This window comes from Nostoc sp. DSM 114167 (assembly GCF_052692655.1).
Genome location: NZ_CP195116.1, coordinates 1 through 461373, shown reverse-complemented (window position 1 = coordinate 461373; position 461373 = coordinate 1). Strand labels below are relative to the sequence as shown.

At 41.6% G+C, this 461373-nt stretch carries 383 protein-coding genes, 3 tRNA genes, 8 pseudogenes and 1 other annotated feature (1 of these 395 only partly in view); of the genes and pseudogenes, 217 read left to right on the top strand and 177 right to left on the bottom strand.

All coding sequences use genetic code 11. The features are described 5' to 3' along the window. From psbA to NSTC731_RS01960, 3 genes are all read left to right on the top strand, one after another. Window positions 1-961 carry the 3' portion of a photosystem II q(b) protein gene (psbA, locus tag NSTC731_RS01970; protein WP_445629385.1) on the top strand. Its footprint begins 122 nt before the window's first position, so 961 of the gene's 1083 nt are visible here — the last part of the coding sequence; its start codon lies off the left edge, out of view; it ends in the stop codon at window positions 959-961. Window positions 962-1453: 492 nt separating this feature from the next. Further along, window positions 1454-1963 (top strand): hypothetical protein, encoded by a 510-nt coding sequence (locus NSTC731_RS01965; RefSeq protein WP_445629384.1) that lies wholly within the window; start codon window positions 1454-1456, stop codon window positions 1961-1963. Window positions 1964-2011: 48 nt separating this feature from the next. After that, entirely contained in the window at window positions 2012-2899 is an 888-nt protein-coding gene (locus NSTC731_RS01960) for a hypothetical protein (RefSeq protein ID WP_322685843.1), read from the top strand. Between the two features lie 45 nt (window positions 2900-2944). Here the strand turns inward: NSTC731_RS01960 and NSTC731_RS01955 are convergent, their stop codons facing one another. From NSTC731_RS01955 to NSTC731_RS01935, 5 genes are all read right to left on the bottom strand, one after another. Beyond that, complete coding sequence (locus NSTC731_RS01955) at window positions 2945-3667, bottom strand: hypothetical protein (RefSeq protein ID WP_445629383.1); 723 nt, start codon at window positions 3665-3667, stop codon at window positions 2945-2947. A gap of 433 nt (window positions 3668-4100) precedes the next feature. Next, entirely contained in the window at window positions 4101-4439 is a 339-nt protein-coding gene (locus tag NSTC731_RS01950; protein WP_445629382.1) for a hypothetical protein, read from the bottom strand. Between the two features lie 601 nt (window positions 4440-5040). Beyond that, complete coding sequence (locus NSTC731_RS01945; RefSeq protein WP_445629381.1) at window positions 5041-5202, bottom strand: hypothetical protein; 162 nt, start codon at window positions 5200-5202, stop codon at window positions 5041-5043. Between the two features lie 409 nt (window positions 5203-5611). Next, the gene (locus NSTC731_RS01940; protein WP_099101269.1) at window positions 5612-5977 is read right to left on the bottom strand and encodes a Lin0512 family protein; all 366 of its coding nucleotides are present in this window, start codon (window positions 5975-5977) and stop codon (window positions 5612-5614) included. 104 nt (window positions 5978-6081) lie between these two features. After that, window positions 6082-6450 (bottom strand): Crp/Fnr family transcriptional regulator, encoded by a 369-nt coding sequence (locus NSTC731_RS01935; protein ID WP_445629380.1) that lies wholly within the window; start codon window positions 6448-6450, stop codon window positions 6082-6084. 317 nt (window positions 6451-6767) lie between these two features. Between NSTC731_RS01935 and ileS the strand changes: the two genes are divergently transcribed. Both ileS and NSTC731_RS01925 read left to right on the top strand, forming a co-directional pair. Beyond that, a complete protein-coding gene (ileS, locus tag NSTC731_RS01930) occupies window positions 6768-9650 on the top strand; it encodes an isoleucine--tRNA ligase (RefSeq protein WP_445629379.1) in 2883 nt (960 codons plus the stop codon). Between the two features lie 615 nt (window positions 9651-10265). After that, the gene (locus NSTC731_RS01925; protein ID WP_445629378.1) at window positions 10266-11417 is read left to right on the top strand and encodes a histidine decarboxylase; all 1152 of its coding nucleotides are present in this window, start codon (window positions 10266-10268) and stop codon (window positions 11415-11417) included. A 74-nt stretch (window positions 11418-11491) separates the two neighbouring features. On the opposite strand, the gene NSTC731_RS01920 is transcribed toward NSTC731_RS01925, so the two are convergent. Together NSTC731_RS01920 and NSTC731_RS01915 are read right to left on the bottom strand one after the other, a co-directional pair. Then, complete coding sequence (locus NSTC731_RS01920; protein WP_445629377.1) at window positions 11492-14875, bottom strand: amino acid permease; 3384 nt, start codon at window positions 14873-14875, stop codon at window positions 11492-11494. A 422-nt stretch (window positions 14876-15297) separates the two neighbouring features. Continuing rightward, window positions 15298-16182: a ParA family protein gene (locus NSTC731_RS01915; protein ID WP_445629376.1), complete on the bottom strand. Its 885-nt coding sequence runs from the start codon at window positions 16180-16182 to the stop codon at window positions 15298-15300. Between the two features lie 538 nt (window positions 16183-16720). Here NSTC731_RS01915 and NSTC731_RS01910 point away from each other — a divergent pair. The 3 genes from NSTC731_RS01910 to NSTC731_RS01900 all read left to right on the top strand — a co-directional run bounded on the left by NSTC731_RS01910 (window position 16721) and on the right by NSTC731_RS01900 (window position 18353). Then, a complete protein-coding gene (locus tag NSTC731_RS01910; RefSeq protein ID WP_445629375.1) occupies window positions 16721-17131 on the top strand; it encodes a 2TM domain-containing protein in 411 nt (136 codons plus the stop codon). Window positions 17132-17429: 298 nt separating this feature from the next. Then, the gene (locus NSTC731_RS01905; RefSeq protein WP_094352173.1) at window positions 17430-17753 is read left to right on the top strand and encodes a phasin family protein; all 324 of its coding nucleotides are present in this window, start codon (window positions 17430-17432) and stop codon (window positions 17751-17753) included. Window positions 17754-17831: 78 nt separating this feature from the next. Then, window positions 17832-18353, top strand: coding sequence for an FKBP-type peptidyl-prolyl cis-trans isomerase (locus NSTC731_RS01900; protein ID WP_445629374.1), 522 nt, complete (start codon window positions 17832-17834; stop codon window positions 18351-18353). 84 nt (window positions 18354-18437) lie between these two features. Here the strand turns inward: NSTC731_RS01900 and dnaB are convergent, their stop codons facing one another. The 3 genes from dnaB to gloB form a co-directional block, all read right to left on the bottom strand. Beyond that, window positions 18438-21035 (bottom strand): replicative DNA helicase, encoded by a 2598-nt coding sequence (gene dnaB / locus NSTC731_RS01895; protein ID WP_445629373.1) that lies wholly within the window; start codon window positions 21033-21035, stop codon window positions 18438-18440. A 157-nt stretch (window positions 21036-21192) separates the two neighbouring features. Next, complete coding sequence (rplI, locus tag NSTC731_RS01890; RefSeq protein WP_322694429.1) at window positions 21193-21651, bottom strand: 50S ribosomal protein L9; 459 nt, start codon at window positions 21649-21651, stop codon at window positions 21193-21195. A 417-nt stretch (window positions 21652-22068) separates the two neighbouring features. Beyond that, window positions 22069-22842, bottom strand: coding sequence for a hydroxyacylglutathione hydrolase (gene gloB, locus NSTC731_RS01885; protein WP_445629372.1), 774 nt, complete (start codon window positions 22840-22842; stop codon window positions 22069-22071). Between the two features lie 419 nt (window positions 22843-23261). On the opposite strand from gloB, the gene NSTC731_RS01880 reads away from it, so the two are divergent. The 9 genes and pseudogenes from NSTC731_RS01880 to NSTC731_RS01840 all read left to right on the top strand — a co-directional run bounded on the left by NSTC731_RS01880 (window position 23262) and on the right by NSTC731_RS01840 (window position 33749). Further along, window positions 23262-24626 (top strand): glycosyltransferase, encoded by a 1365-nt coding sequence (locus NSTC731_RS01880; RefSeq protein WP_445629371.1) that lies wholly within the window; start codon window positions 23262-23264, stop codon window positions 24624-24626. A 121-nt stretch (window positions 24627-24747) separates the two neighbouring features. Continuing rightward, window positions 24748-25911 (top strand): glycosyltransferase family 4 protein, encoded by a 1164-nt coding sequence (locus tag NSTC731_RS01875; protein WP_445629370.1) that lies wholly within the window; start codon window positions 24748-24750, stop codon window positions 25909-25911. A 41-nt stretch (window positions 25912-25952) separates the two neighbouring features. Further along, window positions 25953-28194 (top strand): annotated as a pseudogene (locus tag NSTC731_RS01870) (ATP-binding cassette domain-containing protein). A 68-nt stretch (window positions 28195-28262) separates the two neighbouring features. Further along, a complete protein-coding gene (locus NSTC731_RS01865) occupies window positions 28263-29480 on the top strand; it encodes a glycosyltransferase family 4 protein (protein ID WP_445629369.1) in 1218 nt (405 codons plus the stop codon). A gap of 43 nt (window positions 29481-29523) precedes the next feature. Further along, window positions 29524-30483, top strand: coding sequence for a glycosyltransferase family 10 domain-containing protein (locus NSTC731_RS01860; RefSeq protein WP_445629368.1), 960 nt, complete (start codon window positions 29524-29526; stop codon window positions 30481-30483). Between the two features lie 3 nt (window positions 30484-30486). Then, window positions 30487-31467 carry an Npun_R2821/Npun_R2822 family protein gene (locus tag NSTC731_RS01855; RefSeq protein ID WP_445629367.1) on the top strand — a complete coding sequence of 327 codons (981 nt, stop codon included), beginning with the start codon at window positions 30487-30489 and terminating at the stop codon, window positions 31465-31467. A gap of 3 nt (window positions 31468-31470) precedes the next feature. Next, complete coding sequence (locus NSTC731_RS01850; RefSeq protein WP_445629366.1) at window positions 31471-32361, top strand: Npun_R2821/Npun_R2822 family protein; 891 nt, start codon at window positions 31471-31473, stop codon at window positions 32359-32361. A gap of 15 nt (window positions 32362-32376) precedes the next feature. Beyond that, window positions 32377-33411: an Npun_R2821/Npun_R2822 family protein gene (locus NSTC731_RS01845; protein ID WP_445629365.1), complete on the top strand. Its 1035-nt coding sequence runs from the start codon at window positions 32377-32379 to the stop codon at window positions 33409-33411. Window positions 33412-33578: 167 nt separating this feature from the next. Beyond that, window positions 33579-33749: a hypothetical protein gene (locus NSTC731_RS01840; protein WP_445629364.1), complete on the top strand. Its 171-nt coding sequence runs from the start codon at window positions 33579-33581 to the stop codon at window positions 33747-33749. On the opposite strand, the gene NSTC731_RS01835 is transcribed toward NSTC731_RS01840, so the two are convergent. The 5 genes from NSTC731_RS01835 to NSTC731_RS01815 form a co-directional block, all read right to left on the bottom strand. Further along, window positions 33746-34120, bottom strand: a complete 375-nt coding sequence (locus NSTC731_RS01835) for a hypothetical protein (protein ID WP_335180112.1) — start codon at window positions 34118-34120, stop codon at window positions 33746-33748. The two genes, NSTC731_RS01840 and NSTC731_RS01835, sit on opposite strands and share 4 nt — an antisense overlap. Window positions 34121-34149: 29 nt before the next feature. Continuing rightward, entirely contained in the window at window positions 34150-35877 is a 1728-nt protein-coding gene (locus tag NSTC731_RS01830) for an ABC1 kinase family protein (RefSeq protein ID WP_445629363.1), read from the bottom strand. Window positions 35878-36357: 480 nt separating this feature from the next. Further along, window positions 36358-36999: a GNAT family N-acetyltransferase gene (locus tag NSTC731_RS01825; protein WP_445629362.1), complete on the bottom strand. Its 642-nt coding sequence runs from the start codon at window positions 36997-36999 to the stop codon at window positions 36358-36360. A gap of 43 nt (window positions 37000-37042) precedes the next feature. Next, complete coding sequence (locus NSTC731_RS01820; RefSeq protein ID WP_445629361.1) at window positions 37043-39685, bottom strand: M1 family aminopeptidase; 2643 nt, start codon at window positions 39683-39685, stop codon at window positions 37043-37045. A gap of 466 nt (window positions 39686-40151) precedes the next feature. After that, window positions 40152-40376, bottom strand: coding sequence for a hypothetical protein (locus NSTC731_RS01815; protein WP_445629360.1), 225 nt, complete (start codon window positions 40374-40376; stop codon window positions 40152-40154). 411 nt (window positions 40377-40787) lie between these two features. Here NSTC731_RS01815 and NSTC731_RS01810 point away from each other — a divergent pair, with 411 nt between their 5' ends. Then, window positions 40788-42464, top strand: a complete 1677-nt coding sequence (locus tag NSTC731_RS01810) for a DUF3352 domain-containing protein (RefSeq protein ID WP_445629359.1) — start codon at window positions 40788-40790, stop codon at window positions 42462-42464. 187 nt (window positions 42465-42651) lie between these two features. Here NSTC731_RS01810 and mscL read toward each other — a convergent pair whose 3' ends face one another. Beyond that, entirely contained in the window at window positions 42652-43083 is a 432-nt protein-coding gene (gene mscL / locus NSTC731_RS01805; RefSeq protein ID WP_445629358.1) for a large conductance mechanosensitive channel protein MscL, read from the bottom strand. 434 nt (window positions 43084-43517) lie between these two features. Between mscL and NSTC731_RS01800 the strand changes: the two genes are divergently transcribed. The 3 genes and pseudogenes from NSTC731_RS01800 to NSTC731_RS01790 all read left to right on the top strand — a co-directional run bounded on the left by NSTC731_RS01800 (window position 43518) and on the right by NSTC731_RS01790 (window position 46014). Next, on the top strand, window positions 43518-44441 hold the full coding sequence (locus tag NSTC731_RS01800; RefSeq protein ID WP_445629357.1) for a class I SAM-dependent methyltransferase: 924 nt from the start codon (window positions 43518-43520) through the stop codon (window positions 44439-44441). Further along, a complete protein-coding gene (locus NSTC731_RS01795) occupies window positions 44434-45402 on the top strand; it encodes a PrsW family intramembrane metalloprotease (RefSeq protein ID WP_445629356.1) in 969 nt (322 codons plus the stop codon). Before NSTC731_RS01800 ends, NSTC731_RS01795 begins: the two co-directional genes overlap by 8 nt. Before the next feature lie 33 nt (window positions 45403-45435). After that, window positions 45436-46014: pseudogene (locus NSTC731_RS01790) on the top strand (Uma2 family endonuclease). Between the two features lie 60 nt (window positions 46015-46074). On the opposite strand, the gene NSTC731_RS01785 reads toward NSTC731_RS01790, so the two are convergent. From NSTC731_RS01785 to psbD, 7 genes are all read right to left on the bottom strand, one after another. After that, the gene (locus NSTC731_RS01785; RefSeq protein WP_445629355.1) at window positions 46075-46947 is read right to left on the bottom strand and encodes a 6-carboxytetrahydropterin synthase; all 873 of its coding nucleotides are present in this window, start codon (window positions 46945-46947) and stop codon (window positions 46075-46077) included. A gap of 345 nt (window positions 46948-47292) precedes the next feature. Then, window positions 47293-47994, bottom strand: coding sequence for a J domain-containing protein (locus tag NSTC731_RS01780; protein WP_445629354.1), 702 nt, complete (start codon window positions 47992-47994; stop codon window positions 47293-47295). 15 nt (window positions 47995-48009) lie between these two features. Further along, a complete protein-coding gene (gene cysK / locus NSTC731_RS01775; RefSeq protein ID WP_445629353.1) occupies window positions 48010-48972 on the bottom strand; it encodes a cysteine synthase A in 963 nt (320 codons plus the stop codon). A gap of 175 nt (window positions 48973-49147) precedes the next feature. After that, on the bottom strand, window positions 49148-49585 hold the full coding sequence (locus NSTC731_RS01770; RefSeq protein WP_445629352.1) for an RrF2 family transcriptional regulator: 438 nt from the start codon (window positions 49583-49585) through the stop codon (window positions 49148-49150). A gap of 373 nt (window positions 49586-49958) precedes the next feature. Continuing rightward, window positions 49959-51689, bottom strand: a complete 1731-nt coding sequence (locus NSTC731_RS01765; protein ID WP_445629351.1) for an iron uptake porin — start codon at window positions 51687-51689, stop codon at window positions 49959-49961. 488 nt (window positions 51690-52177) lie between these two features. Continuing rightward, window positions 52178-52459, bottom strand: coding sequence for a 4a-hydroxytetrahydrobiopterin dehydratase (locus NSTC731_RS01760; RefSeq protein ID WP_445629350.1), 282 nt, complete (start codon window positions 52457-52459; stop codon window positions 52178-52180). A 789-nt stretch (window positions 52460-53248) separates the two neighbouring features. Then, window positions 53249-54304, bottom strand: coding sequence for a photosystem II D2 protein (photosystem q(a) protein) (gene psbD / locus NSTC731_RS01755; protein ID WP_322694081.1), 1056 nt, complete (start codon window positions 54302-54304; stop codon window positions 53249-53251). A 526-nt stretch (window positions 54305-54830) separates the two neighbouring features. Here psbD and NSTC731_RS01750 point away from each other — a divergent pair. From NSTC731_RS01750 to NSTC731_RS01725, 6 genes are all read left to right on the top strand, one after another. Continuing rightward, complete coding sequence (locus NSTC731_RS01750; RefSeq protein WP_012410874.1) at window positions 54831-55103, top strand: hypothetical protein; 273 nt, start codon at window positions 54831-54833, stop codon at window positions 55101-55103. 13 nt (window positions 55104-55116) lie between these two features. Beyond that, entirely contained in the window at window positions 55117-55794 is a 678-nt protein-coding gene (locus NSTC731_RS01745) for an ABC transporter ATP-binding protein (RefSeq protein ID WP_094352150.1), read from the top strand. Between the two features lie 481 nt (window positions 55795-56275). Continuing rightward, entirely contained in the window at window positions 56276-56824 is a 549-nt protein-coding gene (locus NSTC731_RS01740; protein WP_445629349.1) for an NYN domain-containing protein, read from the top strand. 147 nt (window positions 56825-56971) lie between these two features. Beyond that, a tRNA-Asn gene (locus NSTC731_RS01735) sits at window positions 56972-57043 on the top strand. A 25-nt stretch (window positions 57044-57068) separates the two neighbouring features. Further along, entirely contained in the window at window positions 57069-57353 is a 285-nt protein-coding gene (locus NSTC731_RS01730) for a hypothetical protein (protein ID WP_445629348.1), read from the top strand. A 153-nt stretch (window positions 57354-57506) separates the two neighbouring features. Then, the gene (locus NSTC731_RS01725) at window positions 57507-57695 is read left to right on the top strand and encodes a hypothetical protein (RefSeq protein ID WP_445629347.1); all 189 of its coding nucleotides are present in this window, start codon (window positions 57507-57509) and stop codon (window positions 57693-57695) included. Here NSTC731_RS01725 and NSTC731_RS01720 read toward each other — a convergent pair. Next, on the bottom strand, window positions 57692-58531 hold the full coding sequence (locus tag NSTC731_RS01720) for a M56 family metallopeptidase (protein WP_445632256.1): 840 nt from the start codon (window positions 58529-58531) through the stop codon (window positions 57692-57694). The genes NSTC731_RS01725 and NSTC731_RS01720 overlap by 4 nt on opposite strands. After that, window positions 58531-58950, bottom strand: a complete 420-nt coding sequence (locus NSTC731_RS01715; protein ID WP_292721488.1) for a BlaI/MecI/CopY family transcriptional regulator — start codon at window positions 58948-58950, stop codon at window positions 58531-58533. Before NSTC731_RS01715 ends, NSTC731_RS01720 begins: the two co-directional genes overlap by 1 nt. A gap of 329 nt (window positions 58951-59279) precedes the next feature. On the opposite strand from NSTC731_RS01715, the gene NSTC731_RS01710 reads away from it, so the two are divergent. Continuing rightward, complete coding sequence (locus NSTC731_RS01710) at window positions 59280-60020, top strand: 2-phosphosulfolactate phosphatase family protein (protein WP_445629346.1); 741 nt, start codon at window positions 59280-59282, stop codon at window positions 60018-60020. A 45-nt stretch (window positions 60021-60065) separates the two neighbouring features. Here the strand turns inward: NSTC731_RS01710 and rfbD are convergent, their stop codons facing one another. From rfbD to NSTC731_RS01640, 14 genes are all read right to left on the bottom strand, one after another. After that, entirely contained in the window at window positions 60066-60950 is an 885-nt protein-coding gene (gene rfbD, locus NSTC731_RS01705) for a dTDP-4-dehydrorhamnose reductase (RefSeq protein ID WP_445629345.1), read from the bottom strand. A gap of 332 nt (window positions 60951-61282) precedes the next feature. After that, window positions 61283-61828, bottom strand: coding sequence for a dTDP-4-dehydrorhamnose 3,5-epimerase (gene rfbC / locus NSTC731_RS01700; protein WP_445629344.1), 546 nt, complete (start codon window positions 61826-61828; stop codon window positions 61283-61285). A 113-nt stretch (window positions 61829-61941) separates the two neighbouring features. After that, window positions 61942-63018: a glucose-1-phosphate thymidylyltransferase gene (locus NSTC731_RS01695; RefSeq protein ID WP_445629343.1), complete on the bottom strand. Its 1077-nt coding sequence runs from the start codon at window positions 63016-63018 to the stop codon at window positions 61942-61944. Window positions 63019-63127: 109 nt separating this feature from the next. After that, window positions 63128-64222, bottom strand: coding sequence for a glycosyltransferase family 4 protein (locus NSTC731_RS01690; RefSeq protein ID WP_445629342.1), 1095 nt, complete (start codon window positions 64220-64222; stop codon window positions 63128-63130). Continuing rightward, complete coding sequence (locus NSTC731_RS01685; protein WP_445629341.1) at window positions 64222-65382, bottom strand: glycosyltransferase family 4 protein; 1161 nt, start codon at window positions 65380-65382, stop codon at window positions 64222-64224. Before NSTC731_RS01685 ends, NSTC731_RS01690 begins: the two co-directional genes overlap by 1 nt. 8 nt (window positions 65383-65390) lie before the next feature. Continuing rightward, window positions 65391-66362 (bottom strand): GDP-mannose 4,6-dehydratase, encoded by a 972-nt coding sequence (locus NSTC731_RS01680; RefSeq protein ID WP_445629340.1) that lies wholly within the window; start codon window positions 66360-66362, stop codon window positions 65391-65393. A 264-nt stretch (window positions 66363-66626) separates the two neighbouring features. Further along, on the bottom strand, window positions 66627-67802 hold the full coding sequence (locus NSTC731_RS01675) for a glycosyltransferase family 4 protein (protein ID WP_445629339.1): 1176 nt from the start codon (window positions 67800-67802) through the stop codon (window positions 66627-66629). Then, entirely contained in the window at window positions 67799-68722 is a 924-nt protein-coding gene (locus tag NSTC731_RS01670; RefSeq protein ID WP_445629338.1) for a glycosyltransferase family 2 protein, read from the bottom strand. The genes NSTC731_RS01675 and NSTC731_RS01670 overlap by 4 nt, the downstream gene beginning before the upstream one ends. A gap of 32 nt (window positions 68723-68754) precedes the next feature. Then, a complete protein-coding gene (locus NSTC731_RS01665) occupies window positions 68755-70335 on the bottom strand; it encodes a glycosyltransferase family 4 protein (protein WP_445629337.1) in 1581 nt (526 codons plus the stop codon). 29 nt (window positions 70336-70364) lie between these two features. Then, window positions 70365-72080 (bottom strand): methyltransferase domain-containing protein, encoded by a 1716-nt coding sequence (locus NSTC731_RS01660; RefSeq protein WP_445629336.1) that lies wholly within the window; start codon window positions 72078-72080, stop codon window positions 70365-70367. A 35-nt stretch (window positions 72081-72115) separates the two neighbouring features. Further along, on the bottom strand, window positions 72116-72625 hold the full coding sequence (locus NSTC731_RS01655) for an acyltransferase (RefSeq protein WP_445629335.1): 510 nt from the start codon (window positions 72623-72625) through the stop codon (window positions 72116-72118). After that, window positions 72613-73965, bottom strand: coding sequence for an ABC transporter ATP-binding protein (locus NSTC731_RS01650; RefSeq protein ID WP_445629334.1), 1353 nt, complete (start codon window positions 73963-73965; stop codon window positions 72613-72615). The genes NSTC731_RS01655 and NSTC731_RS01650 overlap by 13 nt, the downstream gene beginning before the upstream one ends. A 172-nt stretch (window positions 73966-74137) precedes the next feature. Beyond that, entirely contained in the window at window positions 74138-74986 is an 849-nt protein-coding gene (locus NSTC731_RS01645) for an ABC transporter permease (protein WP_445632255.1), read from the bottom strand. A 365-nt stretch (window positions 74987-75351) separates the two neighbouring features. After that, window positions 75352-76212, bottom strand: coding sequence for a Uma2 family endonuclease (locus NSTC731_RS01640; RefSeq protein WP_445632254.1), 861 nt, complete (start codon window positions 76210-76212; stop codon window positions 75352-75354). Between the two features lie 231 nt (window positions 76213-76443). Between NSTC731_RS01640 and petP the strand changes: the two genes are divergently transcribed. The 4 genes from petP to NSTC731_RS01620 all read left to right on the top strand — a co-directional run bounded on the left by petP (window position 76444) and on the right by NSTC731_RS01620 (window position 79387). Continuing rightward, window positions 76444-76635 carry a cytochrome b6f subunit PetP gene (gene petP, locus NSTC731_RS01635; RefSeq protein ID WP_445629333.1) on the top strand — a complete coding sequence of 64 codons (192 nt, stop codon included), beginning with the start codon at window positions 76444-76446 and terminating at the stop codon, window positions 76633-76635. A gap of 120 nt (window positions 76636-76755) precedes the next feature. Continuing rightward, window positions 76756-77856 (top strand): Get3/ArsA fold putative tail anchor-mediating ATPase NosAFP, encoded by a 1101-nt coding sequence (locus tag NSTC731_RS01630; RefSeq protein ID WP_445629332.1) that lies wholly within the window; start codon window positions 76756-76758, stop codon window positions 77854-77856. 118 nt (window positions 77857-77974) lie between these two features. Then, window positions 77975-79021 carry a chlorophyll synthase ChlG gene (gene chlG, locus NSTC731_RS01625; RefSeq protein WP_445629331.1) on the top strand — a complete coding sequence of 349 codons (1047 nt, stop codon included), beginning with the start codon at window positions 77975-77977 and terminating at the stop codon, window positions 79019-79021. A gap of 78 nt (window positions 79022-79099) precedes the next feature. Beyond that, window positions 79100-79387, top strand: a complete 288-nt coding sequence (locus NSTC731_RS01620; protein ID WP_445629330.1) for a hypothetical protein — start codon at window positions 79100-79102, stop codon at window positions 79385-79387. 53 nt (window positions 79388-79440) lie between these two features. On the opposite strand, the gene NSTC731_RS01615 is transcribed toward NSTC731_RS01620, so the two are convergent. The 4 genes from NSTC731_RS01615 to NSTC731_RS01600 all read right to left on the bottom strand — a co-directional run bounded on the left by NSTC731_RS01615 (window position 79441) and on the right by NSTC731_RS01600 (window position 83692). Continuing rightward, entirely contained in the window at window positions 79441-80397 is a 957-nt protein-coding gene (locus NSTC731_RS01615) for an MDR/zinc-dependent alcohol dehydrogenase-like family protein (RefSeq protein ID WP_445629329.1), read from the bottom strand. A gap of 95 nt (window positions 80398-80492) precedes the next feature. After that, window positions 80493-81065: a hypothetical protein gene (locus NSTC731_RS01610; RefSeq protein ID WP_445629328.1), complete on the bottom strand. Its 573-nt coding sequence runs from the start codon at window positions 81063-81065 to the stop codon at window positions 80493-80495. A 225-nt stretch (window positions 81066-81290) separates the two neighbouring features. Continuing rightward, on the bottom strand, window positions 81291-82097 hold the full coding sequence (locus NSTC731_RS01605) for an inositol monophosphatase family protein (protein WP_445629327.1): 807 nt from the start codon (window positions 82095-82097) through the stop codon (window positions 81291-81293). A 161-nt stretch (window positions 82098-82258) separates the two neighbouring features. After that, a complete protein-coding gene (locus NSTC731_RS01600) occupies window positions 82259-83692 on the bottom strand; it encodes a BCD family MFS transporter (protein WP_445629326.1) in 1434 nt (477 codons plus the stop codon). Between the two features lie 334 nt (window positions 83693-84026). Between NSTC731_RS01600 and NSTC731_RS01595 the strand changes: the two genes are divergently transcribed. From NSTC731_RS01595 to NSTC731_RS01560, 8 genes are all read left to right on the top strand, one after another. Further along, window positions 84027-85991 carry a hypothetical protein gene (locus NSTC731_RS01595; RefSeq protein ID WP_445629325.1) on the top strand — a complete coding sequence of 655 codons (1965 nt, stop codon included), beginning with the start codon at window positions 84027-84029 and terminating at the stop codon, window positions 85989-85991. Then, a complete protein-coding gene (locus NSTC731_RS01590; RefSeq protein ID WP_445629324.1) occupies window positions 85964-87472 on the top strand; it encodes a hypothetical protein in 1509 nt (502 codons plus the stop codon). Before NSTC731_RS01595 ends, NSTC731_RS01590 begins: the two co-directional genes overlap by 28 nt. Beyond that, entirely contained in the window at window positions 87469-89625 is a 2157-nt protein-coding gene (locus tag NSTC731_RS01585; RefSeq protein ID WP_445629323.1) for a hypothetical protein, read from the top strand. The genes NSTC731_RS01590 and NSTC731_RS01585 overlap by 4 nt, the downstream gene beginning before the upstream one ends. A 291-nt stretch (window positions 89626-89916) precedes the next feature. Then, the gene (locus NSTC731_RS01580; protein ID WP_289798718.1) at window positions 89917-90141 is read left to right on the top strand and encodes a hypothetical protein; all 225 of its coding nucleotides are present in this window, start codon (window positions 89917-89919) and stop codon (window positions 90139-90141) included. Between the two features lie 245 nt (window positions 90142-90386). Further along, window positions 90387-90602 (top strand): hypothetical protein, encoded by a 216-nt coding sequence (locus tag NSTC731_RS01575; RefSeq protein WP_445629322.1) that lies wholly within the window; start codon window positions 90387-90389, stop codon window positions 90600-90602. A 69-nt stretch (window positions 90603-90671) separates the two neighbouring features. Continuing rightward, window positions 90672-91082, top strand: coding sequence for a type II toxin-antitoxin system VapC family toxin (locus NSTC731_RS01570; protein ID WP_445629321.1), 411 nt, complete (start codon window positions 90672-90674; stop codon window positions 91080-91082). A gap of 122 nt (window positions 91083-91204) precedes the next feature. Then, complete coding sequence (locus NSTC731_RS01565; RefSeq protein WP_445629320.1) at window positions 91205-92152, top strand: aldo/keto reductase; 948 nt, start codon at window positions 91205-91207, stop codon at window positions 92150-92152. Between the two features lie 77 nt (window positions 92153-92229). Beyond that, window positions 92230-93107 (top strand): IS630 family transposase gene (locus tag NSTC731_RS01560; RefSeq protein WP_445626187.1). Its coding sequence is split into 2 segments (ribosomal slippage): window positions 92230-92559 and window positions 92562-93107, totalling 876 coding nucleotides; the frame shifts between segments, so codons are not numbered across the junction. A 166-nt stretch (window positions 93108-93273) separates the two neighbouring features. Here the strand turns inward: NSTC731_RS01560 and NSTC731_RS01555 are convergent. Together NSTC731_RS01555 and rimO are read right to left on the bottom strand one after the other, a co-directional pair. Beyond that, window positions 93274-94803 carry a DEAD/DEAH box helicase gene (locus tag NSTC731_RS01555; protein WP_445629319.1) on the bottom strand — a complete coding sequence of 510 codons (1530 nt, stop codon included), beginning with the start codon at window positions 94801-94803 and terminating at the stop codon, window positions 93274-93276. A gap of 282 nt (window positions 94804-95085) precedes the next feature. Continuing rightward, window positions 95086-96405, bottom strand: a complete 1320-nt coding sequence (rimO, locus tag NSTC731_RS01550) for a 30S ribosomal protein S12 methylthiotransferase RimO (protein WP_445629318.1) — start codon at window positions 96403-96405, stop codon at window positions 95086-95088. Between the two features lie 756 nt (window positions 96406-97161). Here rimO and btpA point away from each other — a divergent pair. The 3 genes from btpA to NSTC731_RS01535 all read left to right on the top strand — a co-directional run bounded on the left by btpA (window position 97162) and on the right by NSTC731_RS01535 (window position 101813). After that, window positions 97162-98010: a photosystem I biogenesis protein BtpA gene (gene btpA / locus NSTC731_RS01545; RefSeq protein WP_445629317.1), complete on the top strand. Its 849-nt coding sequence runs from the start codon at window positions 97162-97164 to the stop codon at window positions 98008-98010. 155 nt (window positions 98011-98165) lie between these two features. After that, window positions 98166-99149: a vitamin K epoxide reductase family protein gene (locus tag NSTC731_RS01540; RefSeq protein WP_445629316.1), complete on the top strand. Its 984-nt coding sequence runs from the start codon at window positions 98166-98168 to the stop codon at window positions 99147-99149. 459 nt (window positions 99150-99608) lie between these two features. After that, window positions 99609-101813, top strand: a complete 2205-nt coding sequence (locus NSTC731_RS01535) for a CHASE2 domain-containing protein (RefSeq protein WP_445629315.1) — start codon at window positions 99609-99611, stop codon at window positions 101811-101813. A gap of 1129 nt (window positions 101814-102942) precedes the next feature. Here the strand turns inward: NSTC731_RS01535 and nadB are convergent. Further along, window positions 102943-104619, bottom strand: a complete 1677-nt coding sequence (nadB, locus tag NSTC731_RS01530; RefSeq protein ID WP_445629314.1) for an L-aspartate oxidase — start codon at window positions 104617-104619, stop codon at window positions 102943-102945. A gap of 201 nt (window positions 104620-104820) precedes the next feature. After that, complete coding sequence (gene psbU / locus NSTC731_RS01525) at window positions 104821-105249, bottom strand: photosystem II complex extrinsic protein PsbU (RefSeq protein ID WP_445632253.1); 429 nt, start codon at window positions 105247-105249, stop codon at window positions 104821-104823. Between the two features lie 257 nt (window positions 105250-105506). Here psbU and NSTC731_RS01520 point away from each other — a divergent pair, with 257 nt between their 5' ends. Then, window positions 105507-105683, top strand: coding sequence for a hypothetical protein (locus NSTC731_RS01520; protein WP_445629313.1), 177 nt, complete (start codon window positions 105507-105509; stop codon window positions 105681-105683). A gap of 106 nt (window positions 105684-105789) precedes the next feature. On the opposite strand, the gene NSTC731_RS01515 is transcribed toward NSTC731_RS01520, so the two are convergent. Then, the gene (locus NSTC731_RS01515; protein ID WP_445629312.1) at window positions 105790-106569 is read right to left on the bottom strand and encodes a DUF3120 domain-containing protein; all 780 of its coding nucleotides are present in this window, start codon (window positions 106567-106569) and stop codon (window positions 105790-105792) included. 437 nt (window positions 106570-107006) lie between these two features. Here NSTC731_RS01515 and NSTC731_RS01510 point away from each other — a divergent pair, with 437 nt between their 5' ends. The 7 genes from NSTC731_RS01510 to NSTC731_RS01480 all read left to right on the top strand — a co-directional run bounded on the left by NSTC731_RS01510 (window position 107007) and on the right by NSTC731_RS01480 (window position 117905). Further along, window positions 107007-107831 carry an undecaprenyl-diphosphate phosphatase gene (locus NSTC731_RS01510; protein WP_445629311.1) on the top strand — a complete coding sequence of 275 codons (825 nt, stop codon included), beginning with the start codon at window positions 107007-107009 and terminating at the stop codon, window positions 107829-107831. A 232-nt stretch (window positions 107832-108063) separates the two neighbouring features. Further along, window positions 108064-109389, top strand: a complete 1326-nt coding sequence (locus NSTC731_RS01505; RefSeq protein ID WP_445629310.1) for a TIGR03279 family radical SAM protein — start codon at window positions 108064-108066, stop codon at window positions 109387-109389. A 575-nt stretch (window positions 109390-109964) separates the two neighbouring features. Further along, window positions 109965-112841, top strand: a complete 2877-nt coding sequence (locus NSTC731_RS01500; RefSeq protein ID WP_445632252.1) for a family 10 glycosylhydrolase — start codon at window positions 109965-109967, stop codon at window positions 112839-112841. A gap of 734 nt (window positions 112842-113575) precedes the next feature. Beyond that, window positions 113576-114319, top strand: a complete 744-nt coding sequence (locus NSTC731_RS01495; protein WP_445629309.1) for a hypothetical protein — start codon at window positions 113576-113578, stop codon at window positions 114317-114319. Between the two features lie 54 nt (window positions 114320-114373). Beyond that, window positions 114374-115585 carry an EAL domain-containing response regulator gene (locus tag NSTC731_RS01490; RefSeq protein ID WP_445629308.1) on the top strand — a complete coding sequence of 404 codons (1212 nt, stop codon included), beginning with the start codon at window positions 114374-114376 and terminating at the stop codon, window positions 115583-115585. A gap of 394 nt (window positions 115586-115979) precedes the next feature. After that, the gene (locus NSTC731_RS01485) at window positions 115980-117323 is read left to right on the top strand and encodes a PQQ-dependent sugar dehydrogenase (RefSeq protein ID WP_445632251.1); all 1344 of its coding nucleotides are present in this window, start codon (window positions 115980-115982) and stop codon (window positions 117321-117323) included. 174 nt (window positions 117324-117497) lie between these two features. Then, entirely contained in the window at window positions 117498-117905 is a 408-nt protein-coding gene (locus tag NSTC731_RS01480; RefSeq protein ID WP_445629307.1) for a phosphomannose isomerase type II C-terminal cupin domain, read from the top strand. Between the two features lie 144 nt (window positions 117906-118049). On the opposite strand, the gene NSTC731_RS01475 is transcribed toward NSTC731_RS01480, so the two are convergent. The 12 genes from NSTC731_RS01475 to dndC all read right to left on the bottom strand — a co-directional run bounded on the left by NSTC731_RS01475 (window position 118050) and on the right by dndC (window position 129040). After that, window positions 118050-118808, bottom strand: coding sequence for a HEAT repeat domain-containing protein (locus NSTC731_RS01475; protein WP_322680417.1), 759 nt, complete (start codon window positions 118806-118808; stop codon window positions 118050-118052). A 186-nt stretch (window positions 118809-118994) separates the two neighbouring features. Beyond that, window positions 118995-119528 (bottom strand): GNAT family N-acetyltransferase, encoded by a 534-nt coding sequence (locus NSTC731_RS01470; protein ID WP_445629306.1) that lies wholly within the window; start codon window positions 119526-119528, stop codon window positions 118995-118997. A 31-nt stretch (window positions 119529-119559) separates the two neighbouring features. Continuing rightward, window positions 119560-119748 (bottom strand): hypothetical protein, encoded by a 189-nt coding sequence (locus NSTC731_RS01465; RefSeq protein WP_322710173.1) that lies wholly within the window; start codon window positions 119746-119748, stop codon window positions 119560-119562. Window positions 119749-119971: 223 nt separating this feature from the next. Then, entirely contained in the window at window positions 119972-120394 is a 423-nt protein-coding gene (locus tag NSTC731_RS01460) for an ABC transporter permease (protein ID WP_445629305.1), read from the bottom strand. Beyond that, window positions 120379-121680, bottom strand: coding sequence for an AmpG family muropeptide MFS transporter (locus NSTC731_RS01455; protein ID WP_445629304.1), 1302 nt, complete (start codon window positions 121678-121680; stop codon window positions 120379-120381). Before NSTC731_RS01455 ends, NSTC731_RS01460 begins: the two co-directional genes overlap by 16 nt. A 143-nt stretch (window positions 121681-121823) precedes the next feature. Further along, window positions 121824-123281, bottom strand: a complete 1458-nt coding sequence (locus tag NSTC731_RS01450; RefSeq protein WP_445629303.1) for a DNA phosphorothioation-associated putative methyltransferase — start codon at window positions 123279-123281, stop codon at window positions 121824-121826. A 63-nt stretch (window positions 123282-123344) separates the two neighbouring features. Next, window positions 123345-123731, bottom strand: coding sequence for a DNA sulfur modification protein DndE (dndE, locus tag NSTC731_RS01445; protein WP_445629302.1), 387 nt, complete (start codon window positions 123729-123731; stop codon window positions 123345-123347). 30 nt (window positions 123732-123761) lie between these two features. Continuing rightward, on the bottom strand, window positions 123762-124109 hold the full coding sequence (locus NSTC731_RS01440; RefSeq protein ID WP_445629301.1) for a type II toxin-antitoxin system PemK/MazF family toxin: 348 nt from the start codon (window positions 124107-124109) through the stop codon (window positions 123762-123764). Then, window positions 124106-124357: a hypothetical protein gene (locus NSTC731_RS01435; protein WP_445629300.1), complete on the bottom strand. Its 252-nt coding sequence runs from the start codon at window positions 124355-124357 to the stop codon at window positions 124106-124108. The genes NSTC731_RS01440 and NSTC731_RS01435 overlap by 4 nt, the downstream gene beginning before the upstream one ends. A gap of 93 nt (window positions 124358-124450) precedes the next feature. Beyond that, window positions 124451-126436 carry a DNA sulfur modification protein DndD gene (gene dndD / locus NSTC731_RS01430; protein ID WP_445629299.1) on the bottom strand — a complete coding sequence of 662 codons (1986 nt, stop codon included), beginning with the start codon at window positions 126434-126436 and terminating at the stop codon, window positions 124451-124453. A gap of 193 nt (window positions 126437-126629) precedes the next feature. Then, complete coding sequence (locus NSTC731_RS01425) at window positions 126630-127250, bottom strand: Uma2 family endonuclease (protein ID WP_445629298.1); 621 nt, start codon at window positions 127248-127250, stop codon at window positions 126630-126632. Between the two features lie 80 nt (window positions 127251-127330). Continuing rightward, window positions 127331-129040 carry a DNA phosphorothioation system sulfurtransferase DndC gene (gene dndC, locus NSTC731_RS01420; RefSeq protein ID WP_445629297.1) on the bottom strand — a complete coding sequence of 570 codons (1710 nt, stop codon included), beginning with the start codon at window positions 129038-129040 and terminating at the stop codon, window positions 127331-127333. Between the two features lie 218 nt (window positions 129041-129258). Here dndC and NSTC731_RS01415 point away from each other — a divergent pair, with 218 nt between their 5' ends. After that, complete coding sequence (locus NSTC731_RS01415; protein ID WP_445629296.1) at window positions 129259-130857, top strand: DGQHR domain-containing protein; 1599 nt, start codon at window positions 129259-129261, stop codon at window positions 130855-130857. On the opposite strand, the gene NSTC731_RS01410 is transcribed toward NSTC731_RS01415, so the two are convergent. The 11 genes and pseudogenes from NSTC731_RS01410 to NSTC731_RS01360 all read right to left on the bottom strand — a co-directional run bounded on the left by NSTC731_RS01410 (window position 130858) and on the right by NSTC731_RS01360 (window position 139813). Then, window positions 130858-131799: an HNH endonuclease gene (locus tag NSTC731_RS01410; protein WP_445629295.1), complete on the bottom strand. Its 942-nt coding sequence runs from the start codon at window positions 131797-131799 to the stop codon at window positions 130858-130860. 32 nt (window positions 131800-131831) lie between these two features. Continuing rightward, window positions 131832-132302, bottom strand: coding sequence for a DNA phosphorothioation-associated protein 4 (locus tag NSTC731_RS01405; RefSeq protein ID WP_445629294.1), 471 nt, complete (start codon window positions 132300-132302; stop codon window positions 131832-131834). 220 nt (window positions 132303-132522) lie between these two features. Beyond that, window positions 132523-133074: a Uma2 family endonuclease gene (locus NSTC731_RS01400; RefSeq protein WP_445629293.1), complete on the bottom strand. Its 552-nt coding sequence runs from the start codon at window positions 133072-133074 to the stop codon at window positions 132523-132525. Window positions 133075-133109: 35 nt separating this feature from the next. Then, window positions 133110-133679: a Uma2 family endonuclease gene (locus NSTC731_RS01395; protein WP_445629292.1), complete on the bottom strand. Its 570-nt coding sequence runs from the start codon at window positions 133677-133679 to the stop codon at window positions 133110-133112. Window positions 133680-133690: 11 nt separating this feature from the next. Continuing rightward, window positions 133691-135763: an AAA family ATPase gene (locus NSTC731_RS01390; RefSeq protein WP_445629291.1), complete on the bottom strand. Its 2073-nt coding sequence runs from the start codon at window positions 135761-135763 to the stop codon at window positions 133691-133693. After that, window positions 135760-135933: a hypothetical protein gene (locus NSTC731_RS01385; protein WP_167306198.1), complete on the bottom strand. Its 174-nt coding sequence runs from the start codon at window positions 135931-135933 to the stop codon at window positions 135760-135762. The genes NSTC731_RS01390 and NSTC731_RS01385 overlap by 4 nt, the downstream gene beginning before the upstream one ends. Before the next feature lie 327 nt (window positions 135934-136260). Further along, window positions 136261-136443: pseudogene (locus NSTC731_RS01380) on the bottom strand (helicase); the annotation flags it as partial. A 67-nt stretch (window positions 136444-136510) separates the two neighbouring features. Beyond that, a complete protein-coding gene (locus NSTC731_RS01375; RefSeq protein ID WP_445629290.1) occupies window positions 136511-137701 on the bottom strand; it encodes a tyrosine-type recombinase/integrase in 1191 nt (396 codons plus the stop codon). 3 nt (window positions 137702-137704) lie between these two features. After that, window positions 137705-137929, bottom strand: coding sequence for a hypothetical protein (locus tag NSTC731_RS01370; RefSeq protein WP_445629289.1), 225 nt, complete (start codon window positions 137927-137929; stop codon window positions 137705-137707). A gap of 274 nt (window positions 137930-138203) precedes the next feature. Next, the gene (locus tag NSTC731_RS01365; protein WP_445629288.1) at window positions 138204-139454 is read right to left on the bottom strand and encodes a hypothetical protein; all 1251 of its coding nucleotides are present in this window, start codon (window positions 139452-139454) and stop codon (window positions 138204-138206) included. Then, entirely contained in the window at window positions 139451-139813 is a 363-nt protein-coding gene (locus tag NSTC731_RS01360; protein WP_445629287.1) for a hypothetical protein, read from the bottom strand. The genes NSTC731_RS01365 and NSTC731_RS01360 overlap by 4 nt, the downstream gene beginning before the upstream one ends. Before the next feature lie 267 nt (window positions 139814-140080). On the opposite strand from NSTC731_RS01360, the gene NSTC731_RS01355 reads away from it, so the two are divergent. Then, window positions 140081-140236: a hypothetical protein gene (locus NSTC731_RS01355; RefSeq protein WP_445629286.1), complete on the top strand. Its 156-nt coding sequence runs from the start codon at window positions 140081-140083 to the stop codon at window positions 140234-140236. On the opposite strand, the gene NSTC731_RS01350 is transcribed toward NSTC731_RS01355, so the two are convergent. Both NSTC731_RS01350 and NSTC731_RS01345 read right to left on the bottom strand, forming a co-directional pair. Continuing rightward, window positions 140211-140579 carry a hypothetical protein gene (locus NSTC731_RS01350; RefSeq protein ID WP_445626444.1) on the bottom strand — a complete coding sequence of 123 codons (369 nt, stop codon included), beginning with the start codon at window positions 140577-140579 and terminating at the stop codon, window positions 140211-140213. The genes NSTC731_RS01355 and NSTC731_RS01350 overlap by 26 nt on opposite strands. A 109-nt stretch (window positions 140580-140688) precedes the next feature. Next, a complete protein-coding gene (locus NSTC731_RS01345; protein ID WP_445629285.1) occupies window positions 140689-140979 on the bottom strand; it encodes a hypothetical protein in 291 nt (96 codons plus the stop codon). Between the two features lie 468 nt (window positions 140980-141447). On the opposite strand from NSTC731_RS01345, the gene NSTC731_RS01340 reads away from it, so the two are divergent. The 22 genes from NSTC731_RS01340 to NSTC731_RS01235 all read left to right on the top strand — a co-directional run bounded on the left by NSTC731_RS01340 (window position 141448) and on the right by NSTC731_RS01235 (window position 154230). Then, window positions 141448-141699, top strand: coding sequence for a helix-turn-helix domain-containing protein (locus NSTC731_RS01340; protein WP_445629284.1), 252 nt, complete (start codon window positions 141448-141450; stop codon window positions 141697-141699). Window positions 141700-141984: 285 nt separating this feature from the next. Beyond that, window positions 141985-142206, top strand: a complete 222-nt coding sequence (locus NSTC731_RS01335) for a hypothetical protein (protein ID WP_445629283.1) — start codon at window positions 141985-141987, stop codon at window positions 142204-142206. 90 nt (window positions 142207-142296) lie between these two features. Next, the gene (locus NSTC731_RS01330; protein ID WP_445629282.1) at window positions 142297-142524 is read left to right on the top strand and encodes a hypothetical protein; all 228 of its coding nucleotides are present in this window, start codon (window positions 142297-142299) and stop codon (window positions 142522-142524) included. 22 nt (window positions 142525-142546) lie between these two features. Continuing rightward, window positions 142547-142822, top strand: a complete 276-nt coding sequence (locus NSTC731_RS01325) for a hypothetical protein (protein ID WP_445629281.1) — start codon at window positions 142547-142549, stop codon at window positions 142820-142822. Further along, window positions 142803-143009 carry a hypothetical protein gene (locus NSTC731_RS01320; protein ID WP_445629280.1) on the top strand — a complete coding sequence of 69 codons (207 nt, stop codon included), beginning with the start codon at window positions 142803-142805 and terminating at the stop codon, window positions 143007-143009. The genes NSTC731_RS01325 and NSTC731_RS01320 overlap by 20 nt, the downstream gene beginning before the upstream one ends. Window positions 143010-143051: 42 nt before the next feature. Further along, window positions 143052-143432 carry a hypothetical protein gene (locus NSTC731_RS01315; RefSeq protein ID WP_445629279.1) on the top strand — a complete coding sequence of 127 codons (381 nt, stop codon included), beginning with the start codon at window positions 143052-143054 and terminating at the stop codon, window positions 143430-143432. Further along, complete coding sequence (locus tag NSTC731_RS01310) at window positions 143433-143624, top strand: hypothetical protein (protein ID WP_445629278.1); 192 nt, start codon at window positions 143433-143435, stop codon at window positions 143622-143624. Further along, the gene (locus NSTC731_RS01305) at window positions 143617-143874 is read left to right on the top strand and encodes a hypothetical protein (protein WP_445626454.1); all 258 of its coding nucleotides are present in this window, start codon (window positions 143617-143619) and stop codon (window positions 143872-143874) included. Before NSTC731_RS01310 ends, NSTC731_RS01305 begins: the two co-directional genes overlap by 8 nt. Before the next feature lie 192 nt (window positions 143875-144066). Continuing rightward, a complete protein-coding gene (locus NSTC731_RS01300) occupies window positions 144067-146472 on the top strand; it encodes a DnaB-like helicase N-terminal domain-containing protein (protein WP_445629277.1) in 2406 nt (801 codons plus the stop codon). Continuing rightward, on the top strand, window positions 146472-146600 hold the full coding sequence (locus NSTC731_RS01295; RefSeq protein ID WP_445629276.1) for a hypothetical protein: 129 nt from the start codon (window positions 146472-146474) through the stop codon (window positions 146598-146600). The genes NSTC731_RS01300 and NSTC731_RS01295 overlap by 1 nt, the downstream gene beginning before the upstream one ends. 337 nt (window positions 146601-146937) lie before the next feature. Further along, window positions 146938-147243 carry a glucose-6-phosphate dehydrogenase gene (locus NSTC731_RS01290; protein ID WP_445629275.1) on the top strand — a complete coding sequence of 102 codons (306 nt, stop codon included), beginning with the start codon at window positions 146938-146940 and terminating at the stop codon, window positions 147241-147243. An 8-nt stretch (window positions 147244-147251) separates the two neighbouring features. Then, on the top strand, window positions 147252-149981 hold the full coding sequence (locus NSTC731_RS01285; protein ID WP_445629274.1) for a hypothetical protein: 2730 nt from the start codon (window positions 147252-147254) through the stop codon (window positions 149979-149981). Further along, window positions 149981-150802, top strand: a complete 822-nt coding sequence (locus tag NSTC731_RS01280; protein ID WP_445629273.1) for a hypothetical protein — start codon at window positions 149981-149983, stop codon at window positions 150800-150802. The genes NSTC731_RS01285 and NSTC731_RS01280 overlap by 1 nt, the downstream gene beginning before the upstream one ends. A 116-nt stretch (window positions 150803-150918) precedes the next feature. Next, entirely contained in the window at window positions 150919-151461 is a 543-nt protein-coding gene (locus NSTC731_RS01275) for a hypothetical protein (protein WP_445629272.1), read from the top strand. After that, on the top strand, window positions 151461-151676 hold the full coding sequence (locus tag NSTC731_RS01270) for a hypothetical protein (RefSeq protein ID WP_445629271.1): 216 nt from the start codon (window positions 151461-151463) through the stop codon (window positions 151674-151676). Before NSTC731_RS01275 ends, NSTC731_RS01270 begins: the two co-directional genes overlap by 1 nt. Continuing rightward, complete coding sequence (locus NSTC731_RS01265; RefSeq protein WP_445629270.1) at window positions 151660-152163, top strand: hypothetical protein; 504 nt, start codon at window positions 151660-151662, stop codon at window positions 152161-152163. The genes NSTC731_RS01270 and NSTC731_RS01265 overlap by 17 nt, the downstream gene beginning before the upstream one ends. Further along, on the top strand, window positions 152160-152504 hold the full coding sequence (locus NSTC731_RS01260; protein ID WP_445629269.1) for a hypothetical protein: 345 nt from the start codon (window positions 152160-152162) through the stop codon (window positions 152502-152504). Before NSTC731_RS01265 ends, NSTC731_RS01260 begins: the two co-directional genes overlap by 4 nt. A gap of 2 nt (window positions 152505-152506) precedes the next feature. After that, window positions 152507-152824, top strand: coding sequence for a hypothetical protein (locus tag NSTC731_RS01255; protein WP_445629268.1), 318 nt, complete (start codon window positions 152507-152509; stop codon window positions 152822-152824). Then, window positions 152824-153135: a hypothetical protein gene (locus NSTC731_RS01250; RefSeq protein WP_445629267.1), complete on the top strand. Its 312-nt coding sequence runs from the start codon at window positions 152824-152826 to the stop codon at window positions 153133-153135. Before NSTC731_RS01255 ends, NSTC731_RS01250 begins: the two co-directional genes overlap by 1 nt. Beyond that, window positions 153135-153587 carry a hypothetical protein gene (locus NSTC731_RS01245; RefSeq protein WP_445629266.1) on the top strand — a complete coding sequence of 151 codons (453 nt, stop codon included), beginning with the start codon at window positions 153135-153137 and terminating at the stop codon, window positions 153585-153587. Before NSTC731_RS01250 ends, NSTC731_RS01245 begins: the two co-directional genes overlap by 1 nt. Before the next feature lie 14 nt (window positions 153588-153601). After that, window positions 153602-154027: a hypothetical protein gene (locus tag NSTC731_RS01240; protein ID WP_445629265.1), complete on the top strand. Its 426-nt coding sequence runs from the start codon at window positions 153602-153604 to the stop codon at window positions 154025-154027. Window positions 154028-154032: 5 nt separating this feature from the next. Further along, on the top strand, window positions 154033-154230 hold the full coding sequence (locus tag NSTC731_RS01235; RefSeq protein ID WP_445629264.1) for a hypothetical protein: 198 nt from the start codon (window positions 154033-154035) through the stop codon (window positions 154228-154230). A gap of 832 nt (window positions 154231-155062) precedes the next feature. Here NSTC731_RS01235 and NSTC731_RS01230 read toward each other — a convergent pair. The 3 genes from NSTC731_RS01230 to argF form a co-directional block, all read right to left on the bottom strand. Further along, complete coding sequence (locus NSTC731_RS01230; protein ID WP_445629263.1) at window positions 155063-156535, bottom strand: DNA phosphorothioation system restriction enzyme; 1473 nt, start codon at window positions 156533-156535, stop codon at window positions 155063-155065. A 118-nt stretch (window positions 156536-156653) separates the two neighbouring features. Beyond that, window positions 156654-157259, bottom strand: coding sequence for a transcriptional repressor LexA (gene lexA, locus NSTC731_RS01225; RefSeq protein ID WP_445629262.1), 606 nt, complete (start codon window positions 157257-157259; stop codon window positions 156654-156656). Between the two features lie 209 nt (window positions 157260-157468). After that, window positions 157469-158389, bottom strand: coding sequence for an ornithine carbamoyltransferase (argF, locus tag NSTC731_RS01220; protein ID WP_445629261.1), 921 nt, complete (start codon window positions 158387-158389; stop codon window positions 157469-157471). A gap of 372 nt (window positions 158390-158761) precedes the next feature. On the opposite strand from argF, the gene NSTC731_RS01215 reads away from it, so the two are divergent. After that, window positions 158762-158833, top strand: a tRNA-Thr gene (locus NSTC731_RS01215). A 359-nt stretch (window positions 158834-159192) separates the two neighbouring features. Here NSTC731_RS01215 and NSTC731_RS01210 read toward each other — a convergent pair. The 3 genes from NSTC731_RS01210 to priA all read right to left on the bottom strand — a co-directional run bounded on the left by NSTC731_RS01210 (window position 159193) and on the right by priA (window position 165085). Beyond that, a complete protein-coding gene (locus tag NSTC731_RS01210; protein ID WP_445629260.1) occupies window positions 159193-161391 on the bottom strand; it encodes an Ig-like domain-containing protein in 2199 nt (732 codons plus the stop codon). 560 nt (window positions 161392-161951) lie between these two features. Beyond that, window positions 161952-162086 (bottom strand): hypothetical protein, encoded by a 135-nt coding sequence (locus NSTC731_RS01205; RefSeq protein WP_445629259.1) that lies wholly within the window; start codon window positions 162084-162086, stop codon window positions 161952-161954. 287 nt (window positions 162087-162373) lie between these two features. Further along, window positions 162374-165085, bottom strand: coding sequence for a primosomal protein N' (gene priA / locus NSTC731_RS01200; protein ID WP_445629258.1), 2712 nt, complete (start codon window positions 165083-165085; stop codon window positions 162374-162376). 808 nt (window positions 165086-165893) lie between these two features. Here priA and NSTC731_RS01195 point away from each other — a divergent pair. Further along, the gene (locus NSTC731_RS01195) at window positions 165894-167063 is read left to right on the top strand and encodes an RpoD/SigA family RNA polymerase sigma factor (RefSeq protein WP_445629257.1); all 1170 of its coding nucleotides are present in this window, start codon (window positions 165894-165896) and stop codon (window positions 167061-167063) included. A gap of 163 nt (window positions 167064-167226) precedes the next feature. Continuing rightward, window positions 167227-167751, top strand: coding sequence for a GNAT family N-acetyltransferase (locus NSTC731_RS01190; protein WP_445629256.1), 525 nt, complete (start codon window positions 167227-167229; stop codon window positions 167749-167751). A 378-nt stretch (window positions 167752-168129) separates the two neighbouring features. Here NSTC731_RS01190 and NSTC731_RS01185 read toward each other — a convergent pair whose 3' ends face one another. Further along, entirely contained in the window at window positions 168130-173745 is a 5616-nt protein-coding gene (locus NSTC731_RS01185; RefSeq protein WP_445629255.1) for a trifunctional serine/threonine-protein kinase/ATP-binding protein/sensor histidine kinase, read from the bottom strand. Between the two features lie 872 nt (window positions 173746-174617). Here NSTC731_RS01185 and petJ point away from each other — a divergent pair. After that, on the top strand, window positions 174618-174953 hold the full coding sequence (gene petJ, locus NSTC731_RS01180) for a cytochrome c6 PetJ (protein ID WP_445632250.1): 336 nt from the start codon (window positions 174618-174620) through the stop codon (window positions 174951-174953). A 176-nt stretch (window positions 174954-175129) separates the two neighbouring features. Further along, window positions 175130-176053 carry a tetratricopeptide repeat protein gene (locus tag NSTC731_RS01175; protein ID WP_445629254.1) on the top strand — a complete coding sequence of 308 codons (924 nt, stop codon included), beginning with the start codon at window positions 175130-175132 and terminating at the stop codon, window positions 176051-176053. A gap of 11 nt (window positions 176054-176064) precedes the next feature. Here NSTC731_RS01175 and NSTC731_RS01170 read toward each other — a convergent pair whose 3' ends face one another. Further along, on the bottom strand, window positions 176065-176691 hold the full coding sequence (locus tag NSTC731_RS01170; RefSeq protein ID WP_445629253.1) for a Uma2 family endonuclease: 627 nt from the start codon (window positions 176689-176691) through the stop codon (window positions 176065-176067). 326 nt (window positions 176692-177017) lie between these two features. Here NSTC731_RS01170 and NSTC731_RS01165 point away from each other — a divergent pair, with 326 nt between their 5' ends. Together NSTC731_RS01165 and NSTC731_RS01160 are read left to right on the top strand one after the other, a co-directional pair. Beyond that, on the top strand, window positions 177018-177914 hold the full coding sequence (locus tag NSTC731_RS01165; protein WP_445629252.1) for a hypothetical protein: 897 nt from the start codon (window positions 177018-177020) through the stop codon (window positions 177912-177914). Window positions 177915-177926: 12 nt separating this feature from the next. Continuing rightward, the gene (locus tag NSTC731_RS01160) at window positions 177927-178481 is read left to right on the top strand and encodes a hypothetical protein (RefSeq protein ID WP_445629251.1); all 555 of its coding nucleotides are present in this window, start codon (window positions 177927-177929) and stop codon (window positions 178479-178481) included. Between the two features lie 77 nt (window positions 178482-178558). On the opposite strand, the gene glgX is transcribed toward NSTC731_RS01160, so the two are convergent. Beyond that, window positions 178559-180685 (bottom strand): glycogen debranching protein GlgX, encoded by a 2127-nt coding sequence (gene glgX / locus NSTC731_RS01155; RefSeq protein WP_445629250.1) that lies wholly within the window; start codon window positions 180683-180685, stop codon window positions 178559-178561. 538 nt (window positions 180686-181223) lie between these two features. Between glgX and NSTC731_RS01150 the strand changes: the two genes are divergently transcribed. After that, window positions 181224-183320, top strand: a complete 2097-nt coding sequence (locus NSTC731_RS01150) for a TonB-dependent receptor plug domain-containing protein (protein WP_445629249.1) — start codon at window positions 181224-181226, stop codon at window positions 183318-183320. A 53-nt stretch (window positions 183321-183373) separates the two neighbouring features. Here the strand turns inward: NSTC731_RS01150 and NSTC731_RS01145 are convergent, their stop codons facing one another. Further along, entirely contained in the window at window positions 183374-183781 is a 408-nt protein-coding gene (locus NSTC731_RS01145) for a hypothetical protein (protein WP_445629248.1), read from the bottom strand. Between the two features lie 168 nt (window positions 183782-183949). Between NSTC731_RS01145 and NSTC731_RS01140 the strand changes: the two genes are divergently transcribed. Next, entirely contained in the window at window positions 183950-184246 is a 297-nt protein-coding gene (locus tag NSTC731_RS01140) for a hypothetical protein (RefSeq protein ID WP_322669940.1), read from the top strand. Window positions 184247-184449: 203 nt separating this feature from the next. Here NSTC731_RS01140 and NSTC731_RS01135 read toward each other — a convergent pair whose 3' ends face one another. Beyond that, window positions 184450-185433 (bottom strand): AraC family transcriptional regulator, encoded by a 984-nt coding sequence (locus tag NSTC731_RS01135; protein WP_445629247.1) that lies wholly within the window; start codon window positions 185431-185433, stop codon window positions 184450-184452. 302 nt (window positions 185434-185735) lie between these two features. On the opposite strand from NSTC731_RS01135, the gene NSTC731_RS01130 reads away from it, so the two are divergent. From NSTC731_RS01130 to NSTC731_RS01115, 4 genes are all read left to right on the top strand, one after another. Next, a complete protein-coding gene (locus tag NSTC731_RS01130; RefSeq protein ID WP_445629246.1) occupies window positions 185736-186131 on the top strand; it encodes a (R)-mandelonitrile lyase in 396 nt (131 codons plus the stop codon). A 118-nt stretch (window positions 186132-186249) separates the two neighbouring features. Then, window positions 186250-187026, top strand: a complete 777-nt coding sequence (locus NSTC731_RS01125; RefSeq protein ID WP_445629245.1) for an SDR family oxidoreductase — start codon at window positions 186250-186252, stop codon at window positions 187024-187026. 192 nt (window positions 187027-187218) lie between these two features. Next, on the top strand, window positions 187219-188277 hold the full coding sequence (locus tag NSTC731_RS01120) for an NAD(P)-dependent alcohol dehydrogenase (protein ID WP_445629244.1): 1059 nt from the start codon (window positions 187219-187221) through the stop codon (window positions 188275-188277). Between the two features lie 92 nt (window positions 188278-188369). Further along, the gene (locus tag NSTC731_RS01115; RefSeq protein ID WP_445629243.1) at window positions 188370-189377 is read left to right on the top strand and encodes an aldo/keto reductase; all 1008 of its coding nucleotides are present in this window, start codon (window positions 188370-188372) and stop codon (window positions 189375-189377) included. Window positions 189378-189672: 295 nt separating this feature from the next. On the opposite strand, the gene rsgA is transcribed toward NSTC731_RS01115, so the two are convergent. Then, entirely contained in the window at window positions 189673-190734 is a 1062-nt protein-coding gene (gene rsgA, locus NSTC731_RS01110; RefSeq protein ID WP_445629242.1) for a ribosome small subunit-dependent GTPase A, read from the bottom strand. Between the two features lie 478 nt (window positions 190735-191212). Between rsgA and NSTC731_RS01105 the strand changes: the two genes are divergently transcribed. Next, complete coding sequence (locus NSTC731_RS01105) at window positions 191213-193594, top strand: glycoside hydrolase family 31 protein (protein ID WP_445629241.1); 2382 nt, start codon at window positions 191213-191215, stop codon at window positions 193592-193594. Window positions 193595-193770: 176 nt separating this feature from the next. Continuing rightward, window positions 193771-197814 carry a PAS domain S-box protein gene (locus NSTC731_RS01100; RefSeq protein ID WP_445629240.1) on the top strand — a complete coding sequence of 1348 codons (4044 nt, stop codon included), beginning with the start codon at window positions 193771-193773 and terminating at the stop codon, window positions 197812-197814. Between the two features lie 358 nt (window positions 197815-198172). Here NSTC731_RS01100 and NSTC731_RS01095 read toward each other — a convergent pair whose 3' ends face one another. The 3 genes from NSTC731_RS01095 to holA form a co-directional block, all read right to left on the bottom strand. Further along, the gene (locus NSTC731_RS01095) at window positions 198173-199084 is read right to left on the bottom strand and encodes an IS982 family transposase (protein WP_445628360.1); all 912 of its coding nucleotides are present in this window, start codon (window positions 199082-199084) and stop codon (window positions 198173-198175) included. A 329-nt stretch (window positions 199085-199413) separates the two neighbouring features. After that, window positions 199414-199896, bottom strand: coding sequence for a DUF4168 domain-containing protein (locus NSTC731_RS01090; protein WP_445629239.1), 483 nt, complete (start codon window positions 199894-199896; stop codon window positions 199414-199416). Window positions 199897-200005: 109 nt separating this feature from the next. Beyond that, complete coding sequence (holA, locus tag NSTC731_RS01085; RefSeq protein ID WP_445629238.1) at window positions 200006-200995, bottom strand: DNA polymerase III subunit delta; 990 nt, start codon at window positions 200993-200995, stop codon at window positions 200006-200008. 222 nt (window positions 200996-201217) lie between these two features. Here holA and NSTC731_RS01080 point away from each other — a divergent pair, with 222 nt between their 5' ends. Then, window positions 201218-202006, top strand: coding sequence for a DUF1868 domain-containing protein (locus NSTC731_RS01080; RefSeq protein ID WP_445629237.1), 789 nt, complete (start codon window positions 201218-201220; stop codon window positions 202004-202006). Window positions 202007-202195: 189 nt separating this feature from the next. On the opposite strand, the gene NSTC731_RS01075 is transcribed toward NSTC731_RS01080, so the two are convergent. Then, entirely contained in the window at window positions 202196-202981 is a 786-nt protein-coding gene (locus tag NSTC731_RS01075) for an RDD family protein (RefSeq protein WP_445629236.1), read from the bottom strand. Between the two features lie 45 nt (window positions 202982-203026). Continuing rightward, window positions 203027-203872 carry a hypothetical protein gene (locus tag NSTC731_RS01070; RefSeq protein ID WP_445629235.1) on the bottom strand — a complete coding sequence of 282 codons (846 nt, stop codon included), beginning with the start codon at window positions 203870-203872 and terminating at the stop codon, window positions 203027-203029. Window positions 203873-203952: 80 nt separating this feature from the next. On the opposite strand from NSTC731_RS01070, the gene NSTC731_RS01065 reads away from it, so the two are divergent. Continuing rightward, window positions 203953-204906, top strand: a complete 954-nt coding sequence (locus tag NSTC731_RS01065) for a stage II sporulation protein M (RefSeq protein WP_445629234.1) — start codon at window positions 203953-203955, stop codon at window positions 204904-204906. 54 nt (window positions 204907-204960) lie between these two features. Here the strand turns inward: NSTC731_RS01065 and NSTC731_RS01060 are convergent, their stop codons facing one another. Beyond that, on the bottom strand, window positions 204961-205362 hold the full coding sequence (locus tag NSTC731_RS01060; protein WP_445629233.1) for a pentapeptide repeat-containing protein: 402 nt from the start codon (window positions 205360-205362) through the stop codon (window positions 204961-204963). A 159-nt stretch (window positions 205363-205521) separates the two neighbouring features. On the opposite strand from NSTC731_RS01060, the gene pstS reads away from it, so the two are divergent. The 9 genes from pstS to NSTC731_RS01015 all read left to right on the top strand — a co-directional run bounded on the left by pstS (window position 205522) and on the right by NSTC731_RS01015 (window position 215091). Further along, the gene (pstS, locus tag NSTC731_RS01055) at window positions 205522-206565 is read left to right on the top strand and encodes a phosphate ABC transporter substrate-binding protein PstS (protein WP_445629232.1); all 1044 of its coding nucleotides are present in this window, start codon (window positions 205522-205524) and stop codon (window positions 206563-206565) included. A 227-nt stretch (window positions 206566-206792) separates the two neighbouring features. Continuing rightward, window positions 206793-207770 carry a phosphate ABC transporter permease subunit PstC gene (pstC, locus tag NSTC731_RS01050; RefSeq protein ID WP_445629231.1) on the top strand — a complete coding sequence of 326 codons (978 nt, stop codon included), beginning with the start codon at window positions 206793-206795 and terminating at the stop codon, window positions 207768-207770. Between the two features lie 71 nt (window positions 207771-207841). Continuing rightward, window positions 207842-208723: a phosphate ABC transporter permease PstA gene (gene pstA, locus NSTC731_RS01045; RefSeq protein ID WP_445629230.1), complete on the top strand. Its 882-nt coding sequence runs from the start codon at window positions 207842-207844 to the stop codon at window positions 208721-208723. A 171-nt stretch (window positions 208724-208894) separates the two neighbouring features. Further along, on the top strand, window positions 208895-209674 hold the full coding sequence (pstB, locus tag NSTC731_RS01040; protein WP_322669961.1) for a phosphate ABC transporter ATP-binding protein PstB: 780 nt from the start codon (window positions 208895-208897) through the stop codon (window positions 209672-209674). Window positions 209675-210091: 417 nt separating this feature from the next. Beyond that, window positions 210092-210871 carry a phosphate ABC transporter ATP-binding protein PstB gene (gene pstB / locus NSTC731_RS01035; protein WP_445629229.1) on the top strand — a complete coding sequence of 260 codons (780 nt, stop codon included), beginning with the start codon at window positions 210092-210094 and terminating at the stop codon, window positions 210869-210871. Window positions 210872-211057: 186 nt separating this feature from the next. After that, window positions 211058-212332 carry an IS1/IS1595 family N-terminal zinc-binding domain-containing protein gene (locus tag NSTC731_RS01030; protein WP_445629228.1) on the top strand — a complete coding sequence of 425 codons (1275 nt, stop codon included), beginning with the start codon at window positions 211058-211060 and terminating at the stop codon, window positions 212330-212332. 81 nt (window positions 212333-212413) lie between these two features. After that, on the top strand, window positions 212414-213118 hold the full coding sequence (locus NSTC731_RS01025; protein WP_445629227.1) for an SDR family oxidoreductase: 705 nt from the start codon (window positions 212414-212416) through the stop codon (window positions 213116-213118). A gap of 106 nt (window positions 213119-213224) precedes the next feature. After that, window positions 213225-214280, top strand: a complete 1056-nt coding sequence (hppD, locus tag NSTC731_RS01020; RefSeq protein WP_445629226.1) for a 4-hydroxyphenylpyruvate dioxygenase — start codon at window positions 213225-213227, stop codon at window positions 214278-214280. A gap of 118 nt (window positions 214281-214398) precedes the next feature. Next, the gene (locus NSTC731_RS01015; RefSeq protein ID WP_445629225.1) at window positions 214399-215091 is read left to right on the top strand and encodes an HAD family hydrolase; all 693 of its coding nucleotides are present in this window, start codon (window positions 214399-214401) and stop codon (window positions 215089-215091) included. Window positions 215092-215244: 153 nt separating this feature from the next. Here the strand turns inward: NSTC731_RS01015 and NSTC731_RS01010 are convergent, their stop codons facing one another. Next, complete coding sequence (locus NSTC731_RS01010; protein WP_445629224.1) at window positions 215245-215871, bottom strand: CPP1-like family protein; 627 nt, start codon at window positions 215869-215871, stop codon at window positions 215245-215247. Window positions 215872-216521: 650 nt separating this feature from the next. Here NSTC731_RS01010 and NSTC731_RS01005 point away from each other — a divergent pair. Next, window positions 216522-217241, top strand: a complete 720-nt coding sequence (locus NSTC731_RS01005; RefSeq protein WP_445629223.1) for a response regulator transcription factor — start codon at window positions 216522-216524, stop codon at window positions 217239-217241. Window positions 217242-217893: 652 nt separating this feature from the next. Here the strand turns inward: NSTC731_RS01005 and NSTC731_RS01000 are convergent. Continuing rightward, a pseudogene (locus NSTC731_RS01000) lies at window positions 217894-218085 on the bottom strand (DUF2811 domain-containing protein); the annotation flags it as partial. Between the two features lie 486 nt (window positions 218086-218571). Between NSTC731_RS01000 and NSTC731_RS00995 the strand changes: the two are divergent. Continuing rightward, complete coding sequence (locus NSTC731_RS00995) at window positions 218572-219831, top strand: MDR family MFS transporter (RefSeq protein WP_445629222.1); 1260 nt, start codon at window positions 218572-218574, stop codon at window positions 219829-219831. Window positions 219832-219849: 18 nt separating this feature from the next. Here the strand turns inward: NSTC731_RS00995 and hisE are convergent. Continuing rightward, window positions 219850-220068 (bottom strand): annotated as a pseudogene (gene hisE, locus NSTC731_RS00990) (phosphoribosyl-ATP diphosphatase); the annotation flags it as partial. Window positions 220069-220245: 177 nt separating this feature from the next. Here hisE and NSTC731_RS00985 point away from each other — a divergent pair. After that, complete coding sequence (locus NSTC731_RS00985) at window positions 220246-220824, top strand: pentapeptide repeat-containing protein (RefSeq protein WP_445629221.1); 579 nt, start codon at window positions 220246-220248, stop codon at window positions 220822-220824. A 64-nt stretch (window positions 220825-220888) separates the two neighbouring features. Here the strand turns inward: NSTC731_RS00985 and hisIE are convergent, their stop codons facing one another. Next, window positions 220889-221539, bottom strand: a complete 651-nt coding sequence (gene hisIE / locus NSTC731_RS00980; protein ID WP_445629220.1) for a bifunctional phosphoribosyl-AMP cyclohydrolase/phosphoribosyl-ATP diphosphatase HisIE — start codon at window positions 221537-221539, stop codon at window positions 220889-220891. 229 nt (window positions 221540-221768) lie between these two features. Here hisIE and hemL point away from each other — a divergent pair, with 229 nt between their 5' ends. Both hemL and NSTC731_RS00970 read left to right on the top strand, forming a co-directional pair. Next, window positions 221769-223067 carry a glutamate-1-semialdehyde 2,1-aminomutase gene (hemL, locus tag NSTC731_RS00975; RefSeq protein ID WP_445629219.1) on the top strand — a complete coding sequence of 433 codons (1299 nt, stop codon included), beginning with the start codon at window positions 221769-221771 and terminating at the stop codon, window positions 223065-223067. 722 nt (window positions 223068-223789) lie between these two features. Beyond that, complete coding sequence (locus tag NSTC731_RS00970) at window positions 223790-224710, top strand: polysaccharide deacetylase family protein (RefSeq protein WP_445629218.1); 921 nt, start codon at window positions 223790-223792, stop codon at window positions 224708-224710. A gap of 76 nt (window positions 224711-224786) precedes the next feature. On the opposite strand, the gene NSTC731_RS00965 is transcribed toward NSTC731_RS00970, so the two are convergent. Continuing rightward, window positions 224787-225623: a fasciclin domain-containing protein gene (locus tag NSTC731_RS00965; protein ID WP_445629217.1), complete on the bottom strand. Its 837-nt coding sequence runs from the start codon at window positions 225621-225623 to the stop codon at window positions 224787-224789. A gap of 856 nt (window positions 225624-226479) precedes the next feature. On the opposite strand from NSTC731_RS00965, the gene NSTC731_RS00960 reads away from it, so the two are divergent. The 3 genes from NSTC731_RS00960 (at window position 226480) to NSTC731_RS00950 (ending at window position 231024) form a co-directional block, all read left to right on the top strand. Beyond that, a complete protein-coding gene (locus NSTC731_RS00960) occupies window positions 226480-227274 on the top strand; it encodes a glutathione S-transferase family protein (RefSeq protein WP_445629216.1) in 795 nt (264 codons plus the stop codon). Window positions 227275-227498: 224 nt separating this feature from the next. Beyond that, window positions 227499-229229 carry an ATP-binding protein gene (locus NSTC731_RS00955; RefSeq protein ID WP_322693142.1) on the top strand — a complete coding sequence of 577 codons (1731 nt, stop codon included), beginning with the start codon at window positions 227499-227501 and terminating at the stop codon, window positions 229227-229229. 811 nt (window positions 229230-230040) lie between these two features. Beyond that, window positions 230041-231024: an RNA polymerase sigma factor, RpoD/SigA family gene (locus tag NSTC731_RS00950; protein ID WP_445629215.1), complete on the top strand. Its 984-nt coding sequence runs from the start codon at window positions 230041-230043 to the stop codon at window positions 231022-231024. A gap of 230 nt (window positions 231025-231254) precedes the next feature. Here the strand turns inward: NSTC731_RS00950 and NSTC731_RS00945 are convergent, their stop codons facing one another. Further along, window positions 231255-231701: a hypothetical protein gene (locus NSTC731_RS00945; protein ID WP_445629214.1), complete on the bottom strand. Its 447-nt coding sequence runs from the start codon at window positions 231699-231701 to the stop codon at window positions 231255-231257. A gap of 307 nt (window positions 231702-232008) precedes the next feature. On the opposite strand from NSTC731_RS00945, the gene NSTC731_RS00940 reads away from it, so the two are divergent. Together NSTC731_RS00940 and NSTC731_RS00935 are read left to right on the top strand one after the other, a co-directional pair. Next, entirely contained in the window at window positions 232009-233640 is a 1632-nt protein-coding gene (locus tag NSTC731_RS00940) for an NB-ARC domain-containing protein (RefSeq protein ID WP_445629213.1), read from the top strand. 230 nt (window positions 233641-233870) lie between these two features. Beyond that, window positions 233871-234770: pseudogene (locus NSTC731_RS00935) on the top strand (IS982 family transposase). 74 nt (window positions 234771-234844) lie between these two features. Here NSTC731_RS00935 and NSTC731_RS00930 read toward each other — a convergent pair. Continuing rightward, window positions 234845-237052: a CHASE2 domain-containing protein gene (locus tag NSTC731_RS00930; protein WP_445629212.1), complete on the bottom strand. Its 2208-nt coding sequence runs from the start codon at window positions 237050-237052 to the stop codon at window positions 234845-234847. A 191-nt stretch (window positions 237053-237243) separates the two neighbouring features. Beyond that, window positions 237244-237528, bottom strand: a complete 285-nt coding sequence (locus tag NSTC731_RS00925; protein WP_445629211.1) for a hypothetical protein — start codon at window positions 237526-237528, stop codon at window positions 237244-237246. A gap of 372 nt (window positions 237529-237900) precedes the next feature. Between NSTC731_RS00925 and NSTC731_RS00920 the strand changes: the two genes are divergently transcribed. The 3 genes from NSTC731_RS00920 (at window position 237901) to NSTC731_RS00910 (ending at window position 242777) form a co-directional block, all read left to right on the top strand. Then, window positions 237901-238257, top strand: a complete 357-nt coding sequence (locus NSTC731_RS00920) for a hypothetical protein (protein WP_445629210.1) — start codon at window positions 237901-237903, stop codon at window positions 238255-238257. A 335-nt stretch (window positions 238258-238592) separates the two neighbouring features. Next, complete coding sequence (locus NSTC731_RS00915) at window positions 238593-238808, top strand: hypothetical protein (RefSeq protein ID WP_445629209.1); 216 nt, start codon at window positions 238593-238595, stop codon at window positions 238806-238808. 144 nt (window positions 238809-238952) lie between these two features. Next, window positions 238953-242777 (top strand): PAS domain S-box protein, encoded by a 3825-nt coding sequence (locus NSTC731_RS00910; RefSeq protein WP_445629208.1) that lies wholly within the window; start codon window positions 238953-238955, stop codon window positions 242775-242777. 243 nt (window positions 242778-243020) lie between these two features. On the opposite strand, the gene NSTC731_RS00905 is transcribed toward NSTC731_RS00910, so the two are convergent. The 15 genes from NSTC731_RS00905 to NSTC731_RS00835 all read right to left on the bottom strand — a co-directional run bounded on the left by NSTC731_RS00905 (window position 243021) and on the right by NSTC731_RS00835 (window position 262088). Then, complete coding sequence (locus NSTC731_RS00905; RefSeq protein ID WP_445629207.1) at window positions 243021-244064, bottom strand: aliphatic sulfonate ABC transporter substrate-binding protein; 1044 nt, start codon at window positions 244062-244064, stop codon at window positions 243021-243023. Window positions 244065-244272: 208 nt separating this feature from the next. Beyond that, the gene (locus tag NSTC731_RS00900) at window positions 244273-245358 is read right to left on the bottom strand and encodes a sulfonate ABC transporter substrate-binding protein (RefSeq protein ID WP_445629206.1); all 1086 of its coding nucleotides are present in this window, start codon (window positions 245356-245358) and stop codon (window positions 244273-244275) included. 251 nt (window positions 245359-245609) lie between these two features. Beyond that, window positions 245610-246797, bottom strand: coding sequence for an aliphatic sulfonate ABC transporter substrate-binding protein (locus tag NSTC731_RS00895; protein ID WP_445629205.1), 1188 nt, complete (start codon window positions 246795-246797; stop codon window positions 245610-245612). 276 nt (window positions 246798-247073) lie between these two features. Continuing rightward, window positions 247074-247937, bottom strand: a complete 864-nt coding sequence (locus tag NSTC731_RS00890) for a TauD/TfdA dioxygenase family protein (protein WP_445629204.1) — start codon at window positions 247935-247937, stop codon at window positions 247074-247076. A 37-nt stretch (window positions 247938-247974) separates the two neighbouring features. Then, a complete protein-coding gene (locus NSTC731_RS00885) occupies window positions 247975-249081 on the bottom strand; it encodes an aliphatic sulfonate ABC transporter substrate-binding protein (RefSeq protein ID WP_445629203.1) in 1107 nt (368 codons plus the stop codon). Window positions 249082-249757: 676 nt separating this feature from the next. After that, the gene (locus NSTC731_RS00880; RefSeq protein WP_445629202.1) at window positions 249758-250579 is read right to left on the bottom strand and encodes a class I SAM-dependent methyltransferase; all 822 of its coding nucleotides are present in this window, start codon (window positions 250577-250579) and stop codon (window positions 249758-249760) included. 96 nt (window positions 250580-250675) lie between these two features. Continuing rightward, the gene (locus NSTC731_RS00875; RefSeq protein WP_445629201.1) at window positions 250676-251857 is read right to left on the bottom strand and encodes an acyl-CoA dehydrogenase family protein; all 1182 of its coding nucleotides are present in this window, start codon (window positions 251855-251857) and stop codon (window positions 250676-250678) included. A 193-nt stretch (window positions 251858-252050) separates the two neighbouring features. Further along, window positions 252051-253532 (bottom strand): amidohydrolase family protein, encoded by a 1482-nt coding sequence (locus tag NSTC731_RS00870; RefSeq protein WP_445629200.1) that lies wholly within the window; start codon window positions 253530-253532, stop codon window positions 252051-252053. Window positions 253533-253789: 257 nt separating this feature from the next. Then, entirely contained in the window at window positions 253790-255271 is a 1482-nt protein-coding gene (locus NSTC731_RS00865) for an amidohydrolase family protein (RefSeq protein ID WP_445629199.1), read from the bottom strand. A 57-nt stretch (window positions 255272-255328) separates the two neighbouring features. Further along, entirely contained in the window at window positions 255329-255484 is a 156-nt protein-coding gene (locus tag NSTC731_RS00860; RefSeq protein ID WP_445629198.1) for a hypothetical protein, read from the bottom strand. Between the two features lie 56 nt (window positions 255485-255540). Continuing rightward, on the bottom strand, window positions 255541-256596 hold the full coding sequence (locus NSTC731_RS00855; RefSeq protein ID WP_445629197.1) for an ABC transporter substrate-binding protein: 1056 nt from the start codon (window positions 256594-256596) through the stop codon (window positions 255541-255543). 19 nt (window positions 256597-256615) lie between these two features. Continuing rightward, on the bottom strand, window positions 256616-256945 hold the full coding sequence (locus tag NSTC731_RS00850) for a 4Fe-4S dicluster domain-containing protein (protein ID WP_104905538.1): 330 nt from the start codon (window positions 256943-256945) through the stop codon (window positions 256616-256618). Further along, window positions 256942-258609 carry an FAD-dependent oxidoreductase gene (locus NSTC731_RS00845; RefSeq protein WP_445629196.1) on the bottom strand — a complete coding sequence of 556 codons (1668 nt, stop codon included), beginning with the start codon at window positions 258607-258609 and terminating at the stop codon, window positions 256942-256944. Before NSTC731_RS00845 ends, NSTC731_RS00850 begins: the two co-directional genes overlap by 4 nt. A gap of 511 nt (window positions 258610-259120) precedes the next feature. Further along, entirely contained in the window at window positions 259121-260935 is a 1815-nt protein-coding gene (locus NSTC731_RS00840) for an iron uptake porin (protein ID WP_445629195.1), read from the bottom strand. Between the two features lie 943 nt (window positions 260936-261878). Beyond that, window positions 261879-262088, bottom strand: coding sequence for a hypothetical protein (locus NSTC731_RS00835; RefSeq protein WP_445629194.1), 210 nt, complete (start codon window positions 262086-262088; stop codon window positions 261879-261881). A gap of 214 nt (window positions 262089-262302) precedes the next feature. Between NSTC731_RS00835 and ssuD the strand changes: the two genes are divergently transcribed. From ssuD to NSTC731_RS00805, 6 genes are all read left to right on the top strand, one after another. Continuing rightward, window positions 262303-263451 (top strand): FMNH2-dependent alkanesulfonate monooxygenase, encoded by a 1149-nt coding sequence (ssuD, locus tag NSTC731_RS00830; protein WP_445629193.1) that lies wholly within the window; start codon window positions 262303-262305, stop codon window positions 263449-263451. 101 nt (window positions 263452-263552) lie between these two features. Continuing rightward, window positions 263553-264380 carry an aliphatic sulfonate ABC transporter permease SsuC gene (ssuC, locus tag NSTC731_RS00825; RefSeq protein WP_445629192.1) on the top strand — a complete coding sequence of 276 codons (828 nt, stop codon included), beginning with the start codon at window positions 263553-263555 and terminating at the stop codon, window positions 264378-264380. Between the two features lie 116 nt (window positions 264381-264496). Continuing rightward, window positions 264497-265267, top strand: coding sequence for an ATP-binding cassette domain-containing protein (locus NSTC731_RS00820; RefSeq protein WP_445629191.1), 771 nt, complete (start codon window positions 264497-264499; stop codon window positions 265265-265267). 249 nt (window positions 265268-265516) lie between these two features. After that, window positions 265517-266020: a GNAT family N-acetyltransferase gene (locus NSTC731_RS00815; RefSeq protein WP_445629190.1), complete on the top strand. Its 504-nt coding sequence runs from the start codon at window positions 265517-265519 to the stop codon at window positions 266018-266020. Between the two features lie 120 nt (window positions 266021-266140). Continuing rightward, entirely contained in the window at window positions 266141-267088 is a 948-nt protein-coding gene (locus NSTC731_RS00810; RefSeq protein ID WP_445629189.1) for a D-2-hydroxyacid dehydrogenase, read from the top strand. A gap of 93 nt (window positions 267089-267181) precedes the next feature. Continuing rightward, window positions 267182-268132: a D-2-hydroxyacid dehydrogenase gene (locus tag NSTC731_RS00805; protein ID WP_445629188.1), complete on the top strand. Its 951-nt coding sequence runs from the start codon at window positions 267182-267184 to the stop codon at window positions 268130-268132. Window positions 268133-268335: 203 nt separating this feature from the next. On the opposite strand, the gene NSTC731_RS00800 is transcribed toward NSTC731_RS00805, so the two are convergent. Further along, window positions 268336-269535 (bottom strand): acyl-CoA dehydrogenase family protein, encoded by a 1200-nt coding sequence (locus NSTC731_RS00800; protein WP_445629187.1) that lies wholly within the window; start codon window positions 269533-269535, stop codon window positions 268336-268338. 2360 nt (window positions 269536-271895) lie between these two features. Between NSTC731_RS00800 and NSTC731_RS00795 the strand changes: the two genes are divergently transcribed. The 30 genes from NSTC731_RS00795 (at window position 271896) to NSTC731_RS00650 (ending at window position 320772) form a co-directional block, all read left to right on the top strand. Continuing rightward, window positions 271896-275006, top strand: coding sequence for a peptidase domain-containing ABC transporter (locus tag NSTC731_RS00795; RefSeq protein WP_445629186.1), 3111 nt, complete (start codon window positions 271896-271898; stop codon window positions 275004-275006). 156 nt (window positions 275007-275162) lie between these two features. Next, window positions 275163-276707, top strand: coding sequence for an HlyD family efflux transporter periplasmic adaptor subunit (locus NSTC731_RS00790; RefSeq protein ID WP_445629185.1), 1545 nt, complete (start codon window positions 275163-275165; stop codon window positions 276705-276707). Window positions 276708-276882: 175 nt separating this feature from the next. Beyond that, window positions 276883-277671: a peptidylprolyl isomerase gene (locus NSTC731_RS00785; protein WP_445629184.1), complete on the top strand. Its 789-nt coding sequence runs from the start codon at window positions 276883-276885 to the stop codon at window positions 277669-277671. 435 nt (window positions 277672-278106) lie between these two features. Beyond that, window positions 278107-278358: a hypothetical protein gene (locus NSTC731_RS00780; RefSeq protein ID WP_445629183.1), complete on the top strand. Its 252-nt coding sequence runs from the start codon at window positions 278107-278109 to the stop codon at window positions 278356-278358. A 539-nt stretch (window positions 278359-278897) separates the two neighbouring features. Continuing rightward, window positions 278898-281990 (top strand): tetratricopeptide repeat protein, encoded by a 3093-nt coding sequence (locus NSTC731_RS00775; RefSeq protein WP_445629182.1) that lies wholly within the window; start codon window positions 278898-278900, stop codon window positions 281988-281990. 71 nt (window positions 281991-282061) lie between these two features. After that, complete coding sequence (locus NSTC731_RS00770) at window positions 282062-282475, top strand: Nif11-like leader peptide family RiPP precursor (RefSeq protein ID WP_445629181.1); 414 nt, start codon at window positions 282062-282064, stop codon at window positions 282473-282475. 243 nt (window positions 282476-282718) lie between these two features. Continuing rightward, entirely contained in the window at window positions 282719-283981 is a 1263-nt protein-coding gene (locus NSTC731_RS00765; RefSeq protein ID WP_445629180.1) for a nif11-class peptide radical SAM maturase 3, read from the top strand. A gap of 6 nt (window positions 283982-283987) precedes the next feature. After that, window positions 283988-284158, top strand: a complete 171-nt coding sequence (locus NSTC731_RS00760) for a hypothetical protein (RefSeq protein ID WP_445629179.1) — start codon at window positions 283988-283990, stop codon at window positions 284156-284158. A 109-nt stretch (window positions 284159-284267) separates the two neighbouring features. Then, on the top strand, window positions 284268-285548 hold the full coding sequence (locus NSTC731_RS00755) for a calcium-binding protein (protein WP_445629178.1): 1281 nt from the start codon (window positions 284268-284270) through the stop codon (window positions 285546-285548). Window positions 285549-285934: 386 nt separating this feature from the next. Next, window positions 285935-287935: a tetratricopeptide repeat protein gene (locus tag NSTC731_RS00750; RefSeq protein WP_445629177.1), complete on the top strand. Its 2001-nt coding sequence runs from the start codon at window positions 285935-285937 to the stop codon at window positions 287933-287935. Window positions 287936-287985: 50 nt separating this feature from the next. After that, the gene (locus tag NSTC731_RS00745) at window positions 287986-290529 is read left to right on the top strand and encodes a glycosyltransferase (protein ID WP_445629176.1); all 2544 of its coding nucleotides are present in this window, start codon (window positions 287986-287988) and stop codon (window positions 290527-290529) included. A gap of 3 nt (window positions 290530-290532) precedes the next feature. Further along, window positions 290533-291561 carry an NAD-dependent epimerase/dehydratase family protein gene (locus NSTC731_RS00740; protein WP_445629175.1) on the top strand — a complete coding sequence of 343 codons (1029 nt, stop codon included), beginning with the start codon at window positions 290533-290535 and terminating at the stop codon, window positions 291559-291561. A gap of 19 nt (window positions 291562-291580) precedes the next feature. After that, window positions 291581-292846 carry a methyltransferase domain-containing protein gene (locus NSTC731_RS00735; RefSeq protein ID WP_445629174.1) on the top strand — a complete coding sequence of 422 codons (1266 nt, stop codon included), beginning with the start codon at window positions 291581-291583 and terminating at the stop codon, window positions 292844-292846. A 39-nt stretch (window positions 292847-292885) separates the two neighbouring features. Further along, complete coding sequence (locus NSTC731_RS00730) at window positions 292886-293683, top strand: sugar phosphate nucleotidyltransferase (RefSeq protein ID WP_445629173.1); 798 nt, start codon at window positions 292886-292888, stop codon at window positions 293681-293683. Between the two features lie 11 nt (window positions 293684-293694). Continuing rightward, window positions 293695-294333, top strand: a complete 639-nt coding sequence (locus NSTC731_RS00725; protein ID WP_445629172.1) for a PIG-L deacetylase family protein — start codon at window positions 293695-293697, stop codon at window positions 294331-294333. Window positions 294334-294378: 45 nt separating this feature from the next. After that, entirely contained in the window at window positions 294379-294936 is a 558-nt protein-coding gene (rfbC, locus tag NSTC731_RS00720; RefSeq protein ID WP_445629171.1) for a dTDP-4-dehydrorhamnose 3,5-epimerase, read from the top strand. A 158-nt stretch (window positions 294937-295094) separates the two neighbouring features. Next, window positions 295095-295979, top strand: a complete 885-nt coding sequence (locus NSTC731_RS00715) for a hypothetical protein (protein WP_445629170.1) — start codon at window positions 295095-295097, stop codon at window positions 295977-295979. A gap of 40 nt (window positions 295980-296019) precedes the next feature. Beyond that, window positions 296020-296937, top strand: coding sequence for an NAD-dependent epimerase/dehydratase family protein (locus NSTC731_RS00710; protein ID WP_445629169.1), 918 nt, complete (start codon window positions 296020-296022; stop codon window positions 296935-296937). 199 nt (window positions 296938-297136) lie between these two features. Continuing rightward, complete coding sequence (locus NSTC731_RS00705) at window positions 297137-298486, top strand: DUF4910 domain-containing protein (protein ID WP_445629168.1); 1350 nt, start codon at window positions 297137-297139, stop codon at window positions 298484-298486. Between the two features lie 396 nt (window positions 298487-298882). Beyond that, on the top strand, window positions 298883-299050 hold the full coding sequence (locus tag NSTC731_RS00700; RefSeq protein ID WP_322662451.1) for a CopG family transcriptional regulator: 168 nt from the start codon (window positions 298883-298885) through the stop codon (window positions 299048-299050). Between the two features lie 541 nt (window positions 299051-299591). Continuing rightward, entirely contained in the window at window positions 299592-301373 is a 1782-nt protein-coding gene (locus NSTC731_RS00695; RefSeq protein ID WP_445629167.1) for a ShlB/FhaC/HecB family hemolysin secretion/activation protein, read from the top strand. A 209-nt stretch (window positions 301374-301582) separates the two neighbouring features. Beyond that, window positions 301583-302200 (top strand): Uma2 family endonuclease, encoded by a 618-nt coding sequence (locus tag NSTC731_RS00690; protein ID WP_445629166.1) that lies wholly within the window; start codon window positions 301583-301585, stop codon window positions 302198-302200. Window positions 302201-302248: 48 nt separating this feature from the next. Further along, window positions 302249-304780 carry a two-partner secretion domain-containing protein gene (locus NSTC731_RS00685; protein ID WP_445629165.1) on the top strand — a complete coding sequence of 844 codons (2532 nt, stop codon included), beginning with the start codon at window positions 302249-302251 and terminating at the stop codon, window positions 304778-304780. A gap of 68 nt (window positions 304781-304848) precedes the next feature. Continuing rightward, a complete protein-coding gene (locus NSTC731_RS00680; RefSeq protein ID WP_445629164.1) occupies window positions 304849-307344 on the top strand; it encodes a two-partner secretion domain-containing protein in 2496 nt (831 codons plus the stop codon). A 64-nt stretch (window positions 307345-307408) separates the two neighbouring features. Beyond that, on the top strand, window positions 307409-309868 hold the full coding sequence (locus NSTC731_RS00675) for a two-partner secretion domain-containing protein (protein WP_445629163.1): 2460 nt from the start codon (window positions 307409-307411) through the stop codon (window positions 309866-309868). A gap of 106 nt (window positions 309869-309974) precedes the next feature. Beyond that, window positions 309975-312629, top strand: coding sequence for a two-partner secretion domain-containing protein (locus NSTC731_RS00670; protein WP_445629162.1), 2655 nt, complete (start codon window positions 309975-309977; stop codon window positions 312627-312629). 87 nt (window positions 312630-312716) lie between these two features. After that, a complete protein-coding gene (locus NSTC731_RS00665) occupies window positions 312717-315275 on the top strand; it encodes a CHAT domain-containing protein (protein ID WP_445629161.1) in 2559 nt (852 codons plus the stop codon). A gap of 193 nt (window positions 315276-315468) precedes the next feature. Next, the gene (locus NSTC731_RS00660) at window positions 315469-316455 is read left to right on the top strand and encodes a DUF928 domain-containing protein (RefSeq protein WP_445629160.1); all 987 of its coding nucleotides are present in this window, start codon (window positions 315469-315471) and stop codon (window positions 316453-316455) included. 187 nt (window positions 316456-316642) lie between these two features. Further along, entirely contained in the window at window positions 316643-319474 is a 2832-nt protein-coding gene (locus tag NSTC731_RS00655; protein WP_445629159.1) for a CHASE2 domain-containing protein, read from the top strand. Further along, window positions 319471-320772, top strand: a complete 1302-nt coding sequence (locus tag NSTC731_RS00650; RefSeq protein ID WP_445629158.1) for a hybrid sensor histidine kinase/response regulator — start codon at window positions 319471-319473, stop codon at window positions 320770-320772. Before NSTC731_RS00655 ends, NSTC731_RS00650 begins: the two co-directional genes overlap by 4 nt. Here the strand turns inward: NSTC731_RS00650 and NSTC731_RS00645 are convergent. Both NSTC731_RS00645 and NSTC731_RS00640 read right to left on the bottom strand, forming a co-directional pair. Next, window positions 320756-321760 (bottom strand): HNH endonuclease, encoded by a 1005-nt coding sequence (locus NSTC731_RS00645; protein ID WP_445629157.1) that lies wholly within the window; start codon window positions 321758-321760, stop codon window positions 320756-320758. The two genes, NSTC731_RS00650 and NSTC731_RS00645, sit on opposite strands and share 17 nt — an antisense overlap. Before the next feature lie 436 nt (window positions 321761-322196). Then, window positions 322197-323873, bottom strand: a complete 1677-nt coding sequence (locus NSTC731_RS00640; protein ID WP_445629156.1) for a mechanosensitive ion channel — start codon at window positions 323871-323873, stop codon at window positions 322197-322199. Window positions 323874-324160: 287 nt separating this feature from the next. Between NSTC731_RS00640 and NSTC731_RS00635 the strand changes: the two genes are divergently transcribed. Then, complete coding sequence (locus tag NSTC731_RS00635) at window positions 324161-324604, top strand: SRPBCC family protein (protein WP_445629155.1); 444 nt, start codon at window positions 324161-324163, stop codon at window positions 324602-324604. A 126-nt stretch (window positions 324605-324730) separates the two neighbouring features. On the opposite strand, the gene NSTC731_RS00630 is transcribed toward NSTC731_RS00635, so the two are convergent. Next, a complete protein-coding gene (locus NSTC731_RS00630; RefSeq protein ID WP_445629154.1) occupies window positions 324731-325555 on the bottom strand; it encodes a SirB1 family protein in 825 nt (274 codons plus the stop codon). 568 nt (window positions 325556-326123) lie between these two features. On the opposite strand from NSTC731_RS00630, the gene atpD reads away from it, so the two are divergent. The 4 genes from atpD to NSTC731_RS00610 all read left to right on the top strand — a co-directional run bounded on the left by atpD (window position 326124) and on the right by NSTC731_RS00610 (window position 332505). Beyond that, complete coding sequence (atpD, locus tag NSTC731_RS00625) at window positions 326124-327572, top strand: F0F1 ATP synthase subunit beta (protein WP_322710336.1); 1449 nt, start codon at window positions 326124-326126, stop codon at window positions 327570-327572. Window positions 327573-327752: 180 nt separating this feature from the next. Then, the gene (atpC, locus tag NSTC731_RS00620; RefSeq protein WP_322696958.1) at window positions 327753-328166 is read left to right on the top strand and encodes an ATP synthase F1 subunit epsilon; all 414 of its coding nucleotides are present in this window, start codon (window positions 327753-327755) and stop codon (window positions 328164-328166) included. 259 nt (window positions 328167-328425) lie between these two features. Beyond that, window positions 328426-330543: an SPFH domain-containing protein gene (locus NSTC731_RS00615; protein WP_445629153.1), complete on the top strand. Its 2118-nt coding sequence runs from the start codon at window positions 328426-328428 to the stop codon at window positions 330541-330543. 183 nt (window positions 330544-330726) lie between these two features. Beyond that, window positions 330727-332505 (top strand): protein kinase domain-containing protein, encoded by a 1779-nt coding sequence (locus NSTC731_RS00610; RefSeq protein WP_445632249.1) that lies wholly within the window; start codon window positions 330727-330729, stop codon window positions 332503-332505. A gap of 10 nt (window positions 332506-332515) precedes the next feature. Here NSTC731_RS00610 and NSTC731_RS00605 read toward each other — a convergent pair whose 3' ends face one another. Next, the gene (locus NSTC731_RS00605; protein ID WP_013190996.1) at window positions 332516-332815 is read right to left on the bottom strand and encodes a 30S ribosomal protein PSRP-3; all 300 of its coding nucleotides are present in this window, start codon (window positions 332813-332815) and stop codon (window positions 332516-332518) included. A gap of 131 nt (window positions 332816-332946) precedes the next feature. Here NSTC731_RS00605 and NSTC731_RS00600 point away from each other — a divergent pair, with 131 nt between their 5' ends. The 4 genes from NSTC731_RS00600 to NSTC731_RS00585 all read left to right on the top strand — a co-directional run bounded on the left by NSTC731_RS00600 (window position 332947) and on the right by NSTC731_RS00585 (window position 336276). Then, window positions 332947-333417: a DUF29 domain-containing protein gene (locus NSTC731_RS00600; protein WP_445629152.1), complete on the top strand. Its 471-nt coding sequence runs from the start codon at window positions 332947-332949 to the stop codon at window positions 333415-333417. A 62-nt stretch (window positions 333418-333479) separates the two neighbouring features. Further along, window positions 333480-333950: a DUF29 domain-containing protein gene (locus NSTC731_RS00595; RefSeq protein WP_445629151.1), complete on the top strand. Its 471-nt coding sequence runs from the start codon at window positions 333480-333482 to the stop codon at window positions 333948-333950. Between the two features lie 41 nt (window positions 333951-333991). Further along, complete coding sequence (locus NSTC731_RS00590) at window positions 333992-334795, top strand: TIGR01548 family HAD-type hydrolase (protein ID WP_445629150.1); 804 nt, start codon at window positions 333992-333994, stop codon at window positions 334793-334795. Window positions 334796-334881: 86 nt separating this feature from the next. After that, window positions 334882-336276, top strand: a complete 1395-nt coding sequence (locus tag NSTC731_RS00585) for a cytochrome P450 (RefSeq protein WP_445629149.1) — start codon at window positions 334882-334884, stop codon at window positions 336274-336276. 67 nt (window positions 336277-336343) lie between these two features. Here the strand turns inward: NSTC731_RS00585 and NSTC731_RS00580 are convergent, their stop codons facing one another. From NSTC731_RS00580 to ruvB, 4 genes are all read right to left on the bottom strand, one after another. After that, window positions 336344-337456, bottom strand: a complete 1113-nt coding sequence (locus NSTC731_RS00580) for a glycosyltransferase family 4 protein (RefSeq protein WP_445629148.1) — start codon at window positions 337454-337456, stop codon at window positions 336344-336346. Window positions 337457-337485: 29 nt separating this feature from the next. Beyond that, entirely contained in the window at window positions 337486-338760 is a 1275-nt protein-coding gene (locus NSTC731_RS00575; RefSeq protein WP_445629147.1) for a glycosyltransferase, read from the bottom strand. Between the two features lie 11 nt (window positions 338761-338771). Beyond that, window positions 338772-339575 (bottom strand): tetratricopeptide repeat protein, encoded by an 804-nt coding sequence (locus NSTC731_RS00570; protein ID WP_445629146.1) that lies wholly within the window; start codon window positions 339573-339575, stop codon window positions 338772-338774. Window positions 339576-339779: 204 nt separating this feature from the next. After that, window positions 339780-340880 (bottom strand): Holliday junction branch migration DNA helicase RuvB, encoded by a 1101-nt coding sequence (gene ruvB / locus NSTC731_RS00565; protein ID WP_445629145.1) that lies wholly within the window; start codon window positions 340878-340880, stop codon window positions 339780-339782. Between the two features lie 233 nt (window positions 340881-341113). Here ruvB and hisF point away from each other — a divergent pair, with 233 nt between their 5' ends. Then, window positions 341114-341887 (top strand): imidazole glycerol phosphate synthase subunit HisF, encoded by a 774-nt coding sequence (gene hisF, locus NSTC731_RS00560; protein ID WP_445629144.1) that lies wholly within the window; start codon window positions 341114-341116, stop codon window positions 341885-341887. A 99-nt stretch (window positions 341888-341986) separates the two neighbouring features. Next, window positions 341987-342178, top strand: coding sequence for a hypothetical protein (locus tag NSTC731_RS00555; protein ID WP_094348875.1), 192 nt, complete (start codon window positions 341987-341989; stop codon window positions 342176-342178). Between the two features lie 189 nt (window positions 342179-342367). Here NSTC731_RS00555 and NSTC731_RS00550 read toward each other — a convergent pair whose 3' ends face one another. Further along, a complete protein-coding gene (locus NSTC731_RS00550; RefSeq protein ID WP_445629143.1) occupies window positions 342368-343849 on the bottom strand; it encodes a GTP-binding protein in 1482 nt (493 codons plus the stop codon). Between the two features lie 292 nt (window positions 343850-344141). On the opposite strand from NSTC731_RS00550, the gene tpiA reads away from it, so the two are divergent. The 3 genes from tpiA to NSTC731_RS00535 all read left to right on the top strand — a co-directional run bounded on the left by tpiA (window position 344142) and on the right by NSTC731_RS00535 (window position 346486). Continuing rightward, window positions 344142-344873 (top strand): triose-phosphate isomerase, encoded by a 732-nt coding sequence (gene tpiA / locus NSTC731_RS00545; protein WP_445632248.1) that lies wholly within the window; start codon window positions 344142-344144, stop codon window positions 344871-344873. 250 nt (window positions 344874-345123) lie between these two features. Next, on the top strand, window positions 345124-345729 hold the full coding sequence (locus NSTC731_RS00540) for a CDP-alcohol phosphatidyltransferase family protein (protein WP_445629142.1): 606 nt from the start codon (window positions 345124-345126) through the stop codon (window positions 345727-345729). A gap of 43 nt (window positions 345730-345772) precedes the next feature. Further along, window positions 345773-346486 (top strand): 2OG-Fe(II) oxygenase, encoded by a 714-nt coding sequence (locus NSTC731_RS00535; RefSeq protein WP_445629141.1) that lies wholly within the window; start codon window positions 345773-345775, stop codon window positions 346484-346486. Between the two features lie 19 nt (window positions 346487-346505). Here the strand turns inward: NSTC731_RS00535 and NSTC731_RS00530 are convergent, their stop codons facing one another. Beyond that, window positions 346506-346850, bottom strand: coding sequence for a hypothetical protein (locus tag NSTC731_RS00530; protein WP_445629140.1), 345 nt, complete (start codon window positions 346848-346850; stop codon window positions 346506-346508). A 108-nt stretch (window positions 346851-346958) separates the two neighbouring features. On the opposite strand from NSTC731_RS00530, the gene NSTC731_RS00525 reads away from it, so the two are divergent. The 6 genes from NSTC731_RS00525 (at window position 346959) to NSTC731_RS00500 (ending at window position 356609) form a co-directional block, all read left to right on the top strand. Next, the gene (locus NSTC731_RS00525) at window positions 346959-347714 is read left to right on the top strand and encodes a phosphocholine cytidylyltransferase family protein (protein ID WP_445629139.1); all 756 of its coding nucleotides are present in this window, start codon (window positions 346959-346961) and stop codon (window positions 347712-347714) included. Window positions 347715-347904: 190 nt separating this feature from the next. Next, window positions 347905-349560, top strand: coding sequence for a phosphoenolpyruvate mutase (gene aepX / locus NSTC731_RS00520; protein ID WP_445629138.1), 1656 nt, complete (start codon window positions 347905-347907; stop codon window positions 349558-349560). A 233-nt stretch (window positions 349561-349793) separates the two neighbouring features. Continuing rightward, complete coding sequence (gene aepY / locus NSTC731_RS00515) at window positions 349794-350978, top strand: phosphonopyruvate decarboxylase (RefSeq protein ID WP_445629137.1); 1185 nt, start codon at window positions 349794-349796, stop codon at window positions 350976-350978. Window positions 350979-350986: 8 nt separating this feature from the next. Next, window positions 350987-352057, top strand: a complete 1071-nt coding sequence (locus NSTC731_RS00510) for a 2-aminoethylphosphonate aminotransferase (protein WP_445629136.1) — start codon at window positions 350987-350989, stop codon at window positions 352055-352057. A 398-nt stretch (window positions 352058-352455) separates the two neighbouring features. Further along, window positions 352456-352932, top strand: coding sequence for a hypothetical protein (locus NSTC731_RS00505; protein WP_335008547.1), 477 nt, complete (start codon window positions 352456-352458; stop codon window positions 352930-352932). Window positions 352933-353399: 467 nt separating this feature from the next. Beyond that, window positions 353400-356609, top strand: coding sequence for a HEAT repeat domain-containing protein (locus NSTC731_RS00500; RefSeq protein ID WP_445629135.1), 3210 nt, complete (start codon window positions 353400-353402; stop codon window positions 356607-356609). Between the two features lie 370 nt (window positions 356610-356979). On the opposite strand, the gene NSTC731_RS00495 is transcribed toward NSTC731_RS00500, so the two are convergent. Together NSTC731_RS00495 and NSTC731_RS00490 are read right to left on the bottom strand one after the other, a co-directional pair. Then, the gene (locus NSTC731_RS00495; protein ID WP_194042486.1) at window positions 356980-357435 is read right to left on the bottom strand and encodes a cupin domain-containing protein; all 456 of its coding nucleotides are present in this window, start codon (window positions 357433-357435) and stop codon (window positions 356980-356982) included. A 130-nt stretch (window positions 357436-357565) separates the two neighbouring features. Beyond that, on the bottom strand, window positions 357566-358345 hold the full coding sequence (locus NSTC731_RS00490; protein WP_445629134.1) for a cysteine hydrolase family protein: 780 nt from the start codon (window positions 358343-358345) through the stop codon (window positions 357566-357568). 448 nt (window positions 358346-358793) lie between these two features. Between NSTC731_RS00490 and NSTC731_RS00485 the strand changes: the two genes are divergently transcribed. Further along, complete coding sequence (locus NSTC731_RS00485; protein WP_445629133.1) at window positions 358794-359510, top strand: hypothetical protein; 717 nt, start codon at window positions 358794-358796, stop codon at window positions 359508-359510. A gap of 181 nt (window positions 359511-359691) precedes the next feature. On the opposite strand, the gene NSTC731_RS00480 is transcribed toward NSTC731_RS00485, so the two are convergent. Continuing rightward, window positions 359692-365151: a trifunctional serine/threonine-protein kinase/ATP-binding protein/sensor histidine kinase gene (locus NSTC731_RS00480; RefSeq protein WP_445629132.1), complete on the bottom strand. Its 5460-nt coding sequence runs from the start codon at window positions 365149-365151 to the stop codon at window positions 359692-359694. A gap of 254 nt (window positions 365152-365405) precedes the next feature. On the opposite strand from NSTC731_RS00480, the gene NSTC731_RS00475 reads away from it, so the two are divergent. Next, complete coding sequence (locus NSTC731_RS00475) at window positions 365406-366614, top strand: NupC/NupG family nucleoside CNT transporter (protein WP_445632247.1); 1209 nt, start codon at window positions 365406-365408, stop codon at window positions 366612-366614. A 272-nt stretch (window positions 366615-366886) separates the two neighbouring features. On the opposite strand, the gene NSTC731_RS00470 is transcribed toward NSTC731_RS00475, so the two are convergent. The 4 genes from NSTC731_RS00470 to NSTC731_RS00455 form a co-directional block, all read right to left on the bottom strand. Continuing rightward, window positions 366887-368623: an ABC transporter ATP-binding protein gene (locus NSTC731_RS00470; RefSeq protein WP_445629131.1), complete on the bottom strand. Its 1737-nt coding sequence runs from the start codon at window positions 368621-368623 to the stop codon at window positions 366887-366889. Window positions 368624-368726: 103 nt separating this feature from the next. Next, entirely contained in the window at window positions 368727-369941 is a 1215-nt protein-coding gene (locus NSTC731_RS00465; RefSeq protein ID WP_445629130.1) for a lipid-A-disaccharide synthase-related protein, read from the bottom strand. Window positions 369942-370663: 722 nt separating this feature from the next. Further along, window positions 370664-371209, bottom strand: coding sequence for an RNA 2'-phosphotransferase (locus NSTC731_RS00460; protein WP_445629129.1), 546 nt, complete (start codon window positions 371207-371209; stop codon window positions 370664-370666). A gap of 131 nt (window positions 371210-371340) precedes the next feature. After that, window positions 371341-372648: an amino acid permease gene (locus NSTC731_RS00455; RefSeq protein ID WP_445629128.1), complete on the bottom strand. Its 1308-nt coding sequence runs from the start codon at window positions 372646-372648 to the stop codon at window positions 371341-371343. A 483-nt stretch (window positions 372649-373131) separates the two neighbouring features. Here NSTC731_RS00455 and NSTC731_RS00450 point away from each other — a divergent pair, with 483 nt between their 5' ends. The 3 genes from NSTC731_RS00450 (at window position 373132) to NSTC731_RS00440 (ending at window position 374107) form a co-directional block, all read left to right on the top strand. Continuing rightward, window positions 373132-373302 carry a hypothetical protein gene (locus NSTC731_RS00450; RefSeq protein WP_445629127.1) on the top strand — a complete coding sequence of 57 codons (171 nt, stop codon included), beginning with the start codon at window positions 373132-373134 and terminating at the stop codon, window positions 373300-373302. A gap of 157 nt (window positions 373303-373459) precedes the next feature. After that, window positions 373460-373882 carry a putative toxin-antitoxin system toxin component, PIN family gene (locus NSTC731_RS00445; protein ID WP_445629126.1) on the top strand — a complete coding sequence of 141 codons (423 nt, stop codon included), beginning with the start codon at window positions 373460-373462 and terminating at the stop codon, window positions 373880-373882. A gap of 6 nt (window positions 373883-373888) precedes the next feature. Further along, window positions 373889-374107, top strand: coding sequence for a toxin-antitoxin system HicB family antitoxin (locus NSTC731_RS00440; protein WP_100897403.1), 219 nt, complete (start codon window positions 373889-373891; stop codon window positions 374105-374107). Between the two features lie 156 nt (window positions 374108-374263). Here the strand turns inward: NSTC731_RS00440 and NSTC731_RS00435 are convergent, their stop codons facing one another. Further along, window positions 374264-375241: a threo-3-hydroxy-L-aspartate ammonia-lyase gene (locus NSTC731_RS00435; RefSeq protein ID WP_445629125.1), complete on the bottom strand. Its 978-nt coding sequence runs from the start codon at window positions 375239-375241 to the stop codon at window positions 374264-374266. A gap of 542 nt (window positions 375242-375783) precedes the next feature. On the opposite strand from NSTC731_RS00435, the gene NSTC731_RS00430 reads away from it, so the two are divergent. Beyond that, the gene (locus tag NSTC731_RS00430; protein WP_445629124.1) at window positions 375784-376596 is read left to right on the top strand and encodes an SDR family NAD(P)-dependent oxidoreductase; all 813 of its coding nucleotides are present in this window, start codon (window positions 375784-375786) and stop codon (window positions 376594-376596) included. Between the two features lie 292 nt (window positions 376597-376888). On the opposite strand, the gene NSTC731_RS00425 is transcribed toward NSTC731_RS00430, so the two are convergent. Both NSTC731_RS00425 and aroF read right to left on the bottom strand, forming a co-directional pair. After that, window positions 376889-378229: an alkaline phosphatase PhoX gene (locus NSTC731_RS00425; RefSeq protein ID WP_445629123.1), complete on the bottom strand. Its 1341-nt coding sequence runs from the start codon at window positions 378227-378229 to the stop codon at window positions 376889-376891. Between the two features lie 442 nt (window positions 378230-378671). Next, window positions 378672-379742, bottom strand: a complete 1071-nt coding sequence (gene aroF / locus NSTC731_RS00420; protein WP_445629122.1) for a 3-deoxy-7-phosphoheptulonate synthase — start codon at window positions 379740-379742, stop codon at window positions 378672-378674. A 73-nt stretch (window positions 379743-379815) separates the two neighbouring features. On the opposite strand from aroF, the gene NSTC731_RS00415 reads away from it, so the two are divergent. Continuing rightward, a complete protein-coding gene (locus tag NSTC731_RS00415) occupies window positions 379816-380049 on the top strand; it encodes a hypothetical protein (protein WP_445629121.1) in 234 nt (77 codons plus the stop codon). Window positions 380050-380101: 52 nt separating this feature from the next. On the opposite strand, the gene trpD is transcribed toward NSTC731_RS00415, so the two are convergent. From trpD to scyA, 16 genes are all read right to left on the bottom strand, one after another. Next, the gene (gene trpD, locus NSTC731_RS00410; protein WP_445629120.1) at window positions 380102-381199 is read right to left on the bottom strand and encodes an anthranilate phosphoribosyltransferase; all 1098 of its coding nucleotides are present in this window, start codon (window positions 381197-381199) and stop codon (window positions 380102-380104) included. A gap of 36 nt (window positions 381200-381235) precedes the next feature. Then, on the bottom strand, window positions 381236-382465 hold the full coding sequence (gene trpB / locus NSTC731_RS00405) for a tryptophan synthase subunit beta (RefSeq protein WP_445629119.1): 1230 nt from the start codon (window positions 382463-382465) through the stop codon (window positions 381236-381238). 156 nt (window positions 382466-382621) lie between these two features. Beyond that, on the bottom strand, window positions 382622-383851 hold the full coding sequence (locus tag NSTC731_RS00400; RefSeq protein WP_445629118.1) for a tyrosinase family protein: 1230 nt from the start codon (window positions 383849-383851) through the stop codon (window positions 382622-382624). A gap of 222 nt (window positions 383852-384073) precedes the next feature. Next, window positions 384074-384907, bottom strand: coding sequence for a tryptophan synthase subunit alpha (gene trpA, locus NSTC731_RS00395; RefSeq protein ID WP_445629117.1), 834 nt, complete (start codon window positions 384905-384907; stop codon window positions 384074-384076). Between the two features lie 370 nt (window positions 384908-385277). Continuing rightward, window positions 385278-386108 carry an indole-3-glycerol phosphate synthase TrpC gene (trpC, locus tag NSTC731_RS00390; protein ID WP_445629116.1) on the bottom strand — a complete coding sequence of 277 codons (831 nt, stop codon included), beginning with the start codon at window positions 386106-386108 and terminating at the stop codon, window positions 385278-385280. Window positions 386109-386315: 207 nt separating this feature from the next. Beyond that, window positions 386316-388520, bottom strand: coding sequence for an anthranilate synthase (locus NSTC731_RS00385; protein WP_445629115.1), 2205 nt, complete (start codon window positions 388518-388520; stop codon window positions 386316-386318). Between the two features lie 421 nt (window positions 388521-388941). Further along, window positions 388942-390138, bottom strand: a complete 1197-nt coding sequence (locus NSTC731_RS00380) for a 3-dehydroquinate synthase (protein ID WP_445629114.1) — start codon at window positions 390136-390138, stop codon at window positions 388942-388944. After that, window positions 390135-390779 (bottom strand): DsbA family oxidoreductase, encoded by a 645-nt coding sequence (locus NSTC731_RS00375; protein WP_445629113.1) that lies wholly within the window; start codon window positions 390777-390779, stop codon window positions 390135-390137. The genes NSTC731_RS00380 and NSTC731_RS00375 overlap by 4 nt, the downstream gene beginning before the upstream one ends. A 12-nt stretch (window positions 390780-390791) precedes the next feature. Beyond that, window positions 390792-391871, bottom strand: coding sequence for a bifunctional chorismate mutase/prephenate dehydrogenase (gene tyrA / locus NSTC731_RS00370; RefSeq protein ID WP_445629112.1), 1080 nt, complete (start codon window positions 391869-391871; stop codon window positions 390792-390794). Window positions 391872-391960: 89 nt separating this feature from the next. Then, complete coding sequence (locus tag NSTC731_RS00365; protein WP_445629111.1) at window positions 391961-393313, bottom strand: glycosyltransferase family 4 protein; 1353 nt, start codon at window positions 393311-393313, stop codon at window positions 391961-391963. 220 nt (window positions 393314-393533) lie between these two features. Further along, the gene (gene scyF / locus NSTC731_RS00360; RefSeq protein WP_445629110.1) at window positions 393534-394730 is read right to left on the bottom strand and encodes a scytonemin biosynthesis PEP-CTERM protein ScyF; all 1197 of its coding nucleotides are present in this window, start codon (window positions 394728-394730) and stop codon (window positions 393534-393536) included. A gap of 171 nt (window positions 394731-394901) precedes the next feature. Continuing rightward, on the bottom strand, window positions 394902-396281 hold the full coding sequence (locus NSTC731_RS00355; RefSeq protein ID WP_445629109.1) for a ScyD/ScyE family protein: 1380 nt from the start codon (window positions 396279-396281) through the stop codon (window positions 394902-394904). 127 nt (window positions 396282-396408) lie between these two features. Then, complete coding sequence (locus tag NSTC731_RS00350; RefSeq protein ID WP_445629108.1) at window positions 396409-397668, bottom strand: ScyD/ScyE family protein; 1260 nt, start codon at window positions 397666-397668, stop codon at window positions 396409-396411. 56 nt (window positions 397669-397724) lie between these two features. Next, window positions 397725-398696 carry a scytonemin biosynthesis cyclase/decarboxylase ScyC gene (scyC, locus tag NSTC731_RS00345; RefSeq protein WP_445629107.1) on the bottom strand — a complete coding sequence of 324 codons (972 nt, stop codon included), beginning with the start codon at window positions 398694-398696 and terminating at the stop codon, window positions 397725-397727. A gap of 25 nt (window positions 398697-398721) precedes the next feature. Next, window positions 398722-399783 carry a tryptophan dehydrogenase ScyB gene (gene scyB / locus NSTC731_RS00340; RefSeq protein WP_445629106.1) on the bottom strand — a complete coding sequence of 354 codons (1062 nt, stop codon included), beginning with the start codon at window positions 399781-399783 and terminating at the stop codon, window positions 398722-398724. Window positions 399784-400092: 309 nt separating this feature from the next. Further along, the gene (gene scyA / locus NSTC731_RS00335) at window positions 400093-401970 is read right to left on the bottom strand and encodes a scytonemin biosynthesis protein ScyA (protein WP_445629105.1); all 1878 of its coding nucleotides are present in this window, start codon (window positions 401968-401970) and stop codon (window positions 400093-400095) included. Between the two features lie 1682 nt (window positions 401971-403652). On the opposite strand from scyA, the gene NSTC731_RS00330 reads away from it, so the two are divergent. Together NSTC731_RS00330 and NSTC731_RS00325 are read left to right on the top strand one after the other, a co-directional pair. Continuing rightward, window positions 403653-405632 (top strand): scytonemin biosynthesis sensor histidine kinase, encoded by a 1980-nt coding sequence (locus NSTC731_RS00330; RefSeq protein WP_445629104.1) that lies wholly within the window; start codon window positions 403653-403655, stop codon window positions 405630-405632. Between the two features lie 124 nt (window positions 405633-405756). Further along, the gene (locus tag NSTC731_RS00325; protein WP_445629103.1) at window positions 405757-406626 is read left to right on the top strand and encodes a response regulator transcription factor; all 870 of its coding nucleotides are present in this window, start codon (window positions 405757-405759) and stop codon (window positions 406624-406626) included. A gap of 9 nt (window positions 406627-406635) precedes the next feature. Here the strand turns inward: NSTC731_RS00325 and NSTC731_RS00320 are convergent, their stop codons facing one another. Continuing rightward, window positions 406636-407838 carry an AAA family ATPase gene (locus NSTC731_RS00320; RefSeq protein WP_445629102.1) on the bottom strand — a complete coding sequence of 401 codons (1203 nt, stop codon included), beginning with the start codon at window positions 407836-407838 and terminating at the stop codon, window positions 406636-406638. Between the two features lie 387 nt (window positions 407839-408225). Continuing rightward, on the bottom strand, window positions 408226-409452 hold the full coding sequence (locus NSTC731_RS00315; protein ID WP_445629101.1) for an ATP-binding protein: 1227 nt from the start codon (window positions 409450-409452) through the stop codon (window positions 408226-408228). Window positions 409453-409621: 169 nt separating this feature from the next. Here NSTC731_RS00315 and NSTC731_RS00310 point away from each other — a divergent pair, with 169 nt between their 5' ends. Continuing rightward, window positions 409622-410185, top strand: a complete 564-nt coding sequence (locus NSTC731_RS00310) for a Uma2 family endonuclease (RefSeq protein WP_445629100.1) — start codon at window positions 409622-409624, stop codon at window positions 410183-410185. Between the two features lie 20 nt (window positions 410186-410205). On the opposite strand, the gene NSTC731_RS00305 is transcribed toward NSTC731_RS00310, so the two are convergent. From NSTC731_RS00305 to NSTC731_RS00295, 3 genes are all read right to left on the bottom strand, one after another. Next, window positions 410206-411168, bottom strand: a complete 963-nt coding sequence (locus NSTC731_RS00305; RefSeq protein ID WP_445629099.1) for a WD40 repeat domain-containing protein — start codon at window positions 411166-411168, stop codon at window positions 410206-410208. A gap of 63 nt (window positions 411169-411231) precedes the next feature. Next, entirely contained in the window at window positions 411232-412476 is a 1245-nt protein-coding gene (locus NSTC731_RS00300) for a WD40 repeat domain-containing protein (protein WP_445629098.1), read from the bottom strand. Window positions 412477-412478: 2 nt separating this feature from the next. Beyond that, window positions 412479-414044: a P-loop NTPase fold protein gene (locus tag NSTC731_RS00295; protein WP_445629097.1), complete on the bottom strand. Its 1566-nt coding sequence runs from the start codon at window positions 414042-414044 to the stop codon at window positions 412479-412481. 628 nt (window positions 414045-414672) lie between these two features. Here NSTC731_RS00295 and NSTC731_RS00290 point away from each other — a divergent pair. From NSTC731_RS00290 to NSTC731_RS00265, 6 genes are all read left to right on the top strand, one after another. Then, window positions 414673-415440, top strand: coding sequence for a GDSL-type esterase/lipase family protein (locus NSTC731_RS00290; protein WP_445629096.1), 768 nt, complete (start codon window positions 414673-414675; stop codon window positions 415438-415440). Window positions 415441-415658: 218 nt separating this feature from the next. Next, window positions 415659-416093, top strand: coding sequence for a hypothetical protein (locus tag NSTC731_RS00285; protein ID WP_445629095.1), 435 nt, complete (start codon window positions 415659-415661; stop codon window positions 416091-416093). A gap of 409 nt (window positions 416094-416502) precedes the next feature. Further along, window positions 416503-417789: a cation:proton antiporter gene (locus NSTC731_RS00280; protein WP_445629094.1), complete on the top strand. Its 1287-nt coding sequence runs from the start codon at window positions 416503-416505 to the stop codon at window positions 417787-417789. 269 nt (window positions 417790-418058) lie between these two features. Then, a complete protein-coding gene (locus tag NSTC731_RS00275; RefSeq protein WP_445629093.1) occupies window positions 418059-420248 on the top strand; it encodes a cation:proton antiporter in 2190 nt (729 codons plus the stop codon). A gap of 4 nt (window positions 420249-420252) precedes the next feature. Continuing rightward, complete coding sequence (locus NSTC731_RS00270; RefSeq protein ID WP_445629092.1) at window positions 420253-420735, top strand: hypothetical protein; 483 nt, start codon at window positions 420253-420255, stop codon at window positions 420733-420735. A gap of 124 nt (window positions 420736-420859) precedes the next feature. Then, window positions 420860-421729 carry an AMIN domain-containing protein gene (locus NSTC731_RS00265; RefSeq protein ID WP_445629091.1) on the top strand — a complete coding sequence of 290 codons (870 nt, stop codon included), beginning with the start codon at window positions 420860-420862 and terminating at the stop codon, window positions 421727-421729. A gap of 313 nt (window positions 421730-422042) precedes the next feature. Here NSTC731_RS00265 and NSTC731_RS00260 read toward each other — a convergent pair whose 3' ends face one another. Then, a complete protein-coding gene (locus tag NSTC731_RS00260; protein ID WP_445629090.1) occupies window positions 422043-422633 on the bottom strand; it encodes a pentapeptide repeat-containing protein in 591 nt (196 codons plus the stop codon). Window positions 422634-423095: 462 nt separating this feature from the next. After that, the gene (locus NSTC731_RS00255) at window positions 423096-425006 is read right to left on the bottom strand and encodes a transketolase C-terminal domain-containing protein (protein ID WP_445629089.1); all 1911 of its coding nucleotides are present in this window, start codon (window positions 425004-425006) and stop codon (window positions 423096-423098) included. A 304-nt stretch (window positions 425007-425310) separates the two neighbouring features. Between NSTC731_RS00255 and NSTC731_RS00250 the strand changes: the two genes are divergently transcribed. After that, window positions 425311-426075, top strand: coding sequence for a DeoR/GlpR family DNA-binding transcription regulator (locus NSTC731_RS00250; protein ID WP_322671085.1), 765 nt, complete (start codon window positions 425311-425313; stop codon window positions 426073-426075). Continuing rightward, on the top strand, window positions 426059-426301 hold the full coding sequence (locus tag NSTC731_RS00245; RefSeq protein WP_445629088.1) for a hypothetical protein: 243 nt from the start codon (window positions 426059-426061) through the stop codon (window positions 426299-426301). Before NSTC731_RS00250 ends, NSTC731_RS00245 begins: the two co-directional genes overlap by 17 nt. On the opposite strand, the gene NSTC731_RS00240 is transcribed toward NSTC731_RS00245, so the two are convergent. Further along, window positions 426298-426837 carry a DUF3172 domain-containing protein gene (locus NSTC731_RS00240; RefSeq protein ID WP_322695423.1) on the bottom strand — a complete coding sequence of 180 codons (540 nt, stop codon included), beginning with the start codon at window positions 426835-426837 and terminating at the stop codon, window positions 426298-426300. The two genes, NSTC731_RS00245 and NSTC731_RS00240, sit on opposite strands and share 4 nt — an antisense overlap. Before the next feature lie 484 nt (window positions 426838-427321). On the opposite strand from NSTC731_RS00240, the gene NSTC731_RS00235 reads away from it, so the two are divergent. Both NSTC731_RS00235 and NSTC731_RS00230 read left to right on the top strand, forming a co-directional pair. Continuing rightward, on the top strand, window positions 427322-428146 hold the full coding sequence (locus NSTC731_RS00235; RefSeq protein WP_445629087.1) for an ABC transporter permease: 825 nt from the start codon (window positions 427322-427324) through the stop codon (window positions 428144-428146). A 427-nt stretch (window positions 428147-428573) separates the two neighbouring features. Next, window positions 428574-429230 carry a hypothetical protein gene (locus NSTC731_RS00230; RefSeq protein WP_445629086.1) on the top strand — a complete coding sequence of 219 codons (657 nt, stop codon included), beginning with the start codon at window positions 428574-428576 and terminating at the stop codon, window positions 429228-429230. A gap of 192 nt (window positions 429231-429422) precedes the next feature. Here the strand turns inward: NSTC731_RS00230 and NSTC731_RS00225 are convergent, their stop codons facing one another. Next, a complete protein-coding gene (locus tag NSTC731_RS00225) occupies window positions 429423-430481 on the bottom strand; it encodes a glycosyltransferase family 4 protein (protein ID WP_445629085.1) in 1059 nt (352 codons plus the stop codon). Window positions 430482-430881: 400 nt separating this feature from the next. After that, window positions 430882-431940, bottom strand: a complete 1059-nt coding sequence (locus NSTC731_RS00220; RefSeq protein WP_445629084.1) for a glycosyltransferase family 2 protein — start codon at window positions 431938-431940, stop codon at window positions 430882-430884. A 152-nt stretch (window positions 431941-432092) separates the two neighbouring features. Here NSTC731_RS00220 and rplS point away from each other — a divergent pair, with 152 nt between their 5' ends. The 8 genes from rplS to rplL all read left to right on the top strand — a co-directional run bounded on the left by rplS (window position 432093) and on the right by rplL (window position 436371). Next, window positions 432093-432455, top strand: a complete 363-nt coding sequence (gene rplS, locus NSTC731_RS00215) for a 50S ribosomal protein L19 (RefSeq protein ID WP_322671078.1) — start codon at window positions 432093-432095, stop codon at window positions 432453-432455. A gap of 152 nt (window positions 432456-432607) precedes the next feature. Continuing rightward, a tRNA-Trp gene (locus NSTC731_RS00210) sits at window positions 432608-432680 on the top strand. A gap of 188 nt (window positions 432681-432868) precedes the next feature. Then, the gene (gene secE, locus NSTC731_RS00205; RefSeq protein WP_292734334.1) at window positions 432869-433090 is read left to right on the top strand and encodes a preprotein translocase subunit SecE; all 222 of its coding nucleotides are present in this window, start codon (window positions 432869-432871) and stop codon (window positions 433088-433090) included. Further along, window positions 433090-433731: a transcription termination/antitermination protein NusG gene (gene nusG, locus NSTC731_RS00200; RefSeq protein ID WP_445629083.1), complete on the top strand. Its 642-nt coding sequence runs from the start codon at window positions 433090-433092 to the stop codon at window positions 433729-433731. The genes secE and nusG overlap by 1 nt, the downstream gene beginning before the upstream one ends. 6 nt (window positions 433732-433737) lie before the next feature. Then, window positions 433738-434163: a 50S ribosomal protein L11 gene (gene rplK, locus NSTC731_RS00195; protein ID WP_094348918.1), complete on the top strand. Its 426-nt coding sequence runs from the start codon at window positions 433738-433740 to the stop codon at window positions 434161-434163. A gap of 116 nt (window positions 434164-434279) precedes the next feature. Continuing rightward, entirely contained in the window at window positions 434280-434993 is a 714-nt protein-coding gene (gene rplA / locus NSTC731_RS00190) for a 50S ribosomal protein L1 (RefSeq protein WP_445629082.1), read from the top strand. A 77-nt stretch (window positions 434994-435070) separates the two neighbouring features. Then, window positions 435071-435237: a sequence feature (ribosomal protein L10 leader region), on the top strand. A gap of 63 nt (window positions 435238-435300) precedes the next feature. After that, window positions 435301-435885 (top strand): 50S ribosomal protein L10, encoded by a 585-nt coding sequence (gene rplJ, locus NSTC731_RS00185; protein ID WP_445629081.1) that lies wholly within the window; start codon window positions 435301-435303, stop codon window positions 435883-435885. Window positions 435886-435978: 93 nt separating this feature from the next. Continuing rightward, complete coding sequence (rplL, locus tag NSTC731_RS00180) at window positions 435979-436371, top strand: 50S ribosomal protein L7/L12 (RefSeq protein ID WP_445629080.1); 393 nt, start codon at window positions 435979-435981, stop codon at window positions 436369-436371. Window positions 436372-436633: 262 nt separating this feature from the next. On the opposite strand, the gene NSTC731_RS00175 is transcribed toward rplL, so the two are convergent. Beyond that, window positions 436634-437284, bottom strand: a complete 651-nt coding sequence (locus NSTC731_RS00175; RefSeq protein ID WP_445629079.1) for a Uma2 family endonuclease — start codon at window positions 437282-437284, stop codon at window positions 436634-436636. A gap of 404 nt (window positions 437285-437688) precedes the next feature. On the opposite strand from NSTC731_RS00175, the gene NSTC731_RS00170 reads away from it, so the two are divergent. Beyond that, window positions 437689-437943, top strand: coding sequence for a hypothetical protein (locus tag NSTC731_RS00170; RefSeq protein WP_445629078.1), 255 nt, complete (start codon window positions 437689-437691; stop codon window positions 437941-437943). Window positions 437944-438166: 223 nt separating this feature from the next. Here NSTC731_RS00170 and NSTC731_RS00165 read toward each other — a convergent pair whose 3' ends face one another. Both NSTC731_RS00165 and NSTC731_RS00160 read right to left on the bottom strand, forming a co-directional pair. Further along, entirely contained in the window at window positions 438167-439063 is an 897-nt protein-coding gene (locus tag NSTC731_RS00165; protein ID WP_445629077.1) for an SPFH domain-containing protein, read from the bottom strand. 342 nt (window positions 439064-439405) lie between these two features. After that, window positions 439406-441454, bottom strand: a complete 2049-nt coding sequence (locus NSTC731_RS00160; RefSeq protein ID WP_445629076.1) for an elongation factor G — start codon at window positions 441452-441454, stop codon at window positions 439406-439408. Window positions 441455-441863: 409 nt separating this feature from the next. Between NSTC731_RS00160 and NSTC731_RS00155 the strand changes: the two genes are divergently transcribed. The 3 genes from NSTC731_RS00155 to NSTC731_RS00145 all read left to right on the top strand — a co-directional run bounded on the left by NSTC731_RS00155 (window position 441864) and on the right by NSTC731_RS00145 (window position 444034). Continuing rightward, a complete protein-coding gene (locus NSTC731_RS00155) occupies window positions 441864-442784 on the top strand; it encodes a tetratricopeptide repeat protein (protein ID WP_445629075.1) in 921 nt (306 codons plus the stop codon). 81 nt (window positions 442785-442865) lie between these two features. Further along, window positions 442866-443420 carry a phosphate-starvation-inducible PsiE family protein gene (locus tag NSTC731_RS00150; protein WP_322686257.1) on the top strand — a complete coding sequence of 185 codons (555 nt, stop codon included), beginning with the start codon at window positions 442866-442868 and terminating at the stop codon, window positions 443418-443420. Window positions 443421-443788: 368 nt separating this feature from the next. Beyond that, complete coding sequence (locus NSTC731_RS00145; protein WP_322686256.1) at window positions 443789-444034, top strand: hypothetical protein; 246 nt, start codon at window positions 443789-443791, stop codon at window positions 444032-444034. 228 nt (window positions 444035-444262) lie between these two features. Here the strand turns inward: NSTC731_RS00145 and NSTC731_RS00140 are convergent. The 11 genes and pseudogenes from NSTC731_RS00140 to NSTC731_RS00090 form a co-directional block, all read right to left on the bottom strand. Further along, a pseudogene (locus tag NSTC731_RS00140) lies at window positions 444263-444910 on the bottom strand (Rpn family recombination-promoting nuclease/putative transposase); the annotation flags it as partial. A gap of 206 nt (window positions 444911-445116) precedes the next feature. Further along, window positions 445117-446324, bottom strand: a pseudogene (locus tag NSTC731_RS00135) (IS110 family transposase). A 326-nt stretch (window positions 446325-446650) separates the two neighbouring features. Further along, window positions 446651-446842, bottom strand: a complete 192-nt coding sequence (locus tag NSTC731_RS00130; protein WP_445629074.1) for a hypothetical protein — start codon at window positions 446840-446842, stop codon at window positions 446651-446653. After that, a complete protein-coding gene (locus tag NSTC731_RS00125; RefSeq protein ID WP_445629073.1) occupies window positions 446842-447252 on the bottom strand; it encodes a hypothetical protein in 411 nt (136 codons plus the stop codon). Before NSTC731_RS00125 ends, NSTC731_RS00130 begins: the two co-directional genes overlap by 1 nt. 73 nt (window positions 447253-447325) lie before the next feature. Then, on the bottom strand, window positions 447326-447658 hold the full coding sequence (locus NSTC731_RS00120) for a hypothetical protein (RefSeq protein WP_445629072.1): 333 nt from the start codon (window positions 447656-447658) through the stop codon (window positions 447326-447328). Then, complete coding sequence (locus NSTC731_RS00115; protein ID WP_445629071.1) at window positions 447648-448187, bottom strand: hypothetical protein; 540 nt, start codon at window positions 448185-448187, stop codon at window positions 447648-447650. The genes NSTC731_RS00120 and NSTC731_RS00115 overlap by 11 nt, the downstream gene beginning before the upstream one ends. Then, on the bottom strand, window positions 448169-448441 hold the full coding sequence (locus NSTC731_RS00110; protein ID WP_445629070.1) for a hypothetical protein: 273 nt from the start codon (window positions 448439-448441) through the stop codon (window positions 448169-448171). The genes NSTC731_RS00115 and NSTC731_RS00110 overlap by 19 nt, the downstream gene beginning before the upstream one ends. After that, a complete protein-coding gene (locus NSTC731_RS00105; protein ID WP_445629069.1) occupies window positions 448441-448953 on the bottom strand; it encodes a hypothetical protein in 513 nt (170 codons plus the stop codon). The genes NSTC731_RS00110 and NSTC731_RS00105 overlap by 1 nt, the downstream gene beginning before the upstream one ends. A gap of 9 nt (window positions 448954-448962) precedes the next feature. Next, window positions 448963-449214 (bottom strand): hypothetical protein, encoded by a 252-nt coding sequence (locus NSTC731_RS00100; protein WP_445629068.1) that lies wholly within the window; start codon window positions 449212-449214, stop codon window positions 448963-448965. Next, window positions 449201-449674, bottom strand: a complete 474-nt coding sequence (locus NSTC731_RS00095; protein ID WP_445629067.1) for a hypothetical protein — start codon at window positions 449672-449674, stop codon at window positions 449201-449203. The genes NSTC731_RS00100 and NSTC731_RS00095 overlap by 14 nt, the downstream gene beginning before the upstream one ends. 119 nt (window positions 449675-449793) lie before the next feature. Next, window positions 449794-450087: a hypothetical protein gene (locus tag NSTC731_RS00090; RefSeq protein ID WP_445629066.1), complete on the bottom strand. Its 294-nt coding sequence runs from the start codon at window positions 450085-450087 to the stop codon at window positions 449794-449796. Window positions 450088-450366: 279 nt separating this feature from the next. Here NSTC731_RS00090 and NSTC731_RS00085 point away from each other — a divergent pair, with 279 nt between their 5' ends. The 6 genes from NSTC731_RS00085 to NSTC731_RS00060 all read left to right on the top strand — a co-directional run bounded on the left by NSTC731_RS00085 (window position 450367) and on the right by NSTC731_RS00060 (window position 453481). Then, window positions 450367-450696: a hypothetical protein gene (locus NSTC731_RS00085; RefSeq protein ID WP_445629065.1), complete on the top strand. Its 330-nt coding sequence runs from the start codon at window positions 450367-450369 to the stop codon at window positions 450694-450696. Window positions 450697-450938: 242 nt separating this feature from the next. Further along, the gene (locus NSTC731_RS00080) at window positions 450939-451514 is read left to right on the top strand and encodes a hypothetical protein (protein WP_445629064.1); all 576 of its coding nucleotides are present in this window, start codon (window positions 450939-450941) and stop codon (window positions 451512-451514) included. Window positions 451515-451583: 69 nt separating this feature from the next. After that, window positions 451584-451763 (top strand): hypothetical protein, encoded by a 180-nt coding sequence (locus NSTC731_RS00075; protein WP_445629063.1) that lies wholly within the window; start codon window positions 451584-451586, stop codon window positions 451761-451763. Between the two features lie 10 nt (window positions 451764-451773). Beyond that, window positions 451774-452013, top strand: a complete 240-nt coding sequence (locus tag NSTC731_RS00070; protein WP_445629062.1) for a hypothetical protein — start codon at window positions 451774-451776, stop codon at window positions 452011-452013. 72 nt (window positions 452014-452085) lie between these two features. After that, window positions 452086-452781, top strand: a complete 696-nt coding sequence (locus NSTC731_RS00065) for a hypothetical protein (RefSeq protein WP_445629061.1) — start codon at window positions 452086-452088, stop codon at window positions 452779-452781. Window positions 452782-452842: 61 nt separating this feature from the next. Then, a complete protein-coding gene (locus NSTC731_RS00060; protein ID WP_445629060.1) occupies window positions 452843-453481 on the top strand; it encodes a DUF4102 domain-containing protein in 639 nt (212 codons plus the stop codon). Window positions 453482-453552: 71 nt separating this feature from the next. On the opposite strand, the gene NSTC731_RS00055 is transcribed toward NSTC731_RS00060, so the two are convergent. Beyond that, entirely contained in the window at window positions 453553-453894 is a 342-nt protein-coding gene (locus tag NSTC731_RS00055; RefSeq protein ID WP_445629059.1) for a hypothetical protein, read from the bottom strand. A 60-nt stretch (window positions 453895-453954) separates the two neighbouring features. On the opposite strand from NSTC731_RS00055, the gene NSTC731_RS00050 reads away from it, so the two are divergent. Further along, on the top strand, window positions 453955-454188 hold the full coding sequence (locus NSTC731_RS00050; RefSeq protein ID WP_445629058.1) for a hypothetical protein: 234 nt from the start codon (window positions 453955-453957) through the stop codon (window positions 454186-454188). Window positions 454189-454576: 388 nt separating this feature from the next. Here the strand turns inward: NSTC731_RS00050 and NSTC731_RS00045 are convergent, their stop codons facing one another. Then, a complete protein-coding gene (locus NSTC731_RS00045) occupies window positions 454577-455161 on the bottom strand; it encodes a tyrosine-type recombinase/integrase (RefSeq protein ID WP_445629057.1) in 585 nt (194 codons plus the stop codon). 223 nt (window positions 455162-455384) lie between these two features. On the opposite strand from NSTC731_RS00045, the gene NSTC731_RS00040 reads away from it, so the two are divergent. The 8 genes from NSTC731_RS00040 to NSTC731_RS00005 all read left to right on the top strand — a co-directional run bounded on the left by NSTC731_RS00040 (window position 455385) and on the right by NSTC731_RS00005 (window position 461373). Beyond that, a complete protein-coding gene (locus tag NSTC731_RS00040) occupies window positions 455385-455738 on the top strand; it encodes a hypothetical protein (RefSeq protein WP_445626457.1) in 354 nt (117 codons plus the stop codon). After that, window positions 455738-456226 carry a hypothetical protein gene (locus NSTC731_RS00035; protein WP_445629056.1) on the top strand — a complete coding sequence of 163 codons (489 nt, stop codon included), beginning with the start codon at window positions 455738-455740 and terminating at the stop codon, window positions 456224-456226. The genes NSTC731_RS00040 and NSTC731_RS00035 overlap by 1 nt, the downstream gene beginning before the upstream one ends. A 2-nt stretch (window positions 456227-456228) precedes the next feature. Continuing rightward, a complete protein-coding gene (locus NSTC731_RS00030; RefSeq protein WP_445629055.1) occupies window positions 456229-458724 on the top strand; it encodes a hypothetical protein in 2496 nt (831 codons plus the stop codon). A 2-nt stretch (window positions 458725-458726) separates the two neighbouring features. Next, window positions 458727-459575 (top strand): hypothetical protein, encoded by an 849-nt coding sequence (locus NSTC731_RS00025; RefSeq protein WP_445629054.1) that lies wholly within the window; start codon window positions 458727-458729, stop codon window positions 459573-459575. A gap of 130 nt (window positions 459576-459705) precedes the next feature. Beyond that, a complete protein-coding gene (locus tag NSTC731_RS00020; RefSeq protein WP_445629053.1) occupies window positions 459706-460287 on the top strand; it encodes a hypothetical protein in 582 nt (193 codons plus the stop codon). Next, window positions 460287-460550 carry a hypothetical protein gene (locus NSTC731_RS00015; protein ID WP_445629052.1) on the top strand — a complete coding sequence of 88 codons (264 nt, stop codon included), beginning with the start codon at window positions 460287-460289 and terminating at the stop codon, window positions 460548-460550. The genes NSTC731_RS00020 and NSTC731_RS00015 overlap by 1 nt, the downstream gene beginning before the upstream one ends. Before the next feature lie 3 nt (window positions 460551-460553). After that, complete coding sequence (locus tag NSTC731_RS00010) at window positions 460554-461006, top strand: hypothetical protein (RefSeq protein WP_445629051.1); 453 nt, start codon at window positions 460554-460556, stop codon at window positions 461004-461006. A 1-nt stretch (window position 461007) separates the two neighbouring features. Continuing rightward, window positions 461008-461373 carry a hypothetical protein gene (locus NSTC731_RS00005; protein ID WP_445629050.1) on the top strand — a complete coding sequence of 122 codons (366 nt, stop codon included), beginning with the start codon at window positions 461008-461010 and terminating at the stop codon, window positions 461371-461373.

The following is a 461373-nucleotide window of genomic DNA, read 5'->3' as shown; positions in this document are numbered from 1 at the left end:
GCTAGCCGCCACCGCTTGCTTCGTAATCGCCTTCATCGCTGCTCCTCCAGTAGACATCGATGGAATCCGCGAACCAGTAGCAGGTTCCTTGATTTACGGAAACAACATCATCTCTGGTGCAGTAGTACCTTCCTCCAACGCCATCGGTTTGCACTTCTACCCCATTTGGGAAGCAGCTTCCTTAGATGAGTGGTTGTACAACGGTGGTCCTTACCAATTGGTAATTTTCCACTTCCTGATTGGCGTATTCTGCTACATGGGTCGTGAATGGGAACTATCCTACCGCTTAGGAATGCGTCCTTGGATTGCTATTGCCTACTCAGCACCTGTTGCAGCAGCAAGTGCAGTATTCTTGGTATACCCGATCGGACAAGGTTCTTTTAGCGATGGTATGCCCTTGGGTATAAGTGGAACCTTCAACTTCATGATCGTCTTCCAAGCAGAACACAATATCTTGATGCACCCCTTCCACCAATTAGGTGTAGCAGGTGTATTCGGCGGCAGCTTGTTCTCTGCGATGCACGGTTCTCTTGTAACTTCTTCCTTGGTTCGTGAAACCACCGAAACCGAATCTCAAAACTACGGTTACAAATTCGGTCAAGAAGAAGAAACCTACAACATCGTTGCAGCTCACGGCTACTTCGGTCGGTTAATCTTCCAATACGCTTCCTTCAACAACAGCCGTTCCCTGCACTTCTTCTTAGCAGCATGGCCTGTAATCGGAATCTGGTTCACCGCCTTGGGTGTAAGCACAATGGCGTTCAACTTGAACGGTTTCAACTTCAACCAATCAGTAATTGACTCTGAAGGTCGTGTGATTTCAACTTGGGCTGATGTAATCAACCGCGCTAACTTGGGTATGGAAGTTATGCACGAGCGTAACGCTCACAACTTCCCTCTGGATTTGGCTGCTGGTGATTCCGCTCCTGTTGCTCTGACTGCTCCTGCGATCAACGGTTAATTATAATCTGAGATACGCTCTTCACGATTCTCTATAAATAAAAGACGCTCTCCCGAAAGGGGGGGCGTTTTTGCATTGGGTTCATTGCTGCGTTACAGCTATTTTCAGGTAAATAGACGTGAGTTCGACGGCTCTAAAAACCCCTCTCCAAACCTCTCCCCCACAGGGAGAGAGGCTTTGAAACCCTAATTTTTTCGTTGTCAACTAAGAATTTCTGCCCCTCTCCGCGTCGGAGAGGGGTTGGGGAGAGGTTCATCGAACTCACGTTAAATAGACAACGCGATAAGGGCGCAAGGCGTTGCGCCCCTACAACATATATGGTTCAAATACATGAAAACTTTTTTGAAGTGCAAAAATGACTTTTATCGGTGAGAACTTTGGAAATAATTATCAAAAAGTAAATTTTACAGTCAATAACGGTTCAGAACGGGTAATAATTGCTAGCAGCGCAAATAATTGCCTTAAAGCTCAAATATCAAGGAGAAGCCAAGAATGATTTTACACCGTGGGCGTAGGGTAGTAGCCGCTTTGTTGCTGTCGGTGGTACTACTGACAACAGCCTGTAGCCCAAAAACACCTGGACGTTTTGACCAGGCACAAAAAGAAAGCACTCAACAAAAAAGCGGTCAATCGGTAGCTAAAACCGCAACTCAGGGTAGCGAATTTAATAAACTTTTCCCAAAAGCTGGTGATGGCTACCAACGCGTCTATACCCAAGAGAAAAAAGGCTTTGCGGAAGCTAAGTTGAAAAAAGGCGGTAAAGATATAGCGTTGCTGTCTATTTCTGATACCACCAGCACACCCAGTGCAGCAGCAAAGTTCTCGAAAAGCACTAAAAAAATTGGCGGTTATCCCGCAATAGAAGTTGGTAAAACGCAAACTGCAATTTTGGTAGGCAAATACCAAGTAAAAGCACTTTCTCGCGATCCGTCATTTACAGCTAGCGATCGCGAAGATTGGCTAGAAAAGTTTAATCTTAATGGTCTAGCTAGACTGAAATGATTTGCACTACTAACATTCAGATCGTAAAACCTAAAAAAGGAGATTTTTGTGAGCAAATCGATTGTTGAGTTAGTCGATCAATTGCCAACTGGCGGCTTGACTGTTTCTATGTTGAAGTCCCTCGATTTTGTTGCTCCTGGAGAGTGGCAAAATACCGTTGGCTTTGTCAACACTATTAAGAAAGTCACTGGCGAAGACGACGAAGATTTAATTCAGCAAATTGGCGAAAGAGCGATTTATCTATTTAATGATAAATCCCAAGGATACCAAACAGCCTTGTGGTTATATCAAACTGTTGATAATACAGATAAAGCCCTTGGTGCAGCAGCTTTAGCTAACAAAGTCGGCGAAAAAATTCCTTTGTTGGGTTTTTTAAACTCTGTCACTCCCAAACCTGATAAAGCCCAAACCATTGATTTGACGTTAAAATTAGTGGCTGAGTTAGTAGCCTTCTGTCAAATTAACGGCATTCCCGGAGACAGTATTGGGGATTTTGTCGCCTCTTTAGGAGAGTACAGTGGTGAGTCGCTGATCCGCATGGTGGCATTAGTTTGCGTTGATGGTTTGATACCTTTAGGCCCAGATTTTATCAGCAAAGCGATATCTGGGCTGAATCAAACAAATCCACAGGAGTTAGAACAAAACTCGACTTTCCAAAATATCAAAGATGTGATTCCTGGGAACAATGCCGGCAGTAAACTCAACTTTATCGGCGAAAGCTTTGACTCAGTTAAAGGTTGGATGAGTGGGTTAGTTAGCGCCAATAATTTAACGCCGCAAAAGGTTGTCCACAACTTGCAAAGTTTTACCGATATTGCTGATGACAAGTTGGACTACCTTGCAGCATTCCTGGATGTAGCAACAAATTATTATGAGCACACTGGCACGCAAACTTTAGCACATCGCTTGATTGAACGCGCGGTAGCTGAGATTTAGGTTGATGGGAAGTGGAGACTGGGAAGATTTCCCAATCTCCAATTCCTATTGGGGTAAATGCAAATCTGCGGCGATCGCATACAAGTAAGGTTGAAAAATAGCCAAGTTTTCTAGTTTATCAAACTTACCTGTTTGCGTACCTGTGTCAAATGCAGTAGTAATTACGTAAAGTTTAGTGCCATCAAAGGCAACATGACCGATATGTTGCTCTTGTACTTCACCTTGCTGCTTAAGTCCGACGAACCCATAGCGAATTCCCTGAAGCTTACCAATGGTTACTGGTTGCGGTGGGTAGGCTGAGAAAGTAATTTGTTTTCCATACTTACCCTGTCGATCTTTGGCAAACGCAGCATAATGCTCTACAACCCAAGTCTTAAGTACTGGTAATAACTGGGTTTGGTACTTGGGACTTTGGTAGTCTACTAGAGAAGCAGTTGGGATACCAGCTGCTAAGAGTTTCTTTCGGAAATCCTCATTGTTTGCTAGTGGGTAAATGTTAATCTCAACTGTACCCAAACGTTTTCCTTTGGAGGAGACACACAACAAAGGTGCATTTCCTTCACAGGGAGCAACTTGCCAGTTAGTTGGAGCAGCAGCACTTCCCAGAATTTTCTGCCAAATATTTCCTTGATTAGAGTTGGGAAGTTTGGCAACGGTAGGAGGTTTTACTACTTTGGGTGAAGAAAATTGCGGTAAAAAAAATTTGGCTCCCACCGGTATTGACACCAGCAAAATAGAACCTAGTAATAAATGATAAAGTCGTAACATTTTTTTAAAATCCAGAGCCAGGGATTGCAGACTAACGATATCTACAATACTTTATGGATCGATACGGTTTACCAAGCTGATGAGCGATATAAAATTTTGGAACTATACACCAATGGCACTAAGAAAATATGAAGCCTTTGCCAGGACAAGGTGTTGGGTGTAGTAAAAAATTAATAAAAGTAGAAAATAGAAACAAGTACTGACTAAGCCCCGTTGGGGTGGGTTGTAGGGTGTGGGGTGTAGTACAAGTCTCTACCAATGCCGTCTTCCCTACCCCTACCCCCTACACCCTGTTTTTGACAATGATGTATCTCTAAGAACATCAATCAAGTTGTTCTTAAATTACATCTTATGGTTTATTGCCTAAATTGACATATTAAGCAATGCTGTTACTCCTAGAAATAATTTGTATTGCTTTCAATGATTCAGGCGTTTAATCTTCGTCAAGGGCTGGGAAAGCTTCTTCAAGCTGCCACAACCGATCTTTATTTTCAACGAACCAAATACGAGTTTCTGGAGTTAATTTACTCCAAATGTCTTCAATCGGGATGTGAGGAGATGCATACTGATAATGCTGACCAAGTGATTTGAGATTGTCCGCTACATCACGGGGAATTCCAAATTGTTCCCAGTCAACTATTATATGTTTTCCCGAAACTCCGGCTGTGGGGTCAAAAACCAATTGTGCCGATCTGATTAAATCAGCAAAGTGTTTCGGTTTGAGTTTGGTGATCTCCTGAATTTGGAGTGATTCGTTATGCTCTTGAGACATGATCGCCGCAGTAGTAAAGATTAGTGATTCAGTTGAATTTACTGCCAGAGATTTTTATCCCAATATTTTTACTTTAGCGCAGAGCCACTAACTCGATCGCGACTTAACCACACAAAGGGTTTAAGCAAATCGTTTCGGGTGAGCAAATTTACCACACATCTATCAGTACAATATCTCAGCTAGTAATGAAAAGTTTGTAGTAAGCACTTTAGGGACTTCCAAAGAAAAAAACATTCAATTTTTCTTGTGGGGTGGGCGTCTCGCCATTAGTGTCAACTTAACTTGAAACCGAACGTCCGCCAGCCAGGGATTAAAATCCCTGTCTGATAGCAAAAGTCCTCACTCAGAGGACTGAAGATTACAGTCCATTTTAATGGACTTGGGTTATTAGACCGCCGTTTTAACGGTGGGCGGACGCACAACACCCAACGAGTACGCTAGGGCTTGCTGAAGTTGACACCACTGGCGTCTCGCCCGCCCAATGGTTAGGGCGGACAAGATGTCCACCCCACAAGATTGAATAATTTATTTCTTGGTAATCCCTTAGTGCTTAGAAAATAAGGACTAAAGTCCTTACTACGAACTGTTCCTAGTACCTATTTTAGTGACGAGTGTAGGAATGCTCAAAGTCAGTTTTGAGTGTATGAGCCATAAGAGCAATTTCTGCTTGTTGTCTTGCAATCAGAGGCAAATCCTGCTCCAATATTTTATTCGTATTCGAGTGAGCGAGCCAGCGCGGCCTCAACTTGACTCCCCAAGTCATGAAACAAACAGGGGTTTGAGTAAGTCAAAGGTGATTTTGCTTGCGGAAAACACCCAAATGAGAAAGCATTCAAGCATTTTGAGTAAGTCAAAGGTGATTTTGCTTGCTGAAAATACCGAAATGAGAAAGCATTTAAGCATTTTGAGTAAGTCAAAGGTGATTTTGCTTGCTGAAAATACCGAAATGAGAAAGCATTCAAGCATTTTGAGTAAGTCAAATGCCATTTTGAGAAAGCATTTAAGTATTTTGAGCAAGTAAACAGGTCTTTTTATAAAGAAATAAGGCTTTTTGAGCGAGTAATCAGCAAATATACTTAACGATTAAAAATCGCGTTTGCACAAATGAATTCGGCAATCAAATAATTTAATAACTTTTCTATAAGTTTCTCTTTCTAGAAGGATTGCCTCAGCTACTCATCTTCGATTAGAACTGTAACAGCAGCGATCGCAATCAACATTTCGTCATTTTTATCGTTGAGTTCGGGAATCGCCCGCCCTTGAACGATCATCCCTCCAGATTCTACGGTGAGGGTTTTTCGCCCAAATGGTAATACAGCGAGTACTTCTTCTTCTCTAACTTGTTCGGGGTATGGCACTGCCACCTGAACCTCTATAATCATTTGATTGGGGTGACTTAAACCTGCGACTTCCCAAACACCAGGTAAGGCATTGTGAGCGATCGCATTCCGTACTGCCCTAGATGCTGCTACTGTTGGTTCTTGTCCGTGTTGATCGATTCCCATCCCCATTTCGATAATCAAGCGTTTACGCGCCATTGCTAACTCCGATAAATCTTGCATCTTGACAATAAAAAAGGCAGAAGTTAGAGAAGCTACTTGGCAAAAGACCTTGCTACTTACTGCATCCTCCTGCCTCTGCCTCACACCATACGTTGTAAGCGACTCAGACGCTCTGAGTAACTTTTCATTACCTGTAGAGCAAACACAGGTGTTTCTTGAACGGCAAAGAGAAACCCTTGCTCATCAAGGAAACCCAGCTTGGTATCCACCTTGGCAATAGCTGCGTAAGTTCTACTTTTTACTCCTACAAGTACCCCTGCACCAAAAACTTCGCCTGTTTCAATGGTTTCTACAATTTTGCCATTGACTAATATATCTACCTCTCCTTCGATAATTCCATACATTTCATCACCAGATTGTCCTTCTTCAAAGATGACTTGACCTGCTGAAAATACTTTAGGGTCGGGTTGTTTTTGAAATATACTGACTGTAACTACAGGATTTAGCATTAGAGCAACCCCAAAATTCTTAGTTTTTAGACGAAATCTTTAGATAGCTTTGGGCGAACCCAGAAAAGTATACTACTTTCTGTTGGTTAACTCTTAATCTCCCCAAAATTCCTGATTAGTTGCCTGGTTGACTTTTATTAGGATCGGACAAGGGAACATGAAAACCAACCTTGGTAGAGAATGGCGTAAATCAACATACCATTTCAAATACTGCTTCCTAACTCCTGCCTTTTTGGTAAATAAAATAGCGAATTTTGGATTTCAGGCTATCTTCTATAATTAGTAAAACCTGCACACCTAATTTTAGGCATGAGACTGTGACCGAATCAGGAAGTTACAAAGATACTGTAAACCTACCCAAGACTAATTTTGATATGCGGGCAAACGCCATCAAGCGTGAGCCTGAAATCCAAAAATTTTGGGAAGAAAATAAGATTTACGATCGCCTCTTTGAAAATAACCCCGGCGAATTATTTATACTGCACGATGGGCCTCCCTACGCTAATGGCTCACTCCATATTGGTCATGCCTTAAATAAAATTCTCAAAGATATTATTAACCGCTACCAAATGTTACGAGGGCGTAAAGTTCGCTACGTTCCTGGTTGGGATTGTCACGGATTGCCGATTGAGTTAAAAGTTTTGCAGAATATGAAGTCAGCAGAACGGCAAAACTTAACATCTTTACAACTGCGGCAAAAAGCGAAAGAATTTGCTCTAACTACGGTAAACGACCAGCGCCAAAATTTTCAACGCTACGGTATTTGGGGTGATTGGAACCACCCTTATCTAACTCTCAAGCCGGCTTATGAAGCGGCTCAAATTGGCGTGTTTGGTCAGATGTTCTTAAAAGGCTATATCTATCGCGGTTTAAAGCCGGTTCACTGGAGTCCTAGTTCTCATACCGCTTTGGCTGAAGCTGAGTTGGAATATCCTGAAGGTCACGTTTCTCGTAGTATCTATGCAGCTTTTCCAGTTATAAGTTTGGCGGAAACTGTAAAACCACTGTTGGCTCAATATCAGTCAGATTTAGGTGTGGCTATCTGGACGACTACACCTTGGACAATTCCGGGGAATTTGGCTGTGGCGGTGAATGCAGATTTAAATTATGCAGTGGTGGAAGTTTCCCACCCAGAGAAAGAAGCGCAAAATAATTTCAAATACCTCATCGTTGCTGCTGATTTAGTCGAACGTTTATCTTCAACCTTGGGAGTTGAGTTAACTGTAAAAGCCACCTTCAAGGGGAATGATTTAGAACATACTACTTATCGTCATCCTCTATATGACCGCGAAAGTCCAATTATCGTCGGCGGTGATTACATCACTACTGAATCGGGTACTGGGTTGGTACATACTGCTCCCGGTCATGGTCAAGAAGACTACATTGTTGGTCAACGCTACGGTTTGCCCATCCTTGCACCAGTAGATGACAATGGCAACTTTACCGAAGAAGCGGGAGAATTTGCAGGGTTGAATGTGCTGGGTGATGGGAATCAAGCGGTAATTGATGCAATGGCTGCGGCTGGTTCTTTGTTGAAAGAAGAACCATATCCCCACAAGTATCCTTATGATTGGCGGACGAAGAAGCCGACAATTTTCCGCGCCACTGAACAATGGTTTGCTTCCGTGGAAGGATTTCGAGAAGAAGCGTTAGAGGCGATCGCCACGGTAGAATGGATTCCAGCCCAAGGTAAAAATCGCATCACACCAATGGTAGCGGAACGTTCTGATTGGTGTATCTCTCGTCAACGCGTTTGGGGTGTACCCATTCCCGTTTTCTACGATGAAGCCACGGGAGAACCACTGCTGAATGAGGAAATTATCAACCACGTCCAGGGAATCATTGCAGAAAAAGGTTCCGATGCTTGGTGGGAACTTTCAGTTGAGGAGTTATTACCCGAATCCTATCGCCAAAATGGCAAGTCTTACCGCCGGGGTACAGACACAATGGATGTATGGTTTGATTCTGGCTCATCTTGGGCGGCTGTCGTCCAACAGCGTCCAGAGTTACACTATCCTGCTGATATATATTTAGAAGGTTCTGACCAACATCGCGGTTGGTTTCAATCCAGCTTGCTTACCAGCGTAGCGGTAAATGACATTGCGCCTTACAAAACTGTACTAACTCACGGCTTCACTTTGGACGAACAAGGCCGAAAGATGAGTAAGTCAGAAGGAAATACGATCGATCCAAATACAATCATTGAAGGCGGAAAAAATCAAAAAGTAGAACCGCCTTACGGTGCAGATGTATTGCGATTGTGGGTATCATCGGTTGACTACTCCGGCGATGTCCGCATTGGCAAAAACATCATTAAGCAAATGAATGATGTCAGGGGGAAAATTCGCAATACGGCGCGGTTTTTGTTGGGTAGCTTGGATGATTTTGACCCGGAAAAAGATGCAGTTCCCTTCGAGGAATTGCCAGAACTTGACCGTTATATGCTGCACCGCATCACCGAAGTATTTGAAGAAGTTACCGAAGCCTTTGAGAGTTTCCAATTCTTCCGCTTTTTCCAAACAGTGCAGAATTTCTGCGTGGTGGATTTATCCAACTTTTATTTAGATGTGGCCAAAGATAGATTGTACATCAGTGCAAAAGATGCTATACGCCGTCGCAGTTGTCAAACGGTGCTGAAAATAGCTTTAGATAATTTAGCACGAGCGATCGCACCAGTGTTATCTCACACTGCCGAAGATATCTGGCAATATCTCCCATACAAAACACCTTACAAATCGGTGTTTGAAGCCGGTTGGGTGCAGGTTGAGGAAAAATGGCGTAATCCAGAGTTAGCACAATTTTGGGAAACACTGCGACAACTCCGCACCGATGTAAATAAAGTGTTGGAACAAGCCAGGATAGAAAAACTCATTGGTTCTTCTCTGGAGGCGAAAGCTTTGATTCACATACCTGACAAACAATTAGGTGATGCTATCAAAGCCTTTAACCCAGTTAAGGGTAACGGGATTGACGAACTGCGATATTTATTACTGACTTCCCAAGTGGAATTATTAGATTCTGCTCAAGGGTTGCAAGGATTGAAATATACAGCGCAGACGGAAGATTGGGGAATTGGGGTAACGAATGCAGACGGGCAAAAATGCGATCGCTGTTGGAACTACTCTATTCATGTCGGAGAATCAGCAGAACACCCTTTAATTTGCGAACGGTGTGTTGCAGCCTTAGCTGGAGAGTTTTAAAAGCAAAAATTCTACGGCACTAGCAAACTACAAATGGCTAAATGCACTGACAGCAATTTTCTTTAAGATGAAGTACAAAACTACAAGATTTGAGGCAAAAGACAGAAACAAGGAAGTAGAAACTCTTGATGTTTTATGCATTAGTCCTGCATTTTGTACCTCATTTACTGGAAGCTGCAAGAATATAGAGACGAGCATTGCTAAGTCTCTATTAGGGTTGTGTATAACAGATATTTAATTTCTGGAAATCTCTTTTTAACATGATGAAGTCCGCTTATGCGGACTTTGTTGTATAGCTTAGTCATTCCCAGAAATTACGCAATTGGCACAAAGTTAAATATATGATTAAATCAGGTTGCAGTCAGCGACTAAAAAATATTTTATGTAACACGCATTCTGATTATTTCGTATTATGCATAAGTTATAAATGTATTATATTTTTCTAGAAAAAAATTGAGTATTATTACTGAATACTTATCAGTATTTTCACTGTATTGTTTTCTATTAAAGAGCCGAATAGATTGATTATTAAGACAATCTAAAGGTATGGATTAATACGTAAAATCTCGTTTAAAACATCCATTAACTCAATCAAAATTTAAGAGATAGAGAGATATGTCAAATAAAGTTGCTAAAGAATTGGCTGATTTTCTGCTGCAAATAGAACAGCGATCGCAGCTTCATGCAGGCTATCCATATAATTTAAGTTGTGATTACAGTGCGATCGGCAAATTTTTCAATTTTCTATTAAATAATGCTGGAGATCCATATATTGAACCAGATTTTGGTCTCCATTCTCGTAAGTTTGAGCAAGAAGTATTATCTTTTTTTGCCCAACTTTATAAAATTCCAGAAAATCAGTTTTGGGGTTATGTTACTGCTGGCGGAACTGAAGGTAATTTCTATGGAATGTTCTTAGCAAGAGAAATCTATCCTAATGGCATTCTTTACTCATCACAAGACTCTCATTACTCCATACCAAAAGCGGCAAAATTATTACGCATTCAACACAATGTTGTTAACTCACAAATTAATGGAGAGATGAATTATGAGCATTTTGAACAACTTATTAAAGAAAATCGCAATTATCCAGCGCTCATAAATTTGAATATTGGGACTACTGTCAAAGGCGCAATTGATAACTTAGACAAAGTTCTCGAAATTTTAGAGCGCAATCAAATTAAAGATTACTACATTCATTGTGATGCTGCCCTTTCAGGATTAATATTACCCTTTTTAGATGGCGCTCCCCAAGTTAACTTTCAAAAACCCATAGATAGTATAGCTATTTCTGCTAAATTCATTGGTTCGCCCTTGCCTTGCGGTGTAGTTTTAACCAAGAAAAAATGGGTAGAAAAAGTTGAAACAGCAATTGAATATATTGGTTCATCAGATACAACCATTCTAGGTTCTAGGAACGGTCATACCCCTCTCATTCTCTGGTATGCAATGAAAACAAGAGGTTATGATGGATTAGCCAAAGAAGCAAAAACTTGTATAGATAATGCTCAATATCTTTTCCAACAACTTAAAATCAGAGAATATCCATGTATGCTCAATAAATTTTCCAACACCGTAGTGTTTCAAAAACCTTCTCAAAAATTAATTAAAAAGTGGCAGCTAGCGATTTATGAAAATTGGGTACACATTATAGTCATGCAAAATATCGATCGGCACAAAATAGATACTTTTGTTAACGAACTTTTGTTAGAAGAAGGGTTAGTCGATCAAATAGAGAATTTCCAACGACAATCAGCGCTACACTAAAAATAGATTGTCAAGTGAAATTGAACGCCGAGTTTGAGAAGATAGTTTTCTAAAAAGAATTTGCTCTCAAGATTTCATCTTTTTAAAAAGTTTTTTCCGCACAAATTAGCAGCAAGGAGTATTTCTACTTCTGCCCGTTCCATAGGTGGTAAGAAAAAATACCCTTGCCCATAATCACATTCTAAAGCCTTCAATTGTGCTAATTGGTCTACAGTTTCTATGCCTTCTGCTGTTACAGACATATTTAAATTATGGGCTAATGTCACAATCGCTCGAATAATTTCTAAATTTTCTCCTCGACTACCTATACTGCTGACAAAAGAGCGGTCAATCTTAATGGTTTTGATTGGTAGGCGATGTAGATAACTCAAGGATGAATAGCCAGTTCCAAAATCATCCATGTGCATTTCAACATTCAGTGCTGTTAATTGAGAAAGCACAGTGGTTGCTAATTCAAAATTATCCATCAACAAGCTTTCAGTAATTTCTAATTTTAAATAGCATGGCTCCAGTCCAGTTTGCTGCAAAATATGTTTAACTTGTTTAAACACATCAGGTTGTGTGATTTGTTTACCAGAAAAATTTACGCTCATCGTCAAAGATTGTGAAGTAGGAAATTGTTTATGCCATTTGTGCATTTGGTGACAGGCTTCATAAAGCACCCATTGCCCGATACTCACAATCATTCCAGTTTCCTCAGCCAAGGGAATAAAATCTTGAGGGGAAATAAGTCCTCGTTCTGGATGATACCAACGTATTAGCGCCTCAAATCCAATAATTTTGCCAGTTGTCAGTGAAACAATTGGCTGGTAATTAAGGCGAAATTCTTCTTGCTTGAGCAGCGCATTTCGCAGAGCAGTTTCTAACTCTAAGAGTAAAGCTGCACCCTCGTGCATCTTTGGATCGAAAACCTCATAACGTGCCTTACCAAGCGATTTGGCACAATACATTGCCACATCGGCATCGCGTAAAATCTGCGCTGCTTGCTCATAATCTGCTCTGTTCAAAGCAATGCCAATACTAACATTAGTAAACACCCGATGCTCATTTAATTGAAATGGCAAAGCTAGCACCTTTTTAATTCGCTCGGCGACCTGTATCGCTGTGTTGATATCCTCAATTTCCTCAATTAAGATTGTGAACTCATCTCCGCCAAAACGAGCTACTATGTCTTCGCCTCGCAGAACTGACTTGAGCCGATGAGAAATTGCAATCAAAAGTTGATTTCCTAGTAGATGTCCAAGGCTGTCATTAACAACTTTAAAGCGATCTAAGTCTAAGAAGAGTACGGCAAATAAATAATTATTTTGCTGTTTAGACTGTTCTATTGCTTGCTGCACCCGCTCCATAAATAACCGTTGATTAGGTAATCCAGTTAGCCCATCATGAAGACTATTGTGCAGTAATTGTTCTTGTGCTTCTTGACGTTTAACAATGTCTTGTTGAAGTTGTTGATTAACCCTAATAAGTTCAATGGTGCGTTCTAGCACCAACTGCTCAAGTTGATAACGATACTGGACTAATTCTTCTTCTGCTAGCTTCCGCTTAGTGATGTCACGGACAATAACAATATACTCACGTAGCAGAGAATTAAATGGCTGGGAAATCGTTGATTCAACAATTCGCAAACCTTGGTTAATTTTCAAGCTTTGCTCACTTCTAGTAGACCATTGCTCCGGTTTGCCGCGATAGCATATTAGAAGTTGATTCAAGTTTTGCCCAAGCAACTGCTGAATACTTGTTTGAAATAATTCTTCAGCAGCGGCATTTGTCTGAGAAATTGTCCCGTCTTCATCTAATACTAAAACAGTATCTGGAACCGTATCGAGAGTCGTGATAAATAGGTTTCTTGCTTGTTTGCGTGCTTCATCAATAGCAATGATTTGTGGTAAGGTTGTCCAACAAGCGATCGCAACCCCTGTAAAAGAAAGCGTCACTAATAAAATCGCTAGAAATGAATTTTGAGGATGATTAGAAAATCTATCTAAAAAATCGCGAATAATCCAACTGATTGTGGCAGTAATACAAATCAATGATACTAAAACAATCACTTGTAATACTACAAAATCTGGATTATTTCTACTAGGCTTAGTATCGTAACGCTGTGTCCACCAATTTGGGTGTAATGGCGCAAATCTTAATCGCCTTAGAACTAAATCTCCAATTGTCAAAATAATGGGTAATAATAATCCCACTAAGAAATCTCTCCAGTTCCAAGCTAAACCTCCCACTATTAGAACTATCGCTTCGACCAAGAAAAAACCAAGTGACCACCAAGGCCATAACACGTGTGGTTTGCCACGACACATCCATAACCCCAGATGTAGACCCATAATAGACATGAGATAACAAGTGCCTGCTACTGTGACAAGTTGAGATATATTTCCCAAATTTAGACACAGCAAACTGAGTAGAAAGGTAACTAAAATAGCAGGAACAAGGATACCTTGACGGGAAACTAATGCAAATATAGGAGAAAGCTGTCTGTCTAAGGCAAGCTGGTATAATATCCGAGGAGAGTTAGAAACTGCTGTAGCAGAACTTAGAAGGCAAGATATAGTAATCAAAAGTGTTACTAGAAAGGGTGCAGATTCACCCCAAAAAGGCTTAGAAGCCGCTACCAGATTTAAGAATGCATCCTCACCTATTGTTGAATTTGGAGCAGTACACATTAATACCCAAGAACCACCTAGAAACACCGGAGGAATTAACCAAGCAGCTACAGTTAAAAACTTTAAAGTTTTATATGGGTGGCGGCTATCAGCAACAAAAGAAGAAGTGGTTTCACAAGCATAAATTGAATAGCTAGCTAGAAAAAACCATTTTGCCCATTCTTGAAAGCTCAGGCTATGCGTGCTAGTTGGGAGAAAATTCAAATTAGCAGATGAGAAGGCTAACCATAATACGCCTTGAACACAAAACAATAACAGTAATAAAATCGCTGGGAATACAAAAAATAAATGTAGAAGCGCCAAAGCACGGGTGCCACTGAACGCTAAAATAAATGGAATCGCTGTAAATAAAACTTTTAACAAAGTTTCTGGACAAGAAATACCTAATGTTTCAAAATTGACTTTAATTAGGTTGGTGAGAATAATTGCATACAGTGCAGGTGCTGCTGCCCAGCTAAAAAAGTATCCTAATGCTACGTAACGGCCTAAGCCAGGAAACTTCTTTAATAGCCTTGTGGTATAGTTTGGTGTTCCTCCGGCAATATCTGACCAATGCCTACCTAGACTTTGTACCTGCAAGTTAAGCAAAAAGGAGATAATCGTGCCAAAAAACCAAACTAAGATAGCTTTCGGCCCTAACGCTGCATGAATAATAGGGGCAGTACCAATCCATCCAACATGACCAGTTAACCCAAAGCCCCAGGTTTCGAGATAACTTAGAGTCCGTGGTAGGCGCATTAGCAAGTGCTGATTGTTCCCCGCCTGTGCAGAATCGTTACTAACCATTGTTTCTTAGTGAGATTTACTGACCTTTTCACTCAATAGCTGAATCTCACCAATTATAGCTTCCGTATAACTGCTGAACTTTCAGAAAGGATAACTTATTTGTTACTCAATTGGGGATTTTGGATTTTAGATTAACCTCATGCCTAAAGAGTTTTCTTGAATAGAGAATTTTAAATTGGTTATTTGAGATTTATTCCATATAGCTTGTTTCTCACTGAGTAAGTATAAATTCTCTTTCTTTAGATTGTTATAAAAATTGAAAGGTTCAGATTTGTGACCTACTTAATAGACATAGACATCTCCAAAAATAAATTATTCATTACCTGAAACCCTTGTAAAGACGTAGTAATGCTACGTCTTTACATTGATATCTCTAATTTAATCAATCGGAAATCGTGTTGTTCATCAATAATTAACTAGAGCTATAGCTTTTGCAACAATTCCTGGGTTAATTGCAAGAAAGCTTTTGAACCTGCTGATTGGGGAGCAATTAAAACAGCTGGCATAAAACTATCAACAGCCTTGGCAACATTGACATCAACAGGTATTTGTACCTTACAAATTTTTTCGACACCAAAATCTTCGACAACGCGATGCATTACTTGTTTATAGTATCTGCCAGTGAGCAGGTTAGCACTGGACATACTAAATACAATTCCCAACATTTTTATATCTATCTTGGTTTCATGTCCGTGACTATCTTTTAATTGGGCAATCCGTCTTTCTAAGAGTTGAATACCCACTACAGATAATGGTTCTGGTTTTGCAGGAAGTATGTAGAAATCACTGGCAGCTAAAGCACTACGAGTCAAGAGATTATAGCCAGGGGCACAATCGAGAAGAATAAAATCATATTCTTGATGTACTGGTTTTAAGATATTCTTAATTAAGACCCTTTCAAAGCGATTCCAAATCGTTTCAAAGTCCTGTTCGCCCAAAGCAGTTGCTTGCTGATGCAGCATTTCTGAAACAACAAATTCATCATATAAATCAATGTCTCCCGGCAATAAATCTAGTCCGGGAAGATTACAAACCTGGGATTGAATTATATCCTGAATTTTAAATTTTGCTTGGGGGTCTGGATTGATAACTTCGTCTATCAGATACCTAAATGTCTTACTTTGTTTACGAAGCTTGGCAAAATCTAAAGGCGACATCAAACTGAGTGTGGCACTAATTTGGCTGTCTAAATCAAGAACCAGCACCCGCTTGCCATGATTTTTAGCTAAACAGGTAGCTAAGTTGACGGTGAGGGTGGTTTTACCAACACCACCTTTCATATTGGCAGTAGCAATTACATATCCCATTGATTGAATCCTCTATTGACGCATTCCCACAGTGGTCTGTCCCATTAAATATTATGGGTTTGTAGTAAGCACAAAGCGTGCTTAAAAATCTAGGACTAAAGTCCTTACTACGAACTTATTCACCCCTCGTAACTAATGGGACAGACTACTAGGTAGCGTACACCTCTGCTGATATTTTAAATCCTCCATTAAACTTAATATTTTCGGAAATTCAAAAGAGTGATTTCAGCGATTTTTACTCATAAAGGCAGTAACATGTAGTTGGCTCTTTACCTGGAATCGAGCTACCAGCCTACTTTACTCCATAATGACAATAGTTTGGCTTAATCCCGTAACAGCTTGCTTTCACAAAGCAATTATAGAGGTATTGACAAATACAGTAGCCCTAAATCAATTGTGAGAAAATAATAGTGTTGTGAATATCACTAAGTATTGGGTGCAAAATGTGGATGCATTTGCTAATTGAATTGAACGAAGCCAATCGATAATTTCGTGAAATCAAAGGCGCATTTACACACAAACTTATAAGGTAATTAAAATGACTTACGATTCCAAAGATGTAGAACAAATCCTGCAAAAAGCACTCACTCGTAAACAGGAAGGTGAATTTTCACGAGAACAGCTTTTAGAAATGGCATCTGAGTTAGGTATTTCTTCTAATATTTTGGCAGCAACAGAACAAAAGTGGTTGGCTCAACAAGAAGAGGAACGTTCGCGACACACATTTAATACTTTCCGACGCAGAGCCTTTTGGACACACTTTGTTTCTTTCCTAGCGGTGAATTTATTCCTCATTCTTTTAAATTTAATCACTAGTCCTAGTTATTTTTGGGCTATTTTCCCAGTATTAGGATGGGGGTTAGGATTATTTTTTCATTGGTGGAGTGTTTATCAGAGTAAATCAGAGGATGACGAGATCGCTTTTCAGAAATGGCGTACACAAGTTTAACTTTCAATCTCAGATATTCAGCATTGTCTAAATAAAATTTTCCCATGAAATACTCACACTCACTCTTTGCGATGAGTGTGAGTATTGTAATTTATAGGTAAATCTCCTCTAACATCGCAAAAATAGGTAAATTTGAGCAATCTTAAACTTGAGGAGTTATATAATCACCTCCTTTGATCTTTGTGCTTGCCAATTTGCCAAAATAGAGCTGTAGGCTAGAATAACTACGCTTTAAGAAGCTTGATTGCCTACACTCAGCAGCAAGGGTCGGTTGGTTAATAAGTAAGAGGAAGGGAGTATGGACAACAACAACTGGTTGCAACAGCTAATGATGGTCGGTCTTGGCACAACGTCTATAGTCGCAGAAAAATTGCGGCAAGTCAGCGATGATTTAGTCAAAGACGGTAAGCTCAATCCCGAACAAGCCAAGGCGGTAATAGATGATATTGCCCAGCAGTTAAAGTCGGAGCAGGGAAACTTCGATGTCCAAATGCAACGGCAAATGCGAAATATGATGCAGGATTTGGGGGTGGCTCGCCAGTCAGAAGTGGACGAGCTGAGGGGTAGAATTGACCGTTTAGAGCGTCAATTACGCGATTTAGAAAATAAGCTTTGGCGTTAGAATGTCCTTTGTGATTTAAACTAATTGTGTCCTATTGGTAATCTTTTAGCCAGGATACCTAAGTAAGGAGAACTGATTTTGAAACCAATTTTCCTCAGCGTGGCGTTCATGCTGGTGTGTGTTGTGCTTTTGGTTGTGGGGCAAATAAGCAGTAAACAAAATACTGCCATTGCTGCCGAGTTAACCCAAACGCCGCCAGCTGCCACAACTGTAACTGAAAACAATATCTTAATTGCGAGTAATACTATGTCTGATGCTAATGCCGTAACCACTCCCTCTGGATTAAAGTATGTGGAGTTAAAAGAGGGGACTGGGGCGACTCCTAAACCTGGACAAACGGTTGAAGTTCACTATGTCGGCACTCTAGAAGATGGTACTCAGTTTGATAGTTCGCGCGATCGCGGCCAACCCTTCAGCTTTAAAATTGGTGCTGGACAGGTAATCAAAGGTTGGGATGAAGGACTTAGCACTATGAAAGTAGGCGGTAAACGTCGGTTAATCATCCCCTCTGAGTTAGGTTATGGCGCTCGTGGTGCTGGTGGCGTGATTCCACCCAATGCAACTCTAATTTTTGAAGTGGAATTGCTGGGAGTTAAGTAGAAAGTAGGGCATTGGGCATTGGGATAAGTAAAGAATTTAACTTTTAATCTTCTACTCCCCAGTTCCCAGTCCCCAATTCAATAGCTAAATTTTTAAATTTTGAAACTTGGTAAATTGTGGATTAAACAAAAGTTTCGCAGTACCTGTAGGCCCGTTGCGATGTTTAGCTATAATTACTTCTGCAATGCCGCGATCGGGAGTATCTGGAGAGTAATATTCATCGCGATACAACATGATTACTAAATCCGCATCTTGTTCAATACTTCCACTTTCTCTCAAATCAGATAACATTGGACGCTTGTTAGTACGCGCTTCTACCCCTCGACTCAACTGAGATAAAGCAATTACTGGTACAGATAATTCCCGCGCTAAACCTTTGAGTTGTCGCGTAATTTTTGATAATTCTTGTACGCGATTATCACCTGCTCCTTCCATCAATTGCAGGTAATCTATTACAATTAATCCTAATTCTGTGCCAACTTCTGCTTGCAGTCTTCTTGATTGACTACGCATTTGTGTAACTGTAATATTCGGCGTGTCGTCAATATAAATTGGCATCTCAGAAAGGATACCAATAGCACGGCTTAAAGGTTCCCACTGTGTTTGACTCAGGCGACCAGTTCGCAGATAACTACTTTCAATTTGCGCTTCACTAGCTAATAAACGTTGCGTAAGTTGCTCTTTAGACATTTCCAAGCTGAAAAAAGCAACTGGTAATTTATAAGAAGCGGCGATATTATGAGCAAGGTTTAAGCAAAATGCTGTATTGTGTACACAGATATCATTAGCAACAAAATTGTGTGTTTCTGGGATTGTTAAGTCATAAACTTGTTTGCATCCCATCGATTCAATGGAAACTATTTCATCCCAGTACACATCACTTGTTGCTAACTGTTGAAGTGGCAAATTTTCTAAAGTACTTGCTAATATCCAAAGCCTTTCTCGTGTTAAAGCACGTTTACCAACATGGATATTTGAATACCCTTGAATTCCGGCACGTTGAGCTAAAAGAGTCCAAGGTTCATTACCTTTAGCTGTTGTTATCTGTTCCCAAATTTCTATTGGAATGAGGTCACGATTTGTTTGATATCTCTTTTTAGCTATTGCATCTGCGACCTTAGTTAATGCCTCTTCTTTGCCAAAAATACCAATTTCTGAGATAAAATTTTTGATGCTCTGGGCATCAGTAATATCTAATTGCCAAGCTGGTCTGCGAGTGTCTTTATATTTCACAGAGCGTTTTTTTAGACTGGCAATAATTCCAAATCGCAACAACAAATGTTGTATTTGTCTAGCTAATTTTTCGCTGACAGTACAGTAGCCTAACTGCGATTGACCGCTTGTAAGTAATGTAGCCCATCCATCGGTTGCAAACAAACGATTGAGGAATAAGGAAACTTGCGATCGCTCCAATTTAAAAATAACTTGCGGAATGATTTTGGCATCAGCTTTTTTGCCCCATAGCCCTATGTTTTCCAACCATGTTGTTAAAGGATTCTTTTGCCCTTGAGACATAGTTGCATAGAGTATTGGGGTGCGTTCACTCCTAATTTCTATCCTAACTTTCAACTTGGGTGAAAAGCTGGTAACAGCGTATGTGAAATCATTTTGGATGCGAGAGTTAATATTAGTAAATTCTGGTGTTGAGTCTGTTAAGCACCCATCACCTATGAAATATGCCAATAATTTAACTTCACACTCGCGGATAGTTTCTGTACCAAATACATTAAGTTTACGAGCTACAGCAATTTTATCGCCTACTCTTAATTCTGAAAGTTGTCGCCATCCATTGAGGGTTAAATAAGGATGGGTGATAGTACTTTCAATATATCGTCCTAAGCGAGTAGTAACACTAAAAACTGGTTTAATGCCGTCATTAACAAAGGCTGAAGCTTGAGTTAAATGAAACTTCCAATCATTTCCTAAAGTTATTAACTCAGCTTGCCGACGATAGTATATTTCTTTAATAGTTGAGATACTTCCGTCACTCAAAAGTATTTCCGCATTTTCATGCAAGCATTTCCCCATTGATGGGCGACCCGCGACAATAATCAAATCAGAGCGCTGAAAGCCACTGGTCATGGCATCTAAATCGTAAAATCCGCAGGGAATCCCAGGTAAAGCAATGCCTTGATTTCGATCCTCAATATCCTGGAAATTATTAATTAGAGTATCAGAGATATGAACTAAACCCGATTGGGGACGTTCTTGAGTAACGCCGAATACTTTCTGTTCTGCCTGATCTAAAACAATTGGTAACTCGGTTTCTGTTTCATAACCAAGATGTACAATTTCATTGCCAGCTTTAATTAACTGTCGCCGCAGGTATTTTTCCATCACCAACCCTGCGAGGGCATCGATGTTAACTGCTGAAACTGTACGGTCTACCAGAGTTGCAAGTTTATTTCTGCCGCCTATGCGAGTAAGCAAATCATGGTCAGTCAGCCAACTTGTGACTGAGAGCAAATCTGTGGGTTTACCTTGGGTGTGGAGCCTCACAGCTGCTTGATAAATATCTTTATGGGCGCTAATGTAAAAAGCTTCGGGAAGGAGGCGATCGCTAACTCGACTAATCGCTTCTGGATCTAGCAAAATACCCCCTAAAATCGCTTCTTCCGCCTCAATATTTTGTGGTGGGATGCGATCGCTACCTAGCCCTTGAAAACTTAATTCTTCAGCCATAAACGATTTTAGTTTTGAGATAAAAGCTAGTCGAGAGTATGGGAGTTGGGAGTTAGGAGTTGGGAGTTAGGAGTTAGGAGTTATTATTCACTTTTACTTCCCTTGCTCCCTCATCTTCATCCTCCTCATCTTTGCGTCCCTTTATCCCTCTCCTGAGTTAGCTAGCGACTACTTGAATATCGACTTGCGCCGCTACTTCCGAATGCAGCTTGATTTCGGCTTGATAAGTACCAAGGTGGTTAATATCGGGAATAGTAATGCCACGCCGATCGATTTCTTGACCGGTGGCTGCCTTAATTGCATCTACAACATCTTGGGTGGTGATAGTACCGAAAATTGCTTCGTTTTCACCAACTTGTTTAGCAATTGTCAAGCTGCCAATTTTTTCTAAAGATTCTTTTTGTTCAAGAGCTTGTTGTCTGAGTTCTAATTGCCGTTGACGCTCTTGCTCGCGACGGCGTTCTACTTGCTTGAGAATACCAGGAGTGGCATTGGTTGCCAATTTCTGGGGAATCAGATAGTTACGAGCGTAGCCAGGAGCTACTTCCACTAAGTCGCCAGATTTTCCCAGCTTGCTGATATCCTGATTTAAAACTAACTGCACGCGTTTCGCCATCGTTTTTCGTTTTTCCGGTAAAATATGATTAATTTGGGTGGGTTTGAGCAGCATAGCTCACTAAAACAGTGCTGTTAGCTGTAGCAGGGCCTTGAGCCAGTGCTGAGTAAACAGTCCTAAATAACGAGTGTTTTTTCAGAACTTAGAACTCCTGAAATGAGTATATTGTCCCAAGTAGCTTTGCCCATACCCTAAAGCTTACAGATCCTAGCGAAAGGAAGGGTGCGATCGCAACTATTAGCGCTAGAAAGTTGGAGGAATGGGGGTTGGGGAGCAGAGGAGCAGGGGAGCAGGGGAGCAGAAGGCAGGGAGCAGGGGGCAGGGAGCAGGGGGCAGGGGAAGAAAAACTATTGATTATTAGCCCATTCCCAATGCCCAATGCCCAATGCCCAATGCCCAATGCCCAATGCCCAATATCTAAAAGTTATTTTTCATTTCCCTTATCCGCGCAAAGGTTTGCACTCCATCACTACCTTTAACGGTTGATTGTAATGATGGTTGATCCCAACGTAAAAAGGGATTGGTTCGCTTCTCCATTCCCAGCAGCGAGGGTATGGTAGCTTCTCCTCGACTACGGTAAGTTTTCACTTCATTGAAGCGTTTTTGCAAGTCGGCATTGTCGCCATCCACAGTTAGGGCAAATTGCAAATTTCCTAAAGTGTATTCGTGGGCACACCAGATACGCGTATCATCTGGTAAAGAGCGCAGTTTGCTTAAAGAGTCTACCATTTGGGTTGGTGTTCCTTCAAACAAGCGACCGCAACCGCCAGAAAATAAGGTATCGCCGCAAAATAAATCGCCTGTCTCACCAGCTTTTTCGGGGGGAAAGTAGTAAGCGATGTGAGCGCGGGTATGTCCGGGAACAAAAATAACTTCAGCTGTGCGATCTGCAAACTGAACGCGATCGCCTTGTTGCAAAAATACCTGCTGTCCCGGAATTCGCCCGCGATCTTCGACGCCACCGTAGACTGTTACTTGCGGGAAGTGTTGTATTAATTGCTGATTGCCACCTACATGGTCATTGTGGTGGTGTGTGTTGAAAATCGCTACCAACTCAGCTTTTAACTGTGCAAGTTGCTTTAGCACTGGTTCAGCCTCTGCTGGATCGACAACCGCAGCAATTTGTTTCTGGCGATCCACCAGCAAAAATATGTAGTTATCCGAGAGTGCCTCAAGCCTGATTACTTGCATTACTTAATATCTCCCTTTGAAGTAAATACTTTGGAATTTATCAGCAATCTTAAATATCTCAGTGAGAAAAGGTTGAGAAAGCTCATGAATACTATGATAGTATACACCCGTAATAATACTTAAAATACACTAAGTAACTATAAATTACGATCTGACCATATCAGTAAAATTTCTCTGGGAGGAAGTGTAAAAGCTAAGTTAGATTTATTCTGTTCTTTTTGTCCTAAATTGTCTTTTTTACTCAAAAACACAAAATCAGCTATCAATTTTTTTTATTTGTACATACTAATTATTAATACGGAATCTTATAGATTCACTTTGGATTCTTTATAAAAGATAGATGTTAATAACGACAAATATAGCAATCAATCATGGTAAAAAAAGATGAGCTTTCCAATTTTTTCTTTGCAGGTTCATAAATGAAGCTAATCCATACAACTAGCTGGTATTTTCCTGATACATCAGCCGGTGCTGAAGTATACTTAGATTCACTACTGCATGGCTTACAAGTACATGGACTAGAAAGTATTGTTGCTGCTCCTAAACAAGGTACAGAAGAAGATACCTACGAATACAATGGCATCTTAGTTTATCGTTATCCTGTTTTTCCCAACCCCAGCAAGATAGAGGTACACAAGCAGCTACCCCACGGCGGCTTTAAAAATTTTGCTAATTGGTTAGAAAACAATCGAGCCGATGTCTACCATCAACATTCATGGCGATTTGACTGTGGTTTACATCATCTTGCTCTCGCCCGCCAGTTAGGGATGGCTACTGTAGTTACTGTCCACATACCTGAGCCTATATGTCTGCGTGGTACGATGATGCGCTGGGGTGAAGAACCTTGCAATGGGGTGATTGACTCTGTTAATTGTAGTCAATGTTTGGGAGTAGCAAAGCAAGCACCACCTTGGATGCTTAAGGCTTTTAGTCAAGTTCCCTTGGATGTTGGCATAGCGGCAGAAACAAAATTACTTACCTCTAAAAATTTCAAGCTACGCCTGCTTGGTAAAACTCTTGGTATTCCTACTCTTGTGTCTCAACATAGACGCAATTTGATGCAACTAGCAAAACTAGCCGATCGCATTGTTGTAACGAGTAATTGGCAATACAATGCTTTTGTTGCAAACAACGTTCCTCCCGAAAAACTTACTGTCTCTCGGCAAGGTGTTGCTAGCACTTTTAAACGTGAAGTAACACCAAACAAACCACAAAACTCCACATTAAAAATCGGCTTTTTGGGTCGCTGGCAAGAAACTAAAGGGGTACAAGTTTTAGTAGAAGCAGTACATAGTCTACCGAATGATGTACCTGTAGAGTTAATTCTTCATGCTACTCATCCGGGAAAATACGGTGCTGCCAATCGTGAAAAAGTTATGGCGATCGCATCTCGCGATCGCCGAATTCGGATTGCGGAACCACTTTCACGCGAAGCAGTACCAGAGGCATTAGCAGGTTTCGATATACTAGCAATACCGTCGCAATGGTTAGAAACTGGCCCCATAGTTGCTTTAGAAGCCCAAGCTATGGGCGTTCCCGTACTAGGCTCAAATTTAGGAGGGATTGCTGAGTTAGTCCGTCACGGCATCGATGGTTGGTTAGTTCCAGCCAAAGATGTCCAAGCATGGGCAGAAGCGATCGCAACTTTAGCCAAAGACGGCGATTTACTAGCTAAATTACGTCAAGGTATTCAGCCAGTACGTACAATGGATACTGTTGCCTTAGAGATGTTAGAACTTTACCATGAAATATTAAAAATTCCTCAGAAAAATTTTGTATCTTGATGGATTGACAACTAATTTCTTTAGTTGCTCCGATTCCTACAAAACAAATTAAATTAATATTCGCAGATTTAGCAACATCTGACAAATACTGGAAAAATTAAATAAAAAAAGTATAAAAATAGTGAGAAAATTTTCTAAAATATCCTTGTTGGTTTCAGATTTATCAAGTGCAGCGATTCTGCGTGCATACTTGATAGGAAAAGCTCTCAATCAGTTAGGATACGAAGTTGAAATTATGGGGTTTTTATTTGGAAATAACTTCTATTTAAAATTACCATCAGAATTCAACGTTTATAACTTACCAGGCAAAGACTTTCCAGAGTTTTTTGGAGAAATCCAAAAATTTTTACCAAAAATCAATGGCGATATAATTTATGCTATCAAACCCCAAATAGCAAGTTTTGGAGTTGGACTATTAAGGAAAATATTCACTAGAAAGCCATTAATTTTAGACATAGATGATTGGGAACTCAGTTGGCATGGCGGTGATAACTGGCATTATCATCCTACACCCAAAGAATTAGCTAGGGACTTATTGAAACCACAAGGCGCACTCAAAAATCCTCATCATACTTTATATGTGAAATGGATGGAAGGTTTGGTAAGTCACGCTGACGCTGTGACAGTGCATACTAAATTTTTGCAGCAGCGTTTTGGTGGTACATTTGTTCCGAATGGTAAAGATATTTCCTTATTCGATCCCACTCAATACGATCCTGAATCCAGTAGGGATCGTTATGGTTTATCTGAATATCGGATTTTAATGTTTCCGGGTGCGCCAAGACCTTATAAAGGTTTAGAAGATGTTCTCATCGCGCTCGATAAACTTAATCAACCAGACTTGAGACTAGTAATTGTAGGTGGTAGTCCTTATGATGATTATGATAAACAACTTCAACAAAAGTGGGGACGTTGGATTATCAAATTACCCAAGTATCCAGCCGACGTTATGCCTGACTTGGTAGCAGCTGCTCACATTGTAGTTGTTCCCCAGCGAGATACTCCAGAAACTCGCGCTCAATTTCCCTTGAAGTTGACAGATGGGATGGCAATGGCTAAACCTGTATTATCAACGCGTGTTGGAGATATTCCCCAACTTTTAGGTGATACTGGTTATTTAGTCGAGCCTGGTTGTCCTGAGCAAATTGCTGAACAAATTCAATTGATTTTTCAGGATTTAGAGTCAGCAAACCAGAAAGGGATCGAGGCAAGAAAAAGATGTGTGGAACACTATAGCATAGAGGCTATGGCTTCTACGCTCAAGTCAGTAATTGCTCAGTTGTGAATAATATTAATAATTAAGTTAAATTGGCATAAAAATACCCAATGTCTACCAGAAAACTAATACTAAGATTCGCCAAACCCTATCCAGGTTTAATTATCCTAACAATGCTGTTGGGATTTTCTGGTGCTTTATTTAATGGTGTCGGTGTAACTTTGATTGTGCCAGTAATTTTGAGAATTGTCGGACAACCAGTAGATTTAACTGGTTTTCCTCCGATTCTGAAAGCTGTGATGTTTCCATTTGATAATCTTCCCGAAAATTATCGGAATTTGGGAATGGCTGGAACAATTATATTTATAATTTTATTAAAAAACTTATCTAGTTATTTTAGTATTTTAACATCGAGTGTTTTCACTCGGAGATTAAATGCCGATATTCGTGAAGCTAGCTTAGAGTTATTGCTAGATATTGATATAGACTATTATTCAAAAACGAAAGTAGGCGATATTATTAATCGCCTTGGTTCGGAAACTGCCCGTACTTCTAGCGCTATCGGGAGTATTATCAATTTAATTATTTTAATAATTACGATTTTAGTTTTTGTTGGTTTATTATTAGCAATTTCTTGGCAGCTAACAATTGCAGCCACAGTTTTGTTGGGTTTTATAACATTAATCAATCAATACACAATTAGTAGAGCGAAAAAATTTGGTCAACAACTATCAGAAATGTCTACATCTTATTCCATCAGTGTTTTAGAAACATTGAATGGAATTCGTTTGGTAAAGTCAACCGCTAATGAAGACAGAGAATATCAAAAGATTACCAAATTAATCCGCGATCGCGAAAAAGCAGATTTTCAATCTCAGGTAAACTCACAAGCGATCGGGCCGATAAGTGAGGTAATGGGAGTAGTAGCTTTACTTCTAATTGTATTCTTAAGTAAAACTTTTTTTGCCAACCAGGTTTCTTTCATTTCAACGGTACTACTGACATATTTATTAGTATTACTGCGACTGCTACCTTTAGTCTCTCAGTTAAATAGTCTTCGTAGTAGCTTTGCCAATAGTGCTAGTAGCGTAGAAATAGTGAGTGAGTTTTTAAGTCGCGATCGCAAGCCGTTTATGAAAAACGGTAATGTAATCTACACAGAATTAAAAAAAGGAATAGGTTTTAATTCACTTTCCTTTGCCTACCCTAGTCATGAAAAGTTAGTACTCAAAGATGTAAATTTATTTTTACCCCGTGCGACAACTCTCGCTTTGGTAGGTGGTTCTGGTGCAGGTAAGTCAACCTTGGCTGACCTCTTACCCAGATTTTACGATCCGACATCTGGCAGTATCTCTATCGATGGCACAGACCTGCGTGATTTTGATATCAAATCTCTCAGAACACACATGGGAATTGTCAGTCAAGATACATTTCTATTTAATGACTCGGTGCGAAATAACATTGCTTATGGAAGACCGGAAGCTACAGAAGATGAAATTATCTCAGCAGCCAAACGAGCAAATGCTTATGAATTTATTAATAAATTACCTCAAGGATTCGACAGTCAAATTGGCGATCGCGGTGTGATGTTGTCTGGTGGACAAAGGCAAAGATTAGCGATCGCTCGGGCCCTGCTGCAAAATCCAGAAATTTTGATTTTAGATGAAGCCACCAGCGCTTTAGATACCGTTTCCGAACGTTTAGTACAAGCTGCACTCGACGACTTAAGTCGCGAATCGGACAACCCTGGTAATTGCTCACCGCCTTTCCACAGTCCAAAAAGCCGATCAAATTGCCGTATTAGATCGAGGACAGGTGGTAGAAGTAGGAACCCATGAAGCACTTTTACAAAAAGGGGGTTACTACTCACGCTTATATTCAATGCAATTTGCCGATCGGGCTGAAGTTTCCACCAAAACTAATCCTAGCTTTAATCGCGTTTCTCACGAACTGCGTACAAGGCTTAATTCAATGATTGGTTTCCTCGGACTATTAGTTGACGATCTAGTAGACAATTCTCAAGAACGCCAGGAATTAATTGACCAATCATACAACTCAGCTTTAAGAGTTCTCAACGCCATCGATCTCTTCAGCGATGTAGTTAACCTGAAAATTAACTGGCAGTCATCGTCAGATATAGACCAAAATCAAGATGAACATAACCAATATCAAAACTTTAGTCATATCTCGGATGAGTTTCGCAAGTGTCTCTATCCTATAATTAGCTCTCTACGCTTGCTAGCCGATAAATTAGAATCCGAACCCCAAAAACAAAATCTATTAATTACAGAATCTTATCAATCTGCTATTTACCTATTAGATGTCTTAAAACTTTTTGAAAATCAAATTTAATTTTAGTTAATGTCAGGAACAAAAGTACTTACACCACAATCTTAAAAAACTTATCATCCCTAAAAAAAATGGTAAATTCTTCCAAGAAAAATCAATATATTTTTTACACCGGAGAGCTATCATTCAAGCCAGACACAGCACACGAAATTCATGATGTTCTTTGTGCCAACGCCGCAGCTAACTTAGGCTACTCCTCAGTTTTAATTTATCCAGATAAAAAAAATTCTTCTATTAATCTACTATCGTTAATTTATCCTTATAAGCCCAAAAGACCCGGAAAAGAATTTATCGAATTTTACGATGTGCAAGAAAAGCTCAAAATTGCAGCATTGCCAATGCCTTGGCCTATCGATAAAATCGGTGGTAAATTTACTAACTCTAGTACAGTCGTAACTAAATATTATTTACCAGTTCATATTCTACCTTATACAAAAGTTGTCCATACGCGAGATTGGAACTTTGTCAAAGCCGCAGTCAAAAGTAAAGTTCCGACAATTTATGAACGTCACTACTTTCAAGACCGAAAATTTGAGCAAGAAATTGTCCACAGTCCCTATTTTCAAATAGCCATAACTCAGTCAGAACCCATCCGGCAAAGCTTAATAGAAAATGGAATGCCACCGGAAAAAGTAGTTTGGCTACATAACGGATTCAATCAATCATTTTCAATCAGACAGCCCGAATCAGCCGAAAAGTGGCGGCAAGAATTGCTTATAAATGGACGTAAACATTTAGTTGTCTATTCAGGCGCTTTGTATCCTTTTAAAGGAGTCGATCTCTTAATTGATTCCGCCAAAGAATTACCAGAAATTCAGTTTATCATCACCGGAGGAACAGAAGCACAAGTACAAGCATATCAACAAATAGCCAGAGATAAAAATGTCGAAAACGTTAAATTCTTAGGCTGGATACTTCCACGAGAACGATTAGTCAGCTTGTTTCAAGCAGCTGATATTTTGGTTCATCCTCACTGCGCTGGAAAATCAGCAGATTTCACGAATCCAGTTAAGTTTTTTCAGTACATGGCTGCTGGCACTCCTATCGTTGCAACTGAGATTCCACCTTTAATGGAATTCAAAACATCACCTTTGATTGCCAGTTGGTGTACACCAGATAACCCGCATAAACTTGCCCAATCTATTCAACATACTTTAGAAACTTATCCCAGAAAATTAGAGGGTTATGCAGCTAGTATAGATTTTGCCCAGCAATTTTCTTGGGAGAATAGAATTACCAAAATATTAAGCTACGTAGAAGAAGAGCGGCGTCCACCAATTTTAAGGTAACGGTACAAAAATTAACTGAAAAATAACCGAATAAATACGATTTATGACTATAAAAACTGTTGGCATGATTAGCAGCTATTCAGGCCTTGCTAAAAATAAAGATTGGTTATGGCAACAAACTCCGCACTACTTTGGTGTTTGGAAGAATATCCAAATGTTGAAAATGGCAGAAAAGCCAGACTTTATGTTGCTATATCAATTTGACTTTCCCCAAGCACCGCCACAAAAATCTTGGTTAGATAGTTTTCGCAAACAGCAGCAAAAACCAGTAGTAAATATTGAATCTCTACTGCGTGGCGTTAACAAAGAGCGAATTATTTATTTGCTTAGAGAACCGCCTTTAGATGAAGTTCTAAAAATAACTAATCATAATTATCAAGAAGCCCAGAAGTATTGTGGCTACGTTTCTGGACCCGATGATTTTGCTCCCATTCCTGACTATATGCCTGCTATTTGGTATCACTCAAATTCATTTCAAGATTTAAATGAAATGCCACCGCCTCCAAAAGTTGCCCCATGTAGTTGGATTACTTCGGGAATTAGCCGCACAGCCAATCATCGCCAGCGTTTAGATTTTTTACAATCTTTGCAATCTAGTGGCATGAAATTTGATTTATATGGGCGTAACTTACCAGAATGGGCGAATAGTTCGGGAGAACTAGGTAACAAATGGTATGGCATGGCACCATACTATTACAATCTGGCAATTGAAAATTATGCTGATAATAATTGGTATGTGAGTGAGAAACTTTGGGATAGTTTACTTGCTTGGTGTTTACCAATTTACTATGGTGGCCCGGCTGCTGATAAGTTATTGCCGCCGGGTAGTTTTTTGCGGTTGCCCAGTTTAGATGAAAAAGGCATTGCCTACATCCAAGAAGTGACAGCTACACCTGATGCTTGGTATGCTGCCAAAGATGCGATCGCAGAAGCACGTCAAATCATTTTACACAAATTAAACCTGCTTAACTGGTTATCAAACTTTGTCGATCAACACTCATAAATTATGAATGGTATTTGTACCCTTGGCAATGATTATGTTTTCGATCAACTGGTGGCTTTGCTCAACAGTATTGATGTTATCTTAGGCCCCGAAACTCCTGTTTGTATCTATCCTTTTGACGACCGGACACAACGAATTGCTGATGAAATAGCGAAACGCCCAAATGTATTTCTTTACGATGACCAAGAATCGATCGATCGCTGGGATCAATTTATGCTCGCAGCAGCCCCAGAACGATTGAATCGGAGTAAATCCCGTCTTTATGGCGCTCATCGTCGTTTCTGCGCTTTTGATGGCCCATTTGAGAAGTTTATCTATTTAGATGCAGACACCTTGGTAATGAAGTCACTTGCAGCAGTGTTTGAAAAGCTAGATAGTTATGATTTTGTAGTCTACGATTTTCAATTTACAGACGTTAGTAAAATATATAATGTTAATTCTCCCAAATTACTAAAAGTTTTTGAGCAAAAACGCATTGATTCCGAAATATTTTGCTCAGGCTTTTATGGCGCAAAACAAGGGCTATTTGACTCAGAAAAAAGAGATTGGCTAATATCACATTTACAAAATGGCGAGTCAGAAATTTTGTATGGTGGTGCTGGCGAACAACCATTAATCAACTACATGGTAATGAGGTCTAATCTTTCTATTTATAACTTTGCTCGCCAATTGCCAGATAATGAAAAAACAGGATGTTCTGCTAGCTCCAAACACTTTGAAGAACGAGAACATATTCTTTACGATCGCGGGAATCAACTAACTTATCTCCATTACATTGGGATTCCTCCTAATATCAATCAAGCAGTCTGTGCGGGAGAAAATATTCAGTTTCCCTATCGAGAGTTATTTCTCTATTATCGTTACTTACACGAACCAGAAAAGCGTCCAGTATTTACCAGTCCTCCTAAAAATTATAATGACACTCAAGCACCAAATTTACTTACCAGAGCTTTGCAAAAATTTAAGTTAATTAAACAAGGATAATTTATGAGTAGGGGTATTTATATAGTTGCTAATGACCGCGTTATCGATAATGCTATTGCTCTCCTTAATAGCATTCGTTACTATGATCCAGAAGTTACCATTTATCTCATACCTTTTAATGACAATTATCACAAGGTAGCAGAACAGCTTGCTACCTTACACAACGTCCAAATTTTTCCAGACTTAGAACTTATTGATAGTTTTACCAAACGCATCGGCGAAATTTTTGACCGAGATTTCCTTGCCTTACCGAACAAAATGCGTAAATTGGTGGCGTGGTTTGGTCCTTTAGATGAATTTATTTATATTGATACGGATATTGTCGTTTTTGAAAAAATTGCCGACAATTTAGACAAACTTTCAGAAGTCGATTTCTTCTGCTGTGATTACCATCATGCTAATGAAAAGCTGCGAAATATTTTTTCCCCATTTGTGAAAGAGCAGCAAATTTTTTCCGATGCCCAACTTCAAGATGTTTTCAACAGCGGTTTTTGGGCTTCGAGAAAAGGAGTTATTACCGAACAACAAATGGATGAAGCTTTGCGCGAGTGTGCCGCACATCGCGAATATTTCGATTTTTCTCAAGGAGTTACAGACCAACCAATTCTAAATTATCTTGTTCTCAAACTAATTTCTAAACGTGGAAATCTCGTTAAAATTCCTGGGGGAGGACCTGGTAGTTGGGCCGGTTCGCGAAATTTCCAACAGCAAGATTATGCCTTGTATGACCGAGGACAACGACTCAAATATCTCCACTGGGCTGGTACGCGGATGAAAACTGGTAGTCCCTATTGGCAATTGTGGGAACACTATCGTTATCTGCATGAGGGTAAATTTGCCTTTATTCCCAAACTGACTCGCCGTTTATTTCCCTTTGTTTCTGCGCGTACTTAATATTAGGAGTATCCAATGATTGATGGTATTTATATCCTAGCCAATGATGTTGTCTATGACCAATTAGTGGCGTTGCTCAACAGTATAGAGGCTAATGCTGGTAGAGAAATTCCTATTTGTATAATTCCATATAATGAGCAGTTAGACAAAGTAAAGGCAGAGATTGCATCTAGAGATAATGTCACTTTATTTGAAGATTCTGATTCTATAGCTTACTGGGATAACTTTGCAACCCAGGTCTGGCAAAATCACTCAAGGGCACAAAAAACTTGGCGAAAATGGGGGCTTCCAGAACTTTATCGTCTACCGATGCATCGTAAGCTTTGTGGTTTAGATGGTTCCTTTGATAAATTTATTTATTTTGATGCAGATACGCTCCTTATGGGGCCTATAGACTATATATATGAAAAATTAGATAAATATGATTGGGTAACAAATGATTTTCAATATAAATCTGAATTGAAATATATTTTTGATGGTCCACCAGAACTTATACAGCAAGTTTTTGACCAAGAAAAATTGCATTCTCATATATTTTGTGCCGGTTGGTTTGCAACTAAAAAAGATATTTTTTCTAAAGCTACGTTAGCAAACCTACTCGACAAATTACAGGTTAGTGAAGCTGATGTCATGGCTCTTGGAGGTCCTGACCAATCTTTATTTAACTACATGGTATTGAAAAGTGGAATTTCCTATTATAACTTTGCTTTTCATGACTGCGAACACGCAACTGGCAACCATTGGCGTTCTCAATTTGATGTGGTAGATAACATCCTTTACGACCAAGGACGGCGGCTGACATATCTGCACTATATGAGTATAACTTCACCACACTTTACTCAACTTTGCGCTGGTGAAGATATCGATATTCCATATCGAGATATATTTTTGCATTATAGATATTTAAACTCACCAGAACAAAGACCCAAAAGTTTTAGGCGTCAGAGTCCGCTAATGCGTCTGCAAAAGACTACTACAAGTTTTTTCAATCGAAAAGTCAACAATATTAAGCTTAACTATCGTAATTTCAAGGATAAAATGACTAAGTAATTAAGTAAAATTAGACTAAAATGTTGTTTAATTTATAGCTTATCTATTGCCCGTTTATCAGTAATAAAAGTAATTTGAACGCGATTAAATATTAGAATGATTAAATTTCAGCAAAAAATAATTATTCACCACTAAATAACGATCTCATTTTTAATAGAGCATCATTGTTGGCGGTGAGTATTTACGGTAATTTAGATATTTGTGAGGCTTCTTACTATTTAACCCTCTTTCAAGAAACAAGGCAGGAGGCAGAAGGCAGAAGGCAGAAGGGAAGAGGATTTGACTTGTTTCTTCCATTCATAGCGGGTGGCGATCGCCGCCAGTGGGTCTGCTTCTAAGAAAAAGAATCTAAATCTAAAGATTGCATACCTTCACGTTGTATGAAGGTCATCATACTTCCTAACTGCAACCAAACTAGCAAACAAGTAAATAGACTAATTGGTAGACCGACTCCTAAAGCCAAGGATGAGGGAAAGCCAAATATCTCTAAGCCTGAAGACATAAATAGACAAGTACCGCCTGTTATGCCGATAAATGGTACAAGTAATTGTTTCAGTGAGGAACGTGGCTGAGTATTTTCTGCTCGTTCGCTTGACCAGTTCTGCACAATTACTTTCAAAGTGCCAGATAATGCCAAACCAGATGTTAATGCTATCAAAAAGCCAACAAGTAAGAGAAAGTAAGGCGGTTGCTCAGGAAAATAATACATGAAAACTCCTAATTTCTATTAAAAATTTTTTACTTTTTATTATTTGTTGACTGGTTCTCAGCAAAAGACCCAAGTAATGTCGCTTTTGGCAGAATAGCGGCTGCCCCTTCTCTGGATAATTCTGTTAAAATCCCGATCGCTACATTTAATAAACGATCCGGTTTTAAGTCATCTTTAACCAGATTCCACAGGCGTTGGACATCTTCGGTGTGCAAGCGGTCATCTTCGGTGAGAGCAAGCACCAACTGTCGCCTTAGAAACTTGCCTTCTGCCGACATTAAGTATTGGAACCCCATTTGCGCTGTGGGCAATACATCAAAGTTGTTATCGGTACGAGCGATCGCAATCAAATTCTCTAACCGCTGCCACTGAAATTTACCATCTTTGAACAACACATTCAATAATCGTCGTCTTAATTCCGGCGATTCCCCTGTCAGCAACCGCCGCGCTATATAGGGATAACCCACTTCCACAATTTTGAAATTGGGGTTAAGGCTAAGGGCAATACCTTCTTGAGTAACTAGAGAACGAATAATCAAGGCAAACTTTGCCGGAACTCGGAAAGGATATTCATACATCAGTTCCGAAAATTCATCGGTAATAGTTTTGAAGTTAAAATCCTTGACATTTTTACCAATAGCGTTTCCTAGCACCGCTTCTAATGCTGGCACTATCGGGCAAATATTCGTGTCTGGAGTCAGAAACCCTAATTTTACAAAGTCTTCGGCTAAGTCGGTATAGTCTTTATTCACCAAATGCACTAGTGCATCGACCAGCGTTTCTTTGGTGCTTTCTTCCAACTGATCCATCATGCCGAAGTCAATATAAGCCATACGACCATCGGGTACAGCAAATAAATTGCCAGGATGAGGGTCAGCATGGAAGAAGCCATATTCTAAAAGCTGTTGCAATCCTGATGTCACGCCAATTTGGATGATCGCTTCTGGGTCTAAACCTGCTTCGCGGATGTGTTGAGTATCCGTTAGCTTGAAGCCGTTAATCCATTCCAAGGTTAAAACGTGGGTATTGGTATAACGCCAATAAATTCCTGGAACTTTTACTTGTGGGTCATTGTGGAAGTTGCTAGCAAATTTTTCGGCGTTGCGGCCTTCATTAATATAGTCAATTTCCTCAAATAATTTCGTGCCAAACTCATCCACAATTAAAGTTAGGTCATGACCGAGATTTAAAGGCAACCAAGGAGCTAGCCAACCTGCTGCCCAACGCATTAGATATAAGTCGCGTGTAATTACCGGGTGTAAGTTGGGGCGTTGCACCTTCACGGCGACTTCTTCGCCGCTAACCAGACGACCTCGGTATACTTGACCCAAGCTAGCAGCAGCTATTGGGTTAGGTGACAGTTCGCTAAAACTTTCGTGAATTGGACGACCTAGTTCTGTTTCGATAATCTGGTAAGCGATCGCATTATCGAAAGGTGGTAACTGGTCTTGTAACTTGATCAGTTCTTCTAAGAAATCTTTGCGTATCAGGTCAGGTCTAGTGGAGAGGGCTTGACCAACTTTAATAAAAGTCGGACCGAGGCGGGTGAGCAGTTGTCGCAACTGGATAGCTCGTTTACCCTTGTTATGCTCAACTTTATCTTGCCACTCGTCCCACTTCAGACCGAATATAAATCCTGCAAAAGAGGAGATAATTCTCAGCAGTCGCCCCCAAGCTAACCAGGGACGGTAACTATAGTAGCGAGCGATCGCATCTGGATTATAGAGTTTTAGTTGAGCAGGTTGATACTGACCCACGCCTTTTTTTGCCTCTTCAACTGAAAAATTTACAATTATTCTTTTTCTCCTGACTTACAAGTTAGTTGTAAGTTGCAGGATAGCGGTAGTCTTCTGTCTAAAATAACTAGAACTCTACCCTTTGGGGTAGCGATCGAGGCGATTTTAGCGTTTGTTACTGCCTAGATTTGTTTATCTTTTTCTTAATTATACTTTATAAAACTACAACTACTTATCCATATTTCAGATGATTTTATCTTTTCTTAACCATTATTTATAAAAATATAAATATTTACCTGTGTCTAATGTATACAAATTTAAATAAAGTCTGATAGTTAAGTAGCTTTATTTACTTACATTTATATTGATCGGTAGTACTATTACTGTCTTGGACTTTATCACCACAGGTGAGTACGGTAACTGGAATTACAGACCATTCTGAAGTTATTCCTAACAAAAAGAGACTTTTCTTGACTAACCAGGGCAAGCTCAAGCAGCATACTACTGGAGTTTAGACATGTTATATCCTTTCCGTATATTAGTTTCAACGAAGCCAAAACGCGCATAAAACGAGCGTAAGTCAGGCGGTGCATTCAGGTATATTGGTAGTGCATCTCCCTGCAAAATATACTCGACTAGATGATTACCCACTCCTCTACGACGATGGCTAGGTGCGACGTACAATCCCAGCAGAACTGAATAATTTCCTCGAAAAGCCATCAGTGCCGAACCAATTACTTGTTCTCGATGTAATGCGATGACAAGTCGTCTTTCGTTTTCTAGAAACAAATTATATAGAAAACTAAGCTGATAGAAACTAAAAGATACAAAAACACTTAATACCGAAATGAGAAGTATGTAGAACCAATTGTCTAATGGGAATACAAAGCCTATAAATAAAAGAATGATAACTAATAATGTAAGCAGAGTAACGGTATAAGGATTCAATACTACTGTCACTAATTTCGAGCGAAAAGGTTCCTCCTCACGTTCCAAAACCAGCAATCTATAAACTGCCCATATTTCTGTTCGGTTTCTGGCAGGACGAATTGTATAGTTAGGTGGAAGAATTAACCCGTGACTCATAACATAATCATTATTTATGACTACTATATACTTGGTAATTGGTAGTGGTTTTTCCACAATTACCAATTACCAATTAGCTACTTTTAATGATTATGTAATGTTATTTAGATTTAGCCTCCAAGTTTTCTAAACGGCTTCTCAATTCCTGATTTTGTTGTTTGAGTTGGTCGAAATCTTCACGCAGTTGACGCAGGGTTTTTTCTGAACCAATGTTCTTTTGCACCTTGGAAATTTCTTCCTCAGCAGAGCGACGTACACGCCCGTCAGCTGTTTGTTCGGCTAGCGATCGCAAAATCCCCACGGCTTTAGGTGTTTCCATTTGTCCTAATGCTGCTGCTACCGACACTTGTGTTAAAAAGAAGCTTTCTTTAGCGAGTTCTGTTAATTTGTCTAAAATCCGTTCCAAATTAGCCGGACTTTGACCTACAGAAATCTTTCCTAAAGCGCGAATTGTAGCTAAACGTAAAGGTTGTGGCACACCGAGTTTGGTGTATTCTAGCAGCAGATTTAAAGCTGCTTCCGAAGTTTTGAATTCAGCTAAACCGGCGATCGCACCACTTCGCACGACTTCATTCCAACCTGCCTTTTCTTCTAAAACGGATTTCAGCAGCTTTAATACCTTGTCTTCCTTGGGTTTTTCTTCCAAGTTTGATGAGCCGATCGCCCCGATTACGCGAGAAGCTGCTGCTTCCACGTAGTAGCTGGGATCGCCTTTTTGCAACAGCCCTCTGACAACTTTATAGCTTTCAGCAGTTTTGAATTGAGTAAGTGCTTCCACTACAGCCCGTCGCACATAAGCATTTTTATCTTTTAACCCAGGAATTAAGCCATCAAAGGCTTGATCTAAATTGATTTGGGCTAGTTGTTTTGCCACTTCCACACGCACACCCCACAATGGGTCATTTTTTAGCGATGCAGACAGTGCAACGATCGCTTCTAACCCACCTTTTTTCGCCAAAGCTGCTGCTGCATAACTACGCGAAATCGGGTCGGGATCGAATTCTAACTGTGCTTTTAACTCTGTGATTGGATATTCTAAAGCTACTGTTTTTAGGTAATTATTTCCAACATCAAAGCTAATAAATTGGGGCTTATTTTCTAGGGGAAAGTAGAAGCTTTGTTCGTGTTCATTCACCCGGACAGTAAAAATTTTGAGTTGTGAGTTAGGAGTTATGAGTTTGGAATTATTTTTAACTCCTAACTCTTTACTCATCACTTCTTCTTGTTGCGTATAGCCAAAACCAATAGGTATTTTTAAATCAAACAAATCCTTACTACCATTTTTACCTTCATCAGCTTGGGTTTGAGTGACTGTAATTTTTGCTAAATGAGCATCTCCATCCCAAGAGTAAGCTACTTTAAAATCGGGATGACCACCACGATAAACGTATTGGTCAAACAGAAACAAAAGATTACGTCCGGTTGCCTTTTCAATCGCCCTGAGTAAGTCTACTGTTTCTACGGTTTTGTGGGCATTATCTTGGACAAATGTTTGAATTGCCTGCCAAAACAACTCATCTCCCAATTGGGCCCGAATCATGTGATAGACACAAGATCCTTTTTCGTAGATGTGGCGATCGTAAAGTTCAATAGCTTCTCGGTAAACGTGCGTTACCATTGGACGGCGATAACGACTGCTATCTTCGCTTAGGTAACGACGAGCTTCCAATAAACGATAGTAAGCTGCTTCTTCTAAACTATATTCTTGTTCTGTCCACATCACCTCAGAGTAAGAAGCCATCCCTTCTTTAATCCAAGCATGAGACCAATGCTTAATCACTACCAAATCACCAAACCACTGGTGTGCGAGTTCGTGGACGACTAAACTTTCAGTGTTGCGATTATCTAAGGCGGCGCGTTCATCCAGCAAACATCTGTCTGTTAACAGTGTTGTGGAAGTGTTTTCCATGCCGCCAAAGATAAAATCATCAACGCAAACTTGGGCGTATTTTGGAAAAGGATATGGATAACCATACTTTTGGCTCAAAAATTCGATCATTCGGGGAGTTTTTTCCATGCTGCGTTTAGCATCTTCCTCCCGTCCCTTTTCTACATAGTAGGTGACAGCTTTACCGTTCCACTCATCTCGAATTTCAGCAAAATCACCTACTGCTAAAGTCATCAAGTAGGTAGGATGAACTTGTTGCTGTAACCAATGATAGACTTTGTAATCACCATCTTCTATGGTGTCAATTAATTCGCCATTGGAAATCGCCACGAGAGGGTTGGGAACGCGAACGCGAATTTCCGAAGTAGACAGTTGTCCTGGATAGTCAAAGCAGGGGAACCAAAAGCGAGAGTCTTCGTCTTCACCTTGAGTCCAGACTTGAGTAGGCTTGTTTGGGTAGTGCTTATCTGGTTGAATAAAATAAATACCGCGTTGCGGTTTTGCCACTGAGTAAGCGATCGCAATCAGCAAGCGTTTACCAATCTGGGTTACCTGAGAAAGTTGAATAGAAAGCTGTTCCCCGTCATAGTCAAAAGTTTGTGGCACTTCGTCCACTTGCACAGACTCGATATTTAGATTGACAGCATCCAAAGTCAAACGATCGATCCCATTACGGATTGGCAAGAGGCGAATGCTACAACTGCCCTGATAGCAAAGCTTTGGAATATCCAAGCTGAGATCGAGAAAAATATGCTCTACCTGTCCGGGGCGATCGGGGTTGTAGTGTGGTCTTGCTCCCGGTAACTCAAAAGGTTTGTGTCCGTTATTATCTGTATCAAAATAAGACTGCGACATTGATGCTTACTGACCTTGTAATCCTGAAAAGTCTGGCTTGGTTGGATGTAGTTAAGTAAAATAGCGGTATCTGATGTATTTCCCTCAACAGAGCATTATGAAGGTGACTTCTCACCTTGGGATTGGGAGATTGAAATTAATCTCACCCAAACTTCCAAAGATCGGCTACCGATCCTGGGATTTTTTCCATGTCCCTGCTGCATTTACTTTTGCTGATGTTTTGCACTTTTTGGGCATTGAGTCAAGAGTCTTTTGTGCCTCTATAGATTTTCATTAAGTACAAATACTCCTAATTATTTTTATAACTTAGGATAGCTTGCTGCTGAACACGCTACTTTGTTTAAAATGAACAGCATATCATTTGCAAATTCGCTCCTCATCTGATTGAAGTATTTTTGAGAGTAATTTTAGACCGCTAATTTATAGGATTACTAATTTTATCAGTAAATACCAACTGGAGTTGAAACTAAATGCAGGGTACTAGTTGTGTAAGAGTAAAATAATCGATTTCTGTCTCCGTAAAAACTCCCATACTGGCGAGTACCTGTAAAAGTCGCTCAGAGGGAACGCTTGTAGATTGATTTTGCGCTTCCCAAATCTTCTTAACCTCTTTAGCAAATCGGCGTAGGCGTAGCCCATCGTCAACATCGCTAGCTTGTTTGCTGGATAGAAGATGGACTGTAAGATCCAAGTGCTATCGCAATCTGAAATCATTCGTAAACAATTGAGATTCTCAACTTCATAAGAGTTGTCGGGAATCTAACCCTTGCAATTTTTACAAATCAGATAGGATTGCTATGTATTTAATTTGCAAAAACCCATTTGTAGTGAAAAATCACTTTGAAGTTGGATGTTTGCTGATTGAGATGTCACGTTTAATTGAGAATCTTTATGATTAATATCCGATTAATAATAGATGTCAAAAGCAATAATTGTCTGCAAGTAGAAGGTAGATGTGCAGCTTGCCAATCAGCGTGCTGCTGAATCCTTTTGTCATGGGTTAGTCTAGCGATGGATTAGCGGAAATTATTATAAATCCGAAAACTCTACAGTGACACTTGTATAAATCTCGGTGACAATCTGAGCAAAAGAGGATAACAAAATGCCTGAAAGTAAATCAAAATTTCTCATTCCTGCTGTTGGTGCTGCCGTCGTTGTCGTCGGAAGTATAGCGGCTTATACGTACTTTAAAGGCTCACCAGTAGGTACATCAGACGCTCTAGGCAGTGCAAAAGTAGTACCTTCAACAGCACTGATGGCAACTTATATTACTACTGACTCTGGAGCCTGGGCAAAATTACAGCAGTTTGGCACTCCAGAAGCACAAAAGTTAGTGGCAAAAAGTCTGGAAGATTTCAATCAGCAAATATTCCGTGACAGTAACGTTTCTTATGAACAAGACATAAAGCCTTGGGCTGGTGGTGTGATGATTGCTGTATTGCCACCAAATCCCGTCAAACCAGCACAGTTAAAGGTACCCTCTGGGGCACCTAATGTACCAACAAATTTACAGCAGGAATCAAATATCCTGATAGTGGTGGGAATCAAGGACAAACTCAGCGCCTTGAATTTTGCTAACAAATTGAAGTCACAAAAAGGAGTGAAATTACAGGAATCTGACTATCAAGGTCAAAAAATTGTCGAAACTACACAAAATGGCAAGCCGACGTATAGCGTAGTTTTAAATGATAGTCAGTTGGTATTAGCCCCTGAAAAGCAAGCTGTAGAAAAAGCAATTGATACGTTTAAGGGGCAGTCTTCTTTTGCCAGTAAAGAAGGTGCTAGCAGCATTCTTAAAGGAGTGGATGTTAAAAACAGCCTCGCCCAAATTTATGTCCCAGACTATGCCGAGATGATACAGCAATTAACTGCTGGAAATCCGCAGGCAAAGCAGTTACCGCCACAAACCCTGACGCAATTGAAGCAGATAAAATCTGTGGTAGCAGGTGTTGGTGTTGATGATGCGGGAGTGCGGTTAAAAGCGATCGCTAATTTAGATCCGCAATTAAATAAATTTCAGTATCAATCAAGTCCTGGGAATATAGTCGGGCAATTTCCTGCCGATACCTTTGCTCTGATTAGCGGAAATGGTATCAGCCGTGGTTGGGAAGCGCTAGTAGAGCAATCAAAAGATTATCCAGAAATGAAGCAAGCTTTAGAACAAGCACGAGGACAACTGAAAATTGCCAATCTAGACCTAGATAAGGATATTTTTGGCTGGATGAATGGAGAATTTGCCTTTGGTGCGATTCCATCAAATCAAGGAGTATTGGCGAGTGTTGGTTTTGGAGGTGCTTTAGTATTTGATACTAGCGATCGCAAAACTGCCGAAGCCACCTTAACAAAATTGGATACCCTTGCCAAAACTCAACAAATCAACGTCGCCAACAGAAACATCGGTGGTAAAGACGTAACTGAATGGCAAATTCCCCGACAAGGAGCTTTATTGGCACATGGTTGGCTAGACCAAGATACTGTATTTGTAGCTCTTGGTGGCCCAATTGCTGAGGTTGTTAGCGATCGCAAAAATCCATCTCTCGACACTAGCGATGCTTTCAAAGCCGTGACTGGTTCTTTGCAAAAGCCCAACGGTGGCTATTTCTACCTAGATATGGATAAAACTAAAACTGTGCCGCTGATCAATAGTTTTGTATCATCTAACGCCGATACCATCACCATTTTGAATTCCATTCGTGGTATTGGTTTTACCGCTATTAGCCCTGATAAATCGACCAGTGAATTAGAGATGTTGTTAGCTCTCAAGCCTACTGCAAAGTAGGGTATTGGCCATTGGAAAAGAGGAGGCAGGAGGCTCAGTTGGCAGAAGGCAGAAGTTCTAAAATGTTTGAATTTTGAATACTTCGGCTCCCTTCGACTTCGCTCAGGGCAAGACGCTCAGTACAAGTTTTGAATTTTGAATTGATTTCTCCTCTGCTCCCCTGCTCCTTCATCCCCTTACTCTCCATTTACAAAACTTGATTATTCCGAGTTTCCAAGGTTTGGTTGAGTCTATCCAACGCGCCAGTCAATCTTTCTTGGGCTACAAGGTTAGGATCTGGCAAGGGTTCATCGGTTACTTCTTCTTGTCTCTTAAATTTTTGTAAGGCTCGAATTGCCACAAATAAAACTAAGGCAATGATTACAAAGTCAACTATTGCGCCAAGAAAGTGACCAATCTTAATTCCCGGGCCAATGGCGATTGTTCTCCAGTCTTTGCCAGCAAAACTAACCAAGGGATTAATCAATGGCATGATCGCATCTTCAACAAGAGAAGTGACAATCTTACCAAAAGCACCACCAATGATGACAGCGATCGCCAAGTCAACTACATTGCCTTTAAGGGCAAACTCTTGAAAATCTTTTAAAAAGCCACTTGCTCTTCTTCTTGCTCTGGCCATACTTGACTCTCAATAAGCTTAACTTACTGTAATTTTCTTTAGAAAAGGCACTCAGCTTTTTGCCATCCCTGTTGAGATAGATATTGCTAAGTATCAAAATTTTACCAATCTTGAATAAAATTCTCTGATAAAGAAATATAAATTGGAAACCAGCATAATTCACATTTTCTCAGAACTTTGCTGTTCTCCAAATATCAACCTTCTATAATATTTGTTGCTTAGAGCAAGCCAAAGGAGGCAGACTGCCGTTATACAATTCGATTCATTTCATTTCTATAGCAGTCCTAAATGAGTTGCTTTCCACATCTATTCCCTATTCCCCATTCCCTATTCCTTGCCTCCACGAGTAGTTTGTAAATCAAATAGGATTGCTATAGACTGCCGTCCAGCAAGTATGTCATAAGTAGAAAAGGCTGTTAAATGCAAACTGATTTATGACCGCTGCTGTAAACAATAATCCTGGTTTAGCTTCCCGTTTGGTAAATGGCATACTGGCAATCCAGCCTTTAGCTAACCTAGCCAAGCATCAAGCTAGACAAATGATGATTAAACGTGCTGAGAGAATTGGTGTGCCTTGGACGCAAGAAGTCGAAACACTACAAGCGCTTGATTGGAAGGATGATTTAGCTCAAGTACAAAATCCTCAGCTTTCCTACCCTAATTACTACGTCACCTCATTCCATGCCTACGAAACCGGAAATCTGAGTTGGCAAGCCGCTTTTGAGGTAGAACCTGCTGCTTACGCTGTCCACGCTAAGATTTGGCAGAGTGCTGAAGAAGCGCAAGGCGATGCTATGCTCCGCCAAAGTTACCACAATATCCTGAAAAGTCAAATCCCCAATGAGCTGCAAGACATCTTAGATGTAGGGTGTAGTGTGGGCTTGAGTACTTTTGCCCTACAAGCTGTTTATCCCCATACCAAAATTACAGGCTTAGACTTATCTCCCTACTTCTTAGCCGTAGCTAATTACCGCGCTGGGCAACGCCAAGCTAAAATTAACTGGCTTCATGCCCAAGCTGAATCTACCGGGCTACCTGATGCCTCTTTTGATTTAGTTTCTATTTTCCTGATGTGCCACGAATTACCCCAATCAGCAACCCGACAAATTTTAGCTGAAATGCGGCGCGTGTTGCGTCCGGGTGGCTACTTGGCAATCATGGATATGAATCCCAAATCTGAAGTTTACAAGAAAATGCCAGCCTACATTTTGACTTTGCTCAAAAGTACTGAACCGTATTTAGATGAATATTTTGCTTTAGACATTGAGCAGGCTATTGTTGAGGCGGGTTTCCAAACTCCCACTATTACCAACAATACCCACCGTCACCGTACAGTAATTGCTCAGGTGAGTGGTTGATTTATCTCTACTGTTGTGGGCAGTAATACCACCCTTGCTGCTGCTTGGCTACTACTACTGTCGAGTGCCATTTGCCCCACCTTTGTTAAAGTTACTGATGTTCTTTATCATTGGGGCAATATCTGGTATCCTAGCCCTTAGCCTGGAATGGGTTTTTGAAACTGTAGCGAACTATTTTGTAGACTGGCAACAACTCAAACGTTGGCTTCCTGGTATAGCCTTGCGGCAGCTTGTGGAAGTAGGCACAATTGAAGAAGGCTGCAAGTTAGCTGCGGTTTTTATCCCAACCTACTATCTGCAACGCAAATATCGATTACTTCACTCGACGGTTTTCCTCTTCACCATCGCCGTTGCCCTTGGATTTACTGCCGAAGAAAACTGGATTTACCTTTTCCACGATACCGCATCAATTCTTGACCGGACTATTGGCACACCAGTCCACGCTATGTTTTCTGCTCCTTGGGGATATGCTTTAGGAATTTATATTTCCTCCAATACTCGGTTAAATCGAGACAAGAAGTTTATTTTTAGGGCTTGGCTAAATTCTGTAATCTGCCATGCTCTAATTAATGTCCTATCTAGTGCTTGGCGTTACTCACTACCCCTACGTTTGCTGAGTTATGGTTTATTTCCGTTTCTGTTGTGGATGTTTTGGCGACTAGAACAATTACTGCGAAAAGTACAAGGTAAACCTGTAATTACCCTAATTTCAGACCGTATACGCCAGCGCCGTTACTGGCAGAGGAGTTTAGTGCTGTTTGCCCTCGTACTGGGTGGAAATGCTATTTTTGGGCTGTTTCTCTTAGTCAGGAAAATTAGTCCTTTGAGTCCGTCGAAGCTTTTTGACATTTATATTTTGTGGTTTATATTTAGTCGCTTTTTACTAAATCTCTTTTTTGGAGTTTTAGCGTGGGGCATTTATCGCTATTTGCGACATTCTGCCCGCCGTCGGTATTTTTAAAATATGATTTAGGAAAAGGCTAGGGGGTTTCTCATGCAAACAACTCCAGTGCGTTGGACGACTGCTGACCTAGAGCTATTTGCTGGCGATCGCAGAAATCGCTATGAGATTATTGATGGAGAACTATTTGTGACTAAAGCGCCTAACTGGGATCATCAGACAAGCTGCGGCAGGATTGTTACAGTTCTTAACAATTGGTCAGATGAAACTGGTCTGGGTAAAGCTGCGTAGGCGTAGCCCGTCGTAGACATCGCACCTGGAATTATTTTCTCAGATTCTGACAATGTGATCCCTGATGTGGTATGGGCAAGTCATGAACGTTTAAAAAATTTACTAGATGAAGCTGGACATCTCACGGGCGCACCGGAGTTAATTGTAGAAGTTTTATCACCCAACGAAAAAAGCGAGAAACGCGACAAAGAAACAAAGCTAAAACTGTACTCGGTGCAAGGAGTTCAAGAATATTGGATTTGCGATTCTATACAGAAGAAAGTTGAGGTTTATCGACGCGAACAGGCTGTATTAAAGTTAGCAGCTACTTTATTTAGTCAAGATGAATTGACAAGTCCTCTGCTACCTGGTTTTAACTGCTTAGTAAGTAAACTTTTTTAGGTGGGCATGGGCATGGGGACGATCTAAATTCCCTATGTCCTATGCCTAATTTGCAATTAGCTAAACTTGTGCTAATACTGGTTGATTCACGGATGCGTTGACTGAATCTGATTCAGACTCAGTGCAGTAGATTTCACAGGAGTTATTCGGACTTTCAATCAGTTTTACTTTGTAAAGTTTAGCTCCCAATTCTTGAATAGGCGATCGCAGTAAATTACTAATGTAAAGCGCGATATTTTCAGCAGTCGGCACAACTTCGGCAAAGTAGGGAATATCTTTGTTTAAAAAGGTGTGATCGAATGGCTCCACCACATAATCTTCTACCACTTTATTCAGGGCACCTAAATCAACAATCATGCCAGTGCGTGGGTCAATTTCCCCTTTCACGGTAACTTCTAGATGATAATTGTGTCCGTGGCCGTTCGGACGAGCGCATTTCCCATAAATTTCAGTGTTTTCTTCATTACTGAGTTTAGGATGAGCTAGCCGATGGGCGGCGCTAAAGTGAGTACTGATGGTGAGGTAGGCTTCCATTGCGTTTCCCATATAATCTGCCCAAAGTTCAGGATGTTCAAATAACTGCACGCGGACTAGAGGTAAGTGCGGTGCTAGTCGCTGCCAGATAATCCGTGCAATATTCTCAGTAGTAGGCAGAGTTTGTTGAAATTCTGCCCACACATCATTGAGATAAGAGAAGTCCAATTGACTGGTAACTTCCCGTTTAATTACGTGTTTCACATCAGACAAGTTCAGCACCATGCCATATTCATCCAATTCCCCCGCTAGAGAGATGAATAAGACATAGTTATGTCCGTGTCCCGGAAATCTAGTACCAACACCAAATTTCTCAATATTCTCGGCTTCACTCAGTTCTGGCAACCAATAACGATGACTTGCAGAAAACTGGGCGCGGCGATTAACAATGCATTGCATGAGCACACTATAAGCAGAATTTAAAATTTCTTAATCTTTTTCTGCTTCCAGCATAAACTAATTCCTAAGTTATGTGTCATTTGTCATTTGTCACTTGTACTGAGTTTCGACTGCGCTCAACTACCGCGAAGTCGTTGGCGTGGTCACTGAGCGTAGTCGAAGTGCAGCCTCTCTAAGAGTTGTATTTGTCATTTGTCCAAGAGAAGCCACGCCCACTCTTTAAAGTGGTTTGAATTAGTCCGATGAAAGATAAAGCTTTTCCGCCCACCATAAAAGTAAGCTTAGGTTATCACAAGAGACGGGGTATGTACCAATGACCAATGACCAATGACCAATGACCAATGATTATGTAACAGAAGCTTGTGCTTCACAGTGCAATCTCGAAGCTATACGGAATAGTTCGTGACCTGTGTGTAAATAACGCTCATCGTAGTTCAAAGGAAAATAACCTAATTCATCGAGTCCATCTGCTACTTGATCCAGACTGTAGTAAAGGTGAGCCGCCGTTCTTGCGAGACTAGGGGGATTTGGTAGGGAGCGAAAAGTAGTTTGTGCCTGCTTGAGGTCATCTCGACAGGTTTTTAAGTATTCCTGGAATTCATCTAACAGCTCATCATCAAAGGGATCGGCAGCTAATTGATCCATTTGTTCTTCTAAGGAATAAAGAATGGTACAAAGCAAGCGATTTACTGGTTGGTAAACTTGGCGTAGCCATTCTTCAACTTGCTCGTCAGCATCCCGTCCGGTTTTTCGTGTGGTCTGGTAATGCTGTTGAGCTGATGCTGTACGCTGTTGGCGATCGCTATTTAATTTTTGGGAGTCATCTTGCAGTTCTTGGTCATAATTGCGGCGATTTTGGTTGTCGCCTAAGACCTCATAAGCTGCATTGATGCGGATAATTTGCTCGCGATCGGCTGTTTCCTGATTACTGTCAGGATGAAACAACTTAACCAAGCGGCGATAAGCTTGCTTAATCTCCGCAAGGCTAGCACTTGGACTAACTTTGAGAGTTTCGTAATGGTTAGAAACGTGCTTAGAATTGACCATTAATTCAATGTATCGTTAACTGACGCTAGTGGCTAACCTTGCCTCCAGGTCTTGGAACAACGGTGTACTCAAATACCTCTCACCAAAGCTAGGCTGAATCATCACAATTAAACGTCCCTGATTTTCTTGACGTTGGGCAACGCGAATTGCTGCACATAAAGCTGCTCCACTGGAAATACCAGATAGTAGCCCTTCTTCTTTTGCCAAACGCCGACTATAAGCGATCGCATCTTCATCGGTGACGGTAATAACTTCATCAATTAATTTTATCTTGAGTACTTGGGGAATAAACCCAGCACCTATTCCCTGAATTTTGTGAGGGCCTGGTCGTCCTCCAGATAAAACTGGGCTATTGGCTGGTTCAACTGCGATCGCCTTGGAATTAGGCTTGCGTGCTTTAATCACTTCTGCTACACCAGTGATCGTACCACCTGTACCCACTCCCGCCACAATGATATCAACTTGTCCATCGGTATCTTCCCAGATTTCAAGCGCCGTAGTTTCCCGATGCACTTTTGCATTGGCTGGATTGCGGAACTGCTGCAACATATAGGTATTTGGTGTAGTATTAACTATTTGCTGCGCTCGTTGAATTGCCCCACTCATGCCTTCCATTCCTGGTGTTAGTTCGAGTTCTGCTCCATAAGCTCGCAACATTGCCCGACGCTCTCCACTCATCGTCTCTGGCATTGTCAAAATTAATCGATAACCCTTTGCTGCTGCTGCCATTGCTAGGGCAATACCAGTGTTTCCAGAAGTAGGTTCTACCAATACTGTCTTCCCAGGAGTAATTAGCCCCTCCTCTTGGGCAGCGTTAATCATGCTTACCCCAATCCGGTCTTTAACTGATGCCGATGGGTTCATACTTTCCAGTTTCACCACAATTTCTGCAACACATCCTTCTGTTTGAGGAATGTGGTTCAACTGGACTAGGGGTGTACGACCGACAAGTTCTGTAATGTTACGAGCTATTCGCATAAATTAATCCTTAATTATTAATTATTTGTTATTGGTCATTAATCATCAACAAATGACAAATACTTCTCTACGAGAGGCTGCACTTCGACTACGCTCAGTGACCACGCCAACGACTTCGCGGTAGTTGAGCGCAGTCGAAACTCAGTACAAGTGACTAATGACAAATGACTCTTGACTAAATGTAGTACATGATATCTAATTGCCGCCGCGAATCTCGTTTTTCACAAAGATCCTGGAGCGTGTATTTTTGGAAGACGGAATTTGCCGCGTGACTTGCTTCTTGCCAAATTTCTTCTATAACTGAACTGTCTATGCTTTTGGAATTAACGTTTTCTTCACCAGCCCGCGCCTCCAAGCCTTCTAAACATTCCAAAATTTCAAAAAGGATGATTTTTCGGGGTTCTCGCGTTAACAGATAGCCTCCTTTTGACCCACGTTGACTTTTAACTATACCGCCACGCCTCAAGGTTGCTAGTAGCTGTTCCAAATAGCGATCGGGTATCTTTTGTTGTGCTGCAATTTGTCGAATTTGCAGCGGTTCGCCGCTTTCGTAATGAGCGGCCATCTCTAATAAGGCGAGAATTGCGTATTCTGATTTACAGGATAGTTCCACAAGCAGCAATAAGTTAGGGGTAAAAATTAGAAGTTAGAAGTTAGGAGTTAGGAGTCATTCAATTTGGACTTTAGATTTTTCCTTAAATCTAAAATCCAAAATTCAAAATCTAAAATTGCCAGTGTTGAGATATTATGCATTCTCAATTGTATGGAATACAGACTACTCGTAAGGGCACAGCATGTATTACATCTAAACGATAACTGTCAAATTCATATAAAACCCGCCATAACTTTTAACTCACAACTCCTAACTTTTCTAGTATACTCCGGTTAACTACTGGGGTTTATCCATTATTATTACCGAAAACAAAAAACCCCGCCTAATGGCGGGGATAAATAGAGTTCAAATTTGTCAGCAGATAATCAACACTCTAGAAGGTGAAAGTAGTTCTGAGCGTACCGATAATAGCATCATCGTTAGCGCTGTTTTGACCAGGAGAGGTCAACCAGATTACACCAGGAGTTACAGAGATGTTATCCGATACACGATACTTGTAGAAGCCTTCAAAGTGGTAGGGTACATCATTGTTGCCACCAAAACCTGGGCGGTTAAAGGAATAGGGTTCTGCACCAGCAAAAATACCTAAAACGTTACCTTTTTTACCGAAATCAGGTAAGGCTACCCCTAAACCGTAGCTCCAAGCTTGATAATCATCACCTGCACCTGCACCTGTAACATCATGGTAAGAGACGAATCCACTAACGGACAGTTTGTCGCTAGGCCTAAACGCAGCCGACACACCGTAGGAGTTGCTGCTAGATCGGGTTATACCCGCTGCATTACCTAAAAAGTTAGCTTGTCCAGTACCTACATCAAAAGCTCCAGTTACTCCGTCTGTACCAGAGTCGAATAAAGCACCACTGGCACTATATCCGTGGACGTAGGTAGCAGCTAAAGCCAAGCGATCGCCAACACTAAAGTTCAACTGTCCAAGAGCTGCATAATCACCGTTGGTCAGACCTGTACTAAGACCAGGATTATTAGCTTGGGATGCCAAGTAACCCGCAGTGATTGAGCTATTTCCTAGGATACCGCCACCTTTACCAAGGGGTACATTGAGTGCTATACCAGCACCGCCACCAATTCGATAGATGGGACTTTCAGAAGCAAAGGTAGATAAAGCGCCGTTACCACCATCGTCAGTGTTGTCAAAAAAGTAAGGATTGTTGACAGCAGCATACTGGCTATGCCGTCCGCCACTAGCTGCGAGGTAAACTTGGGCTGGGCCTATGGGAGCTTCATAAGTCAAGCGGTCTATTCTAACACTGTTGTTACCATTGCCTATACCAACTTGATATGTTTGTGTACCTTCAGCAGTATTGATAACACCACCAGCGTTATCCACTATTGAAAAGGGATTTGAATTACCCGCTGCTAGGCGTGTGTGTAAAACGTCTCTACCAGTGAAGCTAGTTTGTAAGTCTAAACGTACTCTATCTTGGAAGACGGTATTGTTAGCGTCACCAGTGTTACCACCAAATGCATCACTGACGGCAAAAACAGCTTCACCAACCAGTTTTGTGGTTGTGGAGAACTGATTAGCTTCTAATTCAGCAGTCCGCGCTTCTAAGGAATCTACGCGACCGCGTAGGGTTGCCAATTCTGCGGAAAATTCTTCTTGTAACCGTTGTAAGGTAGCTAAATCTTGTTTAGTTACCAAGTCCGCTGTTGCTGTGGCAATCAATTCGTTAACCCGATCCAAACAGGCATTCAAACCAGCGGCAAATTCATAACGGGTCAAAGCACGATTACCGCGATATGTCGAATTCGGATAACCTGCAATACAACCATAGCGCTCAACCAAGGACTGCAATGCTTGGAATGCCCAGTCAGTAGGTTGTACATCGGAAAATTGAGAAACCGATGTTACTTGAGACTGAGAATTACCTTGGTTGCCTTCGTTGCTGTAGCGATTAACTTGATCTATGGTTGTTTGAGCCAGTATTTCTGGCTGTTGGGCAACTTGAGTTACACCTAGTTGTTTGGCTGGTGATACTTCAGTGGTTGTGCTTGGGGCCGCCATTGCTGTTGCCGAAACTAACAATGTTGCTCCCAAAACTGCTGGGCTAACCACTAAGGATTTCCATAAGAGATTAGACATTTTTCCTTTACTCCTCACACCTTGTTTAGATATTGGTTTCCTTACACCTAAGTCTCGAAAATGCGACATCTCATTGAAACCTATGGATGAGGCATAGTTGTCTCTACTACAATTCTAGTTTTTGCAAAGCTAATAAACGATTAACTTTGGGTTAAAAACTGATGTGATTAACTTATGCAAAAACATATCTTTATATCATAACATTATAAAACATCCGATCTAGATGGCAATATTGGAGCGATCGCCTTAATAACTGTCACACATACTTATCTAAATATCTAAGCTGGGAGTAGAGTTTGGGTCATTCGCTCTCTACACAGGCTAAATTACTGAGGCTTTAGACACTTAGGTTTGCCATCAAAAATCGCTTCTTTCACTTAACCCTAGTATAAATCTCACGCCAGTTAGAAGACATTGGCTCGGGGATATAAACCCTATATCGTAGTGAGTTCCTATAATTTGGTGCAAGAGATTTTCAAAGAAATCACTTACTCAATCTGGGAAATCACCCGTGCTACATCAAAATCTGGCTGCGTCAATCCGCCTGCATCATATGTTGTAAGTGTAATCTTCACTTTATTATAGGAAATCTCTATATCTGGATGATGTCCGGCTGACTCAGCCGGTTCAACCAGCTTATTGACAAACTCAATTGCTTCAATAAAATCTTTGAATGTGCGGGTAATTTGCAACTTGGAATCTTGAATAGTCCAATCTGACAGAACCTTTGCCTGTTCTTGAATTTCCGCTTCGGTGAGTAGTTGTGCCATATCAAGAAACTGCTACTTCTATAGTTAATATATTTATTTATTACATTTTGCATCTGACAAAGGCAAACCCCTTTTATTCTCCACACAGAAAGCATGGGAGGATAAATTCAGCCACAATGTATATGTCTAGATTTAAATCAGACTTGGCAGATAGACGCTATTTCTCATATTTGGTCAAACTCCAAGGTTTAACGCAAGATAATTATGCTTTTTAAGATAACTTAGATAGGTTGGCTTTGTTCGTGGCAGCCATCGCTATCTCTCTTTTAAAAGTAAGCATTGATAAAACAAAAATCATTTATAAAAAACTATCCGCCCTGATTTAGATCGGATGATCTAAGTCAGAGCGGTCTAGCGGGTCTTCAGGTTGCAACCAGACTGCCGGAAGGAACTCCGAGCTTGCCTAGCTAATTGAGCTAACTTAGTATCTCAAAGATAACTAAGGCTAACTTTTAGAGAACAGCCCCGGCGCGCAGCCGGCTAACTGCAACCTGATGACCCATGCATTTACTACTTTCTATCATGGGCATCACCTCCTTGTTGCCTAAGCGGTCTTAGTTTCAAAAGGGCAGAGGATTTACTCTGGGTTCTTAACCTTCATCTAACATAACACATAAATTTAGAGATATTAACGAATATATAAAAAATCTCCCACCTTTTAGATGGGAGATTACTTCAGATAGTGAAAAATGACACTTTATCGGCTGATTACAGGGAGATTATTTTATCTGGGTGTGTCAATTTTCGCCAACCACAACCCTAATTCAAGTCATGGTCAAATTTGAATTCTTAGAGAGCGTTACCGCGAGGTAGAACTTCTTCAGGGAATACAAATTGTTCGTGGGGTTGATCTTGAGGAGCCATCCAAGCGCGGATACCCTCGTTGAGCAAAATGTTTTTGGTATAGAAGGTTTCAAACTCTGGGTCTTCCGCCGCCCGCAATTCTTGGGAGACGAAATCATAAGCCCGCAGGTTGAGTGCTAAACCGACAATGCCGACGGCACTCATCCACAAGCCTGTGACTGGCACGAACAACATAAAGAAGTGCAACCAGCGTTTGTTGGAGAAAGCAATCCCGAAAATCTGTGACCAGAAACGGTTTGCCGTCACCATTGAGTAGGTTTCTTCCGACTGGGTGGGATTGAAGGCGCGGAAGGTGTTAGCACCATCACCATCTTCAAACAAGGTATTTTCGACTGTGGCACCGTGAATCGCGCACAGTAGCGCACCACCCAATACACCCGCAACACCCATCATGTGGAAGGGGTTGAGTGTCCAGTTGTGGAACCCTTGCAGGAATAACAGGAACCGGAAGATAGCCGCGACGCCAAAGCTGGGTGCAAAGAACCAGCTTGATTGTCCCAAGGGGTACATCAGGAATACGCTGACGAATACCGCAATCGGAGCTGAGAAGGCGAGAGCGTTGTAAGGGCGGATACCTACTAGACGAGCAATTTCAAATTGCCGTAACATGAAGCCAATCAAACCGAAGGCTCCGTGTAGGGCAACGAACGGCCACAAGCCACCCAGTTGGAACCAACGGGTGAGGTCGCCTTGGGCTTCTGGTCCCCACAACAGCAATAGGGAATGTCCCATGCTGTCGGCGGGAGTTGATACTGCCACTGTCAGGAAGTTACAGCCTTCTAGGTAGGAAGAGGCTAATCCGTGGGTGTACCAAGAGGTGACGAAGGTGGTGCCGGTCAGCCAACCGCCTAGTGCTAGGAAGGCGCAGGGGAATAATAATATCCCTGACCAACCTACGAATACGAAGCGATCGCGCTTGAGCCAGTCGTCGAGAACGTCAAACCACCCTCTACTGGGGGCGCGTCCAACTGCGATGGTCATTAGAGCAAATCTCCAAATTTTATAAGTACAGGTTGTATCTGTATTATAGACGGCTATAAATAAAGCCTTCTACAAGCAGAAAATTTACCGGGTTGTTAACCTAGTTTACAATTTTTTACACACCTTTAATTATATTAGGTGTAAATTGCTAATTTTTCTAGGGGTTTTCTCATAAAATTTATTTTTTGATTTAGATGAGGTGATAAATGGGGAGTAGGGAATCAGAAGCAGAGAGGCTGAGGAGCAGGGGAGCAGGGAGCAGGGAGCAAGGGAGGAGAGTTTTCCCCTTTGCGCCCCGCACCCTGTGCCCCCCTCTGCCTCTTTCCCATACCCAATGACGGCAGTTGCTCCACTTGGGGAGACCCCAGACGCTCGCGGACTCGCTAACGCTACGCTATGCGCTAAAGCGTCTCCCCTTGGGAGAAGACCGCACTGCCTCCCCAATGCCCCATGCCCAATCTCCATTTCCCTAGAATCACTCAGCTGACGCTAAAATGAGTCCACAGTTAAATTTGATTATTGCTAAATGTTTACCATCGATTTAAGCATCAGAAACACTGCTTTCCCGATCTCCGTACAACGTAAGTCAGCAGAGGATGCTGAGGCTGTCTATCAGCTAATTTTGGCAGCAATCCGTTCTGGGAACCCTGACATTGTAGAACTCAAGTGCGAAGGCAAGACAGAGAAAAAAATTGCTGTCCGCGCTAGTGAAATTTCTGGGGTGCAGATTGTTCAGAAAGATGGTACAACCCCTGGTGGCGGCAGACCACCTGGCTTTTTCGCTGTAGCTGCTGAGTAACCAAGGTTGACAAATGGCTCAAGTGGGCATTGAGGTCAAAGATTTAAATTTCAGTTGGCCAAATGGAGAGAAAGTTATCAAATCTTGCTCTTTAGAAGTACCCAAGGGTGAGTTTTGGATGCTCTTGGGTACAAATGGCAGCGGAAAATCTACTTTACTGAGACTGCTAGCGGGGTTGTTAGCTCCTGAATCTGGCGAAATTCGGGTTTTGCAACCCGTTGGCTTTGTCTTCCAAAATCCAGATCATCAACTGGTGATGCCAACTGTTGGTGCTGATGTGGCTTTTGGATTGGTGGAAGAAAAGTTGCCACCTGCTGCTACCAGAGCAAGAGTTGAGGAGGCGCTTGGGGCAGTGAATTTGCTTACGTTGCAACGACGCCCTATTTATGCACTTTCTGGGGGACAAAAACAGCGAGTCGCGATCGCAGGTGCGATCGCCCGTCGCTGTGAAGTCTTATTATTAGATGAACCCACTGCCTTATTAGATCCAGATAGCCAGTTGGATTTAGTTGCTGGTGTCCGCCGCCTTGTCAAAAGTCGAGGTATTACAGCCCTATGGGTAACACATCGATTAGATGAGTTGAATTATTGTGACGGCGCTTTCTTGCTAGAAAAAGGCTCTCTGGTAGATAGTGGTGAAGCCGAACGTCTCAAACAACGCCTGATGGAGGTACACAGCGAAGCTTCTTAATTAAATACTGTTAGCGATAGCGGGGCGTTTAGCCCGTGCTGAGTACCGAGTGCTAAGTGCTGAGTAAAATTCATTGCATTTAGCATTCCTGAATAATACTAAGCTAATGCGCCTACATATTGCACAAACTCCGTTAAGACCGTCATTAGTCATTAGTCACTTGTACTGAGTTTCGACTGCGCTCAACTACCGCGAAGCCGAAGTATTAGTCATTTGTGTTTACCAAGGACAAATGACAATTGACTTAGGACAACCTTCACCAGTTGATGTGCTTTTCTTTTTGCGTAACAGCTTAACAAGAACTGTAACGCGTCTTTAATTTAAAAGGCGCGTTTTAAGTTGGTGCGTCTATCTGAAGTTTGAGTTTTGTGAGGCTGCCGTATTTTTTATTCTGTGTAACATAGTGTTACAGACTACGCATCAATTATTATAAAACTTATGAATGAATTTTGTTAACTCTAGAAAATTGTGATTAAAAACCATGCCCCGTTCCTTACTCCAAGCCGTTTTGTTAGTGGACGGCTACAATATAATAGGCGCTTGGCCTTGCCTTAAAAAAACGCGTGATAGCGTTGGATTAGAGGCAGCACGGGGCGAACTTGTGGAAGCAATGACTGGTTATAGTGCGTTTCAAGGTTACACAACTCAGATAGTTTTTGATGCCCAATATCAAAACACCTCTAGTAATAAAGAAATTATTACTGAGCTTTTATCTGTTTATTACACTGATTTTGGGCAAACCGCAGATACTTATATTGAAAAATCCTGCGCTTCTTTTCGCCACCAAATAGCCCAATCTTTGATTTCTCGTGTGATTGTTGCTACATCAGATCGGGCACAGCAGTTGATGATACAAGGCTATGGGGCTGAATGGTTGTCAGCACAACAACTCTGTGGGGAAGTGGAAGCCACTGTCTGCCGGATGCGACAAAAGTATCATACGCGCAAGCAATCTAAGAGTCGGTTTTTAGCTAATGCCATTGATGCTAAGGCGCGGCAGCGTCTGGCTGAATTACGAATGGGATTGTAGTAGATATTTAGTATCTAAGAGTCTCTGCTTAAGTTCTTGAATAGATTTTGGCTGCAAAATTTCTATAAATTAACTATCTAAAAAAAATATTGGCGAAAGTACTTGCCAAATACTATTTTTAGCCCTAAGATTATAAATCGTGAACGATCCTCAGTAGCTCAGTGGTAGAGCGATCGACTGTTAATCGATTGGTCGCTGGTTCGAATCCAGCCTGGGGAGTTTAGCAATTTGGGATTTTAAATTTTTGGATTCTAGGTTATCCATTGGGGAGTTATGGTCGCTTGACTCGGCTGTGACGTTTCTGAATCATGGGTCTTTTGGTGCTTGTCCTAAACAAGTGCTGGAGTTTCAACAACGTTTGCTTGCGATCGCATCAACGGTCTGTTTTGCACTTATAGCAGTAAACATTGGTCCATTTGCCAAAATATTTTTCTCAAATACCATGTTTAAGGCAGGAGACGCGATGAATCGCCGTCTCTACAAATCGGTCTTTCGTCTTGACGGCGATTTATCGCGTCTTTTCTTTTAGGTGATTGCACTTAAAATGGCTGAAACTAGAATAAACGCTTTACATGACTTCTGGAGCGCTGCCTTCTAATCCTTTTGTGGCTGCGGGGAGATTGAAGATCCCAAGCTGTTTGTCGGTCGTAAAGATGAACTCCCAACGCTAGAAGGGAAGGGGATGAGGGTTAGGTCTATATTCCATACAACTGGGAACCGCTATATTCAAAATTTTCATCGTTATGTGGCAACCGACATCGCTACAGGAATGACGGATGTCACTACAGAGACAACGGATGTCGCTACCGGGACGATGGATGTCGCTATAGTCGCAGTTTGGTGTTGTAATAGCTTGCTAAATTCAACTTAACTATGAAATATCACAGTCAGTAGAGGTAAAAACGCCAACAAAAAGCCATGCCACGATTGTAATTGAGCTTCTGGGGTTGGTTCTGGTGGTGCTAAGAGAGCTTCTACTCTTTGTTCTAAGCGATCTGCACCAGAGGAACCTAATGCAGCACAGCAAATTTCCGATAAGATGGGGCCGCTACTAACTACTAATAAAAGTGATTCTGCTAACACCAGAGGGTCTACCTGCAATGCTGCATAACCGTCAGCACGAAGTTCGCGCAAAGCTAACAATTCTTCCCACAAAGGCTCTGTATTCGGCAACCATCCAGTGCAAGAACGCACCCAACCCAGCCAGAAAAACCAGAACGTATCCCTGTAATAGTGATGCCCTTGCTCATGGGCTAAGACGCTTTCTAAATGAGCGGGTGAGAGAGTTTGCACTAATCCTTGGCTAACCACTAGTTCTGGTTGCCAAAAACCAATTTGACCTGCGAACAGCGCCCCCGTTTGTAGCAGTCTGGCTTGTCTATCGCCAACATTCACTAAGGGGCAGTTACGGGCAGATTCTACAGACTGCCAACCTTGGAAAGCAAGTTTAATGCATGAAATGGCAAAAAATGCCAAATAAATTAATGATAGTAAATAGCTAATTGAGCCTGTATACATTCCGCCCATTTGTCCTTGAGGCCCCATGAACAGCACAGCGATCGCAGTCATGAAAATTAGCAAAGGCGGGAAGAGAAACAAAAATAGCGATCGCTGCCACCGCAGACTCCAATTACCTTGGCGTTGATTCCAAGCGGATCTTAACCACCAGGCAACTGCCAAAGCATTCAAAATCATTATCAGATGCATCATTGTTCCTCCCTGGCTTGGCGTGCAGATTGAATACGTTTAGCGATCGCTGCTATTTGTTCGCTAGCTGCTTCATCTAAGCTATCAGCAAAGGCAGCAACAACATCGGGATTCCCCACTGCTAGAAATCGCTGTAACTGCTCGTGAGCTTTGATGACTTCTGATTGTTGCTTACTCAGCATTGGCCGCCAATAGAATGCTCGCTCCTTTTTATCGCAGGCTAGCCAACCTTTATCAGTGAGGCGGCGTAAAACTGTGGTGACAGAAGTATACGCTAATTCGCGGTTGGGATCGGCGAGGATGCGATCGTGTACATCTTTGACTGTGGCTGAACCAAGCTCCCAGATAATATTTAAAATTTCCGCTTCCAACGGGCCTAAAGATAGTTGTTTAGGGCGGTAGTCGGGTAAAGGTGCCATAGCGATTTTTGATTTGGGATGAGCAAAGTGGAGGGAAAAATTTTAGTTTCTATTTGGCAAGTTTAGTCAGGATGCGTAGTGGTGCTAACTTGGAATGCCAAATACAGCTTTAGAAATCTGTTCTTGTTTTAGATTACAGGATAGTGCCGCAAATATGAAAGTCTAAAAGCATAAAAATAGACTTTTTGAGTATTTTTGTATTGAATAGGTTACATCGTGCATATTTGATGCTAAAAAATTATTTGCGAATAATTGTGACTATAGTTAGTGACACCAACTAGGTAGAATGTTATTTTCGGCAGTAGTATTAAAACAGGTGTATCCAGCCCGTGAAGTTATTCGTATACCACACTCCTGAATTGACTCCAACGGATAAAGCGCCAGAATGTGCGATCGCAGTCGATGTCTTGCGAGCTACTAGCACAATAGCGACTGTCTTGGCATCTGGAGGCGAAGCTGTACAAGTATTCAGCGATTTAGATCGGTTAATTGAAGTTAGCGAAAAATGGCCCCCTGAAAAACGTCTGCGGGCTGGAGAACGCGGCGGTGCGAAAGTAGCTGGTTTTGAGTTGGGTAACTCTCCCCTCGACTGCACACCAGAATTAGTACAAGGGCGGCGTTTGTTTATCAGCACTACAAATGGCACTCGTGCTTTACAACGGGTACAAGATTCCCCAAATGTCTTAGCAGCAGCTTTGATTAACCGGGCGGCGGTGGTGCAATTTCTTTTAGATAAGCAACCAGAGACAGTGTGGATTGTCGGTTCAGGTTGGGAAGGTAGTTTTTCTTTAGAGGATACAGTTTGTGCGGGTGCGATCGCTCATAGTATTTTGCAACAAACCAAGCTGTCACCTGAAGAACTCGCTGGTAACGATGAAGTAATTAGTGCGATCGCTCTTTACTCTCAATGGCAAGATAACTTATTAGGATTACTTCACCAAGCTAGTCACGGCCAACGATTGTTGCGTCTTGACTGTCACGAAGATTTAAAATATTGTTCCCAAACTGATATTTTAGATGTCTTGCCCATACAAAATGAAACGGGAGTATTAAAAAGTCAAAAAGGATAGGCAATAGGCAATAGGGAAGAAATTTACTTAACAATGCTTTATTCCCTATTGCCCAATTTTCAAACTCTGAAGCATTTGTCGGAGTCTTTGTCGCCAATGGGGAGGATAAGTTTCTAGAATTGCGGAAATTTTTCCACAAGCAAGGACGGAATAAGCAGGGCGACGGGCTGGTGTGGGATATTCGGCGGTTGTAATGGGGACAACACGTTCAACTTTCAAAGGGAAGCCTAGTTGTTGTGCTTCTTCAAAAATAGCAACGGCAAAATCATACCAGCTAGCAACGCCGCTATTAGTGTAGTGATAAATGCCACTAATTTCTGGGGTTAATTGAGGAATTGTCTGGGCTATAACAGTGGCTATATCTTGCGCCCAAGTTGGGCTACCAATTTGATCGGCGACAACACGGAGTTCTTGGCGTTCTGCACCTAGTCGCAGCATGGTTTTAACAAAGTTACTTTTGCCAAAGGTTCCATAAACCCAAGCTGTGCGGAGAATGAGGTGATGGGCGCAAGTTTCTTGAATAGCTTCTTCTCCGGCGAGTTTGGTTTTACCATAGACACTCAAGGGATTAGTCGCATCAGTTTCCTGGTAAGGGCTACAGCCATTGCCATCAAAAACGTAATCAGTTGAAATATGAATTAGAAAAGCTCCTAATTTTTGGCTTTCTTGGGCAAGAATTAGGGGTGCAATCGCATTAATAGCAATAGCAAGTTCGGGTTCACTTTCAGCTTTGTCTACAGCAGTATAAGCAGCAGCGTTAATGATAATTTGCGGCTGCTTAGATGTGATAACGTTGCGGAGGGTATCAGGTTGGGTAAAGTCTACTGTTGGGCGTGCTACTGAGATAACATTGCTGTTAGATGAGAGTATTTGTTGTAGTTCCTTACCCACTTGACCATTGCTACCAATCAGCAAAATTGATTTTGTCATTTGTCATTTGTCCAAGAGAAGCCACGCCACTTTTTAACGTGAGTTCGATAAACCTCTCCCCAACCCCTCTCCGAGGCGGAGAGGGGCAGAAATATTCTTAGTTGACAACGAAAAAATTAGGGTTTCAAAGCCTCTCGAAGAGTGGGGGAGAGGAATGGAAATGGGGTTTTTAGAGCCGTCGAACTCACGTCTTTTTAACTTGGTTTGAATTAGTTCGATGAAAGACAAAGTTTTTCCGCACACTATAAAAGTAAGCTTAGGGTATAGCAAGAGGCTGGGTATCTGACAAAATCCAATGACCAATGACCAATGACCAATGATCAATGACTACGTTAATCAAATACTTCAGCAGTTCTGAAAGATTTACCAGCTTGGTCTTTAGCTGATAAAATCGGTGGCCCACTCAAGGGCCAATCTATGCCTAAATCTGGATCGTTCCATAGAATTGTGCGATCGCTTTGGGGTACGTAATAATCTGTAGTTTTGTAAAGAACTTCGGCTAGTTCTGAAAGTGCCAGAAAGCCGTGAGCAAAACCTGGTGGTATCCACAGTAAGCGTTTGTTTTTGGCACTGAGTTCATAACCTACCCACTTACCGAAGGTAGGCGAACTTTTTCTAATGTCTACGGCTACGTCAAAAATAGTGCCAGAAACAACCCGAATGAGTTTACCTTGGGGTTGTTGGATTTGATAGTGCAATCCCCGGAGAACGTTTTGTTTAGAGCAAGAGTGGTTATCTTGGACGAAGTTCGTAACAATCCCTATCTGTTGAGCAAATCTTTGGTGGTTGTAAGCTTCAAAAAAGAAACCGCGATCGTCTCCAAATACTTGGGGTTCGAGTTGGATAACTTCGGGAATTTTGGTATGTACAATGCTCATTAATATTACAAGTAATGTGCCACAGTCTTAATTGTGAGAGTAATTTAATACTTGTATTTTACAGGTATTAGAATTAAGATTTTGACTGTGGTTTTTTGTTTTGAATAAGTAAATCACGTTAGTTCAATTTGACAATCATCGCCAATCATAAATCGCAAAGCTTTAGGGCGACGGGGTGCAAGATTCAATTGTGCCCTTTGTCCAATCACACTATCAATAATGCGCTGATGAATTCCGGCAATTTTAGCACCTTCTAAAATAACGCTGTGTTCTAAATCAGTATCAATAAGTGTGACATTGTTAGCAATGCTACTATAAGGGCCAATAAAGCAGTTTTCTAAATGACAATTGCTACCAATGACTACTGGCCCCCGAATTGTGCAGTTAATTACTTTAGATTTTACCCCGATTTTGACTCGTCCAATAATCTGACTTTGGGCATCGATTTCGCCCACAACTGATGCTGTCAGATAAGTATCGAGAATTAATCTATTAGCTTCTAATAAATCATCTTTTTTACCAGTATCTAACCACCAGCCTTGGAGATTGTGGGCTACAACCTGCTTTTGCTGATTAATCAGGTATTGAATAGCATCAGTGATTTCCAACTCGCCTCTGGTGGAAGGTTGGATATTGGCGATCGCATCATAAATTAGGTGAGAAAAGAAATAAACTCCTACTAATGCCAGATTTGAAGGAGGAACTTTGGGTTTTTCAATTAATTGTAATACCCGTCCGGTTTCATCTACCTGAGCCACACCAAAGGCGCTAGGGTTAGCAACTGAACGTAAGAGAATCAAAGCATCGGGCTGTTGTTGGCTAAATTGTTGCAGAAAGTAACGTAACTCACCTAGTTGAATCAAGTTATCGCCTAAGTACATGACAAAGGGAGAATCTTCTAAAAAGGGACGAGCGACTTGGACGGCGTGAGCAAGTCCCAGTGGTTGGTTTTGTATGATGTAGGTGATGTTTGCTCCAAAGCATTCTCCATTTCCGGTTTTCCCTTGGACTTCTGCCCCGGTTTCTGGACTGATAATGATGCCAATATCAGTAATACCAGCCGCGACCATTTCTTCAATGCCATACCATAAAACAGGTTTGTTAGCAACTGGTACAAGTTGTTTTGCCCCGCTGTAGGTGAGGGGACGTAACCGTGTGCCTTTACCGCCAGAAAGAATTAGTGCTTTCATACTGCTTTCATCAGGATTTAGGATTAATTACAAGTCATTAGTCAAGATAATCTGAAAACTTGACAAAATCCCAAATCATTGCATTTAAATTCTGACGTTAGTTTATCTTTTATATGTAACGGGATAACACTTCGACAGTTGCTTTTGCTGTTTTTTCCCAACTGAATTGTTGAGAGTGAGTAATACCTTGTCTAGAAAGGCGCGATCGCAATTCTGAATTAGTAGCGATCGCCTGCATCGCCTCTGTAATTTCTCCGGTGTTGTAGGGATTGACTAGAATCGCCGCATCGCCAGCCACTTCTGGTAAAGAGGAGAGATTGGAGGTAATGACGGGAGTACCACAAGCCATTGCTTCGAGAACAGGTAAACCAAAACCCTCCCAAAGACTAGGAAAAACCAAAGCGATCGCTTGATTAATTATTTTTGGCAATTCGCTGTAAGGAACATAGTCAAGGAACTTTACCTGATTAGTTACACCCAATTCTGCAACTTGCACTTTTAAAGTCGGGGTGTAACGCGAATCAATTGGCCCTACTAACCATAGTTCATAGTCTTTGCAGTTAGGTAAGGCCGCAAAAGCACTGATGAGTCGCTGGATGTTTTTGTAAGGGTCTTGGCGGCCGATATAGAGAAAGTAGTTGCGGGTAGGTAGATTGAGAGGAAGGAAGTGAGTGCGATCGTGCGCTAAAGGAATCACAGTAATTTTGCTGGCGGGAATTTCGTAAAAATCGGTGATGTCTTTAGCCGTAGTCTGAGAGATAGAAATAATGTGTTGCGCTTGCTTAAGAACTTGAGGAGTGTAGTAGCGGTGGTAGGGTGTGAGTGGTGAGAATGGTTTGGCAAAACGCAACGGTATCATGTCAAAAGATGTGACAACAAAACGACAATTGCTATAAAGGGGTGCTTCTGGGAGCGGAGAGAATAAAAGACTCGATTTAAGGTTTTTATATATTTGTGGTAGTTGAAATTGCGTCCAGATAAGGCGGTTTAAATGACCTTTTGTACCGTGGTCTGGGGTTAAATTTGACGGGATTGGATAGCAGTCAAAATCGGGATATTTTTGCGCTACTAATAGAGTGGGTTGCAAAGATTTTAAATAAGGAAAAAGGTTTTGAGCATAGTTGCCTATACCTGTTGGTTGAGATAAGAGAATAGATAAGTTAATAATTAATTGTTTGGCAGAGGTATTATCTACTATTTTCATTAAATAATGGTTCTATAAGCGTTTAATGTTTCTTTTGCCGTTCTTTCCCAGGAAAATAATTTTGCTCTGGCTTTCCCTTTATTAATTAATTCTTGGCGGAACTGAGAATCACTAATTACTTTCAGTATTGCTTCCCCTAGTTCGATAGGGTTATTAGGGTCAACTAATATAGCAGCATCTCCTGTAACTTCTGGAATTGAAGAAGTATTAGAACTAATCACAGGAACACCTAAAGTCATTGCTTCCAATACGGGCAAACCAAACCCTTCGTAATGAGATGGATAAACGAAGACATCAGCTTTAGAGTAAAATAATGCAACTAATTCATTAGATAGGTAATTAAGATGATGAATTTGGTTTGCCCAAGGCGAATTTTCAATAGCTGCAAATATCGGTTCGTAATTCCATCCTTTCCTACCAATCAATATTAATTGATGTTCAATTTTGTATTTTTCTTTTAAAAAGTTAAAGGCTGTAATTATATTATTAATATTTTTTCTTGGCTCTATTGTGCTAACAAAAAGTAGATATGGCTTGCAAAAATCATAATTAGTTTGTTTTTCTAGAATTTGGGCAACTTCCTCAGATAAGTAATTAGGATAGTAGCGACTAGCTAAAGGTGTAACATAGACTTTTTCTGGGTCTACTTGCAAATATTCAATAATATCTTTTTTAGAGCTTTCTGAAATAGTTAAAACTAAATCTGTCCACTGTAAACATCGCTTTACTCTTTTTGTATATGTTTTTACGACTGAATCTGTATAGTTAGGATATTTAATAAAAGTCAGATCGTATATATTCATTACCTTTAAACTATTTTGACAGGGATAAACTGAGTAATTTGTCCCATGTAATATATCTGGAAAACCAAAATATTTTTCCAAGTAAGATAAACTAGGTTTAAAAGCTAAAGCTAATAATAAATCTGAGATTCTTACAGGTAAAGGCAAGAGATACTGTTGAGAAGAATTTTTAAAGCATTCAGGAAAAATGAAGTTACCCCGAAGCCAATTTTTTAATCCTGGTTGATAGACTACTCCTAACTGAAAATTTTCCTCTTTTTGTAATACATCAAGAGCGCATATTAAATTAGCAATATACAAACCAACACCACTGGGTTTTGAATCCACTGGAGTGGCATCAACTACAACTTTTAGCATCAGAATATTTAAGCTCCGCCGTTGCTCAATTTTTTTAGATCGTAATCAACCATTAACTCAACCAATTGCTCAAAAGAATGCTGAGGCTGCCAATCTAACTTTGTCTTAATTTTATTAATCGAACCAACTAACTGCACAGGTTCATCAGAGCGATAAAAAGCAGGGTCAACTGAGACATAATCTTGCCAGTTTAGACCAACGCTGTTAAAAGCACACTCAACGAGTTCTCTGACAGAGTGAGTTTCACCACTAGCAATGATATAGTCATCAGGTTGTGCTTGTTGCAACATCAACCACATAGCGTAAACAGCATCTTTGGCGTAGCACCAATCACGACGAGCATCTAGGTTACCTAATTTTAGTTCATTTGCTAAACCTAATTTAATTTGAGCAGCTGCGTGCGTGATTTTGCGAAATACAAATTCTGTCCCACGTCGAGGTGATTCGTGAGTATAAGTAATACCACAACAGTTATAAAGGTTGTATTTCTGTCGATAGTTGACAGTCATCCAGTGAGCGTATGCTTTAGCAACACCGTAAGGGTTGCGCGGACGAAAGGCGGTGCGTTCAGTTTGAGGCGATTCATCAGGTTGACCAAAAACTTCACTACTAGATGCTTGATAGAATCTAGCATCTGGTTTGCAGCGACGAATAGATTCTAAGAGGCGGGAGACACCTAGAGCTGTATATTCAGCAGTAAGAGCAGGTTGTGTCCAAGAGAGAGGAACGTAGCTTTGAGAGGCGAGATTATAAATTTCGTCAGGTTGAGCTTCCGTAATCACATCCATTAATGATGACTGATCTAAAAGATCGCCAGAAAGAATTTGGATATCGCCAGAAAGATGATTGACGCGCTCAAGATTACTGGAACTTGAGCGGCGGACTAAGCCGAAGACTTGATAGCCTTTGCTTAGTAATAGTTCAGCAAGATAAGAGCCATCTTGTCCAGTTAAGCCGGTAATGAGAGCTTTTCTAGTCACAGTTATAATCCTATTGTTAAAAAAATAAAATTTAAAAGGTTATTCACTATATGTGATGGCAAACTATTTAGTTCAAATCACGAACTTTATTTTACAATTAAGCAGTAGATACTCTATTTATGATATTTTTGTAATTTCAAGTAAGACCACAACAGTTGCCAAAGTTGTATTACTGCCGATAGTGAAAAATATCTAATGAGAATGAGCTTTTATAAACAATAAATTTAGTTTAAGCGTTTTTACGCTAGAGTCAAATTCCTATATTTAGCTCATAAAAAATTGTTTTTTAATCTCCTTTTCAGAAGTTTTTTTAGGAAGTTCTAAAACATCTATATATGCTTGAGTTACTTGCTTTGCTGCTTTCGACCAGGAAAAATTATTAGCTTGTCTTGGACTATTAAACCTCAACACCTGACGCAATTTGTCATCTTGAAGTTTTGCAAATCCTGCCACGATATCAGCTTCATTTGTAGGATCTACATATAAAACTGCATCTTTGCCAACTTCAGGTAAACTCGTAGTATTAGAAGTTATAACAGCTGCGCCAAGATTCATTGCCTCTAAAACTGGCAATCCAAATCCTTCATAAATTGATGGATAAACAAATGCCCAACAATTTTTATATAGCCAGTTTAGTGTATCATCATCCACATACCCTAGTCTACGAATATGCTTAGTCAAGCCTATACTAACAATGAAACTTTCAAGATCGTCTTCTAACCATCCTTGCCCTCCTGCTAAAACCAAAGGTTTAGGATCGTTATAAATATCGATATATTTCTTATATGCCAACAAAGTCCGGCGTAAATTTTTCCTTGGTTCTAAAGTACCTACAGAAAGCCAAAAATGATCGGGTTCAAGGTTAGCAACCGGTTTTTCTTCATCACCATCCTGAAAACGACTTCCTAAATAGACTACACGAGTTCTTTCTATTGGAAAGTGGGGAAATATTTCCAGAAATCGTTGTCTAGAATATTCAGAAATAGCAATAATTAAGTCGGCTTGCATTGATGCACTGAAAACACCATTAAAACAATTCCATCGGTTTTCTTCAGAAGTATATTCTGGATGATCGAGGAAACTCAGATCGTATAGAGTATAAACCAACCGAGCAGAATTAAAACGAGGACATGAAAAGTTATTCCCGTGAACAACATCTGGATTCCCTAATTTCTCTTCATCAATTGCTGCTGAACTACTCCAAAAAGCTAGAGACTCATGATGTGAAAAATTATCTAGTAAATGAGTACAATTACTTTTATTAAAGCGGCACGTGCTAATTCTATGCTCTGGGTCCCAAAAAGTATTTCCAAATGCTGAGTAAAGGAAATACTCATTATTGTTGTTGCAATTTACTAGATGTTTTATAAGACTATCAGCAAAATATCCACATCCTGCCTTGGATTTTCCAGTTTGACTAATATCAAAACCAATTTTCATAACCTTTTCAATAGTAAAACTAAATTTTTAATCAAAAATATATTGGCAGCAATTAACCACCAAATCATCTTGACTGATGCATTGATTGAAATCGATTTTTTCCAATGATAAAATGACCACAGGCTATTAAAAATTAGTGCATTCACAAAAATCATGTTTTGAATAGGTTTTGTTCTGTCTAACTTCCAAGTCTCTTCTATCTTTACGTGTGCGTAAGCAAAAATCCATTTATCTGGTACATTTCCAAATTTGGAATGCATCATATTATTTATTTCATAATGCACAGCTATCCGTTGACCCAGTGTTTTATTAGTCTTGTATAGGCGAGAACCAGAAAGCTTGCGTGGTATATAATGAAATGGTGTATTCTTCGCATAACGAAGCCACAACTCATAGTCCATACAGTACTTGAGAGAATCATTCAAGTTGCCATATTTTTTAACTAGATTACGGCGGAAAAATACGGATGGTTGGCAGAGAAAACAAGTTTCGATTAAACGTTGATAATTCCAATCCTCAGTCGGATAAGCTTCAATAACTCGGTCTTGTTCATCAATGTGATCGGCATCACCATATATAGCTTGTACATTGGGATAAGATTCAAAAATTTCTTTAATTACTTTAAAAGTTCCTGGATAGTAAATATCATCAGAATTAATCCAAGCAATTATGTCACCTGTGGTCATAGCGATACCTTTATTAACGGCATCTGCTTGTCCTTTATCAGGTTCTGAAACCCACTTTATGTACTTCTCATAATTTCTTAAGATTTCTACAGTCCCATCGGTACTAGCACCATCACAGATTACATACTCCATTTCTGTATCTGCCAATTGTTGAGATAGCACACTCTGTATAGTTCTTTCTATAAAACAACCCTGACCAAAAGAAGGTGTAATAACGCTAAATTTCAAGTTCACACCACACTCTCTAATGCTAAAATTGAAGTAGATTACCCATCAACTAAGTTTACTTGACAATGGCGCACCATTAACCCAAGCCGACGTTGATCCGAGTTCAGATTTAGTTGACTAGGTTGAAAGCTAGGCGATATTTGCACTGTTACCACTTCACCTGTAGGCAAAAGTGGCCAAATAACTTTCTGTGATTCGCCCCGAAGGCAATTGTAAGAAGCTTTTCTCTTTTTAGTGCGTAATTTTATCGTGGCTTTAGAGGTTGGATAAAATTCAGGAGTTTCAAACAAAATCTCTAGAGTTCGTCCTGACAAACCTGGCTCTATGGAAATATGAAACTCAGGTGCTGACCAACCATCATCATAAATGCCAGAAATCATGGTTTGAACTAATGTCTTTTGATTTAAAGCCTCTTTTTCAAATATACTTAAATATTGGCAAGCCATTTCCTTACCATCAAATAGCTCTAATCTTTGAAACCCTTTTTTGACCAGTTGTTCAACTAATAATTGATTACCGCTAATCTTTGCCAAACATGATGCTATCTCATCTGGTTTTCGAGGATCGAAATAGATAACGGCATCTCCTCCAACTTCTGGTAAGCTAGCAGCATTACTAGATAATACTGGCTTACCAAATTTCATTGCCTCTAAAGTTGGAATCCCAAATCCTTCATATAATGAAGGGAAAATTAAACATTGACAACCTTGCCAAACAGCTGTTAATATCTCTTGATTTAAAAATCCTAAAAATATGATATTTTCGCTCAAACCCATAAGGTCTACTGCTTCCTTTAAGTTATTTTCTTCATGTTCTAATGCACCTGTAAAAACTAAATCTAAAAATGAATTTGGAAACTGTTTTTTATATATTCCATAGGCTGTTAAGAGTATACGATGGTTTTTGTGTGGCCAATAGTTAGCAGGATAAAATGCATATTTTCGTCCTGCTAAACCTATACTGCTGAGATGCTCTATAACAGTGCTTTCATTTAATTCAACTAGGCGTTCATGAATAGAAATCGGTACAACAGCAAGTTGATCGGGGGGCGTTTTAAAATGCTTGATAAATGATTGGCGTGTAAAATCTGAAATGCAAATGATTTTTTGAGACTTATTAAGAAGCTCAACTATAAATTTTGTTCGATGTTGCTGTTCTTGAGCAGTAAAAAAAAAATGATAGTCTAAATGCTGTAAATCATAAGCAATAGCTACTAGCGGAATATCTTTTTCGGCATATGTTGGTGCAGAAAAAGGGCAAAATAATAAATCAATATTATTTTTTTTCAGTAGAGAGCTAGAGCCTATAAACTTATTGAATTTCAAGTTAATTTTATTAAATACTTTTTCTCCCAGTCTAGATAAAATCCCCCATTTCTGTTTTTTAGGTGCATTAATTAAATTAGGAACTAATAGTCGCTCCATCCTTTTAGTCTCGTATTGGGCTAATTCTAAATGATTCCAAGGAGCTGTAAGGAGCAAGAAATAGTGATGAGGAGCTAACTTTTGAAATTGTGTGAGTAGTGTCAATACTAAAATTTTAGCACCTCCATTTTCACCACCAGGTCGTAGAGGAGTTAAATCTATAGCAATTTTTAGAGATGATTTTAATTCGCTCATATGGTCATTAATATATTCAACTTTTGAGCCTATAATTTGTATCCTACAACTGCATAATCTTGTGCTCCATAGAAGTAGTCATTAAATCGTTCAGCTACCTCAGAACCACTGACTTTATAACTTTCTGGATAAGGGTGAAGATCCATGACTTTTACTTGGTGTAGACCTTGGGTTTCAAGAATAAATTTAATCATAGAGCTTGGCAAGGGATTATGATGAGTTGGATCAAAATAAAAATTACAGCTACCAACTAATACATTTTGAGGATTTGGTGTTTCAAAAATCGCTAATCCTCCAGGCTTAAGTATCCTGACTACTTCATTGAAAAACTTCATTAATATTGGAAAAGTTAGATGCTCAATAATATGAAAGCCAGTTATCATTCCTAAGCTAGTATCTGGTAAAGATTGCACATAAACCATTAAATCTGCTTCTATCACCTCAAATCCCCTTGAGCGGGATTGTTCTACCATTACTTTGTTGATATCCAGACCTTTGGCTGTATATCCAGACTTTTGTAGTAACTCCAGCCATTCACCACGTCCACAACCTACATCTAAAATTGGAGATTCAGGTGTGCCTATCTTTGCTTGCTCAATCAATGGCAAATAAACTTTTAATCTGTCTAATATTTCTTCCCGACTACCTCGAAACTGCTCTTCAAATGCAGCATAAAAAGCATCTAAAAAGTGCATATCTTCATTTACAAAGGTTTCTAATTCCTTTTGGCTAAAAGGTTCTGGCAAACGTTTTTTTGCATCTTCCAAAAACACTGTTATTAAACGCTTTAGCTGCATTAAATCATTTTTGAGGTAACTATCGTTTCTGATATAATGCTCATTGATTTCTTGAATACGAGCATTTGCTGTATTTATACGATTATCTGTTGTAATTAATTGATTGCCCATTCTTTCAATACGAGCATCTACAATATTTTTATGCTCATCTATTTCTTGTACTAGACGATTCAGGGTATCCAAACGTTCTTGAATGCCAGTTAGCCAGTTGGTAATTAAAGTATGAATAGCATTTATGCTGTCATCTATTCTTTGGATACTGTTATCCAGAGTAACTAAGCGCTCGTCCACCCCTTGAAAGCGATTCTCTACAGCAATCAAGCGCCTATTTAGTTGTTGGATGCTGTTATCTAGAGTAACTAAGCGCTCATCCAATCCTGGAAAACGATTATCCATAGCAATCAGGCGCTCATCCAATCCTGGAAAACGATTATCCATAGCAATCAGGCGCTCATCTAGCCCTTGGATGCTGTTATTCATAGCAACCAGGCGCTCATCCAATCCTGGAAAGCGATCATCCATAGCAATCAGGCGCTCATCTAGCCCTTGAATGTTGTTATCCACTTGCGTTTTTAAAGTCGCAATGTGTTCCACTAGCTGGTGATTAAGTGCTACAGACTCTTTTAGAGAATTAATTATACTAAAATTGATTTCTCGTTGATCTTTAAAGATAAAGTTCATGATTTTTAGAATAATTTTTTGCAACTTACCATTTAAATTGAAAGGAAAAAGATTAAGTTTATCTGGCCACTTTGTACGGGCAAGTGAGCGAGATTCTGCATTGTTGAGAAAATTTTCAATATGACTAATACTTAATTTCAGTTTCGATATGTCTAGATTAGATTGTAAACCCGCTAAGTGAGAGTTAACTTGGCTTTTTCTCACCTGCTCAACAATTTTTTGTATTAATTCATCAATCTTGATTTCTGGATCGTTAGATTCAATCATTTTTTATATTTTTAAGTAATATATAAATTTCCCTTTTACGGGATTATCTGTTTGACTATTTTTGCTGGAATCCCTGCTACAATATGATAACTAGGAACATCGCATTTAACAACAGCACCTGCCGCTACTACAGAATTCTTGCCAATTTTGCAGGGGCCAATTATAGTGACATTACTTGCGATCCAAGCCCCTTCTTCAACTACAATATCATTTCCTTCTGTTGGAAAATTGTTCATCCTCTCTAGTCCAAACTTTTTATAGTCGTGAGTTCCAGTTATTACACTAACATTGTGCCCAAAAAAAACATATTCTCCGATTACTATATTTCCCGAAGATAAGTTAAATAATGCATTATTTACTACGCATGTATTTGACAATTTTAGTCTTTGAGGTTCGCCAAAAACCAAGTATTCTTTTAAGCTTACATCTTTGATGCGCCGATCAAAATAGCCTTGGGTTAGAGATTGCTTGAGGTAAATATCAAAATATAATTTAATCCAGCTTTCGAGCTTAGATTTAAAATAATTTTTAACTATTGTGTACATAGCGATTCCTCATAGAGTCCGATCTTTCTGCCAGATACTTGAAAGACTCCTTCTACCAAATCATTTACTGCTGCTTGTATAACTATGGCATTCTGAATCCAGTCCAGCATTTCTAAATTTTCGTGTGTTCCATCTCCAAATGCTATATCTAAGGCATAATTACCACCAGCTAAGTGAGGCCAAATAAACTCAAAATCAACTGTTGCTCTTCCTATTTCTGATTTAGATAGCCAGTAGTTAGCAAAATTTTTATCTAAGAGTTCTGTACTCCATCCTGATAAAACAGTTCTCAATCTATCCAGTAGCGCTATACCAACATTTGGCTTTCTAACTTTATCGTGTCTGAATGTAGTGATTCTAATTTTTAATACATCTCCTGGATAAACCAACTCAATAGGTTTACCCTGACTATCTAACACAGAAATATGCTCAATTTCTGCACGTCCTGTACCAAATCGTTCAAATCCATAAAAAGCCATATATGGCTTTTTAGTAAAAGGATTTGATTCTTTTATAGTGATTTTAGTCAAATCAATTTCTTCTTCATTAGCACGAATATTCTCATTCTTATTTGAATCCAAATTTATGCTAGTTCTTTTATTGACTTCTTCATGCACCCATGCTTGATAGTGTTTACATACTTCAGCAGGTTGTCCAGTATCTACAATAATTCCTTGATTAATCCAGATAGCTTTAGAGCAAAGACGTGATACAGATCCTACATCATGGGAGACAAATAAGATTGTTCCTCCGGAATCTTGAAAATCTATAATTTTTGCCATACAACGATGGACAAAAATACCATCACCTACTGCTAAAGATTCATCTACAATTAAAATTTCTGGGTTAACGTTAATTGCTACTGAAAATGCTAAACGAACAAACATACCGCTAGAGTATGTTTTGACTGGTTGTTCCATGAAATCGCCAATTTCAGCAAAGGAAGCAATTTTGTCAAACTTTGCTTCTATTTCTGCTCGGTTTAATCCTAAAATCTGTCCATTAAAAAATACATTTTGTCTGCCTGTAAATTCAGGATTAAATCCGCTACCTAGTTCTAGTAAAGCTGAAACTCTGCCGTGAACGGATACCTCTCCTATGGTTGGTGTCAAGGTTCCAGCAATAATTTGTAGCAATGTACTTTTACCAGAACCATTTTGACCAATAATTCCTAGTGTCTCTCCTTTATTAATTTCCAAGTTAATATTATTTAATGCCCAAAACTCTTGAGCGTGGCTCTTACCAGGTAGTAAAATTTCTTTGAGTCTATCTACCGGACGAGCATAGCGCTTATAGCTCTTTGAGATATTCTTCAGGGAAATTGCAATCTCCTCACCCATAATACCGCATACTTAAACTACTAAAGAATTTTACACGCTACAACTTTATCAATTAAAAAATATTTACGTAATTAAAATTTTGGCTTTTTATTGAATCAGGTTGCTATCTATTCACTATATAGGTAACATTAGCATTTGCGTGTTTTAAAAGCGCTTTAATAATGAAAGCTGCCTATAAAACATCTGCAAAGGCTGGACGCAAATGCTTGTACACTGTAAAACCACAACAAAATATAATTGTTGCGATCGCACCAGCAACTCCCCATTCACCCCAATGCTTCACCTCTCCAATTAAAACAATGTCGCGATAAACTTCTGCGATCGCTGCCATTGGATTTAACCAGAATATCAAACTCCGCCATTCCTCTGGAATTGCTGATACTGGATAGACAAGCGGTGTTATATAAAACCAAATATTTAAAATTACTCCTAAAGTCTGCGGGATATCTCGCAAAAATACAGTTAGTCCGGCTGTTAAATAGCCAAACCCTGCTGTTAGCAATAGCTGTGTTAACCAGATCAAGGGTAATAGCGCCAAGCTAGTATGTAAAGTATGAGCATTGATCGCCACAAAAAAAATCAATGCCATTAAACCAAAGGAACTCTCAATGAATGTTGACAAAATTGGCACTAGGGGTAATAAAGCTAAAGGAAATACCACCTTCTTGACCAAATTCGGTTGTCCTAGTACCGAATTTGCGGACTGCATTAAACCACCAGTAAAAGCAATCCAAGGAAGTAACCCTGCAAATAACCATAAACCAAAGGTGAAATCATTTGCTGGTAAACCTTTGAGTGTAGTCAGCTTCACCTTCAGTACGGTAGAGAACACATAAGTATAAATCAGTAATTGTGATAACTGATTTAGTAAAGGCCACAAGTTACCCAAAACAGAACCTTTGTAACGCGCCTCTAAATCCCGGCGTACTAGAGTTCTTAGTAAGTCGAACTTTACCCATAACTGTTCATCTATGGGTAAGATGCGCCTCCATCTCCCTACCTTACGTACAACTCCCCGCATTGTCGGCAACAATTTCTGCTTCCTCGCTTACTATTCACTATCCGCTCACCTAATTACTCTCACTGAAGCCTATTATATTTATGAAAGTTCCTTTTACAGGGACACATAAAAAATATCCAACAACTTCTTGTGAGATGGGTGTCTCACCCACCTTTAGCTAGCCGTGGGCAGGATGCCCACCTCATATTGGATAATTTATTTGTTGGAAATCTCTTCAGTGCTTTTAAAATATATCATCACAAGAAAATTGTATCCAAATTATCTTGGCGATTATACAATAAATAAAATATTGTCAATTGTATTTTTACCACAAATATAACGTCTGTTTGTCAGGCTCATTCTTTGTTAAAGATGCGAGTTTTTGCTTAACTCAAGGTATCTGGATCGATTCCTTGCGATCGCAAATACTCTGCTAATCGCTCAGCCCGTTGATGTTCCTGTTCAGCCCGTTGATGTTCCTGTTCAGCCCGTTGGCGTTCCTGTTCAGCCCGTTGATGTTCCTGTTCAGCCCGTTGGCGTTCCTGTTCAGCCCGTTGGCGTTCCTTTTCAGCCCGTTGGCGTTCCTGTTCAGCTTGTTCTTTTCGAGTCGGCATCCAACCCGCAGAATTATACCAACGCAGCCACAAACCTGTTGTCTGCTGATAACTACCTTGCCAAAGACCTAATCCTAGCTCTAACTCTTCTAACCATAAGCGGTTCTCTGGTAAAGATATTGCTTCGTAACGAGTGCCATTGAGCTTAAAGGCACGTAAATTATTTTCATAGCGATCGTAGATAACGTAGTAGGGAACCCGTAAAATCTGTTCATATACTTCCCACTTCGTTGGGGGTCGGTTTACTTCGCGCAGTGTTTTTCCTAAGTCTTCTTGTTCTGTACCAGGTGAAAGTAATTCAACTACTAAAAATGGATCGATTCCTTCTTGCCAAATAACGTAACTTAAACGCAGGTCTTGCTGTTGGCTAGCACTAGGTAATCCTAAAACCATGTACCAATCAGGACGCTTGTACCACAAAGGATGGCGAGGATCGTAGTAAAGATTTAAGTCGCTGACAAGTAAAATTTCCTCAGATGGATAAGCAAGAGGCTGACAAGTTTCACTGAGCAAATCTGCCTGAATCCGGTGAAATTCATCTGGCAAACCTGATTCCCCCACTAATTCACTGGGTAAATCATACATCGTAGGCATTGTTTCTTGTGGCGGACGGGGTGGATCTGTTTGATACATAACTACTACCTTGATTGCTGAACTCAAGTTATCTGGATGAACCTCTAACGATCGCAAATGTTCCACTACCACTAATCCTTGCGATCGCATCTGTTGTTAATTTTAAATTCTTAGGTCAGAAGTTAGGAGTTACGATTCTCTCCCTCACTCCCTCATCTCCCCTGAATTTGTGAGAGCAGAGTCACGGATTCCGCTAAACTGAGACTTGGTTTATCTGAATTGTAATCAGGCATGGAAATCGGACAAAAGGTTAAAGTCTTTCGTTTACGCGATCGCGTTTCTCCCCCAGTTGTAAAAAAACTCGGACAAGTGGGTATCATCCAAGGCTACAAAGTTACTGATGGTCGTGGAATCGGTGTAGTGGTTCAGTTTGAAGACAATACTTCCACTTGGTTTTTTGAAGATGAAATCAAACCTGTGTAGTAGTAAAAAACTCAGCTTTGGGTTTTTCTTTGGCTGTGAAGTTGAAAGCACAGGTTGAGAGTCTATGTTGAGTGCTAAGTTGGAGTTGAAAAGATCGGCGGTGAAAATAGGAATCAACTAATGGCTCTAATATTGACATTTTTGGGCAAAGGCGGCACCGCTCGTACCAAAATTGCGATCGCCGCCGCCAAATTATTGGCAAGTCAAGGCAAGCGCGTACTTCTAGCAGGACAAGCAGAACCAACATTGTCAATCCTGTTGGGTACTCCCATTACTGCCGAACCTCAAGAAATTTCTCCCAAGTTACAGGCGGTACAGTTTCAAGCATCTGTACTGCTTGAGCGCAACTGGGACGAAGTGAAGAAACTGGAGGCGCAATATCTCCGCACGCCCATCTTCAAAGACGTTTTTGGTCAAGAACTGGTAGTCTTGCCGGGGATGGACAACGCCTTAGCGCTGAACGCTATTCGCGAATATGATGCCAGTGGCAAATATGATGCGATCGTCTACGATGGCACAGGCGACTCTTTAACGCTGCGAACGTTGGGTTTACCAGAATCTCTGAGTTGGTATGTCCGGCGATTTCGGCAATTATTTGTCAACTCCGATTTGGGGAAGACGATTACTGAATCGCCCTTGATTCAACCGCTGATTAGCAGTTTTTTCAATATTAACTGGACAGCAGATAACTTTGCAGGACCCACTAACCAAGTCAATAATTTCTTAGAAAAGGGGAGAGCCGCTCTCGCCGATCCTAAGCGTCTCGCTGCTTTCTTAGTCACCACAGGAGATCAAATTGACGTAGCAAATGCTCGTTATTTATGGGGTAGCGCTCAACAAATTGGTTTAACTGTCGGTGGTGTTCTGCTTGTGTCTCCTAAGACAAACGTCAATCTGTCAGAGGAATTTATACCCTTACCTGTGAGCGTTGTTCCCGACTCGCCCACGGGTGACTGGCAACCACTGATAGAGGCTCTACCCAACTTTGAAGCACAAGCTTTACAGGCTCCCAAACCTATTGAAATAGACATCCACAATCGTCAAGTACGCTTATTCTTGCCAGGATTTGACAAAAAGCAAGTCAAGCTCACCCAATATGGGCCAGAAGTGACTGTAGAAGCAGGAGATCAACGACGCAATATTCCCTTACCCCCAGCCCTGAGTGGCAGACCGGTTGCTGGAGCAAAGTTTCAGAATCATTATTTGATAATTTCGTTTTAAGTTAGGAACAAAGTTAGGAGTTAAGAATGAGGAGTTAGAAATAAGAATAATAATTTATAACTTCTAACTCCTAACTAGCAATTCATAACTTCTAACTTCTAACTCATTAATAAACCTTATGTCAGAATCAACTCCCATTCCCCCAGACCCTAACCCATCTGAAGTAATAGACTCAGTGGCAAATAATTTCAATGAGCAAGCGATCGCATCTGCCGATCGCAGTGCGAAAACTAGGCAGATGTTGGGGATGAAAGGTGCAGCGTCTGGAGAAACTTCGATTTGGAAAATTCGTTTACAGCTCATGAAGCCGATCACCTGGATTCCCCTAATTTGGGGTGTAGTCTGTGGTGCGGCTTCTTCTGGTAACTATACTTGGACGCTGGAAAATGTGTTAAAGGTAGCAGCCTGTATGTTATTGGCTGGGCCATTGATGACAGGTTACACCCAAATCCTTAATGATTACTACGATCGCGAAATCGATGCCATCAATGAACCTTATCGCCCGATTCCCTCTGGAGCAATTCCCTTACCCCAGGTAATTATTCAGATTTGGGTATTACTGATTGCTGGCTATGGTTTGGCATTTGCGCTCGATGTGTGGTCTGGTCATGAATTCCCGACAATTACAGCGATCGCGATTATCGGTTCTTTCATCGCTTATATTTATTCTGCGCCTCCCCTGAAACTCAAGCAAAACGGCTGGTTAGGTAGCTACGCCTTGGGTGCAAGCTACATTACTCTACCTTGGTCTACAGGACACGCTTTATTTGGCGAACTCAATTCCACAATTGTGATCTTGACAATGTTCTACAGCTTGGCTGGATTGGGTATTGCCATTGTCAATGACTTCAAGAGTGTAGAAGGCGATCGCCAGCTAGGATTAAATTCACTACCCGTAATGTTTGGCATCACCACTGCGGCATGGATTTGTGTAGCGACAATTGATATATTTCAAGGATTGATTGCAGCTTATCTCGTTAGCATCCACGAAAATTTGTATGCAGCAATACTAGTACTCTTAATCATTCCGCAAATCACCTTGCAGGATATGTATTTTCTACGCGACCCTGTGAAGAACGATGTTAAGTACCAAGCCAGCGCCCAACCGTTTCTTGTTTTGGGAATGCTGGTAACAGGTTTAGCGCTGGGTCATGCTGGTATTTAATATACTTCTCAGTAGAGTTATGAATTAGGAGTTAGGAGTTAATATACTTCTAGCTGCTAATTTATATCAGGAAATGCTGTGTTAGAACTGATATCTTTTCTCATTCATGGGATTCAACCTTTGTTAGTCCCGATTTGTTTTGTCGTTGCTTGGACTGTAACTGTTCTCGTTGTTTTGAGTCTGTGGACGGCGGCGCGAGATAGCGTGGCTACAGCCAAGCAAATGCATCAAATCCCCTGTACTGGTTGCCAATTCTTTACCGACAATTACCGTCTTAAATGTACTGTACGCCCATCTATTGCCAATACAGAAGAAGCAATCAATTGTTTGGACTATCAACCGAAAACAAATCCTTATCTCTATTAAGGCGATGAGAGAGAATAACTCCTAACTCCTAACCCCTAACTTCTAACTCCTAACTATTGCCCAATTTCTAACAATATCTTTAAAACACCCCGACTCTGAGCGCGTTCAAAAGCTGCAAGCCCTTCAATAAGAGGATAGGTGGCGTGAATCAGGGGTTGTACGTCAACTTTTCCTGTGGCTAGTAGCTGGAGAGCCGGAGTAAAGGGGCCACAACGGGAGCCGATGAGGGTGATTTCATCCACTACTAAGGAAGAAACATCTAGGCTGAGGTTGCCAGCATAAGTACTTTTGAGTACAAGCGTACCACGGGGACGAAGGGCGCGGCGGGCGATCGCAAATCCTTCTGGATTGCCTGTGCATTCTACTGAGATATCGAAATATCTATCTGTAACATTATCAGCTAGACTCGTTTTTATTCCCCGTGCTTCTAAGTTAGCCAGTTTTTCTCGATGACGCCCCACAGCTACGAGTTCACAGCCTGTTAGAGCTAGTGTCTGAGCTACTAATTGCCCTAGTTTGCCATCTCCAACTACTAGCACCCGATGGTTTGGATGCAATGGCACTTGCTGCTGAATTTCCAAAGCTGCTGCTACAGGTTCAGTAAATGTTGCTACTTCTGTCGGCACATTATCGGGTACTAAATGCAGGTTTTCCACCGGCAAACAAAGATATTCACTAAAGGCACCGTTGCGATTGACAATACCCAAAACAGTACGATTTTCGCAATGAGTTGGTTGTCCGCTACGACAAAACCGACAATGCCCACATACAGCATTGATTTCTCCAACTACGCGTTGGTTAACTAAGTGCTCTGGCCCTTGTTCGACAATGCCGACAAATTCATGCCCTAAAATCCCAGTGTAGGGATAGTAGCCTCTAAGTAGTTCCAGATCGGTGTTACAGATACCTGCACGCAAGACGCGTACTAAGGCTTCTCCCTGTGGCGGCTCAGGAACCGGAATATCTGTGCGTAATTGCAACTGCTTATTTTCGAGCCAAAGTCCTTTCATTTCTCTTCACATCCTTTGCCTAATTATATTGTCAATATCACTTTGAAAAATGTTTGCCAATATAGGGGCATACATCCGTAACCCCATACCCACACCTATGTCTCTGTAGAAGGTATTTCTTTAATTTTGGTTACATCAACTTTGCTTAACCAAGTAACTAAATCGTCTGAGCCAAGTGCAATTTCACTTCCCAGGGTTTTGATATAAAGAAGTCCGTCACTGATAATTAAATCTCTAATTGGGTACCATGAATCTCGTGTTCTAATCAGAAGTTCTAACGGAATCCCTAGTCTTGAACTATGCTTGCAATATTTCCACCAGGCTCGCCATAGAATTACACATTTAGTACAATTCATCTGATAGCCTTTGGGAACTTCGCAGTATTGATACTGATAGAAACCCCGACTATCTACTTCTCCTTTCAGGATATAACTATATTCTGCTAATGCCTGATTTATTAATTCCCACTGGGTTGATTTTGGAGAAATCGAGAATTCAGATCGGGTGTTAGATAGTTGAGCAGTGGCAATTACGCCTTCAGATTTTGCTGTCAGTTGGTTGATTTTAAACACTGTTTGCGCTGTCAAAACAGGATTTGACAACAAAACGTCTTTTTTCTGAATAGAGTTTTCTACAAACTCTCGAATTAAATCTAGATTAGACAACATAAAATTTTTATACTAAATTAACCAGTGTGATGACAGCCACAACACTACTTGAATTAATAACTACACTGGTCTGGCGCTGAAATCGGGATTATTACTAGCTTTATTTATACTCAATTCTTTGTTTAACTAGGGTTTTGTTAAGTTTAATATCGGTTATGCTATTTTCCACTAGGCTGGTTAACAAGATCGCTGTTTCCAGTTTAACGAGCTGCAAATTAATGCAAATTAAATTTTTACGGCTTCGAGAAAAGGTTGAAATACCGGAATTAATTCGGGACGACTAACCACAAGGGTGGGAAAAGAGCGATCGCTATAATCTTCTCCCGGTAACAATGGAAACGGCTCTGACTTCAGCGAAGCCCAAACTCCACCAGCAGCTTGGACAATTACCCAAGCTCCCGCTAAGTCCCAAACTTTTGGTGTCGCCTCAATCCCACCGAGAGTAGCCCCAGTAGCAACTGTCAAAAAGTTATAGCTAGCTACACCCAACATCCGAATTTTGCAGGGAAAGCCGTTTTTGATAACTGCGGTGCTGCGGGAACAAAGGTTAAAAAAGTGATTGTTGCTAGGACTATCTATACTAATGTGGATGGGATGGTGGTTGAGAAATGCTCCTGTTGGTGTTGCTAAACCAGATGAACCTGCCCAGAAACCATGAAAAGCTTGATTCAAGGTTGGTGCGTAAATATAACCAAAAATGGGTGTACCTCGATACAGTAAACCCAAAGATATTGTCCAGATGGGAATACCGCGTGTAAAGTTGGTTGTACCGTCTAGAGGGTCAATTACCCAGCACCACTCAGTATCGGGAAATGAGCGTTCGCTCTCTTCGCTCAAAATGCCGTAGCCAAAGAAACTAGAAGCGATCGCATCCCGAATTTCCCGATCTGCCCATTTATCGGCTTGTGTCACCAGACTACCATCAGCTTTTTGGTCAGCCTGTACTTGCCCAAAATCTTGCATTAGCTGCTTACCCACTCTGGTAGTGGTAGTTTGGGCAAAATCAAGAATTGTTGTCCAAAAATCATTCATTGCTTATTAGTCATTTGTCATTTGTCATTGGTCATTTGTCACTTGTACTGAGCGTATCGCTCTCATGGAAAGCTCCGCTAACGCATAGCGTCTCGTAGAGAAGCCGAAATATTGGTCATTTGTCCCATGCCCAATGCCCCATGCCCCATGCCTCATACAGTTTAGTCTAAATCGCTTTCTAAAACTGAAGCGATCGCTTGCTTTGTACTTGTTTGAAATTCTGTGATGTTCACCCGATTCAGAAACCAAATCGATAGCACCATTCCCACGGCTTCTAGAACGAATACCAATCCATAAGCTAACTCTGCGCTAGGTAACAGCTTGCGTCCAATATCCAAAACTGTACCTCCAATGACCACGGCGATTCCTCTAGAGATGGACTGCGCTAATCCCCATGCCCCAATAAACGTACCTGCGGCTTCTGCTGCTGTCAGATCCAACATCAAGCTAATTGCGGCTGTAGTTAAGAAACCTGTGGCTAAACCGAACAAGACCAAACTTAGTTTAAGAACTGCTGCATTAGCTGTGAATCCTGAGATACCTAGCAATATTGCACAGAATGCTACCAACATACAGCCAAAACGTGCAGTTCTGCGTTTACCCAAACGCGGGATAATATAAAAGCCCGTAACGCCGTAAGCAATCAATAGACCTGTTCCATAAAAAATATTTAATTTGGTACTTTCCGCTAGGGGCATTTTAAACACTTGACCCGCATAAGGTTCCAAAATCGGGTCTTGCATAAACAAACTGATAGTCATCACCAATAAAAAGGTGAAGAATATACCTGTTTGTGGGCTAGCTGTCAAGATTTTCCAAGCGTTGTTTAGAGTGATGCTATCTTCTCGGTTCACCAGTGTGGAACGGGTTGAGTATTGAGAGTATTTTTTTTCTACGCCGAATGTGGCGGCGATCGCTAAACCAAATACAATTGCTGGGACAATAGTAAACAATCGGTTGATTACTGGCTGCAAGGTTTCTACAGTTGCTTCTGGCGTTAACTGCTTGAGCAAACTAGCACTAATAATTGCGCCAACAATAATCCCCACCATTAGCATCGACCAAACCACACCGACTACTTTAGAACGGTTATCTTCTTCAGATATATCCACCAACAAAGCAGCAAAGGCAGTACCGCTAGCACAAATTCCTAGACCGTATACAGCGAAAACTAAAGCCAAAAGTGCTGTCCAGCCGATTGTTTGGGTTGTCCATACCCAAGCACCTGCACTATTTCCAGCAAGATTCATCTGCCACATTACTTGTACAGCTAAAAATGCTGCGATCGCAAATATTGCCGCGCCCACCCAAACATAAGCTGTGCGGTGGTTTCCCCATAACGGCTTGGCATCGGAAATCTGGCCAAACCACACACGGGAAGGAGCAACAAATAAAGGTAGTGCTAGAACTACTGAAACCAGCGTCGCCGGAATTGCTATTTCTTGAATCATGACTCTGTTGAGTACGCCCAGAGTCAAAATAGACATCATACTCAACCCCATTTGAAATAAACCCAGCCGGAACATAGTTAGCAGGTTTACTCTTGGCACAGATAGGGATTTTGTTTTGGTATCAAATACTTCACCGCTTGCCATAGCTACTTTTTCGTATGGTTTATAAAATATAGTCTTTCTTTAATTAAGAATAAACTGTTCGATATTCCAAAAAACCGATAATTTTGGCACATCAGTTTTTGGGTTTGGCGGGAGACACCGCAGCATAAGGTACATAAAACTTTTTGTTAATTCAGAGCTTGTTGTGCAACCATAACTAGATTAAATGCGGTTGGGTATTAATAGAGGCTAACTCAGATAGTTGCTTGCTTATCCCTGCCTTTTACCGTTAATACTGATGTTCTCGTTGGCGATTGCTATCTAGATGTAGCATTCACATCTCACTATTTTAAAATTTCTTAAGGTTATCAGGGATATGGAAGATATATTAAACCAATACTGTAAACAAGATAATCCTGGTCTACTTCTCCTGAGTATGCTAACTGGTTCTGGTAAAACCTACAACGTTCTAAAGTTTATACATTCTAATTACAAGGAGTTTGTCAAGCAAGAGAGAAAGATTCTGTTTATTACCAACCTCAAGAAGAACTTACCTACCGACGAACTCAAGAAACTTTTTATCGAAAATGGAGATGAGGAAGATTTTGAGAAATATTTTCTTTTTATTAATTCTAATGTAGATACTGTTATCAATAGGTTACTTGAAATTGATAACCAAATTCCTGAGCAATTTAAAAACGAAATATATTTAGAACTAAAAAAAGATATAGAGTTACTAAAAAATGAACAAGTGCCTAGCAGCTTTAAAGAAAAGATTAAAATAGATATTCGTAAAAATGTTGAGCCTGCATTCCGAGATATTATTCAGAAAACATTGACCAAGAATTTTCAAACAAAAAAAGCTCGGTTTTTGGCTATAAAGAATAATCAAGACTACCAATGGATTGGAGAACTTTATCCTGCCGTATTTACAGATGAGAAAACTATCTTATTTCTTAGTATAGATAAGTTCGTCGCTCAAAATTCAACACTTGTGGAACCATCATATTACTTTTACGAGCGGTTGATTAATGAGTCAGTTATTTTTATTGATGAGTTCGATACTACCAAAGACGCTGTACTCAAAAATATTATTCAGTCTGGATTACGGCATCGGGTGGATCTTATTGATTTATTTTTGAACATTCATAATCATCTGATGCAAACCGAATGTCCTGAAGTACTTGTGCAAGAATCAAAATGGCGAAAGAAAAAATCTTTAGGCAAAAATTGGTTATCTCTACGAGAGCAGATTGAATCATTGCGAGAAAAAGCTAACTATATATTTAATAAATATGAATTACAGCACATCTGTAAATCTCATGAGGAATTTCCAACGAAGGAAAGAAACTTTCTGTTTTATGATTATAAATTTCATAATGTTCTGGCTCGTAATCAACGTGTAGAGATTATTGGAGATATAGATAATCGTACAAATTGGATTAAAGCCTTTGATATTAAACATCAAAAATCAGGTATTGATATACAGGAATTGCTGAGTAGTATTACAGGATATTTATCCTATTTTCAGACAGGAGTTAAATATTTAGCAAATAACTATCGCCGTTTAAAAGAAGAAGATAAAGGCGGTAAGGAAACTTTTCCACTGAAATTAGCTATTCAGACAGTTCTTAATAATTTCCACCTTAAAGAAGTCGAGTTTTTAACCAATAGAATTCTTGAAGATGATTTACCTTATGGCTTGCAACCCTATCAAGGATCAATACAAAGTCATAATTTTTATGATACAGGCTTTCGTTACTACGATATCGTCGATAGTGATGAGCATGATACATTATCAAAAATATATATGTTTAACTTCAGCCGTACACCCGAATCTTTTTTAGCTGGAGTTTGCTCAAAGGCTTTTGTAGTCGGTATTTCAGCTACTGCCGGACTTTATACAAATATTGGCAATTACGATCTAGAGTACTTGAAATCTCGTTTAGGAGATTCATTTATACGTATTAAAGATGATGCGCTTGTTAAACTGAAAAACTTATATAACGAAGCAACTCAAGGCTATGATAAAGTCTCTATAAAAACTCAATTTATTGGGGCAGATTCACAAGAGCAAGCAATCAAACAGCTTGAAGAGCTTTTGAATGATCGAGAAGCAGCCCAGGATTTATGGAATACTCTTCTTCATACCATTACTGATGAGAAGGAGGAAAGTATTAAGTTTGCATTTTGCCGTTATGTCAGAGCTTTAACTGCATGGCAATATTTTTTAGCTCATCCTGATTGTCATGCGTTCCTTTGTCTTTTCAATAAATTACCAAAGCTTCCGATCCAAAATTCGACCTGCATATATTGCATAAATATGCGGAACTTTTATTAGAAAGCTATCAAAATAATATTGATAGTTCTGTAGCTGATACATTATTTGTACTTAGTGGAAATAACTTTGATGCAAACAAGGAAAAACTGATCGATGAGCTAAAAGATAATAAACGCCGATTTATTATTTCTGCATACCAAACCATTGGCGTTGGACAAAATTTACAATTTCCAATTCCTTTTGGGATAGAGCCAATACATATTAATAGCTTTCCCAAACATTCAAATATGGATATTAACGGAATATATTTAGATAACCCTACAAATATTATTGTTAATATATTTGGAAATAATATAAATGAAGATGAGTTTATAAAATATATTTTTCAATTGGAATTTATTCGAGAGAATGGAGATTTTTCGCTAAACCAGTTTAAAAGCAAGTTGGATGAAGCCTTTCACAGATATATAGAAAGATATAAGCCTAGACGAAAAGCTGAAGACTTTAGCAACCCATACAATACAAACGCTTATTCACGCTACTTAAATAAAATCATTATTCAGGCATTAGGTCGAATATGTCGTACCAATATGAAAGCTCCTAAAATTCATATTCTTGCTGACGCTTCAATCCGAAAACATTTAATTGGATTTTCTCTCCCAGAAGATGTAATTCCTATTCGTGAATATACTGCCCTCCTTGAATTGGCAGGTAAATCGACTAACCAATCTGAAGATTTAATAGCAGCACAGAACCGTGCATCTCATAAAAGTAATCAAACTGCTACTTATATACGTCGCCAACTGAATACGCCGTGGACAAATCAGAGTGTTAAAAAGTGGCAAGAATTAAGAGAACAAGTCCTCTATCAACCAGGTATTGCAAAAGAGTCAGAATGCAATATTAATTGGAGTAATATATACCTGCATTTGCTCAACCCAGACAATTCATATTATTTCTCACATGAAAATGACTATGATGATATCGAAGTTTTCTTTACTGATGACTACGGAAAAAGAGAAATTAAAGAAGTAAGCGAACGAACTGCGCGTCTTTTAGAGTTGATGAAAATCGATAGTTTTTATAAATTGTTCACTGATTCTGGCTGGGCAACAACATTTCCTAAATCTAAACTAATGCTCACCCCTCCGATGTTCAACAATATTTATAAAGGTGCATTAGGTGAAGTATGTGGAAAACATATTTTTCAAAACCTCTTAAATATTCCCTTACTAGAACTGAATGTAGATGAATTTGAACTCTTTGACTTTAAAACCGAGCAAAATGTCTATATAGACTTCAAGCTATGGAATGATCGGGTTGCAGTCAAAGCTAATGAAATAATCGAAAAAATCTGTGAAAAAATGAAAATTGTTGAAGCAGAAAAAGTTTTTGTTATCAATATTCTTGGTTCTTCTAACACTCCTTTTATTCCAATTCCATCATTTGACGGAAAAATTATAGAGATTCCCTATCTCTGTAAAAATGATAAGATTGATGATTTTGCACTTAAATTTATTGTGAATGAGTTTTTGAAATGAGCATTCTTACAAATAGACTGAAGGTAAATTTTCATATTGATGCTATTGAAAGAGATTTTGTTTTTATCCGTTTCAAACGAGACAAAAAGGGCAAATGGTGGGGAGCAGAAGAACTGGATCGTATGATAGGCGAAGATTATAAGGCCATGTCGGTTGGTTATGCTCAATATGCCTATGCTATGTTTGATAAAAAATCAAATGATACTTACGCATTACTTCAAAAACTTAGAACCGATCCTAAATTTGCTACTGTATCTGCAATTGAGGTAAAACCCCAGGCTGTTTATACTGGAAATGATGAATGTATATGTGAAGTAACACTTGCCCGCTTATTAATTAACTCTCTAGGCTCATCACGCTCTAGATTTAAACATCTACATTTCTCCAATCTTACGGGAGCATTACTTAAAGTCCCTCCATTAAAAGATAAACTTTATGATGCGATTGGCGTTGCTGAAATCACTATTGATCGTGATGAGAGTCAAACAAACGAATTTTTATTGAAAGTTAGTGTAGTCTCTTATCGAAAAAAGGTTTCTATATTAAAAGAATATAAAGGTACGGCAGAATTAAAAAAAATTCTTAAAAGACCTGAATATGTGTTCCATAGTGGTACAGGAACCTTGAGAAGGTCGCTTCCATCTGACGGTAAAGAGACAGATCCTACAAAGTCTTACATACAATGCGCTAAACAAGGTAAAAAGCTTCATACTAATTTTCTTGAATTTGGAAGTATAGAAAAATTTGAGAAAAGCCGAGCAGGTATTTTATTTCAAGTTTTTAATAGTATTCAAGAATATCTGTCTGAGTACATGAGCTTTGATTTTTCCACTCTTGAAATTGACGACAGCATTGAACTCAAAAACACCATACTTAAAAATCCAAACCAACTTCACTCAAAACTTGATGGTCAGGCAATACATATAGTTGATAGAGTTAATGATGAAAATGCTGCTGACTTAATAATTACACTGAAGGAATATATTCTTCCTTATATCACTGATGAAAAATTAATCACTGTTGGTAAACGAGATAAAGAAAACGCACTAAATTTTAGAATTATACATGATGCTGAATTTTATGAAAAAACAGGGCATAAGGACGAATATCTCCCTTCAACAGATAAAATTCAGAGACAACATCTAACAGTTGAATCCACTACAAATGTCTCTAAACCTATTGTTAAAACAATTGTAAAGGAACAGTTGATAAAACGTGATATTAGTTCTCGAACATTAAACTTGTTTGATTGGGCTAAACTTCAACTAAAAGGAATTTGGACTTTTGCTGCTTGGGATGACGATACAGATCAAGTAATTTTTATGGAAATTAAACCAAATGGTAATTTTCAATTTTACGAAATAGATGGTCAAGATATATTTAACTGGCAAAAGTTTGAGCAATATAGAAAGTTCATGACAGATGGTAGCTCAGGAGATAAAATCGAGACACTGGAAGGTCTTGTTATTTCTGATACTGGTGATATAAATCAGATATTTATAACCGATGAAATTAGTATTCCTGAATTATCTAAAATTGAAAATATTTTAAAGGAAGTCGAAACTAAACTTCCCGAAAATAAGCAAAATGGAGAAGAGCTAGCTGATATAGTTGAAGAATTTTTACAAGAACCATCTGCATCTGACCTTGATGTTGAAAAATTGAAATCATTCTCATCGGAACTTAGAAAAATCGGTAGCCAAACTATATCAAAAGTAGATTTTAAGTCTTTAATCGCACAGTATTTGGGAACAAAAAGGAAGACAGAAGATAAGGAGATTGATGTTGGTAGTACAAGTGAGGCTACTCGTTTTAGAGATTACCTTCTAGATAAATATCAAATTCGATTAAAGTTACCCCAGGATAACCAGAGCAAAGAAGATTTATTTGACGCTTCTCTCAACATAAAATATTTTGGTGAAACCGAAAAAGAGGCCTATTACTTTGTTGGAGAACGAAGAGAAAAGGTAAAATTTTATTTCAAGGATGCCTGTCATCTCCGTAAAATAGTGGCGGTGGATGACTCAAAACTGATATTTAGACAAATTCTCCCCACTATGGATGTTGATTTTGTTCGTACAGGACAAAGTACCGTAATCCCTTTCCCTTTTAAGTATATTAGGGAGTATAAAAATTTTGGCGTTGCTAAATGACTGTATAAATCAGTATTAATCAACTGCAACAACTATTAGTTTGACGCATTATACTTATGTTTTATTAGACTCCAATACACGGAGAAACAGTATTTAAATAAACCCAATAGTAATACTGGCTAGAGTTATGCTATTGTTCTGTAACTTTATTTGACGCAATCAAGCCACATAAAATATCAATATAAAATTGTGGTTTTAACTACGCTATTCAATTGAATTAGTAAGATAAACTTGCCGTGTATATGTCCTCAAAATACTTAGCTTCATCTAGTAACCAAAAAGGCATAAGCAATGAGCAAAGAAGTAGTCAAAGTAATATTATGGGAAGAAAATCAAAAAGATTTTCTTAAAAAGTTCTACGATCTCCAATTTACTCCCAGAGTAGGAGAGGAAGTTTACTTAAAAAAGGAGAGATGGAAAGTAACCAGAGTTGAGCATGATTTGGAAATTAGCGAGATTAATGTCTACATGGAATTAATCAAAAAAGCCAAGCAGGAGAAATCATCTAATTCATAAATAAAATTAAATACACTTAAGTATTATAAAAGGGGGGTTATTTGCCTCCCTCAATTCTTAAGTCGCTATGCAACTAGTTATTAAATGGGAGCACAAAGTTAAAAAGAAAGGTGATGCTGTTCGTTAAATTTAGCAGCGTAACAGCTTACTGTTGTTACTGAAATAGAATTTTGAGAGGTTGGCGATCGCACCCCAGCAAGTACAATGAGGGTACAACACTAGTTGTACCTCCAAAGGCTAATAAAATGAAACGAACACTTTATATTCCTGATGAATTGTGGACACAACTTGACCAATACTTAAAAGATCATCCAGACCAAAATCCATCTAGTGTTGTACAGGCAGCACTGGCGGAAAAGTTACGCCCCAAAAATGGTTCAAGGCTACTATCGCTGGCAGGAATTGTAGAAAATGCTCCTACAGATGCTTCAGTTAATGAAGACTATTTGATACAAGGATGAAGCTAAAGAGCAATCTCAAGCTTTAGAACCTACAGATGCTTTAGTTAATGAAGACTATTTGATACAAGGATGAAGCGTCTCGTTTTGGATGCAGGCCCCCTGATTGCCTTAGTTTCTGTCCGAGATGGCTACCATCAGGAATGCAAAGCGGGTTTTAGTAAGTTACCAGCATTGTTTGGTGAGGTTCTAACCCCTCTACCCGTGCTGTTTGAAGTTTACAAGTTTGTACTGCGAGAACAATCGAGCCGTGCTGCAATGACTGCACTAAGGGTCATTAGTGAGAACACAGTGATTGTACCAGTGAGCATGGAAATGTTTCAGGAGATTTACAACGTGGTTCGCCAGATACCAGACTGGCAAGGAAGTTTAGAGGATGCCTCTGTTGTAGCGGTAGCTCAACTTTATGGCGCTAGTGTTTGGACGTTGGATTATAGAGATTTGAGTTGGTTTAAGAATCTGGAATTGTGGACACCACGATAGTTACACAGGTCAGTTGAAACATTTTCAGCTTGAGCTATGGTGTTCAATGCCCCATACCCAATTTTGTCTGTAACGATAGACTATAAAAGTAAAGAAATGTAAATAAACTAAATTTTGCAACCGTGGAAAACATCACATTGGGGCAAAATGGCCCAGTTGTTACACCCTTGTGCATCGGCACTTGGGCTTGGGGTGATAAACTATTTTGGAATTATGGCGATCGCTATGGCCCAGAACAGTTACAAGAAGCCTTTACCGCAGCCTTAGAAGCTGGTATCACCTTCTTTGATACTGCCGAAGTCTACGGAATGGGAAAGAGTGAGAAATTTTTGGGACAATTTCTGCAACAGACACAACAGCCTGTACAAATCGCCACAAAATTTGGCCCCCTACCGTGGCGATTTACAGCCCAATCCGTCTCTGATGCTTTAACAGAAAGCCTCAAACGGCTACAACTTGAGCGAATCGCCTTGTATCAAGTGCATTGGCCTTTTGCCTTCTTTTTAAGTCAAGAAACTTTGATGAATGCCTTAGCGGATGAAGTGAAGCGAGGCAGAATTGCCGCAGTTGGCGTGAGTAATTACTCAGCAGAGCAAATGCGAGACGTGCATCAAATATTGGCGGCTCGTGGAGTGCCTTTGGCTGTGAACCAAGTACGCTATTCTTTACTCAGTCGCCAAGTTGAAAGCAAAGGTATTATCGCAACTGCGCGTGAGTTGGGTGTAACTATTTTGGCTTATAGTCCTTTAGCTCAGGGATTACTTACAGGCAAGTACAGTATTGATAGTACTGAAACCCCCACTGGTGCAAGAAAAATAGACCCGCGATTTAAGAAAGAAGGTCTGCAAAAAATTGCCCCAGTTATATCTTTGCTACGTAACTTTGGGGAAAAATACGATCGCACTCCTGCCCAAGTTGCTCTCAACTGGTTAATTGCTCAGGGGAATGTTATTCCCATTGCTGGGGTAAAGACAGCCGAACAGGTACGGCAGAATGCTGGTGCTTTAGGCTGGAGATTGAACGAGGATGAAATTAGAGAGTTAGAACAAGTTAGTCGTCCTTGGCTGTAGTATTTTTAAACTATAGCAACGGACAAGACTGTTAGGACGTAAACTGAGAAGGTAAAAGAGAAAATTAAATACAGTCGATGCCAAAACCCTACAGTTATGATTTAAGACAAAAAGTAATCAATGCGATCGTATTAGATGGCATGACCAAAACTGAGGCGGCGCAAGTATTCCAAATCAGTCGCAACACCATAAATCTATGGCTACAAAGGCAGGCGGAAACTGGAGACTACCAGCCTAAGCCGACTCGTCCCCAGAAAACAAACGCCAAAATTATAGATTGGGAGGAGTTTAGTCAGTTTGCTCAAATGCACGGGGACAAGACACAAGTGCAAATGGCACAGCTATGGTCAGGTCAGATCAGTCCGAGGACGATTTCACGAGGGTTGAAAAAAATAGGTTGGTCTCGAAAAAAAAGTCTTATGGATACCGAGAACGAGATCAGGCTAAACGTGCCATTTTTATCCAGCAATTAGATTTAATTCCAGAGTCACAACGAGTGTATATAGATGAATCAGGAATGGATGCACGGGATGATTACGGTTATGGCTGGTGTCAACGAGGTCAAAGGTTTGAAGCACTCAAGTCAGGACGCAGAACGGGTCGGGTCAATATGATTGCTGCCTACTGCCAACAACAGTTGATGGCACCATTTACTGTGGAAGGAGCTTGTAATCGAATAGTTTTTGAAACTTGGGTTTCCACTTGCTTAATTCCTGTACTCCAACCAGGACAAGTGATTATTCTTGATAATGCCACCTTTCATCATGGCGGACGTATTGCCCAATTGATTGAGCAGGCAGGTTGTCAGTTATTATATTTGCCGCCTTATTCTCCAGACCTCAACCGCATTGAAAAGTGTTGGGCTTGGCTTAAATGTCGTATTCGCCACATCTTATCCTCTTGTTCTGATTTACGACCAGCTATGGAATCTGTTCTCAAATCTGCTGTGTCCTAACTCTACTGGCAACAGCTATATCTAAAAAAGCCAAAAAGTCAAGAGTGCAAAGTCAAAATCTTAACTCTTGACTTTTAACTCTCAACTCTCAACTTTGCAAATTGATTTGGATTTTGGATTAAAAGAAAAGTCTAAAATCCAAAATTGATTAACTTCTAACTTTTGACTAAGAAGCTGATTCCCTAGCTGTAGGTGAACCTATCTTTTTACTAGGAGATGCAGAAGAATCCTGTCCACTTGTCCGTAGTTTGGGCTTGGGAGAAGAATGTCTTTCTTCACCATTACTGTTATCTGATTTCCAAGCAGCACGGGGGCGATCGCTAGAAGATTCACGACGCTTACTGAGTCTTGGTTTGGGAGTTGAGCTTTCTTCTTGGGGAATTTCCACGTCTGAACTCAACCAAGCCGGACGAGTTTGATCGTAAGCAATTTGCAGTGCAGCTGCGGCGATCGCTTGAGCATCGTATTCTTCAATCAGTTCGCTGACAATTGGCAAGAATGAAGCTAAACGCTCACCCATCAAAGCTTCCCGCACCTGTTCTTGCAATTTCAGAATGTGCCGCGCTTCAATTTGTGCGCGTGTAGGAATGGACAGCAATTGCCAACTTTGGCGATTATGACGTTCAAATGTTTGCTGTTTACGCCGCTCAAATGGTTGTACTAAAGAAATTGCTGTTCCTTCTTTACCAGCACGACCAGTACGACCAATGCGGTGAACGTAAGTTTCTACGCTATCGGGTAAGTCGTAGTTGATCACATGGGAAAGTTGATCGACATCTAACCCTCGTGCTGCAATATCAGTTGCTACCACCCAGCGAACTTGACGGTTACGGAATCGGCTTAATAAACGTTCCCGCGCTTGTTGGGATAAGTCACCGTGGTATTCATCAACACTGTGACCAGCTGCTTGTAACTGACTGGTGAGTTCTGCGGCTGTGCGTCTGGTGCGGACAAAGATTAAAGCTGTTTCTGGATCTTCCATTTCCAGAATCGGCTGTAAAGCTTTGGCTTTTGTCCAGTGGCGAGGGATCAGGTAAGCTACCTGATTAATTTTGTTGGGAGCGGCTTTTGGTTGCTCAACGGTGACAGTCGCCGGCGATCGTAAGAATTTGTTTACCAACATCCGAATTGATGGTGGCATTGTTGCCGAGAATAAAGCTGTTTGGCGTTCTACGGGTGCTTGTGAGAGGATTTTGATTACATCGTCGATAAAGCCCATACTCAACATTTCATCGGCTTCATCCAACACAAACCACTTGACTTGATCGAGCTTTAAACAGCCGCGATCGAGCAAATCGATCACCCGTCCGGGAGTACCCACGACCATGTGAACGCCACGTTTGAGTTGCAGCATTTGACGGTCAATTGATTGACCACCGTAGATTGCTAACACCCGCAATCCTTCATTGCCGATGAATTGGGCGATCGCATCGTGAACTTGCATCGCTAATTCACGAGTTGGTGTTAAAACTATGGCTTGCACGGCTCTTTGATTAATATCTAGCCGTTCTAAAATTGGTAGTGAAAATGCTGCCGTTTTACCTGTTCCAGTTTGAGATTGACCTACCACATCACGACCGGCTAGCAATTGGGGAATTGCTTGCACTTGAATGTTGGTTGGTTCGGTAAAACCGATTTTTTCTAGTTGTTCGACACGTTCTTGGGAAATGCCTAATTCTTGAAATGAAAGAGTCATTAATTCGTCCTAAATTTTATGTAAGGATTTTTGGATTAGTCATTTAGTCATTAGTTATTAGTCATTAGTCATTAGTCATTAGTCATTAAGTTATTGGCTAGTTAGTAAGCCTTGGGCGATAGCAAAGCCTCAACTTTTGGAGAAGCTATGCCCATGAGTGAGTCCCCGAATTTCAGGTAAACCCTCATGAAAACTGCGATTAATGCAGCGTCGATATTGGGATAAGGGTGAATCTGTAAGGGTCATTTAACAAAAGACAAAGGACAAAAGACAAAAGACAATTTAGTTATTGACTACTTGACCATAGAGGTCGTATGTATCAGCGTGGTGAATCGCTATTGGCACGATGGTTCCTAACTTTGCCTGGCCTTTGACATACACCAGACCATCAACCTCTGGGGAAAATCTACCTGAACGACCGATTAATTCACCACTTTCAGGATTTTCTTGCTCAATCAGGACATCGACTATTTTGCCTACTTCCTGTTGATTTTTCTTTTGAGAAATCGGTTGCTGGAGTTCCATCAGTTGGTATCGGCGATCGTCCATCACCTCTTGGGACAACTGATTTGGCAACTTATAAGCTGGAGTTCCTTCCTCAGAGGAAAAGGTGAAGACACCAACATGATCGAATTCATGCCGCTGGACGAACTCTAGTAGATGCTCAAAATGCTCGCTTGTTTCTCCTGGGAAACCAACAATAAATGTTGTCCGCAGTACGGCTGTTGGTAGCGCCGTTTTGATGCGATCTATAATCCCATCATTTACGCGCCCTTGCCAAGGGCGGTTCATGGCGCGGAGAATCTCTGGATGAGAATGCTGCAAGGGCAAATCCAGATAAGGCAGGACGTTGGGTGTTTCTTGGATGGCCGCTATCACATCTGGGGTCAGTCCCGTGGGATAAGCGTAGTGCATTCTGATCCACGGTATATCTACTTTCCCCAAAGCGCGAAGTAATTCGGCTAATTTTGGCTGACCGTAAATATCTAGACCGTAGTTAGTAGTGATTTGGGAAATTAAAATAATTTCCTTTACCCCTTGACTAACTAATTGCTCCGCTTCGGCGACGATAGATTCAATAGTACGCGATCGCTGGTTCCCTCGAAGATGAGGAATTATACAAAATGCACAACGATAATCACAACCTTCGGCAACCCGGAGGTAAGCAACGCCCTCCGTTGTCGTGCGATAGCGCGGTGTAGTTTCGTCGGCAATGTAGGTTGGCTCTATACTAACCTGTTTGACCCGCTCGCCAAGTTCAACACGCTCAATTACATTTACAATTTTCTGATAATCGCCTGTACCTACAACGGCTACTGCTTCAGGCAACTCCTCCAAAAGTTGTTCTTGGAAGTGTTGCGCCATACAGCCAGTAATTACGATCTTTTTATTTGCCTCTGCCAGTTCTACTAAAGTTCTGACAGATTCTTGCCGGGCCGCTTCAATAAAACTACAAGTATTAACAATAACGTAATCTGCTAACTCTTCATTTGTATCTACACCGTAGCCTGCTTCTACGAGCATTCCCAGCATGTGTTCTGTATCAATTCGATTTTTCTCGCAGCCCAGGTGAGAAATGGCAATCGTTGGCTTGTCACCCATATTTTGAAAATATCTTCATTTTTTTTCTTGTAGTCAACATTCTGGCGCTAATTTCGCTTTTCTCCGATCCCTATCCTTCTAATAACAGTACAGTGGCAAATTCCCACTGTTAGCAACTGTCCGTGGACTTATGACCCTATCAATAATAAAAATAGAGGTCATGTTATGATATTTTTATCAATCTGTTCCCCAGGGTAAATTGAAGTGTCTTTGGGTACATTTGACACTTGTAATCTTTTTTAACAATTCGCCTATTGGTATTTTACATTACCACAGCGTGTGCCTTGTTAACCTACCCATCGGGAAGCCGCCCAAAGGGCTTGTTGTGAGAAGTCGCTACCCTCAGGGAAATCGACGAAAGCGACTACGCCTATAAAGCAGTAATGCTACCCTGGCGATTGGCAAGTCCTACGACTGGGCGCGGACAAGACGCCTAAACCACGGAAAGCTGCCTTGCGTCTAGTGAGTGGCAAACTCCTCTTGTAGCCAGGTTTTATCTTAACATATCTTATGGGAGGTTACACGCCAATTTCCATCTGAGGAAAGAGGCAATAAACCGACTATCATAAAACACATTTGACTAGTTAATGAAAAGTCAAGAGTCAAGGGTCAAGAGGAGCCAGTCAGGTGCGGGGTTTTCCCCGTTGAAAAGCCACCCTTATATAAAGGTTCCCGACCTGAAGGGGAGTGGTGTTGAACAGGCGTTCAATAATCAAAAAAATCTGGACTCTGGACTGTGCGAGGCGGATTAAAGACGTGGACTTATATCAGATATTTAAAACTCGCTCACCAATTATTGGCGTGGTTCACCTGCTACCACTGCCTACCTCACCCCGTTGGGGAGGTAGTTTAAAAGCGGTGATTGACCGTGCCGAACAAGAAGCCGCAGCTTTAGCAAGTGGAGGAGTTGACGGTCTGATTGTCGAGAATTTTTTCGACGCGCCGTTTACCAAAAACCAAGTCGATCCGGTGGTTGTGAGTGCCATGACCATTGTGGTGCAGCGGATACAGAATTTGGTAACTTTGCCTATAGGCTTAAATGTTTTGCGAAATGACGCCAAAAGTGCAATAGCGATCGCTAGTTGTGTACAGGCGCAATTTATTCGCGTCAACGTCCTCACAGGGGTGATGGCAACCGACCAGGGATTAATTGAGGGAGAAGCCCATCAACTACTCCGCTATCGACGGGAGTTGGGCTGTGATGTTAAAATCCTGGCCGATGTGTTGGTGAAACACGCCCGTCCTTTGAGTTCTCCAAATCTCACAGTCGCTGTGAAAGACACCATTGAAAGGGGTTTAGCAGACGGAGTGATTTTATCTGGTTGGGCTACAGGTAGTCCTCCTAATTTAGAAGATTTGGAACTAGCTTGTGGTGCAGCAAATGGCACACCAGTGTTCATCGGCAGTGGGGCCAACTGGGAAAATATTGATACATTAATGCAAGCAGCAGATGGTGTAATAGTTTCCAGTTCCCTAAAACGTCATGGACGCATAGAGCAACCAATTGACCCAATTCGCGTCAGCCAATTTGTGGAAGCTGCCCGTCGCAATTGGAACTCCAAAGGTAAAGGCAAATCAGCAGAACAAGTGAAATTACATTCTTAGGGAGTGGGGAAAGAGAGTTAGGAGTAGAGACGCGATTAATCGCGTCTGTACAAGAGTTATGAGTTTTAAATTAATTGTTCCTAACTCTTCATTATTAACTCCTCACTCCTCGCTCCTAACTCCTAACTTTTACTAATCCCCATTTCACAATATTTATGATTCGCCGCCGTTCTACTCCTTGGATTCATAAATGGTCACGTCCATTGATTGCCGCGATCGCTGGATGTGGTGCTCTGACAACAGGTTATCTCACCATAGAAAAGTTAAGCGGAGGCAGTGCCGCTTGTGTGGCACAGGCTGGTGCTAAAGGCTGTAATGATGTGCTTTCCAGTCCTTGGGCAACGGTTTTTGGACAGCCATTAGCTTTATTTGGGTTTTTGGCATACACCAGTATGGTGATATTGGCTTTGGCTCCCTTGGTATTCAACTCCGGGGAAAACAATAACCGCAAACAATTGGAAAATTGGACGTGGTGGCTGCTGCTGGTAGGTGCGATCGCTATGTCTGTTTTTAGCGGCTACTTAATGTATGTGCTGACATCTCAAATCAAAGCTATTTGTCCTTACTGTATCGGTTCAGCTTTGTTCTCTGTGAGTCTTTTGATACTAACGATTATCGGTCGGACTTGGGAGGATATTGGACAAATTTTCTTTACTGCCTTGATTGTCGGGATGGTAACGTTGATTGCTACTTTAGGCGTTTATGCTGGCGTGAATCAATCAGATGTTACACCTGGAACTCCTGGACAACCCACAAAAATTACCTTTACTCCCAAAGAAAACCCTAACCCAGCGTTCGGTTGGGAAGTTACCACTACTTCTGGTGAGGCAGAAATAGCCTTAGCACGCCATCTGGCGAAGGTAGGCGCGAAGGAATACACTGCTTACTGGTGTCCTCACTGCCACGAACAAAAGCTGCTTTTTGGTAAAGAAGCTGAGGAAATAATCAATAATGATATTAAGGTAGAGTGCGCTCCCGATGGAGTCAAAGCTCAACCAGAAGTATGTAAAGCTGCAAAAATTGAAGGTTTCCCCACTTGGATCGTTAATGGTAAAAGCTATAGCGGAGTCCAAAACTTAGAGGAACTAGCGAAAGTTTCTGGTTACACAGGGCCTCAAAACTTCAAGTATTTTAAGTAAAGTACCTACACTGATATTCAGTAGTTCACACCCCATAGTCAGCTGGATGAATACAGTAAAATCTGTTTCCAGTTGGCTTTTTTGTTTTTGGTAACAGATAATAGGTCTTATCCAATAGACCTCTTGCAAAAGTTACTTTTGCACTCTTGGGGGAAAGGGACTCATCTTTATTGGGAAAAGGGTTTTTATGAGCCGCTTTCCCCTTTTCCCCAAACCCAATTCCCACTTCTGCATGAAGTCTAATGCCCAATTACTAATTTTATTGCGGCTTTGCTCTGCAAATACTTAAGCTCAAGGAAATTGGCTAAGTACATTTACTTTAAAAAATGTATATTTTAATTGATTTTTATAGTTGAAAAAATTTTTATAAATTCTATTTAGCTCTTACTTGAGCTATCTTAGTCCGATAGTTAATAGCTATAAGAAATAGAGAATATTTCTGCCTACTAGGTAATGGCAATGAATCAGCAGCTAGGCAAGCGTTTTGTGAAGTTAACCTTTGGACTGAAACAATCGCTTAGTCGAGGACACAGAGAATTGATTACTGCGGCCAGCGTTGCAGTCTGCGTCCTGCTTTTGCACTCCATTGGATTATTGCAATCTTTGGAGTTGGCGGCTTTGGATCAATTTTTTCGCTTACGTCCAAATGAACCGCCAGAAAACCGGATTACGATCGTAGTGATTGATGAAGCTTATTTAAACGAAGTAGGCTCATGGCCAATTCCAGATGCGAAGATTGCCCAGTTGTTGCAGAAATTAAATGTCCACAAACCCCGTGCGATTGGCTTAGATATCTACAGAAATTTACCAGTAGAGCCTGGTAATCAAGAACTACGTAATGTTTATCAGTCAACACCCAACTTGATTGGTATTGAACTGCTAGCAAATGACAACAACAAAAACTTTAGTGTTTCGCCTCCACTGGGACTGAATCGGGATCAAGTGGGCTTCAATAACGTGCTGTACGATCTTGATGGTAAAGTACGTCGCAGTTTGTTGTATTGGCACGTTAAAAGCGAAGTACACGAAAGTTTTGCCCTGAAGTTGGCTTTATTGTATTTAAAGTCAAAGGGAATTACTCCCACTAAAGCAAAAAGTAACCCTGAGTATTTGCAATTGGGTAAGGCAGCATTTACTCGTTTTGAGGCTAATGATGGTGCTTATGTGGGAGCTGATGATAGAGGCTACCAAATTTTGAGCAATTTTCCCAAACCTAAATGTCAAAGTTCGTCTGGAGAATTTTGTAGTTTTCGCCAGGTATCGATGAGAGATGTACTGGCAGATAAAGTAAAAGCAAACTTAATCAAAGATCGGATTATACTTATTGGTTCGACTGCGCCCAGTCTCCCAGATTTTGTATTTATTCCCTACTCTAGCAGTGTTATGGGTACGGCAAAGCCTGTACCTGGTATTCAATTGCAGGCTTATTTTATTAGTGAGTTAATTTCTGCTGCTGTTGATGGAAGACCATTACTGAAAGTTTGGCCTGACTTGGTGGAATACTTGTGGGTTTTTGTTTGGTCTTATCTGGGAGCCGTGACGATATGGCGGATACGACACGCAACTAGGAGTCTCTTCTCGATCGTAGTTTGTTGCTTTGTATTGACCGTGAGTGCATACCTTGCTTTCTTGTCCGGTTGGTGGATACCACTCATTCCCTCACTGGTTTGCTTTGGCACTTCAGCTATTTGGATGACTAGCCATATTGCTCACATGCAGGAAGAGTGGAAACGTTCCAAAGAATTTTTGCATCACGTGATCAACACGATCCCCGATCCAATTTTTGTAAAAAATGAACAACATCAGTGGATTGTTTTAAATGAGGCGTATTGTCGATTTATCGGTTATCCAAATAAGTTTTTAATTGAAAAGTCAGACTATGACTTTTTCCCAAAACATGAAGCTGATGTGTTTCGACAACAAGACGATCTTGTTTTTCGGACTCAACAACCCCACGAACATGAAGAAGAATTTACAAATGCCGATGGCCAGACTCATCAAATTGCCACTAAGCGATCGCTTCACAAAGACTCAGCCGGCAATTTCTTTTTAGTTGGTGTCATCCGAGATATTACTCAGCGCAAGTTGATGGAAGAACAGCTCAAGCGTACTGCTGCTGAACTATCCCGCTCTAACAATGAATTAAAACTCAAAGAAGACCACTTACGTTATTTAGCGTATCACGACCCCCTCACTGGTTTATCTAATCGCAAATTTTTTGCCGAACAACTTTACGAGTCCTTACATTGGGCACAACACAACAACTTGTTGCTGGGACTGCTGTTTATCGATCTAGATGGATTTAAGCAAGTCAATGATACTTTGGGACACGAGAGGGGCGATCGCTTGCTAATGACTATTGCTGGAAGACTCAGCAACTCTTTACGCGCTAGTGATACGGTTTCTCGTTTGGGTGGCGATGAATTTACTGTGATTTTACGGGCAATACCTAACGTCCAAATAGCTGCTAAAGTCGCTGAAAAAATTTTAAGCAGTATTACCAAGCCAATTGTTTTGGATGGCTATACAATCCGAGTCTCTGCGAGTATTGGCATTAGTGTTTATCCATACAACAGTCAAGATAGCGAAACTTTGATGAAACAAGCTGATACAGCAATGTACCGTGCCAAGCGCCTGGGTAAAAATCGCTACGAGTTTGCTTAATTAGTTAAGAATCAAGCCTCCAGTTTTGTTTGCTAAAGTAATAATTTTTACATTCAAATTATGACTTTAGACCAGAGACACGTCTAAGGCACTGTCTCGAAAAAATATAGTGTATATCTTGCGAGGTAAATTTTTCGTCAAATTTAGACATGATAAGGCTTTTTGGCTTGAGCGTTAAACCTGATAATTTATGTCCAAAAATAATTAGCGATCAAAAATAATTTTCAAAATAAATTTTATGTAGTTTATTTTACAAATATTTTTATACTAGTGCTTATTCGCTTATTACGCAAAGTAAAATTTTAAAATCCTTTTACTTCTATAGATATGTTGTTTTATCTTTACATATCTTTACTCATTAAATCTATAAACTATACAATAAGATAAGTGTTATTTCATGTTTTTTTGAACTCATGATTTATGGAACATAGTGTTTATACTTAAAAATATTAAGATATTATTAATAAATAATGAATTACTCAAAAAGCTTGCAGTAAATCATTGACATATCTAACTTGAGACTGATGTAAAAATCGCCTATTTGAAATACCACTTAAGTATGAAAACTATTTAATATCGGCAGATTAAGGTTAATCGACAAGGGAATACCACAATGATTTGTACAGTACTAGCAATAATTTCATAAAGTTAAAATACTTTTTCTGAAAAATACAGTAAATATACGGTATTAACCAAAAAATACGTTTTGAAATAAAAAAGCTAGTAAATTTACCGAAATATATGAAGAGTAACTTCCAAATCGCAAAGTTTATGATATTCTGCATAGGTGCTTATCTACTGATCCCAAAAATTGCCGATTGCACAGGTATATTCAGTACTGCAAGTGCTAATTCTTTTGGTCCTACTAGCAGTAACGCCCTAATCGCCCGCAAGGTCAATTCTCAAAATTTACAAGACATATATATTCCACCAAATTATGGTGGTCCCGACAGTCACAATGGTAGCGGCACCCGCTGATGGCAATTTTGAATTTTAGATTTTAGATTGTGGTAAAAGAGCGCAATTCAGTTAGCCACCATCTTGTACGCCACATCTTTTACTTGGCGGCTGATTGCAAGATGTTGTACTTAGGGTTGCGAAAACCGTCAGGCTGTTTAAGGTAGTTGATTCAAGACAATAATGGAGATTTCCACCAATGATTTGTTTGTATAAGTGTGTGGACTTGCCAATTTGAGTCTGGTTGAGGATAATCTAAACGGAAGTGTCCGCCTCGGCTTTCGGTTCTAAAAGCAGCACTTTTGAGAATTAAATCAGCTACATCTATTAAATTGCGGGTTTCTGCCCAAAGTGCTAATTGCCGTTCAACATCTGGGAGGTCAAAACTAGCGGGTTCTGCTGGACGTAAAGCAAGCAAGAATTGAGTTAAAGGCAAAGCAGCGAAATCTTGCTGCCAAGATTTAATAGTCGCGATCGCACTTTCCAGCCTTGATTGCTCCCGACAAATACCAGCACTTTCCCATACTAGACGCGGTAACTTCTGTCTGAGTGTTTCTAGCTGTGCTTGTTGGATATGCCACTCACTAACATCAGAACTAAATTTCCGTAACGGTAGCACTGGTATTTCTGAAAGCAGCCCAATATTTTCTAACTTAATATTAGCCATCTGGGCCCCAAACACAATACATTCCAACAAGGAATTACTGGCAAGGCGATTTGCTCCATGCACACCAGTACTAGCGGTTTCACCCACTGCGTATAAACCAGAGATATTTGTGCGATTCATCAGATCCGCAACAATTCCACCCATCCAGTAATGGGCAGCTGGCGCTACAGGAATAGGTTCGTGGAAGACATCAACTCCCCAATGCTGACAAACTTTGATGATATTGGGAAAGCGCTGACGAATTTTGTCAGCGGGGATGGGGCGCATATCCAACCACACATGAGCAGTAGCCAAATCAAGGGCAGTACGTTGTAAATGGCTGAAAATTGCTCTACTGACCACATCTCTAGGCGCAAGTTCACCCGCAGGGTGGTAATCAAAGGCAAAACGTCGCCCTTCACGATCGATGAGATGTGCCCCTTCACCGCGTACAGCTTCGCTGATCAAGAAACGATCGGCACCAGGTTTAGTGAGAGCAGTCGGGTGGAATTGGACAAATTCTAAATCGCGGAGGATAGCTCCAGCCCTAGCTGCGATCGCTACCCCATCACCCGTACTCACTGCCGGGTTAGTGGTTTGGGCAAATACCTGACCGCCGCCACCGGTTGCTAATACCACAGCACCAGCTCTTATCCAGGTGATTTTACCTTGATAAAACAGGCTAATTCCCTGACAGCAACCAGTTTCGGTTTCAATCCACAAACTCAAAGCCAAAGCTTGCTGAATAACTTGAATATTTTGGCGACGTAATACTTGAGCGGTGAGGGTAGTAGTAACTTCCCTGCCTGTAGTGTCAGCAGCGTGGAGAACACGGCGGCGAGAATGGGCGGCTTCCAAAGTTAAAGCTAAGGCTTGACCATGACGGTCAAAAGCTACCCCCAAGTTAACTAAGGATTGAATACAGCTAGGGGCATGTTCGGCGAGAAATTCGACAGCGGTGCGATCGCATAAACCTGCACCCGCCTGGATCGTATCTTCAATGTGCAGCGTGGGAGAATCTTCTGGGGCGATCGCTGCGGCAATGCCACCTTGTGCCCAATCACTGGCGGATAATGCAACGGTTTCTTTGGTAATCAAACCGACTCGCAAGGATTCTGGCAGACACAGGGCTGTGTATAATCCAGCGGCACCAGCGCCGACTACTAAGACATCAAATTGGCTAGGAATATCTATCTGAGACAAGGTAATGGAGAAGTTAGGAGTTAGAAGTTAAGAGTGAGGAGTTAGAAGTGAGGAGTTAGAAGTGAGGAGTTTTGAATTTTTAACTCATAACTCATAACTCATAACTCATAACTCCTAACTCATAACTCATAACTCATATCATCTGCCACTCCCTAGAATCAGGAGTGGGCTGCTATTTGCTACATTAACTGCAATGTACAGTTATCTGTAGATGCCGTTGTTAAACCGATCGTCTCCCTCGATGAAGGCAGATTCTGGTTCTGTCACGGTGAAGTGATCGAAGTTAGCTTGCAGGGTTTGTTTTTGGCGATCGCTCAATCCTCCAATATTCAATACATCATCTACGCTCTGGTAGGGAGCATTTTTGATGATCAGCTTTGCAAGGGTGGGATAAAGGCCTGGATATTGTTGAAAAGCTCGGACGTTGGTATTATTTAAATCAATTTTTTTACCAAATTCCGTTGCTAGCTTCCTGTCTGCGCTATTTTGCCGCTCAATTGCCAGAACTGGGACTTGGGGAAAAGCAAAGCTGTTGAAATTAGCAGCTTGGGCTATCTGAGTTGTTCCCAACCATCCCCAGCAACTAAGTAACAAGCTAAACACTGTTAATAAACGCGCCAATCCTTTCACGATTTTTCTACCTCTTTCCATCAAACAGAAATAAAAGTTTTAAGCTAACAACAGTTATTAGTCATTAGTCATTGGTCATTGGTCATTGGTCAGGGACAAAGGACAACTGACAAAGGACAAAGGACAAAAGCTGATAGCTTAGTCAACACAGCAGTCATCAGAAACTAATATACAGCGTATTAATATCCACAATATTTACCGTTACTGGGTTTGACTATACTTTCGCCACAAATTTTCATCGTGGAAAGAGTGCCTGGATGGCTGCAATAGCCTTACATCCACGATTCCAGCAGCATTCTCTGCTGGACGAAATCTTTTCGGAGTGGCTGATTCTACCTCTAAAGCAGACACAAAACTGCACGATTTCTCAGATCGAAAACCTTGCCAAAAAAGACTTGATGCCGAGCGATTTTTATGTAATATTTCTTAACTAATTAATCATCTACAGCATCATTTTTGATGTGCCGTAGATTGGGCTGGGAAAAGTTTCAGTCAGAGAAGCCCACACGCTTATTGGAAGATAAGTGTCACTTGCCTTGTTTACGCTGCGATCGCAGCTAACAAAAATAAGCTGTCTACCAAAATTGTGCTTAAAACTGCGCCACTAAAGGCATACCAGTGTCTTTGATTTCGACCTAAAGCTGAAATTCCTACCGTTAATAGCACTACGGCGAGAATTATCGCCCAAGTTTGTCCCCAAGGTGCTTGTACTTGTATGAGAGCATTTTGTAAGATTTGCGGTACTACATCTGCATCTACTCTCATGATTTGCCGCCAATAGGGCATCAAATCTACTATATAAAAATATACATCTGTTAAAACTGTACCGAGTAAAGAACCTAAATAAAACCAGTTACCTACCTTGCCCCAATTCTTCGCCAGACACCAGCAAGCAAACGGTAAACCGATAAATTCCACCGGCAGATGCCATAAAGGTTCCCAACGTAACCAACCCCAGTAAATCGCTCCTGCTAACCAACTCCAGCTAAACCCCAAGAGCAAATCGCCCCAGACGTAAGTTGCAGGACGTGACATTAAGGCAAAACTGAGCCACACCCAAAATCCTGTCAGCGCTAAACTCAGACTTGGTAGCGATCGCACGATAGGCGCTTCTATAAATACTGGCACTGTTACCAAAAACACCGCTGCTGCAAACACTAACCAAGTTTGTCGGGTAGAAGTAGATAAGGGTAAAGAGGGAGAAAGGGAAAGTGTAGATTCCAATTGTCTGATACCATTTTGCGCGGTCTCAGCTAAATCCAACTCAGTATCAATAGAAGGAGTAGAAACGCTGTAGGAAGACAATGTATTATTAATCAAAGTTTTTAATATTTGTTACTAAACTTTATTTTACTTAAGATATCACATTTTCAAATCCCCCCCTGGGGCATTGTAATTATACTGGAATTTCCACAAGCGCTGGTGCAAACCAAACAAAACATTCTGCGCCAGGCGAATCCATTCAAGTTCCACTATGTACAGAACTCTTCTGTAGTTCCTTGTAAATAAGGGACTACAGAGAGGTGAAAAGTCAGCTGCTATGAGTCTGTTAAATATTAAAATTTGATGAATTTTTCAAATTGCGTTGACTTATTGAGGTGGGTGTAAGAACATAGTCAGCGTCTTCGATGATGTTTTCGATCGGTAAAATTGAGTTTTCTACAAGATTAGGTGCAATAGAGAGTATATAAAGCAACATCATCAGCTAAACAATGTTCATCACGATCTCTATCACACGAAAAAGGTATTAATTGTATATGGAGTTTATTCAAGCTTTTATTTTAGGTATTGTTCAAGGGATTACAGAGTTTTTGCCAATCAGCAGTACTGCACATCTTCTGATTTTTACCAAGATATTTGGTTGGAAAGAACTAGGTTCTAAAGATTTTGTTGACGCAATTCAATTTGGCAGTGTTATCGCAATTGTGGGGTATTTTTGGTCGCTGATTTATAGTATTACCAAAGGTGGAATCGAAGCACTAAAAGCCAAAGACTGGCAACGCGAAGAATGGAAGATTCTTGTCGGTATTGTAGTCGGAACACTGCCGGCTTTAATTTTCGGCTTTCTTTTGAAAGATATTTTACCTGAAAGTGCATTGATTATTGGCATTATGTCAATTATTATGGCACTTGTACTAGCTCTAGCAGAAAAAATTGGCACTCGTAAGCGCGGTTTTGAGTCATTGCAGATTCAGGATGGTATTTTGGTTGGATTGGGACAAACACTTGCCTTGATTCCGGGCGTTTCTCGTTCTGGTTCGACGTTGACAACTGCCTTATTTTTAGGATTAGAACGCGCTACAGCAGCAAAATTCTCATTTTTGTTAGGGTTTCCAACTCTTACAATTGCGACGCTGTATAAAAGCTTGAAAATATTCAAGTTGTTTCAAGCTCACCAGTTGCCAGATAACATTGTTGCACTGTTAATTGTAGGAATTATTTCAACCTTGATTTTTTCCTACCTATCAATTGCATTTTTGATCAAATACTTAGCAACCAAAAACACTTTGATCTTCGTATGGTATAGATTAGCATTCGGTAGTGCAATCTTACTAGCGATCGCAGCAGGTTGGAAAGGATAATATTCATTAGTCATTAGTCACTTGTACTGAGCGAAGCCGAAGTATTAGTCATTAGTCCTTTGTCCAAAGCAAATGACTATAGCGACTGCTCGGTTGTATGTAATACAATCTAACCTCTCTCCTTGAAGGAGAGAGGCTTTGAATTTTACTCCCTAACGCTAATAGGGAAAGGGCTGTTATTGTTAGGTTTGTATTAGACTCAACTCAGAAACGCTATAATGCCCTATGCACCATGACTACCATTCATCCTGCTCGAATTACCAAGGTTCTTCCAGACTCAATAGCCGCAGAGATTGGTTTTGAAGTTGGGGATGCGATTGTTGCAATCAATGGTACACGTCCCCGCGATTTAATTGATTATCAGTTTTTGTGTGCTGATGAAGTCTTAGAATTAGAAGTTTTAGACGCTACTGGTAAAACTCACAGCCTGGAAATCGAAAAAGATTATGACCAAGACTTGGGGCTAGAATTTGAAACTGCCCTATTTGATGGCTTAATTCAGTGTAATAACCGCTGTCCTTTTTGCTTTATCGACCAACAACCACCAGGTAAGCGCACCAGCTTGTACTTTAAAGACGACGATTACCGCTTAAGCTTTTTGTACGGCTCTTATCTTACCCTGACCAATTTGCCAGAAAGAGAATGGCAGCGAATTGAACAAATGCGCTTATCTCCATTGTATGTTTCTGTTCATGCCACGGAGCCGGAAGTTAGAATTAGACTCTTGAAAAATCCTCGTGCGGGACAAATCTTACAACAACTCAAGTGGTTTCAAAAAAGACGGCTACAAGTTCATGCTCAAGTAGTTGTTTGTCCTGGTATAAATGATGGCGAACATTTGGAGCAAACCCTAAAAGACTTAGCATCCTTTCATACTGGTGAAGTGCCTACGGTGGCGTCGGTGGCAGTTGTGCCAGTCGGATTGACAAGGTTTCGGCCTCCAGAAGACGAACTTACACCCGTAACCAGAGAAAAAGCGAAAGAAGTGATTTCTCAAGTGCAAATACTTTCGCAACAATTTCGCCAAAAGTTTTCCTCTAACGTCGCTTGGTTAGCTGATGAGTGGTTTTTGATTGCAGGTAAGGAATTACCGACCGAATCTGAATATGAAGAGTATCCCCAAATTGATAATGGTGTTGGTTCAATTCAGTTGTTTATCAAGCAATTTGCAGCCGCGGCAACAGAATTACTACCGTCAAAAGTTTATCCTCAGAGAAAATTAACTTGGGTAGTAGGCAATGCAGTAGAAAACGCCTTTGAACCTATCTTGAAACGGTTAAATTCTGTTGAAGGATTAAAAGTAAATATGCGTGCTTTATGTAGTGATTATTGGGGACAGAGTATTACTGTCACAGGATTACTAACGGGTCATGATTTGCTGTTGAACTTACAAGGGCAAGATTTGGGAGACGGAATTTTACTACCAAATGTAATGCTCAAACATGGTGAATTGGTATTTTTAGATGATATGAGTATTGAAGAATTAGCCTGCAAGCTTGAGACAAAAATTTTACCAGTAGGAGGAGTAGAAGATTTAATTAAGACCTGTATTATTTAAGCTGTTTTTGTTAGCTCTTTAGTCTATAGCAGTTCCCAGGTGGATGAAGTACATATCAAAATTTCACCCCCGATCCCTATTCTTTTCAAAAAAATAGTTTGGGGTTATCTATGGTAAATATTTTTGGAATAGGGTTTTTTATTTCCCTTTTCCTCTATCCCCTAAACTCCGACAAGTATTGAAAGTGGTATTTATTATTTGAGGTTGAAATGAAAAATATCTGCAATTACACAAAAGCGCGTGGAAATTGGAAAATGCAAAATTTTCTAAACAACTAGTTACTAATGAAATTAAATTCACAATGTAATAACTAACAATTTCTATATATCGTCTTGGCAAGTTGAGTATCCATCTTGGCATTTTTAACTACTTTTGATAGGCTAGATTGATGAAGGTAATTCACTAAGTACTCTTTGAAAAGCTTATAGGAATTTTTTTATTTTTGCAAAGTAAAAGATTAGCTCACTTAATCCAAGTGAGAATCTCAGTAACCTTACTAGGATCGAGTTCAAATTCTATATTGTGTACTAATGAATTATGAATAATAACTAAATTAAAAATGAAGTGAGGAGTCACTGGTGAATTATCAGGAAAACCAAAAAGATATAAGTTTAAAAATTAAAGAAGCTAGAAAATTATTTATTTTAAGTTGTGAAATTGTAGTTTTAAATTTTTTGAGTATTTTGCCAGTAACGGCGGCGACTGAAGAACCCGTATTAAGCGTAGTTTATGGACAAGAAAATGCAAATCAATGGAGAGGGATAAGCGATCGCTTAGAGACAATAGGGGTGAAATATTGTGTAATTTCCCTAAATGATGTTAGGAGTGGGGCAGATTGGGGCGAGCGCCGCGTATTATTTTTGCCAAACGTCGAAACATTAACACCAACTCAAGCGATCGCTCTAGAAGACTGGATGAGTAAGGGAGGGCGTTTGATTGCTAGTGGGCCTGTAGGTAGTTTGTCATCGCCAGGAGTGCGGCAATTATTGCGATCGCTCTTGGGAGGTTATTGGGGATTCAGCCTTAGTGACACAGAACAGATTCAAGCTGCAAAAACCAAGATACCAGAATGGGCAAATCAAACTGGACTATTTGGTAAAGTGCGCGGCGGCGTTGTGATTCCTAATGATATGGGCGCTGAATCTCCTGCTGTTTGGAATTCCAAAGATAGTCCGGCCGCAGTCGTAACAACTGAGCGTTCCACCTTTTTGGGCTGGCGCTGGGGAACAGATACAGCCTCCGCAGCCGAGTTGGATAATGCCTGGTTAAAAACTACTATCAATCACTATTTGACAGCACTAGCGCCATCAAATCGTAACAAAAAAATAGCAGGAGGTTCCCAAAGCTGCTCTACGACTGTTGCAGCTGCGCCCTTAGTGCAGGAGAGCAGAGGGGCAGGGGGGCAGGGGGGCAGCACTTCTCTGCGAGACGCTCCGCGAACGACTACGCTCAGTGACCGGGGGGCAGGGGGGCAAGGGGGTAGTTCATCTCCCTCATCTCCCTCATTCATTCCTCCTAAAACTGCCACTGCTCCTATACCTAGACCGCTGCCTATGGTCAAACCCCCAAGTTCTCAGGAGGCTATTGACCAATTAGAACAAGCGGTGCGTTTGGATGTTGCACCCAACTCCAATGAGCCGATTGATAACAAGCAAGCGATCGCTCTCCAGCAAGAACTAGAAAATCTGATTGGTCGGGTGGAAAGCGCTCATTTAGCGGTGTTAGCTGATGCGGCTAATGTTGGCGAAACAATATCTGAAAGTGAGGGGAAACAGTTTTCTAGGCATTTGAACACCCCCCAGTCTGTCAAAGAACAGCCAATACAATTAGCCTCAACCAAACTGGGGGCGCTAGCCATAAGTAAAGACCAAGCCTTAGCACAAGCAAGGTTAATTGCCAAAAATTTACCCCAATTGATTGCTCAAAAAAACTACGCTTTGGCTCGTCAGCAATGGCTGGCCGCTAAAACAACTTTGTGGCAACAGTTTCCTGTCGATCGGAAACTAGCTCAACCAGAAATTCGCGCAGTTTGGTTAGATCGGGGGACGATTGTTCGCGCTGGTAGTAAGGCGGGACTGGCACAGATTTTTGATCGCCTCGCTCAAGCCGGGATTAATACCGTCTTTTTTGAAACTGTTAATGCTGGCTATCCAATTTATCCCAGCCAAATCGCAAAAGAGCAAAACCCATTAATTCGTGGGTGGAACCCACTAGAAGAAGCAGTGAAACTAGCCCATGAGCGAGATATGGAATTACACGCTTGGGTGTGGACTTTTGCTGCTGGCAATCAACGCCATAATGAAATTCTCAACCTTAATCCTAATTATCCAGGGCCAGTACTGGCGGCTCATCCCGATTGGGCAAACTACGATAATCTAGGCAACATGATTCCCGTTGGGCAGACTAAGCCATTCTTCGATCCAGCCAACCCCGAAGTGCGGCAATACTTGCTCAAGCTGTATGAGGAAATTGTCACTAAATATAAGGTGGATGGTTTACAGCTAGACTACATTCGCTACCCTTTCCAAGATCCATCAGCAGGTCGAACTTATGGCTATGGGAAAGCTGCAAGAGCGCAATTTCAGAAACTTACTGGTGTAGATCCAGTGAATATTTCTCCTAGCCAAACAGATTTGTGGCAAAAATGGACAAAATTTCGCACCGATCAAGTTGATAGCTTTGTCGCTCAACTATCACAGCAGTTGCGACAAAAGCAACCGAATTTGATTTTGTCGGTTGCAGTATTTCCTTTGCCAGAACTAGAACGGATTCAGAAAATTCAACAAAATTGGGAAACTTGGGCAAAACAGGGGGATGTAGATTTAATTGTTCCCATGACTTATGCTCTTGATACTTCTCGGTTTCAACGACTGGCGCAACCCTGGATTGCCTCTAAACAATTGGGAGCTACCTTGTTGGTGCCGGGAATTCGCTTACTTTCTTTGCCAACCATCGGGGCATTCGATCAACTCCAGTTGGTAAGGGACTTGCCAGTTAGTGGTTATGCACTATTTGCAGTAGAAAATTTTAGCAACGATCTCCAAAAACTCTTTAGTAACACCCAAGGTAGAATTCAATCTACAACAAGTGAACCGATTCCTCTCCATCAGCCTTTTCAAACCGCCGCCATCCGTTACACCGCGCTACAACGGGAATGGAAAGTTGTTTTCCAAAATGACCAACGACCAAGACCATCTCAGAAACTTTCAGATTTTAACAACCAGGCAGAAGTTTTACGCAGTGCTTTAAATCAGCTTGCCGCTTCCCCTTCTGCTAGTAAGTTACTCGTGGCGAAAGCCTCTCTAACTCGGTTCCAGTCTCAATTTCGGGTATTGATGAGCCAAGAAATTAAGTCCAATTCCTATCAAGTCAAAGTTTGGGAAAATCGGCTCGTAACTATAGAAAGGCTATTACGTTATGGCGAACGGCGGGTGCAATTACGTCCTTTGTGAAGAGGTAGAGGGGCTTTCTAGCAGGGGAGTAGCCCTTCTCTACGAGACGCTGCGCGTAGCTTGCTTCCACGAAGTGGTACGACTCATTTCGGCTACGCGGTAGTTGAGCGTAGTCGAAACTCAATGACCAACGCTCAGTGACCGGGGAGCAGAGGAGCAGGGGAGGATAATTAATGACAAATGACAAATGCCCAACTAGCTGGATACAAGCTAGTTTGTAATTCTTAACACACTTTTTGTAGTGTTTGTATCCCAAAAATTACTAGTTGATTAGCGTCAAAATATTGGAAAATACTTAGATAAGCGGTTTTAGATAACTATTATTTGATGATAGCTATCGTGAAAATCTATGCAAGCCTGACCTCAGCTCATCAGCCTACAAAGCTTAGAGTTAAAAATTGACTGTTTGCTCCTGATGCTTGTGTTAAAAACATCACTATTAAAGTAGATGCTATTTCTACAACGAGCTACGCTTACGCACTGATGTAGCACGGGGTAAAAGTATCTTGTTTTTTCATTTTCGCAAGTAGTAGGGTACTTCACCAAGCATGATATGGTACTGTTTGTAGCTTCTGAAACTAGCTTGAAAACAACCAATACTCTTGAGGTTATGCATACCTTAGTCATGACATTGAACGTGTCATATTTTGTGAAGATAGTCTCAGTGTTATCACGTGTACATCAGCAACAGTTGGAACTACTGCTAGTTGTGGATAACCAAGATAATATTACTCGTGAAAGTATCTATTAAACACTGGCACAAGAAACAGAGAAAACTAGAGGTAATGTTTAGTATTGGTTCTTTTGAGGTAGAACATCAGATTTTCATTAAGAGACAATTGCTCAAGTCCCAATGGTTACCAGCACGCGTTATAGTACGTAAAGCTACGACAGGCAAATACACTCACTTCATTGAAGTTTATGAAGAAGATTTGGACTTTTACCGTAAGTCTAATAGGGTCATCCACACGAATATGCCCAAATATCACATAATCATGACTGAAATGTCGAATGATGTCTTGATTATCGGTCAGTTAGAAGTGGGAAAATTAGAGTATAGAACAACATCGTTCAATTTGTTTGAATATAGCCGACAATTGCCAGAACAAATGCAGATGAATCTGGGCTATCGGCGCTTGATTTTTTTCATCAGTCAATATAATTTTGTAACCTGCTGCATCAATGAAAAACTCTTGGCACATATCTTGACTAACTTTTTTTCAAGTTATATTAGATTTTTTTCTGATGATAGCACTTTCAAGTTGAATTTACTTAGCCAAGATAGACAAATCGTGTTTGACATTCAAGATTGGCAAATTTGTATTTTCCCAGAAGACATAGTAAATATTTTTAAATCATTTTATCAGGCTAGCAATGGTGTTAATATACTAAATGCTAGATTAAAAATGGCAATTTTAAAAAAATGTAGAGATATCTACCAATTTAAAATACTTAATTATAAAGTTTATTTTTTGTAACAAGTATTGCTGGATAATGTCGGGAAATAATAAAATAGAAAGATGAGGTAATTTATGCCCAAAATCTTAATAATAGAAGATGAAGAAGCAGTCCGTGAAAACATTTTAGATTTGCTAGAAGCTGAGGATTTTGAAACTATTGCTGCGGCTAATGGCAGAATCGGGGTAAGTTTGGCTATCTCCGAAGTTCCCGATTTAATTCTTTGTGATATGATGATGCCAGAAATTGACGGTTATGGCGTGCTAACAGCATTACGTCAAGAACCATCTACGGCAACCATTCCCTTCATTTTTCTCACTGCCAAATCTGCTAAATCTGACTTCCGTCAAGGTATGGATATGGGTGCAGATGACTATATAACTAAGCCATTCACTCGAGCTGAGTTATTAAGTGCCATTATGAACAGGTTGGAAAAATACGCTACTTTAAAAAGGTATTTATCTTCTCAGACTGTCATTAATAACTTGTCTCCAAAAATGCAGTTGTTAGAAATTAGCTTACACCGAGCTATAAAACAACATAATTTTCAAGAATTTGAAATTTATTATCAACCAATAGTCGATATTACATCTGGAAAAATAGTAGGAGCTGAAAGTTTATTGCGCTGGCAAAGTCCAGAGTTAGGAATGATTTACCCAACAGAATTTATTCCTTTAGCAGAGTCTACAGGTTTAATTGTTCCGATTGGGAAATGGGTATTAAAAAGGGTATGCCAACAAATTAAAAGCTGGCGTGATGCTGGAATTGATTCATTGATTGTTGCTGTAAATCTGTCAGCAATTGAATTTAATCAGCCAGATTTTATTCATAATGTAGTTAATTTTATATCCGTGAATAATCTAGAACCACATGACCTAGAACTAGAACTCACTGAAAGTATGATTATGCAAGATGTCAATAGTGCGATCGCTACTATGAGCAAATTGCAATCCTTGGGTATAAAAATTGCGATCGATGATTTTGGTACGGGTTACTCTTCTTTGATTTATCTGAAAAACTTACCAATTAATACATTAAAAATAGATCGTTATTTTATCCATAATGTTGCTAATGATTCGCAAAAGTCAGCCATCGCTAAGGCATTAATTCAGATGGCTCATAATCTCAATCTAGGTGTAGTAGCTGAAGGTGTAGAAACAGAAGCAGAACTAGGTTTTTTACGCCAACACAAATGTAACTCTATGCAAGGTTTTCTATTTAGTCGTCCCTTACCAGCAGCAGAATTTGAAAATTTTTTGTTCACTAACAAATGTTTGTATGTGTAAATATTGAACATTGGGCGAAACAGTTCAGAGTTCCAAGTTATGAGTTACGAGTAAATAAGTGAGATTCACAACTCAGCACAGGCTAAACCTTAGCTATCCGCTAACAGCACGGGCTAAATGCCGAGCTATCGCTAACAGCACTCCTGAAGGGCATTGAGCATTGGGAATAGAATTTAGTCACTAGTACGCCACAACTTAAATAGAGCAATCATTTAAAATCTCTAAAAAGACTATTCCATAATACTTTTGACTTTTGACTTTTGCCTTGCGGTGCTAGTACTTTATTTTTGAATTGTTAATAGGTTGATTAACTAAAAAAAATCAAACTTTTGACTGGCGACAATTATTAAGCCTCAAGTCTAGAGTAAGAACATTGTGTATAGTGTCTACCACCATGAAAGTTCCTGCGCGTTTTTTGCTGCCTGTTTTTTTAATGATTTTGGCAGCAGCCTGTAACCAGACTCGCGCTAACTCAGATAATCCTACACCTCAAAAATCTATACCTTCTGCCCAACTGACACAGAATCCTACACAGCCAAAAAATATTGTCCGTACTGAAGCACTTTCACCTACACCCATCCGAATCAATCTGAAGAATTTACCAGCACCCTTTGCAACCGAAAGCGCCTCGAAGCGGCCTGAGGTTGTGCCCATTCCAGAAAATCCGGTGCTGCGCGTACCACCAGGCTTCACAGTCAACGTCTTTGCCGAAGGTTTAGATGCCCCACGCTGGCTAGCTTTAACCCCTAAGGGTGATGTTTTAGTGACTGAAACCGGGCAAAATCGCATTCGTCTATTGCGTGACAGCAACGGCGATGGTGTCGCTGACGTTCGAGAAACCTTTGCTAGTCGGGACAACGGACTCAATAGACCCTTTGGGATGGCTTTTGCAGGTAATTCCTTTTTTCTGGGTAATACAGATGCTGTGGTGCGTTTTCCCTACACTCAAGATCAAAACAAAATTACAGGTAAAGGGGAAAAAATTGCCGATTTGCCCGCTCAAGGTTATAACAACCATTGGACGCGCAATGTCGTTGTCTCGCCCGATCGCAATAAATTATATATTTCAGTTGGATCGGGAACCAATGTAGATGAGGAACCCTTACCACGGGCTTCGATACAAGTGATGAATTTAGATGGTTCCCAGCAGCAAACTTTCGCTTCCGGCTTGCGTAACCCTGTTGGTTTAGACTTTCATCCTGTAACTAAGGAACTTTATACCACTGTTAACGAACGGGATGGAATTGGTGATGATTTGGTGCCAGACTATCTGACACGCGTTAAACAGGGGGCATTTTACGGCTGGCCCTATGCTTATCTAACACCAAACAACCTCGATCCGCGGCAAAAGACGGATAACAAAAGTAAACGTCCTGATTTAGTAGCCCGGACTCAAACGCCAGATGTACTGTTCCAGGCACACTCCGCAGCATTGGGTTTGCAGTTTTATGATGGTAAAACGTTTCCCAAAAAATACCAGAACGGTGCTTTTGCTGCTTTTCGTGGTTCTTGGAATCGCGATCGCGGCACTGGTTATAAAATTGTATTTGTTCCCTTCGATGCTAAAGGGCGATCGCTTGGCTACTACGAAGACTTTCTCACAGGATTTTTGCTAAATCCTTCTGTACCAACCACTTGGGGACGACCTGTAGGTTTACTCGTGTTGCCAGACGGCAGTTTACTACTCACAGAAGAAGCTAATAATCGAATTTATCGGATTCAGTATACGGGAGAGTGAACAATTCACGCCTTCAAACATTTAAAAATTCACGGATAGAATCTGTTGCCTAAAGTAAAGTTAGAGCAGTTGTCATCAATAGAGATGTTGTGACTGCATCTCCCTATCCAGGTTTATCTCGTTTACGGTAAATTACTGATAAATACTAATACTTATCTGGTTGAAAAATTAATTATGACTCCCAATGAAAATAATACTCAATCAAATATCAACGAATTGTCTCCACATTCAGGTACACGATATTGGGGTGAGGTAGAGGTAATCGAGGAGGGAGAAACCTATAGAATTAGTCGTGTAGAAATCAAGCCCAGGCACGGAATTAAACCACAAATTCATTATCACCGTAATGAACATTGGGTTGTAGTTTCCGGCGTGGCAAAGGTGACTTGTGGGAATGAGGAAATACTACTGAATCGAAACGAATCAACTTATGTCCCGGCTGCAACACTACATAAAGTAGATAATCCTGGGCATATTCCGCTAGTTATTCTGGAAATTCAAAATGGTGAATATTTGGGTGAGGATGATACTGAGCGCCCTTATGACTTAAATTTGGTCAAACCTGTAGCTGAAGGACAGTAAGGGCTGGGGTGAGAGCAGGGGAAGCAAGGGAGCAGGGAGCAGGGAGCAGGGAGCAGGGGGCAGGGAGCAAGGGAGGAGAGTTTTCCTCTCTGCCCCCTCTGCCCCCTCTGCCCCATGCCCAATGCCCCATTCCCCATTCTCAAATCAAAACCACCCTTCTTGTTCTAAGGTTTCAATTAGCTGTAAGCCACGGGGATCGCCTACTCCTAACAGTGAGGCTTTAGCGTCTTCTCGGACTCCCAAATCTTCGTCTTCGGCAAAGGCTTGAATTAGGGCATCGATCGCTGTGGCATAAACTACATTAGAAGGCAATTCGCGGCAGAGTTGACCAATTGCCCAAGCACTATTACTCCGCACTGCTGCCACGGGATCTTGGACTAAGGCTTCAATTAATGGTGGTATTGCCCCTATCACTGCTTCATAACCCACTTCTGCCATCTGTGCTAAGGCACTAGCAGCCCACAAACGCACTGCGGAAATGTCGGTTCTGAGGGCATTTGCTAAAGGTGCTAAAGAACGGCGATCGCGACAGTTTCCTAAAGCCCAAACTACACCTTTACGTACATAGCCATTCCAATCACTGTTTAGTTGAGCAATTAACGGACTCACTGCTTCTAAACTGGGATTGCGTCCGATGCCATAAGCTGCACTTACTCGGACTAAGGGACAGGTATCTGTTAACAGGCGAATCAGATGGGGGGTAGCACGCGCATCTTCTATATCACAAAAAGCGCGTGCCGCTAACATTCTTTGCTGGGGCTGGGGATTTTCCAGCAAGGCTAGCATCACTTCTGGATCGGGCTTTGCCACAACTGATTCGGCAGTTAGCGGCTCTATTTTATCTAAGGGGCTTTCTAGCTCCTCCTCAATATCGAGTAGGCTTAGATCGTCTTCGTCATACATAATTTGATTTCAATCCCGAAAAGGGATCGACACATAATCCCCCGCGCCAAGAAGTTAAAGCTTTATCTTTATATTTATATATATTAGTTGGGTTTTTATACATTTATCCTTCTTTCTCGTTGAGTTTTATCCAAACGAGAACCTCCATAACTCAGACGCTACAGTATATTATCGCTATCCTTGAGTTTATTTTTCTGCACTCAGGAATTTTACCATCCATAGGGATTGGGTTTGATAACCTAACTGATTGTAAAGATTCAATGCGGGTTTGTTTGATTGAAATACTTGCAGTCCAATCTGGCGATCGCCTCTTTGAATAGCCCAATTTTCCACATATCGCATCAAGGCTGTACCAATACCCCGCCGCCGATGTTCTGGCACAACGTAGAGGATAAAGATGTGAGCATGACGGTTCCCATGTACTTGATCTATGGCATTGCCAACCCAGAGGCAGGCTATAGGGGGATGGGGGGCAGAGGGGCAGAGGGGCAGAGAGGCAGAGGAGAGAGATTCTTTATTGCTCCCCTGCTCCCCCTCGTCTTCTACCCACCACAAGGGCGTATCGCTAGAAAAGTATTGCTTAACTGTTTGCTCTAAGTGGGAAAAATCCTCGTTGGGAAAGAGATCCTGGTAAGTTCGCTGCATGAATTTGAGCAGCAGCGATCGCTCCAAAAGGGAGCCACGGCGAATAATATATCCAGGTAATAGTTCCTCAGACACTACTGATATTTACTGATATTTATTGACTTAGCTAGCTCGCGTTATGTGCTGCTGGAGGTAAATCAGTTGGAGTAGGTTGAGAACTTACTCCCACCTCTTCAATTGGTGCGGGTGCTGCCATATCGGACGGTAAAAATATTCGGGCGCTGACTGCCACTAGAGCAAAAACAAATACTAGTACTACAAGCAGTGGAGCGATGTATTGACGAAAAATAGCCATATTTTAATTGCAAGAAGCTAGGAACTTTTATGAGAACCTAGCTGAAGATTTGTGAAGTATTCTTGATTTATTTTAGCAATTTTCTGTGCATGGGAATTGGGCATTGGGAAAGAGGAGGCAGAAGTTCTAAAATGTTTGAATGCGTGAATTTTGAATTGATTTCTCCCCTGCTCCCCTGCTCCTCTGCTCCCCGGTCACTGAGCGTAGTCGAAGTGCTGCTCCCCTACTCCCTCTGGCGATCGCTTTCCAAGTCATCAAGTACTCTTTCGCAATACCAATTCTCCGGCATCCCAGGATAAGTCTCTTTTGCCTGTGCAATTAACCGTTCGGCTGCTGCAGTGTCACCAGATAATTTAGCAATTAGCCTGTTTTTGAGATAGCTATCAGATCCACCATCGTCTACCTGGGTTGGTATCCCTTGATTGATGGTTGATGGAGTTGACGGTCGGGATTGTTCTCTTCGCAATTGCCAAAATAAAACGTAATAAAGCGTACCAAAAATTAAAATTAGGCTGAGTGTTCCAAAAAAAGTTAACAGGTTAAATGCTAAAAATCCTAGAACTAACTGCGAGAGAACATAGCCAAGTAATAAACCAGTCAGTAAGAGAATAAATGTGCCGACAGCAATAACTACTTGATTCCCCATATATCCTCTTCTTCGTCGTCAAGTCCTGGTCTGGATAATACTACCACTGGCTTTGAATTCCAAGGGGCAAAGAATGGCAATAATAATAATCCCGGCAAAGCAGCTATTGCTGTCAGTAGAAAGAATGTAGACCAGCCGGTGGTTTGTGCCCATGTACCTGCTGGAGCCGTAAGAATATCTCTACTAAAAGCCTGCAAACTCGAAAGTAAGGCGTACTGTGTAGCTGAAAAGCTTTGGTTACAAAGACTCATCAAAAATGCTACAAAAGCAGCAGTTTCTAAACCAGCACAAAATTGTTCTATATTAACGGCAGCTAACATTAGATAGAAGTTTTTACCTACTACTGCTAACGCAAAGAAAGCCAAGTTCCCGACAGCTTGCAATATGGCGAATATCCACAGCGAACGATTAACACCAATTTTGGTCATTATTGCTCCTGCTGCCAAGGTGCCAACAATGGTGGCGAAAATTCCCAACGCACCAGGAAATGCAATGTCGGTTTGAGTAAAATGTAAACCTTTATCTAACAAAAATGGGGTAGATACATTCTTTAGCAAAGAATCCCCCAACTTGTAAATCACAATGAATACCAAGATTAAAAGTGCTTGTAGCCAGCCATGACGCTGGAAAAATTCAATGAAAGGTAATTTGACGGCGGCGGATAAAGTCTGAGGTGGGCGATCGCGTAGGACTGGTTCTGGTGCAAAAATAGAACTTACTAAGCCCACGAGCATCAACAGCGACATCAACAAGTAAACAGCTTGCCAAGGCATCCTATCTGCCAAAAATAGAGTGACATAACCGGTTACGAGAATGGCAATGCGATAACCTAATAAGTAAATAGATGCTCCAGCACCTCTTTCTTCTACTTCCACTACATCAGTGCGGTAAGCATCAACTAAAATGTCTTGGCTGGCGCTAAAAAAGGCAACGGCCACAGCAGCAATTATTAAAGGTTGTAGCCCTTGGGATGGGTGTTGTAGTCCCATTACAGCTATACCTAGCAGTAATGCTACTTGTGTAATTACCAACCAACCTTTACGTCGCCCCAAAAAAGGCGGTACAAATCTATCTAGTAAAGGCGACCAGAGAAATTTTAAAGAATAGGGCAGCTTTACTAAACTAAAAGCGGCGATCGCTGCCAAGCTAATCCCTTCTTTGGTCAACCAGGCTTGTAATGTCTGACTGGTTAAATATAACGGCAACCCTGATGAGAAGCCAAGAAATAACAAAGCTCCCATCTTCTGGCTGCCAAAAATTCGTAGCAGCGATTTATTTACTTGCACAATCTTGAAGATTCCTTTTTATTTAATTGAATTGCAGTTATCTTGCCATAGCTGCTGTCTAATTTCGTGTAAGCACACAAACCTGCTAAGATTTTCTTTATTTAAGATACATATCAGCAATGCTCTAACATAGTGATTATTCCTTAATTTTCCTTAATCGAATAAACCTGATGCCCTCTGATTTCGACTCTGTGGGCAGCTAGGCATTTTTTCCAACCTTCACGAGTGCCGATGTCGCTTTTGTCCTTGAGCAATCCTAATTCCTGTTCTTGTTGGGTGAGTTTAGCAAATTCTTCGTAACGTGGGTAGTTGCCGATCACAAATGTTTCCTTTCGGTGCAAAATCGGCGGATTTGCCCTAGTTTCATAGTCTCGATGAGTTATGGAGAGGGTTTTTAAATCAATACCAATGCTGGCTTTTAATGCCGGATGCGGATCGGTGTCGAATTGGGGGTAAGACAGATAGGATATTTGCGGCTTATCAGTGTGATATTTAATTAATGTGGCTTCATCGACACGCCCAATGGTACGGCTAGCGCAACCTTCACAAATTCGTAGTACTGGGTCAAGTGCTGCAAGTGCCGAAATATGGACGTAAAGCGCACCGCGCGTATGTTTACCAATTTTGCTTTTTTCGCAAGCAGTTTGAATCACCCCAGGTTTACCCAAGCTGAAAAGCTTTTGATCGGCTACAAGGCACGCTTCCTCATAGCTACTAAAAAAGGCTTTGATATCGTGACGCATTTCTGGGGCTAGCTTTTGCCATGCAGGGCGTCGATCGAAGTGGGTCAGCGCGAGATAAACTTGGATATCGAGAGAACGACGATAAGCGATCGCATCCCATTCAGCCTCATCGGTAGCTTGTAAAATTACACCGAAGGCGCGGCGAAAGTTACCAAATTCGCTCAGTAATTCTTGTTCATTTTCCAATTCACCTTTCACAGGTAGTCTACCGCGCTTGGTAAAAAAAGCCATTAAGGGTTGCAGCTGTTCTTGATAGTCTTCAAACCGCTTGGTGGGAATGCGGACTCGCGGTGTAGAGGTGGTAGAAAAGAAGCGGATAGCTTTGTAACTTTCTTTTTCAGCTTCATCTCGAAAAACAAAGTAAACGCCTAGTGCGATCGGTACTGCATCTACATTTAAAACTTCATCAATATAAGTTTTGAGTTCTTCTTGTTCGTAATATTTCTGAAAAGTATTGCGGCGCGTCACAATGCCATCATTGTAAGCAAGTTGGTTTTTGCTGGGAGCGTCGATTAGGATTTGAGCCGCGACAATTAAAACTTTCCCGGTGAGTTCCCAGGCTTGGATCAAGCTTTGACGGCGTTCTTCTGAGTCTTCAATGACGTTGAGGACATAACCCAAATTGACCACATCGGCGGGGGTGCGTGGGACATCAGGATAGTAGTAAGGGTCCCAGCCTGCGCTGGTGTAACCTAAGTTTTTTACTCGCTGAACATCACCACCGTAGCCGCAACCGTAGTCAAAAAAAGTGGTGTCTTGAGTTAGGATTGCCCATTCTATTGCCAATCGTACAGGGCGAGATATGTCAGTGCGAGCGATCGCAGCTCTATGACGCTCAATTTCTAGCGCTTCAGGCATGATAATAATTCGTAATTCGTAATTCGTAATTCGTAATTAAAACACCCAGCACCTAACATTGTTTCAAGGTTTAATGGCCAGTTCAATTAAATCTTCAATTTTCTTGATATTTGGATCGCCTGCTAAGTAGCCAATACCGCGATGCAAATGTAAGCGGAATTGGGTGGCGAGGGTTTCTTTATCGGTGGGATAACCATCGTTGTGACAGCGTTGCTTGAGTGCGAGGAGGAGAATATCGGACATTTCGCCGCCAAAGACGCGCCAAGTCATTTCGACGTTGCTATCTTGGGGAATTGGAACGGGGGAGGGTGCGGTTGCTTCTGCGAGGGAACGACAAAATGCCCAACGGCATAGAATATTCCACTGGTCGATTTTGGTGCTGCGTTTAAGTTTGGTAAGTTGGTCTTTAGCTGTTTGGGAAAGTTTAATTCTTTCGATTGGGGATTCCATAATCTTCCTAAAAATTGAGATAATTTTCGCTCATAAACCCAAACAGTAGCGAACCGCAGTTTCAACTTCAAGCATCTTGGAATCAGAAAGTTTGCCAGATGGATCGGCAGGAAAGCGATTTGGATCTAAAGAACGAATTTGAAAACATAAGAACACTGTTTCTATAAGCAATCCACTGTCACTTGGAGAGACTCGTATATTAGTTGGATAATCACGCTTAATATTTGTTCCTTTCGTACCGACAACTACAGTTACAACCAAAGGTAATTGATTGATAGCATTTATAGATAAAACTAAAACTGGTCTTGTTCCTGCCTGTTCTCGACCCAGCACTGGATTAAGATTGACAAAATAAATTTGTCCCCTCTCGATGCTCACAGATTTTCTAAACCATCCATTTCTGTAATACTAAATTCATTATTTATAGAGGAAATTTCTGCCTGTATATCTAAATCACTAGCCATTGCAGCTAGTTGTTCATTCATATATTTCACATCAGTAAATCTATCTGATATTTGCTTCTTTTCTTCCAATTGTCTTGTGATAAGTTCTAAAACCCATTCTAGTTCTTCTAATGACAAAACACGTAGGTCACGCTCTATTTTTAGTAAATGTGGTGAGTTCATAATTGCTAATCTACTTTTCAAAGGTCGTTATATATATTGTAAATATCTAGAGTTAGAAAAATCGCGCTCCGCCAATTTTTTAGACGATATCTACTACCAAAAATATCCTGATTGTATGGTTGTTTGGCGGGTAGAGGAGTCATATTTGAGGAGATATTCGCGGGCGATCGCTTCGTTTTCTCGCAGTGTTTCTACTTCTTTCTTGCCAATCTCAGTATCGGTAGATAGTAAAATTACTTGATGGCTGGCGGCGGGGAAGTATTTATCCACTAAGTTTTGGCGATGGGAGGAGTCGAGCCTACCTAAGGGTGTATCTATAGCTACTGGTAAGCGGAGTCCAGAGACTTTGGCTAAACCCCAGAGGAAGGCGATCGCAAGTAATTGTTTTTCACCTGCTGATAAACGATGTTTAGGGACAGGTTTACCATTTAAATCATAAAGCAAAAGGCTAAAAGTCTTAGTATCAATAGTTATTCGATGCACTAAGTCTGATTTATGGAGGAGATAAAGGAAGCAGTTTTTAACTTCTTCCTCTAATTTATTGAGTTTTCGCAGGGTTAATTTTTCCCGAAAAATCTTGAGTGTGTTTTGAACTTTCGCTGCTGAGGTAATAATATGTTCGCTATTTTTATGCTTAATATTTTCTACAGTGTAATCACTTAATTCTCTCTTGGACTTGGCAATAATAGTTTCTAATTCAGCTAAACGACGGCGGATTGTTTCGTAATTTGCTTTAGCTTCAACAACTTGATTTTGTGCCGCTTCTAGTGCTTGACGCAGCTTTGTATATTCTTCTGGTGCTGCTGCTGTTTGCACTTGTCTTTCTAAAGTATGAATTTCTTCTTCTTTATTTTTGAGGATAGCTAATTTCTCTTTTGCAGAAATTTTAGAATTTTGTAAATGATATATAAAATTATCAAGCTGACTTAAAGTTTCATCATCGGCTAATAGCCAAGGTGCTTCCGTCTGGAGAGTCTTTGCATATAAACTATCTACATCTTGGCTTAAAAATGATTGAATTTTTTCAACTTGTATCGGAGAAATTTCTACTTGATTTAGCCAAGTGAGTAAGCGCCGATCTCGTTCAAGTAACAAATCCTTAGAAATTTGTACCTGTTGATGGCGAAATTCTTTTTCTCCCTGTGTTTGCGCCTGATTAAGCAAATTGGGAATTAATGCCAGAGGTAAAACATCAGCCGCCAATTCACACATTAATTGACGTACTTGTTCAATTTCCGCAGTTTTTGTATTTTGCTGTAGTTCTAATTGATTGCGTTCTGCTGCAATCTTCCCGCCTTCAGAAATAAATTTATCAAAGGCTTCTTGCTGCTTTTGTTCTAACTCTTCTACCTGATTTTTGAGAATTTCTACTTTTTCTTCTGTAGTTTGATAATCTTCTTGCTGTTGGGTTAACCTAGTTTCAATTTCCTCTAGGTTTGCTAAATCCTTACTATTACCAACTTCTTTAAGTTTACGGTTAACTAAAATATCTAAATCAACTGCTAAACGGTCTGCTAACTCTAACCCTAAAAGTCCGCGAATAGCATCTACTACAACTGGTGGTGGTGTTTCCTGTTCTGCGAGTTCTTTAACCTGTTCACCATCAAAGAGAAATAAGTTAGAAATACCTAATGGTAGGAGATTTTCAATATACTCATCCCAGATATTAACTAAAGCATCAGGCCAAGTATCACTGTCACCTAAAATACCTAATGTATCTTTCCCGTCTTTAGGATTTTTTGTCCAACTACGCACAACCCGGTATTTTATTGGTTTATCGTTTTCAATATGTTCAAAAAGTAATTCAATTCGGGTGTCTGCAACTGGATCTATTTTATTGTTAACACATTGGTTAAGAAAATCGCTATAACTTAAATTACCACGGGTAGAACATTGGGCGCGGGGGCCATAAAGGGCGAGACGAATGGCATCCATAAGAGTAGTTTTTCCGCCGCCATTCATACCACCTAATAAGATAATTGGACGCAAGTTTTCTTCATCGCTTTTTGGGTTAAGATTGATTACTTGTTTACCACTGTAGGGGCCAAAGTTTTGTAATACGAGTTCAAGAAATATCATTAGTATTTAAGATTAACATGAGTTCGACAGCGATCGCAGAAGCAGAAAGTTTGTGATGAAAGGAATCAGATAAAATTAATTAGATGATTTTGTCTGACGCATTGAGAAAAAATATTGTCTATTAAATATAGATAATACTATCACTAACTATTAAGAAATGCGATCGCATCTGTCTAGGTGTTGGTAAGCGTGCCTAGATTTGCACACCCCCAGCTTGAAAAATCTGTTCGGCGGTTAAATTTAATTCTGGGAAAGTAGGCGAGACAATATGGGTATCGCCTTTAAATTGAGTAACTTGGTACTCACCATCAATTAATTGATAAATGGATACAGTAGGCAGTTTAGGATTGCCAATAAACTTTCTAGCACCTATAGCCGCGTAATCGATAATCCAATATTCAGGAATGCCTATAGCTTCATAATCGGCTAACTTTTTGTAGTAATCATCTCGCCAATTAGTACTAACAACTTCAATAACTAATGGAATAGATGTAGCTTGAGATACAGTTGATTCTTTTTTCCATAAAGGCTCATTTACTAAATTTGGTCGATTGATTATTAAGATGTCTGGGGAATAAGCTGAGTCACTTTCAGATGGCTTGACTAATACAGTTTTTGGAATGAAGTAAGGAAGTTTTTGTCGCCCAATTTCGATAGATATATTTAGTGCCAAAAAACCAACAACATCCTCATGATCTCCCACTGGTTGAGCCATTTCAACAATCACGCCATCATGTAATTCGTATCTCCCACCTTCAGGCCGCCAAGCTGCAAAATCTTCAAAAGTTACTAATTTGTGTATGGCTTGAATCATAGAACCTAGCTTGTTTTAAGATAATCAAATTTTGTCAAGCGTTCTTGAAGTAGTTTGGTTGACTCACGTCTTTTTTTATTCTATTCTTCTGAGTTTTCCTTTTTAAATTTCATACTTGCCCAAGTTACCTGTTCATCACTTTCACTTTTACCTTCATCTACTTCATTGATTGCTGCAACATCGCCCAAAGTCATCTGCTTGACTTTTGCAACATCACCTTGACTAACTGCTTCGCTTAATTCGCGTTTCAAACGAGCATTTTTAATCGCGTCTTCTGGAGAACGGGAACTCGTATTAAAGCATTTTTCTAAAGTATCGTATATTCCCACGCGACGAGTTTTTTTGCGATACTGGCGTTCTGTGTCTAACAATTTCGCCATGAGTTCTAAATGCATCGCGTCACCTTCACAGATTTCTTCTAATACTATCCATTCATCACGACCTAGTAGGCTATAGTCAGCGCCAGGACGGGGGTCTTGAAATTTTTCGCCAGTCACTTCTTGATAAATCCGGGGTAAGCTGTCATCAAATTCGTGTTTTTCTTCTAGCCAAATACGGCGAATTTCACTCATTTCTTCTAGAGTAATTAGGGTGATATCGCGCATATTTTCTGGCGCTGTACGACGGGTTTTTGTTTGCGCTTCTAATAATCGTCTTAGCCAATGTTCTCGCCAATATTTGGTATAAGGGCCATGAATTGGTTCAATAGAAGTTTCACCATCGACATGACGTTCAAAAAGTTGGACTTCTCCCCAGATGCGACGGAAGTCTCTTTTATCGCGGTCATCTCTATTATCTAATTCATTGCGAATATCCAATAGAGGCTGCATCCATTCTTTTTCTTCATCATTTTGAATCATTGCCTCCATTGATTTATCCTTACTAACAATTGTGCAAACCCAACAGCCAAATCGAGAATCACCACAGCTAGCAGTGGAAGTATCAACAACTAAAGGACATTCATTATCTGCTGTAGCACCTCTATACATAGTAAATAAGTCTTTGTTGCTATACCCCCAAGGGTTTTGCCACTGATTTAGATAAATCCAAACTTCATCAGTACGCCAATCTTCGATAGGGCTATAAATTAAAGAATTAGGCAAGCTTGCACTATGGTAAAGCAGAGATGTCGGTGAACTTGTATCAGAAACGAGGCGGTCTTTTAGGCTACCTGCTTGATGTTTTTCCATTGAGATAGCACGCTTGATACTTTCAGCCTTACGCGTACCTAAAACAAGAATAACTTCCCCATTTACTCTAATCACATCACGGATAAAGTGGTTAGAAGGATGAATTTTTAGACGGTCTGTACACCAACGAAATTTTCCTCGTGGTGTTGGATAACCTTTACCAATCAAGCTTACCCAGAATGTCTCTTTGATTTCTGGGTGTAATAAATGGGGTTCAATGGGCATTTTCTGTTCTTGAGCAACAAGCTTCATCCTTTCTAAAGATTTGCGTACCCAGACAGAGACTACAGGATTTTCTACTAATGTGTCAGTTGTAATAACATGAATAGTCTTTTTTCGTTTTTCAACTGGTAGTGTTGCGATCGCATTCCAGATAAGCTGTAAAGTGGCAGTACTATCTTTACCACCGGAATAGCCTACTACCCAAGGTATCTGATCTAAACAATACAATTCTTGAATTTCAATGGTGAGAGCTTGGATGTAGTCCACTAACTCTGCTACAGTACGTTTTTGCTGACCTGTCTTGAAAAATTGCTCCTCTTGGGGAGACCCCAAGACCGCATTTTTCGCTGTGTTTTCTGCTTGTTGTGCTGTAGTCATTTATCCTTCTCTCTGGAAACCTGGCGTAATATCTCGGCGAATAGAATTCGCGGCTATACAGACTTGTGTTGAGCGGAGTCGAAATACAAAACCCACACTTCGACAAGCTCAGTGACCGCCTACGTGGGTTGAAGAAAAGTTTTTAAAAACTTTACTACTAATATCCAATTTTTTGGATAATTAAACGACATAATCTTATTCTGTTTTTAAAATTTAACATGAAAGACAGTGCATCCGACCCAACTGCCGACATCGCTAGAGAATACCTGGAACGAGAAAACAAGGAAAAGCAGGTACTAGCTTTACTCCTAGAGAAGTTTTTAGGGAAAAAAGATCAGATTCTCGTTCAAAAAACCGAGATGGGTGGTACTGAGGCTTATGTTAGTTCTGTTACACTGGAATGGTTTGCAGGTCGGGTTCACTTCGCCTCTGGCTTACCTCTGTTTCAGAAAAAGTATAATCCTGAAACTGATAATGTCGAAATTGACGCAGATAGTATTGATGAAATTCAGCAGCGTCCCCTTGATTGGTCACGTCAAGCACCATTAGTCCAGTATTTAGCGGCTAGAGACAATCATAAGTTTCCGCCGGTGTTGGTGGTGATTAATCAACCGTGGGTGGATAATCCCAAAGCTGCTGAGTGGGATAGCAAAGGACGCGCCACAAAGTCTACGACTGATTTTATACCTCTAGATAAAGACGGAAAAGTAGGTCTGCTAAATATTTCTGAGGATGATGTCACCATTTATGCATTAGATGGACAACATCGACTGATGGGCGTTCAGGGGTTGATGGAGTTAATCAAAACTCGTAAACTCCAGCGCTATAAAAAAGATAAAGGTGCTGATGACAGTTTTATTACAGTCAATGATTTGATAGAAAAGTACCAAGTAGACCTTGCTTACTTGCAAAATTTACCCAAGGAAAAAATTGGTATTGAGTTCATCTGTGCGGTAGCGGCTGGCGAAACTCGCACTCAGGCGAGGCGGAGGGTAAGGTCGATTTTTGTTCATGTCAACCTGATGGCTGCACCGTTGACAAAAGGGCAACTAACACAGTTGAATGAAGATGATGGTTTTGCGATCGTTGCTAGAAAAATTGCAGTTACACATCCACTATTAGAACAGCAACAAGAACGCAAACCTCGTGTTAATTGGAATAGTGCAACAGTAGCTTCCAATTCTACAGTTTTGACGACTTTGCAAGCTCTGCAAGATATGTCTGAGCGATATTTGGCTCAAAAGTTCCCCCACTGGAAACCCTTGGAGAAAGGTCTAATTCCGATGCGTCCAGAGGATGAAGAACTTGAGCAGGGGATTGAGGAATTTAGCAAGCTATTTGATAATTTGGCTAGTCTTTCCAGTTATAAAATTTTAGAACACGAAGATACACCAGCTTTACGGCGGTTCAGCTTTGAGAAGGATGGAGGTGAAGGAAATATGCTTTTCCGTCCGGTTGCTCAAGTTGCATTAGCACAAGCTTTGGGAATTTTGGTATTTAAAAAAGGTTTTTCTCTAGCAGATATTTTTAAGAAGCTGCGGAAGTTTGACCAGCAAGGCGGCTTTAGTGGTATGGAATATCCCCAATCTCTTTGGTATGGGGTTTTATATGACCCAAATAAAAAGCGCGTGCAGGTTGCTGGGCGAGATTTGGCGGCGAAGTTATTGGTTTACATCCTGGGTGGAATTCAGGAACAGATGGAACGTGCAGAACTTCGTAAGGCTTTAGCAGATGCTAGGACTGTGGAAGATAAAACTATAAGTTTTGATGGCAAGCTTGTTGAACCGAAAGCGGTAGGACTTCCACCTATTTTGTAATTATGCTTGAAATATATTTTGGCGATGCCATTGCAACGCTTCCAGTTCTGGAAAGTGTTGCTCTGTATTTGGTAGAAGTATTGTTTCACCATGAAAATCTTTCATAGGTTTAGCATGGGGAGATATTTCTACCAAATCATTACTAACTATGATTTTGTATTGCTCATCTACAGCAAACCAACCCCTATCAAATGCCCAATGATGGTTTTTACAAAGAGCAATTCCATTATTAATTTTGCTATCATAAAACTTTGAAAATGGCTTGATGTGTGCGCCATCTACAATATTTTGATTTACTTTTTTAGTTACTTTGAGTCCACAAAAGGCACATCTGTAATCATAAATATGTATAATTGCTGTCCTGAAGAAAGCATTTCTAATAACTGCTCGTTTCCACCTCCATCTGGGATTACCCTCTAAATTTCCTGTTTCAATTAATTTTTCTATCTCTACTGGGTCATCTTGAAAAGCTTGATTTATTTGTAAAATAGCTTCTATATCATTTTCATTATCAGAAAAAAAAGCTGCCACAAGTGCGTCAATTAATTCTTTCCGGGAAAATTCATCTTGCAAAAAGTTAAATAATTCATTGTCTAGATATGCGTATTCAACAGCCTCTTTTAGTTTGTTAATTGTTTTTGGCTGTAAACCATTAAATTCAGGCTTAAATCTTAAGTACCAAAAGCCCTCATTTTGCAAATGGAAGAAAGGATAGTGTAAGCCACCTTTATAAGATAAAGAACCGATTACATTCCAATAGCTCTCAAATGTTTGAATTAATTCGTCGGAAACGGGAATTTCATTCGTAGTAATGATACCCCGTGCCATCAAATCAATTACTGATAAAAGTAAGATTGGTTTATATTGAGCATTTCCACGTTTCCGGCTATTACTCACATTTAATTTAGCAAAACGTTGACAATAATATGCTGTATCTTTCATATTTAATAACTTAATTAACCAAGCATAAATAATCAATTTAAGAATTTACTCAGGTCAAATTCTTCTTCTAATAGTTCTTTTGTTCCTCTTTCAGAAATCAAAACTAATAGGAGTCGCTCTGAGTAGTCAACAGAACCTCGCAACTCATTTTGTAAAATTTCTAATCCTCCATTAGCATATTCTTCAAATATTTGAGTGCGTTTATCTTCATCTTGTTCTTCTCTAGATGAGAGGATATTAATATCTTTAGTTTCAGTAATTCCTAATAATTTAATAATTAGGTCATATCCTAATGAAGCAAAATTTTCTTGTGGAATTGGAGATGGTTCTCTTTTTGTAGTTTCTCCCAAAGGAACGCGCTTTTTATATTTAACGCCTAAAGCTGCTGCAAACACCATTACTTCTACATAAGTTTGAAAAGGCCCAGTTGTGTCTTTTGATGCTACTAGAGATTTCATCAACTCAGCCTTATCTTTAGCAACCCTGATTCTATTTGCAGCCATGATATTAATATTTATATTTTTGCCATCTTAACCGACAGCGAAAAGCTATGCCTACGGTTATGCAATTGCCAAGGTATGATTTGATGATAGTATGTGGGCGATCGCTACGTTTCGCAATTGCTAAGGTATGATTTGATGATAGTATGTAGGCGATCGCTACGTTTACGCAATTGGCAAGGTATAATTTGATGATAGTATGTAGGCGATCGCTAAATAAACATTAAACAAACAAATTATCCACTAACATAGTCCATCCTGGCACTGCGGGTTCAGCTTCGGCTACCTCACCACGGCGATAAATTTGGGGTTCTTCAGGATTACTAGCGCGATATACTTTGATAACTTCCTCTTTGAGTACATCCACATCCCAAACTACCAAAGTACCAGCTGCAAAATAATCACGGCGTTTACTTTCCATATCTTTCTCAGCCTTATCACCATAATCATTTTCACTTCTCACCTCAGCAGCAAACACAGGCGCACCATTAAGGAACTTCCCGCCTGTAGGTTTGCCAGTATAAAATGCCGCATCAGGACTTAAAGAACGACGATTAGGGAGATTGACAATAAAACCGACATTATCTGGCAAAGCGTAACCACTTTTTGTTAAACGTTCATAATCCCGTAAACTTGCATAAATTTCACCACCTGCACGTCCTGGTAAAAATCCAGTTGGAGACATCAGCGCCAATTTTCCATTGACAATTTCTGCCTTACAATTGTCTGGTAATTGGTACAAATCTTCAATAGTTGCTTCAGTTTTAATACTCATAAAACCCCTAATCATGAATAGAGGATAATCCTAATTTAAATAGGAAACTGAACATCCTCATACACCAAGGATATCGGAAAGTGAAAATCAACACTGGTTAAATGAACCTCATCCCCAGCTTCATAAGGATGTAATTCCCAGAGTCCTCTATCATTTAACCGGAAGCAATCTAAACCAATTTTTTCAGCATCGATGAGGACGTATTCTTGCAAAGTCTGAATGCGACGATACCGCGTAAATTTTGTACCTCTATCGTAAGCTTCCGTACTTGGGGAAAGAACTTCAACAATTAAACAAGGATATTGGAGAAATTGAATAGCTTGTTTATCCCGTTCATCGCAACTCACCACAACATCGGGATAATGAAAAGGCCCGTTTTCAGAGACACCTACTTTCCCATCCGCCATATTCACACGACACCCACTTCCTCGCAGGTGACTTTTTAACGCTGAAGCTAAGTTTAAAGCAATATCATTATGAGGAAGAGTACCCCCAGTCATGGCGAAAACTTCACCATCAATATATTCATATTTAATTTCTTGGCGTTCTTCCCATTCCAGGTATTCTTGGGGAGACATATAATTTCCATCTGGACTCGCAAGCATAACTTTATCCTTTAAAGATTACGTTCAACCGCGATAATTTCAGTATACTCAAACTCATTCGGACTTTGTTTCACCAAAGGATATCTTTCCCCACCCAATTCAATATAATCTTGTTCGCAATCCGGCTTAGAAGAATAATACGTAAGCACATATTCTCTACCAATTCTGTTTGTCATTTCTGCTTCAACTTCACCCCGCCATTGAGTTTTAGTTACTAAAACTATCAACTGATTCGCTAATTGGGGAATTGTCTTCGCAATGTGTCGCCGCGAATTTTCATCCAAACTACCGAAGGGTGAATCCATCACAATTGGGAAAGTGCTACTATCGGGAATCATCATCATTTTTCGCTTCTCACTCCATTCCCTTACTTTGTCAATAATACTGGCAATAAAAGATAAACTGAGAATTTGATTTTCCCCAGTAGAAGCTGCAACTGGTGCTTCTACACCTGTGGTATTTTCTACTAATGTCAGTTCATATTTTTCACTAATTTTAGGAATGTAGGGAGTCACAGAAATTTCCGTAAATATTTCTTGCACTCGCTTTTCTAGTTGCAGGCGAAATTGTTGTTCTTGACGATTTCTAACTTCCGTTAACCGTTCAATTGCATCTTGAGCGGCGTTAATTCGTCGCTGTGCTAAAGTTTGCTTGTCTTCATTCAGCTTTTGCTTGGCAATTTGTTTGTTTAAACCTTCAATCTCAGTTGTGAGTTGAGCAATTTGCTGCTGATTTGCACCTTGTTCTCGATTCAATTCATCAATTTTACTTTCAATTTCATCTAACCGTTTTTGCAAACTGCTAATTTCTTCATTAGCATCTTTTCGCAACCGTTCTTGAATATTATCTAAGTCGCCTTCAATTTGAGATATGCTTTGCCTTAACTGATTAATCCTAGTTTGTTCTCTGTCAACTTCTTCCCAAAAACCTATTGCTTGCTTATCAATTTCATCTACTTGAGCGCTCATCCGAATTGCAGTTTCTTCTACTGCTGAGGAACCTGCTTTATTTAACCAAGTACTCACATGAGTATGAGAATGATTCCCCTCATGTAATTCTGCACCACATATACAGCGTTGAGAATTGAGTAAATCACTGACAAATTCCCGCGAAATTCCTGATGTTAACTCGCCGCGCTGCTTCAAATCATTGATAATCCCTCGAAACTGTGCTGTAGTTTCTGACAGTAAAACTGTATAACCCCGCGCAGAGATAACTTTTTTCAGTGCTTCTTTAGTTTTTTTATATTCTTCTTGATTTGCCGCTTTCTGCGATTCTAAATTCTGCCATCTTTCTTGCAATTCCTTAGCAGCGCTCAGTTCTCGCAAACGGTTACTTGTCTCTTTTTTAAAGGTTTGTTGATATTCTAACTCTTCTTTAATTTCAGTTTGTCGTTTGGTAATACGTTCGCGTTCGCGTTCTATCTTTTCTTGCTGTCGTAATAGTTGTTTAATTTCAGAATCACCAATAGCTTTTAACTCATTTTCTAGAACTTTTTTAGCATCTCCCAAGTGTCTGATAGAACGGTTGATTACTTCTACACCCAAGAAGATTTTTGTAGCTTCAGCAATTTCAGCTTTTTTGTCAGAACGGACTATTTCTTCAATTCGTTCGCCGTCAAAGAAAAAATATTGATGTAAAGTAGCGGGTAAAATTTGATTAATTATATCGTCTGGTTGCTGAGTTGGTATATTCCATTTGCCATCATCCGCACCAACCCACATGGTTAATTGAGTTTTGCCAGCGTCAAAATCACCTTCGTTTTTATAACCCCGACAGGCGCGTTTAACTCGATAGCGTTTACCTTCATGTTCCCAGCCAATCTCTACCCAACATTCTACAGCTTGACCTTTTTGAGCTTCTGCGATCGCACGCTTATTTACTAACTGTTCTATTGATGCAAACGCTGCACTAAATTTTTCATATAATACCCAAGTAAAGGCATTTAGTAAACTGGTTTTTCCAGAGCCATTATTCCCATGAATAATTGTTGTGTTTTGAACATCTCCGCCAGCCAGAAGCATCTCTGGTGTCGTACCATAAAAGGAGCGAAAGTTGCAGAGCTTGATTGAAGTCAGCTTCATCGCACCTCTTCCTTAATAATGTCCAAAATATTATCATTTATATGGCTGTTAATCTTTTTATCTAGCCTGCCTTTTTCCAGCTTCCATACCCGCTCAATAATTCGCCGTACCTCCGGTGGAGCGCTGTTTATTGGCTCTTGCACATCATCGATATTCGCATCTTGTGACATCTTCGGTTTGGAAATATAGATTTTCTATATTTTAACTTTCTCTAGTACTGTCTTTACCTCCGTAAAGCCACTGTTAGCGTTATCTCTAATTTGGCCAAAACTATTTTTTCAAATTTATAATTTTATTTGATAAAAGACTTTATTATTGAATACTATTCTGTTATTATTAATATTAATAATCGAGATTATAATGGGATGTAAGTAAAAATTTTAAAGCTATTTACACTCCATTATGATCTAATTCATAATTTTATTATTTCATACTTAATGCTTGTTTTTTCAAAAATTGAAAATTTTTACAAAAAAATACAACTATATAATTCATCATCAAATATCTAATAAACCATATCGCTTTTGTAAATCAAGTAACTTCATTCTTGCTTCTCCAGCATTATCAGCTAAATCAGCAAACTCCACAAAGCGCCGTAATTCCTTTTTTAAAAGATTGCGCTCAACTTCTATAGTTTCTCTATCTAAATCTGGTGGTAAAACAATCATGTCAAATATAGTATTACAATAAAACCCCTATTTTAAAGGGATTTTGTATTAGCAATTAGTAGCGTTACTGCCATCAAAATTAAAAATCAGGGCATTCAGAATCTACCACGTTCGGGTGACAGTAATATTTCAAAACCGTTTGCACCTCGTCCCCAATCCACAAAGCGACTTTTTCCGGTGTCGCCCCCGACGCGATGGCCCAAGTAGCGAAAGTGTGGCGCGTGGCATAAGGCTTCAAGTAAGGCACAAGTCCCTGCGCTGCAAGCGCACCTACTACTCCTGGGTATTCGGTGCGCTTGTTGCCCCGAAACATAATCTTGACATTCCAAAATTGCTGCATGATGCAGCTGTTGTACGGCTTACCCGTCTTGGAGACAAACACCAGCCCGCTTGGTTTTAAGTCCTCTGAGTTGGCTTTCATCTCTAAAAGCATCTGCTGTAATTTCGACCCCTCGCTAGTTGGGAATATGCGGCGCTTGCCGTTTTTTGTACCTTTACGCACTCGATAGAGATTGCAAGACTTATTAAATAAAATTCGGGTGCAATTAGCTTGGATATCTCCCCAGGTCAGGGCGAACGTTTCCCCCAGCCGCGCTCCTGTGAAAAAGAGAAATTTGATTAAATTGGCGTGGTGGTTATGGACTGGATGATGCTCAAAGGTATAAATAATTAAGTCGCGCTCTTTGAGGGTGAATGCTTCATGCTCCTCTTCGGTGCTTTTGCGGCGGGGTTTTTTGATTTTGAGTTTTTCAAAGGGATTAGTAGCAATTAGCCCAGAAGTCACAGCCCAGGCGCAACACTCACTAAAATGATTCAGCAACACCCAAGACATCAGGTGCGTGGTGTTTTTGAGCAACCAGTCCCGAATGATTGCGGCGTGCACCAATTCTGCTGTCGGCAGTTTAGCAATATATCTGCCAGTCGCCTTGTACTTAGCAATAATTGTGGTGGGTTCTAGGAGTGACTTTTTGAATTCGCTGAATTTCTCCCACAACTCACTTAGATTAAATTCATAAGTTGCACTCAAATTTGATGTAACTATAGCGTTACGTCTGGGCTGAAATTGGTAGCTTTTGAGTGTGGTATCAAAGCGCTCAAGGGTGATGTCGCTGACAATCATATCCCTTTTAATCCGCACCAAAGCACGATTTTGGGGAGTATCTTCTAAACCAGAACTAACAAAAAGTTGTCCAAGACCCCGCACGCTAAAACGGATGACAAGCTTATTACTGCGTTTATCGACGCTAATCCACCTATCCTCAGCATCCATTAGCTAAAAGCTCCCTCTGCCATCGCACATGGTACAGGAGAAATCTGCGCCATCAAAGGTAAGCACTCCTTTACCGTGGCACTTCGAGCAGAGTTCTATTTCGTCATAATCTGGATCGTCAGCATCCAACCCCCAGACATGACCGCAGTCTAAACACTCCCAATAACCATAATTTTCTTGATATTGCAGCGTCGTGCAATCGCATCGAGGACAAGTTCTTTGAGTCATCGCAGAGTTAAAAATTATTTGGAATTTCTAAGTTTTTTAAATCCAGAAAATTTTGTCTACAGTTGCCAAAATCCGCTACCAGCAAGGATTTTAGCCGTCTACAGCCGAATTTTTAAATTTCAAAAATTGTAGGCAGTGTAGACGGTCTAAAGTTTAATTGGTGGTCAGGTATTGAGGGTTAACTAAGCTCTCACAGTATTTGAGAGAGGATAGCTAACTCGCCTATAACCCGGCTTAGGCAAAGAGTAGACGAACTGTAGGCAAACTGTAGACATTACTTTGACCACCTCCAGCCCAAGCGATCGCCATTTCCTTCCACTTCCCCCAATCCCCTGTCAGCCATAGAAACGAAGAAAATTCTTATCTCGTCTGGCTGCATACCATCGAATAGCCGCGCACCTCGACTGAGCATTCCAGCCTTTAAAACCTCTCCTGGGTGCTGTTGACCCCAGTTGAGAATAAATTGCTCAAACTCATTCATGGCTGACGGTTGTGATCGCACCTCCTCTTTTCCCCCGCCGGAGTTTTCCGGCTGCCCCCTGTTCCCTGCTCCCCAGTTGCTCAGGTCTAGTTCACAAGGGCAGTCATCGACCATGAATCGCCTTTTACCACCTGCTTTTAACCACTGTTCTAGTTGAGGATCTTTAAGTTTAGTCCTGGCGTAATCTCGCCCGAACTGCCCCAATCGGACGAGGCAAAAGCAGCTGTAGAGCGTGTCTTTGTCTCCTTGTAAACCGAAGTTTTCGGCGGTGTCGTTTTGGGCTAGCGCGCAAATGAACTGCTTGTATCGCCTGCCCCGTTTGGCGTGACGTTTGATCCAGTAGGTGGAATTGTCGCATTCATCGACCAAAATGGGGAATTCTTCGGCAATCATGAATCGTTCCCGACCGGCGATCGCGTTATCTCCCCCCTCTCCGCGAAGCTCCACAAGCTCCTCTAAGGTTTTGAGGTCATTACCCATTGCGGTGTCGATGGCTTTGAAGTTGCCTTTCCTGCCGATGACATCCGCTTGATTAATCCACGACCAATCATCGGGTTTCGCGTCGCTGTCGTAAACGACAACTCGACCGCCGATTTTTGAGGATAGGTACTGGGTAAAGGTTGATTTACCGTCACCCGTGCCACCAACCAAAGCAACGTGTTTTTGTTTCTTCTGGATGTATTCAACCGGATCAGTGATTAAGTTCTCTGGTTGCCAGTTGGCATCAATAGCACCAACTGTAACCGCTAGCTGTGCTGTCGGTTGAGTGTTGGCTTTTGCCCAGGCTTGGAAGTTGAGCCGCGATGCTCGGTCGATGTCGCCAAGTGATTCCTGTAGGAGTTTCGCTGTTTGGCGATGTCTGCGACCGACTTCTAAAGCCCCCACGGATGCCGCTAATATCCACGGCTTCGATTCTGGCTTTTGACTCGCTCCCAAAAACAGCAAGCCACAGCTGACAACCAGACTACCCCAGAATGACCACTTGGCACAGGCGTACATTTGCAAGTGTTGATGTAACTGGGATGGGTGTAGATCGCTGCTCATATTCCCAGCAGTACCCCCACAGCAACCAATCCAACCCGCAACAGCAGAATATCCTTGACCTCTGGCACGGCTTGCCGCAAGTAGAGAATCACAATTCCGGCGATCGCTAATACTCCCAACACCCCCAGGCGGATAAATCCAGGCATGGGTAAGCTTACCCAACAGCTACTTAATAAAGCAGGTATCGCTACGGTAGAAGTAAGGCTATAAGCTAAGTCTGGCAGATTATCGGGCAGGGCGATCGCGTTTATCCACCCCTTTTTGAATTCCTCCAGTTTGGATGATTGGGGAATGGGGAATGGGGAATAGTGACCGCTACTGCTCGGAACCTCTACAACTATTTTTTGCTCATCTGCCATACTGCACCTCGATTTTGAGGTAGAAAGGACGGCTGCTCTCCTGCTTGCACAGGGCAGCGATCGCGATTACTAGAGCTGCTATGGTGCAAAAAAGAATGATTCCTTGATACACTACTGCCCTCCTAGCAATTTGTCGGCCGCATCCAGTACGGACTTCCTTTGCTCTGCGGTTAGATCGTCGTTGCCGTCGCAGTCGATAACCTCCATGTGTGTACCGACTCGGTAAAGTGCATTATTCTGCAATTTCTCGTCATCTGTGGATCTTGCTTGATTTACATAGCGCTGGACGTAGGATTTGTTGATGTCTTCTGTCATAATTTTGTTAACGTGTTGTTTTCTTTGCAAAACACCGTTTTTCGATGGGCGATCGCTAACCTGATGCGGACTGCGATCGCCTTTAAAAATCGGCTTTGGTGGCAGTAGTACTGTTAAAAAGGGTTACAAGCCATATCTGCCAAGTCTTTCGCCTTGTTGGGCTAACTTCGATGGGTTGCCGGGTGTCAAGACAAACTGCCCGACCATCATTTAGCTTGACGTAAAGGCTTTTCCCGGTTTTTGAGCGAGAAAACAGTTGACCGGGTTCTAAAGTCCCAAAGCCTACCTGAGTTCTACCTACTACGTATTCAGCTTGGTGAGAATCAAATCCCTCAGAAAGCGGATCGTCTGCCATTTCTTTCCACTCTCGTGGTCTGCCTTTGCGATCGCTCCTGTTGGTGGTCGATTTACCGTTAGTAATGGCTCGATCTGTTATCTGTTGGTCGGTCATAGTGGGTCACGTGTGCTTCATTAGTTAATCGATAGTCCGTCATTAGTTGGTGATGTGTGCCTCACAAGTACGTTAATAGTCGCAGGGTAATGTGGGCGGTTTTTGTGGCTCAATTGCTTGTACAACATGGTTTTGAGCATTTCGCAAACATTAATGTGTTTGTCAGTTCGTCTAATAAGTGGGTGTTGATCGCTGTTGCGATCGCTAAAAGGTATTGGTCTGGAAGTTCATCGCACCAGGCGGCAATATGCCTGGGGATGTCATCAAAGCCCTGTTCCTTTCTTTGATGCACCACAGTAGTCTGTTCCCGCAGCGCTAGGAAGATTAGGCTGTTTAAGCCTGTCGCTTGAGCGCGGTTAAAATTCTGCTCTACATAGTTGATGATTTCTGTTACATTCATTTCGTCCACTCTTTCAATGTTTTTATTTGCCAATCGAGTCGAGGATATCCAGGGCGCTTTGCTCTGGATTTTTAATGGGAACCGCTAACCCCGCGACGCTACGACTTATGGGTGAATGCAGTTGTCAGTTGTCCGTTGTCACTTTCCCCTAGCAGGTCTTTGGTATTTGCTCAGTGCTGACAGGCTGCTATCTCTGCCTGGTTTGGGGTGAGGTTTGTTTCTCTAGTAAGTCACTCAGCGCTAGCAGGTCTTTGCGTTGCCTCAATGGCGGTAGGCTGCTATCTCTACTTGATTGCGTTCTGGGTGAGAAACTAGGAAAAAATGCAGGTACTTTTAGGCGCTCAACCTATGTTGTGCCTGCAATTTTTTTGCTTTCTTTTCCTAAATTGGTTTAGGCAAGACTCGTTCTAAGCCTAAATCAATTTAGAAAAAATATCAACCTGTTTATATCAATTGATTTAGGTTAAGATGGCGAAAAAGCCCTTGTCAGCCCTTATGAGACTCAGGACTCTTCGATTTGTTACTCAAAGAGAATTAGCTGATGCTCTCGGAGTGACGGTAAACACCGTAGCTAACTGGGAGAAGGGTCGATCTGTCCCAAAGCTTACTCCTTCTCAGTACAAAACCTTGCTCAAAACACTGGAAATTACACCCGATGAATTACCCGATCACTTCGGTCCAACAAACAATATGACGGAACCAAAAACTGACAACCAATAACGAATAGACTTCCTGCCACTCTGGCAGGAAGGCTTCGTTGTGTGCAGTCGTAAGTTTTCCCAATGCATAAAGGATTAAAGCCTATGAATAATTGTCGAGAAAGCTTTGGACAAAAATACGGGTATCCTCTGATGCTCGCACCAGTGACACCCGTAGATGGTGGAATGAGTTGCTCTACCAACTCAATTCACTATGGAAATTTTAGTCAATCTCATAATACTTCTGTACCTTGTAATCGCAGTAATACAGCTAATCGAATATCTTCACTGCCGATGGAAAAACTTTGTGGCGCATCGTGCCAGTATTCCACACGGCAAAGTTTCTCAGTCATACCGGAACGACCCCAAAAACAGAGCATTGCAAAGCGACTTGCTTATCTTGCTCAAGGGAGATGTAGCCACAGCAAAACGCCTCTTATTACAGCAGAGGCGACGCAATCCCGGCAAGTCAGACAACTGGTATCTAGAAAAAGTAATTTACGACTTAGAACGCGATCAGCGTTGGTAGTTTTTGAATACTTAAAGTTTAGCGGCGGCTGACCAGCACCAAGGTCAACCGCCATTTTTATTGACCACTAACCACCAACGAATAAAACCAATGATCAGAGCTAAATTCACCTGCCACCAGAACAGCTTCAACCACGAAACCCAGACATCAACGGTTATTCTCACCCCAGTAACCACTAACCCACCCAGCGAAGAAAACCTGAAGTTCTGGAAAGCGACACCAGCCGGACGGATTGAACTCCAAATCACCAACCCAGAGGCAGCCTCTCAGTTTTATGTAGGGTATGACGTTTACGTTGACTTCACCCCTGCTAGGTAAATAGTGCGATCGCTCTTAGCCAATGACTAAAAAACACCGAATCTCAGCAAAGGCAGTTGACACAAGACTTGCAGCTGTTTACGCCTTAGACGAATTAATCGACTGCATCCGCACTCTTGACCCAGATTTAGATATTAGTGAAGCCACCTTACTAACAGCAATCACATTGCATAGCTTGCAGGACTTATTAAAAGAAATTCCCTCACTAAAAAGCAAATTGCAAGAGGCAGCAGCAGAGATCAAGCGCAAAAGATCCAATCCCCAACAACCAATAACTAATGAGCGAACAACAACCTGAACAACTAATTGATGCTGGTGAATTATTTGAGCTAGCAAAAAAACATCTGCCACCCCCGCCGGAGTGGATCAACTTCCAGCATCCTGATTTCCCCAAGTACTTTTACATAGGCATTTTGGACGAAAACGGGGAAATCAAATTTTGGTGGCAACGAGTGCCAGAACACCTTCGCACCGAATTCCCTTAAGCGATCGCTCAATACTCAGAACTCCTAACTCCTAACAAACACATGAAAATCAAATTAGTCCACGCCCACTTCTTAATTTCTATTGGAGATTACAGCAACGAACGCATTGGCTTCACTGTTGAACTAGAAGAAGGAGAAACCATTGAATCAGTGGTTACAGCATTAAGAAGCGAAGCCAGAAAAGCTGTTGGGCCCAAAGCTGATGAGCTTTATGAGGCACGGTCAATCCTACAAAAGCAATGCTATGCCCTTGAGAAAAAAATAAATGAAGTTCGTAGTGAGTGGGATGCTACAGCCGAATTTTTACGAACTCAAGGTATTAAGCCAGACGCACCTCCGATGCCGCAATTTAGCAACCTACTTGCAGCCGTAAAGGTTGATGAAGAGTCAGTAGAACAGGCAGAAATAGTAGACGGTTTCTAAATGATCCAAGACACCCAACGATTCCGTGACCTAATGAACGAGACAGATACCGAAATGCAGCGATTGGGCTGGACAACAGAACAGGGTCGAGAGCATTTGCAGAAATTTTACGGCAAGCGATCGCGCCTCCAGTTGACCGAAGAGGAATTAGATAATTTTCTGTTGTTTTTACAGCTTTCCGATCGTGAATAACACCCCGCAAAAGCCACCCACCAACAAAGACTCAACCCAAGAACGACTAGTCAAACTAGAGCGCACAGTGGATATTCTACGTTGGCATCTGCTCTCCACCCTAGAGCTAACTTATGCACTAGCCGCAGAGCTAGCCGAAGCCAAAGGGCGACAACAGTCTTCAGACCCAACCTGCACCAAACTTTTAGCCGAATTCAACACCCTTAATACCTTAAAGAAAATCCAGAGTGACCTTAATCAGAGGAGGTAGTTTTAAACAGCAACTAGGCAACTTGTCACACGCAAAAAAAACTCACCAATTTAGGAACTGGTGAATTCAAACAATAAAGGATTAATAAAAAATGAAAAAATACTTACAAAGGTTAGGCGGTAAAATAGCCGTTGCTTTCCTATATTCTACCACATCAAATAATTTAAAGCTAGCGAGTGTGGGGGTAGAGAAATGACACAAGGCATTTATCAATTTCCCCAAGAACAGAGAACTTTTCAGCCCAACGTAGATAGATTACCACCATCCAATATAGAAGCAGAAGAAGCAATATTAGGTGGTATATTATTAGACCCAGAAGCCATTTATCGAATTAAGAATAGATTAAAACCAGAACATTTTTATATCAGTGCCCATAGAGACATTTACCAAGCTTGTTTAAGGCTTTGCAACAAAGAGAAACCTACTGATTTGTTGAGTGTTACTAGCTGGTTATCAGACCATAATATTTTGTCTGCAATTGGGGGTAGAAACAAGCTAGCAACTGTACTAGATAGAACTGTAAGCGCCGTTAATATCGATAGTCTAGCTGAATTAGTTATTAATGCATCTGTTCGACGTGACTTAATCCGTGTCGCTAATGAAATCAACCATCTAGGATATGAAACAGAGTTAGATATCCCGGAAATTTTTTCAATGGTTGCACAGAAAACTCGGTCAGTTATCGAACTTCCCGTTGCGGCAACTAAGGATGAGCATGAGCAATGGTTGCACGATAGATTACTCTCAGAACTGACAACTATTTATACAACTTGTGCTTTGCCATCCCTGAGACTTTTGAAGCTTAAAAGACTAGCAGAAGACCATCGCCTCTCAATGGGGTTTTTAGAACACTTCTACCTCAAAACTCTTATTGCCCAATGTACTAAATTACTCACATACGAAGAGTTAAAAGAATTAGCAGGTTCTACAGTTAGAGAGTGGCTATTAAATGGTCTAATTCCCCAAAGTACAACAATCTTGCTAGCCTCAGATGGTGGAATTGGTAAAACCAAATTTAGTTATGCCATTGGTAAAATTTTGATTCAAGGCACTCAATTCGGCCCATTTGTAACCACAGGTAAAAGGAAGATTCTTTACTACCAAGGAGACGAAAGCCCAGGTGATATGCTGCAAGCCTTGGATTCTCTCGGTTACTCAGAGCAAGATATTGGCAACTCAGTTCGCGTCCGTTTTGGCTGGAGTGCCGAGAACATACCAACGCTCATCCAAGACTTAAGGGAATTCCAGCCAGAGCTTGTTTTCATCGACTCGCTATCGACTGCCAATCGCTTCTCAATTTACCGCGAATCAGAAATGGAGTATGCTCGCCCCATTTTGGAGATGACCGGGCTGGCTGCCCAATACAAAACCACCTTTGTAATCATTCACCACACAAATAAAGAAGGTGGCGTGCGTGGCACAACCGCAATTAGAAATGCGGTTAGCGAAGTCTGGACACTGACCAAGGACAACAAAGAAACAGCTACCCCCTACGACCGGATATTAGAAATCGACAAATCGCGATCGCGATCGAGCGGCAAGAAGTATCGCATGTACTTCAACAGCGAAGACCTCAGCTTCACTTTCCTGGGTGAAGAGGGAGACGAACTTGGTGGCCCTGGTCAATCTGCCAAAGAAGCAACCTTACAACTTTTATCTGACAACAGAAATATCAAATTCACCGGTGAAGAGATAGCCCATCGGTTAGGCATTTCCAAAGCTTATGCTCGTCGCTATCTCGGAGAATTATCAGCTGATGGGCTAATTAGCGTCAAACGTCACCCAGCAGCTAAAGGTGAGAAGGTCAAGCCGAACGTTTACTTTTTAGCCTACGAAGGATCGGGGGAGGATCACCCCTCGGATCAGACCCCCTCATCTCCTGTAACAACTGACAGTAATGCCTTACAGCCAATATTCAAATCTGGTATAAAAAAACAGGATCAGTACGAGGATCAGACCCAGGATCAGATCCAATGTTTAGACACAGTAAGCAATACAGCCTCTAGTGATCCTCAAGGTGCAGAAAATCTCGAAAAAATGCCTAGCACAGAATTTTTAGAGCCGAAAAGTGAGGTAGAGGATCGCATGAGTCCGAATGCCTTGCCAGACAACAATAATGGGTCTGATCCTCGTACTGATCCTCCCCCGATCCTGTGCCAAAATACACACCCTAGTCAAACGACCATTAAACCCTTACCAGACAACGATTCTGGCAGTTCTCCCCAGTCTGATCCGAAGGGTGGTACTGGGTCTGATCCTCTCCCCTTACCTCTCATCGAGGAGAAGGCTACTTACTGGAGTGCATCTTTCAAGCGAGAAGTAAAAGTATTCCAAATTTTTGATGAATTCTCAGAGGCTAGCTGCCACGTTGCCGAAAAAGGCAGGTTCAGCTTAACCTTCACTGACTTGCAATGTTGTGAACAATCCCCCAGGAGTGACTTTAGGATCGGAGACAGAGTAGTTATTTTGGTTGGTAAAAATAAGGAGACCTTCGCAACCATCACCACTATTAGAGCCGATGGCATCTGGCTCAAATCGGACGATCGCAAAAAACGACTTGCAAAAGCCTACTTCCCGCATCAATTGGCAAAAGCCTGATGCTTGCCGCAGCCCAAAAAACGCGATCGCCCTTCTACATTAGAGAGCGATCGCGCAGCAATTCATATTTCCAGTCCCAAGGTATTCGCCTTAAAGGGATAAGGCAAGTGCGATCGCCTTATGAGTGAGTGTGAGGGATTGCGATCGCGGAAACACTTAGAACTTGGCAAACTTTTCATCAAATTCGCCATAGTTTAAAGATTTGTATAAATTATTTTTCTATCAAAATCAGTACAGCTACTCAGGCTGTTGGAAATCTTTTTGGGGGTATACATTCCGGTTTAACCATGCCAAATGGTTAAACAGGTATATTTTAAATTCATGAAAACAGTAGTCTTTCTAGAATCCAGTCTTTGCAGTATGTTGATTCAGTAAAGCACTTCTGCTTTTACATAAAAGTGGAACATTTACTTATTTTTGATTGGCTCATAAAAATGAAGAGTAACTATTTATAAATCTCTTCAAATGACAGCATTTAATCCAGCAACAGATATTCCATCTCAGATCGACACATTAGAAAAACTTGCGGCTTGGTTGGGATCTGCACTTTTTACTATCAACCCCACACTGACCGTCGTCGAAGGGGCTGGATACACGGAACGGGCTTGTCAAGCGAATAATTTTTGGGTATCAGCAGATGCAAAGACGCGCATGATTGTTCGTTTTTCTCTGGAAGTATCGCCCGATCAAGCCAGTGGCAGTAACAAGAACTGGACGTATATTCAGCCATTAAGTAATACTGCGTTGCCTGCTTCGTTTAAAGCAAATTAAGGGTCAATATGGAAAACCCACGCCAATTTGCTTCACTTGATGCCAGCGATGCGGGGTTACACGGTTCACTGACAAATCGCCCAGCTAGTGCTGTCGCGGCTGGAGATCCGATTGACTTTGAAGCAATAAGTGCTCGTGTGCGATACGAGCGCACGCTGCCAAATTACGAATACAAGGAAAGTCCCGCCGAGATTGCATTACGGCTAGAGCGGCAAGCAGCCGCCGAACAAAGGATCAGATATGAAACTGCTGAAACTAATGAAAAAAACAGGTTACTACTCGAACGCGCCCAAGCTCAACGCAGCGAACTACGAAGCCGCATTAGTGGAAGTGAAGTTATAGAAGCGGAGTTCGTTCAACAGACACGACGCGAATCACCGCTTGCACAAATCCAGCGATCTACTCCCGAACGCCAACCTTTGCCATCTACAGGCAGTCCACCGCCAACACTAAACGGCACAGCAGCACGCGCCGACTCCTTGGTAGAGCCAACCGCTACGCCACGCCCAGCAATATTACGTGAAGCAATCGCCACGACTGCGGGAAATGCGATTAGCGCCTTGCCAAGGGCGTTACCACAAGCGGCGGGGAGATTGGTTATACCTGGCGTCGGTGCTGCCCTGTCGATTGGTACGCGGTTAGTTGTCGGTCAGTCTGTTACCCAAGCTGTAACTAGTACTGGTGCTGGATTAATTGGTACTGGGATTGGTGCAATCGCGGGCACTGCGATCGGCGGGCCGATCGGTGGCGTTGTCGGCGGAATGATTGGTGGTACTGCGGCTTCGCTCTTTTCTGATTGGCTATTCGCTCAAAATCTACCATCTACTGCTGCACATCTTGAAGCTTATGCCCCAAACTACACGACAACGGTATACGGTCAATCGCCGGGAGTTTTATACATTGTCGTTCTTCAAAATTTCAATTCATACGGAGAGATTACTGACTCACGCACATTCGAGCTACGCGGGCAGCTGATCGGCATACAAGAAACTCAAGTAGATACCAATCGGTATAATGCAAAGTTCATAAGCTCAAGTGGTAGCAACGTACTGGATTTAGGGGACTCAACTAGTAGGTGGAAAATTGTATCGGTAAACCGCCAAGACGGTGTAATTGATGCATACCCAGAAAATGGCTCACCATCGCCGCCACGCGATAACTCTCCATATAGGTACGATTCCTCCCCGATCGGGAACGACAATACTATTCCCTCTGGCAAGCCATCAGCGGGAAAAAACAAGGGAGAAACCCGATCCGTTGCTCCATCAATGCCTTCAAACAATACGCCTAATGGGGCACGTGGGTTTGTTGGTCACGGTGGACTTGCGCCAAGCTACTTACCCAATCCAGAACACCAACCGTCAAACCTTGGTGGGATGTTGCCAGCGATCAAAAACGCGCCACAGCCGTTACCATTCGCCGAGGCAGAAGATATGCCAGTGCCTCGCACGCCGATATCAGAAGGGACGGCTGCAACGACAGCGACGAATCCATCCACGTTTGCATATCCCCCCTACGTTCCACAAACCGCGCAACCAATACCGATTAGTGATGGCAATAGTCCCGTACCAAAGGCAAAAGCTCAACCAATACCGAAAACACCCGAACAGGTAGCAACCGATAGAACCAACGAAACTATAGAAAAGCAAAAGAAAGATTTTGATGAACAGATCAAACGCCTGACAGTTATCGCCACGGGATTGGCGGCATTAACGCCAGCGATACAGGGCATACCAGACGCGATCGCAAAATCTCCCACTGTACAAGCCGCAAACAAAGAAACAACTCAAGGGGCTGTGTGCGAAATTTCTCAACCTGGGGGATGTTTGAGGAATGCAATAGATGATTCTGCTAATAACATCAACCAAAACAATAATCAAAATACAGCTAATCTTCTAGACAAAATTAACGCTGGTGCTAATGCTGCACAATTGGCACTTTTAGAATTAATCAATACAAAACTGGGCGATTTACTTCCTGGCGGTTTATCTGGGACTTTCACTAGATTATGGCAAACATTGCAAGTAGATAGAATCCTCAACATTCTGATTCTAATTACTACTTTCCACAATGCCCTGATGCTTTCTAATAATTTAGCTCAAACTCTATTTGCAGCTATTGATAATATCTCTCAAGCTGTTGGGTTTAAATGGAAAAATGAGAAAGGTGAGGAATCTGGTTTTGCAAGCATCATGTCTGAATGGACTGCCGACTTTTTCAAAGCCATATTTGGAGAAGAAAATTATACAGAATTAGTAGCTAATTACAAAAAAGCTAATCGAATATATCAAGCCACTGCAAACATATTCAATGCTTTGCAGTCTATTGGTTATTCAATATTAAGTGCTTTAGAAGTTGTTGGCAGTTATGTAGCTTTAATCGGCAATGCTTTGCGTAAATGGGGCGAAGTTGGGGAAAGCGCTTACAAGTGGTTCAATCCACAGCCAAACTTTCACAATAAATTTTTTACCACAGTAGAAGGTGTTACTAACGTTGTTTCTCAAGTGGATCAGGTGGCTTCTGAAGTCGTTTCTGTAGAGCAAAACGTTGCTCAAATTGGAGAACTAAAAAATGAGTTAACAAAAACCTTGGGTGAAGAAGATAACTCAAAACAAGGCGTACAACCACCAGAAGCAGCAAAAGTTAAAGCGGCATTCGATGCCTCTAAATTAGCGAGCGCTACCGGAATAGAACTTAATGATACGGATTTTGAAGCAGATGAGGGGACTGATGAATAATGCCATTACCAGATAACTTTGACAAATGGGAACATTTACAAGACACTGTAAGACTCTGGCATAATAAAGCAGTAAATCAATATTTTAAAAATACTGAATCGGATAGTTTAGATACTCCCAAGCAGTCCTTAAAAGTGGCTTGCACGATGAAAGATTCAGATACTTCAACGATGACAATGATGAGAATGTGGTTGTTTGAAGTAACAGCAGGAAGATTGCAGAGCGTACAACGTCCTGTATACGGTATTCCTTGGTTTGAAGTGCAATCAGAGCGGACTTTCAAACCCCAAGTAAAACTTTATTTTTTAGAACCATACGATTTTGAAATTCACGGCAGTGAATCAACACCTCAGCTAGAAGGGGAAATCACCTTTAGATTAATGCATGAATCTAGCGAAACTATTAGTAGAAGCGATGCTGAAAGACTTGCTAGACAGATTAAAAGCATCTTTGCTACTCCTCCCTTTCTCTGGCACAAAGGACACTTCAAATGTACCTATTTTGATACAGAACGCGGTTATGAATTAAAACTTTTAGTTCCTAGTAAAGCTGAGGGAGAACGAATCATCAGAGCAGTATTAGAAATTCAAGAACACCCATTTGACCGTGATTTTTTGCAATTCATCGACAACGATCGTACTTATTCCACAAGTCCCGGAACTCATCGAGTTTACGGACGTACAGTCAAAAAATTTGTGAAGAGAAGAACGGCTCCGGTAAAGTTCAGCTTTGCTCAACTACTAGTCTGGGGCAAACAAAATCCGATTAACTTGGTTGCTAGGTCTGGCTCTCGCCTGCGAAGTGTCATTGAACGAGTTTAGGGAGAATCATCACAAAAATTTGACGGACAACACATGTTATCCGGTTGGAAATAGTGAGTGATATTGCCTGCTATGACTGAAGTATAGATAGGTACAAACTACAACCAATTACTGACATGGGCAGACGCAAAAGCGCAAAACAATTAGAGGAGCAGTTGAAATATGCTAAAGCGCGTGAGGCATATCAAGCACCAATAAGAGAAGACGGTGCAGCTACTCGCAGACAGCCAAAAATCGGTGTTAAATATGCTGTTCTTTCGCCTTTAGCCGCAGCAGACGCAGCATTTACCATCCAAGCCTCAAAAAAATCAATTGATTTCTTCGGTGGCATCACACCTCTAGGACTGGCCGCAGTTGCTACAGACCCCGAAGCACCCAGAGGCTTTAAACCCGCTAGGATTTTGGCAATGGTTAGCGATAGCAGCCCCGCAGTCGTTAGGGCTAAAGATAGCGGTCGGGCTTATACCCGCTACGGATCGGGCAGTAGAGGCGGTGGCACTCAATACAATTTCACTGCACCAATCACAGCCGATACTCCTGCCAACTTAAAAACTAAGGTAGAAGCTGTAATCGCAGCTAAAAAGGGTTCTGTTGGCGGTGCATACGGTCGCATCTGGTTTGAGCCAGAAGATTATCCTTACGCAGCTAGTGGCGAATAATGCTTAACTTGTCTACTCCAGCTATTTGGTATCCTGGGCAAACTGATGAAGACATCCAGGAAGAAATAGATTTGATGATGGTCAGGGCAAAGTATACAGCAGCCTTTATCAACGGTGAGATTCACGCTGATACTTTCCTTGATTTCTTGGATGAGGCAGGAAACGACGTTTTCGATTTAGCTCAAGAGTGGTTAGGCGATGACATTACAAGTTGACCTCAAAGCTGCCGGAGCGTGGGAACTCACCTACTACCAAAAGCACACAGGCAACCTGAATAACCGCCGCATTCGAGCGCCAATTCTTGAGCCGATTGAATTGCCTTACTTGACAGATAAACATTTATTCTTGGTAGGGGCAACGTCGAGCAAAGCTAAACCAAGTTGGCTCAGAGCCGGGTACTTTTATCAACAAATTGATGGCATCCAAATCAACGACACCATCATTTTTGAGGGATTGGGGGCAGTTCCTAGCACAGAAGTAGACTACACTCGCCGAACGATCAAGCTCAATGCGATTGAGCTTGTCCAATTTCCCAAAATCTCAGACAATTTTCGCTTGCGTTTTGAAGCACTCCCCTGGATTGAAGAAATTACCCTTGGGGTTTGGGAGTACACAGGCACTGAAACTGACTCAACAGAGGAATTGATTCAGACTGTTAGAGCCAAGTTAGAAACAATTGAATTCAAAATTAATAATTTATGACCACATTAAGCTACACCGCATTAGCCGAAAAGTTACCAGATGGTTCGATTGAATTTGTTGGGAATAATCAAGTCAAACTTAATTTGAGTTTGGTAACAGAATCAGGCGCAAATTTAACGTTAGGTTCATCCTGTGTCAAAGGCATTGTTAAGTTAATGCAAGCACTATCCTCACTTACTGAGCAAGTAAACGAATCAAGGCTTGATGCTAATCTCCCACCTATTCAATTTGCATCGCAACAAATAACAGGTACACCAGAAGCGCCAGAGTTTGAATTTACAGTGCGAGTCAAAGTTGACACAGCATTATTTGTTGATAATCTTGATGACCCCACTGATTAATTATGATTAATAATTCCTCTAACACGATTGAAATTGCTAAATTTAGCAATTGCACTCATGGAGTAAAGGATTTAACAGCTACTGTTGGTGATACAGTTCTCAACGCCAACAGTAACAGACAGTACGCAGCTTTTATAAACAATTCTTCTTCCGATATCACTTTGATTTTGGGTGATAAATCCAAAGGCGCTATTGGTAGAGGAATTGTTTTAAAGCCAAGAGGCAGCTACGAAATCAACCAATCCAATCTTTATATTGGAAAGGTTTCGGCTATTTCTGCTAGTAACTGTAAATTAACTTTCACGGAGTGTATTGAATAATGGCTCTTTATAACCCAGCTACAGCGATATTGGTTGAATCAACCAGTAGCACTTCAACCCCGACTACAGTTGATGCTAGCACTACTAGTGAGACAATTCTTGCTGCCAATTCCAACCGCAAAGGTGCAACGATTTGGAACGATAGCACGGCTACTTTGTATCTAGAATTTGGTGCAACAGCTACAACAAGCGCTTTTACTGCAAAATTAAATCCTAGTGGTTACTATGAAGTACCATTTCATTACACTGGCGTAATTAGTGGTATTTGGTCTGCTGCTAATGGCAATGCTTTAGTTAGAGAGTTGACTTAATGCCTTTATTCAATCAAGAAGAATTGCCTGAGTTATTGCTTCCAATTAACTTCACCCACTGGCATGATGAAAGTACCATAAAAACAGGTGGAGCCATAAGAATTGACACAAACACCAGTGTTGCTTACGGAACTGAAATCTACCAAGACCCACCTGCGCTTAACGACAGTTTTAGTTTTAACAAAAACTTAAAAGCTGGCAATTACATTCTTTCTATATTGACTGTGGGGTACACAAATTTAGGAATCCTAAAGCTAGAAATCAATGGGGTGACATCTTTTAGCGATCTCGATCTCTACAGTAGTTCAACCATATTTAATAGGGTGCTTGAAAAAAATATTTTCATTCCCTCGGATGGAATGCATGAGTTTAAATTTACTGTAATCGGTAAGAATCCTTCATCTAGCAATTACTACTTTTCTGGACGAAAAATCTGGGCGAGAAAAATATAATTTCAATTTAAATAATGTCTACTTCGCCAACAATAGCTATTACCAACTCTAATGGTTCTCCAGGGATAACCATTACCCTTGAGTCTACTGGAATATTTTTAGGGATTCTTGTTAGCGCTTCTGTTTTAGCTGGAGTGTGCTTTAAAGTTGTTAGCAGCATCAGCCGTATTTCTTCTTCAATTGCTCAAATCGAGAAAGATTTAAAAGAACACGCTGACAATGGTAAAAGAATTGACCAACTCGATCGAAAACTGGATTTGCATCTTCAAGAATATATAAATCGAAAAGATGTTGTGCAAATGCTTTTTGGTCAACTTAACGAGAAGGTTGACCACAAATTTAAAAAAGTTCTGTTTTATACCCGTGACATTCAGAGCTTTTTACAACGTGATTCTGATTTCAAAATCCGGGAATACTACGAACACACTAACGAGGAGTAATTCAAATGTCTAAATCTACTCTAAATACTCTCACTACAATTCTTGGGTTGGCTGCTGGTGCTGCTAACTTCCTTGGTAGCATTGGGGTGATTAATCACACTGTTGCTGGTACTATTGGCGGGTTTGCCACAGCCGCACTGGGGTATCTAGTACAACAACCTGCGGCTGGCGAACAACCTCAATCTCCAGCACCTCAAAAGTAATTCTGTGGGGATTCACTCTAGACATTTGGGGAAAGGGGAATGGGGAAATTCCCAAAAGTTGGGGGGATGAGTATCCCTACCCATCCCCCTCGGTTTTAAATGCTGTTTGGTTTAGAAACGAACCTATTTCCAATGACTATTACATAATCAACAGTCATTAGTCAAAATCTCCATTTCGTCACTTAGGCAGGTCAACGCTCTTTACTGATGGCTTGACCTCAGCCCTTTTATCTTGGCATCTTGGGCAATTAGTTATCAGCGACGAGCATTCATAATAAAGCACTCTTTCTCCACATACAGCAGTTAAAAATGCTTGTCCGCCCCAATGCCCAGGGACATAATGAATTATTTTATCTTGTGGCATAACTCCCAAAAGTGAATAATGCTAATGGACTTTTAGAAATTCTATGTAAGCAGACAATAATACAAGCTGCTATAAAAACGTCTGGCGGTAATTTCTGCCAGCCTAAGTAATATGGCTCTAATAAAATCCTATGAATTGTTTTTGGTGATAGGATTCGCGATACCCGGTCAATAGCAGCATGATAGGGATTATCAAATTTCCTAAATCGCATTGGTCATAATTCCGTTTTCGTCACACAACCGTCACATAAAGTTTATTGTCCAATGGACACATTAGAGATTCCACTGGACAGTAGGCGTTTTTATTTAAATTAGTCAAAGCTTTAGTACTGTTTATCCTTGATAGACAAGACTTTCAGAGGAGAGGGTTTGCTTGATTTAGTCAAGAATTAGTCAAAGCAAATTTTGAAAGGCTGGAAGTAGTGGGTGACGAGGGATAAGAAAGCGCAACCAATAGATTAAGAGTCTATTAGCCAGAATCAGTAGCGCGATCGCTTGCATTGAAATGCTTGAAAATCGTAGGTTTTAAGGCATTTTTTAGGAGCGAGTTAGTAGCAATTTTTGGGGTTTTGCGACAAAAGCAAGCTGAAAGACTACGGCTGTGGGGTCGTGTCCTGTGGGTGACAATAGTCATGTCAAATATAGTGGCGCGTTCTTTACCTGGATGAGGACGTAAAACTCGCCCCCGTCGCTGAATAAATTGGCGGGGATTACCAGAACTTGATAAAATCACCGCAGTTTGAATTGCTGGAATATCGACACCTTCATCTAAACAACGAATTGCCACCAAACCTTGTAACTCTCCGCTTTCAAATTGATGACGTAATATTTCCCTTTCTTGTAAAGTTGTTTGAGCCGTATAGGTGCTTACTTTGTACCCTAAATCCACTCCCAGAATTTTAGCAACAGCTTTGAGTTGGCGTAGAGATGAACGTTGTCCCGCCTCTTGGGAACCATCACTACAATAAAAAAGTGTGTGGCTAGTTTCGCGGCGAGTAATCATTAAATCCCGCAAAGCATTTAATTTATTTTCCGCTGCCCCAATTAATCTTGCTCTTTGCATCAACAACGGCTTTAAATCTTCATTATCTTCAAATCCCGCTTCGCCATTTTCTTTATCTCGATAAAGAAGCGATCGCCCAATTTTTTTAGTTAGCTTTAAATAAGCAATACTTTCTGCTTCAGTTAACTCTACCAGCACCGGATAATACAGATAATGTACCAAAGCACCTTGAGCGATCGCATCCCTCAAAGTAAACTCTGGCTGGAGAACTGGGCCAAAATAATCAAATAAAGATTGCGTGCCAAAATCATCAAAATATCTTTCCGGTGTGGCGGATAAAGCCAGTCTCAACCCAACACTACGCGGCAAACTTTCTTCTAATTTGGGTGCGCCTAAATTATGCGCCTCATCCCCAATAATTAAAGTTTTGGCGGGAAAATATTTGAGTTGAGACTGAAAACCATCTCCAATTAAAGTAGAGTTCGTAGTAATTACGGTGACAAACCGTTGAGAACCAGAACGCAGATTATAAATTTGCCCAGAAAGTTGACTTTGCCAAGTGCGTAAATTCTCAAAAGCTAAAATCGGTTGCAAATTAAATTTTTCACACTCTCGCGCCCATTGGGTGACGAGATGGCGATAGGGACACACCACCAACAGAACTTGTAAATTAATCTGTTGATATAATTCACAAGCGATCGCTAGTGCAGTAATCGTTTTACCACTACCAGTAGCCATTTTCAGCGTCCCTCTGCCATTGTTAGTAAACCAGCTAGCGATCGCTTGTCGCTGATATTGCCGCAATTGCAGAGACACAGGCATTCTTGGGCATCCTGGTAATGGTTGCTGAGTGTAATAACTGCCCAAAATTTCCCTTGCAAACGGTAATTTCAACCGGAAAGTGGGCAGTTGCTGCACTGAATTTTTCGTCAGGTACATAGTGGGAGTTAGGAGTTAAGAATTAGGAGTTAAGAGTTAGGAGTTAGGAGTTGGGAGTTGGGAGTTAGTAATTTAAAACTTATCACTCATCACTCATAACTCATCACTTTCTTACTACTCAGTTGTAACCTCGCCAAACACCGATGAGAGAACCTTGTACCTGCACTTGTTGAGCCATGACTTCAATAGGATTGTACTTAGAATTTGCTGGTTTTAGGGTAACGCGATCGCCTTGGCGATAAAAACGCTTTAAAGTTGTACCGAAGCCATCAACTCTGGCGGCGACGATGGTGCCATTTTTTAAATGATTTGGTTCTGCTACTGGACGCAGAAATACCACATCGCCATCAGCAATTAAATCTTCAATCATGCTATCGCCAGCTACCCGCAAAGCATAGGTTTGGGGAGGTAATGAGATATTAGAAAAGTCTAGATGATCTACAGCATCAGTAAACGGTTCTATTAAACCACCAGCAGCGATCGTGCCCAAAATTGGTACACCTTGCTTCACAGGATGCAAAATCCGAATCGTTCGCGCTTGTCCTTCAGTCCATTCAATATATCCTTTAGTGCGTAAATGTTCTAAACGACTTTGAATTGGTGCTGGTGACTTCAAGTTCATCGCTTGCATCATTTGCCTAATTGAAGGCGAATGCTGGTGCGTTTTGATGTATTCTGCTAACCATTCGTAAAGTTCTTGTTGAGCTTCCGTTAGACGTTCCATAAATTTGCGGGAAGTAATTATAAATGTCTCTAGAACATTAGTACTACAAAAAACTCCCCATAACAAGAGAAAAGTAAAAATATCAAAGGCAAAAGCAATATTATTTTTTTCTCTTTTGCCTTTTGACAAATAATAATATTACAGGTTACAGGTTAGAGGGTACAGGTTATAAGCAAGAAAACTATACCCTATACCCTGTGCCCTATTCTTTACTCTGCTCCTAAAATACTAGCAAGCAAAGCTTTTTGAGCGTGCAGGCGATTTTCTGCTTGTTCCCAAACTCGTGATTGAGAACCTTCAATAACAGATCCGGTAATTTCTTCACCACGATGGGCTGGTAAGCAGTGTAAAACAATTGCCTCTGGAGCAGCAAGGCTTAATAGCTGCTCTGAAATTTGGTAAGGCTGAAAAATTGGCATCCGGTTATCGGCTTCAGATTCTTGCCCCATACTCGCCCAAACATCAGTGTAAAGTACAGCAGAACCCTTAGCTGCTAATTCTGGATCGTGAGTGACCAGGACTTCCGTTTTGTTATTAGCGATCGCTCTTGCTTGTTCTACAATCTGAGAATCTGGCTCATATCCGCTAGGAGTGGCAATTCTGACATTCATCCCCACCAAAGCACAGCCCAACATCAGAGAATTAGCCATATTATTCCCATCGCCCACGTAGGTTAAAGTTAACCCAGCAAGGGTGTTAAAGGTTTCCTGAATCGTCAATAAATCCGCTAATACCTGACAAGGATGTTCTGTATCAGTAAGCGCATTAATCACCGGAATCTTGGCATAGTGAGCAAAAGTTTCTAAATCTTGCTGCGCAAAAGTACGAATTGCCAAAATATCCAGATATCGATCTAATACGCGCGCTGTATCCTGCAAAGGTTCCCCGCGACTAACTTGAGTGACATTAGGATTGAGATCGATTACCTGTCCACCAAGTTGGTACATCGCCACAGTAAAACTTACGCGCGTGCGAGTTGAAGCTTTGGAGAACAATAACCCCAAAACTTTATTACACTGCAACTTCAACTGTTGTGATTTAAGTTGAGTTGCCAATTGCAGGAGTTCTTGAAGTTCCGTGGGACTGATGTCCGCTAAACTTAATAAATCTCGTCCGAGCAATGCTGCCATGCTTGTAATCTGTAAAAAATAATTATATATTTCTGTTCCTTTATTCAGCCGTGCCAAGAAAATACAGTTTTAGAACCGATCGGGTATTTTTGGGTTCAGCCCAGGATTTGAGTTAGCTTTTGCTATAAATTTGCTATAAATATTAATTTATCAACTCGATCGGTGATTCAGAATGGCAACGCCAGAACAACCATTTCAACCGACAAAAGCATCGATATTGCTAAAATTTCTGGTCTTTTAGCCTAATTTAGGATGAAGCAGATATTTTTTAGAATTTACAGCTAGACAAATAAATGGATTATGGTACAATAATAAATCGTGGTTGCTAATGTAAGAGCGATACCTACGGTGGGCTACGCCTACGTCAGACTTGCCAGCATAGCACAGTGGTAGTGCATCCGACTTGTAATCGGAAGGTCGCGAGTTCAAATCCCGCTGCTGGCTTTTGTAAATTCGCAAATTAATGTTTTGGGGCTGTTTTTTGGCTCAATTGAATTCTGCGAAAATTTCGCAGAAAATTAGTGTGGCCGAATTGTTTGGAATATAAGTATTAACATAATAACCCAAGTGGCGGCTTATAAAATTATGGAGGCTGCGTAATCGGTGATTTGGATAAATGCACATAAAAAATTTACGGTTGCATTCTAACGCAACCGTAATTGGGAGTGAACTATAAAAGTAGAAAAATTAACTGATGAGATAAATGCTTGTTGGAGAGTAAATGCAAAAATCAATGCTTGCGTTTGAGTAAAAACCCTTCTTAGGTACAAGCATGAATTGATTGCGATCGCTCGATACTGATATTAATTAAGTGGACGCAGAAGTGTAATTTTACCCATGCCCGTCTCTTGACTGAGTTGCGCCACGTAGAGATTTCCATTCGTAGGATTCTCAATCAAATCCAATGGACTTGGATTAAAACCAGTGAAACCAGTAATACCCGTTTGGGAACTTACAATATCCAAGTTTGCGCCACCTGGGGTTAGCACAATGATGTCTTTCCCTGAACTGAAGCGTGTCACCAGCAGTTTGCCTTGCAGCTGACCACCTAAAACATGACTACGATATTCAATAATACCATTAGGTGAAATATGCTCTCCGAAATCGAAGGCAATACCCTTCCAATTCCGGTCAGGTAGAGTACCAACGGGATATTCATCGATCTGAACTGGATCTGTACCAGCTGTGGGATTTCCTCCATTCAACACCCACTCACAACGCTTCGGATTGGGATGACCGTAATAACCATTTTTAACAACCCGAAACAAAAAGTCTAGCTGTGTGCCTAGACTCTTAAGAGCAGGCACAGATGGACTAGTATATGCCCCATTAGTAGCCTTATCAATCCGGTTGTGGCAGGCAAGAGGTAGGGGGATAGGTGTATTTGGCGTATTGCCACCAGCCGCCGAACCATTCGTTGGCACATACAACTGACCATTGCTATGCCAAACCAGATCGTAGGCATTACGTATACCACTAGCAAAGATAGTTACAGGCGCTCCCGCTTTAAAGGGGTTATAAGTACCTCCATCCTCCGTCTTAACGCTTAAAGGAGGTGAGGTAATTTTGGACAGGTCTACTCGTAATACAGCAGCAGTTAACAACTGCTCAGGACGATTACTCCAGGCAGTGTTTGGTGCGCCGGTACTACTATTACTACCCTGCAACACATAGAGCGCATTTGGCTCATTGGGCTTAAATTCAATGCTATTGGTTAGATGATCCCGGCTCGATCGCGGTAAATCAACTACATAGTCTTTTACTGTCTCTAGATTGGTGCCGCTTAAACGAGTAATTTTACCACTCCACTCTGGCGCATCAACAGTTGCATTCCAGTAGTAGTTATTTGTTACCCAGAGAATTAGGTTGTTAGCATTTGTTGATGAGGGATCGAAGTGCATCCCAACGATCGTTCGATTACCACCATTTGCAGTCTGCAATGAAGAAATCGTTTGTGGCGTACCCAGAGTGCCATCAGCATCGATCGGGAAACGCAAAATCTCACCTAATAAGGTAGCAGCATAGAGTTTATTGTCAGGCCCAATCAAGACTGTGGTGTAAGGCTTGATAGGTACATTCGCTAGTGAGATTTGCTCAAAAGTAATCTTGCTGACTGGTTTCACAAAGGAGCCTGTTGTGAAACTGATGCTATAGGGTAAGAATGCAGCACCATTGCTATCTTTAACCCCGTCAGTGATTTGTAATAAATATTTGGTATTGTTCTTGAGACGATTTATCGGAGACACTACAATTACATCTCCACCACCGGAAGTGTTGTAATTGGCATTGACTTGTGTATTAGTAGTGCTATCGATCAGCTTGATGGTTGAGGCGGAAATAGTATTAACCGCAATCCCACTGTTAGGGAGATTTAGGTCTGCTGTAATCGAGATATCTGGCGACACGTTTGTTTGACCATCATTGGGATTGGTCGTTCTGATCGAGGGACGATTACCTGGTGCGATCGCAATATAATTGAGCTTGGTATTCCTACCACCTTTAGCATCAATTGTCAGCTTGCCATCGGTAACATTAACTATCCGGGTAATTGCGGCAAACTTTTTGGTTGCCGTTGGTACAAAGCCAGAAATAGCAGCCGTCCCTTCTATATTGATTTGGTGCTTACTATTTACACTATTAATAGCATCACCGACGCTAACAGTCACATTGTACGAACCATTAGATAGGGCATATTCCCAAGCAGCAGGTATTGTGACTCCTGGCCCCGAACTGTTAGGAGGATATTGCAGATGAATCAGTCTATTTAGCCGCCGATCGATGCCACTTTGGTTGCGATCGCGTGTATTGAGTTGGATATCAAGGGGAGTGGGTGTACTATTGCCTAAGCTATCTTCACGCACCCAACCAAAACCTCTAGTATCATTGTAGGCTTGACCGATATCTTTAATATACCCAGATGGTACAGGAGCATTATTTGGTTGAAAAGCAATCCCTTGAACAATTGCTAATACCAATATTTTGGGTTTGATCTTGTAAATCATAGTATGCCTTGCCGTTGTGTTCGTAGTTGATAGGTGAGTAGTCCATTAATATTGGCCAAGTATCTGCAATGATTATTCTTGGCAATCCTTCACTGGCTATAAACGAACGTAATGACCGCAAGTCTTAGGGAACTCATTTCTCCCGAATGTATAAAAAGTATTTACTAAATACTTTTTATACATCAATACTGAACTTGTTTTTCAGAGAATTATAAGGGAACTTTCTAATGCCTCAACTTGGCAAAGTATGATTACGTAAAAAGCAATAAATCTTCAAAATTATTACCGTAAACCAACCTTGATATCATGTCCGCCTAATTAGTTACAATTCCCGCATTTATGCAAAAATCAGGAAACCCTTTTTCCCCCTACCCCTGCCGTCTTAATGATAAGTCTTTAACCAGATACGATATGAATTGCTGCTGGCAGAGTTCATTTCTATCTGCGCTGTTAATACAAAACTAATATCAGGCTAGTTGATGTTTTTAATATCTATAGTTTGGGGAGCCAGCAAGGGCGATAGTGCAGCGTCAAGCCTTCTCTTCTCCCAAAAGGAGGCGCTAGGCGTAGCTTGCTTCTCTGTAAGGGTACGCCAATGGCACAGCAACTTTTAAAGATGCTGCCGCGAACATCTGGGGGTTTCCCGACAACCAAGCAAGTGGTGTTTGAAAAACAAAACCCAAGATTTTATCCATATTTATGTTGTGTTTAACAATAGTGAAACCCAATACGAACATGGAGATATTTGATTATTAAGTAATCAGTCGAACATGATATAAGTTTGACAGTAAATCAGGAAAAATTTTTCAATATCTATACTTACCTTTGTAATAAGATGATATTCTAATTCACTCATCTATCTGAAGGTGGATTATGCAGAGATTAACTCAATTACTAAGCAAATCAGCTTTATTTATCAGTGCGCAACTGGGTGGGGTAGTAATTTACGATGTCTACGACGGGCTACGCCTACGCATAACGATCACATAATATTTAACGGGTCTACATCAATAGTTAAACTTACAGATGAAGGACAAAGAGATCGCACTTCTTCCCAATCTGGTAATCGCGGTAAGGCATCGGGGGCAAATTTAATTAATATCTGCCAGCGATAACGATTAGCTACTCGTAAAATACTCGCTGGTGCAGGGCCCAATATCTCAAATTCTTCTTCTGTACTCAAGGCTGTAGCAATAACTTGCGCTGTATTTTGCACTTGAATCGGGTCGAGACTACTTAAACGCAATAAAATTAACCGCCCGTATGGAGGATAATTGAGTGCTTGGCGTTGTTCCAATTCAGCTTGAGAGAAAGATTGATAATCGTGCGATCGCACTGCTGCAATTACCTGATGCTCTGTAGTATAAGTCTGCACAATCACTCTACCGGGATCTTCACCTCTACCAGCACGTCCGGCGACTTGAGTCAAGGTTTGAAATGCTCGTTCGCTGGCGCGATAATCTGATAAATTTAGCAATCCATCGGCGGCGACAACACCCACAAGTGTCACCTGTGGTAAATCCAAACCTTTGGTGAGCATTTGCGTACCGACTAATAAATCTGCTTCGCCGTTGGCAAACCGAGTAAGTAAAGTACGATGGGAGCCTTTATTGCGGGTGGTATCGCTATCAAAACGAATCAAGCGCAATTGTGGAAACTGCCTTGCTAGTTCCTGCGTGACTCGTTGAGTACCGCTACCGAAAAATTTCAGATAAGGAGAACTACAATCAGGGCAAAATTTGGGGTGCGATCGCGCATAGTTACAATAATGACACCGCAATAATTCTGGCGCTTTTTCTTCGGTGTGGTGATACGCCAGCGACACATCACAGTGCGGACATTCCAACACATATCCACAACTGCGGCAAGACACAAAAGTACTGTGTCCCCGGCGATGGATAAATAAAATTCCCTGTTGTTTTCTTTCTTGCAACTCTTCTAAAGCTGCTTGCAGCGATCTACTAAATATAGAACGATTTCCCTGTTGCAACTCTAGCCGCATATCGACTATTTCCACCGGCGGTAAAGGGCGGGAGTTGATGCGCTCAGGCAAACTTAAGTAATGAGTGCTGAGTGCTGAGTTAAGAGTAGAGACGCGATTAATCGCGTCTGAGTTAAGAGTAGAGACGCGATTAATCGCGTCTGTACAAGAGTTAGGAGTTATGAATTCTCCCCCTGCTCCCCTGCCCCCTGCCCCCTGCCCCCTGCCTCCTGCCCCCTGCCTCCTGACGCTTACCCAAGTTTCCAGCGAAGGCGTAGCGGAACCCAACACCAAGGGGCAATTTTCTAATTCGGCTCGCCACTGGGCAACGGTACGGGCGTGGTAGGTGGGTATGGGGGAATCTTGTTTAAAGCTGCTATCGTGTTCTTCATCTAAAATAATTAAACCCAAGTTGGGCAAAGGGGCGAAAACAGCGCTACGAGTACCAATGATAACTTGGGGTTCTCCTGCGAGCATTTGTCGCCAAGTGTCGTAACGCTCACCATCTGAAAGGGCGCTGTGATAAACGCTGACTTTATTACCAAAACGAGCGCGAAAACGATCGGTTAGCTGGGGTGTGAGTCCAATTTCTGGGACTAAAACCAGGGCAGATTTACCTTGATTGAGGAGAGGTGCGATCGCTTGCAAATATACTTCGGTTTTTCCCGAACCTGTCACCCCATGCAATAAAACTTGAGCAAATCCATTTAATGTCTGGATTGTCGCTAAGGCGCTAGCTTGAGCAGTAGTTAAAGATTTAGCACCATCGCCTACTAAAGTTGGGCCTTGTTCGGTTCGCAATACTTCCCGTTCTTCGATGACGATGTAACCTTTTTCCTCTAGCCCTTTCAGGGTAGGAGTAGTTGTTTTACAAATCTGTAAGAACTCATTTAACCATAACTCACCACCACGCCGTCGCAGCACTTCTAAAATCTCTCGTTGGCGAGTAGTTAACTCTTGGTCAATTGTACCTGTGAGCGTAACTGCTTTTTGCAACTTGGGTCGAGTGAGTCGCGGCGGTTCTAAATAACTTTCTACTAAACCAAATCGCAACAACTCCCGAATTCCCCGATAAGCAGATTTGACTTTTTGTTGCAGGTAAATAAAACTGTAGTCCCCCGTCGGCTGCCCTTGCAAAAGTTCCCAAACTTGCCGCGCAGTCGGAGTCAAAAAAGCCAAAGGATCGGCAGATCCCAGTAAATAACTACTCCCCCCTACCCCCTGCCCCCTGCTCCCTGCTCCCTGCTCCCTGACCCCTGCCCCCTGCCCCCCTGCCCCTCTGCCTCTTACAAGGCGGATACGACGCTGCGATCGCCCCAGTAATCCTGGCGGCAGAGCAACCCGGATTACTTGAATCAGGGGCGTATAGTAATATGCAGCAACTCGGTTGAGTAATTCCCAGTAAGCACTTGGGAAAAATCCAACGCTGACTATATCTTCTACTTCCCGGATTTTTTCTAGTGGTAAATCGATATTGGGTTGTGCCAGTAATCGAATCGCGATCGCTCCTAATTGTTGCGCCCCAAATGGCACGCTCAAAATATCCCCTGGTTTTATTTCTAACTGGGCTGGCAATCGATAAGTAAATAGTCCTGTACTTCCTGGACAGTTTACCAATACTTCAACCCACCGATTAACAGTTTTACCTGACTTATATGATTCACTTGGTTCACTCACCACTAAAGGAGATAAATTTATGTCATTAATATACATAGTTGCTGATTTTATAATTAAATATTTTCTTCACATAGCTGGTCAAAATCAACCTAGCTAACTAAACTTTAGTTTTTCGCTTTCTTAAATTTAAATGGTATTTCTCAATACTGTTATCCTTCATAATACTTGATAATTTGCCTCTTATGTAATCTACTAGACAAATTCGTATCAACTATATATGCAATAAATATTTGGTGCCCACTATACAAATAAAAGCATGTCGGCTATTGCTGCAACAGTTACTCTATCTACTAAATATGGAGTAGCCTTTTTCCGCCTATCGGTAGATATTCAACCCTTTCTGTATATGAGATGCTTTTATACAAAGTAATATCGGATCAAAATTAAGCTCTTAATCTTGTAATTTCGATCGTGTAGGTAACTGCAAATTAAATCAAGAATGCGCAAAGCCATTAATAGGTCTTCCTTTTATACAGCAGTGGACTCCAGCGCCGAAAATATTATAAATATTTAGAAAAATATATGAAAGTTTAAGGAATTTGGATGATTAGCTGGAATTTTTATATTTGTTAAGGTTGAGAAAGTTTGAGGGGGTTTGACATATTTGATAATTCAGAAAAAAATGAAGAATATATCTGTTGGGAATCTAAAAAAAAGCTTTATTGGGTGCTAAGGTCAGTTTCGTTATAGGTTATATCTAACTGTAACCTATAAGATACTAGGTAGATGCCGATTTTTATTTCTGTAGACAAATTCGCATCAGCCTATATTTCGCTATTTTTTACGGGTGCATCGTCCATTAGGGAAAACTACCAAGCCTCAAACGAGTAGGTGTAAATGAATTATGTACCAAACAAAGCAACAATCCCTAAAGGAAAATATGAATATTGTTGAATTGGGAAAAATGGAAATACTGGAGAATGCTGCTGATATCGAAGAACCATCACTCGATAGTTTAAATGCAGTGGCAGAAGAATCTCCAATTGTAGTAGAAAATCTGGAATCGGACGAACGCGATGGAGATGACATGGCGGCGGCTCGTCCTTCAGGATACAACAAAACCGAACATGATGATGCTGTTGGCGCATTTTTTAAAGAAATGGCGCGTTATCCACTCTTAAAAGCTGATGAAGAAGTCGAGTTAGCACGGCGAGTCAGGTTTATAGAGGAATTTAGAGAAATACAAGCGGCTTTAGAGTTAAAACTGGAACATGAAGCTAGCAAATTAGAAGTGGCTTCCGAGTTAGGGATGACAGAAAAGCAACTAGAAAATCGCTTGTATCAAGGGAGAGTCGCCAAACGCAAAATGATTCGCTCGAACTTGAGATTGGTAGTGTCTATCGCCAAGCGATATTTAAATCGGGGAGTGCCTTTTCTAGATTTAATTCAAGAAGGAGCAATGGGTTTAAATCGCGCTACAGAAAAATTCGATCCCGATAAAGGATATAAGTTTTCTACTTACGCCTATTGGTGGATTAGACAAGCAATTACCAGAGCAATAGCTAACGATGCGCGGACAATTCGGCTACCGATTCATATTGTTGAAAAGCTTAACAAGCTAAAAAAAGCTCAACGAGAACTCAAACAAAAACTCTGTCGTAATCCTACCGAAGGTGAAATGGCAGAATATTTGGAGATTAGCGTGCAACAACTACGTCAGCTACAACAGCTACGACGACAAGCACTTTCTCTCAACCACCGCGTCGGTAAAGAAGAAGACACGGAATTGATGGATTTGTTAGAAGATGAAGATAACTTGTCTCCTGAAGCAAAAATGAATGAAAACATGATGCGTCAGGAGATTTGGGATGTTTTGGGTGATGTGTTAACTCCACGAGAGAAAGATGTGATTTCTCTGCGTTATGGTTTGACAACCAGCGAACCATGTACTTTAGAAGAAGTTGGCAATATGTTCAATCTTTCTCGCGAGCGAGTGCGTCAAATTCAAAGCAAAGCCATGCGGAAATTGCGCCGTCCTCACATAGCTAAACGCTTAAAAGGTTGGTTGATTTAATTTCATTGCTCAAGATAGAGATGCAATCTGGAACTTAATTAGCTTTGCAATTCGCAAAAATCGGGCGTTTTATAGCGTTTTTCGGCTCTTATTTAGTTAATACTCAAAAAAAATTCCCCAGTTGCCTATAGACTATAGACTATAAACTATGGACTATAGACGAATGACTTCGGATAGCAATTTGATTGTGCGTTTTGCCCAAGCAGCCGATTGCAGCGTATTGTTTAAATTAATTGAGGGACTTGCAAAATATGAAAAATTATCTCACGCTGTTACTGGCAATGCTCTAGCACTTCAAGAGCATCTATTTGGTTCGCAAAGGTATATAGAGGCAATATTAGCGGAATCTGCGGGTCAAGCTGTTGGTTTTGCGCTGTTTTTTCATAATTATTCAACATTTCTGACTAAGCCGGGAATTTATCTGGAAGATTTATTTGTTTTACCAGAATATCGTAGGCAAGGTATTGGTAAGGCTCTGTTGACTAAAGTGGCTCAGATAGCCGTAGAACGTGATTGTGGGCGATTAGAGTGGAGTGTCTTAGATTGGAACGAGTCAGCCCAAGCATTTTACCGTAGTATGGGAGCCTCTATATTAGATGATTGGCGAATTTGTCGTGTTACAGAAGATGCGCTTACTCAGTTAGGGTCTGTTAAATTTTTATCAGGGAAAACGCACCTTATTTCCTAATAAAAACTAATAATATATAACGTGAGTTCGATGAACCTCTCCCGGACAACCTCCCTCTCCCACGGGTCAAGGGAGGAGCAACAAGAAATTAGGTTTTTGGCTCCCCTCTCCGTGTCAAAGCTACCGTGTATACACAACTCCTAAAAACCTAGCTTGATAAGACTTTCCTCGTTCCCAGTCTTCGACTGGGAATGCATTCATTGAGTCTCTGACTCAATATTATGACTGGAGGCAGAGCCTCAACGAGGAGCATTCCCATGCAGAGCATGAGAACGAGACAAACGAAATTAGAGTTTTGGCTCTGCTTTTTGTGTCAAAGAGGGGTTGGGGGAGAGGTCAAAAAAGGGCTTGTCGAACTCACGTTAATCATAGAACTTTTCACTTTATTGAATTTAACGGTATATAGACGGAAAACTCTGCTCCTTTTCCTAGCTCCGAGATTACACTTAGTCTTCCTCCATGTTTTTCTACAATAGAGTAGCTAATCGATAATCCTAAGCCTGTTCCTGTGCCAATAGGCTTTGTTGTGAAAAATGGGTCAAATAAATGCTGTTTCACCTTTTCAGACATACCAGACCCATTATCTGCAATTTGAATGGTTATTGTATCAGCCTCAGTCATTTTGGTACGAATTTCGATGGTGGGAATTTTTGTTTGTGTATGTTCAGTTGTGAATAATGAATCTAATGCATCAATAGCATTGCTAAGAATATTCATAAATACTTGATTGATCTGACTAGCGTAGCAATTTACTTCAGGCAGTTGGGCATATTCCTTAATCACATTAATTGCAGGGCGGTATGTTTTCTCTTCTAGACGGTGCTGTAAAATTAACAAGGTGCTATCAATACCTTCATGAAGATTGACAGTTTTCATTTCAGCCTCATCCAGGCGCGAGAAATTGCGGAGAGAAAGAACAATCTGGCGGATGCGATCTGCTCCTATTTTCATTGATTGCAGTAATTTTTGAAGGTCAGATTTGAGGAAGCTTAAATCTACGGCCTCTAGTTCTTCTTGAATCTCAGCAAATGGTTGAGGATAGTAGTGTTGATACAGATCGATTAAATGCAGCAAATTTTGACAATATTCATTGGTATAGGTGACGTTGCCATAGATAAAGTTAATCGGGTTGTTAATTTCGTGAGCGATACCTGCCACCATTTGCCCCAATGAAGACATTTTTTCAGTTTGAATTAGTTGGCTTTGGGTGTGTTGCAGTTGTTCTAAAGTTTCCGAGAGATGCTGATTTTTATCATTCAACTCAAAAGTTCTCTGCTCTACCTTTTGCTCCAAGGTATGGCTGTAATCCTCTAGTTGGGCTTTTGCTACAGCGAGATTGTTATACAACATGGCATTTTGCAGCGAGATGGCAGCTTGTGCTGTAAGCAGCCGCAAAACTTCAAGACGGTTTTGGGTAAAGGCTCCAGTCGTCAAACTGTTTTCTAGGTATAGGATGCCAACGATCTGGCCACGATTGTGAATAGGCGTACATAGCAAGCTTTTAGGTTGCCATTGAATAATGTAGGGATCTTTGGCAAAAGTGGTTTCTTTGCGGGCATCATCTAGCACTAAGGTTTCGGAAGTACGCGATACATAGTTCACCACCGTTTTAGGAATATCCTGACTGGCTGAAAGAGGCAATGAGTGCAGATTTCCCCCAAGGCTTTCATACAAAGCCATACGCTTGTCTTCGACGATCGCTTTGCTGTTTCTCTGAGCTGCAACCACCCAATTATCCTCTTGAAGCAGCAAGAGTACTGATTTTTCAGCTCCGGCGTTTTCGCTTACAACCTGCATCAAGGTTGTCAACAGCTTTTCTAACTCAATTTCTCCAGCCAGTGCATGAGAGGCTTTGATCGCCGTTACTAAATCTAAGGCTTCAGTCCCACTAGTACTAGTGTGTGTGAATCCGATTGTAGTGGTGAGGCTAAAGTCTGTAGAAGCATTTTCCTCCTCCTGAAAACTCGTCGAAGCCAAGAATTGAGGATATTGGCTCTCCAACTGTTTAACTTTGGCTACAGCTCCCCATTTTAGGTAACTGTAATAGGCATTCATCAAGTAAATTTGAGCGATACCTTCCGTGGACTTTCCTGGGGAACGGTACGCGTAGCTTGCTTCTACAAAGTGGTACGCCAATGCTTCTTTGTGCCATTCCAAGTAAAATCGGGCAGCCAATTCATTGGCGAGGGCAACTTCTTGAATGTATCCATTGACTTTTGCCCCTGCGATCGCGCGATCGTAAAGATCCACAGCCTGCGCCATCAGTCCCAACACTCGGCATTCTTCGGCTTTTACTAGTTCAAATTTGTGCAAATAATTCATGGGTGCGTGGTGCGCCCATGTCTTCATTTTTTCCTGGTTTTCTGTCACCCGCTCCAGTAAGATTTCTCGGCGATCGGCCGTAGCTGTAGAATATTCTGCCAGAGCCGTTAGTGAATCATAAAAATAAAATATCGGCACAGTAGCATAGCCCGTGCCTGCAACTAGATAAACTCTAGCTTGAGTGGCTGTCTCCACTGCTTGCGAGATGTTTTCAAACAAATAACAGAGAATTAACTTGTGCAGCCAGAAGTAGTGAGGCCCCATCAAGTCATTGGCATTATGCATTTGAGTCAAAAATTGTGCTTCATCAAGTACCTCACCTGTTAAAATACAGGGATTTTCAGCCTTGCCGAGCAAATTCAAAACTGTTTGCCAGAAGACACGGCAGTAGTTGAGAATCATATCTTGCCTAAAATTTTCTAAAGCATGACAGTAAGCCTGGATGTCTTCTTCTAACGATTTCAGTTCTCGTCCCAAAAAATAAGAATACTGACAGATGTCTTTCGTAGTGAAGGCAACGTAATATACATTTCTAGTTTCCAGAGCAATTTTGTAACCTTCCAGTATCAGCTGTAAGGATTTTTGTAGTGGAGACTTCAAATAGGTGATAAAAGCACCCGTAACATAAAACACATTAGGTTTAATGTCGCTAATATTAAATTTGTCAGCTAGTGCCAAAGCCAGGTTGCCAAAAAGATAGGCTTTTTCAATATCTTGGAGAATTCCGTTTAACAGAATGCCATAGGCGGCATAACATAAGGGAGAAAATGGAGCATTGCCATACTGAATTGATGCTTTGACTTGTGACAGGATGACTAAAGGAAACAGATTTGGTTCGGCAGTGTAAACGGCTGGAGCAACGTTTGCCACAATTCGGTTAACAGCCAGCTTGTCTTTTGCCGTCATCAGGGGTAAGTCAACCAAGGAAGCAATATCACGCCCGTTAATTAAGGCAGCAGTTTCCTGAAGGTCTTGCTGAATATCTTCGGGGGTGGATGTTTCGGGAAAAACCACGCCGAACAGACTCATTCCCTGGCGAGCGATCGCGATCGCGCCCAGTACATTATTTTGAGTTGTATACGCCTGGATTTTGGTTTCGTAAATGCTGATTTGATCTAGTGGAGTTTTGGCTTGCTGCATTACTGTTTGAGCCAATTGCTCCATCTGTTCATGAGCACCACAAAGGTAAGCTGCTTCGGCAGCTGATTCGTGCAGTGCTAGAGCTAATTCATACTGAGTGTGCCAACAGTCGGATCTTAATAAACGAATCCCGGTAGTTAAATACTCAATTGCTACCTGATATGATGTAGCAGATTTAGCTTTTTTTCCTGCCAATAGGTTAAGTTGTGTCAGTCGATCGCGATCGGACTGAGATCCAATCAGTTCTCTGCCAAGATTCAATTGGTTAACAATTTCAAAAATCAGCAATTCTTGCTCAGTTTCCGGGGTATTACTTAACAGCAATTGACCAATCTTCAGGTGAGTTGCTGGTTTTTGATTGGCCGGAATTAGTGAATAAGCAGCTTGTTGAACGCGATCGTGGAGAAATTTGTAGGTAATAGTTATCGATCCGCGATCGTTTGTCAAATCATCTATAACAACAGACTCATCCTGAAAGAATGTATATCCTTCAGCATTGGGCAAAATTAATCCATCCTTGAGAGCTGGCCACAAATCTGCTGCGGTTTGGGCTGGAGATTTTTCATAGACAACCGATAGGGTTTCTAAATCAAACTGATTGCCAATACAGGCAGCCAGTTTGAGAACATCCTGAGTCTGCGATCGCAATTTTTGGAGTTGCAGCACTACAAACTCCACAATATCTTCTGTAAAAGAAAGCGCCCGGATTTGAGCAAGATTGCACTGCCAATCGCCTGTTTTGCTGGCAAAGGCGATCAGTCCATCTTCATGCAGCGATTTGAGAAACTGGTTAGTGAAAAATGGATTACCTTTGGTCTTTTGATACACCAAATTGGCGATCGCAATTGCTTGTTCTGCTGTATATTTCAGCGTATCTGCAATCAGTTGATTTAGGTCGGCTTCGGTAAGGGCAGAAAGGACAATACTGCTAATTGTAATCGCCTCTTGACGCATCTCCTCAATGGTCAACATCAAGGGATGTGCAGAAGAAACCTCATTATCTCGATATGCTCCAATCACTAGCAAATAAGAGTTATTGGCTTCACTCATCAACAGATGCATCAGTTTTAAAGAAGCCAAATCTGCCCACTGTAAATCATCGAGGAAAATGACCAGGGGATGTTCTTGGGTTGTAAATACTTGAATGAATTTCTGAAATAGCAAATTGAAGCGGCTTTGGACAGCAGTACCCGATAATTCTGGGACAGAGGGCTGCTTGCCAATGATTCGTTCGAGTTCTGGAATCACCTCAATAATCACTTGACCACTTTCACCCAATGTAGATAAAATTTGGGTCTTCCACTGGTCAATTTGAGCATCACTCTCTGTCAGCAGTTGTGCTATTAAGTCCCGGAATGCTTGCACCAAAGCAAAAAAGGGAATATTACGATTAAATTGATCGAATTTGCCTTTGATAAAGTATCCGCGCTGACGGGCGATCGGTTTGTGAACTTCGTTGACAATTGCCGTTTTCCCAATACCAGAGGAACCTGCCACCAGGATGATTTCAGAAGTTCCCTGGCGCACCCGTTCAAAGGTTGCTAGTAGCATTGCCACTTCTGCTTCCCGGCCATAGAGTTTTTCGGGAATTGTAAAGCGATCGCAAACGTCCCTGTGCCCTAGCTGAAACGGGATAATATTTCCACTTTCCTGCAATTGATCCAAACAAATTTGCAGATCGTGCTTTAGCCCTAATGCATTCTGATAGCGGTCTTCAGCATTTTTCGCCATCAGTTTCATGACGATATCACAAAGAATTTGGGGAATCTCTTCTCTATTCCCTAAAAGTGGTGGTTGTTTCGCTATGTGACAATGCACCAATTCCATCAAATCATCGGATTGAAATGGTAATCGCCCAGTTAATAGTTCATAGAAAGTGACTCCCAGAGAATAGAAGTCAGTGCGATAATCAATTCCCCGATTCATTCGTCCGGTTTGTTCGGGGGAGATATAGGCGAGGGTTCCTTCTAAAACAGTCGGGCTGGTTGAAAGTTGGTTAACTCTTGGTAGCAGTGAAGCAATGCTAAAGTCAATGAGTTTGACCTCCTTTGTGGTCGGATTTATCAGGATATTGGCGGGTTTGATATCCTTGTGGATAACTTGGTGATGGTAAAGATCGGCCAGAATATCAGCAAGTGCGATCGCAATCTGTAAAAACTCGCTCAAAAACTCAGGACAAAAGGGTGAGATTTTTTCCTGACTTGCTACATTTCTGAATCCCTGTCTCCAAGTGTCAGCATACTCCTTCAAAGAAATTCCGCCAAAGTCTTCTAAGATCAGGGCAGGTCGATTCTGACAATTTTCCAGGCTATAGATCCGAACAACCCCAGGAACATTTAAGATTTTCGTAATTGTGTACTGATTCTTGAATTGAGCCAACTCAATCAGACTGGGATAAGAATTTTTAAGAAGTTTTATCGCAACAGCAGTTTGATCGCTCTCTCGCAAAGCTCGGTAAACCAGAGTGCGACTGCTGGTGTAAATTCTCTCACCAATTCGATAGCCGGGAACATCGACTCGATTCTCTAGCATAAAAGTTGCTATTGGATAACCTGAGTTTATTTTTCCCTAATTAACTCGAATTATCACAATTCATTAGTAAAAATTGAGAAACTCGATCGAGCTAAATCAATCGACTATATTTGAATCTATGCCATTAATCTTAGAAGATGTTTGAAAAGTATTTTTGGTAACTTCTAAGCCTCGGAAACTTAACCTCCCTACTCTATTCTCTACAAGTAAATATGGATTAAATGGGGGTTTAAAAGCGTCTCTTTGCTTGTCTGACGACAGGCTGACGCCAATGGGGAAAGGAATAGAAGCAGGATTTATGGCATATTTTACGACTTTTTCAACATCCTCAAAGGCATCTGCACGAAAAATAAATTTGGGTTCTTGCAGTAGTTTTATGTTAATCAGTAGAGTTTACTAAATTTTCATAATTATAATTTAGCGATCTAGGACTCCTATTTGATAGACTCAGTACGGATTTATGCCTTCTTCTTTATTCCCTATTCACTGCCTAAGCAAGTAAATTCAGTAATCAAAGTGGATTACTATATCAATACGTAAAATATAAGTTTTTTAAGCATTTAATTATTATAAAATATACTTAAAGAACTCCAGGTTTATAATCTTTACAAGCGCATGGTGAATTTTAAAAACACTTCCTGCAAATTATTGTAAGTGGCAGTTGATTAGGGATATCTTAATCATGGAGCGGGGAATCAACACAGAATTCTTCATGATGAAATTACAGACGTAATTAAAAATTTTTATTAAGCAAAAGTTAAAAAATTTTTGGGCGAAGTTTGACAGCTTGTCATTTGACTATGGCAGCCGCTCAACTCACAATTATGGAGGATATTGCACCGAATAAGCCGTTATTGCAGAGAGAACACGAAATGAAAAAAATGATTACAGTCATACTGTTAGGCATAGCAATCTTCACATTTGCCTTCAGTAATCCAGCATTGGCAGCAGATGCTGCTAGTGGAGCTAAAGTATTTAGTGCCAATTGTGCCTCTTGTCACGCAGGAGGAAAGAATTTGGTTCAAGCTGACAAAAACCTGAAGAAGGAGGCTTTGCAAAAGAATGGTTTGTATTCAGCAGAGGCGATTATCTCCCAGGTTACAAAAGGTAAAAATGCCATGCCCGCTTTCGGCAAACGTTTGAAGTCTAACCAAATTGAAGATGTAGCGGCTTATGTGCTTTCACAAGCAGATAATGGTTGGAAGTAGACTAAAATCTAACTTCAAAAATTAGAAATTAGCGGGGCTTTCTGTCCCGCTAATCTTAGAGTTGCCGCAATTATCAAACAGGATGGATATACCAATTTAGGATTTTGGATTAATAGTCTTTATAAAAAGACTGTTCCAAAAATATCAAATAATACTACCTATCCTCATTTGGTATTATGAGTAATTTCTGGCGATTAGTTTTCAGTATAATTATTGCTTTTCCTCTCACTTTTTTGACTTTACCTGCACATTCTTCACCCATTTTAATTACCCAAATAATAGCGGGTGATTTCTTAAAGTTGGGTGTAGATAATATGCGGCGCGGTGATTATCAGGAAGCAATAGAGAATTTCAATCAGGCGATTGGACTTGAGAAAGATTTGGCTGTAGCTTATAGCGATCGCTGTCTTGCTCATCTCCAACTACAAGATTACCATCAAGCGATCGCAGATTGTACTCAAGCGATAAATTTTGCACCGGATAACTTTGAGGCTTATCTGAACCGGGGAGTAGCACACTACAGACAAGGAGATTATGCTGCTGCCATTGTCGATCATAACCGAGCCGTTACACTTAAACCCTCCGATTTTCGAGCCTATTACAACCGAGGGCTAGCCCGTGCTGGGGATGGGAAAGACTCGGAGGCAATTCTTGACTTTAATTTAGCCCTAACTCAAATTCCTCAAATCAGTAGCTTACTGCTTGCAGATATCTATAATGACCGAGGTTTAGCACATTTTGTCTTGCAAAATATCCAAGCTGCGATGCTCGACTTTAATCTAGCAATTCGCCTCAATGCTAACGATTATAGAGCTTACTTTAACCGAGGTTGTGCTTGCGGACGAAACGGAGATGACTTTGGTGCAGTGCGTGATTTTTCCCAAGTTATCAAACTTAACCCCAGTAATGCCCAGGCTTACGTTAATCGGGGGGTAGCTCAGTATCGCTTAGGATATCATTTAGGAGCGATATCTGATTTACAAAAAGCATCTGAGTACTTTGAAAACCAAGGAAAAAAAGTTGCTTACGAAAAAACTCTAGATTTACTGAAGAGTTTGCGAGAACAAATTTCCTTTGCAACGGAAATCGCTCTTTTCTAACACTATTAGGGCTATACAGGGTATCCACCAGCTTGAAAAATCTGTTCGGCGGTTAAGTTTAATTCGGGGAAAAGAGGTGAGATAATGCGATCGCTACCTTGAAACTGACTGACTTGGTATTCTCCCTCAATTAAAGTGTAGAGAGATACAGTTGGTTGTTTAGGATTGCCAATAAATCGCCTACCGCCTAAAGCAGCATAGTCTACAATCCAGTATTCGGGTATACCTACAGCCTCATAATCAGCAGCTTTTTTTAAATAATCATCACGCCAATTGCTACTCACTACCTCAACTACTAAAGGTATTGATTCCGCTTGACTTACAGTAGATTCTTTTTTCCACAGAGGTTCGTTTACTAAATTGGGGCGATTTAATATCAGCACATCTGGTGAGTAAGCAGATTCATTTTCAGGCGGTTTGACTAATACTGTTTTGGGTATGAAGTAGGGTAGATTTAAACGAATACACTCTCTAGTAATTTCAAAGGCTAAAAATCCGACTACCTCTTCATGGTCGCCTGTAGGTTGCGGCATCTCAACTACTACTCCATCATGCAATTCATAACGTTTTCCCGTGTTGTCAGGATATTTAGCAACAAATTCATCGAATGTAACTACTTTGCGTAAGGCTTGAATCATAAATTATTGTTTTTTATTGTATTTGCGAAGCTTCCAGTTTTCTCAATGCTAACGTAATTCGTAATTGCTACAACGCAGAAGCTTTGAGGCTTATTCCCCTTCGCCTTTTAAAGGCTAGCTTGCTTAGGAAGTGCAATCTATCTAGCCCTTTGAGATCGCACGTCTGGGAATTTGAGCGTTTGAAGCAGACTAAAAAATATATCAACTCAGAATCAGATCATATTACTAATAGAACCGAGATCACACTTCAATGAGTTCATCTCGGCTAAACTAAATTTTTATAGTTAAATATCACGAATACTTACATAGTAACTTAAATTATCGCAATGAAAAATCTAGGGCGCAAACCTCCTATTCATCTTCACTCAAAGCAGAAAGAACCACCTTCTCTTCATGAGCTTAAACAGCTATTGATGACTGTTCGTGCCCAACGCGATGAATGGCAACAACGTGCGAAAGAAAATGAGGATGCTGTATCTCAACGCAATGAAGCAGAACAACGTGCAAACGAAGCTGCATCACAACTGGTTCATGTTCAGCAAGAAATTCAAACTTATCAAATCGAGGCTAATGAGCTAAAACTCGAAGCTAATAAGCTAAAAGAGCGATTTACTCAAAATTATCTCTTCTATCTTGATGAGCAAGAAAATCATCAAAAGACGCTCTGTCTCTACAATGAAGAAAAAGCGAAAATATCCCAGCTAGTTCAGGTTCACCAGCGAGAAATCCAAACTTATCAACTCGAAGCTAATGAACTAAAAGAGCAAGTCACTCAAAATTATCGCTTCTATATTGATGAGCAACAAAGTCATCAACAGACGCTCTGTATCTACAACGAAGAAAAAGCAAAAGCAACTGAATTGCTTACCAAATATGAGTCAGTAAACTCAGAACAAGAAATGTATTTGACCTTATACAATGAGGCTAAAGCAGAACTCAAGCATGAGCGTCGTTCCAAAGCTAGCATTAAGGGATGGGAAACTCGCCGGAAAGCCGAGAATGAAAAACTAAAACGAGAAATTGCCCAGATGGTTGTGCTACTGCGTGACTCTTTAGCAAGTAAGGATGAAGCAATAAATAGTCTTTACGTTGTTGCAGAGCGTATGGATAGAATTCAATCTTTAGTTGATTCGGTGGAAGAAGAAACAACTAATAATCCTATAGGTGTAGTACAAAAATTTAAACGCATCTGGTTGGCAATTAAAGACATACTTTCTGAATAAACAAGCATACTTATGAGCAAAAAATCACTACCAACCACGCAAAAACAAAGTAAAGCGAGGCTGGGAGATCAAATTCGCAGTATTGCCGATCGCCTTAAACAAGAGACTGATGTACAGATAACAGCAACTTCTCGAATTTTAGGCGCTGCTGCTCAAATTGCCGAAAATCATGACCAACTTATTAATGAAGTAGTTGATATGGTTGAGTCAGATATAGATGTAGAGAAACAGGTATCTCAGAAGCATATTTATACTGTTGATCTTCTGAAGCAACAGTTTAAAACATTACGGGATGCAAAGGCTCACTTTAATCTGAAAGTTACTAGTTGGGAATCACTAGCTAATAAATTAAATGCTGCATCTTTCCAAACAACCACAATTCAGAATAAACCTCAATCAAATCAGGGTTTGGCAGACACTAATACGATCAAAGGTGAATATAATTTTAATAATCTTGAAAAATTGACAGTTTTTTTAGAGCCTGATGTTGCAGAACTGTTTCCTAATTCGGAAGCAGTAAATGAAGCTCTGCGTTTTTTAATTAGAGTTACGAGTAAAAATTATTGAGGCATTTTAGCAACTTTATAGAAAGAAAAATATATTTTTCTTTCTATAAAGTTGAGTATTTTTTTCTCCTCATACTGCTAACCGATCAGGCGTAACACCATCAGAGAGCGATCTGAAACTGGTAGACTTTGAGAGCCGGAAACTAATTTTCCCCGTTCTAAAAACCGAGGTTCATTAGTGTCAATTACTATCTCCCATACCTTTTCTTTAAAGTCATCGGGTAAAGCAAACTCAATTAACTCATAGTGAGCGTTAAAAAATACTAGAAAACTTTCATCAATAATCCGCTCACCACGATCGCCTGGAGTAGCAATTCCCTGCCCATTCAAAAAAATCTCCATTACTTTGGCATAACTAACTAGCCACTGCTGCTCAGTCATTTCACTGCCATCAGAATTAAACCAAGCAATATCATTAATACCTAAACCGTGAATGGGGCGGCCTTGAAACCATTTACGCCGCCGAAATACTGGATGCTGATGGCGAAAATTAATTAGTTCGCGTGTAAAGTCTAGTAAATCCGAGTTCGCTTTATGCAAATCCCAATGTCGCCAAGAAATTTCATTGTCTTGGCAGTAAACATTATTATTTCCCTTTTGACTACAGCCAATTTCATCCCCCTCTAATAGCATTGGGACACCTTGAGATAGCATTAGGGTTGCTAAAAAGTTTCGTCGTTGCCGTTCGCGCAAACGCAGTACTTCTGGATCGTCGGTTTCGCCTTCTACTCCACAATTCCAGGATCTATTATGGCTTTCACCATCTCTATTATCTTCCCCGTTTGCGTGGTTATGCTTTTCGTTATAGCTGACCAAATCATTTAACGTGAAACCATCATGAGCAGTTATGAAATTAATACTTGCATTTGGGTTGCGCCCGTTGGTTTGATATAGGTCAGGGCTACCGGTAAAACAGTAAGCAAATTGTCCTAAACTATCATCTACACCACGCCAAAAATCTCTGACTGTATCCCGATATCTACCATTCCACTCAGACCAACGCAGTGGAAAGTTCCCGACTTGATAGCCTCCTTCTCCTAAGTCCCAAGGTTCAGCAATCAGCTTCACATCTGCCAAAATTGGGTCTTGATGAATAATATCAAAGAAAGCTGATAGGTTATCTACTTCATATAATTCCCGCGCCAGCGCTGAGGCTAAATCAAAGCGGAAGCCATCTACATGCATTTCTGTTACCCAATAGCGCAAGCTATCCATGATTAACTTCAGAACTTGAGCATGACGCACATTCAGAGAGTTACCGCAGCCTGTAAAGTCCATGTAGTAGCGAGGATCGTCCTTTACCAAACGGTAATATACAGAATTATCAATACCTCGCAAAGATAGCGTTGGCCCGAAATGATTTCCTTCGCCAGTGTGGTTGTAGACTACATCTAAGATCACTTCAATTCCGGCAAAATGTAGTGCCTTGACCATTTGCTTAAATTCAGTGACTTGTTCTCCTCCAGTTCCACTAGCACTGTAACTAGAATAAGGGGCAAAATAATTGATGGAATCGTAGCCCCAGTAATTGCTTAATCCTTTATCTTCTAAATGTCCCGGATGAGATAGAAAATGATGTACTGGCATCAACTCAACTGCTGTAATGCCTAATTGCAGTAAGTGTTGAATTGCAGCCGGATGGGCCAAACCGGCATAAGTACCGCGTAATTCTTCTGGAATATCTGGATGTAGTTTAGTAAAACCTTTAACGTGAGTTTCATAAATAACAGTTCTATACCAAGGCGTAGTAAGCAGTTTATCGCCTTCCCAATCAAAAGATTGATCGACCACAACACACTTGGGCATTATTTTGGCATCATCTAGTTCGGAAAAAACTAAGTCTTTTTCCTCAGCGTCTAGAGAGTAGCCAAAGACAGCTGGATCGTTACTAAATTCACCGTCAATTGCCTTAGCATAAGGATCAATTAATAGTTTATTTGAATTAAATCGATGACCTACTTCTGGTGCCCACATCCCATGTACTCTAAACCCATACTTTTGACCTGGGCCAACTCCTGGTAAGTAACCATGCCAAACAAAATTGTTTTTTTCTGTCAAAGGTATACGAATTTCTTCGTCATCGTTATCAAATAAACAAAGCTCTACCCCTGTTGCATTTTCCGAAAATAAAGCAAAGTTTGTTCCTTTACCATCCCAAGTTGCACCTAAAGGATATACATTCCCCGGCCATAAAGCTACATACATAAGTAAATCTTGAATATTAGTTTTTCGACAAATATTATTGATTTCAACTTTTTTGAATAATTAGTTAAAATCTAAGAGTTACTAAGAATTCTTTAGAATCAATAACATTTAAATTTAACTTAAAAATAATATTATTTACTCTATCATTAGTAATAAAATCTCTATTCCTTAAGTTGGAAAAATTAACGTAGAGGGTAACAGACTGAAGGAAAACTGCGCTGTTTGCGACACGCTGCGCAATCTGCTTCAGTAAAGCGATGCTTGCGTTAGGATGCGCTAACGCTAAAAAATAAGGGTTTTAAACCCTCACTGTTGCCACAGCTTCCTGCAAGGTGGCTGTTTACATGGCTCCAAATCATCTAGGTCAAATCCCCTTCTACCTTATTTAAATGCGATCGCTTTAGAGTTTAACACATAGTAAATTGACAAATAGTCTCATCCACTCTGTAGAAATATGACAGCGTGTCTTTTGACACGATTTTACTATTACAGCCACAATGCTACGTAGTGACTGTTTTTACTTGGTGTGAAAGAGAACGTGAAAAAGGATTTTTTGTTGCTAACAGTTGCTTTACCGAGTTTACTGATAGCGTCTCCTAGTTATGCGGTTGAGAGTGAAATTGAGCAGAGAAATACTAATAAATCAACTGAAGTTATTTCAGATATTCCGAGTTTGAGTGAAATTGAGCTACCCGCCACTAATGCCGAATTATTATCTCAACAATCTGTACCGATTGAAGTTAATCCAGAAGAAACTCAACCAGAAACAGAGCAAACTCCGAGCGATGATGCAGACATTTCTATAGAAGCGATCGCAGAACCAGACAACCTACCCCAATCTACTCCAACTTACGTAATCGATCGAGAAGAAATTAAAAAGCAGGGTGCTGCAAGTTTAGCAGATATTTTGAAAAGAATGCCTGGTTTTGCAATTAATGATGTCGGTCATGGTGCAGATATTCACACAGGTACATACTACCGGGGAGCCTCAATTAATCAATCTGTATTTTTGATTAATGGTAGACAAATTAACACTAATGTCAACACTTATCATGGTGGAACTGATTTAAATAGTATTCCTATAGAGGCGATTGAACGAGTGGAATTATATAGCGGCACAGCCTCCGCTTTATTTGGTTCCTCAGCCTTTGGAGGAGTTGTCAATATCATTACCAAAGAAGGTTATGGCAAACCGAAATTCAATGCTAGTGCAGAATTTGGCTCATTGAGTTTAAATAATCAACAAGTGACTTATGGTGGTTCATCCAATAATGTCAAGTACAACTTTAGCTTTGAAAGATTCTTTACAGATAACCGTTACCGCGTCCCTGTAGGTGCAGCAAATCGTGACGAACAGGGATTTTTATCAAATGCAGACACAGCTACAAGTACCTATTTTGGTAGCATTGGAGTAGATTTAGATCAAAAAAATTCTTTGAATTTAGATGTTACTGCACTCAGCAGTCGTCGCGGTTTAATTTATTTCGGTTTCCCTCTCCAAAGAGATAGATTAGACCACGATGGTTTAAATGTTGGCTTATCTTGGAAAACTCGACTAGGTAATGGCGAAAGCTCTAACCTAACAACCTCAATTGGTTATAACCAAGATTATTTTAGCACTTACGGCCCTACAGGATCGTTTTACCGTACAGGAGCTTTAGATACTCAACAACTTACAGCCAGGGTAGATCATGAGTGGAAAATTACTGCCAATAATAAATTGCGTTGGGGATTAGATTTAAAAAACACCGACTTAACCGGTGATGTTTTGAGTACGAATCCTATTGCTATTGCCAATAACGAAACTGAAAATAGGAGTTTGTTCAATACAGCTTTATTCGCTGTCAATACTTGGAATATTAGCAATAATTTTCTGATAGATTTAGGGCTAAGACAAAGCTTTGATAGCCAATTTGGAAATTATCTCAATCCTAGTGTTGGGTTACGTTATGCCGTCACGCCAATAGTAGCAGTGCGTGGAAGTTGGGCAGGAGGACAACGCAATCCTGGGTTGGATCAGTTGTATGTTTATGATACAGTTCATGGTTGGGCACCTAATCCTGATTTAAGACCAGAAATTGGCTCAACTTGGACTGCGGGAGTCGATGTTAATTTTTCTCAAAATCTGATTGGACAGTTTACTTACTTTGGTAGTAGTATAGGCGATCGCTTGGGAGTCATCGCTGGAAAATGGGCAAACATTGGATTAGTAGATACCAATGGTTTAGAAGCAGCATTGCAATTAAAAATTGCCACTGGCTGGTCAACTTTCCTCAACTATACTTACACAGATGCTCAAATAAAAACAGGGGCAGAGAGAGGTTTACAATTAGGTTTAATTCCCTACTCTGTACTGCAAACTGGTGTGGGTTATCAAAATTCCGGTTGGCAAGCTAACTTATATGTTACCTACAATAGTGGCGCTCGCAGATCCATCTTCGTTAACCCTACTGACAAGCCTACAGATTTTGCACCGTCTTTCGTGAATTTAGATTTGAGCGGGCGTATACCTCTAACTAGCAATTTCGGACTAACAGTTTACTTAGAAAATCTACTGGGTGAGCAATATGAACGAGTTAATCGCATATATAGCCCTGGATTTACTTTTCGTCTGGGTTTAAACGCCAATTTTTAGGTATTCAATGTAGAAGGTTGTAACTGCAACCTTTCTACATTGAAATTGCATTACTATTTGCTGGCAGAGAAATTATATTCTCCAAGACTACCACCAATACCATTGCTCAAGAAAGCTGAAAAAGATCCTCCGATTCGCAGGGTAGAACCGGTTTGTGAGAGATTACCTTGATAGTACTGATAAGGAAAGTTACTAGAAGACTTACGGACAAAAGCAATACGTCCCGAACTAGGGCAATAAAAGCCTTCAATCGCATTCCCAAAGATGCTTCCAGAGATGGGTTTGCAGTTGAGAGCGCTTGCAGGTTGGATGATAACAAGAGAGCCAGAACTTTGATTTCCTACTACAGACCAAGTGCCAGCCACGCTTGTCGGCCAGCCATCAGCATCAGCTGAACTAACCCATGAAAATGTTCCACAACAGACAGCAATAGCTGTATATGTTTTTAAATTATTCTTCATAATTTATCAACGAAAAATTATACAATGGGTTTTATATTATGTAGCAAATAAAATATCATCAAGAACGTAATAATTACTATTAATTTCACAAAAAATTACGAAAATTTACCCAGGTTATAATTCTTTGGAAGAATAATTTTTTATTGTCCTTCAATACAAATAGCTGACATGAGAGCCAAAATTGAAAACAAAATACTTTTTATCCACCACGAAGATTTGCCAGAGTTTAAAAAGGGTGGTTCGGTAGTAAGAAACTCTTATTTTTGGGCATTACGTTCAATAGCTGGTCAAGCTTCACGTTATCGTGATTGGGAATACGAACCGGAGGTTTGGCTAGCGCTTTCACGAATGCTTTTATCGTTTGCTGAATCGGGATATTTGGGTATTAGAGAAACTTTATTAGAGTTTCCCTTATCTCAAGGAGAAATTCCTAATTTGCTGCGAGATGTTTCCACTTGGGAGTAGGGATGTATATGTCATTTTTGTTAACAAACCTTCGCCAGCTTTTGGTTAAAAATGATTAAGATTAGAGATATCAAGCGATCGCCAGAAATATTTGTATCTTTTAATTTGTAATCATCCCTATTGAAATATCTCTTCTACATAAATGCGTAGCTTCTGATTGCAGAGTACGAGCGATCGCTTTTTTGCATTCAAAAATTTGGTCATCAAATTGAACTAGCAGTCTCCCTAGCAGTTTCTCGCAGTCGCTCCACATCGCGCATCGGTGGCGCACCAAAGAGCCGCTTGTACTCTCGGTTGAAGTGGGAAGCATCGTCATAACCCACGCGGTAGGCAGCACTGCTAGCATCAAGGTTTTCCCCCAGCATCAGACGGCGAGCTTCCTGGAGCCGCAGTTGCTTCTGGAACTGCAAGGGACTCATGGCAGTGACAGACTTGAAGTGATGGTGGAAGCCCGACACACTCATTCCCATCTCTCGGGCGATGCTTTCAATCTTGATCGGTTCGTTAAAGTCTTTACGAAGTCGCTCGACGGCTCTGGCGATGTGGTAGGTGTAGCCACCGAGAACTGCAATATGGCGGAGCCGATTACCTTGCTCTCCCATCAGGAGTCGGTAAATGATTTCCCGCTTAATCAGTGGTGCGAGAACATGAGCTTCAGCTGGGGAATCTAAAAGCCTGACGAGCCGCACCACAGCGTCCAACAGATTTGCATTCAATGGACTTACATCAATTGCTTTCACATCAACACGGCTGCGTGATGAGGGATACCCTGCCTCGACCATCACTGAGCTAACGAGGGTGGGGTCGAGATCGAGGCGAAGACTAAGGTACGGTTGCGCCTTGGACGCTTCCAGAATTTGGCTGATAATTGGCAGTTCGACCGTAGCAAGCAGATAATGCATCGGATCGTACTGATAGCGATCGCTACCCAAAAGAACTTCTTTGCTGCCCTGAGCGATCGCACAAAAGGCAGGGATAGAAACACTATGAATGCATTCCGAAGGTGAGGAGGAGCGGTTGAAGTGCAAACCTTTGAGCGGCTCAATTGTCCCATCATGACGAATAGCCTGGGCAATCCGTTCAGTCAGTTCGTCTCTGTTGGCTTGCGCTCTGTTTGCCTCGCGCTTTGCCTGCGGGTCGTTCATTAAATCGCGATCGGACTTTTCACTCGTTTTGGCAGCGTTCATTTCTAAATTTGCAGGATTGTACAACGATCTTAGACGATCGTTTTATTGCTTGTCCTCCAAAATGCCTAAGATAAAGCTAAAGCAATCAAAAACGATTCCGGCTTCTTGCAAGCCTCTGGATTTTTATTCAATAAAAAACTCAGTTTTAATTGGGTAAGGGACTCACCTACTGACAACCAAAACGGCATCAAGGCTAACCTTGCTTCTTAAAAAATCCATCCCTATTGATAGAGAAGCGATAAATGCTCAATTTCTACGATTGGGACAGCCACCGAAATGGCATCAAATGAAGGAATTAAGAAATGGACATCAAAAAAAGTGGCTCACAGCCATCCGCTAAAGGATCGGCTGAGTATTTTACCGGCACTGTCCGCATTGACCCCCTGTTCCAAGCAAACGATCCAGCACGCACGTCTGGAGCCAGTGTCACGTTTGAGCCAGGTGCTAGGACAGCATGGCACACTCACCCGTTAGGACAAACCTTAATCGTCACGGCTGGCTGCGGTTTCGTACAACGTTGGGGCGGAGCGATCGAGCAAATTCGACCGGGGGATGTGGTCTGGTTTGAGCCAGGTGAAAAGCATTGGCATGGCGCTACGGCAACCACAGCGATGACGCACATTGCCATTCAGGAAGCGCTCGACGGTAAGCCTGTGGATTGGCTAGAGCAGGTCAGCGATGAGCAGTATCCCAATTGACCTCTATCTCCGAAATTTCTAAGAGTCGATATCTACGTCCTTGGTTCCACGATATAACAATCGATTATGGAAATTCCAATAAAGACTTTCCTAATGGGCAACACGCAAAGGAGTAAAAATGACAACAAACGAGAATGAAAGCTACAGAGGAAAGGTTGCGTTTGTGACCGGAGCAGCGAGCGGCATCGGTCGAGCTACGGCGCTGGCGTTTGCCCGTGAGGGCGCTAACGTGGTGGTTGCTGATGTTTCAGAACAGGGCAATCAAGAAACGGCACGCACGATCGAAGAACTGGGGGGACAAGCGATCGCCGTCAAGTGCGACGTGACGCGGGCTGAGGACGTGAAGGCGGCTCTGGACAAGACCGTTAAGGCTTTCGGGCGGCTGGACTTCGCCTTCAACAACGCGGGCATCGAACCGAGGAAGGCAGCTCCGACTGCGGAGTACGAAGAGGAGGAGTGGAACCGGATTATCGACATCAACCTCCGCGGCGTTTTCCTGTGCATGAAGCATGAGATCCCACCGATCCTCAAGCAGGGAGGCGGCGCGATCGTCAACACATCTTCGGGCGCGGGAATCATCGGCATCAAGGGCAGCCCCGCATACACCGCCGCGAAACATGGCGTAATCGGACTGACCAAGGCGGCGGCCCTCGACTACGCCGCGCAGAATATCCGCGTCAACGCCGTTTGTCCCGGCTACATCGACACCCCGATGATGGGTCGCTTCACTGGCGGCACGCACGAAGGGCGCGCGAAGGTGATTGCCCAAGAGCCGATCGGGCGGATGGGCAAACCTGAGGAGATCGCTGCGGCCGTCCTCTGGCTGTGCTCGGACGCAGCTGCCTTCATCGTTGGGCACGCTATGGTCATCGACGGCGGCCAAACGGTGCAGTGATGTTCGTCGCCAACCCGCTCAAACCCTAAACGCACGACAACAAAGTATTATCGCCACCTTCACCGCCAACGGTGATGACTCATATCACCACTCAGGAGGTACTCGACGACAAGCCTATGGACTGGATGGAAAAGGTCAGCGACAAACAGATTCAAGACCGAGTAGATATCTTCTAAATTGGAGCATCAATTTATGTACAACGCCAAAGCTTACTCCGCAGTCAGTGCGACTGCACCGCTCGCTTCCGACACAATCGAGCGACGCGATCCAAGCGATCGTGACGTACAGATCGAAATTCTCTTCTGTGGCATCTGCCACTCCGATCTCCATTCAGTGCGTAACGAGTGGAGCGAATTCATGCCCACGAACTACCCGATTGTCCCCGGTCATGAGATTGTCGGTCGTGTTACCCAAGTCGGCTCGGCAGTTACCAAGTATAAGCCCGGCGACCTCGCGGCAGTCGGTTGCTTGGTCGATTCGGATGGTACCTGTCCTAATTGCAAAGCTGGACTTGAGAATTTCTGCCCGAATCAGATCCTCACCTTCAACTCTCCAGACAAGCACCTTGGAGGTGTTACCTACGGCGGCTACTCCGATAGTATTGTTGTTGATGAACGCTTCGTGCTGCGCGTTCCCTCCAACCTCGATCTCGCCGGAGCTGCACCGCTTCTTTGCGCTGGAATCACAACCTATTCACCCATGCGTCACTGGGGCGTCACTGAGGGCAAGAAAGTTGGCGTGGTCGGTCTTGGGGGGCTGGGACACATGGGCGTGAAGTTTGCCCGTGCGTTTGGTGCCCACGTTGTCGTCTTCACCACCTCACCCGACAAGACGGAAGACGCGCTCCGCCTGGGTGCCGATGAAGTGGTCGTCTCCCGCAATGCCGAAGAGATGCAGAAACACGCTGGTAGCTTCGATTTCATCCTCGACACCGTTTCCGCCAAGCATGACATCAACGCTTATCTCAACTTGCTCCACCTCGATGGCAATCTCACCCTAGTCGGCGCTTCCCCGATTCCCCTGGATGTTTCAGCATTTAGCCTGATTATGGCCCGCCGCAATCTCTCTGGCTCAAACATCGGTGGCATTCCCGAAACCCAAGAGATGCTCGACTTTTGCGGCGAACATAACATCACCGCAGATGTCGAAGTTATCCCTATCCAAAAGGTCAACCAAGCCTACGATCGCCTGCTCAAGTCTGATGTGAAATATCGCTTTGTGATTGATATGGCATCCCTGAAATCTGAATAACCAAGGCATTAGCGCAAATTTCAGCAGAAGGCGATTGACTCGTGAAGAATATGTTCTTTAATTCCTTTAATTCAAAGACAGGAGTGCAAAAAATGCAAAAGCGCCAACTTGGAAATAGTAATCTGGAAGTCTCGGCGATCGGGCTGGGCTGTATGGGAATGAGTTTTTCTTATGGTCCGCCCAAAGACATACAGGAGATGACCGCCCTTCTGGGGGCTGCCGTCGATCGCGGCATTACATTCTTTGACACCGCCGAAGTCTACGGCCCATTCCTAAACGAAGAACTGGTGGGTGAAGCCCTAGCTCCCTTCCGCGACCAAGTGGTTATCGCCACCAAATTTGGATTTGACATCAGTCCGAATTCCGATCCCCGTGGGATGAAGGGTTCACCCGGACTGAATAGCCGACCGGAGCATATTAAGGAAGTCGTTGAGGGTTCGCTCAAGCGACTCAAGGTGGAAGCAATCGACCTGCTCTATCAGCACCGGGTTGACCCGAACGTGCCGATCGAAGACGTGGCAGGAGCAGTGAAAGAACTGATTCAGTCAGGTAAGGTGAAGCACTTTGGACTCTCGGAAGCAGGAGTGCAAACAATTCGTCGCGCCCACGCGGTTCAACCCGTAGCGGCTCTCCAGAGCGAGTACTCACTGTGGTGGAGAAAGCCTGAAGCGGAAGTGATACCGACCCTGGAAGAACTTGGCATCGGCTTTGTCCCCTACAGCCCTTTGGGCAAGGGCTTTCTCACGGGCAAGATCGACGAAAGCACCACCTTCGACAGTTCCGACTTCCGCAGCACTCTGCCTCGCTTCACTAAGGAAGCTCTCAAGGCGAATCAAGCCCTGATCGATCTGCTCGGCAGCATCGCCGAACAAAAGCAAGCGACGCCTGCTCAAATTGCGATCGCCTGGCTCCTTGCCCAGAAGCCGTGGATTGTTCCGATTCCAGGCACTACAAAGCTGCATCGCTTGGACGAAAACATCGGGGCAGTCTCAGTCGAACTCACACCCGACGATCTGCGTGACATCGATGATGCCGCCTCCAAGATCGAGGTGCAAGGCGCTCGGTATCCCGAAAAGCTGGAGCAATTGACCGGTCGTTAAACTGGCACTAACTTAACGTGAGTCTCCAACGGAGGCGCACCTGCGGGAAGGGCGAAAGAAACAAGTCAAATCCTCTTCCCCTCTGCCTTCTGCCTCCAGCAAGAACTGCCTTGTTTCTTAGGAGTTCGACGAACCTCTCCCGGACAGCCTCCTTCTTTGAAACCCAAAGGCAGGAGCAATGAAAAATTCAGCTTTTGCTCCCCTCTCCGTGTCGGAGAGGGGTTGGGGGAGAGGTCAAATAATACTTGTCGAACTCACGTTTTGTTAGTGCGATTCGATACTGATACCTGCGCAACTAGCGCTTGTGATGATTTCGCATAGATTTATGAATCTTCTTCCATCGTTCTTTCTCAGCTAATTGCGCCCTTTGGTCTTGTTTGCGGTTAAGGTAGTCGAGTTCTTTTTGTAACTTTTGGTAGCTAAGAAACCTAGAATAATCAAGTTCTCCCTCAGCCAAAGCCTGCTGCACAACACAACCCGGTTCGTTATGATGCTGACAATTGCGGAAATGGCATTCTTGCGCCAAAGTTTCGATGTCTGCAAAAGTTTCTTGCAAACCTTCATCACCTGCCCAAATTTGGATTTCTCGCATTCCTGGAGTATCGATAATTAATCCGCCAGTAGAGAGCAAAATCAACTCACGATTAGTTGTTGTGTGTCTACCTCGGTCATCACCTTGCCGTACTGGTTGCACAACTTGGACTGATGCGCCTTGCAGTTGGTTGGTGATGGTGGATTTACCAACACCAGAAGACCCCAACAAAGCAACTGTCTGTCCTGGTTGCAAGTAAGGTTTTAAGGCATCCAATCCTTGATAATTGGTGGCACTTAAAACTGCAATTGGTACACCCAAAGCAACTGCTTCTATTTGGGTTAAATACTCTTCCAAAGAATTGCACAAATCTGCTTTATTTAACACAATTACCGGATTTGCACCACTTTCCCAAGCCAGAATGAGATAACGCTCAACTCTTCTTGGGTTAAAATCGCCATCCAGCCCTGAGACTAAGAAGACTGTATCAATATTTGCTGCAACAATTTGTTCTTCTGTTTTACTACCCACCGTCTTGCGAGAAAATTTGCTTTTCCTGGGTAAAATCTTGTTGATAGTGGCTCGTCCTTCAGATTCTCTGACACTAATCGCAACCCAATCTCCAACGGCAGGAAAATCTTGTGGTTGAGAAGCACGATGCCGCAATTTACCTGAAACTTCTGCTGAAAGTTCCCCTTGTTCGCTATAGAGGGTGTAAGTATTTCTGTATTCAATAGCAACCCTACCAACGCTAAATCCTTGTAAGCGATAGGGTTCAAAGCTGCGAGCAAAAAAGTCACTCCAGCCTAAATAATCCAAATTCATTGATGTTTCCTCGATGTGTGCTACTTGTTTTGCACAAGGTTCCACAGAGGAAGACACTTCTATGCAGGAGAACTCCCCGCACCAGAATGTCTGTGAATTCTAGTTTTCATTCCTGTAGAAAAGAGGACTGAACAGAATCTCTGCGCCTTGCGTTCTTTGAGTTGGGATGGTCAAAGTAACCCGGACTGCTAGCAACTGTGTCATAGTTCGTCCTCCTTATGTACTACAGTAAATAATCTACATTATTACATTAGCTTATTCCAGAAAATTCGTTTAAATTATGCAATTTTAACTTTGATGTAGAGACGCGATCGATCGCGTCTTGAAAGACCAATGCACAATTTTGGACACTATAAAAACAATTTTGGTAAAAAATATCTGCTCATCTTTCACCAACTTCTAGCGAAAGAAAGAGTTTGAGGGTGAGTATCTCTGTAATCATGAATGCGGACAAGTGTTTACCTGCTAAATAACTGATATGCCGCAATATTTCGGAAAATTACCCACCACAAACCAAGCTTGGACAACTGTTAGCAATGTAAAAGCTGTAACCTGGGAAAATAATATTGTTAATTTTGACTGTGGCGACTCACGCCTGACTATCAGCGTACTTACTCCAAATTTAATCCGCGTGCGTTTCGCACCAAATGGGGAATTTATGCCCCGCCGCTCTTGGGCAGTGACGCCAGATGATGCAGAATGGGCAATAACACCTTTTGCAGTGCGGGAAACTGAAGCAACAATCGAAATTGAAACAGCACAGATTCGTATGTGCGTTCAGCGAGAAAAATGTCGCATCACCTGTTTTGACAAAGCTAATCGTCCCTTCGCCCAAGATGCGGATATGGGGATGGGTTGGCGGATGGGTGCAGTTGCAGGATGGAAGGAAATTGCAGCCGATGAACATTTCTATGGCTTTGGCGAACGTACAGGCTTTCTGGATAAACTCAGCGAAGTGAAAACTAACTGGACAACGGATGCCTTAGATTATGATTCACTCACTGATGAAATGTACCAGGCAATTCCATTTTTTATGGCTTTGCGTCCGCAGGTAAGCTATGGCATCTTTTTCAACACCACTTTTTGGAGTCAGTTCGATATCGGTGCTGAACAACCAGGTATTTGGAAGATGGAAACTCGTGGCGGTGAATTGGATTATTACATTATCTACGGCCCTGAACCAGCCCAAATCCTGGAGACTTACACTCAGCTAACTGGGAGAATGCCATTACCGCCGAAATGGGCGCTAGGTTATCATCAATGCCGTTGGAGTTACGAATCAGAAAACGTTGTGCGAGAACTAGCGCGAGAATTTCGTCAACGCCGCATTCCCTGCGATGTTATTCACTTGGATATTGACTATATGCGGGGCTATCGAGTATTTACTTGGAGTCCTCAACGCTTTGCCAACGCGGCAAAACTGATTAGTGATTTAGCAAAGGATGGTTTCAAAACAGTCACAATTATCGATCCTGGTGTGAAGTATGAACCAGAAGGTAATTATCATGTTTTTGACCAAGGCATAGAAAACGACTATTTTGTGCGTAAAGCTGATGGTACGTTGTTCCACGGCTATGTCTGGCCTGAAAAAGCTGTTTTTCCTGATTTTTTACGTCCTGATGTGAGTAACTGGTGGGCTGATTTACACAAAAGCCTAACTGATATTGGTGTGGCAGGAATTTGGAATGATATGAATGAACCTGCCATAAACGATCGCCCTTTCGGCGATGATGGTGAAAAGATTTGGTTTCCTCTAGATGCGCCGCAGGGGGGAGAAGGGGACAAGGGGACAAGGGGACAAGGGGACAAGGGAGATATCCCTGCATCTTCTTCGACTCATACGGAAGTGCATAATTTATATGGGTTGATGATGGCTAAAGCTTCTTATGAAGGGTTGCAACGGCATCGAGGTTCACAGCGATCTTTTGTGTTAACGCGATCGGGTTATGCTGGTGTGCAACGCTGGTCTTCTGTGTGGATGGGAGATAACCAATCGTTGTGGGAGCATTTAGAAATGTCTCTGCCGATGCTTTGTAATATGGGACTTTCGGGTGTGGGGTTTGTGGGTTGCGATATTGGCGGGTTTGCTGGTAACGCCACTGCTGAATTATTCGCTCGTTGGATGCAGGTAGGAATGCTTTACCCATTGATGCGCGGTCACTCGGCAATGTCTACTGCTCGTCATGAACCTTGGGTATTTGGCGATCGCGTTGAAAATATCTGTCGAGAATACATTAATCTACGTTACCAACTACTTCCCTATATTTACAGTCTTTTCTGGGAAGCGGCAATGACGGGCGCACCGATTTTAAGACCGTTATTGTATCATTTCCCCAACGATCCGAAAACCTATAGCCTCTACGATCAAGTATTGCTAGGTGCATCGCTGATGGCTGCACCAATTTACCGCCCTGGAGTTGAGCATCGAGCTGTCTACTTACCCGCTGGCACTTGGTATGATTGGTGGAGTGGCGATCGCTATGAAGGCCCGATTCACATTCTTGCTCATGCACCATTAGAAACAATGCCACTGTATGTCCGTAGCGGTGCGATCGTCCCGATGCAACCTGTCAGCCAATACGTTGATGAATCGCCACTCAACCAGATTCGGTTACGAGTTTGGCCTGGTAACAACGAATATCAGTTATTTGAAGATGATGGACAGACAAGCAAGTATCAAGATAATAACCACTCAATAACTAACATCCGTGTATTTACCCAGGCCAGCCAAACAGTAGTGGAAATTGCAGCAAGACTTGGAAAGTGGGCACCTCCAACACGCGAAGCGATCGTAGAGCTTGTTGGTGTTGGAGAGCAACGCTTTCAAGATGACGGTAAGCCACATAGCCTGCAATTCTGAAATACTTGTAAAGGTGGTTTTTGAGCCACCATTATTTCCTACTCTAGCGAAAATATGCATAGAGGTAGATGAAAAATCAGCTAAAGTGTAATCTACAATACAAAGAACCTCAATGATTAGCTCGTGAGAAATACGTAAATTTACCACGCTAGATAGATGCGGTTAGAGAACACTCAATGTTAAATATTAACCGCTTGCGACTGCAAGATAGATTTAAAATTTCTACAAATGCACTTGTGGCAAGAGTCGCAAGTGCGATCGCTGTTTTTGTTGGTAGCTTGGTATTAGTTGGCTGGTGTCTTGGAATTGAAGTTCTCAAACGCGGCTTTCCTGGTAGTCCTGCCACGATGAAAGTCAACACGGCGCTTTGTTTTGTGTTGTGTGGTGTGTCGCTGTGGCTATTTTTAAAAGAGGAGCAGGTGGTCACTGAGCGTAGCCGAAGTGGGAGCAGGGGGGACTCGGGGCCCCCTCTGGGGATAGGGGGGAGAGGGGAGCAGGTGGTCACTGAGCGTAGCCGAAGTGGGAGCAGGGGGGAAAGAAGAATTCAAAATTACCCGCACAGTTCCACAGCCTTCTTGCCCGTACTTACTCTTCTCATCTCTCAGGTCTGTGCAATAGCTGTCACCACAATTGCGGCGCTCACCCTCTGTGAATATCTGTTTGGCTGGAATCTGGGCATTGATGAGCTGGTGTTCCGTGATTCGCAAACTAGTATAGCCACATTGCATCCGGGGCGAATGGGGGCGAACACAGGACTGAACTTTATCCTGGTCAGTGTCGCCCTACAGATTCTGATTCATCTAAAAACCCACCGCAGTTATTGGTATGCCCAAATTATTGCTCTGATTGCTACTTTAATTTCCTTTCAGGCGCTGATGGGCTATGCCTACCAAGTGAAAGTTCTTTATGGACTCGCCCCTTATACAACATCAATGGCGTTACACACAGCGGTGTTGTTCCTCTTACTAAGTATGGGTATTCTGTGGGCGCGGGCAGAACATGGCTTAATGAGGGTAGTTACAAGTGATAGTTACGGCGGCTTACTTGCACGTCGTTTACTAGTCGCCGCGATCGCAGTACCTTTTATATTGGGATGGGTAATTGTTGAAGGTCAACGGGCAGGACAATACGATCCAGCATTTGCAGTATCGGTGTTTGCGATCGTTTTGATTGTAATTTTTACTATTTTGATTTGGCAAAGTGCCAGGGTTATTGAACGCCTCAGCTATCAACGCGACCTTGCCCAAGAAGCACTGAGAACCTACGAAGCTAAACTGGGGAGTTTTGTAGATGCTAATGTCATCGGTATTCTGTTTAGCGATGTGTATGGCGGTATCCAGCAGGCAAACGACGAATTTTTGAGGATGATTGGTTACGCACGCGAGGATTTGTTAACTGGTAAGTTAAGTTGGCGCAATCTCACACCACCAGAGTATTTATATTTAGACGAGCAAGGTATCGCTGAAGCCCAAGGAAACACCAACGCTGCTTGTACGCCCTACGAGAAAGAATTTATTCGCAAGGATGGTAGCCGTATCCCGATTTTAGTTGGTTACGTACTGCTAGGAGAAAACCGCGAAGAGTCAGTAGCCTTTATTCTCGATTTGAGCGAACGCAAACAAGCAGAAGCAGAACAACAAAAATTAGCATTGCTGGTAGAAAATAGCTCTGACTTTATCGGCATTGCCACCCTTGAGGGTCAATTACTCTACATAAATGATGCAGGTCAAAAGTTGGTAGGGTTTGCCAACCTTAATGAAGTGAGGCAAAAAGCAGTATTAGATTACTTCATGCCCAAAGACAAAGCCTATTTTCAAAAATATATACTGCCGACTGTACTATCAGAAGGGCGCTGGCAGGGAGAATTCTGCTTTCGGCATCTCCAAACAGGTCAACCGATACCAGTTGATTACAACGTCTTCACTGTTATAGATAACAAAACAGGTCAGCCAATTGCTTTAGCAACTGTGACTCGTGACATCAGCAAGCAAAAGCAGACCGAGGAACAAATATTACAGCTAAACAAGAATCTACAGCGCCGCATTACTGAATTACAAACTTTGTTGGAGGTAATTCCTATTGGAATAGGCATTGCCGAAGATCCAAAATGCCAAAATATTAAGGTCAACCCTGCTTTTGCCAAGCAGTTGGGGATATCGTCAAATACAAATGCTTCCCTTACCGCTCCCTTGGATGAAAAACCGACAAGCTTTAAAGTGTACCGCGAGGGAAGGGAACTGTCAACAGAAGAACTCCCAATGCAGTACTCTGCTGCTCATGGTGTCGAAGTTCTGGATTATGAACTTGATGTGGTTCATGAAAATGGCAAAATCGTCAAGCTGTTAGAGTACGTTGCACCCCTGTTTGACGAAGAGGGTAAAACCAGAGGAAGCGTTGGTGCATTTTTAGATATTACGGAGCGCAAACAGGCAGAAGAAGTACTTTTAAATCAGCAAAAATGGCTAGAGGATGTGTTAAATATGATGCCAAGACCGTTGCTGTTTATCGAACCAGGAACGGCGCGGGTAACTTTTGCCAATCGCTCTGCTGACGAATTAGCTGGGGGCGAATTTCCCAAAGGTATACCCGCCGAAGATTATCACAGAGTTTACTACTATACAGATGCCGCTGGCGATCGCATTCCCAATGAACTGATGCCAGGAGTACGGGTTGCCCGTGGCGAACGCTTGAATGGATTGGAGGTGGACTGGCACACTCCCACTGGTGTGCGCTCTCTACTAGTATTTGCTGATACCTTGCCAGCAATGCACGGTCATCCAGCTACCTGTATCTTGGTGTTCCAAGAAATCAGCAACCTCAAGGATGCACAAAAAGGACTCTCATTAGGTTACAAAAGGTTAAAGCTACTATTTGACACAGCCAACGATTTACTATCGAGTCAGCAACCAGTAGTACTAATCGATACCGTCTACCAAAAACTAAGAGACCAAATTGGTTTAGATGTTTACTTTAACTATTTGGTTGAGGATAACTCTCAGCTAATGCGGCTACAGTCTTACAGTGGCATTTCTCCAGAACTGGCAAACCAAATCGAGTCTTTAGGATTTGGTGAAGCGGTTTGTGGGACTTTCGCTCAAGAGCGTTGTGCAATTGCTCTAGAGAATGTGCAGGAATCAATTGACCCGAAAACAGAATTGATTCGTTCTTTAGGAATTACAGCTTATTATTCATACCCATTAATAGCCCAAGGACGGCTATTGGGTACTCTTTCTTTTGGTAGCCGCACTCGGTTAAGCTTCACCGACAATCAAAAAGGGATGATGCAAGCAGTATGCGACCAAATAGCGATCGCAATGGAACGGGCTAGTTTAATTGCTTCTTTACAACAACAAACTGAGCAGTTACAACAAGCCAACCGGATGAAGGATGAGTTTTTAGGGATATTATCCCACGAATTGCGATCGCCCCTCAATGCCATCCTTGGCTGGGCGCAATTACTGCAACGAAGCAAGCTTAGTGATACCCAAATGGCTAGAGCAACAGAGACAATTGAGCGCAACGCCAAAGCGCAAACCCAGTTAATTGAAGACCTGCTGGATATATCGCGGATGAGTAGAGGCCAGTTACGCCTCAATGTCCGTACTTGTAATTTAGTTCCCATAATTGAGTCGAGCCTAAAGACTGTTAGTTTAGCCGCCCAATCCAAGGAAATCGATTTGAGATTTTCCCTCGTTCCTTCAAAAGAAACGCCAAATTCAGATTGGGAATTAGGAGTTAATCGCGAAAATCTCGAATTTCTAGCAGCACAATCCCAAACTAATCAACATTCAAATAACAGCAAGCCGAGTGAAAATTCTCAATATTTAGTTTCCGGGGATTTCGAGCGCTTGCAACAAATTATCTGGAATCTGCTATCCAATGCCATCAAATTTACACCCGTTGGCGGAAGGGTAGAGTTGCAATTGTCAGTGGTTAGTGGACAAGAGCAACAGACAACGGATAAATATGCCCAAATTCAGGTGATTGATACAGGCATTGGTATCAGTCCTGATTTTCTTCCTTACGTTTTCGATCGCTTTCGTCAAGCTGATAGTTCTAGTACTAGAATCTATGGTGGATTAGGACTAGGATTAGCGATCGTCCGTCATTTAGTAGAATTACATGGCGGTACTGTCCGCGCAGATAGCCCAGGCAAAGAACAAGGAGCGACGTTTACCGTCAAACTACCACTTCTGAAGAATGCCCACCTCGGCTCTTAAGCCATGTTCTGCCCCCACCTCCTGGAGTTTAGTCAGCGACATCAGTAGACCTCTTGGCATTTGTACCTTTTGCACTCTTGTAGGGAAAGGGGGAAAGGTTAAAGGGGAATGTTAATTCTATCCCTTTCCCCTTTAACCCTTACCCTTTACCCGATTTTTGCAAGAAGTCTAGTATGCCCCACGATGATGTGAGAACAAAAAAGAATTCCAGCCGCAACCTTGACAGATGCCATTACGAAAGACCAATTATTATTGTAGAGACGGCGATTCATCGCGTCTCTTGCCTTAACCGAACAGTATTAGGACGAACTTAGAAATGGGGCATTGGGGAATATGAATTAACGTGAGTTCGACGGAACTAAAAAATGGCAGGAGGTAGCGCAGGCAAATCTTTTGGGTAAATATCAATTGAAGGTTTTTTAGGCAAATAGGTATAAGCAGCTAAACCAGCCATCAAATTCACCAAAAAATTAAATGGACTACGATGGCGAGAGTGTTCGATTTGACATATATTTTTCAGATGGTCATTGACGGACTCAATCACAGCACGTTTGCGTAACAGAATTTTATCAATCAGTTTTACCAAGCGATTTTTCATTTTCTTTTTAGATTTTGTGATTAATTGCAACCCTCGTTCATATAACTCCTCAAATAATTTTTGAGAGATGTAACCTCTGTCACCAAAGAGTTTACCAATTAAATCTTTAGTCATATCTGGGACTGGTTTTCGGTCATCGATATTTGCTGGAGTTAGTGAAAATGCGAGTAATTCTCCACAATCATTAATAATCAAATGCAGTTTAAATCCAAAGTGCCAGCCCACAGAATTTTTGCCCCATTTCACCAACCCTTTAAATACCTTGTGAGAATGCGCTCGACAGTTGTGACAAACATCTATTGGGGTGGAATCGATAAAACTAATCCCTGTAATTTCTCCTGTTCGTGTATGCAAAAAACAACACAGCAACATTAAACACCAAGGCATGAGTTCCACAAATCTTGTGTAACTGACCAAATTTGGAAACACTCCACGCCAGCTTTGTAGTACGTGCAACGTATAAAATTCCTTAAAAGTCTTATAACCACTGCCATGAAACGCGATTACTATTGTCATCACTTCCGATAAATGCATCCTGGACTGACTGCGACGTTCTCCTTTGGTGGATGGTAACTGTGGTACTTGTTGCCATAAGCTTTGCCACTGATTGCAGAAATCATCCACATCCCAGAAGATTTGCGTGATATCAAGGCGAGATACAATGGTGGACATAGCCGAGACCCTTATTTTTCTTAGATATTTTTAGTCTCGGCATTTTTTTGTGATTTTTTGGCTAATCCTCAATTAATCTTAGCGATCGCTGCCGTGAATAACCTTGTTTTGCAAATCTATACATCGCAAGCTTTTTACCTTTTTATAACCGTCGAACTCACGTTCAATTAAATTCACCCCTATGTCTCCTAGAGAAAGAGGTTCGTTGCCTTATCTATATTTTCATGAATCAAATCGGACTGCGATAATGTCCGAATAATTGAGTCCTGATTTCCATAGTAATTAGCCACTTTTTTACTAAGTGCTTTAATTGAAGTAGCCCCTTCTACTTACCGAGACTCAGCAGGTTGTTGCAGGCGTAATAGGGTATTGTAAACCTGTCTTTTTAAGATAGTATTATTTTGTAGTTCTATAGTAATTTTGTTGAACTGTTCAAATTTTAAACCATTATCTTCGACAATTTTTTGAGCGTGGTTACAGTAGTTGACTGCGATATCTTGAGCCTTCTTTGGAAGACCATTTATGCTATTAGAATCATTGCAAACAATCTGGGGAATTTCTCCATTGCCAATAAGTTTTTTAATTTCTTCAAAAGCATTTTGACGGGCTGGCTCCATTGCTAGCACGGCTTGAGCGTAACTGTCGATTTCAGTATTGTTAACTATTGGTGCTGGAGTTTGAGCGTCAGCTTTAGAACTCAATAAAAAACCGTTAGAAATCAAACTCACAGTCGCGATCGCACCGAAAAATAACGATCGCGAAAGGGTTCGCTTTCGGCTAGTTCGAGAACATGAATCAGAAATTTTCTTCATATAGTGTATGACACGAAACTACATCAGGGATATTATAAGAACTTTGAATTATTTTCAGAGTTGGAAGTTCCAGGAACTGCTCAATACATCAAGCTTTTATATTTGATTGTCAATTTCCTCGGCATACTTGACAAAGTTCGATTACTTTTGTCTGGAGTGTTGACATTTCTGATGCTCCTTGCTTAAGGCTAACCTCTAATTCCAACAGTAGGAGTAAGCAAGAGATTAACTGTTGCACAGAAAGCAGCTTAATTTCTTGCTGTAAGAAGTAAATTCGTTTGGGATTACCGATGTCAGCGGCAATAGCGATCGCTTGTTGATTCCGTTCCCCACTTTCTATCATAATCTTCACCCACAGCCAGGTGCGAAATTGTCCAATCAGTGTCGCAACTATCCGTAATCCCGGCTCGGAAGCATTGCTCAAATCTGCCAGTGTAGTCAAAGCTTTTGCTGTATCTCCTGTTCTAATTGCTGCTGCTAATTGTAAGCTATTTTGAGTAGTATTTCTTACTAACTTTGTAACAGTATCTGTGTCTAAAGGCCGATTGCTATCTTGGACATATAGCCGTAATTTCTCTAACTCATTGTAAAGGAGCCGTGTATCATTTCCTACGGCTTCTGCCAACAGATGGGAAGTATTGGCAGTCAGTTTCACCCCTACAGTCTGGGCTGCTTGATTAACAGATTGCACCAGTAATTCTGTTTTCCAAGGTGGGATGAGAGGAAATTCTCGGAATTCGGTAGCAAACTGTTTTAACAATTTCGTGGATTTGAGGCGTTCATCTGGCTTATTGCGGCTGGTGAGCAATAAAAATGAGTTTTCGGGAATGACTCTTAGCGATCGCCCCAATTCTGCCAATACATTCTCTGGACAGTGCTGACACAAAGTAGTGTTTATCAGCCATACCAAACGCCCACCAGCGCCAAAAGTAGGCGTCATCACCTGATTTAACCCCTCTATAGCAGCATCAGCCCGATCTGGGGAGAATGCAGTGTAATTAAAACTTGTCCATTGGGGATCGAGGACGCGATCGCGCAAAAGTGCGATCGCCTTTTCCATCGCAAAATCATCTTCACCCCAGTAAACATAGATTGGCATAGATAAACCTCGTAGTAGATGGGCATTGGGCATTGAGAAGAGACAAGGTAGACAAGGAAGAGGGGGAGAAAAGGGAGAAACTTGTTCAATAATTCACCCTTGTCCCCTTGTCCCCTTGTCCTCCTTGTCCCCCTCTCAAAAATTAAATACTTTTGAAATCATTCTGTTAATTAAGATAATTTTCCCTAAAATCTATCAAGTGAGAGCGTGAGGCTATGAAGATTGGACGACAACTATCAAACTTACTTAAATCGGTTAGCAAGACTAACGCTGCCAGAAGCCTACAGATCCCAAGCCCAGCATATTCAGGAATCTTCTAAATTTCAGCTAAATTCTGGGTTGAGACAAGCGGCATCCTTTCCTGGCTATACGCTAATTACCCCGCCGGCAGAAGAAGAATCACACAATTCTGCTTTCTATGCCAAATTACAGACTTATCAACAGGAACTTTTGCAGTTGCCTGTAAACCGTAATTTGATTGTACCTGTACCTCCTGCTAGCTTCCACCTGACTTTAGCGGATTTAATTTGGGACAATGCTTACCTTGATGCCTACGAAAAAAATCCTAAATTTGACGAGGAGTTACACTCTTGTTTAGCTGAAATATTTCAAAAATATCAACAATTGATGACAAACAGAAGTCATCCAATTAAATGGCAAATGCTGGGATTAATACTGATGCCAAGAGCTATAGCCATTTGTTTAGTCCCCCAAGATGAACGCTGTTACGAGGAAATTATTCAATTTCGCCGAACAATTTATCAAAATCCCAAGTTAATTGCCTTGGGTATTGAGCAGCATTATCACTTCACAGCCCATGTGACATTAGCCTATTTTGGGGAGGTTCCATCCGATCTAGACCGAATAAACTTCAGCACTATGCTTTCTCAATTGAATGAACAATGGCTGTTGAATTTGCCAGAATTCTCGATCGATCGTGTTGAATTACGAAAGTTTGACAACATGACACGCTATTATCGTGAATCAGACTGGCCGATTTTGGATTTTTAAGTAATTAGGGACTTCCAAGAAATAAATTATCCAATCTTGTAGGGTGGACATCTTGCCCGCCTTTGGTTACTGGGCGCTCGTGTCGCCCACCCCACAATAAATAGTTGGATATTTTTTTATTTGAAAGTCCTTTAATTAGTAGTCAGTAGTTTTCATTCACTGACTACTGACTACTCATTAGTAATTAGCTTAAAATTTCGGTTGTTGATAACCGAGGTAAATTGCTTCTAAAAATACATCAGGCGTAATAGCTTCTGGCAATTTTTCTAAATTAATAATAGCTTTAACTTGCTCGGCTAGCTTTAGAGATAGTGAGGTTCTTGCCTTTAACGACATTGCACCGCGTCGCTGTAAATACTCGCGAATCACAGCAAAATCATCTGGCATCAATTGCGATAAATCAACAATTTCGATTAACTGTTCGTGAAGTCCTTTTGCCTGTTCCGAAATTGTCAATCTTGCAGATGCAGTTGGTGCTTGGGTTTGAATTACAATTGTGCCAGCAGCCAAATCACCTAAGCGCTTTTCACGGCTACCCAACATAATTAAAAAAGCACCAATAAACAAAGTTTCATCAAAGGGTCGCAGTAAAGCACGTAGCGTTGCTTGTTGTAACCCGATCAATCTACCATCATCTCGAACTACACGAATTTTAGCAAAGCGTTTACCAGGAGTTTCCCCAAACCATAAGGTTTCAAAAAATACAAAATAGCCGATGTAAATTGCAAAAGCGATAATCAAGAAAATTGCTAACAACCAAATATCTAAACTTGTTAAATTTTTAAAATAATATTCAACAAAATTTAACAACTGTGTCGAGAAGACACTCCAAGTAAGGACAAACAGAAGCAAAGTTACACCCAACACTGTATAGTCAATCAGGAGTGCCAAAACTCGATTACCGATTCCCGCTAGAGTGAATTCCAACTCTACACTTTCTGGAGTCTGGAATGTGATGCGATTAAAAAAGCGCATATTTTAACTAATTCAAAATTAATAGAGTTGGATTAAAATGTTGAGTTAACGAAAATCTTGTGAGGGAGGTTCTCGTAATTGCAAACCTAGACCTTCACGCCGACTACGCAAGTCCAAGTATAAAACAGCTTTTAGTGCTTGCCAGAATGGCATGACTAAAACTCCACCGATCAAGCTGCCAATCACAGAAATAATATACACAATCGAGTAAATAGCAGTACCAGGCTCAAGTTTAATTAGGAATAAGCTAGGTATATAGTTTAATACAAACACCAACGGCATTGTAACGATAAAACCAACTAAAACAATGCCTTGAATGCGAAAGACTGAGGCTTTAGTTAGCTCCCAACTTCTGGCAACACTTTCGCCACCATTGATATTTTCCTCAACTGCTAAGGGCACTTCAGCTACTATCCAACGAGAGTAGAACCAGGTTAGTCCTAACAATATAATGCCTGCCGTTACAATTATTACCAATGTGGTTATGACTATAACGCCTGAAGTACCTAATATTCCTCCTAATGCTATTCCGATCAAGCTAGCTACTACACCGCCTACGATCGCTAATCCAATATAAATTATCAGTAAAGATATACCTACTTGGAAAGCAACTCTTAAAAATGACCAAAGACGTGGATTAATATGGCTTCTGGCAGTTTGAACACCTTCAGGCTGGTAAATCAATTCTCCAAAAGCCAAGCGTGAAATTAGTCCAGAGATGGCTGCATATTTTGCCCAACCATACACAGGAACCAGAACCCACAAGTGCGCGATCGCAGCTAGGTTAAGATAAGTCTTCAAATGAGAACGATACAACCGTACCGCAGCACTGACAACGTTACCGATACTCAGTGGTTGTATCTGGCCGGAAGATCCAAAGTTTTCAGACATAATGCTAAATTTCCCTTGAAATTACGGAGATCAATTTGAGGCTATCTTAAGCTAAGTTAAACTCAGTGTTCCCAAAATTCATGAATATTCAACGTTGGATTGCGCGACGAGAACCTAATTGGCAGCGTTTGGATGCTTTATTAAGGCAGATAGAAAAAAAAGGGTTAAAATCCTTACGGGCAGCAGAAATTAGAGAGTTAGCGAGTTTGTATCGTTCCGTAGCAGCAGATTTGGCACGTGCCCGCACTCAGCAAATCGGCAATACCTCGATCCAAAGTTTACAATCTTTAACAACTCGTGCTTACACGCAGATTTACCAAGGTTCGCGGCGGCAGGAATGGCAGGCAATCCTAGAATTTTATCGCTGGGGATTACCATCTGTAGTCCAGAAAACATTTGTATATATTGCTGCGGCAACGATGCTGTTTTTACTAGGCGCACTTGTGGCTTGGTGGTATTCCTGGCAAAACCCCAGCTTTATGCCTTTGATTGTACCTGAAAGTTTGATTACCAAAGTGCGAGATGAGCATAAATTATGGATGGGTTCAATTGTCGGTGTTGAACCTCTGGCATCCAGCGGCATCGCAATCAATAATTTGTCGGTGTCTTTTGGGGCCGTCGCTGGTGGTATGACAGGTGGAGCATACACAGCCTATTTGATGATATTTAATGGTTTATTAATTGGTGCTGTTAGTACTTTAGTCGGTCAAAATAATCTGGCATATCCTTTTTGGGCCTTTGTATTTCCGCATGGTTCCTTAGAATTACCCGCAATTTTTTTTGCTGGGGGTGCGGGATTTTTATTAGCAAGAGCAATTTTATTTCCTGGTAAATATCGCCGTGGAGATGCACTGAAATTTTATGGATATCAAGCGGTGCAGCTAGTATTTGGGATTGTACCAATGTTGCTTATTGCTGGTGCGATCGAAGGCTTTTTCTCCCCTAATCCCAGCGTACCTGAGCCGATTAAATATCTAGCAGGAATAGGATTATTTATACTTTTGGTGCTGTATTGTAGCCGCAAGCAAACATAAAATAATTTAGATTCAGAAAGCGTTAAGCTTTTGACCTCAAATCAAAATTATTCTTCATCCACGTCCACAATCATCATTGCTAATTCTTCCATTTGGCAAAATGGTGTTGCAGAGAATGGCATCAAGAACGCTTTCATTAATGGCATTTCTGAGATTGGCGTTAGTGAGGTTGGCGCACTCCAAAATGGCACATTCCAAATCAGCACCCCTCAGGTCAGTCCCTACCAAAATAGCATATTCCAAGTTGGCATTCAGCAAAATAGCACCACTGAGGTTAGCACCCATCAAGTTGACACGAGCCAAATCTACATCAGTCAGGTCGGCATTTCTGAGGTCAGATCCACTAAGGTTGATATCTCTCAGGTCGGATCTGATCAAGCAAGCACCTCTCAAGTCAATACCGGTAAAATTAGTCTCTCCAGCATTCAACCGACTGAAAAATTCTTCAACATCCATACCTTAACTCCCGCATCCGTTTCTATCATCAACTCTATTGGATTTAAGCATATCTTAAAGTGCTGCTTATCAATTGTTAAATAAGCTTTAACCATAAAAAATGTAGCCTGTTTAAGACTGGAATTACACCAGTAAAATATTCCTTGAATCAGAGGTAATATGATTTTTTCGACCGCCATATTGAATCGTGTCGTTGCTACTTCAATGGTGACAACTTCTGTTGCACTTAGTCCATTTTTTGGTGCGATCGCACAAGCTGAAACTCTTAATGGTGCAGGAGCAACTTTCCCGGCTCCGCTTTACGAACGCTATGCTCGTGAAGTGAAGAAGAAATATCCAGACTTGAAAATTAACTACCAAGCAATTGGTAGTGGTGGCGGTATTCGTCAAGTTATCGCTGGAACCGTTGACTTTGGTGGTAGTGATGCTGCAATGAAAGATGATGAAATCGCTAAAGTCAAGAATGGTGCAATTTTAGTACCCACAGCAGGCGGTGCTGTTTCTGTTGTTTACAATCTTCCAGGCGTTAACGATCTCAAATTATCCCGCGCTACACTACCAGCAATTTATTCAGGTCAAATTACCAAATGGAATGACCCGAAAATTAAAGCTGATAATCCAGGCGCTAATCTACCAAATCAAACAATTAAATTTGCTGTTCGTGCCGATGGTAGCGGTACAACTTTCATTTTTACGAATCACTTGAGTGCCATCAGCGGTTATTTTAAAGGCAGAGTTGGAACTAACACTGCTCCAAAATGGAATCTGCCAAATGTTCTCAAAGGCAAAGGAAATCCAGGTGTAGCTGCTATAGTAGCTCGGACTCCTGGTTCTATTGGTTATGTAGAATATAGCTACGCTGTCAAAAACAATCTGAAATCAGCATTGGTACAAAATAAGAACGGAGAATTTGTTGCTCCTTCTTTAGAATCTGCAAATGCAGCTTTATCAACTGTCACTTTCCCAGACAATTACCGCGTTTTTATAGGAGATCCAGGACAAGGTTATCCCATTGTCGGTCTTACTTGGATGATGGTTTACAAACAGTATGCTAATGCTGCTAAAGCTGATGCAATTAAGAAATGGATTAATTGGGTATTGAAAGACGGTCAACAATATAACGATGAGCTTAATTACACCAAAATTCCATCTGATGTAGCAAATCGAGTGCTTCAGACAGTGAATAGCTCTGTCAAGCCTTAATTTGTAATCTTTAGGACTTATTCACAAGAGTTCCGCCCCTTAAAAAAGGAAGGGTGCTTTGAATATAGCAATCCTAAATGAGATTGTGAGAATTTTTGTTATGTTCGTCCTTGGTCATTTATCCTTTGTAATTACAAATAACAAAGGACAAATGACTAATGACTAATGACAAACTGAGTTAATAACTCGCTCTACCAGTAATAAAAAATCTATTTTATTGATTTGCAATGGCAAATTTATCAGATGATTCAAATCTCAGCGATGAAAATTTCAATCTAACTACTAGCAGCGGTATAAATTTTTGGTTTGACCAAGGTTTTACACGGCTAGTATACTTTTTTGCTGTGATTACCGTTGCAGTACTATTGTTGATGACTTGGGTAATTTTACACGAAGCTCTACCAGCCATTAAGCAGTTTGGAATGGGGTTTTTATGGGGACAAGATTGGGATACAGGTAATCAGATTTTTGGTGCATTACCCTATATTTATGGAACTTTGGTAAGTAGTGCGATCGCTATTTTATTCGCTGTTCCTGTGGGAATAGCAGTAGCCTTAGTTACAAGTGAAAATTTCTTACCTTCATCGCTGCAAATCACCCTAGCATTTGTTGTTGAATTAATTGCTGCAATTCCCAGTGTAATTATTGGTTTGTGGGCGATTTTTGTCTTTATTCCAGTTCTAGAACCTCTACAAAAGTGGTTAGCCAGTACTTTGAAATGGATACCACTGTTTAATACAGAAGATCCTTCTGGAACTAATATGTTGACTGCTGGAATTATTCTCGCCATCATGATTTTACCCACAATGGCAGCAATTAGTCGTGATGTCTTAATGGCTATCCCTAAAGAATTACGTTCTGCATCTATGGCTTTAGGTGGCACTCGTTGGGAAACAATTTTTCGAGTTTTGCTACCATCTGGATTTTCTGGAATAGTAAGTGCAGCAATGCTTGCTTTAGGACGGGCTTTGGGTGAAACAATGGCCGTTACTATGGTGATTGGTAACTCTGCTCAAATCAGCGCTTCTTTACTCGATCCAGCTTATACAATTCCCTCTGTATTAGCTAATGAATTTGCTGAAGCTGAACCGGGTTTGCATATAGGTGCTTTAAGCTATTTGGCATTGATTTTATTTGGGTTGACTTTAGCTGTAAATATTGGCGCTGTCATCTTGGTTAAGTGGGTTGGTAGGATAAATAAATGACACTATCTCATTTTTAAATTCCTACAAATAATTCAGTGTAGCAAGTTTATCAATCAACCTTTGTCAAAATTATGAGTGGTTATATTCAGTCAGAAAAAAATGAATCTTTGGCGGCAGAATTGTGCAGGCCTCTGCCAAGGAAGCGGGTAATATTTACCTATGCAATGAATGCGATCGCCTTTGGTCTTACAGGTCTAGTACTCATTCCTTTATTATCAATTTTGTGGGAAATTTTTATCCGGGGAATATCTGGACTTAAATCAGAAATGTTTGTCAAAGCAGTTATTGATAATGGCTTTGGCAATGCCATCTTGGGAACCATAATCATGGTGTTAATTGGTGCTATTTTCAGCATTCCCACAGGGATAATAACAGGAATTTTCTTAGCAGAATTTGGTCAAACTAACCCAATTGCTAGTATTGTTCGCTTTGTCACCAGCATTCTTACAGGCGTACCTTCAATTGTTGTCGGCGTATTTGCTTATGGTGTGATAGTTTTGGTAACTAAAGGATTTAGTGCGATCGCAGGTGGTTTTGCTTTAGCCGTGATTATGCTACCTGTAATTATACTGACAACAGAAGAATCCTTAAAACTGATTCCTACATCTCAACGCCTCGCCTCTGCTGCTTTAGGTGGAACTCGCTTCCAAACTACTTTTCGCATTGTTGTAACTACTGCAATCCCCGGAATCACTACAGGCATTTTATTAGCTATAGCTCGTGCGGCTGGTGAAACAGCACCCTTAATTTTTACCGCTTTATTTAGTTTAGATTGGTCAGAAGGATTGTTAAGTCCTACAGCTTCTTTACCAGTATTAATTTTTAATCTTTATAACGACCCCGACCCACAAAAAAGTCAATTGGTCTGGACTACTTCTATAGTTCTACTCAGCTTAATTTTATCTGTCAGTATTCTCTCTCGCTTAATTATTAGGCAAAGAAGACTAAAGTAAAATAAATAAGTTTTTGTATTGTTTGGCATCCTGGCAAAGTATGATATTAAAATGACAAACTGGCAGAGTAAAGCCTTGTTTGATATATCTTAATTACGAGTTACGAACTTGTACTGAGCGTAGCCGTTGGCGCAGCCTCTCGTAGAGAAGTATTACGAATTACGAATTAGCATGAGTAACCTAATTCCAGCTATCAAAGTTAAAAACATCAGCTTTTACTACGGGACAACAAAAGCTATTGAAAAGGTGTCAATAGATATTTACCAAAACCAAGTAACCGCAATTATTGGTCCTAGTGGTTGTGGTAAATCTACCTTCATCAAAATTCTTAATCGCATTAGCGAATTAGAAGGGCCTGTAAAAGTTGAAGGAGATGTAGAATTTTTTGGTCAGAATATTTACGATCGTCGTGTCAACATCAATCGATTACGCCGCCAAATTGGTATGGTGTTTCAAAAACCAAATCCTTTTGGGATAAGCATTTACGAAAATGTTGCCTACGGGATGAGAATAGCAGGTAGGCATTCAAAATTAGAATTAGATGAAATTGTCGAATCTGCACTTCACAGCGCAGCGCTTTGGGATGAAGTGAAAGATAAGCTCGATAAATCAGCTTTAGGGCTTTCTGGTGGTCAGCAACAAAGATTATGTATTGCCCGTGCTTTAGCAGTCAAGCCGAAAGTTCTGCTGATGGATGAGCCTTGCTCGGCTCTGGACCCCATCGCCACCATGAAAGTTGAGGAACTACTCCACAGTTTACAGTCTGAATTGACAATTGCGATCGTTACTCATAATATGCAACAAGCCGCTCGCGTTTCTGATTTTACGGCTTTCTTTAGCACCGATGAAAGTCGGATTGGTCAAATGGTTGAATTTGGTGCTACAGAGCAAATCTTTAACAACCCACTAGATCCTCGCACCCGCGACTACATTTCAGGGCGTTTCGGTTAAGGTATGCTCGATTCGTGACTTATTGATTTTTGTCGAGCTATCTTGCACTAGAGAATATTCATAAAGTGTCGTTTAAAAAAGTTACTAATTTATCTTTATAAATAAATTAACTCCTCACTAGCCATGAAAAGTATATGATATTCATATTTTGATTTCTACATAGCTATTTTAAATTGAACCAGACCTAATCCTTTTTCAATAGTTAAGGTATGAAAGGTGGGTATAAAAAGTCTGTAAAAGATAAATTTTGGAGCATTACTTTAATACAAGTATTTTCTAACAGTTGATTTGCTGTATAGCTACTGCATGGCTACGTAATTTCCATGAATGTCTCCTTTTGGGAGTAACATAGTGAAACAGCGGCGCTAATTTGTACTACTTTACCTAGTCAGGTTTTGTTTCACACGTTTTAGGAATATGAGTAAACTAATTCCAGCCATCAGAGTCAAAAACTTCAGCTTCTATTACGACACTCAAAAGATAGTTGAAGGCGTGTCAATGGATATTTACCAAAACCAAGTCACGGCAATTATTGGTTCTAGTGGTTGTGGGAAATCTACTTTTCTTAAATCGTTAAATCGCATGAGTGAATTAGAAGCAGAAGTAAAGGTTGAAGGAAAAGTAGAATTTTTTGGGCAGAGTATTTATGAGCGTCGTGTTAACATCAATCGCTTACGTCGCCAAGTTAGTATGGTTTTTCCCAAACCAAATCTTTTTCCCATGAGCGTTTACGATAATGTTGCTTATGGGGTGAAGTTAGTTGGATGGCATCCGAAAGTAGAATTAGATGGAATTGTTGAATCTGCCATCAAAGCTGCCGAACTTTGGGATGAAGTGAAAAATAAGCTGCACAAATCTGCTTTAGAGCTTTCTGGTGGTCAACAGCAAAGATTATGTATTGCCCGTGCTTTAGCGGTAAAACCTAAAGTTTTGTTGATGGATGAGCCTTGTTCAGGTCTCGATCCTATGGGTAGTATGAAAATCGAGAATTTGATCCATAACTTGCGTTCTGAGTTGACAATTGTGATTGTTACTCACAATATGCAGCAAGTTACTCGCCTATCTGATTTTACGGCTTTCTTTTATAGTAATGACAATCGGATTACTCAAATGGTTGAATTTGGTACTACCAATAAAATCTTTACTAACCCTGTGGATTCTCGTACCCGCGACTATGTTTTCGCTCGCATCGGTTGAAGTGTTTTTTAAATTCTAGCTATTGAGAGGGTTCATACATAGTGCAAGCAAAAATGAGGGGTTAAATTGAATTTCCGCTTGTTTTAAGTTTTTCTGGTGTTAGGCAATGCAATCTCATATTGACAGTATTTTTTTATACTATATATTTAAAGACAAGTATTTGCTCTAGACCACCTAAATCATAAAATGAAATGTCCCCGGTGCGAATCTACTTCATATCGTAAAAATGGTCGTCGGAATGACAAGCAGAATTACCTCTGCAAAAATTGTGGTAAACAATTCCTAGAACCTGCATTCTCTCGTTCCTTAGAAACTGACTTGCTTGCTAACAGCAACGGACATACTAAAGTATATACGGCTGAAACGACGGAACTTTCTTTATTAAAAAACCTGCCCGAAGAAAAAATCACAGAGAAAAGCCTTAGCTCTTTTAGTTTGACATTAGCTGAACAACTGCTGCAAACGATATTATCGCCTGATTGGTTAGAATCTGTTGCTTTCAGCCAATTTATTCAAAAAATTCAACAAATAGCTCAAATAAAACATCAATTAGAAACAGGAATATCACTTCTACTTTTGGATGCAGAGAACTTAAAATTAGATGTTAATTCAGAATTATTTTTAGCTAGTGTCTGCAACTATCCTCTTCAATTTAAAATGGCATTTGCTAACTGGAGAAATCCAAGTATTGGAAAACAAGATATTGAACTATATAACCGTGGCTATCAACTTGTCCATGTGCCAGAAGGTAAGGATAGTGCTGATGCAAAAATGATCGCTTTCGGGGCTTGTATTGTACGCTCTTATCCAACAGTTAAAGAAATATTAGTCTGTTCTAACGATGGAATTTTAATTCACCTTTGCAACGAACTCCAAAACCAAGGATTAATTGTCTATTGGGTACGTAGACAAGGGCAAACTTTATATATAGAAAACCGCAATACTGGCAAAGTAACTCATTATTCTTTAGCAATGGCAACAGAAGTTCCATCTTTGGAAAAAGTGGTTGAGCAAATTCAAGATTTAATTAAAAATGAACAAGAATCAATCAATACTCGATTACACAGTTTAACAACTATTGCAAGTTTATTTCAAGAAAGATCCAATATCAATAATAAATCTAATCATAAGCAACCAGAAATTGAAGAAATTACCCCTATTATAGATAATTCATCTGTACAATCTATTCAAGAAGATTCTGCAAAAATTCCTAATGAAAAAACATTAGATAAATTACTATTAAAAATTATTCAAGATATACAAATAAAGTCTCCCCAAACTAAATTATCTGTGTCCAAATTAGGCTCAGAGTTACGTAAAATAACCGGAGAATCTCCTAATGCAATTATTAAAAAATTAAAGTTAGGTTCCAATTTTACCAAATATTTAGAATCATCTCCTACATTTACATTAAAGGCTAGTGGCAAGGAATATGAAGTAATGCCGCTACTCTTTGAATAGATACTTTCTGGATGTTTACATACAACTTGAGCCTGTAATTCTGTATTATGTAAAAAGATGTAAATAAATGTAAAGAATACAATGCAGGATAAAGTTGTTGTTATTGTTGGTGCTACTGGTGGTATTGGTTCAGCTTTAACACAAAAACTTGCGCCTACCAAAGTCCGGTTGGTACTGGCTGCGAGAGATACAGTTCGTTTAACCACATTGGCTGCTGATTTACCAGGACAAGTTTTGACTGTTCCCACCGATATTACTGACCCCCAACAGGTAGATACTTTGATAGAAAAGACCATTGCCGAGTTTGGTCAAATTGATATTTTAGTGAATGCAGCTGGTGCTGGTATACTCAAGCCCTACAACAGCCTGGAACCCGCTGATTTAGACAAGATGTTAGATGTCAACTTAAAAGGTAGCTTTTACACCACTCAGGCGGCTGCTGAAGAGATGCAAAAGCGCAAGTCTGGTCACATCTGTAATGTAGTAGGAATTCTGGGTAAGCATTCGATGGGGATGGCAGCGGCTTATTCGGCTTCTAAGTTTGGTGTTGTCGGTTTTAGCAAGTGCATAGCAGAGGAACTCAAGCGTTTTGGTGTCAAGTTCACGTTATTCTACTTTGGTGGGGTAGATTCTCCTTTTTGGGATAATGTCAACCTAAAAGTAGACCGAAAAAAAATGCTTAGTCCTGAAACTGCTGCCAATGCGATTTTCTTTGCCCTTTCTGCCGAACCGCAAGCTGTGCCAATGGAAATTAACATTCAACCTGATAGTCATTTGTTCTTTTAGAGTGGGAGTACGCTTACATAATTCTTGCTTAGGAAAGACGTGAAAATCTAGCAGAAAAGGCAAAATTTACAGATATATAAACTGTTATGCTGGATTTTCAATATCTATGAAAATTGATCGCGTTCATTTCTATGTAGAAGACGCCAAAATGTGGCGGGATTGGTTTGTACGCCATCTTGGTTTTCAAGCAGTAACCGATCGCATCAGTTCATTTCACACTTGTACACAAGTGGTGAAAAGTGGTGATGTCTGCTTTTTTCTATCTTCACCCCTGTTGCCTACAAGTCCAGTAGCTGAATTTCTGCGTCAATATCCACCTGGTGTGGCAGATGTCGCTTTTGCTGTCGAAGATGTTGAAGGCGCGATCGCCCTAGCTCAAAAACACGGTGCGACAATCCTACAACCCATTCAGGAACGCCAGATAGGTACGGCATCCCTCAAGTGTGGCAAAATTGCCGCCTGGGGTGGACTGACTCATACATTGATAGAAAGGTCATCGGTTTTTGAGAAAGGACAAATGACTAATGACAACACTTTTACCGCCATAGATCACATAGTGTTAAACGTGGCAGTTGGTGAATTGGATCGTGCTGTGGCTTGGTACGAAAAAATTCTAGATTTTCAACCCCAGCAGGCATTTAAAATTAAAACCAATCGCTCTGCTTTACACAGCCAGGTGATGGTTTCGCGCAACGGTAGCGTCCAATTGCCAATTAATGAGCCAGCTACCAGCAATTCTCAAATTCAGGAATTTCTAGATGTCAATCGGGGGCCAGGAATTCAACATATTGCCTTGCGGACGACTAATCTTGTGAGTGCGATCGCTAAATTTCGTGCCAGTGGTTTATCTTTACTCTCGGTTCCCCAAACTTATTACTCGCAGCTAAAACAGCGACCAGGAATCACGCTATCACCTCTAGAACTAGAAGCGATCGCCCAACAAGAAATTCTAGTAGACTGGCAAGAATATACTCCTTTAGAGGGAGGAAATACCGCGCCTTTATTACTACAAATTTTTACCCAGCCAATATTTGAACAGCCGACATTTTTCTTTGAGTTTATTGAACGTCGTTACCAAGCTCAAGGTTTTGGCGAAGGTAACTTTCGCGCCTTATTTGAAGCCATTGAAAGCGAACAAATCAAACGCGGTACGCTGCAATGAGGTCATTGTTGATACTTTCTTAAAAAAGTTTACAAAAAAACCTTTAGCTAGACTTAATACCCTCAAAAAATAGCCATACATCTGAGATAAACTTAATAAAAATTAACTTTTACCGCCGATGCTAAGACTTATTACTGACTTCGACGGCCCAATTATTGATGTTTCCGAACGGTACTACCGTGTTTATCAATTCTGCTTAGATAAAACCCGTCGCCCAGATCAAGTAGTGCAAGAACTTCCGAAAGCGGAATTTTGGCAGTTAAAGCGATCGCGTGTTCCTGAAAAACAAATCGCCTTAAATTCTGGGTTAGACGAAGCTCAAGCTCAAGAATTCGCTCAGTTGCGACGGCAAACTGTGCATACAGAACCTTACTTTCACTATGACACTCTCGCGCCTGGTGCTGTGGATGCACTGTTAAAAATTCAACAAGCTGGAATTGATTTGGCAGTTATGACCATGCGCCGAGTTAGAGAACTAGATTATGCTTTCAAAAAACATGATTTAGGCAAATTTTTCCCGGAAAATCGTTGTTATTGTCTGAGTAACGACTACGTAAAGACTCGTGATATTGAAGATAAGCCCTTGTTAATGGCTAGGGCATTAAAAGAACTGCCCCCGGCTGCTGATACTTGGATGGTAGGCGATACGGAAGCCGACATCACCGCTGCGAAAAATTATGGAGTTAAGGTGATGGCTGTGGAATCTGGAATTCGCGATCGCACCCAATTAGAACTTTACCACCCCGACTTAATTGTTCAGGATTTTAGCGCTGCTGTAGATTTAGTTTTAAAAGCTAAACACCTTGTCTAAAAGGCTCTGTACCTGCAATATAATTCAATTAATCAGCATTCGGGTTGCAAATTAAAATAGGAGTCAGAATACCTATTCTGACTCCTGACTTTTTATTTTAGAAGAACATACATAAACCATGTCTTCTTTATAGAAACCTGCTTAGGCAGTGGTTTAACGTAGAAAACTACTAACTAACCACAACAATATAAACGTCACTACAGTAGAGAACTGATTCGTTTCCAGATTGATAAATGATATTTGTGGTAAGAGCCAGCTAGCAATTAGTCCGCCAACGATTAGGCCAATTATTAAACTGACCAGGGTGAACAAAACTGCTCGGCCAAATTTACCTTCCTTGCGATTAAGAAAGTAAATACTAGCGCCCACACCAACCACCAATGCTAACTGCAAAACCCGATCGCCTCCCTCTGGATAGAACAGGCTAATAGAACTCAAACCGAGAAACCAAGCTCCTGGTAAGAGTATATCCGCAGGCGTTGGCTGATCCAGCATCCGTTGCAGCCATGCGGGTGACTGTTCGCGAGGGGTTGGACTTTCTTTAGGAGGCAATTGCACTCGCAACTCTGGAAACCGTATCCGCTCAGGGACTTTGATTTTACCTTCCTGGCGCATCCGTAAGCGATCCATTAAAATCGCATCGTAAGCCGCCTCAATCACTTCTAAATGCTTGGCATCGCCATTATGTTGCTCGAATAGGCGATTACGAGCATCCTGAATTTCATCGAAGCTAGCCTCTTCTGATACCCCAAGTTTTTCGTAGGGATTTTGATCGCTCATGGGAGTTTGTTACTTCAGCCTCAATCAGCGGCAGTCTTTTATCGAATAAAAAACAATTTTAGGTTTTATTTCGATCGAAACTAAAGTCTCGACCTATTTATATGCCCTACCAGGATAGTAGCACGGGTTAGTTTGATCGACTTTGTAATTTCAACTATAGTCACTTTAACATATCGCTATAACTCCGTGTATACCCTCATGTCGTTGTCTAATTCTGGCTCTAATCTAGAATTTGAACGGAGAGTACCTAAAACTCATGGTTTTTATGAAAAAATCAACTTTAATGTTTCAAATCTGGCAACTTACTGTGCCCTAAAAGAGTTTTTTTTTAATTATACTGAATAATCGCTTGTGGTATATATCCACATATCGATTTAAAATTGAAACGTTTTAAGTTACCAGTTAACTGGGATCGAGAAGGTGTCTTGCTATCAAGAACGGTTGCAGTTCAAGTCAGAGCGCTTATATACTGTTGGCTAACAGAAGTTTCGCCTTCTCCTTGCCCACAATCCCGATTAGAGTATTTATTTTCAAATAATCGGGATTGTTATACCGTAGCCATGTAGATTCTTAGTTAGTCCTAAAATGGCAACTGCGTTTTTACGCAACTCTCTTGTTAATCTTACGAATTTTTGTGCAAAGTAATGGTCATGGCTCCTGCCAAGATTCTTGTAGTTGACGACGACCCTGCGGTTCGGAATTTAATCCAACGCTTTTTGATTAAACAGAACTATCAGGTGGAGGCTGCCGAAGATGGAAAGACAGCCTTAACTCTATTTGAGCAATTTAACCCTGATTTGGTGATTCTAGATGTGAATCTACCAGATGTCACAGGGTTTAACCTCTGCCAAGAGATGCAAAGTCGTAATGGTGTTTTTGTTTTGATGTTGACTAGCCGTGCTGACGAAGCTGATAAAATTCGCGGCTTTGCTAAAGGTGCTGACGACTATCTCACCAAGCCTTTTGGACTAGGAGAGCTAGAAGTCAGAGTCGGAGCTATTTTGAGGCGTCAGCGAGTGATAACTACAGCCGAGCAGAAACGCTTGGTATTTGAAAAACTTATGATCGATCCAGTGCGACGGGAGGTAGCACTTAATAACCAACCAGTACCTTTAACTGCTCTGGAATTTGACTTGTTGCATTTTTTAGCTAGTCATCCAGGCCGAGTTTGGCGGCGGGCAGAACTAATCCAAGAGGTGTGGGATTATGAATATGTCGGCGACCAGCGGGTTGTAGATGTTCATATCGGCCAAATTCGCAAGAAGATTGAAATTGATGCTAGTCAGCCAGCATTAATTCAAACTGTACGTGGCGTAGGCTATAAGTTTGAATCTGCTGTTCACCCCCAGCAGTTGGAAGGCAAGTCCTGAGTTTATAGTCTAGAGTTTTTTAACTCTTGACTGTTGACTCTTGGGAGAGCCATTAGGGAATTTTCTTAGTTTTAGTAAAAGACAAATTTAGACAATCAAAATAAGTAGATATTCCTCAAATACACGCCAAACAGTTATTTGAGATATTTATTTATCTATTTCAAATAGTAGACAGGGGAGAGAGTCCACTGGAAAATATTTTTTGGTATGTAACCGTTTTGATATATATAACGGTGCTGAGATTGGAGTTCATCGGGTACATAGCTGTGCATTGGTAGTCAAATGAAGCTAAAGTCCCCTTAAAAGACCCGTTTCTAGCCTCTGTCTGGAAATGCTGCCGTAAGTCAGGGAAGCGGCAGCCTCAAAATAGACATTTCCAGTTGGAGACTGAGAACAAAGGTAAATTCCACTCTATTACCAACTACTTTTGGCAATAAAAGAAACTATTAGAACTTTTTTATGGATCGGAATCTACCGATCTTTTTTATTGTAATATTGCCGATCGCTATCAGCTGAAAATCCCATGAATGGGGCACGGTATGCCGTGCCTCATTAATAAATAGGGGAATAACGCCCTTTATACCAGTAGCTATGGGGTGTCTAGTAAATTAGCTGTTGCTGGTGAGTCAGTACAGGGCATTTCTACTGTGGAGTGATGGAACAAAGTTTCCAGATAAACTCGAGCAGCACGGCGATCGCTATCTCCATTTTGGAGTAAAAACAATGATAGTGCCGCCGTCAGTACTCTGTTTTCATCCCAATCGGGATGGGTTTCTAAGTAATTTTTTAAGGATTCGTGGAGTGTTTCAGGAATTTCTGTAAAGATGCTAACCGTTGATTTCATGAGATTTTCCTCCTATGAGGATAATCAAGAGGGACAAGTTGCTTGCGGTAAAGCGGTTTAAGGCTTTACACGCTCTTTCGTTATCCCGACAATCTGCACTTACATCTAGTAGTAATATATTTTACACGTTTGATGCCAGCGGTTGAACAGAATTATAAAAGCAAGCCGCATCATTGTGCGCCAAAAGGGGGTGGGTTTGTCAATGCTGCGAAATGTTAAAAACGATGGTATAAAAAATAAATGCGAACGACAGAATAGGCGTTTAAGGCAATTTTTTGTTACTTTACTTCATAAAAACTCAGTCCTTAAACTTCTTTGCTACTTATAATCAACAATCCCCAGTAAGACAGCAAGAAGCCTATTAGCTCGTATAGCACCTGTGGAAAACTGCTAAAATCCCTGTGGAAACCCTGTGGAATGAATGAGGAAAATAGTAACCAATGATAAGAATTACAAAAATGTCATCAAATTATGACATTTAAAATTATGAAATTAGCTTCTCAATCTCAGTTATCATCGTGGTTGCCTTCGATACATCCCCAGGTTTGGATTTTCGCAATTGGGAGATTTCTCTCGGAAGTTGGTACCGGCTTTACCCTGTTTTACGCCCCCATCTTTTTTGTCAATCAACTTGGTTTATCTGCAACCAGTGTTGGGGTAGCCTTGGGTAGCGCCTCGATTTCCGGCATCGTAGGGCGGATTGCGGGTGGTTCTTTGGCTGATTCTGAATATTGGGGACGCCGCCGCACTTTGTTGCTAGCGACGGCGATTTCAGCAATTGCTTCTTTAGTTTTAGCTGCAACCAATAATTTCACTTCTTTGGTAATCGGTAGCTTGATTAGCGGTTTAGGGATAGGTTTCTATTGGCCATCGGCTGAAGCTGTGGTTGCTGACGCTAGCCAAATTGACAATCGACGGGAAACTTTTGCGATCGCCAGACTAGCTGATAATCTGGGGTTAGCGATCGGAATTGTGCTGGCTGGGTTTTTAATCGCGATAATTGGGAATTATCGCTGGCTATTTGTGATTGATGCCATCTCTTTTATGGCATTTTTTGGAGTTGTCTATGTAGGAATTAATCAAACGGAACAACAGCAAATAGAGGAACCTGAAAAGACAGAACTTTTTGCTGCTTGGATGGCAGTATTAAGAGATTGGCGTTTCCTGGTCTACATAGTAGTTAATATATTTTTTACAATCTATATTTCTCAAATCCACAGCACCCTACCGCTTTACTTCAAAAATTTTGTTTTTGTAGAAAGTACTACCGAAGGATTTGCTCAAACTACGATTAGCGGATTATTTGCTTGGCATCTGTTGTTCGCAATTATTTGTCAGTTGCCTGTCACCAGCATCTTAAAACGCTGCTCTCACACACTCGCGCTGACTGTTTCCGCCATTCTCTGGGCAATTGGTTTCGGACTGATTTGGGTAAGCGGTACAGCCCCATCTCATCATCTGGTTTGGGTAATATTGGCATTGGGAGTATTTGCTATGGCGATTGTCTCTTACACGCCATCTGCTGCCTCTTTAGTAACTGAGTTAGCCCCAGAAAATCAACGCGGCGTTTATTTCTCCATCAACGCTTTGTGCTGGGCTGTTGGTTCTTTTATTGGTCATCCCTTGGGTGGATGGGCATTAGACCAACCGCAAATTATTACTAATACTTACTGGCTAGGCTTCATTTTGAGTGTAGCGATCGCTGCGGCAATTTTACAGTATCTCAATCGAATTTTGGCTGATTAAGGCGATCTGTTTTTTGCTCTATTGCCGACGTTCTTGGAGCTTGCGATATACCGATTTTAAATCCACTTGATGGTAAGCTAGGGCAACCAAAGTATGATATAGCAAATCAGCCACTTCACCTGCGATCGCATCTGCTTTATCATCCTTAAAAGCCATTACCACCTCAGCCGTTTCCTCAGCAATCTTTTTCAAAATTTTGTTATCACCACCTGCGAATAACTTAGAGGGGGTCGAAGAGGTTTAGTAAGTTATCTTTAATAGGTGTTAATTAAATAGATAGACAAAAATATTTACAGTCATTGCGAGCGAAGCGAAGCAATCTCAGCCCTTGGGATTGCTTCATTCCGCTTCGCTCCATTCGCAATGACATTGTGTAATTAATTCTGTCCGACTACTTAATGCCGAGGTGTATAGATGAGAATAACTGCTGAGGAGTTGTTGCAACAATATGCTGCTGGGGAAAGAGATTTTACTGGGGTTGATTTGAGTGGGGCTGACTTGAGTAGTATCAATCTTAGTGGAGTTAACTTGAGTTTTGCTAATTTGAGTGATGCTAATCTCATCGGTTCCAATTTGAGTTGTGCTAACTTGTTTAGAATCAGGTTGGATAATGCGGAATTGGTTAGTGCTAACTTCGCTGGGGCTGATTTGAGAAGAGCCAAGTTGGAAAGTGTTTACGTAAGAGGAAGTGCTAACTTCGCTGGGACTGACTTTAGAGATGCCTCCCTGACTGTTCTTTTTGAAAGCGTTAATCTGACGGGGGCTGACCTCAGTGGTGCTGATTTGTATAGGTCTTGCCTGGAAGACACTATCTTGAGGGATGCTAACCTGACTGGTGCCGATTTGACTAACGTTTATTTCGAGAACGCTGACTTTACTAATGCCAACCTGTTGAATGCTGATGCCGCTCATTGCACCTTTGACTGTGTTATTCTCCATAACACCACTATGCCAGACGGCAGTATTATTACTGATAACCGTTGGAGTGGATAAGGAATAAAAACTATTCAGCAAAGATTTTTCACAAATCCACGGTAGGATGAATTATTTTTTTGATCTATTGCCGACGTTCTTGGAGCTTGCGATATACCGATTTTAAATCTACTTGATGGTGAGCTAAGGCAACCAAAGTATGATATAGCAAATCAGCCACCTCACCTGCGATCGCATCTGCTTCATCATCCTTAAAAGCCATTACTACCTCCGCAGTTTCTTCACCAATCTTTTTCAAAATTTTGTTATCGCCACCTGCAAATAGTTTACAAGTGTAAGAACTTTCGGTAGGATTATCGCGGCGATCGCATATTATTTGAAACAATTGCGACAGTGTATCTCCTGGTGGTGCAGCAATTTTCCCTTCTATTTGGTGAAAACAACTACGTTCTCCAGTATGGCAGGCAACATCTCCTAATTGTTCTACCCCAATCAGGAGCGCATCACTATCACAGTCATAACGGATACTCTGCACTTTTTGGATATGCCCAGAAGTCGCCCCCTTGTGCCACAATTCTTGCCGAGAACGGCTCCAAAACCAAGTTTCTTCAGTTTCTAAAGTCTTTTGTAACGACTCCTGATTCATCCACGCCATCATCAGGACAGTACCATCTAGATAGTCTTGAACAATTGCAGGCACTAGACCCCGTTCATCGTAGCGAATTTTCTCAACCGGGATAGTGTAATGCAGCGATCGCGAATCGTTAGAAGACATACCAGCTAGTTTGCTCTCATGAGAATAATTTATGGATTCACGATACCATTCAAAATAGGACAGCCGATATGTTTTTTTGAATTAAATATCTAAAGTCAAGTCTTCATTGGACTTGCATAACATAATGTTATTTTTTTGGTTCCGCTAATTTTATAGGATAGAAATTCTAAGCAGTGTTTAACCCTATCCTAAGATAGAGCGTTTTATTGCCCACTGTTAGGAGAGAACTTTGGTAAATACCACAATTAAAACAACAAAATCACAAGAAGTCTTCGCCGCTGCTCAAAATCTCATGCCCGGAGGAGTCAGTTCTCCAGTTCGTGCTTTTAAATCTGTGGGCGGACAACCCATCGTTTTCGATCGTGTCAAAGGCGCGTATATTTGGGATGTAGATGGCAATAAATACATAGACTATGTAGGTACTTGGGGCCCAGCTATTTGCGGTCATGCTCATCCAGAAGTCATTGCAGCGTTGCATGAAGCTTTAGAAAAAGGCACCAGTTTCGGCGCTCCCTCAGTCCTAGAAAATGTTTTGGCAGAAATGGTCATCGATGCCGTTCCTAGCATCGAAATGGTCAGATTTGTTAATTCTGGAACTGAAGCCTGTATGGGAGTTTTGCGGCTGATGCGGGCTTTCACCAACCGAGACAAAATCATCAAATTTGAAGGTTGCTACCACGGACACGCCGATACGTTTCTAGTGAAAGCGGGTTCTGGTGTCGCCACACTTGGCTTGCCAGACTCACCGGGAGTTCCTAAAGCAGCAACTAGCAGCACTCTAACTGCACCTTTCAATGACCTAGAAGCAGTCAAAGCTTTATTTGAAGAAAACCGCGACGAGATTGCCGGTGTCATTCTTGAGCCAGTCGTCGGCAATGCTGGATTTATCGCACCTGATGCTGGCTTCCTAGAAGGTTTACGGGAACTAACTCACGAGTATGGAGCGTTGTTGGTATTTGACGAAGTGATGACAGGCTTCCGCATTGCTTACGGTGGCGCTCAGGAAAAATTTGGCGTCACTCCCGATTTAACAACCTTGGGTAAGGTGATTGGTGGTGGTTTGCCAGTAGGGGCTTATGGTGGTCGCCGAGATATTATGTCAATGGTTGCGCCTGCTGGGCCCGTATATCAAGCTGGAACTCTATCTGGTAATCCCTTGGCGATGACTGCTGGTATTAAAACTTTAGAATTGCTGCAAAAGCCAGGTACTTACGAGTCTCTTGAGCGAATTACTAAAAAACTAGCAGATGGTTTGCTGCAAATTGCTAAAGAAACTGGTCATGCAGCTTGCGGCGGTCAAATCAGCGCCATGTTCGGCTTATTCTTTACCGCTGGCCCAGTTCATAACTATGAAGATGCGAAAAAGTCTGATACAACCAAATTCGGACGCTTCCATCGTGGAATGTTAGAGCGTGGTGTTTACTTAGCACCCTCTCAATTTGAAGCTGGGTTTACATCTTTTGCTCACACAGAAGAAGACATCGAGCAGACTTTAACTGTTGCACGGGATGTAATGTCTAGTCTGTAACCTTTTAAGGATAAGGGATTTCCAAAAAAAGTGTTCTGTTAACTCTTGTGGGGTAGGCATCTTGCCCCACAAATGGATGATTTATCGGAAGTCCCTTTTTTTTTGAGACAGAAACAAGCGTGCGGAGTTTTCGGACTCACTTTAAAAGCATTATTTGCAGAATTTTCAGCAATTAATAGTGTTCAATCCTCTGACGCTGCTGGGGAGCGAAGAAATTTTTTAACAGATTTGCTCTCTACCATCATTACTCAAGAAAGGTCACATCTTCGTCATCATTTCGCAATGGCTTCGTCAATGGAATATGCAATATTTAGCCTACATTAAGATTCATAGTTAATGAGGCAGGATTAATAAATTATAGGGGGTTCAGTCCCTTGCAACTAAGAAATGTCAAGTTTTGTGGCTCTTGTCTGAATCTCCGTTGCAAAACTTAACTTAATTACAAATTATTTTACTTGCCTTTTACAGTTCTCGAAATTCCCTTATACCCCATAGATTACAAAAATTAATACGTAAGAAAGTTCTCACCTTTATGGTGAGAGTTTTGCTTATAGATATTAGATTATCCATCGGGTAAGCTATTTTTTCAGAGTCAGGGTTGGAGCTAACTTTAAAAAATAGACCAGTCATAACTGTAGCTCGTATGGCAGGGCTTACAGAGTAGAAAAAGCTGCCATAAGTATCGTGAAAAAAAGATGGTTCGACCTTGAAGGAGCTATGAAGTGGACGACAATAAGTCATTTTTTGGTCTGCAAAAAATATTAGTTACGTTGCTTGTCTTGAGTGGGAGTGTGAGTGTCAGCACGATGATGCTTATTAAGTCAAGCTCCTCTAATGCTCAAAGTACAGAGAATATAAATGCAAACAATCAACCAAGCAAAGTTGGAATTGAGCAGCAGATTGAAGAACTAAAAGCGACGATGCTTAGAAGTTGGCAGCAACAAGTACAAACAAAAGGTTTTTCATATACTGTGCCACAGCGTTTTCAAGGAGCAATAGTTGATGCGGCAAAATTGACTCCCGAACAGAAAGTAATTGCGCTCACCTTTGATGATGGGCCATGGCCTCAAAGTACCGGGCAAGTACTAGATATTCTCAAAAAAAATCAGATTAAGGGGACATTTTTTCTGATTGGGCAAAACGTGAAGAATTATCCAGGCTTAGTAAAGCGGGAAATTGCTGAGGGTCACGTAATTGGTAATCACACTTGGCATCATTGGTATCAATTCTTAAATCCACAAGCAGCTGCCTATGAAATTGACCACACAGCAGACTTGATTTATCAAGTGACAGGGATTAAAACAAATTTATTTCGACCACCAGGGGGAATCATGCACAATGGGGTGGCTAGTTACGCTAGAAATAGCAAATATGCCATCATTCGCTGGTCGTCTGACTCTGTAGACTACTCACGTCCTGCTGTACCAAAATTAATTAATAATGTGTTTAGGAGGGCCAAGCCAGGTGGAATTGTGCTAATGCATGATGGTGGTGGTAATCGCTCTAAAACTGTGCAAGCTTTACCAGAAATTATTGCCAACTTTCGGAAACAGGGCTATAGGTTTGTTACTATTCCTGAACTTTTAGAAATGCAAGATCGAGATCAAAAGCTGACAGCAAACAAAAAAACCGTCCAAAACTAACATCTGAACGGAATTTTAACGTATTAATATTTTATGCCAATCTAGTAATGTTACCAGTTGTGCTGATACCTTACAACTACAAGTCAGGAGGTAAAATCACCTGATCGATTGCGTGGATTACACCGTTACTACCTGTGATATCTGCCTGTGTTACTTTAGCATCATTAACAGTTACACCGGTAGCAGGATCGACTTTAACGTTGATTGCGCCACCTTCGAGGCTTTTAACTTCACCAGACTTTAAATCAGTAGACAATACCTTACCAGCAACCACATGGTAAGTTAAAATCTTGAGCAATACTTCTTTGTTATCTGGCTTTAATAATTCTTGCAAAGCATCTGCTGGTAACTTAGCAAAAGCTGCATCTGTGGGTGCAAAAATAGTTAAGTTATCTTTGCCTTGCAGAGTTGCGCTTAATCCTGCTGCTTTTAAAGCCTTGGTCAACGTGGTAAAGGAAGCGTTTGACTCTGCCAAGGCTAACAAGTTTTTGCCTTGATTGCTACTTGCCCCTGGTTTTGGTGGAGTTGTGGTCGGTGTCTCAGTGGGTGGAGTACCTGGAGTGACGGGTGTAGGTTCACTAGGTGTAACACTAGGTGTAACACTACCACCACCACGGTTATAGGGAGGCTCGTTGAAAATACTTGGTCTGGGATTTACCGTTCCACCACTTTTCTGTGCTACTGGTTTGCGTTTGGTATTGCCCTTTTCGATTTGGGAAACGGCTTCAGTCGGTGCGTATTGAGTGTTTGCTTGAAGCCGTTGACCTTGGTTATAAGGAGCTTCGTTGAAAATACTGGGGTTAGGATTTAGTACCTCTTTCGCATCAGATGGTAAAGTAATGAGGACGCTGAAACTAGTAAATCCTGCTATGCCTGCCAACGCGGTCAGAAATTTGCTGTAATTTGTCTTCATAAATTTTGTTTTTTTTGTCCACACATTACATAAAGATTTATAACATTTTGCTATGCACAAAATCTAACTCAAGAGGGAAGTAAGGTTTTTCTCTAGAAGAGTTTGTGCTAGTGAGGTTAAATATTTAACCCCGATTCACGCCGATCGGGATGAAATATATCTACCATATATTTCATGTAAATTGAGCAAATTTTCTCCATCACACCAAAATTTAAAAATCCCACTCGGTGTAAAGTAAATTCTCAGAAAGTGTGAAAATCTCACCTCTACAAGTTATGAGTTACGATGAGCTTCGAGAAAGATTATACTTAAAAGACAATTTATATACATACCTGTACGTAAATCAATAGTTGATTCATAAATCCTGAATTACATAGAGAAGAAAACTATATTTCAGAATCAACCATTGATTATTCAGCAAAAGCACAGAAATTACTTTCCGAAATCTTTTAACGTAGGCTAACGCTGACGAAGATTGCAGTAACTGTTGAAGACCGACGAATGAGGGGTTATGTCTATTTATATATAGGAATCCGCTTTGATTTGGAGAAATTAGTTGCGTTGGGAGGGGATAAAGAACAGGGGAGAAGGAATAAAAGTGTACTAAGTTTTTTTCACGCAATCAAATACGAGTCATATATATGCTGAATTAAATTACTTAGTTATTTGATATTTTAATCAATCAGAAAACAATATTTTTTTGAATCGATAATTTTATTTTGCCAAAAATCAGGCATCGGTTAAACCTTAATGTCAATTAAATAGACAGTTAACCAACTAATACCAATAAAAATTACTAAAACTAAAGATACAATTGTAAAGTTAATAAGTTGACCAGTTACAAGAGATAGAACACATGCTGGAATTATACCAATGGGAACTCTCTCAATACTCAGAGAAAGTGCGCCTAATTCTAGATTTTAAAGGACTAGATTACCGCAAAATAGAGGTTACGCCTGGGATTGGACAAGTGGAACTGTTCCGGCTGACTGGTCAAAGACAAGTGCCTGTATTAAAGGATCGTCATAAATATATTGCGGATTCTACGGAAATAGCTAAGTATTTAGACTTAGAGTATCCCGATCGCCCCATAATACCGCAAGATCCTAAACAACGGGGTTTAACTTTATTAATAGAAGAATGGGCGGATGAGTCCATAGGCATCAAAGGTCGCAAAGCACTATTTGCAGCCGTAAGTCAAGATCAAAATTTCCGTAAGTCTTTATTACCCACGTCAACACCAGATATATTTAAAAGTCTGGTTCAAGGAGTACCTAGTGACTTACTGACAGTGTTGGGTTTTGGCGTAGGTTACAGCCCAGATGTGATACAGTCAGCGATCGCATCTTTAAAACAAGACTTAGAAGCCTTAACGTTATTATTGGCAGATAGTCCTTATTTAACAGGAGATGAGCCGACTTTAGCTGACTTAGCCGTGGCTGGCTTATCGATATTGCTCAAGTTCCCCTCTGGTCCCTATCTGGATTTACCAGCTTCTATCAGAGGTAAAGGATTGCCAATCTTTGCCGAGAATATAGATTATGAACCATTCTTTACCTGGCGCGATCGCCTTTATGCCCAATTCCGCAAACCGTTAATTAGTACCACTCCATCAACAGGAAGTGCGCCAACCTCGATTCAGATTGATTAGATAATAGGGCATAGGGAATTGGGCATGGGGCATAGGGGATGGAAAAGAAAAACAAATGACCAATACTTCGACTACGCGGTAGTTGAGCGCAGTCGAAACTCAGTACAAGTGACCAATGACCAATACTTCTCTACGAGAGGCTGCGCCAACGACTACGCTCAGTACAAGTGACAAATGACAAATACTTCGACTACGCTCAGTACAAGTGACAAATGACTAATCAGATGAATTCGGCACAACCATTAGGTTCGGTCATTCAAGGTTCTCTAACTGAAGGTTTAGAAGTCCGATTGCATCCTGACATTTCTGTAGAAGATATGCGGGTGGGTAAATTTCTTGTTGTGCAAGGGATGCGATCGCGTTTTTTTTGTATGCTGACAGATGTAGCATTGGGAGCTGCTAATGCCCGAATTATTGCTAATCCCCCTAATTGGGAAGACACTTTTTTACGAGATGTTTTAGCTGGAAGTGGTACTTACGGTACTATCAACCTCGCGCCGATGTTGATGTTTACTCCCGAAACTGAAGAATCTTTCTCCCCAACAAATGGCAAATCGGCCAATCCTTTCCTCCCATCGGTGACTGGTTTAGCTTCATTTGTGCCACAAACCAGCACGACGATAGAATTGTTGCCGGTAAAAACTATTCCTAGCCACTTTAGCCAAGTTTACGATGCAAGTGTTGACGATTTTCGCCGAGTATTTGGTTGGGAAGATGACCCCCAAAGGCGCAACTTTTCCATCGGTAAACCTTTGGATATGGATGTGCCCGTTTGTATCGATTTGAATCGCTTCGTGGAACGGAGTAATGGAGTTTTTGGGAAATCTGGTACTGGTAAATCTTTTCTAACTCGGCTACTTTTAGCTGGCGTTATCCGAAAAAATGCGGCAGTTAACTTGATTTTTGATATGCACTCTGAGTATGGCTGGGAAGCCGTTGCAGAAGGTAAAAATGTCAATACTGTTAAAGGCTTAAAGCAACTTTTTCCTAGTAAGGTAGAAGTTTATACCCTCGACCCGGAATCGACAAAGCGTCGGGGTGTGCGTGATGCCCAAGAACTTTATTTGAGTTACGAGCAAATTGAAGTTGAAGATATTAAATTATGTGGTCGAGATTTAGGACTTTCTGACGCAGCCTTGGATAATGCCAATATTTTGTTTAATGAGTTTGGCAAGTCTTGGATTGTCCAGCTGTTAAATATGACTGGTGAAGACATTAAGATGTTCTGTGAGGAAAAGCCGGGACACCCAGGTTCAATTAACTCTTTACAGCGCAAACTCCTACGCTTAGACAGCTTGAAGTATATGCGAGCAGTTTGCCCGCAGAATTACATTAGTAAAATTGTGCAATGCCTGGAATCTGGGAAGAATGTTGTGATAGAATTTGGTTCCCAGTCTAATATGCTCTCTTATATGTTGGTGACGAATATGATCACCCGCCGTATTCACGAGCATTACGTCAAGAAAGCAGATAAATTCCTGCAAAGCAAAAATCCTAGCGATCGCCCAACGCCACTGATGATTACCATTGAAGAGGCGCACCGCTTCCTTGACCCAGCTATTGTCCAAAGTACTATCTTTGGGACTATTGCCCGCGAGCTGCGGAAGTATTTTGTCACACTTTTGGTAGTCGATCAACGTCCATCAGGCATAGATAATGAAGTTATGTCCCAAATTGGGACTCGCATTACCGCTTTGCTGAATGATGAAAAAGACATTGAGGCGATTTTTACAGGTGTATCTGGCGGTAGCGGACTGCGATCGGTATTGGCAAAGCTAGACTCGAAACAACAAGCTTTAATATTGGGTCACGCCGTTCCTATGCCCGTAGTAGTCCGTACCCGTCCTTATGACGCAACTTTTTATGCCGAAATTGGTGAGCCAGCTTGGGAAGAAAAACCTGACGCAGAAGTATTCGCCGCTGCGGAACTAGCCAAAGCTGACCTGGGATTTTAGATTGTCTTTTGTCCTTTGTCCTTTGTCCTTTGTCACTTGTACTGAGCGAAGTCGTTGGCGCAGCCTCTCGTAGAGAAGTATTTGTCCTTTGTAAATGACCAATACTTCTCTACGAACGCTAACAGCGTGTCAAAGACAGAGATTACGCCAACGACTTACCTCGGCTTTGCTACCTCGACTTCGCTCGGCACAAGTCGGCACGAGCCGCTCAGTACAAGTGACCAATGACCAATACTTCGACTACGCTCAGTACAAATGACCAATGACCAATACTTCGACTACGCTCAGTACAAATGACCAATGACTAATGACAAATGACTAATTCGTAACATCCCTCCATTGTCACAGCAAATTAAGTTCGGTTATCCGGCTAGTTTTTGGCAACAGAAGAGGGGTTTTTGGCGTCACTATAGATATAGTCAATAATTTCAAGGAAATTTAAAATTTTTTTCTATAACGGCTGCTTTTGAATTATAATAATAGGTTTTATCTAAAGATAGTTTACTATTTGCCTGATTTGTCGTATTATAAGTTAAGTAAAACTCATACCGACTTCGGATTTACCGCTCGGTGTTAGTAACTGTCCAAGAGAATAATTCTCAAAAATAACCAGCGTGCTTATAAAAGATTGAAAATTTAGGGAAGGTAGGGGAACCTATCATTGGGGGCTTACCGTCTTAACAACGGCTGTATCTAATTAACTGATTGCTTTTGATAGCTCCCGATATTTCGTGATAGATGTACTACTTCTCCCCATCCATTTTAGTAATAAAACATACATTATCTTTACGAAGTAGAGGACATCGCACCAATGCCTACTGTCAATACCCAAACGGAAAACCTCAACACCAAATTCACGGCTGATATGGTGCGAACCTATCTGCGAGAAATTGGTCGTGTACCACTGCTAACCCGCGAACAAGAAATTGTCTTTGGGAAGCAAGTGCAACAAATGATGGCGCTGATCGACGCTAAGGAAGCTTTGGCGAAGAAGTTGCAACGCGAACCGGATATGTCAGAGTGGGCTGACTACGTTCAACAATCGGAAACCGAGGTGCAGCAAACAGTGGCACAAGGTAAGCGGGCAAAGCAAAAAATGATCGAAGCGAATTTGCGCTTGGTCGTAGCTATTGCTAAAAAGTATCAAAAGCGAAATATGGAGTTTCTGGATTTAATCCAAGAAGGAACACTAGGGTTAGAGCGGGGTGTGGAGAAATTTGATCCGATGAGGGGTTATAAGTTCTCGACTTACGCTTACTGGTGGATTCGCCAAGCAATTACTCGGGCGATCGCTCAACAAGGACGTACTATTCGCTTACCGATCCACATTACCGAGAAACTGAACAAAATCAAAAAAGTGCAGCGCGAGTTGGCTCAAAGCTTGGGGCGATCGCCGACTCCAGCCGAAATTGCCAAAGCATTAGAACTAGAACCTGCTCAGATTCGCGAGTACCTGAACATGGCTCGTCAACCAGTTTCTTTGGATGTGCGAGTTGGTGAGAACCAAGATACTGAGTTGCAAGAAATGCTCGAAGATGATGGCCCATCACCAGAGTATTACACCAACCAGGAATTCTTACGCCAAGACTTGAACAATCTGCTAGCAGAACTAACACCGCAACAGCGAGAAGTTGTAGCCCTGCGCTTTGGTTTAGAAGATGGTAATGAAATGTCATTGGCAAAAGTTGGTGAGAGATTAAATCTCAGCCGCGAACGCGTTCGTCAGTTAGAGCATCAAGCTTTGGCTCATCTGCGTCGCCGTCGTGCCAATGTCAAAGAATACGTTGCTAGCTAAAAATAGAGACGCAACATTTTGCGTCTCTACACCACCTTGGTAATGCGCCCCCTGAATTCAGGGGGCGATTTTTTTTGCAGAAAACCAGAAAAATGTGTGCTTGCTTCCCCGTAGGCGAATTTTTTATCAGTTTAAAGGTCAAAAGGCTTTGAATTTGAAATTCTCTGTCTTAGAACTATCCCTTAAAAGCTAATGACAGGAGCTAGCTTTTCTATCATTCGTCATATTGTTTACATAGAGCGGTAATTTCCAGTTACTCTACATTCAATCCGACCAGTCTCTCCTTGCCCATTTCCACCACGAGCATTGTAACCAACTACAACTTTCACAGGTATGCCAACTGTAACATTTGCTCCGACATCAGCAAGAAAAACGGAGCGCTCTTCGTACTCAAATCTAGAAATAGAGCAACCTGAGCCAGTTCCACGTTCGTCTAGTGTTTCAACTTTAACTGAATCAGGGATAATAGCCCAAGGTACATTAGGTGTTTCTGAAGGCTGGTCAGGCCATATAAACTCACCAGAGCATGATTTACGCCCACTTATAATACTTGTAGAGCCAGAAGTACACCCTCCCTCTTCACTAAAGGGTCTTTCTATTGATTCTGAAAAGGCGGGAGCAACGACCATAGTAGAAAGAGTAGAAAGAATAGAAAAAGCAAAAAAAAGTTTTTTCATAGTTCACCAAATTTTAATTAATTAACTCATCCTATCTAGCGGTGGAAAGCTGTCTTGTAGTATAGTTTTGATAATCATTTCCACTTGTGCCGAAATAGTAATCAGCCATATCTTTGCCCTCAGTAATATGGTTACATTCTTGATCGCTCTGATCTTAGATAGATACTAAAGGACTAGTATCAGGTTTGTCGGTCGGAAAAGGTCGGGAAAAGGTCGGGTTCTTTTTCGTAGATTTACGTAAACTTTTGACAAAAAATCAAGTTTATAGTGTGAATATTGTAGTGAGCCTGTATTACTACGGAGAGAAATGACGGTTGAAGAAGCGATCGCAATAGTTGAGCAATTATTGCAACGAGGATGCTTAACGAGAGCGCAAGAGATTGTATTTCGCTACGCTTGGGAAGGGAAAACTTATCTAGAAATGGCGCGAGCAGTCACTTATGACCCTGGTCACATCAAAGACGTTGGCTCGGAATTATGGCGATCGCTCTCTCAAGCTTTGGGCGAAAAAGTTACCAAAAATAACCTGCAAGGAGTCCTGAAGCGAACTGTACAGCGACAACAGGACATAAACACCTCCTCAACCTTGAATTTTCAACCCTTTACGAACTATACAAATTGGGGGGAAGCAATCGACGTTTCCCAGTTCTATGGACGTACTACAGAATTAGAAACCCTCAGCCAATGGATTGTAAGAGATCGCGCTCGTGTAGTCACACTATTAGGTATGGGTGGTATGGGCAAAACCGCGCTCTCTGTAAAGTTAGCAGAACAATTGCAGGGAGAATTTGAATATGTGATTTGGCGATCGCTCCGACACGCACCTTTTTTTCACGACAAGGTGATGGAATGCATCAAAATTCTTTCCGATCGACAAGTTACCACATTGCCTGCTTCCCCCTATGAGCAAATTACTTGTTTAATCGATTATCTCCGCAAATATCGATGCTTGCTGATTCTGGATAATTTCGACACATTATTGGAGCAAGGTAAAGGGACAGGCTGTTACCGTGAGGGCTATGAACCCTACGGCGAACTTCTGTGGCGATCAGGAGAAACTGGGCATCAAAGCTCTGTCCTGCTCACCAGCCGGGAAAAACCTCCTGAAGTCGCTGCCTTGGAAGGTGATGGTTTGCCAGTCCGTACCCTTGTTTTATCAGGATTAGAAGTCACAACCGGGCAAACAATTCTGAAACTCAAAGGGCTATCAGGCTCCGAGGACGAAACCCGCCAACTGGTTGAGTGTTACGGTGGTAATCCCCTAGCTTTGAAAATTGCCGCCACTTCCATTCGGGACTTGCATGAAGGTAACATCGCCTGCTTCTTTTCTGAAGGCACAACTGTATTTCAAGGCATTGGCAATCTTCTAGAACAACAATTCAAAAGACTCTCCACATCTGAGCAGCTAGTAATGTACTGGCTGGCAATTAATCGGGGCAAGCTTTCCTCGACAGAATTGCAAACAGCTCTTACACCAATATTGCCTAAGCCTAAGTTAATGTCAGTCCTCGAATCTTTACGCTGGCGTAGCTTGATAGAAAGCAATGCTGGAGGATTCACACAGCAACCTGTGGTGATGGAATATGTGACAAAGTGCTTGATTGAGCAAGTCTGCAAGGAAATCGTCACAGAATCACCGCAATATCTGCTGACTTATGCTTCGATGCAAGCCCAAGCAAAAGACTACATCCACGATAGTCAAATTCATCTGATTGTAAGACCTATCCTAAATCAACTACGAATAACCCTTGGCTCTGCCGATCGGCTTGAGGATAAACTTGACAGACTAGTTAGAAAGCTCCAAAATGAAAAACCCCATCCACAAGAGGACGAAGTTTTTAGGCATAGGGAATGGGGTAAGCAGATAAGAGAGCGCAGGAACAAGGCAGGCTCAAACAGTCAGAAGCAATCCCATACCATTCTGGCTTCGCCTAGATAAGAGAGCGCGGGAACAAGGTAGACTCAAACAGTGTTTGGGCAGTTGCGGTGAGTCCAGATTTTCAACAAACGTTGAGACAGGTAGTAACTTTAAAAACTTTAGGAGCGCTGGAAGTGAATTGATACAGCAAAATTCAGAATTCATAATTCAGGAGTATGTAACCTGAGTTCGGGATAAGGAAAAGGACAGGTAGTAAGCTGAAAATAACAACAAATCCAGCAACCTGTCCTATGTTTAGTTTAGATGCTTTGTTCTGTCATGTAGATGATTTCTGTAAAGCGTTTGAAGCTCAATGGCACAGAAAACTGTTAAATCATGGATGAATAAAACGTGTAAGAGCGAAAAGCTTGTGTTTAAGTGAAATAATGACAATTATCATCGCTTTTCATCAAAATCACTACCGGAATTTCAAACATTTTTATTTGAATCAGGTGAAACAGCAGTGGAGTTCTGCGTTTCCAGGTCTTCCTTCTTATCAACGATTTATTGAATGGATACCATCAACTTTAATACCTTTATGCGTCTATCTGAAGCATTGTTTCGGACAATATACGGGTATCGGCTTTATCGATTCAACCTGCTTGAAGGTATGTCATAATCGTCGGATTTCTCGGCATAAGGTATTTAAAGGTTTAGCCTCTCGTGGCAAGACTTCCGTGGATTGGTTTTTTGGTTTTAAGCTTCATATTGTTGTCAATGAGCTTGGTCAACTCTTAAATGTGACTCTTACTCCTGGTAATATTGATGACCGTAAACCCGTACCAGATTTACTGTGTAAGCTTTTTGGCAAAATATTTGGCGTTAGCGAAGCTTACCGAAGGTATCGCGGCTATGTTTCTGAAAAACTTGCTTCTCAGCTTTTGGAAGAGTTCGGAATCCAATTTTTCGCTAAACCCCGTCGCAATATGAAGAATAGGCTGATGCGTCTTCATGACAAACTTTTGTCCCGTAAACGCTCAATTATTGAAACGATTAATGATCAACTCAAAAACATTTCTCAGATTGAACATTCTCGACACCGAAGCCCCGTTAATTTTTGCGTTAACGTTCTTTGCGGATTAATCGCTTATTGTCATCAACCTAAGAAACCTAGCCTTCAACTGGAGTGGCTTTTACCTCCTTATCTTTAACCCGAACTCAGGTTATGTATCTCATTTTCGTTGAAATCTGCTGTATATATCCCAGTCCCTAATCCCCAACCAGTTCACTTAGTTGAAAAACGTTTTAAATCTTGTAAAACTGCGGTAGCTGATTGATAGCGATCGCTAAAATGATAGCAAACCATTTTATCTAAAATTGCCGCTAATTCTTCACTTACTTGCACGGTTTGTCGCCACATCACATTCCCCGTTTCTGGATCTGGGTGGAGTTCTTGCGGTGGTATCCCAGTTATAGCTTGAATAGCAATCATTCCTAAAGCATAAATGTCACTACATAAGCGGGGATGACCGGCAAATTGTTCTGGAGGTGCATAACCCCGCGTCCCAATGGCTACTGTGGCTAATTCTGTTTGCTCGCTACTCGGCGGTTGCATCAATTTCACAGCACCAAAGTCAATCAATACCAGTCGATTATTCTGAGCGCATCTAATAATATTAGTCGGTTTGAGATCCCGATGAATCACTCGATGTTGATGAACAAATTCTAGAACTTCTAAAACTTGTTTAAGCATTTCCATCACAAATGATTCGTTTTGCACATTTTGTACGGGTGGTAATTCTTCGCTTAGGGTATGCCCCTCAATATATTGTTGAATTAAATAAAATTCTTGATTATCTTCAAAATAAGCAAGTAGTTCAGGAATCTGATGATGTTTACCCAAAATTTCTAAAATTTCAGCTTCACTATGAAACAATCTGCGGGCGACTTGCAAAAATCGTGTATCTTGACGGGCTGGCATTAACTTTTTAACTACACAAGTAGGATTACCGGGTCGTTGAGTATCCTGTGCTAAATAAGTCCGACCAAATCCACCTGCACCAAGAGTTTGAGAGATTTTGTAGCGTCCACTCAAAAGCAAATCACCTGATTTTATTTCGGGTGAATCAACTGGAGGAAGAAAGTCAACAGACGAGTCGGGAATTGCTGTTTTATCTTCTAAGAGTATATTTAATTGGGCGATTGCTTCTTGTTGTTTTTCAACTTGCAGAACAATCACCTGAGTTTGCTGTTGATTTTGGTAGCTAGTATAAGCGATCGCACAGATACTACTAATCGCCAAAGCAAGGGCAGGAGGGATTAATGGCACCCATCCAGCTTGTAAAAACAAAGCAACGCAGATTAATACTAAGCCAAATAGAGTTATCCCTACCACCACTAGCAAAAGCAGCGGATTTTGCCACCGCAATACTAAAACACCACCTAATAGCGACCAGCCCCACACCCAAATAAGTTCTACCCAGTCGGGCCAATACCAAATCAAGGGCCGCCCATCCAAAACTGTACTGATGAGTTGACTTGCTATCTGTGCATGAATAAACAGAGCAGGCATTCTAGCTGGTTGATCTGGTAACGCGCTGTAGGGCGTATAAAAGCCACTTGGAGGGATATTAGCTGCTGTAGTGCCAATAATTACCAGACGGTCTTTGAATAAACTGGGGTTGACTCGATCGCTAAGAACATCTGTGAGGCTTACTTGGTCGGCGAGGCTATTGGGGTGACGGTAATTTAATAATATTTGATAGCCCTGTGTATCCAAATGTTGGTAGCCACCAGAATTAGGTTGTAAACGCACAAACAAGGTTTTACCTAAGATAAAATCTCCTTTTTTAGTGAAATCGTATTCAATACCTTGTTTTTCTAGATAATTAATTGCAATTAATGCACCAAATGCAAATGATGTTGTACATTTCTTGTCTGTAGAGTTGGCAAATAATAAAGTGCGGCGGAGACTTTGGTCGTTTTCATTGTCAGCGACCACATCGCTAAACCCAACATTATCTATATGGACATTTGGCGGCGGGGGAATTTCATCTCTACCCAAACTGCTGAACAAACAGGTAGTGACAATGTTATCTTGATTTTGGAAATTAGCCGCTAAATTCTTGTCTTCTGGTCGGAAAAGATATAAACCAACAATTCGCGGTTGATAAGACTCTATTTTCTTTAATAACTGATTGATTGTCCGATCTGATAGAGGCCATTTCTCGCGTTTGATATCTTTATCAGTAATTTTTACTAGTAAAATCCGCCGATCGGGTGCTTCTGATGGACGCGATCGCAACATCCAATCGTAAACTCTTAACTCCCAAGGCTGTAACCATTTGAGTTCCCGAACTCCCCAGATAAAGGCAGTAACTCCTATACTGGTAACAAAAATAATTTGCAGCCAACTTTTGCTCTTAGAAGTTTCACGGGAATCCTGAACTTTGACAAAAGGTACGCGGAGTTTTTCTAATAGTCCACTAATCACGGCGTTGAGGCGGTAGCCTGAATTGGATAGATGTTGTAAGTGCAGAAGTCAATTTTGGGAATCTAGGTTAAAAGCTAATTAACCTAAAGCTCCTATTAATGTAACAATTTACTTGTTAGTTAGAGACTTTGACGTATTCCTACTTTTAAAGCAAGCTTACGCCCAGCGTCAACCATAGAATCAGACAAGCCCTAATCATCTGTTTGAGATGTTTGAACATCTTCAACAGGATTGCTAATTGGGAAAGAAATCGGATTAGTAGATGGAGTTAGTGAATCTAACTGAGGTTGTTCAAGTGATGCTTCAATGCTGGAATCTGAAAAATAGGAGCCAACAATTTTATCATAGTTAGAAGCAACAGCTAAAAAAGCGCCACCCAAAATATAGATAGGTAATGGCAGATTAAATTCTTGCAACCAGTCAAACAGTTCTGCTAAGGCAAACAGCACCAAAAAGCAAGCAAGCCAAACCTTCATATTCTTATCCCCTGAATTGAAACAATTCTATTACTAGCTTAAATAGCTTGCATAATAATTGATGTAATACATAATCACCAACTTACAAGAGACCTCTTGGCATTTGTGCTTTTTGCACTCTTGGGGAAAAGGTTTTGGTTAAAGGGGAAGAGGATAATACAGAACCTTTTCCCCTTCCCCCTTTCCCTTTTCCCGACTTATGCAAGAAGTCTAAGGTCTATAGCTGTAGACAGATGGAGTCAAAGTTATAGCATCTGCTATATCTAATCGAACAGCCAAGGATTGACAGTTGGTTCGTAGACTCGGTAGTGCCTCAAACTCTTGTGGGGTGGGCCGAAAAGCCATTGGTGTCAAGTTAAGGCACAAGCCCAAATGTCAAAGGTACGTTCGTTGAATTCGGGCGGTCGTTTATTGAATTCGGGCGGTCGTTTATTGAATTCGGGCGGTCGTTTATTGAATTCGGGCGGTCGTTTATTGAATTCGGGCAGTCGTTTATTGAATTCGGGCAGTCGTTTATTGAATTCGGGCAGTCGTTTATTGAATTCGGGCGGTCGTTTATTGAATTCGGGCGGTCGTTTATTGAATTCGGGCGGTCGTTTATTGAATTCGGGCAGTCGTTTATTGAATTCGGGCGGTCGTTTATTGAATTCGGGCGGTCGTTTATTATTTTTGTTCAATTTTAATTTGAGGAGGATAAAACCTAAACAAAAAAGACTTTTCATCCAGTAAAGAGCGATGCACTGAGCCGGTCGTTGTGTCCCTAGCTATACTAGTTGACCCCAGTGATTTCATTTTAACTTGACACTAATGGCAACATGAGCGCCTAGCTTATGCAAGTTTATTTGTGGAACAGCTGATCACCCCAGACCTTGCACAGGTCTTATATCAAGTTCGGCTAATTAGTTATAATTCCCAAATCTATGCAGAAAGCCTAAAAACCCCTCCCCTCTGCTCCTCTGCTCCTCGGTCACTGAGCGTAGCCGAAGTGCTGCCCCCCTGCGGTCTTAATGATAAGTCTTTAACCGAACACGATATTAGCTAAGATCGGCGATGCTTTTGTCATATTGGATCGTGAATGGCGCTACACCTACGTTAATGACAAGCTAGCTCAATTAGCTAATTTACTCCAAATGATGAGTGCGATCGCCACTAAAATTGGTCAGTTCATTGAGCAGCAGCGAAGCTCGTCACTACTGCGAGAAAGGGAGGAAAAATATCGTCAGATTTTTGAAATTCCAGGTGTCTCGATTGGAGAGGAAAATTCTACCATTGTTAAGTAGGTGGGTGGAAAAATTGATCGTTGAGATCGGGCAGGAGGAAAGAGAGTTTTAGCCTAGTTAATTTTTCTTCATATAGTATGGTTTTATTGTGCCGACTTACTTAAAGATTTAATTGATAACCTGAAAGCTCGAGAGGTTACAGATTTGCGACAAGATTTGGATGAACAGCAGCAAATAGAAGAAAATCTGCGTCATAGTGAAGCACGCTACCGCTCACTGGCAGAAGCAAGCGCATCCATCGTTTGGAGCGCCGGGCCTTGGGGCAACGTTGTTGACGAGATTCCGACTTGGGAGGCGTTCACTGGGCAAAGTCCCGAACAATACAAAGGATGGGGTTGGTTTGACGCTCTGCACCCAGATGACCGGACATCTGTAGCTGCTATTTGGAGACAAGCCTTTTTTGGGCGCAGCGTTGCAGTTGCCGAGTATCGCGTTTTGCGGCATGACGGCGAATACCGTGACATGGCTATACGCGGTGTGCCTATACTTGACGAATCAGGCGAAATCCAGGAATGGGTGGGAATGTGTGTGGATATCAGCGAACGCAAGCAAGCTGAGGCAGAACGCGAGCAGCTGCTGGCGCTACTGAAAACAGAACAGACTCGTTTGGTTGAAGCTAACGTTCTGCTTGATACCCTCTTTAATAACGCCCCTGTAGGTATTGGTCTATGGGATGAGAAATTGAGATACGTTCGCTTGAATGACGCTTTAGCTGAGATTAACGGTTTTCCTCAAGAAGCGCATATCGGTAAGACCGTCGCTCAAGTGCTACCTGGGGTAGATCCTGGGGTGATGGAAGCTTTACACCATGCGATCGAGACGGGAGAATCTATTACCCAAGAGGCCAGTGGAGAGACACCCGCCGCACCTGGAAAGCAGCGGCACTGGTTGGTAAATTATTATCCGATTAAACTACCAAGTGATATTACTTGGGTGGGTGCAATCTGCCAAGAAATCACGGAGCGCAAGCAAGCAGAAGTCGAGCGGGAACAGCTGTTTGAGCGAGAGCAAGCGGCTCGTGTTGAGGCTGAAACTGCCAAAGAGCAAGTTACCAAGATTTTAGAGAGCATCACTGACGGGTTTCTTGCCTTTGATAGTGAGTGGCGCTTTACCTATCTCAATCATGAGGGAAGCAGAACTTTGGGGCGTTCCTGCGAGGATCTGCTCGGAAAAAATTTGTGGTCAGAGTTTCCAGAACTGGCTAATACTAGCTTTGGTCAACTTTATCAAAGCGCAGTTGCTCTAGGAATGCCGCTTGAGCTTGAAGATTATTACCCACCCTTTGATGCATGGTTTGCAGTTCGCGCCTATCCTTCAGCCACAGGGTTATCACTTCATTTCCGTAACGTTAATCTACGCAAGCAGGCAGAGGCAAAACTGCGCGAGAGTGAGGCGTGTTTTCGGCTGCTGGCTGAGAATTCAACTGATATTATTTCCCGCCACACAGTAGATGGAATTCTTCTGTATGTTTCACCAGCTTGCCATACAGTATTGGGGTATCAACCAGAGGAACTAGTCGGTCATCCCAGCCAGGAGTTAGTTCACCCCGACGATTTGGCAGAGATTGCCAGGAATTACCCAGTCAATGCCGATTTACCAGATATTTATACCGTTACTCACCGCGCTCGTCACAAAGACGGGCATTATATCTGGTTGGAAGCAACTATTCGAGCTATTCGCGATCGCCAAACTCAAGAAATTTTAGAGATGCAAGGGTCTTCGCGAGATATCACTAAGCGCAAACAAGTGGAAGAGGAGCAGCGTTTCTTGGCTGAAGCTAGTGGGATTTTGGCTGCATCATTGGACTATGAAACAACCCTAGCAGGTTTGGCGCGTCTAGCAGTGCCGGAAATCGCTGATTGGTGCTTAGTTGATATTATTGGTGACAATCAATTAGTTCGCCGGCTTGCAACAGCCCATGCCAATCCAGAGAAACAAGAATTGGTAGAACAGTTACAAAATTATCCGCCTGATTTGACACAAACAGCAGGTATTGCGAAGGTAATACGGACAGGCAAATCACAAATTACTCATTTTATTTCTGAGGAACAGCTCCAAGGGTTAACCCACAACGCTAGTCACTTCAAAGTCCTGCAAGAACTAAATCCAACATCTGGGATGAGTGTACCGCTAATCCTTCGAGGACGAGTGCTGGGTGCTATAACTTTGGTATCTTCTTCAGGTCGTTTCTATGATCGCAAAAGCCTGATGTTAGCTGAAGAGTTAGCTGGTCGAGCGGCGATCGCCGTTGATAATGCCCGACTCTACAGAGAAGCCCAGCAATCTCAACAGGCGGCTTTACGCGCAGCATCTCGCACTACCCGTCTGCAAGCCATTACCGCTGCCCTTTCTGAATCTTTAACTCCAACACAAGTCGCTGAAGTAATTGTGGAGCAAAGTATAGCAGCTTTGGGAGCTAGTTCTGTTTTTGTGGCACTACTGACTCAAAGCGGCACTGAATTAGAACTGATCCGAACTGTTGGCGGGCAACAAGAAATAGTAGATTCATGGCGTCGATTCTCGATTAATGCATCCGCGCCACTGGCAGAAGCAGTAAGAACTAAGCAGCCTATTTGGGAAGAACCAAGCGAAGCGAGGATTACTCGTTACTCAAATCTTGCCAAAGAATATGCTCAGTCCAACTACAACGCTTGGATTTCGATTCCATTGCTGATCGAAGGACAAGCTATTGGTGGAATGTCTTTAGCTTTTACCGAAATTCAGAAGTTTAATCAAGACGATCAAGCCTTTATGCTGGCACTAGCACAGCAGTGCGCTCAAGCGATGGAACGTGCCCGTCTATACGAGGCAGAACAAACCGCCCGGAAAGTAGCAGAAAACGCCAACCGGATAAAAGATGAGTTTCTGGCAGTACTTTCTCATGAATTGCGATCGCCACTCAACCCAATTTTAGGTTGGTCAAAGCTACTCCAAACTAAAAAGCTTGATGAAAAAACAATTCCTCAAGCCCTGAAGACTATTGAGCGAAATGCGAAATTACAGGCTCAACTGATTGAAGATTTACTGGATATCTCCCGGATTTTACAAGGTAAAATCAGCTTGAATATCTACCCAGTCGATTTGACATCTGTGATTTTGGCAGCAATGGAGACAGTGCGGCTATCAGCAGAAGCTAAATCAATTGAGATGCACATTAGCCTAGAACCAAATTTGGGACAAGTTTTGGGAGACTCCAGCCGATTGCAGCAAATCGTTTGGAACTTGCTCTCAAATGCGGTTAAATTTACACCAGAAGGTGGACGGGTTGATATTCGACTATTATCATATTCTAAGTCAAATTCCAACTCAGCACTGATTCAAGTCAGCGACACAGGGAAAGGCATCGACCCCAATTTTCTACCTTACGTGTTTGAATATTTTCGTCAAGAGAATAGCAGCACCACCAGAAAATTTGGTGGATTGGGGTTAGGATTAGCGATCGTCCGTCACTTAGTCGAATTGCATGGCGGCACAGTCCAAGTAGAAAGTGGAGGTGAAGATCGGGGGGCAACTTTTACTGTCAGATTACCGTTAATCCAAAATCAATTAGAAATTAAACAAGACAGTAGCAATTCTGAGCCATCCTCAAATTTGAATGGTGTGAAAATTTTAGTAGTGGATGATGATACAGATACGCGAGAATTTATTGTCTTCTTACTAGAGCAGTATGGGGCAAATGTAACAGCAGTAATATCAGCAAATGAAGCCCTAGCTACTTTAGCCCAATCCTTGCCAGATATACTTTTAAGCGATATTGGGATGCCAGAAGTAGATGGATGTATGTTCATGCGACAGTTGAGAACACTGCCACCAGAACAGGGAGGAAAAATTCGCGCGATCGCACTTACCGCCTATGCTGGAGAAATGAACGCTCAACAGGTACTAAGAGCCGGATTTAACAAGCATATAGCCAAACCAGTAGAGCCAAGCGAGTTAGTAGATGCGATCGCTAACTTAATCGCTGAATAAACCTGCCTCTATCTGTTCGCCATTACTTGATACAGTTAAAACTAATTGTCAGTTTGAAATCATATCTGTAAGAATATTTGCGATCGCTTATTCCTTTCTTGGTTTTTACTTAACCAAACAATAGGCTTAACAAGTTCGTCGATCAACTTGTTAAGCCCCTTGTTCAAGTTAGGCAAACTTCCGCTACAGTGTAATAGCTAGCCAACTTAATAGCTGAATAAACCTGCCTCTACCTATTTACCGTTACTTGATATTATCAGGTATGCTGGCTTTATATTGTAGATCAGAAAGAATCCCTTGTTTGATATCAATCTTACGCGAGATGACTTTTTGATCAAAATAGAAATCAGCAACGCCCTGCTGTAGGCCAATGAGCGCAGGTGTAATTTTTTTCAATTTATAAGTACGACGGCTTGCCACCTTTAGTGCAACTGCTGGATCTAATTTCTGTTCATCAACTAAAATTTTGGCATAATCGCTTGGGTTTTTTTCAAGCGCTTCTCCTACCTTCTCTACTTCCTCTAAAACCACTCGCACAAATTGCAGATTTTGGGTAACAAATGCACGCCTGCCAATATAAAACCCGTTGATAATGTTAATTCCTTTTCCATTTCTCAGATTCCGAATTGGGGTAGTATTTTCCACAGCAGCTAAAAGGGGATCGCCACCCACCCAGGCGTCAGCCTTGCCTTGAAGAAAGGCATCGCGGGCTTCAGTTGGAGTCGAAGGAACGATTTGAATATCGCTAATTTTTAACCCTACCTCTTGCAACGCTTTTGCTAGTAAATACTGTGCATTCGACCCTACCTGAAAAGCAATTTTCTTCCCTTTAAGATCCGCTACTTTCTTAATGGGAGAATTAGCTTTCACCACAATACCTTGGTTTGTACCATCGCTGGGTGTGCGTCCAGTAAGATAGACAACTTCAGGAATGAGGCCTGGGCGTGCGGCTTGGTCAAATATTGGAGGTGTCTCTCCGACACTACCGATATCCACCTTACCTTCATTCAACGCTTTGATCAATTGCGGCCCTGCTGCAAATGGCCCAACCCAATTCACCTTTACATTTGGATACAATGCTTTGAAACGTAGCTCGACAACTTTTTTAGACTTGACAGGATCGCCAGAACTTTGATATCCCAGGTTAATTACTGTGGCTGTCTGCGCTTGGGTGGTTTGCATAAGGCTACCCACCAAGGAAGATGATAAAGTAAACAGTCCGAGTAGTGAATATTGGACAACACGCTTTAAGACTGTACGGCGTTGTGGTTGAAATGGCTTGATCATGAGTTGTGATTTTCCTTGTAAGTTTTAGCTTTTACGTTGTCAGTCTTACTTTCTTTCAGGAAGTAAGATTATAGGAAGTTATTATTTAAACCTCCTAGAATACCAATCCACGAGCAAAAATTGAGATTTTGCTAATTCAACAAATCTCTTTTGGATTTAGTAAATTGGTATTCTAGTTTGTTAAAAAAACTTCATATTTGATTATTCTCTACTTTTCACTTATCAGTGTTGGTGGAGTAATAGTTGCATATTCTTGAGGCGTGAGCAATGCTTCTTTAACATCAATTTTTTTGGGTAAGATTTTTTCGTTATAGAACAAATCAGCAACATTTTGTTGAGCTTGCATTAGTTCTGGAGTAATTCCTTTTAAGCGATAATTAGCACGGCTAGAAATTACTTCTTGAATAGGTAAATCAATTTTGAGTACAGGTGCTATAAGTTTCGCTACTTCTTTACGATTCGCTTCTGCCCATTCACCATTTTTCTCAATTTCTTCTAAAATGATCCGAACTAATTCGGGATTTTCCTTAGCAAATTCTCGTGTTCCTACATAATATCCGCCTGGAGTCCCGATATTTGTCGCATCTCTAAGCACACGCGCACCGTGGAGTTTTTCTACCAAAGCTAAATGAGGATCGCCAGTTACCCAAACTGGAATAGTGCCTTGAATAAATGCGCCACGGGCTTCGACATTGGGCATACTTAAGACTTGAATATCACTATATTTTAAACCTACTTCTTTTAAGGCTTGAATGATAAAATAGTGAGAAGCAGAACCTTTTTGAAAGACTACTTTTTGACCTTTAATATCAGCTAATTTTTTAATTGGAGAGTTTTTCGGAACTGCGATCGCACTACCTTTACCTGAATTAGGCCCAAGTCTTCTCCCAGCCAAATAAATGATTCTTGCACCCGCAGCTTGGGCAAAGATTGGAGGCGTTTCTCCAACCGAGCCAATGTCAATTTTGCCCACATTCATTGCTTCCATAAGTTGTGGCCCTTGAGCAAACTGTGACCACTCGACTTTCAAGCCCAAAGGCTCCAAACGTTTTTCTAAAACTCCTCTGACTCTAACTAAATCACCAGAGCTTTGATACCCTATTCGCAGTACCTTTGTTTTAAAAGTTATAGTCTTAGCCCCTGCTGGCTCTGCTTTCGGAGCGCTTCCTATATTTGTGTTAGATACAGTTGACGTACAACTTATTAAAGTAGTAGATACCACAAAACCAGATATTATAAATAAGGCAAATTTATTGATTACTGTTGTCTTAGTTTTCACGAAGTTATTAAACATTTTTGCACCTCAATTTTTGATTAACTACCGATTTAAAAGCATTAGCTGATAACGTAAATTTTTTAGTTTAACGTGAGTTCGATGAACCTCTCCCCAACCCCTCTTGGAGGCGGAGAGGGGCAGAAATATTCTTAGTTGACAACGAAAAAATTAGAGTTTCAAAGCCTCTCGAAGAGTGGGTGAGAGGAATGGAAGTGGGGTTTTTAGAGCCGTCGAACTCACGTTAGTTTTTTAAAATTGATTAGAGTTATTTACTTATTAGATTTAATTGAATCAGGTGTGAATGCTGCATATTCTTCTGGAGAAAGTACTCCATCTTTGACATTAACCTTTTTTGGTAAAAGTCCTTGTGCATACCATAAATCAGCTATTTGTTGTTGTTTTTTAACAACTTCATCGGTTATTGGTAGTAGACCATATACTGCTTTACTATGAATTGTTTTGAGAGTAGGTACATCAATACCAACGTCACCCGTTTCAAGTTCTGCTAACTTATCAATATTTTTTTGTGACCAATCTTCAGCTTTGATAAACTCCTCTAGAAAAACTTTGAGAATATCAGGATGCTCTTTAGCAAATTTACGTGAGGTAGTATAAAAGCTACCAATATCCTGAAGTCCTTGCCCATCTATTAATACACGGCCAAGATTTTTTTGAACATTTCTGGTAATGTAAGGTTCCCAAATTACCCAAACATCGATTCCTCCCTGACTAAAAGCCACATTTGCATCTGGAGGTGGGAGAAAAAGAGATTTTACATCACTCAGTTTGAGTCCCTCTTTTTGTAACGCTTTTAGTAAGACATAGTGAGCGATAGAGGCTTTTTGAAAAGAAACTTTTTTGCCTTTAAAGTCAGCAACACTTTTAATCGGAGAGTTTTTTGGTACTAAAAAAGAAACTCCTCTACCATTAAATCGAGTTGTTGCAATATACACGAGAGGTGTATCTGCGGCTTGAGCAAATATAGGCGGTGATTCAGCTGTGGCTGCGATGTCAAGGGAACCAGCATTTAACGCTTCTAAAGCTTGTGGGCCAGCAGCAAACTCTAGCCACTTGACAGTAAAATTCTTTGCTGCCAAACTTTTTTCTAGAGTTCCTTGCTTTCTCATCACTGCAAGAGAACCAAGCTTAGAATAAACAACTCGTAGCTCTTGTTTTTGTGGAGTATTAGGAACTGTTTTACTTTGAGATAGTGTATTAATTGGCGATAGTTGGTTTTGAGTATTTTTAGTTTCTTGATTACAACCAACTATGCTCATTGGTATAGTGATGCAAGCAGCAATTAATAAAGATATATGTTTAGGCTCAATTTGATATTTGGCTTCTATAAATTTAGTATTTAGACTAGATTCACATACTATCTTAGTATTTTTGACTTTTGAGTGCAGAGGTTTATTGCTAGACAAATTTAGCCTTTGCAAAGATTTGAAAAGCCCCATAATATTTTTCTAGTTAAATTTAATAATTTTCGGATTAGCGCTTTTAATGAGTGCTAATAACTCTCATTTTCAGTCTAGAGTTTATCAAGTTTGGTCTAAAAATAAAGTATTCATGAACACTTGTTTTTAAACAAAAAATATTTTTTACTATTTTTGATTTACAAGCATAGAGTATGATATTTAGACAAGTTTTATTGGTCAAAAGTTATTCTTGACTTTTGACCAATAAAAAGTATATTTAAACGCCCATCAACTCAATCTTCTGAGCTATAAATCCTAAAAGGGACGACTACCTGCAAGGCTAACCCGCTTTAATACTCGTCGCTCATTCGGATCGAATGCTTGACGGTAATGTAAGGTAGCTTGATTATCCCAATAGACAATATCGCCTACAGACCATTTGTGTTGGTAGTAGAATTTGGGTTGATTTAGATGCTGTCTCAACTTTTCAATCAGTTTAGATCCTTCTTCCGGCTCTAACCCGACAATTTCCACTTCTGTAGCAGCATCTAAGTAAAGATGCTTTTTCCCACTCTCTGGATGGGTTCTAACTAAAGGATGGGGAAAGATCGGACTGATTAAAGGAATAGTTTTGTCTAAACGATACAAAGACCGGGGTGCATTCCGATCTCGCAAAAATGGGTTGTAGGTAATTAACTGTAAATCTGCAATCCGTTCTTTGGTGGCTTCATCTAATGCCTCATAGGCTAAATTGGTATTTAACCAATAAGTATCTCCACCATGAGTTGGTATTTCCAACGCATAAAGAAGCGAACCACTAGATGGGGTAGGAGTCCATTTGTGATCGGAATGGAAAGTAAGTTCTCCAGTACCGGTATAGCCACCATCGACATTGGAAATCGGAATCACCACCGGAGTTTCTCCTGGTTTAGAAGCCAATACTGGAGTTTCATCAGATGGTACAAAGAGTGCGCCAAAGTATAGAGAAAAGTTCAAAAGTTGTTCATCGGAGAGCTTTTGGTCTTTGAAGATCAAGATGTGGCGATCGCGCAGAGCTGCTTTAAGTTGTAATATGACTTCAGGTGCGATCGCTTGACTGGCATCAAGATCGGTAACTATCGCTCCCAAAGGAGCATCAATAGACCTAATTTTAACCTTTGTCAAAGTCGAGGTAGACATAATATTCTCCTGAATTTTAGTTTCTTCTTGGGGATAACTACTTATTCGCTAGAACCTCTGAAGGAGTAATTTTGGCGTACTCTTCAGGTGTCAAAAAACCGTCTCTAACATTTACCTTCTTGGGGATAAGCCCTAAGCTATACCACTTATCTGCAACTTCCTGTTGCTTAGTAATAGTTTTATCAGTGATTGGTAGCAACCCATAGTCATATTTTTTATGCATTATTTCTAGAGTTGGTGGATCTAGTTGAGTTACAGGAGCAAGCAGTTGTGCTACTTCTTTGGGATGATCCTTAGTCCAGATTTCTGCCTTTTCTAGTTCCTCTAGAAACACTTTGATAACATCAGGATGAGCCTGATAAAATTGGCGTGAAGTTGAATAAAAGTTGCCAGTATCCCGCAACTTCCCACCATCTGCTAAAACACGAGCTATTTTATTTTGTACATTTCTGGTAGCAAATGGCTCCCAAATATACCAAGCATCCACCTTGTTCTGACTAAATGCTGCATTTGCATCAGGCGGCGCTAAAAAAACTGATTGGACATCGCTCAGTTTTAGTCCGGCATCTTCTAAGGCTTTAACTAATAAGTAGTGACCGATAGAAGCTTTCTGGAAAGCTACTTTTTTACCTTTCAAATCGGCAACACTTTTAACAGGAGAGTTTACAGGAACTAAAAGTGAAATGGCTTTACCACTGGGGCGTGTAGTAGCTAGATAAACAAGAGGCGCTCCGGCTGCTTGTGAAAATACAGGAGGCGATTCGGCTGTAGATGCGATATCCAGTCCGTTTGCATTTAGGGCTTCTAGCTGTTGTGGTCCAGCCGCAAACTCAGCCCACTGTACTTTAAAACCCAGAGGCTCTAATCGCTTTTCTAAGGAACCCTGTTTTTCTAAAACTGCTAAAGCAGAAAGTTGTTTTGAACGTACAATCCGTACTACTTGCCTCTCAGTTGACTTCTGTGTAGTGCTAGATGCAGCTACAGACTCAGGGGAAGCTGATGACTGCTGAGTGTTATTTTTGGCTTCACCACAACTCGATAAGACTGTCGATAGCATTAAGCAGTAGCCCAAAGCAAACAACAACGAACGACGCGTTGTTCTCTGGTTTTTCCTGAATTCAAACTTTCCTTTTGAAGCTGGCATAGGTTGTTTTATTTATTCCTCGATCGGTAGTCAGAACAATTATGATTAATTGTGGTCTAAATAACCAAAAAAACTTTCGTTTATTAATATAGTTGAAAATGAAACTAATTAAATATATTTTGACTATAAATATCTATCAATCAATCATGAAATTAATTTAAATCAAGCTATTATCATTTATTTTAAATCAGGCAAAACTATTATAAGTAAATAAAATTTTTGCCCAACAATATTGATTATAAACACTATAGCAGTCTGTAAAATAATTCTCAAATTCATCGAAGAAATAATCCAATGCTGTGCATAAATTTCCGACTGATTTATTGGTGTGAATGATTGGTTTTTCAAGACGCGATTAATCGCGTCTCTACAAGGGTGTTTAAATTATATGATCTGTATGATTTATAGATATTTTGATCTATTTTATAAAACTATTTTTATCATGTTTAGGCATTATAGAGAATATTTTTTTAATAAATAAAAATATTTTTTGGGAATGTCTAAAATAAAAAAGAGAGTGGGTATTACCCACCCTATAACGACTCGAGGAACTGAGAATTTAAGAGTTAGGAGGGAAAAATTTAGGAAGTGGAGTGAGTAGTACCCACTCCAAGAGGGTGCTAGTGGAAGATTGAAACTTGTGAGTGAAACTCTGTCTTATTCGCGTTCAATTTTGCTAGTGCTTCCAAGCGATCAAAATTGTAGCTTTGAGTTCTTCTGTAAAATGTCCAGACGGCTCAACTGCTAGTAGCGCTTCTCTAAGATCCTTTTCAAATGCTGGAGCGTTATCGCCATAGAAAATTTTCAGAGAGAAGGCTGTAGTGTATAAATAACCTAGATAGCTATCGAGAGTCCAAGATTTTTCAAATAGCACTTCATAGTTTTCTTGACGAGCAAAAGCCGAATTGCCAATTACAACTTCATGAGGAGGATCGACTGGCTTACGAGTGCCTTGTCCTCGTTGTCCAGTCCGGCGTTCTTCACCTAACCATTTCTTTACTACTCCAACAGCAGCTTGTTTCCAAGGTAAATTGCTTTCCCAAGGGTTATCACCAGTCTGAAGCAATGCTAATCCACCATCATCAGTTAGCAATTCATACAGGCGTTCAAGCACTAATTCGCGTTCCATCCAGTGGAAGGCTCTACCAATAGTGGTTAACTTAAATTTCCCTAAACTAGAGTCGATTAACTCTGCGCCTTGTTCTAACCAAGTAATATTATTTGCTCCGACTGCTGCTGCTTGCCGTTTAGCTTCTGCAATCATGTCGGGATCGGGATCGATCGCTACAACTTCCTCAAATTTGGTTCGCAGAGGAATTGAAATTAACCCTGGGCCAGTACCTAAATCAAGGAGTCGTCCTTGACCATTGAGATGAAATATTTCGGTTAGTTTATCGAATACAATCGGTGGGTATTTGGTTCTATATTGAGCATAACCTTCTGCGGCTCCCTCAAATAAACTTGGGTCATAAGTGGGAAGTGTTTTTAGTTGAGTCATATCAATTTTGGATTTTAGATTTTAGATTTTGGATTTTGTAGAGACGCGATTCATCGCGTCTTTGGTGAATGTGGGAGATAACAGAACAAATGACACCTAAGAATATTGCGTAATAACTGGTAGCCGATCGTTGAGTACCCAATCACCGATCGCTTTCAATTTGTAATCCACAGGATCGTGTAGAGTAAAGGTTCGCAAATCCCGCCAGTAACGGTCAAATCCATATTTGGTTGCTGTGGCGCGAGTTCCAGTAACTTCAAAGATGCGGTTGGTAATATCTATACCTACACGAGTCGCTAATGCCTTAGATGCGGAAACTGCGATCGCAACTTCTCCTCTCTCTTGATGAGTCAGTTCTACATCCTTATCCCACGCTGCTTGTACTTTCTCTGCGGCTTGGTCAGCTAGAGCGATCGCAGCTTGAATTTCAACCCAAAAGTCTCCGTAATGATGCAGAATATATGGGTCTTGAGTAGCACTATCTACTCCTGATGTAATCCACGGTTGAGTAGTAGTTTTAGTATATTCACGAGCAGCAGCAAAAGCTCCTTTAGTAATTCCTAGATAAACGTTGGTTTTTGTTAGCTGGGCAATAATCCCAAGAAAAGTTGAGAAGGCACTATCATGGGGATTTGGCGGCCCCAAAATCTCATCTTTCTCTACTAAGACATTGTTAAATGTATAACTACCGCTATCAGTGCGGCGTTGCCCAATATTATCCCAATCTTGATTAGAAACTAACCCTTCTCTGTCTTTGGGAATTATGAATATGAAAGGCAATTCTACACCATCTTCTAAAGCAGAGAATACCCGATAATCTGCAACGGAAATACCTGTACCAAAGCTTTTAACACCATTAACCCGAAAATTCTCGCCTTCTGGGTTAATTTTCAGCCTAGTATCTTTTGTATTAATTGCATTTGCCCAAAATAAGTTATTTTTAGCAGTTTCTCTATAATATTTTTCTTTTTGGGCTGGTGTGCCGGAAACGTGACCCAAAGCCGTTAAATTGAGATGATTACCATATAATTGACCAATTGAACCATCTGCTTTTGACAGTTTTCTGACAATTTTTAAAGCATCAATCCAAGTTGCACCAATGCCACCATATTGCTTAGGTACAATCAGTGGTAGCAGTCCACTTTCACGTAGTTTATTAATTTCCTCTTCTGGAACTCCAGCTTTAGCATCCCGTTCAACTGCGGATTGAGCAAGTTCCTTGGATAGAGAAGTTGCTAGGTCAATGTAATCCTTTGGTTTTGTAATATCTAGCACCATAATCAAATCATCCTTGGTATTGTTTCGGCAGTAGGCAGCAATCAGACACAGAATTTAGAGAAATGTAGAGTGGGCCTTGCCCACGCTACAAGTGAACAGAGGAAATGGAACATGGAACGTTGTAATGTCTTTTGTCATTAGTCCTTTGTCATTAGTCCTTTGCAAATGACCAATGACTAATGACCAATGACAGTTATTTCTTAGCCGCTAGATATTCGTTTGCGGCTTTCTCAACACCTGTACCCTTGAAGAAGTCTTGATTGAGACTGGTGTACAACTCTAAGGGGTGGATTGAGAGGAAGTAGCGGAGGTCTTCTTCGGTAATGATTTCGCGTTCTGCCATTGAGTAGGCGTTGGCAGTAACGGCGGTGATATCAGGCACATCCCAGTGACCGGAATCTGAACCCAAGAAGGCTTTAACGCGATCGCCAAAGGGATTAGCGGCACGATTAAAAGCTTGAGCTACACGGGTATCATCTGATTCTGTACCGAAGTAGAAATGATTCAAGAAGCGATCGCGCACATCTTCTGGCTTCTCTATTCCTGCTAGTTCAAATTCGTCGAGTTCCCCTGGATCTTCTGGCGCTAATAGTTGATGGTGGAATCCTAAACCATCACCAATTTTATCTAAGCGTCCATCTACTAGTTCGCCACCGTAGCGAGTATACAACTCTACTAATGCTTCCTTGTCGATAATCGCAGGATTGTTATTTGACAACAGATGTTGTTTGTTGCGGGTTTCCCAGTGCCAAATAATATCAGCATATAAACTAGCACCCCAAGCTGAACCACCTTCTAAGAAAGCGAACTTTAATTGTGGGAAGCGGCGAGTAACTCCACCAAAGAACAGCGATTTGCATAATGCTTCTGCTGCAAAGGCAAAGTGATTGATGTGATTATATTGGGCGTTGGTGACAGAACGCTGAGTTGTCCAACCTTGGCTAGAAGCGTGAGTTGTGGGTACAACTTTCAATTCTTGGCACTTAGCCCAGAATGGATCGTAATCATACTGGCTATCTAAGCCAAAGTTATCAATCCAAACTACTTCGTTAGCGACTTCTTTGCCGTATTTTTCAAAGGCAGGAATTGGACGACGAACATAACCGGGAATTTGAATTGCTTTGAGTCCCAGAACATTCACCGCATATTCTAACTCTTCAATTCCTTCTTCGGGAGTGTGCAGGGGAATGGCGGCGATGGGTGTTAAGCGATCGCTATAAGGGCGGAAAATATCAGCATGGTAAGTGTTAATTGCCCGACAAACAGCCCGCCGCATTTCTTCGTTGCCGATATTCGGGGCCATTGTTGCCAAATTGGGATACACAACGGCAAAGTCTGTACCTGCTTCTTGCAAGCGTTCGTGCAGCAACTTGGGCAAGCTAATAGTAGCCAAATTCAAAGTATTTTTGGTCGGACGACCCCACCAGTTAGGGCGATTAGTGCGATAAGCAAAACGTTCTTCCCAACTTTGCTTGTACCACTTAAAACGGGAAGATCCTGGTAAATTTTCTTGGAAACGTTCGACAAGTGCAGTTCCACCAACTTGTTCTAAATAATCCAAGACTGCTGGTTCAAATTCTTGGGTATGTACATCAGTGTCAATGATTGGATAACCAAGTTTTTCCCGAATCTGAGCAGACCTGGTTTTTTGTGGACGGTCTAAAGCAATCGTCATGATAGTTTACCCTAAATTATTCAAAAGATTGGTATTTGGGTATGTAGTAAGCGCTTCTGACTTTTCACGGGATATGGAAAACCCCTCTCCCAACCTCTCCCCTACAAGGAGAGAGGCTTTGATTTCTCCCCCTTCCCTTGTAGGGAAGGGGGCTGGGGGGTTAGGTTTTCCGTTGGCTTTTCCACATGACGTGAAAACTCAGGTAAGCGCTTCAGCGCTTTCTTCAGCACTAAAGTGCTTACTACGAACAATGATTTTTAAACTTTGCTAGCCAAAAATTCATCTGCGGTTTTCTCAACAGCCGTACCTTTGAAGAAATCACGATTCAGGCTGGTGTACAACTCCAAGGGATGAATTGACAGGAAGTATTGCAAATCTTCTTCGGTGATAATCTTGCGTTCTACCATTGAATACGTATTAGCAGCGATCGCAGTAATATCAGGTACATCCCAATGACCAGAATCGGAACCCAAGAATGCTTTAACGCGATCGCCATAAGGATTAGCTTTCCGGTTAAAAGCTTGAGCTACACGGGTATCATCCGATTCTGTCCCGAAGTAAAAGTGATTCAAGAAGCGATCGCGAATATCCTCTGGCTTGGTAACTCCGGCAACGGCGAATTCATCTAAATCACCTGGTTCTAGGGGAGATAATAAATCAGCGTGGAAACCTAAACCACTACCTAGCCGATCCAAACGACCATGTACTAATTCACCACCGTAACGGGTATATAGTTCTAACAGTTCTTCGCGATCGATATTGGCAGGATTGTTATTTTCCACCAAATGGTCTTTATTGCGAGTATCCCAGTGCCAAATTAAATCGGTGTACAAACTAGCACCCCAAGCTGCACCTCCTTCTAAAAAGGCAAACTTGAGTGTGGGGAAGCGGTGAGTTACACCACCAAAAAATAGAGATTTACACAGTGCTTCTCCAGCCGATGCAAAGTGACCAATATGGTTGTATTGGTAATTGCTAATCGAACGCCGATTGATCCAGCCCATACCGGAAGAGTGGGTGGTAGGAACAACTTTTAGTTCTACGCACTTCGCCCAGAAGGGATCGTAATCATATTTACTATCCAAGCCAAAGGTATCAATCCAAATAGCTTCGTTGGCTACTTCTTCGCCATACTTCTCGAAGGCGGGAATCGGACGGCGGATATGTCCGGGGATTTGAATTGCTTTGAGTCCCAGTACTTTCACCGCATATTCCAATTCTGCGATCGCCTCTTCCGGCGTATGCATGGGGATAGCGGCAATTGGTGTTAAGCGATCGCTATAAGGACGGAAAATATCAGCGTGGTAAGTATTAGCTGCCCGACAAACAGCCCGCCGCATCTCCTCATGACCGATGTGTGGTGCCATCGTTGCCAAGTTGGGGTACACAACAGCAAAGTCTGTACCAGCTTCTTGTAAGCGTTCGTGCAGCAACTTTGGCAAACTAACGGTAGCTAAATTTAAGGGATCGTTAGTGGGACGAGTCCAGAAAGGAGGGCGGGCGGTGCGGTAAGTGCGGCGTTCATCCCAAGATTGCTTGAACCATTTAGAGCGAGATGCACCGGGTAAGTGTTCTTGAAAACGTTCTGCGATCGCAGTTCCAGCAACTTGCTCTAAATAGTCCAAGAATGCTGGGGGAAACTCTTGGGTATGCACATCAGTGTCAATAATCGGATAACCCAGTTTTTCCCGAATTTGAGCGGATCTAGTTTTTTTGGGACGTTCTAATGCAATAGTCATAGGTTCTACCTGATTTTTCAATTGGATTGGGTAGATAGTACTGATTAAGAAGGTTATCTACTTTCTTCTTACCAGCATTTTTTTGAAGAAGTTGGGATTTTTCTTTACATATAATGTGGCGAGATTAGTAAAGATAAAATCTCGATAATCAGCAAAGCTAATTATGTCCTTCTCCACAAACTTGTATATATTAGCTGCAACAGCAATAGTCATAAGACTTCCCTCAAAACTGAGGAGTATTATTGTGTAAAAAGCTAAAACAGATAAAATTAACGAGGCTGTTCTTTAGCAACCCAATCTGTTAATTTAAAGTCTGACTTTGCTAAACCCTGCGATACTAAAAATTTCTTTGTTCCCTCTAAAAGTTTCACACCCTCGGCTGGTAATGGTTCTTCTGATACCTGTTTGAGTGGGAATGATACTTTAATGATGTTAATGGGATATTTAGTAGTTTGAGCGTGATACTGATAATATTCTTCAGAATTAGCTTTTAAATCTTTGGCTGCTTCTGTCAGAATTGCATTAAATTTCTGTGGGAAATCAGGCTGTTTTGCTAGAAAGCTTTCGGTCGCCACAACTAATGATGTTCCTGACAAACCCTGATGATTTGCCGAAGAATCAATCACTGGAAACCCTTGCGATTTCAGAAAAGGCCCAAGATCGCTGGAAGTTGCATAAGCTGCTACATCACCACGTTCCAAAGCTGCTTTTGCCTCAGTAGTCATCAAATGGACAATTTTTACATCTTTGGCAATTTTAGCTTCAGCTAATAGACCCAGTAGGTATCTATGCATATAAGAGCCTTTTTGGGTAGCTATTTTTTGACCTTTCAGTTCAGCAAGCGATCGCGGGCCATTCTTTTTCGCTACTAACCAGGCAGTTGTATTAAATTGGCTAATCCTTAACAGTCGCGTTTCCTGACCCCTAGCTTTCAAAACTATCGCTGGTGTATCCCCTAAAGAACCAACATCTAATTGTCCAGCGACAAGCGCCTCATTTAGATTCGGCCCGTTAGGAAACCTTGCAAAAGTAATATTTTTAAATCCCGCTTTTTTCAACTCCCGTTCTAATATTCCTTTTTTCTTTGCCCAACCCAGCGATCCTGTAGGTTCTGAATTACCTACATAACCTATTCGTAGGGTAGAAATGTTATTAGATGCAACAGCATTATTGACATTAACAGCCTCAATAGATTGAGCAGATTTAGTTTCGCCTTGGCTACACGCTGTAGTTAGTAGCAGTAGGAAACAAGCCACTGAAGTTGATAATTTTGAAGAAAATTTATTTTTACTGATAGAACTTGTTCCTAATGTTAACGACAGCATGACTATTTTCTCCGCCGCACTATTTCATCTGCTTCAAAATTTGGAATGTTTGATCGGCTTTTGCTGTTGAAGTACGTTTATGTCCCCAACCGATGTTTTCCCGATAACTACCCAGTAGCCCAACTTCTGCCAATTCTGCCTCATTGACTGAAGTCGTTACATCACTTTCTGGTGCGACATAAAGAGCATCAACTGGACAGTACAATTCGCACATATAACAGGTTTGGCAGTCACTCTGTCGGGCAATGGTTGGCGGCGCATTCGGTACTCTGTCAAACACGTTAGTTGGACAAATATTCACGCAGATATTACATTCTATGCACCGCGACTCGCTGACCAACTCAATCACACTGCCACCCCTATTTTAGATTTTGGATTTTGGACTTCGACTTCGCTCAGTCGAACGATTTTAGATTGGGAAATATGTTCTGTATTGAGTAGTGGCTGAGTTTTCACCCAAACTCGATCTAATCCGCCACTAATCAGGTGATGTTGCTGGTTAGCATCAAGTTCGGGATAATCTTGATGTTTGTGCATCCCACGAGTTTCTTTCCGTTCAATGGCACTGCTGTACATCCACCGCGCTGTAGCTACCATTGCCGTAGCTTCTCGCGCCCGGATTAGCTCTTTATCTGATGTTACCTGGCTACTGCGAAGTTCTTGCCAAAGATGATTTAGCTTACTCAAAGACTCGGTTAAGCCTTGTTCTGTACGGAAATAGTTCTTTTCGTAAGGGAATACTTCAGCTTGGACTGCTTGAATAATTTCATCAGTTGCTAAGGAGCGATGCCTCCCACTTTGTAATCCTACCTCTCCAACTCCCTTAACTTGTCGTTGAGTTTTATGTTCTCCCAAACTGCGGCTATATTCAGCAGCCGATTTTCCTGACCAATAGCCAGAAGATATTGCCCAAGCCGCGTTATGACTACCACCGCCAGTAAATCCGCCACAAATCAGTTCCCGTGTAGCGGCATCTCCAGCCGCATAGAGTCCCCGTACAGAACTGGCACAACTCTCATCTACAATCCGAATTCCTCCCGTACCGCGCACAGTTCCCTCTAGGCGCAGAGTCACAGGGAAACGTTGAGTAAATGGATCGATACCTGCACGGTCAAAGGGTAAAAAGAAGTTGGGCTGTGCTAAACGCATGGATGGCCGCATTGATTCCGCCGCTTTGTCTATGATGGCGTAAACTGGCTGTTGCAGTAATGTCTGGGCAATTACTGAACGTCTATGAGAACTCGCACCCGGAATTACAGTACCGTCTTCGTAGGTGAAAGTTGCCCAATTATAAAACAGAGTTTTGGTAACTGAAGAAAAGGCGGGAGAGATGCCATAAGCATTAGAAAATTCCATACCCGACATCTCGGCTCCTGCTTCTGCCGCCATCAGATAACCATCCCCCGTCAGGACGTTGCATCCTAACGCTTTACTGAGAAACGCACAGCCACCTGTGGCGATAATTGTGGACTGCGATCGCACTATCCATTTCTCACCAGTTTGACGGTTTACACCTGTTGCACCAGCAACAGCACCATCGTCATCAACCAGTAATTCTAGGGCGGGGCTGTTGTCTAAAATCTTGACTCCGGCGCGTTGAATTTGCCGCCGCATCAGCCGCATATACTCCGGCCCTTGCAGCGATCGCCGGTAGGGTTTGCCTTCATCATCGGTAGGGAAGGGATAACCCCACTCTGCTAACTGATTGACGTTTACATAAGTCTGATTCAGTACCCGATCCATCCAGTTGCGATCGGATAAAAACCCACCTAACGATTCCCGGCTCGCTTTTGCTGTTTCTCTTGCTTCGGGATCGGGTGGCACGTACCACACACCATTCCCAGATGCAGCAGCGCATCCAGTTGTGCCGCAATACCCTTTATCCACCAGGACAACTTTAGCTCCACTTGATGCAGCACTCCATGCCGCCCAAGTTCCAGCTGGCCCGCCTCCAATCACAAGTACATCTGCTTCTAAGTCGAGTTCAAAATCGGTTGTTAACGTCTTCAGCATCTACCATTTCCCTCCATCAATAAACTCTTAAGCTTCGAGTCTTCACCCCATCCATGCTGCAAAATAAATATTTAAAAATCTAGAAATCGCGATCGCTTAATACAGGTTCTAACTAGCTTGACATTAATTAAATACTTTATCTTGATCGGTAAACCGTAGTTTGTGACATAATAAAGTCTTTCACAGTTTTCGACAAAAAGCAAGTATTTTACCAAACAACTTCAAACGTAAATTTATGTAAAATCAACGGAGTTATCTTTCTCAAGAACTTGCTTTATAACGTCTTTTGTGTAGTGGTCGAATTTAAGTTCATAAAATACTTAAATTCGATAAGTTTGCCATAGTTTAATAAATTTTTTTAAACGGTTTTATCTAGATAGAAAAGACGCGAAATTGAATTGTCTTTGTCTTGCGGCACTAACATTCGCTCCCTTAAGACTCAAGAATCCCCGGACTTTTGATTAAACGAATGTAAGTCCTGTTTTTATTCAGTCCGGGGAGTGCGATTCGGTTAAAACCTAAAGACAGTACGAACCCAAGCAAATAAACTATCAGGATTGCTGGAATCCGAATCAGGCGCAGTAATCCAGATCAAACCTGGCGTCACCTCAATATTATCTCCGATTTTATATTGGTAGAATGCCTCAACGTGCAGAGAAGTATCTCTGTCCGCTTGTCCTAGACCTTTTCCCAAATTTATATTATTACTAAGACTGATGAGTTTTGGCTCCATACCAACTAAAATACCCCCTAAAGCACCTTCACTAAAAAGATCCGGGAATGCCAGTCCTACCGCCCAATCCATAGCTTCAGCATTTCCGCGCCCCAAATAGGTGTGTACCCCATAACTTACCCACCCATTGATTGCCAACTTGGAATTAATTTGATAGAACGCCTGTAAGCCATAAAGGTTGCCTAGAGTTGCTACTCCAGGCACGGTGCTGTTTACCAGGTTACTCCCGACTGCTGGGCCGAAATTTGTGCCGCTAAAACCTATGGTATTTGGTGGGCTATAGGTATTAACGTAAGTTGCCGCTACCCGAAAATTCCGATTACCGGAGTAGTATATTAACTGTGCTAAAGCTAAATATCTGCCTGTAAATAAACCGTTATTAAGTGTGGGATTACCGCCGTTTGGTGCGCTATACGCTATCCCGAATTGAACCTGTTTGCCTAATCCCTGGAGTATGGCAATTCCAGGGCCGCTATCTCCATAGTTATAGACCAAAGACCGCCGTGAAAATCGCGAAATCCCATTAGCACCAGTCGCAGAAGACGATTCAAAATATGGGTTAACCGGACCAGAAAGACCTATCTCACTAGCTCCATCAGACAAAGGATAAATGTTGACTTGGGTATTTGGAAAAGGTAAAAACCGATAGCGAACACCACTGAGAATAAGAGTGTTGCGTGCAAAAGTAATACTGGAATTATCAGCAGTTCTCCCCTCATAAGTTCCCAATAATCCAGCTCTTGTTTGTCCAAGTGATTCAATATTTCCACCTCCTATTGTTATACCTAGTGAATCTTTACCATTAAAACTGGTGTTTAACCGTAAAGTCGTTGAGCCTTGAAGTGTGAGATTGTTAGGTGCTGGTCTCTTAGTGACGACATTATTACCCGCCAGAAGTTCGCCAGCAACAATCTGAGCTCGACCTATAAGTTTGGTTGTGGTTGTAAACTGAGTTGATTCTAACTTCGCATTTCGTGCTTCCAGGCTATCTACGCGTCCCCGAAGTTGAGCGAGTTCTGGAGAAAATTGTTCTTGTAGTTTTTTGATGGTATCCAAGTCTTCCCGTTTGACTAAATCTGTCGTTGAAGTCGCTATTAGTTCATTGAGGCGATCTAAAGCTGCATTCAACCCAGCAGCAAATTCATAGCGCGTTAGGGAGCGATCGCCTTTAAATGTACCATCTGTATATCCTGCAATTACACCGTAGCGCTCAACTAGAGACTGTAATGCTTGAAATGCCCAATCTGTCGGCTTAATATCTGATAGTTGCGAGACAGATGTAACTTGCCCTGCTGCATTATTTGGAGCTTTTTGCTTAGTTGGCGGTGCAACTTGCAACAATTGTGAGACAGGTGTCACTCGATCTTGAAGCTCGTTTGGAGCTTTTTTACGAGTGACTGGTGCAATTGAAGTGTCTACTGTTTGATTGACAACTGCTTCTGGAGCTTTGTTATTTTCTACTTCAATAGTAGATACATCAGATTTAGGTAATTCCGCCTGACTTTTAGCTGGATGAAAAACCAGTATAGCTATAATATCTAGCACCGAAAGCAGCAACACTATGGATCTATAATTCCAGCGAAATTTCGACATGACTCTTTAACTCCTCAACCTTAAAGATGAATAAATTCGCCCTTAATTTGACATAAAAGACAAGACAAATCATTGCTCTAATGTTTTTACAAAACGATTAGAACATAGACTCATCCAGGCTTTAGTCGTTAAAAAAAGTGCAAAGTTCTGATAAGTATCGAAACCAGTACTAAGTAGTTAAATGTCCAATCCAAAATTCACAGCAAACTAAGAATTCTGACGTTTCAAATAATCCTAAAAACATCTAGAATCAGACAATGACTGCCTTAGCAAGAACTTCTCTACTTTTAAGGGAAACTCAACCACACGCTATATGAAATGATCCTTCTAATACATCCTAAAATCCTTTTTTTGAGTTATGCTGTATAAAGTTCATCAATGGCTATTGACATTGACTCAAGCTTGATCTAGATTCGATTATTTGCCAATTAACATTAATTGAAAACACTATTTTCTAATCAGCTATATTTTGACAGCATCAATCGTTAGCTAAGTACGATAGTTCTATCGACTTACCGTACATTCGTAGCATTATCTTTGCATAGAGCTTGGTACAATGCAAGACCTAGTACTTTTTCATCAGGCGAAAATATATCAAAATTCTTAGCCATGAAGATGGCCGCCACTTTACTAAGCCTAAGTAAGTTGATATAGGAATCCGGTTTGATTTCTAAAATTATTTGTGTAGGGAGGTAACACTTCGACCGGCTCAGTGCAGCGCTAGGAACAAAGAACAGGGAGCAGGAAAGAAGCCTCTTGAAGTTGTGCTAAGTTTTTTCACGCAATTAAATACTAGTCCTATAACTACAGTGGCACTATTGAAAAGGACACTACTACGGCAAGGCGGAAGTCAAAAGTCCAAAGTGTCAGGGAATAAGCTTTTTAGGGATTTGAAATGGTTGCTCTATTTACGCCGTGGCGTATAGACCATTGATAGCAAGGGCTAAGGATTTGCTAAAAGTGTATTTAACTTCCGCAGTAAAGCGGGAATTGCGCTCGAACCGAATTGCTGTTTGCTGAAAGCCAACCCAAGAACGTAAAGATCGTAACCTTTATCCAAACACAGACTTAAGAAGTGCAAATTAGCAAGATTTCTGTCGATGAAACCAGAAATGAACACTTTCAAGTCGCAATAAATGTGGGTAATTGACACAAAACTTGTATTCTTCACGACAGCTATTGTTGCAAAAAAAGTGTCATGATTATTGGAATTGTGCGTAAAAACGTCAATCTTGTGGGCAGTTATTCTTTATGAATCGTTAATCTATCACTGGTGTTTTAAATAATTTCCTGTAAAATGCTGACTATAAACTACGGTAATTCGATCGATCTATCGTAGGAAAACCCTTGTACCCTGTCTGACACAAATGCAAATTCTCTGGTTTATTCCTACTGGATCTCATGACGGACGCTATTTAGGCACAGATATTGGCTCTCGTGTTGCCACACCTGATTATTTGCAGCAAATTGCCCAAGCTGTGGATAGTTTAGGCTACACAGGCGCATTGTTACCTACAGGGAGTTCTTGTGAGGACGCTTGGATAACCGCCGCCGCTTTTATATCTGTCACCAAGCAGATGAAGTTTCTGGTGGCAATTCGTCCAGGAATTACTTCCCCAGGTGCTGCTGCACGGATGGCAGCAACATTTGACCGAATTTCTAAAGGAAGATTGTTAATTAATGTAGTGACAGGTGGAGATCCGGTGCAGCTGGCTGGGGATGGCTTGCATCTTAGTCATGACGATCGCTATGATTTAACCGATGAATTTCTCAGAGTTTGGCGGGGTATCGTCAGTGGGGAAACAGTCGATTTTAAAGGAAACTACCTGGATATCAAAGGTGGTAAACTCTTATTTCCACCAGTTCAAAAACCCTATCCACCTTTGTGGTTTGGTGGCTCATCTGCTGCCGCCAAGCGGGTTGCTGCTAAACATATAGATGTTTACCTGACTTGGGGCGAACCTCCACAACAAGTGGCCCAAAAGATTGCCGAAGTTAAGAAATTGGCGGCTGAACAAGGCAGAACAGTTCGTTTTGGGATTCGCTTGCATGTAATTGTGCGAGAAACCGAGTCAGCTGCTTGGGATGCAGCCAATGAGCTAATTAAGTATGTGGATGAGGATGCGATCGCTAAAGCTCAGAAAGACTTAGCTCAATCTGATTCTGAAGGACAGCGGCGCATGAGTCAACTACATAGTGGTAGTCGAGAAGCCTTAGAAATTAGCCCCAACCTCTGGACAGGAATTGGATTGGTGCGGGGTGGTGCTGGTACGGCCTTAGTCGGAGATCCTGACACCGTTGCCGCTAGGATGCTGGAATATCGCAATTTGGGAATAGAAACATTCGTTTTCTCTGGATATCCCCATTTAGAAGAAGCGTATCGCACCGCTGAATTATTATTTCCCCGTCTACCTTTGCAAAGTGAACCTGCACCTTTAACACCACCAGTCTTGAGTTCTGTTGGCGACGATTTCGCCAATGAACAATTTGCGAAACAACTCACAAGTGCTTCATGACTAATTTGTAATTCGTAATTCGTAATTAAAGAGCAAATTACAAATTACGTTGGTGATGCTTCTAGATTCATCCTTTGGAACAATCTAAAATCCCAAATTCCATGACTATTACCTTTAAAAGCACCAAAAGCAAAAACAAGATATCCCTGAGCGAGGTGTTAGACAACCCGCAAGTTGAGAAAATAGTTCCTTGGATTGTGCCTGTTACCATATTAATTCTTTGGGAACTTGCTTCTAGAACTGGCTTACTTTCAACCAGGATTTTACCAGCCCCTAGTGGTGTAATCGCTACAGCAATTAAACTTGGCTCAACTGGAGAACTGTTCCAACATATAGGAATTAGTGCTGGGCGGGCGATATCTGGTTTTATAGTTGGTGGCAGTATTGGGTTCAGTTTAGGATTGCTCAATGGCTTTTCCCGTACCGCAGAAAAGTTATTGGATAGTTCCTTACAAATGCTCCGGACTATCCCTAATTTGGCATTAATTCCGCTAGTGATTCTCTGGTTTGGTATTGGCGATCAAGCTAGATTATTTCTAGTATCTATGGGGGTATTTTTTCCAATATATCTCAATACATTTCATGGTATCCGTAGTGTTGACCCTGGACTGATTGAAATGGGAAAAGTCTATGGATTAAAAACACCACAACTTCTGTGGCAAATTATTTTTCCAGGAGCTTTGTCTTCGATTCTCGTTGGTGTTCGTTTTTCGTTGGGGATTATGTGGCTGACACTAATTGTAGCAGAAACGATCGCAGCAGATTCCGGTCTTGGTTATATGGCAATGAATGCCCGTGAATTTATGCAAACCGATGTTGTGGTTTTGAGTATTGTAATCTATGCACTACTAGGGAAATTAGCAGATGCTGTTGCAAGAGGTTTAGAAAGAAAATTCTTGTCTTGGAACCCCAGTTATCAAAAGTCATAAATGCTAAATTCACCAAAATCACAGATTGAAAAATCTTGATTTTAAATGTAATTTCCTTTCTTCAACATTTCATCAAATAATTAAATTCCAATTGTTCTCAAAAGGAGGTTTTGCAAGTGAGTTCAAATGTACAGGGTACACAACTAAGTATTTTGGATTTGACGAAATCTTTTGGCAAGAAAACTGTTTTAAACTCGCTGAATTTAGAAGTTGAAGCAGGTGAGTTTGTCGCTATTGTCGGACGAAGTGGTTGTGGTAAGAGTACCTTATTGCGTCTTGTGTCAGGATTAGATAGAGCAACTTCAGGTGGAATACTACTTGATGGAGAACCACTACATAGACTCAGCCGCTCTGTAACAGTGATGTTTCAAGATCCCCGCTTGCTGCCGTGGAAGCGCGTTATTCAGAACGTAGGATTGGGCTTAGAAGGGAATTGGCGTGAAAAAGCTTTGTGGGTACTCAATAAAGTCGGACTCAAAGATAGAGCTGATGAGTGGCCTTATGTTTTGTCTGGTGGACAACGGCAACGGGTATCATTGGCCAGAGCGTTAGCCAGTCAGCCCCGTTTGTTGTTACTAGATGAACCTTTGGGAGCATTGGATGCTCTAACTCGCCAAGAAATGCAGCATTTGATTGAAAACTTGTGGCAAGAGCGAAGATTTACTGCGTTTTTGGTTACTCACGATGTGGAAGAGGCTGTGGCGTTGGCAGACCGAGTGATAGTGATCGATCAAGGAAAGATTTCTATGGATTTACCTGTAAAACTTTCACGCCCGCGAGATCGAAGTAGCGAAGTGTTTATCAATATCAGAGAAGCTGTTTTAGAACGAGTAATGAGCAATGAAAATACTCAAGTAAACAACCAGTTATTACAGCTGAGTAGTTGAAATTTAAGCTTTTAGTAGTCAATCAATATTCAACTTGAGGTAGCTGCGGTAAATAGGCTACTTCGAGATTAAAACTTACCTATAGCAATAAAAAATTATTTATGAACACTCAAAATACCTCCCAACTCTCCTGTGTGCTGGTCTGGGTAATTTTTTCTATATTTACGAGCTAGATAAACTAAAATATAATCTATATCGCTTTATTGAAAATCAATAATACACAAATATTTATTATTGATATTTAATTTAATGATCGTCAAAAAATTAACAAAGGATGATGCAGAAGATTATAGACAGATCAGATTAGAAGCTTTAGAGCAAAATCCAGATTCATTTGGCACAACATATCAAGAAGAAGTAATTAAGACGATAGAACAATTTCGGGATAGAATTCCAGTAGATAACAACAATTTCATTTTGGGATGTTTTGAGGATAAACATTTAATTGGAATAGTCGCATTTAACCAAGAATCCAGAATAAAACTCCGGCATAAAGCACATATTAGTAGCATGTATGTTAAACAAGAATATCGAAGGAAAGGTATAGGTAAACTATTATTGAATAAATTAATTGAAAGAGCGAAAGCTATTAACGAAGTAGAAATATTATTACTTGATATTGTTAAAAGCAATTTTTTAGCCAAACCACTTTATTTATCGCTGGGCTTTCAAGTATATGGAACCGAGATAAGAGCGTATAAATATAATAACAAATATTTTGATATAGAATTTATGTGTTTGCAAATTAAATAATCAGCTTTGAGATATTAATAAATCTCATTATAATTTATCCTAAAAAATGATACTCGGTTTTTTGTCAAGCATAGGCAATTTCCAGATATAGCCTTGTAAATAAAGAAGAGGTAATCTACAATGAAGCTCATTTTGCCGCTCGATTTGGTTGCTGACATTGAGCCACATCTACCACCCAATACACAGATTGTACGAGTAGATGTTGAAGGAAATCTAGATGGGGATGCTAGCGATGCTGAAGTTTATTTCAGTTGGTTTTTATCGAGAAGTCCTATACTGCATAAAATACTAGAATCAGCACCAGCATTGCGTTGGCATCACGCACCAAATGCAGGGGTGAATCACATCCTGACACCAACTTATTTGCAAAGAGATATTATCCTCACTAATGGGGCTGGAGTACATGGAATTCCGATCGCAGAATTTGTCATTACTTACATACTGGCTCATGCCAAGCACCTGCCAGAATTATATGCTCTACAGGCTGAACGTCACTGGAAAAGAGGCTTTGCTATCCAAGAATTAACAGATGCAACCTTGCTAATTATTGGCGCTGGTGGTATTGGTCAAGAAATTGCCGCCCGTGCTAAACCCTTCGGCTTAAGAATTATTGGCAGTCGTCGTCATCCCCAGGAACTAGCAAATTTTGATAAAGTAGTAGGTGCTGATGAATGGCGATCGCTCCTGCCAGAGGTGGATTATGTAGTTATTGCAACACCTCTAACTCCCGAAACCAAAGAATTGATTGATGAATCTGTATTGCGGTCGCTCCCAAATCATGCCTACCTAATTAATATTGCTCGCGGCGGCGTAGTCGATGAATCAGCATTAATAAAAGCGCTCACAGAAGGTTGGATTGCAGGTGCAGCATTAGACACAGTTAACTCAGAACCGTTACCACCAGAAAGTCCTTTGTGGTCACTTCCTAACATCTTTATCACCCCTCATACTTCCGGTCATTCACCCAAGAGTAAACAGCGTTCAATAGCGCTATTTATCGACAATCTAAAGCGTTACCAAGCTGGTCAGCCATTAAGAAATGTAGTAGATAAAGAAGCAGGATACTAAACAATTAAAAATTAAAAATTAAAAATGCAGAGGTGCTGCCGATTGGTTGCACAATCCAAAATCCAAATCCAATATTGAATTAGGGAGTAGCTAATGGTGAAATTAATTTTACCCGATCATCTGATTGCAGATATAGAGCCACACCTACCATCTAATATCGATGTAGTAGAGGTGGATAGTGAAGGTAATCTCGATGGTGATGCCAGTGATGCAGAGATTTATGTCAATGGATTTTACCTGAAAACCTCTACTCTTGACAAAGTATTGACAGCAGCACCCGCGCTGCGTTGGCAACAGTCACCGAGTGCTGGCGTGAATCACATTCTCACGCCAACTTTTTTGCAAAAGGACATCATCCTCACCAATGGCGCAGGAGTTCATGCAATTCCAATTTCGGAATTTGTACTGGCATTTATGCTCTATCACGCCAAGAATCTGCGGAAATTGCAAACTTTGCAGAATGAACACACTTGGGTAAGAGGAGTGTTTCTCGAAGAGTTAGCAGACGCGACTTTATTAATTCTCGGCACAGGAAATATCGGTCAAGCGATCGCATCCCGTGCTAAAGCCTTTGGAGTCACAGTTTGGGGTAGTCGCCGCCATCCCGAACCCCTACCGAATTTTGATAAAGTTGTAGGCGCTGATGAGTGGCGATCGCTCCTCCCAGCCGCAGACTATGTAGTTATTGCGACACCATTAACCCCAGAAACTAAAGGCTCGATCGATGAAGCTGCATTGCGCTCTATGCGTCAGTCTGCTTACCTAATTAACATTGCTCGTGGTGCGATCGTAGATGAAGCCGCATTACTTACCGCACTACGTGAGGGCTGGATTGCGGGTGCTGGATTAGACACTGTTGCAACCGAACCTCTGCCGCCAGAAAGTCCCTTATGGTCGCTACCGAATGCCTTTATCACACCCCATTGTTCAGCCTTGTCGCCACGCCTCAGAGAGCGCATAGCACAACTATTTATCGACAATCTTCAACGCTACCAAAACGGTCAGCCCTTGCGGAATGTTGTAGATAAACAAGCAGGATACTAAATATTGGGCATTGGGTATGGAGAAGAGACAAGGGAGGCAAGAAAGAGGGGGTAGACAAGGAAGAAACTTGTTGAATAATTCCTCTTTGTCCTCCTTGTCTCCCTTGTCTCTCTTGTCTCCCTACTCCCACTTCGGCTCCTTTCGACTTCGCTCAAGGCAAGTCGCTCAGTGACCACCTGCTCCTCTGCTCCTCTGCTCCCCAATCACTTAACTTTCAGCACCGACTTTCCTAAAGATTGACAAATAACATCATTTTGCGGCGTATGTATACGGCTGCACAAAACGTCACGGTAGTGACGCTCTAAAGGATTTCTTTTTAATAAACCAGGATTGCCAGTTAGTTCCAAGGCAATTTCTACAGCACGAATCGAGTTAGTTGTGGTGAGGTATTTAACAGCCTGTGCCTGTAATCCTACGTTAGGCTCATACTTACCGTTGTCAATATCTTGAGCCAAACTATAAATCAATCTATTGTTAGCAAACAGTAGTGCTTCTATCTCACCCACGGCAGCTTGGAAGCGTGGCAGAGTTGCCAGTGGCTCTTGGAGATTAGAAGGCGATCGCTCCCAAAGATATTTAACAAGCCAGTCTCGCGCACTACTAGCAACACCGAGATATAAAGCACTCACTGTCAAACTGCCCCAAGTGGAAATTAGCGGATCGAAAGATGGCGCAGCAGATATTGGGTTGATATTTAGAGCATACTCTGAGGGAATTAATACATTCTCTAAAATGAGGTCATGGCTGCCCGTAGCTCTCATTCCCAAGTGATCCCAGGTTTCGACAATTCGCAAACCTGGCAGATCGCGCGGAACCAGAAAATTCCCAACTTGTGGTTCATCTTCAGTTGTCCGTGCCCAAACAACAAAATAGCTGAGGATAGGACTGCCTGTGGTGTATTGCTTATGTCCTGTTAAACGCCAGCCTTCTGTTGTTCGTTCGGCAATTGTCGCTGGCAATCCGCCTCTCGCTGGCGTTCCTAGCTCTGGTTCAACACGGGCAGCATTAAGCAGGGCAATGCCTTCGATTGATTCACGACACAGCCGCTTATACACTTCTGGATGCCAGCGACGGCTATGGGCTGCATGAGCATGTTGAAGATAGTGCATTGTCAGTACTAATGCGGTCGAAGCATCGCCACGTGCTATCCCTTCAATCACCCGACAGATAGTTGCCAAACCCAAATCCTGACCACCGAATTCACGTGGAATGGTGAGGTTGAGTAATCCTGCCTCATGCAAAGCTGTAAAATTCTCGAAGGGAAAGGAAGCATCTCTATCGTGTGCCCCTGCGCGGGTGGCAAAATCTTTGGCCAGAGCCTCAACTCGATCGAAAATATTGGGGAGAGTTTCTAGACCTTGGGCTACAAAGGTGTTTGGCACTGCTTGCTCCAACTGTGACATAAGTACTCCTTCGTAATTCACTGTACTACTAAATCAGAGATGTTTTTCAATATGGAAGCATCTCAAGTTTGTAGGAATATCAATTTTTCGCACGACGCCAGTCTTCCCTCACCCCCAATCCTCATTGCCCTAACTGTATTACTTCTAATGCTTCCCAATGCCCCCGAAAATACTACTTAAAATCGACCGAGATTTGGTAATTAGTAGTTTATGTAAGTATGACACAAACTCCTTTCATAGAGCAAGCCAAGCGGAAAATTCAGCGATCGCGCCACAACTTAGAAACTGAATTCCCTAGCGGTTTAGGACTTACGCAAAATATCTCTCAAACTCTGATTTTTCAATGTTTTCTGTGCCTCTGCGGTTCGTTATTTTGTAACTTGTGCGTAAGTCCTATGGTCTTTTAAGCTAATCACCATTTAAATAAATCTTTGCGTTTGGAACCAAGCACGGAGAAACAAGCATTTAAATATTCTCTGTTGAGAGTAATATAAAGATCCCTAGATCGCACAGGGATAATTTTCTCATCAAGTAGATTTTCCAATGGATAAATATACAGCAACAGGATTGGCGATCGCAACTAAAGTGATATTGGTTGCTTTTATAGCGGTTCCTCTGCAACTGAGGTATAACTGGACTGGATATATTTTTTTTTAACTTTGAGGATGTACCCGATCTGATTAAGAACCGCTATGGATGATTTATCTATATTTTACCAAATCGATGGTGTTACACTTTGTCAGGGCACTGACTCTATAACCACCATTGAATTTATCCATTTATTATTACTTGACTCGATCGAATCGCAATCTTAGGTTTTAAAAGACAAATTTGCGATTTATTGTCATTTTTTGAACTATAGGCTCATTTAAACATGATGGTTATTTCTCAACTTCTATCAAGCTGTAATATGTATTGCTGCTATCCCTTTGATGGAAAAAATGCTAAGATTGCCTTAGTTAACTAGTGTGTGCGCCCGATCACAACATTAATGTGTTTTACCTCACAGCTAATTTAAACAACTTAAATATTATCTTTAAGCAAACAATAGTCGCCGTTATGGCTAGCATCATGTTATGCCACCTCGCTATTTAAAGATTTAATGTATAAATGGTTGTTAAATATATTTTTTTTGTTAAATATCATCTATTAGGTGACTTGTCAGAAAATTTACATTAAGAAACTACTAAAATATCTAAATTTAAGAACAGAAAGAGTGTAAGCTAATTATGTAAATATCATGTTTGTATGTAAATATGATGATGTTCGCAAGTCTCTTTTGGTTACTTGCATTTGTTACACTATAGGAGGTATAATACAAACGTTAAATAGCTTGCTAGATGCTCCCTAAAAGATACTAAGCAGTGCTGGAAAAAGATCCATTCTGGAATCTCCAAGCAAACTTAAGTAATATTTGTTTAAGTGTAATTTTGCTGAATTGGTAAAATACTACTTAAACAAAATTACGATGTGCTTTTATAGCTTTATAGTTTTATCGTCTTCTGTTTCCTGTAGCCTACTCAAAATCTTCTTTTGTTGCAGGTTGCACGATCGGGATAAAGCTATCCCGGAGACTATCCCCTAGACTCGCCAAAGTACTAGGGAATATGCTGGGAGCTAATTGCACATTGTCTAAATTTCTGATTAACACTACAACGTTAGTCAGATTTGTAGTTGTGTTTTTTTTGCTGTCAGGCTTTGTTCACACAACTGCTAATGAATTACGTTTTCACATAATTTAGGACTCAATGCAATTTCTAACTACAATTATGTCACACCATTTAAGTCAAGACAAGGCTGTTAAAAAGTTAGGAATGTTTGAAAACATTCTTTTAAAAATTCTTCCGATTCAGGTGTTGTTCAAGAGCATGAAATAACTTTCAGCCATAACATTGTCCTGAACTAGAAAAAACTTCAGTTTGTGATTGAGGAATGAAATACTTTGCATAGCTATTGCTACATACAGCAAATTAGATTGCGAAAATAATTCCTGTTAACGAGCGCTGACAACCACTGCTGATTGCAAAAATGAGCAATCCATATTTGTGCGGAGGCTGTCAATGCAGTTAGTTGCTTTTGAAGCTAAATGTCGTTAAACAAAGCTCTAGCTCGATATCCTAGCATTTACACTAGTTATTGCCACATCAATAACTCGCTGCAACAACTTGTAGATTGCCTGCTCAATAAAAATACCTTGTATGTAAAAGATAGATGCTTTACTAGCATACTGTTTCTTTCTCAACTCTACTTTAATAAAGCTGAGAGTTTCCTCGGTGAAAATACGGGATTAAATAATATTTTTAATGAAGTTTTGAATTGGATTCCGACTGATAAGTAAATTTTTTTTTGGAGATGAAAAAATGCCACCAGTGCTTTCTGAGCAAAATGTGGGTGAAAGAATTTTGTACACTTTGGATACAAAACTCTCAGAAAAAGAATTAGAGAACTTCTTGGCAGAAATGGAAATTGTGGAGCCACCATCAGCAAAGCAATTCTGGGAATCTGCACAGGCGAATCCTGGTATATATATTATTCTTACAGGTAAAGTCCGACTATTAGATAGCTCTGAGAATTTAATTACTACCTTTGGTGCATGGTCTGTTTTTGGTGAATTGACCTTGTTTCCCGAAGCTAACTTTAGTCCTTATGTAGTTAGAGCTTCGACAAGCCTAAAACTTGGCTATTTCAGGCAAGAAGCATTGCAAAGGTTGATAGACAAGTATCCTAACATTCGCGATCGCCTATTTGCCCGTGCAGAACTTTGGGATTTGTTGTTGTTATGTCGCCAAGTATCGCAATTCCCACGCCATACATCACAAGTTTCAGGAATGCTCAAAGCCTTATCTTTGTTTGAGCGACACCAGTTAGACACTGGCTCACTAAATCCACAAATATCCCAAGATTCACAGTTGTGGTTATTGTACAAAGGTCAACTGCGGCATTCTGAAGGCGATTCTTTGACACCAGGTACAATCTTTGCTCAACCAAAACAAGGAGATTGGGAAACAACGCAACCAACGATTGCTTACATTCTGAAAAATGACCAGATGCAAACAGCATTAGAATACTTCCCGGAGTTGGGGGAGTGGGCTTTTGGCATGAATGTCAGCGAAACGGAATTGGAGACTGAAGACACAACGACCGGCTCAGTGCGTCGCAGAAGATTAGGTACTAGAGAAAAAACTTCCCAATCTCCAAAATCTAAAATTATTCCTTTTCCCCAAAGAGAGAAGCCGTCACAACAACAGCCAACAAAAAAATCACGTTTTTACTTTCCCAGTCCGAAAGTACAAATGGGGCATTGGTGGAAGCGGATTACCAAAAGCTATCCCTTCTATGCCCAACAAAGTGCTGCTGATTGTGGCTCTGCTTGCTTGGTGATGATTGGTAACTATTGGGGCAAACATTTTAGTATCAATCGCCTACGGGATATGACCAATGTCACTCGCAACGGTGCATCCCTAAAAGCGATGGCAGCAACAGCAGAATACCTGGGTTTTGCCACCCGTCCAGTGAAAGCTACTCTTGATAAATTAGCAGAACAGCCTTTACCTGCAATTGCTCACTGGGAAGGTAAACACTTTATTGTTGTCTATGAAATCACTCCTAAGCGGGTGATTGTATGTGACCCGGCTCTCGGTCAACGCAGCCTGACAAAAGCTGAATTTCAAGCAGGTTGGACTGGTTATGCATTGTTACTACAACCGACAGCTCTACTAAAAAGTGCTAAAGACGAAAGTAGAAGCTTCTGGAAATTTTTTGAGCTAGTCAAACCTCACTATCGAACACTACTTGAAATTTTCATAGCTTCGATAGTCATTCAATTATTTGGGTTAGTAACGCCAGTATTTACCCAGTTGTTGCTCGACAGAGTACTTGTGCAACGCAGTGTTCCAACCTTAAACGCCATTGGTTTGGGAATGATTGTTTTTGGGTTGTTTGGTGTTGCTGTCAACGGTGTACGGCAATATCTGTTATTTCACACTGCTAACCGCATTAGTATCGCCTTACTCGTAGGCTTCATCAAACATACCTTCCGTTTGCCCCTTGCTTATTTCGAGTCGCGTTTCGTTGGGGATATAATCTCGCGCATCCAAGAAAACCAGAAAATTCAGCACTTCCTTACTGGTCAGACACTCTCCATTGTCTTGGATATGCTGACATTAGTGGTTTATCTGGCTTTGATGTTCTCCTATAGCTGGCGGATGGCATTATTCGTGCTGTGTACTGTACCGCCATTTTTTATCTTGGCGCTGGCCAGCACAAGTATTTTGCGCCGCATCTCCAGAGATATTTTTAATGCAGCTACCAAAGAACAAAGCTATCTCATAGAATCCCTGAGCGGAATTCGTACTGTCCGCTCATTAGCAATTGAGCAGACAGTGCGTTGGCGTTGGGAGGAACTGCTAAATGATTTAATCAAAAAAGACTTTAATGCTCAAATAATTGACAATCGCTTGCAAATTATCAGTGGCGTCATCCACACCTTTGTAAATACTTCATTGCTGTGGTACGGAGCAACCCAGGTAATTAATAACGAACTAACTATTGGACAACTAGTTGCTTTCAACATGTTGGTGGGTAACGTCTTGAGTCCTTTCCAACGGCTAGCTTTGCTGTGGAATGAATTACAAGAAATCGTGATTTCTACCGAACGGATTAATGATGTATTGGAGGCGGAGCCAGAAGAAGACTTAGCAATTAAACCCCGCAAGTCGTTGGGTAAACTCCGCGGTAACATTTGTTTTCAAAATGTTACCTTTCGTTATCACTCAGAAAGCGACACTAACGTATTAGAAAATCTCAACTTTGAAATTCAGCCGGAACAGATGGTTGCAGTCGTAGGGCGCAGCGGTTCTGGAAAAACAACCCTCAGTAAATTAATTTTAGGTTTATACCCACCGACAGATGGCAAAATACTCATTGATGGTCACGATATCACCAGTGTATCTATGCGATCGCTCCGTTCCCAAATCGGCGTTGTAGACCAAGATACTTTTCTGTTTGGTGGAACTGTTCGCGAAAACATTGCGATCGCTAATCCAAATGCTTCTTCAGAAGAAATTAGCCAAGCAGCAAAATATGCTGGAGCCGATGAATTTATTCAAAAATTACCGATGGGTTACGAATCCGAAATTGGTGAAAGCGGCGGAATGCTTTCTGGTGGACAGCGACAACGCCTAGCTATTGCTCGTGCTTTGCTCGGAAATCCCCGGTTATTACTGTTTGATGAAGCCACTAGTCACCTAGACTCAGAATCAGAACGAATTATTCAAAACAACCTCAAAGCAATTCTTAAAGGACGCACAAGTGTAATTATTGCCCACCGCCTCTCTACAGTCCGCAACGCGGACTTAATCCTGGTTTTAGATCAAGGTATTTTGGTAGAAAGCGGTACCCACGACGAATTAATCGCTAAAAAAGGTCATTATTACTACCTGAATCAACAACAGATGTCTCAAGTTAGTTGATGGGGCATTGGGCAGTCTTTTTCTTCTCGACGAGACTGTGCGTAAACAATTTTGAATACTTCTCCTAGCAAAGAGGCTACGCCAACGACAAGCTCAGTACAAGTTTTGAATTGATTTCTTCCGCACTCCTCATCTACTGTTATTGGAAATAAAACCATGCCACATCCCAACAGATCGTCCCCACTCCCCCCAGATGAGCAAGATCAATATCAAGCTTACAAACAGCAAGAGGAATTGGTATTTGACGAGCAAACAGAGGCAGAAAATGAAAGTCAAGATTTGTACTACGGTACAGAAAAACTACTCGATGCCTTACCTCGAATTTGGACTCGTGGTTTGTTATATACGCTCATCGGCTTTGCTGGTCTATTCTTGCCTTGGGCAACTCTTTCAAAAGTCGATGAAACTGGTAGTGCCAGAGGGCGTATAGAACCTAAAGGCGCAACTCAAAAATTAGACGCTCAAGCTGGTGGAAGTGTCAAAGCAGTTACAGTCAAAGAAGGAGATACAGTTAGAGCCGGCCAGGTTTTACTAGAACTGGATTCTGAGTTGCTACAAACAGAACTGCAACAAGTCCAGAGCAAATTGCAAGGGCTACAAAATCGGCAATCCCAACTGGAAATGCTGAAAAATCAACTTTTAATGTCAACGAATCTTTTAGAACAACAAAATAAATCCCAAGAATTAGAAAAAATGGCTCAAGTTAACCAGGTGCAGCAAAACCTGGATGCCAAACTGAGTAGCTATAACCTGCAAAAGTTAGAAAAACAATCATCAGTTAAACAAGCAGAGCAGCAAATTTCTACCAGTCGCGACGATCAAGAATCGGCTAAAAAGCTTTTGAGTATAAATTCTAAGCAAACTGAACGCTTTAGCACACTCGTTCAAGATGGCGCAGTTTCTCCAACCCAAGTTGATGAAATCAAAAAACAAGAGGAAGAAAGCAAACGACTTTATAAAAAGTCTGTATCAGATATTAAACAAGCTCAATTGCGTTTAGCCCAAGAGCTAAATAATTATCAAGTAACCATCAAAACGTTGGAGTCTGATATCAAACAAGCAAAACTCCGACTGCAAGAAGAACAAAGTAGCTATAAAAGTACCACGCAAGCCGGACAACTAGCTGTAATGAAAAATCAGGAGCAGCTAAAAGATTTACAGGGACAAATAACAGCAACGCAATCAGAAATCGCTCAGACTAAAAGTCAGCTTACATCTATAAAAGTACAAATTCAGCAGCGCATGGTGCGATCGCCGATTAATGGGGTGATTTTTGAATTACCCACCACTAAACCAGGAGCGGTGGTACAAGTCGGTCAAAGGATTGCCCAAATTGCACCCGCAACAACAGACTTCGTACTCAGAGCCAATATGCCTAATCAGGATAGCGGTTTCTTGAAGGTAGGAATGCCAGTAAAAGTCAAGTTTGATGCCTATCCCTTCCAAGAGTATGGCATCGTGCCAGGAAAAGTTACTTGGATCTCGCCTGACTCGAAAGTTAGCCAAACACCCCAAGGCAACATCGAAACCTATGAATTAGAAATCACCTTAGACCAGCAGTATGTCCAAAATGGCAACAAACGTATTCCATTAGGTGCGGGACAGACAGCAAATGCTGAAGTGATCATTCGTCAACGCCGAGTTATTGACTTTGTTCTAGATCCGTTTAAAAAACTGAAAAAGGGCGGTTTGGAGATGTAGTGAAAGATATCGCACCCAAATCAGGAAATAGGACAAGGGAGATTGGAGGAATAATTAATGCCGCGTGCTCACTTGCTCTGAGCAACTTGTACCAAGCGTTGCGAGGTAAGCCGTTCGTTTAGCGTCTCGCAGAGAAGGGATGCCCAATCCCCTGAATTATTGGAGATATAGTGTTATGCCCGACAATCTGACCATTTCTACCTCAGATATCATTCACAATCTTAAGCTCTCCTGTCAGATACCTGCTGTTGTAGAAGCGATCGCATCGCAAAGTATTATTGCCGAAGCAGCTCAAGCGGCAGGAATTACAGTCACACCAGAAGAACTACAGCAAGAAGGAGATAACTTAAGGTTCGCCAAGAAGCTTGTCAAAGCTAAAGACACCTGGTCATGGCTAGAAAAACACCACCTCTCTGTAGATCAGTTTGAAGAATTAGCCTACAACAACATCCTTTCGCGGAAGTTAGCAAATCATCTATTTTCCGATCAACTAGAAAAGCACTTTTACGAACATCAGCTAGATTATATCGCCGCCGTTACCTACGAAGTGGTCTTCGAGGATCGAGACTTGGCTTTAGAGCTTTTTTATGCCCTAGAAGAAGGCGAAATCAATTTTCCAGATATTGCTCGTCTATATATCTCAGAACCAGAAGCTCGTCGTGCTTATGGATACAAAGGACTCCGATACCGCAAAGATTTTCGTCCAGAGATTGCAGCCGCTGTCTTTGCTGCTGCACCACCAGAAGCTCTCAAACCGATAACGACTCCCAAGGGAGTGTATTTAATTTGGGTGGAAGAAGTTATTCAACCCCAATTAAATGAACAGTTGCGCCAAAAAATCATTACAGAATCCTTTTCTGATTGGTTAAAGCAACAAATCACCACGATGAAAATAGTTACTCAAATAGACTCAGACGGTTCACAAGAGGAATTAATAGATATGTTATACACCAAGACTAAATAATTTAATAATTTTCAAATGTTTTTGTTGCTAAGTATCTACCTAAGTTATGGGAGATTCCTTGAGGCTTCAAAAATATTGCAGATACAGATTTTATCTACTTCAAAACTTAATAGTTTCTCCTTTTTAGTGTTTTGTGAATATATATACAAAGTGCTGTATTTGCGTTATTTCAAAATTAAATTTAATTGCTATAACTCTTGCTAGGCAGTAATTATTTTTATTTCTGCTTAAATTTGTCATGCAGTTTTTTTAACTTCAAATAAGACTAGATATGATTATTTTCCAACACAAATATATTAGTTTTTTTAATGAAAAATTCCTCAAAAAAGCATTGACTTTTTTGAGGAATAAAGTATATTAGATGTATAGCCAAATGAAACAAGTTGGCTAGACCAAATATTCCCAACAACAGTTACAAATTTTAGGAGAACTCAAATGATTATTTCTGATCTGAACTACTTGGAAAATACCACTGAAGAAATTATTGGTGGTACTTCTTATAAGAAGCCAGTTATCATCATAATTAAGCCCAAGCCCCCTGTAAAATTCAACAGCGTTGCACAAGCTGATGCAGATGCTTCAGCAACCGGCGGCCTCAACAATGTAGCCGTAACCTTTACTAACGCCACCGTTACTCCTAATAGTGCTACTGCTTCGTCATCAAGCTTTGCTCAAACTAGCAACTAGTAGTAACAAGTAGTAATAATTAAACTCTACTTACAAAAAGTATTAACTTCTGCAAGTAGAGTTAGGCTCAAAAGCTTAGTATATTGATAAATGCCGAAGGCTCTTTGCTCATTTGAGCCTTCGGCTTTTACCAAAAATACACCCTTTGGTCTTAAAAAAATGTTTCTGCAATAAAGTTTTACAACTTAGAACATTTAATCCTCAACCCAATTGCATTCTGTGTTATTTACCCGCCCTGAATTAAAACTCTGGGCTAATAGTCATAAGAGCAAAGATTTTATCGTAGCCTTAAGCTTCTCTAAGACCCCCGAAAGGTAGAGAAGAGGAAAATTCCTGTTAATTAAGTTTAAGAAGTAACCAAGCAGATATGATATCAATCGATATCAGTTATAAGTTTCAAAAGCCTGAGTTCCTTGCAGATATTGGAACAAAAAACATTTTAAATAAAAAAGATTGTATTTATAGCCCATAAATAAAAGGATATAAGCTCCTAAATTTATTTATGGGGATTGTTAATTTTAAATTTGGAGCAAAGCGACGTGACCACAATTCCTGATGCTCTCCAACTCGCAAGTCAATATTATCAAAGTAAGCGCTTCACCCAAGCCGAAGAGATTTATCGTCAAATTATAGACTTAGATCCCCAGCAGTCAGAGGCATTCTATGGATTAGGTCTGCTGGCGCAGCAACAGGAACAATATCAGAATGCAGAACAATTTTTTCAAGCAGCCCTGCAATTACAACCTGAAGCAGGGTCAATACATAACAGTTTGGGGTTTAGTCTGCAACAACAGGGTAAGCTAGAAGAAGCGATCGCCTGTTATGAAAAAGCACTCTTAATTCTCCCTGACAGCATAGAAGTACAAATTAATATCAAAAATATTCTTCACATTCAAGGTAAGCTGTCACCAGAAGAACAAGCCCACTACGCAGAGTTGAACGAGCAGTTTGCTTTAGGTAAGCAAAAGGCAGGCGATTTCAAGACAGCAGAATTATATTATCGCCAAGCTATTGCATTGCAGCCAGATTTGGTATCATCTTATACTAATTTAGGAGAAGTACTCCAAAAACAAGGGCGATTCAATGATGCCATCGATTCTTACCAACAAGCACTAAAAATTAAACCAGACTATCATTACGCCTATCACAACTTAGGGTATCTTTTCCAAGAAAAAGGGAAATTTGCAGAAGCAATAGAAGTTTACGAAAAAACTTTAAGTATTCAACCTGATTTTGCAATCACCTATAACAACTTAGGAAATATTTTCAGGGCACAAAATAAATTTGATGCTGCCATAGAATCCTATCAAAAAGCGATTAAAATTCGACCTGATGTTGATTATATATATTCCAACTTAGGAACAGCATTGAGAGACGATAATCAAATAGAAGCAGCAATCCAGGCATTTGAGCAAGCCGTAAAAGTGAACCCAAACTATAATATGGCTAAATTTGGTGCTTGTATGAGCCAACTACCAGTTATCTATTCTAATGTTGATGAAATTGCATTCAGACGAAATCAGTATCAACAGTATTTGCAAGATTTAGCTAAACATTATGAATTAACTAATCAGGAAGAACGGGCAAAAGCATCTGAAGCTGTGGGAGCATTTCAACCTTTTTATTTGACATATCAAGGTTTAAATGACCGAGATTTACAGCGAACTTATGGAGAAATGATTTTCCAGATTATGTCGAGTCGCTATCCCCAAGATTGTCAGCCGCTGGTTCTGCCAAATTTAGATAAAAATCAAAAGGTTCGGATTGGTATTGTCTCTGGGTTTTTATCTAGTCATTCTAATTGGAAAATTCCGATTAAAGGTTGGGTAGAAAATATAGATCGAAGTGAGTTTGAATTATTTGGTTATTATACTGGAGACAAAAAAGATTACTCAACAATGAGTGCCACCAAGACTTTTGATAAATTTGTTCAAGGTGTACGCTCAACTGAACAATGGTGTGAGGTGATTACAAAAGATCGATTACATATCCTGATTTTCCCAGAATTTGGGATGGACCCAATGGCGATCAAACTGGGTTGTCTGAGATTAGCGCCAATTCAAATGACATCTTGGGGACACCCTGAGACTAGTGGACTCCCGACAATCGACTATTACTTGAGCAGTGACTTAATGGAACCCGAAAATGCTCAAGAACATTATACAGAAAAATTAGTTAGATTACCCAATCTATCTATTCATTATCTGCCTTTAGCAATTCCACCCGAAGAAATTAAGAAACCAGATATAGGTTTAAAAGAGGATGATATTTTCTTCTGGTGTTGTCAGTCATTATATAAATATTTGCCCAATCATGATGATGTTTTCCCTTCTATTGCTAAAGAATTAGGTAATTCTAAATTTGTATTTATTAAAAGCAAAAGTGAAGAAATTACAGAAAAGTTTCGCCAGCGCTTAAATCATGCTTTTGCAGAATTAGGATTAGATTATCACAATCACTGTTTGTTTTTGTCTTTCCTCAATGACAGGAAGTTTGCTGGTACTACAGCTTTAGCAGATGTCTTCTTAGATAGTATTGGTTGGTCTGGATGTAACTCCACCCTCGAATCTATTGCTCATAATATTCCGGTTGTCACTTTACCAGGAGAACTGATGCGATCGCGGCATTCTCTAGCAATTTTACAGATGATGGGTATTGAAGAGACGATCGCTTCAAATAAATCAGAATACGTCCAAATCGCCATCCGTCTGGGGAAAGATGCTAAATATCGGCAATATATTTCTCAGCAAGTTGCAGAAAATAAACATAAATTATATGGCGATTTAAAGCCAGTCAGAGCGCTGGAAGATTTTATTTTGCAGCTGGTTAATAAACCAAGACAATTTAATGCTAAAGATATTGCTGAACTGTTTCAACTTGCACTTCAAGAGCATCGAGCTAATCGCCTAGATACAGCCGAACAGCTATATCGTCAGGTAATAGAAAAACAACCAGACTATTCAGAAGCATTATACAATTTAGGGATGCTGCTACAGCAGAAAGGTGAGTTGCAAGAAGCTCAGAAGCATTTAAGTGCAGCTTCGCAAGTTCAGCCTAACTCCGTGAAAATTTGGTTTAGTTTAGGCAATTTGCTGCAAGGCCAAGGACAGTTACTAGAAGCTGAAGCAGCTTACCGAAAAGCTATTGCTTTGCGACCAGATGCAGGGACAATATACAACAATTTGGGCTACACCTTGCAACAACAAGAGAAGTGGGAGGATGCGATCGCATCATATCAAAAAGCTCTGGAATTTCAGCCCAACTGCATAGAAGCAGAAATCAATTTAGCGAATGCGCTGTTTGCTCAAGGGAAGCTTTCACCAGAGAAACAAGCTTATTACGCAGAATTGAATTATCAGATGGGCTTTGCCCAGCAAGAAGGAGGTGAATGGCAAACTGCTATTGCTTACTATCGAAGTGCGATCGCAATACAGCCTGATTTGGTAGATGCCCATTATAACTTGGGGGTAGTACTGCAAGAACAAGGGGAGCTAGAAGGAGCGATCGCTTGCTATCAAAAAGCTTTGGAGTTCAATCCCCAACACCAGGAAGCCAACATCAAATTAGGAGAGATTTACCAAAACGAGCAACAAAAAGTTACACAAGTGGACTCACTAAAAGTTTCTAGCTAAACGGGTTATTTCACGCGATCGTCAATTACCATCAATCAAACTTCAACTTTCAAATTAAGGGGGTAAAATTTATGTCATTAACAATTTTCGAGAAAGTTAAAGAGTTCATAATCAGACTAGTTAAAGACGAGGCTTTTTACACTCAATTGATGAGTGATAAGATTGAGGAAGTGATAAAAGTCATGGAAGAAGGTGGCTATAATTTTTCTCAAGAAGAATTTGAAACAGCCTCAATTAAAATCTTGGAATTAAAAGAACTAGGACAGTTTGACGACCTCAGTGAAGAGGAATTAGTAGGAGCCTTTGGCGGGCTTTCAAACTCAGTCGCTCAACCATTGTATGGTGTTATAGTCTCACCTCCCGAAGAATGTGGAAAACCACCACTTAAAAAATGTAAATGGATTCCTAAACCAAATCCAAAGCCAATAACTCCACCTATACAACCGTTATATGGAGTAGTTTTTAATCAAACAGAAGTACAATAACCCGATAAAACGATGAAGAAATAGAATGCGTTAGTTTATCCCTCTTTTGCCACTCTCGGAAAACAATAATCGAACCCAAATTCTGAGACTTTGAATTAATCCAGCTTTGAGAGTTTATTTTCTAACAGTAACTATTTATTAATTAAATAGCGGAAAGTGAAGCGGCAAAAGGGTTTTAGTAATTGGAGTTTCCCACTCTGACAAAAGAGGGTTATTTTGAGGGTTGAGATTGAGAGTTAACCTATGACACATCACCGCAAAAGCTACGCAGTTTGGGAAATTACCTTAAAGTGCAATCTAGCTTGTAGTCACTGTGGTTCCCGTGCAGGACATGAGCGCGCCAAAGAACTTTCCCCAGAAGAAGCTTTGGATCTCGTCAAGCAGATGGCAGAAGTTGGCATTAAAGAAGTTACTCTCATTGGTGGTGAAGCATTTCTGCGTCCAGACTGGTTGGAAATTGCCAAAGCTATCAACGAGGCGGGAATGTTATGTGGTATGACTACAGGCGGTTATGGCATTTCTTTAGAAACCGCCCAAAAAATGAAGGAAGCGGGAATTCGTACCGTCTCTGTTTCTATTGATGGCTTGGAAGCAACTCATGACCGTCTGCGGGGAAAGAAAGGCTCTTGGAAATATGCATTTAAGACCATGAGTCATCTGCGAGAAGTCGGTATTTCTTTTGGTTGCAACACCCAAATTAACCGCCTCTCAGCGCCAGAGTTTCCGTGCATTTATGAGTGCATTCGTGATGCCGGTGCTCGTGCTTGGCAAATTCAATTAACTGTACCAATGGGAAATGCCGCCGATAACGCAGATATCCTCCTCCAACCCTACGAACTGTTAGATATCTACCCTATGCTTGCGCGCGTGGCGCGTCGTGCTTACCAAGAAGGCGTGCAACTTCAAGCGGGAAATAACATTGGTTACTACGGCCCTTATGAACGACTGTTGCGGGGACGGGGAAAGGAGGATGACTTCTCATTTTGGCAAGGTTGTGGTGCAGGACTCTCCACTTTGGGAATTGAAGCTGACGGAGCGATAAAGGGTTGTCCCTCACTGCCGACTACTGCCTATACAGGTGGTAACATTCGAGAACAGACCTTGCATGATATTATCGAAGGTGCAGAAGAACTACGCTTCAATCTAGGAGCAGGAACACCTGAAGGTACAAAACACCTGTGGGGTTTCTGTAAAACCTGCGAATACGCTGAACTTTGTCGTGGGGGTTGCAGTTGGACTGCCCATGTTTTCTTTAATAAGAGAGGTAATAATCCTTACTGTCATCATCGCGCTCTTGTTCATGCCAAACAAGGTATGAGAGAGCGTGTACTTCCCAAAGTAAAGGCGCAAGGATTGCCATTTGATAATGGCGAATTTGAGCTAATTGTCGAGCCTACAGATACTTTATTGCCAGCAAACGACCGATTACACTTTACTGCTGATAGCATTCAGTGGTCGGAAAGTTGGCAAAAAGAACCCGATCTTTATTACTCTATCGTGAGATAATAAATTATGGCAGAAAATTCCGAAATTAACACAATTTCAGCGGAAAAAACTGACCTTGAGTCATCATCATCTCAAGAATTAGAGAAAATTCCACTACTTCCACGTTCCGCTTGGAATAGTCAATTAACCTATTTCAAAGTGCTGTTAAAAGCGAAGCAAATCCTGGATAAAAGCTAACAGGTTCATTAGGGATATCAAGAGATTTAGCTCGTAAATATCGGAGAGAACTACTCCCCAAATATTTACGTGCAAATTTGTTAACTAACAAAATAAACACAGGTTTTTTATGGCATCAAGAATAAGTCTAACACTGACAGTTCCAAAGTTACTTTCTTTCAATGGTAGAACTAATCTCAACAATAGACCCGATCCCAAGCCCGATCCTAGTCCTAATTTTGTTACCGCTGAAGGTGATGCTACTTTTTCTAACTATAGTGAAAGTGCTGCAAGCATTTTAACTGCTACTCAGGCAGATACCTTAGTTAAAGGTGGTATAACTGCTGCAATTGCTGAGGCTCAAGCAAGTTTCGATCCAACTTTTTCATCACTTTTCACTAAGGCTGCTGTAGTTGGATTAAGTGGTCAATTTGAAGGTACTTCCAACAGCGAAGCAAAGGTACTTGCTAGTTTTGCGGTTGGTCGTAATGAAAGCTTCTCTTTTGATTTTTCAGCAGATTTAAAATTGGCAGCTAAAGAAATTGAAAATCCTGACGTTGAATATAACAAGGGTCAGTCGACAACAACTTTTTTAGTATTAGATACCACAAATCCCAATAAAGCCAAAGTTTTAGATTATTTTGGCATCCAGGGTAAATTAGTCTCGTCCGATCAAATCGGGGATCTAACATTTGGTCGTAGTCGCAATGTCACAATTGACAGTCGTGATAAAGATGATGATATTGATGGCGACAATGGTACTGATTTCCTCAATGGTAGTGCTGTTGGTAGTTATGAACGGAATTTTAATCGCAATACCAACTTAACTATAGTCAAAATTAATACTACTTCTGTTGAATTGGCAGGAGATACTTTAATCGGCAACCTGGGTAAAGATGTTATCTACGGCACGATTCGGAAGGATAATCTGACGGGAACCAACGGGGCAGATAAACTTTATGCTAGCTTAGGGGATGATAAGCTATCTGGAAAAAGAGGTAATGATAACCTCGACGCCGGCCAAGGTAATGATTCGCTAGATGGTGGCGAAGGCGATGATACACTCTATGGCGGTAAAGGCAATGATACACTCTATGGTGGTAGTGGTAATGATGTCTTAATTGGTGGCGAAGGTAATGACACATTTACTTTCAAACGTACCGATACCTTGTCGAAAAAAGACTTTGATGTAATTCAAGATTTCCAGGTTGGTGTTGACAAGCTTGTATTAGATGGCTGGGGAAGTCGAGGTAACATTACAGATACCAGCGATGGCGCTCTTCTCACCTTAAATACTTTGTCTATCGGTAATACTTTGTCTATCGGTAATATTTTGTCTATCGGTAATAATCCTCAACAAAGCATACTATTTTCAAACGTGAGTGCAAGCGATCTCAGCTCGATAATATAATTTGCTTAAGGCTAATTGCTCGTTTCATTCCTAACAGACTTTGATTGACAAGCATCTCAGTCAAAACAATCGGGTGAGTAAAAAAAATCTGATTGTACAAGAAAATGTCGATACCTTTTCTGGGAGAGGTTTTGCCAACAGCAAACCCTATGGTGTACGCACTGAAATTACTTGACTTGGTAATGTTCGATCGCTAGCTTCAAGCTTATTTCTCGTCCATACTGTTGACAAAATCTCTCCCTTATTTTAATTAAATAGCCTTGCTTGATTAACAGGCAAAAATAGGGAAAATATTTTATTAATAGTTATCACTTATGTTCTGAAATTATAGTAATCTATAACAATATAATATCAAATTCAAATATAGTTATAGATACTACAGGGTTATGAATACTACAAATATTTCAGAATCTAAAGTTAAATCTCTTATTCAAATTGCGGTGCAAAAGCATCAGTCAGGTGACAAGGATGAAGCTGAATTGCTAAATCAAACAGAAGTAGCTGAAATCCTGGAACTAGCTGTTCAACAGCAACGAGACAATAGTTTATTGGAGGCAGAACTGCTGTATAGTCAAGTTCTGGAAAAACAACCCGATAACCATGAAGCTTTATATGGATTAGGGATGTTAGCGCAGCAGATGGGGCAACTCAAAACTGCTGAACAGTGGCTAAGTGCGGCTTCACAAATTCAACCAAATTCTGTGAAAACTTGGTTCAGTTTAGGTAATTTGCATTTAGTTCAAGAACAGTTTTCCGAAGCAGAGAAAGCTTATCGGCAAGCTTTAGTTTTATTACCTAATTCATTACCAATTTACAACAACTTGGGTTATACTCTGCAACAACAAGGATTATTTGAAGAAGCAATTAACTATTATCAAAAAGCTTTAGAGTTAAAGCCAGACTTTATCGAAGCAGAGACTAATTTGGGCAATGCGTTACACGCTCAAGGTAAGCTCTCCAGCGATCGAGAAATCTACTATGCACAATTAAATAATCAATTGGGTGTTGCCCGGAAAAAAGCAGGGGATCTGAAAAATGCTGTTACTTGTCACAAGCAAGCGATCGCACTACAACCAAATTTGTTAGAAGCTCATTATAACTTGGCTTTGGCGCTGCAAGAACAAGGAGAATTAGCAGAGGCGATCGCATCCTACCAAAAACTTTTAGAACTTAATCCCAACGATGGAGAAGTATACCTCAATTTAGGCAAAATTTATCAACAACTCAACCAATATCAGAAAGCTGTTTCTGCCTATCGACAAGGATTAAAGCTAATTAATCCTCACTATGCCAAAGCGTTAGTATCTAATGAGGATGCTGAAATTCCTCAACAAGCACCAGTCACGCCCTCAATTCCCCAAAGAGAGGTAATTGTAGGACAATACAGCTTTCCGACCATTCCAACCGTAGCAAATACAGGTAAGCGTCCTTTCTGGAGTGTGGTGGTAACTGTATATAACCGCATAGATTATCTACTCGAATGCCTTGTTAGTGTATTGACCCAATGGCAAGGAAAAGAGCAGATGGAAATCATCGTCATGGACGATGCTAGTACAACGCCAGTATTTGAACTGGTGAATAGTATCGGACAAGGAATAATCAACTACTATCGCAATCCGCAAAATCTCGGTTTGCCAGGAAATTGGAATGCCGGAGTTGCTTTAACTCGCGGTCATTGGATTCATTTACTGCACGATGATGATTATATTCTCCCAGGTTTTTATTCTCGGCTACAAGAAAGTCTAGAAAAGTCTTCAGATTCTATAGGAGCCGCTTTTACAGGTTATGAAAATATTAACGAGAAAGGGGAAGTAATTTTCAGCCAACAAGTCTATGGAGAGCAGCGAGGAATTGCCCAAAATTGGTTGCAAATTATCGGAGTTAGTAACTCATTGAATATGCCTGCGGTAGTGATTCGTCGAGAAGCACACGAACAATTGGGCGTATATCATCCTGAACTGACTTATACAAGCGATTGGGAAGTTTATAAACGCATTGCCTCTGTTTATGATTGGTGGTATGAACCAGGAATTTTAGCTCGTTACCGCGAACATGCTAACAATGTCACTAGCCAACTGTTACTCTCTGGGAAACAGATGATATCCATCCGCCGTGCAATTGAAATTTCAAAGAGTTATTTTCCTATTGAATACTCGGCACAAATTACCACCCAATCCAGGAGTCATTATTTTCTTTATTGTCTAGAATCGCTGATAATCCCCCTACAGGCTGGGAATCTGGCTGGAGTTTGGCAAGGGTTAGAAGAAGCTTTAAAAATAGATTGTAGCTCGGAAGCAGTGGCAAAGTTATTCCGGTGGTTAACACAAGAAAAAGCAGCTCCTTTACGTGAAGAAATTGCCTCAAAATTGATCTCACTTCCTTTATAAAGACTTGTTTAGGAAAAAGTAAAAATTTTCTAGTTTTGGACTAAAAAACTATGTCAATTAGTCAAGTTGAGCATCCTACTATAAATACATCATCTTTTGAGCCACAAAATCGACAAGATGGGATCAGCGGTCTGATGCGAGTTCGTAATGAAGAGGAATTTTTGGCACCAACAATCGAATCTTGGATTGATTATGTTGATGAATTGGTAATTGTGTTTCATCAGTGTACAGACAAAACTCCTCAAATAATAGAGACATTTACACAAAAATATCCTCAGAAAATACGGGCTTTTCATTACTTACCTCACGTCTATTCGTTTAGTACAAAAGAACAAGTTGAATTGGATGTAAACAACATTCATTCTTTCGTTTTTTATTCTAATTTTGGTTTGAGTCAGACGCGGTATAAAATTTGCGTTTATATCGACGGCGATTGCATAGGTATTCCTGATAAATTAAAAATTATTTATAATTATTTGAAGCAAAATCCTCTGCAAAATACAGCCTTATTTTTTTCAGGAATAAATTTATATCAACGTCCAAACGATCCCAACTACTACACAAATTTAAAATGTGTTGCTTCTGGTGATGGAGATGTGGCATATTGGACAGTTTCACCGCAACACATTTTCGATAAAAATGCCAAAATTCCATTCTGTGAAGCAATTCAATTTGAAGAAATTACACTATATTATTTAGGTTTTATTTTTTGGCATACACATTGGTTAAAAAAGAACGCATTTTCGAGAAATGGCGGTAGAGAATTAGATGGCGAGCTTTTAGAAAAACTGAACGATCTGGAGAAAAGAAATAGAGAGAAAGAATTAGTTTTATTCTCTCAAAAATTTAAGCAAGAAAATAAAAACTTTCAAAATATCCCTTACGAAAGGTTTTTATTGTATTTCGATTTTGCTTCTCTGCCTGATGTCATAGCTCTAGAGTCAAAGCTCGTAGCAATGCATAATAACTCTGGTCATACCTTGGAACAACAAGGTAAGTTTGATGAAGCAGTTGCTTGTTATCAAAAAGCCTTAGAACTTCAACCCAACTTTGCCGAAGCAGAAGTCAACTTAGGCAACGCCCTAAACGCCCAAGGGAAACTATCAAAAGCTCAACAAGCACACTACGCGGATTTGAATCAGAAATTTGCACATTCTTGCACGATCGCAGGGGATTTTAAGAAAGCAATTAATTATTATCGTCAAGCGATCGCTCTTGACCCAAATTCACCAGAGACATATTATAGCTTAGGCAACATCCTGCAAGAAGAAGCTGAATGGTCAGAAGCGATCGCCTCATATCGCCAAGCCCTAAAACTCAATCCTTTAAACTGGAAAATCTACATCCGTTTGAGTCAGGTTTACCAAGCTCAAAACAAGAGAGCAGAGGCGATTTCTGTGTATCGTCAGGCATTAACTTTACTTAATCCTCACTATGCCAAAGCCGTATCTGCTTACTTTGATGCTGCCATCACTCCAGAAATGCTCGTTACTCCCCCGATTCCTCAAAGTGAGGTTACTGTTGGCAACTATCAGTTTCCAGCGATTCCACCTTTAACAGACCCAGAGAAACCTCGACCATTTTGGACTGTAGTGATTCCGGTATATAACCGCACCGATTATCTCTTGGAATGTCTAGCTAGCGTCTTGGTGCAATGGCCTGGGGCAGAGCAGATGGAAATTCTGGTAATGGATAATGCCAGTACAACACCGTTGTTCGATCTAGTAAACAGTATTGGGGGAGGAATAATCCGCTACTACCGCAATCAAGAAAATATTGGGGGAGCGAGAAATTATAACGCCGGAATTGCCCTAAGTCGCGGTCAGTGGGTGCATGTTCTCCATGATGATGACTGTGTACTTCCAGGTTTTTATGAACGCCTCCAGCAAAGTCTGGCAACTTGCCCAGATACAGTTGGGGTTGGTTGTACCGGTTTTGAATATATGAACGAAAAAGGAGAAACGATCAACACTGGAGAAGTAGTTTCGGTGTATGGAGAACACAGGGGCATCATGACAAATTGGCTGTCCCAGATTGGTGTCTGTGGTCTAGTAACCATACCTGCAATAGTCATTCGTCGAACCGCTTACGAACAGTTAGGAGGGCATTACCCGCACTTAACCGAAATTTCTGACTGGGAAATATTTAAACGCTATGCTGCTAATTACGATTGGTGGTACGAACCAGGCATTTTGGCACGTTATCGCGAACATACCCAAAAATTGACATCTGCAAATTGGCTTTCTGGAAAGATGCCAAAAGCTATCCGCCATGCGATTGAAATTTCTGATACCTATTTTCCCATTGAGCAGCGCGCCAAGATTACCAGAGAAGCTCGCAGCCAAAATTTCAACTATTGTCTGACACGAGCAGCAATTCCTCTCCAGGTAGGCAATATCGCCGGGGCTTTGTCTATACTGCAAGAGTCCCTCAAAATAGATCGCTCCCCACAAGCAGTAGCAAAGTTATTCGCTTTGTTGACTCAAGATGAAGCCGCTCCCCTACGCGAAGCAATCATTGCTAAGTTGCTATTAGCACCTGTAGACAATATTCCTACTGAATTAAAACCCCCACAAACTGCGATCGCACTATAGGATATGAAAATACTTGTAACTGGAACTGAAGGTTATATCGGCTCATTATTAGCTCCTCTGTTGATCCAACAAGGTCATGAAGTTATTGGTTTAGATACTGGCTTTTATAAAGTAGGTTGGCTATATAACGGCACCAAACTAACTGCCAAAACCCTTAACAAAGACATCCGCCACATTACAATAGAAGACCTACAAGGCGTAGAAGCGATAGTTCACATGGCAGAACTCTCTAACGATCCTTTAGGTCAGTTAGCCCCTGATATCACCTACGATATCAACCACAAAGGCTCAGTACATATAGCGAAGCTGGCAAAAGCAGCCCAAATCCAACGCTTTGTCTATACTTCATCATGCAGTGTCTATGGTTTTGCCACTGAAGACTACGTTAGCGAAGAGTCTGCTATCAATCCCCAAACAGCTTATGCCAAATGCAAGGCACTTGTCGAACAAGATGTGAAACTCCTTGCTGATGATGGCTTTTCTCCCACCTTTCTCCGAAATGCCACAGCCTATGGCGCTTCTCCCAGAATGCGCTTTGATATTGTCTTAAACAATCTCGCCGGTTGGGCATGGACAATTAAAGAAATTAAGATGAATAGCGACGGTACGCCTTGGCGTCCCTTAGTGCATTTATTGGATATCTGCAAAGCAATTATCTGCACCTTAGAAGCTCCGCGCGATCTAATTCACAACCAAATTTTCAATGTCGGCGATACAAATAGCAACTATCAGGTCAAACAAATTGCTCAAATAGTTGCAGAAGTTTTTACAGATTGTCAATTGAGCTTTGGTAAACACGATCCTGATAACCGCAGCTATCGAGTTTTATTTGATAAAATTAACCAAAATTTACCGGGATTCAAATGTGAATGGGATGCCCAACGCGGTGCCCAACAACTATATAATGTCTTCCAGCAAATTGATATGGATAGAGGAACATTTGAGTCTAGAGGTTTTACTCGCTTGAAACAATTAGAATACCTCATTCGCACTCAGCAAATCGATCGAGATTTCTTTTGGCAGACTGTTTAAAAATTTCATATAATAAGTTATGAATTTACTACAGCCAACAAATAATCAATTAATAACTGGTAACTGTCTATTCTGTGGGACAGGCTTACACCATACCTTCGTAGATTTAGGTATGTCTCCTCCTTGCGAAAGTTATCGCAGTCTCAAACAACTCAATGAAGTAGAGCCATTTTATCCTCTGCATGTCTATGTTTGTGAAAATTGTTTTTTAGTTCAACTCCAAGAATACATTAGTCCAGAAAATATTTTTAGTGACTACGCTTACTTCTCTTCCTACTCTGATAGCTGGTTACAACACGCCAAACAATACGTTGATTTAATTGTAGAACGTTTCCAATTAAACCAGGAAAGTCAGGTCATAGAAATTGCCAGCAATGATGGCTACTTACTGCAATACTTTGTTGCCAAAAGCATCCCGGCGCTGGGAATAGAACCAGCAGCAAATGTTGCTGAGGTAGCAATTCAAAAAGGTATTCCTACAGTTGTCAAATTTTTTGGTCAGGAGACAGCAAAAGAACAAGTTGCTAAAGGTAAACAAGCAGATTTATTACTCGGAAATAATGTCCTTGCTCATACACCATATCTCAATGATTTTGTCAAAGGGATGAAAATTATCCTCAAACCGCATGGTGTAATTACTATGGAATTTCCCCACTTGATGCGGTTAATCGAGGAAAATCAGTTTGATACTATTTACCACGAGCATTTCTCTTATTTTTCCTTTCTTACCGTAGACAAGATTTTTGCTGCTCACGGTTTGACAATTTTTGATGTAGAAGAATTAACTACTCATGGTGGTTCTTTGAGAATTTATGCCCGCCACAATGAAGACTCTTCTAAACCCGTTACTCAGCAAGTATCAGAACTGAAAAATCGAGAAGAAGCGGCTGGTTTTACGCAATTAGAATACTATTTTTCCTTTGGAGAACAAGTTAAAGAAACTAAACGCAACTTATTAGATTTTTTGATTGAAGTTAAGCGAAAGGGAAAATCGATTGTTGGTTACGGTGCTCCAGGTAAGGGAAATACTCTCTTAAACTATTGCGGTATCCGTACAGATTTCCTTGACTATACAGTAGACCGTAATCCTTATAAACAGGGTCAATTTTTACCAGGCACTCATATTCCGATTTTTCATCCAGACAAAATTGCCGAAACCAAGCCTGACTATATACTAATTTTGCCCTGGAATCTGAAAAATGAAATTATGACACAAATGGCTTACATTCGGGATTGGGGAGGTCAATTTGTTGTACCAATTCCTGAAGTTAATGTCTACTCTTAAGTATTTAATATTTTTGCTCGTCAAAAAGGGGTAAGTGACATGAAAGTAGTTTTATTTTGCGGTGGTTTAGGAGCCAGAATGAGAGAATATTCAGAAAGTATTCCTAAGCCAATGGTGAATATTGGTTATCGGCCAATATTATGGCATGTCATGAAATATTATGCTCACTATGGGCACAAAGATTTTATTTTATGTCTTGGTTACAAGTCTGACCTAATTAAAAGCTATTTTTTGAATTACAATGAATGGCTTTCTAATAACTTTAGCCTTTCCAATGGAAGCAAAATTGAGTTGTTTAATCGAGATATTCAAGATTGGAATATCACATTTGTAGATACAGGGTTAACTGCCAACATTGGTCAAAGATTCAAAGCAGTAGAAAAGTATCTAGAAGGAGAAGAAGTATTTTTAGCTAACTACAGTGATGGTTTGACAGACTTACATTTACCAACGTATATCAATAATTTTTATCAGCGTGATAAAATCGGTAGTTTTTTGTGTGTCAGACCAAGCCAAACTTTCCACTTAGTTGATATGCAAGAAGATGGTTTGGTAAAAAATATCCAAGATGTAAAGCAATGTGATATTTGGATTAATGGAGGATATTTTATCTTTAAAAAAGAGATTTTTAACTACATAAATTATGGTGAAGAACTTGTCCTTGAGCCTTTTCAAAGATTGATTGCTAAAGAAGAACTTTTTGCATATAAATACACTGGCTTTTTCGGAGTAATGGATACGTTTAAAGAGAAACAACAGTTGGATGATATGTATGCTCAAGGTAGAAGACCTTGGGAAGTTTGGGGAGATCAACAAGTACAAGTCGACCATATATGATCCAACTGAGGTTGAATAAGACAGAAGAATCTGAGTACAAAATTCTTTGTCTCGGTTCTCATTGTGATGATATCGAGATTGGTTGTGGAGGCACAATCTTAAAGCTGATAGAGAGTTATCAAGATGTTGTTATCTATTGGGTTGTCTTTAGTTCTAATGAACAAAGAGCAGAAGAAGCAACTGCAAGCGCTAATCTATTCTTAAAAGAAATCCCAATCAAGAAAATTATCATTAAAAATTTTCGAGATGGCTTTCTGCCTTTTGCAGGAATAGAGGTAAAGGAATGTTTTGAACAGTTGAAGCAAGAATTTTCACCAGATATAATCTTTACTCATCATCGAGACGATCGCCACCAAGATCACCGCTTAATTTCTGACTTGACTTGGAATACCTTTAGAAATCATTTAATTTTAGAATATGAAATACCCAAATATGATGGGGATTTGGGTATTCCTAATTTCTTTGTTCATTTAAATGAAACACTCTGCTGTCGAAAAATTCAATATATTTTGGATGCGTTTGCTACCCAGAATAATAAGCAGTGGTTTACAGAAGAGACTTTTCGTGCAATTCTCAGAATTCGTGGGATTGAATCAAATTCACCGAGTAAATATGCTGAAGCATTTTACTGTAGAAAAATGTTTTTCTAAAAAATTAGAAATAATTTTAATTTCTTTTCATAATTTGTAATATTTATGATCTTTACTGAAACTAAAATAAAAGAAGCATTTATTGTTGATTTAGAACTGCACCAAGATATTCGGGGCTTTTTTGCTCGGAGTTTCTGTACTCAGGAATTTCAAGATCGTGGCTTAAAACCTACTATTGCCCAATGCAATTTATCTTTTAACTATAAAAAAGGAACATTGCGGGGTATGCATTATCAAATGCCTCCTTCTCAGGAAACAAAATTGGTGCGTTGTATCAGGGGGGCTATTTATGATGTAATTATCGATTTGCGTCCAGATTCTCCTAGCTATTTATCTCATATTGGTATAGAGTTAACTGCTGAAAATCGTCTTGCTCTCTATATCCCAGATAGGTGTGCTCACGGTTTTCAAACTCTCAGCGATGAGACGGAGGTGATGTATCAAATGGGTGACTTTTATGCACCAGAATATGCTGGCGGGTATCGCTATGATGACCCAGCTTTTGGTATTGAATGGCCTCTATCTGTGACTGAAATTTCGGATAAAGATCGGGCTTGGAGTTTATTTGAATCGAAAGAAATTGTAACGCCTACGGTAATGTAAGACTTTTAAGAGCAATTTAAAAATATATAGTTGCTGAGTAAATATAGGATTAGGAACGCACGAGGGCACAGACACAGAAAATCAAAATTTGAAAAATTAAATTTTGATTTTCATACTTAACACTGTGTTCAAACTTTGTTACAGCAAATGAGGGCGAAGTGAGTACAATTTATTTTGATTCGATTTTTAGTGATGAAATCAGACGCAAGCATCTTTATAATGGACAAATGTTTGTCTTTTCTCCTTGCGCCAGTGCGATCGCTCTATGTGATTTTGCTCGTGGCATGGTTGAAGAAGCATTTGCCCCTTTAGATCCCAGAGAAGCACAACATAGCTTGCCTGTAGAGAAATACGTTGATATTTTAGCACAACTCAAGCCAGCTTTTATCCATCACCCTGAATCTAAACAACTTATTCAAGGCATCTTGAAAGAAAGTGGATGTGACTTGAACAAAACCTATTTCGATGTACCTCGCCTGAGAACAGCAACCAGCGATCGCTATCTGACTGCTGGCCTTGCTTACGCTTTCCATCCTCATCGTGACACCTGGTATTCTGCTCCTCAGTGCCAGATCAACTGGTGGATTCCTGTCTACGATATTACCCCAGAGAATGCGATGGCATTCCATCCGCGCTACTGGAGTCAACCAGTTAAGAATACCTCAAGAGATTATAACTACGCTCAATGGATTAAAGAAAGTCGCAAAAATGCGGCACAGCACATTCAAACAGATACGCGCAAGCAACCCCATGCGGAAGAAACTTTAGAAATGGAGCCGCAATTGGAGTTAATTACACAAGTCGGTGGCATGATTCTCTTTTCAGGAGCGCAGATGCACTCCACTATTCCCAACACATCAGGCTATACCCGTTTTAGTATTGACTTTAGAACTGTGCATTTTGATGATGTCATAGCTCAAAAGGGTGCGCCAAATATTGATTCAGCTTGTACAGGAACTTCTTTAGGCGACTTCTTACGAGGCACTGACTTCTACCCGATTACTGACACATTGTTGTTGTCTACAACAAACAATCTCTTGTAGAATAACTTTTGTTTTCCCAACTCCAGTGTGTAAGCAATAAATGGTAAACTCTGTTGAAAAATTGTCTGGACAAACAATACTAATTACAGGTGCTAGCGGATTTCTAGGATCTCATTTAGTCCGTCATTTATGCCACGATGGTACAGAAGTACATGCTGTTTCTCGCAGTTTTCATACTTCTGATATCAGCTGCTTGCGATGGTGGCACGGTGACATGGAAGACATTAAGTTTGTTCACAATCTTTTCCACAGCATTAAACCTGACCTCATCTTCCATTTATCCGGTCTTGTAACAGCAGTTCCGAATCTAGAGTTTATATTGCCTACCTTTCACAGTTTACTGACTAGTACTATTAACTTATTGACGGTAGCTGCCGAAATTGGTTGTAGTCGCATTGTGTTAATAGCTTCTTTAGAAGAACCAGAACAAGATCGTCCTGAAGTAGTTCCTTCTTCTCCTTACGCTATTGCGAAATTTGCTAGCAGTACTTATGGTCGGATGTTCCATCGACTCTATCAGACACCTGTAGTTCTTGTTAGACCCTTTATGACCTATGGGCCAGGACAAAATGTGTATAAAATCATTCCTTCTGTTATTCTTTCCTTGTTGCAAGGGCAAGCTCCAAAACTTAGTAGTGGAAAGCGTCAAGTTGATTGGATTTATATCGATGACGTGATTGCAGGACTTCTGGCTGCAACACAAGTTCCTAGTATAGAGGGTTGTACATTCGACTTAGGTTCGGGAGAACTAGTACCCATTCATGCAGTTGTGTCCCAGCTTGTTAATCTGGTTAACCCTCAAATCCAGCCTCTATTTGGTGCTTTACCTGAGCGGCCGATGGAAAGAATAAGAGTAGCTGATACGGCTTATACATACGATAAACTCGGTTGGCAACCTTCAATTCCTCTAAATAAGGGCTTGGAATTGACTGTAAATTGGTATACAAAACATCATTAAAAATTCAAAATTCAAAATTCAAAACTTGTACTGAGCTTGTCGTTGGCGTAGCCTCTCCGCCAGGAGAAGTATTCAAAATTAAAGACAGTTTGAGTTGAGAATTTAAACCCCAACTCAATTGATACTACGTGTAGACGTAAAGATACCCCTTGATTTCAGGATAAAAGATTAGATACACAAGTTAATAAGGATTCTATTTATGGTTACAGATATTCAGAATATTAATTTAGTCGAGCTAAAAAATTCTTTGAACTTAAAGGATATCAGTCTAGAAATTTACCAACTAATTTCTGATTTATATCCCATTTGCCGTAGTATTACAGGTAATGGTTTTAGAGAAACTTTAAAAATTCTTCAGCAGTATATTCCTTTGTCAGTTCATGAAGTGCCAACCGGAACAGAGGTATTTGATTGGACAGTTCCGAATGAGTGGAATATTAAAGATGCCTATATTAAAAACTCTCAAGGGGAAAAGATTGTAGATTTTACTAATTCAAATTTGCACGTTGTTAACTATAGTATTCCTATATATCAAAAAATATCTCTTCCAGAACTTAAATCACATCTATTTACACTTGCTGATTATCCTAATTGGATTCCTTACCGAACTTCATATTACAAGGAAAGTTGGGGTTTTTGCCTGACTCATAATCAGTATTTGCAACTAGAAGATGAAGAATATGAAGTATGTATTGATTCTTCTTTGCAACCTGGTTATCTGACTTATGGGGAGTACTATATTTCAGGAGACAGTACTGATGAAATTTTAATTTCTTGCCATGCTTGTCATCCTTCATTGTGTAATGATAATCTTTCGGGAATTGCGATCGCTACTTTTATCGCTAAATACTTAAGTCAAACTACACCAAGATATTCCTATAGATTTCTCTGGATTCCCGGAACCATTGGCTCAATTACATGGTTGGCTCTTAATGAAGCTCAAGTCAATAACATTAAACATGGCTTGGTATTAACTTGTTTAGGAGATGCAGGCAACTTTACTTACAAAAAAAGCCGTAGAGGTGACACTGAAATCGATAAAGTTGCTGCTTATGTACTCAAAAATTCCAAACAAGATCATAAAATTATCGATTTCTTTCCCTATGGTTATGATGAGCGACAATATTGCTCGCCTGGATTTAATTTAGCTGTAGGTTGCTTCATGCGATCGCCTCATGGTAGTTTTCCTGAATACCATACCTCAGCAGACGATTTAAATTTCGTTCAACCCCAATATCTAGCCGAGTCATTCTTTCAATGTCATTCGATGTTGCATATCCTCAACAATAACGAAATCTACTACAACAAAAATCCTAAATGTGAGCCACAGTTAGGTAAAAGAGGAATATATCGAGCAGTTGGTGGTAACAAAGATAGCGGGCTAAATGAAATGGCAATCCTGTGGGTTTTAAATTTATCTGACGGTCAGCATACTCTATTAGATATTGCAGAAAAGTCGGGAATGTCATTTGATGTAATTAAATCTGCTGCCGATACATTATTAACACATGACTTATTGAAGAAGAATTCAGAAGTCAGAATGGGCTAAACCTTAGCTATCCGCTAACAAAAGTCAGAATCAATGTTAACAATTAAAACCAACTAAGCACAGCTAACCCTGATTTCGTAGCGAATAGACTCAAAACTTACTTTGCGCTCCTTTGCGCTATACTCTGTGTCCCTCTGCGTTTCAACGTTCTGTGAGAATACTTATTTTGTATTCATCTATTTAATATTATTTTTACATCCTATTTATAATTACTGCTTAGAAATTAGCTTAACTTTATAATCTAGAACATACTTCATATTTTCGCTATTGCTGGGAAAAATATCCTATTTAACTTCATGATTACTTGAACTAAATGTCATTACTTATACCATTGTAAGAGCAGTTTAGATGATTGATATTAGAGAAGTAGTTTCAAAAACATACCTTGTCTAGTACATGAATAAAAAATGGGCTGTTAAACGACTTACAATCAATCTCACATCAGGCGAGGCACAGAAGCTTGAACAATACTGTTCAACCACTGGCAGACCAGCAACTGATGTAATTCGGGAGTTAATTCGCTCTCTTTATCCTAAAGATGAAAAAGCCTCTGAAAGCTCATGAATCAAACTGCACAAAAGTGAAACAGGATAAGTACATTTTAATTTGTCAGTGAAATATGATGCTTAACAGTTATCAGCTAACAGTGAATCCCTATAAGTAAAGTTAGGGAATTTAAATAAGAATACTCTCTTACAAAGTTCAGAGCCGAGGAAATCTTCGCTCTGACTTTTGCTTTGGACATTGTGCAATCATTTTGATACACTTGCATAATTAAAAATATCAAATTAATTGAATAAAAGGTAGAATTCAGCATCAAGATGTTCTTACTAACTTGCTTACTTATAGCGGTAGTGAGTCTGCAAGTGTTTTGTAAACCACCAAATTTCAAATTTTGTGGCTGTTTTTAAGCAGTAATTTATCCATTTTTTCGCGCAAAATACCCTTATTGTATCTGGCTTTCCTCCTGAACTATTTTTTGACAATTAGTAATATTACTGATCTTTTCGGAAAATTTTTAAGTTAGATATAGTACTTACCACTTATTTACTTATACTTTCCAAAGTATTAAGAATTTAATCCCTAATTTATTTAATTACAAATAATGATTAAAAAAACCTTGGTTATAAATCAGCCAAAGGTAAGCAAGTTCGTGGGCGAACTGAGGATTTTTGCTGGATTTATAACACTCAGCTTTGCGATCGCCGCAATATTGTGTAACTATCAGGATGCAATCGCCCAAACTCCTGAACCTCAGACGTTACCCCCAGGTCGGTTAGATAATTTTCCTGAGACTCCGTTACCCTCGGATGTACTACCCAAGCCACCAGACGAAAATCAATTGCTTCCATCCCTAAAACTACCGAATCAGCCGATTCTGGAGCAGAATGACCCTAATACCAAATTTCGGGTCGATCGCATTGAAGTTTTGGGCAGTACAGTTTTCAAAGCAGAACAATTTGCCGCTGTCACAAATCCTTTTGTGGGACGGGAACTGACATTTTCAGAGTTGTTGCAAGTTAAAGATGCCATCACCAAACTCTACACTGATAACGGCTATGTCACCACAGGCGCATTGATTGCACCGCAGACAATAGAAGCTGGAACAATCAAAATTCAGGTGATTGAGGGTAGTTTGCAAGAAATTAAGATTGTCGGTAATCGGCGATTACACACTCAATACATTCGCGATCGCATCAAACTTGGTGCGGGAAAACCCTTAAATGTACCGCACTTAATAGAAAAGCTGCAACTACTCCGTCTCGATCCGCGGATTCAAAACCTGTCAGCCGAGTTGCAGACAGGCGTGCAACCGGGAACCAATGTGTTGCAAGTGGAGGTTAAAGAAGCAGAAACTTTTAAACTGGCAGCAAGCCTGGATAATGGGCGATCGCCAAGTGTCGGCAGTTTTCGCCGGGGAGTGGATCTGCAAGAAGCCAATTTATTGGGCTTAGGCGATACCCTGAGTGTGGGATACGCCAATACCGATGGCAGTAATACAATTGATCTCAACTACACGCTGCCGATTAATGCCCACAATGGCACTGTATCCTTCGGTTTTAGCCAGGGATGGAACCGTGTGATTGAAAAACCATTCAGTGTCCTTGATATTCAGTCAAATACCCGCTCTTACGAATTGGGCTATCGGCAACCACTGATCCAAAAACCAACCCAAGAGTTGGCAGTCGGGCTATCGTTCTCGCGCCAGGAAAGTCAAACTGAGTTGGGTATTGATAACATTGGGCCGTTTCGCCTCTCCCCAGGTGCAGATGCGAACGGAAAAACCAATATTTCTGCCCTGCGCTTTTTTCAAGAATATACTCAGCGAAGCAACCAGTATGTTTTTGCGGCGCGATCGCAATTGAGTTTTGGTGTAGATTGGTTCGATGCAAATATCAGTGAGAATGAACCAGATAGCCGCTTTTTCGCCTGGCGAGGACAGGCGCAGTGGGTACGGCAATTAGCACCAGATACTCTATTTTTAGCTAGGGGCGATTTCCAATTGGCAACAGATTCCTTAGTGCCTTTAGAGCAATTTGGTCTAGGTGGACAGCTAAGTGTACGGGGCTATCGCCAAGATGCATTACTCACAGATAATGGCTTGTTATTTTCGGCGGAATTTCGAGTCCCAATTGTCCGCGCTGCCAAAATTGGCGGAGTGCTGCAACTGACACCCTTCATTGATGTAGGTAAAGGCTGGAATACCAAAGGCGAAAATCCATCACCGAGTACGCTTGTTAGTACTGGGTTGGGGCTGTTATGGAAACAGGGTGATGACTTCTTGGCCCGCATAGATTGGGGCATTCCTTTGATTTCAGTGGACGGGGAAAGGCGATCGCTCCAAGAAAATGGCTTGTACTTTTCACTGCGTTATTCCCCGTTTTGAAGCGAGCGTTTCAAAACTATACTGTTTTGGGCAACCTAAAATACAAGGTATAAATAAAGGCTTGGTCTGGTATCGCAACGCCCAGGGCAAAATTGAATTAATTGCGGCTCAACCAACCCATGTACAACCATCTTTAACCTGCACTGCAATGCCAAACTAATAATCAGCCTCGATGTTGAAAATGCTAAAGTCAAAGCGGAGGTTTTGATATGGCTCAAGCTTTAACTCAACTATTTACCTTTGAAGAATTTATCGAATGGCTGCCAGAAAATGCTGGAAAGCGTTATGAGTTACACGATGGGATAATTGTTGAAATGTCTCAGCCAAGCGGAAAACATGAGAAAGTTACGGGATTTTTAGCAGGAGAAATTACCGTTGAATATAAACGCTTGCAATTACCATATTTTATTCCCAAAACAGCATTAGTAAAACCACCAAGGAAATCATCTGGTTACTTACCGGATGTAGTTTTAATCAACGATACTAATTTACATAACGAGGAATTGTGGGAAAAAGAATCTACCGTGACTCAAAGCCAATCAATTCCTTTAATTATCGAGGTAGTGAGTACAAACTGGGAAGACGATTATTACACCAAATTAGGGAATTATGAAGTCATGAAGATTCCCGAATATTGGATTGTTGATTATGCAGCTTTCGGAGCCAGAAAATTTATCGGTAATCCTAAACAGCCGACCATTTCTATTTATCATCTCGTTGATGAAGAATATCAAGTAGCGCAATTTAGGAATTCGGAACATATTATATCCCCTACTTTTCCAGATTTAAAACTGACTGCTAATCAAGTTTTTAATTGTACTTTGTAGAGCTTTTTTGGGTATTTTAAAATACAAAGTATCAATAAAGGCTTGGTGATGAGTACGACCCCTTTTTGGTTAGTTCTATGTAGTGGAATAGTACCATTAATAGTAATGCCACTTCAGTGCGGCTTTGCGATCGCTCAAGTAACTCTTGATGGCACCTTCAACACCACTGTCTCTCAAAGTGGCAATAACTTCACCATCAACAACGGGAATCGAGTTGGCAACAACCTCTTCCACAGCTTCAGCCAATTCTCAATTCCTACCAACGGCTCGGCTTTCTTCAATAATGCCGCAGATGTGCAAAATATCTTCAGTCGTGTTACAGGTGGTAGTGCGTCTAATATCGATGGATTAATCCGTGCCAACGGTAGCGCCAATTTATTCCTGCTCAATCCTGCGGGTATTTTGTTTGGGGCCAATGCCCAACTGAATATTGGTGGATCGTTTGTTGGTACAACTGCAACCAGCATTAAGTTCTCTGACGGGGTGGAGTTTAGTGCTACCAACACGACACCAGCCCCTTTGTTGACGATCGATGCGCCAGTTGGCTTACAATTTGGTAGTAATCCAGGAGCCATTACCGTCCAAGGATCGGGACACAATGCCCAATTAGGCGACTCACTTCAGGTTTCTGGATTAAACCTCGGTACTAGAGGATTACAGTTGCAATCTGGAAAGACACTGGCATTGCTGGGTGGGAATGTTGCCTTAGATGGAGGATTGCTCTCCGCACCAGGAGGGCAAATAGAATTAGGTAGCATCACTAACGGAAGCGTTGCCCTCAATTCCATCCCCGAAGGATTTGCACTGAGTTATCCAAATGCTGCGAGTTTTGGCGATATTCAGATAACTCAACGAGCTTTAGCATCTACACGCGACCTCAGTGGGCAAAGGGGAGGAGCCATCCAAATTCAGGGTAAACAGGTCAGCATCCGAGATGGTTCGCTGATATTAGTGCAAAATCGCAGCAATCAAACTGCTGGTGATATTGCAATCAATGCCACAGAGTCCCTCCAGATTATCGGCAAGTCTCCTGATTTTAAAAGTTCCAGCAGTTTAATTAATGAAACTATATCCCCAGGTGCAGCAGGGAATATTATCATTACCACCCCACAGTTGAATATTGACGGGGGTGGGTATATCTTAAACCGTACCTTTAGCACAGCACCGGGTGGCAATATTGCAATAAATACTGATGAAATGCGGGTGAATGGTTTTGCATTTGGCGATCCTTCTCCTTTTCGAGCAGTCAGCCAGATATTAGCTGCTTCCTATGGGGCTGGAAAAGGTGGAAATGTTAACATCTCCACTCAAAACCTGTCTATTTTAGCTGGCGGCAATATAGCAGCAAGACCCTACGCTTCAGGAAATGGCGGCGATCTGATCGTCAAGGCAGATACAATTCAGGTGACAAATGAGGGAGCGCCAAAGGGTTTTTATTTTAGTCTGTTGTCTACTGCCACATTCGGGTTTGGTAATGCAGGGGATTTGAAAATCGATACCCGCAAGCTGTCGGTTCAAGCTGGCGGCAGAGTGTCAGCTTCTAGCATCGTTTTAGGAAATGCGGGTTCACTGACTATCAATGCGGCTGAATCGATTGATGTGAATGGTGTCAAAGATGCAGCAAATCCCAGCTATATTGGTACTGCTGTTCGTCCTGTTTTTGGAGTTTCCAGCGCTACTTCAGGTAACACCACGATTAACACCCCACTTCTTAATATCAGTAATGGTGCAACAGTTTTTGTCCAAAACCTTGGCTCCGGTAAAGCTGGTACTTTAAACATTCAGGCGAACACCTTACGACTCGACAATGGAGCCAGTATTTCAGCATCCACAAAAGCAGGCGGTGGCGGTAACACTAATTTACAACTGCGGGATCTACTACTGATGCGTCATGGCAGCTTTATCAGTGCAGAAGCAGGTAGCAGTGGTAATGGTGGCAATATTGCGATTAATGCTCCCAACATTGTGGGTTTAGAAAATAGTGACATTATTGCCAATGCTGTGAAAGGAAAGGGTGGCAATATTCAAATCGCAACTCAAGGGATTATCGGACTCAAGTTCCGTCCCCAACTCACTCCCGAAAATGACATTACCGCTAGTTCTCAATTTGGGGTTAGCGGTACCGTTCAAATCAATAATATTGGTGTCGATCCAAACTCTGGGTTAGTTCAACTACCAACCAATGTAACCGATCCATCGCAACAAATAGCCAGTGGTTGTTCTGCAAACCAAGGCAGTCGATTTGTGGCAACGGGACGGGGTGGTGTGCCGCAAAATCCCAATCAAGATGTGACGAGCGATGTCTACGACGGGCTACGCCTAAGCACTTGGTCTGATGTCCGCGATATCTCTGAATATCGCAAAACTGGGGAAGTCACAGCACAAATGCCTGAATCTTCAAAGGTTCTTGTCCAAGCTACTTCCTGGCATCGGAACACCCAGGGCAAAATTGAGTTAATTGCGGCTCAACCAACCCATGTACAACCATATTTAACCTGTGGTGCACAAACTGAAGTTCCACCCATTGCAATGCCTGCGGCAAATTTCGTTTTTAGAAAGCCACACCAAGATGACAACTAAAACTGTTGATGTTGTTCAAACACAATGCCGTTTAGGGAACTCTATATATTATTAATAGAAAGTGAGCGATGAAAGCACTCTCTGTTTGCTGGGGTTTGATCGATATAATGCTGACAGGTGGGATGCTCCTTTGGTGTACCTCTGTGAGTGCCCAGCTAACTCCTGATGGCACCCTTAATACTACTGTTTCCCAAAGCGGTAATAACTTCACCATTACTAATGGTAGTGCCGCCAACAGTAACTTATTTCACAGTTTTCAGCAGTTTTCGGTTCCCACTGGCGGTTCGGCTACTTTTGATTTAGTAAACACGCCCAACATTTCTACCATCTTCAGCCGTGTTACTGGCGGTAATATCTCTAACATTGATGGCTTAATTCAGACGATTAACAGCCACAACCCCGTTAGTCTGTTCTTGATCAACCCTAGTGGGATCATCTTTGGAGCTAATGCCCAACTAAACATTGGGGGTTCGTTTATTGGTACCACTGCCAGCAGTATTAAATTTGCCGATGGTGCTGAGTTTAGCGCAATTAATTCTGAATCTGCCCCATTGTTGAGTATCAATGTTCCCATTGGCTTGCAACTGGGTAACAATCCCGCACCCATCAACATTCAAGGTACAGGACACACTTTGAGGAATATCAGTGGACTAACTCTGCTTCCCCCGACTCAGATTCCCAGTTCTACAAAACTGCGGGTACAGCCGGGAAACACCCTAGCCTTTGTGGGTGGCGACATACATCTAAATGGGGCAAACCTAATCGCTGAAAGAGGACGAGTTGAATTGGGTAGTGTAAGCGGTACAGCATTGGTAAACCTGATACCAACCGCACAGGGCTATACACTGGGATATGGGAATGTACAAAGCTTTGGCGATATTCAACTGGCACAGCGATCGCTATTAGATATCAGCGGCGTGAATGCAGGTTCCGTTCAAATTCAGGGTAGGCAAATTCAATTCACCGATGGCTCTCTGGTACTGGCGCAAAATTTTGGCAATCTCCCCGGTGGTGACATTCGCCTTCAGGCTACAGAGTCCATTAATCTAATTGCCAAAACAGCCGATGGCACAATTCAGAGCGGAGTGCGTAGTGATGCTTTGGGTATGGGAGCTAGCGGGAATATCAGCGTTATTACTCCCAACTTCACTATCAAGTCGGGAGCGGGGTTGAATAGCACAACTCTTGGAGCAGCTCCCAGTGGCAATATTTACATTGATGCAACCGCCATTGAACTGTCTGGCTTTTCACCCAATAATCCTGCTAACGTCACCACGCTAAACACTACTACACTAAGCACTGGGAATGCTGGTGATGTTTTCGTCAATGGTAATAGTCTACTAGTATCAAGCGGTGCCTCACTATCTTCGGCTACCTTTGGCAGTGGTTCTAGCGGTAAAGTGACGATTCGCAACAACAATACCACGGTGATGGGAGAAAGTCCTTCTGGACTTTACAGCAACATTAGCTCAACTACATTTGCAACCGGAAATGCCAAAACGTTGACCCTGAATACTGCGAAATTGCAAATTTTGGATGGGGGGGCAGTTGCCACTACCTCATTTTTTGCAGGTAATGGGGGAGATTTGAGGATCAATGCTACTGAAGCGATCGTCATCAGTGGTGAAGGTCGGGCAACTAATAGCAACATTAACGCCTCCACCATCCGACCCGATCCGTCATTGCGGAAACGATTTGGTCTACCAGATATATTAACAGCGAATGCCGGTACTTTGAGCATTACCACACCGAACTTAACGCTGACGAATGGCGGGACAGTCAGTGTCACCAGTCAAGGCAGTGGAAATAGTGGCAATATTAACATCAATGCAGCCAGCATCAAATTAAAGAATCAAGGGTTTATTCAAGCACAAACAGAATCCGGTAATGGTGGCAATATTAAATTGTCCGCTAAAAACCTGTTGCTTCTGCAAGACAATAGCCAGATAACCTCAACAGCAGGCGGTTCAGGGAATGGAGGTAATATAAACATCAATGCACCCATCATCATCGGCTTGAAAAACAGCGACATTATTGCCAATGCAGTACAAGGCAGAGGTGGTAATATCCAAATCACCACTCAAGGCATCTTTGGGCTGAAGTTCCGCAACCAACTCACTCCTGATAGTGACATTACTGCCAGTTCCCAATTTGGGGTAAGTGGCACGGTTCAAGTTAATACTATCGGTATCGATCCAAATTCTGGCTTAGTCGAACTGCCTGCAAATGTCACCGATCCATCCCAGCAAATTGCTACAGGCTGCGCGGGCAGTGAAGGCAGCCGCTTTGTGGCAACTGGACGAGGTGGTGTGCCGCAAAATCCCAATCAGGTGACGAGTGATGGCTACGAAGGCCTACGCCTACGAACCTGGAATGATGTTCGCGATCTCTCTGCATACCGGAAAACAAGCGAAGTGATAGCCCAAATACCCACAAAAGAGGCAGTTCTTGTCCAGGCTACAGGTTGGGAACGTAATGCTAATGGCAAAATCGAGATATTTGCAGATAAATCTGCTACTCAGGTGCAACCAGCATTAACCTGTGCTGCGATTCCGAGAAGTTAATGATGTTATCAATCATATCATTTAGGGAACTCTAATTTTAAATCAGTAAAAGAAGTCTTTAATAATGAAAGCCGTACCCTTTGTATTTATATTGACAAGTGGGTTATTAACTCCAGGGATGATGCTAAGGGCGATCGCTCAGGTGACATCCGATGGTACTACCAATACCGTTGTCAACCAAAGTGGTAATAATTTTAATATTCTTAACGGTATACAAAAAGGTAAGAATTTATTTCACAGTTTCAGTAATTTCTCTATACCCACAGGTAACACAGCAATCTTCAACAACGCCGCAGATGTGCAAAATATCTTCAGTCGCGTCACTGGTGGGAGTGTTTCCAATATTGATGGTTTAATTAAAGCCAATGGTAGCGCTAATTTATTTTTGCTTAATCCCAGTGGGATAATTTTCGGTGCAAATGCCCAACTTAATCTTGGCGGCTCCTTTATTGGGACAACTGCCCAGAGCATTAAATTTAGTGATGGTGCTGAATTTAACGCTATTAATCCCCAAGCTAACCCCTTATTAAGTATCAATGTTCCTATTGGACTGCAAATGGGTAATAATCCCGCATCAATCACTGTTCAAGGTACAGGACACCGCTTGACTAATATCGGTGGGCTGCCTCTTGTGACTCAAAATCCGAGTGCGACAGAATTGCGGGTACAGCCGGGAAAAACCCTAGCTTTGGTAGGTGGTAATCTGAATCTGAATGGGGCAACTCTGACCGCCAAGCAAGGGCAAGTAGAATTAGGCAGTGTGAGTGGTTCAGGATTGGTTAGTTTGCTTCCAACTGCACAGGGATATACTTTGGGATATGAAGATGGGCAAAAGTTTGGTGATATTCAGCTTACAGGGCGATCGCTATTAGATATAAGCGGGGTGAATGCAGGTTCCGTTCAAATTCGGGGGCGACACATTCAATTCACCGATGGCTCTCTGGTGCTGGCGCGAAATTTAGGCAATATACCCGGCGGCGACATTCGCCTTCAGGCTACAGAGGCGATTGATTTGATTGGCACAACAGCTGATAGCACAATTCGCAGTGGGGTGCGTACTGAAGTTGTGGGTATCGCAGCTAGTGGGAACATCAGTGTAATTACTCCCCAGTTTACCCTCCAGCAGGGAGGGGGGTTGAATAGCATTTCAGTTGGAGTGGCTTCCAGTGGCAATATCCACGTTGATGCAACAGCGATTAAACTGTCTGGCTTGTCACCAATCAATCCAAAGGTTAGTAGCCTTTCTACTTCTGGCTATGGTTCTGGGAACGCTGGCGATATCTCCGTCAATGCCAATAGTTTACTGGTGTCAAATGGTGGATCGCTGATTTCAGCTACATTTGGCAGTGGCTCCAGTGGTAAAGTGACGATTCGCACCAATCACACCACTGTCATGGGAGAAGGCCCCGATGGAATATATAGCAACATTAGCTCAATCACTTTTGCGACCGGAAACGCCAAAACTTTGACCCTAGATACCGCCAAATTGCAAATTCTGGATGGGGGAGCAATTGGGACAACTACATTTTTTGCCGGTAATGGGGGAGATATAAGCATTAACGCCACGGAATCGATCGAGATTAGCGGTCGCAGTCGAAGCAATAACAGCAGTATCAACTCATCTAGCATTCTACTACCTCTACTACTCCGGCAGAGATTCCATCTACCGGATAAACTCACGGCAAATGCAGGTAATGTGAGCATTAACACGCCGAGCCTAACGCTGACAGATGGCGGGACAGTCGGTGTCACTAGTCAAGGTAGCGGCAATGGTGGCAGTCTCAAGATCGCAGCCAATACCATCCGATTAGACCGTCAAGGAAGTATTCAGGCACAAACAGAATCAGGTAATGGAGGTAATATCGCTTTACAAGTTGGGAACTTATTGCTACTGCGTGATAAGAGCGCGATCGCAGCAACAGCAGGCGGTAATGGTGATGGAGGTAATATAAACATTAATGCACCCATCATCATCGGCTTAAAAAACAGCGACATTATTGCCAATGCAGTACAAGGCAGAGGTGGTAACATCCAAATCACCACTCAAGGCATCTTTGGGCTGAAGTTCCGCAACCAACTCACTCCTGATAGTGACATTACTGCCAGTTCCCAATTTGGGGTAAGTGGCACGGTTCAAGTTAATACTATTGGTATCGATCCAAATTCGGGTTTAGTCGAACTACCAGTAAATGTGACCGATCCATCCCAGCAAATTGCTACAGGCTGTGCGGACAGTGAAGGCAGTCGCTTTGTGGCAACGGGACGGGGTGGTGTGCCACAAAATCCTAATCAGATGGCAAGTGATGTCTACGACGGGCTACGCCTACGAACCTGGGATGATATACGAGATTTATCTGCTTACCGCAAAAGTAGCAATGTCACCGCTCAAATACCCCCATCTCCACATATTCTAGTTCAAGCTATAACTTGGCATCGCCGCGCTGACGGCAAAATTGAATTAATTGCCGCTCCTTCTGTTGGCAATATACAGCCGTCGCTCACTTGTATGGCTGTGCCAAATTAAATTGGTGAAACGCGATCGCCGCTCAATTCCAAAAGTGACTAAATTTTATATATGATGACACCATTTTGGGAACCCTAGTTAATTAGGTACAATTGGAAATTCCGTGATGAAATTAATTTCTACTAGGTTCGGTGTCAGTAATCGAATTTGTAAGATACTGCTACCATTGGGGGTAATCTTCCTGGGGTGTAACAGTGCGATCGCTCAAGTGACATCCGATGGCACAACTAACACCATTGTCAATCCAAGTGGTAATAATTTTAATATTATTAACGGAATTGAAAAAGGTAATAATTTATTTCATAGCTTCAGTAATTTCTCTGTACCTACAGGTGGTTCAGCTAGATTTGATTTAATTAACACACCAAATATTACAACTATATTCAGTCGGGTTACAGGTGGAAATGTTTCCAATATTGATGGGTTAATTAGCACGCTTAATAGTAGTAACCCGGTAAGTTTGTTTTTGATGAATCCTGCGGGGATTGTGTTTGGGGCAAATGCCCGCTTGAATATTGGTGGCTCCTTTGTGGGGACGACGGCGAATAGTATTAAGTTTGCCGATGGGACGGAATTTAGTGCTGTAAATGCTTCGGGTACTCCTTTGCTGACTATAAGTGTACCTGTGGGTTTGCAACTTGGGGCAAATGCTGGAGCGATACAAGTTCAAGGGGCAGACTTGCGAGTTAAAACCGGGCAAACACTAGCATTAGTTGGTAGTCAAATCGACATGACAGGGGCAAAACTGACGGCACCAAATGGGCATATCGAACTGTGGGCTTTGCAAAATGCTGGGATTCAAATAGAAAATCAAGCTCAATGGCAACTGACGAGTCCTGTGGCTATGACAAATTGGGGCACAATTACGTTACAACAAGCTTCATTGGTTGATGCAAGTGGAATTAACGGGGGTGCAATCAACATCCGTGGACGTGGGTTGACGGTGCAGGATGGGTCGAATATTAGTTCCACTACCTTTGCTGGGCAAGGTAAGGGAATTACTGTCAACACCACAGACTTTGTTGATCTGCTGGGTGTTTCTCTCCCAGGACAAATTAATCCTGGCATTGGAACTTCTTTAGGTATCTTTTTTGGGCCTCCAGCAACTGGACGAGCTGGAGATGTAACAGTAGAGACAGGACGCTTAAAGTTAGCAAATGGAGCTTGGCTTCAGTCCTCTTCTAATGGCAACAATTCTCGATCGGGAGATGTAACTGTTCGGGCTTCAGATGTAGAGGTGGTAGGTTCTAATCCATTTATTCAAATCCCCACCTCGATTACCACCACTCTCTTTGGTGGCAAGAACAATCAGAGTGGAAATATTTCCATCGAAACAAATCGAATGCGGCTGCAAGATGGTGGAATCGTCAGTACATCTTTGATACCCTTTAACGGTATCTCTCCTCCCACGGGCAAGGCTGGAAATATCTCAATCCGAGCAACTGAGAGCCTTGATATCTCAGGATACACACCCTCTCTACTACTGTCTGGAGTGGGTACGAGAATTGGTCAAACAGAAGGAGACGCGGGAAATATCTCAATCGATGTTGGACGTTTGCATCTCTTTAATGGCGGGTCTATCCGCAGTACTTTATCAGGAAAAGGGAAAGCGGGAAATATCACCATTCAGGCGCAAGAGGTAGCAGTTAGCGATCCAGTAATTGATGTTATCAGCAAATTACCTGGTGGCATTACTGTTTCCGTGAGTGATAATTCAGTAGGTTCAGGTGGAAATATCGCCTTAACTGCTGACAACCTACGGCTCTTTAATGGAGGACAGATCACCTCTTCCAGCCAGGGTCAGGCAAATGCGGGGAATATTAACTTACAGGTTAAAAACATTGATATCCAGGGTATGTCTCAACCTTTAACTAACGGTCAAATTGTACCCAGTGCGATCGCAGCATCTTCAACAACTAATTTTAACGCCGGAACGATAAAAATTACATCTGATACAGTCAAAATACGTAATAGTGCGGAAGTGACCGTGAGCAATATAGGAGGCGGAGATGCAGGTAATTTGAATATTACAGCCAATAATATTTTCCTCGACAATAAAGCCAGTCTGCGATCGGAAGTCAAAGGAGGTAGTCAAGGTAACATTCACCTCCAAGCAAATGATGTTTTGCTGTTACGTCGTGGCAGTAATATTACAACTAATGCCACTGGTACTTCTACCGGAGGTAACATTGATATTACTGCTGGAGCTATTATTGCCCTTCCTGACGAAGATAGCGATATCGTTGCCAATGCAGTACTCGGAAGCGGTGGAAATATTCAAATCACCACTCAAGGCATCTTTGGGCTGAAATTTCGTCCCCAACTCACCCCAGAAAGCGACATCACCGCCAGTTCCCAATTTGGAGTGAGTGGCACTGTTCAAGTTAATAATATTGGTGTCGATCCAAATTCCGGCTTAGTCGAACTACCAGCAAATGTAACCAATCCATCGCAGCAAATTGCTACAGGTTGTTCTGCTAATGAAAGCAGTAAATTTGTTGCAACGGGTCGGGGTGGTGTGCCGCAAAATCCCAATCAGCAAGTAGCTAGCCTACGCACTTGGGACGATTTGCGAGATTTGTCTGCTTACCGAAAAACAGATACAGATCGGGTAACTACGCAGATACCTGTATCCCCAAAAGTCCTCGTTGAAGCCACTTCTTGGCAGCGCAATGCTAACGGCAAAATCGAATTAATTGCAACCCAATCTACCGCAAATATACAGCCCCACTTAACTTGTGATGCAGTTCCCAAGAGTTAATTTGCTCAGGAATCTTATAACCAAGTTGATTAAATTTCAAAGTGATATAGTATACAGACCACTAAACTATGGTAGTGATAATTACTTATGGGTTTCCAAGTTAAACAACTTCGTTGGCTATATATCAGTCTGAGTATTTTGAGCTTGTGTTTGGCAATAACCATTACACCTACTAGAGCGTCTTTGCCAGTACCAACAACTTCTACTCTGAATGTGTCAGCATCGACTTCTCAACCGACCAATTGGCTAGAACAGGGACGAAACCTTTACCATTCAGGACGCTTTGCAGAAGCAGTAACGATTTGGCAAACGGCAGCACAACAGTATCATACCCAAGGCGATCGCCTGAACGAAGCTCTAAGTTTAAGTTACCTGTCACTGACACAACAGGAGCTTAATCAATGGCAAGCAGCCCAACAGTCTATTGAGCAAAGTTTGAAACTGTTACAAACCTCTATTCCCTCTGCTGATGCAATTCTCTGGGCACAAGCACTCAATACGCAAGCAAATTTGCAATTGCATACTGGCAAAGCCGAAACCGCCCTCGAAAGTTGGCAAAAAGCTCAAAAATTTTATGAGCAAGCAGGCGACACAATGGGAAGTCTGGGTAGTCAAATCAACCAGGCACAAGCTTTACAAACTTTAGGATTTTACCGCCGTTCTAAACAACAGTTAGAGGTACTGACTCAAAAGCTGGGAGCAATGCCAGATTCAGAAATCAAAGTCAGTGGACTGCGATCGCTTGGTTTAGCTTTGCAAATAATTGGCGACTCTGGAAAAAGTCAACAGATTTTAGAGCAAAGTTTAGCGATCGCTCGCCAAATTTCAGCCCAACCCCAGTTAAGTTCTATCCTGATAAGCCTCGGCCAAACTGCCGTTGACTTGGAAGATCCAGAATCAGCATTAAATTACTTTGAACAGGCCCAACTCTTAACAACTAACCCAAGCGATCGATTACAAGCGCGTTTAGCTCAGTTCAAACTTTTCCTCAATTACGACAAACTGGAGTTTGCTAACCCACTCGCACCTCAACTACTCCAAGAACTTCGGGAACTGAACCCCAGTCACACCTCACTCTACGCAGCGATCAATTTTGTTGCCACTCTCAACCACCAGTCAAATTCTGACCAAATCCTACCGCTGAAAGATTTGGCGCAACTGATGGCAGTCACAGTGAAATCTGCACAGCAAATCCAGGATACTCAAGCCGAAGCTCATGCACTAAATCAGTGGGGAAAACTCTATCAGCGTACACAGCAGTTATCTGAAGCACAGGAGTTAACTCAGAAATCCCTCAACATTGCTCGCCAACTCCAAGCTAACGATATCATTGCTCAATCTGCTTGGCAGGTGGGACAGTTGTATAAACAACAAGGCGATCGCTCAAAAGCGATTAGTGCCTATACAGAAGCAGTCAACGCTTTAAAGGCACTGCGGGGAGATTTGGTGGCTATCAACCCTGATGTCCAGTTCTCTTTTCGCACCAGTGTGGAGCCTGTCTACCGAGAACTGGTTGATTTACTTCTAGAGAATGAACCGAGTCAAGCAGAACTAATCCAAGCTCGTGAATTGATTGAATCCCTCCAAATTGCGGAACTCGATAACTTTTTTCGGGAAGCCTGTTTAGATAAAACTCAACAGATCGATCGGGTTGATCCCACTGCAACCGTCATTTATCCAATCATCCTGCCAGATCGTTTAACAGTAATTCTCTCCAAAGCAGGGCAACCACTCCGTTCCTATGTCACTCATAAATCGCAAGCTGAAATTGAGCAGACTCTAGACAATTTTTTGGTTGCGCTTAACCCTGTCTCGGATTCTAAAGACCGAGATCGATTATCTCAACAAATTTATGGTTGGTTGATTCGTCCAGAGTCAGCAGAGCAAGCATTTATTGATACCAAGACATTGGTGTTTGTTTTGGATGGTCGATTGCGGAACATTCCCATAGCAGCTCTTTTTGATGGTAAGCAATATCTGATTGAGAAGTATGCTGTGGCACTCTCACCAGGATTGCAACTAATGGCGACGCGATCGCAAAACCACATCAGTGCGATCGTCGGTGGCATTAGCCAATCTCGCGCTGGCTTTAGTGCTTTGCCCGCCGTGGAATCAGAAGTGAAACAAATCTCAAAGACGGTATCTTCTAGGATGTTGCTGAATCAGGAATTTACCAGTCAAGCCCTTGCTGAACGTGTGAAATCTAGTAGTGCAGGTATTGTCCACCTAGCAACCCACGGACAGTTTAGTTCCCGCCTCGAAGACACCTTCTTGCTCACTTGGGATGGACAAGTCAATGTTAAAGAATTATCTGAACTCCTGAAAAATCGCGGTAGCGATCCATCAAAAGCCATCGAGTTGCTGGTACTAAGTGCCTGCGATACTGCCGCAGGCGACGATCGCGCCGTCCTGGGACTAGCGGGCTTGGCTGTCAAATCCGGCGCTCGCTCAACTATCGCCACCCTATGGCCCGTCAAAGATCGGGCAGCCGCGATGCTCATGACTCGCTTTTATGACCAACTCCGACAACCCAAAATCACTAAAGCCGAAGCACTAAGACAAGCACAAATTAGCCTAATTCGCCAAACTGATTTCCACGAACCGTTCTTTTGGTCTGGCTTTGTTTTGATCGGCAACTGGATTTAGCTAAGTAATACAACGGAGTCAATTGCAAATAATTTAGGCTATTTTTTACAGCACTTCATCAGAAGCTCGCCTATACTGCTAGTAGAAGTTCCCTGATTTTACTCCTACTTAGACTTATTATCTGAGCTTCTGAACATAGTCGAAAGAAACGTATTTTGTTTGTATCACATTTCAATGACATAAGGAAAAAATCATGAAACGTCGGTATATAGCTAGTACATTGAGCGTCATCGCTCTGATCGCTAGCAGTACATGGACTACTGCCCACGCTGTTACATTTACCCCACCCCCCAACAGTAGCTCTCCCAGACAATCAACGGGAGGAGCTTCTCGCGGTAGTATGTTTACCCCTGCTGTCGGCAAAGGTGCGCCCAGACAAGCAACTGGAGGAGCTTCTCGTGGCAACCTCTTTACACCTGCTGCCGGGAAAGGTGCGCCCAGACAGGCAACTGGAGGAGCTTCTCGTGGCAACCTCTTTACACCTGCCTCTGGCAAAGGTACGCCCAGACAGGCAACTGGAGGAGCTTCTCGCGGCAACCTTTTTACACCTGCCCCTGGCAAAGGCGCTCCCCAACAAGCAAGTGCGGGTGCTTCTCGCGTTGGTACTTACTACTTGAATCCATCGATTACAAATACAACGCAACCAGCAGCGCTAATCGCCCTCTTGCCTCAAAATTTCTATGGCACAACGGTATCTGAACGTCCCACAATCTTGGTGTATCTCCCAGCTTCCAATGCCGAAGAAGCAGTGTTCAGCCTCAAAGATGAAGCTGGCAATATGCAACATCAGATGAACATTTCAGTTGCAGGAAAAACTGGGGTAATCGCGATCGAATTACCAGCTAATGCACCCGCTTTAGCCGTTGGTAAAAACTATCAATGGTTCCTAGCCCTGAAAGTAGATGGTCAACTCAGTCCGAGTACGCCCTACGTCGATGGTTGGATTCAGCGTATCCAGCCCAGCGCTGAGTTGGCAACAGCAATCCAAGAGCAAGATGCTTTGAAGCGGGCTACTATTTTGGGTAAAAACGGTGTTTGGTATGACTGTGTGGCAACACTTGCATCGGTATACACCACTCAACCTAACAATGCAACTCTCCGCAAACAATGGGAAGAACTTTTATCCTCAGTGAGTTTGAAGGAGATTGTAACAGCGAACTTATTAGCATCTACTAACTAATACCAATTTGGGCATGGGTATGGGATAGTGACACATCCTTGGGTAAAGACGCGATGAATCGCGTCTCTACAAAGGGTTTATTTGTCCGATTCTTTTTTCAAATTGGTATTACTTCCACCCAGTCCCCATTACCTCTTATCCCCAGAGGGAACCCTACCTTCCCCAATCCCCATTGCATGACACAAATATGTGGCGCAGATTCCAGACTTTTATCCAACGTACTCGCAGCGTTTTGATTATTACTCCTAGCGTTGCCTTGACGGTTATAGTTGGGCAATCTTTGGGACTTTTCAATTTACCGGAATGGGAAATTCGTGACGAATGGGTTCGTCAGCGATCTTCACAGGCGATGCCTATGGCGGGCTACGCCTACGCAGATGAGATTGTGATTGTTACAATCGATGAGCGCGATATCCAATCGGTGCGTAAATGGCCAGTTCCCGACTGGGCGCTGGCACGATTACTAGAAAAAATCCGGGCGCAGCAGCCAAGAGCCATTGGCTTGGATCTCTATCGAGATTTACCGGAAGGAAGCGGACACGAGCAACTTGTTCAAGTCTTTCGCAACACTCCCAATTTAATCGGAGTTGAGAAAATTACTGGCGAACGCGTCAATCCCCCGCCGGAATTGAAAAAACAGGATCGGGTAGGATTAGCAGATTTAGTGTTAGATGGCGATCGCTTTGTACGTCGCGCCCTCTTGACAGCTGAAGATGCCAAAGAGAAAAACACTATTAAAGCCGGACTAGCAACCCTTGTAGCCCTAAAGTACCTCGAAGCTGAAAAAATTAGTTTAGAAAGCATTGACCCCAAAAAACAAAAGTTTCAGTTGGGTAAAGAAATTTACTTACCACTGCAAAATCAAGAAGCAGGTTATACCGATGCCGATTTAGGAGGCTATCAAATTCTGCTGAATTGGCATGGAACAGATGCCGCATTTCGGACAGTTGCGATGCGCGATGTATTAGCAGGGAAAATTCCGGCAGATTTGATGCGCGATCGCATGGTATTTATTGGATCGATTGCCTCCAGTACCAATGATTTCTTCAGTACACCCTTCTCTTCCTGGATCTCTGCTCAAAAACCGACTCCAGGTGTGGTTGTTCATGCCAATATTGCTCATCAACTAGTACGAGGAGCAAAAACAGGAAATGCCAGTCTGCACGGTGTTTCTGGCATTTCTTTATCACTCTGGATTGTTTTGTCGTCTGTCATTGGTTCTACAGGCAGTTGGTTGTTATCCAGTAGCAAACTGCGGATTCCCGGCGGCAAAATTCTTTGGGCAACTGTAGGCATCAGTGGAGCCTGTATAGGGGGTGGCTATGGGATGTTTTTGTCTGGCGTTTTAATTCCGATAACACCCACCTTAGCCGCGTTTATCGGTAGTGTGATTGCAACAACTAATGCCTATAAACAGCGAAAGTTAGAAGAAACAAATCGCCAACTAGAAATTGCCAACAGTCAACTATTAGATTATTCCAAAACCCTAGAGACAAAAGTCGAAGAACGCACTCATGAATTAGTGGAGGCAAAGCAAGCTGCCGATGCTGCCAATCAGGCCAAGAGTGAGTTTCTCGCCAACATGAGCCACGAACTACGTACACCTCTCAATGGCATCCTTGGTTTTGCCCAGGTACTAGAAGGATCGCCAAACATGACAGCTAAAAACCTAGAAGGAGTCAGCATTATCTACCAATGCGGTTCGCATCTTTTGATGCTGATCGATGACATTCTCGATCTCTCGAAGATAGAAGCAAGGAAATTGGATTTAGTTGTCACTAGCGTGCATTTGCCTAGTTTCTTACATGGTGTAACAGAGATTTGTGGTATCCGGGCTGAACAGAAAGGAATTGGATTTAATATCTTAATTAGCGATCGCCTACCACTGGCCGTTGAAGTTGATGAAAAGCGGCTGCGGCAAGTGTTAATTAACTTGCTGGGCAACGCGATCAAATTTACAGACAACGGTAGTGTAACGTTCAAAGTGGAAGTCATTAGTGATTCGTCATTGGTCATTGGTCACGAGTCTAAACAAATGACAAAGGACAAAGGACAAATGACACATCAAAAGATTCGTTTTCAGATTGAAGATACAGGTATTGGGATGTCACCAGATCAACTGGAGAAAATCTTTTTGCCCTTTGAGCAAGTGGGTGAAGCAGGGCAACGATCTGAAGGTACTGGCTTGGGATTGGCCATTAGCCAAAGAATTGCGGCATTGATGGAAAGCCAAATTCAGGTGCAGAGTCACCTGGGTGAAGGAAGTCTGTTTTGGCTGGATTTGACAGTATCAGTACCACTCGCTCATGACTGGCTTGGAGGAGAGATGTCTAAGACGGATTACATCCCAACTCCCCAAAAAATTACTGGGATTCAGGGTAGTGCGCCTCAAATTCTGATTGTCGATGACGATCGCAACCACTGTTCTATGTTGACCAATCTGCTGCAAGAAATTGGCTGTCGAACCCTAGAAGCCACCGATGGCAAACATGGGCTACAAATAGCAATTGAACACAATCCAGATGTGATTTTACTCGATTTAGCCATGCCCAATATGGATGGTTTTGAGCTAATGGTTCACCTCCAAGCCAATCCACAAACCCGTTCTATTCCGATCATCGTTTCTAGTGCCAGCGTTTTTGAGTCAAATCGTCAGCGGAGTTTAGAGGCAGGGGCAACAGCATTTCTACCCAAACCCCTCCAGATTGACGAACTACTCAATAGATTGCGATCGCTCTTGGGAGTGGAATGGATATATGCCGAATCTTCGCCTTCCAAAAATGAGCAGATAACTAGTAGTGAATGGGTTCTACCATCCCAAGATGTTTTACAACAACTCTATCATCTGGCAATGATGGGAGATATCTCGGCGATTGAGGGAATGTTAAGAGAACTAATTGAAGAAAACAGTCAACTAGCTCCCTTCGCAGCAGAGTTAAGCAAACTCACTGCCAATTTCCAAACCGGAAAAATCCGTAAGTTACTCAAATCATTTGTCACAACGGAGTTACATCCATGATCGCTGTTCCGATCTCGAAACCCATACATATTTTATTAGTGGATGACAATCCAAACAATCTTAAAGTGCTATCGGAAGCGATTCAGAAGTGTGGCTGGAAAGCCCTGATGGCAACAGATGGAGAGTCAGCCATCGAACAAACAGAATACGCTCATCCCGATCTGATTCTTTTGGATGTGATGATGACAGGTATTGATGGATTTGAAACTTGTCGCAGACTGAAAACCAATCCGATCACCCAGAAGATTCCGGTGATTTTCATGACTGCCCTATCCGATTCTACAGATAAGGTGGCCGGACTGGAAATAGGTGCAGTTGACTACATTACCAAACCCTTCCAATACGAAGAAGTCATTGCCCGTTTAAAATTACACCTGAAAATTTCCCATCTCACCCGCACACTAGAAGAACGCGTGCAAGAACGCACCAGAGAATTAACTCAATCTCTCCAACAGTTACAGCAAACCCAACTACAAATGATCCAGAGTGAGAAAATGTCTACTTTGGGGCAGTTGGTTGCAGGTATTGGTCATGAAATTAATAATCCGGTTGGTTTTGTTGGCGGAAATTTATCTTATATTGAGGAACATGTAAATAATCTCCTTCGCCTGGTCAGCCTGCAACAGCAGAAGCTAACGCAGTCAGACTCGGAAATTCAAGAGCTTCTTGCAGAAATTGACTTGGAGTATCTGACAGAGGATCTGCCAAAACTACTGGCATCAATGCACCAAGGAATTACCCGTCTGAAAGATATCAGTCTCTCTTTGAGAACTTTTACTCGCGCAGATATTTCATCTCAGGTGGAGTTTCAGATTCACGAAGGAATTGATAGCACCTTAATGCTGTTGAAACATCGACTCAAAGGCAATGGCGATCGCACTAAAATCCAGGTTGTCACACAATACGGTGAGTTACCTCCAATCAGTTGCTATCCCGGACAACTGAATCAGGTGTTCATGAATATCATCGCCAATGCCATTGATGCATTTGATGAACTCCATCAAAACAATTGCGATCGAGATATTGCTGCTTGCCCGAACATCATCACCATCACCACATCGGTTGATACCCAACAAAAAGCCGTCACAATTTGTATCCAAGATAACGGCCCTGGTATGCTGACTGAGGTGCAATCTCGAATTTTTGAGCAATCTTTCACAACCAAGGCTGTAGGCAAAGGAACCGGACTGGGATTAGCGATCAGCTACCAAATTATTGTTGACAAACACAACGGACAAGTCAAATGCTTGTCAATACCTGGTGAGGGGACAAAATTTATTATTACTCTGCCGATGTAGTTTCTATGCCAAAACCTCCAGCTTCGATATGACGAACTAGCGATTGAATAATAGGTGTGGCAATACTAATACCAAATAAAGCATTGAAGCCTGCAACAACCACTGGTGCTGACAAAATAACTGTAAATTCGGGAAATAAAGCTAACACAGCCACCAAAACAAAAAAAACAATTGGTGTTGCAATACCTGCTGCTTTTGCTGCTTCAAAAATTAGATTTTTATACTCTTCAACAGTGATGTCACCTCGATAAAGATCCAAAGAGTAAGAAATCGCCGTGACTACAACCTGAGTGAGAATAGCTGTTCCCGTTGCAGTAATCCCAAGTTTCGCGATCGTCCCAGAATTGCTGATAATAGAATCTACTGCATTATAAACTCGAATATAAAACTGTTCGCCAACGGTCATGACTTTAGCACCTCGGCGAAAATTATCAACACCTACTTCCCAAAGGATATTATCAGCAGCATTCGATCCACCTTGAGAACGTGGCTTGATGTGGCTACCATGCTTATCTCTAAGAAATTGACGAATTGTATATTCTTTACCTCCTAGCTTTGATGTGCCAGGAATTTTTTCAAAAAGCTTCATCACATTTGCATCAGAGCGAGGTAAGTCTCCCACCCGAACGCCAGCACGATATCTCAGCCTATTTGCAATCTTGGGCATCTCTTGGGCTAATTCGGCAGCTGTTTTTGGTAAATTTTGCAAAGCATCAGCCATAACCATGCTAGATGCGGCAACTCCAACAGCAGTTTGTTGAAATGTTTTACTAACATTTTGAACAGTTTGAAAACCTGATTGTGTTGCGATGGTTGACAAACTTTGTAAATCATTGACTGCATGGACACTTGAAGTAGTTATCTCGCTAGTAGCGTTCTTGATTCCATCAACTACCTCATTCATCCCGTTTACCACATTGTTAGCTGCTTCTTGAGCTTTATCTCTAACCGTATCTGTCAACTTTTGTGCTTCGTTGATAAAATCCATGTTTTCTGCTGTGGAGTATTTGCTCCAGTTTCTCTTTCTTAAACTAAGAAGCACCTCAGCATTCATGACGAATTTACTTACAAAAATTTTAAATATATAGTAATCACTTTATATTGTTTGTGTATGTTATACCAATTCAATTAATGATTGCAACACATCCTTGGGTGAAGAAGACGCGATTCATCGCGTCTCTACAAATGGTCTATTTGTTGCATTCTTTTTTTAAACTTGAAAGCGATCGCCGATTTTGATCGTTGAGCTTTAAAACTCGGAACTTGAGCTTTAGAACTTAAAACATCAAATTCTCTACTCAAACTCCGAGTTTCTAAGCTGTAACTTTCAACCTCTTAAGCAAAATTGCCGATAGATTTTTTGCACTATTGATGCTTACGGCTGCATTCCAGATTTACAGATGAAATTGCGCCTCGATCAATTTTTAGTTTCTACCTTTGAAAGAGTTTAGCCATTCTTGAACTTGCTCTCTTGCAATATCGCGCCCTCCAAGACCAAAAGCTAGGGCAATAGCAACTGCGATCGCACCTAGTAAAAGTCCAAAGGCTAAATTCACAATATCACTGGCAACTCCAATCTGTTGCAGTGCCATTGCCGAGACTAAGGCAATAATTGCAATCCGCGCCACTTGTCCCAAAATCTGGGCTTGGCGATCGCCTGAACTGGTAATGATGTTAAAAGCCAAATTTGCCAAGAATAAGCCAATGGCAAAGATCACCAATCCGGCCAAAATCCGCCCGAATATAATCACAATCCCAGACACTAATGCTGTCAGGGCTGGAATATTCAAGATATTCACCGCCGCCACTGTCGCAAACAGCACGATCCCCACTAAAGCAACAATGCCTACAACTTCTGATGGAGTGCGGGTTGGAATCGGTGGGGTTGCTGATTCTGTGGAGATGACGATTCGTCTGCTGGCTGTAGTCAGACCCAAAATAGTGAAAATGTTATTAAACCCTAAATTGGTGAGGATACTTGTAACCAAGTCCGCGATAAACCGCCCAATGAAATAAGCAACAATCAAAATTGCTGCGGCTGTAAAGATGGCAGGTAAGGCGTTGAGAATCTGTTGCAGCATAGCGATCGCTGGTATTGATATCGCATCAATTCGCAAGGCATTCAGCGCTGCGATCGCTACAGGAATCAGAATCAAAACATAGACAATTGTGCCGATAATACTCGATAGAGGTTGTACCCCCGCACTTGTAGATAATCCCAACCGACTACCTAAATGGTCAAGACCAGTTGTCGCCAGCAAATTCGTCACAATCCGCCGTACTATATTAGCGATGAACCAGCCAACTACAGCAATCAAGATCGCCGCTAAAATGTTCGGCAGAATTAGCAGAACTTGTGTAATTAGAGCTTGTACTGGTTGTAGAGCCTGCCTGAGTCCGAGAGTATCTAAAACTGGGGCAAGAAACAGTAAAAATATAAACCAATACAGAGCATTGCCAATTGTCTCACTCAGAGATAGCTGATTGAGGCTGGGTGCGCTGTCTTCTGGTTCTGGATTCAAACGCTCATCCAGATTAAATGCCTGTAATGAGCGCACAGTGATAATCTTCACAATCGTCGCTAAAAACCAAGCAGTTATCAAAAGGATTCCTGCACCAACCAACTTTGGCAAAAAGCCAATAAGTTGATCGAGAAAACTATTCAGGGGTCGAGAGGCTACCTCTAAATCTAATGCCTGTAAAACAGCTACCGCCGTCAACAAGATAATGCTCCAAAAGACTAAGCCGGAGATTAATTTCTCCACTTGGGGAACATCTTGACGACCCGTTACGCCAGCAGCAATGCGATTATCTATGTTTGTGCGCTTGAGAATTCCTTGTGTCAGTGCCGCTACGCCGAAGGCAATTAGCAAACCTACCAATAAAATTGCTACCGCCCCTAAAAGACGAGGCGTAAATAGAATCAATTGTTGAACAATACCTTGCACATCAGCGATTCCTTGATTCACTGCTGGTTGTATTGGTTGCAGGCTGGGCGATGATTGTGCCAAAAATTGCTGCACCCTTGTGGATAAACCAACTCCATAGGCGTAGCCCGTCGTAGACATCACCTGGGTTATTTCTTGCCAAGTTGTGTTCATGGTTTTCGGGAATTATGCTTAAGTATTCGCCGCAAACACTGAGTCAGTGTTTTGCCTATCAATTTACCAGTAAAAACATACATATTTACTCATATTTGATTTAAATACGGGCATTGGCAGTGCTGAGTGCTGTTAGCGGAAGCGGGGCGTTTAGCCCGTGCTGAGTTAGGAGTTAGGAGTTTTGTTTATCTCCTTGTCCCCTTGTCTCCTCACTCCCTCACTCCCCTGCTCCCACTTTGCTGAATTTTGCGTTACTCTAATTGCAGCAACAGCACTAAAGATGTGGAATGTCCCAAGTTTTGGAACAATCGATTCAAATTAATGCTACAGCTACAGTGGTGGAGCGCTGTATTAGCGATTTAGCTCTCATGCACCGTTGGCTCAACCCCGTTCTCCGTTGCGAACCTGTGGGCGAAGCTTGGAGTACGGATGTCGGCAGTAAAAGTCGTTTTATTATTCAAATTCCTCTACTAAAACCCACCCTGAATAGCGTAGTTGTAGAACGACAACCGGGTTTGATAGTCTGGGAATTTCAGGGGTTTTTTCAAGGGCGCGATCGCTGGGAATGTCAGCCAACAGAAAAGGGAACGCGCCTACTCAACCGCTTTGAGTACGATATCCCTAACCCTTTAATTAGTTGGGGTTTTAACACTTTTGCTGCGTCTTGGACAAAAGAAGATATGCAAGCCCAGCTGCGCCGCCTCAAACGAGTTGCAGAAGAACAAAATTAGTCATTAGTCATTAGTCACTTGTACTGAGCGACTTGCCCTGAGCGTAGTCGAAGGGAGCCGAAGTATTAGTCATTTGTCATTGGCTTACTAAAATTTTCCCAGTCTCCAGTCCCCACTCCCCATTCCCTACTTGTCTTTACTCAATTCGGTAAGTAGCCGCCGAATCACAGATGCATCCTCGGCATCGGGAACTTTTGCTAAATAATTTTGTAAGTCGTCTATGGCTTGAGGGTAGTAACCGAGTTGATAGTAGATCAAACCGCGATCGCGCAATTCTAAAGTTAAACCAGGAAACAACAACAAAATTCGTTCGACTGCTGCCAGTGTTTTTTCTAACTCTTGCTGTTTGAGGTAAATAAATTTTAAATTTGTCAACATCCGGGCCAAAAATTGCCGATTACTAACTACAGCTAAAAATTCTGGTTGTAGCGTCACAGGTTGCTGATAAAGTTGAGATAGGCGTTCCTCGCAATCTTGGGGAAATATTATTTCACCGCCATTGAAGGCATCCACAAAAATCTCTATATCAGGAATATCTGGGCGGATCAGGAAATGTCCTGGCATACCTATACCGACCATTGGAAAATCAATCCGTCGAGCAACTTCCAGGTAAACCAGCGCTAAGGTAATGGGAATCCCCAATCGGCGATCGATTACATCATTGAAAAAGCTGTTGCGCGGATCGTAATAGTCAATTTTATTACCAGAAAATTTTAAATCTTCGTAGAGATACTGATTAATAGTTTGAACTATCCGCAAAGGATATCTTGAATCAGGCAGACGTTCTTGAAGCTCCCATGCCATTGTATCAAGGGCGTTGAGATATTCCTCTGGGTCTAGCTTGGGATATTCTTCTTGTGCAATGTACAATGCTGCCTTTGCTAGATCAATTTGCTCGTCAGACTGCTGAATCTCCTGGTAAAAATATTGTCGTGCTGACGATAAATTCATAAGCTGTTGCTCGGTGGAGGTATGAGGATGAAGCCGCAGGTACGCCTAACTCTGGCATCGCGGCTTGGCTAAAAGCTGTTTTTTATATCTATCTTCATCTTATGGATATTCAGAAGTTTTGGAAATGTATTTTATAGATAGCTTTATATATCTATTACTAACTAACTTTAAGTAAATGCTGTGTTGGTGATGTCTTTGATGGACTGTATCCACATAAAGCATATGATGTAATAAAAATATGCATTATTTCAAGGCAGAAGTTAGATATCAAATATCTAGCTTTTTACCTATAAGTAGAAATATTTAAATAATTTGGGGTAATAGTATTTTTTGATACAATGCGTTAAAACTAGGGCGATCGCATTTGAAAAATGAAATTAAGATAAACTTGAGCGTATTCTGTCAATCTGGTCAGGATGAGGACTACAACCCCAACTGCCAAACTCCTTTTTAAGGAATTACTAAGAGAGTTATGTCCCCGTCCGATGCTAGAGTGAAAGGTGACATTGCTTATTCTTATGTCTTCTCCGACCTTATCTGAAAAATAGCTTCAATCATTAGGCGCAGCATGGTCACAACCGCAGAAAAAACAAACATTGGCTACATTACCCAAATCATTGGCCCAGTTGTAGACGTTAAATTTCCCGGCGGGAAATTGCCACAAATCTACAACGCTTTGAAAATCGTTGGCACCAACGAAGGTGGACAGGAAATCAATCTCACCGTTGAAGTACAGCAACTGCTGGGCGACAACCAAGTGCGGACTGTTGCGATGAGTTCCACCGAAGGCTTAGTGCGCGGTTTTGAAGTCACCGATACAGGCGCTCCCATTAACGTGCCAGTTGGTAAAGCCACTTTGGGTCGGATTTTCAACGTCCTTGGCGAACCTGTGGATAACAGGGGCCCTGTAAATGCTGAGGCAAGTTTACCCATCCACCGCTCTGCTCCCAAATTCACCGACCTGGAAACAAAGCCTTCCGTGTTCGAGACTGGGATTAAAGTTGTTGACCTTCTGACTCCCTATCGACGCGGCGGTAAGATTGGTCTATTCGGCGGTGCTGGTGTTGGTAAAACCGTGATTATGATGGAGTTGATCAACAACATCGCTACTCAGCATGGTGGAGTATCCGTTTTTGCTGGCGTGGGCGAACGCACCCGTGAAGGCAATGACCTCTACAACGAAATGATTGAATCTGGGGTTATCAACAAAGACAACCTCAACGAATCAAAAATTGCTCTAGTTTACGGTCAAATGAACGAACCACCCGGAGCTAGAATGCGGGTTGGTCTTTCAGGATTGACAGTAGCAGAATACTTCCGCGATGTGAACAAGCAGGATGTGCTGTTGTTTATTGACAACATTTTCCGGTTTGTACAAGCAGGTTCGGAAGTATCGGCGTTACTCGGTCGGATGCCTTCAGCAGTGGGATATCAGCCCACATTGGGAACTGACGTAGGTGAACTGCAAGAGCGGATTACCTCGACTACCGAGGGTTCGATTACCTCCATTCAAGCAGTGTACGTACCAGCGGATGACCTCACCGACCCCGCACCTGCTACCACCTTCGCTCACTTGGATGGTACAACAGTACTGTCTCGCGGTTTGGCAGCTAAGGGAATTTATCCTGCGGTTGACCCCCTTGGTTCGACTTCCACCATGCTTCAACCCAACATTGTTGGTGATGAACACTACAATACGGCGCGGGCGGTGCAATCAACTCTGCAACGTTATAAAGAACTCCAAGACATTATCGCCATTCTTGGTCTAGATGAATTGTCTGAAGAAGACCGTCTGATCGTAGCGCGCGCCCGGAAAGTTGAGCGTTTCTTGTCTCAGCCGTTCTTTGTGGCAGAAGTATTCACCGGTTCTCCTGGTAAGTACGTGAAGTTGGAAGATACCATTAAAGGGTTCCAAAAGATTCTGTCTGGTGAGTTGGACGATCTGCCAGAACAGGCTTTCTACTTAGTTGGCGATATTAACGAAGCGATCGCCAAAGCTGCAAAAATCAAAGGTTAGTCATTAGTCATTGGTCATTGGTCATTGGTCACTGGTCATTAATCATTAGTCATTAGTCATTAGTTCAAGGCTAATGACTAATGGCAATTACAAATGACAAATACTTCGACTTCGCTCAGTACAAGTGACAAAGGACAAAGGACAAAAGACAAAGGACAAAGGACAAAGGACAAAGGACAAATGACATTAACCGTTCGTGTAATTTCCCCAGATAAAACAGTCTGGGATGCCCCAGCTGAAGAAGTAGTTTTACCTAGCACTACTGGTCAATTAGGTATCCTAACTGGACACGCCCCACTTTTGACCGCCCTGGATACTGGTGTAATGCGAGTTCGCGGCGCTAAAAATCAGAATTGGGAAGCGATCGCCCTTTTGGGTGGCTTTGCCGAAGTCGAAGAGAATGAAGTGACAATTCTGGTTAACGGCGCTGAACGTGGCGACAAAATTAACCTTGATGAAGCTCGTACTGCTTACAACCAAGCAGAAACACGTCTAAGTCAAGTTTCCGCAGACGATCGCCAAGCTCAAATTCAGGCAACTCAAGCCTTCAAACGCGCCCGCGCTCGGTTTCAAGCTGCTGGCGGTTCGATCTAATTTTACTTTCTATTTCAACTTTGTAGGTTGGACATTTGCCCAACCTACAAAATATTTCTTAAAAAGAACTCAGGAGTCAGAAATCAGTATTCATGCTGTATAAATGCTAAATCTCCGTAAATGGATGGAGTATTCTAAATCCTGAATTCTGACTCCTTGTTTATTAAATTTTAAAAAAATTACGTCAAGTTTAAGAAATCGAGCCAAGCCTTGGTGAAGTGTTAACTTAGCTAATTAGTTGCCCAGATGGGCACAGATTATGAAAAGCCTTTCATCTTTACTTGGTACTCGTAAACAAAATAAGGTAGCTCGTTTTGCAGCATCGATGGTAGCAACCTTAGCGATGGCTGCGCCAACATCTCTGGCGATCGCTGGAAGTATTCACTCTGCCAATGCCACGCCTGTAAAAACAACTACTGCATCAGTCCAGCTAAATCAGACCAAACCAAATATTGCTCAGTTACAAATTAGCAGGACTCAATATCAAGCGGCTGGAATTAATCCTGTTGTAGTGGTTCCAATTCTACTTGTTGGCGGTTTAGTTATATTTGTACCCTTATTCTTTGGCGGACTTGTAGTAATTGGCGAACGTGAAGTCGGTATTGTAGTTAGAAAATTTACCCTTTCCGGGCGCGGACTCCCCGCCGGCAGTTTGATTGCCCTCAACGGCGAAGCTGGCTTGCAGGCCGATACTTTAGCTCCTGGTTGGCATTGGGGCTATTGGCCTTGGCAGTATTCTGTAAAAAAAGAGTATGTAGTTGTCGTTCCTCAAGGCGAAATCGCTTTGATTGTGGCAGCAGATGGTCAACCCAACCCACCAGAGCGGATTTTGGGGAAAATTGTCAGTTGCGACAACTTCCAAGATGCTCGAAAATTCCTCACCGAAGGCGGTGAAAAAGGGCGGCAGATGGGTTTTCTCACCGCAGGTACGTACCGGATTAATACCGCCCTGTTTAAAGTCATCATGGCAGCAAATGCCAGCACTCATGGCATGGCTCCAGAACAGTTGCGGGTGTACAATCTGGCGTCGGACAAAGTTGGTATTGTCACTACCTTAGATGGTTTACCAATCTCCGCGGGTGAACTTGCAGGCACCATAATTGAGGGACACGACAACTTCCAAAATGGTCAGAAATTTATTAATGGCGGTGGACGGCGAGGTTTACAAGAACAGATATTGCTTTCTGGTTCTTGGAACTTGAACCCTTGGTTTGTCCAGGTTGAGCAAGTGCCGATGACGGAAATTCCCATTGGGTATGTAGGTGTAGTAATTTCTTTCGTGGGTAAAGCACATCAAGATGTCAGTGGTGCAGCTTTCACCCACGGGAACTTGGTGAATCAGGGACATAAGGGTGTGTGGGTCGAACCGCTATATCCTGGTAAGCACCCGATTAATTCCCGGATTATGAAGATTGAACTCGTGCCAACGACCAACATTGTTTTAAACTGGTCAGGTCGGACTGAACGCCACAGTTATGATGCTAAACTGGCATCTTTAACAGTGCGATCGCGAGATGGGTTTGCCTTTGATTTGGAAGTAGCACAAATTATTCATGTGGGTGCTTTAGATGCTCCCAAGGTAATTTCTCGCGTTGGTGCCATGCAAAATCTGGTAGACCATGTATTAGAACCAACCATCGGTAATTATTTCCGCAACTCAGCCCAAGACTATACTGTATTAGACTTTCTCACCGCTCGGAGCGAACGACAATCTGAGGCTGCTGAGTATATTAAAACAGCATTGCGGGCTTATGACGTACAAGCGATCGACACCCTGATTGGTGATATTCAGCCACCAGCGTCGTTAATGCAGACACAGACAGACCGGAAAATTGCCGAAGAAGAACGTAAGACTTATGAAGTCCAGCAGATGGCGCAAACCCAACGCCAGCAGCTTGTTCGGGAAACGGCACTGGCTAATATTCAGCAAGAAATGGTTAAATCAGAGCAAAGCGTACATATAGCTGACCTGAAAGCCCAAGCCCAAATCAAACAGGCGACTGGTGAAGCCGAGGGGACAAAACTCCGGGCAATTGCTGAGGCCGAAGGTATCCGGGCCACAGGTAACGCCAAAGCTGAAACCTACCGCGCTGGTGTGGAAGCATTGGGGCCACAAGGTTATACAGCCATGCAACTAATGCAGATTATCGGCGATCGCAATGTCCGCTTGATACCAGATGTCTTAGTTGGCAGTAACGGTAGCAATAATGGTTTAGTGGATGGGCTACTATCCATGATTTTATGGAATCAAACTGCTAAAGGTGAATTGACACCAACACCTTTGCATCCACAACCAGTAGTTAACAATGGACAACCAACTACAGAAAACGGTTATCCACCTATAGTTGTGAATTTTCCGGGGGATAAGTTAACTTAACGTTAAAAGGGCGGTTAGAAACCGCATTTATACAGACAAAACCCATCCTCGTGGGTTTCAAACCCTCAATTCTTCCTTAGTCCGCAGAGGCGGACTAAGTTTCTGTCGCCGCGAATTCTATTTGGTCTGGCTGGCTGTAACTCTAGCGGAGTAATTTTGCTTTTACAAGAGCGCTATCGTTTAATGAAACGGATTGGTAAAGGAGGATTCTCTAAAACCTTCCTCGCTGTAGATGAGGGTGAGTTTCCTCCAATTCCTTGCGTCGTTCAAGAATTATCGCAAGCATACGAGACTTCTATTACTTTTGAGCAAAAGGCGCAACAACTAGAAAAATTAGGGAAGCATCCGCAAATTCCTGCATTATTAAATTATTTTCAGCAAGATGGGCATTTCTATTTAGTGCAGGAGTTTATTGCAGGCACTAATTTAGCTCAGGTGGTTGAAGAAGAAGGCGCTTTTAATGAAACTCAGATTTGGCAACTGTTAGAAGATTTGTTGCCAGTTTTTCAGTTTATTAGCGATCGCCACATCATCCACCGCAATATTAAACCCCAAAATATCATCCGTAGATCCCCAATTACCAACAAGGCAGATTTCGTCATAGTCGATTTTTCCACTGCGAAAATCGTCACAGAAATCGATCTGCTAACATCTGAAACCAGTATCGGTAGTCCAGAATACGCTGCACCAGAGCAGACAAAGGGAAAAGCCATTTTTGCTAGTGATTTATATAGCTTGGGTGTAACTTGTATTTACTTACTTACCCAGATTTCTCCCTTTGATTTATTTGATATTGCAAATAATTGCTGGGTTTGGCAACAATATCTTACTACTAAGGTAAGCGATGTCTGGCGACAAGACTCAAAAAGTCTACCCTTGGCGCAAATTCTCGACAAACTACTGCAAAATGCGGTGAACCGTCGCTTTCAATCAGCTGATGCAGTTATGCAAGCAATGGGTATGGAATGCAAAATCGTTCGACTGAGCGAAGTCGAAGTCCAAAATCCTCCTTGGCGATGCTTGCATACCCTAACTGAGCATTCTGGGACATTAAGTAGTCTGAATGCCCTTGCCATTAGTCCTGATGGTCAAACTTTAGCCAGTGCTAGTGATGACAAAAACATCAAATTGTGGGATTTAAATACTAAAAAAGTCCTAGCTAGCCTATCAGGACATTCCCAAGCTGTAAAATCAGTTGCCTTCAGTCCTGACGGGAAAATTCTGGCAACTGCTAGCGACGATAAAACTATCAAATTGTGGCAGGTTGAGACATTAAAAGAAATCTGCACCCTCTGGGGACACGCACACGCTGTAAAATCAGTTGCTTTCAGTCCAGATGGGCAGATTCTCGCTAGTGGTAGCTGGGATAAGACAATCAAACTCTGGGATGTCAATACTGGCAGAGAAATTTGCACTATAGCCGGACATCAATTAAAGGTAAATTCAGTGGCATTTAGTCCCCAAGGACAGCTTTTAGCCAGCGCTAGTTATGACAGAACAATTCGCTTGTGGCAGATACCAACAAGAGGCAGGGGAGCAGGGGGCAAGCCTGCCCCCTTGCCTGATTTCCCTAGCTTATTAGGCACCCTTTCGGGTCATGCATGGGCGGTTTTGACAGTCGCTTTTAGTCCTGATGGTCAAATTTTGGCGACCGGTAGTGATGATAACACTATTAAATTGTGGGAGGTAAACACTGGTCAGCTAATTTGCACGCTTGTAGGCCATTCTTGGTCTGTGGTGGCTGTGGCTTTTACTGCCGATGGCGAAACACTCCTAAGTGCAAGTTGCGACAAAACAGTTAAACTTTGGAGGGTAAGCACAGCAGAAGAGATTGTTACTCTCTCTGGTCATGTAGACTCAGTATCTGCTGTTGCTGTAAGCAAAGTTACACAATTAATTGCAAGCGGCAGCCGGGACAAGACTATCAAACTGTGGCAGCTTGTAGAACAGGACAATAGCTAATTTTGTAATATCAAGCGCTACCTGTAAAGGCAACTTCTGGAAATTTCAATTGAGCTTCTGCCATTGGACGGTTTCTACCTTCCTCTTGCCAGTAGTTAATCACTTCTGTTGCTTTGTTAAGCAACTCGACACGATCCACGTCAGTAATCCAATGTTTGGACTCTAATTCCTTTTTTAACTCTTCCCAGGCATCATTTCTGGGCCAAAAAAAGTACTTAGTCAAGGGACTGGTGCCTTTGCCTACAACTTGGTCGACTGCGAGAGCAACGTTCTCGTCTAACCACAGAATTTTCAAAATAAACTTGGTCAATCACACCTCCGGGAATTTCCGGGCATTTAGGATAGCGATCGCTTATTTTAACGCAATACCCTATCAAATGACCAAACACTGATTGAGAATGGGCTAGCATAAGGTTTAGTCGGCGCTAAATAAAGATGCTTATGACTGCTCAACTGCCCCAATCTCAAATAACATCTGGTTCTTCTTTGTATGAGCAAGACTTTTACCTGTGGATTCAAACCACGGCAGAACTGCTCAAGCAAGGTCGGCTCACAGAACTGGATTTAGAGAATTTGATTGATGAAATTGAAACAATGGGCAGGAGTGAAAAGAAAGCACTCAGAAGCAACTTGGAAGTAGTGCTAATGCATCTATTGAAGTATAAATATCAAGCCGAGAAGCGCTCTGGTAGTTGGCGAGCAACAATTCGGGAGCATCGCAAACGCCTCAGACAAGCTCTAGAAGAAAGTCCTAGCCTCAAACCATATTTTTATGAGGTTTTTGGGCTGTGTTATGACGATGCTAGACTCTTGGCTGCCGATGAAACTGAATTGCATTTGGCTATCTTCCCCGAAGAATCTCCCTTTACACCAGAGCAAGCCCTCAATCCCGATTTTTTACCTGAGTCATAATTTCAACCCGATCTAAAATATTTTACTGTTAATTTTGACCTTTGAATTCGGAGCGAAGCGACGTGACTGCTCACCTGCCTCAATCTCAAATAACATCTGGTTCAGATTTGTACGGGCAAGACTTTTACCTGTGGATTCAAACCACAGCAGAACTGCTCAAACAAGGTCGGCTCACAGAACTAGATTTAGAGAATTTAATTGAAGAAATTGAAACGATGGGCAGAAGTGAAAAGGGGGCATTGGAGAGCAATCTGGAAGTGTTGCTGATGCATCTGCTGAAATACCAGCTTCAAACTGAAAGGCGCTCAAAAAGTTGGCAGTACACAATTTTAGAACAGCGCAGGCGAGTCCAAAAGGCACTCAAGGAAAGTCCGAGTTTGAAGCCTTACTTTGAGCAAGTTTTTGACGAAAGCTATCAAACTGCTAGACGGCTGGCTGTCATTGAAACTGGATTAGACATTGCTATTTTCCCAGAAAAATCTTTCTTTACGCCAGAGCAAGCCCTTGACCCCGATTTTTTACCTGAGTCATGAGCGGATTATGATGATGTAAAACTCTTTTGCTTCCTTACCCCATGACTCAACCAACTTCTGCAAAAGCGATCGTTGTTTTCGATATTGATGGCGTTGTACGCGATGTTAGCGGTTCCTATCGCCGGGCGATCGCAGATACCGTAGAATATTTTACTACCCAAGCATATCGTCCAACCCCACTAGATATTGACCAACTGAAGTCTGAAGGCGTGTGGAATAACGATTGGGAAGCATCGCAGGAATTAATTTACCGCTACTTTGAAACCCAAGGACAAACGCGCGAGCAACTGCAACTAGATTACAGTGCGATCGTTGCTTTTTTTCAATCGCGTTACCGAGGCTCAAATCCAAATAATTTTACTGGTTATATCTGTAATGAACCTTTATTATTACAACCCAGCTATTTAGAACAACTTACCCAAGCCGGGATTGCTTGGGGATTTTTTAGCGGTGCGACTCGTGCTTCCGCCAACTATGTATTAGAAAAACGCCTGGGTTTGCAATCTCCGGTGTTGATTGCGATGGAAGATGCACCAGGGAAACCAGACCCCACTGGACTTTTCGCCACAGTTCATGAGTTAGAAAATGGAATTGACCAAAAATTAGCTGTAGTCTATGTGGGAGATACGGTAGCAGATATGTATACCGTCGAGAAAGCGCGAAATTTAGATTCTGCTCGCACTTGGCTTGGTGTAGGGGTTTTACCGCCCCACGTCCAGGAAACAACAGCGCGTAGTGATGCTTACACTGAGACACTAATAGCAGCAGGAGCAGCAGTAGTTTTGCGTAATGTGCAGGAATTGACTCCAAGGCAGATTCAAGAATTGGTAAGTTCATTTGCTTGATCTGTGGTCTAAGATTAATCAAGCTAGGGGTGCATGAATGACTGGCTGATAACAATCTTGCTTTAATCATTGGGAGATAAATAAAAATGTCTGCACTTAAACTGCCTAACGGTCCCCAAACTCACCCTTGGGTACAGACGTATCAGTGGCTTACTAATCCCTTAGAATACATAGAAGACTGTGCTAAACGCTATGGTGACATCTTTACCCTTCAGCTCGGACAAAATGTTGCTCCTCAAGTTTTCATTAGCAATCCCCAGGCAATTCAGCAGATTTTTACTACAGATCCAAAACACTTGGACTCTGGTGAGCCAGCAGGGATTAGATCGCCTTTATTAGGACGCCAATCACTACTGGCGCTGGAAGGAAAGCCTCATCAGCGACAACGAAAGCTATTGACACCACCCTTACATGGGGAACGAATGCTAGCTTATGGTGAATTAATCCGCGACATCACTGAGCAAGTGATTAATCAGTGGCAGGTTGGAGAAATCTTTGCAGTTCTGCCATCAATGCAAGCAATCTCTTTCCAAGTGATTTTAAAGGCTGTATTTGGTCTAGAAGATGGGCCACGTTACGAGAAACTCAATGAACTGCTGATTGCAATCCTAAATCCTAAATTCCCTATCTTAAGAACAATTCTGCTTCTTTTCCCAGCAATGCGACGGGATTTAGGAGCGTGGAGTCCTTGGGGGAAATACTTGCGTTTACGGCAGCAAATTGATGAACTCATCTACGCCCAGATTCGAGAACGCAAAGCACAACCCGATTCATCTCGGACTGATATTCTGTCTTTAATGATGGCTGCTCGTGATGAAGCGGGAGAGCCGATGACAGACTTGGAATTACGTGATGAACTGATGACTCTATTAGTGGCGGGTCACGAAACTACAGCAACTTCCTTATCATGGGCGCTGTACTGGATTCATTATCAGCCGCAGGTGCGGGAAAAACTGCTGCAAGAATTAGATAAGTTGGGCGAACAACCACATCCAAATGCTATTTTCCGATTGCCTTATTTGAATGCTGTCTGTTCTGAAACCCTACGTCTTTACCCAGTAGCGGTATCGGCACTAAATCGAGTGGTCAAATCACCGCTACAAATTGGGGAATACAACTTTGAGCCTGGTACTTTGCTCAATCCCTCTATTTATTTGACCCATCATCGAGAAGATTTATATCCTGAGTCGAAGCAATTTAAGCCAGAGCGTTTTTTAGAACGGCAATTTTCTCCTTATGAGTATTTACCCTTTGGTGGCGGGAACCGTCGCTGTATTGGTATGGCGTTTGCCTTGTTTGAAATGAAACTGGTGTTGGCAACTGTGCTGTCTAGCTGGCAAATGGAACTAGCTGATAGCCAACCTGTGAAAGCAGTGCGTAAAGGTTTGTTGTTTAGCCCAGCAGGTGGTGTGAAGATGGTGGTGAAGGGGAAGCGTCCTCAAAATCAGCCCATCCTTCAGACTAGCTCTAGTTCAGCGTGAAGAGTGGGAGAATGGGATGGGATAGGGTGGGAACAATGTCTACAACGGGCTACACCCACCAACAATCCTAAATTTTATTTACAACTGAGAAAAATTCTTCATGCCACTGTTTGGCAACTTTATCCCAACCAAAGGAATCTTTAAGAGATAATGCTTCCTTTCTCAAACTTTCTTGTTTGCTAGGATTTTTCAACAAGTCAATTACAGCTTCAATAAAAGCATTATTTGTTTGTTCATCTCCAGCAGGCCCCTTAATTCTGACACCAGATTTAACAGTCTCATTTAAACTGGCGCAAGTTGTTACTACAGGAACACAACCAGCTGCTTGAGCTTTCCAAGCACTAATACAGAAAGTCTCAACAGCACTATGACAAGGATAAACCCAGATTCCAGATTTAAATAATTCTTCAACTAACTGCTTGTGCCCAATTCTGCCATGTTCATAGACATTTTTTTGAGCAAAGAGTTGCAAAATTTGCTTCTTTTTATCTGGTAATTGTGGAAATTTAGTAATGTTAGATGAATTAATCAGCGCATCAATTACTTGCCACCCATAGAAAATATGCAATTCAACATCAGGTACTTCTTGGATAATCTTGTCCCATTGAGTCAGTAAATTTTCAATGCCTCTTGTATAGTCACTAATGGAAATCAATCTTTTGGGATTTCTAGAAATTCCTGTTAAATTAAAATCTTCTAGATTAATACCATTAGTTGTTAGAAAGATTTTTTCTTCAGGAATCCATTTTGGTAGCATAGATTTATGGAAATTTGACAGCATAAATAGCTTGTCAAAACTTGCTAAAAATTCAGATTGCTGAGAATCTTCTACTGGAGGAAATAATTTAGGGTTATCGTGCATCCAAACAGCAGTTTTTTTTGACTTTAGTTTCATCATCATCGGTTGCGTCCAAGCGCGATGAAAGATTAAAAAATTAAAGTTATCTTGAGGATTAAATTTATCAACAGACCGATAAACTACACCATTATATTCCCCCTCCATGTCACCGCATCTATTAAACACTGTGACTTGATAACCCAATTTAACTAGTTCTTGACTTAAGTAAATGACTGCTTCTTGACTGCCTCCAATACCATTTTTCACAGAAGGGTGTGCCCAATCTTCAACATGAAAGGGAAAATTGGAATAGATTACGATTGAGTTATTGTCCCAATTCATATTATTTCATTTGTTCACAATTAATTTGTTTAAGCCAAAACAGGCTTACCTGTAGAAACAGCCTGCTCAATAATCTCAGCCGCTCGACTTACCCCCCCAGCACGGAGAGTAGCTGCTTGTAATCTGAGGGCGTTCTGTTTATAAGATTCTTCTGTCAACACCCGCTTAATAGCATTTTTCAATCTGGGAACATTCAATTTTTTGAGGGTAATAAGCTCACCTGCCCCTGTCCAAGCGATACGTGCTGCTACTCCTGGCTGGTCATTAGCAACTGGAATCGCCACCATTGGCACTCCTTTTTTTAGACATTCCATTGTTGTATTCATTCCCGCATGAGTAATCATGAGGGTAGCTTTTTCCAGCACTTCTAATTGAGGTGCATACTCAACTACTAAAGGATTTCCTGCCAAGTTTGGTAATGATTCTGGTTTAGCAGAACCTCCCAGAGAAATCACTAACTGAGCATCCAAATCTTCACAAGCTGAAGCAATAGTCTGAAAAACCCAAATCAGACGATTTTGCAATGTTCCCATCGAAGCATAAATTAACGGTTTCCCCGTCAATTTTTCATAAGGGAAAGAAACAGGTGCTCGACTGGCTGAAGTATGATAGCTTCCGGTGAAATGGAACCAAGGAGCTAATTCTTCTCTGGGAAATTCAAACTCAGCAGGTGCATTACTTATTTGAGCCAGTGGAGAGTAACTATCTTTAAGACTAGAGTACAGGGGTAATTTCCACTCTCGACGATATTCATTAATCAAATCTTCAAGTGGTTTGACGACGCTATTAAGTAACGTGTAACCTATTTCGTTGCGTAAGCGTGCCCACAGAGCTGGACTATACTTCCAAGTTGTGAAAAAAGGAGGAACGCTAGGTTCTCGATTCAGCACCACAGCGCTGCACACAGTAATGAAAGGAATTTTGAGAAACTCGGCAATTGTCCCTCCCTCTACTGAACTTTGGTTTACTAGCAAAGCTTCTACGCCTGCTGCTTTAATTGCTGCTGGAGCCTCTTGGAGTGTCACAGATGAAACCCGCTTCAGCAGATCGATAGTGTATCGAAATGCAGGCAATCCACGCAGTTGACCTAATTTGGCAAAGTTTTCTGCTGTTGAGCCAGGAATAAAATCTTTTTCACCAATTGCTTGGAATTCTATTCCTGCTGCCAGTACCTTAGATTGAGTATCGAGTGAGCCAAAGAAGGTGACGCGATGCCCACGCCGTTGAAGTTCCTGCCCCAAGGGAAGCATTGTATTGAGGGGACCAGTTGCTGCACCAGGACAGATGATACCAAAATGAGTCACGATTAATGCCTCTACTTGATTTTCAAGAACTTATCCAAAGCTGTAACTAGGCTAGGGGGCCAACGGCGGATATTTTTTACCCAGTCGATATCTTTATAGCGGCTATCAAGTCCATAAGCTGCTACCCAGTTGCTTTCGGCTTCACCTTGTTCTCCATTTACCCAATATGCAGCTGTGAGGGCGGCACGCACATCAGCAAATTTGGAGTATTTCCGGGCGATATTTCGCATTTCACGGATTGCTTGCTCTTTTTGACCGATTTCATACAGAGCCAGAGCGTAGTTAGCACGGGCGAAGGCAAAATTTGGGGCTATCTCATTAGATTTTTTGTAATCTGCGATCGCCAAATCCCATTTTCCCAAACCTGCTGTGGCATTACCGCGATTGTTATACGCCATTGCATCGTTAGGATCGAGTTCTAAGACATGATTGTAATCTGCGATCGCCAAATCCCATTTTCCCATCCCTTCCAACGCCGCGCCCCGATTCAAGTAAGGATCGGTGACATTTGGTGCTAATTCTATGGCTTTGTTATAATCTGCCAGCGCCTCTTGTAACTTATTCTGACTCACCCGCGAATTTCCCCGATTACTCCACGCCCCCGCATTTGTCGGAAATTGCTCAATAATCTTTGTCCAGTAAGTTTCAGCCGTCGCAAAGTCACCTTGATTCGTCGCTATAAACGCTTGATTTGCCCACTCATCACCTTGTTTTAACTGTTCTTGAGTAATGGGCGGTTGAGATTGTGCCATGACTGGAGTAGCCCAGCCAAATACAAGTAACAAACTGAGAAAAATACTAATCAACTTAATCATCTAGGTTTACCGAATTTGTCATTTGTCATTTGTCATTTGTCATTAAGTATGGAGCAGAGGAATGGAGTTCAAACACTCATTTACGAGATCAATGCCCAATGCCCAATGCCCCTCAAGAGTGCTGAGTGGGGCAGAGGGGAGAATAACTCTTAACTCCTAACTCCTAACTCCTAACTCAGCACTGTTTTGCCCAATTTCCCATAATTACAATAATGACAACTGTTCATTAGGCGGCGTGAATCCTAAATGCTTATATGCTGCCTTTGTCGCCATTCTGCCGCGATGAGTCCGAGTTAAATACCCAATTTGCATCAGGTAAGGTTCGTATACCTCTTCAATTGTTTGAGTATCTTCACCCGTGGCTGCTGCCATTGTTTCTAACCCCACTGGCCCGCCATTAAATTGTTCAATTATTACACTCAGCATTTGGCGGTCTGTCCAATCTAAACCGCAAGGATCTACTTGGAATAGTTGTAATGCCTCAGATGCAATGTTTTCATTAATCTCACCAGATTCTTTTACTTCCGCATAATCACGTACCCGCTTCAGTAACCTATTAGCAATCCGTGGTGTTCCGCGTGAACGACGGGCAATTTCTGTAGCACCATCTTCTGTAATAGGGGTTTTGAGTAATTGAGCGGTTCGCAGTACAATTTGAGTCAGTTCGTCAACTTCGTAAAATCGCAGTTTTTGAATTAAACCAAAGCGATCGCGTAGTGGTGAAGTTAAAGCACCCACACGGGTTGTAGCCCCTACTAAGGTAAATTTTGACAGCGGCAAGCTTCTGATCCGAGCGCTAGAACCCTTACCAATGGTAATATCTAAGCGATAATCTTCCATTGCTGGGTAGAGAATTTCCTCCGTCATCCGCGAGAGGCGATGAATTTCATCCACAAATAAGATATCCCCTGGCTTGAGGTTCACTAGTAGCCCAACAATATCTCGTGGACGTTCTAAAGCTGGCGCACTGGTAATTTTGTAATTTACCCCCATTTCCGATGCTAAAATCATTGCCATTGTGGTTTTGCCCAATCCCGGCGGCCCATACAGAAGCAAGTGATCCAGTACCTCACTACGAGACTTAGCTGCTTTAATGGCAATATCTAGCACATCCTTTAAATCTTTTTGCCCAATGTAATCAGCAAAGCGGTGTGGCCGAATACCTTCTTCTTGCTGTTCTTGCTCATCAAAAGCAGCTTCAGGCTGCAAAATATTTTCTGTGGATGGTGCTTTCGCCGACTCTCGACGCTGCTTTGGTTCGCCGTTGGGTTCTGGAGGCTGTTTTTTCGAGGAGATTATCGCCATAATTCTTACAGGGAATGGGGTACAGGGTACAGGTTACAGGGAATGGGGTACAGGGTACAGGTTACAGGGAATGGGGTACAGGGTACAGGTTACAGGGAACAGATTATTTCCTATAACCTGTCACCTGTTACCTCTCCCCTAATCCCAGTTCCCATGAAAATTTTCGTTTGAGAATACCCGCGCCAATTTAAAATTTAAATTCCGGCCAATTACCCAGAAGTACAAAAGTTATTATGTTATCTAAAAGAATCTTACCGTGCTTAGATGTGAAGGCGGGACGGGTTGTAAAAGGAGTTAACTTTGTTAATCTCCAAGATGCAGGCGATCCGGTAGAGCTGGCCAAGGTTTACAACGAAGCCGGTGCTGATGAATTAGTATTTCTGGATATTACAGCTACTCATGAAGACCGAGCTACAATTTTAGATGTGGTCTACCGCACTGCTGAACAGGTCTTTATTCCATTGACTGTAGGTGGTGGCATTCAATCCTTAGAAAATGTTAAAGCTTTGTTACGGGCGGGCGCAGATAAGGTTAGTATTAATTCTGCGGCAGTGCGGGAACCAGACTTGATTAATCGGGCAAGCGATCGCTTTGGTAATCAGTGCATAGTTGTTGCTATTGATGCCAGACGCAGAAATAACCCGGAGAATCCAGGTTGGGATGTGTATGTGCGGGGTGGCAGAGAAAATACAGGCTTAGATGCCCTATTGTGGGCACAGGAAGTTGAAAAACGGGGGGCCGGAGAACTACTAGTTACAAGTATGGATGCTGATGGAACGCAAGCCGGGTATGACATTGAGATTACACGGGCGATTGCCAATGCTGTAGAAATTCCAGTTATTGCTTCTGGTGGTGCAGGTAATTGCGAACATATCTACACTGCCCTCACTCAAGGCAAGGCTGAAGCCGCATTACTCGCGTCACTGTTACATTACGGACAATTAAGCGTAGCAGAAATTAAAAGTTACTTGCGCGATCGCAACGTGCCAGTCAGAACATTCTGTTGATCCACCATTATTCATTTAATGACATCTATCTAAGGTTAGACACACTTCCTAAAAAGGGTGTTAATATTATTTTACAAGTATTAACAAATATTAAGAAATATGTTGCTTCCTATTTTACTTTTTGATGTCGCCCTGGTAGCGTGGTCGCTGCACTTAATGGAAAAAGCCTACGAGAGTAAAGAATTTTCTCTAATGTTAGCTGGTACCTTGGTTGCTCTTGCTGCTGCTGCCATGTTAGTAGTTTACTTTTTGATGGGTCATTGTATGACCTATTTGTTGCAAGTATCCTAGAGAGTACTGAGTGCGAGAGGGGATATTTAAAATTTAGTTTCCAGAAAGCTTGACAAAGTAATAATAACTAAGCAACAATATAGGGCTGATTTTAAGAAGATGTTTTAAAAGTACCCGAAAGTATAATTTTTGCCTTCTAAAATAGGTAAGTGCAAGGATAAATATGGCTGACCAAACCTAATTTATACATCACTTTTTGAGTTTTACTTTCTGGAGTAATTCATCTTTAATCCGGTTAAGAATTGAAGTCTCATCCAAATTGGTCAAAATCCGATTAATCACTGCTTTCGGCCCATCAGGCCCCCAAGTTGCGCCATTGGCTAAATAAACTTTAGTAACTTGTCCAATACCGTAAGAAGAAACACCAGCGACTCCTCCTTGGGTAATCGCCACCGATACATAAGGACCTAGCGCAATACCACCCGTAGCTGTTGCAGAAATTCCAAGTAAAGTTTTTAATCCACTCAAGCCTAAATTTGCTAACAATTCACTAGCACCGATACCGCCCATACTCAGGGCGATTTTTTGTAGCAACTGTACAGCCCCAGCTTCGGTCATGGAGAAGCCGTAGAGTTTAGATAAACCCAAAATCAGAGCAATATCAATTACCACACTACTGAGAATATCTACCACAGTTACAGGATTGAGTGCGATCGCTAATGCCTTAGTCATCACAGCTTTCCAAATCAACTGATTGGCATTCTGTTCCCGAATCATCAGTTTTCGCTCAACCAATTGCTCATTTACAATGTCGGCATAAAGCATGGTATTAAGGGCAACCAAGGCTTTACCTTCACGATGCAGAATTTCCAATATTTTCAGCTTCAGTTCCTCGACTTGGGCATTCCCTGTACGCAACTGTATGCCCCTCGTACCATCAGGGCGGCGAATCGCCGTCTTCACCAATGGCGATGCCGCAGCCATAACTATTTCCAAAGGTGTGAGTAATTCCCGCACCCTTTCATCCCGGATTTTGTGATAAATTGCCATCCGGTCTGCTTCTGGATACTGGTCTACTTTGTTAAACACTAGAACAATCGGTTTACCTGCTTCCCGCAACTGAGAAAGGGCTATGTATTCCAGTTTTGTCATATCGCCAGAGATCACAAACAGAATCAAATCTGCTTGTTTTGCAATCTGTTCAGCTAAGGCGGCACGAGTTGCACCATCTACTTCATCTAACCCAGGAGTATCAATTAATTCCACCTGGGATTGACCTACACCAGGAAGAGTCACACGCAAAGCACGTTCAGTTTCCCCAATCATCTCCTCGCTAATACTCCAATTAACTGTTTGTGCAGTACGGGTGACACCGTGCAGCGGCCCAGTTTCAAATACCGTTTGCCCAACCAAAGCATTTAGTAGCGAAGACTTACCACGTCCCACCATGCCAAAAGCCGCAATCTGCACCACCATGCGGTCTAACTTCCCTAGCATAATTTCCAAATCAGCAATTTCTGCTTCCAATCCGGTTTTTTCCTGGGGAGTAAGATCGAGATTGGCTACCAAGTTTCGCAATGCTGTTTGTGCTTGTTTATAGTTCAGTTCCGTCTGAATGTCTTCAAAACTGAAAATAGCACTATCCAATTCTTCCTCCCAGCTGAGAGAATTTGCGTCAGTGTTAGCGGAATCGCTTTGATGAGGTTCAGGCACGGGCAATGTCGAAGTCATATTAATTTTAGATTTTAGATTTTAGATTTTAAATTTTAAATTTTAAATTTTAAATTTTAGATACAGTTCATTTACTATCCTAGTTATTTTTATGAGGGGTTTGGCGAGACGATGCAGACAAAGGAGACAAGGGGCTAGGGGAATAAATATGCCCAATACTTCGACTACGCTCAGTACAAGTGCCCAATGCCCAATGCCCAATGACCAATGACTAATGACCAATGACTAACAAAACGTCATAAACTGAAAAATGCATCTAATATAACGCGTTAGGATCTTGACTAAATTACCTGTGCGGAAAATCGTTATTGCCGGCAACTGGAAAATGTTCAAAACCCAGGCAGAAACCCAAGAGTTTTTACAAGGATTTCTGCCCCATTTAGAGGAAACCCCCCAAGGGCGAGAAGTGATATTGTGTCCTCCTTTCACTGATTTAAACGTTTTGTCCAAGACTTTGCACGGTAGCCTCATCCAACTGGGGGCACAAAATATCCATTGGGAAGAATATGGAGCCTATACGGGTGAGATTTCTGGCCCAATGCTGGCAGAAAGTGGTGTGCGCTTTGTGATTGTCGGTCATAGCGAACGACGGCAATATTTTGGAGAAACGGACGCCACCGTTAATCTGCGCCTCCGAACTGCTCAAAGGTTTGGTTTGACTCCAATTCTCTGTGTTGGCGAAAGTAAACAACAACGAGATGCGGGAGAAACTGAATCACTGATTGCTCTCCAACTCGACAAAGGCTTGGTAGATATTGATCAAGATAATTTGGTGATTGCTTACGAACCGATTTGGGCGATTGGCACTGGCGACACTTGTGAAGTCGAAGAAGCTAATCGAATAATTGGCTTAATTCGTAGCCAGTTGACTAATCCGAATGTATCAATTCAATATGGCGGCTCAGTCAAGCCGAATAATATTGATGAGATTATGGCTCAACCAGAAATTGATGGTGTCCTCGTGGGAGGAGCAAGTCTAGAACCTGAGAGTTTCGCTCGGATTGTGAATTTTAAATCAGTGTGATGTGCTTTTTTCTCGTTCCCATGCAGAGCATGGGAATGCCTAATGTAGATAAGAAGAATTCAGAACTCAGGAGTCAGAATTCAGAATTGAATTTTGTACGACTGTTTTTAATGACAAATGTTCCAGATATTAAGTATTCAAAAGTTGGAAATCTTTATTTCTCACCCACCTACTTACCCGAATGGATGTTGCATCCAAATGAGAACCGCTATATATATATTTCAAGACTAGATCAAATTTAAGTTTATCTATGATCGCAAAGCCTTGGGATGCTCAACTTGCTTACTGGCTAATTAAACCTCTAAAAGACAGTTGGGTAAATCCCAATCATCTTACTACAGTGCGACTTTTGACAGGGTTGGCGGCGACAGTCGCCCTCGCAGTTGGTGATACCATTTGGGTTAATATTGGGGGATGGCTATTTGCTTTATCTAACTTTCTCGATCATACAGACGGTGAATTAGCTCGTTTGAGTGGGAAAAGTAGCAAATGGGGACATCAATATGACCTTGCTAGTGACGCTATCATCCATATTCTATTGTTTGTGTGTATGGGATATGGTCTTAGGGAGGGAAAATTTGGTTGGTGGGCGTTGGTGATGGGGATAGTATCTGGCGTGTCTGTTGCTTGCATCTTTCATTTGCGAAACCAAATGGAACAACGTTTAGGTAAAGACGCCAGCCGTCAACCAAATTTCGCCGGCTTTGACATTGAAGACGTGCTATATTTGTTTCCCATAGTTCCCTTACTGAATGGACTAGAGCCGTTATTAATGGCAGCGACAATTGGCGCGCCAACCTTTGCTATATGGGTAATTTGGCAATTTTGGACACTCCCGCAGCCGGAATCAAACTAGATAAGGAAGCAGTGAGAGAATAAATAATTATTAATGGACATCAATGGAGCTTCAAACTGAAATTGATAAAGCTATAGCAGCCGTTGATTACCAGAAACTTCAAGCTGAGTTTCAAGCTCAAAATGAATTTTTGGTGGTTGAAAACTTTGTCCCTAGCTGCATCATCGAGGAGTTTTTGGCGCTGTTGCCATCTTTGCAACCTGCTATCAACCGCAACTATATTCCTAATCATAAAAAGGGGGGTAGTATCAGCCGCTATAGCTTAGATAGCCTTGCTCCGATTTTTGGAGAATTTTATCAACTCAGTGCCTTTTTCGAGTTCCTGAATAAAATTACGGCAGAAAAACTCCTTCCCTGTCCTGATTCCGATCCCCATACTTACGCGCTGTACTATTACACTGAGCCTGGAGATCATATCCAGTATCATTACGATACTTCTTACTATCACGGGAAACGCTATACAGTGTTGCTTGGTTTGGTTGATAATTCATCTAGTAAATTGGAATATCAACTCTACAAAGATATTCCAGAACGGGAAACTCAAACGCGATCGCTCTCCATAACCCCTGGTACTCTAGTATTATTCAATGGTGACAAACTTTACCACAGAGTTACTCCTTTGGGTGAAAATGAACGGCGCATTGTCTTAACTTTGGAGTATGTCACCGACACCCGCATGGGTATGCTAAAACGTTTTGTCTCAAATATGAAAGATGCGATCGCTTATTTTGGCTTTCGTCAAGTATTTCGCACTTAAAATAACTAGCACCCGGCCTCTACCTATATTCTCCAATTACCTCGATTTTACCCACAATGTTGCTGTTTAACTCTTCCAGTTCTTCGGCTGGAATCCACCATTCTGTATGATATGAAGCCCCAACTTGATGAACTTCATACTTATCCATAAAAACTTTCTTAACCTCAAATTGTGTAACATAACCTACACCACTGTCCCTAATATTCCATTTGGTCGCAATTTCCTGGGCATACTGCTCGTTTGTAACGGGGTAAAAAATTGGCTGTTCAGGTAATCTCGGCGGCCATTTGGTGTAGTCGCTTTGTTTAACCAGTTCTAGCTCTTTTGGCCCAGTAGGGCGATACAGAGTTACTGTTTCTTCCATGTTAAGAATTAGTTAATAAACGTTGAATTGAGCAAAATACAGTCATTATAAAATACTGGGAAAACTTCCAGATTTCCTGGTGTCTAAGCTACTGTTGGTGATTTGACGATGAAAGCAATTATCTTAGCTGCTGGCGTTGGACGACGCTTAGGTAAAGACGGGCAAATCCAACCCAAATGCTTACTGAAGTTTAACGGCAAATCTCTACTAGAGCGCCATTTTAACAATCTCCGTCATTACCAAATTGATGAAGTAGTGATTGCTGTGGGTTATCAAGCAGAAAGAATTCAGGATGAAATCAAAGCATTAGGAGCCGAAAGTTGGGTCAGTACAATTTATAATCCTGACTACACCAAAGGCAGCGTAATCAGCCTTTGGACTGTACGTCAGCATTTACTTGCTAGCGATGACATATTATTAATGGATGCAGATGTGTTGTGCGATCGCCGCATCATTGAACGACTGGTAAAGACAAATATTCCCAATAGCTTTTTACTAGATCGGGATTTTGAACCGGGAGATGAACCCGTGAAGCTTTGCGTCAGAGATAATTATCTAGTGGAGTTTCGTAAACAAATAACTCCTGGTTTAGCTTACGATTTTGCGGGTGAGTCAGTGGGATTCTTTCGTTTTGAAAGTGCTGTTGTTCGCCGTCTTGCGATTCGCACAGAACAATATGTTGCAGATGGACGGGATAATGAACCTTATGAAGAAGTAATTCGGGATCTGCTCTTAGAAACTCCAGAAACATTTGGCTACGAAGACATCAGTGGATTACCTTGGCTCGAAATCGATTTTCCCCAGGATATTCAACGTGCCCAAAACGATATTTTACCTCAGATAGAAGTCGCAGAACATGTCTGAAAATATCTTCATTTATAGCGGTTTTGGTTTGGATGCATTACAGTTTGACCTCTCTCCAAACCTCTCTCCTAAAAGGAGAAAGGCTTTGAATCTTACCCCCCTTCCCTTGTAGGGAAGGGGCTGGGGGTTAGGTCTGTATTCCATGCAATTGAGAATCGCAATATTATATAGGTTGAAAAAAGCAGAATAAATGCATCAAATATTTGCACCCAATCATACCTCTGCAAAATTAAATAAATGTGCCCAATTAAGGTTATTACTAGAATCGCCTCAACTCGACTTCATTATGGAAGCTCATAATGGGATTAGCGCCCGGATTGTGGAAGAGGCTGGATTTAAAGGAATTTGGGCGAGTGGATTAGCCCTTTCGGCTCAGTATGGCGTTCGAGATAATAATGAAGCCAGTTGGACTCAAGTTGTAGAAATGCTAGAGTTCATGTCTGATGTCACCAGCATCCCGATTTTATTAGACGGGGATACTGGTTATGGCAACTTTAATAATATGCGCCGCTTGGTGAAAAAGTTAGAACAGCGAGGTATTGCTGGAGTCTGTATTGAAGATAAGCTTTTTCCCAAAACTAATAGCTTCATCAACGGGAGTCGCCAAGCTTTAGCTGATATTGATGAATTCTGCGGCAAAATTAAGGCGGGTAAGGATAGTCAAACAGATGCAGATTTTTGCATCGTCGCCCGACTCGAAGCTTTGATCGCCGGCTGGGATCTTTCGGAGGCTTTGCGCCGAGCTGAAGCTTACCACGCCGCCGGAGCAAACGCCATCTTAATTCACAGTAAATCATCGCGCCCCGATCAAGTGCTAGCCTTTGCTAAAGAATGGGCAGGTCGTTCTCCGTTAGTGATTATACCGACTAAATATTACAGCACGCCTACTGATGTTTTTCGGAAAGCTGAAGTTAATTTGGTCATCTGGGCAAACCATCTGATTCGAGCTGCTGTTGCTAGTATGCAAGCGATCGCCCGTGAAGTGAAAGCCAGCGAAACTTTAATCAACATTGAAGATGATATTGCTCCCGTCAAAGAAATCTTTCGGTTACAAGGGGCGGATGAACTCCAAGAAGCTGAAAAACGCTACTTTAACAACGGACGACAAAATACCCAAGCGATCGTTTTGGCTGCTAGCAGAGGCCAAGAATTAGCCGGATTGACGCAAGATAAACCAAAAGTAATGTTACCCCTTGGAGGTAAACCTCTACTCAGGTTATTGGTAGATAAATTCAAGAAACTTGCCATCAATGATATTACCGTTGTCGCCGGTTACAAAGCAGAAACCATCAATGTTCCAGGGACTAAAGTCATCCGCAACCCAGATTATGAAACAACGGGAGAATTAGCATCCTTAGCCGTAGCTCAAGCCAGCTTTGGCGAAGAAATGCTGGTGCTTTACGGCGATTTACTATTTAGAAGCTACATCCTACGAGATTTATTAGAATGTCCCGGAGAAATTGTGGCTGTGGTTGATTCTGTAGCCAACAACAAGTCTGTTAGCGGTTCACCTGATTACGCCTATTGTTCAATTCCAGACGATCTTTCTCTATTTGGACAGGATGTCAACTTGTTGAACGTTTCTAAAACCACGCAAACGCAATTAGGAAAGTCTAGCGGACGCTGGATTGGGATGCTGCGCTTGCGGAGTCAAGGTAGACAATGGGTTAGTGAAGCACTCAATGAGTTGCAAAAGCGACCGGAATTTAACAGTCTGGGTTTGCCAGAATTATGCAATTATTTAATCGAGCAAGGCAAACCGATCAAGGTACTTTATATTCGCGGTAACTGGTTAGATGTTAATTCTTTAGACGATCTCGACCTTGCTTTTCAATTAAAACAATAGGAGTGGGGCATTGGGCATGGCTAAGAGGACAAGGGGACAAGGGGACAAGGAGAATTGGGGACAAGGAGAGAAGTCTGAGCGCCTGCTTCCGGCATTAGTGCAGCTTGCCGTAGGTATCAGAACTTCACAAAAAAAGACTTGTTGCAAGTTCTAACTTTAATCACCTTGTCCCCTTGTCCCCCTTGTCCCCCTTGTCTCCCCTGCTCCCTACTTTCCACCCCCCATCTCTTAATATGATCCAAGCAGAAGAATTTGTAGAAGCTGCGCGTAATCTTGGCTTTGGGTGGTACACTGGCGTACCCTGTTCTTTTCTCACGCCTTTTATTAATTACGTCATCAATGACGTTCAACTTAAATATATCTCCGCAGCCAATGAGGGAGATGCTGTAGCGATCGCAGCCGGAGCCGCAATTGCTGGTAAACCAGCTGTAGTAATGATGCAAAACTCTGGTTTGGGGAATGCAGTTAACCCCCTAACCTCCCTCACTTACATCTTTCGGATTCCACTGCTGCTGATTTGTACTTTAAGAGGCGATCGCGTGTTGCAAGATGAACCGCAACATCAATTAATGGGGCAAATCACAGATAAATTGTTGCAAACAATGACTATACCTTGGGAATATTTTCCCACAGATGCAGCAGAAATAGAACCTGTTCTGCAAAGAGCCACAGCCTATATGCAACAAGAACGCTGTCCTTATGCTTTAATTATGCGTAAAGGAGCGATTGCCCCCCATGCCCTCACTCGTTCTTCTATCCCCGAACGAGAAAATACTAGTAGCGCTCATATTCAGCAAAGCTTTTTTCGGGATAACAAAGAACAACGCATTTCTCGCAACGAAGCATTAGCTCGGATTGTGGAACTTACCGCTCCAGAAAACACTGTAATAATTGCCACCACCGGATACACGGGACGGGAACTCTTCGCTAGTAAAGACAGCGCCAATCATCTTTATATGGTTGGATCGATGGGCTGTGCTTCCTCAATGGGATTGGGATTATCCTTAGCGCGGAAAGACCTCAAGGTAGTAGTAATTGATGGCGATGGGGCAGCATTAATGCGAATGGGTAATTTTGCTACCATCGGCACTTATGGCGGTGCTAACTTGACCCATATTCTGTTAGATAATGAAGTCCACGATTCCACAGGCGCACAAGCCACTGTTTCTGCGGGCATCTCCTTTGCCAAAATTGCCGAAGCGTGCGGTTACGGCGTGACATTAGCTGGAGATGACCCCGCCCTTTTAGATGCCTTATTTACCGCAGATGCTAACACCAGACCTAAATTCGCTCATTTAAAAATCCGTCCCGGAACTTTAGAAAAGCTACCCAGACCCAACCTTACCCCGGAAGCAGTTTTACAACGCTTTATGAACCATATTGGTTCTAACTGGCAACTCCTAACTCCTAACTCCTAACTTTGGTAATGATTTTACTAAATCCCGGCCCCGTTAATTTGAGCGATCGCGTCAGAAATGCCCTGTTGCGTCCTGATTTGTGTCATCGTGAGGTGGAATTTTCGCAACTTCAAACCAGAATCCGCGAACAGCTACTTCAAGTTTATGGGCTTGGAAGCGGCTGGGCAGCAGTTCTCCTGACTGGTTCTGGAACCGCAGCGATGGAAGCGATGATTAGTAGTTTAGTACCCACAAATGGAAAATTACTAGTAATTGAAAACGGTGTATATGGCGAACGACTATCCAAAATCGCCAAAATCCACGGCATTAATTACATCACACTTTCTCATCCTTGGGATGGCGAAATCGATATCAAAGCTTTAATCAAACTCCTAGATGAAAACGCCGACATCACCCACCTTGCTGTCGTCCATCACGAAACTACTACCGGCCGCTTAAATAATTTGGCGGAACTTGCCCCAATTTGCCAAGAACGCGGTATCAAATTATTAGTAGATGCAGTCAGCAGCTTTGGTGCTGAAGAAATAAATTTTGCAGATTGGGGAATCACTGCTTGCGCTGCGACAGCGAATAAATGTCTGCATGGTGTCCCTGGAACGTCCTTTGTCATCCTGCAACGGGATGCACTGCCTTCAGTAGACACTATCCCCCGCACTTTATATTTAGATTTAGCAACCTATTACCAGCAGCAAGAACGAGGCGGCACACCTTTTACGCAATCAATACAGACATTTTATGCTCTAACAGAAGCTTTGCAAGAAATGGCAGAAGCAGGAGGTTGGCGTGCTAGACACAAATATTACAACCAACTTGCCAGCTTAGTTAGAGACGGGTTAGCCTCAATCGGAATTAAACCCCTACTTCCTCTTGGCAGTTCATCCGTTGTCTTGAATGCCTACTATTTGCCAGACGGTTTCAGCTATGAAGAATTTCACGACCAACTGAAAGCACAAAATTATATTATTTATTCTGGACAGGGAAATTTAGCTCAATCTATTTTTAGAGTATCAACAATGGGAGCCATTACCCACGCTGACATGGAACGCTTTGTTGGCGTTGTTAAAGAAATTATTCGGTAAACTGACTTGAAGCGTAAGTTTTACCCCTCCCTAACCCTCCCCTTGCAAAGGGGAGGGAACCGGATTTTTCTTGTTTCCCCCCTTTACAAGGGGGGATTAAGCAGGGTGGTTTCATACAAGCAGAGAAAAAATAAAACTGAGTTTCAAAGCCTCTCTCCGCTTCGGGGAGAGGTTTGGAGAGGGGTCAAAATCTATGGTTATATATGAGAAATCAAGACTTATGTATTTTTCTTTTTTCGTATGAAACCACCCTGCTTTCCAAGGGGGGATTAAGGGGGGTAATTCGACTTGTGGTACAACCAGAGAGGTTATTTTCCCTACTCTTCATTCCTTAAGACTGTGCGATCGCATTTACCAGTGGGAATCATAACAAACAGATTTACCACAGTAAATAACCAATGGCTTACCAAAATATTACAGGCTCTCTTTCCCCAGCAGATATCCAAGAAATTAAAGCAGCGTTTGCGACTATCCAAGCGAAGATGCCTTTTCTCGTAACCCTGAGTGTGGAAGAACGACGCAAGTTATTTAAGATGGGCGATAAAAGCCTAGCTTTCGTCAATACCAGCCTGACTGCGGCCCAGTCTAACCGAGATATTCTCCCAGCCAGCTTTGATGTCGATGAATTTGTGCGGGATTATCAATTAGCAATCACACTTACTGAGCTTTTGATTGGATTGCGACAACTGACAGAACAAGTAGATGATACTTTAATGGCAGTCGGCAGCGAAGCAATGGGCAGCAGTTTGACAGTTTATGATTATGTCAAGACTGCTGCAAAGAAAACTCCAGGGTTAAAAAGTCTTGCCGAACAGTTAGGCGATCGTTTTAAGGCTATTAAAAGCAAATCTGCTAAAACTGCTTCTAATTCATAAGCTGTAGTTCAACGCACAAGATAAGATCCCCGACTTTTTTGAAAAGTCGGGGATCTGGCATTTAAACGCAATTTTAATCTTGTAGTGCAATATGCAAATGAATAAGTCTTTGATACTCGTCGGCGAGCCTTTGATACTCGCGCGAGAGTCTTTAATACTCGTGGACGAGGCTTTGATACTCGTGAGCGAGTGTTTGATACTCGTGGATGAGTGTTTGATACTCGTGAGCGAGTCTTTTATACTCGTGAGCGAGTCTTTTATACTCGTGAATGAGTCTTTTATACTCGTGAATGAGTCTTTTATACTCGTGAATGAGTCTTTTATACTCGTGGACGAGTCTTTTATACTCGTGAATGCAGATTGCCTACTACTTGTTGATACCAAGTTGCATTCTCAATCAGGAATTACAGATTGCAAGGTTGTTATTATACTTATAACCGCGTGTAATTTGCCACCTTGCTCCAAACATGGTCACAACTCCCCGCCACCACAGCAAGCCTTCTCGCTTTATCCTTTATGCTTTAGCTTTTATCCTTTCTTTCCTTTTTTGTCTACCTTGGGTTAGCGCCAAAGAAACCCCCAAACCCAAACCCCAAGATTGGCAGATTAACGGTATAGTAGCAGCCCTTGACGACAGCTACGACAAAGTGAAGGGATATGCTTTGAACAAATTAGCTGCTTATGAGCTAAAAGACTTGAAAACCGTGGTTAAGAAACCGGAGGACATAGCACAGACAGTTGTCAAAATCCTCAAGGATGAAAAGGTTGACTCATATGTTCGTGGCAGGGCGGCAGAGGCATTGAGCAACTTCAAGCAGGCGGCGGCACAATACATCCCTGAAATCGCCAACATCCTCAAGGATGAAAAGGTTGACTCATATGTTCGTGGCAGGGCGGCAGAGGCATTGAGCAACTTCAAGCAGGCGGCGGCACAATACATCCCTGAAATCGCCAACATCCTCAAGGATGAAAAGGTTGACTCATATGTTCGTGGCAGGGCGGCAGAGGCATTGAGCAACTTCAAGCAGGCGGCGGCACAATACATCCCGGAAATCGCCAACATCCTCAAAGATGAAAAGGTTGACTCATATGTTCGTGGCAGGGCGGCAGAGGCATTGAGCAACTTCAAGCAGGCGGCGGCACAATACATCCCGGAAATCGCCAACATCCTCAAGGATGAAAAGGTTGACTCATATGTTCGTGGCAGGGCGGCAGAGGCATTGAGCAACTTCAAGCAGGCGGCGGCACAATACATCCCGGAAATCGCCAACATCCTCAAGGATGAAAAGGTTGACTTAAATGTTCGTCGCAGTGCGGCAGTGGCATTGGGCAACTTCGGGCAGGCGGCGGCACAATACATCCCGGAAATCCTCAAAATCCTCAAGGATGAAAAGGTTGACTTAAATGTTCGTGGCAGTGCGGCAGTGGCATTGAGCAACTTCGGGCAAGCGGCGGCTCAATACATCCCGGAAATCCTCAAATTCCTCAAGGATGAAAAGGTTGACTTAAATGTTCGTGGCAGTGCGGCAGAGGCATTGAGCAACTTCGGGCAAGCGGCGGCTCAATACATCCCGGAAATCCTCAAAATCCTCAAGGATAAAAAGGTTGACTCAAATGTTCGTCGCAGTGCGGCAGTGGCATTGAGCAACTTCGGGCAGGCGGCGGCTCAATACATCCCTGACATCACCAACATCCTCAAGGATGAAAAGGTTGACTCAGGAGTTCGTCGCAGTGCGGCAGTGGCATTGAGCAACTTCGGGCAGGCGGCGGCTCAATACATCCCGGAAATCCTCAAATTCCTCAAGGATGAAAAGGTTGCTTCAGATGTTCGTGGCAGTGCGGCAGTGGCATTAGCGAATATCAGAAAACTGGAGTTAAAGGAGGTTGTTGTAATTCTGAATAATGTTTATGAGCCTGGTAATTCAGAATACTTAAATTGGCGTTTTCTAACTTATTTCCTGGGCGGTGGCACTGAGGAAGTAAAAACTCTATTGAAATGGCTCGGCTCTCCTCAAGCAACTCCTGACAAACTCTCACACGATGAAGGCATCAAAATCCTCAACGTATTTCTGCAAACTTGGAATAACAGCCAAGGACTAGAACGCTTACGCAAGGACTTAGCCAAGCAAATTTCCGAAGTCGCCGCCAACAAAAATGTTTCTTGGAAATGGCAAGATATTAATTTACTGCAAAGCCATTACAGCAACCTTGAAAAAGCTAGTCCCACTGATGCGAATGCGGTGCAGTCAGTAATTAATCATCTGGAATATTGGCAGTGGTTTTTCAAAGCCAAAAACACCATCCTGATTCATGCTGCCTTTTGGCTTGCCCTCATCTTTGCCTACCCGAAATTTCCCCAAGTCCAAGCCATCTTCTTCTGGAACCCTTGGGTACGCCGAATCTTAGGCGTCGGCTATGTCGGCTTTCTCCTCACCTGGTTTCCCCCCTTCCGGCGCAAATTATTTGAACCATTCAAACCTTCCCTATTAGCCGATGCCGGCTTAGATAATTTTTCTGACCAATCATACTTCCCAGAATCTAAAGTCAAAGTTCCCACTTCAGGAGACATCCAGCCAATTACCGCAGCATTACCCAGTATTCAAGGACAAATTATCTTAGAAGGAGATTCCGGCTTAGGCAAGTCGATGTTTCTCCGCCATCTGTTGAAAAATCAAGAGCGCATTGTCGTTTATCTCCCCGCCCAGAAATGTCATAAAGGCGTAATTGAAGCCATCCAAGACAAGCTACACGGCCAAGCCCAAGATGCCGACTTCCTGAAAAACCTGATTTACAGTGGTGCGATAGATATCTGCATCGACGGACTCAACGAAGTCACCGCCGAAACCCGCGCCAAAATCTGCCAGTTTGTCGAAAGCTATTTCCGGGGCAACATTATTATGACTACCCAGCCCCTTGAGTGGACACCACCTTCAACAGCCAAGATATATAAATTGCAGCCCCTTGAGCAACAACAAATTCAAGAGTTTTTGATTTCCCGTCAGCCGCGACTACCCCAAGATGCCAAAATTCAAGGTGCTGATTACGCCAAAGCCTGCACCAATTATTTAACAGAAGTCTTCCAACAACAACAAGCCAAAGAAGAGTTAGATGCTATCCGCCGAATTCTTTCCAATCCAATGGATCTAACAGTGGTAGCGCTGATGTTATCACAAGGCAAACACCCTAACTTGTTTCACCTGCAACAACAGCAATACAATTTAATGGCGGCAGAATACCTCAAAGAATGGAATCAAGAATTTCCCTTAAAGAAATTCTCCGCCGCCGTCTACGAAATGCGACTCCAAGACAAACAAGCCTTACCCGCAGATGAATTTCACCAAGTCGCCATGTCTTTGTCAGACGAGAAATACAAAATGGTAGTCAGCCGTCAGTGGCAAGATGAAAAAGGCGAAGCCAAGAAAGAATGGTATTTCCGCCACGATAAAATCATGGATTTCTTCTTAGTGCAAAACTTTCTCGGCGAAACTGATGCCGCCGAAGGACTATTAGTTGATAGAATGGGCGATCCCCGATTTCGTGGCGTTTATTTCTTGCTAGCAACCTTACTTGAGATAGATGCAGCTAAAAAACTGCGAGAAGAATTGATTCAATACGCCGCCGATACTAAAGATAATACGGTGAGTAATACTTTCGTGCAGTTATTAAGAACTAGATAGTGCAATACGGTTGGCTTTGTGGAAATCTATTTGTTAAGGCAGGCTATTCTTGAGCAGGAAAGGCAAAGGCTACGGTGTATACACAAGTTTGAAATAGCATTACTTGGTTTTTCGCGTCAGTTTTACCCCCTGCTTTATAAGGCAATACGGTTCAGTTAACCCCAGAAACCTTAAACTATGTAGGTTGGGTTGAGGAACGAAACCCAACATTTGCGGGACTTTGTTGGGTTGCGCTTTGCTTAACCCAACCTACAATTTTTCTTAACTGAACTGTATTGCTTTATAAGGGGGGATTAAGGGGGGTAATTTGACTTGTGCGTACACCGTAGCTTTGTAGGAGAGAGAAATAGAACAGAGGTTTCAAATATCTTTAACAGGGCATCAAAGCATCAAACCTCCCTATTACTGCCATATCTTCTTCATCTAACTCCGCCGGAATTCCACTGCGAATCAATTCCGAAAAGTCTTCATTGGGAATCATCACAGTCAACGTGTACAAGCGAGTAGAACCAGTATTTTTAATCAAATGAGTACCAGTGGGAGGGACTAATAAACTATCTCCAGCTTTGATTGTGGCACTCTTGCCGTCACATATAGCGATCGCTTCTCCTTTGAGAACAAAAAACATTTCCACCGCCCACTGATGGCGATTTGGGGGTGTTTGCCCACCAACATCAAAAATTTCTATGCAGCAAGTCAAAGAAGTATTAGCATTTGTCGAATCGAAAATAATTGCTAATCGATTAGAGGCGTCGGGACTGATGCGATATACTTGGTAATCTTTGCTAGATTTGATCACCGGAATTACACAACGAGTAGCGTACATTTATTTATCCCCTCTGAAGTTATCGATGGGTATGAAAATTTCTAAAATCTGAGTACTGAATATTGAGTCATTAGTTGTATCTCTAAATCACAAACCCGCTAATTACTCCTAACTCCTAACTCCTAACTCCTCACTCCTCACTCTTTTGCAGCGCTGTTAAAATTTCTTGCGAGTCAGTGACAAAACCGAAGCATTGTTTGACATTGTACAACGTCGCCTGCCAACAATATTCAGGAGAAGTTGTGGCGGTGCAATCTTTAACCAATATGCAGTCATATCCTAAGAAGTTGGCATCACATAAGGTAGTCAGCACACATTGATCGGCATTAACACCAGCAAAAAATAATGTTGTTCTGCCCAAATTCCGCAAGATACTATCTAAGGGTGTATCCCAAAACCCACTCATGCGGTATTTATCCACACGAATATCTTCGGGTATCTGTTCTAGCTCGTCTACTACTGCCGCAGCCCAACTACCTGCCATAAGTACTCTAGCACCATTGCTTGGTAGTGGATCGCCCAATCCCACACCTTCCCCTGTAGGATTATAGACGTGGCGCGAACTAGCACTAATATTGAGCAAGTCGGGACGATTACCCCAATTTATCCAAATGACTGGAACGCCAACCTCACGCAGTTCTGGAAGTAAGTTGTTCAAAGGTTCAATAGGCTGACGCGCTGGAGTTACGTCTACACCGATATGCGCTAACCAGCCATCAGGGTGACAGAAGTCGTTTTGCATATCAATGACGAGGATAGCAGTTTTTGCCAAGTCTAGGCGCAGGGTTTTAGTTTCTGTTGATAAGATAATCGGTTGTGGGGTCTTTTGAGGACGAGTGATATCTGCGATCGCATTATTCACTGTCCACGCATTTGGTGCAACTCCCAATGTCCGCAATGGTAAATTCATAAAATTCCAGTACCCAACACCATTTTCTATTTTGTAACTTGAAATTCAAGTCAAAATACAATTACTTAATCAAGGTTAAATATGGTGAACTACCTACACTTCCCTGACAAGTAAGTGTAGGCTTCCCAATTCATTGGAGATTGGTGGGAGTTAGCCCCTTATCACCCCCTTAATTCAAGATGAATCTCTCACCGCAGGTATGGCATCTGGGGAATCAACCCAATATCATCTCGACGCAAATCTTGCTGATAATTATAATGTTGCAGTTAATGTGTATTTGGTAACTCTTTTCTGGAACAGTATAGAGCGTGAAGTTGTAGTACTGGGGATGGATCGTCGTTCGCTCATTGGAAGGGCACTACTTGAGGATTCTCATCTCAGCATAGACTTCTGTGACGAATATCTTATAGTCCTGAGTAAAACCTAATTAAATCAAAGTTGACTAATTATGAATAAAATAAACCAGCAACCACCAGGAAGCGATTCTAGCAAAAAAGAAGATAAAAATCGTAAAAATTGGTGGATTGAAATTGTTTCAGTAGCAGCAGTATGTTATCTGATATTCAGCCTAGTTAGCCCAATATTTATCGAACAAGGAAAACAACCAAGAAAGATAGAAGCTCCCGATCTTATACTCATTGCCATTGTTTTGTTGTTCAACTCTGGTTTGCTCAATCGACTAGAGGATTTTGGCATTTCTAAAGATGGTGGGTTTACAGCTAAGTTCAAGGAATTAAAACAAGAGGTTAATGAACAGAAAAAACAAATTGATGAACTTCAAGCACAACAGCTAGAACAACTAGGAAAACAGCAGAAAAATTTAGAACAAACACAAGCTTTTATGTTTGGTTTTTTGCTTGCCCAGAAGGATTATGAGAAAATCGATCAGCTTTATAAGCATTCTAAAGCAAAAACGAGTTATGACTTTTATGTATCAAACAATGTAGGTGATGAGTTAAGGCGGTTACGAGATTTTAAATTAATTAAAACGAACTCTGGTTATATCAGTGATGTGGTTAAAGCAAGTAATTATGGTAAAAACTCAATCGATTTAACTAAATATTTTCATGTTACAGATTTGGGCGAACAGTTTTTGTTAACCCGTGAAGCGCTACAGTCTAACAGCCAGCAAGAAATTAAAAATGCTCAGGAAACTCCAAAATAGACTTCTTGCAAAAGTCGGGGTAAAGGGGAAGGGGAAAAGGGTAAAAGAGTAAAGAAATTCAAAACCTTTTCCCTCTTCCCTCTCTTGCAAAAATATATTTTTGCAAGAGGTCTAATATTTCTATCACCAGTTATCTTGGTCGTTATGTTGTTGTTGGCTACCCACGCCAAGAGGGGTAATTTTAGATCGGAATTTGAATCACAAATTCTGTACCCTCTCCCTGTACGGAATTAACCTCCAGAGTACCGCCATGTTTTTCTACAATTATTTGTCGGGCGATCGCTAATCCTAATCCTGTACCTTTACCGACAGATTTAGTTGTAAATAAATGGTCAAAAATCTTTTGTTTGACTTCATCAGACATTCCCATCCCATTATCTTGAATGTAAATTAAAACTCGCTCTTTGTCTTCACTCAAACAAGTTTTAATCTCAATTTTATTATTAATTTCGTGAAAATCATGTCCAATATTGGACTCCTCCAAAGCATCAATGGCATTTGCCAATAAATTCATAAATACTTGATTAAGTTGTCCAGGAAAACATTTGACTAAAGATATATCCCCGTATTTTTTCACTACTTTAATATCTGGATGTAGTTCGGATGCTTTTAAGCGATGCTTCAGAATTAAAATTGCACTGTCGATCCCATCGTGAATATTAAAAGCAACTTTGTTTTCTGTATCTGCTCTAGAAAAGGTTCGCAAACTATTGCTAATACTCCGAATTCTATCGATACCTAATTTCATCGAAGAAATCATTTTTGGCAAATCTTCTCGGATATATTCTAGGTCAATTTCGGCAATTTTTTCTTCAATTTCTACACCCGGATTTGGAAACTTTTCTTGATAAAGCTCGATGAGGTTAAATAAATCTTCAACCAAATCAACAGCAGGTTGAATATTACCTGCAATAAAGCCTACAGGATTGTTGATTTCGTGGGCTACACCTGCAACTAAATTACCTAATGCTGACATTTTCTCACTTTGCACCAGTTGTAGTTGCATTTGTTTTAAATCTGTAAGTGAGTGTTCTAATTGTTGGGCATTTTCTTGCGATCGCTGATAAAAAGAAGCATTTTCTAAAGATATGGCAGCTTGCGAACACAATAGGTTGATTACTTGGAGTCTATCATGGGTAAATACTCCAGCAATGAGATTATTTTCTAAGTAAAGGATGCCAATTAACTTCCCTTGATGGAGAATGGGGGTACACAGTAAACTCTTGGGTTGTTGTCTGATAATGTAGGAGTCAGAGGTGAAGGAATTGTTCGCAGTTGCATCATCAATTACCAATGTTTCTAAGGTGCGTTTGACATAGTTAATTGCAGTTAGAGGGATATCTTCGCTAAACTCAATAGGAACAGATTGCAAAATAATTGGCACTTTCTGGAATGTTGCGTAGGCGTAGCCCGTCGTAGACATCGCTTCAATCGTCCAAATATTATCTTTAAGTAAAATTAAAGCAGATTTTTTCGCTCCGGTATTCTCCATCACCACTTGCATTAGTGTAGAGAGCAACTTCTCTAAATGAATTTCGCTAGATAGTGCTTGAGAGGCTTTAAGAACACTTGCTAAATCTAAAGCTTCGGAAATGCTGGCACTGCTAGATGAAATTGTCGTATCAGCAGCCAAAGTAGACAGGGACATGTTATAAAAACTGGATGCTGGTTCCGTAGGATTGAAACGAATTTTTTCCCATTGGAGAATCTGGGCGAGTAATTGAGGATAACGTTTTTCTAAATCATAGACTTTGGCTTTAGCGCCCCAACGAACATAGCAGTAGTAAGCATTTGTCAAATAGGTTTGGGCAATTTGTTCTTTACCCCATGTTAAATAAAATTTGGCAGCGAGTTCGTTAGCTAGAGCTTCTTCTTGGATATATTCATTTTCTTTAGCTCCTTGAATGGCGCGATTATACATTTCCATTGCTTGAATATATTCGCCAAGAATACGATAGCGTTCAGCCTCCACTAAATGAAACTTATGTAAATGATTCATCGGCGCATGATGCGCCCAGTTCTGCATTTTTTCCTGATTAGCTGTAACCCTTTTAAGGATGAATGCTTGCTTATCTTCAGAAGCATCAGAATATACGGCTAATTGGCTCAGAGAATCATAGAAATGAAATATAGCGAAAATAATACTTCCAAGAAGACTTTCTAAATAATTCTGTACTAAATCAGCATTTTCAATAGCCTGAGTATACTCAGCAAATAAATAACAGAGAAGCAATTTATTAAAATACAACGAACAAATCATAGTTTGGTCGTTGCTTTGGAGATGAAGCGGCAACATGGTTTCTTCATTGTAAGCATCACCGATTAAGCGGCAAGGGTTTTGATTTTTTGAAAGTAAGTTAAGCACTACTTGCCGATAGAGTTCATTTTTATGTAAAGATGGTTCTTGACGAATTTGTGCGAGTCCTTGACTATAATTTCCTATTTCCTGTGCTAGAGAAGATAATTCTTTACCAGCAAAATATGAACTCAAGGAATAATTACATACACAGTAACCTGCAAATTCTAAATCTCCTATTTCTACTCCGCTATAATAAGCTGATTGTATAGGAAGTAAAAGTTCATTAAGATGCTTCTTCCAATGATTCAAACAGCCATAAACAATCATATATGTTTTAGCAATGAATTCTTTAGCATTTAATTTATCTAATAGTTTTAGACTGAGTTGACCGAATTGATAACCTGAATCAATATCTCCTACAATCCCGACAAGAATCAGCCCATAAGATGAATATCCATAAAGCGAATTAGCAGTATTTCCATAATTTAGGGATAAATTAACCTGTTCAAATAATATTAAAGGATAGAGTTCTGGGATAACTAGATAAGCAGCAGCAGCAATATTTGTCAAAATATTCATGGCTGCTAACTTATCTGGCTCAGTCATTAATTTTAACTCTAGTAAGCTTTCAATAGTTTTTCCCTCTAAAGCTAATTGTGTCTCCTGTAGTCCACGGTTAATATCTTCTGCTGTTGGCTGTTCTGGCAGTTCTATTCCCAATATTTTGAGAATATGGAGTCCCGTTTTTATAGCTTCCCACATTCTGTTTTGTGCTACCTGAGATAAGATTCTGACTTCGTAGGCTTTGACTCGATTGATCGGTGTTTTGCCATGTTGTAATATTACTTGTATAGATTGTTCTGTCTGTTCAAAATCACCGTTAAGATGGGCGACTTCGGCAGAGGTTGAGTACAGTGTTAAAGCCAACTCATACTGATGTTGCCAACAATCTTCTGTGAGTAACTTAATTCCAAAATTTGTGTATTCTACAGCAGCTTCATAAGCAGTCGAAATTTTGGCTTTATGACTTGCAGTTAGGTTTAATTTTGCCAGTTCTTCTCGTTCCTCTGGTTGAGTAATTAATTCAACTCCTAAGTTTAACTGATTGACTAATTTAAACAAATGTTCTTCGCGTTCTTCAAGCGAGATATTCCTCAACATTAATCGCCCAATTTTGAGGTGTACTGTCTGCTTTTGATTTTCAGGAATTAGAGAATAAGCAGCTTGTTGAACGCGGTCGTGCAAAAACTTGTAGGAGCAGGAAGTAGAATCGAGCATTGAAGAATCAGAAGTAATTATAGATTCTTCTGATTCCTGTTGATAAAACTTGTAAACTTCAGTTGTGGGTATGACCAAACCTTCTTGCAAAGCTTTCCATAAGTCTGCTGCTGTCTCTGCTAAAGATTTTTCATAGACAATTGCGAGAGTTGCTAGGTCAAACTGATTATCAATAGAAGCTGCAAGCTGCAAAACTTTTTGAGTTGCTTCTGGTAACTTCTGTAACTGAAGCACCATAAACTCTACCACATCCTCAGTAAATGCTAATCCTCTAACCCGAGCAAGATCGCATTGCCAATGACCGATATCAAAGTTATAGTTAATTAACTTATCTTCGTGCAGAAACTTGAGAAACTGATTTGTAAATAAAGGGTTGCCTTGAGTTTTTTGATATACTAAGTCTGTGAGAGGTAGAGCAACCTCTAAGTTAGATTTTAGAGTATCAGTAATTATATGATTTAAATCTGTATGATTGAGAGAGGCTAAAGTAATAGTATGAAGATTCGCACCATTTTTATGAATTTCTCCTAAGGTTAACATCAAGGGATGTGCTGGATATACTTCATTGTCTCGATAAGCACCAATAACTAACATATAGTGAATTTCGGTTTCACTAATTAGTAATTGCATAAACTTTAGAGATGCTGAATCTGCCCATTGTAAATCATCCAAAAATATGACTAATGGATGTTCTTTGGTTGTGAAAACCTGGAGAAATTTTTTAAACAGTAAATTGAAGCGATTTTGTCCAGCATTACCTGAAAGTTCGGGTACTGGTGCTTGTTGTCCAATAATTTTTTCTAGTTCGGGAATAACTTCGATAATTACTTGAGCATTCTCACCCAAAGCTGTCAAAATTTTAGCTTTCCATTGTTCGAGTTGGGCATCGGTTTCACTCAGTAATTGCCCCATCAAATCTCGAAATGCTTGGACGAAAGCTTTTAAAGGAATATTGCGTTGAAATTGATCGTATTTTCCTTTGATAAAATAACCCCGTTGTCGCACAATTGGTTTATGGACTTCGTTAACAACGGCAGTTTTCCCAATACCAGAGAAACCTGCTACTAAAATCATTTCAGTGTTTCCCTGTGCGACTCTATCAAATGCTGCGAGTAAGCTTTCTACTTCTGTTTGCCGTCCATAGAGTTTTTCTGGGATGATGAAGCGATCGCAAATATCCCGCACTCCTAACTCAAAGACATCAATCCTGCCAGTTTCTCGCCACTGACGCCAGCAAATTTCTAAGTCATACTTCAACCCCAATGTACTCTGATAACGGTCTTCGGCATTTTTCGCCATCAGTTTGCCGATAATTTCCGACAGAATTGGGGGAATCTCAGGATTCAGGCTATGCACCTGTGGAGGAAGCTTTGCCAAATGACAATACACCAACTCCATTGGTTCATCAGATTTGAAAGGTAACTGTCCGGTGAGGAGTTCAAAAAAAGTGACACCCAAGGAATAAAAGTCGCTGCGGTAGTCAATTCCCCGGTTCATTCGTCCGGTTTGTTCGGGAGAGATGTATGCTAACGTCCCTTCTAGAATATTTGGATTAGTGAGGGTTTGCGTTTCTCTGGAAAGTAGGGAGGCAATACTAAAATCGATTAGTCTTATATCTTTTGTGGCGGGGTTAATCAAAATGTTGGCGGGTTTGATGTCTTTGTGAATCACTCGGTTGTGATAAAGTCCATCAAGAATGGAGACAATTTGCAAAGCAATGTGAAAAAATGTCTGCAATCCATCAGCAGTTCTCCCCATTCCCCCATCTCCCCACCTCGCCATCTCTTCTTGGAGAGATATCTCGCCCAAATCTTCCATAACTAAGGCATAGCTGTTTTGATAGTTCTCCAAGCTATAGGTTTTGATAATCCCATCAATATCTAGGTTTTTGGCAATGGTGTACTGATTGCGGAACCGCACGAGTTCATAAAATGTGGGATACTCACGCCGCAACAGTTTAATCACTACTGGTTTTTTATCTGATTCTCTAATGCCGCGATGCACTAGGGTTTTAGATCCCGAATAAATTAGTTCATTTATTTGATAACCGGTTAGTGCCACCATAGTTTTCTTTTCCTAGAAGATTAATTTTTCCTGATTACATTGGTTGTTCCTATTAATACAAATGTGCTTCAGGTTTGGGAAGACTGTTTTGTAAAAAGATATGAATATGCGTAGGCGTAGCCCGTCGTAGACATCGCTAAATTCTTATTTACAGCAGCAAAACTCTAGTAATTGACTACAAAACCCCAAAAGAAGGCAGATTTTGTGTATGCTCTGTGACTAAGAGCCTTAACAACACCTTTTCAGGAGCAATCATGGAACGCGCCATCTCTGCGTTGGGAATTTTAGTTTTTATCGCTATATCCTACGCCTTCTCTGTTAATCGTCGGGCGGTGCGTTGGCGAATAGTGGCCTGGGGTTTGGGATTGGAATTTGTGTTTGCGCTAGTGATTCTTAAAACTCCTTGGGGTTTAAATGTATTTAAATCTCTGGGAGATATTGTCGGTCAATTTTTAGCATTTTCTGATGTTGGTGCAAAATTTGTCTTTGGAGAAAATTTTAAGGATCATTTCTTTGCTTTCCAAGTGCTGCCGACAATTATCTTTTTCTCTTCTTTTATTAGCGTCTTGTATTACTACGGCATTTTACAGCGAGTCGTAAATGTGGTGGCGTGGGTAATGATGAAGACGATGAAAACATCGGGTTCTGAATCTTTATCCTGTGCAGGTAACATCTTTTTGGGGCCAACAGAGGCGGCGCTGATGGTTAAACCTTACATAGCGAAGATGACGCAATCAGAACTCCATGCCGTGATGACGGGTGGTTTTGCCACAATTGCGGCTGGAGTATTAGGGGCGTATCTTTCCTTTGGCATCCCAGCAGAACACTTGATTGCTGCTTTCTTTATGACTGCTCCCACTTCGTTGGTGGTATCAAAATTACTTTACCCTGAAACAGAAGTATCAGAGACGGTTGGTAAAGCAAAAGCATATATAGAAACCAATTATGTAAATGTAATTGATGCTGCTACCACCGGAGCAATTGACGGCGTGAAGCTAGCAGTTAATGTTGGGGTGATGATTATCGCCTTTTTAGGATTATTGGCTGCCCTGAATGCCCTACTGGGATGGTTAGGGGGATTTATCGGTTTACAACAATTTTCATTACAGTGGATTTTGTCTTTTATTATGGCTCCCGTGGCGTGGCTGATGGGCGTACCTTGGGCTGATTGTCGGCAAGTTGGGGCTTTATTGGGTACAAAAACAATTCTCAATGAGTTTATTGCTTTTTTGGATTTGAAGGCACTAATTGAGAGTGGAAAAATCTCTCAACGTGCAGTAATTATTACAACTTACGCATTATGTAATTTTGCAAATATCGGTTCAATTGGCATTACCATTGGCGGCATTGCGGGGATAGCACCCAATCGCCAGCATGACTTAGCTCGTATGGGTGTCAGGTCAATGATTGGCGGATTGTTAGCGGGTTTTATCACCGCTTGCATTGCTGGGGTGTTGATTTGAAGAAGAATTTTCTAAATATTCTAAATATAGTTAGAGAGACGCGATAAATATAGTTAGAGAGACGCGATACATATAGTTAGAGAGACGCGATAAATCGCCGTCTTTACAGGGAATTTATCCATCAATTATTTACTGACAGACTACTAAGGGACTTGCGTGAAAATAAAGTACCAGTAAACCGAGTTTCGACTGCGCTCAACTCTCGACGGTTGAGGGTTGAGCGCAGTCGAAACCCGGCTGGTTGGGACACTATTAACCCGCAGCGCAGATCCCTAATCATCTGTAGAGTATAACTGTTGGGCGTAAAAACGAGCATACCGTCCTTCTTGAGACAGGAGAGAGGTGTGAGTACCAGCTTCAACCACCTGTCCTTGTTCGATTACGAGAATGCAGTCAGCCCGACGAACGCTGCTCAAGCGATGGGCGATAATAAACACGGTACGATTTTGCATGACTCGCTCTAGTGCTTCTTGAACTAGCGCTTCTGATTCAGAATCTAGGGCAGAGGTGGCCTCATCCAAGATGAGAATTCGAGGATCGTTGGCAACTGCTCTGGCGATCGCTAATCTTTGCCGTTGTCCTCCTGATAGGTTAACTCCACGCTCTCCTAACCAGGTATGATAACCCTGAGAAAACTGGGTGATAAAGGAGTGAGCGTTGGCAATCTTGGCTGCTGACTGAATCGCTGCTAAATCTAATTCTTCTTGACCGTAACCGATATTTTCTGCGATCGTCCCTGAAAAAAGGGTAATATCTTGGGGAACAATGCCAATTTGATGGCGCAAACTGGTGAGTGTGACATCACGGATATCAATATTATCAACCAGAATTTGACCTGCTTGAGGGTCATAAAAGCGAAGTAAAAGGTTAATTAAGGTCGATTTGCCTGCTCCAGAAGAACCAACTAAGGCAATGACATCACCAGGAGAAGCATTCAAGCAAAGATCCTTAAGAACTGGCTGGTCGGGATTGTAGGCGAAATCGACATGACGATACTCAACCTTGCCCATAACTCGTGGCATTTCCTGAGCATTCGGTTTTTCGCTGATACTAGGTTCCTTCGCCATCAGTTCAAAGATCCGTTCAACAGAAGCTTCGGTCTGTTTGTACTCGTTGTAATTGCTAATCAACAAGTCGATTGGCTGAATTAGTAAAGCCACAGCAGCTAAGAAACTGATAAACCCTTGAGCAGTTAGCTGATTCTGAGAAATCTGCCATCCTCCCAATAAAAACAGCAGCATAATACTAACTGCTTCCAAAAAACCGACAACGGGAAACTGAATCGATTTGAGTTGTAGAGCGCGATACTTAGCTTGGCGATTGATTTCTGCTTCTTTATTGAATCGCTTCACTTCATATTCTTGGGCTGCAAAAGCTTGAACAACGCGAATCCCGCTAAATACCTCAGTTAGCATCGCTGACAAATTGGAAACTTGATTTTGGCTCTGGCGAGATAGCACGAGTAATCGCTGACCAAATTGCCCGATCAACCAAGCCATTAAAGGAGCCAAAATCAAACCCGCAAGAGTGAGCGGCCAATTCAGGTAGAGCATATAAATGGGAATCGCAATTAACTGCAACAAGTTGGAAAGAAACTGATGAGATAACTTGTCCACAATTTCGCCGACGCGATCGATATCTTCAGTTAGGCGATAAGTTAAGTCTCCCGTTTGTGTGGTTTCAAAGTAATCTAATCCAAGTTTGTGCAGGTGAGCATAAACTCGCTTACGCAAGTTTAAAACCATGTTCAGGGCAGCAGCAATCATAAAGACATTCTGCCCGTATTGACAAAGCCCTCGAATCAAAAATACCAAAGTGGCTAGTCCGAGCCAGTAAGCAATCTGGTTAACATTTCCCTGACCAAGAAAAAAAGCGACCTGACCTGCTAAATAGGGTACTGCTAGGGTGAATAACACAAATCCTAAGATACAAGCCAATCCCCGGATTAACAGCGGCCATTGGGGCCAAAGATAAGGCAACAGTTGCCAGTAACTAGAGCGGACTTTCATAGGTAAGTAAGAATTTCAGGAGTCAGAATTGAGGTGCATTACGGCGTTAGCCTATCACATCATGTTACCGAACCGTGTGGACTCCTGAATTCTGACGAAATTTCTACTCAGTTTCTCCTAGAGAGTTTAGTAGAAAGCGGGCAATTCTCTCAGATGCGCCGGGTGGGCCAAATCGCTCAGGGCCATTTTCTTTGCACTTAGCGAGGTAGTCTGAATCTTGTAAAGTTTCAACTACTCGTTTCGCTGCTTGCTTGAGAATCTCAGGGGTTGCTGGCTTCGTGCCGATGGTTTGGGCAGAAATGCCCAACAGCCGCGTTTGCGCTTCTGCAAATTGATAGGTAAATTGAGGGCCTTCTCCGGGAATCTGGATAATCGGTTTGCCGATCGCTACTGCTAAATCCACTGCCAACCCTGCCATCCCTATAACCAGAGTAGAGTAATATACGATATCACTGAAGGCATCTGAGTAACATCTCACTTCTACAAGGGGTGATTCCTCAGCAGAACTTCCTGGAGGAGAATAGGTGAGGATGCCTTGATTCAGTTGCCAACCTTGACTTTGAGCAATCTCGCCTAATTGTTCCATCAAATTTGGTACTAAGGCGGCGCGAAACTGCAATCCTGAAGGCATCACCTTGGCAATTTCGATCGCCAGTTGCAACTGCAAACAGAAATTTCGCGCGGCTTCCGGCATCCGCGATCCTGGTAAAAGTGCGATCGCCGGAACGTCTGGTTTCAGGTACAAGTCTTTGCCAGTGGGAACAAGGCGATCTAAAGCCGGAATCCCACCAAACTGAGCTTTAGCTATACCTTGCCGTTGGAGATCGAAAGCCGTATAAGAATCTCTGGTGAAAACTGTCAGACATCGAGAAGAATTAAGGTCGTGCCACAGCAGTGGATTGATACGCAATCGCCCTTCATAGAGGGCAGAAAGACAAGAGATAAACGAAACGAAGGGACGCTTTGTTAAGTAAGCAAATGTCTGGGAGATAAAATCTCCAGTAGACATAATTAAATCGCAGTTGGGAGCATACTGCAACACCGCTTGTAATTGTTGCCACGTTAACCCAATCAATCCCGATTGAAAATCTTTGAGCAAATACAGGCGCTTCATGTAAAAGAATCCGCCAGAGGGCATTATTTGTGTAGGCCCAATAATAGGAATGTCCAAGCTGCGGTAAGCTTTTCCTTCCCCCACAATCGGCATTGCCGCCATCTTAATAGAAGGATTTAATTGGCGCAAGGTCTGAATAACATGAGAGGTGTGGTTGTCCTCTCCGTGGCCGTTACTGATAAACAAGATTTGCTTAGAAGACATCTTGGAGTTTGGATAGGTCTAAAATGCTTATTCGGTGAGATTTTTAACCTACATTGGGTAAGTAGGCAAAAAAATTGATAGTATTTTTACTGTTGAGAGTTTGTAATTTTATAGACAAATCTACAAAGTTACTTTTTCAGGTGTAAACCGGAATGGAATTACTGCTAATCCCTGTTTCCGCAGACGCCAATCTCTCAGAGAATACAGTATTAGGAGTGCAAGCGCTATGGGTACATCGATCTGAGTTCATAAATTGAATGAGCTATTTTAAGTATCGATCGCTAGAGAATAAAGCAGAGGGGAAAGATTTATTCAAGGTCTATCCCCTTGTCTCCTTATCATCTTCAATGACGACAAAGTTATAAAAAAGTTGTATTGCATTGGAAATTTTAATTTTATCTATCCTACGCCTTCTCAGTTAATCGGAGTGCGGTGCGTTGGCAATCCCAATATGTAGTTATTAATTATTACGACTTACGCATTATATACTTTTGCAAATATAGGTTAAATTGACATTACCATTGGCGGCATTACGGCAAGAAGATTTAATTGTCACTATGACTTAAATCCTATGGGCGTAAAGTCAATAATTGGCGGATTATTAGCGGTTTTTATCACCGCTTCTCTTCCTGAAATGTGGATTTGAAGATCAATTTTTTAACTCAGATGATAGACATTTATAAAGTAAATATTCCCGATTTAAAAATTCTATTTATTAAAATTCAAATTTTTTGTAGATATTCAGGTGGCACACTATCGACTAACCAAACACCATTAGCAGAACAATAGAAGATGTAACCTGCCTGATGCATTGCCGCAGTATTTACAGCAAAAACCACTGGTTTTCCATGCCTTGCACCAACGGTTTGTGCTGTTTCTATATCCTTTGATAAATGGACATGATGCCGCGACATTTTGCAAAGTCCTGTTTGCAGAATTGACTCTACAGATTTGTGTCCTGTGCCGTGATAAAGCTCATCTGGAGGAACAACAGCTTCTAATTGTAAATCGACTTTTATACTATGTCCTTGGTTCGCACGAATCAGAGTACCTGTAGAATCAAAAGAAAAGCGTTGCTTCTCGTTCAATTCAACTACCATCTGTAATTCCTGGCGGGTAATCGGAAACTTATTTTTAGCACAAGCAGTAAGTAAGTCATCAACAGCAACCCAACCACCAGGAGCAAGTTTAATTCCAATTGCATCTGGTGTATGTCGCAGATATTTGCTGAGATATTTGCTGATTTTAACGAGGCGAGAATCACTCATTTAATTAAGTAGTAATTGGTCATTGGTCATTGGTCATTAGTCATTTCATTCTCATGTTGCAGTTTGATTGTGGTTAATATATTTATACTACAATTATCGTTGCCTGTAGTACATAATTTTTGTCGATGGTTTTATTTGGTGTAAATTGACAGAATTTGTCTTCCGATCATAGCTAATGCTACTCCAACGATCGCAATGAGTGTTACTTTGCCGCCAGGAACGAGTAGTTGATTTGTGCTATCTGAGTTTTCACGTTGCTTCCAACTCATTAACGCCGGAATAATTCCACCGAGAACTGAAATACTAAATGTTCCAGTGTAATCTAGGGCAGTAAAAAAGATGCTGGGGTTAAGCGTTCCGAGAGTCATCGGCGGGAAAAGAACTAGGGAATAGAGGGGTAAGCGGCTAGAAAGTTGCCACTGTGCAGGTAGGAAAATATCTTTGAACAAATCCAGCAACCCGTACACAAATCCAATAAATGAAGTGACGATCGCAAACTCTGAAAAAATGGATACTAGCACTCCTAACCATTGCCCAGCGCCACCTGCTCGAAGAATTTGCAGTGGATCAAAAACAGTTCTACCATCAGATGTGTTATGTAGCATATCAGGACTGACGCTTCCTAAAATTACGGCATTCCACGCCAAGAACATAATTAGAGGAATTACAGAACCAATAAAGATGGATTGACGAATTTTGCGGGCATCTCCTTCAAGTTGCATCACAACCAGCGGTACAACGTTTTGGAAAAACAGCGCCACAGACATCACTGAAATGGCACTACCAAGGGCACTCCAGTTTTGAAAAAATAGTTGGGCACTCTGAATATGCCTTCCTCCCAGAAATAATAGTCCTAAGAAGGAAACGATGACAATTCCGACAAAGGCGCTGTTTAATTTCTCGATAAACTTTTCTCGCCCAAGATACATAATGCCACCAAATAAGAGTGTAAAAGCCATTGTGCCTACCCACGTAGGCAATATCTGCATACCCCAGATTTTTGCTGCCGCAGCTCCTAAAATTTCTCCTCCTTGGGTGATGTATGCCACCAAGAGAGCATAGTGCATAAATAAATACGCGCCGCCAGCAATTCGCGCTCCCACCTTACCAAGAATCTTCTCAACAATTCCCAAAAAACCTATACTTGAAAGCCCTTCTGTTCGCATCGTGTTTAAGGTAACTTCTGCAACCAATAACCCCGAAACTAGAGCGTAGAGCCAAACTGCAATGAGTCCAGATGTGGATGGTACAATCCCAGATGGTAGGGTAACGGCTGGTAGAGCGAGAATCCCAGCCCCAACGGTGGTTCCTGCAATCAATGCAGTACTCCCCAGTACACTACCTGGTTGATGATTGAGTTTGTTTCCATCAAATTCGAGATGAGAAAACAACCGAGCGACGGTCTCTGAATTTTTTAGAACGGTCTTTATGGGAACCATACTGAATATCCGTACTTAAACCAAACAATATTAACATATGTAAATATTATTCGTAAAAGCCCTAATTTTATTGGTTTTTTAGGCAGATTTTTTTGCTAAATAAGCGATCGCCACTTCATTATCAACACAATTTTTGGATTATAAATGTCATTTGTAGCACTTTGTTAATGAAATAGACCACGCAGGAAAAAACATTTTCCCTGTATACAGATGTATTTTAAATAAACGAAAGTATGTCGATTGTTTCTTTGTTCTATTTCAAATTGCTGATATGTTATCCAAGAGCCAAATAAAGGAATAGCTATTGAAGCTAATAACAGTTCTTTGTTGCCTTGAAAAAATTTTATGAACCTCTGTATAAAAGATTTTACCCATTGAGTTTGTGATTTCAAATTAGGGTCTATTCCATCACTTAGTTCCAGTTTGCGACTTTCACCTACTTACACCAGGCTACTTTAGCAAGTTAATTTCAACTTAAGGTTATTGTCAAAAACAAGAGCGATCGCCCACATCAAACCTATCATCAGCAATGCGATCGCTCATTGGACACAGTTGCTCAGAGTGCGTAGGCGTAGCCCTTCTCCTATCGGAGACGCTCTTGCTAGCTTGCTTCCACGAAGTGGTACGGCTGCGCTCAGGAACCACCCGTCGTAGACATCGCTTATTTGACGTAGTTAGTCGCCAGAAGTGCGTAGAAGCAAAGCTGCTTGTCCTCAAACATCGCCCTATATTGAGGATATTTATCTCTACCGATCGCTTTTAAGTCTTTTGATTAGAACGTTTATGATAGCGTATATGCTATCATATTTACATGGCGATTAAAATTGTAGTTGATACCAGCGTTTTTATTAGTGCGCTGATTAGCTCTAAAGGTTCTAGTAGAGAACTAATCCGACGCTGTTTAAAAGGAGAATATCAGCCTTTGATGGGAAATGCTTTGTTTTTGGAGTATGAGTCAGTCATTCATCGCTCAGAAATTATCGCCAAATGCCCTTTAACTACTGAAGAAATTTTTGCTTTACTTGCATCATTCATCAGCGTAAGTCAATGGGTTTATATCTATTATTTATGGCGACCTAATTTAAAAGACGAAGCTGACAATCACTTAATTGAATTAGCGGTTGCTGGAAATGCTCAAACGATTGCTACTCACAATACCAAAGATTTTCAAAATGCTGAATTGTTATTTCCTAACTTATCAATATTAAAACCTGAAGAACTTATTAGGAGTTAAACAAAAATGGCAACTTTAACTATTCGTTTACCAGACGATAAGCATAATAGATTGAAAGAACTTGCTCAAGCCAAAGGCATTAGTGTCAATAAATTGATTGAAGAACTTTCTACCATAGCTCTAGCAGAATTTGATGCCCATACAAGATTTAAAGCAATGGCTGCGACTGGCAACCCAGAAGAAGGCTTAAGAATACTGGCTAAACTTGACGCTCTGACAGAATAGAGCTTGTAGGGCGATTATGCAAACACTAACCGAAGGCGAGCCAACATCAACCGCATCATCAAAGGTGCGTAGGCGCAGCCTGCACTTCAACTTTGCTCACCAGTGGCTCAGTGACCGCCTTAAACATCGCAGTTTGTCACTTGGGAATTTAACTTTTCAATCCAATCCCACAAAAAACAATTTACCAACTTGCGCCAAATCTACATTTCCACCGCTAATGATGACACCAACTCTCGTCTCTGGTGCTTTCACTACACCTTCGAGTAAAGCGGCGGCGGCGAGTACTCCGGTGGGTTCAACGACAATTTTCAGACGTTCCCATAAGAAAAACATGGTGCGAAGAATCGCTTCTTCCGATACCGTCACCATATCATCGACGTAATGCAGCACCAAGGGGAAAGTAATTTGACCAAGGCTAGGAGTCCGCGCACCATCGGCGATGGTATCAGGATTTTTGACTGTTTGTAAGGTTTTGGTGTGAAAAGAGCGGGTAGCATCATCGGCAAGGGCTGGTTCTACCCCGATGACTTTACAATTGGGTAAAAGTGTTTTGGCTGCGATCGCACATCCTGAAAGCAATCCACCACCGCCACAACAAACTAATAGTAAGTCCAATTCACCAACTTCTTGGATCAGTTCTAAAGCAGTTGTCCCCTGTCCAGCAACGACATGGGGATGATCGTAAGGGGGAATGAGTGTCAAAGAGCGATCGCTTGCTAAATTTTGAGCTAATTCTTCTCGGTTTGTTTCTTGGCGATTGTACAAAATTATCTCTGCACCATAACCACGAGTAGCAGTTTGTTTGACAACAGGTGCATCATCAGGCATGACAATAGTGGTGGGAATATTGAGTAATTGCCCAGCTAAAGCGATCGCTTGGGCATGATTTCCCGATGAATAGGTGATAACGCCTGTTTGTTTTTGTGCTACCGATAGTTGGGCTAAGGCATTGTACGCACCTCTAAATTTAAATGCCCCTGTGCGTTGAAAGTTTTCGCACTTAAAGAATACTTGACTCTTGGTGCGATCGTTAACGATTCTAGATGTTATTACAGGTGTGCGGTGGGCAATCCCTAAAATTCGCTTTTGTGCTGCTTGCACGTCAGTTATAGTAACGGAATTAGGTTGTGGCATTGATGAGGTTATTAGAGGTTGTTTGAAAAGTCCTATAAACCCCACTTCCATTCCTCTCCCCGTTGGCGTCAGCCTGCCGTTAGGCAAGCGGAGAGAGGCTTTGAAACCCCCATTCCCTTGTAGGGAAGGGGGGCTAGGGGGGTCTTTCAAGGGCAGGCTTTTAGGCTTTCGATAAATAGTTGAGAATGTTCTCAATTATTGAACGTAGTTTTAAGTTCTCAGACAATGGTTTTGGTTTTAAAATCCCAAAAATTTGTCTAATCAAAAAAACCTGCCCCAGAAAGGCTAGGGGGGTTAGGTTTCTGAGACTTAGATGTTACCAAAAATACTTGTTCATTCATCCTATTAAATCTTCTTGCTCTTGTTTATATAGATACAGTTTTTTATATTTGCGTTTAATATCCTTGATTGAAGCATACTTTTTTCAGGTGGATAGCATCATTTATTGCCTGCATAGAAATAGCTACAGCAAATATTATATATTGCTGTAGCTAAATTTATAAAACTTAAATTAATTCATTCACATTCGCCATTTTTCTAGCATGAATAAAACATCTGAAAGTCGGCAAAAAAGAACTGCTTTGATTACAGGAGCGGCTAGTGGCATAGGCTATCAATTAACTCAGATTTTTGCTCGTCATAGTTATAATCTTGTGTTAGTAGATAAAAATGAACAAAAACTTACTAAAATTATAGAGGAATTTCCCGAAAAATTTGGTATTTTTGTCAAAACTTTTGTAAAGGATTTATCTATTCCCACATCTCCAGAAGAAATTTTCACAGAACTACAGCAAGCATCTATCAAGATTGATGTGCTAGTTAACAATGCTGGCTTTGGTACTTATGGAGCATTTAACGAAACAGACCTCAGCATTGAACTGAAAATGCTACAGGTAAATATGGTCAGCCTGACTCATTTAACTAAATTGTTCCTCAAAGATATGGTGGAGCAAAATTATGGAAAAATATTAAATGTGGCCTCAGCGGCTGCTTTTCAACCAGGGCCTCTAATGGCAGTTTATTTTGCTACTAAAGCCTATGTATTATCATTTTCAGAAGCGATCGCTAATGAATTAGAGGGTACAGGTGTCAGCGTGACTGTTCTTTGTCCAGGGCCAACAGCATCAAATTTCCAACAAAATGCTGCAATGGAAGATTCAAAGATTGCTAGTGTTAATAGAATGATGGATACGGAAACTGTCGCTAGAATTGGTTATCGGGGCTTAATGAAAAACAAAACTGTTGTTGTTCCTGGAATGAGAAATAAGATATTAACTGAAAGCGTCAGATTTACGCCCAGAAATTTAGTCACAAAGGTTGTTAGAAGTATGCACGAACTTCAAAAAAAGAGGTAGTTATAAATTTTATCCTCTTTTCAATAAGACCCGAACAATGGATTTTTTATAGGAAATAATTTCTTGTTCGGGTTTAACCATTTGCAAAAATCAGCTAAATTTCGCTTTCAGAACTTCCAACTAATAAATTAACCACCCCGCAAAAGTACAGTTAGAGACTTTTTATTTGAAAGTCCCTTAGTGCCATTCATATTAGTAGTCTGCCAACTCAAAATTGTTAGGTGAGAGCTGGGGAAAGGGTAAGGGATTTAAAACCTTTCCCCCTTACCCCTTACCCTTTACCCCGCTTGCGTTACGAAAGCGAACTATTACCTCTATTACTATTCCAAGGTCCCCAGATAGCTAAAGTAATACCAGGGCTTTGAATGTTAACAAACAAAGTACGACCATCAGGTGAAAAGCAAGCTCCAGCAAACTCACCTGTTTGGAGGGCATTACGTGCGAATTTGTAGATTTCACCACTGGGAGTAATACCAATTAAGAAATTGTCACCGTCTCCGTCCTCACAAAGGATAAGATCGCCACAAGGTGCTACGACTATGTTATCGGGCATATCGAGTTCATCTTTAGATTGAGACTCGACAAACAATTCAATTGTCTCTTCACCCGGAATATAGCGCCAGACTTGGCCACCGCCTACAGGGCCACCATCTGTAGCAGTGAAGTAAAATTCTCTTTTGCCATTTTTGCCTTTCTTATCCTTGTTGCTCTTATAATAGATGCCTTCCCCACGGCTAAACTGGGCTGCACCTAAGTTGCGACCTTGCACTCTGACATTATCTGTAGTTGTTGGGTTGGGGTCAGGAATATTCACCCAATCTACAGCTAACTTCTGTCCTACTACGAAACCGGTCTTGGTGTTGACTCCTGGTCTACCTATAATCCTCAGAGCTTGAAGAATACCTCCTTCTTTTAATCGACCAGGAACTTTTGGGATAAAACGATAGAAGAGACTATCTCCTCTATCTTCAGTTTGATAGACATATCCAGTTTTGGGATCTACAGCTATAGCCTCATGATTAAACCGTCCCATCGCAACTAGAGGCACTGGAGTTACAGAAGAGGTGGCGCTGGCTGGAACCTCAAAATTGTAACCGTGTAACTTTGTGACTCCATTAGTTGCACTTGGTATAGTTGTATCTTCTTCACAGCTAATCCATGAACCCCAAGGAGTTAAACCACCAGCACAGTTACGAATGGTTCCGCCGAGAGAGCTGAACTGTTTAATCAACTGGCGATCGCGTCCAACAACCAGAGTCGTAGTGCCACCTCTGCAAATGGGATCGTAGGGATTTGGTACTTGTACTCGCGTATCAGAATTGATACTAAGTTCGTGATTGCGAACCAGAATGGTTGTGTTTTTGGGTCCAGGGAAGGCTGCCATACCATCATGATTACTAGGCTCTAGATTGCCATCGCTCATCAGGGTTCCAGTGCGAGAGATAACTTGATACTTAAATCCGCTTGGTAAATCTAACAAGCCATTAGAATCTGGTAAAAGTGGGCCATATCCTTTACCAAGTTTTTTACCAAAGGCTTTTCTGGCAAGAAGACCTTCTAAAGGAGACACCATCAAAGTGCCGACGGCAGTAGTACCTGCTACTGCAAAAAATTTACGTCTTGAAAGTGTCATGGGGATGATTTGGTTACTTCAGATAATGCTGAAGAAAAAATATTTGATTGTGATTAAGTTTGGGTAATGCTTTATTTAATTTAGGTTAGTTAATAAAAAATAAATTTATATAAAAACTTTCCAAAATCAGCCAAATTTATGGATATAAGTTTTATCTAAACAGAATTCAGGAGTCAGAATTGAGAATGAATTTTGTACGAAAAAACGAATGAACAACAAGAGACTTCTTGGCATTGTGGGGAAAAGGGGAAAGGTCAAAGGGGAAAGGTTTTTTTATTCCTTTTCCCTTTCCCCCAAACCCAATTCCCTACAAATGCCAAGAAGTCTATTGTGAGAAATGCGGGAGATATCTCACTGATTGCGAGTTTGCGCAGCGATCGCACCAGAGCATCTTGATTCTGACGCCTTGGCAAATCTCCAGCTTTGCTCCTGAATTCTGAATTTAACGCCCACCAATGCGATCTAATACAGGTGTAGGCCAGCGATCGACTAGTTTGCCCAAGACTGACATTTCTTGAACCAAGCGGTCAAATTTCTCAGGGGTGAGAGATTGGGGGCCATCAGATAAAGCTTTTGCAGGATTGGGGTGAACTTCAATCATTAAGGCATCTGTACCAGCGGCGATCGCAGCCATTGCCATCGATGGCACATATTCAGACCTACCAGTACCATGACTGGGATCGATCGTAATTGGTAAGTGGGTAAGCGATCGCAACACCGGCAGCACTGATAAATCTAAAGTATTGCGAGCATATTTACCATCAAAGGTTCTGATTCCTCGTTCACAAAGAATTACATTGGGATTTCCAGATGCCAAAATATATTCTGCCGCCATCAGCCACTCGTCAATTGTGGCAGACATTCCCCGCTTCAGTAGCACTGGTTTATCTTGAGCGCCTACCTTTTTCAGCAGCGAGAAGTTGTGCATATTTCGCGCTCCAATTTGGATGATGTCAGCTGTTCTCGCCACTGCTGATAAATCGGCAGCATCCATCAGTTCTGTGACGATACCCAAGCCAGTAGCTTCCCGCGCTGCTGCTAATAAATCTAAAGCGCTTTCACCATAACCTTGAAAAGCATAGGGTGAAGTACGGGGTTTGTAGGCTCCGCCACGCAAAAACTGTGCCCCAGCTGCCTTCACGCGCTTTGCTGTTTCGACAATCATTGCTTCATTTTCAACAGAACAAGGCCCGGCTATCACTACAATCGGATGATGTTCGCCGAAATAGACACGACCGTTAGGTGTAGGAACAACAACCTCACTAGCTTCTCCATGACGGAATTCTCGACTTACCCGCTTGAAAGGTTGTTGCACCCGTAATACTTGCTCAATCCAAGGGCTAAATTCCTGAACCTGTAATTTATCGATGCTAGTTGTATCGCCAATTAGTCCCAGCACAATTTTATGAGTGCCAACACTTTTTTCTACCGTCACTCCCCAAGTGTCGCTCAGTTCTTGGCTAATGCGAGTAATTTCCTCAACAGGCGTACCGCTCTTAAGTATGATAATCATCTGTTTTTCCTTGTGTATAGTTTGGGTGGGCTAATTTTTACAGGTCGATGCATTAACATTGCGAGTCGATGCATTGGCATTGCAAGTCGATGTATTAATATTGCGAGTCGATGCATTGGCATTGCAGGTCGATGCATTAACATTGCGAGTCGATGCATTGGCATTGCAAGTCGATGTATTAACATTGCGAGTCGATGCATTGGCATTGCAAGTCGATGTATTAATATTGCGAGTCGATGCATTGGCATTGCAGGTCGATGCATTGGCATTACGAGTCGATGCATTGGCATTGCAGGTCAAGGTATAGGGCATTAGAAAACTTGCGTGTACACCGTAGCTCTTTGTAGGAGATAATTCGTCTAGCGCAAAAATTCTGCAAGTTGTTCTAGTTTTGTCCAAGCTGCACCGCTTTGGAGAATTTCCTTGGCAAGGGCAATACCTTTAACACAACCTGCTAAAACATCAGTTTCCCCATGAATGGCTTCACCAACTTGCAGGGCTAAGGCTGTATTTAAAGCGACTACATCCTGCTGCGCTTGAGTGCCTTTACCTTGCAAAACTGCCTTCAAAATTTGGGCATTTTCTTGGACATCTCCACCGCACAACGCCGCAGTCGGTGCAAAACTCAAACCCAGTTCTTGAGGATTGAGCGTTAGAGAGCGGACTTTTTGATCTTGGAGTACAGCCAAATCAGTGACATCTGCCAAACCAGCTTCATCTAAACGTTCCCGTCCGTAGAGGGCGATCGCTTGCTGACATCCCAGTTGGGATAAGGCTTGAGCAATCTCTTCCAGTAAAAGCGGGTCGTTTACACCAATAATTTGCCCCGTCGGTCGCATCGGATTTACTAGCGGGCCGAGTAAATTAAAAACAGTCCGCACCTTCAAAGTTTTTCGCAAAGTTGCGATCGCTTTGAGTGCAGGATGCCAGCCAGGAGCAAACAAAAAGGTGATTCCAACTTCGCCAACTGCCGCTTGTACTTTTTCCGGAGTGGCGTTAAGATTTATACCCAAAGCTTCCAGCACATCAGCGGAACCAGTTTTGCTAGATGCCGAACGATTGCCATGTTTGGCAACCTTGACCCCAGCAGCAGCGGCGACAAAGGCGACAGCAGTGGAAATATTAAAGGTTGAAGCACCATCTCCACCAGTTCCACAGGTATCTATTAAGGGAGACGCGATTAATCGCGTCTGTACAGGAGGTGGAGATTGGGATTGTAAGACGGTGGCCATGCCGACTAATTCTTCGGCAGATACGCCTTTGGCTTGAATTGCGGCTAAAATCGCTCCTGATAGAACATGGGGAATGGCATCGGTGAGCCAACCTTGCATCAAATCCGCAGCTTGGGAAACTGTTAACGATTGCAGATTTAACAACTGTTGTAATAAAGCTGGCCAGTTGTAGCGATCGGCAGAGATGGAGATGTTTTCAGGTGGAGTTTGAGTTAAAGCTATCATATTGGTCATTTGACAAATGACGATAAGAAGAGAAAATTAAGGAATTAGGACTTTGGCGACGGTTTGCACATCTTTGTCACCTCTGCCGGAACAATTGATGACGATGCGGAGATTGCCTGTTAACTGGGGACAAAGGGTTTCGAGATATGCGATCGCATGAGCAGTTTCTAAGGCTGGAATAATTCCTTCTAATTGCGAAAGCCTCTGAAATGCATCTAAAGCTTGTTTATCGGTAACACTGTAATATTCAGCCCGACCATAATCCTTTAAATAACTATGCTCAGGCCCAACACCGGGATAATCCAATCCGGCGCTAATTGAATGAGCTTCGATGACTTGACCATCATCATCTTGCAGTAAATAGCTCATTGCACCGTGCAATACACCTATTTTTCCTTTTGTCAAGGTGGCAGCGTGTTTTTCTGTGTTTACACCTTCACCCGCCGCCTCGACTCCGATTAGGCGCACTGAAGGTTCATGGACAAATTCATTGAATAAGCCGATCGCGTTGGAACCTCCACCCACGCAAGCCAGTAGAATATCTGGTAGTCCTCCCCATTTTTCTTGGCATTGAGCGCGAGTTTCTACACCAATTACCGCGTGGAAGTCACGGACAATCATCGGGTAGGGATGAGGCCCAGCAACCGAACCGAGGATGTAATGGGTTGTTTCCACATTCGTCACCCAATCTCGAATTGCTTCGGAAGTTGCATCCTTGAGAGTTCCTGTACCTGCCTCCACTGGACGAACTTCTGCACCCATTAATTTCATGCGGAACACGTTGAGGGCTTGGCGTTCCATATCCTGGACGCCCATGTAAATCACACATTTCAAACCAAATCGCGCACACACAGTTGCAGTTGCTACGCCATGTTGACCTGCACCTGTCTCGGCAATAATCCGTTGCTTACCCATGCGTTTAGCGAGTAACACCTGAGCCAAAGCATTATTAATTTTGTGAGCGCCTGTATGATTTAAATCTTCGCGCTTTAAATAAATTTGCACTCCCGTGCCATCTGGTCTAGCGTAATTTGCTGTCAAGCGTTCGGCAAAATATAATGGGCTGGGTCGTCCGACATAATCACGCATTAAGTTTTGCAGTTCTGCTTGGAAACTCGGCTCACTGCGATATTGTTGATACGCCGCTTCCAATTCACTTAATGCAGGCATTAAGGTTTCCGGGACATATTTACCGCCGAATTTTCCAAACCTGCCCAAAGAATCTGGTTGCGCAGTTGCGGTATTGATGTTTAGTATGTTTACCATTGGTTAAAATCCTTTCATGTTCAAGTATTTTTTACTCTGGGTCTATAGCAGGAGGCAGAAGGCAGGAGGCAGGAGGCAGGAGGAAAAGTCTCACTATTCCCAGCATTCAAGCTTTGAAAATGTCCGAACCTATGTGGTTACAGCTGTAACTTGGAATCATCTTTGGGTTTTCCATTCCCAGGTTTCGTAGGTATAGCCCAGTTTTTGGTGATTCAAAACGTCTATAGGGCGCACCAAATCGTCAGATTTAAAATTTGGTAATAGGGATAGTAAATTTCCTAACGCCGTCGCTTTGGGGGTAGACATCCCACCATCCCAAGGCCACATTAGGTCTTTAAGATTGTGACCGTAAGGCTGACTATGACCATCGGGAGGATAAAAATCGCTACCTTGATGACCGTTTTCTTGCCATTCAGCCCAGAGGCGGTCTACGTTGGCATGATGCAACCAAAATACTGGGTCATAGGGCGAACTTGGGATATTGCCCATAGTCCCCAAACCCTTAAATTTTATGGGTGTCGTACTCGCATCTATTTGTACCCCACCGACTAAGCCATGAATGTAATTGTGGATGAATCCTCCAGGGGTGACTTTACCCTGCTCATCTACAGAAATAAATCCTTCCAAAGCAGCGCGAAATAGAGAATAGTTATTCAGACGAAGGGCACGCTCAACATCTTTTTTGGGCACTGGATAATCACTGGCAGGAGGTAGTCTTAGAAAGCGGACAAGTGATGTACCTAAAGATTTGCCCGTATCTGGGTCAATATTTAATGCTGGATTCATCACCCAGCCATTTGCAGCCGAGAAAGCCCCTGGCACAGCGCCGCCTGTAAAGTTTCCCTGGTTGGGAATTTTGATGGTTACTCCTTGACCGTTAGAGCCAAGAAAGTCATCATTAAAAATTACATCAAGTGCTTTGGCGTCTGTCCAATCCCAGTATGGCAGAGTAACAGTTGGGTCTACTGCTTGCAGTGCTTGTTCAAATCTGCGGATATATTCTCGATGCCAAGGGAAAAATGCGGCATTTTCATGAGCAAGTTCTTGGACGGAACCATCGGTATGTCCTGTATGGTTATGAATCAAGCGTGTTGCCCCTAAATGTATGGCAACAAATTGGTCGTAAATACTGACCTTGCTACCTGGGGGTATGACAGTTTTTAAGGTTTTGATAGCCTTAATGAAAGCTGTTTTCTCTCTTTGTGTTAAGTGAGTTACGTTCTTTCTGACAGCTAGGTGAGCGGATTGTCCTGGAAAATTATAATGCCAATGGTATTTGTATTGTCCCTTCTCAAGGCGATCGTGGGCGAAGACTGTAATAGCACAGGTGCTAACTATAAGTATGCTATAAATTAATATTTTGAAGGATTTCAGCAGGGATTTCATTATCTTAATGGAAGCAGAGGGGCAAGGGCAAAAAGAGAAATAATTGATATCTTGTTTGGGTACAGTTTAGTTTTGACCTCTCTCCAAACCTCTCTCCTAAGAGGAGAGAGGCTTTGAATCTTAACTCCCCTTACCTTGTAGGGAAGGGGTTGGGGGTTAGGTTTCTATTGAACTCAACTGCAAAGCTGTATAATTCCCTACTCCCTAAGTCTGCAAGTGGATTTATCGCACCTCTTGAAGAGATGGACTTTTGTGCTGACTTTCTGTGATGGCTGCTTTAAGTTCTCGACAAAATTCTTCCACGGCTTGCAATCCTTCTGTTGGGCTACCTTCAGCTAACCGTTTGACAAAGGCGCTGCCAACAATCACTGCATCTGCACCCCATTCCATGACTTGATGTGCTTGTTCTGGTGCGGAGATGCCAAAACCAACGCCGATAGGTTTATTGGTGACGCTTTGCAACTCGGTAATTAAATGCTCTACGCGGTTTTGGATTTGAGCGCGGATACCTGTAACTCCTGTAACACTAACGAGATAGATAAAACCCTGAGATTGACGAGCGATCGCCACAATTCTATCTTGAGAACTGGTAGGAGCGACGAGTAAAATTACCTCAATTCCGAAAGATGCAGCAGTTTTGATTAATTCTTCTGCTTCTTCTAAGGGTAAATCTGGTACTACCAATCCCTGCACCCCAGCAACGGCAATTTGCGCCAAAAACGTCTTAATACCCCGGTACAAAATGGGATTGTAGTAAGCAAATAAAATTATCGGCGCTTTTAGACTAGGAATGACTACGTGTAACATCTCTAGCACTTGCTCTAATTTCGTGCCTTTTTGTAAAGCGCGGGTTGCTGCTGCTTGAATCACAGGCCCATCTGCGAGAGGATCGGAGTAGGGAATGCCCAACTCGATAAAGTCAGCACCGTTACGATCTAAGATGCGTAAGGCTTCGGCAGTGGTTTCTAAGTCAGGATCGCCTGCTGTGATAAAGGGGATTAAAGCACACTGTTGGCGATCGCGTAAAGTTTGAAAGGAATCGGAGATAGAGGTCATGCTGAAAAATAGTTAATGATTGTTTAATAGTTTTAGAATAATTTACACTTAGCAATTAGCGATGCCGATGCTAAATTTTTTGTTAACGAGTCTTTTATACTCGTGAATGAGGCTTTTATCTCCGTTAACGAGTCTTTTATACTCGTGAACGAGGCTTTTATCTCCGTTAACGAGTCTTTTATACTCGTGAACGAGGCTTTTATCTCCGTTAACGAGTCTTTTATACTCGTGAATGAGGCTTTTATCTCCGTTAACGAGTCTTTTATACTCGTGAACGAGGCTTTTATCTCCGTTAACGAGTCTTTGAACTCCGTCGTCGAGTATTAAAGCTTCATTTTTTAGGTTTACCTCAGCACTCAGCACTCAGCACTCAGCACTCAGCACTCAAAATCTCACGCACAGCTTGTTCTACATCGCTTTGTTTAACTAAAGACTCGCCAATCAAAACTGCACGCGCGCCAGCCTCAGCGACAAGAGATAAATCAGCAGGTGTATACAGTCCAGACTCGCTGACGACGGTGATATCTAAGCTTTGTAATTGTTGTTGGCGCTCTGCTAAAAGTTGCTGTGTGGTTCCTAAATCAAGGGTAAAGTCTGCTAAATTGCGATTGTTGATTCCTACTAAACTTAGGTTATCAAGCTTTAGTACTCGATCCAGTTCAGCTAAGGTATGGACTTCTACTAGCGCAGTCATGCCCAAATCGTGAATTACTCGCAAAAAGTCTTGGAGTTCTCGATCTGATAGAATAGCTGCAATCAACAATACTGCATCTGCGCCTGCTGTCCGTGCTAAATAAATTTGATAGCGATCAATGATGAACTCCTTGCACAGTAAAGGTAATGCAACTTGTTGACGCACTTTTCGCAGATTATCAAAACCGCCCTGAAAGAACTTTTCGTCAGTTAGGACTGATAAACAAGCTGCACCACCTCGTTCATAAGCTTGAGCAATAGCAACTGGCTCAAAATCTGCGCGGATAACCCCACGGCTAGGTGATGCCTTTTTTACTTCAGCAATTAAGCTAGGTTGGTTGGGATTATCTTGTAAAGCAGTCAAGAAATTTCGCACAGTCGGGGCTGTATTTAACTGTTGTCGCAAGGTGGCTAAAGGCAATTCTTGCTGCATTTGTGCAACTTCTTGCCTTTTATGCGACACAATTTCTTCAAGAATATGGCGGGAAGGGGCAACTTGGTTAGTCATAAAATGCTAGGGCGAGTGGAGATAGGGAAATAAGTAATTATTCTCGCATTGTTGTTATTCTCGTTTGTTTCTCGTTCCCAGATTCCATCTGGGAATGAATTCTGTGCAGGCTCTGCCTGCCTGATACGATTAAAAACACTCTTAATCTCGGTATGAGGGAGGCGGAGCCTCAAGGATGGCATTCCCACGCAGAGCATGGGAACGAGGCTAATGACCAATGACTAATGACTCTTTGACTTGCGTATATGCACGCACCACATTTTTAATTATTTTCAGGCCAACTTCTCCACCTAAAGTCATGATTGATTCTGGATGAAACTGAACGGCGGCGATGGGAAGTGTCTGATGTTCAATGCCCATAATTACGTCGTCATCAGAAATTGCTGTTACTTTGAGTTCTTTTGGCAAATGTTGCGGTAGGGCAAACAATGAGTGATATCTACCCACTGCAAAGGATTCCGGTAAGTTATTGAAGGTGACAGAATTGGCATCGGTGACGAAAATTCGTGAAGATTTACCATGTTGAGGGTAGTTGAGAACTCCCAATTCGCCATCAAAAGCTTCAACGATGCCTTGCAGTCCTAGACAAACTCCGAAAATAGGAATTTGGCGATGCAGAAGGGCGCCGACAGTTTCGGAAACTCCAAAATCACTTGGTCTACCAGGGCCAGGAGATAATACAACTAAGTCAGGGCGTTCTGTATCGAATAACGATTCCGAGAAACCATGACGCAGTGTGGTGACGCTTGCACCAGTTTGGCGAATGTAATTGGCTAGGGTATGAACAAATGAGTCTTCGTAGTCTATTAATAAGATGCGTTTGCTAGCTTTTACACCTGAAATCTGTTTACTTAATTTTAGAGAACCGGACTCATCAATTTTCTGACTCGTTTGCTTTACACGGCGAATTGTCTCAAATAAAGCAGCAGCTTTGGTAATTGTTTCTTGTTCTTCTGACTGGGGTATGGAGTCATAAAGGACAGTAGCCCCAACTCGCACTTCCGCGATGCAATCTTTTAATCGAATTGTCCGCAGAATTAAGCCAGTATTTAAATTCCCGTTGAAATTTAAATAGCCGACTGCTCCACCATACCAACGTCGGGCGCTCTTTTCGTGCCGTTCAATAAAATCGATTGCTGCCCTTTTGGGTGCGCCTGTGACTGTAACTGCCCATGTATGCGAAAGAAAAGCATCTAAAGCATCAAATTGCGATCGCAGTGTACCTTCAACATGATCTACTGTATGTATCAGGTGGCTGTATAATTCAATCTGGCGACGACCAATGACTCGTACTGAACCAGGCTCGCAGATTCGGGATTTGTCATTGCGATCGACATCAGTACACATGGTCAACTCAGCTTCATCTTTGTGGGAGTTGAGTAACTGACGAATTTGCACCGCATCGTCAAGAGCATCTTGTCCCCGGCTAATAGTGCCACTAATTGGACAAGTTTCTACGCGCCTACCTTCAACCCGCACAAACATTTCTGGAGATGCACCAATCAGATATTCGCCGCCTAAATTAAAAATAAACCCATAAGGACTAGGATTTATTTCCTTTAAGGTATTAAATAGTTTGCTGGGTTCATCTTCATAGCCTTCAAAAAAGTTTTGACTAGGAACAACTTCAAATAAATCGCCTCTGCGGAAATAATCGAGTGCAACCTCAACTTTTTTCGCATATTCGCCTACTTTATGGTCAGCAGTTTGATTTGGTAAAAGATGTTTGCCGCGATAATCTACAGACTCACCTGTTCTAGGAAGATTCTTAGTGTTGCCGTGCGCTGTTTTAAAATCATATTGTAGACGAAATGCCCGTTGCTGATAGTAGTCAACAACAATCAATTCATCTGGCAAATAAAGCACCAAATCGCGCTGATCTGTAGGACGTTCCAGATGTTGGGTAATTGGTTCAAACTGAAAAACTAAGTCATAACCAAACGCACCATACAAGCCTAAATGCTCGTCTTCTTGACTAGAGAAAGTGTATAGAATTTCCCTAACAACAGTAAATGATGAAGGCTGTTTACTACGTTCTTCTTCAGTAAATAATTTTTCGGAATGTTTAATAAAACCTACGATACAGTTATCTTCTTGGGTGACGTTCTCAAGTTGTTCTGACTGGGATAGGCGCTCTAAAAGAAATGGCAAAAGTACTTGACCGCGTTCATTCAACGCTATCAAAGTGAAAGCATTATCCTGTGTAGTCAACTCTAATGGTGGATTGACAAATCCGATTGCCCATCTTTTATATCTGCCTGGATATTCATAGCTACTCCTTAGCAACCCTCCACGCTGAGAATTTAAATGGAACAGAATATCATCGAGGGCAGTGTCCATCTTAACTTCAGTGATGGAACGAGAAACACTGACACCGCCAAGAGTTTTATAAGAACGTGAATCAAAAACCATGAGTAATTTCTCTAGAATATTTGTTAGTCAATCATTAAGCGAAAACCATTAATCATTATTAGTAGTTATTTTCAAACCTAGAACAGACTTAGATAATTTTCTATCAATCTAAGTCAACATATTTTTTTTAAAAGATGTAATCAAAAACTTTTTGCTTCTGATTTAAGAATACTAGATATCAAGCAGATAAGACATTGAATAATTTTTCGATTGGGTGTCAATTTATTCGCTTTTTATACTGCTTTTCTAGTACATTTACCAACAACCCTATTAAAAAAATCCGCCTCCCCCAAAAGTAGTAAATCGTCTCATAAAACCTCTGCGTTCTTACCCTATGGGAAGGCGTACCCTTCGGGACGCAAGCTACGCGTAGCGTCTGGTAGAGAAGCGCCTATGCGCTTCCCTCAGCATTCCTCTACATTTAAAATTCCCCCCTCACTTCCCGCAACAGCGATATAGCTTGCCGATACAACAACAAATTCACCTCATGAACCTCAATTCTTTTTCCAATCCCTTTTAACAGCGTCAAAGTTAACTCTCCTCCTAAATGTTCGCGGAATTCAGTCAAACCCCGAAACAAACAATTAGGATCTTCCAATTGTGATAATTTATCAGCCAATTCGGGCACATACAACGTGAAACCCAACGCCGATAAAGTATTTAATATCCTTTGCCACTCCGAACAATCCAGCAATCCTGCTAAATAAGAATAAGTGCTATCCAAAGCAATACCGATCGCAACGGCTTCGCCATGACGCAAGCGATAATTTGTCAAATGCTCCAGTTTGTGAGCCGCCCAATGTCCAAAATCTAGGGGACGAGACGAACCCATCTCAAAAGGATCGCCGCCATTGGCGATATGTTCTAAATGCAACTGAGCGCAACGATAAATAACTTGTTGCATAGTATCCATATCTCGCCGCCTCAAAGCTGCGGTGTGAGAGTGGATAAAATCAAAAAAGCTAGCATCCTTAATCAGCGCCACTTTGACTGCTTCTGCGATTCCAGAACGCCAATCGCGATCGTCTAGAGTTGTCAAAAAGGCAGAGTCATTGATAACTGCATAAGGTGGCGCAAATGTGCCGAGAAAGTTCTTTTTACCAAAGGCATTAATGCCGTTTTTGACGCCAACCCCAGAATCATTTTGCGCTAACACCGTTGTTGGAACCCTAATTAGACGAATTCCCCGGTGAGCAGTTGCGGCTGCATATCCTACTAAATCCAATACCGCCCCGCCGCCGATCGCTAATACGTAAGAGTGGCGACATAATCCGGCGGCTTCAATCTGTTGCTGGATTTGCTCTAGTAAAGTGCGATCGTTTTTAGCAGCTTCTCCCCCCGAAATTATCATCGGTTCGGCTGCGATCGCTAGTACCTCTGCATAAAACTTGGTATACGTGACTAATTGCTTCACCAATTCAGGTTGAGACTTTAATATTCCTGCGTCTACCACTGCAACTATTTTCTTCGGCTTTGTTTCCTCATCCGCACCAATCACTTGGGCTAAGGTAGGATTTTTTAACTCAAATAAATTTTGGGTGAAGTAAACTTCGTAGTTAAAAGTAACCGAAACACGTTGATGAATTAATCTACTTTTTTGCTTGATGTCAACTATCATATTTTTGCAGGTATATCTAAAAGTGCAGCACGATTCAAAGTTTCTAGGAACACCTCTACCGAGTGAGAACCATTTACCTTAACTTTGTCATTGATAACGAAGAACGGCACGCTGTTGATGCCATTTAACCGAGCAAATGTTGATTCAGCAATCACTGCATCACTCACCGCGCGATCGTTTAATTGCAACTTTAATTTGCTAGCATTCATCTGATACGCTGTACCGATGGCAACAATAACGTCAATATTTCCAATGTTCAAACCGTCTTCAAAATAAGCTTGATAAATAGCTTCGACGACATCGTTTTTTACGTTTGTGGGTGCAAGTGCAATCAGTTGATGAGAAAGCTTAGTATTGACAGCCAAACGGATTTTATCAAAATCTAACTTAACTCCAGCCGCTTCACCTGCGCGTTGCGTACTATCAAATATCTGTTGTATTTCTGCCGCTTTCATCCCTTTTCTATTTTGCATAAAGCTGCGAAATTCGTATCCCTCCGCAGGAACAGTATTGTCCAAAAGAAAAGGATGCCAGCGAATATATACTTCTTGTTCTTGCTGTTGTGCCAGTGCATCAAACAGATGTTTTTTCCCAATTCTGCACCAAGGACAAACAGTATCGTGAAATATGTCTATCAGCATATTTTTGTTGATTTAAATGCTAATATTTGTGTGTATTTGTGGTTGAAAATCTCGTGGGATAGCCATTGTATTTAAAGGCTGGATAAAAGTGTTGATTTTATCTTCAAAAAAACTTTGAGCCTTTTCAAATTCTTGAATTAATGCCTCTCTGTCTTTGTTTGCTACTAGTTTCGCCAAACGGCTATAAGTATCAGCTAAAAAGCTAATTGCATCACACCTTTCTTCTGTAGCGAGCATAATATCCACACATAAGTGAGGGTTTTGGGAAAACAAACGTTTAACAATGTCAATTTCTTGACGGTAGTTAGGAGTTGACATTGTTAGACTCTGCTGTATATCGATTTTTACTTGTGCTAAGAAAATGCCAAGACTAAATCTACAGAAATGTTGCGTTGCTTGAACGATCGTCATCATGCGATCGTGTTCTTCAGGTGTGCAAACAATTAACTCTCCACCTTGGCTTTTAATAAAGTCTAAAAACCATTGAAATGAATCATCGTTTCGACCCGGACACACTACTACTTTTTGTCCAAAAAACGATTTGATATTTGGGCCAAACATTGGGTGTAAACCCATGACTGGGCCAGAATGGTGTTCGAGCATTGCTTGAGTTGGCTGAGTTTTTATGCTCGTGATGTCACACAAAGCGGTAGTTGGGGCGAGGTATTTAGCTGCACGCTTGATAACATCAACTGTATGTTCAATGGGAACGCTGACTAAAACTAATTCTGCCTGATTTAATAGTTTATCTGCATATTCCCAATCCTCAGATTCGAGGACGCTAACATTATTACCTACAAGCGAAAGCTGCTCTTTAAATAATTTTCCCATCCTGCCGCGTCCACCGATGATGGTAATTTTTCGGGGAGTGACATGATTTGTTGTATATTTAGGAATTAAAGTAGCATGGCAACTCTTCAGCACACCTGCCCAAACAGACTCAGGAATACCAGCTTGGGCAAGTAAAGGAGCAACATCAGCCAGTTGTTCATCTAGAGAAGGCTGTTCTGATGCTGCTAATAATGATATGCGATCGCTCAATAAGGCGATCAACCTTTGGTCAGTTTTTTTCAGTCGATCTGAATTTGTCATTAGTCATTTGTCATTTGTCACTTGTACTGAGCGAAGCCGTTGGCGTGGTCACTGAGCGAAGTCGAAGTGCAGCCTCTCGTAGAGAAGTATTAGTCATTTGTTATTAGTCTTTGAGATACCACGCGCACAAGGGGCAAGGTATCTAGCAAAAGCTCTTGCTCAACAAGTGATTCTTTAGAACTTAATTCGGGCAATATATCCAAAGTTGTTGTTCTTTTGGCGATCGCATCATCAAATAACTCTTCATACCGATCTAGCGCTTGCTCAAAGGAGTAGTTTTCTACGGCAAACTTTCTTCCTTCACGCCCTAATTTTGCTGCTAGTTCCGGCTGATTATATAAATCTAATACCGCAGCAGCTAAAGCATCTGCTGACTCAGGCTCAACGATAACGCCGCCGCCGCTTTCTTTGATAGCTTTGGCAGCAGTACCAGTGGCGGGAACTGAACCGACAATTGGGCGACCACTGGCTAACAACAGTGGTATTTTAGAAGGCATATTGAAAGAAATCACATTGCTCTTTTGCACAATCAACCCAACATCAGCAGCTGCTAACATTTGTGGTAGTTTTTCTCGCGGTTGCAATGGTAGCAGCAAAACGTTATCTGCTCCACAAGCAAAACAATGTTTTTGTAACCTTTCGAGAGCTTGGGATTCACCGGCTACGACAAAGACAATATCATTAATATGACGCAACCGAGATGCTGCTTCTATTACTGTCTCTAAACCTTGCGTCAGAGCAATATTACCTGAATAAAGCACTACAAATTTATCATCAAGTTGATGGGAAGCTCTCCAGGAGTTATTCTCCTTCGGTAAAGGGCGGATAAAATTTAGATTTACCCAATTGGGAATACAGGCAATTTTATTAGCAGGTACACCTTTATGTATTAAATTATCTACAAAACCATCGGCAATCACGCTAATGGTATGTGCAGTTCGGTAGGCAAATTTTTCTAAAGCTTCCAGAGCTTGAATCATCAACTTATTCTTAATTAGCCCAACACGCACAGCAGCTTCTGGGAGGATATCTTGTACATTCAGCACTACTGGACAGTTGTATAACCAAGCTATTAAAGTTGCAGGTAAGCAAACGAGTAACGGCGGCACTGTTAAAATAATTACATCAGGTCGTTCGCCCTTGAGAGCTTGTGGCAAACTTGTAAAAATAAAGCTCAACTCTAGCAGTAGCCGATCTATCAGGTTAGGTTTAGACTTAATCCGCAGATAACTACGTTGAATAGTGACACCATTTTTCTCTTCAGTAACGTATAACTTACCCCGATAGCGATCGTAAATCTGACGCTGAGGATAGTTAGGCATACCTGTGATTACCCGCACTTGATGCCCTCGCTTCACCAGCCCTTCTGCTAGTTCAGTCATCAAAGGTGCAATACCAATTGGTTCTGGATGATAGTTGTATGAATAAATCAGAATGTGCATTAACCGTTAATGTGCTAAAAGCACCTTGATAATCTTGGCTTTATTTAGTGTTTACAGTTTTTATCTCCCTTATTCCAGATTTAATGACCTGAAATTTTCGTAAGGTGTGTTACCCAAGGGCATAACGCACCCCACGAAACAGAAGTTTTAGATTTTATTTAATTCACTTCAGCCTCTGAACTCGAATTCGGTCACTTTACTGCTACTCAATCATGAGAATTCAGCACTGTTTTTGCAACGTCTTCTCTAAACTGAAGACTGGCTTTTGTTGCGCGCGTTTTCGCAATGTGACGGTAGCAGCCCCAAGTCCGAGCAATGCTAAACCCAATGCTGAACTAGGTTCTGGTACTTGCCTTCTGCCTTCTACGTTTAGCACTTGGACGCGACCTTGGAAGAAATCGCCCACATACAGCTTGCCATCTTTGAGGGTTGTGCCACCCGTCCAGTTAAATCTGCCTGGTGTGAGGTCGAGGGGGTTGCCAAAAGGAGGGCCAGTTAATGCTGGAGGCGGTACAGGATTACCTGATGCATCGCGGGCATTTTCACCGTAGGAAGTCAAGAACTTACCGTTTTTATCAAATACCTGAACGCGGCTGTTGATAGAATCAGCTACATAAACATTCTCTTGGTCGTCCACTTCGATGCCAATTGGCTGAAGAAGCTGTCCAGGGCCGCTACCTGCTGAACCAAATGCGTACAGAGGTTTACCATTTGGATCGAGTACTTGAACGCGGTTGTTATACTGGTCAGCTAGAAAGATATTTCCACTGACTGGGGAAATTCTTATACCTGCTACACCTTGAGTTTCTCCTAGTGCAGTGCCCAGAGTGCCGCCAATGACACCAATTTGCTTTCCGTCAGGTGTAAATTTAAGGATTCTTTCGCCGTTAAAATCACCTACGTAAACGTTGCCAGTCTTGTCAAATGTTACACCAGATGGTCCAAAGAAAAGCCTACCTGGTATGAGATCGGTAAATTCTCCATTTGCAAAGGATCTAATAAAGTTACCCTGAGAATCGAATTGATTGATGCGGTTGTTGTAAACATCACCTGCATACAAATCCCCTGTTACGGGATTAAAATCTACAGTTGTTGGCTCGTCAAACTGTCCCGGCCCTGTGCCGCCGGAGCCAATTGCTCCAATATACTGACCGCTTGGACTAAATTTTTCAATTTTGTCGCCGAGGTTGTAGTTAGGAGTACCATCCGGGTTAACACCGCGTCCGTTAGCTATGTAGGTATTCCCCGAATCATCTACCGTTATCCCTTGGGGAACAAAAAGCTGCCCTGGACCGAAGCCAGGACTGCCGATACTTCTGTCGTAAGTTAATGTTACAGCTTTGGCTTGGGCTGCTGTTGCCAAGACCATCAATCCAGTACCGAGAATGCCAATTGACAAATTTTTGACTAATCCCATGAGTTTTAAGTCCTGGTTGTATAAGGTATACTCTTTCCTAGACTAATTTTGTTCCCCGTCCTAGTTTGGGAACCTTGAAATTTGGGCTGCTGCCTCTTATTGGAAATGCAACTTTCTCTTTTGGGCAGCAGCCTATTCTGTAAGCTTTAGCTGGTGTCAGGTAAAGAGGGATTAGACAGTCTCTGCTTCGGTTAGCAATTCACCCAACTTTTCTTGGCGTTGGCGTTTGCGCTTGGCGTAAGCAGCAGTTGCGCCTACACTAGCAAGTGCGAGTAAGCCGACTACTGAACCAGGTTCGGGGACTTTTTCGACAGCGACACCATCTACCCGAACAACCTCCCCTCGTCCTGGGCCGACACCGCGATTGGTAATATAAATCTTGCCATCAGGGCCAATATCAATTCCATCAGCTGAATCTAGCCCTTGACCTGCTGCAACAAGCGTTGTGCGAGTGCCGTCAGGAGCAACTTGGATCAGAGATCCAGGTAGATTTGTGATGTCACCCCCTAACTGGGACTTGTCGCTGAACTGTAAGACAAGCAAATCGCCTTTTTGATCGAAGGTGAGGTCGGTGATGTGCGTAAAACCATCGAGAAAAACTTCTGGTTTTTGATCTTCGCCAATGCGGAAAATCCGTGATTTACCTTGTGGATAAGGAAAACCCGTATATTCGCCAACGTATAAAGCTCCATCGGGACCAATTGCGCCACCTGTAGGTACTGATTGAATTGCGATTTTTCCTCCTGGAAGCTCCTCTAATAGCCCAGGAGGTAATTGTAATCCTGGTGGCAAATCTGACTTACTAATAATATTTTTAGGAATTGCGATCGCCTCTGACTTGCTTCCATCAAGCTTGATTTTGTAAGCAGTGTTCCCGCCACCATCAACCACATAAGCATTATCGCCATTAACAGCCAGGTCATAGGGATTGGTAACTACATCCCCTTTGTCTGGATTTTTGGTGATTTCATTCTTGGCAAAGTCAAAAATACTGCTGAGAGATCCCGTCGTCAGGTCAGCTTTATAGAGTTGTGCTAGAAGCGGCGTATTCAAAACTTTATCGGGTGTTGATGGCGGGAAAGTTGCAAGTTGCTGTGGTGGGAGTGGGGATTTAGAACCAAGGTTAAGTGTTGCTAGATCGCGGTTTCCTGGATAACCGGCAAACCCTGTCAGCAGATAAGCATTCCCTTTAGAATCGAATTGTATGTCTTCAATACCAGCGCCTTGATTGCCAGTGGGTTGCTCTGCTAAAGACTGAAAGTTATTAAATAAACGCTGTTTTGTGCCGTTTGGTGAAACTTTGACCAGTGAACTAGTATTACCAGCACAGATAGGCTGAAACAGGGTACTCGGAGATGGTTGACAATTTCCGTTGCCGCCGATACCTGGCTCTGCTACGTAAAGACTGCCGTCAGGGCCAAAGCTAGCACCCCGTGCATTACTGATTCCATCGACAACAGTCGTTAGCGTTGCAGCTTGTGCAGATAGTGTTCCACAAATAGCAGTAAAACAAAATGTAAGAGATGTAAGAGCAAATGACTTGAGTTTCATACCTTTGGAGATTGAGAGTTAAATAATTTGTTTGGGGAAACTTTTATGGTTTTAAAGACAACGAATTGCAGTCTTTGAGGAACGCAAGATTGGTTTGAAACTCTTTATTTGAGCGCCACGACTCTATTTATGGGAGGTTTGGTAGCTCTTTTTTCTTGTGCAACCAAGCAATGCCCAAGGCTGCGATCGCTAATACACCTAAAGCAGAATCAGGTTCAGGAATAGACTTGGTATCCTCAATTCTGAGAACTTGTCCAAATCCTGGGCGATCGCCTCGGTTGGTGACGTATACTGCACCATCAGCACCAATAGTCAGGGCACTAGGCGACTCTAATCCATTGCCACTCAGAAGAGTTGTGCGTGTGCCATCGGGAGCTATTTTGATTACAGAACCATCAAAATTACCCTTCCAGGCTGACTGATTGGCGTACTGCAAAGCATACAAATTGCCCGCAGGATCGAATTGCAAGTCTGTAAGTTGGGTAAAACCATCGGCGAAGACTGATGATTTCCCATCAGCACCGACTCGATAGATTTTTGCGCCACCTTCGGGGAAAGGGAAACCAGTAAATTGGCTGATGTAATAAGCACCATCAGGCCCTTTTGCTACACTTGAAGGTACTGCTTGAGTTGCAAACTGCGATCGCCCCACTTCCCCTTGAGATGGAACCTGTGCAGGTTCATTGGATGGGGTATCAGAAGGTGGAAAGACGGGATTAGTTAATATGTCTTCAGGAAAGGTAGTAATAGTTTGCAAGTTACTACCACTAGTATTAACACTGAGTAAGTCATTTGCACCTGCATCAACTGCAACTAACTTATTGCCATCGATGACAAAGCCCAAGGGATTGCTACCGACATCACCACCATCGGGATTATTGGCGAGTTCATAGTTAGCTAAATCTGCAACACTCGTCCAGGAATTGGTATTAAAGTCGGGAGCAATGATTTTACCGAGGTCAGTGTCACCTAAATTGCGATCGCGAAAGGTTGGATTCGCCCCATACCCAATCAGAACATAAGGTTTACCTTTTGGATCGAATTGGATATCACGAGGGCCACCGGCTCCAGTACCATCTGGTAATGCTATAGAAGGAAGTCCTGTAAGTATCCGCTCAGTCTTACCATTCTCAATTTTGGTAACTGCCCCACTTGTGCCATAGCATAAAGAGTCACCTTGACCGCTTGACGGTGGGACACAAGCGCCACTTCCTCCGATTCCCGCTTCTGTAACATAGAGATTACCATCAGGGCTAAAGCTTAGTCCTCCGGCATTATATAGACCGTCAGCAATTACTGAAAAGGATGCAGCTGAGGCAGCTTTCATTCCTGAAAAAGCGGCAACACAAAAGGTGAAGATAGTAATGGTAAGTGGGTTTAGTTTCATATTTTGTTCTTTGTCATTCGTCATTCGTCATTTGTTATTTGACCAATGACCAATGACTAATGACTAATGACTAGCTCCTCTTGAGTTTTTGGTAGATAGCTCATTCCTCGGTCAAATGATTTGAGGTTGCCAGCTTTGGCTTCGAGTAAACGTTTGATGTTCATGCTCTCAGCGCCAAAGTCTTCAATTTGAAGTTTGCCGTGGGTGACAGTTCCATCTGTTTTCCAGAATGTGATTCGATGCAGAATAAAACCAGAAGCTTCGGGGTCAGCAAAAGCGTAAGCGGTTGGAATCAGTAACGCTACAGAACGCTGATAATATTCGTAGTCTGGATAAAAATGTTCTTGTTCAAGTAAGTAGTATTTACTCAAAGAATGAACTCGTACAGACACTTTTACCTTTTGGTCATATTCATCTTTAAATTCTCCTGAATCAAGACCAATCTCACCATTTGGGCGTAGTAAATGTGCCCATTCATCTATATTGTTTAGGTCTTTTAAGTATTCAATACCGATTTCAATTGGGGCATCAACATAGATGGTGTCTGTATCGATAAAGTGACTTCCTTTAGCTGCCGAGGTCAGACCAGCTTTACGTTCCAAATTACCTTTGAGAGAACGACATTCAGAAGTGTGTACTGTGTGGATTCCCTGCATAATCATCTGAGTCTGCCGTTTGGGATCGACAAAGCTCAACCAGTGAAAATACACACCTTTTTCATCTGTTCCCGGCTCTATGTAGTCGGTGGGAAATAGCAAGACAGGATAAACCTGAAAATATTTCTGATACTCTAATCCACAGTGCCACTCAATGCCGTAGAAAAGTGGATTTTCTAATTTTTTAACGTGATAATAGAGATTTTTATGATAACCAGATGCAGATCCGAGCCAAGTATCTTCGTCAATTTGCTCTTTCATCCGGCTATAAAGCGTCCATTCATCCAAGTTTTTTAAACTACAAAGATACTCAAAAGCGCTTTCTGGAGAAGTAGCAATATATGCTGATGTAGCAAAGGTATTTTTTTCCATTGTTCACTCCTTAAAATAATAATAATTAAGCTGCGATCGCTGTAGTTTTGCTCTGCTTACTATTGTTTATTCGGTCTTCTGCTAATCGTCTGGCAGCATCGTTAGTAGTAACTCCTTGCTCTTTGGCAATCTCAAAAATTGCTAATAGCGTGTCATAAATGTTATGCACTTGCTTGAAAGCTTTTTCTTCGTCATAACCAATCATTTCGTTGTAAACATTAATTAATCCTCCAGCATTGATTACATAATCAGGGCTGTAAAGTATCCCTTTCTTGGCAAGCATTTGACTATGTAATTGTTCATTATCCAATTGATTATTAGCTGCACCAGCAATAATCGAAGCTTGCAGAAAAGGAATTGTATGACTATTAAGAATTCCTCCCAAAGCACAAGGAGAAAAGATATCTACATCAAGCGAGTAAATTTCCGATGGCTCTACAATAGTTGCGCCAAAAAGCCGTTTTACTTCTTCTGCTTTTGCTGGATCTACATCGCTAACAAAAAGCTGGACATCATGCTCATGTAAGTGACGACAGAGATTTTTACCGACATTTCCTAAGCCTTGAACTGCAACTTTCATCCCATCAAGTCTTTTGCTCTGCCAACGAGATTCTACAGCGGCTTTAATTCCGAGAAAAACTCCTAGTGATGTTATGGGAGCAGGCCCACCAGATTTTTCTGATACCCCAACAACATATTTTGTTTCTTGATTAATTGTTCGCACATCGTCAGGAGTAATATTGACATCTTGTCCGGTAATAAAACGCCCATTCAAACTATCAACAAAACGTCCATAAGCTCTCAACAGATCGTCGGTCTTATTTTCAGGATTAGCAATAATTACTGCTTTTCCTCCACCAGCAGGAATATTGGCACAAGCAGCTTTATAAGTCATTCCTCGACTCAGCCGAAGTGCATCTTTTAAAGCAGCTTCTTCGTTAATATAAGGCATGAGTCTTGTAGCTCCCATCGCTGGGCCCAAGCTGGTGTCATGGATAGCAATAATTGCCTTAATTTCTGGATTTTTACCATGACAAAAGAGAACTTGTTCGTGACCCATTTCTCTAACCGTTTCAAATAGCAGCATCTTGTCCTCTTAGTATTGGTTGGAATTGTTTAGAGAAAGTAATAAGCATTACAAAATGTAAATATATAGACACAAAACTACTCTCGGAACATTAAGATTAGATGAAGTAAAGGAAAAGACTTAAGGTTTAAAAAAAGAAGTTTTAGATTCCAGTTTTTTGAGTGTAGTTTCTGACTCAAATAAAGTTTTTGTCGCTTCTAAACTCATTCTTTTTCTTTTCCTGAATGAACTAATCCAAACTGCGTTGTAAGTTCTGCTTGATGCAGTGTTTTAGTGTCTATAACAATTGAATGAGATTGCATTTTAAAATCAAACCATTGGAAATGAAACCTGCTTGGCTGGATTTTTCGCGGCACTTGATTTAATTCCTTGTGCTGCCAAACTCTTATTACGTCCGCCAGAAGGTGCTGGGCGATCGGCGTCAATCACTACATCAATGAGAAAAGGAACATTTGATGCGATCGCTTGTTGTAATGCGGCTTCAATATCCGACTCTCTGACCACAACGATCGCTTCTGCTCCCATCCCACGAGCAATCATCGCAAAGTTTGTTGGTGGCATTGTTGCATCTGCGCCCTTTAATCCCAAGATTTTCATCCCTTGATGGCACATGTTGTAACGCGCATCGTTGAGTACAATCCAGATTGCCGGAATTTTGTATTTCACTGCTGTGCTGATTTCGTTATTCATCAGCATTGCTCCATCGCCGACAATTCCTACAGCCTTGCTTTTGCTTGCCAGTGCTGCACCCAATACTCCGGTGACGGCGTGACCCATTGCGCCGACTCCGGTGCTGACTCGGTAACGATTGGCTTCGGCAAATTGCAGTAGATGAGTTGACCAAGTAAACGAGTTACCACACTCCGCCATGACTACGGCATCGCTATCTTCAACAACGATCTTTTGAATTGCTGCCATCAAGACTTCTGGCCGCACTGGATAATCTACCTCTGTAGCAGGTTCAATTGCTTTGTGTTCTGGACGAGGTAGCGACATTGTGGAATCAGAAGCATCCGGCAATTGCTGCAACAACTCTTTCACAAAAGCTTTGATCTCAGAGCGAACTCCGAAAGTTTCAACGTGGGGATAGGCTACACCTGGAACTTCTGGATCAATATCAACATGGACAAAACCTCCTTTTGGAACTAGCGCCGAACTCCAGAAAGAAGTCGGTTCGCCAAGACGGGTTCCTAATACGAGTGTGCGTAGTGGAGGTTGCTGTTCCATATAAGTTAAGACGGAAGCATGACCGCCTAAACCTGTAACACCCACAAACTGGGGATGATCTTCAGGGAAAATACCTTTACCACGGGGCGAACACATAACGGCTGCTCCGGTTTTTTCTGCGAGTTCAAGGATTTCTTCTGCTGCGTCACGCGCACCGAAACCAACCCAGATAGCAAAGGGGCCAGATAATAATAACTCTACAGATTTAGCGATCGCTTCTTTGGAAGCAGTCATCTCAAACGGAGTAATATCTAGCAGGGGTAAAGCTATATTCTCAACTAAACTTGTCTGCACACTGGTGGGAATGCTCAAATGGGCCACAAATCCCCCTGGTTGCGCCATCGCTAATGCAAGTTTACGAAAAATCTGCGGTAATTGAGCCGCAGATTCAATCGTAATCGCATAGTTAAATAACGCTCCTGGGGTAAAAATCCCTCCACTTGGCAATGTATAAGTGCTGGTTTCTTGAATAGCCCAACGTCCACGCTGCGGTGCGGAGGTGCAAGCCGACAACAAAATCACCTTTGCACCTTCACCACGAGCCGCAAATAATCCGGTGAGGGCGTTGGTGATCCCCGGCCCGGCTGTGGTAAAAACTACCGTGGGGCGATTATTCGCAAAGTAAGCTTCGGTAGCTGCAAATGCGGCTCCGGCTTCATGGCGGAAGTTCAACACCTCTATGCTGCTATTGGATAGCGCACCCCAAAGGCTGGCCATTGCACCACCTGCGACACCAAAAGCGTAGCTTACTCCCAAATTTTCCAACATTTGAGCGATCGCATCGGCAACTGAGAGTGTTGGAGCAATTTCATCGTTTAAAAAAGGCTGAATTCCCCCATTATTCTCCGATTCATCAAGCTGACGGGAGTCAGGCACAGATTCGACATATCTGTTTGCTGGAAGTTCCTTGTATGGCTCAGTGGTGATGAGAGGATTTGAACCAGTATAGTTTTGACTCATTGGTTTCAGGTAATTTTAGAAAGTTACACAAAGGCTTTTTAGTTTACAATCACAGCACTAGAAATATTTAATACAAACAACTCTGTTGTTTACTACAGCTATGACCTAGCTTGGAAGATAGTAGAAATGGTTGATTGCTGCTGATTGATGCTTGTGAGCGCAGTACCAAAAAATTTTGACCAAAAGCATACAACAATTGAGGCTGTGCTTCTTACGGTAAGAATAAAGGAGATGAAGACTGTGGTGCAATCAAAAATCTTTTGATGGGGGTGTCAAATTTTTCGCTTCTATGATGATGACTATAGTGCTTAAAATAGATTGGCAAAGAAAAACTAAGTTATATAAATGCGTATAAAGTAGCAACTAACCTTAATTTAACTACGTCTCATAATCTTTACAAAACTTTATATAAGTAGCTTTAATAACACCGATCTAATTAATCAACACCTAGTGAAATTTCTGTCCGCTACAATAAAAACCCAGTTTGCAATGAAAAATCTTTTGATGTATGTGTCAATTCTTTCGCTTGTTTTGTGATTGTAACATTTGCAACTTAGTCACTTCAAATACTGATATTCTGCGTAGGCATCACAGAAGCGGCACATTATCAAATTTGCAATAGGAAATCTTTTGATGTATGTGTCAATTCTTTTGCCTTATTACTTACACAACTTTTTCTCTGAATTTAAGCATGAGGCGATTTAGCGGTCTTTATATTGCCACCAAAAACTCTTTGAGTCAATTATTTGTAACGATAAAGACATTATTTTTTAATTTTTTATATTTCATTTGAGAGATGACAAAGCATTCGGGACATAAATATTTTTTGAAAATTGTTTTTGATGATACATAAATCAGCACTATATACTTAATATGCGGTTACAGACTTTATTTTTGACAAAAAATATACAATATAGTATGTAATTTATACGGTTATGTAAATACAAATGTACTTCTTACGACAGATGACTAAGCATATTCTTCTATAGTTAAATTCCTGAGAAGGTAAGTTAAGATAAATTAAGAAAATAAGTTAAGCGGTTGAAGTTTATTCTTTTAATCCAGACCTACTACTGCAAATTCATTGATGTTGAAAATCAAACGACTCTATACGAGTAGTTCGCCAAAGTTCTTGGTAAGGAAAAGCTTAAAGGAGAAAAATTCTGATTCTTTAACCTTTCCCCAGTGGAAACCCAGGAATTTTAGGTTGGTGAACTCTTGTAGAGGCGTAGCAGTGCTACATCTCTAGAAGGGTTATTAATTAAGCATAATTAATTTCACCAGATATTTACCAGATATCTATTAGTTAATTCTGATGCAGGACTAGTTTAGATTTAAAAAAATATCTTTTCTACTTATAGATTAAGAGTTTAAAACTCTTATCTAATAATATATATTGACTAATCTAGATTTTATTATCTGAATTCTGTGATTTTATAACAATTTGTTGCCATCAATAATATTTTCTAAAATCTTTAGTTTTTTTAGGGAAATTTGGTTTAATAATTCAGAGGTTACTGGTACAATAAGTTTTGTTAAGCTAGTTAATAATATTTTTTATAGATTAACTCATTTTATTTGTTAACAGCCGAACGGACAGTATACCAAAGATTTTAGGAAATTATGACTTTTAACTCCTTAATGGGCATAGTGCTAATTGATTACCAGGAGGAAGTAAGAATATGAATTCTGGCGAATATACATTAGCTAGATCGAACAATCAATGGGCATTACAACCAGAAATAGAGATGAAGTTTGCTCACTTTCTAATAAATCACGCTGTAGATGCTGCCTTCTGTTTAGGAGCAAACGCGCAGTTTCTTTACGTCAACGATGCCACTTGTCTGATGACTGAGTATTCCCGTGAGGAATTACTTTCTATGAGTCTGCATGATATAGATGTAGATTTTGCTCTGCACAATTGGTCAGATATTAGCTCACAGGGTTCCCTTACCTTTAAATCTCGCTATCGGACAAAAAAAGGTCGGATATTTCTGGTAGAAATATCGATGAACTATGTAAAACACCAAGATATGGAATTTGGCTGTGCCTTTGCTCGTGAAAAAACTGATGAAATAGTAGAATTGAGCGTGCAAAAGTGGACTGATGAATTAAGAGATGCTAAAGATAATTTGCAACAAGAATTTTTTCAACTCAAAGACAAAGAAGTAGAACTAGAAACATCTCTTTCTTTACTTCGTTCTACTCTTGAGTCTACTGCCATTGGGATTGTTGCAGTTAACTTTGAGGGAGATATTCTCAGCTTGAATGAGAAATTTGTGGAGATGTGGCAGATCCCCGAGTCCCTAATATTATCTAAGAAATGTCCTCGATGCAAAGCATTTTTTGAGAACCAACTTAAAGATCCACAAGCCTTTAGTCGGCTGATTTGGGAAGTGTCTAGCCAATCTGATTTCGAGAGCTACGACATTCTAGAGTTAAAAGATGGAAGAGTTTTTGCACACTATTCTAAACCTCAATTACTTGAGGGTAAAATTATTGGGAGAGTGTGGAGTATTTGGGATATTACTGAATCAAAACAGACTGAAGAAGCATTACGACTGAACGCAACTAGATTTCGGACTTTAGCCGAAACGACAGATGCCGGCACTTTTTTGATTCAAGGTACGCGGCTTTGCTATGTAAATCCGGCAGTAGAACAACTCACTGGCTATACAAAAGAAGAACTGCTAACGGGTTTCGATCTTCGGCAATTGATTAAGAGCAAAAAACGCAGGCAAGTACGTAACCCGGATGAAGCCGCTAACTTTGAATACCAGGAGATGAATATCTTAACAAAAAACGGCACGGAGCGCTGGCTAGCTTGTGCAGTTGCCAAGCTTGATGGAGGGCTAGATTTTGGAGGAAAACCAGTCGAACTGATTGCAGGTATCGATATTACCGATTACAAATATGCAGAATTAGGGCTTAATCAAGCTTTAGAACAAGCCAAACAACTTAGCGAACTTAGAGCGCGTTTTCTTGCTATGGTTTGCCATCAATTCCGAACTCCACTAAATATTGTTTCATTTTCTAATAGTTTACTTAAAGAAGAAGTAGACAAACGTACACAGAAGAAAATCCAACCATTACTCGATCACATTCAAAAAGCCACCGAACAATTGAGCCTGATGTTGGATGATATTTTGTTCTTCTCCAAAGCAGAATCAGCAAAATTAAACTTTGAACCAAAACCGCTTGAGTTAGTTCAGTTTTGTCAGGATTTAGTTGCACAAATGCAGATGATTGTTAGCCAACAAACAATCAATTTTGTCAGTCAAGAGAAAACTCTAACAGCTTATATAGATAAAAAATTGCTAGAGCCGATTTTGAAGAACTTGCTTGATAACGCCATTAAGTATTCTCCCTCGAATCCGGCAATTAATTTAGAACTATCTTGCCAAAATGAAAAAATAATTTTCCAAGTAAAAGATAGGGGGATCGGTATTTCAGTAGTAGATCGACAACGAATATTTGAGCCATTTTACCGTGGTAGTAATATCGATCATATACCTGGTACTGGACTAGGACTATCGATTCTTAAAACCCTTGTGGATTTACATCATGGTCAAGTTTCTGTAGAAAGTGAAGTTGATGTCGGCACTACGTTTACTGTAGTGCTGCCATTAATCAAATCAGAGTTGACCTGTTCCGAGTTATGAGTGTTGAAATGAAATAGTTGTTAATTAACTAACTTAACAAGCATAACTCTCGGAACAAGTCGATTTAGATACTCACCAAAGAGTCTAGAATTAGCTTTTGCAAAAATTGATTGAAGAGAAAGTTATGTACGAATCGTCAAAGAAAATTCTCGTCATTGAAGATGATAGCGTTACCCGCAATCTTTATTTAAAGGGTCTTGAGGCTAAAGGTTTTGATATGATAGGCGCTCAAAACGGTCGTGTTGGTATCCAACAAGCACAAAAGGATATACCCGACTTAGTTATTTGCGATATCACGATGCCTGATATGGATGGTTATAGCGTTTTAAATACCCTACGCCAAGATCCTCTGACAGCAATTATTCCTTTCATTTTTCTGACTGGTAGTAGTACTAAAGCAGATGTTCGCAAAGCTATGGAATTGGGAGCAGATGATTATCTTACCAAACCCTCGACACTAGATGAATTGCTCAGAGCGATCGCTACTCGCTTGGAAAAGCAAGCTACTCTCCAATACTGGTGCAATATTCAATTCCATAAAGCTGCAAAATCAGTATTTGCAGATCGTACTACAGCGATCGCTGCCGATGTTGCCGTAGCCTCTGATAAAGAAGTCAACATTCCTCCTAAGTCAATTTTTCCCAACATTCCGCAATTAAAAGAAGTTTTCGACTTTATCGAAGCCCATTATCATCAAGGAATTACTTTATGTGATGTGGCTGTTGCTGTTGGTTACTCATCGGCTTACTTAACTAACCGAGTAAAAGAGACAAGTGGAGAGACTGTAAACTGCTGGATTGTCAAACGCCGGATGGCGGAAGCTTGTTTTTTACTCCAAAATAATAATCACACAGTTGAAAAGATAGCGAAAGCATTAGGCTATCAAGATGTGTCTCATTTCTCCCGTCAGTTTCGCCAACATCACGGTTTACCTCCCCAAGCTTGGCGCAAAGAGCATCAACTTGTATCGCAAAAACAGGTGAAACTGTGGTGAAAGTAGATTTTATACAAATAGTTGTGTAAACTCATATATTAAATCCACCCTACCTTTACGTAACATGGCTGGATCTAATCTTTCAGTAGTATTACAAGTCATCAACACAACTAACCGTTGCTGCATCTGAATACCAGAGTCATCAATTACACTCTGATACAAAGTACCATCTAGCAAACTCAGAATGTGTTCGGTTTTGTTATTGTATTGCGCTACCTCCGAAGCACGATTTTGCGCTAGATTATCAGCTTCGTTAATAACAATACAAATACGCTCTATGTAAGTCGGTGGGACAAAATTAGCGATCGCATCATGATCTAAAATAAAAATTACATACCCTAAAGGTACAAGAATTTCTTTTGCTACTGCCTGTGTCCAGACTGTTTTACCAGTACCCGGTTGTCCATGTACAACAACCGCTAACTGGTTTTGATTCAGAATCGCTTGCTGTACAGAATCAGTAAAGTTTTGGATATCTGCGGGAAATGTCCGAATGGCAAATTGACTATGAACTTTGCCTACACGACTTTGATATCCACTCAACATCACTGCTAAGTCGTAAGTTGCTTTGTTAATTAGTGGCGCGAGATTTTTCGCCATTAAAGTATATTGTCGTCGCCCGCGATCGTAGGCATCAATTTGCAACCAAATGTCATACTTAGACCAGTAAGCGTAAACAGTATTAATAACGTCTAAGCGTTCCCAGCTAACAAATTTATCTATCGGAAAGTAAAAATCTCTTTCTGAGTAATACTGAGTAATAATATCAGGATTACCCAATACACCTAAAACTCGCAGTACAGTAATTTCTTGCAGTCGATTCAGAACATAATCAATAGGAATGCTACTACGACTGACAAATTGGACAATAGGCGTTTCCGTACTCAAAACATCTTTGTAGCGATGATCTGGTGATTGCGGATCTGGCGTGATGTAATTCCAAAACTTTTCAACTTCGTAACGGGTATTATCAGATACAACACTTAATAAATTAGCCCACCAAGCATAATTATTTCGTCCTAAAACATCAGCAACATTACTCGCCAAATTCAAACTTTTTTGACTTAATTCGCGGGAGTCACTGTACAATAGTTGCCATAAAAATCCCCAGTCTAACTCTCGGTTAAGCGGTCGCCAACCGCAAGCAAGTAAACTTTGCCGAGTGTTATTTGTAGGAGTGCCTTCATTGCTTCTAAAATAGTCAAAATCCATATTTATCGGTTATGCAGCGTTAATTCAGTTATTTTGTGTTAAGTAGGAAGTTTTGAAAATTTTTTCTCGCAATCTTAACTAATTGCGTGCAAATGGTAATTTTATTTCTACTGTACTAGCGAGGAAGTCTTTTTAATTTAACTCATTACTATTGTAGCATACTGTATTACACAACAACTACTTGCGTCAACTTTTTTGACAAACCAATTGGTAAGTGAGTGTTTACTTTTAGCGATTGATTTATCTACACTACTTATCCATCTGTAGATGAGGACTTACAGCAGATTTCTAGTTGATGAAGTACACAAGCTAGTTTGAACGTATAAAGCTTGTTTTACTTCTGTTAGCGCAGCGTAGCTCATTCTGACTCTTGAATTCTGCTATATATCATGTCCGTGGATATTTTTCAGAAGGTTTTATTTGCTGTTTACCTAGCCAGTCTCGAAAGCTGGAATGATAGAGACTGTAATGGGTTTCTGAGGCGATTTTTTGTTGCTGTAAGAACTCTAGCCAATTTTCTAACACTTCTTCAACTTCATACTCATCAGTATCAATGATTTGTGCGATCGCTGCGGCAGTCTGCGCCAAAGCTTCCACTGATATTGCTTTTTGCTGCTGTATTAAGACATTTAACACATCTGTGCTATGTTCCGTGTCTTGTTCGGGTGGAAACATTTTGTGTAAATGCTGCTGATAATATGCTTCTAAACCAGGCGGGAGTTGATCGCACTCGAAAGATTCCGGGTAGAAATTTTCTGCTATCGCACCTACAATCTGGCTAACATACATAAAATTATTTTCGCTCAAAGTGGTGAGCAAATTGCTAAATTCCTCCTCATTAACCTGGTGATTACTCAACCAAGATTTAAGACTTGACCTCTCCCCCAACCCCTCCCCTACAAGGGGAGGGGAGTAATCTTGTCCCCCCCTTCCCTCGTAGGGAAGGGGGGTTAGGGGGGTTAGGTAATTTTGAATATAAGCTTGAATATCCCGCCGATTTTCTTCTGGATAATCTGCTAAATCAAGACTTTGCGAGGGTGTTTCAATTAATAAACCCGACTTGTCCCGCAAGAAAGGTCTACGAGTGAGGAGGAAATAGACCTTATCCGGGAGATAGCGGGGGAGATAAAACAGATTTGTACCAGATGGTTGGCTGTTGCGGTCAATGCAATTCAACCCATCAATGGCAATTATCAGTTTTTGATGAGGTTCTAACTCATCGCTGATTTGCTGGAGAAGACTAGAGAAAAACCAACTTCCTTCTGTGGCGTTATTAGGGAGAGAGGTGTAATTAAGCGAGTATTGATTAATGAGTTGCGTGCAGATATTTATGAGAAATTCGTCAGCACGATTTTTACCCTCAAGTTCGGCATTGTAATAAATAACTTGAGGATTGTTTGTCACATATTTGGCGAGAATGGCACTTTTACCGCTACCGGGTGCGCCAATGATAGTGAAGTAACCGTGGCGATGGCGGTGGAGAAAGTTGTTAATAGCCGTGAAGACAAATTCACGACCGACAAAGTTTAGGCTTTTGGCTTGAATAATTTGCTCAAAATCTGTGGGATGTCCTCTGGAATTGATTTTTGTTGGTGGTTTGGGTGGTGAATTCATAATTGTGAGGAATAATTATAAGATGAGGCAATACTACTCGGTTTGTGCATTTTGAACTCAGAATTTGGTTTGGGGAAAAGGTTAAAGGGTAAGGGTTAAAGGTTTTTTCTTTCCCTTTTCCCCTTCCCCTTTTCCCCTTAACCGACAAGTATTGACAGTGGAGGTAGTCATGACTGTGCAGTTATTAAGACGAAAATTCACGGTTGAGCAATATCAGAAAATGATTGAGTCGGGGATTCTCACAGAAGATGACCGAGTGGAATTGATACGGGGAGAAATTATAGAGATGTCGCCTATTGGGACAAAACACGCGGCTTGTGTAAATCGCCTGATTAATTTGTTGGTGCAGTTGTTAGGTAAGCGCGTCATAGTTGCGGCTCAAAATCCAGTTGCATTAAACGATAACTCACAACCTCAGCCAGATGTAGCATTACTCAAACCCCGTGATGATTTTTATGCCACTGCACACCCCCAACCCCAGGATATTTTTTTATTAATTGAAGTAGCTGATTCAACTATCGAGTATGACCGGGAAGAGAAAATCCCTTTATATGCACAAGCAAACATAATTGAAGTTTGGTTAGTAGATATTAACGAGGAAATTGTGGAAGTTTATCAACAACCAACAGCCGCAGGATATCAGCTTATGCAAAAGTTCGCTAGCAGTCAAACTTTATCAATTAAAGCCTTAAGCGATGTGAATATTAGCACCAACCAAATTCTCGGTCACTAATATTCTGCATAGTTTCTTAATTACGAATCACACCCCATTTCCTCAAGACGCAAAAAATGCACCTTACCTGAAGCATCTCCTGCTACGATTGTCACGCCGTTGGGTGCAATAGCACAGCAACGAATGGCACTATCGGCAGTGAAAGTGGCAATGACCTCCCCAGTTGCCAGATTCCAAACTTTGAGGTTGTTATCAGAAGAAGCAGAAATCAACTTTCTGCTGTCTGCTGTTACTACTACATCCTTAACATCATTAGTATGACCTATGAGTGTAAAAATTTCCTTTCTTGTTTCCATATTCCATACTTTAATAGTCTTGTCACTAGAAGCTGAAATTATCTGCATTCCATCAGGTGTAACTGCTACGGCATTTATATAAGTCGTATGACCATTGATCAGAAAAGATTCGTGACCATTTGAAATATTGTCAACTATAATAATTTTATAAAGACCAGAAATCACGTATTTACCATCAGGAGATATTGCTAAATCATAATGCACCCAATCATCACGAGATATATTAAAAATCTCTTTGCCTGATTTTAAATCCCATACTTTAAGACTGTGGTCACTAGAACTAGAAATCACTTTCTTTCCATCTAATGTTACTGCTAGAGCAATTATGCCTTGACTATGACCAGTAAGTTTCAAAATTTCCTTTCCTGTTGATAACTCTCTTACTCGGAGAGTTTTATCACCAGAACCTGAAATAACTTGTTTACTATCGGGTGTTACTGCTATTGCATTTACTGAATAAGTATGATTGTTAAAGGTAGAAATTACTTCTTGAGTTTCTAAATTCCAAATTTTCATTGTCTTATCGCCAGAACTAGAAATAGCTTTTTTACCATCTGGTGTTATTGCTAAAGCCTGTATACTATCGTTATGTTCTGAAGAATAAAGAGTTTTATTCTCAATTTCTAAATTCCAGATTTTAATACTATTGGAACCAGAAATTAAATTTTTATTATCTGGTGTAAGCACTATAGATTTTATGTCTTCAGCCTCTGCTTTGAATGTCAGTATATCTTCGCCTGTTTCGATATTCTAATATTTAAAGGTTTTATCGTAAGCATAAGAAATTAGTCTTTTCCCGTCTGAGGTAATAGCTATGATTGTTACACCCCCATTATGGCCTTCAAGACGTAAAACTTCTTTTCCAGTATCTAGGCTCCAACCCTGAATAGTATTTGCACCTGAAGCCGCAATGAGTAATTTTCCATCTAATGCTAATGCTAAACTCCTGACTAAGGGGGCTTCACATTTCCAAGAAAAAACTTGTGTTTTATTTTCTATATTCCATACTCTAATAGTACTGTAATCGTAACCAGCAATTACTCGTTTAGCATCTGGTGTGACTACTACAGAATATACTGCATCAATAAAATCAAAATCTTTATTATTTTTACTGCGAAGCATTTTTAAGAAACTAATTTTTTGTTCTTCTGAATTTCCTAATGTGCAAAATTCATTACCAGTATTTAAATCCCAAATTTTGATAGTGGTGTCACTAGAGCCAGAAATTACCAATTGACTATCAAATGTTACAGCCACTGCGTTTACTGAACTTGTATGTCCTGTGAGAGTAAAAACTAGCTGACCTGTATTAATTTCCCAAACTTTAATTGTGCAGTCACCTGAACTAGAAATTATATATTTACCGTTTGGTGTAACTGCTACAGCCATTATAAATTTAGTATGACCTGTCAAAGCTAGAATTTCTTCTCCCGTTTCCAGATTCCAAACCTTGAGAATGTTGTCATCAGAACCAGAAATCAACAGCTTACCATCAGGGGTGACTGCTACAGGATTCTCGCCCTTGAGAGTTCGGAGTAAGCGTCCTCCTGGTGGTGTTAAGCTAGCGGTCAAGGGAGACAGCCAAGGCACTGAAGTTTGCTGCTTGGCTTGTGTTAATAGTGCTTGAATTTCCGGTATTTTTTTATCTAGTAACCGTCCTTGTAACTGACTGCGTAACTGTTTTTTATCCACTGCCAAAATATGTGCTGATAGTCTCAATGCACCTTGAATCAATTTCAGACTTTCGATTTTCTCAGAGTTGTATTCTGGGTACTTTAATATCTCTACATCATCAATCAAATCATAATCATCAATTAGCGGCTGCACCCCAAACTCAGGATAGTTAATCTTGGCAGTAATGAAATCAAAATCAGTCAGAGTTTGGTAATATTTTTCTAATTTTCCCGACTTTACCAAGCTTGGCGCTAAACTACCCAAGTAAGCACGTTGAAAAGCAGGACTTTGTGCCGCTAATTTGTCAGCAAATTCTCCCATTATCACGCCATCTTCCCCATCAGGTAATCTGCAATGCGTTGATTAACCTCTTGAAATAGCTTCCGTTTGGAATCCAAAACTCGTTTTGCTTTCAAAAAGTCTAAAAAACTAGCGTGATAAATGCTATGGCAGATTTCTCCTTTTATATCCTGCTGCTTCAAATACTCAACCCACTCTTCTAAAACTAATTGCACATCATATTCATCCTGTTTGGCAATAGCTGCTATCATCTCACAAGGAATTGGTGTACCAATCTCCACTAAAATAAACAGGATAAATACTTTTATTTCTTGGGGCTTTGCATCCATCCCCATACGTTCCCAATGAACTTGATAATATTCTTGCAGTCCATGAGGTAATTGCTTTAAACTCAGGTCTTGATAGTCACCTTTAGCAATTCCTGGCAAGACATAGCGCAGGTACATGAAATTATTTTCACTCTTAGTTGCTACCTGCTCAACAAAATCATTCTCATCAATTTTGCGGTCTTGAATCCATTGTCTAAGTGCCTTCTTATGGTCTTCATCGACATTCAAAAATAACCAAATATACTTTTTGATATCTTCACGGCTCAAATTAACATAGTCATTTCCTCTTAAATCTAGCTCCTCCATCGGGACATCTGGTGCAGACAAGCGTTTTTTATCTATAGTATATGGTCGTCTAGTCAGCAGAAAATAGACACGTTCTGGTAGCGCCGTTGGTAAATCTAAAAGATTTCCCCCAGCTTCTTGCTCCACTTCATCCAAAGCATCAACTACAATTACCAGACGTTCGCTAACAGGAATTTTTTTACTAACCTGTTCTAGTAAATCAGCTAAATTAGCTTTCTCGACATTCTGCAACTGGTAACGCTTAGTTAATTGCTGGCGAATACTTTCAAGAAATAGCTCCGCTCGATTGCTACTAGTTTGGCGAATATTAAAATAGCATGGCGATTTATTGTCCCAGACGTATTTAGCAGCAATGGTACTCTTCCCCATCCCCGCATCACCCACTACTGTAAAATAACCACTGCGATTTTTATTGCAAAATTGCTTAAATGCGTCAAAAACAAACTGACGACCACAAAACGAGCGAATTTTTTCTCTAATTAACGACTTAAATTCTGTTGGATACTCGTCTAAATTCCATTTAGGAAAAGGCTGAAACTCTATTGATTTAGTTCTTTTAGCAACCTTAATAAATATTTCTCCAAACTCCTCCAACTCCGATCGCAGTTCAATTTTCATCAATCGGATATCAAATTCTGAATCCTGACCCTGCAAAAACTTTTCTACTTCTTTGTAGAAACCCAAAGGATCGTTTGAAGTATAAGCACTCCAAAAAGCATTTTTAATTTCTCTTTCTCGAAAAAGATTTAGCAGTACTTCGGGCTTATCTACACCATACTCAATTAAAGAATAAACATAAACACCATCAACATCTTTAGGCGGTTGTACTGGGTCAAAATTGAATTGTTTTAAAGTTCTAACTACAGTTTCATTGCGTTGAGCTTGATTAATAACTAGAGAAGCCGCAGGTTTAGCAATACTTTTAAGTACATTAACTACAGGGTCAATATTCATCTTCGCTAGCAGTAGAAATAATTTTTACACCTGTAACTTATCCTAACGACAGATGCCAAAATTAAGCAAATACACACATATAATAACGATACCTTTAATAAGTTGTGCTAACGCACCCTCTCAAACTCTTCCTCCGCGCCCGGTTATTGAGCGAAGTCGAAATACTGCGCCTCTGCGGTTCGATTCTCACACTCATTGCCAAAGCACGTAGACGTAGCCTTTGTAGTCATTGCCTAGCTATTTCGAGTTCCAAAGCTCAACTTTGACCTTCCGAGGCTCAACGTTGACCTTCTGAGGCTCGACGTTGACCTTCTGAGGCTCGACGTTGACCTTCTGAGGCTCAACTTTGACCTTCTGAGGCTCAACTGCGGCAATATTAACCTTGGAACCGCATAGATGCTTCTGACAATTCAGGTTATGTGGAAAAGTCCACCAAAAACCTAACCCCCTAACCCCCTTCCCGACACGGGAAGGGGGAAAATTCAAAGTCTCTCTCCTTTTGGGAGAGAGATTTAGAGAGGTTTTCCAAATGCCGTGAAAAGTCAGATAGATGCTTGGACACGAAAGATAGCCATCTATGGTATAGAAATGTATAGAATCTTGTAAAGATATAAAATATAGTCGTTAAATGCACACATTTCTCGCTTCTTCCTCAATGCAGCGGTCTTTACCACCAAATCACTTTCAGCCTATGAAGATTGTCGCACTGGGGGACAGCTTAATTTATGGATTCGGCGACCCGGAAAAAGGAGGTTGGATTGAGCAGCTACGGCGATGGTGGATGTTGCCGGATAGTGCCGGTCACATTCTTTATAATTTAGGGGTAAGAGGCGATCGCACCCAACAAGTAGCCCAAAGACTGGAAGTTGAATTTCGCCATCGGGGTGAACTGCGAAATCGCGTTCCCGATTTGATTATTTTATCCGTAGGCGTGAATGACTCAGCCCGGTTGGCGCGTCCCGATGGTCGAAGTTACACAGATTTTACATTGTTTGAAAAGGAAATTGCGTCTCTGCTAGATTTAGCACAGCAACTTTGTCCTGTGTTATTTGTGGGCATGGTGCCAGTGGATGAAGCCAAAATGCCATTTTTAGATTGTTTTTACTACAATCATGCCGACCAGTACCGCTACAAAGAAGCAACTCGAATTGCTTGCAGCAAACGGCAGATTCCCTATTTGGATATTTTTGAGCAATGGATGGAACGCGGTGAAAGTTGGCGACTCAAACGCTTGAGTGAAGATGGACTCCATCCCAATACACTAGGTTATCAAGCTTTGTTAGAAGATGTAATCAATTGGGATGCCATACCTTCTCTACGAGATGCTACGCGAACAATGGACTTTGCCAATGCAGCTTACCATTCTAAATTTGATTATCACCTAAAACCATCCTAATAATATAGATGTGTTGGTGCTTTGGGGGTAGCAGATATTCTCATATTTGCCATCCTCTCAAAAAGCACCACAATCTTCCTAATTTTTTAATGAAGCGAGTCAAAATCTATTTATAAAAACTCTAATTTTTTTATATTACTCCTAACTCCTAACTTTTGTACAGACAAGGGTTAATCGCGTCTCTACTCCTGACTCCTAACTCCTAACTCAGCACTCTTATGACACCAACTTTATTTGGTCGCTGGCAAACTCGATTATTATTACTAGCAACTGTCGGCGTACTTGTATCTTTGCCATTTGCAATGGGTTGGATTGGCCCTGGTGCTAACTCGGTTTATTTTTGGATACTTGGTTATGTCGCCATCTTTGGCTTAGGTTGGGATGTACTTTATGACTATCTCCAAAAATCCCGTTGGGATAGAGATTGGCCCGCAGCTTATCAACTTTTAGCTGGTATATGGGAATTAATATTTATATTTTGTGGAGTTAAGCTATTTGGCTTCTTGCCAATACCTTTACCGAAAGAAGAACTTTCGCCAGGAGCTTTTTTATTGCACTATAGCATCGTGTGGCTAGCAGTTTTTATTAGTTCTCAAAGTCTGATGCGAATTATTTTCCCTCGTTGGCGTTTTCGGGGCGGGGAGTGGTTGTAAAATTTCAAATTATCAGAAACTAGTTTAATCAAAAATCATAGCAATTTTCAGGTAATTCAACCGTAGGTTAGGGACGCACAAATGTACGTCTTTATAGTCGATTGTGCCTCAAATAGATAAAAAAGGCTATAAATCGCAAATTAACAAATTATCAAAAATCATATATGGCGGTTTTTGTTTGGATGCAATATCTTGTATTGACGTACAGTTTTGTACGTTCTAAGAACAAGATAACTTTGGAAACCAAAGCAACGCATTGCTTGTTGTATCTCATCAAATTACAAACAGCTATCTTATGTTTACAAAATTGGCATTTGTGCTGATGTAGTAATTATATATGAGTAAAACAGGACAAACTTTAGAGTCTGGAGAGATTCTTCAATGCAGAGACGCAAATTAAGGAAGTGCAATGTCAAATTTTGATTTGGTTATTCGGCTATTTCTACAACTCACAGTTATTTTAGCAACTTGTCGCATTGTCACGATTATAGGACGCCGCTATCTTGGTCAAACCGATGTTGTTTGCGAAATGATTGCAGGTGTAATGCTAGGGCCATCACTTCTAGGATTGATTGCACCAGATTTTCAGCAATGGCTATTTCCTAAGCTTCCCATCATCACTGCTGTCGGACTCAAGATACCCAATCCATCGATGTCAATTTTATATGCTATCAGTCAGATTGGGTTGGTAATTTATATGTTTTTGATTGGTTTAGATTTTAATACCAAACTCTTAAAACATCACATTAAAAGTGCAAGTTTGCTATCTGCGGCTGGGATTATCACTCCTTTTATTTTAGGAGCGATCGCATCTTTTTGGTTTTATCACAATGGCGATTTCTTTCAACCAAAAGTCATGCCTTGGTCAGCTGCTTTGTATCTGGGTGCATCGATGACAATTACGGCTTTTCCAATGTTAGCTCGTATTCTTTACGAACGTGGTCTGACACAAACTCGCTTCGGTACTTTGGCTTTAGGTGCAGCATCGGTAGATGATGCAGTTGCTTGGTGTTTGTTGGCGATTGTGCTTGCTAGCGTGAAAAATTCTCTAAGCATTGCCATATTAGCAATTGGTGGTGGCATTTGCTATGTGCTATTTGCGATTTTTCTCGGTCAACCTCTACTGAAAGCGTTCACACGCATGACAAAACGCGAAGGCGTGAACAGACAAACCCTGACTTTAATGTTGATAATTTTGATGTTTTGTGCATGGTTTACCGATGTTACAGGTATCTATGCAATATTTGGGGCTTTTGTGTTGGGAGCAGTGACACCACGCGGAGAATTCGCCCAACAAATTCGCCAATATACGGAGTTTTTAACTACTTCTTTTTTATTACCGATCTTTTTTGTTTTTTCTGGATTAAATACTCAAATTGGATTGGTAAACACACCTACTTTATGGGGAGTGACGCTATTAATTATTACGATCGCAATTCTCGGTAAAGGTGTTGCTTGTATGTTGGCCGCAAAATTAGCCGGGGAAAATTGGCGCGAATCTGCAACTATCGGCGCTCTGATGAATGCTCGTGGTTTGATGGAGTTAATCATCCTCAATATCGGTCTAGAACAAGGTATAATTACCCCAACTTTATTCACTATAATGGTTATTATGGCAGTTATTACTACCTTAATGGCATCACCACTAATTGCCTTTTTATTGCACGGTACAAGCTATGAGAAATCTTCTACTTAAGCAAATTTAAATATTAGATTAATTAAGTATCTAGTACTTTACCAAGCTAGTAATGAAAAGTTTTTAGTAAGCGCTTTAGTGCTGAGAAAATTAAGGACTAAAGTCCTTACTACGAACTTGATTACCCATAACGGCTGCAACTAAATTGTAACAATAATTAATATAACAACGAAGTACAAATTATTCTTTGTTGTATCCACAAGCTTGACATTTTGCAGTCTTTTAAAGAATTATCTTAGGGAAACCAGATAGTTAATTTTGAGGAAACCATGCACATAGTTATTCTCGTTCTGGTTGAGGTGCTGATTGTTATTGGGCTTTCACGGCTAGTAGGGCTAGCATTCCGTTCTATTAAGCAACCACTAGTAATTGGTGAGATTGTCGCCGGAATTATGCTTGGCCCATCTTTATTAGGTTTAGTTGCTCCTCATCTAGCAGTTAGCTTGTTTCCACCAGAAACTTTTCCTTTTCTGAATGTTTTGTCTCAGGTGGGACTAATATTTTTCATGTTTCTGATTGGGCTAGAACTAAATCCCAAATATCTCGGCGGACAATTAGAAGTAGCAGTTTTAACTTCTCATGTCAGCATTTTAGTGCCGTTTTCTCTAGGAACATTGCTAGCGGTGATACTTTATCCCCTAGTTTCCGATGCAAGTGTATTCTTCACCGCCTTTGCTTTATTTTTGGGGGCGGCGATGTCGATTACTGCCTTCCCGGTTTTGGCGCGAATAATTACTGAAAACAATTTACAAGGAACGCGTTTAGGAACGTTGGCGTTAACTTGTGCAGCCGTGGATGATGTGACAGCTTGGTGTTTGTTGGCAGTTGCGATCGCAGTTGCGCGAACTGGTGACTTTGGTGGTGCTGTACCCACAATTATCGCCAGTATAGTTTACATCGGCTTGATGTTGACAGCCGGTCGTTGGTTCCTGCAACGCCTTGCTAAACACTACCTGCGTGCGGGACGACTCAGCCAATTACTGCTAGCTGGGATTTATATGGGTGTGGTTGCGTCGGCACTAATCACCGAACTAATTGGGATTCACTTAATTTTTGGAGCATTTTTGCTGGGAGCAGCCATGCCCAAAAATGAAGATTTAGTGCGAGAATTGGCAATAAAAACGGAAGATTTTGTCCTAATTTTCTTGCTACCAGTATTTTTTGCTTACAGTGGCTTAAAAACGCAGATAGGCTTGCTCAACCGTCCCGAATTGTGGCTTTTGTGTGCGTTGGTTTTAGCTGTAGCGATCGCAGGCAAATATGTTGGTACTTATGTAGCAGCGCGTGTCAGTGGCATTAGTAAACGAGAAGCCTCGGCACTCGGTTGGTTAATGAATACTCGCGGTTTAACCGAACTAATAGTGCTAAACATTGGTTTAGAGTTAAAGGTAATTTCGCCCCTAATATTTACCATGCTGGTAATTATGGCATTGGTAACTACCTTCATGACCTCGCCACTGCTGGAATGGACATATCCTAAAAAGCTGATCAGGTTAGATGTGGTGGAACCGGAGTTAGAAGCACAAACAGCTACCAGCGCTGCTGATGCCGAAACTTACATTCGTCCCTACCGAATTTTGGTGCCTGTGGCTAATCCGAGTACCCAAAAAGGCTTGCTACAGTTGGCAGCAAACATTGCCCTCAACTCCCGATATCCCTCTGTTGTAAACCCTCTGAGCTTGATTGAATTTGAAGAAGATTATGCCTTTGAAAGTACGCCAGTTGAAGCAGATCGATTAATTGCCCAGCGCCGCCAGCAGCTAGAAGAATTGATTAATACGCTCGAACCAGTAGAAACACGCTCTCATGTGCATCCGATCATTCGCATATCTAGTAATGTAGCACGGGAAACTGCACAGATTGCCGCACTCAAACAAGTTGATTTAATTCTTGTAGGATGGCATCGCCCAGCTTTTAGTAGCAACCGCTTAGGTGGAAGAGTTGGTCAAATGCTCACGACTGCGCCAGTTGATGTTGCAGTGTTTGTGGATAGGGGAAGCGAGCAATTAGAAAGCTTGTTGGTGCCTTATTCGGCAAATATTCATGATGATTTAGCGCTAATAATCGCTCTGAGACTGCTCATTAACCGTGAAACTTGTATGTTACAGGTTTTACAGGTTGTACCCGAAAATCACCTTAAGGATGAATTGGGTTACGAGTTAAATACAATGATGGAGCAATTACCGAGTAGTGTACGCGATCGCATTGAAATCAAAATTCTTGAAGCTCCAGATCCAATCCAAGGCGTAATTCAAGCTTCAGAAGGTATTGACCTAACTATTGCTGGCACCAGCCGCGCTTGGGGTATCGAGCGCCAAACCTTGGGAAGATATACAGATCAACTAGCTATTCAATGTCGTTCCTCTCTGCTGATTACTCGCCGTTACAGTCAAGTCACCGCTCATCTGGCTTCCATGCTTCCTGATGTTAGCAGTCAAGAGCCAACATTGAGGAGTTGACAACATGAATCATTTCAACTTCAAATCTTTAAGTTTTTACGGAGTAGCAATAATTTCAGTGCTACTGTTGTTTAAAACTGTCACTGTTTACGGAGAAAACAAACTCAAGGCTCCTTTGCCAGTTAACGGTCGCTATCGTCTAACCCTAGCGGAGAATTTGCCTAACTGTGAAAAATCGGATACTCTGACGTTAAACATTGAGCAGTCAGGTATTTACTTAAATGCCTCTGTATTACCGGCAAACGCTAACGCCGACACTGACGAAAAGCACTCTCTGGCAGGCATATTCAGAAATCAACAATTAAATTTATCTGGAAAAGTTGGTAAATCAATCCTTTGTAATATTCCTCGCCCCCAAAACGATCCTCTAACCTCAGTCACAATTCAAATGCAACTTGTGGATAAAGGTAATATGACAGGTCAATTAACCGTAAATGGTATTCCACAAACTCTGAAATTTACTGCTGTGCCTCAAAAAGCTAATTGAATTGGAGGATTGTTAGAGACGCGATTCATCGCGTCTACGAGATTCATCGCGTCTAAGGGATTGGAAGCGCGAAGTAAACAGCAATGTAAGTGCATTGTATGGGTTTTATGGAGCAAATAACAGAATGAATCGGAGACTAAAGACTAAGCAATTTTACCAATGGGGCAAGCAGTTATTTAGCATCAGTATATTAAGTTTTTATGCAGCGATCGCCCTCGAAACTTTCACTACTGCTGCTACACCAGGGGCAAAGCTAAATAATTGGCGTTTTTCTCCCAAGACACAGCAACTCGAAATCAATCTCTCAGCAGGCACAACTCCTCGTTATTTCTACTTAGCACAACCCTCTCGGCTAGTTGTAGATTTACCGAATACTAAGTTGGGCAAAGTTACCATGCAACAAAATTATTCTGGAGCAATCAAAAGTATTCGCGTTTCTCAACTCAACGCAAACGATACACGCATTGTCCTAGATTTAGCAGCAGGGACTATTTTTAATCCCAAAAAAGTACAACTGCAACCCATTTCTCGAAAAAACTCCACTCGCTGGGTATTACGTCCGGTTATTTCTGGTAAAACTACTGCTGTCAAACCAGGAAAGTCTGCACCTTCAGCCAAGAAACAACCTCAAGCACTGCAAAAGCCGCCTACCAATCTACCTGTAACTACTTATCCACAATCGCCCTCGCTCCCAGTTACACCACCATCCAATGAACTGCCCTCAACAATTACTACTAACTCAGGACAGCCTTTTGTCACCGTACCTGCTTTAAATTCAAATACATCCTCTCCCTCTCAACAGCCTGCTTCGATTCTTCCCCCTCCTTCTTTCCCAAATCAACCCGATAATTTAAATAACATTCCTCCTTTGGGAATATCAGAATTTCCAGTTCCAACAATCCCCAATGCTCCCGATCCCCCGATCATTGAGTTTGGTCAACCTTTACCCAAAACTAAGTCAATTGCCCCACCCACGAAGGGATGGGGCTTGTAACTAACCGATAGACTCGGCTGAAACATACGGTGCATTGACTGACACCTGCTCTTCCGTCCTTAACTGGGTAGAAGAGAGAATATAGTCAGAAATCTTGTAGATGGCAGATCAACTGGGATGCTAACAGTGCGCTTCATTAGACGTTTTCTAGGGGTTTATAGTACGCAACAACGATAGCCTCGTAAAGAGAATCTTCTTGCTTATAAACTTCGGTATCGACTAACTCCCAATCAGGGGTATCTGAATTTGAAGAGCAAGTTTTTTGATGATAGTTCCTTTATGAATTTAAGCTCCTTTACTGGCATCAACAGAATTAAATGTCATCGGCAATTCCCAAGCATCCATCATTACGGATGCTACCATCCTGCATGACTGTTCTACAGAAAATAGAACGTCCCAATCTGAACTCAAAATCATAAGTACTAGCTCCCAAGAGATTGGCATCAGTAAAATCGGCAGCACCAACAGCTTCTTCCAAGTCAACAGAGCGCAGGTTAGCATTTCGGAAACTGGTACCGAGCAAATCAGTACACCCCAAAATGGCTCCTTCAAGATTTGCTTTATCGAATCTAGCCCCATTCAAACGGGCTCTGTACATTCCAGCTCTTCGCAAATCAGCTTGGTCGAAAATAGCCCCTACAGCATCACATTCAAAGGAAACCCCTTGCAAATTACTTCTGTCCAATCTGGCTCCAGTAAGATTGGCTCCGGTGAAATCGGCTTGGCTCAGATTGGCATCAGTCAACTTGATAGCAATCAAATTAGCAAAACTCAAGTCAGCATTGGACAGGTTGATTCCTCTCAAATTAGCATTAACCAATACAATTTTCCTCAGACTGACTCCAGCAAAATCTCTCTCCCTAGCAGCATATCGCTGCAACAACTCCTCAACACTTATACTCATCTATCTTTGATTAAATTTATCCTTGAGGATTTGTACGCGTAGTGTCACAGTAGTAGTTATATTTGCTTACTCGTCTCTTGTGAAAGTATTTCATGAACGAGTAAGCTTTATCTACCTAGCACAAAATTTACATAATCCTTACATCTCATCCCCGTTTATGTACAGCGATCGCTCTTTGCGATCAACTTTATCGGCGATCGCTTCTATGAAACTGTATCAAAGACAATTGCCTAAGCCATCCCAACACTTTTAAATAGCTTTTAAAGCTGTAGTCTTTATTCCACATAGCTTAGAGCTTTTCTTAGTGCCATTCGGCTATGCCCTAATAAATAGACTTCTTGGCATTTGTAGGGAAAAGGGTAAGGGGGAAAGGGGAAAGGAATAATAAAAAACATGAGTCCCTTTAACCTTTCCCCTTTTCCCGCCTCTTGCAAAAATTACTTTTGCAAGAGGTCTAATGAATTACCTTTTTCCAACTAACTCCTTTACTTTGTTGATGATGCCTACTGGATCGATACCTTGATATGGGTACTGTTCCCACAAACCGCCGCAACCTTCTTTATAAGTTCCAAGATGGGCATATTTGGGAGTCAAACCCCGCTCTAGTAGCCAGGAACCAAAACGACTGCCTAAGCCAGTGCGACGGTTAAAGGGTTCTACTACAAGCACAAAAGGAGCATTACCAACTTTGGTAATTATTTCTTCATCAATGGTGTTTAAAGTTGGTTTGTTAATTAAACCAACGTCTAACCCATCTTGCTTCAGACGCTCTACAGCATCAACGGCACGGTAGAGAGCATCACCAAAGCTGATAATGTAGCCTTGCGTCCCTTCTCTTATAACTTCATCTTTACCAGGAACAAACTTGTAGCCACTTCCAAATAAGTCATTGCCGTTGCTGTCCTGAATATTGGGCACTTTGGAACGGGTGGAGAAAATAAACCGCAGTCCCGGCTCATGGAATACAGCTTCTACACAAGCTGTCATTTGATTATTATCTGCCGGAAAGTACAATTGTGTTGGGTAGCCATCATCCAAGCCATTGTCGGCAAACATATTGTTTATACCAAAATGGCAGCTGTTATCTGCCATGTCATCTATACCCGCATGGGAAAAATGACACAGAACATTGGAATAGTTCAGCCGTGCCATCGTGATTTCTGAGATACACATTTCTAAGAAGGCGCTGAAGGTCGCAAAAATACCTTGCTTGCCCTCGTCCATCCCGAATCCAGCCGCAGCAGAGAAGTTGCTTCGTTCCATGATGCCGGAGGAAATAAATATTTCTGGATATGTTTCATGAATTTTCTTCAAACCGCAGGAGCCTTCTAGGTCGCTATCGATGACCTTGATTTTTTCTTTACGCTCTGCCTCACTCATGCGACTGAGGACACCCACCACGGCTTCACCAAACACACTACGGTTAGCGCCCCATTTATCGCCAGAGCCCAGAAATGTATATGTTTGTTTGGGTTTCTCAATACTTTTAAGGTATTCGACAGCCGCAGTTTGTCCGCGAGATTCTAGATACTTAAGTGCTAAATCTACAGAAATGACATCATGGCCATGAATGGAGCCTTCTAAACCTTCGATACCAGGACACATCGGGCGTTTATTGATAATAGCGATCGCTCCGGGAGTATTCACAGCTTCGCTCAGACGACGGTATAAATCGTCTAAGTCTTCCCCGTCTCCCTGAAGTACTTTCAAACCGTGCCCTTCTAAGGTTTTGGCAACACTGAAACCTGGTAAATATTTAGAAGGATGTCCAGCGATCGTTACATCGTTGTCATCAATAATCAGCTTGACGTTGAGATGTTGAGCAACAGCCAAACGAGCAGCTTCAGCATCATTGCCTTCTTGCTGCGAACCATCAGAACCAAGACAAAAAACAGCCTTGCCTGGATTCGCCATTGCCACACCATTGATGTAAGGCCAAATATGACCCAAGCGCCCAGAACTAAATTTCACACCAGGAGTTAGTTTTAGTTCCGGGTGTCCGGGTAAATTGGAATGTGCTTGCCGATAACGTAAAAGTTGCTCGGCAGGTAAATCACCATGCAATGTTGCCATCAGATATTGAGTGGCGACTCGATGTCCTGCTTCATCAAAGAAAATCGGTACAAATTGCTCCGATGCTCCCCGGAAAAAGGCATCGAGAATCATTACCTCTGGCACTGTATCGTATGGCCCGCCAGTATGACCGCCGACTCCGCTAGCAGCGCCAGTCGCCGTAAAAAAAACGATCGCATCTCGGCAAAGTTGAATATTCGCTTTGAGAGTATCTCGTTGTTCAGCGGTGAGGCTGGAATTTGCGGGATTGAGCGCTAAAGGTTTGTAAGCACCGAGATCGATTGGAAATTGGGAATTCATAATAGTCGTGGTTTATTGATTGAATAAAAAACAATTTGAACAGAGGAAATGCGCGATCGCACTACAAAAAAATTGTTAAAACCCTCATTGAGCAACAATTATCCAAACTCAAGTTAACCACTCGGAACCTTTGTGGAACCGTGTGATTCGATCAAATGCCAAAATCAATACATGCAATTGTGCATGAATGTGCTTGAATTCAATTGAAGTTACGGATTACCGTACAGAGACTTGCATATCAATAAGTATAAACTCACAAACGTGCAATTTCAAGTTCAAAAACGCAAATTCAGGAAAATTAATTATGCTAACTGCTGAACGACGACAATTCATCTTAGAAATTCTGCGTCGTGATAAAAAGGTACTTTCGACAGAACTTAGTGCTGTTCTGAAAGTTTCTGAGGATACGATTCGCCGGGATTTGCGAGAACTAGCACAAACCGGACTATTGCAACGCGTTCATGGGGGAGCGCTCCTAAAATCTCCAGCCACCGCAAGTTATGCCGATCGCCAAAAGCAAGCGCCAAAAGAAAAGGAAGCGATCGCTCGGACAGCAGCAAAATTAGTTTGTACAGGACAGGTGGTAATTTTAGATGGAGGTACAACAACTCTCCAAGTAACCCGTCATTTGCCCCTAGATTTGCACGCAACAGTGATCACAAATAGTCCGCCAATCGCCGTTGCTTTAGCAGAACATCCCCATATAGAAGTTGTAATGTTAGGCGGACAACTCTACAAAAAAGCCTTGGTAAACGTCGGTACTGTCACAATTGAGACATTACGGATGATTCGTGCAGATTTGTGCATGTTGGGAGTTTGCAGTTTGCATCCAGAAGTTGGGATTAGTGTACCTAACTTAGACGAAGCCCATGTCAAACGAGCGATGATTGCTGGATCGGCTGAGGTAGTCGGATTAGTCACAGCAGAAAAATTAGACACTGCTGCTCCTTATCTCGTAGAGTCTATTCATGCCCTGACTTACCTAGTAACAGCACCAACAGTATCGAATAATATGCTGAGTGCCTACAAAGCTTTAGGTTTGACAATTATCCGTGACGAGTACGAATAATCTGATGAAGGAAGATGCGATCGCGGGGGATTGGGGAATAGGGAGACAAGGAGGACAAGGGAGACAAGGGGGAATTATTGAATCAATCTCTCTCCGAAGTTCTGATGCCTACAGCGGGCTACGCCAACGCCGGAAGCCGACGCTCAAACTTCTCTCCTTGTCTTCCCCCTCTTCCTTGTCTCCCTTATCTCTTCTCCAATGCCCCATTCCCCATGCCCAAATCTAAAATCTATCCGTTTCTTGGGGTGTTCCAACTGCTCCCGGTTGAGCGGTGAAAAAGTTTTGAGCAGCTTCATTCTGATATATACATCTAATATCAGGTTTGTCACTGTCCAAGTTACCTGTGAAACCAAAGGTGTTCAGGCGATTTTTGCACTCATTTACCTGCTCGGATGTCACCAGCTTACGTTGCTCTAACAGCGCCCAGTTATTTTGTCGCAGCACGCATCCAGGACGCATACTCGGCTGGGAAACATAAACATTAAAGGGGTTGAGAGTGACAAACAGTCTAGCGTCCATCACCATCGCGCTGGCTCCGTACTGCACGCAAATTTCCGGGTTCGGTGCTTTGGTGTCTATGAATTCACGGGAAGCTACATTTGCTGGTGCCAATGTGGTTGTAGAACTAAAAGCAATACCAATCCCAATTCCCAAAATCAACACCCCTCCCATAATTGCGATGGTGGTGAAGTTAAATAGAGGGGATTGGAAAATAGAGGGTTTAGAAGTAGTAGCCGATCTACCAGTAGATTTACGTCTCATTGTTGCTTAATCACCTTCACGCCAATTTGGGAGGGAGTAGTCTAAAGTTTTTTCTCCCTCTTTCAGTATGCCTATTCTTGACTGTAATTGCCTGCGATTTTCTCTGCGATATTCTTGTTAAATGAGAAAAATACTAGTTTATCTAGATATTGGCACAAAATTTTAATACTTTTAATTGTTATCAGATATAGCTATTTACTTTCACAATTAATCTAGTCAGAATGCTTAAACTATCTAACTTTTGTTGTTAATTATTCAATTTTTCGGATGAGATATTTTTGTTTACCCTAGTCGTACGCCAAGGGAACGCAAGTAGGGTAAAGGTTAAGGGGGAAGGGGGAAAGGGTTTAAATCCCTTTCCCTTTTCCCTTTCCCCTTTCCCCAGTCCTCCTTAGCATTTTTGGGTTCGCAGACTACTAGTAATTGATGTGTAAAACAATGTAAATTAAGATTTAATGAAATTTTAATAACTAATTGAAAGCAAGTGACATCTCAAAGAGCGCTACCTTCGGGCAAGAGGTTCAATTCGCAACTTCAAATCTTTCTGGCTGATAGTCTGACTATTTTTTGGGGAGATTGGTTAGATTTACGCGTGAGAATTTTACCAGTTGCGGCATCAGGTTTAATATCGCCACTGATATATATTTTAGCTTTTGGCTTGGGTTTAGGTAGTTCCATCAAACCCGGTTCGGGAATTAGTGGTAACTATAACAACTATTTGGAATTTATATTACCGGGGATGGTGGCGCTGTCGTCGATGACAGTTAGCTTTGCAGGAACGACATTTTCAATTTGTGGAGACAGATTATTTACCAAAACCTTTGAGGAATTGTTGTTAACTCCCATAAATCCCTTAGCGCTGTACATCGGTAAAATGCTGGCGGGAGTCGTGCGGGGTTTGATGACTTCCGGTTCCGTGATTTTGGTAGCGTTGCTCTTAAGTGGAAACTGGAATTTTGTCAACCCACTGTTTTTACTGCTAGTGGTGCTCAATTGTGCCGTATTTGCTGGATTAGGGGTGATTGTAGGGTTGAGTGTGCGATCGCTCGAATCAGTTGGACTCTACAACAACTTTATAATTATCCCCATGTCATTCTTAGGGGCAACCTTCTTTGACCCTGGTACATTACCAGCAGCCCTTAAAATCGTAGTTTACCTGTTACCGTTAACCTACGCCAGCATTGGACTGCGTGCAGCTGCCCATTTACCCTTGTCTCAGTTTCCTTGGTACAGCATACCGATTTTGTTGGCGATCGCGATCGCTCTTTCTCTCTGGGGTGGTTATAAATTTGCTCATCAACAAGATTAAAGCTTGCATTTCATCTCAAACCTGCTATGTAGCGCGTATTTGATTGCGTGAAAAAACTCAGTACACATTTATTCCTTCTTCCCTATTCCCTCCCTACGCAAATAATTTCTCCGAATCAAAGCGGATTCCTATAGTTCATTAAGAGTGAGGATAATTACTGATAATTCACATATTGTCTAATCTGTCAATGTATAAGTTATAATTTGGATTTTTTATAAAGATTGCGTGAAATTACTAGTTCTCATGATAAAGCATTACAAGAATTGCTTTATAAATCAACCTATGAGTAAATATCAACTCAGGAAGCAAGCACACATTAACCACTATTTATCTAGCTGATAGGTAGCGGTTGAAAGATGAGTTTTTGCTGTTTGATTTAAACCATGCGGTGTAGCATTCTGTGAATCAATATCAAAAGGACACAAATATGACTAGAATTGCCACAAAAATAGCCTTGTCTGTTCTAGGAACAGCAGGAATTAGTTTTTTGTCTTGGACACCAGCAAGAGCCGTCATTTTTGTAGAACCCATTGTGACGACTAAAAATCAAGCCATACTCGATATAAAAAAACCAAGAACCCTTACAGACTATCTACCAGGGCAAGTAATAGAATATGGTGTTCCAGATGTAGCTAATAATTTTCTAAATGCCACCGGGAAAGATATAAATAGCTTGGTCTTTGATTTAAAAACCTTGTCTTATAGTAATCCGAATTCTACTCCACCATTTGATAATGAAAAAGTAGAATGGGGAGATGTTAATGGAGATGGGAAGATTGGTAACTCTGTTAATCCCGATCTCAAGGATATTTTTAAAGACATTACCATTGCTGGTAGTACTGTCACTTTTAGTGGTGGCGTCATCCCAAACGGAAGCTTGTTTTACAATCCATTCGCTACCCTGCCAAATCTAGCGCCAGGTGCTGGAATCATTCCACCAATTCCAGCAGAGCAAGAAGATAAAGATGGCCCGATCAGAGTCGCTGCTTATTACACCGCTGTTCCTGAATCAACTAACGTTTTGGGCGTACTGGCTTTTGGCGCTTTAGGCGTAGCTTTAAGATTAAAGCGATCGCTCTGTTAAAGAGAGTAGGGAAGAAGCAAGGGAGCAAGGGAGCAGGGGAGACTTGGGGACAAGGAGGACAAGGAGGACAAGGGGGAATTATTGAACAAGTTTCTCCCAAGTCTCCCCCCTCTTCTTCGTCTACCTTGTCTCTTCTCCTCTTCCCCTTTTCCCCTCTGCCCCTCCGCACCTCTGCCTCTTGTGCCCCTGCCCTCATTCTGTAATTAACTCACGATACACTGTCATTGTTTCCTGATGAACGCGGGCAACACTCAGCCTGTCTAGATTTTTCTTTGCCCGCTGTTTCCATTCTTGCAGCATCTCGGCATTACTCAGTAATTGCACTAAAACCCCAGCTAAAGCATGACTATCTTTTGCTGGGACTAAAAGGCCTGCTCGCCCGTTGTCTAAAGCTTCAGGAATCCCGTCTACCTGAGTGCCAACGATCGCAATTCCAGTTTCTCTAGCTTCCGAAAGCACCAAAGGGCACGGATCGCGGTGAGAAGCCAGCACAAATATGTCACAAGATATCAGATAGCGTTGAGGTTCTGGTTGGAAGCCTTCAAAATGAATGCGCTCTTTTACAGAAGTTGCTTGTGCCTGTGCTTCAAATAGCTGTTTATCAGGGCCATTTCCTACCAAATAAAGATGGGCTTGGGGAAAATCTGAGGCAATTTGTTCAAAGGCAGCAATTAACTCAGCAATTCCCTTGCGTTGATACATCCCGGCGACAGTGGCGATCGCTGGATGCTGTAATGGTAAAGGTTGATAATCTTGGATTTGTCGGGTGCGAGGACTGCCTAAAGTTCCGTTACATACCACCCGCAACTTATGTTCTGGAATACCACGCCTAATCATAGAATCACATACAGCCTGACTGACAGCAATTACTCTGTCAGCTAAACCCATCAGCAAGCTAGCACGCTGAAATTCATTGTGGACTGTAGAAACTAAAGCATATTTGCGTCCCTTAAAAATGCGTGCTAATATTACCCCCGTCATCATGTGAGCATGAACAATATCCGGCTGAAATTCAGCTGCGATCGCTCGGTAACGTATAGCTGCTTTAATCGTATTTAGCAATTTTCTGCTTTGGTCTAAGTGGTAATGTTTGACACCACAAAGCTCTAGTAAAGCCTCGTATTCTCCACCAGCAGAAACAACCGCTACCTCATAACCAGATTTTGCCTGTAGACAAGCCATATCCACAGCCACATTCACAATACCGTTACCTATTTCTTGAACGTGGTTCAAAATATGTATGATTCGCATAAGCTGTGAAATGTGTATAAAAAATAAGGATAAGTAACTGAATAGAAATCAACATAATTTTTGAAGTCTTCAGCGACAACTAAAAAGTAGTCAGTAGTGCGTAAAATTGACCACTTTCTACTGATGAAGAGCGCTTCTAACCAGTTACTTAGCTTAAAGACTTATTCAGTAACGGCTCGATAAATCGGGGTAAAACTTCAAAATTTTGAATATGTTATTTCAAGTCGCTACAGCCTTATTTTCTATTTCTCAATACCCTGGTATCGAACTCTAGTACATCACAGCAGATATATAAATCCCATTTCACACAGCAGTCAAAACAGAGAATAAAAGTCTTTTTATTTTTGAGTTTCAAGTACTCCATCCAGATTGAAGCAACTCAAGCTAGTAACGTCCTCATCTAGTACTGAGAGTTCGACTGGGCGCTCATGGGCAAGTCCACCAGTGGCATAGAATCTAATTCTAAATTCTGAAGACTGGCGCTTTTATTCTGGGCATTTTGCCAGACATCATAGTAAAACTCAATCAATACAAGTTTACGAACCTGAGAATTGTTTCCCTGAGAGCGGCGTGATGAAATAGCAGTTAGCAAAAACTTCCAAGACCGAGGAGAAAGTATAGATGGATCTATCATTGAAAGAAAACTCTTGAGATTTTTTTGCTTCAGTGCAACTAAAATCCAATGGAGTCTTAGGTAATTTTTTATATCCTGAAAGACAGGAATCTTTGAGCGATGTTGCTCATTTACCAGGGCGTAAATTTTTTCCTTCATTAAAATATTTGTCGCCAACCGCCGAGACAAAGAAAACTTCTGATTATACGCACCCGGCCAAATAGTGCGGTAGGCAAGACACTGGTTGAAGAAAATAGCATCGCCAAACTGAGCAATCCGAATCCAGGAATCGATGTCATCACAGTTAGCATCGAGTGTGGAGTCCCAACCGCCACTTTGGAGGAAAGCATCACGTCGACAAGCTACTTGCACAGGTGTGCCAAAGGGTACAAGCTCTAAAAGCATCCCGTAATGAATATCGGCTTGGGGGATATAAAAAGCTAAACCGGGGCCAACTTGGGGGGTGCGAGAGAGTTCAACTTCATTGCCATCCACCTGAGCCGCCACACAAGAGCAGATTACAGCATCGGGACGAAGGGCGATCGCCTTTGCCATCTCTTCTATGCAGTTAGGCGCTAAATAGTCATCATCATCTAAAAACTTAATCCAGTCGCCGCTAGCTTTGGCAACTCCAGCATTTACCGTTGCTGCATGACCAAGGTTTACTTCGTTACGATGGTAAACAACCTTATCCCCTAAGCTTTTGAGATAGGTTTGGGTGTCATCATCAGAACAATCGTCAGCAACAACCACCTCGCACTCGATTGTTTGGTTACGAGCCGAATTAATTGCTCTTTTCAGCAAATTCAAGCGATTATAGGTACTGATGACGATACTAAATCTCATAAATTTTTCCTTTGTAGTACGGCATTCTGCAATATAGCTTCGATCTTTAAGCTGTTGTATCAGTACAATTATCAATCCTAACAAGTAGACTGAAATAGGATTATCGATTTATCATTGATGATCGTGAGTTTTTTTAAGCAGACAGAAAGACTATGAACGCTCAAGAGATTATCCGCTCCATTGAAGCGGAACAGATAAAATCGAATGTGCCCGACATTTATGTGGGTGACACTGTAAAAGTGGGAGTGAAAATCAAGGAAGGCGAAAAATACCGCGTGCAACCCTACGAGGGAGTTGTGATTGCCAAGCGCAATGGCGGCATCAACGAAACTATTACAGTTCGTAAGGTTTTTCAAGGCGTGGGCGTTGAGCGGGTATTTCTGTTGCATTCTCCCCGAATTGACAGCATTAAAGTGTTACGTCGCGGTAAAGTCCGACGTGCTAAACTGTATTATCTCCGCGATCGCGTAGGTAAAGCAACCCGAATCAAGCAACGGTTTGACCGCCCTTTGTGATTCGTCCTTGAAAAGTATGGGAGAAATCTCAAGCTGCAAGCGGCATCTGCCGCTGACTTGTTTTAAGGGCAAAATTAAGGTATGATATAAATCGCATATTGCGTTAAACTGAAATTTAGTTCAGCGCAATCACTGAATCAAAAACAGCTTGTGCGCTCTTAGTTCAGTTGGTAGAACGCAGGTCTCCAAAACCTGATGTCGGGGGTTCAAGTCCTCCAGGGCGCGCTCAAGAGCAAAAAAACAAAGCCCGAAATAATTACGCAGCTGCTAATATAGCAGTTAGCGCTAATAATTTCGGGTAAACTTATTGTATTTGCAGTTGTTTTGCTTCCAGTAAGTAAAATAGAGTCGAAACTGCAAACCTAGATGACAATTAAACAGGATCTAGTATAAGAAACGGGGGATAAACGGTCGTGGCCAAAAAAAGTGAAGCAGAATTGCCAGAAACCACAAATGGGTTTAGCTTTGGCAACTTCATCCAGGGAACCAAAGAAGAACTTGAAAAAGTAGTTTGGCCCAGTCGGAAACAGATAGTGAGCGAATCCGCCGCTGTATTGTTAATGGTGGCACTCTCCGCATCTTTGATATACTTGGTCGATGGATTGTTTCATTGGGCAGCAAAACAGGTGTTCTAATGAGTTTTGCAACAGATGAACCACGCAACTCAACGTTGCAGTCAGAAGAAACAGCAGAAGCAGCAGAAGCAGCATCAAAAGAAGCACGCTGGTATGCAGTACAAGTAGCTTCAGGCTGTGAAAAGCGTGTAAAGACTAACTTAGAGCAACGCATTCAAACTTTTGATGTAGCTGACAAAATTATCCAGGTAGAAATTCCGCAGACGCCAGCGGTGAAAATCCGTAAAGATGGCAGTCGCCAGCATACAGAAGAAAAAGTTTTCCCTGGTTATGTGCTGGTGCGGATGATGATGGATGATGATACTTGGCAGGTGGTACGCAACACCTCTCATGTAATTAACTTTGTCGGTTCAGAACAAAAACGTGGTAGCAGCAAGGGTCGCGGTCATGTCAACCCCATACCACTGAGTTCTTCAGAAGTTGAACGTATATTCAAACAAACCAGCGAACAAGAAGCTGTTGTCAAAATTGACATGGCTACTGGTGATAAGATAATGGTGCTTTCTGGTCCATTTAAAGACTTTGAAGGTGAGGTGATTGAAGTCTCTCCAGAACGGAGTAAACTTAAAGCCTTGCTCTCAATTTTCGGCAGGGATACACCAGTAGAATTGGAATTTAATCAGGTAGAGAAACAGAGTTAAATACAAATGGCGAAGAAAGTAGTGGCGGTCATTAAACTGGCCCTGAATGCTGGAAAAGCCAACCCAGCACCGCCAGTTGGTCCCGCCTTGGGTCAACATGGTGTCAACATCATGATGTTTTGTAAAGAGTACAACGCCAAAACAGCAGACCAAGCTGGAATGGTGATACCTGTAGAAATTTCGGTTTTTGAAGACCGGAGTTTTACATTCGTACTCAAAACGCCACCCGCATCAGTACTGATTCGGAAGGCGGCGAAAGTTGAAAAAGGCTCAAATGAACCCAACAAAAAGAAAGTTGGGTCAATTACCAAAGCACAATTGCAAGAAATAGCCCAAACCAAACTCCCTGACCTCAATGCCAACGACATAGACGCGGCAATGAAGATTGTAGCAGGAACGGCTAAAAATATGGGTGTAACAGTTACGGATTAGTCATTAGTCATTGGTCATTAGTCATTGGTAAGTGACGAAGGACAAATGACAAAGGACAAATAACCAAAAATTATCGGGGGAGAGGCGAGGCTTCGGAATTACCCCAGGAGAAAAAAATGGCAAAAATATCACGTCGTTTGCAGGGTCTGCAAGCAAAAGTAGAAGATAAGGACTATCAACCCCTAGAGGCTTTAGCCCTTCTTAAAGACACAGCAACAGCTAAATTTACCGAAGCTGCGGAAGCGCATATCCGGTTGGGAATTGACCCCAAGTATACAGACCAACAGTTGCGGACAACGGTAGCACTGCCCAAAGGTACAGGACAAATCGTTCGGGTGGCGGTGATAGCCAGAGGCGAAAAGGTAAATGAAGCTAGCAGTGCTGGTGCTGATTTAGTTGGTTCAGAAGAACTGATTGACGAAATCCAGAAAGGTAGACTGGATTTTGACAAGCTGATTGCCACACCCGATGTGATGCCACAGGTGGCAAAGCTGGGTAAGTTGCTTGGACCGCGTGGTTTGATGCCATCGCCCAAGGGTGGAACTGTAACATTTGACTTAGCAAGTGCGATCGCAGAATTCAAAGCAGGTAAATTAGAATTCCGAGCTGACCGAACTGGTATTGTCCATGTTATGTTTGGTAAGACAACCTTCTCGCCTGAAGATTTGTTAGTTAACCTAAAGGCATTGCAGGAAACGATTGACCGCAATCGTCCTTCAGGAGCTAAAGGTCGTTATTGGCGCACATTTTATGTGTCAGCCACAATGGGGCCATCAATTAAAGTTGATATCAGTGCCCTACGAGATTTGAAACTGAGCCAAGCAGCTTAATTTTTAGTCATTAGTTCTTAGTCATTTGTCATTTGTAAAGGCAAAGGGCAAAGAACAAAGGACGAATGACAAATGACTAAATTAAATAGGCAAAGCCGGAGACAGCAGGTGCTAATAACTTAATATCCTGCCGAGGTTAAAACTCTAATTGTCAGAATTACCACCCACAAAGGTGTGATAACTATGGCGTCAAGAGTCTTACTACCAACCCCGGCTATATTAGCTGGGGTTTGTTGTTTGGGTTCAGGTTGAGAAAAAACACACAACTAGGGCACTTCCCCGATTGTTTTAAGGAGGTGAGATTGGAATGGGTAGAACACTAGAAAATAAACAAGAAATAGTAGCTGACCTCAAAGAAACTTTGAGTGCGTCAACTCTGGCACTGGTAATTGATTATCAGGGGCTAACAGTTTCGGAAATCACAGACTTACGGCGGCGGTTACGTCCCAGTGGCACTGTTTGTAAGGTGACAAAGAACACCTTAATGGGCATTGCTATCAAAGACGATGAAAAATGGCAGCCTTTGTCAGAATTGCTTAATGGTTCTTCCGCCTTTTTGCTGGTAAAAGATGATTTTTCATCGGCAATTAAGGCATACCAAGAATTCCAAAAAGTCACCAAGAAGACAGAACTTCGCGGTGGTGTACTGGAAGGTCGCCTACTCAAAGAACCTGATGTCAAGGTATTAGGAGACTTGCCATCTAAGGAACAACTCATCGCCCAAATTGCTGGGGCTATCAACGCTTTGGCTACCAAGATTGCTGTGGGTATCAACGAAGTTCCTGGTTCGCTGGCTCGTGCTTTGCAGGCTGTGGCCGACCAAGAGCAAAGTGGTGGTAGCGCCGAAACCGCTGCTGTCCAAGATAGTGGCACTGAAACTGCTGCTGAATAGACTTTGTGGTTCATCAGTCAAAAGTCAAAAGTCTATAGTTAAAGACCAATGACCGATGACAAATAAATAATCAAAATTACAGGAGTTATATCAATGTCTGCTGCAACCGATCAAATTTTAGAACAACTAAAAGGTCTTTCTTTGCTGGAAGCTTCTGAGTTAGTCAAGCAAATTGAAGAAGCTTTTGGTGTAAGTGCTGCTGCACCTGTTGGTGTATCGTTCGCAGGCCCTGGTGCTGCTGCTGCTGCGGCTCCTGAAGCCGTAGAAGAGCAAACTGAGTTTGAAGTGGTTCTCGAATCAGTCCCAGCTGATAAGAAGATTGCCGTGTTGAAGATTGTCCGCGAATTGACCGGTTTGGGTCTGAAAGAAGCTAAAGACTTGGTGGAAGCTGCGCCCAAGGCAGTTAAAGAAGGTGTTGCTAAGGATGCTGCTGAAGATGCTAAGAAGCGCATCGAAGAAGCTGGTGGTAAGGTAACTATCAAGTAGTCACAATTCTATTACCACTTTTTTATTAAGGAGCCTAAGTTAGGCTCCTTTTTTTCTAGAACCGCAAAGTTTTCTGTTGCATATAAAACAATACGGTTCAGTTAAGGCTAAAAGTCTGTTACCAAAGTCAATTTTTTAACGAACCGCCAAGGCGCAGAGTACGCAGAGAGAAGAAAGAGATGCTTAACTGAACTGTATTGGCATATAAAAATACTATTAAGTATTAGAACGCTCATTTGTTGTAAAAAGAATAAGGGTTATATTAAGTTGGGTTGATTTGCTTTCTTACCCATTGACGAAATGCTTTAAGCGTTGGACTTCTACCTAAAGTTCGGCTCTGTTCGACAAACTGGGGAATTTCTTTAACAATGGGCAAGTTGGGAAAATTAGAACTAATTTCAGACTCAATGTATTTGCCATCCTGAAGAATATTAATTTGTAGCTTGCCATTTTCATATCGCCACAGTTCAGGAACTCCTAATGCTTCGTAGGCATCCAGTTGAGTTTTGGAAGTCACATCAACTTCAATTGCAAGGTCAGGTGGCGGGTCAACCCTCAAGTCTATTCGCTCTTTACCAATCATTTGAGCATGATTTTGAATGTAGAAAGAATCATCAGGCTCTACAACAAAAGCCATATCTTCACGTTTGAAAGTGGTTGAGCCAAATGTTTCACAGTCAATTTCTAACTCTTCCAACAGAATTTTCACCAAATCCCCAATGATAACTTTGGCTTTTTCATGCTTGGGTAATGGCATTCTCATCTCCAAAGTTCCCTGGCTGTAAGCCAATCGAGTGGCTCGATGGTCGCCAAGTTCTTCTAAAATTGCCTCAAATTCTTGCCAGCTAACATCGTGGAGTATTACTCTATGTCCCGGCGGAACACTTAATTGTCGCAATTGAAGTGTTACCATTACTTCCCATTCAAATTTCAGGTTTAGATTGTAAAAGCCAAGATGTAACTATCCTAGCAAAAAATAATCTTGAAACATCAAATCTTTTATTTCTGATATGTGCAAAAACGAAGTTTTGTGACTTTAGTGATATTTTAGGGAAAGCTATAACTGTAGCTTCTCTATTAGAACAAGGTTGAGAAATAGTTATAGATTTAAATGGGTTAATTTGGACTAAAAACGTAACACCTATAGATGGTGAAATTTGGGCTTATAAAAACATAGATACTATATATCCAGACTTAAATATTTTTGCTTTACATTGGAGAAATTTAGAAAAGAGAGACGAACTAAATGCTAAAACCCCACAAGAAGGTGAACTGATAATTTTAAGACAACGTAGCAAAGTAACCCACATTGTTCAAATGCTGAACAATCAACTTTATCCTGACAAAAATGCTGGAGATGAATTTAATATTTATCGGATTGTCCAAGTAGTTTGGATGACGGATAATTGGGATCATCCTCCAGATAAGAATACAGTATTTGGTTATGATATTAATTTCCCTCCCAATGGAAAAGCAATAAAGTTGAAAAATATACAAGGATTCCAAGAACGGTGGAATATAGAAGGATTAACGTTTCAACAGCACGTTCAAAACCTATTAAATATTAATTAACAAAAAGCCTTGCACCTTTAAGTGCATGGCTTTGATTTGAAATCAATCTAAAATTACCTGCCCCTTCTATGAATAACTCGTTCAGCAACCTTTTCCGACACACTAGAGATGGTCATATTTTCGGTGGAAAGAACCAACGCCAAGAGTGAACGTTGCAAATAATGTATAGTGTATAATTCATACAATTAAAATTATGTCAAGCCATTGACCCGATCAGAAAATTTTAGGGCTTTGAGGTTCCTGTTTCTGGCTGGATCATAATAGGCACTGCGCCTTTTTCAGAACCAATAATTACCAGCTTAGAATTATTAGATTGAGCTAGCTTTTCTGTGGCTTCAATCGCTCGTAATTGCAGCACTTGGTTGCTAAGTCCATTTGAGAGAATTTTTTGGGAATCAGCTATACCTCGCGCTTCAATCAGCTTTCGTTCTGCCTCTTGACGCTCTTTCTCTAAAACAAATTTCATCTGCTGATTTTCTTGCTCTGTCTTGAGTTTATTTTGAATTGCAGCTTGTAGAGTATCAGGCATTTTGATGTTTCGTAAAAGAGCTTCCTCAACGATGAAACCCAAAGCTGGTATCTCTTGGGTAAGTTGTTGGTCAATTTTTTGGGCGATTTCTTGGCGTTTGGTAGAGTAAATAGCATTGGCTGGGTAATTTGCCGTGATGGCGCGGACTGTAGAGCGGAATCTGGAAATTACCAGTTGAGTTTCATCAGTTCCAATTGTTTTATATACTGTAGCTGCCTTTTGCGGATCGAGCTTGTACTGAAGACTGACATCAAGATTTAGGCTCAAACCTTCTTGGGATGTTGCATCGACATTTTCCTTTATATCCTTAAGGCGAGTAGAAAAATTCAGCACCTTGCTAAAGGGGTTAAGCAAGTGGACACCAGGATTAAGAGTAGTTTCGGAAACCTCACCAAAGAAATTGACGACACCGACATTACCAGGTGGGACAATCACCAAAAGCCTAGACAAAGAATTCAGTACTGCAATACTGCCAATCAATATCATAATTCCACGTATTGCTAAACGCGACCTTTCACTAGATATCTTATCTGTATTGAGATAAACGAGAATTGCAATTAGGCTAGTTACAAGAGAGACTATAAAACCCATGAGTTTTTTGTGTGTAGTTAAGACGAATTTGCTTAATCACATAATTCCCAAACGCTTTTATGAAATTCATATCATTTCAGACAAGTTAGAGGTTTACAAATCTTTTTACAGATTAAAAAAGATTCCCGACTTTTCTCAGAAGTCAGGAATCTTAGCTTTGGAGCGATGCCGGCGGCAGGCATTGCCTGCGCTACTCTACAATTAATTCAAAATCAAAAATTATACCAATTCAATTTGCAACACATCCTTGGGTAAAGACGCGATGAATCGCGTCTCTACAAATTGCGATGCATCGCGTCTCTACAAATGGTCTATTTGTCGCATTACTTTTTCAAATTGGTATTACTTGCCGTTGCCGTTACTACCATTGCCATTGCTGTGAATGACACGTTCAGCAAGCTTTTCTGGTACTTCCTGGAGATGGTCGTATTCCCAGTGGAAGGAACCAACGCCGAGAGTGAGCGATCGCAGCTCTACAATAAAATTCTGCATCTCTGCTTGTGGTAAGTATGCAGAGACATTATCCCAGCCTTGCCAATCGTTTCTGCCTTCATAGCCTAAAATTTGCCCCCGTCTACCACTCAACAGTTGCAGCACTTTGGAGGTAAATTCGCTCGGTGTGGTAACATCTACCCGCAAAATCGGTTCTAACAAGGTAGGTTCTGCTTGGGGTATCCCCGTTTGCATTGCCAATCGGGCAGCTTGCTTAAATGCTTGTTCGGAACTATCAACGTTGTGATACGAACCATTAGTCAGAGTTACCGCCACATCCACTATTGGGAAGCCTAAAGGCCCGTGTGTCAAAAATTCCCGCACGCCCATTTCTACGCCAGGAATGTACTGTTTAGGAACCACGCCACCGACAATAGTTTCATTAAAGTTAAAACCTGTTCCGCGTGGTAGGGGCTTGATTTCGAGAAAAACGTCACCAAACTGTCCGTGACCACCGCTTTGGTGTTTGTAGCGCCCATGAACTGAAGCCACTGTTTTGCGGATGGTTTCTTTGTAAGGCACTTGTGGTAAGTGGGTTGTCATTGGCAAATTATATTTGCGGCGCAGTCTGTCTAGGGCGACTTGTAAATGAATTTCGCCTTGACCCCACAAGATAACTTCGTGGGTATCGCCGTGTTGTTCCCAAGCAAGTGAGCAGTCTTCTTCTAACAACTTGGTGATGGCACTGCTGAGTTTGACTTCATCGTTGCGCTTTTCTGGTGTAATGGCGAGGGCATACACTGGTTCCAACTCTACAGCTTTGGGTAATTTTATTACCGACTGCTGTTCTATAGAGATTGTATCGCCCGTCTTGATTCCTTCTAAACGGCTCAATGCAACAATTTCACCAGCACTAACTTGGTTAACTGACTGCTGTTGCTGTCCCATGAGGCGGTAAATTCCACCAGTGCGAATGCCATTGAGGACGATGCCATCAGTTAATTTGCCGCGCCAAACACGCACCAGAGAGAGTTTGCCACCTTGGGGAGTGTAGTAAGTTTTTAATACCTGCGCTAAAGCTGTATCACCTTTGATGTTTTTTAAACGACGTTCTGCTGTAGTTTCAGGTTCGGGGGCTTCTCGTAACAAGGCTTCTAATAGAGGTCTAACACCATAATCTTGTTCTGCTACACCAAAGAAAACGGGCACTACTAAATCTGCCCCTAATTCCATTTTTAAATCTTTGAGGATTTCCTCTTGGGGTGGTTCGATGTCTTCTAAAAGTTCTTCGAGTAAATGGTCGTCAAAATTTGTTAAAGCTTCGAGCATTTCTGCCCGTGCGATATGTTCTTCTTCTTTTAAACTTTCGGGGAAGGGGATGGGGTCAGCTGGTGCGCCTGGATGATATTTATATGCCTGTTCGCTCACCATATCAATAAAACCGGTGAGTTGTTCCCCGTTCATGATGGGATATTGATGCGCTACCAGGGGACGGCTAGATACTGCTTTCAGGGCGTGCAACGTTTCTAGGACGTGAATATTTGCCCGATCCATTTTGTTGACAAAGACGAGGTGGGGAATTTCCCAATCGTCCAGGAATTTAAATAGAGGGGCAAGGGTGAGGACTCGTTCGCGGATGGGTTCGCAAACTACAATTGCTGCATCGACTCCGATTAAAGCGTTGTACGTTTCTTGAGCAAATTCTATACTCCCCGGACAGTCAAGAAAAGTGAAGCGAATGCCGTTATACTCAGTGCTAGCGGCGCTGACTTCTACACTCATGTGGCGATCGCGCGACTCGGCTGCACTATCTCCCACTGTATTGCTGTCCTTAACACTGCCTTTGCGGGAAATTGCCCCTGTGACAAATAACAAGCTTTCTAGTAAAGTGGTTTTTCCACTTAAATAAGGCCCGACAATTGCAACGTTCCGCGAACCCGATTTTACTTTTTCGTTCATAAAACCTCCCTTGCGGTAAGTTTTTTATAACCGCATGATTCTGTATATATCAAGGGTTAAAGAAGAATCCAGCTATTCTGAATTCAGGATTCATAAATCTTGACAGTAGCAAGTCCGCAAGCGTCTTAAACCGATTTATTTCTTTGCCAGTCGTACAGAATTCCAACTGAATTCTGGCTCCTGACTCCTGAATTCTATTTGAACAAAATGGTTCTCTGGAGTCAAAATTATCCCTTCTTTAATTCGTTATTATCCTCCCTTTAATCGAAAGTTAAAAAAATTGTAGCCTGTCGTAAGATTTAGCTTAAGAAAAATTAAGGATCGCAAATTTTTATCCCAAATCAAAAACTTTTGTAAAAAACTTTTTATCAAGTAAATTTAACTAAAAGTGTTGCGAGTCAGAAAATCAATGAGATTATCATTCTTTAAATATCGCATAGCAGGGTTAGTAAGTTTGATGCTGATTATGAGTATTTCCTCTCCCTCTCTTGCTCTATCTCCTCCTGTCGCCTCAAAGTTGGCACAATCTAATCCTAAAACTGCCGTAGACTGGTTAAACCAAGGCTTACAAGCAATTCAGGCGGGAAAGGTACAAGATGCGATCGCAGCTTTTAAACAAGCAGCTAAATTAGATCCGGCATTGGCACCAGCGCACTATAATCTGGGGTTAGCGTATCGACAAACGGGACAATTACAACCCTCTGCGGATGCATTTTATCGAGCAACACAAGCCGATCCGAAATTTGCTCCAGCTTTTGCTAATTTAGGCGGAGCGTTGTTAGAAGGCAATAATTTAAAGTTAGCTAACGATTATTTGCAACACGCCTTAGAACTCGATCCCAAACTCGGATTTGCCCACTATAACTTGGGGTTAGTACGAGAACAGCAAGGAGATTGCGAACGAGCGATCGCATCTTTTAAAAAAGCCGTAGAATATAGCAAAAATGCACCAGAACCTCCTTACCATATAGGGATGTGTTATCTTCAACAAGGTAAACTAGATCAAGCCAGAAGTGCATTCTATCAGGCATTAAAAATTAATTCCAAGTATCCAGAAGCTTACTACAATCTCGGTTCAATTTTTTTTCAACAACGTAAATTACAAGAGGCATTAGAGGCTTTTAGAAAATCAGCCGTAGCTAACTCTAACTATCCCAACGCTTATTATGGTGCTGGGTTAGTTTTTATCCAGTTACAGCAATATGGCGATGCAGTACAAGTATTGCAATTTGCTAGAGATTTATACAATGCTCAAAAAAATCCCCAATGGGCGAAAAATGCCGAGCAATTGTTACAACAAGCACAAAATTTAAATTACCAACCTCGCTGAGGCACAAAAACTTAATATTGCATAACATAAAACTATTGGGTTGACTCGCTGGTGTTGTCTGAACTTGTCCCGATTGGAAAAATGTATATGCAAAAGCGCCAGAAAAGTCGATTTTTATTTAGCGATCGCTGGCTCGATCGGCAATCAATTGTTCGCAACATGGAAGCCTTTCAAGACTTAATTGTGATTGTTTTGTGTTTGGGTTTGTTCGCCGTCATGCTAATCCAATTGTGGGGGATAGCTATCGCCCTCATGCAGCCACTAGACTATAAACATGTGACTGCAAAAATACTATTTGTGTTGATTTTAGTCGAGTTATTTCGACTATTAATGGTCTATTTGCAAGAACATAGTATCTCTGTAGGAGTGGCAGTTGAGGTAACAATTGTATCTCTACTGCGAGAGGTAGTAGTTCACGGAGCGCTGGAAATTTCTTGGGTTAATACGCTTGCAATTTGTGGTTTGTTATTTGTTTTGGGTGGACTACTCGTGGTATGTGCTAAGACACCACACATGGATTGTATGAGTGCTAATACTAAGTTTTGCCCGGTTGTGTATAGGGGAGGTAGAGAACGCCAAAACGAGTTGGAATTGCAGTATTCACGTCAATGTGACGAGAATCAACCGCTTGGATAAATTGTTATGAAAATGGGGAGTGGGAGAGACGCGATTCATCGTGTCTCTAGTAGTCTGTCAACCCAAAAATGCGCTTGTGAGGACTGGGGAAACGGGAAAGGGAATTCATGGTAAGGGATTTAAACCCTTTACCCCGCCAAGTTCACTTGGTGGACAAAAGAGTGGAGAGTGGTGAAAAAGTATTTTCCTACTCTCCACTCTTTTGTTTGAGACTATATCAGGAACTTGGATGGCTCTGAAATCTAAAAGGGTATAACCTACTTTTGCAAGGTACTTCCGACGTATTGAAATATACTCTTTTTGGAAGATGAATCGCTCTTTAAGGGTGAATATAACGTTAATTAGAAATTCTAAAAGAGGTTCAAGCAATGGCTACAAATACAGGTAACGGACAATCTCAAACAGCGATTAGCGACTTGGAGTATGATTTTATCACCGTTTTGCACAACAAGGCTGAAGCTGTTAAAGCTTACGATACATACATCAAAGATGCAGAACAAGTAGGTTCTCAACCTTGTGTAGAGTTGTTCCAAAAATTGCGGCAATCTGATATTGAACACGCACAAGAGATTCGCCAACATCTACAACAAGTGCTGCAACACGGTAAGATGTAACCCAGATTTTGAGTTTGTAGGCGTAAGCCTGTCGTAGACATCGCTTCTAGTTTAGTTTAGCTAAAACCAAAAGAGGCGATGTTTAAAACAGGCTATGACGCTCTCTACGAGACACTAAAAGCGTAGCTTGCTTCTTTGTTCGCGTAGCGTTCCGCAGGAAAGGAGTACGCTATCGGCGTCACACTTGCTGATTAAATTAGAGGCAAGCACTGCCCACTATAAGATAAACTAATTTTGGGCTGCTTGCTCTACTTGCGCCACCGTTAAATCGAGAGCCACCGCCACTTGTTCTACACTCAATCCCAATGCCAACAATCTGGGAATAGCTTCTAACTTAGCTTCCTGGCGACCTTCCTGGCGACCTTCCTGGCGACCTTCCTGGCGACCTTCCTGGCGACCTTCCTGGCGACCTTCTTCTAAGCCATCTGCCTTGATTGATTGATACATCCGCGTTTTTTTGAATTCGTCGTCTATACCCAACATTTCTGCTAACTCCTCTCGGCTTAACCGGGTAAATTTGTACAACAGAATAGTCTCTATCAATTCTACAATTTGCTTGCTGGTAGATTCATCTGCCAGTTGTTGCCTCGCTTGTAAGATCAATTCTCTACCTTTGTCAACAGCTGTCTCTTCTCTTTCGATAATTAATTTAACGATCGCAACTTGAAGTGAGTTCTCCCTCGTATCTAATTCATCTAGATAAATGCGTTGCACTTGTGAACTGTCTAGCAGCAATTGATATGGTAGCCGATCGTTTGGATCTAAATTTCGTTGCGGATAGATAACAACTGCACGCCAAAAATTGACTGATTCGTTTTGACGCAAGTAAAGAAAGATTTCGGCAAAGAAGCGTCTATAAAAATTTGCGTCTAATTGAAACTGAACTTCACTCTAGTAATTTGTGGGGAATGGGGAATGGAGAATGGGGACACTAATAAAGATCAAGAAGAGTAAAATCACCCCACGCAAGAGAAAACCAGCCATAGGGACGAAACAAGCGCAAGTCATCCCTTAGAGGAAAGCTTTCTAAGTGAAAAAGAAAAATAGTAATGTATAGTGCGCCATTTCGAGTAACACGAAATTTAAACATCAACTTGGCTCCCAATATTTACTTTTACCAGTTCTCGAAACAATAGCCGCGCCCCTTTAGCTGCAACTCGATTCCTGACAAGCTTCACCGGACGACCAGATGCTTTTTCAGCGTCTAACTGTTCGCCTAAAGTTTTACCAATCTCATTTTTAAGCCGCGATATCGCTTCGGCTCAATCCTGGTATAAACCCATTGCCAAAGCGATTTTCTACACAGATCCGACCCACCAACAACTTTGGTTTTTCGCTTATCACCGGATGCCTCTAGGTTTGGAGCAACTCCCAAAGCTTTCTGAAATCTCCTTAATGAAAGGTGGCGTTTGGTTGGTTTTTTAGAATTTCGCCCCTGGCGTATTCTTACTTCTGGTTTACCATCTGCACCCAGGAATCCTTCAATGGGGTAAATCTGGGAAATAATCACCGCAGTTAGGCGATCGCCAAATCCAAACTTTTTGAAAACTGCGCGGTAACGGTCAAATCGAGAGTCAGTAAGCAATTGGCGTAACTCTGTCTCGATGACGTGTTCCTCAAGCTGGAGGTCACAGATACGTTTTGCGTGTTCTCGAACTGTTTGGGTGATTCCCAAACCGACAGATTGAGAGTAGAGGCGGTCGTAGCGGCTGCTTTTCCGAACTCCAGCAAGCCAACCCCAGAGTAAAGGCGCAAGACCTGCTTCACCCCGTTTCGATCGCACCAGTGCCACCTCTGGAAACTGCCAAGCTAAATCTTGACGCGCACGATTTACGATCGGGGACTGAACGCGGTTGAGATGTGCCAGCCGCAAAACTAGTTCTCGAATTTTGACAATGGCGCGATCGCGAATTTGCACAAATCGCCGCGGGTCTTTCTGGTAATCAAAGTAGTAACAAGCCAGTGCCAACGCATCGGCATCATCGTCTTTATCTGGGAGCGCTAGGTGATTAGCTCGATAATTTCTCAACTCCTTGTGACCAACTAGCCGCACTTCTACACCGGCGCGGGCCAAGTGAGTGCCCCAAAGCTTGCTGTAGTTGTTGCCAGTTGGCTCTAGCAGTGCGATGTCCGGCTTGAGCGCGAGTAAATCTTGAATACCCTTGGCGTTAGCGCTTAAGCAAAAAAACGGACATTCATAATAAAATTGACGTGGATCTTCGGGCTTATCCGTGAGCAGACAAGCTGAAACTGAGGACTTGCTAACATCAAGTCCCAAAATTTTAATCATTCAGTTCCTCCTGGGTGGTTCTGTTAACCCTGATGCCATGCCTGCGAATCACCCGAAGGCCACAACAGCCTAATTCACTCTCAAGGCAATGCCGCAGCGCGAACTGCGGCGACATAGGGAGGGAACAGCACAGTTACAGCAGCCGAGCTTATGAAGTTCAGAAAGCCATTAAAGCTTGATTCAACAAAAAAGCCCTAAGCTGTTGTGTGTATGTGCTGTACGTCGGATTTGGAGTCCGTCCGCGACGTGAGATTAACTCACGTTTCGGCTACCGGACAAAGTAGCCCACGCTGTTAGCGCGATCGCAATTACGATTCATCAGGCGGTTATAGGCTTTCGAGAGTGGTGATAATTATCGCTGCATCTTGTTGCAGTATTTCTTGAGTGTCTTCTGTGGCATTTTCACATTTTGAAATAAACTCAATTAAGTTTTCTAACTGAGCTTTAGCCCTAAGTAGTTTGTGCCATTCAATGTAGTAATCCCAAGATGGATCTGGTTGGGTAATATTATTAGTCATTACATATAATCCTCATCATCTTCGTCATAATTGTCGTCTTCTTCATCTTCGGTTTCGGTGACAACTTCACTTTCTACAGTCACAGCAGTAAGCAAATTTCTGAATTGAGGCATTGAAGGAGCAGCAGGATTTAGACCTTGAGCTTTTAAGAATTCGGCTGTTGCATCCCATTCTTTGCGTAATGTATTTAGCTTCTTTTCTAATTCAGTACATTCGCGCCAAATTTTACTCCTCTCATCGTAAAGGTCTTCGGCTTTTTTTCCGACAATTCTTTTAGCTCTTTCTCGCAACTCTTCTACAATTGACTCAATAGATTCTCCTTCATTTAATTCAACTGAAAAACCAATTCGCTCGTTGCTGTAGCTGCCAATTGAAATTAGAAAGTGTGCGTGGATTGTTTTAATTTTCATAAGTGTGTGCTATTTTTTACTTGTTTGAATCGATTAATCAATTGCGATCACACTCCTCTGACCGCGATCGCTTTTAACTTTTGAACGGCTCCATAACTCTGCTAGCAATCCCAGACACAAAGCCCAGCGACACGCCACACCAGACGTAAGAAGGTCTAACAAAGAGAGTGGCGATACCAATAACACCAGACCAAAACAGACCGGTTGCTAATATCTTCAATCCTTTACCCTGTTCATGGCTATTGAGGGCTTGGGCAATGATCCGCGAGTTCTCCAATGAGGTAGTAATTTTGAGAATATCCGCTTGGCATTCGCGCTCAATTCGCGCGATCGCATCTCGATCCGCCTTGACTGGAGACGTTGCCATTTTGGTAAGCACCAAACCCAGCACTTCGTTACCATCCATTCCTCTGTCCCTCCTCTAAAATTTGCTGCAATCGCTGTTTGCCTTTCTGCCACTGCCCGCCCCCCAGCCGCAACACATCTTCTATAACGTGAGTTTCGCCCTTGACTTCAAGTAGCGACTTCACAGCTAAATAGAAGTCCTTGGTAACTGAAGTTGAAGTTTGAAGTTCATGACTCCGATCCGCGCTCGGCTCTTTGTACAAGTGTTCCAGACTTGTGGTTAGCTCCTCCTTAACTTCCTTAGGGTAAGTCGGTGCGTCGCCGTAAACTTCGTAGAGCGCTTGCTCTTGCTGCTGGGTATGCAGTGCAAATTCAGTTTGTTCTAGTTCTTGATTCATGGCTGCAAGTGCTGCGCGTCGGGCATCCTGCACAATCAGCCGGCGCGACTCCTGGACAAGTTGCACTGATGCAACAAGCGCCAAGCTGTAGCTAATTCCCTTTGCGATCGCGGGAACTGGAGAAAGTGCAGTCAGCCAAAAAGCTGTTGCACTAGCTAGCAAACAGTTGGTTTTTAACCACCTATCAGCCATGACAGCATTCCTCCCAGAACAATCGAAACTGCGATCGCAATCAGCAAGGCGTAATAATCCGGCTCAGACAGTTTGAGAAAGGGCCTAACAGCATCATCTGTGAGCAAGGCGATAGCCAGCCCAGCGCCGGACATAATATAGACAACCCACATCACACGAAACAAAGCAGGATGCAGCGCCCCTAGCCAAGCCACAAAGCTAGAGGCGATACACCCCAAAAGGAACCAAGCCCCCAGGTGTACCGCCTTTGCCATTAGTATTTTTCCTTGACCTTGGCTTTGAGTTCGTCAATCCGTTGCTGTGCTTTGTTTTCGGCGCGGTCTAGACCAAAACCTAACTTTGCGTATTCTGGTCTGAGGGCGTGCAGATGTCTAGCTGTGGAAGCGTCAGCGCGTTTTTTGGTGAGCTCGCTGTCTGCGACTCCCTTGATGTAGGTACGATGGGCAGTGTGTACCTGTGCATCAGATTGTTCAAGTTTTTTGAGCGATTTGTAAGCGCGTTTCGCCTGGCGCGCTTCTTCTGTTTTTTGGGTTGCAATTCGCTTGAGTGCATCAGCCTCAGCCTTATTAAAGTAACGTGGTGTATCATTGACGGGTGCTGTCCTGACAGTCTCCCAACTCCCCGCATTCACTGGGTTAATGACGGTTGGATCTGTTGGTGACAGTACCCGATTTTTATCTATTCCGTGGCCGCCCGCGGAAAGCGTTGATTCATTACTTTTGTTGCTGGACTTTGCAGCGCTGGTAATTCGTGCAAGGATTCCCATTGTTTACTCCTATCTACAAACTTGGTTTTTGACTTTCTCAAGCTGTTGGCTTTGGGCCTTCATCTCGCGCAGTTGCACTTGATCCGCGCTTTGGTAAGTGGAGATTGCACCCATGCTTAAGCCGGCGACTAATGCAGCTGCAAGCATGACTAAAAAAGCAGCGAGATTATTCCCGGCTGGCGTGGGTTCTGGTATATCTGGGTAAAATTCCCCGGTGAATGGTACAACTTTACTGGTGCGTTGCTGTTTAGTCTGTTTCATCTCCTCCCTCTAGCAACATCGGCTGATATGTGGGTAAGAGTAGATGCTCGGTTCCCGCGTTCAGGGCGGCGCGGAATGACAACTCGACTATTTTGCGTTGTTCGGGTGTGGGATTAAACCGCATCTGTTTTATCCGTTGCAAGGTGCGACCGGGTAACTGTCGGTAATATTCATTTGCTAGTCGCTGTGCGTCCTCCTCTAATAGCGACTCAAGTAAATCGGGTGCGTCGGATTCTGCATCAAATTCTGCATCATCCTCAGTTGCGTTTTTCGTTGCACGGCGGCTGTGCAACAGTTCAATTCCCGCTTCAGTCCAGAGTTTCTGCTTGTGTTCATCAACCACAAGGTGAACATCAATTTGAAATACCCCAGGATGTCGGCTTAACCACGAACGAATGGTACTTTCTGGGATGCCAGTCAATCTGGCGGCTTCAGGAGTGGTGTGCAGTTGCTGTGTCATTTCTGCCGCATTGCTGAGTAGATTTTTGTACTGTCTCCTCGTAACAAGGTGGACTGCATGGAACGCTGTACACACCTAGCTCAAATAATCGGCAGATGCCGCAGTCTTTACAGTCTCCTTTACTGCTGCTCATAGTTCTGCCCCCATCTGACTTGGGAAATTATTGCTTCCATAACTCCTCCCTGGTCGGAGAGTGAAAGCTCATCTCTCATCTGTTTTGCAACATCAAAAATTTGCCCCCGAACATCTCCCTCTAGCTGGCAACCAATGTGTGATGCCAAAACGGTGAGAATAACCAGTTTTTCTCGTTTGGTCATTTTTTCAAATGTGCTGCCATACTCCTCTTGCAGTCTTTCTAAAAGTGAATTGTCGCCGGGGGTGTAAGCGGTGTAGTAGCCTAACGGCTTGCTCATTTGGTAAAATCTCCTCATTGATAATTGATAAATTTCCATTTGCATTGAACAAGGCGATCGCTTGCGAGCAGTGATTGCCTTTTTATTTGGGCATCAGTCAAAGGGTATTCCGCGCAAGGTCAAGGCGCGGGTGCTTGCTCCGGTTGCAACGCAAAGGGTTAGGCGTTGGGGAGATTTGTTTTATGGATTTACGGATATCCATTAATCCATAATATTGCATATCTAGATATACTAGTCAATAATGGATTTCTGGATATGCAATAATCGAGGTATTCACCAATGGAAATAAAAAATGGTAGGAAAAGGTCGTCCGAGGTCAGGCAGAGAGACCAAAGGAGTCAGTTTAAAAGTCAACCCCGAAGCTTGGGAACTCTTTCAGAGACTAGCGCAGAGCATGGGGCTTACTCGCTCGGAACTTCTGGAGAAGATAGCAACAAAAGAGATTCCCATACCTCAAGATCATTCACAAACAGCTCAATACCTGGGAAAATAATCAGCCAGCTAGTTGACGAGACTGAAAAGCAGCTGGCCTACCACGAAGAACAAGCAGAGATCCTAAGAAATAGGCTCAAAGAGCTAAAAGAAGTAAGCATAAACCACAAAGAATAAAGCCGTTTACCTGCTTGGGTAGACGGCTTTATTCGTGGCTATCGCCTCACTTCAAACCGGAGTGCGATCGCCACGAACTGCTGCTTTAGTAATGAACTCCAGTAAAACTTGAAGTTAAGCGATGACTAACAATATTCAGAGTTACAAGGAAGAATTCAAATACAAATACGGGTATCCTCTGATGCTTTCATCAAGAGAACCCGTAGATGGTGGAATGAGTTGCTCTACCAACTCAATTCACTATGGAAATTCTACTCACGATTGCTTTATTTATTGCATTCTTCTTTCTGTTTAAACAAGAGAAGGCTTTGGGGAAATATGCACAATCTACAATACTGTTTACACGGGCTGTAGACCAATACCAAGAAGCAGTAGAAGGCTACAAGGAAGTTATAGCTGAATACCAGCAAGCTATAGAGCTTTTCACACAAGAGATAACAGAGTATGAATTATTACTCAAAGAACACGGCATAAATAAACCCAACGCTGAACCTACCCAACAACTAATCCCCCCGCCCCCGCCCCAATTCAGTTCACACAAACAATCACAATCAAAAACGCCACAAACCCAACCTTCTCCAATTCCACCCAAAGATATGCCATTGCCAAACTTGAAAGCAATGAAGAGACAACCTAGTAAACCAAAAGCAGTATCCAAGAATAGCCCACTATACAGAGAATTTCTTCATTTACTCAACGGTAATGAAGAAACCGCCAATCGGTTGATTATACGTCAACAGCAATTGAACCCAGACAAATTAGATAACTGGATTTTAGAAAAAGTTATTGGCGATTTAAAACGTGATCGGCGTGCTTGATTGACCAAAGCGCTCGCCTCACTTCAACTCGGAGTGCGATCGCCACGAAGATGTTACGGGGTGCGAAGCATGAAAGTGATTCTAAAAATCAGTACCGGACAAATAGCTGAAACAAGGGAATTAATCGGCGTTCTTGAATTGCCCCAATTCATTTTCAGCAAAGGACATCTTTACCAGCTAGTAGAGCGAAATCTCTCAGAGGCAACTTACCACTGGGAGGAATGTTTTCTAATGCCAAATGACCAATGACTAATGACCAATGACTAAAGCAAAACTCTTATCAAAGGCAGTTCGGGCTAGAAGCCTCGCCGTCTACGAGCTAGACCAGCTCATCAGCTACATCCGCACCATTGACTCAGACCTGCAACCGCATCAAGCGATCGTGCTGACAGCATTTGTCTTAGCCGATCTGCCAAACCTATTCAAGCAAAATCCTGAGTTAGTGGATCGCATAAAAGAGATAGCAGCGAATATCAAGCAAAAGAATACTCGCAATTGATCAAAAAAACCAAAAAGCCACCGTTAGATTTAGCGATCGTGGTGGCCTTCTGAAAAACAAACTAATAGTATTATGCCAGAAAATAGAGAAAAAAACTCACTTCCTTGGACGGAAGAACATGAAGCATTCTGCTACAAACATCATATCTGCCCTGCTGCGAAATCACTTTGGCAATGGCTAATGAGGCAGGGTGCAATAGCTGAAGATATAGAACCAGATTTATCAGAATTTAATGCCACAGTAGCCAAAGCAAGAGGTAAAGGATACTCACATAATTATCTCAAAAAGATATTTGACCAACTAGTAGAACACAGAGTTATACAAGTCGTTAAACAGTACAGTTGGAAGATATTTAAGTTACTTGTAAGACCCCTTGAGTGGTTGAAGCCACCGAGAAAGAAGCGAGAAAAAAACTTACAAAACCATAATTTAAGTTACAAAACAGACCCATCAAATCATAAGTATCTCGTTCCGGGTTCTATACAGCAGCAGCATTCTAATTCCGATATCAACTTGGAAACTCTAGAAGAAGCGGGTATACATTTTGACTCCACAGAGAAAGAAGTGCTTGAACGTCCAACTAATGAAATAAAGTTGGCACTTTTAATGTTTAATCTCCGTGGTAGTTTAGATAAAATTTTTAATCCAGAAGGATTTATACGGCGATGTTTACGCGAGCGTTGGTGGGAGTTTCCGCGCAATTATAACCGTTTACTTGAGATGTTTGGGAACTCTACAGAGTGGGATGAATTATTCCCATCTGGTTAGTTTCTATGTATAAAAAAACGGCCGTTACAGCGGCCGCGAATTCTATTACTTCAAAAACATTATGAAACATAATTCTGATGTACCTGGGCAATTAGCATTATTTACTGTTGCACCAACTGAGGAAAGGATTACCATTCACGATCCTTACTGGGATGAAATACTTGCGCCCCAACATGAGGAGCCAGAACAGAGGTGGAACCCTGCCCACTTTGGGGAAGTACCCCGCAAGTTAAGTGACAACGGACAACTGACAATTTTCTTTGATGATAGCGACGAGCCACCAGACCCAGACGATTATCAAAACCTGGATGATTATCATCAAGCCTGGGCTGAGTGGGAATTACGTGTTGGGGCGCAAGTTACATCCAACACAACCGTAGAATCATGTGTTGGGGCGCAAGTTTCAACTGATACCAAAAAAGTTGCGCCCCAACACGATGCCCACTGGATAGAGAAATACTGGGTCGAGCGGTCTGGTAATAAATATTGGTATTTTCGGTATTGCTGGATGGTTGGTAGGAAGAAAAACCGCCTTTACCTGGGTAGTGTAACCAGCATCCTTGCTAAACGTAAAAAAGCAGATATTGAAGTTTGGATTGCAGATGGTAAATTACCATTTGAGATTGAGGAGTTAATCCGAGGCTGGAAGAATGAATCGCCCACCATGCCCAAGATGCGACCAAACAACGCTAATTTTTAAAAACGGTAGCTACAAGTTAGCCAGTGGGGCTATTGTGCAGCGCTGGTTTTGTCAGCGCTGCCGTAAAGCATTTAGCCCAGCAGTTCAGGAGATTGCTGAATCAACTTCTGAAACTTCCGTAGCTCATCCCATGCACGGGTGCTAGTATCCAGCTTCCTAGAATTCTGGTTAGGGTGGTAATTGTGGCGTTTAAGTTCGATGTAGCGGTCTATCAGCCCAAGGGTGAATTCCTGTAAAAAATCCCCTTTCAGCATGGGGATCTGTCGAGATTTATCAGTTATCAGTTTGGAATCTACCGCTCTAGCGTAATCCAAAATGTCATGCTCCAGTACAATCGGCACGCGGATCAATTTTGTCTTCCCACCATTCCACCCAGCATTCCAAGTTGTAGATTTCCGCCCACCTTTAGGCATTTCGCTTCCCCTATTGCCTGTTACAAGGCAATATTTTACAGGAGTTGGGAGTTATGAGTTATGAGTAAAAATCCACATCTGGGCGGCGATGCCCTCAAGCACCTTGAAGAGATTATCCCCGACACCCATGAAATGAGGCTTGTTGGGCTAATTGAAGCCTGCAAAATAATTCAAGTCGATCTGAATCTTGGCAGAATTGATGAGGCTAAAGAGTTTTTAGCGTTTGCGATCGCCGAAGCAGAAAAGCCTTGGTCGTCCGCTCTCGCTCTTCCCTCAGCACCCAATGACCAATGACCATATAGTGTCAAGCATTCTCAATAAGCTGAAGCTGTGCTGAGGGCCTCTAAAAGTGAGTTGAAAGTATTGATATTTCGTAGTATCTTGCTTAAAAGCAAAATTTTTATTGGGAGTCAATTTCATTAAGCCTTCAATGCCTAATGAAAAGCGATCGCCTACCTTACCAAGGCGATCGCAGTGTTGCATCTGTGAGTAACATCTACTGGTTTGAGCTTATTCCCCGCGGCGACGGTTTGTCATAAGTTTGGGTAAATTTGGTCAACTTCATCCCACGCCTGATTAGTAAGATTTTCTAGTGCCATAGCCAAGTACACCGGGTGATCGTACTCGCCCTTCTGCAAGCGCTCAAAGAAGATTTCGATTTGGAGGAATAGGAGGTTGGGGTTCATAGAGTTGCGATCGCGCCTCTTCTCTCATCCGTCTCAATTTCATAGTAAGGGTCAAGCCCTTTATTATCGCGGTGTCCAGTGAAGGTGCGAATAGTTTCTTTCGGGATTCCATTTTTTCTGAGTCGGTTAACAAAGCTCCGTCTCATGCTGTGAGTGGATATTCCCTTCGCTTCATACCCTGCTTTCTCCACCGCAGCCATCAAAATGTTGTAGGCATTTTTCCAGACAATCGGCTTAGTTCCACATCTTGACGGAAATAACCATTCACTGCTTGTTTGTGGGTTGTATCGCTCCAAAGACTCCTTCAATATTGGATGTACTGGAATTTCTGTCGTGTCGGCTGTCCCGTCTGGTCTATGCTTTCTGATGATTGCAGGAAAGATGATATCTGTTTTAGCAATACCTGGACGATCGTAAACATCGCTAATCTTCAGCTGCACCAAAGCCCCCCAGCGTTCCCCGGTGAACCATCCAATGTCTAAAAGCAACTTGTACTTCTCTGTTAGGATTTGTTGTCGGACTTTGGAATATTCAGCGTTTGTGATTACAGCAGCTTTTCCTTTTCTGTTACTCTTTGGCATATAGAAATTAAAATTGCGTGTTCCGCTTTTACCTGAATCAGAGGTGAAAGCGGAATTACTTAAATATTTACCATTAGCAAATATTGGCTCAATCCTATTCCTAGCAAAGGATACACGGCATCAGTGAATGTTCCACTTCTACATAAAAGTGGAACATTTACTTATTTTTGGCTAACGAATACAACGGATTTATTCACAACATCTAAATCCGCTTTTATTTGAAATGGAACCAAATTTAGGTCAAGTTTTTGGAACTGGTACAACACGTTTAGCATCTGGGGCTACCACCACTACATCAGGCTTATTTATTCCTGATAGTGCTTTTGTCGCAGTAGGCTTGGCAACTCCTACCACGGCAACCGCTGAAGGGCATTTAGTAGCAATTGTAAAAAATGCTGAGAGCTATTTGACACAATCAAATTTCGATTCAAATATCGACCAATCATTAATTGTGACGGATGGATTTTCTAGTTTTACAACTAGAGGGACTGACAATACACCTTACAGACAAGATCAGAAAACAATATCACTCGCCAAACCTGATACTGGCTCTACTATCAACCCCGGCGATTACTAATGTCTTGTACTGTAACGGTGTATTATTCGGCAACGGCTATCCCAGGAACTCCCTCTGCGGGACAAATATACCCTACACAGAGTTACTCAATTAATGTTCCAGATGGCAACTGGATTGGTGAGATGGTGAGTGCAGGGAATGGTTTTGGTCCCTGCCCTGGTGTAGCTCAATTCTGGGTTCAAGCACGAGATCCCTCTACTGGTGAAATACTAGGCGCAGCGAATACAAATACTTGCGCTGATGTGGCTTTTCTTTACTACACCAATTCTTGTCCACCATCCCAACCGGATAATTCTCAACTACCTCACGATTGCATTAATGGCGCTTGCATAAAAAAATCTACCTACAACACACCAGGGATATACAAATCATTGAGCGAATGCGAAATCGCTTGCGGCACTGGCTGTAGTGGCAAGTGTATTAGTAATAGCGATTGGGCGGAAATAGAGGGCTTATCCAATCAATTAAAAAATAGAAATTGCGGCTAAATATGAGTACATTAAGCGTAATTGGAGCCATGCAATCAGCGCTTGATTGTGCTGGTAAATGCGATTGTTGCGATAAACTACAAGCACAAATCAATGACATCAAAGCACAACTTGCCAGACTAAAAAATGTAGATGAAGATTCAATTGTTCGCCGCTCGGTGAAAGCTTCTGAGGCAAGTATTATTCCTCAGATTCCTGGCATAGCTGAAGTTGCTGCAACTGCAATTGCATCAGGGTTGATTGCACCTTTACGACCAAAAATACAAGATGCTGTTGACAAAGCATCTGAAGCTATAGGTGTAGCAAAATCAGCAGAAAACTCAGCATCTAGCGCTATTAGTAGAGCTACGGTAGCTGATCTGAAAGCGGCTCAAGCTGTCAGGGATGCCGAAATAGCGACTTTTAGAGCGAACGTAGCGAACGGAGTTGCAACCGAGGCAGAGAGGAGGGCTGTAGCTGCTTACGATAAAGCGATAGGGGCAGAGGTTAAAGCCGTCACAGCAGAGAGCAGTGCTGCACGAGCGATCGGGGAATCTGGAAAAGCTATTGCCGAAGCTCAAGGTGCGACAGCAAAAGCAGTAACCGCAACGAATACAGCACTAGAGGCAAATTCAGCGGTAGGAGGTTTAAAGGGTATCGTTGAGGGGTTGAAAGGAAAAGTTGGAGCTTTAGGAGAAGCGATCGCCCGTGCCGAGGCTATAGCCAATCAAGCAATAATTAAGGCAGCAAATGCAGTAGGAATCAGTACTGAGGCCTTAAACGGTATAGGAAGATTAGCTGGGCGAATCGCTGAAATTTTCAATATCCTTGGCACGTTTGCAGTATTGTTTGAGCAATTAGCAACCCTTAATGTACTAGGCGGTCGCATTGATGCTGTAGAGGCTGGTCTTATAGCTCTTGGTAATAGCGTGTCAGGTATTTTAGGTAAATTGCTTGGCTTGCAAAATCGCATAGGGCGCAACGAAGCGCTCACTGCTGAGGCAAAAAATATCGCTCTTGATGCCAAAGGCATTGGTGAAGCAGCAAAACTGCAAGCCGGGGCAGCGCAGGTGACGGCGACACGTGCTGAAAACTTTTCACAGATTGCTAACAACAACGCCAAAACGGCGCAAACAACTGCTGACGGTGCGGTGAGGAATGCCACGATCGCGAATGAGAACGCAACCACTGCCTACAAGAAAGCGAATGAAGCGCAAGGAATAGGGGAACAAGCAAAGCGTATTGCTGGTGATGCCCTGGGCAAAGCAGGTGTGGCGCTGACTACGGCACTCACTGCGATCGCACTTTATCAGGGCGTAAGGTCGCTACGTGGATTGCAAGGTATACCTGGCATTCCTGGAAGGCAGGGAGAAAGGGGATTGCAAGGTATCCAGGGAATACCAGGCATTCCAGGGAGAGACGGTGTTACAACCCTAGTCACTTTACCCGGCACGCCTGGGCCAAGAGGACAAACAGGAAGGCAAGGTGTACCCGGCATACCGGGAAGGAATGGAAGAGACGTGAATCCAGCAGAAGCAGCTTCCTTGAGAGCGCTGATTATTTCACAACACACTCAAACTCGTGCAAACAGTACAGCACAGCACGCAACAACAAGATTTTCTATACTCACGCCAATCATGGCCGCCCTAGCACCGATATTTGCTGTCTGTCAGCAAATACTAGCTGTAGTAAGTGCTGCAAGCAATGCTGCACAATTGGCCTTACTTAATATCATCAATAGCAAGCTTGGGGCACAAGTCACGGGAGGTATTAGCGGGCTGGTAACGAGTGTTGCTCAAAACACTTATATAGAGAAAGCACTGGCGGTTCTGACATTCGCCACCACATTACACAATGCGCTGATGCTGACAAATAACTTAGGTCAGACACTCGGAAGCATTATTAATACAATCTTGGGTTTAGTATTACCAAAAGGTCTTGATGGTACACCTATTGATGTTGGCGCTGTTCTTGGTAAGACCGCAACAACTCTTATTCAAGATGCTATTGGTGCAGATAATTACACCAAGCTAACCCAAGAATGGGCGATGGCTAACAGAATTTATCAAGCATCAGCAAATGTATTTAACGCACTAACAAACGCAGTAAGTACAACCATAAACGCATTAGAAGTTATCGGTAGTCATACAGCAAAAATAGGTAATGCTCTCAAATACTGGGGCGTATTGGGTCAGAAAGCTTATGAATGGTTTCACCCTAACCCCAATTTTCACAACAAGTATTTTACCTTCCTAAATAATGCTGAGGCTGGGGCTAATACTATCCAGGCTGTAGTCCAAATTCCGGTAAGTATTGTTGATGCTAAAAATCAAATCGATAGTGCCAACTCCGAATTCAAGTCAGCCATCAAAGGTGATAAGAATACCGATGGCACTCCAAAAGAAAGTGGTATTCCAACTGAAGAGAACAAGGATAAGAAAAACGAGGTTGAGCAATCAATTGCTAACTCTCAGCCATTTAGCTTTGACTTCTCCGATTTGTTTGATGGAGAAGATTAATAATGGCAGATATCCCAGATGATTTTAACCCGTTTGAACATCTCCAACAAACCTATAGAACTGAATTCAATCGGCGGGTAGATAGATTTTTTAGGGATGTTGAAGGAAATGGTGATTTATCATCGCCGCGGGCATCGTTAAAATTAGCGTGCAGAATTGCCGATGACGACAACGACGCAATTATGAATATGCGTCATAATTTATTTTTTAATGTAATCGGCTATAGCAGAAAAAATTTAGCTGTAGTTTATGGCAGTAAATTTGATACTGCTCCCCCAGTTGCTGGGCATCCACAATTATTTTTTGTGTTTTCACAAGATGAGTCGGCCTCACCTCCTGAAGAATCACCAATACAGCATGAAAAATCTGTCAGATTGATGAAATTCTCTTGTGCTTCTGGAAACGCTAAACCAGCTATTACCAAAGCAGATATGACAGAAATAGCCAACGAAATTAAAACTACTTTTTTATCAAGTAGTAGAGGAATAACTTATACCACAGGAAATAAATCAGCAAGTTACACCGATCCTGATAATGGATTTCCTAGAGGGAATTACATCTTAGTCAATAGTAAAGTTGACGGAGTAGAAATTTATGAGAAAATTTGCAACGTAATTGATGTACCATTTCACGCAGACAGGGTATTACTGAACGATCCGGATAAACCCAGCACAACAACGGCTACAGCCGGAAAAACTACAATTTTAGGCAAACAGGTACAAAATCGACGGTATAGACCTGTGTCACTCCTGAGATTCAGAGGTGCTTACATCTCTCTAGGTAATCTTGTTCCACCTGTATTTCTAATTGATACAACATTCAGGAATCAGGGATTAGTCCGTTATCCCTGAGATTAGATGAGTACTTTGGGGTAACTGCGGTAGAAAATAAAGGTAAAAACCTATTAGGTTTCCGTACACAATTCTAAGGATTTTAAAGGGCTAGAGTTGGTGAAAACTGTAACTCTCACCAATAAAATTTATGGGGTTTAGAGACCTGAATCGGTATCCTGCACAGAAAGCTCGATATGACCAATACCTAATATGGCTAGAATCCACTCCAGCACAACGGCAAGCAAAGTTTGCTGCTATTACTGACGAAACCAAGCGGGCAAGGGCAGAAAGAGAAGATGGCTATGTTTCTCCATTTGGCACGGCTGGCACTACCAAGATTTATCTTCCCACTCAACTGATCAAGAGTGGACAAACTGGACAGGGTGCTGGTGTGGCTACAGTGCTTTTGGGGCTGCTTGCTAGCCGTACTACTACAGCTACCGAATTTGCCGCATTAACCACGCCAATTAAGATTGACACGAAAAAATTTAAGTTTGCCAAGCTAACACTCACTTCTGTTGTGCCTGGGACTGTCAAGAAAGCTAGTCGAATTACTGGTGCTGAGTATAAAAAGCCCGATGTTGATTCGGTCACTTCGCCTTTTGGTCAAGGGACTGGTGGTGAAGCCTACGACGCAGCTGTTTTGGCCATCGAAGAAACAACAGAGTACGTGACCTTCATTGAAGGAAACGGCGGTAAAAATCGGGCTAGATTCACTCCTGAAGGCTAATGAGCAAGATAGCAGAGAGAACTGGAATTATTTGGACTCCAGACGATCCGTTAGACCTGCTATCTGTTGATGTTGATGGCAACTGTTCCAAATCTGAATTTCAGGGAATGCTTGCCATCAATCAAGCGGGTAGAGATTGGCTGACTGGGAAAATTGACATCGTTGAATATCTCGATAAGTTGGAGCATTACGGTATTCCTAATCCGTTTGAAATTTTAGATGAATTTGCCGAACACGTTGATTTTGTAATCTCCCATGCTTGATGTATGACGCGCAATTTACAGCTAGGGATAGAAAGTAATTGGCATTTGCAATACAGTGATTCTTTCCCGGCTGTAAGTTACTTGAATGATTCAGCAGGGAAACCGATCTATCAAAGAATAACTGAAATAAATATTCCTGTAGTGTTTGATAAACCTATTATTGCCGTGTCTGTTAACACTACTGTTCCTGTCGGAGCAATTTGGAAGTATGCAGGATATTTACGCCGCAGTTTAACAACTGGCTTGGGCGCAACTTTCGTTGGCGGAGCTGAAAGTTTATTTTTAGGTAAGTTTAATTTAATAACTTTTGACGATCTAAATATTAATTATTCTCTATCCCTTCAAGTTCCTAAATGGTTTATTAATGCCAATATTGCCATTTATCAATATGAAGGAAGCGATACGACAAGCCTAGAAGATGATGTTCAGGCGATAAAAACATCGCTTGGTATATAAAATGAAAATTGACATTAACAATGCCTTAACTATTATTCTTGGCTTGCTTACTTTGATAGGAGCTATCTACCGATTAGCACAGGTGGAAGCTAATATCAATGCCAAAATTAACAAAGTTGAAATTACTGTTTTGACAGCCGTCGATCAACTTAAAGATAACTTTGTCGATCGCTTATATACTGTTGAGCGGAAAGTAGACGTGCATCTAACCGAATACAGCGAAAAGAAGCTTTTTGTTGAGTATCGTCTGAACGGTATTGAAAGCATGGTCAAGCACAAGTTTGATCGACTGGCTAACTGGGTTAAGCAAATAGCTGGTTTCCTCAACAAACAGTCTAATTTTCAAATCCGAGATGACAAGTTCTAG

Coding starts and splice junctions, on each gene's coding strand:
- NSTC731_RS01285 (WP_445629274.1), top strand. CDS start 147,252: ATGGAAAACCCACGCCAATTTGCTTCACTTGATGCCAGCGATGCGGGG.
- NSTC731_RS01340 (WP_445629284.1), top strand. CDS start 141,448: ATGGCGAAAAAGCCCTTGTCAGCCCTTATGAGACTCAGGACTCTTCGA.
- NSTC731_RS01475 (WP_322680417.1), bottom strand. CDS start 118,808: ATGTATGACGAAGACGATCTAAGCCTACTCGATATTGAGGAGGAGCTA.
- NSTC731_RS01845 (WP_445629365.1), top strand. CDS start 32,377: ATGATTGATGGTATTTATATCCTAGCCAATGATGTTGTCTATGACCAA.
- NSTC731_RS01025 (WP_445629227.1), top strand. CDS start 212,414: ATGCAGGATAAAGTTGTTGTTATTGTTGGTGCTACTGGTGGTATTGGT.
- NSTC731_RS00510 (WP_445629136.1), top strand. CDS start 350,987: ATGATTTTACTAAATCCCGGCCCCGTTAATTTGAGCGATCGCGTCAGA.
- NSTC731_RS01820 (WP_445629361.1), bottom strand. CDS start 39,685: ATGTCGCAGTCTTATTTTGATACAGATAATAACGGACACAAACCTTTT.
- NSTC731_RS00105 (WP_445629069.1), bottom strand. CDS start 448,953: ATGGGAATCCTTGCACGAATTACCAGCGCTGCAAAGTCCAGCAACAAA.
- NSTC731_RS00690 (WP_445629166.1), top strand. CDS start 301,583: ATGGCTCAAGCTTTAACTCAACTATTTACCTTTGAAGAATTTATCGAA.
- pstS (WP_445629232.1), top strand. CDS start 205,522: ATGATTTTTTCGACCGCCATATTGAATCGTGTCGTTGCTACTTCAATG.
- NSTC731_RS01485 (WP_445632251.1), top strand. CDS start 115,980: ATGAAAGTTCCTGCGCGTTTTTTGCTGCCTGTTTTTTTAATGATTTTG.
- NSTC731_RS00610 (WP_445632249.1), top strand. CDS start 330,727: ATGAAACGGATTGGTAAAGGAGGATTCTCTAAAACCTTCCTCGCTGTA.
- NSTC731_RS00900 (WP_445629206.1), bottom strand. CDS start 245,358: ATGTTTAATAACTTCGTGAAAACTAAGACAACAGTAATCAATAAATTT.
- NSTC731_RS01270 (WP_445629271.1), top strand. CDS start 151,461: ATGCTTAACTTGTCTACTCCAGCTATTTGGTATCCTGGGCAAACTGAT.
- NSTC731_RS01905 (WP_094352173.1), top strand. CDS start 17,430: ATGGACAACAACAACTGGTTGCAACAGCTAATGATGGTCGGTCTTGGC.
- NSTC731_RS01580 (WP_289798718.1), top strand. CDS start 89,917: ATGAGCAAAGAAGTAGTCAAAGTAATATTATGGGAAGAAAATCAAAAA.
- NSTC731_RS01065 (WP_445629234.1), top strand. CDS start 203,953: ATGAATATTCAACGTTGGATTGCGCGACGAGAACCTAATTGGCAGCGT.
- NSTC731_RS01650 (WP_445629334.1), bottom strand. CDS start 73,965: ATGGGTGAGGAGATTGCAATTTCCCTGAAGAATATCTCAAAGAGCTAT.
- NSTC731_RS01185 (WP_445629255.1), bottom strand. CDS start 173,745: ATGCTAGAGAATCGAGTCGATGTTCCCGGCTATCGAATTGGTGAGAGA.
- NSTC731_RS00950 (WP_445629215.1), top strand. CDS start 230,041: ATGCCTACTGTCAATACCCAAACGGAAAACCTCAACACCAAATTCACG.
- rsgA (WP_445629242.1), bottom strand. CDS start 190,734: ATGAATTTGGATTATTTAGGCTGGAGTGACTTTTTTGCTCGCAGCTTT.
- NSTC731_RS01575 (WP_445629322.1), top strand. CDS start 90,387: ATGAAACGAACACTTTATATTCCTGATGAATTGTGGACACAACTTGAC.
- NSTC731_RS00665 (WP_445629161.1), top strand. CDS start 312,717: ATGGGTTTCCAAGTTAAACAACTTCGTTGGCTATATATCAGTCTGAGT.
- NSTC731_RS01925 (WP_445629378.1), top strand. CDS start 10,266: ATGTCAAATAAAGTTGCTAAAGAATTGGCTGATTTTCTGCTGCAAATA.
- NSTC731_RS01555 (WP_445629319.1), bottom strand. CDS start 94,803: ATGACTCTTTCATTTCAAGAATTAGGCATTTCCCAAGAACGTGTCGAA.
- NSTC731_RS01945 (WP_445629381.1), bottom strand. CDS start 5,202: ATGACTTGGGGAGTCAAGTTGAGGCCGCGCTGGCTCGCTCACTCGAAT.
- NSTC731_RS01660 (WP_445629336.1), bottom strand. CDS start 72,080: ATGATTGAATCTAACGATCCAGAAATCAAGATTGATGAATTAATACAA.
- NSTC731_RS00530 (WP_445629140.1), bottom strand. CDS start 346,850: ATGGAAGAAACAGTAACTCTGTATCGCCCTACTGGGCCAAAAGAGCTA.
- NSTC731_RS01190 (WP_445629256.1), top strand. CDS start 167,227: ATGACTTCGGATAGCAATTTGATTGTGCGTTTTGCCCAAGCAGCCGAT.
- scyB (WP_445629106.1), bottom strand. CDS start 399,783: ATGCTGCTATTTGAAACGGTTAGAGAAATGGGTCACGAACAAGTTCTC.
- NSTC731_RS01275 (WP_445629272.1), top strand. CDS start 150,919: ATGGGCAGACGCAAAAGCGCAAAACAATTAGAGGAGCAGTTGAAATAT.
- NSTC731_RS01255 (WP_445629268.1), top strand. CDS start 152,507: ATGATTAATAATTCCTCTAACACGATTGAAATTGCTAAATTTAGCAAT.
- NSTC731_RS00025 (WP_445629054.1), top strand. CDS start 458,727: ATGGCAGATATCCCAGATGATTTTAACCCGTTTGAACATCTCCAACAA.
- trpD (WP_445629120.1), bottom strand. CDS start 381,199: ATGATAGCTTTAACTCAAACTCCACCTGAAAACATCTCCATCTCTGCC.
- pstA (WP_445629230.1), top strand. CDS start 207,842: ATGAGTGGTTATATTCAGTCAGAAAAAAATGAATCTTTGGCGGCAGAA.
- aepY (WP_445629137.1), top strand. CDS start 349,794: ATGATCCAAGCAGAAGAATTTGTAGAAGCTGCGCGTAATCTTGGCTTT.
- NSTC731_RS01695 (WP_445629343.1), bottom strand. CDS start 63,018: ATGAAAGCACTAATTCTTTCTGGCGGTAAAGGCACACGGTTACGTCCC.
- NSTC731_RS00315 (WP_445629101.1), bottom strand. CDS start 409,452: ATGAATTCACCACCCAAACCACCAACAAAAATCAATTCCAGAGGACAT.
- NSTC731_RS01015 (WP_445629225.1), top strand. CDS start 214,399: ATGCTAAGACTTATTACTGACTTCGACGGCCCAATTATTGATGTTTCC.
- NSTC731_RS00590 (WP_445629150.1), top strand. CDS start 333,992: ATGACTCAACCAACTTCTGCAAAAGCGATCGTTGTTTTCGATATTGAT.
- holA (WP_445629238.1), bottom strand. CDS start 200,995: ATGCCAATCTATGTTTACTGGGGTGAAGATGATTTTGCGATGGAAAAG.
- NSTC731_RS00330 (WP_445629104.1), top strand. CDS start 403,653: ATGAATTCTGGCGAATATACATTAGCTAGATCGAACAATCAATGGGCA.
- NSTC731_RS00525 (WP_445629139.1), top strand. CDS start 346,959: ATGAAAGCAATTATCTTAGCTGCTGGCGTTGGACGACGCTTAGGTAAA.
- atpD (WP_322710336.1), top strand. CDS start 326,124: ATGGTCACAACCGCAGAAAAAACAAACATTGGCTACATTACCCAAATC.
- NSTC731_RS00085 (WP_445629065.1), top strand. CDS start 450,367: ATGGAAATAAAAAATGGTAGGAAAAGGTCGTCCGAGGTCAGGCAGAGA.
- NSTC731_RS01615 (WP_445629329.1), bottom strand. CDS start 80,397: ATGAAAGGACTTTGGCTCGAAAATAAGCAGTTGCAATTACGCACAGAT.
- NSTC731_RS01595 (WP_445629325.1), top strand. CDS start 84,027: ATGGAAGATATATTAAACCAATACTGTAAACAAGATAATCCTGGTCTA.
- NSTC731_RS01810 (WP_445629359.1), top strand. CDS start 40,788: ATGCCTGAAAGTAAATCAAAATTTCTCATTCCTGCTGTTGGTGCTGCC.
- NSTC731_RS00255 (WP_445629089.1), bottom strand. CDS start 425,006: ATGAATTCCCAATTTCCAATCGATCTCGGTGCTTACAAACCTTTAGCG.
- NSTC731_RS01745 (WP_094352150.1), top strand. CDS start 55,117: ATGGCTCAAGTGGGCATTGAGGTCAAAGATTTAAATTTCAGTTGGCCA.
- NSTC731_RS00005 (WP_445629050.1), top strand. CDS start 461,008: ATGAAAATTGACATTAACAATGCCTTAACTATTATTCTTGGCTTGCTT.
- NSTC731_RS00740 (WP_445629175.1), top strand. CDS start 290,533: ATGAAAATACTTGTAACTGGAACTGAAGGTTATATCGGCTCATTATTA.
- NSTC731_RS00010 (WP_445629051.1), top strand. CDS start 460,554: ATGACGCGCAATTTACAGCTAGGGATAGAAAGTAATTGGCATTTGCAA.
- rplK (WP_094348918.1), top strand. CDS start 433,738: ATGGCGAAGAAAGTAGTGGCGGTCATTAAACTGGCCCTGAATGCTGGA.
- scyC (WP_445629107.1), bottom strand. CDS start 398,696: ATGGAAAAAAATACCTTTGCTACATCAGCATATATTGCTACTTCTCCA.
- NSTC731_RS00090 (WP_445629066.1), bottom strand. CDS start 450,087: ATGAGCAAGCCGTTAGGCTACTACACCGCTTACACCCCCGGCGACAAT.
- NSTC731_RS00035 (WP_445629056.1), top strand. CDS start 455,738: ATGTCTTGTACTGTAACGGTGTATTATTCGGCAACGGCTATCCCAGGA.
- NSTC731_RS01410 (WP_445629295.1), bottom strand. CDS start 131,799: ATGAAAGATACAGCATATTATTGTCAACGTTTTGCTAAATTAAATGTG.
- NSTC731_RS01280 (WP_445629273.1), top strand. CDS start 149,981: ATGCCATTACCAGATAACTTTGACAAATGGGAACATTTACAAGACACT.
- NSTC731_RS01725 (WP_445629347.1), top strand. CDS start 57,507: ATGAGGGTTAGGTCTATATTCCATACAACTGGGAACCGCTATATTCAA.
- NSTC731_RS01010 (WP_445629224.1), bottom strand. CDS start 215,871: ATGAGCGATCAAAATCCCTACGAAAAACTTGGGGTATCAGAAGAGGCT.
- rplS (WP_322671078.1), top strand. CDS start 432,093: ATGAACGCTCAAGAGATTATCCGCTCCATTGAAGCGGAACAGATAAAA.
- rfbD (WP_445629345.1), bottom strand. CDS start 60,950: ATGACAAAATCAATTTTGCTGATTGGTAGCAATGGTCAAGTGGGTAAG.
- NSTC731_RS01850 (WP_445629366.1), top strand. CDS start 31,471: ATGAGTAGGGGTATTTATATAGTTGCTAATGACCGCGTTATCGATAAT.
- NSTC731_RS00030 (WP_445629055.1), top strand. CDS start 456,229: ATGAGTACATTAAGCGTAATTGGAGCCATGCAATCAGCGCTTGATTGT.
- aroF (WP_445629122.1), bottom strand. CDS start 379,742: ATGATTATCATACTTAAGAGCGGTACGCCTGTTGAGGAAATTACTCGC.
- NSTC731_RS00475 (WP_445632247.1), top strand. CDS start 365,406: ATGGAACGCGCCATCTCTGCGTTGGGAATTTTAGTTTTTATCGCTATA.
- NSTC731_RS00460 (WP_445629129.1), bottom strand. CDS start 371,209: ATGAGTGATTCTCGCCTCGTTAAAATCAGCAAATATCTCAGCAAATAT.
- NSTC731_RS00655 (WP_445629159.1), top strand. CDS start 316,643: ATGTGGCGCAGATTCCAGACTTTTATCCAACGTACTCGCAGCGTTTTG.
- NSTC731_RS01450 (WP_445629303.1), bottom strand. CDS start 123,281: ATGCCTGAAGCGCTAGAAATTGAGCGTCATAGAGCTGCGATCGCTCGC.
- NSTC731_RS00495 (WP_194042486.1), bottom strand. CDS start 357,435: ATGTACGCTACTCGTTGTGTAATTCCGGTGATCAAATCTAGCAAAGAT.
- NSTC731_RS00465 (WP_445629130.1), bottom strand. CDS start 369,941: ATGTCTTCTAAGCAAATCTTGTTTATCAGTAACGGCCACGGAGAGGAC.
- NSTC731_RS00675 (WP_445629163.1), top strand. CDS start 307,409: ATGAAAGCCGTACCCTTTGTATTTATATTGACAAGTGGGTTATTAACT.
- NSTC731_RS00425 (WP_445629123.1), bottom strand. CDS start 378,229: ATGACACTTTCAAGACGTAAATTTTTTGCAGTAGCAGGTACTACTGCC.
- NSTC731_RS01315 (WP_445629279.1), top strand. CDS start 143,052: ATGAAAATCAAATTAGTCCACGCCCACTTCTTAATTTCTATTGGAGAT.
- NSTC731_RS01370 (WP_445629289.1), bottom strand. CDS start 137,929: ATGACTCAAAGAACTTGTCCTCGATGCGATTGCACGACGCTGCAATAT.
- NSTC731_RS00965 (WP_445629217.1), bottom strand. CDS start 225,623: ATGAAGACAAATTACAGCAAATTTCTGACCGCGTTGGCAGGCATAGCA.
- NSTC731_RS01375 (WP_445629290.1), bottom strand. CDS start 137,701: ATGGATGCTGAGGATAGGTGGATTAGCGTCGATAAACGCAGTAATAAG.
- NSTC731_RS00065 (WP_445629061.1), top strand. CDS start 452,086: ATGCCAGAAAATAGAGAAAAAAACTCACTTCCTTGGACGGAAGAACAT.
- NSTC731_RS00295 (WP_445629097.1), bottom strand. CDS start 414,044: ATGAATATTGACCCTGTAGTTAATGTACTTAAAAGTATTGCTAAACCT.
- NSTC731_RS01665 (WP_445629337.1), bottom strand. CDS start 70,335: ATGAGCGAATTAAAATCATCTCTAAAAATTGCTATAGATTTAACTCCT.
- NSTC731_RS00500 (WP_445629135.1), top strand. CDS start 353,400: ATGGTCACAACTCCCCGCCACCACAGCAAGCCTTCTCGCTTTATCCTT.
- NSTC731_RS00505 (WP_335008547.1), top strand. CDS start 352,456: ATGGCTTACCAAAATATTACAGGCTCTCTTTCCCCAGCAGATATCCAA.
- NSTC731_RS00485 (WP_445629133.1), top strand. CDS start 358,794: ATGAATAAAATAAACCAGCAACCACCAGGAAGCGATTCTAGCAAAAAA.
- NSTC731_RS01965 (WP_445629384.1), top strand. CDS start 1,454: ATGATTTTACACCGTGGGCGTAGGGTAGTAGCCGCTTTGTTGCTGTCG.
- NSTC731_RS01005 (WP_445629223.1), top strand. CDS start 216,522: ATGGCTCCTGCCAAGATTCTTGTAGTTGACGACGACCCTGCGGTTCGG.
- NSTC731_RS00755 (WP_445629178.1), top strand. CDS start 284,268: ATGGCATCAAGAATAAGTCTAACACTGACAGTTCCAAAGTTACTTTCT.
- NSTC731_RS01310 (WP_445629278.1), top strand. CDS start 143,433: ATGATCCAAGACACCCAACGATTCCGTGACCTAATGAACGAGACAGAT.
- NSTC731_RS00790 (WP_445629185.1), top strand. CDS start 275,163: ATGCCACATCCCAACAGATCGTCCCCACTCCCCCCAGATGAGCAAGAT.
- ssuD (WP_445629193.1), top strand. CDS start 262,303: ATGCAAATTCTCTGGTTTATTCCTACTGGATCTCATGACGGACGCTAT.
- NSTC731_RS01415 (WP_445629296.1), top strand. CDS start 129,259: ATGAAAGACAGTGCATCCGACCCAACTGCCGACATCGCTAGAGAATAC.
- NSTC731_RS01915 (WP_445629376.1), bottom strand. CDS start 16,182: ATGGGATATGTAATTGCTACTGCCAATATGAAAGGTGGTGTTGGTAAA.
- NSTC731_RS00280 (WP_445629094.1), top strand. CDS start 416,503: ATGTCAAATTTTGATTTGGTTATTCGGCTATTTCTACAACTCACAGTT.
- NSTC731_RS01645 (WP_445632255.1), bottom strand. CDS start 74,986: ATGCGGGGAGTTGTACGTAAGGTAGGGAGATGGAGGCGCATCTTACCC.
- NSTC731_RS00120 (WP_445629072.1), bottom strand. CDS start 447,658: ATGGATGGTAACGAAGTGCTGGGTTTGGTGCTTACCAAAATGGCAACG.
- lexA (WP_445629262.1), bottom strand. CDS start 157,259: ATGGAACGTCTAACGGAAGCTCAACAAGAACTTTACGAATGGTTAGCA.
- NSTC731_RS01345 (WP_445629285.1), bottom strand. CDS start 140,979: ATGAATGTAACAGAAATCATCAACTATGTAGAGCAGAATTTTAACCGC.
- NSTC731_RS00175 (WP_445629079.1), bottom strand. CDS start 437,284: ATGGTAACACTTCAATTGCGACAATTAAGTGTTCCGCCGGGACATAGA.
- NSTC731_RS00640 (WP_445629156.1), bottom strand. CDS start 323,873: ATGAACACAACTTGGCAAGAAATAACCCAGGTGATGTCTACGACGGGC.
- NSTC731_RS00375 (WP_445629113.1), bottom strand. CDS start 390,779: ATGCTGATAGACATATTTCACGATACTGTTTGTCCTTGGTGCAGAATT.
- NSTC731_RS01395 (WP_445629292.1), bottom strand. CDS start 133,679: ATGCTTGCGAGTCCAGATGGAAATTATATGTCTCCCCAAGAATACCTG.
- NSTC731_RS01540 (WP_445629316.1), top strand. CDS start 98,166: ATGATTCGCCGCCGTTCTACTCCTTGGATTCATAAATGGTCACGTCCA.
- NSTC731_RS00060 (WP_445629060.1), top strand. CDS start 452,843: ATGAAACATAATTCTGATGTACCTGGGCAATTAGCATTATTTACTGTT.
- NSTC731_RS01720 (WP_445632256.1), bottom strand. CDS start 58,531: ATGCATCTGATAATGATTTTGAATGCTTTGGCAGTTGCCTGGTGGTTA.
- NSTC731_RS00680 (WP_445629164.1), top strand. CDS start 304,849: ATGAAAGCACTCTCTGTTTGCTGGGGTTTGATCGATATAATGCTGACA.
- NSTC731_RS01535 (WP_445629315.1), top strand. CDS start 99,609: ATGAATCAGCAGCTAGGCAAGCGTTTTGTGAAGTTAACCTTTGGACTG.
- NSTC731_RS01365 (WP_445629288.1), bottom strand. CDS start 139,454: ATGAGCAGCGATCTACACCCATCCCAGTTACATCAACACTTGCAAATG.
- NSTC731_RS01610 (WP_445629328.1), bottom strand. CDS start 81,065: ATGTTGTCTAATCTAGATTTAATTCGAGAGTTTGTAGAAAACTCTATT.
- NSTC731_RS00275 (WP_445629093.1), top strand. CDS start 418,059: ATGCACATAGTTATTCTCGTTCTGGTTGAGGTGCTGATTGTTATTGGG.
- NSTC731_RS01230 (WP_445629263.1), bottom strand. CDS start 156,535: ATGTACCTGACGAAAAATTCAGTGCAGCAACTGCCCACTTTCCGGTTG.
- NSTC731_RS01140 (WP_322669940.1), top strand. CDS start 183,950: ATGAGAGCCAAAATTGAAAACAAAATACTTTTTATCCACCACGAAGAT.
- NSTC731_RS01640 (WP_445632254.1), bottom strand. CDS start 76,212: ATGTATCAAACAGATCCACCCCGTCCGCCACAAGAAACAATGCCTACG.
- NSTC731_RS00940 (WP_445629213.1), top strand. CDS start 232,009: ATGACGGTTGAAGAAGCGATCGCAATAGTTGAGCAATTATTGCAACGA.
- NSTC731_RS01125 (WP_445629245.1), top strand. CDS start 186,250: ATGACAACAAACGAGAATGAAAGCTACAGAGGAAAGGTTGCGTTTGTG.
- petP (WP_445629333.1), top strand. CDS start 76,444: ATGGAAATCGGACAAAAGGTTAAAGTCTTTCGTTTACGCGATCGCGTT.
- NSTC731_RS01655 (WP_445629335.1), bottom strand. CDS start 72,625: ATGTACACAATAGTTAAAAATTATTTTAAATCTAAGCTCGAAAGCTGG.
- NSTC731_RS01175 (WP_445629254.1), top strand. CDS start 175,130: ATGAGTAATTTCTGGCGATTAGTTTTCAGTATAATTATTGCTTTTCCT.
- NSTC731_RS01170 (WP_445629253.1), bottom strand. CDS start 176,691: ATGATTCAAGCCTTACGCAAAGTAGTTACATTCGATGAATTTGTTGCT.
- NSTC731_RS01675 (WP_445629339.1), bottom strand. CDS start 67,802: ATGAAAATTGGTTTTGATATTAGTCAAACTGGAAAATCCAAGGCAGGA.
- NSTC731_RS00400 (WP_445629118.1), bottom strand. CDS start 383,851: ATGAAATCCCTGCTGAAATCCTTCAAAATATTAATTTATAGCATACTT.
- NSTC731_RS00320 (WP_445629102.1), bottom strand. CDS start 407,838: ATGGATTTTGACTATTTTAGAAGCAATGAAGGCACTCCTACAAATAAC.
- rplL (WP_445629080.1), top strand. CDS start 435,979: ATGTCTGCTGCAACCGATCAAATTTTAGAACAACTAAAAGGTCTTTCT.
- NSTC731_RS00155 (WP_445629075.1), top strand. CDS start 441,864: ATGAGATTATCATTCTTTAAATATCGCATAGCAGGGTTAGTAAGTTTG.
- NSTC731_RS00890 (WP_445629204.1), bottom strand. CDS start 247,937: ATGTCTACCTCGACTTTGACAAAGGTTAAAATTAGGTCTATTGATGCT.
- NSTC731_RS00770 (WP_445629181.1), top strand. CDS start 282,062: ATGTCATTAACAATTTTCGAGAAAGTTAAAGAGTTCATAATCAGACTA.
- NSTC731_RS01630 (WP_445629332.1), top strand. CDS start 76,756: ATGGCTCTAATATTGACATTTTTGGGCAAAGGCGGCACCGCTCGTACC.
- NSTC731_RS00760 (WP_445629179.1), top strand. CDS start 283,988: ATGGCAGAAAATTCCGAAATTAACACAATTTCAGCGGAAAAAACTGAC.
- psbD (WP_322694081.1), bottom strand. CDS start 54,304: ATGACCATCGCAGTTGGACGCGCCCCCAGTAGAGGGTGGTTTGACGTT.
- hppD (WP_445629226.1), top strand. CDS start 213,225: ATGAAAATTGATCGCGTTCATTTCTATGTAGAAGACGCCAAAATGTGG.
- NSTC731_RS00050 (WP_445629058.1), top strand. CDS start 453,955: ATGAGTAAAAATCCACATCTGGGCGGCGATGCCCTCAAGCACCTTGAA.
- rplJ (WP_445629081.1), top strand. CDS start 435,301: ATGGGTAGAACACTAGAAAATAAACAAGAAATAGTAGCTGACCTCAAA.
- NSTC731_RS01600 (WP_445629326.1), bottom strand. CDS start 83,692: ATGGCAAGCGGTGAAGTATTTGATACCAAAACAAAATCCCTATCTGTG.
- NSTC731_RS01070 (WP_445629235.1), bottom strand. CDS start 203,872: ATGTCTGAAAACTTTGGATCTTCCGGCCAGATACAACCACTGAGTATC.
- NSTC731_RS00875 (WP_445629201.1), bottom strand. CDS start 251,857: ATGGTGCTAGATATTACAAAACCAAAGGATTACATTGACCTAGCAACT.
- NSTC731_RS00365 (WP_445629111.1), bottom strand. CDS start 393,313: ATGCACATTCTGATTTATTCATACAACTATCATCCAGAACCAATTGGT.
- NSTC731_RS00075 (WP_445629063.1), top strand. CDS start 451,584: ATGAAAGTGATTCTAAAAATCAGTACCGGACAAATAGCTGAAACAAGG.
- dndD (WP_445629299.1), bottom strand. CDS start 126,436: ATGATATTTCTTGAACTCGTATTACAAAACTTTGGCCCCTACAGTGGT.
- atpC (WP_322696958.1), top strand. CDS start 327,753: ATGACATTAACCGTTCGTGTAATTTCCCCAGATAAAACAGTCTGGGAT.
- aepX (WP_445629138.1), top strand. CDS start 347,905: ATGCATCAAATATTTGCACCCAATCATACCTCTGCAAAATTAAATAAA.
- NSTC731_RS01195 (WP_445629257.1), top strand. CDS start 165,894: ATGTACCAAACAAAGCAACAATCCCTAAAGGAAAATATGAATATTGTT.
- trpA (WP_445629117.1), bottom strand. CDS start 384,907: ATGACCTCTATCTCCGATTCCTTTCAAACTTTACGCGATCGCCAACAG.
- NSTC731_RS00735 (WP_445629174.1), top strand. CDS start 291,581: ATGAATTTACTACAGCCAACAAATAATCAATTAATAACTGGTAACTGT.
- NSTC731_RS00800 (WP_445629187.1), bottom strand. CDS start 269,535: ATGTCACAGTTGGAGCAAGCAGTGCCAAACACCTTTGTAGCCCAAGGT.
- rplI (WP_322694429.1), bottom strand. CDS start 21,651: ATGGCGAAACGCGTGCAGTTAGTTTTAAATCAGGATATCAGCAAGCTG.
- argF (WP_445629261.1), bottom strand. CDS start 158,389: ATGGCAGCATTGCTCGGACGAGATTTATTAAGTTTAGCGGACATCAGT.
- NSTC731_RS00840 (WP_445629195.1), bottom strand. CDS start 260,935: ATGTCGAAATTTCGCTGGAATTATAGATCCATAGTGTTGCTGCTTTCG.
- NSTC731_RS01865 (WP_445629369.1), top strand. CDS start 28,263: ATGGTAAATTCTTCCAAGAAAAATCAATATATTTTTTACACCGGAGAG.
- NSTC731_RS01240 (WP_445629265.1), top strand. CDS start 153,602: ATGTCTACTTCGCCAACAATAGCTATTACCAACTCTAATGGTTCTCCA.
- hisF (WP_445629144.1), top strand. CDS start 341,114: ATGTTATCTAAAAGAATCTTACCGTGCTTAGATGTGAAGGCGGGACGG.
- NSTC731_RS00045 (WP_445629057.1), bottom strand. CDS start 455,161: ATGCCAAAGAGTAACAGAAAAGGAAAAGCTGCTGTAATCACAAACGCT.
- NSTC731_RS00020 (WP_445629053.1), top strand. CDS start 459,706: ATGGGGTTTAGAGACCTGAATCGGTATCCTGCACAGAAAGCTCGATAT.
- NSTC731_RS00250 (WP_322671085.1), top strand. CDS start 425,311: ATGCTAACTGCTGAACGACGACAATTCATCTTAGAAATTCTGCGTCGT.
- NSTC731_RS00220 (WP_445629084.1), bottom strand. CDS start 431,940: ATGAGATTTAGTATCGTCATCAGTACCTATAATCGCTTGAATTTGCTG.
- dndC (WP_445629297.1), bottom strand. CDS start 129,040: ATGACTACAGCACAACAAGCAGAAAACACAGCGAAAAATGCGGTCTTG.
- NSTC731_RS00705 (WP_445629168.1), top strand. CDS start 297,137: ATGGTTACAGATATTCAGAATATTAATTTAGTCGAGCTAAAAAATTCT.
- NSTC731_RS01950 (WP_445629382.1), bottom strand. CDS start 4,439: ATGTCTCAAGAGCATAACGAATCACTCCAAATTCAGGAGATCACCAAA.
- NSTC731_RS01295 (WP_445629276.1), top strand. CDS start 146,472: ATGCTTGCCGCAGCCCAAAAAACGCGATCGCCCTTCTACATTAGAGAG.
- NSTC731_RS00110 (WP_445629070.1), bottom strand. CDS start 448,441: ATGGCAAAGGCGGTACACCTGGGGGCTTGGTTCCTTTTGGGGTGTATC.
- NSTC731_RS01090 (WP_445629239.1), bottom strand. CDS start 199,896: ATGAAGAAAATTTCTGATTCATGTTCTCGAACTAGCCGAAAGCGAACC.
- NSTC731_RS00880 (WP_445629202.1), bottom strand. CDS start 250,579: ATGACTCAACTAAAAACACTTCCCACTTATGACCCAAGTTTATTTGAG.
- NSTC731_RS01260 (WP_445629269.1), top strand. CDS start 152,160: ATGACCACATTAAGCTACACCGCATTAGCCGAAAAGTTACCAGATGGT.
- NSTC731_RS01955 (WP_445629383.1), bottom strand. CDS start 3,667: ATGTTACGACTTTATCATTTATTACTAGGTTCTATTTTGCTGGTGTCA.
- NSTC731_RS00570 (WP_445629146.1), bottom strand. CDS start 339,575: ATGATTAAGTTGATTAGTATTTTTCTCAGTTTGTTACTTGTATTTGGC.
- NSTC731_RS00925 (WP_445629211.1), bottom strand. CDS start 237,528: ATGAAGGTTTGGCTTGCTTGCTTTTTGGTGCTGTTTGCCTTAGCAGAA.
- gloB (WP_445629372.1), bottom strand. CDS start 22,842: ATGCAAGTAATCAGGCTTGAGGCACTCTCGGATAACTACATATTTTTG.
- NSTC731_RS00040 (WP_445626457.1), top strand. CDS start 455,385: ATGGAACCAAATTTAGGTCAAGTTTTTGGAACTGGTACAACACGTTTA.
- NSTC731_RS00765 (WP_445629180.1), top strand. CDS start 282,719: ATGACACATCACCGCAAAAGCTACGCAGTTTGGGAAATTACCTTAAAG.
- NSTC731_RS01605 (WP_445629327.1), bottom strand. CDS start 82,097: ATGAATGATTTTTGGACAACAATTCTTGATTTTGCCCAAACTACCACT.
- NSTC731_RS00960 (WP_445629216.1), top strand. CDS start 226,480: ATGCTGGAATTATACCAATGGGAACTCTCTCAATACTCAGAGAAAGTG.
- NSTC731_RS01250 (WP_445629267.1), top strand. CDS start 152,824: ATGGCTCTTTATAACCCAGCTACAGCGATATTGGTTGAATCAACCAGT.
- scyF (WP_445629110.1), bottom strand. CDS start 394,730: ATGGGATTAGTCAAAAATTTGTCAATTGGCATTCTCGGTACTGGATTG.
- NSTC731_RS00585 (WP_445629149.1), top strand. CDS start 334,882: ATGTCTGCACTTAAACTGCCTAACGGTCCCCAAACTCACCCTTGGGTA.
- NSTC731_RS00240 (WP_322695423.1), bottom strand. CDS start 426,837: ATGAGACGTAAATCTACTGGTAGATCGGCTACTACTTCTAAACCCTCT.
- NSTC731_RS01715 (WP_292721488.1), bottom strand. CDS start 58,950: ATGGCACCTTTACCCGACTACCGCCCTAAACAACTATCTTTAGGCCCG.
- NSTC731_RS01480 (WP_445629307.1), top strand. CDS start 117,498: ATGACTCCCAATGAAAATAATACTCAATCAAATATCAACGAATTGTCT.
- NSTC731_RS01105 (WP_445629241.1), top strand. CDS start 191,213: ATGCCGCAATATTTCGGAAAATTACCCACCACAAACCAAGCTTGGACA.
- NSTC731_RS01135 (WP_445629247.1), bottom strand. CDS start 185,433: ATGAACGCTGCCAAAACGAGTGAAAAGTCCGATCGCGATTTAATGAAC.
- NSTC731_RS01115 (WP_445629243.1), top strand. CDS start 188,370: ATGCAAAAGCGCCAACTTGGAAATAGTAATCTGGAAGTCTCGGCGATC.
- trpC (WP_445629116.1), bottom strand. CDS start 386,108: ATGACTAACCAAGTTGCCCCTTCCCGCCATATTCTTGAAGAAATTGTG.
- mscL (WP_445629358.1), bottom strand. CDS start 43,083: ATGGCCAGAGCAAGAAGAAGAGCAAGTGGCTTTTTAAAAGATTTTCAA.
- NSTC731_RS01165 (WP_445629252.1), top strand. CDS start 177,018: ATGAAAAATCTAGGGCGCAAACCTCCTATTCATCTTCACTCAAAGCAG.
- NSTC731_RS01405 (WP_445629294.1), bottom strand. CDS start 132,302: ATGGCTGCAAATAGAATCAGGGTTGCTAAAGATAAGGCTGAGTTGATG.
- NSTC731_RS00785 (WP_445629184.1), top strand. CDS start 276,883: ATGCCCGACAATCTGACCATTTCTACCTCAGATATCATTCACAATCTT.
- NSTC731_RS01210 (WP_445629260.1), bottom strand. CDS start 161,391: ATGATTTACAAGATCAAACCCAAAATATTGGTATTAGCAATTGTTCAA.
- NSTC731_RS01855 (WP_445629367.1), top strand. CDS start 30,487: ATGAATGGTATTTGTACCCTTGGCAATGATTATGTTTTCGATCAACTG.
- hisIE (WP_445629220.1), bottom strand. CDS start 221,539: ATGTCTTCTAACGATTCGCGATCGCTGCATTACACTATCCCGGTTGAG.
- NSTC731_RS01265 (WP_445629270.1), top strand. CDS start 151,660: ATGACATTACAAGTTGACCTCAAAGCTGCCGGAGCGTGGGAACTCACC.
- NSTC731_RS00170 (WP_445629078.1), top strand. CDS start 437,689: ATGCTGAACAATCAACTTTATCCTGACAAAAATGCTGGAGATGAATTT.
- NSTC731_RS00145 (WP_322686256.1), top strand. CDS start 443,789: ATGGCTACAAATACAGGTAACGGACAATCTCAAACAGCGATTAGCGAC.
- NSTC731_RS01325 (WP_445629281.1), top strand. CDS start 142,547: ATGACTAAAAAACACCGAATCTCAGCAAAGGCAGTTGACACAAGACTT.
- NSTC731_RS00685 (WP_445629165.1), top strand. CDS start 302,249: ATGAGTACGACCCCTTTTTGGTTAGTTCTATGTAGTGGAATAGTACCA.
- NSTC731_RS00540 (WP_445629142.1), top strand. CDS start 345,124: ATGATCGCAAAGCCTTGGGATGCTCAACTTGCTTACTGGCTAATTAAA.
- NSTC731_RS01160 (WP_445629251.1), top strand. CDS start 177,927: ATGAGCAAAAAATCACTACCAACCACGCAAAAACAAAGTAAAGCGAGG.
- NSTC731_RS01785 (WP_445629355.1), bottom strand. CDS start 46,947: ATGCAATGCATTGTTAATCGCCGCGCCCAGTTTTCTGCAAGTCATCGT.
- NSTC731_RS00635 (WP_445629155.1), top strand. CDS start 324,161: ATGTCCCAAGTTTTGGAACAATCGATTCAAATTAATGCTACAGCTACA.
- NSTC731_RS00445 (WP_445629126.1), top strand. CDS start 373,460: ATGGCGATTAAAATTGTAGTTGATACCAGCGTTTTTATTAGTGCGCTG.
- NSTC731_RS00130 (WP_445629074.1), bottom strand. CDS start 446,842: ATGACTAATAATATTACCCAACCAGATCCATCTTGGGATTACTACATT.
- NSTC731_RS00160 (WP_445629076.1), bottom strand. CDS start 441,454: ATGAACGAAAAAGTAAAATCGGGTTCGCGGAACGTTGCAATTGTCGGG.
- NSTC731_RS01300 (WP_445629277.1), top strand. CDS start 144,067: ATGACACAAGGCATTTATCAATTTCCCCAAGAACAGAGAACTTTTCAG.
- cysK (WP_445629353.1), bottom strand. CDS start 48,972: ATGCGAATAGCTCGTAACATTACAGAACTTGTCGGTCGTACACCCCTA.
- NSTC731_RS01765 (WP_445629351.1), bottom strand. CDS start 51,689: ATGTCTAATCTCTTATGGAAATCCTTAGTGGTTAGCCCAGCAGTTTTG.
- NSTC731_RS00815 (WP_445629190.1), top strand. CDS start 265,517: ATGATCGTCAAAAAATTAACAAAGGATGATGCAGAAGATTATAGACAG.
- NSTC731_RS00870 (WP_445629200.1), bottom strand. CDS start 253,532: ATGACGATTGCTTTAGACCGTCCACAAAAAACCAGGTCTGCTCAGATT.
- NSTC731_RS00810 (WP_445629189.1), top strand. CDS start 266,141: ATGAAGCTCATTTTGCCGCTCGATTTGGTTGCTGACATTGAGCCACAT.
- NSTC731_RS00095 (WP_445629067.1), bottom strand. CDS start 449,674: ATGACACAGCAACTGCACACCACTCCTGAAGCCGCCAGATTGACTGGC.
- NSTC731_RS00995 (WP_445629222.1), top strand. CDS start 218,572: ATGAAATTAGCTTCTCAATCTCAGTTATCATCGTGGTTGCCTTCGATA.
- NSTC731_RS00100 (WP_445629068.1), bottom strand. CDS start 449,214: ATGAAACAGACTAAACAGCAACGCACCAGTAAAGTTGTACCATTCACC.
- NSTC731_RS00670 (WP_445629162.1), top strand. CDS start 309,975: ATGAAATTAATTTCTACTAGGTTCGGTGTCAGTAATCGAATTTGTAAG.
- NSTC731_RS00615 (WP_445629153.1), top strand. CDS start 328,426: ATGAAAAGCCTTTCATCTTTACTTGGTACTCGTAAACAAAATAAGGTA.
- NSTC731_RS01465 (WP_322710173.1), bottom strand. CDS start 119,748: ATGGCTATTTTTCGTCAATACATCGCTCCACTGCTTGTAGTACTAGTA.
- NSTC731_RS01235 (WP_445629264.1), top strand. CDS start 154,033: ATGTCTAAATCTACTCTAAATACTCTCACTACAATTCTTGGGTTGGCT.
- NSTC731_RS01520 (WP_445629313.1), top strand. CDS start 105,507: ATGGCTGCAATAGCCTTACATCCACGATTCCAGCAGCATTCTCTGCTG.
- NSTC731_RS00480 (WP_445629132.1), bottom strand. CDS start 365,151: ATGGTGGCACTAACCGGTTATCAAATAAATGAACTAATTTATTCGGGA.
- rplA (WP_445629082.1), top strand. CDS start 434,280: ATGGCAAAAATATCACGTCGTTTGCAGGGTCTGCAAGCAAAAGTAGAA.
- NSTC731_RS00355 (WP_445629109.1), bottom strand. CDS start 396,281: ATGAAACTCAAGTCATTTGCTCTTACATCTCTTACATTTTGTTTTACT.
- NSTC731_RS00660 (WP_445629160.1), top strand. CDS start 315,469: ATGAAACGTCGGTATATAGCTAGTACATTGAGCGTCATCGCTCTGATC.
- NSTC731_RS00225 (WP_445629085.1), bottom strand. CDS start 430,481: ATGCGAATCATACATATTTTGAACCACGTTCAAGAAATAGGTAACGGT.
- NSTC731_RS00905 (WP_445629207.1), bottom strand. CDS start 244,064: ATGATCAAGCCATTTCAACCACAACGCCGTACAGTCTTAAAGCGTGTT.
- NSTC731_RS01290 (WP_445629275.1), top strand. CDS start 146,938: ATGACAGCATTTAATCCAGCAACAGATATTCCATCTCAGATCGACACA.
- rimO (WP_445629318.1), bottom strand. CDS start 96,405: ATGGGTGACAAGCCAACGATTGCCATTTCTCACCTGGGCTGCGAGAAA.
- NSTC731_RS00955 (WP_322693142.1), top strand. CDS start 227,499: ATGAATTCGGCACAACCATTAGGTTCGGTCATTCAAGGTTCTCTAACT.
- chlG (WP_445629331.1), top strand. CDS start 77,975: ATGTCAGAATCAACTCCCATTCCCCCAGACCCTAACCCATCTGAAGTA.
- NSTC731_RS00580 (WP_445629148.1), bottom strand. CDS start 337,456: ATGAATTGGGACAATAACTCAATCGTAATCTATTCCAATTTTCCCTTT.
- NSTC731_RS00555 (WP_094348875.1), top strand. CDS start 341,987: ATGTTGCTTCCTATTTTACTTTTTGATGTCGCCCTGGTAGCGTGGTCG.
- NSTC731_RS00470 (WP_445629131.1), bottom strand. CDS start 368,623: ATGAAAGTCCGCTCTAGTTACTGGCAACTGTTGCCTTATCTTTGGCCC.
- NSTC731_RS00290 (WP_445629096.1), top strand. CDS start 414,673: ATGCACACATTTCTCGCTTCTTCCTCAATGCAGCGGTCTTTACCACCA.
- NSTC731_RS01880 (WP_445629371.1), top strand. CDS start 23,262: ATGAAGCTAATCCATACAACTAGCTGGTATTTTCCTGATACATCAGCC.
- NSTC731_RS00895 (WP_445629205.1), bottom strand. CDS start 246,797: ATGGGGCTTTTCAAATCTTTGCAAAGGCTAAATTTGTCTAGCAATAAA.
- NSTC731_RS00630 (WP_445629154.1), bottom strand. CDS start 325,555: ATGAATTTATCGTCAGCACGACAATATTTTTACCAGGAGATTCAGCAG.
- NSTC731_RS00490 (WP_445629134.1), bottom strand. CDS start 358,345: ATGAATTTACCATTGCGGACATTGGGAGTTGCACCAAATGCGTGGACA.
- NSTC731_RS01320 (WP_445629280.1), top strand. CDS start 142,803: ATGAGCGAACAACAACCTGAACAACTAATTGATGCTGGTGAATTATTT.
- NSTC731_RS01245 (WP_445629266.1), top strand. CDS start 153,135: ATGCCTTTATTCAATCAAGAAGAATTGCCTGAGTTATTGCTTCCAATT.
- NSTC731_RS00865 (WP_445629199.1), bottom strand. CDS start 255,271: ATGACTATTGCATTAGAACGTCCCAAAAAAACTAGATCCGCTCAAATT.
- NSTC731_RS01690 (WP_445629342.1), bottom strand. CDS start 64,222: ATGAAAATAGTAGATAATACCTCTGCCAAACAATTAATTATTAACTTA.
- NSTC731_RS00325 (WP_445629103.1), top strand. CDS start 405,757: ATGTACGAATCGTCAAAGAAAATTCTCGTCATTGAAGATGATAGCGTT.
- nusG (WP_445629083.1), top strand. CDS start 433,090: ATGAGTTTTGCAACAGATGAACCACGCAACTCAACGTTGCAGTCAGAA.
- NSTC731_RS01740 (WP_445629349.1), top strand. CDS start 56,276: ATGCCCCGTTCCTTACTCCAAGCCGTTTTGTTAGTGGACGGCTACAAT.
- NSTC731_RS01435 (WP_445629300.1), bottom strand. CDS start 124,357: ATGAACTCACCACATTTACTAAAAATAGAGCGTGACCTACGTGTTTTG.
- NSTC731_RS01750 (WP_012410874.1), top strand. CDS start 54,831: ATGTTTACCATCGATTTAAGCATCAGAAACACTGCTTTCCCGATCTCC.
- NSTC731_RS00745 (WP_445629176.1), top strand. CDS start 287,986: ATGTCAATTAGTCAAGTTGAGCATCCTACTATAAATACATCATCTTTT.
- trpB (WP_445629119.1), bottom strand. CDS start 382,465: ATGGTAAACATACTAAACATCAATACCGCAACTGCGCAACCAGATTCT.
- NSTC731_RS01120 (WP_445629244.1), top strand. CDS start 187,219: ATGTACAACGCCAAAGCTTACTCCGCAGTCAGTGCGACTGCACCGCTC.
- NSTC731_RS01780 (WP_445629354.1), bottom strand. CDS start 47,994: ATGGTCAATTCTAAGCACGTTTCTAACCATTACGAAACTCTCAAAGTT.
- NSTC731_RS01835 (WP_335180112.1), bottom strand. CDS start 34,120: ATGTATTATTTTCCTGAGCAACCGCCTTACTTTCTCTTACTTGTTGGC.
- NSTC731_RS01060 (WP_445629233.1), bottom strand. CDS start 205,362: ATGGATGTTGAAGAATTTTTCAGTCGGTTGAATGCTGGAGAGACTAAT.
- NSTC731_RS01385 (WP_167306198.1), bottom strand. CDS start 135,933: ATGTCACAAGATGCGAATATCGATGATGTGCAAGAGCCAATAAACAGC.
- NSTC731_RS01920 (WP_445629377.1), bottom strand. CDS start 14,875: ATGGTTAGTAACGATTCTGCACAGGCGGGGAACAATCAGCACTTGCTA.
- NSTC731_RS00165 (WP_445629077.1), bottom strand. CDS start 439,063: ATGGGTTTTATAGTCTCTCTTGTAACTAGCCTAATTGCAATTCTCGTT.
- pstB (WP_322669961.1), top strand. CDS start 208,895: ATGAGTAACCTAATTCCAGCTATCAAAGTTAAAAACATCAGCTTTTAC.
- NSTC731_RS01585 (WP_445629323.1), top strand. CDS start 87,469: ATGAGCATTCTTACAAATAGACTGAAGGTAAATTTTCATATTGATGCT.
- priA (WP_445629258.1), bottom strand. CDS start 165,085: ATGTATATTAATGACATAAATTTATCTCCTTTAGTGGTGAGTGAACCA.
- NSTC731_RS01390 (WP_445629291.1), bottom strand. CDS start 135,763: ATGAAGCTGACTTCAATCAAGCTCTGCAACTTTCGCTCCTTTTATGGT.
- NSTC731_RS01360 (WP_445629287.1), bottom strand. CDS start 139,813: ATGGCAGATGAGCAAAAAATAGTTGTAGAGGTTCCGAGCAGTAGCGGT.
- NSTC731_RS00550 (WP_445629143.1), bottom strand. CDS start 343,849: ATGACTTCGACATTGCCCGTGCCTGAACCTCATCAAAGCGATTCCGCT.
- NSTC731_RS00860 (WP_445629198.1), bottom strand. CDS start 255,484: ATGACTATTGCTGTTGCAGCTAATATATACAAGTTTGTGGAGAAGGAC.
- NSTC731_RS00650 (WP_445629158.1), top strand. CDS start 319,471: ATGATCGCTGTTCCGATCTCGAAACCCATACATATTTTATTAGTGGAT.
- pstB (WP_445629229.1), top strand. CDS start 210,092: ATGAGTAAACTAATTCCAGCCATCAGAGTCAAAAACTTCAGCTTCTAT.
- NSTC731_RS01030 (WP_445629228.1), top strand. CDS start 211,058: ATGAAATGTCCCCGGTGCGAATCTACTTCATATCGTAAAAATGGTCGT.
- NSTC731_RS00230 (WP_445629086.1), top strand. CDS start 428,574: ATGACTAGAATTGCCACAAAAATAGCCTTGTCTGTTCTAGGAACAGCA.
- NSTC731_RS00535 (WP_445629141.1), top strand. CDS start 345,773: ATGGAGCTTCAAACTGAAATTGATAAAGCTATAGCAGCCGTTGATTAC.
- NSTC731_RS01330 (WP_445629282.1), top strand. CDS start 142,297: ATGATCAGAGCTAAATTCACCTGCCACCAGAACAGCTTCAACCACGAA.
- NSTC731_RS01760 (WP_445629350.1), bottom strand. CDS start 52,459: ATGGCACAACTACTCACCGAAGCGGAAATTCAAGAACAGGCAAAGGTT.
- NSTC731_RS00430 (WP_445629124.1), top strand. CDS start 375,784: ATGAATAAAACATCTGAAAGTCGGCAAAAAAGAACTGCTTTGATTACA.
- NSTC731_RS00125 (WP_445629073.1), bottom strand. CDS start 447,252: ATGAAAATTAAAACAATCCACGCACACTTTCTAATTTCAATTGGCAGC.
- NSTC731_RS00730 (WP_445629173.1), top strand. CDS start 292,886: ATGAAAGTAGTTTTATTTTGCGGTGGTTTAGGAGCCAGAATGAGAGAA.
- NSTC731_RS01800 (WP_445629357.1), top strand. CDS start 43,518: ATGACCGCTGCTGTAAACAATAATCCTGGTTTAGCTTCCCGTTTGGTA.
- NSTC731_RS00300 (WP_445629098.1), bottom strand. CDS start 412,476: ATGGGAGAATTTGCTGACAAATTAGCGGCACAAAGTCCTGCTTTTCAA.
- NSTC731_RS00600 (WP_445629152.1), top strand. CDS start 332,947: ATGACTGCTCAACTGCCCCAATCTCAAATAACATCTGGTTCTTCTTTG.
- NSTC731_RS01940 (WP_099101269.1), bottom strand. CDS start 5,977: ATGGCGCGTAAACGCTTGATTATCGAAATGGGGATGGGAATCGATCAA.
- NSTC731_RS01510 (WP_445629311.1), top strand. CDS start 107,007: ATGGAGTTTATTCAAGCTTTTATTTTAGGTATTGTTCAAGGGATTACA.
- NSTC731_RS00845 (WP_445629196.1), bottom strand. CDS start 258,609: ATGCTGAAGACGTTAACAACCGATTTTGAACTCGACTTAGAAGCAGAT.
- rfbC (WP_445629344.1), bottom strand. CDS start 61,828: ATGAGCATTGTACATACCAAAATTCCCGAAGTTATCCAACTCGAACCC.
- NSTC731_RS01490 (WP_445629308.1), top strand. CDS start 114,374: ATGCCCAAAATCTTAATAATAGAAGATGAAGAAGCAGTCCGTGAAAAC.
- NSTC731_RS01460 (WP_445629305.1), bottom strand. CDS start 120,394: ATGGGGAATCAAGTAGTTATTGCTGTCGGCACATTTATTCTCTTACTG.
- NSTC731_RS01425 (WP_445629298.1), bottom strand. CDS start 127,250: ATGATTCAAGCCATACACAAATTAGTAACTTTTGAAGATTTTGCAGCT.
- NSTC731_RS01910 (WP_445629375.1), top strand. CDS start 16,721: ATGACTTACGATTCCAAAGATGTAGAACAAATCCTGCAAAAAGCACTC.
- NSTC731_RS00310 (WP_445629100.1), top strand. CDS start 409,622: ATGACTGTGCAGTTATTAAGACGAAAATTCACGGTTGAGCAATATCAG.
- pstC (WP_445629231.1), top strand. CDS start 206,793: ATGGCAAATTTATCAGATGATTCAAATCTCAGCGATGAAAATTTCAAT.
- NSTC731_RS00350 (WP_445629108.1), bottom strand. CDS start 397,668: ATGAAACTAAACCCACTTACCATTACTATCTTCACCTTTTGTGTTGCC.
- NSTC731_RS00265 (WP_445629091.1), top strand. CDS start 420,860: ATGAATCGGAGACTAAAGACTAAGCAATTTTACCAATGGGGCAAGCAG.
- NSTC731_RS01685 (WP_445629341.1), bottom strand. CDS start 65,382: ATGCTAAAAGTTGTAGTTGATGCCACTCCAGTGGATTCAAAACCCAGT.
- petJ (WP_445632250.1), top strand. CDS start 174,618: ATGAAAAAAATGATTACAGTCATACTGTTAGGCATAGCAATCTTCACA.
- NSTC731_RS01130 (WP_445629246.1), top strand. CDS start 185,736: ATGGACATCAAAAAAAGTGGCTCACAGCCATCCGCTAAAGGATCGGCT.
- NSTC731_RS00285 (WP_445629095.1), top strand. CDS start 415,659: ATGACACCAACTTTATTTGGTCGCTGGCAAACTCGATTATTATTACTA.
- tyrA (WP_445629112.1), bottom strand. CDS start 391,871: ATGACAAATTCAGATCGACTGAAAAAAACTGACCAAAGGTTGATCGCC.
- glgX (WP_445629250.1), bottom strand. CDS start 180,685: ATGTATGTAGCTTTATGGCCGGGGAATGTATATCCTTTAGGTGCAACT.
- NSTC731_RS01860 (WP_445629368.1), top strand. CDS start 29,524: ATGACTATAAAAACTGTTGGCATGATTAGCAGCTATTCAGGCCTTGCT.
- NSTC731_RS00080 (WP_445629064.1), top strand. CDS start 450,939: ATGGAAATTCTACTCACGATTGCTTTATTTATTGCATTCTTCTTTCTG.
- NSTC731_RS00695 (WP_445629167.1), top strand. CDS start 299,592: ATGATTAAAAAAACCTTGGTTATAAATCAGCCAAAGGTAAGCAAGTTC.
- NSTC731_RS00055 (WP_445629059.1), bottom strand. CDS start 453,894: ATGCCTAAAGGTGGGCGGAAATCTACAACTTGGAATGCTGGGTGGAAT.
- NSTC731_RS00440 (WP_100897403.1), top strand. CDS start 373,889: ATGGCAACTTTAACTATTCGTTTACCAGACGATAAGCATAATAGATTG.
- ruvB (WP_445629145.1), bottom strand. CDS start 340,880: ATGGCGATAATCTCCTCGAAAAAACAGCCTCCAGAACCCAACGGCGAA.
- NSTC731_RS01350 (WP_445626444.1), bottom strand. CDS start 140,579: ATGACCGACCAACAGATAACAGATCGAGCCATTACTAACGGTAAATCG.
- NSTC731_RS00385 (WP_445629115.1), bottom strand. CDS start 388,520: ATGGTTTTTGATTCACGTTCTTATAAAACTCTTGGCGGTGTCAGTGTT.
- NSTC731_RS00070 (WP_445629062.1), top strand. CDS start 451,774: ATGACTAAAGCAAAACTCTTATCAAAGGCAGTTCGGGCTAGAAGCCTC.
- NSTC731_RS00700 (WP_322662451.1), top strand. CDS start 298,883: ATGAATAAAAAATGGGCTGTTAAACGACTTACAATCAATCTCACATCA.
- NSTC731_RS00455 (WP_445629128.1), bottom strand. CDS start 372,648: ATGGTTCCCATAAAGACCGTTCTAAAAAATTCAGAGACCGTCGCTCGG.
- NSTC731_RS00920 (WP_445629210.1), top strand. CDS start 237,901: ATGTCAAAGGTACGTTCGTTGAATTCGGGCGGTCGTTTATTGAATTCG.
- NSTC731_RS00015 (WP_445629052.1), top strand. CDS start 460,287: ATGAGCAAGATAGCAGAGAGAACTGGAATTATTTGGACTCCAGACGAT.
- NSTC731_RS00985 (WP_445629221.1), top strand. CDS start 220,246: ATGAGAATAACTGCTGAGGAGTTGTTGCAACAATATGCTGCTGGGGAA.
- NSTC731_RS01400 (WP_445629293.1), bottom strand. CDS start 133,074: ATGAGTATTAAAACTGAAGCAACTATTGAAGATTTGTACCAATTACCA.
- NSTC731_RS00780 (WP_445629183.1), top strand. CDS start 278,107: ATGATTATTTCTGATCTGAACTACTTGGAAAATACCACTGAAGAAATT.
- NSTC731_RS01095 (WP_445628360.1), bottom strand. CDS start 199,084: ATGTCCACCATTGTATCTCGCCTTGATATCACGCAAATCTTCTGGGAT.
- NSTC731_RS00805 (WP_445629188.1), top strand. CDS start 267,182: ATGGTGAAATTAATTTTACCCGATCATCTGATTGCAGATATAGAGCCA.
- ssuC (WP_445629192.1), top strand. CDS start 263,553: ATGACTATTACCTTTAAAAGCACCAAAAGCAAAAACAAGATATCCCTG.
- NSTC731_RS01570 (WP_445629321.1), top strand. CDS start 90,672: ATGAAGCGTCTCGTTTTGGATGCAGGCCCCCTGATTGCCTTAGTTTCT.
- NSTC731_RS01100 (WP_445629240.1), top strand. CDS start 193,771: ATGTTAAATATTAACCGCTTGCGACTGCAAGATAGATTTAAAATTTCT.
- NSTC731_RS01935 (WP_445629380.1), bottom strand. CDS start 6,450: ATGCTAAATCCTGTAGTTACAGTCAGTATATTTCAAAAACAACCCGAC.
- NSTC731_RS00885 (WP_445629203.1), bottom strand. CDS start 249,081: ATGCCAGCTTCAAAAGGAAAGTTTGAATTCAGGAAAAACCAGAGAACA.
- NSTC731_RS00795 (WP_445629186.1), top strand. CDS start 271,896: ATGCCACCAGTGCTTTCTGAGCAAAATGTGGGTGAAAGAATTTTGTAC.
- NSTC731_RS01075 (WP_445629236.1), bottom strand. CDS start 202,981: ATGCGCTTTTTTAATCGCATCACATTCCAGACTCCAGAAAGTGTAGAG.
- NSTC731_RS01145 (WP_445629248.1), bottom strand. CDS start 183,781: ATGAAGAATAATTTAAAAACATATACAGCTATTGCTGTCTGTTGTGGA.
- dnaB (WP_445629373.1), bottom strand. CDS start 21,035: ATGGCTGAAGAATTAAGTTTTCAAGGGCTAGGTAGCGATCGCATCCCA.
- NSTC731_RS00150 (WP_322686257.1), top strand. CDS start 442,866: ATGTATATGCAAAAGCGCCAGAAAAGTCGATTTTTATTTAGCGATCGC.
- rfbC (WP_445629171.1), top strand. CDS start 294,379: ATGATCTTTACTGAAACTAAAATAAAAGAAGCATTTATTGTTGATTTA.
- NSTC731_RS00380 (WP_445629114.1), bottom strand. CDS start 390,138: ATGATAGTTGACATCAAGCAAAAAAGTAGATTAATTCATCAACGTGTT.
- dndE (WP_445629302.1), bottom strand. CDS start 123,731: ATGGAATCCCCAATCGAAAGAATTAAACTTTCCCAAACAGCTAAAGAC.
- NSTC731_RS00750 (WP_445629177.1), top strand. CDS start 285,935: ATGAATACTACAAATATTTCAGAATCTAAAGTTAAATCTCTTATTCAA.
- NSTC731_RS01505 (WP_445629310.1), top strand. CDS start 108,064: ATGACTACCATTCATCCTGCTCGAATTACCAAGGTTCTTCCAGACTCA.
- NSTC731_RS01205 (WP_445629259.1), bottom strand. CDS start 162,086: ATGGATAAAATCTTGGGTTTTGTTTTTCAAACACCACTTGCTTGGTTG.
- scyA (WP_445629105.1), bottom strand. CDS start 401,970: ATGAGTCAAAACTATACTGGTTCAAATCCTCTCATCACCACTGAGCCA.
- NSTC731_RS00855 (WP_445629197.1), bottom strand. CDS start 256,596: ATGCTGTCGTTAACATTAGGAACAAGTTCTATCAGTAAAAATAAATTT.
- NSTC731_RS00645 (WP_445629157.1), bottom strand. CDS start 321,760: ATGGATTTTATCAACGAAGCACAAAAGTTGACAGATACGGTTAGAGAT.
- NSTC731_RS00945 (WP_445629214.1), bottom strand. CDS start 231,701: ATGAAAAAACTTTTTTTTGCTTTTTCTATTCTTTCTACTCTTTCTACT.
- NSTC731_RS00710 (WP_445629169.1), top strand. CDS start 296,020: ATGGTAAACTCTGTTGAAAAATTGTCTGGACAAACAATACTAATTACA.
- NSTC731_RS00260 (WP_445629090.1), bottom strand. CDS start 422,633: ATGAGTATAAGTGTTGAGGAGTTGTTGCAGCGATATGCTGCTAGGGAG.
- NSTC731_RS00115 (WP_445629071.1), bottom strand. CDS start 448,187: ATGGCTGATAGGTGGTTAAAAACCAACTGTTTGCTAGCTAGTGCAACA.
- NSTC731_RS00435 (WP_445629125.1), bottom strand. CDS start 375,241: ATGCCACAACCTAATTCCGTTACTATAACTGACGTGCAAGCAGCACAA.
- NSTC731_RS00270 (WP_445629092.1), top strand. CDS start 420,253: ATGAATCATTTCAACTTCAAATCTTTAAGTTTTTACGGAGTAGCAATA.